Origin of the sequence: Natrinema gelatinilyticum, assembly GCF_024266705.1 — an archaeon.
GTDB lineage: Archaea > Halobacteriota > Halobacteria > Halobacteriales > Natrialbaceae > Natrinema > Natrinema gelatinilyticum.
The window spans coordinates 807,160-1,268,532 of the sequence record NZ_CP100757.1 but is presented as its reverse complement, the minus strand read 5'-3'; the positions used below and the strand labels follow the sequence as shown (position 1 = coordinate 1,268,532).

The following is a 461,373-nucleotide window of genomic DNA, read 5'->3' as shown; positions in this document are numbered from 1 at the left end:
TATCTTCGCCGGTGAAGACATCGATAACCCCATCTCGATTCTCCGCCTCACTTGTGTCGATCTCCTTGAGATCCGCGTGAGCGAACTGACTCCGCAGGATCGCTACGTGCGCGGCGTCGGGAAGCTTATCATCGGTGAACTCTGCTTCACCGGTGAGCAGTGCCGGGTCCTCTCGACGTTTGACGGACGATCCGAAGATGCGGCCGGACGCATCGGGCTGAGACGTCATTTCAATCACCAGCCTCCTGTTTGGCCATTTTCTCGGCAGCGGACTCGACGGCGTTGACGATATTCTGATAGCCGGTACACCGGCAGAGGTTCCCTTCTATGGACTCTCGGATCTCTTTCCGCGATGGGTTCGGTGTCTCCTCGAGGAGTGAGGCTGCAGTCATAAGCATCCCGGGGGTGCAGTAGCCACACTGTAACCCGTGCTCCTCCTGAAACGCCTCTTGGAGGGGATGGAGTCCGTCGCTATCGTCGTCGAGCCCTTCGACAGTCGTGATCTCTGTTCCGTCAGCACGGACCGCGAGCAGCGTACAGGACTTGACCGGCTTACCGTCGACGTGGACGGTACAGGCGCCGCAGAGACTGCTCTCACAGCCGACTTTCGGACCCGTATATCCGAGTTCCTCACGAAGCGCGTGAACCAGTAGCGTTTGCGGTTCTACGCTCAATTCCCGCTCTGTTCCGTTTACTGTGAGTGTGATGTCGTGTGTATTCGTGTTCATTAGTATCTGTCATTGTATCGGCCGAAGGCGGTCAGAAAAGTTCGCGAACTCGGTTGCGCAGATTTTCACCCGTCTGCTGCTCGTCGGCATCGCCGACCTCTTTCAGTCGATCGGCGACGCTGTCGAAAAACTGGTTGACTATCCGGTTGGCGACCGGATTAATCATCCGACTTCCGAGCTGTGCGATCCGGCCGAAAACGTCCGCCTCTGCCGCCCACTCGACGACGACGCCGTTTTCGGTTTCCTCGAGATCCATCCACGCTGACATCTCGAACGAGCTACTGGCAGCCGAGCCTTCACCCGATGCACTCATCCGGGGAAAATTCCGCTCCGTGATTGTCACTTCGGACTCGAAGCTTGGTTTGACGCTGCCTACGCTGAGTTCGATAAGCGTCGCATACGTCGCACCCTCTACGAAGGCGCGGTCAGCGACTTCCTTGGGCCTCGCCTCGGGGAGGATCGGCGGATCTTTGTCTCCGTTTTCCGCTCGGAGACGCTCGAAGTCGACGTCGTCTTCGTCGACTCTGACGAGAAATTCACAGCCCGGCAAGGCTGTTTTGATCATATACGGATCAGAGAGCGCTAGCCAGACCTCTTCTGCCGTCACATCGTCGATTTCGAAGGTACCATCGAAATTCATTGTTTGGTATATGGCACCACATGTACTTGGACAGAAGGCGACACTAAAAAACTATGCCGAATAAAACGTTAGAATCTCACGCGAGATTAAACTGAATTCGTGTCGGGGGGATGCGCGTTCGCTACTCCTAATTGCTGTTGAAGGCGTAGACGGATCGGGAGCGTTCCATCACTCCTTGCCGTCCGATGATACGACGAGCATGATCGGTAAAGTCGGTGACGTCGACGAGAACGGTATCGGACCGCAAACCTACTCAAGTTCGATGAGGGGCTGGTCCGCTTCGACTTCGGCCTCGTTCTCGACGAGGAACTCGCCGATAGTTCCCGAGTTATCGGCCTCGATATCGTGGAAGTTCTTCATTACTTCGACGAGACCGAGCGTGTCGCCCGCTTCGACCTCGTCTCCCGGTTCGACGAACGGCGGGTCGTCGGGATCCGGTCGTCGGTAGAAGATGCCTGGCATCGGTGACCTGATCGTGGTTTTCTCGGACATGGGATGTGTTTCGTATTGGATTCAATCCCGAATATAGTTGTTGTTCCAGTTCATGTTCTGTCTCGACCAGTGACGTCTGACGTTAGTCCTCACCTTCAATTTCGGAGCGGATCGTTTCGAGGCGCTCGTTGCTTTCCTTTCGAGCGGCGATCGCGTCCTCGACGTCGACGGCCTCGAAGTAGACCGACTTATGGGTCTGACGCTGTGCGAGCAGTCCGCGGTCCACACTAATGACGGTGCCGACGGTCGAGTACCCGCCACCTGTCACCGCATCTTGCATGAGGACGATCGGGCTTTGGGGCACCTGAATCGAGCCAATGGGATAGCCGAGGTCGACGACGTTCGATGGATCAGTGCCGGCTCCGAACGGCTGTTCTCGCTCTTTGAACTCGAGGTCTGGTCCCTCGAGTCGATAGCCGACGCGATCCGCCTCCGGCGAAACCGTCCACTCGGCGTCACAGAGCGTCTCTTTCGCCTCGTCGGTCAGCCGGTAGTCGGTCAGCCCGAGAACGACGCGGACGGTGTCCTCGTCCGCATAGTCGGGTACGTACTCGTCGTCGAGCCGCGTACCGACGAGATCGTTGCTCCCATCAGCCGCGTCGCCGATCGGCAGTTCGTCCCCCGCTTCGAGGCCGCGCCCCTCGTGGCCGCCGATCCCCACGAGCGTATACGTCGAGCGGCTGCCCATTACCTCCGGGACGTCGATACCACCGGCAACGGCGAGATACGCTCGCGACCCCCCCGTTGAGAACGCTAGCTCCAGTTCGTCGCCAGCCTCGACGGCGACGGTCGCCCACGTGTCGATCGGGTCACCATTGAGACTCGGTGACATGTCGGCACCGGTGATCGCGATCACAGCGTCCTCCCGGAACGTCGCAGTGATCCCCTGATAGGTCATCTCGATCGTCGCGTCGTCAGCGTCGTTCCCCACGAGGTAGTTCGCAATCTCGTGTGCGTACCCGTCCATCGCGCCCGACGGTGGCATGCCGATGTGGTAGTGGCCGAAACGCCCCTGGTCCTGTACAGTGCTCGCGATTCCGCCCTCCTCGATTTCGATCATTCTAATCCCTCCACGAGCTGCTCGTTGTACTCGAACGGCGATTCAAAGAAGTCTTCGGGCGAGAAGTTAACCTCCTCGTAGTCGTACTCATAAGTGCCGGCTTCGACCGTTTTGCGAATCTCGTCGTACTCCTCGCGGTCGATCCGCCTATAGTTCAGGATGTCCCCGGGATTCGGGAACACCATAGAATCGCGGAAGTCGGGCAGTATCTGTTCTGTGTCGAGTACCTCGATTGGTGTGCGACCGTACAACTGGTAGCCGCCGGCGCCCTGTACCGGGTAGATGACTGAGAACGCGCCGCCGAAGCCGACTGCGCGGCTCGGGGTATCGGTCCGCGGTTCTACGTACTTCGGCACCTCCAGTTGTTGGCTTCGCGGTACCATCTGGAAACACCAAGGCAGGCCCGGAACGAATCCGACCATCGTGACCATGTGTGGAGCGCCAACGAACGCCTCGAGGAACGCATCGACGCTGTCGTAGCCGTTGAGCTGCGCCGAGTACTCGAGGTCGGTGGAGTCGGGATCCTGATGTCGCTCACGGAACTCCATCAGCGTTTCATGGGTCCATGGATCCTCAAACAGAACGGGGATGTCGATGACTCGCGTCTCCCATTCGTAGTCTTCAAGATCGATCTCGGCTTCGATCTCCTTTAGTTCCGCGATCAAATCGTCCGGGTGAATAACCTCCGGATCAATTCGGAGCATATAGGAGGCGTTGGCCGGACAGTTCTCGACGATTCCGTCGATGTCTCGTTCAGCGACCTGCTGAGTGATCGCCATTGCCTTGAAGTTAGCTTTGAAACTCATTTCCTCGGCGAGTTCGACGAACACGTGATCATCCGCCCCGTATTCGTATCGTGGTTCGGGGAGATCCACGGGTGTAATGCGTTCGTTTCCCATGTTATGTGGGGACAATTCAGACTTCGACTATGAATAGGTATTGGTTGAAACACAATACTGTCACGTCATTTTGAATTGGATCCAGACTCTATGTGAGGGTGTCGTAGTACTCTGAGGACCTCGCCACGGACGGGAGCGGACTAGTGTGGGATGAGCTGGCCAACGTGATTGCGAGCCACTAACCGGACGACCTCTCGAACCGGTCTTTGTACAGAGACCACGGCAGATTCTGCGATTTTCGTGGTTCTGATTGCAGCGATCGAGGGAGTTGCGACCAGCATCGGCGACCAAAGATGAACTATCAAATTTCACATATGATTTCCTCCTTGTCAGTATTAAAATTACAAGGAGAACCACTCCGCCACACCCTAAACCTTTAAACTACCTTCTCTCTCACTACCGCTATGAAGGTTAACGAGGAAGTTATCGACTGCCTGACCGATAACGGAATCGATACGTTGTTCGGCATCCCTGGCAAGCAATCGCTACCGCTCAACGAATCGATCAGCGAACGCGATGACATCCGTTTCGTGATGGCTCGCCACGAGACCGCGGTGTCACATCAGGCCTGGGGATATGCCGAAACCAGTGGCGGTATAGCCGCCACAGTGGTTATTCCGGGACCAGGCGATATGAACGCGATGAACGGTCTGAAGAACGCGTTGAACGACTGTACGCCGCTCCTGCACATCGCGGTGGAAACCGAACCGGGGGTCCGCGGCGGCGACGGCATTCACGAGACGCCGCCCGACACGTACGACAACGTCGTCAAGGAGAACATCACCGTCGAAACGCCTGAGAGTACCGTCGCCGAACTGCAGCGAGCGATCGACACCGCACAGACGGCTCCGAAGGGTCCCGTTAGGGTCGGCATCCCGAAGAACTTCCTCAAGATGGACGTTGCGCTCGCCGAACGGGGCAAGATCGACCGACAGACGTTCAGTGGCGTTCCGGAGGCGAAAGTCACCGCGGCGGCGGACCTCCTCGCGAACGCGTCGAACCCGATCATCATCGCCGGCGGTGGCGTTCGCGCATCCGATGCGAGCGACGAACTGAAAACCGTCGCCGAACGTCTCGAGGCCCCGGTCGTCCTCACGTACAAGGGGAAGGCCGTCTTCCCGGACGATCACGAACTCATGGGCGGTGTCCTCTGTGGCGGCACCGGCACGGCTGTGAAAAACCTCATCGCCGACTCCGATGCCGCGCTCGGTGTCGGCACCGACTTCGACGCTGTCACGACACACAACTGGTCGTTCGACGTGCCCGACGACCTGGTTCACGTGACGCTCGGCGCCGACGACATCGGCACCGGGTACGAGCCGGAGATTGGGATCGTCGCCGACGCCGGCCGAACGCTCGAGGCGCTCGACGCCGAGCTTGCAGGACACTCGATCGCCAGCGAAATCGGACGCGAGCGAGCAGCCGAGACTCGAGAGGCGGTCGACGCGCGCCTCGAGGAACTGCGGACGGTCACGGACGCGCCGTTGACGTCGGTGAAGGCGCTCGACGCTATCAGAGCGGGAACGCCCCGCGATGCGGCGATCTCCGTCGATGCGGGCGGATTCCGTCTCTGGACGCTCCTCATGTTCCCAGCCTACGAGCCCCGAGACTACGTCAATCCGGGATCGTGGGCAACGATGGGCTCCGGAGTCCCCGCGGCTATCGGTGCGAAACTGGCCAACCCGGACCAGGACGTCGTAGCGCTCACCGGCGACGGCGGGCTGCTGATGTGCATCCATGAACTTCACACGATCGCCGACGAGGATATCGATGTGACAGTCGTCGTCCTCAACAACAGCGATTACGCTATCATCAGCGAAGAGGCCGGGCGGAGCTACCGGATGGACGAAGGCGAGTACGGTTGGAAAGAAACGCCAGTATCGTACACGACCGTCGCCGAGGGTCTCGGTCTGGACGTCGAATGGGCTGAAACGACCGACGAGGTCGAAGCCACGGTCGCCGACGCAATCGCGAGCGACGGTCCAACGCTCGTCGAAATTCCGACTGATCCCTATGAGCCGCAATCGAGCGTCTGGATGAACCAGTAGGGAACTTCCGGAACTCGCCCTCGAATCGGAGAAAAGCGCTATCGCTTCGGCTTCTCGCCGTCCGGAAACGAGAGTTGCTGCTGCCTCGAGACGGATTCAGGAAGACAGCTTTCACTCCTGACTCGAGACCGACTCTTCGTACGTCTCGCGGATCTGTTCACCGGTTTCGATGACCGTCGTCATGTCCTTGCCAGCGATCAAGTAGTCGAAGCCTCGTTCGACGCGATCCGGAACGTCCGATTCGCGAACCGTGAGCGTTCCGACGGGCGTTCCCGCGTTCCTTCCTGCATCGATGACGCTGGCCATCGCGTCCTCTAATTCGGGTGCATCCCATTCTGCGAAAACGCCGAGCGACGCCGAGAGGTCGGCAGGTCCAACGAACAGGGCGTCGATTCCTGCGACCGACGCGATATCCGTGGCGTTTTCGATACCGGTCGGCGTTTCGATCTGCGGAATCGTGAGCAGCGAGCGGTGGTCCTCCGCGACGTACTGGACAAAATTCTGGCCGTAGCCGGCCGCGCGTCCCGACGCCACTCCCCGAACGCCATCCGGCGGGTACCTGGTGGCCCGTACCAGTTCTTCCGCCGCCTTCGGTGTGTCGATCATCGGTACCATGATCCCGTCGACGCCGATGTCCAGGACCCGCTTGATCCGCACCGGATCGTTCCATGCGGGCCGAACGATCACGCCGAGTTCACCTGGCGCGGCGGCGGCCGCTCGAGCGAGGTCAGCCACGGTCTCGAGGCTCATTTCGGTGTGTTCGGTATCGACGAGAACGAAGTCGAATCCGGCTCTCGCCGCCGCTTCGACCATCGCTGGGTGACCGATCGAGATCCACGTCCCGAGAGCGTCGCCGCCGATAAACCGTGTCCTGAAATCGTCCTCCGTCGACTGTCCCGTCATCGGGACCTCTCCGTCTCGCTCACTTGGTGGGGCGATGACATCGCTTTCGTTCGGCGAGTCAGGAACTGTCGGCCGGCAATCGGACCGGTCTCGGTACGTCCGGTTTCCATCGAAGTGACGTTCCGATGGGAGTAGCAAAAAGGTGTGGGTCGGCCCGAATCACGCCGGAAAATGGGAGAGATCGTCGCCCATTGTCGGTAATTTGACTACTCATCTGACGACCTCGATACGTTCGTTTCGCCGAGGACAGGTCCGACGAAGTTGATCGCAGGAACCACGGTGAGAGTCTGTTTCGAGTACCCTTGCGAAACGGGGTGGATATCTCGAGTTCAGTGGTCTCGTCCAGGGTTTGTGTAGCACTCCCCTCCGCACGGTATTTCCGAACGCGACGGTTCATCATCGTTTGTTCGCGAAAATGCCACTTCGCAGTGGCCTCCGGACTGTTCGGTCGAACGGTCTCGAAATATAACGGATACCGTCTCTGCCTCAGGCGTCGATGCCGAAGACGTCACTGACGTTCCTGTCGAGAATCTGCTTGATTTCGTCGTCGGTCCAGTTGCTCTCGAAGATAGACAGACGGACAGACAGTAAGCAGTACTGGACGGTTCATGGGGAACACTCTTTACACGCGACTCCAATTAGCCGCCGATGACGGATGTAGATCCCGATCGAATTCGCGAGTGGATAGATGACGATCTAGTCGAAGCCGTCGAACCGATGACCGACGAGTCGGCAGAATTCAACTACACCATTCAGATGTCGAATATGATACTCCACGTCATTCGACGTCGGCCCGACGGTCCAGTCCACATCGGTCAGGAGATCGAGTACGACGAGGAGTTCCGTGACAGGATACGTGCGATGGACGAGGCTGATCGGAACGACCTCGTTGCCAGAGTCCGCGAGACGCTCTCGTCGCTTCCCGTTATCTATGGCTTTCGCGGTACGACCGGCGATAACGTCAGGTTCGTTGATATGAAACGGGTGTTCCTCGAGTATCGGATTTATCCCGACGGACTTTCCCAGCACGAACTAATGTCGGGTCTCGTCGGGGTGTGGAAAGCGATGAATTATCTCGATACCCTTCCACAACTTGCCGACAGCGTGGAGAAGTAATCGGCCGGACAGAGTTAGCGTGAACGCCACCCGTATTCGCCGACACAACCCGTGAAACGACACTACCAACCTCAAACGAAGACCGACCGCCTCTCAGGACCGGACGGTGACGAGTAAAATGTCCGCCGATAGAACACCGACGGAGGACGAGAACACGGAGGCTGCCGTACGCGAAGCCATCGCCGATGCACAAATCGGTCGAGACGTGGCGTTCGCTGGTCTCGATCGGTTGAACGGTCTCTCATCCATCGCGCTCGACGGAAGCACTCTCCGAGTCACTCTCTCACTCCCCGCGCCCTCGGCGACGTTCCGATCGCAAGTCGAACGCGAAATCCACACCGCAGTAAGACATATCGACGGCGTGACCGAGGTGACGTGTGAATGGGACGCCAGTGCGGCCGATGTAGGCGCGCGCGTGGACTCCATCCCCGACGTGAAGAACGTTATCGGCGTCGCGTCGGGCAAAGGCGGTGTCGGAAAGAGTACAGTGGCCGTGAATCTCGCCGCCGCTCTGGCGGATGCCGGGGCTAACGTAGGGTTACTCGATGCGGACGTCTACGGGCCGAACGCCCCACAGATGCTCGGACTCGCGGATACGAAACCTGCAACGACACCCGATGATACGATGGTTCCGCGGGAAGCCCACGGCGTACGAGTAATGAGTATGGGCTTCATCGTCGAAGAGGACGACCCGATCATCTGGCGCGGGCCGCTCGTAGACGAGTTCGTCAAACAATTATTCGACGACGTGAACTGGGGTGCCCTCGATTACCTCATCGTCGACTTGCCCCCCGGAACAGGTGACACACAGTTGAGTCTCGTCCAGCACTTCCCCGTGACGGGCATCGTCGTGGTCACGACGCCACAACCCGTCGCGGTGGACGATGCTCGTCGCGGTCTCGAAGGATTCAATCGGTACGATGTCCCTATCCTCGGTATCGCAGAGAACATGGCCGGTTTCACGTGCCCGGATTGCGGCTCGGACCACGACATCTTCGGTGACGGCGGGGCGCGGCAATTGGCGACGGAATACGACGTTCCCGTCCTCGGCCGACTCCCGCTTGACTCCGATGTCGGCACTCTCTTGACGGACGATGACGACGGGAGTCGATTTCCAGGGATATCGATCCCCGGCATCGGCCGATTGCAACTCCCACGAACTCGAGCGGAGCGCGAACGACCCGACAGCATCGCTCCGATCGCGATTCGGGAAAACGGTGGCGAGAGTTCCGCAGCCGTTCGTCTTCTCGCAACCCGGACGGCGGCTCGAGTCAACGCGCTTTCCAATCCGGATCTCGTCACACCGACTACTGACGGACCGTGAATCGACAGCGGGGCTGACTCAAGGGAAGACTCAATCGCCACCCCGTGTTCGTCGCGTCGCTAACCGGATTCTTTAGGTCACCCGCTGGACATGGGACTACGTAGCATGACGCAGTACTACGAGGATTTGGAGGTCGGCGATACCTACGAGACGGGCGGGTACACCATCACCAAAGAGGAGATAATCGACTTCGCCGAACAGTTCGATCCGCAACCGTTCCACATCGACGAGGATGCGGCCCACGATTCGATGTTCGATGGGTTAGTCGCCAGCGGCCTCCACACCCTCTGTCTCTCCGTCCGATTGTTCGTCACGGAGGTCGTCGACGGCGAAGTTAACATCGCGAACATGGGAGGTCTCGGGATGGACGACCTGCGCTGGCACGAACCAGTCCGTCCCGGTGAGACGCTCCGCGTTCGGGTCGAAGTCGTCGATAAAACGCCCTCGTCGAGTCGGTCTGATCGCGGCTACGTCGATTTCCGTCGGAGCGTCGTTAATGATGCAGACGAGGAAGTGCTGTCGATACTCTCGCACAACATCGTCCGTCGTGCGGACGATTCCGTCTAGCCGCATCTCTCTCAGTATCGGTACCCGTGTCGCGAACGGCCGCCCGCGATAGGGCGCGACTGATTCGACAATTTAAAGGTAGGGCTCTCAGACGGCGGTATCGATCCATCGGACGTGTCTCGCGGAGGACGTCTCTCGTCTCGACGTTGTCAGCGCGCGTTCGTCAGTCGCATCACCACAGGCCGGTGTTTGAACCGACGAGAATTGTCGTCAACAACAACATCGCGAGTACGACTAAGACGATCACCGATCCATCTACGTCGGGTTTGCTCGTGGATGGCACGTCCATAGATCTATCATATCAACTGACCGGGCGGCACCATATATATGTTTCTCGATGACAATCTGTGGAAAATTCGTTCCTGATCATCAGTTCGTGATCGAAATCCGGTGAATATCGGATGTATATCGGTTATCTGGCGCAATCAACAACGTACACGGTAACTTTTAGTGACTGTCACGGTTACAATCCAGTGCGAACACGTCCATGGTGAATTGCACTCAAAGCGGAGCAAACGCCCTTCCCGAGCGAGGGTCGCGTGACGCTATTCAGGGTCTCGGATGGGCTACGGGGACGTCTGGATGGAACGACAACTACTGCACACGCAGGGGACCAGAACGTGGCGGCTCGAATCGATTTGGTTCCCCCGCTCCGACGAGATTGCACAGTGTCATGACCGGATGCAACGGAGCGCAGAAACGATGAGTAGCGAATCCGAGCGAATCCGATGGTCTCACAAGTCCCTCGACGACCTTCGGTCGTTCTGGGCGGGCCACATCGAACCCGCACTTCGACACGCCGGCCACGAACTCGATGACCGGCCGACCTATCACGACTTGCTCGACGTCGGCTACGGTGGCCTGCAGGATGCGCTTCGCGAACAGCACGAGCTGACGCTCACTGAGTTCCTTCGAACGGTCGGTTTCGACGATGCCGATGAGTCGGACGGCTACCCGTGGGGGATCGACGACGAAACCACCGTTCACGAACTCGAGTCGTACATCCGGACACTCGATCGACGTCGAAACCTCGCAGAGTCCACGATACGGACGAAGCGGTCCCGACTCGCGACCTATGCGCGTCTCTACCGGGACGAGCACGGCCGAGCCAACCTGTTGGATCGCCTCACCACCCTCGACCAGCGAGCCGATGAAATCGAACGTGTACTTGCAGTGTTCGACGAACTCGATCGTGACCTCGACAGCGACGAATCTAAACTCCGGTATCTCGGCGACGTCTCGCAGTTCTACGAGCACCTGCAACGCCGCGGGAAAGCAGCCTACGATCCCGCGGAGACTATCGATATGGAATACGGATGGGACCGCCCGGACCCCGACAACGCCGCCCTCTCGAGCGATCAGGTCAGGCAACTCTACGGCGCGGTCGACGACCCCGACGAGGAACTGCTAGTCCTCGCACTCTGTGGGTGGGGTCTGCGTCGCAACGAGGTCGCGTCGTTGCACGTTTCGCAGCTCGTCCTCGAGGGCGACGACCCACACATCCATTTCGAGGAACGCAAGAACGGCCCCGGAACGGTGGCGTTGATATACGGCAGCGAGACGCTCTCTGACCGAATCGACGCACTCGGCGAGCGAGACCGGGAATGGAACGGCTATCTCTTCCCGTCTCGGCGAGCCGACAGCGGCCACGTCGTCGGTGAAACGATACAGGCGCGGTTCCAGCGAGTCGCCGACCGTGCAGGCGTGCGGGTGCGCAGCGAATCGCCGACCTCCAAGATGGGGCGGCGGTTCTGGTACACGACGTACCTCGACTCACAGAAACGGTTGCTCGAAAATTTGGACGCGATCGCTGCCGACCAGGGGAGTACCGATCCGAGCGTAGTTCTCAAAAACTATCTCTCCGAGACCGAACGGCGACGGTACCGGCGAAAATACATGCGCGAGCGGCTGGCGAAGGCGTTCAGAACTGCATGACATCCTCCACGGCGTGAACGCCGTGGTTTCCTCTCGCGTGATGTCGGCCGCTTCGACACCACCGGAGGCAAGATTCCCCTCGCGGGTACTCCGGGTTGCACGCACGCCGTCGGGCCTCGTGAGAGGCGTGGTGTGCGTGAATATCCGCTAGGCCCGTGCGGGCGATGCCATCCACCTGACTCGGACTCACGTCCGCGTCTGACTCGGGTAGGCTCGCGTTTTTGATGTCGGAGGAACGCCAAACCACCTCCAGTTTTCCCGAGTTGGTATCTTCCAGGACGAACTCGGACGACCTAAAACCGAGGGGTGCGAAGTGAACGCCGACGCGAGTCAAGCCCGTTGAGCACACCGACGGGTTGCGATGCCCAGCAGAACGCGACGCGTTCTGCGGACGCCGGAAACGGCGGGACTCTCTCGCTGAATTAGGTAGCCGAGTCCAGGTTCCGGGTCGGAGAAATGTCCGCGACGGCGCGCGAGGAGGACTGCACATCCGGAGATGACGGGCACATCCGGAGACGATGGGTACTGGTACCGCCACTTCCGCCACTGCTACAACTGTCCCCGCACAATCCCCGCTGAAGACGGATCCCGGATCGCCAGCGCGTTCACGGCGGGGCCGCCGGTGGACGTCAGTGTCGTCGGTGTGTGCCCGTCGACGTTTACTGGGGATACTCGTCGTGCCACGGCTGCTGACGTTCGAAGGCCGCGCTTGCGGCGATGACGTCGTCATCTGCGTGTCGCTTGCCCGCGATTTGCATCCCGACGGGAAGCCCATCGACGAATCCTGCCGGGATCGAAGCCGCCGGGTGTCCCGAGAGGTTATACGGCTGCGTGAGCACCCAGCCGCGAAACGGTTCGATCTCGACGCCGTCTATCATCGTCGGCTCCTCGCCGTGCGGGAACGCCGTCGTCCCGAGCGTCGCCGTCACGAGGAGGTCGTACCGCTCGAAGAGGTCCTGCAACCCGTCGAAGACGTCCGTCCGAACGATTTCTGCTCGGTGTCGATCGCGCATCGTCGGTTCGTCCGCGTCCATGATGAGGTCGACGAGATACGGCCGAAGGCGTTCACGGTCCTCCCCACGCGGATCGAAGCCCTGGTCTTCCAGATCGTCTATCAGCGACTGCCATCGGCCAGTCGCCATCGTGTAATAGGCGTTCAGGATTTCCTCGTCGGTGTGGCCCAGTTCAGGATCGACCGTATCGACGGTCGCACCGGCACGTTCGAACGCCGAAACGGCGTCATCGAGGACCTCACGCACATCGGGTTCGACGGGATACGTCCCCATATCTGGGCTATAGGCGATGGTTATCTCATCAATGGGCCTTTCCACGGCGGGACGATAGTCGTCCCGTTTCGGCACCGAGAATGGATCCTGCGGATGTGATCCCGCCATCACGTCCATCGCGAGGGCCGCGTCTTCGACCGTTCGGGCCATCGGCCCGTTGGTGGTGAACGGCGAGTCATTCGTGAACCCGTTCGGTCGACCGACCGTTGGGATCAGTCCGAAGGTGGGTTTCAACCCGTACACTCCGCAGAAACTCGCGGGAATGCGGATCGATCCCCCCGCGTCCGATCCCGGGGCGAGCGGGACTAACTTGTCGCCGAGTGCCGCGCCCGCTCCACCGGACGATCCGCCGGAGACGCAGCTGGGATCGAAGGGCGTCCCCGTCGGGCCGGCGACGCGGTTATCGGTCGTCGTGCCGAGGCCGAACTCGGGCGTGTTCGTCTTTCCCACGACGACGGCGCCCGCAGCCCTGAGCCGAGCGACGAACGGCGAATCCGAGTCGGCGACGCGGTCTTCGAAGAGCGCCGATCCCGACGTCGTTCGGACGTCCTCGACGTCGCTCAGGTCCTTGATCGCAACGGGGACGCCGTGAAGCGGTCCGAACGGATCGCCGTCCTCGATCGCTCGTTCGGCCGCGTCGGCCATCTCGCGGGCTAGTTCGTCAGTGACGGTGACGAACGCGTTCGTCCGGTCGTTTCGATTATGTATGCGGTCGAGGACGGACTCGACGACCTCCCGGGGCGAGTAGTCACCGTCTCGAATCGCTCTCGCGAGACCGGCAGCGGTCAGCTCCGTGGGTGTTGCGACCATGCCACATTATATTCACCAGAACGCAAAAATGTTCAGGAGAAACGATTGGAGCGAGTCTCCACACAGCAGTGGCCGTCAGCGTAACGGACGGTCGCACAAAACAATACTAACTGGTCGGCCCGACCCGTTTTATTTGATTCGGGCGTCACTGGCGCTTCAGATGGAGTATAGCACGTTCGATGACACGGCACTGGCGATGAGCCGAACGTACCTCGGTTGTAGGAGGTATGTAAGACTCGAGCACCTCGTACGACCGGTCGGTCGATGAAATAGGGTGCGATGAGATACTCGACCGAGCGATTGACCTTGACGATTGGTCCGCACCAAGTGCGAACAGCGGGCAGCTATCGCGTTCTACCGGAGTGCCCTCGAGGACGTGGTCGGTCGGTTCGACCCCGAGTTCTGCGGGAGCCCACTCCGCTATCTCGCGCTTATCGTTCCTCGTCATCAGCCGTCCGCCGAGTCGTCCGAGGAACCCGCGTGGCCGTCCGAACATCCAGTGCAGGAGCAAGTCCTTTGGATTCATTCTGACTTCCCGACCTCTGCGTCCGATGTTCCCCTCTTTGAGTAGGCAACATCGACTTGGATGTTCTCATGGCTAGAACGAGAGCAGCAGAAAATTCGTGACGAAGAGTCCGGCTATGAGGTAGATTGCTGGCGGGACTGATCTCCAGAGTGGGTCGTCAACCCGGAAGAGATGCGTCAGGATGGCCCCGAACATCGTGGCGATGATTAACATTCCGCCGAGAACAGCGAGAATTGGCGCGAACACGAGCCCGACGAGCAATCCGAGGCCGCCGCCGACCTCGATACCGCCAGTCACGACGAAAAACCACTGTGGATAGCCGTACCGCTCGAAGTCCTTTTTCGCGAGGTCGATGCCGAGTATCTTTGCGCTGCCCGCACCCACCATGACGAGTCCGAGTAGTCCTTGCACGACGGGGATGACCGTTTCAATTGTGCTCATAGATGTTCTCTCCTCGGACGGTAGCGCGAATCCGGGTGCTCCCCAGAATTGTCCTTCTCCTTCGCGATACCCGGCCAAGTGGCCACCCGTTCGATAGCCTGTGGGACGTGCGTATTTTCGAGCGAAGTTTCCATGGGTAGTATGGTTCTGCTACGCTGAACGAGACCACGGAGGTACGCGTGAATACGTTCACCCTTTTAAGAGATCCGCGAGTCTGTTAAGCCACTCGTCAGCCAACTCTAGCGTGTGATGCCTCGTGTACACCTGAAGGTCGAGATTGGGGCAGACGACGACAATTGGCTGGCTGGTGTCTCGACCGACTTCTCGGATACCGAGTTCAAGATCCTGGCGACCCATCCCGTAGACGATGGCGTGCTCGAATTGGTCGAAGTAACGACACCGGACGAGGACGCCATCGTTCGCCGGTTCGACGACGCATCGGAGGTGCGCTCGTACGAAGTGCTCCATTCCGACGAGGGGATGGTACTGATCCAGTTGGTGTTTCCGATGCCGTCAACGTATGAGGCGAGGCGTGCGACGGGGAACCTTCCACGACTTCCTCTCGTCATTCGAGACGGGTGGATATCAGGTGAACTAATTGGGTTACAGGAGCAGTTGTCGGAGTTCACCACTGCGTTAGCGGCGGCTGACATCCCCTATGAAATCGTGTCAGTCACTCAATCATACGATGCGGGTGGACTCCTGACCGAGCGTCAACAGGAGGTCATTACTGAAGCGGTTGAACACGGCTACTACGACAGTCCTCGCGGCTGCACGCTCATCGAGCTTGCAGAGAAGATGGGGGTCAATCAATCGGCGGCCAGTGGCGTTCTGCATCGGGCTGAAGGCCGGATAATCAAGGAGTTCATCGCATAGACGGCAGTAGCAACCGACGAATCGAGGGAGCCCGGAGTGAAGTCAATCGATATCGATACGAGTTCGACAATCCGGTCGGGATCCCCCTGTGTGAACGCGGAGGAGAGTGTCAATCTTTCACATCCAAGGGAGGCCTTCCAGCCGGTGTTCACCAAAATCAGCAGGTGGGCGGATCGCTGGCAGGAGACTGCATGTTCTGCGACGCCTGAGTCAACTACTCCGCCCTACTCGCTCGCGGCTGACGCCGTTCGCTCCTTGAGGACGGGGGCTTACGCCCCCTCTTTCAGCTAATATTCCACCACCATTTCGTGCCGCGCTTGATGCAGGAGTGCTTCCCAGGGAACCACTTATCGTCCGAAATGTCTGAGTCATCGCCGAAATCACGACCTCTCAGGAGCGGTTGTCGCGGTTCAAAGACGAACTCGAGGCCAACAGCCTCGAGTACGAAATCGATCGTGTCGTCCAGTCGCTGGATCCGACGGAGCTGTTGACCGATCATCAGCGGTGCGTTGTCACAGAGGCCATCGAACGAGGCTACTATGATAGCCCGCGAGGGTGCTCACTAACGGACCTCGCCTCGTCGATGAATATTAGCAAATCGTCGGTTAGCGGGGTGCTCCACCGGGCCGAAGGGCAGATCATCAAGGAGTTCTTTGGAAAGTCGATCGAGTAAGGGGAAGCCACCTTCGGAGTCTGGAACCGTCCGCAGAACACCGTTGGCGTTCTGCCGGACCGCACGAGACGCTCCGCGTGTTGTGGACGGTGTGGGACCTGTTCCTGCCTGTTCCCACGTGGAAACAGAAGCACCGTACGCAGCAAGCGAGGGATAGATAGGCCCGAATGCGGCCGTCCAAAGTAGTTGACAAGTTCATCGAACCACTCGTGAGAAGATCTTTCCCTCGATCTTCTGGAGATGTTCACCCACGGTCGCCCGACTGAGCTCCATTTGCGTCGCGATGTCTTCGAGTGTAGCCGCTCTCGGAACCTCGTAGTATCCTTCTTCGACGGCGACCGTCAGTATCTGGCGCTGGCGGTTCGTCAACGTGGCATCAAGGTCCCTCACTCCGGGGCGGTACTTACCCGTCTTCTCGAGGGTCATTTCGACGACGTCGGCGATGGCGTCGAGGGCCTCGTGGAGGGCCGGTGCCTCGCCGATCAGCGTCGCCCGAACGATCCCGTTATCCGTGAACTCCAGCGGCATGTCGAGGACGACCTCGAACTCGTGGAGTGTCTCGACGATGCCTTTGACGGGGTCTCCAAGTTCGCAGTGAACGTACGCGAACGCCTCACCGTCTCCCCGCCCGACGATGTCGTAGTTCAAGACCTCCGGGGAGGCGTCGAGTGACATTCGGGCTCGATCGAGTTCTCCGTGGATCTGATAGAGCAGGACGACCGTCTCGTTGTCGACCAGATTGAAATGACGGAGCTGCGTGCGGGTTACTGCCGGCTCCCCGGGAGAACCTGAGTTCGAGTTACCGCGGTCGTCGTTCAGATCGAGGAGGACGGTTGCGTACCTCGCTGTCGCCGCTCGCGACTGCCGAGGCTCGTCGGCGTCCTCTGTCTCCTGGTCCTCCGGTTCGCTATCGTTGCTCGTCATCGAATAATAGCCTCTCGTATCGGTTCTCGTGGGCTAAACGGACGCTCGATATTTGAATGAGCCGTTGACATCCTCCTCCGCGTTCACGCGGAGGAATCCCGGCCGCAGTTGGGATATTAGGGTTTGCAGTCTACCACTTGTTCCTGCGGTTGGAATCCGCTGGACAAGCCGTGAAGGTAGACTCCGGGCTGTGCCAACCAGCCGGTACTCCTATCCCCGGACACCTGCCCGGAAGACTCGGAGTTACTTTGATTCACGTCGAGACGGATGTTCTCCGCCCCATTCACGTCAGCGTTGAACGCCGCGTCACACGCCTCACACACGTACAGACCACGCTCAACACGTTGATTGTCGTCTCCTCTACCGCAGACGCAACACGTCTTGCTCGTGTCACGCTCAGATACGTCCACGACTTCGATTCCCTCGACCGTCGCCTTGTACGTGAGGATGGTGGTGAAGCGGTCGAACGCCCACCCGTGCAAGTCAAGATTCCCGTGCCGCCCCCAATTCTTTGACTCGCCATTCTCATCCTCACGGACACCAGCGAGGTTCCCGACGGTGATACGCCCGACTTCTTTCTCGACACACCGTTCTACGATGTGTTTCGCGAGACTGTGGAAGAAGTGGGTTCGGCGCTCCGCCCACTTGTGGTGCAACCGCGTAGCTCTTTCACCACCGCTGTCGTCGCATGTGGCGATTTCTTTCGGGAAGTAGTAGCCGTCCTGTTTCAGGCGATTACCGGGGTACAAGTCGGCTTCTTCGGTACTGTATGCGACCGCCGCGAAGTTACAGATGCCGAGGTCGATGCCAGCCGTCTCGGTACCGGGCGCGTCAGGTGTCTCGAGTTCGTCTTTGTAGACGAGGTGCAATTCCCACCGGCCCTTCGCTCTGTCGTAGACAGCACGAACCTGTTGTAGGTTTTCGACAGTGATGCCGGGGCGCGTCTCGTATTCGACGAGGATGTATTCCCACGCTTTGGGGTGTTCCTTGTGATTCGCGCCCTTCGAGAGGCGAACTCGGTTGTTCTTGGTGTCGTGTTTGATGCCGTTCTGTTTCCACGTTACGGTGGAACGAGGGTGTTCCTCGTGAACACGACGGCCTTCCGAGTCGTAGTAGTTTTTCTTGCGGTAGCCGGGCGGATTCGCTCGACTGTCAGCCTTCCTCTTGCCGGACCACGAGTTGAAGGCTTCAGCGAGTTCCTCCAGAACCCGCTGACTGGACTGCGAGTGCAGTCCCTTGTATTTGGTGTGACCTTTCAACTCGTCTTTGAGGTCGCCGTGGTCGGGAATCTTGCCCGTGTCCTCCCAGACTTGCCGGGAGTGGTAGTTGGCGACGTTCCAGAGTTTGCTGGCACTCCACCCGTGTCGGTCGAGCGAGTCCGCTACCTGTGAGTGGTTGCGGATTTTCGCTCGGTGAGTGGGGTGAATTTTCAGCATCGTGAAACGTCTGCATATTTACTTACACTTTCACCTATTGTAAATGTTTGGATTAAAAACGGTGGAATATACGGCGGTGCTATCGACGGTGGATTGTGGAGTGGGGTGTCAGATTCACCTGCGCCATTAGGCGCGGGTATTCTCCTTGCGTTTTATAAGCATCCATGGATCGCCGGCAGCATACTCATCGCCCCCGGGCGAGGAGAGGTAATCGATGTATTTCGAAAAGGCAATCGTAGAGTCATCGGTCTTCGATCCCAACGACGGGGCTGGACGAGCGATTCCTCTCGGCACTCCCCGGCGAACTTTCAATCGTGATCGTTTTCCTCGCGGCAGAATATGACTACGTCGAACGATGAGATGGTCGTCGTTCTCACTGGTGCGAACGAGGGAATCGGCTATCACATGCTCACAGCCCTGACGGAGGACAATCTCCGGATTGCTGCACTCGATATTTCTGGCGACAACATTCAATGCGTTCGAGACGACGGTCTTGGCCAGGTTCGATACTACGAGTGCGATGTCACTGACACCGAAGATGTGGACACGACGGTGAGCGAGATTGTCGACCAGTGGAATCGGATAGATATCCTCGTCAATAATGCAGGTGTCGCCCGCATCGCTCCGTTTCAGGAGCGCTCGATGGCTGACACGCGTCGTGAGTTCGAGGTCAACTTCTTCGGCTATCAGCGACTGATTCGGGCGGTTCTCCCGCACATGCTAGAGCAGGGGACCGGCATCATCCACAACATGGGTTCCGGAACAGCGGACACCGGGCACCCCGGCCTGTCCGGATATTCCGCAACCAAGGGCGCTATCAAGGCACTGGTTCGTTCACTCAACCTCGAACTCCAACACACTGATGTTTCCTGCACGTTGATGATTCCGCCATCCACGAACACACGGATGACGGCCGACCTCGAGTATCCGGAGTGGATGACGGTCGAACCTGAGGAGGTCGGCCGTAAGCTGGCCACCAAGATCCATTCGACCCAGCCAGTGATCACACCCGACTGGAGAACGACGGTCGGGCTCTCGTTTATCCGACAGTTCCCATCCCTCTGGCGAAGAATGACAGCGGGGGTCGTCTGGCACCCAAAATAGCGATACGGACGATCTAATCTCCTAAACAATGAGCGAAAAATCACGGCTGAAAGCTACCTCTACCAGACGGAACAGGCCGAGTGCCTCGGGGCTTGACCCCGAGGCGGTTCACCAGACGGAGGAATCGGCACGAAAAAATCACGCCGCAGACTGAATACAGAAATCGTATTTGCAACAACTGGTACCACACCGAGGTATTCCTCCATTTTCTCGTTCTAGACTCAAGGTACCGCCGAGGCGTCAGGATCGCTTAAATAACTCTTATTGTTTCCATGGGATATCTTCACGTGAGAATTCCCATGACTCGGGATTGGTAATTAACCACTCAACGTACGCTTCCACCATCTCCTGCAGTGAGTAGGTCGGCTTCCAGCCTAAATCGTCCTGTATGCGAGATGAATCGGTCGGTGGGTGATTGTTTCGATCTCCTTCCCAGGTCGCATCAGCGGGTTTCTCCTGCAGGTGTATCTCTGCCTCAGGGACGACTTCTGAAACGAATTCAACGATCTCAGCGAGCGTGGCGTGTTGGTCGGTTCCGACGAGATAACGGTCATGCGACAGCGTTTCTGTGATCGCAGCAGTTACGAAGGCGCGAGCGCTGTCTTCGACGTACAGAAACTCGTCCTGAATGCCAGTCTGTGGAACCTCCAGTGGGATACCGCTAACTGCAGCCTTCACCACCGCCGCATCGTAGGAGTTGCCACGCACGCGATCCGGGCCAAAGCCGTGTACCGGTTCTATGGCGGCGAACTCAACGTCGAAGGTACTTCCAAGCCACTCGAGGGCGTACTTCGTCATCGCGTAGGTGGTGTTCGGTTGGCGAACCGTCGCTTCTGAAATACGCTCGCCGTTCTCGGCGCCATTTCCATAAACATTGACCGACGACCCGGCAACGACTCGACTAACATCATTCGACCGTGCGGCTTCGAGAACGTTGACCGTCCCACCAACGTTCACGTCGAACGCTTTTCGAGGGTTCGCTCGGGAATCCGGAACGAGTAACGAGGCGAGGTGGACGACACACTCCGGGTTGACGGCAGTGATCGCGTTGTATACATCTACCGGGTCGGTAACGTCCCCGCGAATAAATTGGATTTCGTCATGGACGCTCGCTGCAACCGGCCCAGGGTCAGCGATATCGAATCCAACGACCTCATTCTCGGTTGACGTCAACAACCGAAGGACGTGTCCACCGATGAATCCACTGGCACCCGTGACGAGAACGCGCATAGGAACAGTACTGTGTCCTTGGTTATTAGTCCAACTAATAACGTAAAATTGAACGATGTTTTATCGTTTGGCTTTCCCAGCACGGCAAACGCTTCGTGGGCAAGCACGAGGACTGAATTCTGACATTAGGATGTCACGGCGTACCGTCTCGCCCGTGCTGTAGCCGTCTAGTGTAGTCCCAAGCCACCACGCTGAACAGCACTCCTCCGAGTACAAACCATGGATCCGCGAACAAGGCGAGAAACGGTTGGTGTCCAATGTCACCAAACGAAAGAATTCGTTGAACGAGGCCGATCGTGCCTCGCAAGGTTAACACTACTCCTACTCCCCAGATTGAGAGAAGCAGGAGCCAACGAGGCACGACCCGACCCCATGGGCGAACTGTTGCGAGGGCGACCACGACAGCGAGGAGTAACAGTGGGATAGCAACTACGTTTATGACCCATAATCGTCCCGTCATCGGATGGCCTGCAAGCCCGGCGGTCCCTCCGACGGCCCAGTATATATGTGGAACCGTGAACAGAAGAGCCCACGCACAGGCCGCATAGATCGCCCGGGTTGTCAACCATGGTCGCCTGTCGGTCTGGTCGGCCGTCCTCTCTCTCAGTGGCAAATCTGAGTCCTCCATTTCGGCTTTGTTGAGCCCCTCAACAGCTGACGTGGTTACTGTAGCCGACTGAGAGGGTATATCAATCATCTCGACAATGCTAGAAGAATGAATTATTATACTCACACGTGTATCGGTGAGCATGCTTGATGAACGTACCGTTCTCGCATTCATCCCGATCGCAATCGCCCTCATCGTCTCCCCCGGTCCGGACAGTATCTACACGTTGACCAGGAGTATCAGTGATGGGCGCACCTCGGGCATCACGGCTGCGCTTGGATCCTCCTCCGGAAGTCTCGTCCACACGACCGCAGCTATACTCGGCCTTTCCACCCTGTTACGAGCATCGGCGGTAGCATTCACGATCGTCAAACTCCTCGGGGCGGCATATCTCGTGTACCTCGGCATTCAGACGCTCAGAAACTCGGAAGAGTTTGAGGTGACGCCCGAGAGTACCACCTACACGCCACGTGAATCGTATCGAGATGCCCTGATGATCAACGTCCTGAATCCGAAGGTAGCGATTTTCTTCCTCGCGTTTCTCCCGCAGTTCGTTCAACCAGAAGGTGCGGTTTCCGTCCAGCTATTCATGCTTGGCGTTTTGTTTGCCAGTCTGGGCTTCGTCTATCAGGCGCTGCTGGCGGTGTTCGCGGCCAGAGCACGGAGGGTGGTCACGGAGCGAGAGCTCGTGAAAACAGTGCTGCGAATGGCGAGTGGAAGCGTTCTGGTCGGGTTTGGCATTAAACTCGCCTTCGAACGAAGGACCACCGCATGACATCCTCCCCGGCGTGAACGCCGTGGGTTCCTCTCGCGTGACGTCGGCCGCTCCGACACCACCGGAGGCACGATTCCCCTCCCCGTGCGGGTACACCGGATTGCACGCACGCCGTCGGGCCTCGTGAGAGGCGTGGTGTGCGTGAATATCCGCTAGACCCGTGCGGGCGGTGCCATCCACCTGACTCGGACTCACGTCCGCGTCTGACTCGGGCAGGCTCGCGTTTGTGATACCGGAGGAACGCCAACCCACCTCCAGTTTTCCCAGGTCAGTGTCTTCCAGGACGAACCCGGCCGACATACATTCGAGGAGTGCGAAGTGAACGTGAACACAGACGCGATTCACGCCCGTTGAGCAACCCGACGGGTTGCGATGCCCATCAGAACGCGTCGCGTTCTGCGGACGCCGTGAACGGCGGGACTCTCTCGCTATTCAAGGTAGTGCCAGTCATCTTAGTCCACCAGCGCCCCGCAGGAGATGTTCACCGGCGTGCCAGTGATGGTGCGAGCACGATCCGAGGCGACGAAGGCTGCGACCTCGCCCACGTCTGATAGCGTCGCGGTTCGGTCCAGCAACGCGTCCGCTTCGGTCTCGCGAATGATTTCGTCGCGCCCAGGGATGTCGTCCGGGATGGACTCGGGAACGCCCCCAGTCTTCAGAGTGACGACGCGGATGCCGTGGGGGCCGAGTTCGACCGCCCACTGCCGGCGAAGGCTCTCGAGGGCGTCGAGCGAGACTTTGAAGCCGCCGAGGTCAGGCGGCGTTTGGGGTCCACCGCCTCCGAACGTCAGGATTACCCCGGACTCCTGCTCGACCATGTGCCGTGCGGCCGCCCTCGTCGTCAGGAACTGCGTCCGGGTCGCCGTTGTGATTGGGTGGGTGAAGTCATCGGCCGAGATCTCCATCAACGGTTCCTGGACGTCCCCGTAGGTGACGAGGTTGAACGAGATGTCGAGCCGGCCGGTCTCCTCAACCACCGAGTCGACGAATTCGTCGACGGTCTGCTCGTCGAGGGCGTCAACAATGGCAGTGTCCGCCTCGCCGCCGTGCGAACGGATGTCGTCGGCGACCGCCTCAAGCGGAGCCGCAGTTCGCCCGGCGAGGAAGACTCGGGCGCCTTCACGAGCGAAGGTGCGAGCGACGGCGCCGCCGATCGACCCGCCAGCACCGTAGATCACGGCGATCTGCCCCTCTAATATCATCTCCATTTCCGCTGCCGGCCCTGACGGTGTGCCAGTGACGGGTCGAACGTTCGGCGAATCGTCGGACTCGTCTCGCTCGTCTCCATCTCGGTCATCATGCTGCGAGCATCTCCTCTAGATTTCCGAGGGAGTTCTCCCAGCCCATCCCGGCACCCCCGACAGCATCGCCGTCCGGGAGTTGCTCGTGGGTGAGGACGACCTCGGTGCCGTCCTCGGCGTCGGAGAACTCGACGATAACGCGGCTGTCGACCTCGGCTTCCGGGAAGTTGACCCACTGGTCCGTGTAGACTATCCGTTCGTTCTCGACGACTTCCTCGAACGCACCGTCACTTCCGAACCAGTCGTCGTCCATGTGAAAGCGGATCGAGCGCTCACCGTCGGGCTTGGGAGCGAAGGTCTGGATCTCAGTCATCACATCACCCGGTGCGGGAGCGAACCACTCCTCCAGTTCCACGGGCTCCGTGAACGCCCGGAAGACGCGCTCGAGCGGCGCATCGAACGTCCGGCGGATCGTCAGGCTCGTGTCGGTCGTTTCGATCATCGTTACGCCCCCTCGACCAGATCCGCGAGGTTCTCGAGTGAGTCGTTCCATCCCTCGTTGGCGTCGCTCGGGGGAATTGCCGGGGGGAATCCCTCGTGGCGGACGGTGACCTCGGTCCCCTCAGAAACCGCCTCGAAGGTGACCGTCACCGTCATTTCTCCGGCCATCGCCGGGTCGTCTGTCTCGAACGAGTCGGTATAGACGATCCGCTCGCCTGGAACCAGCTCCAGGTAGGTGCCGCCGAAGGTCGAGCCGTACTCGACCAGCTCCTCGGTCTCACCCGTGAACGTGGCACGGTACGTCCCACCCACCTCGGGCTCGAGGTGGTGGACCTCGGCGCTGAAACCGGTCGGTGGGAGCCACTGGGCGAGGTCGTCAGGATCAACGAAGGCCTCGTAGACCCGCTCTGGAGTCGCCTCGATGACGCGGCTCACGGTCATGCTTCGCTCGCCGGTCCTGGTGTCGGTCTGCTGTCCGTCGTCGCCGTTGCCATTGGTTGTCATTGATCTTCTTCCTCCAGATGGATGGCCAGCGCGTCGAACCGGTCCTCCCAGAAGACGCGGTACCGGGTGAGCCAGCCAAACGCGGCGGAAAGCGGCGCAGCGTTGAGGTGGCAGCGGCGAACGCGACCGTCCTTCTCGATGTCGATCAGGCCGGCGTCCTCCAGGACGTGGAGGTGCTTCGAGACGGCGGCGAGTGAGACGTCGTGCGGTTCGGCCAGGTCGCTGACGCTCTCCGGTCCGTCGGCTACCTGTTCGAGGATGTCCCGACGGATGGGGTGTGCCAGCGCCTGGAAGACCGCGTCGAGATCGAGATCGTCCGGTAGTCGTTCAACCATCCAGTTGAATAAATACCGGGCGAATACTTAACTCTTTGGTTAAACGTCGTTATTGGGTCATCTACCGGTTGCTCAGAGGACTGGAAACTTCTTCACGATGCTCCCTGCAGTACCCTCGACGGTAGCACACGTCGGTACCGGCGAGAGATAGAGGGACCACGACCTGCTCTAGAGAAGGTGTGGAACGGCAGGAACCCTGAAACGGCCGACAAGTTCGTCCACGAGGAGTACCGCATCCACGACGAGAGTTCGCAGAGCAGGTGCAGTGTTCGGCCCTCCACCGAGCGATCGCGAGCACGACGCACAAAAAGAGCTATAATACTCATGTTGCGAGTTCATCACTTCTTCAACGGTCAGATAGTGCCAAATATTGACAGAAACGGCGCGCAAGATGGAGAGGATGGACGCAGCTAGCCGTTAGCTATAGAGGCAGCAGTTGTCAGCACACTTTTAGGTGAGGTTCGCGGCTGCCCGACGGCTCTCACACCGGAGCGGGCTTCATCACCAGCCCATCCCCGGATTGTCGGCGGCCTGCCGGATCCAGGAAGCGATCTGTTCCTCGTCTACCGTGTCCGTCTCTTTCAAGTCCAAGGCCTGTCTCTCCGGAGCCGTCCCGCTGGGCGTCTCCGGCTCGAGGTGCGTTCCACACACGAATGTCAGTTTCACGTGTTTCGAGAACGCAGTGAACTACCCTGCCCTACCGCGCTCGGGCCTCCCCGGCCCTCGCTTGTTAAGGACGGAGCTTCCTGCTTCGGTGTCGGAACGTGCAGGGAACGTCCCCACAGCGTCCACAAGACGCTCCGCGTCTCGTGCGGCCCGGCAGAACGCTGTTGGCGTTCTGCGGACGGTTCCAGACTCCACAGGCGGCTTCCCTTGACAGGTGGTTCGGAGTGTCCCACTCCTACCGGTTCGACACTCGGCCACAACCGACGATGCACGCTTGTTGTCGCGTTTGAACACCGCCGGAAGCGTGGTGAGCATCTTACTACCCCGTTCGACCGCTGTGGTAGTAAGGGTGCCGATTCACACGAAAACAAGACGTGCGGGCGTTGTCTCCCCTCCTTGCTCGCTTCGCTCGCTGAGGATAGCGCGGGACCGTCGGTCCCGCTGACCATGCGAACGGCGTCGCCGTGAGCAGAAGGGGGGTTAGCGCCCTCAATTACAGCTAATGAAGCCGATTCAGGTGAGATTCAAAGTCCAGAAGATGGACTCTACCGATAGGCAGCTGAACTCCTCAGCACGTCGCCCGTTACTCGAATTCGAGTTGTTTCCATTCCATCCCGGTCGGGGCCTTGGGCGGCTCAAGAGGACTTGGGCGCAGGTCCGCTCTAATCGTCGGTTTGTTGTACGCTCGCGGCGCGACATCGTTTGGTCCCTCAGGGTAGAATAGTGACGCGAGCAGCTGGATATGCCCGCGTCCGACACAGAGTTCGCATTGCCCGCTGCCGTACATACTGATGTCCTGCTCCGCACAATACTCGATAGTCTCGAGAAGCGACCGGACGGTCCCGAATCGCGATGGGACAATGGAACACCAGTCCGGCTCGAATGGCGCATCACGGAGGTCGGCTGTGCTGCGGACCGACGCACCCAACGAGAGACGCTCCGAATTCGCCGCGAGCAGGTCGTGTACGTCGTCGGAGACGACAGGATCTGCCACAACGGCATCGGGGAACGTCTCGAAGACCCGGCGATAGAGCTCGGGATTCGGTGCTTGACTGTCGCCGTCTCCGTCGGACTGGCCGTCCAAATCGAGCACGCGGACCGCGTCGGTCTCCGCGAGTCTCGTGAAGGTGTCTGTGGTCCACGCATCGGTCGGCTTAAGCGCAAACTCGCAGGTGGGGTTGACCGTGAGTGTCTCTTCGACTCGAGTCGTGTCCCCATCCGGGACCGGTGTACTGGCGACGAATCGAACTGGTGAGTACTCCCGACCGAAGCGGGACGCCAGTGTCGTGTCGTTTTGCTTGAGGGCGAGGTCGAGTGCGGCACTCTCGACTGCCCACCGTCGATACGTCCGCGAGACTTCGCGTTCGGGTGGCTTCGTCGGAAAGAGGTCGATAGCTTCGAGGGACTGCGAGAACTCGTCGAACGTATATTCGCCCGCGAAATCGAACGGTAGTGTATCTGGCAAGGCTTCGTGATCGACGGCCTCGTAAGTGACGTCTTCGCCTGCTCCGAACTCATCTTCCGCCAGCAGGACGAACGTCGAGGTGACGCGAGTTGTCCCGCCCACCATCTCTCGGCGGCGGCTGGTCCGATCCGAAGCCGATATTGTCAACGGAAGGCCTGCGATGCGATCGTATAGCGTCATGTCGCGGCCCAATGGGCACACGCGAGGGTCGGACCGGCTCCCGTGTCAGTAGTACAGTCGAATACGCTCACGGACGAACGTGACGAGCGGCCGTGGTGGGCCTGCCGTTCCATATTAGAGTATAGTGCAGTAATCACAAATCAATGCATCTGTTCTAGTTTAGCGGCGGAGTGAAGCAGGATCATAGTGGATATTGTACCAACGCTCTTGCGTAGCACATTGTTGATTTCATAGAGTCGCTTGAATAGGGTGTTTGAGTGCGTCTCGCCCCGGTTTTCGATATAATTCTCGGCGGAGCTGGAACGCTCTGAGATATTATGTTAGCTTATCTTTCGAGATACCTCGATGTGGCGAGATGTAGGATTGACTCGAGCAGCTTGGTGCACCGATCTATCGGCATGTAAGGCAACTCTTTGAGGAGTCATTAGCGCTGTTCTTCTAGCGACGTTACTCGAAGTTCGTCCTCGACTTCGTAGAAGTAGCCTCGCTCGAGAAGCAGCGCGTGATGATCGAGATCCTTCTCAAGAACGATGGGGAGTGGTTGCTCAGAAAAGAGGTTCGGTAGGCGATGCGCGATGACTACGGAATGAACGTACCGAATAGCGGACGAGCCACAGCTGGGGTTATTGCTGGATTGACCCGGAAGTACGACGAAGACTTCCGCCGGGACGTCATTGAGGGACGCTGGGGAGACGATGCTCGGCAATATACGGAGCATCGAGTTGGCGACAAGTATAAAAAGAAACTCGAGATTTATTGAAATTTTGGGTGGACATAAATTCCGAAACCGTACCGCATATACTCTCTGGTCAGCAGGCTGCTTATGATAGATGTCTGATAGACGATCAGTGGTTGCTGAATACAAAGCGCGAGTGCAGCACGAACTACGGTCCGTGATCGCTTACTCTAGGTACAAATAGTATATTGAAAATCAGGGTTTGTCATCAAGCTAATACTACCACCATGTCATGAAATTATCCTTGAGTCTCGTCATTGTATTATATCGAACGGTGGTGTACGGTTGTCTGAGTCGGTCCCAACCGCTATAGTGGGACACTCAGAGAGGCATGAGTAACGAGCCACACCACACGACGCCAGAATCGGACTCCGAACCGCTGCGGGCAACGCGCCGAACCGCGCTTCGCGGGGCAGGTTTCGCCGGAATACTCGCACTGGGTGGTAGCAGCGCCACTGCCAGCCAAAATGCCTCGGAGACGAACGCCCAGCAGACGGACCAGCAGTCGTCAGCAGATGACGAGTCAGTCCCGGTGACATGGGAGAACTACCCACGCGCCAACTGTCATGCTTCTTTTCTTTCAACTAGCGACAGGGGCGGGTTCGGGCAACTCCTTAATATCAGAAATATTGCTCCCATTGAGGAACAATTGGACATCGAGACAAATCGTGACACGCTCTACTCATATGGAGTCTTTGATCTGACCGAGCCGGTCACCATCACACTCCCAGACAGCGGTGATCGATACATGTCAATGAACGTCCAGAATGAGAACCAATATGGGAAGCTGTGCGTTTACGATCCTGGCCAGTACACGATAACACAAGATCTCACAGAGACTCGGTATGCTGGCATCGCGATCCGCATATTTGTTGATCCTAACGACCCGGCCGATCTGAAACAAGTCCAAAACCTCCAGGACGAAATCGTCGTGGAACAATCATCGGCTGGGTCGTTCGAGATTCCCAACTGGGATCAACAATCATTCAAACAGATCGACGACGCGCTCACAACAGTCTTTACCACGCTAGAGAACTTTTCGGGCGCGTATGGTGACGTAGACCAAGTCGAGCCCGTGAAATTTTTCATTGCCAGTCCCTCGGGGTGGACCGGAGTTCCGCAGCCGTCAGAGGCGCTCTTCCTCCAACAGATTCCCACCCAGAATGACGGCACAACGCCACACGAACTCACGGTCAACGAAGACGTCCCCGTCGACGGATTCTGGTCGGTTAGCGTCTACAACCCCGACCTGTACTTTGAGGAAAACGAGTACGACGCGTACACGATTAACAATGTGACCGCAGAGCGAGCCGATGACGGCAGTATCACGATTAATTTCGGTGGCGACCCCAACCAGCCGAACTTTATCTACACGCCAGAGGGATGGCACTATTTAGTCCGCCTTTACAAACCACGCGAACCCATTATCAACGGGAGCTATCAGTTCCCCGAAGCCAAGCTGGTCGAGTGATCCGAGCGCACACATAGTCGTGGCGCTTCTGGCAACTGAATCGTCATAATATCAAACGTCGACTTGTCTGCCATCTTCTCCAGATGAACAAGGCGAGTGCCTCGGGGCTTGTCCCCGAGATCCTTCACTAACGGACGTGCTGAACTCATCCTCTGGATCTCTCACACCGATTCTAACAGCAACTCGAGAGTTTGCTGAGTCTTTGCAAAATAGATAGCGCGAGTGCAACACGAACTGACGGCTGAATAGCGGGGTCCGTGATCGCTTACCACTGATGCATATCGTCGATCGAGAATTCAGAGATAGTTATCACTCTACTACTGTCATCATGTCATGAATTGATTCACAAATGTCACTGTTGTATTATATTGGCCGATGGAGTGGGAACGTGTGAGTCGGTCCCCACTGCTGTGGGATACTCAGAGAGACATGAGCCATAACCATGAGCAAATATCCGCATCACACGACGCCAGAATCGGACTCCGAACCGCTGCGGGCAACGCGCCGGACCGCGCTTCGCGGGACGAATACTCACCAGGGAACCCAAGATTCAGACAAGATAGGTGATAGAGTGCACCAATTCCGCACCCGAACGCTGACGCGCCGCGAGGCGCTCCAGAGAGGGGGACTCGTCGCAGGGGGACTCACACTCGGAGGATCGACGGTGACGCGAACAGTCGCCGCCGATCAAGAATCCGAAGAGAGTCCGGACAGCGATACGGAGACCAGTGTGGCCTCGATCGCAGAAGAGGCGTACCTCTACGGACTTCAGCAGGTCATCTTCTACGTGACGCGCTTCAACTACACGCAGAAGGAAGACAGCGACGTCTTCGTGGGCGTCAATCGGTGGTACTATCCCAACGAGGGCCGACCGATAACGGCCGACTTCACAGCTGTCGTCAGTCCGAACGCCACCACCCTGTACGGGCAGGGCTTTCTCGACCTGCAGGACGAACCTGTCGTCATTGAGATGCCCGAGGTTACCGACCGCTACTTCTCGCTAGAGTTGATGGACCAGTACGGGATCTACCCTCTCTACGCCGGGAATCAGTTCAACGGCACCGACGCGCGGTCGTACCTGATCCTGCCGGACGAGTACGAGGGCGAAATCCCGGGCGACTTCCCCGCGACCGATGTCGTCCAGACAGGGACGAAAACCCTGTTAACCGAACTTCGGTACGCGCTGCGCGATCCCACAGACGAATCCGAGATCGCGTACGTTAACGACCTGCAGGAGCAGACGACCATCACCCAGCTCAGCGAGTGGCTCGCCAACGACCGCTCGGGCGTGCCACGGGCGGAACAGTCAGTCGTCCCCGGCGACTACGAGACAGTCCCGCGAATGGCGGATCTTACAGAGCAGCAGGTCGAAAACCAGACCGCAGCGGACTTCTTCACCCTCCTCAACCTCGTCCTGAACGACCCGAGCATGCCGCTCATCGACGACTCCCGAAAAGAGGCTGCGATGCTCGAGTGGTTGGAACGGGTCGGAATCGGCCCCGGAATGGAGTTCGAGTGGTCCGCGCTCGAGACCGACGTGCAGGAGGCGCTGACCAGCGGGTTCGAGAACGGATTCGAGCGCGTCAGAGCCGCCGGCACGGAGGGCAACAGCGACGTTATGGTAGACATGAATGGCTGGAACATCCTTCAGAACACGGCGGACTTCAGAACCGACTGGTTGACCCGGGCCGTCATGGCCGATATCGGCTTCGCGGGCCCCGACTCGCCAGCGTCTCACGTCGCTGGGTTCAAATTCACCGACGCGAACGGCGAGCAACTAAACGGGTCGACACAGTACACCATCACGTTCGACCTCAATAACCTGCCGCCAGTCACCGAGTTCTGGGAGATCCCGATCTACGACGCGCAGGGCTACTTCGTCGAGAACGAACTCGGCCGCTACAGCATCAACAGCTACATGCTCGAAGAAGGACTGTTGCACACTGACGCCAACGAACTCGTCATCTACGTCCAACACGAGAAGCCGGCCAATTCCGAGCAGGCGACGAACTGGTTGCCGGCCCCGGAAGGAGGTATGCGATTCGCAGCGCGGTTCTATGGTCCCCACTGGTCGCTGGTCGATGGGTCCTACGACATGCCCGAAGTCATCCCTGCGGAGGAGTGATACCTTCTACCTTCATCCCCAACCATACAGTTGGCTTGCAGTTTCTGTATCTAGTACACCGTTTTTGACAGCGGCCCGGGAGTTCGGTCAGAGTCGGCTGGACAGAAGGCGCGAGTGCAGCACGAACTGACGGATGAATAATGAATAGTGAGGTCCGTGATCGTTCACTCCAGGTACACATAGCCCATTGAGGATTCAGAGATGGTAATCAATCTAAGACTATCATCAAGTCATGAAATCATTCTCAAATATCGTCACTGAATTATATGGAACACTGGTGTGCAAGCGTGTGAGTCGGTCCCAACTGCTGCTGTGGGCCACTCAGAGCGACATGAGCTATGAGCAACGAGCCACACCACACGACGGCGGAGCCAGAATCCGAACCGCTGCGAGTAACACGCCGAACCGCGCTTCGTGGGGCAGGTCTCGCCAGTTTACTCGCGATGGGCACCGGCAGCGCCAGGGCCCAACGAACCGTTCTGAATGCGGACACTCACCAGAGTCAGAAAGAAACCACCGAGCCACTTCCATCTTGGAACGACGGCCAAGCCAAGCAGGCCATCCTCACGTTCGTAGAAGCGGTGACGACGCCAGACTCTCCCGACTTCGTGCCGCCCGCTGAGCGCATAGCCACGTTCGACAACGACGGTACGCTGTGGGTCGAACGGCCAGTGTACGCCCAGCTCGCCTTTGCAATCGACCGAATACGAGAGCTGGCCCCCCAGCACCCAGAGTGGGAGGACGAACAGCCCTTCAAGGCGGTGTTGGAGAACGACCTCGAGACGCTGGCGGCAGCGAGCCAGAGTGAGGTGGCTGAACTGCTCGCTGTCACGCACGCCGGAATAACCACGGACGAGTTCGAGGCAATCGTGACCGACTGGCTGAATACGGCGCGCCATCCGCGTTTCGACCGGCGCTATACTGAGCTCGCCTATCAGCCGATGCTGGAGTTGCTCTCGTTTCTGCGGGCGAACGAGTTCAAGACCTTCATCGTTTCCGGCGGTGGCGTCGAATTCATGCGACAGATGAGCGAAGCGACGTACGGGATCCCGCCAGAGCAGGTGGTCGGCTCGACTGGGAAGACCCGCTACGAGGTCCGGGACGGCGAGCCGGTGCTGGTAAAGCTGCCGGAGGTCGATTTCGTCGATGATGAGGCTGGCAAACCAATCGGTATCCACAAGTTCATCGGCAGGCAACCCATTGCGGCGTTCGGCAACTATGTCGGCGATCGCGAGATGCTCGAGTGGACCGACGCAGGGGACGGGCCGCGGCTGCTCCTGTTGGTTAACCACGACGACGCCGAGCGTGAGTATGCCTATAGTATGGACGAAGACCTAACAGGAGAGACGTCCGACGAGTCTTCCCAGCCATTTATCGACGTGGCAGAAGAGAAGGGCTGGGTCGTCGCCAGTATGAAAGACGATTGGGAGTACGTCTTTCCCTTCGAACAAGCAGAAAGCTGAGTCGAGCCTACTCAATGAATCTCAGTCGGGCACTGCATCCAAACGGCCAATACGATGACCTCAACAGTTCCATATTCGGCGACTCGTTTGACGTTCTGTCCCTAATAGCCGTGCTGAACAAATCCTCTAGATTTCGCAGACTACCCCTGACAGCAAAGTGCAGCACGAACTACGGTCCGTGATCGATCACTACAGGGACAGATAGTCGATCGAGAATTTAGCTGTAATTGAGGGCGCTCAGCCCCCTTCTGCTCACGGCGACGCCGTTCGCATGGTCAGCGGGACCGACGGTCCCGCGCTATCCTCAGCGAGCGAAGCGAGCAGGGAGGGGAGACAGCGCCCGCACGTCTTGTTTTCGTGTGAATCGGCACCCTTATTATCCCTTCGGTTGAAGGTGGTAATAAGATGCTCACCACGCTTCCGGCGGTGTTCACACGCGAAAACAAGCGTGCATCGTCGGTTGTGGCCGAGTGTCCAACCGGTAGGAGCGGGACACTCCGAACCACCTGTCAAGGGAAGCCGCCTGCGGAGTCTGGAACCGACCGCAGAACGCCGTTTGGCGTTCTGCCGGGCCGCACGAGACGCTCCGCGTCTTGTGGACGTGTGGGATCTGTTCCTGCACGTTCCGACACAGAAACCGGAAGCTCCGTCCTTAACAAGCGAGGGCCGGGGAGGCCCGAGCGCGGGAGGGCGGAGTAGTTCACTACTTCCAGGATTTACCCTCATTAAGTGGCCTATCAGCCGTGTAACGATCCATCCTTCCACTGTACTTATCGAATCAAGATTCTCACATAACAGGTATGAGAGCTGTTATATGACACCCTCTAGAGTAATGTGAAGTCGCGGATCCGTGCTTTGGACTAGAGACCGTGAACGGTTCTTCGAACTGTCGGTGGTTGTTCCGAATCGCCGTTAGATCCGTTTCTACACGACAGAATTATTGGGACGCCGTCAGTGGTATCCCCTATCGGCAGTATGGATTTTATTGTTATCGAAGGCGATATTGCGCGGCAACGCGCTGATGCACTTGTCGCGGCTTCAGATACGAGCCTTGCGATGACTGGCGGCACAGCACGAGTACTCCGTGACGGTGGGGGCGAAAATCTTCACGAAGCAGCGATCGACCGAGCACCAGTAGATCCTGGTGAGACGATCGTCACAGAAGGCTTTGATCTCCAAGCAGAGTACGTCATCCACGCTGCGGCGAAACCTGTCGCCGGTCATGCAACCAAAGGAACAGTTCGAACTGCAACCAGCAATACTCTTTCTGCTGCCGAAAAATATAGTTGCCGATCGATTGTCCTGCCACTCTTCGGCTCTGGGGTCGGTGGGCTTGATACTGAGACGGTTGCGGACGCAATGATTGATGAAATTGATCAGTTCGCGTCGACGACGCTGACAGACGTGCGAATCATTGTATACTCCGCTGACGATAGATTTCGGCTTCAAGAACGCGCAGATGCACGACTCAATCGCTGACGCAGAGTCTGATACACGTAACTACCGAATCACCGACCGTGTAAGAGTAAACACAAAAAGGGCCACGAAGAATGCGCCGGCGAATCCTTCGATGACAGTGAGGATGCGAAGACCGAGTGGAGACGATGTGGGCGTCGTTCCGAGAAGAAAGGTGATGAAGGTTTGGGCACTGAAGATCAGATAGTCGTGGATCGCTGTGCTGGCTCCAAACGCAGAGGTGTACGTCATTCGATAGATGACGGCAAACGCAACGATGATGATCACCGATGAATAGATGGCGCGTCGCGATAGTTCTCCGTGTCCGGTCAGCGCCCCAAGCAGCCAGTTGTAACTGCCCCGTCTGAGGCCCTGCAGGCGATGTTTCGTCGAGTGACTCGACAGCGTTCGTGACCAATGTCGCTGCCGTCGCCATCGCATCTCTTGGCGGAAGAACCGGGAGGCAGCCTCGTTGTCGCCTCGGTCGGCGGCTGCCATCCGCGCTTTCAGGTAAGTTATTTCCAGTACGTCTGGTTGCTCAGGCGATGGCTCCGGCACGTCATCGACCGAACGACGTACCTGTTCAGCGGTCGGATTGAGTTCGTGAAGTCGCCAGTTGGCTTTGTCGAGTTCGTGTCTGTAGTCACCGAAGTCAAACCCGTCAAATGTCGTCCGTCGAAAGTTGTACCATCCCAATAGGTGTTCACAGGACGGTGCTTCAAGCGACACGTCGTCGATTTGTGCGCCGGCGAGATCGTATACAACTGCCCCGGCTTCTGGCTGCATCAGTTTACCGGCAGGTAACTGCGACGCTCTGAGGTCGACCCATTTGACAGTAGTGTCGGACTTCGCTTCCGGTGCGAAGCGGAACTCATCGGCGATCGTTACGTTCTGGAAATTCATATAGCGAGGAGACTGGTTCGGTGAAAATACCAACGTCTCGAACGTTGTGGCTTCGAATTCTGAAGTTTCGCAGAACATGGTACTCCGGAACTCGGCACGGTCAAACGTAGTGCCGTCGAACTCGGCAGCTTGCTCGAACGTGGCCCCACTCACGAGTAGCGTCCCCACGGTTGCGTCGCGTAGGAACACTCGGTCCGAGAAGACTACTGTGTTTACCCTCGATTGACCCTCGAGCGTCGCATTGTCGAGGTGGACTGGTCCATCAATGTAGGTATCGCCGATCGAAATCCCCTCTGACGCAGTCAGGTTCACGGCCCACAGCCCGTTCGATAGGACCGCTCGGTTAGCGACGACCCGCTTCTCAATGTCCGCCCCGTCGAGTCGGAGCCGAGCTCTGGTTTCGAGTTCAGTGATGTTGATATCGCCACTCGTTTCGGCGCGTTCGAGATCGAGTCGATCGATGGTCGCCCCGCAACAGGTCAGCGTCTGGGTAATCGTGGCAGCTCGAAACCGAGCGCTACCTTTGACCGTTGCGTCGGACAGATCAAGTGCGTCTACCGCTGCTCCATCGAACTGGAGCGAAGTTGCAAAGCGGGTATCTGCCGCATCCACTACACCGTTAACTGTTGCTTCGGTGAAGGAGACGGTCGAACGGAACTCGCTACCGGATACCCATAAATCGTGATCGATCGTAGTGTGCGAAACATCGACTGGCCCTTCGAAGATACTTTCCCGAAGATCGATCGGTGCTCGGTGGCTGCCGTCGATGACAGCAAACGGTAGTAAGAGGGAGGGAAATCTTGCCCCGAGAATTCGGGCTCGTTCAGTTCTCTCGGCGTTCTCATCCGTACTCGCTGCGATGATGTCCGTCATAAATACAGTCTTGTAGTCAATCTCGGACCGAGCCTTGTGGTCCGCCGGAAGATGAAACGGGCAGCGATTCGTTCTTGGGTGTGCTTCGTGTGGACACCGCCACACATCGTTCGAGAGATCGCCAAAGCGATGTGAGGAGACCTCGTGTTTGTACGTACACTGCCGTATCTCCTCAGCCATATCTGAGTCATATAAGTCGATTGGGAAATGAATATCGGTATCAACGAACATCAAAGACGAAGATGCTTCAGTTACAGTATCCGCCAGACAGATTAACATACTAGTGATTAGCACACTAGAACAACTAGACGAGAACGACCGTACTCCATTGATCCTTATATATGCACGACTGTTTCCCCCTCGACCGGCTTATTGGCGCCGCAGAACAACCGGATAACGTTGACTTCGGCGGTCCAGACGTCGAAGAGGTAGCGTCGACGGTCTGATGTTAGATCACTCGCTGCCAATGCGGGTAGGAACGAACCGTGGGAGGGATGGCCGTCAGATGAACGGTCGAACTCGAAACCCGGTGCTATCTGATTAGAGCCTGGTCATGGGGTAAAGCCAGTCGATATCGCCGGCCTGAAGTGCTGGCAGAGGTACCGCTTCGGCGAATAGCCTTGCTGACGACACGTTAGGAAGGGCACTGTTAAATCGAGGCTCAAGGAGGTGGGGGTCCTTCTCCCAAGTGTCCATGTCGAAGAACTCCACTCAATCCGTCGGAGTCCGAAGATAGAGAATGGTTAGACAAGGCACTTCCAAAATCATCAAACACTTGTCAACGAGCCGTTAACTAAACACGCCGAGTTAGCAGATGCAATTTAATAGTGCCGGTTATAGCGACATGATTTATCACTCATCAAAAACGCCAACAGAGGGTCGGCGTTGGAACCGCGCATTCCCTGAGAGATATAGCAATGTTGGGGACTGGAATCGAGTGAGAGATGGGCTATCGGCTTCACGTTGGAACAATCACGGGAGGGCGAGGGGCAACGACCGAATCGTTTTGCTCGCCGTCTGAGGGTTGGGGATCCTTCCCTATCAACTTGTTGGCCACCCTATACTATCGCTCATGAACAATAGCCATCGCTGGAGACAATAGCACATGTAACTAACAGAAGCATCCGCACCACTTTAGGTAAACCGCCTCGGGGCTTGACCCCGAGGCAGCTTACCAGCTACGACGACCTCCTGGAGACGCTGACGCCGCGTGTCCTCAAACTCATCAAGGCCATTCGTCGGAACGACCATCCAGTATCAACGAGACCGCACGGGTTGTTGCCCGAGACGCAAAGAATGTCCACGAGGAACTCAGTCGGCTTGCCCAGCTGGGAATCATCTTCTTCGAAGAAGAAGATCAGAGCAAGCGTCCTGTCGTCTGATTCGACGAACTCGTGATCAGCCTCCCGTATGATCCCGAAGTTGGAGACACAGCGGCTGCAGCACCGTAGGGGCATCATGACACATGTGAGGAAACAGTTGAGGAAGCACTCGCTCTGTACGATCTGTCCCGAAGCGAGCAACCTAAAGACGCAGGCTGAATGGCTGCAATGCTGTGAAGCGCTCGGAGTCAAGCCTCGTGACATTCGCCTTGACCACCTGTAAAACGGAACGCCTAGTGTCTGAATCCTGCCCGACGACACATGCCGTGCGAATGGAGCGGTAATCAGCGATGCTCCTCAGCATTGACCTTTTGCTACTATTTATTTACGAAATTGAAATTTATTCAATATACAGACAGAATTTCATTAATAAATTTGAATATTTGTATAAAATATGCCACTGTGATCCGATAGTATGTGTTAGGTATTTAACGAGAGCGAATAGAGCAACCAATACCAATGGCCAACGACAACACAGATTCCAACAGATCTCAAGTGATGAATGATGGCAGTGGATCGACGTTCGATGAGTTGTTCTCAATCATGGCCAACCAGCGACGGCGATATGTGTTGTACTATCTCCACGACGCTGCCAGAGACACCGTCGAGTATAACGAGTTAACGGAGACGATTGCACGTTGGGAGACGCCTTCCGGTGAAGATCCGCCGAACGATCATCTGGAAGCACTCGAACTCGAACTCCAGCACCACCACCTTCCGAAACTGGGTGACCACGGGATCATCGACTATGACTCACGGAGTAAGATGATCCGCTATGGGAATGATTTCTCCAAGCAAGAGTGGCTTGAGAAGACAAGAAGAGAAGAATTCGAAGATGTATAGCTGGCTGAATTCAATAAATGATGGGAACATCATTGAAATACGAGCTCTGTCATTTGATCGAGTAATATAGGCGAATACCTCGGGGCGTGACCCCGAGATGGTTGACAACGTGTGCTATCCTCTCAGCTTTCAACTACGATATTCCATGTGTGCGCCGTACGCGCTACCAAATGCTGAAAAGAATGAGGCTAATCCGACAGCAATAAACAGTTCCCACGGTGTCGGCCAGATTAGTGATGCAACATAGGTTATAATCAATGTAACCCCAAGCGAAATAAGTCCTGCAATGGCTGATTTTTTGAGCAGCTGAGAATCCATACAGCAAACCACACAATGACGTTACAAAGAACTTATCCACAGTACCTCCACGCCCTCATGCAGCACCACCGGACGACACTTCCAACTCGATAGCACGAAGACGGCTTCAGGTGTCTTATCACAACCGACCTGCTACTGAATAGGCGGATCGACATCGGAGGGCACTAACTACCCGACACACCCACGAAGACGTCCTCACAGACGGGCAGTTTGAACTTCTACTGGGGGCGTGCTCGGCACTCCCGGAACCGCACGACTTCGAGGCCCGATTCATCTGCCTCACCGCAGGCCGACTCGGGTTGTGGACGGGCGAGATCGCACATTTCCAGACCGAGTGGGTGAACTGGAACCGCCGAACGATCCGAATCCCCCCAGCACGAACCTTACCAGTGTAGATACTCCCGACGACAGGCCAGACAGGAAGCCAAATACAACAAAGACCTGTCCGTAGCAAATGCCGTCGCGTCCCGGTAGCACCTGAAGACCGTGGCGTCGGCTCGAGTCATCCCGTTCGACCTCTCGCTAAGGCTGGAGCTGTGTTTCGAACGCTTCGCTGCCCGATCCAATGAGTTCCCCCGCTCACAGTCAACAATCAGTGAACAACCCCGACCCTCGTGGTTGGGGCTGTTCACGTTAACTGCGTCCGGCCCATAAATGGAGTATGGAACAGACTGCACATCGAACAATTGGCAATACGTCCGTCTCAATCGGGAACCCATGGCTGTTCTTTGCCGTCACTTTCGCCATAACGTGGGGATTCTGGCTGGCAGCAATCGCTCTCGAGGTAAGGTTTGACAGCGCCGTAGGACTCGTGTTGCTACTAATCGGGCTTGTTGGCCCTGGAGCTTCCGGTATTGGGTTTGTATACCTTGTGTACGATGGTCGAGGACGGGCGGATTTCTGGAATCGCCTCGAACAAGTCCGCCGAATCGGCGTTCGGTGGTTCCTCGTGATACTTCTGCTTCCGTTAGCAGTGACTATCACAGCGGCAGTAGTAAGTATGCTATCAGGTGGGTCAGGTGCGACATGGGGCGAAGGGGTGCAGGAATTCAGCGTGAATCCACTTGCGATCCTGCCTGCGCTATTTTTCGCCACACTCCCGCCTCTTCTCGAAGAATTAGGATGGCGGGGCTACGCATTAGACCGGCTTCGGATGAACTGGTCCGCACTGAGTGCCAGCGTGCTGCTAGGCGTGGTCTGGGCCGTCTGGCACCTCCCGTTATTCTTTATTGAAGGCTCATTTCAACGCGAGGAAGTCGGATTCGCCACACTCGGGTTCTGGCTGTTCATGATCGGCATTGTCGCACTATCAGTCGTATTCACGTGGGTCTATAATCACACCTCACGCAGCATCCTCGGGATTATTTTTCTTCACGGATGGATTAATTTCGTCTCCGAAACTATCGAAATCGTAGACGTATTCTATTACTCTCAATGGGTGCTGCTTGCAGTGATAATTACAGCAATCTGGGGAGCGGCGACACTCACGAATACCGAAGAGGTGCCTCAGCCGCCTCCTGGTAGCGATCACGGTGAGCTTCACCGTCAGTGAGACACTGACGTCGCTCCGCTCAACGTACTCGGTTCGTTTCGTACATCCTTCACTGGACAATGATTCCACTGTTCAACTTGCTTGTTACTTTGGATCAGACATCCGTTCTCCGCGAGAGCTTTCTGATTCCCCTCGCATCCTTTCGAAGGGGCAAAAACAAGCGGCTAGTCTGCGTCGACATTTTCGAGAAGGGGGTAGTCAATGTGCATCTCGATTTTGTCGAATGGAACAACTGGCTGGATCGCTCCACCAGGGCCTCCTTCCTCGAGTTCGAGGATACCCAGTACTTCCAGCTGTTTCAGATCTGCATGGACATCAGAAATGTTTTGATCGACGAGTCGTGCAGCCTCATGCATACTTGCGGGGTGCTCTTTGGCGATCGCTTGAATGAGATCAAGACGTAGTAGGGTGAGGCTGTCAACGAGATTATCGTACGCGTTATCGTAACGGATGAGCGTCAGATCTTGCAGCGGCCCCAATGCAGTGTGTACTTCCAGCCGGACGGGTAGGCATCTGTATCGGCCGTTCGTCGGATGACGACGTTCTCAACGAGGCCGGCTTCAACGTGTGAGTAGCGGTGCGTGAGTTCGTGGCCCATCCCTCACTCGTTGGGTTGACGCCCGACAGTACAAGTATGTTGGGCGAATTCCCAACAGCCGCTCAGATGATTGCGCGGTATCGCTATCCTTCTAAGGAGCGATGATTTCACTGGTTTTCGCTGCAACTACCGCTTCAACCTCACTGCTGGTGAGTCGCCAACGCTGCTCGTGACCAGTACACTCTAACTGGCTCACGACTTCGTTCTTGAACGCCATGTACTCCGCCAGTGCTACTTCTCGTCGTCGGTGTAATCGAGCAGGAGGGCGAGCGCGAGTTAGGCCGATCGCAGCCACTGGATTCCATTCGAGTCTGCTCAGACTGTGATTCGCCAGCTCGAGACTGCATTCGGGTGTGAGTCGTTCCTGGCCGGGTTGTTTCTCGACGATGGCGCGGCCTCGACGACGGTAGCCGACGTAGACGACGTCGGCGTCAGCCGAGGCTCGTGGCTATTCGTGCAAGTGTAGGTCGCTAATTTTTTCATAGGTCGGTTCGCGGGTTTGCTCGTTCAAGCACCCCCGAACCCCTCGGGGGTGATAAATGTTCTCGGATGCTGCGGAACTAAGCAGAGAATGAAAAGGCACAGCAAGCGCCGTATCCCACGATAGATCGTATGCCGAACCGGTGTGGACTCAGAGTCAATCGTCGGGGAGTTCGTCAGCGTGGTTCTGCATCAGCTCGAGCAGCGGGCGAATCTCGTCGAACCGAGGCCCCTTCCGCACCGTGTTATTCCCTTGATCCCACTCAATAACTCCGGCATCTTCGAGCTTCGGGAGATGCGCATTCGTCATACGAATCTGGAACGATTCTAGATCCTCATCCTCGAGTTCAACGTCAGTGGGAATCTGTGGGCCCTCGTCGTCCTGTGGGTTGTGTTCCAGCAGTGCGACGAGTAGTCTTCGACGGTACTTGTTCGCCAAAATATCGAAAACGCGGTCCAGCGAGGGCGGTGCTAATGAGTTGTTTACGGTCATGTTTTGGATTGTCCGTTCTCGCGCGTCTCAACTGCTCCAACATTCTCTGTGCGACGTGTCTCGACGTCTGTTGCGACAACGCGTGCCGTGAGTTCGTCACCCTCGATAGGTGTCTCCCATCCGAGAAGGGGGAGCAGAATGCGTCGGTTGTAGGGGTGGCTCAGGATGCTGCGCATCTCGGAGGTCAGTCCATCTTCGGTAGTAGAAGACTGGGTTGAACGCATGCGGTCGCCTGAATCAGTTCCCTGTCCGTCGAGAGTCATATCCCCCGTTTCTAGGTGCAGCGGGGAAAGGGATACTTCGGAGAAGTGCGAACGCTAGGGAGATTCGGTCGCAACATTGCGATACCATCCGCAGCGAACGATCACTGCTGACCACTCTATGCAATCGATGTATCGCCTGTGTCCTTACGAAGAGAGGGACGACATGAGATCACGAGTACGCGATACACATCCGGCTAATACGCAATAATCAAATGGGCATAACTTCAGGAAAAATAGATCCCTACACGGAATCGAATACCACTTCGAAAATGCTGCGCTCGGCGCCCCGAAGGTGGTAGTTGAACGTCGACTGTGAGAGGTCAAGCGCGTCGGAGAGTTCCTTGCCAGTCTGCACCCGAGGCGACTCGAAGAACCCACTTCGGTAGGCCAACTGGAGAATTTCCTGCTGGCGGGGCGTCAGTCGGTCCTCGAACACGCCCTGAAGCGTATGTTGCATCTCGAGTGAGTGGGTTCGCGTTCGACGGCCGAGGAGTTCGAGATCCGGAACCGTGTCCTGGATCCGTTCGACAAATCTGCGGACATCGGCTGACTCCGAGAGGTCGATGACGGTAGTCGCAGTGCCCGCATCGATGGAGAGCGAGCGAACTGTCGCGTTCCGATCGAGGACGTGTGTAGCGAGCATTGAATCAGCCAGCCGTGCTTTGAACATGGCACCCTCGTCATGGTCAGTGAGCTGGTGCAGTTCATCGATGGCGAGTGACTCCTCACCGGCAGCGACCAGTTCGCTGGATACGATATCCGTCGCGGTGAAGAACACGGTTATCTCGTCGTCTGATCCCGGCACGAGTCCCTCGAACTCGATCGCACAGCCTGTTTCTCGGGCGAGGCGACACAGTGGGGTTTCTGCGGTCTCCGAGCGGAGCGTGAGTTCGATTACACTGTCCGTCCAGTCAGTCCCTCTGGTCTCGACGGTGTGGATCGCGTGGGCGATCGTCTGCCCGAGTTCCGCCAGCACGTCGGTATCGCGGTCGTCGTACTGCGGCGTTCCGTCATAGACCTTCAGGACGCCGTAGACGAACTCATCGTACACGAGCGGAATACTGAGACACGAGCGTGCTCCCAGTTCAAGGGCAATCTCGCGCCACGGGGCAGCCCGCGCGTCAGTCGCGATATCATCGATAATCTGTGTCTCGCCGGTCTGAATCGCGGACATGAAGGGGTTTCCGTCGGGACCTGATTTGTCGTCCTCTACTATGAGATCGGCCAGCGAACTGCTGTCGACGCCCGCCCATGCCCGGGGTTCGATCGCGTCGGCGGCAGCGTCGAAGTCGCCGACCCAGGCGAACTCGAAGAGCGCGGACTCCGCAAGCCGGTCACAAACAGCTTCGTCGATTTCATCGACCGTCTCGGCCTGGACAAGCGCCTGGTCGATCTGCCGAATGAGCGTGTTGAGATTGTCGAGCCGCGTTAGTTCCGCGTTTTTCCGCTCCAGTTCCTGTTCGCCGTCGGCGCGGTCCCACGCAGTTTCGACGGTCGCCGCAACCGTCTCCATGAGATCGACTGTCAGTTCGTCGAATGCCTCAGAGTGCGTCGACCCAACGCAAATGACGCCATGTCTCCCGAGCGGGGCGAGTATGCGGCTCCGTAGCGACGACTTCGAAGACGCACACTCAATGCTGTCGAGATCGTTGACGACATTGATATCGTCGCTGATGAACGTCTGCCAGACTTGGTCGGAGAACTCGTCGGGGAGTTCCACTGCCTGCGGGTCTAGCTCAGGACTCGTGTGGCGACTAAACTCATAGACATCGCCGGTCCGGTCGTCGTAGCGCCATAGAGCGACGTAGTCGGCGTCAAGCACGTCCTGTGCGAGTGCCGGGGCGTGCTCGCTGATCTCCTCTGTATCGGCGTCGATTAGTTCGCGACTCGCGTCGTTGAGCCGTTCGAGGGATTCGTTAGTCTGCTGCAGTGCTTGCCGCGACTGGTGGCGCTCGACCGCGATGCCTGCGATGTAGGTGGCAAAGTCCGATAATTGGCGTTCCCACTCGTTCGGAGTGCGTGGCTCGTCGAAACAGAGCATGAACGAACCCACGGGCTCGCCGTCCCCATCCCGTATGGGTTCTGAATGTCCGGCGAGCACGTCGTTCGCGACGCAGAGTTCACGCCATTCCTCCGACCATCTGTCGTCGGTCGTAACGTCTTCGCAGGTGATGCCATCGCCGCGAAACACCGCCTCTCCGCACGTGCCGATCATGAGGTCGTTGATCGGTGCATCTTCGAGCCCCTCTCCCCACGATTGGTCCAGATCTGGGGCGATGGGGCGCTGGAACGAGTCGCGGTCGTCGTCTGCGAGCAGGATACTGGCTCGAACGCCCTGGCTGAGTTTCGGAACTGCAGCGCACAGTGCATAGAGACACTTATCGAGTGGTGTCCCGGCGGCGATCAGTTCCAGCAGCTCCTTTTGCGCCTCCAGCAGCTGTTCCCGTTGCTTGCGTTCGGTGATGTCCGACGCTGTCCCGAACCATTCGGTGATTTCGCCGTCGTCGTTCAGGATTGGCACCGCCCGAGAGTAGGTCCAGCCTCGAGTTCCATCGACCTGCAGGACCTGGTGTTCCAACTCGAAGGTGCTCTTGGTCTCGATGGCTTCCGCGATGGTGTCCTGAACGCGCCCCTGCTCGTCGGGCGGGATATAGTCATCGAGCCAGTTGCTCCGGACTTCATCGGTATCGGCGATGAACCCCTGGCCGTCGAGTTCGTGCATCTCGGTCCAGTCGGGACTCATGCGATAGACGACCTCCGAGGTCGCCGTCACGAACGCGTTCAGCCGCTCCTCGTTCGCCTGCAGTCGGTCGTAGGTAGTCTCCTTTGCTTCGTGTAACTCCTGGCCCCGTAGCATAATGTCCGTCGTGAGGTGAGAGTCGCGGGTGTCGAGGCGGTCGAGCACCGCTTCGCCGCCGTCGGCTTGGAGCTGGCGGACGACCGGCGTGACGTCCTCGACACGGTGGATGATGTAGTCGATATCGCCCGATTCGCCGACGACGGGTGCGTTCGTCGGGCTCCACCAGCGGTCCTCGAACTCCTCGTTCTCGGAGTCGGGGCGGGGGATTGGATAGAACGTCACCGGCATGACGTCGGTTTCTTGCTCCGCTTTCACTCGTTCGAGTGACCTCCGCAACCGGGGAGCTCCTTCGGGGTCTGGGTCGTCGGGATCGGCGGGGAATACATCGAATATATTCTCGCCCATGATCTCCGCCCGCTCGGTCATTGTCGCGTCCAGGTAGGCGTCGCTCACGGCGACGATCTCGTAGTCTTCGGGCTCGAGGATGAGATAGAGCCCCGAGACGTTCTCGAACAGTTGGCGGAACGTCGACTCGGTGACGGTCGCCTCCGAATCGTGCTCGACAGGGTCGTCGTCACTGACGGGCTGCCACCATACCCGCCCGCGAGCGCCGACCTTCTTCGTCTCGATAATGCCGTCCTCGACGAGCGACTCGAGTCTGTTGTAGATCGTCCGATTCGTACAGTCGAAGTTCTCGGCGACCTCCGGCGTGGTCACCGGAGTACCGGGCGGACCGAGGCCGTCGAGTTCTGCGCGAACAGCGTCGGGAGTGGGTGCGGACGAACTCATATGCGCAGTTTACGAGCAGCGTGCAAAAATATTCCGTCAATAGAATCGATTACAGGACTGCATTCAACGGATCGCTTTCGCTGACCGAGTCCCAATTTGAATCAGACCAAGAGATACGCACGGAGGCACGTGAACTACTCCGCCCTACTCGTCGCCTTCGGCGACTCCTTGAGGGCAGGGCTTCCTGCTTCGACGACGCGACGTGCAGATACGGGAACGGTATCCACAGCGGTCGCAGTCTCCACAGGCGTTGCTTCGGAGTGAACCACTCCTAGGTTCTCCAGACCACGCGACTGGATATTCAACGCCGCGTTCCAATCCCTGTCTAATTCGAACCCACACGACGGGCAGGAATGTTCCCGAACCCACACCGGTTTCGCCGTCTCCACGCCACACGATGCACACTCTTTCGTCGTGCCACTCGGTTCGACTTCGATAACGTGACACTCGTTCTTCCGACCGTGATGTTTCAGAATCGTACTGAAGTTTCGCCAGCCGACTTCGGCCTTGTTCCGAGCGTTGCCACTGGCTTCAAGCAGTGACGTCACGTTCAAATCCTCAACGAACACGGCGTCGTGCTCGGTGGCGTAATAGTGCGCGAGTTTGTGCTTATAGTCTCGCTTTTTGTTCGACATACGAGCATGGACCGTCGCGACTCGACGCCGTTGCGTCTCCCAGTTGTTCGACTCGTACTGTTTGCGAGAAAGCGAGCGTTGCTCGCGCTCGAGGCGTTTTCGCTCATCGGATAAGTCAAGACGGCCGATAGACCGTCCAGCCGAATCGTGGACGAAGGTGAGGACGCCAAGGTCGATTCCTACGGTATCCTCAGCGTCGATGTCCCCTGAGTCTGGTTTATCTGGTTCGTCGGTGCTGATGCAGAACGAAGCGTACCACACTCCTGTGGGTTCTTTCTTCACCGTGACTTCCTTGATAGCATCGTGGTCGGGAAGGTCGCGGTGAAGTCGGAGTGGGATTTCGATGGTTTCACCGCGTACTTTTTTGAGGCGGAGTATCGCTCGGTCTCACGGGCCACTCTTCGTGTCGAGTTCGAAGCCCGATTGCCGGTATGTGAAACTCCGATACTCATGCGGTGACTTCCAGTTCAACGAGCCAACATCGTAGCCCTTGGCTTTGAGTGTGCCGAGGTTGGTGATGTTGGTACGGATACGCTCGACAGCTTTCTGCAAGACGGTGGAGTAGACCTGTTTGAGGTCAGTCCACTGTTGCTTGAGTTGTGGGAGTTCGTCGCGGACGTGCCAGACGCGCTGTCGAAGCGTCCCCTCGTCTTCTGGTATCTTGTCGAATTCGTGGAGGGCGTGGTTGTACACTTGTCGCACGGTGTCACGAATCCAGTCGAGACTCTCCCGTTGGGTGGTGGTGGGAAAGAGTCGGTATCGTGGACTGTACTTCATGCGACTTGTTCTCTGCTAGTGGTTGTGTTTAGTTAACTGTTCTGGCTAGAGTAATTCGACACTCGTGCGGACGCTGTATCCCCGCCCTACTCGCTCGCGGCTAACGCCGTTCGCTCCTTGAGGACGGGGGCTTAGCACCCTCTCTTTCAGCTAAAAACCCGCCGCATCCTGAAAGTGTAGGGGCTGTCGGGTTCATTACACGACTGAAGTCGTGGGTGTTCTCCTCGATTATAGTGCTGAACAGGCGCAAAACCCACGACTGAACAGTAGTTGCTGAAGTGACCAAGTGACGATTGCCGTTGCGGTCGTTGTCTCGATATGGTCGAGACAACCGAGGCAACGCAGGTGACTCGCGCGGCTTCATCACTACTGTTTCCGGAGTTGGAGTTTGGGATCGCTGCGAACGGAACCTATCCGAGCGAGGACTTTTTGGAAGTCCTCGCTCGGATCGCCTTCCACAACGAGTTCGCCAACACTGGCGCAAGAGCCTATCAGCTTGCCCGTGGTGACGATATTTCCATTGATGCAACCGCACGAAATCCGCTCGCACGCGCGCTCCTCTACCATTTGCGTGGACTCGATGCGGACGCGGTCGACGACCAGTTCGACCGCGTCCGCGATGCAATCCTCAAGGAAGCAGCACGCAACCGCGTGTTCACTCGGCCAGTTGACATCGCAATCGACGTTCACGACTGGCTCTATTACGGGGCCGAAGAGACTCCTCGTGTCTGTACAACGAATCCTGCCCAGGGCACCGATCATGCGTACAAGTTCGCTACCGTCTGTATTGTCAATCCGAGAGTCCAATTCACGCTCGGATCAGTAGCCCTGGAGGGGAGCGATACCGACGAGTTGGCGGAGGCGATCCGCCAACTCGTCTCAGAAGCCCGCGAGTACGTCAATATCAACCGACTCTACCTCGATCGTGGCTTCTACCGCGTTCATCTCGCATTGACGCTCGAAGATCTCGACGTTGAGTTCCTAATGCGTGCGCCCCAAACACGGAAGGTACAGCAGTTCATTGACGATCATGACGGCGACACGTTCATCGCAGAGTACGAGATGGCGCGATCGAATCCACCGACGGGCCGGACGATAGTCCGGCTCGTCGTCGTTCCGCACCGAACACGAGACGACGATCACTTCTGTCTGGTCACCAACCGCGATCTCGACGTCGGCACTGACGTCGAGATCGCTCGGCCACTGGCTGAAGCATATCGCCGTCGTTGGGGGATCGAAACGTCCTATCGCAAGATCACGGAGTTTCTTCCGAGAACGTTCTCAGTACGGCTGTTCTACTTTCTGTTCGCCGTTGCACTGTACAATCTGTGGGTGTTGACGAATCTGCTCGTGACTCCACGTCGGGCGGTCGGGACTGACCCGGTCGTCCCGACCGCCCTGTTTCGCGCGTTTCTCGGTCAAATACCGTACGGATAGCGGTTGTCTCGATGACTGACTCGGGCTGCTCAGCCCGGGTCAGTACGCCCCTTAGTACTGGCAAGACTGGGAGAACAACGGCTGACGGAAAGCTTCGGCAGCTGTTACACTCTCTGAACAGCACTGAGCACGGTTTCACGAAGCCGGAGTTGAGAACGAGACTTCGATCCTTGCGGCTTTCCTGATGAATCAGCAACTACTGTTCAGTCGTGGGATACGCGCCGTACACATCCTGCGGGCAACGTTTTTGAGTGGTGCCCGCGTCTCTTGTCGTGTCGGCCCAAAGGGTACGACCCCTTCGGCACCCGATAGCCCGAAACTGGCGGTTCGAGTGTCCGCCCATCCCGGAAACGGGACGTGCCCCTCGTGGGAACAAAAACCAAGCGTCGGGCTTCAACACGCGACACAAGTAACTCCGAGTCCGCTAACGCCCCGTTTTAGGTCCGCCGGAACCAAAACGTCGGGTCCGAACGGGGCGAGGATAGGAGTACCGGCGGCGTGGCACCGCCAGCGGCCATCCCTCGCTACATGGGTCGCGGGCGGGGATTCCAACCCCGCCCGCGACGGTGGCCCGCAAACCTGCAAACACCCAACTCAGCCGTGCGGTGCGGTGGGAAGCCCATGACTGCAGTCATGGGAGGATGTCACCTATAACCAGGGTAGCGGTTCATGGGGTGCCTGTACATCCTATGTTAGTCTCAGGATGATGTCTCTTGGAGATACTCTTCGCCCCAGGCGTCCATTGCTTTGATTACGGGTTCGAGCGACGCACCCTGCTCAGTCAAGGAGTACTCGACCCGGAACGGTTTTTCGCTCACGATCGCTCGATTCACGAGCCCATTGTCTTCCAGATCCTCGAGGCTGTTCGAGAGGACGGTACTGGAGATCGAGTCAATCTCGTCTTTGAGCGCATTGAACCCGAGCGGGCCGTGTGCAAGCAGCCGGTGGACGATAACCGGATGCCATTTCTTCCCGATGAGATGGGCTGTACACGTCACCGTACACCAGTCGTCGTCGGCACACCACGACGCAACGCACTCCTTGTCCTCGACTGCTTTGCTCATTCGTCTCTAGAGGTACTGAAAGCAGACCCATTATTACTACGTTAGTAAGTCATCGTCCCGGATCCGATAAGAGAACCTACGTTGGTCAGGAAACAGTATCTCCTCAGTGCGAGCTTCGCTGACGCTTATTCGGGTTCTGGGACACTGCCCACTATGCAACGTACCTCTGTCGATCGTATTGAGTCGGTACGACAGTCTGTCCCGGAATGGATTCACATCGTGCTTCGGTTCGTCCTCGTCGTTCTCGTTGCCAAACCGGCCTCGAGTAAGGTCGTCACCTACGGGAGCTCAGTCTCGTTCTTCGACGCCATCGGAATACCCGCCCCTGCAGTGATGATCATTGTCGCCGGAGTCATCGAAGTGGGAGCGGTTGCACTCCTCCTCATCGGCGTTGAGGAACGACTCGCGGCCGTCTCGCTGATTCCGGTGATGCTCGTGGCGATACTCTACGTCGGGCCCGACTGGAAGAACCTCAGCGTCCTCCTCGGCGCGATGGGACTACTTGTCTTGGAGACTGATTTCGACGCCATCTGGTACTCCGTTGCTCGCCGACTCGGTTAGGTCAACCTCACCCGGTGTGGATCGTTGAGTCCCTCAGTCCGGCCTTGTCCTAGCCTTATTTCGAAGCTCAGAGTTCCTTCGAGTGTGACACAATACAGACTCCGAGTGGGGTTCGGCTACGGTGTCGTCGCGACGATTGCGATGTCCGTTCTCATGCTACTCGCACTGATTTCCGGGACCTCACCGATGCCCCAGCCCATTCCGAAGGCCATTGTCGCTCAGCTCCTCGGAAGTGGCCTCCCGACGCCGCTACTGATGGGACTCACCATAGCACTCCATCTTGGCTATGGAGGTCTCTTCGGCGCGCTCCTCGCTCGAGGTGTGCGCCCCGTGACGACCGGCACAGGGCTCACGCTCGGTGTCGGCCTCTGGGTCCTGATGCAGGTCGCGTTCCTGCCGTTCCTCGGCTGGGGACTGTTTGGGACGGCCATCACGCCAACGATCTCTGTTGCAACGCTCATCCTGCATCTCACCTACGGTGGCGTGCTCGGCTGGGCGCTCGACCGCGACACAGCGACGGCGAAGGACGCGTCGACGACAACTGCGGACTGAAGCGAATCCGGGTTAGGATGCGCTGACCCGGTCAGGATACCCTTGTGGTAACTTTACGGCGATATCTGTCCGAGGTGAGAGTAGGTATGACAACCGTCGAAATCGAATACTGTGTGCCGTGTGGATTGCTCGAGCCGGCGATCGAAACCCAGGCGCGGCTTCTGAACGAGTTCGGCCAGAATCTGGACGGGGTCACACTCACGCCGGGCCACGGTGGCGTCTTCGTCGTGACTGCCGATGGCGAGACGATATGGGACAAAGCGGTTCACGGCAGTGACCTCGATCTGGACCTGATCGTCGAGGCGATCGACGACCGAGTCCCTGCAGAAGTCTGATCACTCCCATACAAGATGCTCGAACTCTATCAGGGGTCATCCCGATGAGTATCGACATCGCGGCTTGGTATCGGTGGCCCGTCCGCATCTCCCAGTACCTCGAATACAAAGGCAAAGAACGTGGCGTTGCGGTACTGAAAGAGAACGAGTGGAACACCTCGAAGACGTGTTCGGCGTGGGGCGACGACACGAGTTGGTATCGTCGCGGCGACGAACACCTCGCTCGTTCGCGATGGCGGGAGTGTCCTCCTCCTCGTGGCAGCCGGCACCATCGTCCTCAACTGTAGTGGCTACGTCGCCGGATGGCTCGTCAGCTGGAACTTTACGCGGGGCAAGCGACTTGCTGCGACGCTGTCGATTGGAATGCGCGACTTCGCCGTCGCCACCGCGCTCGTCGGCGCAGGATTTCCGACGGCAGCCACCCTCCCTGCCGTCATCTTTGAGATCGTCGAGATGACGACGAGTGCCGGACTCGAGAAGTGGTTTCGCCGCCCTCGGTGAGCGTCAGTAGCAGTCGTCCTGTGCCTCTGCCCATTCGAGGAGCGGATCGAGTCGCTCACGGAGTTCCTCACCTTTCTCGGTGAGTTCGTATTCGACGCGAGGCGGGATTTCCGCGTATTGCTCTCGGGAGAGTAACCCCGCCTCGACGAGGTCGTCGAGACGGGTGGACAGCGTCGAACTGCTCACTTCGCCGAACGTCTCCTCGATCTCCCCGTATCTCGCAGGGCCAATTGCGCCAACCACACAGGTCACCTGCATTGCGTACTGTCGACTGAGGAGGTCCATTACACCTCCCAGTGGGCAGTAGCAGTCAATTTCGGCGTTCTGTACATCTGGAGTGTCAGGGGACGCGTCGGGTGTTTCTGCCATAGCTTTCACGGGCCGCAGCTAGTCTTTTACTTCGGACTTGACAGTATTAATACTTCGCCATTAAAGGTATCGGTGCATGCCGGATAAAGACTGCAATTGCGGCGATCTGACGGTCGACCAGGCACCCGAACAGACGACGAACGCAGACAGGTGGGTTGCGGAGCGGCCGGTGAACACTGCGCGACTCCCGGAAGCCACGGCAGACACCATGGGTCGGTTCTTCGGCGAATCGATCGGGACGTTCGACGATATGATCTCGTCGATCCGAACCGTGGTCGAAGGTGATGGGATCGCCGTCGACGAACTCTGCCACGTCGAGGAAGAAACGCCGTACTACGCGCAGACCGCTGACGAGACGTACTACTTCCGGTGCTTCTACGACGGGATCGCCCTGTCGTATCTTCTGGACGAACCGGTCGATATCCGGACGGAGACGCCTACGGACGACGCAATCGAGATTCGGGTGTCGCCCGACAGCGAGATCGACGTCACGCCATCGAACGCGGTCATGTCCTTCGGCGTAGCCACTGATTACGAGGTCCCTGCTGGCGATGAGCCAACTGCGCAGGACGTCTACAGGGCCGTCTGTCCGCACGTGAAGGCGTTCCACACTCGCACGGACTACGAGCAGTGGGCAGCTGACGTGGCTGCCACCACGGTCGGCATCCCGCTCGACGCCGGCGTCCCCATCGCTGCTGCCCTGACGGCGCCGTCCGTGCCAGCGGCCACAGAATGAGCCCTGCGAACATCGCAATCCTCGGCTTGTAAGCTCTCCTCGGCCTCGTGGGCTTGGGAGTAGGGGGTGCGAAGGTCACCCACCAGGAGGACCAGATCGAAGAGTTCCAGCGGTAATGGTATCCACACCACAGTGATTCCGCGTACTGACCGGCGTTCTCGAGCTCGGTGCCGGGATCGGACTGCTGTGGCGACCCGAATTATCGGTGGTGGGAGGGCTTCTTCTCAGCGGGTCATGGCAGGAGCAGTGACGACTCACCTTCGTATCGGTGACCCGCCGTCGAAAATTGCTGTTCCGGTTGTCGTCTTCACTCTCACAGTGGCCCTGCTCGTGCACTGGTATATCTCCTCCCATCTAGCTTCCGAACATCGGTATTGGCGTGTTCGCTGCTGTAACGGAAGCTTCTGCCATTGCTTCCGAACACAGCACCAGGTTCGATACTTCGGTCTTGGCAGTATAAATACTTCCATATACAAAGTAACGGTGTATAATGAGTCAGAACGGCCCGTCACCAGAGGTTGCATGTACGCTGACCGAAAAACAGGAACAAAAACGGAGTGAAAAAGTCCGATCGCGTCTCATCTCCCACTACGTTGGATATGAGGAAACGGAAGATGGCCTGGCCGTTCGGTTCGATGGAACCGACGAGTCGCTTCCCGCGGTTGCGCAGTTCACGGCCTCGGAATTGCAGTGTTGTGCGTTCGCTGAGTACGAGATCACTGTTACGCCGCCGTACGAGGAGACGGTGTTGACCATGACTGGTCCCGATGGAACGCGACAGATGTTCCGCGACGGATTGGTCGACCGACTCGAAGCCGAGACAGCGTAGTCGTCACCCCGGTACAGATACTTCACTACGCGAATCCACTTTGCTCACCGATCGGGGTCTTTCATTGTCGGAAATACACTCTAACCGCTGAGTGACATCCTCCCTCGACTGAAGTCGTTGGTTTTGCGCCTGTTCAGCACTATAACCGTGGCTCGACAGAGACAATCCGCTATACTGACGGACCGTCGTATGCGCCGACCTGGTGGAAGGCGTGCCGGGCGAGGTCCTCGTTGCACAGAGTCCGTATCTCGTTCGGTTGCCACGAGTGATCACACGAGGAAGTACACGGCAGCGCCGAGGGCTCCCCCGCCGATGATCAGGTAGGCTGCATCCGTGCCCCGCGTGAAGAGCCCGAACGTGACGGTAGCGAGACCGACTCGCACTGGGTCGAATGGAACGTCCACGACCATTCCCGGGGTTCCCGTGACGACGGCGAACGCGTCGAACGCAAGCGTGACAGTCGCCCCAACGATGGCTCCGACGACCGCTGCGTTAATCCCGAAGAGGGCCACGCGAACGATGTCGTTGTCTCGGACGCGCGCCACGTAGGGGAACGCGAGGGTGATAAACAGGAACGAAGGTGCGAACGCGCCGACCATCGCGACGAATGCGCCCACAACGGCCCAGCCGAGGCTGCCGTAGACGTCGAGCATGAGTTTGTAGCCGACGAATGCGGTCGTCATCACCACCGGTCCGGGCGTGAGTTGGCCAATGGCGATTCCGTCGACGAACTGCGTCGCAGTCAGCCAACCGAACTCACTGACGACGTACTTCTCGATGAACGGGATGAGCACGAGACCGCCACCGAAGATGAACGACCCCGTGTACAGCATGAATAGAAACAGCTTCACCCAGACGTTCCCCCACAGTGCCGCAACCAGCCCGCCGACGGCACCCGGTAGCGTGACCGAGTCACCGACCGCCGCCCTGATCCGGTCGCGGAACGCGTAGAGGGACGCCAGTATCACACTACCTGCAGCTGCGATGGACACGCGCCCTCGGTTCGCCCGCAGCCAGTCCGGGCGAAACAGAACGATGGCAACGAGTCCGGCGATAGCGAATTCGATGACGGGATTCGGATTGAGCAGGACCGTCGCGACGAACGCACCAACGAGCAGGGCGAGCAATCGCACGTCGATTACCCAGTCGTGGTCGCCGAGCGTGAACTCGAGGTCGGTTCGACCTTCTTTGAGCGAACTGCGGGCCATCGAGTAAGCTGCCCCAGCGATTAGTCCGATGACGACCGGGTTCACGCCGTAGAAGAACGCCTCGACGGACGGGAGCTGGCCGTACGCGAAGTAGATGTACGAGAGTGCGAGAACAATGAGGAACGTGGGGGCCATGAACGTCGCACCGGCGACGATCGCGCCGGGATTGCCCGCTCGAACCCAGCCCATGAAGATCCCCAGCTGTGTCGAGGCCGGGCCTGGGAGCATGTTGCAGATGGCCAGCCCCTCCATGAACGTGCCCTCGTCGCTCCATTCCTTGCTGTTCTCCCCGACAAGTTCGTCCTCCATCATCGCGATGTGGACGAGCGGTCCGCCAAAGCCCACTACCCCGAGTTTGAGAAAGAACCGAGCTACTTCGAGTAGTTTCGACGGGCTCGCCGTCCCCTGGTATCCGCGAGCGGTCTCCGCATCTTGTGTCGGTGCGTCACTCATCTTTGCCGGTCACCTCGGTAGTGTTCGAATCAGTGAGTGATGAGGGTCACGCGGCTGTCCTGCATCTACTCCCGCAACCGAGTGGTGAGCGTAAATATATTTCCTATACTGTACAGTATATCTGATTTACAAGCGGTGCGAGGCGAATGCCATGGGGCTTGACCCCGTGGATGAAGCCGCCACGCAGTGTACCAAACGATTAAGTCGAAACACCTCAAGCAAGAAGGTGTGACGGCATCCATCGCGTCTGGCTTCAAGTCCAAAAACACGGACGGTCGGACGCTCCGCTGTCGCCGCCCAGTAGGAGTGGGAGACTCCGAATCCACGCCTGCGGAGACTGCACTCCCTGTGGATTCCCTCGTGGAATCTGTAAAGTGCGTCGTGGAAGCAGGAAGCCTCGGGGCTTGACCCCGAGGCACTTCACGATCCTCTTCGAGCATCTCGACGACGATCAGTGCGAGGCGATTTTCGAACTGTTGTCCGACGAGGGGACGTCGAAGACTACCGAGCGCGAGTCCTTCACAAACGGGCTCCGAGACGCGCTCGCGTTTTTCCTGTACAACGTCGGTGTTACTGAACTCATGCATGATGCGACGTCACCAGCCACGGACGGGGCTGCTGCCGAGCAGTTCGTCACCGACGCGCTTACTCGAGCGGGACAGAAGGCCGACGTGCTCGTCGAACATGTCGGTCTCGAAATCGAAGCGACGCCCGCGTCACTGTCCGACATCCTCGCCGACCTCGAGGCCGGGGAGGAACTGTCGGCGGGCGAACTCCGATATCTCATCGAGAGCGGGGCTGTCGACGTTACCGAACTACAGGGCTGTATGCGAGACCAGCTATTCGCTGGGGACACCGATGGATAAGTACACGGTCACCGTCGAGTCTCTCGACCGAACAGCGCTCAAACGATATGTAATGACCACGAATTCGACGGTTGACCGGAGTGACCAGGAGAGATGACCATTAGAACGCAACGCGACATGTTCGAGCGGGAACTGCAGAAGCTGTATCATGCCGAGGTGGAAATCCTCGATCTGCACGGCGATCTCTCGGAGGCTGCGACCAGCGAGGAAGTCAGCAACCTCTTTCGCGGGCACAAAGAGGATACCGTCGCGCAGATCCATCGCATCGAATCGATCATTTAGCTGATTGACGAAGAGCCTACCGAACGTGGCAGTCCGATCATGGAGGGACTGCTCGCCGAGAAAGACGAGTTCGTCGCCGAGGTCGCGGACGACGACCTTCGAGATCTGGACGCGATCAGTATCGGCATGATCAACGAGCGACTCGAAATCACGCTCCTCGATCGGCTGATCCTCCTGGCTCGCGAACTCGACCTCCCTGACGAGGTGGTCCAGCAGTTCGCGGAGAATCGAGACGAGGCGCAGGCGGCACTCGACCACATGCAATCGTTCGTCGCCGAGACTCGTTCGGCCGACTAGCTATGACGGTTCGACCAAGTGATGCACTCGTCCCCCGCTGAGGGTACTCTCAACGGTACTCGTATCAGGACGGAATCAGCGTGTGCGCCCGCTCGGAGCCATCGCGCTTACCCGTGCTGTTCTTTCAATGTGAGTGGCACCCATCGTCAGCGCTCGATAAAATACGAATATGTAGCTCTGTTGAGAGCCTTAGCAGCGGATACATCTTGCCCCGATTGCGGTCAATACAGACGAACTACCGTTCGGCGTATGAATCGAGAGCGTCGCGGACGTGCATCCCCATCGTCTCACCACCAGTATGTCCTGAATTGTCGACGACAGTTAGTTCTGCATCGGGCCATGCACGATCGAGTTCCCACGCAGTTTCGAGTGGTCCAGCAAGATCGAGTCGACCATGGACCAGGACGCCTGGGATTCCTGATAAGCAATCGGTGTTGCGTAGCAGTTGCTCCTCCTCAAGCCACGCTGCATGTGAAAAATAGTGCGAGGCGATGCGGACGAAGGACAGTCTCCAATCCAATGATCCGCTACTATAGGTCCGTACATCTTCTCCCGATTCGTGGGAAATCACCACGTCTTCCCACGCACACCACCGATTCGCGGCTTGAATCCGCACCTGTGGGTCTGAATCCTCCATGAGATTTGCGTAGGCGGCGACGATATCCTCGTCGTTGTCGGCATCGGGGACGCCTGCTCGGAACTGTTCCCATGCTTCCGGTAGGAAGCGGTACAGTCCCTGATAGAGCCAGTCGATTTCGGACTGTCGGGTGGTAGTGACAGGTGAGATGACAATCTCTGAGACACGCTCAGGATATCGTTCAGCGTACGCTAAGAGCAACGTGGAACCCCAGGATCCACCGAAGAGTAACCAGCGATCAATATCCAGATGCTGACGAAGGTGTTCCATGTCGGCGAGCAAATGATCGGTTGTATTGTAGCTCATATCCGTAGCGGGGTCGCTCGCAGGCGGGGTACTTTTGCCACAGCCTCGCTGATCAAACAGAACGATCTTGTAACGGTCTGGGTCGAAGTACTGACAAGATCGAGGATTGCTTCCTGATCCCGGGCCTCCATGAACGACGAGGGCGGGCTTGCCATCTGGATTACCGTAGCTGTTCCAATGCACCTGGTTTTCGTTGCCTACCTCTAACATTCCTTGATTGTACGGTTCTTCCTGAGAATACAAATTGACCATTCGAGGAGTTAACTGAGTGGCCAAGATAAGTCTGTCGCGTTTCTGGACTATCAAGTTGAATACGCACGATCGATGTACCGGCTGTTTCACCTGAAACAGTGTCTGAGTAATAGGGTTTCAATAAAACCGAATATGAGACATACGGTTACGTTTCGAGATCCTTCGCCATACAGGTCGCTGATGCCGGACAGAGGTCGGTAAACTGCGTTGTGCCCCGGATTGGTTTCGGGACGTCTTCGCGTGTGACCGCACCGTATCCGCGTCGTCGAAAGAACGGCGCTGCGGTTGTCGTCAACAGGTACAGCGTCTCCACCCCATTCGTTCGTGCGTACTCCTCGAGACTGTCACAGAGCGCTGCTCCGTAGCCCTGCCCACGATTCGATTCCGTGATGACAACTGACCGGAGCAGACCATTCGACCCGTGTATTTCGACACCGCCAGTACCGACACACTCCGTGTTCGCGTAGGCGAGGAAGAAACACGGCTCCGTGTCTCGGACGTCTTGGGACGGCAGTTCGTTTGCGTCCAATACGGATTTGATACGCTCGATATCATCTCCGTCTGCCCGCTGGAGGGTAAGTGAAGTGGTGGTCATCCTGTCTCGGTATAATCGTGAGCCGGGGAGTGATTCTGGCAGCTCTGCCGACGCCAACGTATCCGTACCGGCCTGAAATCTCGGTTAGTTTGCGTCATCCGTGGGCAGTTGCGTGATCGTGATTTGGGCTATCTCGCCGAGCTGGAACGTGAGTTTCTGGCAGCGGTAGAAACAGCGACGTAGTTTGTACGCGTGTCGTCCACCGATGGCGAGGGCGGTGACGCCAACCAGTGTTACGGTGCCAGCGAGCAGGTTGCTGATAGCCCACAACAGCAGCGGGACTGCGGCGACGAGGGCATAGCTTACGAGGATGCTACGCCACGTGGGCTGCTCAATCAGAGGCCGATCTCGTGGATCGTGTTGTGGCTTAATCATGATACGGTATCAGGGCGTATCAGGGTGATTGGGGACTGGTGTCTCGCCTATCGAATCGGTCGGCAGCACCGTCTGGGTCGTAGTGGTGGTGACTATGGAGACTGGATCGCATACCTATGAGTGGGACTCCGGTGCTGGTTTCGTTGCTTCGATCGTCGCTGCGACGATGTAGTCGCTCAAATCGCGGTCGTCGTCCCAGTCGCGAATGAACTCGTCGCTGTCCCCCCTCGGCTCGATAGAAACGTCGGTAAATCCAGCGTCGGTCAGTATCGCCTCGAGTGTGGGGATCGACGCGGCGCCGCCGACACAGGCGGCGATCGAGGCTGGATCCATTTGGAGATCCTGTGGGAGGTCAGCGGTCAGAACGACGTCCGAGACAGCGAGGCGACCGCCCGGACGAAGGACGCGATATGCCTCGCGGAACACTTTCGACTTCTCCGGCGAGAGATTGATGACACAGTTCGAGAGGATTACGTCCACGGATGCGTCGGCGACCGGGAGGTGTTCGATTTCCCCGAGACGGAACTCGACGTTCGACGCGTCGTTGGCTTCGATATTTTCGCGGGCCGTCTCGATCATCTCGGGGGTCATGTCGACCCCGATTACGTGGCCAACGGGTCCGACTTCGCGGGCCGCAAGGAAGCAATCGAAGCCGCCACCAGAACCGAGGTCGAGGACAGTGTCGCCTTCTTCCAGACTGGCGATTGCGGTCGGATTGCCACAGCCGAGATTCAGATTCGCGTTGCCAGCAACGGCATCGATCTCAGCGTCCGAATAGCCGAGTTGCTTCGATTTGTCAGTTGACGATTCGCTACAGGAACTCGTGTCGCCACAACACGACGATGACTCCGTAGCGATGCGTGCGTACCGGTCGCGGACAGCAGTTCGCTGTTCTTCGCCAGTAGACCGTTCACGATCTGCGTCGGACGTGGGTGTAGTATCAGTCATGGTTGTCTTCCCTCGTGTCATCAAGTACACTGAGAAGTCGGGTCGCGCGAGGCGTGGCGGTGTAATACCGCCATCGCCCCTCTTTGCGTCGTTCGACCAGTCCGGCACTGAAGAGTCGGGAGAGCGCTTGGCTGACCGCTCCTTGACTCACACCGAGTGCGGGCTCGATCTCACAGACACAGAGATCATCGTCGGCCTCGGCGATGAGTCGAAGCGCTTCGTACCGAGTGTCGTTGCCGAGCGTTGCAAGGACCTCCACGTCAGCAGCGACCTCCGAGTCCATCAGGGAATGCGAATGACTGACTGAACAACAATCGGCGCTCTGGCGGCGTTCTATCTCAGGCGGCTGGTCGGCTGTCTGTTGCCCGTTCATTTTAGCACAACCTAATATTAGAATCTGCTAATATAAATGTTTGGGTCGGGATTCTCACATCGGGGAGTGGGCACTCGAGCGGGCATACACCCCTCAAGGAGTCAGTTCGGTTCAACAAATCCCCCCATCTATCTGAATGGCAGTTCAAACCGCGAGATCTATATGTACCATCATTCAATTAGATGGTATGGCTGAGATAGCGACACGACTGCGGCGACTCATTGCCGACGAGGTTGGGAGTTGCCGCGATGACGATATCGAGCAACGCCTCGATGAACTCGACGCCCTCGTCGACGAGGCGTTCGCAGATGACATTGCCTCGCCGGTTTTCACTGTCCTCGGTAACGAGACCAGATATCGCTTAGCGCGCCTCCTGTCTGTGGCGGATGACGACCTCTGTGTTTGCGAACTCGAACCACTCGTTGACGTGAGCGAAAGCGCAGTCAGCCACGCGCTCTCGGACCTCGCGGACGCGGGGCTCGTCGACAGACGAAAAGATGGAAACTGGCGGTACTATTCGAGTACGTCGCTGGCCGACGAGCTGTTCGCCACCGCGGATCGCGAGGGGCGCGAATGAGCGACGACCTGAACATCCACGACCGGTACCTCACTGCTCAAACTAACACCGATCGAACTCGTATCGCCTTCGTGTGCGTGCAGAACGCGGGTCGCTCGCAGATGGCCTACGCGTTCGCCGAACGCGAACTCGCCGACCGCCGTCTCGACGAGCGGTTCGAACTCATCACTGGCGGAACGCAGCCTGCCGACCATGTTCACCCAGAAGTTGTGAATACGATGGCAGAGATCGGCATCGATATCGATGATCGGACGCCCCGTGAAGTGACGTTCGAGGAAATTCAGGGGAGCGACTACGTGATCACGATGGGCTGTTCAGCAGACGACGTCTGCCCTGCCGGTTGGGCCGGTGAGAACCGCGACTGGAACTTGACCGATCCAGATGGGAAATCCCCGGCAGAGGTGGCGCGCATCCGTGACGACATCAAACAGCGTGTGACGAACTTGTTCGACGAACTGGAGCTAGACGACTGATTCACCTCCCACCTCGATTGAGGTTCAACATCGCTACTCGTCGATTGGAATGAGGCAGCTGAGATCGGTAGTCTGGATGGCACAATCGACATAGATCGGGTTGGTGACTTGGTTGTCCTGCCACCACGAATTCGTGTTACCGGCTCCGATGTCGCGCTTCGATCGCCCGGTGTCGTCGTTGACGACAGCACCGTTCGCTCAGGAGGAAATGTAGCTGATCGACTGTGTGGCCACGTCCTCGGTGCGTTCGTCGACAAGGGAGGTCATATGAAATTCCACCTCTGTCGCACTGTTGTGGGTCGCGAACGACCACGGAAGAACGTGACTTCGCTCCCCGAGTGGCTCGCCTTCGTAGTCGTCATCGTGGAGCGTGAGTGATTCTTCGTGATAAGCTTTCGTGGAAATCAGGACGGTAATAAGCTGTACGCCGTGGTTCGGGAACCGAGATGCTCCCAGAACAAGCATCGGACGACCTTTGTCCGAGAGTGGATCGGTCCCCCAAATAATGTCGCCACGTTCCAGTTCATTGAACGCGGTCACCGCACTTCCTCCATCTCGTTAGTTTTCAACTCGTCGAGATGCTCCTCGCCGTACTGCTCGTCTGCAGTCTGGTGGTGCTGGTGAAGCCGGTAGGCGGCTCGAAGCCGGTCCTCGTTGTCTGTGATTGCCCAGTACGGGCGCTTGTGCCGCACAAGACCTCGTTCCTTCAGTCGTGAGAGGATCGCACTGACGGCGTCCGTATCTAGTTCGAGTTGTTCAGCGATCATCGCTGCCTTCCACGCTCGGTCATCGTTCTCGTCGAGGAATAGCACGATCCGCTCTGTGTCGTTTCGTTCCTCGAATTCGTCGTCATCGGCATTCTCGAACTCGTCGATATCGATGGTGCCGCTCGACATAGATCAGTGTTGGTACCGTGGATCCATAGCTGTTTTGGGTGTTTGTTACAGGAGGAGCACACTCACGTCTCAAGGCGGGTCTGACTCTGTCATTCACTCTGTCGGCGTCGTAATGAGGTGCTCCTCGAAATTGCGCGTCCAGTACGTGGCTGGCCACACGGACTGCATCGCGCACGCGGTTGCAACGGACCTTCGAGACGGCCACGTTCGACACGAAATCGCGTGAGTGTGGCGAGCATGTTACCGATGAGTCCCCATCTATCGCAGGCGCGTGGTGATCGTACTGTGCTTGTCGGATCTGGCCGCGTCTGGATGGCACAGTCGACACAGATCGGACAGGTAACCAGTTCGTCCTGTCCCCAGGTATAAGCCCCACCAGCTTCGGTACCGGGGCAGGCGCCACAGACGGCCCAGCAAGCGACCGCCTCGGTCGCCGGAGTCAGCAAGCAGAGTTCGTCTGTCCACACGACGACTGCCACGTAACAGAGTTCCACGCAGATATCAACGCGGCGGCGAACATCGCCGGCCGCGTAGGTCCGTGGGGAGAGAGCGTTCCTTGGGAACCGGAACGCAATGACTCGCTTCGGAACAGGAGCGCCAGTGACAGCGCCACAGTCCACCGCGAGACGAGCGAGAAATCCTCGCAGATGACGCTCGCGGCCTACTCGGACTGAAACCTGCCAGATTGGATTCCCTATGCAGGGGGAACCCCGGCGCTCACGTCGGGGAGGATGTCACAGGTGAATTGTCAGAGTAAGGTAACCGAGAACGGATGGTCGCTCAGCTATCGGTGTCGTCCTTCCAAGTGACGGTCCGGCCCCAGGTGGTCGCTTTCCCCCACAGGCCCGAACGCATGCACTCTAGTTCGACAATCTGAGAGTTATCGACGAACAAATTGATCTCAGGACCGAAGTTCTTGATGTACCACTCAAACATCTCCGGCCCTGGTGCCTCGAACACAAGGTTCTCGATCCCGAGTTCGTTGGCGATCTGGTAGGCGACGTCAGTTCGCCACTCAGTGACCTCCTCAGTGATGCCTTCGGCCTCGACCATCAGTAACTCGGCGCCGGCATCTAAGTGACGACGGCCCTCCTCAATAGCCTGTTCGGGGTCCTGCTGGCCCTGTTCCTCGAGAATCTCGGGGTCGGTGGCACCACCTGCCCCGAACTGGACGTTTATTTCCGGTTTTGGTTGGATCTCATAGTCGTTCGCCACGACCTCTGTCATCCGTACCATATCGTCGGTCCCAATAGCGAGGAATCCACTCGATAGTTCGACGATGTCGAACCCCAGCCGTTCGGCCTCCTCGAAGTACTGTTCGACTTTGTCGTTGTCACGAATGAGGACATTCTCGACAAATCCCCCAGTGGAGACTTTGACGTCGTACTCGTGGCAGATTTCGATTAACTCCGTCACTGCCTCCTCAGGCATTAGCGCGAACGACCCGCCACTGAACTTGTAGATGTCCACGTACTGCCCCATCGTCTCCAAGATGTCCCGTAGCTCACGCGGCCCCATGGGGTCGTAGTACGGTCCTCGAATCTCTGTGATTCCTTTCTCTCTGGGCTTTTCCTCGCGCTCGTTGTGATGCAGGAAGTCGAACGTGCGGTCTACCATAATCTGGTAGTACGTTTGCTCTCTGCGGCCTTAGTCAGGGGGGCGACAGTCAGTTTGATTTGAACTTTAGGGGGAGTCATCTTCCAGATGCATAGGACAGAAACCGCCTGCTAAGTTCTGTTCAAGAAGCATTGCAACGCCCGACGTTAGCAGGGTAACGAAATCATCGGGGGTGTGACTCGAGAACCCGGACCGTCCTAACGACGTTATCCCGTGATCTTCGTCAAGCCTAGTGCTGGCCGTATTGTGGAATTTCGACTCAACTTGGTCACAGCTCATCGGATTCGTCAGATGGACTTGGAAGGCACCCTTCTTGACCATGTGAGTAATGCCAAAATCGGTACTTCCCGAACGTCGCTTCGTGAACTGTGCTGAGTCATGGACGAACGGAGTGAATGCCGTGTGGTAACTGAGTGAACAGGAAATAGAATCCACGGATGAGGAGAAGTAAAGTAAGAAGGCTGAGATACGCTGTTCTAGACGAATGCTGTTGCTCACCAGGAGCTTGCCCAAGGCCGCGGGCTGGCGTCAGCCCGCGGCCGGCGCGTATGCTTCTGGCACACCTGTTCCGTTCATCTCGATCTCCCAACTCCGCTCTAGCTCTTCCTCTAATGCATGTCTGATCCAGTCAGAGAAGGTCTTGAACGTGAATTCCTCGGGCAGGTCGCGCCCGCCCCGCTGGGGGCGGGCGACGACCGCCCATCGAAGCACAAGCCAGAGGTTCTCCAACAGGAATCCAACCAGGACGAACGCGAAGCGGATGATTGGGTCTTGTGTCGTCGTCACCACTCGTGCTTGGCGAAATACACGGTAGCTCGTTTCGATCGCTGACCGTTTCCGATAGAGTCGTTCGACTTGTTTCGGCGTACGATCGGCTAGATCGCACGCCACATAGCCTCGAACGACCTCGCCGCTTTTCCCGCGATCTCCGGCGTGATATGACACAGCGACCGCGAGCGGGAACTGGAATTCCCGCTCGCGGCCTTTGTACATCCGATAGGTCGTCATGTACGAGCAGTGCGTATCCAGCTTCTTCCTCATGCGCTTGCCCTTCTTTTGGACGGGAACGACAGTCGCAGCAATCTCCCGTGAGCGGCGCAGAATACGTTCGTTGTAGAAGCCACGATCAGCCAAGAGCAACTCTATCTCGAAGGGATAGACTTCGACGCGGTCGAGGACGCGCTCGACCGCGTCGGCCTCTTTCTCATCACTACGGACGTACGTCATCGCCAATGTCACTGGCTTTCCGTTCGAGACGAGATACGCCGTGCAGTACCGGTGGCACGTCGTTGTTCCGTCTTTTGCGTGCATGCGGCAGAGTTCACCTTCTTCATCGGCGTACGTTCCGTGGTAGGGGTTATCGACGAAGTCAATGGAGACGATCCTCGACCGATCAGGGTCGAGGATCGTCATCGCCAACTCCTTGAGAAGGCGGTTAGCAACCCGCTCAAGCCACTCTCGGTTGAGCGTATGTAGCCAGTCCATGACAGTATCGTCACAGGCAGCGTTGTCGTTGTCCTTGCACGTCTCCCAGATGGATGTCTGGTTCACTGCTGCAAGAACCACGACAGCCCAGATATCGCCGGGATCGAGGGGCGAGCCCACGATCCCTGGCAAAGGGAGCTGGCAGATGACGTCTTCCGCTAAATCTTTCACGTCCGAGTCCGAAAGAACACCGTCTGGCTGAGGGGTTTTGAACACATTCACTCAACCAGACATCTTCCTCATCAGACCCACGCTTTAGCTTCAGCTCTCACACCAGTCGGGAAGTACCGAAAATGGGAAATTGAGAGACATTCAACGTGCAAAGCTACGATGAGAACTCAATTACGAGTAACCTGGTTCTGGTGCTCGCCATGCGACCGCAATTCCACAGATAGCGAGGAGCCCAGCGAGCAGGAACGCCGTATCGAACCCAGATACGTCGACAACGATGCCGCCTGCAATCGGGGCAAGAAACGCACCTGTCAATCCAACACTCGTCTGGAATGCGACCGCTGTCGCAGCGACCCGCGAATCGACGACCTCGCGGACGTACGTGAAGGACAAGCCCAGGGTCAGCTGAACAGCGAATCCGATGAGGACCAGGAGTGCAACGAGCAGTGGAAGTGACTGAAATCGCGTAAAGACGAGCACGAGCGGAGCAGCAACTGCGAAGGATCCAAGGACGATAGGTTGGCGACGACCACCAAAAACACGGTCAGACAGGAGTCCACTACTGATTCTGGAGACGACCCCAATCGCGGGGAACACTGCCACTGAGAACCCACTCACTGCCAGTGACAGTTCAAGTTCAGTCGTGAGATACGATGCGCCCCAGCTATTCACGAACAGGTATAACGAGTAGGCGAGAAAGCCAAGCAGCCCGACTGACCAGATCCTCCGGTTCCGGAGGACTGCGCCGAGTTCCTGAACCGAGGGAGCGTCTCCCCGTCTGGCCCCAAGCCCTCGACTTGCCGGCCAGAATACGACGAGGCCGACTACTGCGACCCCCGTAAACGCGAGGAAGATAACGGGCCACCCGAATCGATGAGCAATCAGTGGACCAGTTCCTTGACCAAGCGCGAATCCAATCGGGCCACTCGCGGTAAAAATTCCGACCGCTGTTGCGCGATTCTCGCTGGTCGCTGCCCGACTCACGATATCGATGCCAGCGTTCCAGACGACGACGTAGGCGATCCCACCGAGTGCTCGTGATGCAATCACCGATTGGTAGTCACCACGCTGTCCAGCGATCCATCCCCACGTTCCTGCGACAATGAGTGTAAGAACCGAAATTGTCATCGCATTCCTGGAATCCGTCCGGTCAAGCACCGCTCCAACTGGGAGACTTGCAATTACTGCGGTGCCGAACATGATTCCGACGAGGAAGCCTGCACTTGTCGGGCCGATATGTAGCGAGTCACGAATAAGTGGGGTAACACTCGCCGGGACGATTTCATAGGCTGCTAAGCCTGTTGAGATGAGACTCGTACCGGCAACGAGTCCCCATGTGGAGTAGCTCGTTTGCGTAACCGATCCTGCCTCGGGATCAGATGATTTGGATTCGTTTGTCTTGGTGGTCATTTCGTGAACATAGGATGAGGTCCGTTGATTCTTCAATCGAAAGTAGAAGAGGTTGTAGATTTGTTAATGGAATGTGGGCTAGCTTACGTATTAGGATGGTTACCTCCAATGGTTGGATAGAAAACCTCTTTGGAGTCGTGGGGTTATATAATACACTATCGGTAGCTATGTCCTTGAACACAGACCGACGACATTGGCCACAATCTCGAGATGATGCTAAGCTTCGTGTGCTGAAGCACTTTGGATACAAATGACATCCGATCAGGCGATTCTTGATTCGGCGAGCCTTCTGATCGTCGGGAATACCGCATGGACTGGACAATTCGCACAGACACTCGAAACACGTACAGAGGCGACAGTGCAACGGGTCGTGACCAAAGAAGAGGCACATGATGTGGTCCGAACTGAAGCGATTGACTGTATCGTTAGCGAATATACGCTCGAAGATGCGACAGGGATCGAATTAGTTCGTGAGGTTCGTAGCACCACTATCAGTCTCCCTACTATACTGACCACTCGTTCCGGAAATGAGACAATCGCCAGTGAATCTATCCGCGCGGGCGTCACCGATTACGTCGCCCTCACAGATTCCATCAGGCAGGAAATGGAAGAACTTCTAGAGCGAACAGAACAGGCAATTCGGACTGCACAGCGTACAGCGACCCAACGGGAGCGTGCCAGACAATTTGACGCCATCTTCAACGACTCTCGCACGGCAACCTGGGTTCTTGATCCACAGGGTACACTTGTTCGCTTGAATCAGACGGCCCGTGACATGGTTGATGAGCCTGTTGATACACTCGTCGGTGACCCGTTCTGGGCACAGCCTTGGTGGACTCGCTCAGATGGTACGCAGACAGACGTTAAACAGATCGTAGAGAAGGCCCAGAATGGCAGGTTTGGGAACGCGGTAATTACACAATCCCCAGACATCGATGACCCGCGGGTCATCGATCTCTCAGTTCGCCCCGTTGAAAGCGAAAGAGGCGATCTCGTCTCGATCGTCGTCGAGGGTGTCGACATCACTGAACGAGTCGATCTGGAGCAAAATTTGCGTGCGTCCGAGAAACTCCATCGTGTCACCCTCAGTAACATGACCGACACGATCCTCATCACGAACGAAGATGGTGAATACACCTACGTTTGTCCGAACGTCCACTTCCTCTTCGGCTACACAGCTGAGGAGATTTACGAGATGAAGACGATCGACGAACTACTCGGTGAGGATCTCTTCAATCGCGCCAAACTGGCAGAGGAGGGCGTGTTAAAAAACATAGAATGCACGGCAACCGACAAGGCCGGCCGAGAACACACACTCTTAATCAACGTTCAGAAAGTCTCAATTCAAGACGGCACCTTCCTCTATAGCTGTCGAGACATCACGAAACGAAAACAGCGCGAAGAGGCGTTGACAACGCTTCAGGAGACGACACGCGACTTCTTGTACGCTGAAACACATCAAGAAATCGCACAACATATCGTCGATGATACCCCAGATGTCATCAATCTTGATGCGAGCGCTGTCTATCTTTTTGATGCTGACACCAACGATCTTCGACCAGCTGCTCATTCAGCACGGATGAAAGAACTGAACGGTCCACTACCGACCGTTCATGCAGATGGCGAATCGCTTGTGAGTTATAGCTTCGTCGAGAACAATCCACTGTTCTTTGACGATGTGCATGACGCTGACCGGCTCAGAAACCAGGCAACAGATTTCCGTAGTGCAACATACATTCCACTCGGGGAACATGGTGTATTCGTCGCCGGCTCAGACACCATCGGTGCATTTGATGAGATAACCCGTGAACTTGCAGACTTGCTGGCGGCAACGGCTGAAGCGGCTCTCGATCGAGTAACTCGTGAATCCAGACTTCGAGAACAGGACCGAAAGCTCCAGCAACAGAATGAGCAGCTCAGCCAACTGAATCGAATTAATGAAACGATTCGAGAAATCGACCAGGCTGTCGTCCAGGCTGAAACCCGGGAGGAAATTGATCACACCGTCTGCGAGTTGCTGACTGACGACGATCGTTTCCGGTTTGCATGGATTGGAGCAGTGGATTCACCGGCTGAGGCTATCGAACCGCGAGTGTGGGCAGGTGATGGGCAAGGATATCTAGATAGCCAGTCGTTCTCTGTGAACACGTCGAATGCCGAGCCAGCGGAGCAGACTGCAGCGACTGGAGAGGTGACGATGATACCAAATGTCGCTACTGGACTCCACGATGATCCATGGCGCAAGGAGGCCCTCGCTCGAGACTACCTCTCAGTATTAAGTATTCCACTAGTGTATAACGATCTCTCACACGGTATCCTAACGGTGTACGCTCGGAGCCGGAATGCATTCGATGAAACGACACAAGCAGTTATGGCAGAACTCGGTGAGACGGTCGCATCAGCTCTCAGCGCCATTGAGCGAAAGAATGCCTTACTTACGACATCGATGACCCGGGTTGAGTTTACTATCGACGATCCCTCGTTCGTGTTGACACGGCTGGCTCGAGACACGGATTGTAGACTGTCATACCACGGTGGCGTCCAACAAACTAGTGACGGGCGCTACGTGTTCGTAACCGTCGAAGAGGGTACTACCGACGAAGTCAAGAGCGCCGCCGCCAATCTCGTCGCAATTGATAAAGTACAGACGATTAGCCATGATGGGGAAGGTAGCGTCTTACGGTTACAGCTATCACAACCGTTTTTGGCCTTAGAATTAGCAGACCATGGAGCTGTTTTCCGGGAAGCCACAGCCGGTCCAACAGCGACAACCTTGGTTATCGATGTCCCAGGGAGTATTGTCGTGCGAAATATCCTGCAACTCGTCCGTGAGACGTTTTCAGGCGTTGAATTGCGTTCTAAACAAACTCTCGACCACGCGGCTGAATACGATTTGTATTCGAGATTCCTGGACGAATTGACTGAGCGACAGTTAGAAGTCATTCAGACGGCCCACTACAGTGGGTTCTTCGAATCACCGCGACGAAGTACTGGGGAAGAGGTCGCCGAGACGTTAGATATCTCTTCGACGGCCTTCTATCGACATACTCGGACAGTCCAGCGAAAACTGTTCAGTACATTGTTCGAAGAAAGCAATCATTCACTCGCTCAACTCAAGGGTTGACTATCACACCCTCGATTGACAGGCAACGTGTGATAACGAACTATCGAATATTCCCTTATACACCTATTATAATTAGTAGAGTGCCTGCTCCAATTCCCGGCACTCGTGAACCCACAATGAAAGATGTCGAAATTGACCTTGACGAAGAATCTCCGTACGAGTGCTTTGAGTGTGGCAAGATCGTTATCGTTGAAAACACCCCGAGTCAGTGCCCCGACTGTGGTGGGCCGATGCGTAATCGCCGAGTATCCCTCGAATAAGTATGGCATCACAATCCAGTCCCGTCATGGACGAAGAGACGGTAACAGGGTCTGAGCCAACCGAAGTTGAATCCGCTCTGGAAACTGCCCGTCGCCAGTTACAGCACGCTGCGGATCACCTCGACATCGATCCGAATATCGTCGAGCGTCTCAAGTATCCGAAGAAAGTTCACGAAGTTACGGTCCCGATCAAACGCGATGATGGGAACGTAGAGGTATTCACCGGCTATCGGGCTCGACACGATAGCGTTCGTGGGCCGTATAAGGGTGGCCTCCGCTACCATCCAGATGTCACGAGGGACGAATGTGTCGGCCTCGGAATGTGGATGACGTGGAAGTGTGCCGTGATGAATCTCCCCTTTGGCGGGGCGAAAGGCGGTGTTGCTGTCAATCCGAAGGAACTGAGCGACGACGAGAAGGAACGACTCACACGGCGGTTCGCCGAGGAAATTCGGGGAGTGATCGGCCCGACTGTGGATATTCCCGCACCAGACATGGGGACAGATCCCCAGACGATGGCATGGTTGATGGACGCCTATTCGATGCAGGAAGGCGAAACCGTTCCGGGGGTCGTAACCGGGAAGCCACCGGTTGTCGGCGGGAGTGAAGGGCGTGACGAAGCACCTGGTCGAAGTGTCGCCATTATCGCTCGAGAAGCAATCGAGTATTACGAGAAGGATGTGAAAGAGTCGACCGTCGCTATCCAAGGATATGGGAGCGTCGGATCGAATGCCGCACGGCTCCTCGATGATTGGGGTGCAAATGTCGTAGCGGTAAGCGACGTCAACGGAGGCATCTACGATGCGAACGGCCTCGACACACACACAATTCCATCACACTACGAGGAGCCGGAGGCTGTGATGGGGTACGACGCACCGGAAACCGTTACCAACACAGAGTTGCTCGAACTCGACGTAGACGTCCTCATTCCCGCTGCGATTGGAAACGTCCTCACAGCCGAGAACGCCAATGATGTGATGGCAGATATCATCGTTGAGGGCGCTAACGGTCCGATAACGAGCGCAGCCGACCAAATCTTCACGGAACGAGCAATCCCGGTCATCCCGGATATTCTGGCTAACGCCGGTGGTGTCACAGTAAGCTACTTCGAGTGGCTACAGGATATCAACCGTCGAGCCTGGTCGCTTGAACGCGTTCACAATGAACTCGAAGAAGAGATGCTGACGGCGTGGGAAGTCGTCAAAGACGAATATGACAGCCGTAAAGTAACGTGGCGAGATGCTGCCTACATCGTGGCACTCTCGCGGATCGCTGAAGCCCACGAAGCTCGAGGGCTCTGGCCCTAACGAGGAGTCTCCCCCCGATTAAGCGATCACAGACCCATCGACACTGCTCGAACAGGAATTTTCCGGGTATTTCGGGTGTCGTCTATCAGGTACGTAGAGGCGAGCGCATGCAAGCGAGTAGGCAGGGGCAGTTCACTGGCCATCAGAGACGAGGTGGAGGCCGACAATACCAAAGATAAATACGGACAGAAACGAGAGGCGAGTGGCGAACACTCGTCACTGGTTCGTCGAATAGCACGATGCCGAGCGAAGCAGTTTCCACGGCGCGGATCCCTGTCCAGACAACGTACGCGGTCCCGACCGGCAGATCCTGGACTACTATCGCGAGCACCACCAAAGGAGATGACGATGCGACGACACGACGACGGTAGGCGACGAGTGCCCGGTTACGGAAGTGTTTGGTCGTCGAAACCTTCACTTTCGTGCTCGGAGTACCTATGTGTGTAAATGTCACACGTCACCGACACGCCCCCACCGGAGATTCAAGAGGACCTCGACGGACTCGACGAAGCGCTCCACGGGTCGCTCCCCGAACGAACCCTCGACGACAACCTCCTGCTGGCGACGTGGAACCTCAAGGCCTTCGGCGGACTCACGGAGAAGTGGGTCGCTGACGAGGACGACAGTCCCAAGCGGGACCTCCACTCGATCCGGGTTATCGCCGAAATCCTCCGTCGCTTCGACGTCATCGCGATACAGGAGGTTTACGGTGACCTCAAGGCCCTCCGTCACACGCTGAAGGTTCTCGGATCGGACTGGGGGCTCGTCCTCACGGACACCACCCGGGGCCACCGCGGCCGGAACGAGCGGCTTGCCTTCCTCTTCGATCGGCGAAAAATCCAGATGAGTGGACTCGCCGGCGAACTCGTCATTCCGGATGAGTGGCTCGACCGCGAGGAACCGCTCGAACCCAGCGCGCTTCAGCGCCAGTTCGCCCGGACGCCATACGCAGTGAGCTTCCGGTGCGGTGGAGAGACGTTTATTCTCGTGACCTTGCACGTTCTCTACGGGGACTCGGTACACGAACGGACGCCGGAACTCCGGGCCATCGCACGCTGGCTGGACGAGTGGGCGCGGGACGTCAACTCGTGGGACCACAACCTGATCGCCCTCGGCGATTTCAACATCGACCGACACGGTGACGACCGCTACGAGGCGTTCACGTCCACGGGACTCCACGTGCCCGAAGACCTCCATCGGGTCCCCCGCACTATCTCCAGCGACTCCGCCCACCCGGATCGGGAGAAGTTCTACGATCAGATTGCGTGGTTTACGGAGGACAGAGACCGGCCGGCGCTGTCGCTCACGTACCGCCGAGGGGGCCACTTCGATTTCCGGGACGTCGCACTTCCCCGGCGGCGGCTGGAGCGGGATCAACTCGCCTGGCGGATCTCAGATCACTACCCGCTCTGGGCGGAGTTCGAATTGTGACTGTTCGCCCGACGGATGACGACAGCGTCGTCAACAACGCTCATCTATCACTGAGACGTACTACTTACCACGGTTACAGAGACCTCCCTACGGGTGCGACCGACACACGGTCCACTTCAAGAACTACGCGGACTTCTGGGGCAACTACGAGGGTCGCACGACGGGCGACGTGCACGCCGCCAGATCAGCGATACTGAAGCCGATTCGCCGTAGCCGACCTTTCTGATCACATTTCGTGATCTCGATCGAAATCAGACGTATCGGACTATCCATCAGCAACGACAGGAGTCGTCCGACGGACAGCACGTCCTCACTGACGTTCAGCTGAACGAAATGAACGGCAGGGGCAGGTGATTTTCGGGAGACTGCTCTTACACACCTGAAACACTGACTTCCTGACGGGTATCAGCGTGTGGAGTAGGCGCGAGTTCGGCGCGTCCTTTCGGCGGGTGCGGTGACCATCCCGTCGACGGCGTTCCCCGTAACGGCGGTCCTCGGAGAGTCCATGTAGCTCTTCTATGTACCTCTTCAAACCGTCCCATCAGCGAGCGCCAGCTAACCGATCTCGAGGTCCTCGTAGTCCAGCGATTGTTCAGAGCATTCCGGTCGTCCCTCGACACGCTATGACCCCACGAAACATCGTGAGTTGGGGTCGAGACGGTCCGCCGACAGGGTCGATCTTTTTTGCCCTCCAGCGACGTAGTCGAGACGATGAATGCGACGGACGAGTGGTACGAAGTCTCGAGGCTTACGGATCGGAGCTACCGCATCGTCGAGGGCGACGGATACGGACTCTTCCTGATCGAAGGCAGCGAACGGTCGGTCGTACTCGACGCAGGCATCGGAGTCGGCGAGTTGCGAACCTTGGCGGACGACCTGGTCGACACGCCGATCGAACTGGTGCTCACCCACACCCACTGGGATCACATCGGAGCGGCCGCCCAGTTCGACGACGTGTTCGTCGGGCCCGACGAACTCCCCGCGGACGGTCGCGTCGCTATCGACAGTCTGACCGACGAGTTCACCCAGCGGCCGGCGCGATTCAAGACCCGGTGGTTCGACGCTGGCAACGAGTTTCCCGACGACGTCGACCCCGACAAGTACACCGTCGAACCGTTCGACGCATCGCCGGCGCCAGTAGCCGAGGGGATCGATCTCGGCGACCGATCCCTCGAGATATACCACCTTCCTGGACACTCGCCCGGACACCTCGGCGTTCTAGACCCGGAAACGAACGTCCTCTACGGGGGTGACGTTGTTCACTTTGACCGGGGGCTATACGTCATGTTCGAAGACTGTAACCTCCAGGATTACCGCGAGTCGCTCGCCCGCCTCTGTGACTTGCGGGACGACGGCATCTTCGACGTTCTCACGACGAGTCACAACGAACCAATATCGGGCGAGGGGTTGTCCCTTCTCGACGACCTTCACCAGGGACTCGGGGAAATCCTCGAGGGGGAACGCGAGTACGAACTCGTCGAGACAGACTGGGGGGAGGCCCGCTCGTACCGGATCGGTCCCGCCGAAGTACTGACGAAAGACGACTAGTCGGCGGCGGTGTGATCTTCCACACGCCCAGTGAACCGCCTCGGAATCGGCCCACGAGAACTCGGCTCGTTCCGTCCGAAGAATCGGTCGAATGGGCCGTCACGTATCGAGTACATGCCGTTTCACACCGTCCGACTCGGCGATCACGTCGCGACCTTCGTCCTCCAGTAGACGGGACCCGCGACGGGGCACCGAAGATTGGACGAGATTCGGAATCGCACGCCAGAGAATTGAAAGCGGAGCGGTCACCGGTCCGTCTGACGGTATCGGTCTCTCGCTGCCCGACTTCGGGTCGCGTGATAGATCATTTCAGTGACTGTTTCGCGCGAACTCGATCCGAACGGCTCCCCAACCAGACGCGACAGATATTCGATGAATGGGTGACAATATATGCGACCGAAGACACGACCAACTATGGGACGAAATATCCTCGTTCCGATCGATCAGTCTGATCAGGCAACGAAGGCACTCGAGTACGCGCTCGAGGAGTACCCCGACGAACACATTACTGTGCTGCACGTTCTTCAACTCGATAGCACCGCCACGCACGGGGACGAAGGGTTCCTGTATAGAGATGAATTTCTCGAGCAATTACACGAGGCAAGTGAAGAACGGCTCGAGACGGCCCGAGAACATGCGGCCGAGCAGGGCATCGAAATCGACACCGAGCTCGTTCGCGGAGAACCAGCGCGGGCGATCACCGAGTACATCGAGAACAATGACATCGACCACGTCGTCATTGGGAGCCATGGGCGCTCTGGACCGACGCGGGTTCTCCTCGGGAGCGTCGCAGAAGCGGTAACGAGACGGGCGCCAGTTCCGGTGACGACAGTTCGGTAGATAGTTGGAGGTCCCTTCGACGACTCCGACTACCTGCACCGAAGAATATTGAAATCGGTTAAATCGTAATCATTACATGTAAAAATAGTGAATTTAAACCGTTCTTGCGACTCGAGCGTTTCCGTTAGCACGTGTACAGACCCTCTGGCTATCGTAGCCTCGATGTCGGATAGGCAGAAATCTCATTCATCTGATCTCGGAACGTCGTCGGTCGTCTCGAGTACGTACCGTTTCACACCGTCCGACTCCTCGATTGCGACGCGGTCTTCGTCCTCCAGGAGGTCGAGGTGACCGATGACCTCGGACATCCCGGGAAACATTTCGGTCGCCGGAAGGTCGGGGAACATGGTCTTCATGAGCTCGTACGCCGTCGCCGGTTCGTCGTCGGCGACGAGACCAGCGATTCGCTCCTTTCGGTCCTGATGGTGTGAGATCGTCTCTCGAATCGGGACCTGGAGATCTGGCATGGGATCACCGTGACCCCCGTAACCAACCGAGACGTCCATCGCGAGGACGGTTCGAAGCGACTCGAGATAAGTCGGCAGACTTCGGGTTCGCTCGTCGTCCGTGCCGGGGACGAGGGTGAGCAATGGGTTCGGGGTAATCTCGGGCAGGACGTGATCGCCGGTAAGCATCGCGTCTTCGGCAACCGCGTTGTAACAAATCGAACCTGGGGCGTGGCCCGGCGTGGATATGCACTCCAGATCGACGCCAATATCGACGACGTTCCCCTCGGCTAATTCGTCGGTAACGGTGACCGGGTCCTGATAATTCGTGTACGGCTCAGGAAGTTCGAGTACAGTGTCGACCGTATCCGCGGGCATCCCCATCGACAGGAGGAACGGTTCGAAAAACCGCTGTTCCGTCTCGAAGTACCCGATCGGGTCCGACAACTGTGCGGCGGCGTCCTCGTGGGCAAACACTCGTGCCCCCGATTCCTCGACGATCCGACCTGCAAGCCCGAAGTGATCCATATGGGGATGAGTAATAAGCACTCGGTCGACGTCGGCGATACGAGAGTCGATGCGAGCGAGCGCCGTTCGTAACTCTTCGTAAGACTCGTTAGTCGCTGGCCCGGGGTCGACGACGGTCAAACCCTCCTCAGTGAAGAGATAACAGTTCACTCGTCCGACGCTGAACGGCGTCGCGATCGGGACCCGCTCCAGTGTATCCATGTCCACACTATTCGCATTCAGTCACTTATACTGTTCACCGTGGGGTTGGGTTCCGCGGGCGTTCTACCGTGACACGGTGGAACGCCCAGTCCAACACGCTCTATCGCGTTACACTCCGACAACCTGACATATGGGTGATAATATGGATGTTGGGAGATAGTGTCAACTATGGTCCGAAACGTCCTCGTTCCAATCGATCAATCAGAGCAAGCGACGAAAGCCCTCGAGTACGCGCTTGCGGAGTACCCCAACGAACACATTACGGTACTGCACGTTATCCACCTCGCTCGAACCGAGATGGCCGGTAACGAGGGGTTCCTGTACCGGGACGAATTCCTCGAGCGACTGAACGCGGCGAGCGAAGAACGGCTCGAGACGGCCCGAGAACGTGCGGCCGAGCAGGGGGTCGAGATCGACACCGAACTCATCCGCGGGAGACCCGCCCGGGCCATTTCGGAATACGTCGAGGAAAACGACATCGACCACGTCGTCATCGGGAGCCACGGGCGCTCCGGGACGTCACGGGTTCTCCTCGGCAGCGTCGCGGAAGCGGTAACGAGACAGTCGCCGGTTCCGGTAACGATCGTTCGATAAGGACAGCTACGGCAAGACGCTCTCGAGTCGGAAACGCCAGCAGATGCAACGTCTTCGGACGTGGGACGAGCGATTCCGGACCGGAAATTCGAAAGAACGGAACCTCAAACAAGCCCTCGGTGAGATCGAACGAATGGGGAGTGCACTCAGCCTGAGCAAGTCTGTTAGCGAGACCGCTAGCGTGATCTATCGGCGCGCCCTCGAGGAGGACCTCCTTCCGGGCCGCTCGATCGAAGGCATCGCCTCTGCAGCGACGTACGCCGCTGCCCGGCAGGCCAGGATGTCTCGGACTATCGACGAGGTCACAGCCGTCAGCAGAGTCGACGAAATGGAATTCAAACGAGCGTACCGATACATCGTTCACGAACTCAACCTCAGTACTTCACAAAGCCGTTAGTTGAGAAGTCCGCTTGCTGAGTTGTGCCTAAACAAACAGAGCAAGCGGACAGTGACATCCACGAAGACCAGCTCCTTAACTTTCTCGTCAACGGTCTCACCGGTGCGTTTACGCTTGACCTCGGAGAGAACGCTGAAATCGACCCAGAGGACATTTTCGAGGTCCTCGTCGGCGCGACCGCCGACGGGACCTCGATCTCATCGCTTTGCGAGAAGAGTGAGGACGCGCCCTCTGGCAACGACGTTCTCTATCACTTGCGCACCAAGTTCGACCTTGAAACGGTCGAATCAACCGGAAACACGCTTCTCCAACAAGATGTCCTCGAAACGCTCCCTCAGCAGGTGGAGGTCGTCACAGACCTCCACCTGCGGCCCTACTACGGTGACGAAGACGAGACTAACGGCCTCTACTACAGCGAGGCCAAAGCAGGAACAACTGCGTTCCATGCTTATGCCACACTCTACGCACGTGTGAACAACAAGCGATACACCTTGGCGGTGCGCCGTCTCACCGACGGCGACACCGCCAGCGACGTCCTCGCTGAGTTCCTTGGACTGCTCAACAACTTCGATTTTGACGTCAAAGCGGTCTATCTCGACAGCGGCTTCTACGACGGCAAGTGTCTCACGTTACTCCAGGCACACAATTTCGCGTACATCGTTCCGGTGATCAAGTGGGGCAGCAAAATCAAGAACGAACTAAGCACGGGCTGGAGTCGTGAGATCACTCACGATCTCACGACGTCCTATGGCGAGAACGAGTGGACCGTCGAATTCCCGGTGATGATCGATTGTACCTGCAAGAACGGGCGGTACGGTGAGCATGGAGTGGCGCGTCACGGCTACGCCGTCGACGCGCCGTTTGTCAATGAACCTCGCCAGGCTCGATCCCACTACAGCAAACGCTTCGGGATCGAAGCGAGCTACCGCCTCACCGAATCAACGATCATCTCAACGACGACGCAAGATCCGGCGAGACGACTGCTGTTCGTTGTGTTGAGTCTCCTGCTCCAGAACGTCTGGCGGTACTTGCACTGGGAGTACGTGGCGACGCCCCGCCGTGGCGGGCGTCGCCTCTGGTGGTGGCCCTTCGAGGAGTTCGTCGACATGGTGACTCGGGCAGCGTGGACGGCCCTCGCAGCGCGTCGGGCCGTCCCCGCGAATCGGCCACCGGATGACCGCTTCCGCCGGTAACTGGTGACCGAGTACGCCCTCCCGATTAGTGGCAACACCGTCGCGTCGGCGGCTGATCGCCGCCGACTGCGACGGCTTCCCATCTCTTATCGTAGGAATAGATCTTCACAGCACAAATTCGGCCTCTGGTTCGTCGGTAACTCACGCTCCAACGTCAGTTAGCTGAGGATGCTTTGTGAGGTACTGAACCTCAAAGTCGAACCCGCCGATCCCGAGAGCTACGTCGGCAGATTCGTCTCGGGTCTCGGCCTCTCGGAAGAGGTCGAACGGCGTGCTCGCGAACTCCTTCGAGCCGGTAAAGAAAAGAATGCCGACGTTGGCAAGAGCCCGGTCGGACTCGCAGCCGCGGCCGTTTACGCCACAACGCTCGACATCAAGGAAAAAATCACCCAGGCGGACGTCAGTGAAGTGACCGACATGAGTGAGGTCACCATTCGAAACCGGTATCAGGAGCTTCTCGAGATCGACGAGCAGGCACGGACTGACTGATACGGTCTGCTGTAACGATTTGCCGGTGCAACCGCGACCGTCCTGCGGGTGTACCAGTAATAACTGACAGTAGTCCGTTTGAATCCCGGCAGCCGCGATCGAAAACCGCTTTCAGATCCGGTCTTGTTCCATCACAGGTGTGATGTTGTCCGTCTCGCACCTGCCGCTGGGCGACAGCCATTCTTTCTTTACAGCGTACGTAAGCTTGTACCTATATTCACACCTGAAACGTTCATGGGACAGAGCTCGGGTTACCCAGCCACGCAATCCATCATTTGTCGGTCGTTAGCTGAAAGAGAGGGTGCTAAGCCCCCGTCCTTGAGGAGCGACCGACGGGAGCGAGTAGGGCGGGGATACAGTACCCGCACGATCGTCACACACCCCTACTCACAAACACTTAATAAATTACACTCCATAGACGAAAACAAGTCGCATGGAGTACAGTCCACGATACCGTCTCTTTCCTACGACCACCCAACGGGAGAGTCTCGACTGGACTCGTGACACCGTGCGACAACTCTACAACCACGCCCTCCACGAATTCAACAAGATACCAGAAGACGGGGGGACGCTTCGACAGCGTGTCTGGCACGTCCGAGATGAACTGCCAGAACTCAAACAACAGTGGACTGACCTCAAACAGGTCTACTCCACCGTCTTGCAGAAAGCTGTCGAGCGTATCCGAACCAACATCACCAACCTCGGCACACTCAAAGCCAAGGGCTACGATGTTGGCTCGTTGAACTGGAAGTCACCGCGTGAGTATCGGAGTTTCACGTACCGGCAATCGGGCTTCGAACTCGACACGAAGAGTGGCCCGAGAGACCGAGCGATACTCCGACTCACAAAAGTTCGTGGTGAAACCATCGAAATCCCACTCCGACTTCACCGTGACCTTCCCGACCACGATACTATCAAAGAAGTCACGGTGAAGAAAGAACCCACAGGAGCGTGGTACGCCTCGTTCTGCATCAGCACCGACACGCCAGAGAAACCAGACCCAGCGGACATTGAGCCGGAAGACACGGTTGGGATCGACCTCGGCGTTCTCACCTTCGTCCACGATTCGGATGGACGGTCTATCGGACGTCTCGACCTGTCTGCGGAGCGTGAGCGCCTCGAGCGCGAGCAACGCGCTCTTTCTCGCAAGCAATACGAGTCGAACAACTGGGAGACGCAACGGCGTCGAGTCGCGACGGTCCATGCTCGTATGTCGAACAAAAAGCGAGACTATAAGCACAAACTCGCGCACTATTACGCCACCGAGCACGACGCCGTGTTCGTTGAGGACTTGAACGTGAAGTCGATGCTCGAAGCCAGTGGCAACGCTCGGAACAAGGCCGAGGTTGGCTGGCGAAACTTCAGTACGATTCTGAAACATCACGGTCGGAAGAACGAGTGTCACGTCATCGAAGTCGAACCGAGTGGCACGACAAAAGAGTGTGCATCGTGTGGCGTGGAGACTGAGAAGCCGTTGTGGGTCCGCGAACACTCGTGTCCGTCGTGTGGATTCGAATTGGACAGGGATTGGAACGCGGCGTTGAATATCCAGTCGCGTGGTCTGGAGAACCTAGGAGTGGTTCACTCCGAAGCAACGCCTGTGGAGACTGCGACCGCTGTGGATACTTCTGAAGTATCTGCAAGTCGCGTCGTCGAAGCAGGAAGCGCCGCCCTCAAGGAGTCGCCGAAGGCGACGAGTAGGGCGGGGTAGTTCACTTGTCGTGAATTCGAACAGTCAACACCGGAACGTCAGCCACTCGTATTACTTTCTCGGTCACGCTCCCAAGTAGGTATCTATGGAGGCCACGCCGTCCGTGGGTGCACATTACAATTAGATCGATGTTCGCTTCGTCGACGTACTCCACGATCGTCTCGTACGGTACTCCTATTCGAACGACCTTAATCACGTCCACTTCGTTTTGCCGTGCACACTCGCCAATGTCGCCGACGGCCCGTTTCGCTTCGCCTTCAAGCCGCTCCATCGTCGCTTCGAAATCGGACCTGTCCCCGATGTAACCGACTTCCAGCAGTTCGGCGGTGTCGATCACGTACAGGGCGTGTACGAACGCATCGTATTGCTGTGCAATATCGAGACCGTTGCTTATCGCTCGCTCGGTCCCCTCGCTGCCGTCAGTCGGAATGAGGATGTTTTTGTACATCGTCTCGCTTCTCGCACATCGGACTCAACAGGTTCGAAGGGTATAGCAGGTTGCGCTAGACTGAGTGGGGCATTTCGCAGCGACTCGGGTTTCGCAACGCCGACGTCGTGACGGTTGGCAGTTCGGGGATCGTTTTAATTGGCTCCGGGGAGAACTTGAAGCCATGAAGTTCCTCGTGGCCGTTGACGGCTCCGACGAAGCCGAAAACGCGCTCCAGTACGCCTCTGATATCGCGGCCGCGGTAGGAGGATCGATAACGGTGGTCCACGCCGTAAATCCCGCCGCCTACGACGAGGGAGGAAACGAACCCGTATCCACACTCTCAGAGGCAGAACAGCGACTGATCATCGAGAACATCGAGGACGCCGAACAACGGGGCTCTAACGTTCTCGATGACGCATTCGAGATCGTCGATGACGTCGAGGGAGAACTCCTGTACGGAGATCCAGTCACGGAAATCGCCGACTTCGCGGAGGCCGAGGGATTCGACGGAATCTACGTCGGCCACCGCGGGCGGACTGGACGTGCGGAACTACTGCTCGGCAGTGTCGCGAAATCAATCGTCGAGCGGGCTACCGTTCCGGTTACCGTCGTACGCTGACGCCAAAATCCCGTCGTGCCTCCGAAGAGTGAAAGCAGGAAATTTTCACCACTCAAATATCGAAATTTGCCAAATCACTACAGTCCTTCCATGGAATCCACCAACCGTCTCTTCAATGATTCTCATCACGTTCGGCGCGACGGTTCGACCGTGGGGCTGCTCGGGGCGAGGCGCTTGGACGCAACGACAATCCGCGATACGTTACCGGCGATCCGAGTATGTCCGTGGGATTACTGGACCACGATTTTGTTCCCGCCGGCTTTCGTCGGTTCCACTTTCGGCAGTGTGATCGTGAGTACGCCGTTATAGTACGCCGCCGAGACACCTTCTTCATCGACCGGGTCCGATAATCGAACGGATCGATTGATCGTCTTGTGCGCTCGTTCGCTCTTGAGATATAGTTCCTCCTGTTATTCAATCTCCTTCTCATTATTAAACGTTGCATCCGCGATCCGCACGTCGATTTCGTTGCGCTCAAAATTCCGGGATGTCCACAGTGAGGACGAACTCGTCGCCGTGATCGTGGAGAACGTATACGAGATTGAGCGACACGGCGAAATGCAGGTTCCAGTGTGTGTCTACGCGTCAGTACCGGTGCTCGAAGAACGAGATCTGACGCTCAAGTAAGCCAAAAACGTCGCCACGTTGCCCGGCACTCAGAAATTCTCGGTACTGCTTTCGGACGAGAACCGGGGACGGTCATACTACACTCTGTCGGTAGGAACAGAAATTCGACATGCGTGAACTTCACAGCCTGCTCCGCCGCAGCACAGAGCAGAAAACGACTGGTGAACTACTCCGCCCTCCCGCGCTCGGGCCTCCCCGGCCCTCGCTTGTTGAGGACGGAGCTTCCTGTTTCTGTGTCGGAACGTGCAGGAACAGATCCCACAGCGTCCACAAGACGCAGAGCGTCTCGTGCGGCCCGGCAGAACGCTGTTGGCGTTCTGGGGACGGTTCCAGACTCCGCAGGCGGCTTCCCGTTACGGGCGGTTCGGAGTGTCCCGCTCCTACCGGTTCGACACTCGGCCACAACCGACGATGCACGCTTGTTGTCGCGTTTGAACACCGCCGGAAGCGTGGTGAGCATCTTATTTTCATCTTCTACCGAAATGATAATAAGGGCGCCGATTCACACGAAACCAAGACGTGCGGGCGTTGTCTCCCCTCGCTGCTCGCGCCTTCGGCGCTCGCTGAGGAAGGGGGGTTAGCGCCCTCAATTACAGCTAAACCAGTGGTGCGGGAGACACTCATCACTCTGGGCGGGCCTTGATCGCGGTAACACTCCCGAGGAGTGCAGTGGACGACTCGACAATCGTGAGCGGGGACTGTGAGACCGTTTTGAGGGGGTTCTGATTCCAGCGGCAGCTGTGCTTTTCGAAGTGCGCATCGGCTCGCCAGTCCTGAAACCGGGCAATCGGGTCGACGCTGCTCCGGCCGTGTTCCAAGAGCAGGATCTGTCCATCTGGTGTACAGACCCTCCCCATTTCCGAGAGTGCCTCGGCAGGATCTGGGAACGTACACGTCGATAACGACGAGATGACCGTCTCGAAGCTATCGTTGGGGAACTTCATATCCTGGGCGTCCATCTCGTAGAACCTGGTCTCGCGCGGGTGGTCTTCGAGACGCTGCTCTGCCTTGGCCAACATTTCGGTACTGATGTCGATGCCGACGTACTCGCTGCCCGCCGGAAGGTACCGAGCGTTCGTGCCAACGCCACAGGCGACATCTAGGACACGACCACTGGCCGCGCCGAAGAGTCGCTGTCGATACCGGCCCGTAAGCAACCTGTTCAGCCAACTCATTCGATCGATCATCGCAGCTTGTTCCCGGTAGGTCTCCCGGACGTCAGCGATCGACTGTGGTGGGTGACCAGCGAACTCACGCGTATCTACGGTCGGCGAGCCGTCGTCTGTTGACGAATCCGATGTTGCGTCCTCGTCGGAGGTGATTTTGTCCATCGTATGTCTAGTTCCACACGGCGCACCGAGAAAGGGATACCGTCCATATTGTAACAAATTGTTACTCTGTAAAACCAGGGCTAGGACGACGTTTGACGTCTGAAATCGGACGAACACATCTCTCCACGGGGCGTCGTCTGGACCCAAGGCGTTGACGCTGGAGTGCGAATCGATGACGCGACGACGATCACCGTCCGTGGAACCGAAAAGGCCTACGACGTCGTGAATAAGATTGACACAGAGGATCCATTCAAACTATCTCTATTGACCTGAATCAATAGATTTTGCTAAGCCGAGCGTTAAGGGTCGTTGTGTGGCCACATCTGAATCTCGGCGTAGTCGCCTGGCTCGACAGGTCCGTCGAGCAGTGGGTCTTCTGTCCCTATCATCCACTCATATAACTGCTTCGAGAGGTCCATTCGCACGTCCTGATAGCGTGGTTCGTTCACTACGTTGTCGTCTTCTTGTGGTGCATCTCGAAGGTCGTACAGCTCTTCATATTTTCGTGTAGGAACACCATAGCTTTCACGGACCCCACGACCAGCCTCACTCGCGAATACATCTGTTGGAAGGTAGACCTTCGGGAGGCGCCAGAAGCTCCGAATGTATTTGTATCGATCCGTCCGGATTGCTCGAACTGGATTATACATGTCGTGCCAGGTCATTTCGGCGAAAATTCTGTCTCGTTCGTCGTAGTTGTCCCCGCTGTCGGTGATCATATCTGCAAAACTCCGCCCATCGAGATTTCCAGGAACGTCGACGGTCAAGAGATCAAGGATAGTTGGAAGAATGTCAACGTTGCTGAGGAGTTCGTCATATCGCTTACCGCCCTCGATGACGCCCGGATAATGCATTATGAGTGTCGCTTCGATTCCAGCATCGTAACAGGATCCTTTCGCACGGGGGAACGCGATGCCGTGTTCGCTCGTCACTATTACGAGCGTCTCGTCGATGATTGCAGCCTCCTCGAGTGCGTCGAGGATCGCTCCGACCGCTTCGTCGATGGCGTATACCATCCCGCGCATTTCCGCGAGATCTTGGCGAGTTCCCCGTCGGTCCGGAAGGTACGGGAGCGGTTGAATATCGTCTGGATCATCGGTATTATAATACTCGGCATCAAATCCGAACCGGCCATCTTCATCCTCAACTCGGTGGCACTCGAAGAATCCAATCGACGCGAAAAATGGAGTTTCGTATGCAGAGGTTTCGAGAACTGACGAAACAACCGACGCGACACTATGGGCTCGATTAGCTTGGTGGACTGCCGGCTTCACTCCCGGATAGAGGTTGCCTTCTGTGTGAACAAAATCATATTCGAGTCGATCCGTATCCTGAGTGATGTGCTGAAGACCGAACAGGTGTGTTTCATAGCCAATATCACTGAGGTACTGCGGTAATATACGTTCGTTATCGTGAAGTTCCCAACCGCCATGCGCCAGACCCATCAATCCATTCACATGGGGAAATCGTCCAGTCATAAGACTCCCACGACTGGGAGAACACTGAGGGGCACTCCCGAAATGTCGTTCGAATAGCGCACTATTATCCGCTAACTGATCGATTCGCGGTGTCTCGATGTCGATCCCGTAACAACCGAGGTACTGTCCGAAGTCATGTCCATGTATCAGCAGTATATTTGGCCATGAATCATCCATATAACCGGTGGATTACAACTCGCTAAATAACTATTGGCGTCAAACGACTACTTCGTGTATGCTCTGAGTACAGATCAGCAGTACACTTACTCCCGTAGTATGTGTCTACCTCGAGGGCACAGCAGCTATACAGCGTGAATCCGTGAGATGAACTGTTGGAGTACAACCACCATGGGGCGTGGCGAGCACAGCGGTCATCTCGACAACGACGGTGTGCTGGAGGGGAAGCCGGCTATCGTCCAACTCCTCGAGCAGAGCGTTTCCTCGAACTGTCAATATCCGCGATTGAAACTGTGAAAAGCCACTTCGATAGGGATTCGGTCCGTGACTCGAACCGTACTCCGGAGACCGACTACAGTTCCGTCACTCTCGATCCGAATCTTTCCATTTGCCTTCCTGTACCTCTTTTCGATCGAATTCCTCTTTCGAACGCCGAGGGTGTGGGCGAAACGCAATCCAAAGTATTCCGATGTAGAATGCTCCAACAGATGCGATCACGATGTATCCAGGGACTGATCCGATCGTGGCGTTGCTCACCCACGTTCCATCGCCCCCAAAGGTCGTAAGACGGAAGAGCCAAGCAGCGAGCAAGACGAATAATAACGCGAGGTATACTCGACGGAGTCGCCTCGACAGTGCCTCTAAATACGGTGTTTTCAAGGTCGGATTGCGGAAATCTTCGCTGAGTTCACGTCTCCAATTCCGGTGCTCGACACCCTGTGATGGATCGAGTGCGTTTGCGATCAAGTTCTCTTGGAGGAGCCGAACTCGTGCGCGATAGATGTCGTAGTCCTGGTATCGACGGGCCTCGATTACGAGAAAAATGGCGACAACGACAATACCGGCGAGCAACACGGCAGGCGTCCCGCTCGTCGAAAACCCGTAAGCGAGCAACCCAGCAAGAATCATCACCGCCCATTTGGTCGTCTCATCCAAGCGCTGGCGCCACGTCGTGACGCGACTCATCTCACCGCGATAGCAGTGAGCCATCACCGACCCGAGCCCCGTGCTCTGATCGACCATCTCACGGCCAATTTCCCGCTCTTCAGGCGCCTCTGGATCGAAATCTTGTGCCTCGTCAGTACTCATATCACCAACTTCGTTACCATCCCTCTTAAACAGGAATCGGCTTTCCTGTCGTGGAAGGAATTTTATAGGTAGTTGAGGCAACGGCTACAGGGCTTGGTTCCGAGACGGTTCACAGAAATTCGAGGCGGTTGACGGGCATGTTCAAATATCACACAGTGGATCACAGAGTTGTGCAATGTTCTGCCGTGTTGATTAGCTCCTTCTGACCGGAGATGAAGCAACGCCGGTTCTGAGGCCCCTCACGTCAGCAGTTCACAAGGCAACTCCAGCGGTGGCTCCTCACCAAACCACTGTTATTCAACAGAGAAGTATTTCGCGGTCACGACGAGGTGCTTCGACTTTCCTGTCGATAGCATCGAGGGACGGTTGAACGCATTCTCTTCGTGATGTGGGTGGTCAAAACCATTTAAATAGAGATTCACTTACTCGACCGGTGATTCGACATCGGTGATCGAAACGTCCTCTCCCTCAAGTGTCACGGCGTAGGCACTCCGGGAACCCGCATTGAGACAGGTCGTCCCGGCGACAGTCTCGACACCCTCACGCTCATGGATATGGCCGCATGCGACGAACGAGATATCGTGTCTGATGAGTACGTTTTTGAGCGCGATCGATCCCCAGTGGCGGCCGCCGATGCGTGGGACGGACTTCGTGATGCGATCGAGCGAGGTGTCGAACGGCGGGACGTGGGTAAGCACGATCCGTCTAGCACTCGCCTCGGCCTCGGTCACGAGCGACTGGAGCGTCTCGTACCGGTCGGTGTAGGTAGCGAACTGGCTCTCGAACTCGCCAATTCGGTCGCCCAATTCGGCGGGAATCGCGTCCGCCTCGCTGCAACCGGCACGGTCGAGCGTCCGCTCGAGCCAGGCGTCCGGATCGTCCGCTTCGGCCACTGCTTCGGGATCGTATCGGACCTCGGGGCCGTCGTCGAACCTCTCGCTTCCAAGACCGACCACGTGATACCCTTCGAGCGCACACGTCTCGCGATGAACGTTCCGTACCTGCGTCGTCCCACGGATTAGGTCTGTGTGCCGACGGTAGTCGTGGTTGCCGGGGACGGTCAAGACCGGAACGCCGAGATCGTCCAGTCGTCGAAAGAACACTCGCGCCTCCTCGACGCCGACCAGTTCCTCCTGTTGCGGTTTTCCGTCCGTCAGGGTCACACGGGAATGAGCTACGTCACCGACGGTGAGGACCGCGTCGAACCGGTCCCACGACGGGTGTGGGTCGACGACGAATCCGTCCTCACCGAGATGGAGGTCACCGAGTACGAGCAGCTGCATTCGAAATCACGTCGAACAAACGACACCCTGTGTCTTAATACCGCGTCTGGGTCGCCGAGTTTTTCCGAACTTGCGGCCGATATGCGATGGCAGTACCGTGGTCTCCGTCGACGGTCCGACCAGTCGATTCGCAGTACGGTCACGGACGGCCGTGATACATATTTTTACGCCAGTTCGTGAGAGTCACTGCTGCATCATGAGTACCGTCGATGTTGCGATCGGTGTTGATGCGGACTGCATCGCCGGCTGGCTGGGTTCCTACGGCGGTGCGGACTCACCTGCGGACCTCTCTAGAGGACTGGCCGCCGGAAACGAAGGAATTCCGCGCATGCTCGCACTCTTCGAGGATCAGGATATACGGACATCGTGGTACGTACCCGGTCACACGATCGAGACCTTCCGCGACGAGATCGAGGCCATTGCGGCCGCTGGCCATGAGCTCGGTGTTCACGGTTACTCCCACGAGAACCCGACCGACCTTTCGAGGGAGCAAGAAGACGAGATCATCGAGGTTTCGACCGATCTCATCGAGGACGTCACCGGTTCGGAGCCGGTCGGTCACCGCGCCAGCTGGTGGGAGTTCAGCGAGAACACGCCAGAGTTGGTCGAAAAACACGGCTTCCTGTACGACAGTAGCCTGATGGAACGGATGTTCGAACCTGGCTGGATGCGCAAGGGCGACAGCTGGAAGAAGATCCAGTACGACAACGAGCCCGAGACGTGGATGGAGCCATACCAGTACGGTGAAGAGACCGACGTCGTCGAGATCCCGATCAGCTGGTATCGCGACGACATCCCGCCGATGCTGTTCATCAAGCAGCCGATCTACCACGCCGGGTACAAGGATCCGGAGATGCTGTACGAGCAGTACTACAAGCGTCAGTTCGACTATCTCTACAATCGCCGTGGCGCGGGCGTCTACACGTTCACGATCCATCCCGATATCCACGGCCTGCCCCACATGATCCCCCTCCTCGAGGAGTTCATCCAGTACGTCAAGGGCCACGAGAACGCGCGGTTTGTCACCCTCGAGACGATCGCCGAGACGTTCAAAGACGATCCGTCGGTGTACGAGAGCGAGAGCGACTACGTCTGATCGGTCGCTGACTGTGATCGGTCGAAAGACGTGAACGCTGCCTGGATCGCCTCTGGGTCGTCGAACGCTTCGAGCGCCAGTGCCAGTCGAAGTCTGGCCTGCTGTGCGGAGAGATCGTCGGCAAAGATTGCGCCGTACTCGCGGAGGCGCTCACCGCCTCCATCGCCGCCGTAGACCGGCGCGACCCGTCCCTCGAGGCAGCGTGACGTGACCACGACGGGGACGCCAGCATCGATCGCGTCGTGGACAGCGTCGGCGATGCCCGCCGTCGTATTCCCGAGCCCCGTTCCTTCGATCACGATGCCGTCTGTATCGTTCTCAAGAGCGGCTTCCAGGAGGTCTCCGGTAACAGCGCTGCCGCTCTTGATCGTGACGACGGTCGCCATGAGCGATGTCGTCTCGATCGGCCGTGTCTCGCTTCGCGGTGGCCGGTGGATCACGACGTCGTTGCGGTCGACCGTCGCGACCGGTCCCGCGTTCCGCGAACGAAACGCTTCTAGGGCGGACGTATGTACTTTTGTCACTGTCCGCGCGCTGTAGAGTTCCTTGTCGAACGCGACGAATGTCCCGTCGGCGTCGCGGTCCGCAAACGCCTCACTGGCGCGAACTGCCGTCAGGAGGTTGCTCGGCCCGTCTGGACTCACCTCGTCCGGTCGACGCTGGGCACCCGTCAGAATCACTGGCGTCTCCGGCTGAACGGTGACGTCGAGGTAGTAGGCTGTCTCCTCCATCGTGTCCGTCCCATGGGTGATGACGACGGCGTCGACTGTGGGATCGGCATCGAGTTCGCCTACACGACCGGCGATATCCTCGAGCGTCGCAGCATCCATCTCGAAACTCGGTATCTGCGCGACCGATTCGACTGAAAACGTCGCATATGACTTGAGTTCGGGGACCGCCTCGAGGAGTTCTAGTCCCGACTGCGTTGGTTTTGCCCCGGCATTCGTCTCCGTGCTTGCGATAGTTCCGCCCGTACTGAGAAGAGTGACGTTCATAGTGTCCTCTTTCACGCGAGCGGCCGAAAAAGTGAGCGGGGATCCACGGCCGTTCCAGCAGGCTGGTCGATAACGACTCCGAAACAATGTTTATTATCCTAGGAGGGGTGCCATGAGCTACCACGCCGATCTATCCACCGACAGCGACTGGGAAGAGTCTCTGCTATCGACGACCGGATTTGTGATAACTATAGAAATAACCGATCTCGCTATCAACCCTTCTAGAGCAACATGTTCCTAACTTGCTCAACCGACTCTAGGTCGAATATCTCACGGAGATTGTACAGAACGGTGTTTCGGTGAGGTGAATCTTTCCTGTTCTCGCCGAGTGTGGGGACCGAGGTCCCGTCGGCGTACGCCCCGACGAGGACCTCATAGATCTCTTCAGAATCGATTTGAGCATTCTCACTGAGGCCAAGAGCAATCGTCAAAAAGGAATGCGAACAGAGAGTTAACGATACTCTGCCGTCCGCTCGACGGCCTCCTGTATCGTCACGATCTCCAGATCACGAACCAGCGCCTGCTCGATCACGAACCGCACACGTGAGGCAGGTAGCGTGTCGTACTGTGAGTGGGCGCCCACGATCGCGACACACTCTTCTTCGACGGCCGTATCCAGAAACTCCTCGACATCCGACTCCGAGAGGCGATTCGTCTCGATGTACTGTCGCCGCCACGTCGTCGGATCCGCGTCGAGATCGTTGTGGCCCTGACTCCAACGGTGGTTCGCCACCGCGTCGTAGTGGTCGCGTACGATCTCCTCGGCAGGCCCGTAGTACCGGTCGTACGGGTAGACAAAGCCGAAGACGTCGAGATCCCACATTCGGAGTTGCTCGTCCGTCTTCTCCAGTTTCTCCCGCAGGAACAGACGAGGGTAGTGGACGATGCCATCCGCGCTGATATCAACGCCCGCTGGCTCCTCCAGTACGATATACTCCCCATCAGCATCCGTGCCGCGCTCGACCACGCGTGTCTCGAAGCGTGACGTGTCGTCAGTGACAACGAGTGGATCGTTCGCGAAGCGCCCGTGCGTGTTGCGCTCGACGTAGACCTTCTCGTCACCTTTTGACATGGGTTTAGTTAGGGGGATCTGGCCATACGGGCGGTGCCGATAGCTGTGACTCATAATCCCCCAGCCCGCGTCCTGCATCTCATGGGCCTTCTCGGGCGTGAGCCAGAGATCGGATTCGCCCATGTTTGCCGGGTTCACCGCGATGCAGCCCGGCACGCCAAATTCCTCGTGAACCGGGAACGTCTCGCTGTAGTCCTCGATTGGACTGTCGTCGTACGTGAATACGAGCAGGCCATTCGACTTCGGTTCCGGCTCGGGCTCAGGCTCGGGTTCGGGTTCTGGTTCGGGTTCTGGTTCGGGTTCTGGTTCGGGTTCTGGTTCGGGTTCTGGTTCTGGCTCGGGCTCAGGTTCTGGCTCGGGCTCAGGTTCTGGCTCGGGCTCGGGTTCTGGTTCGGGCTCGGGTTCTGGCTCAGGTTCTGGCTCGGGTTCGGGCTCAGGCTCGGGTTCTGGCTCAGACTCGAGTTCGGGATCCGGTTCCTCCGACGTCTCGTCGGTCGAGTCGTCTGGCTCCGAGTGTTCTTCGCGCACCGGCTCCTCTTTGTCATGTGCATCCTCGTCCACGTCTGTATCCTCGTCGTCCGCGTCCACGGCATCGTCGTGGTCGATCGGTTCGTCTGGCTCTACGGATGTCGAGTCGGCAACCAGGTCGAGGCAGCCTGCGAGGCTGCCGACGCCAGTCACGGTCAGTCCGAGTGCTGTTCGCCTGCTGAAGCTCAGTCGAGAGTTGTCGTCGCTGTGTGTCATCGGTCGTCAATCGCGCCGCTGTCATCGCCAGCGCCGACATACCCACCAAGAATCGCCAGGCCACCAACTGTGGCGATTGCTTTGAGTCGTGTGATATCTACCATCGTTGTTCTTCCCACCCCCTTCGGGGAGGCGTCCCGCCCGCTGTGACACGGGATACACGCTCGACCACTGATCGCCGAGAGGAATCGAGCCGGGACGCGAGTGTGAGCACAACTGGTGGCGAATCACTAAATTCAACGATTTGATTAGTTGAGTAATTGTATAAATATTTTGTGGATTCCGTCCGGAGTGAGATAGTACAGGCCGAATGGGGCAAAGAAACGACACGCAAATCGTTCTATGACGGCCTCCATGCACTACAACTACCGGTACAGACTCAATCAGTCCAACGCTCTCCGTGAGGCATTAGACCGGCATCGAGATGTTATTTATACGACCGATGACAGCCGTCCTAAGTCCAGTTGTTCGAAAGCGACAAGATAGCGGCAGGACGGCCAAATTAGCTGTGGTTGAGGGTGGTAAGCCTCCTTTTTCAACGAGTGTCGAAGATGCGAGCAGGGTGGGGATACACCGCTCGCACGCGTTTCTTGCACTCAGATAGGTTTTTATTATCCTGTCGTTGAATGGATGTGGTACGATGCTCGCCACGCTTCCGGCGGTGTTCAAACGCGACAACAAGCGTGCACCGTCGGTTGCGGCCGAGTGTCGATTCGGGAGGAGTGGGACGCTCCGAACCGCCATAACGGGAAATCGCCTGCGGAGTCTGGAACCGTCCGCAGAACGCCGTAATGAGTGACGGAAGTTATGGGCATAGACTGAGACGGGCGAGTAATGGGAGGAGACCGGCGAGGCGATCTTGTTCGTCATCTAAGTGAGCAGGAGTTGGATCGTCTGCTGGACGAAGCAGACGATCCAAAGATCATCAAGCGACTCACCTTTGTCAAACGTCTCTACAAGGGAGCAACGTACGAGGAAGCAGCCGACGACGTTGGCAAATCTGCGTCGACTGGAAGTCGCTGGGCGCGTCGATGGAACGATGGCGGACTTGGTCAGTTGACACCGAACTTCGGGGGCGGAAGGCCCCCGAAGCTCGGTGACGAGGAACAAGAGCGTCTGTTAGAACTTCTCCGGGAGGGGCAACCCTGGAAAGCACAGGAAGTTCATCAGCTCTTGGACGAAGAGTTCGGTGTAGAGTACCATCCGGATTATCTCGGTCGATTCCTCCGGAATCTCGGTCTGTCCTACGCTAAACCACGTCCAAAGCGCCCCTCTCGGCCAGAAAACGCAGATGAAATCCTCGAAGAACGCGTCGCAGACGCGTTCGACGAGGAGACAGAGACGGCACATAACAAGCGTCCTGATGATGAGGACGAAGGATGGGTCCTCGACGACGATATTTGCACGGATGGGGGAACTGTCGTCGGTTTTTGTGATGCTTCGCATCCACAACCATACGACAATTCGCATCGACTGTGGTACGTTGATGATCCGACACTGGAACGACCGCTGGTGAAGCTTGACGAACCAGCGGTCGGATGCTATACGCTCAACGGCGAAAGTGTCCTGACGTTCCCTGAAGATCAATCGAAAGAGAACATCTGTGCGCTATTGGAGCAAGTCCGCGAGCAGAATCCGGGAACGCGGATTCTGCTCGTCTTGGATAACTTCTCGTCTCACATCTGTGAACACACGCGCAAGCGCGCACATCAACTCGGTATTGATCTCGTCTTTCTTCCGGTCGGCTCACCGCACCTCAACCCGATTGAACAGGTCTGGAAAGTCCTCAAACGCACTGCCTCGCCAATCGTGGTGGCGAGCGAGAGCGCGTTCCGAACTCTCGCTCGCCGTCTCTTCGACACCCTTACCGACCGACTCGGATTTGCCAAGTCCTGGATCGATCAATTCCTCAGTCCATATTTGCAAAAGTTATCTTGATCATTATGGCGTTCTGCCGGGCCGCACGAGACGCTCCGCGACTTGTAGACGCTGTTGACCTATTCCTGCACGTTCCAACAGAGAAACTGGAAGCCCCACCCACACCAGGCGAGAGCCAGGGAGGGCCGAGCGCGGTAGGGGGGAGGTCACACGGTATAAGTATCAGTGATATGTACGTTCGCCGGCCTCGATCGGAACCTCGAGCCAGTTTTCCGTCGGCGGGAGAGGACACTCATACCGATCCGAATACGCGCACGTCGGGTTGTATGCCTCGTTGAAGTCGAGGATCCAGTTTCCGTCGTCCGTCCGGTGGCCGTCTTCCTCGAGGTCGAGGTACCGGCCAGCGCCGTAGGTCTCGTCGCCGCTGGTCGCGTCCCGAAACGGAACCCAGAGCCGCTCGTCGGCCGGATCCGCCTTATAGGCCTGCAGCACTATTCCCTCGCCGTCGACGGTGAACCGGAACTCGCCCCAGCGCAGGTACTCCTGCTCGCCGTCGGTACTCGTTCCAACGGTGACTCGGTCGGGATCGTCGTATTCGTGCAGCGGTAGTTCGAACCGGTAGGCCTCGTCGATCGGGTAGTACTCGAGGCCGTCGAACGACTCGCGCTCGTCCGGTGGAATCGGCGAGTGTGGATCACCGCCAAAATACCGGTCTTTCTTTTCTCGTTGCGTTTTGATCGCGCGTTTCCAGTCAGTGGACATAATCGAATTGAAAGCGGTCGCTGTGTAGTCTCGGCGTGGTCGTGCCGCCGATCTTTCGCGGGGAGACCGGTCACGGCTGAGTACCGCCACCTAGCGTGACTGCGGAACTCGACGCATCAGGTGCGTCGCTCCCCTCGTCGGCGTCGGCCGCATCGAGATACACGCCGTTCTCAAGGCGTTTCTGCAGCTCTCGTTTCTTCTGCTCGCGGATCCGCTGCCGTTCGTCGTCCTCAGTGTCGCTCACCGTGTGAACATACGGACTCCACAGTTATAACGATTTTGTGTACTGTATACAATATTGGAACGGTAGCCCAGTCACAGCTCACCGTCGAGGCGACAGGGCCGAACGATCATTGCTCGCGTCGGCCGTGACAAGCAGCTTTGAACAGTGGTGGATATTGGATCCGTTATGAACGAAACCAGGCAGCCGTAGACGACCGGTTCGATCGGTCAGCGAAGCGGCGATGCGGATCCTTTAACAGACGGTGAAGTCGCTCGAGTTCGACCTTACACGTATATATCCGTCGCCCGTCCTCGACTACATATAGTTATAAAAGTGTGTTTAGAATACAATATTACTCTCCGAGTGGGATCGAACGATGATCGACTTACGTGACACGCTCCGACGAGTAACGATGCTCAGTTCTATCCTTCTCATCGCCGCGCCCGCGACGGCGCCCGCAAGACCCACCGCGATAGTGACGGACCGATAGGCGGCCAGGGAGGATTCGGTGGCTGAATGTTCCTCTGGCTTGTCCTGCTACTCGGTCTGCTCGCCCTACTGATCGTCTGGGCCGGCAGCCGACGCCGAGGTGACCACATTGACCGCACCGACCGCGTACTCGTGGAACTCCACAACTCCGCGAGAGATACGCATGATGACCCCGAAGCTGCTGAACTGCGTGACGAAATTGACGACCCCAAGGCTCAAATTGAGGACCGCACCGAGTTCAGCCCTGCTCAGAATTCCGGGCAAAGTGGGCCGAACGGTTGTATTACGCCGTCAGTACCAGCTATTGCCGACTTGCACTGTACCTTCTCCAGGTCCGTATTGATAACTGATACTCAGATGTAATTTATATGCTTAGCGGTCGTATCTCGAGATATGGGTTCAAGGGCACAACGACTCGCAATATGCCTCATCCTGATGGTCAGTATAACTGGAGTCGCCACAGTTGCGGCTGCAGACGGTGCTGAGACGAGTTCCGAGGAACTAGGTAGCGTCGATATTTCAGTTGAAGATAAGCACGTCTCTATTGATAATGTCGAAATCTCGAGTCAGGCCCTCCCGACAGTCGAGATTGACAAGCGTACATACACGATTCACTCGTTTTCACTGGAAGCTGATGGCGTGACTATCGAGTATAACGGCCACTCCTACGATATCGGCCGAGTCAATATCGATCTCGAGAATGTTGGCATTACAGTCTCTAACATTTCTATTAATGGCGGCGAGTGAACTACCTCATCCTACTGCTCGCCTGACGGCTCGCGCTTGAGGGAGGGGCTTCCTGGTTCGAGAACGTGCTTTGCGGGAGGTGAACTACCCCGCCCTACTCGCTCGCGGCTAACGCCGTTCGTTCCTTGAGGACGGGGGCTTAACGCCCTCTCTTTTAGCTAAATGGGTTCCCGTTGGGTCCGCAGTCTCCACGCGTTCGAAAATCACGCCGCGATTTTCGCAGCCCATCAGAGTCGCAGAGCGATTCTGAGAACGTTGATGCGGAGCGTTCCGCTCCTACGTGTTTGATGCTGCGAGAAAGAACGTTTCAGTCCCTGTCCGCCGTGAAGCCACGGGAGGGATAACGTGTTCGCGGACCCACAGCGGCCTGGCCATCGAAACGCTATCTTTGAGAGCGAGAGAGTCCCCGCCCTTCCCGTGAGGCGGGAGCGTTCCGACAATACGTGTCGGAACTGAGCGCCGAACAGGGCGGGCGTGAATCGCGTCTGCTCCGGCGAGAAACCGCCACGTTACTGCTGGTTTTGAGTCTCCACCGCATTGAGGCCGGTTTTCAGCACCTCGATATACACTTTATTGAGTGAGAGGCTATAGTAGGAGTTAGAAATAGTTACTCACTTTGGGAATAGAGAGTTGGTCAAGAGCGGTATCGATCGCTGTTGTTAGCTCAGAAAGTGAGTCGAAGAATCGGTTGCTAAGAGCTGATTGAAGCTGTCTCCAGCACTCTTCGACTGGATTGAGTTCCGGTGAATACGCTGGTAGCGTGACGAAGGCGAGGTCGTCACGGGCCGCCAGGTCCGTGACGGCCGATGCCTGGAAATACGGCGCTCCATCCAACACGACGACTAAGTTATCTTCGAACTCTTTGCATAACGCGAGAATGAAATGTTTCGCATGTTCAGCGGTCACGTACTCTTCGAATCGAGAGAAAAATCGATCACCGTCCTCGGTGATCGCGCCCAAGAGACACGTCCAGTCGCGTTGCCCGGACAATTCGACGGCCGGCCGCGTGCTGCGCGGAAACCACGCGGCACGCGGCTCAACTTGCACGGATTTCTTGGTTTGATCGATACAGACTATTGTGGCGTCCATCTCCCGCCGCTTTTTTTGAGTTCTTCGTGGAACGTTTCTTGTTCGTCAGCCTCAGCTTCAGCGGCTGTGCGGCGTGGTTTTTGATAGCACAATCCCGCCTCTTTGAGCAACCGCCGGCAACTCGGGATTGAGTACTCGACATCGTAGGTCTCGTCGAGATACTGCTGGACGAGCGCCGGCGTCCACGCCGGCGCGTCAACCCCAACTTCTTCGGGTGAGTCGTGGACAGCTTCTTCGAATTCTTGTCGCTGTTTTTCTGAGAGCTTTCGCTTTCTCCCAGATCGCTGAGCATCAGTTACAGCCTGCTCAAGCGACTCGTCGATGTCGAGTCGCTTGAGCCAGCTATAGATCGTGCGTCGCTGAACGTCGTACCACTCGGCTAGTTCAGTCTGTGTAACGCCGTTTTTGTACGATATTGCCGCTAAGAGCCGTTGTGTCGGCTTCTTTCCCTCCACGTTGTCAAGAGCATCTTGCAATTCCTTGACGGAGATTTCGTCGAGATGATCCACTACCCTCAGAAACCATCCCTGAGTAGAAAATTCTAACGGTTACTATAGTTGCTTCTGCGTAGTCGTTCACCCGTCCGTAGAGTGCATACAAAATATCTATCGCGGGTCTCATTGGTACACACCGTATTTCTCGCGGCTATTTTCGGCATGAGACGGGTTCTCGTCTTCACAGTCAGGGCACACGAATAGATAGCTTTCTGGTTGCTTGTCGTGCTTCTTCTCGAACCGTTCTCGTGCCGCTGCTTGGTCTCGGAACAGTCCAATCATATCCACAGTCATCCACTTGTCACTGGTGCGGCCACAGATGTAACAAGTCAGAGGCGTTTCAGTCGTCACGTATCACAAAACTTGTTTGACGTTTCGACGTGAAAACAATTGTGGCATGAAGCGTACCAACACGTTCGCCGTGCGACCGCTCTCCGACGGAATGTTGCCTCCGGGGACGCGTAGACCAGCTGAGAATCCCACGGAGGAAACCACGCCGTTTACGGCGCGGAGGATGTCATAGGCCCCACACTCTGTGGTCGTGCCTGCCAAATCGGCGGCGACGAAGTGCGCTCCTTTGCGTTCGCACTCGAACTTGAGCATCCGGAGGAACGTTCCCCAGCCGCCCCGGTACGGTTTCTCGAGTTGCCGTCGAACTCGACAAGGCCCTTCGTGTCAAGGTCTTCGATTGCCACGAGACCGTACTCTCGACTTGCTACGCTCGAGAGTTTGTGCAAGAAGTCTCGTCGGCTCGAGGGATGAACCAGGTTCGGACGGGATATTTGACGAGCTGGACGAACGGACGTTCTGCCGGTACGCTCGGAAACTCGCGAACCGAGACCTAGCGGCAAGGGACGATTCTGACATACTACGCCTACGTCAGCGCCTATGTCGGCTGAACAGATAGCGGATCGAGGGCAGAAGTCTCACCTTCACGGCGAGACAACTATCTCTCGAAGTATCAATTCCCTTCGTTGACTTCAAGGACCTTACCTGCCGCGATGGTCTGACCCATGTCACGGATGGCGAAGCTCCCGAGTTCGGGAATCTCGCTGGACGGCTCGATGCTGAGGGGCTTCTGCGGTCGGATAGTGACCACAGCAGCGTCACCCGACTGGATGAAGTCGGGGTTCTCCTCGGCGACCTCGCCGCTCGAGGGGTCCATTTTCTTGTCGATGGATTCGATCGTACAGGCGACCTGCGCCGTGTGGGCGTGGAAGACCGGCGTGTAGCCGGCGGTGATCACGGACGGGTGCTGCATGACGACGATCTGGGCCTGGAACGTCTCGGCGACGCTCGGCGGATCGTCGGCAGGACCACAGACGTCACCGCGGCGGATGTCGTCTTTGCCGATGCCGCGGACGTTGAATCCGACGTTGTCACCGGGCTCGGCTTTTGGCACCTCTTCGTGGTGCATCTCGATCGTCTTGACCTCGCCGCCCACGTCGCTGGGCTGGAAGGAGACGTTGTCGCCCGTGTTCATGACACCGGTCTCGATACGTCCGACGGGAACGGTACCGATACCCGAAATCGTGTATACGTCCTGGATCGGTAGTCGGAGTGGTGCATCTGTCGGTGGCTCCGGTACCGGGAGATCGTTCAGTGCCTCGAGTATGGTTCGACCATCGTACCAGGGAGTGTTGTCGGAAGATTCAGCGACATTGTCGCCCTCGAAGGCAGAAATCGGGATAAATGATGCGTCATCGGTCTGGAATTGGACCTGGTTCAGGAGTTGATTAACCTCTCCGACGACCTCATCATAGGTTGATTCCTCGTAGTCGACGATGTCCATCTTATTGATGGCAACGATGAGTTCGTCGATCCCGAGGGTCCGAGCGAGGAAAACGTGCTCCTGAGTCTGGGGCGCGACACCGTCGTCAGCGGCGACGACGAGAACAGCGTGGTCAGCCTGTGACGCACCAGTGATCATATTCTTCACGAAGTCGCGGTGCCCTGGTGTATCGACGATCGTAAAGTAGTACTCGTCAGTATCGAATTCCTGATGAGCGATGTCGATAGTGACACCGCGTTCGCGCTCTTCAGCGAGGTTGTCCATGACGTAGGCGAACTCGAAGCCGCCTTTGCCTTTCTCCTCGGCCTCTTCTCGGTGCTGTTCGATCACGTGCTCTGGGATACTCCCTGTCTCGTAAAGAAGTCGTCCCACGAGCGTACTCTTTCCGTGATCAACGTGGCCGATAATCGCTAGGTTCTGGTGCGGTTTATCTTCACTCATGGTCAGTTGAGTCGGGAGCCGTCATCAAAAGTACTTGCTAGACATTCGTAAATCCTTGTTCGGGTTAATCAGAATATCCGATACGGAAAAATAATAAGAAATCCATCTATGAATCTTCTCAGACTGATAACCCGACGCTGTGTTTTGTCGGCTTGCACGTAATTTACTGTATTTATATGATAATCATACGGATAGACATTTTTTTGACTCTACGGACGAAGATATGAGTGTGAGTAACGGTCTCCTCGTCACACTCGTGTATATTTCCAATGGCCCTTCGCCGTCCTCGTGGTCCGTCTGATCCGGTATTAGTTCGAGCAGCGGTGAGTAAGTGTATCAGTTGTTTGCTATTGGTGATGGTGGACTTTCGCTTGAACTGGATGGACTTTCGCTCGAGTTGTTGAGCACGGCGCGGGCATAGAGGTCTATGACACTGAGGATGAGGACAGCGAATGGCATGGCCATGTCGCCGAATGCGACCGTCTCGAGTTGGAGGGCAGTGATGAGGACCGGCTCGGTGAGTTGGCCGTTACTGAGGAGCGTTGCAGAGCTAAGAAACAGAAGTGCGGCCCCATACAGCGCCGCCCAACTGCAGCCACGCGTCCACTGGCGGCGGTAGAAGTGGCCAGCACCTGGCCAGCACACGGCCAAGGGATACGCGAGCCACGATTTCGTACGTACAACGAGACGAATTACGTTCGCCGCGGGCCATGTCGACAGGGGATCATCACCAGTGGATCGTCGACCCGTGTCCGTTTTGGTAGGTGTCGAATCGGGGGTGGCCATAGCAGTCATGACTACACTGGTCCCCAAAAACGTCAGTCAGACATCCGCACGACACGGTATCGATGTTCGGTATGAAGTACCTCGGGGACAAGCCCCGAGGCACTCGCCTTGTTCATCGATAGAGCGACTAATTATGGTTACCGCAGCTGTGCTATCGAACTATCAGAGTTGCACGATGGGCGTACCACAGCCCTCACAGACGACCGCCTGGCTACCCTTGTGCTTCTCTGATTCGAGCCGGCGATCGTCGCAGAAGGGACAGGTTTGGCCCATCAACCGATCGACTATCACACGTGGGTCATCCTGCTCTTCGATGTGTTGCATTCGCTCTCATACGTCTGGAACGGTGAAAAATACGGACATTTCGGACAAAGTAGTACAAGAGAGAGAGATGTCATCCTTGGCCGCAAACTGGCGAAGGAAATGCAGAGACCAGTGTTGTATGAGACGTTTGCCGAAGAAACCCGAGCAATCGTTTCAGATATGACCTTCGTCAACGAGGACCGTCCCTGGCACGTGGCCAACTAATCTGGAGACGTAGCCAGTGCACCGCTAATGGATGGCACTTCGTCGGCAAATGCGACTGAGCTGAGCGTCGGGGTGCGCCGCGGAGCCGGGTCGCGGTGACGACCGCCGATCGGCCGGCTCGATCCGGATTCGGATCGGCTAGGAGTAACGGTTATGCTTGTGGGCTGCTAACAATCGTCTAGCACGGGGACGAACAGCGCGAACCCGCGGGGAAAGTCGCGCGAGTCGTCCCAAGGACGGAAGAGCCACATAGACACATAGACGTAGAGGCGCTCGGCCGCCAGCGGGTGAGCGCGGGGACGACCATCGGGCGTCGTCAGTACTCAGCGTTTCTTGTGCGTCTACGGCCGTCGCACGGCACAGGTCGACAACGAACGCGGACGGACGCTCCGAATGGAAACTCGCAGACGCATGAACTCTCGGGACGGGCGCAAACGATCGGTGACTGCCGGCGAGAGGCGCCCTCAAGTGACATCGAGAGGGCAGTCAGCAGCAGTGTGGCGACCACGCTGGGAATCGATCACACGATCGGCGAGGTGGTAAGATGGGGGCCGAAGGCGGGTCGGCCGCCTCGCAGGCCGGCTGGGAGGACCCGTTCACGAGACGCGAGGGCGAATTCGGGGCACTCGAGGAGGCACGCTTCCAGCACAGCATGTACCTCACGGCGCTGGCCGACTGGGAGGAGTTCCAGCGGGACTATGGCGAGAAAATCCAACTGTGGACCACCATCCAACAACTCGTAACCAGGAGTCGTCACACGGATGACTCCAGTACGGAGGAGTTGTACGACGCCCTCGGGGTGAGTGAGTACTTCGAAGACGAACTCGAGACGAACTGGAGCGGTGACGCGAGCGTCGACACCGCACTCCACATCTCCAACGCGAAGGATTCCGCCCTTAAACAGGGGAAGCAAGTGACGTGGGAGGACGCGGAGAAGACCGGCAATGAGTTCATCGACTTCGGACGCGAAATCGTCTCCAGGCGCGTTCTCGTCGAAATTCGCGCACACAAGCTAATTCTCCGCATGAAGTACGGGCTGCCGAGTCTGGAGGACGACAAGCGGATCGCGTGGTGGAACGCAGGTATGGACCAGTTTCAACCGCCGGATCTCAGCGAGGCGAACGCCTTCTATGTCGAGTTTCTCAAGCGACCACTGGATCAGCAGATCGCCATCGTCGAGCGGCTCACGGCCAGGCTCGCCCACTGCCATAGGGGCCGAGTATTTCTCGCACATCTCTTCGAGTACAGAGAGATGGCCATCTTCAATCCGAACCGGCTCGCGCGACCCGGCCCGGCGTGGAAACGAGAAGACGAGTCAGACCCAAAGGAGTACGTCTGGGGCGACGAGGCGATCGAAATGGCCATGAAACGGAAGGTCAGTATCCTCCCAAAGCAGCCATCGGAACTGACCCGGTTTTACACTGCCGACGGGCGGGTGACCGTCGACGCTGACCCCGACATCCGGACCGATTCGATCGAGGAGCACCTGACGCAAGCACTCCTCCAGTTACTCCCCGGGCTGAATCACTTTTACGCACATAGATCCACGGACGAACAGTACCTGGCCGATCCCGAGATGCCGGACCCCGACCTAATCGTCTCGAATTTCGTCGGGATCGTCACCGCGACGTACTTCACCGACACCGAGATTCAGGCCGCAGTCGACGCGACGGACTGGTCCGAGACGCGATACGACGAACCGACGATCGTCTCGCCGACACTGCTCGAGGAGACCTGGACGCCCCAGGACACAGAAAATATGGCGAAAGTGCTGCTCGTCAGTACCGATTCGCTCGTCGAAGCGCGAAGCAGGCCTGCCGGGCGGTGGACGGCCCCGCTCGTCGTTCTGTCGAAGAGCCTCGGTGCGATCGGCGGCGTCTCCACCCTGTCCAACCCATCGAAGACCGATACTGTCGAGCAGATCAAAGCGATCAAAGACATCGCGGACGCGATCGCGAGCCTCGAGATCGTCGATAGATACCTCCCGGAGCGGCTGCCTGACACAATCCCCGATGAGCCGCTCCGGCGACGCCTCACGCGGAACGCCAAACTCATGAGCCGAGCGCTCTCCCATGTCGCGTCGCTCCTCGACGTGGTCGGCATGATCCTGAGTACGATCGATTTCGTCGAAGAGATACGGAGTGGGGACTTCGACTCCGCCGCCGGGTACGCGATAATGGGACTCGGCAGCGTGGCGACGATGGCTGCGCCTTTCGTCATCGGAATGCCGCTGCTCGTCGTCGGAATCGCACTCGGGCTCATCGGTGCACTCGTCGTAGGCATATTCGATGATTCGGCGGTCGCCGATTGGATAAAGACCACGAGGTTCGGCACCCTATGGCGCACTCTCGACACCGAGGACTTCCTGGATCCCAGGGAGTCGACCTACGGCTACCGGCGAATCGTCCCGGACCCCAACGACCCGGTGGGCGACGTGGACTGCGGCAGGCAGCTCTCAGCGCTCTACAGCCTCATTCGACCAATCGGCGTGGAAACGATCGAGTTGGACAGGGACGAGCGGCTGCCGGGGGACGAGGAGCGCTACGTCGGTAAGATCGAAATTTCGCCCTCGGACGCCTATCCAGACGAGGCGGACATCGGTATTCTGAAACGGGGCTATCTCTTCCTCAGACCCCTCCCGGTCTATCGGGATCTGGAAGTTCTCTACACGCCCCTCGGCTCCAATGTTCTGTCAGAAAAGCTTGGAGTGAGCGAGAACACGTCCGGCGAGTACCTGCATCGCTTCAGCCTCGCAGACGCCCAGAAAACCACCCCGATTCTCTCACGGACGAACGGTGGGACGGTCGACGACAGGTGGCGCTCGATGCTCGGGGCGTACGAGCCGAGCCCAGCTCTCAAACTCCTCGGTCGGTGGCTGGATGTGGACTTCAAGAGTAACGACCTCGCGCTGGACATCCACGAGGCTAGAACTGTTCGGCCCGACGAAGAGGACGTTGTGACGGAGTGGAGCGCCCGCGTCTGGGACATGTCCAGCGGCAGCAGCCACAACCGGATCTTCGGCTGGCCAGTCGGAGCGATGGGCTGGGGGCCCGAACCCATCCCAGACATTTGGATCGGAGGCGTGATCGACCTCCGATTCCGATACGTCGAGATGATCTACGTGCCGCCGCATGTGGCCCACTCGATCATGAGACAGGGGACGGTCTCGGTTCGACCGGAAGAACTCCCGATCGTGAGCCGCGAGCGCAGGCCCGTAATGCTTTCCTGGGAGGTCGTGCATGGGAACTAGCGAGCCAACGACGTCGCTGCTCGACCCCGAGACGCTGCTCGTCGAGTTTGCACGGGTGTTCGAACCACTGGACGAGGCCGTCCGAGAGGGGCCTGAGGGCGTCGCGAGACTGCTGGACCGAGCGGGCGCAGGGGAGGGGTTCCAGGAAGGTGAGCTCGAGGCCTTTCACGCGGCCGTCGTCGACGACCTTGGCGAGTCCCTGCCGACGCTGCGCAGGCTGGTCCTGGATCCACTGCGAGAGGGAGCGGCCGTGGACATCGACGCCACCGACGTCGACGACCTCGTAAACGCCGTTGCAGGAACGTACAGCGGTATCCGTCACCTTCGGAGCGTCGATGTCGAAGCCGTCGACTCGGGCGAAGTCGGCGACCGCGTGCTTGACTACCTACTGGTCACGTACCTCCATCGCGACCACCGGCCGATCCACGACGCCCTCTGTCTGATCGGCGTCATAGAGGAGGGCCGGCCCCCGACGCTCGACCTCTCGCAGTTCCCGGCGTTCCTGCGGGACCCGGTTGGCGTTCCCGCTGACGCCATGGGGTGGGGAACCGAACACTTCACGGGCTTTCTGGTACTCTTTTACCTGCGCGAGATCTGCTGGCGAGCCGGGATACCGGCGACGCTTACCGACCCGCCGAAACCGGTCGTCGAAGACCTCGTGGGTCGACCCATGCGGTCCAACGAACTCGAGCCGGAGCTGAAGATTCCGGTTGTGAGCTTCGTCGAGGAGCGCGCCTCGACGTCGGTCGGTGTTCGTATCGTCCCTATCCCGGGGAATCCCGATAACGACCTGCCCGGATTCGTGGTGGTCCCGTTCGGGGTTGGCGCGGCGAGCGAGACGGTCGACCTCGGCGATGGGTGGACGTTCAACGTCGAGAGCACCGCAGAACAGACCGACTGGGGGATTGCTGCGTGGCCGGATTCCGACACGGCCGACACGGTCAACACGCGCGCCAATGTCATCGGCGAGGGCGAGCAGCTGCCGGAAATCGACCTCGAGGTCGCACTCGCGTACGACGGGCGGGCTTCGAGCGATGGGGTTTCGCTCCTCGGCGATCCGGACGGGAGCCGAATCGCAGTCCAGTACACCGAACTGAGCACCTCAATCGAGTTCGACGATGGAGAGGCGATCTTCCAGGTAACACTCCCCGCGCGGGGGACGCTCGCGGTCGATCCCAGCGAGCTCGACGACTTCCTCGCATCGATGCTCCCGTCTGACGGCCTGGTCTACGACTTCGACGTGACCGTCGGGTGGTCGTCGAACCGGGGGCTGTTCTTCGAGCGCGGCAGCGGCCACGAGGTGTCGCTCCCCCAGCAGGGGCGCCTCGGGCCGGTCCGCCTGACGGAGCTCTACCTCGGCGTCGTTCCCAGTGCAGACACCGACGAGGTGACCCTCGAAGGAGCGGCGTCAGCCGACGTCGAGTTCGGTCCGGTAACCGGGACAATCACGCGGATGGGCGTCGTCGCCGAGGTGCAGTTCCCCGAGAACCTGGACGGGAACCTCGGTCCGATCGACCTCGATGTCGGCGTCAAGCCGCCGGACGGGATCGGGCTCTCGATCGACTCCGGAGTCGTCACCGGCGGCGGCTTCCTCCGGTTCGACCCCGAGCACGAGCGCTACGCAGGCGTCGTCCAGCTCCAGGTCGGGGACCTCGCGCTCAATGCCGTTGGACTGCTCACCAATCGCCTCCCCGACGAGAGCCAGGGCTTTTCGCTACTCGTCCTCGTTGCTGGCGAGTTCACGCCCATTCGGCTCGGGCTCGGGTTCACGCTGAACGGCGTAGGTGGGCTCCTCGGCGTCAACCGAACGGTCCGCTCGGCGGCGCTCGGCGAGGCCGTGAGACAGGGCTCGCTCGAGTCCATCCTGTTTCCGGAGGACCCCGTCGAGAACGCAACGCGGATCGTAAGCGACCTCGGGGCGGTGTTCCCGCCGAAGCGCGACCACCACGTCTTCGGCCCGATGGCAAAGATTGCCTGGGGAACCCCGCCCCTCGTCACGGCCGACCTCGGCATCGTCGTCCAGTTCCCATCGTCCGACGTCACCCTCCTCGGCCGCGTCAACGCCGTGCTTCCGGAAGCGGGCGTCGATCCGCTCGTCGACCTGAACGTGGGCATCGCGGGCCAGGTCGTCCCGGCCGAGCAGCGCGCCGCGTTCGATGCGTCGCTATACGACTCCCACATCGGGACGTGGACGGCGACCGGCGATGCGGCGCTGCGCTCGCGTTGGGGTGCGAAGCCCTGGTTTCTGCTGTCCGTCGGCGGTGTCAATCCCCGGTACGACTCCCCGACCGACCTCCCGGACCTCGACCGGATCGCCATTTCGGGGACGCCATCGACTGGCTTTCCCCGGTTCGAGATTGAGGGGTACGTCGCCCTCACGTCGAACACCGCACAGACGGGCGCAGACGTCTGGATAGGGGCGGAGGCGGGTCCAGCGACAGTGGAGGGCGAGATTGGATTCGACGCCCTCTTCCGGTTCGACCCGTTCGAGTTCGTCGTCGATTTCAGTGCCACGGTCGCTGTCAAGGTGTACGGGAAGGGCCTGACGCTCGGGCTCGACGGCACAGTCTCCGGACCGGCTCCGTGGCGGGTCACTGGCACGATCCACGTCGACTTGTTCTTCTTCGACGTGACAGAGACGATGACCGTCACGGTCGGCCCGGAGCGAGCGAGTCCCCCGCTACCGTCAACGCGAGTCATGCCGAAACTCGTCGCGGCATTGGAGAACCCGGACAACTGGACGGCCCAGCGGCCCACGGACGGTCAGTCCGTTGTGAATCTTCGGGACATCGGCGCCGACGGACGTGTACTCGCCCATCCTCTCGGCCGGCTCGGCGTCCGGCAAACAGTCGTGCCGCTCGACTTCGAGCTCGATAAAGTTGGCAACACCCGACCGGCCGAGTTCACGCAGTTTACCATCGACGGCGTCGCGATTGAAGGCACCGACGGAGACGACAGCTCGATCGCATTCGACCGAACGGTCAGAGAGCACTTCGCGCCGGCACAGTACGAAGACCTCACTGAGACTCAGAAGCTCTCTCGACCCGCGTTCGAGCGACTCCCGGCCGGGCGCGAGGTGACGGCAGAACGCGTGGTCTACGGCGGAGAAACGGCCGACGAAGTCACGGCGAACACGCGGACGACGACGCTGACCTACGAGACGAGCGTCATCGATAAACGGCGGGACGTGCATGCGATGGAGCTTGCGGAACTTGGAAGCTTCGCGTCCAAGGCGGAGGCGACCGTCTCCATCCCGCAGGCGACGGCCGACGCCCTCTCTGCGGTGAGCGCGGTCGCGCGCGCCGACACCAGAACGACCGGGTCCGCACGGTTCCGCCTCCCGGAGCAGCCACCCGGTCGCACCGATCCGGGGGACTCAGGGCTTCTCGACGCCGACCGACCGGCGACACGGGGCGGGACGTACCTGGCGGGCCCCGTCTCGATGGACGAGGCGAACTACGTCGTCGTCCGGGCCGACGACCTCGCACCGACGTCCATCGGATCTGCCGAAGAGCGGCCGACGGTGATGCGTCGCTCGGAGGCCGAGCAGGCTCTCGACCGCCACCTTACGAGACACCCGGAGGACGAGGGTGACCTGCGTGTCGTCGAGGCAAGTGCAGTCCGGGGAATGAGTCAGGCCAGATCGGACGACGAACCGGATCACTCACTGACCGTAGGCGACCTACTGCAATGACTACTCACGACCGGACAGCGGCGGAGCGGATGGCACGACAGACGGAGTACACGTTCTATCCGACGGTCCGACGTGGGTATCGACCGACGAGCACGTTCGATGGCTCGACGGACGTCGCGGACCCCGGCTCGCTCGGCGTCGAGTTGACCGTGCGAGGAAGCGGCGAGGATGGAGACCGGACTGAAACGGCGAACGTGTCGCTTCGAATGTACGGCCCAGGCGACGTCGTCGGACTCGACCGCCGGCACGTCGTCCGTGTCGAGCCGAGCGAGGACTCGGATGGATTCCCCCCGAACCAGTTTCCGCACATCGAGTTCGGCCGACCGGATCTCCCCTGGCTGTTCAGCCCGCAACGGGCTGACGACTCTGGTCGCAACAGGCCGTGGCTCACCCTGGTGTGCGTCGAGCGCGACCGCGACGCTGTCAGACTCGATCCGCCGGGGACCGGCCCGCTACCGGTGCTCGAAACGCCGGTCGTCGAGTTACCTAATCCGGCGGAGTCCTGGGCGTGGGCACACGCGCAGGTGACGGGCACTCACGACCCTGACGACGAACTCGCGAAGACGTCCGATAGGACCGTTTCCAGACTGGTATGTCCGCGAAACCTCGACGCGGCGACGGCATACGTTGCCTGCGTCGTGCCGACATTCGAGACGGGGCGACGGGCCGGACTCGGCACGTCTGTTGGCGCGGACGAGACGGATCCTGACCGAGACCGAGACCAACTCACGCTAGCGTGGGAGGCTGACGACGACGGAATCGTGCGCCTTCCGGTCTACTACAGCTGGGAGTTTCGCACGGGCCTGGAAGGGGACTTCGAGTCCCTCGTCCGGGAGCTTGAGCCGGTCGAGCTTGGCCCGGATATCGGTTACCGCACTATCGACGTGGGCGATCCCGGTCCCGAGAGTCTCGTAATCCCGGCAGACGACGATGATGCGACAGTCTCGCTGGGTGGCGCGCTGAAATCGGCCGACGCCGTTGGCGATGCGTACGGCCACGACCACCAGGAGGCGTTTCGAACGCTGCTCAACGTACCGGAGGGGATCGACGAAGCTGCGGGATCACCCGTCGTCGGGCCACCGAAGTACGGCCAGTGGCACGCCGGCGCCCCGACGATCGAGCCGCCGCCGGCAGCGCCCGAGGGTGACGACGCCGAGGCACATCCGACGTGGTTCCACACGCTAAACACCGATCCACAGTACCGCGTTGCGGCGGCACTGGGTGCCGAGACGGTCCGGCGCCGACAGGAAGCGTTGATTGCGTCGGCGTGGGCGCAGGCCGGCGATCTCCGGGAGCTAAACGACCGGCTCCGGGGGATGCAACTCGGTCGAACCGGCATCGCGCGCAACCACGCCCACCTCGCCGACGCCCGGCCCGAAGCGCTGCTGCAGTTCACCGCACCTGCACAGAACCGGATGCCCGTCTCGACGGCTGAACACCCCGTAAATCACGCCCTTGACGGTTCGACCACTGGATCCGCGACGCTCCGGACGGTCTTATCACGAACGCCCCTGCCGGACGAGGCGACCTCTCCCGCATTCCGCCGGCTCACCCGCTCGAACGGGCCACTTGCCCGCCGAGCCGCCGCGTCGTTCGACGCCGACGACGTGGTCGAAGCGCTGGCGACGAAGAGGGGGCTGAGCGTAACTCTCGACGGCCTCAACCGGCGCGTCCGACTCGAAGAGACGATGAGCGACGAGCGACAACGCGCAGCCGAGGAAGCCGTCGACGCAGATGGAGCGGCGGAAGAATCAGTTGTCGAAGCGTTGTCCGACGCTGCGGCAGCCGACGCGGAGGTCGCGAGCGACGTCCGATTTCTCCCGGATCGCAGCTTGGTGTCCGCGAGCGAGCCGTCACCAGCGTGGCTGACCGACGACCGAGGCGAGGTGATGACGGTCGAGGAGGCCGAGGCGTTCCACGCCGCGCGGGGTGACGCCGAGGGCGACCACCTGCTGGTCGCTCGGACGATCAGCCGCGTACGGAGCGCGTCGAGGCACACTCTCCTCGCCCGTGCTCGAGTGCTCACCCTCCGGCTGGCACTCCGAAGCGAGGAGTCGGACGGGCAGTCGGCAGCCCCGCCCGAGCGGGTGGTGCAGGACAGCCGGACCCTGGTGAAGGAGGCCGAGCGCGTCCGATCGGATTCGCTCGCCGACCTCGAACAGCTCCTGCCGGACCTCGCCGCCGGTCCCCACCCCGAGGGGGTTGCTGCAGAGCTAACCCCTGATCGCACGGCAGAGCTGGTCGAGCGGCTCCGTACGACGCACGACGAGCTACTGACCGCTGCGGAGGCGATACGATCCGCCCTCCGGTCCGATGACCTCGACCGTGAGAGCGTGCTTGCCTCGCTCGACGCCGCCGACGAGCACCTCGAGAGCATACTCGAAGCACTCACGACGATCGAAGACTACGTCGACACCGGTCCCATCGAACCGAGACCGAGCGCGGCCGCCGAGGCGGTAGACACAGACGCAACCCCCACGACGGAAACCTCAGCGGCGGCCGAGAGCCAGGAAATGGCCCGTGAGGGGGTCCTGGACGATAGGGACCACACGCTCAATTTAACCACTGCCGGGGCCGGGCTCTCATCACAACTCGCCCCGACGGCCGAGCTTGCCCAGCTGGCCGCCGACCTCTCTGGCATCCCCGAACTTCGCGAGCGCGAGGATCCGACGGCGGAGGTGCTCGCCAGCCCGACGTTCCCGGAGCCGATGTTCCGGTCACTTGCGGATCTCGACTCCGAGTACCTGCTACCTGGCGTGGGATCCATCCCGAAGAACGCGATGGGTGCGCTGGTGACCAACTCACGGTTCGTTGAGGCCTACATGGCGGGGTTGAACCACGAGATGGCCCGGGAACTGACGTGGCGGCGATTCCCGACCGACCGCCGCGGGACGTACTTTAACCAATTCTGGGACCACGGTGGGAATCCGGCCGCCGGGTCCTCCGACACGGCCGACGTCGATCCGCTCGACGAGTGGGACGGGAACGACCTCGGCGAGAATGGCCCCGGTCGGCGGCCGGACAACGATTCTGATACGGCGGACGACGCCGACGAGGGGATGGTCGTGCTGTTGATCCGGGGCGAAGTGCTCCGGCGTTACCCGAACACGACGGTATACGCGGTGAAAGCCGTCGAGAACGACGGTGACCGCGTCCCCGCCTTTCCCAACACGCACGTCTCGCGGAGCAGTGGACCGAACGACAACGATCGCCTTGCCGCCGCGCGACCGATGGACCACGACCACCCGCGAGGGCCGAAGACCCCACCCGACCGGCCGATCGAACCGCAACCGGAGCCGCCGGATCAGGTGGATCCGCGGCCGCCGTTCGATCCCACGCCGCCGAATGATGGGGAGCCGCAGCCACCGGACGACGCAGAGCCGATCGAACCACCGGAGACGCCCACACCTGAAACGGACGTCAGGTTCCCGGTGTTCCGGGGATCGATCGAGCCTGACATCACGTTCCTGGGGTTCGACCTCTCCGTGGCGGAGGCCGTGGCCGGGCCGTACCACGATGGTGGCCCGGCGGAGGACATCCCACATGAAGTGGAGGACGAGGGGTGGTTTTTCGTCCTGGAGGAAGCGCCCGGCGAGGTCCGGTTCGGACTCGACGAAGACCAGGGCGACGTCGGCCAGCGGCCATACGGGATCACCTACACCAGCAGCGGAACGCGGAAGATCGAGCGGCTCACGGACGTAGCAGCGCAACAGGGCGCCGAAGTGGGGTGGAGCGCGCTCTCGTGGGGACACCTTCCTGCCGATGGCGATGGCACCGACACGGTGGCTTCCATCTCCCACGTATCCGTGGCCGACAGCCGCCCGGGCAGCGAACAATGGGCAGTCGAGGCCGGCGTTCGCTATCACGAGAACGAAGACGAGTGGACGCCGGCGGACGCGGCCGAGTGGGGCGCGAACGCCGCACACATGGCGCGGATCACCTGGCAGCAGCCCGTCCGCGTCGCCATCCACGCCGACGACGTCCTCCCCGACACCGATGTGCAGCCGTCCGGTGGCGAGGGCGGTGCTACCGACACGGATCCCGGAGGTGACGGCCAGTGAGCGACGACACTCCGCGCCAGCGGCTCGCGCGACTACGGGCCGAACTTCGGAGCGCAGAGCGTGAGCGCAACCGCGTGGGGATGGTCCTGGCGGCAGTGACCGAGGTCCGCGAGGCCGTCAGTCGCGGCGATTCGACCGGGATACCGCCGTCGCTGTCGACTGCATTCGATCGGTTCAGTCCCGCTGACGAGGAAACCGAAAGAGGGGAGACACTCTCTTACCTGACTGTCCCACTCCCGCGTCCAGATGACGGGGCGACGCGGACTGCCGTCGATCGAATCCGATCCACCGCACTGACAGTCGCCGTCTCGTCATTCGTCGACGCCCTAGAGGCGTACGTCGAACACACGGACGACTGGACAGACGTCGCGGCCGCGTTCGAGGCCATCCTCGGGGCGATCCAGGGCGGGTCGCGAACGGACGCACTGGCGCTCCTCGACGATCTCGTAACCGTGTTCGAGATTGCGACCGAAGCTGCACTGGCCTACCGCGACGATCGGATCGAACGGATCGGCGACACCAAATCCGAGTACCTCGCAGAACGCGATGATCCGGCGGCCAACCTCGACGGCCAGCCGGTAGCGCTCCTACCAGTGCGCCTGGAGACCCGGTTCGTCGGCCCCGAAGACGACAGCGACGCGGAGACCGAGGAGCTTCGAATCAGGGTGTACCCAGACCAGGTCCACGTCGACTCTCACGAACCCGAGTTGACCGACGACGAGGTCCGCTGGGGGCGGTCGTTCTGGACGCGCATCTGGCTGTCCTGTCACAAGCAGGTCGACCGGTGGGACGCAGGTGATGGCGTCGGTGACGCCGACTGGATCCGACCGGACCCAAGTGCAGTTCCCGCCGAGTTTCGCCCACTTGTCAACGACCTCGACCCGGCCGACTTCCAGGCAGGCGAGGACGGCTACCGGGAGATCAAGACGGCGGCCTGGCGACAGCTCACGGAGCGGTTCGGAACCGAACGGGCGAGCTGGCTAATACGCGCGACGGCGCCCGAGACGTTCGCGGACGAGCTACTCGGCGCGCCGGTGCCTGACTCCCAACCCGCCGAGTTGCCCCCCCTCTCGTTCGAATCGGTCGATCGCCGTCCGTCCACGTGGACGTCACAACCGCGTGCATGCCTGCTTCCGGATCGCTGGCTCGCGCGGCTCGCCTGGGAGGACACGGACGGGAAGGCACACACCACGACCGTCTCTGGGCCGCCGATCCGCGAGCCGTTGTCGATCGGCCCGAGCCCCGAAGCGGTATCGGCCTGGCGACGCGAAGGGGAGACGGCCGACGCCGTCGAGCCCGACGACGTTCCGCCGGGCATGGAGTGGTTGGTCGACTACAGTGAGGCCGTGGCGGCGGGCATGGCACTGACAGTCGACCTCAAGACGCTATCTGGATTCGATGCCGACAACGGGTTCACGCGTGTCGTCGTGCTCGGCGTTCGGGGGTCGATGGACGCCGACACCAGTGCCGACCAGCTCGCCGAACTGCTCGACGCACACCACTACACCGATGGCCTGGAGGTCCTCCCGCAGGGGACACCCACGAACGTCTTCGACGAGGAGTCGGGATACTCCTCGAAGGACGACCCCGAGGACAGCGTCGAGAGGGCGGCAGGACCGCCGTCGATCACCTCGATGGATGGAACCGACGGGGATCGGCTGGCCCGTGCCCTCGGGTTCACCGTCGACGAGGGCGACGATCACGTGTTTGACCGTGTGCCAAACGCGGACGGGACTGAGCAGCTCAAGGCGCGACACGCGAACTCCGCCCTGTGGCCGGCGACGCTCGGGTACTTCTTCCAGCACCTGCTCGTCTCGAACGAGTGGGCGGGCACCGAGAGTCTCTGGGAAGACGATGGGGTGGAGGCTGGGACGCTGTCGGCCGACGAGCGGTTGGCGAAGCTCGAGACACTCTTACCGTGGGTAGACGCCTACCGAGAGCACTTCGTCGAGTACGTACGCGCTCGCGGTCCCCTTCCGGCGATCCGCGTTGGCAGGCAACCCTACGGGATCCTGCCGACTGGCGCGCTGTCACCCACCGACGCACACCTGAGACCGGAGAGGGATCGGCAGCCGACCGGCAGTTCGGAGGACGCGGACTCGGACGACGCGACCGGGGACGCTACGGCCGCCGTGGACGAGCGGGTGCCGTCTGATCTGGCCAGGTGGCTCCGACGGTTCGAGTCCTCGTGGGCCGATGCCGCCGCCGACCTCCCGTGGGCGACGGGCGACCTCGACGACGAGACGCTCGTCCGGACCCTCCAGCGAGAGGGCCTTTCGCACGACGTCGTGACGCGCCAGTACCTGACGGGGGCGGCCAGCTCCGATCTGGAGACGCGACGATCTCGACTCCGGGAGACGCTCAGCTCGCACGGCATGAGCGAACTCGACCCCCGGATCGCGAATCTGGACTTTTCCGGACTGTCGCCGGCGTTCGGGGGTCAAGCTCGGACCGCCAAGGAACCGAGAGACGGCGACGACGACGGGCCGCCCGCAGTGTCGGCCGAGCCGATCGAGCCCGAGGATTTCGTGGGAGACGACGTGTCCACGACGATCGAGGCCCTCATCTCGCAACCCCCGGAGGAGGTCCGGAAGCTTGGACTCGTCCTCAAGCCCGAGATCCGCCAGGCCGTGCTCGAGGCCGTCGTGGCTCCCCGATCGGACAGTGAGGACTCCCACGTAGACGTGGCGGATGTGGTCGCGGGCCTGCTCGCGGAATCCGAGGTGGATCCGCAGACGACGACGCAGGTCGAGGCCCTCATCGAAGCCGTTAACCGAATGACAGAGACAGGAGACGACACCCCAATCGTGCCGAATTCCCTTCTCGAAGTGCTGTTGTATTCCGCGACACTGCACGCCTACCTCAACGCCCGCGTCCGGCTCGGTGTACGCCTTGACGACCCCGGCATCCTCGCGCCGGACCCACAGATCTACCTGCCCAGCCCGATCTCAGAGATCTCCGGCGATCCACCCTATCACGCAGCACTGGACGACGCCGTCCCCGACGCGCTGACGGCCCACCCCGGAGTCGAAGCGGGCGACAGCTACGGCGACGCGCTCTTCGCAGTTGCCGTTGGCGCCACACCGCCAACCTCGCTCGAGCCGCGTCTGAGCGAGTTCACAGACAGCCTGTCGTATCTGAGCGAGTGCTCCCCGTCGGTGCTCGCGACGGCGATGATCGAATCGCTGGACCTGGCGAGTCACCGCCTGGACGCCTGGTGGACGTCCCTGTCGACGCGGCGGCTGGCCGAGGTGCGCGAACACCAGGGCCTCTGGGGACCGGCCGTGGAGTCCTACGAGGCGTGGGAGATTGGTGAGAATGGATCAAACGACGATGGCGGCGAGCAGCCTGATCGTCGGCTCGACGAGTCGGTGCCGCAGTCCCCGGGGATCAACGTGGGCGCGTACGGGTTCGTCGAGCGCCTCGCCCCCGACCCACCCGGCGAAGAAGGCGAGTTCGTTCACGCACCGTCGCTCCAACATGCGACGACCGCCGCACTGCTACGCAGCGGTTACCTCGCCCACGAGGGCGAGTCGATGGGGCAGGCCCTTTCGGTCGACCTCTCGGCCGACCGTGTTCGGGAGGCGCTGTCGCTCATCTACGGCGTTCGGGACGGGCAGCCGCTCGGGGAGCAACTGGGCTACCGGTTCGAGCGCCGTCTCGTGGATCACACGGTCGACGTCGAGGGGAGCGAGGTGAACGTCCAGCGGTACCGGACTGCGTTCCGCGAGGCGTTCCCACTCGACCAGAGCGTCGCCGCGAGGTCATCGGACCGGTCTGACGCGGCCCTCGCGGCGACGGACGTCGTCGACGGATACGCACTCGTTCGCGACTGGGACGACTATCCCTTCGACCGGCGCGACCTGCCCGCTCGGGACAGCCCCGAGTTCGCGAGCCTTCAGGCCATCGTCGCCGAGCTCACTGACGCGCTCGACGCGGTCGGAGACCTGTTGACTGCAGAAAGCGTCCATCAGCTCGGGAAGGGGAACTTCGAGCGCACCGCCGCGTCCCTCGACGCACTCGCGGCCGGGACCACCCCACCCGATCCAGCAGTCGTCCGGACGCCGCACGACGCGGTCGGCGTGACCCACCGCACCGCCGTCCTCTTCGGCGACCCCGCGACTGTGAGTCAGCCGTCCGGATGGCCGACTGCGACGCCCGTGCCAATCACTGACTACCCCGCCGTGCCCGCAGGGGCCGATCCAGCGAGCAATGACGGTGCCGACTCCGCAGAACCTGTCGCGGGCGTCGATGGGGACGCTGCCGTCTTCCAGGTTCGCAGCGACGCAGAACCGGCTCTGGACGCCTGGCTCGGCGAGATACTCCCGGCGCCGGCCAACGTCGAATTCTCAGTCACCTACCGCTGGTCGAGCGCCGAGAACGGGACGGCGGCCGGCGCTGACGGCCCATCGGATCGCGAGCACGCCGTAGAGCGGACGGTCACCCTGGACGAGCTCGCGCTCTCGCCGCTCGACCTCCTCGCCCTGGGCGGGGCGGACGCAGACCTGGCTACCACCGAGTTCGAAGCCCGTGCGGCCTACGAGCTCTGCCGCGACCGCCCCGCACACGACCCCCCGATTCCGGCGGACGCGACGCTCGAGGTCGTCACGACGGAGACAGCGCGCGACGACGCCGTCCCGGTCGCCGACCTCCTCGCGGTCGTCCGCAGCCTCCGGGCGCTCGTCCTCGACGGGCGGGCGATCGATGGCACGGACCTCGCCCACCCGGAGGATGCACCAGATCACGGGTACACCTCCGCGAGCGCAGACGTGCTCCGCGAGCGGGCGGACGCCGCCGAGGCGACGCTCGCGGCCGTTCGAGCCACACTGGAGAACCGCCTCGCCGTCCTGGATCCGTCGGGCGGCGACGAATCGGTTCTCGCACAGCTCGACGGCGTCCAGGCGGCCTCCGAGTCGTTCGTCGAGCGCGTTCCAGTTGAGCCCCTCATGGAGACGCCTACGGACCTGAGCGGCGACCTCGATGCCGAACTCGGGTTACTGGTCGATCGACTCGCAAAGCGGGAACGCACTCGGCCCGCTGCTGACGAGACGGTGGTCGTCCAGGATGCGCCGTCGCAGTCAGTGTCCGGCCAGCTTCGCATCCCCGAGACGCCCAGCATCGCTCCGACGGATCCACCACTATCCGTCTTCGGCGGCGTCGGTTCGGGTTCGCAACTCGGAGGCGGCACCGAGCGTCACCGGCGCGTCGAGGCGGTTGCGGAGATCGAGGGGTTCGCCTCCCTCCTCGCTGACCCGTCCGCCACGCGTGGGGAGGAGCGGCCGTCTAGTGTGGACGATCAGTCGGAGACTCCCCACGGACCCACCGCGACCGTCCCGGATCGCGTTCGGAACGCCGAGGTTGCTGTCCATGTCTGGTCACGAACGAGGACGGAATGGTTCGAGCGCGCCGCGTCGACGACGAGCGACGAGCAGGGTATGTTCACGGTCGAGATGGACTTCTCGGGCGTCCCGTCCGGTACGTCGTTCGTGGTGGTTGCGACCGTCGACGACGAGGTGGCCGCTGCCGAACACGGCTGCGTCGTCGCCGAGGTCGACCGCGAGGATACGCCCAGCGATGGCCGAGAGTTGACGACGCTCGACGACCTCGCCGCTTCTGTGCCGCGCCTCTCACGGCTCCTGTGGCTAGACGGGGAGCGGCCACACCTCGCAGTCGGGGAGGGGACAGACTCACCCGCCCAGGAGGTCAATGCCGCTATCGCGGACACCCGATGGCAGGCGGCCTCCAGGGAGCGCGAGCTATTCGACCCATCGTGGTCGACGCTTTCGGAGTCCGAGGTCGCGGCGACGGACGCACTCCTCGAACTGGCGACCGTCGACCAGTCGGTCGTCGATTCGGCGGTCACGGCGGTGCTCGACCCGCTGGAACGGATTGGCGTCTCGAAGGCGCTTACCGTTGCCGGCGACGCCGCCGCGCCGGATTCCCTCCAGATCCATGCGCGTTGGCGCGGGATCGACGCCAGCCTCCGCAACCGTATCCAGCGCTACCGGGCCAATCCCGCTCCGTTCAACTGTGACGTCGCAGATGCCCTCCTCGGATTCTCGCCCGCCGCCGCGCTGGCGATCGACGAGACGGACGATCCGACGCGCCTGGTCGGATACCTGCACACGCTGCTGGCTCAGCCCGCCGCAGTCGTTTTCGCCCTCGACGAATACGGCGATGAGCCCCATCGCCTACTCGCGACCCTCGGAAAGTGGCTCTACAGGACCGACACGGCTACCGCCCAGACGGACGACGTCGCGCTCGAAGACGCGCTCGCTCGACTCGAAGACGCTGTCGAAGCGATAGAGGGCTTCGAGACGTTGTTCGCACACTTCGAACGCGAGCAGGGCGACGACTCGGACGAGGCGGTCCCCCACCGCTCGTCGTTCGCCCGGCTACTCGCCCAGCTCCAGGACGTCATCGCCGAGTCACCACCGGCGGTCCCGAACGCGGACACGCAGCGTGCGGAAGCCGCGAGTGCCTTCGCCGACGCGATAGACGACTTCCAGCTCGCGCTCGCCGATCACGTCGTCCCACTACAGACCGTCACTGCCGAGGCGGGCGTCGACGCTGCCACGGCCTTCCGCCACGGGGTCTTGGAGACGGTTCGGGTTCCGCTCGTCCGCGCGTCGTACTTCGGTATCTACGGGAGTACGCCACAGTCCTCGACCGGGGGATCCGCCGACGACGAGAAGACCCTCCACACCCAGGCAGGGGTCGTTCTAGAGCGCGTCGACGCGCGACTGGACGTGGCCGCCGACGCGACGTCGGACGAGCAGGTGCCGATTGAGCAGGCGATCGACGCTCAGGACGCGCGACTCCGCGCGCTCTTCGGAGACGAGTTCGTCGTGCTGCCTCCGTTTGTCCCGGCTAACGGTACGGAGCTGGCACGCACCTTCGGGAACGACGGACTCCTCACGGCGGGATCGCCGCTGGCAGCAGAGACCTGGTTCCAGCGTACGGCCCAGGTTTCCGACCGCCTGGCCACCTTCAGAGAGGCGCTCTCGTACGCAGAGGCTCTTTCCGGCCGACTCGTCAGGGACCTCACGGTCGGCCAGCTACCACACCGGCCGGAGGACGACTGGGTCGGCGTCGACGGTGTCATGCCCGAACCCGGACAGCTGTCGCTCGTCGCACAGTTCGGCCTTGGGCTCAGCCCACCCAACGTCACCGGACCGATCTGTGGGCTCTTCGTCGACGACCACGTCGAGCACGTTCCGACAGACGCGGAGACGACGGGCCTCGCCATCAACTACGACGAGCCGGACAACCGGGCGCCACAGTCGATTCTGCTCGCCGTGCCACCGCCCGACGGTGAATGGACGTTTGATACTTTGGCGTCGGCCGTTCGGGAGACGATGCGCCTCTACAAGTACCGCGCTGTCGACCTGGAGGACCTCCCGGACTTCGGACACCTCCTCCCGATGCTGGCGGTCGCGTACAACACCGGATCCCCGCCGGACACACCGTCGGTAGACTTCGAATTACTCGGGACCGACCTGACCCACTCAAAGGGTGACGCCCCATCGTACCGCGTGTTTGCGGACTACGACCTCCCGAGCCGGGACGCAGGTGATCAGTGATGACCGTTCCTCGCTCGTTCACCCACTGGACGCGCCTCGAGCCACGCCCCCGCAACGACGAACTGACCGACGCGCTGCGCGCGCAGATTCGCGATCCGCTGTGGCTGCTCTCCCGGCAGTGGCAGTTCGAGGAGTTCCACGGTGACGACGCCGGGTCTCCCGTACGCGCCGACGGTCGCGTCGAACACGATCCGATACAGCGCTACGGCCTCGGGCCCCGGGACCGGGCTAACGACGGCGGGCCCTGGAAGTACGCGGGTGGACCCCTGGAGGCGCTCGTCGAACGCGAGCCCGTGCTGACGGCCGAGGACGACCCGCCGGCGCGCCTCGCGGCCGAGGCTGGCCAGTACTTCCTGCGGCTCCTGTCCGCTCACGGCTACGAGACGGGCGAGGGGCCCTACACGGCCGAGGACTTCCCGGCGGCGCTGCGCCTCTCTGACGTCGAGGGTGACCTCGACGCCGAGGGGCGGGCGTTCGACCGCGTGATGACCGGCCGTGTGCTCGACGGGCAGGCGGTGTTCGACGCCATCGCAGCCGCCGTGTCGAACCTCGCCGCCGTCGCTGACGGTGCCACGCCGGACGTCTCGGACGTGAATGCCCTCCCGTTGCCGACTGACGGTCGCCGGACCGAGGCGTTCGACGGCGCAGTCGAGGAGTTCGTCGGCTACTACCGATCCCTGTTCGACGAACCGGACGTGGAGGCAACGTCGGCGTGGCAACCGGAACGGATGGAGTACGAGTTCACCGTCGCGACGGGCGAGGGCGACGACGAAACCATGTTCACGGCTCCGTCGTACGGCGGCGGGCACCTCGATTGGTACGCGTTCGCGATAGACGAAGACCGGATGCTCGACGGCGATTCTGCCCACGGACGGGTCGGTGATCGTGGAGACGACGGAAACGGCGAGCGTGGTGACGACCGGAACGGTGATCGCGACGAGGACGACCCGGCATCCGCGACCACGGTCCGGACGACTCCGACGCGCGCCACGTTCCCCGGGATGCCCGCAACGCGGTGGTGGGAGTTCGAAGACGCTGCTGTCACGCTCGACGATGTCGCCGGGGCTGGTGCGAACCTGCCACGGTTGCTCCTGCTCGAGTTCGCCGTTCAGTACGGCAACGATTGGTTCCTCGTCCCGGTCGAGACGCCGGTCGGATCGTTCTCGCGCGTCACGTCGTTGTCGATCACCGACTCGTTCGGCTGCAGCCAGTCCATCGAACCGACGGTCGACCAGACCGACGAGTGGTCGGCGTTCGCGTTCGAGGACGTTCCGAGTGCCGACGAGCCGGGGCTCTTCGTCCCCCCGACGCTCCCTTCGTCGGTCGAGTCCGATCCAGTCGAGCGCGTCGTCCTCGCCCGGGACGAGCTGGCGAACCTCGGGTGGGGGATCGAGCGCCTCGTCGAGGGGCCGGTCGGCGATCCGCTCGACCGGGACGAGTTCGAGTCCCCCTCGCTCCGGGTCGCCGCCGTCTCGCCCGCGCATGACGATGACGTGGCGACCGAGTTCGTCGACCTCGAGAATCCCGGCGACGACGACCTGGACCTCGCCGGCCTCTCTGTCCGCCGGGATACTGCCGGCGAGGAGACGACCGTTTTCGTCTTCGACGACGCGGTGCTTCCCCCCGCGAGCACCCTCCGGCTCCACACCGGCGGTCCCGCAGGCACCTCCGCGTCCGATGATCGCCTCGACCGCTACTGCGAGCGCGATTCGCCGATCTGGGCCGACGCGGACGCGCTGGCAGTCGACGACGAGTCCGTGGACGGCCCCCGGCGCGTCGTGTTCCACCGGCTGCGGCGGCCGGCCGACGCGGAAGCTGCGTATCGCCTCTCGTCGACCGTGCCCAACCACTGGTTCCCGCTCGTCGTCGATCCGACCTCGCCCACGGACTACCGATTGGCGCGTGCACGGTTGCTCGACGCCGAGGAGCTGAGCGTAGATCCGGCACTGCTTCCAGCGCCCCGTGGCGAAATTCTGGCGCCAGACCCGGCACTCCTCGAGGCAGGCGCGGACACCCTCCAGCTCCCCGAGGAGGAGGTAACCCGAAGCGGGACGACGGTGACTCGCGGGTACCGGCTGTCGTCCTGGAACACCGGTCGGGCGCACCTCTGGGCCGGCCGTCGCGCCCGGACGGGCCACGGCGAGGCCTCCAGCGACCTCCGGTTCGACGTGCTCGAGGACCCCACGGATCTCGAGATCTTCGATCCCGACGGGTCGGGCGACCAGGACGAAGGTGCCGACCGGGACGACGACGATCCAGGCGATGGTGACGACTCGGACGGCCGAGACGATTCGGACCACGGAGACGACTCCGACTCGGATGGTGGCGGCGACGAACACGAACAGCCGCGGCAGGTGGCGGTCGGCCTGGGTGAGGACGCCCTCGCCGCCCTCGCGTACCTGCTCGGCTGGCTCTCCGGGATCGTCGTGCTATTCGTTGGGCGAGAGAACGAGTACGTCCGGTATCACGCGGCACAGAGCGTCGTCGCCTTTGGTACCCTCTTCGCAGCGTGGCTCCTTCTGGAGATCGCGCAGGTCCTCGTCTTCGTCCTCTATTACCCCGCCTACCCGGCCGGCGTCTACTATCCGGGCGGGCCCTCGGATCCGACGACGTACCTCGTGCTCTCGTGGATTCTCGACCAGTTCACGCTCGTGCTCTGGCTGCTCGTGGCGGTACTGTGGCTCTATCTCGTCATCTGGAGCGCTCTGGGCAGGGATCCACTCGTTCCGGGTGCCGCACGCCCCGCACGTGCCCTCGCCCGTCGAGTCTCATCTAACCGATAGACTACGGCGTGCCCTGGTCGCTCCCGCCGGTCCGACACACGATACTCGCGGGGCGGATTGACCGAGTCCTCACGTCGATGCACGTGGACAGGGCCGCTTCGCACGATCCGCTTCTTTATACTGAATGATGCTGTGTTCGGCCACCACACCGAGATCACGGCTCACCTGTGCTTTGTCTAACAGTTCGCCGCTGCTTCTCTGTGTAGAGAGTATTTAAATGACTAGACGGACGTAGTCAGTTTCGGAGCTGAAATATAGTAAGAGAGTAGTTATTGCACATCGCAATAGTATTTTACATAGTCTTCTACGACCGTATCCAAAGTCTCGAGCGAAATTTTCACCGCCAGTCGCCGCTCTGTGGAGGTTCCACCACCGTGTGTGGTTATACATTAGACGGGGGTGCTCTCGGTGACGAAATCAGTAAATAACTGAAGTCGAGATTACATACCATATGGTCGCCGCGAAAGCTGAGTTATGGGATACGTGGATCGAAGAGACTCTCCTCGAGGATATTCACACTCCTGATCAACCTGATCCAGTGCCGTTTCTGACGACAGTGGATGGGGAACTTACCACCACCGACGCGCTCGATACGTATCGCTACGGGAAGAACGACGGCGAATACCTGTATCTCATTTACCTCACAGACGAGCCGATCAATGATGCAGCTGACATCCTTCCTGTGTACGTTGGAGAATCGCGAAACATCGGCTCGCGGATCTACCAGCACTATAAGAAAATCGATGATGCGCTCCCTATCGACGACTGGGAGGATGACGGCTCGTGGGGGAGCTTCTCGAAGTACGACCATATCGCGGCTGTTCGTGAGGCTGCCGACTCGAGATTGTACGTCTGGATCCTCGACGTCGAAACGCTCGACACCGGCCCATACGGTGTCGAAACCTATCGACAGGAGCTCGAGGCGAAATTGATCGGGCTCATCTATGCGAACTCCGAGTATCGGCCCTTCATGACGAATCGGGAGTTCGTTCCTAATCAGATCCTCCACGAGATCGGGAAAGTTGGACAAGGCTGGTTCACCACCGATTCTCCATTGGCGTCTACAGCAGACAGTACCCCTCAAGACGAGCCCCGTCCGACGCAGTCTTCGAAAGGCGACCTGTGGACACAGTGGCTCGAGGCACACGTCTATCCGGATTTTGTGGACGAGTCGACAGCGGACCCAATCCCACTCTTTGAAACGGACGACCAGCTGCAGGTCGAACTCACTGACTTGGGCCGACTCAAGCGTTCAGCGACTATCGACGAGCGGATTCGCGCCGAAGGCCGAAAGTGCGTTCACTCTGACGGGGTGAAGGACAACGGGTACGAGGGATTGCTCTACCTGATGTACCAGCTCGCCGAATCCGATGAACACGATCGGCCGATGGTCGTACCTCGATACGTCGGGAAGGCAGAAGCGTATGGGAAGAAACGAGAGCTAAGTTCGAACTTCACGGAGATCGCATCTGAGCGAGACGTAACGAGGAGCTTTGCTCGCTGGGGAAATGGAGACTACTGGCATGTTGGCGAGCTTTCGATGGCGCTCTTCGAAGACGATACACGAAAACTACCGTGGGCGAGCGAACTGTTCGAGCAAGGAACTCACCGACTCAAAGAACAGACGTATCTCTGGACGCGGGCATGGAATCAGGAGCAACACACTGGGCTATATGGCTACGATGCGTATCTTGCAGAGGTCGAACCACAGCTTATTGGCGTTGCACAGGCTGCGTACCCCGATCACTTACTGAACAAGAGTGACGTCCCGGATGATGCGCCGATTAAGACGGCTGAATACCGTTTTGAGTCTGTTCGGTGATTACGTCTGTCTACTCTCTTTGAGAAACCATTGATCCGTTTTCGACGATAACATAGTTGCTTAAAATCCCGGCCTAGGCTTTCTGCTGTATGGTCAAATCTCGTTGTCATAAAACCTGATAGCCGTGGTGCTGCTAAACACCTATGAGAATCCTGTGATTGACCAAACCACGGATCGTCTCATAGCTGTTTCGTCGTCGATGGTGTCCGGCGCGTGTTGGTGACGTAGAACCGCACGACGTCGCTACAATTGAGTGGAAACAGCCCTCAGGCAGAGGCTATCTTGAAAGCGAGAGCAGTTGCTAACAGTGGGCGAATGCCCTGCTGAGTGGCACCATCGCGGTGCCACTCAGCGACTATGCTGTTGGCGGATCGTAGACTTCCTCACGGCTGAGCATGTGAAACATTGCGACAAGCAGTTTCTGAGCTGTTGCAACGATTGCGATATTGTGATTCTTCCGCTGTTTCAGGCGGTTGTAGAACTCTCCAAGATACTCGTCAAACCGTACTGCCACGTTGGCACACTGAACGAGGGCCCAGCGCAACGGCGCTGAGCCCTCTTTCGAGATTCCACCACGCACCTCTTTGTCGCCAGATTGCCGAATAGATGGATCAAGCCCGGCGTAGCTGATCACTTTCTTTGCACTGCTAAACCGGTCGATCTCGCCAAGTTCGGACGTGATCAACAGCGACGTGAAATAACTCACGCCAGGGATAGTCATGAGCAGCTGCGCGTCGACGCGCAGCGGCGGTGTCTTCGATACGCTTGTCGAGTTTCGTGATCTGTTCGTTTAGCGTATCAATCACCGCGAGATGTGCCTCAAGAACCGCTCGATCGACCTCAGAGAGCGTGAGTTCCGCGAGGAACTCACGCCCGGTCGGGCCGAACAGTTCGCGGCTATTGGTTACCAGTTCGCTTGAGAACCGCTCGAACACGGTTTTTCTCCCGTGTTCGGCCTTCGACGAGTGCCTTGCGTGCGCGAACGAGATCACGTCGTTCGCGCACGTCCTTCGGCGGAACGTAGCTTTCAGCGACGAGATTCGCCGAAGGAGATGTGCGAGCATCTTGGCGTCAACACGGTCAGTTTTGACCTTTGCATCGGCGATGACACGTGTTTTGCTTGGATTGACGAGGGTAACATCCATGTGCTCGTCAAGCGTTTCGTAGATTGGGCGGTAGTGCCCGGTCGCTTCGATGGCAACCGCCGACCCGGCATACTCGCGCGCGAACTCTTCGAGTTCGGCGCGCTCGGAGCCATGGGAGAGGCGGAATTCATCGACGAGACTGCCGTCCTGTCGCATGACCGCTACCTGCGAGTAGCGGTCATGCGTATCCATTCCGATGTACATGATATGATGTCTCTGGGGTTGGGTGAACGAACCGAATAGACACCTATGCGGGCTTTTCGCCCAATCCTTCGGATTCTTGCAAGGGGCCAGTCAGAGCAGCGTGTTCTCGGACACATGTTGAAAGACGGCCTCCTTCAACCCCAACGCGTTTCGTTCACCGACTTGGGGCTTAAACAGGATTCTCATAAAGTCAGAGCACTATTTCCCTGCACTCAATCATCGCACCAGCGTTCGCTCCGATCGGACCCACTGGCCGGGTAGCGTCGGACCCGGAACAGGAGACATTCCCAGTATAGACGCTGAAGCCACAGCGGTCGACGGGAACCGCTGCTACGCGCCGGTTTCGGCCAGAACGTGCAGTTCATTCATCCCCCAGTGTAGCTCGTCAAGGACGAAGCAGCGGACTCGAAGCAGCTGCGGGCACGGGATTGCCGGTTAGGATTGTCGCCCGGTTCCGTTCTATAGGCTAAGCAGGCCGAGTGTCTCGGAGCGTGACCCCGAGGGGATTCACCATCGCTGGCTCACCGTGGTGGCCATCCTCGCAGTCGTCCAAAAACGAGTCTCGTACCGTCAGTGTCAGAGGCGATACCGGAGGTGTGTCACGACCGGTGACTCGACCACTCGCGTTCGTTCGAGTTCGATCCCATCTACGTCCGACCGCTCGAACAGACGGATTCCGTTCCCGAGCAAGATGGGGACGAGGTGGATCTCGAGTACGTCGAGCATGCCGGCCTCGAGGGTCTGCCGGATCGTGCTCGCGCCGCCGGCGATTGAGATGTCTCCGCCACCTGCGGCGTCCATCGCGAGTTCGATGGCACGCTCGATCCCGTCGGTGACGAAGGTGAACGTCGTCCCACCCGCCATTTCGAGGGGCTCCCTGGCGTGATGGGTGAGGACGAACACCGGGACGCCAAACGGTGGTTCGTCGCCCCAGTGGCCCTCGTACGGGTCGTCTCCCCACGGCCCTTCGCCGTTGTCGAACATCCGCCGGCCCATCACGACCGCGCCGACGTTTTCGATCGATTCGGCGAAGATCTCGTCGTCGCGGTTCGTCTCGCCGCCCTCGATCCCGTGGATCTCCCGCCAGCTTGCCAGATCGTAGACCCACTCGTGGAGGCGCTCCCCACCGTCGCCGAGCGGGTTCTCGCGGCTGTCGTTCGGGCCGCAGACGAATCCGTCGAGCGATGTTGAAATGTTCGCTGTAACGAGCGACATGTCAGTGCTCACCTCCGCCCGTTGTGTCGAGACGCCGCAGGTGCTCGTCGAGTCGTCCGAGTGTCTGCGCCGCACCCTCGTCCGCACCGAACTCCAGTGCGTCGTCGAGGTCCTCTGCCGATGGATATCTCGACTCCATCGTGAGTTCCGTCGTATTACCGGCTCGCTCGTCGAAGGTCACGGTCACCCGAAACATCTCGGGATCGTCGGGCGATCCGTGGGTGTAGGCCAGGCGTTCGGGCCGTTCGACTTCGTCGTAGACGATCCGGTTCGGGTACTCTTCGCCATCCGGACCGATCATCTCGAACTCCCAGACGCCGCCCGGTGTGGCGTCCATCTCGTCGGTCGTGGTCGTGAAGCCGTCCGGACCCCACCACTGATCGATCTGGTCGGAGTCAGTCCACGCATCCCAGACGCGTTCGCGCGAAGCGTCGAAGGTTCGCCGGACAGTCATATGCCGTTCGCCAGTTTCGATCGCGGTTTCGTCCGTCATGTCGTTCATTTTTCTTCAATCTCCATGTTCGTGAATTGTTCTCGGATGTGACCTCGTCCGTTCATAGGTGTCGCGTTTCCGTGGGTTCGGACTCCCAGTCGTCGTTCCGGCCATCCAGATAGTCGACCGGCGCTTCCGCCAGCTCCTCGTCGGTAGCGTTGTCGAGGCAGGCGACGTTAACAGCGTAGAAGTCGCCAGCGACGTCTGCGTCGAGTTCGTCGACGATCCCCCGTCCGAAGGGCTTGACCCCGCAGCGGCTACAGAAGCGGTGGTAGATGGATCCAGGTTTGATCTGGTAATCGGTTAGTGCGTTGGCTCCTTGGAGCAGGTGAAACTCCTCATCGGGGACGAACGCGAACCAGTACCGCAGCTTGGCGCAGATCGAACAGTTGCACCGGCTGCTCCCCTGGCTCAGGTCGAGATCCGCCTCGAAGCGAACTGCCCCGCAGTGACAGCTCCCGGTGTAGGTCCGCTTCATCTCTCCCTCCGATGAGTGGCCGTTCGGCGCACGTCCTGGGCCCGTCCTGGCAACGAGAGAAGCAGATTTGGCTGCAAGTACATGTTCGTTCAGAGCACCCCCGCAAGGTTCTCGAGCGCGTTCGCCCATCCGTCGGCGTGGTCGTCGACTGATTCGCCATCTGGGAGACCTTCGTGCGTGAGGACGACCTCGCATCCCTCGTCAACGTCCCGGAATTCGATGGTGACTCGACCCGGTTCCCACGTGTGCACGAGCCGTTCGTTCTCGACGACTTCGAGGAACTCGCCCTCGACGTCGTAGCGGTTCTCCTCGTCCAGCATGCTCACTGAATACGCGCCACCGGGCTCCGGTTCGAGGGCGTGAACCTCGCCAGTCATCGATCTCGGGCCGAACCACCGCTCCACCTCCTCGGGCTCGGTGAAGGCGCGATAGACGCGCTCTCGTGGGGCGTCGAACGTCCGCCGGATCGTTAGCCGGTCGTCGGCAGCTTCGGTGTCGGTGTTGTGATCTGTCATTGGTCTGCTTCCTCCAGATGGTCTGCCAGGGCGTCGAATCGATCCTCCCAGAACACGCGATATCGGGTCAGCCAGCCGAACGCCGCGGAGAGTGGCGCGGCATCGAGGTGGGCCCGTCGAATCCGCCCGTCCTTCTCCATCTCGATCAAGCCGGCATCTTCTAGCACGTGCAGGTGCTTTGACACGGCTGCTAGTGAGACATCGTGTGGTTCTGCGAGGTCTCCGACACTTTTGGGGCCATCGGCTACCTGCTCGAGGATGTCTCGGCGGATCGGGTGGGCCAGCGCCTGAAATACCGCATCCAGGTCGAGATCGTCCGGCACTTGTTCAACCATCCAGTTGAATATATGCCAACCCAATATTTAACCTTTTAGTTAAATATGTAGGGAATTCCCAAACTAATATTGCTACAAATTTCCTTTTTAAATGATTCTTATATTGACGTCAAAGAAGGTCGAACAATACTCTGAGAATCGTTAGCTGAATTGAGGTGCTACTCCCCCTTCTGTTCACGGCGACGCCGTTCGCATGGTCAGCGGGACCGACGGTCCCGCGCTATCCTCAGCGAGCGTCATCAGAACGCGACGCGTTCTGTGGCAGTCAGAAAACGGAGTTTTCTGACGACGCCCGAAGGCACGAGCCGAACGGCGAGCGGTAGGGTGGGGTAGTTCACGTACGTGAATTCTACCGGACAGCGAAGGCTTGGAGCCATGCTTCGGCGGTTGTTGGATCAACGTGGTTCGACAGCGTCAGGCTCGCCACCCGTCTCCGGTTTGATGCGGGAGAGCCGCATCGCGTTGCCGGTCACGCCGACCGTCATGCCAGCGTCCCCAGCAAGGACAGCCAGCCAGATGGGAACGTACCCGAACGGGACGGCAAGGGCGAGGCCGGCTTTGACACCGAGACTCGTCCAGATGTTCTGGCGGATGACGCCGTTCGCGTCGTCTGCGAGTTCGTACAGGTACGGGAGTTTCGCGAGATCGTCACCCATCAGGGCAATGTCGGCCGTCTCGAGGGCCGTATCTGTCCCGGCTGCGCCCATCGCGACCCCGACCGTAGCTGTGGCGAGTGCCGGTGCGTCGTTGATGCCGTCGCCAACCATCGCTACGCCATCGTACTCGTCGACGAGTTCGTCGATGGCGTCGACCTTCTCGTCGGGGAGTAGTTCAGCGCGATAGTCGTCGACACCGACCTGCTCTGCGATCGCTCGTGCAGTCCGCTCGTTGTCACCTGTGAGCATGACGGTCCGCTCCACGCCGAGTTCCTTCAGGCGACGCACCGCGTGCTTCGCCTCGGGCCGGACTTCGTCGGCGACCCCGATGACCCCCTCGAGTTCGTCCTCGGTTCCGACGAGGACGACGGTCTTGCCGTCCGCCTGGAGGTCCGGCACCGTATCTTCGAGGAGATCGAGACAGTTGTTCCGTTCACAGAGTTGCTGCGCGGTGCGGGTGACAACCCCGCCGTCGGTCGTTGCGTGGACGTGTGAGAGATCGAAGCCGAGGTCCTCAAAGAGACCGGGCTTGCCGGCGAAGTGGGGCGTCCCGTCGAGGTCCGCCTGGACACCCTTACCGGTGATACTCTCGAATTCCTCGATGTCGCGTTCGGCGACACCAGCGTTGCCTGCCTCCGCGACAATCGCCTCCCCGATGGGGTGCTCACTGCGCTGTTCGAGCCCTCGGGCACAGCGGAGAACGTCGTCTTGGGTGTTATCGTTCAGCGGCACGACATCCGTCACGGTGAGTTCCCCCTTCGTAAGCGTCCCTGTCTTGTCGAAGGCGATGACGTCAACCGCACCCATCGCCTCCAGATAGTTGCCGCCCTTGATGAGAACGCCGTTTTTCGCGGCGCTAGTGATGCCCGACACGACCGAGACGGGCGTCGAGATGACGAACGCACACGGGCAGGCGAGCACGAGCAACGTCAGCCCGTAGACGATGGCCGTCGACCACGTCGTTCCGAGGACGTATGGACTCCCCAGCGTGACGAGGACGGCGAACGTGACGACGACCGGCGTGTAATATCCAGAGAATCGCTCGACGAACTGCTCTCGTTCGGTCTTGTTAGCCTGGGCGTCCTCAACCATCTCGACGATGCGGGAGAGCGTGTTGTCGCCCGCCTCTGAGGAGACTTCCACTTCGAGATAGCCCTCCTCATTAATCGTGCCAGCGTACACCTCGTCACCCCCTGTCTTATCTACAGGAACGCTCTCGCCCGTGATGGGCGCCTGGTTTACCGCGCTCTCACCCTCGATGACCGACCCGTCCATGGGGATTTTCTCACCGGGTCTGACGATCACCACATCGCCGACTGTGACCTCGTCGACTGGGATGGTCGCCTCTATCCCGTCCCTCTTGACAGTTGCCTCGTCCGGGGAGAGATCCATCAGCTCTTGCAATGAGTTGCGTGCACGGTCCATTGAGTAGCGCTCGAGGAGTTCGGCGATACTAAAGAGGAACGCGAGGGTGGCGGCTTCGAAGTAAAGGCCTTCACCGAACGCGAGGCTGGCGATAAGTGCGCCGATGATCGCAATCGACATCAGGAAATCGATGTCGAGATTGAGATTCCGGGCGGAGTAGTAGCCGTTACGGAGGATTTCGTGGCCGCCCACGGCAACGGCGACTAAAAACAGGACATCCGCGACGAGAAGTTCGCTTCCGACGATGCTCGCTATCTGAACTTTCTGTCCGGTTAACAGGAACTCGAAGAGGAGACCAACTGCGACGAAACCGCCGCTGATCCACGTTTTGACCGCTCGCGGACTCGTCCAGATGCTTTCCGGTGTGCCGACGCTGTCACTGTCTTCGGCGCTTTCGGTAATGGTGTCTGTGACCTCGTAACCAGCACGTTCGATAGCGCCGACGATATCCGACTCAGTGACAGTTGTCGAGTCGTATGTGACTGCTATCTTCCCAGTCGTGGGCTGTGGGTCCGACATCGAAACGCCAGCGAGTCCGTCGAGTGCGTTCTCGACTTTGCCCGCACATGAGGGACAGTCCATCTGAGGGACCGTGAACTTCGACGTGGTCTCGCTGCGATCTTCGACGTCGTATCCCGCTTTCTCGACGCGTTCAGCGATGGCGTCTGCCGTAGTCCGGTCGCTCTCGTAGGAAACGGTGAGTGTCCCCGTTGTCACCTGCGGGTCGACATCGTCGATACCGTCGAGTTTCCGGACGCTATTCTCGACTTTTCCAGCACATGACGGGCAGTCCATCTCGGGGACCGAGAATTGTGCGACGTCACCCTCGGTTGGTGACATGCTCAAGTTCGCCTCTCCGTGTCCGTATTTTTGGCCACAACTGTGTGGATGAGAATCATCACCCACGTCACGTGAACTCCGATCGGACGAGGTCATTATCGAGGGCTAGGCCATCCTCACTTATTAAAACAGCTGCTATAAATCGGCGTTTATTAGCTACTATTTAACAAAATATTCGAACTGAATTATTAATTCGGTGCCGGCAGTCGACTGACTATAACTTCGGGAGAACTCGAATAGTGGCGTGCTGTCAGAACAGCCTGCGAGGGCCGCCATCGTTACTCCACCAATTCCTGCAATTGTCTAGCATCGCGTAGTGTCCTTCATTGGTTGCAACCCCACCGTATGGTGGTAAGCGACTCCTCACTGTGACACGTGATACACGTCGTATTAAGGTCGAGTCGTGAAGGGGGAGGGTCAGATAGTAATCAGCAGACATTAATAAAATTACCTATATAATTTCTATCTGTCGGTATTATAGAGATGCGAGGAGAATACCCGCGCCTTAAGTGATCGGGGTTTGGTTTGGATACTCGTTTCGGAAGTGTTCGCTCGAGTTGCCGGATTCGAATAGCGTACCGACGCAGCCACGATTCAGAAGTGGTGCAGACCACTCCACGCGGAGGAGGATGTCAATGTACCGTGTCTATGTGCGAACTAAGGAAAGTGGTAATTATCCAGACACGTCAAACAGCAACCTCGAACATCATAGAGCAAAACGAACCCCCCTCGCGTTAACCAACAATCGATCGTCGATACCACATCTGTTGGTTAATACAAATCGCTCTTCTGGAAATCTCGGGTCAACGACGTGATTCGAGATCAACGTACTGCTTGGTCTGGAACTCGTGGTCGGTCGGTTTCCCAGGAAACGGCATCGACGAGTTCCACGAGGTCGGTGATTCGCTGGTCAAACACGTTCATAGGATGCATGTCGAGGAATGTCGCTGACGCCCGCTGTACCGTCTCTCCGTCGCAATCGAGTTGGAAGTGGCACTCGCCGAGATCCATGTGCGTTTCGTCTTGGTGCCATCCGAGCATGAACTCGCGCTCCGCCTCAACCCACTGGATCTTGTAAAAATCATATTCACGGTTCGCCGGGAAATCAAACGAGACGTGGAGTTCCGCTTCATCGACCGAGTAAGTGGTCCCGAGGAACACTGGGGCGTTGATTCTGGCTCGGACGCCGACCTTGTTCCCTGTGGTGGTGTGATACCAGACCTGCTCGATTGGAGCGGATTCCGTGGTGGCCTGTGTTTGGAGCCAGTTGTGGAGCCGGGTGAGGAGTTGCCGTTTATCCAGGTTCGTCCGATTTGCGAGGAAAATCATCGAACAACCTACTGCGAGAGTGGGAGCGAGGAATTCGATGAATCGTTTTGTCCAGGGTACAGTGACCGGGCGTCGTCGTACAGTTCGAGTGCGTGCTTGAGGAGGCGTTTGTTGTCCTCGTGGCGCTCCCATTCCCGGAGGACCGTGTTGCGCTCACGAACGTCCTCACTGGATAGGTTGTCATCGGTAAGCGATGATTCGAGAGCGTCTCGTGATTCGACGTCGAATTCGGCCTTCCACTCGTCGATTGTCTCCTGGATGGCGACAATCTCCTCGCGGAGCTCATCACGCGTATGATTGTTGATTAGTTCAGTGACCTCGTTGAAGTAGCGGAGTTGGTAGTTCGGCGCGTACTTCGTATTCCCGTCGTCTCCGTCGATGGCGTGGATTTGCCCGAACTCGGCCAGCATCTCCAGTTCGTCTTTCGCGGTTTTCCACGAGGAGATTTGTGCTTCCTCTCGCACCGATTCGACGGAGCGGGGCTGGGTGAGCGTCGTAGCGATTTCTCGGACACGCTCACGGGCAGATAAGCCGTCAGTCCACGAGTCGAGGCCACGGTTGGTCATACCTGGTCGTACCTGCTCGGCTCTATTATATCTTCGGACGCATCACACATATACGAGACTATTTGGGGAGTGGTGCCAGGCCGCACGAGACGCTCCGCGTCTTGTGGACGCTGTGGAATCTGTTCCTGCACGGTTCCGACACAGAAACAGGACGCTCCATCCGCACCAAGCGAGGGCCGGGGAGGCCCGAGCGCGGTAGGGCGGTGTAGTTCACAGATCCTTGTCACCGTTTTTCGATGGCGCTCTTCAGAAGCAGATTGTTGGTCGGTAACGCTGTCGCTGAGAAATCGTAGCGGGCAAGGGTGACGCGTTCACGTCACCCGATATGTTCCCATTTGAAGTGCTGAACTCGGAGGCGAACGCCGCGAACCTGCTCCAGCAGGTTCGCTGGCGCGAGGGCCTCTACTGCCCGCGCTGCCGGTCTGAATCAGTGATCAAACACGGCAGCTACAGAGAGTATCAGCGGTATCTCTGTAAGGATTGCGACCGCACGTTCAACGACAAGACTGGCACGATCTTCGCGCACGCGAAGATCGGCCTCGACAACCTCTTGTTCGCGTTCTACTCGTTCCTTCGGTTCAACACGAGTATCCGCCAGTTAGAGGCTGAACTCGACGTTTCCTACCGAACGCTTCACCGGCGCGTCGAGCAGTTCGCCAGAACGCTCGACGCGCCATCTCTCACTCTCACTGGCCCAGTTGAGATTGACGAGTTCTACGTCTCTGCTGGGCTGAAAGGCCGCGAGCGCGACCAACCGTCGCGCTCGCGTGGTCTCTCGAAGCGTGGACGAGGAACGTACACCGAGGACAAATCGCCAGTATTCACGCTCGTTGATCGTGGGAGCGATCAGCGATATGTTGTCCCGGCGAAATCCGCTGATGAATCGACTGTGCGACTCCTCCTCGCTGACCACGAGGAGGAGTCGCTCACCGTCTATACGGATGGATTTCGTGCCTATGAGCCACTAGAAACTGATGAGAACTTCCAGCGAGAAGCAGTGATTCACGGAGATGGCGAGTACGTTGATGGTGACGCACACGTGAACACCTGCGAGAGCCACTCGTCGCTGGCGCGACGGTGGCTCTCGCCACATCGAGGCGTCTCAAAGGACAAACTGACCACGTATCTCAGATCGTTCCAGCTCCGACGACAAATCCTCCGCAAACCAGGTCGAGAAGCTCTCAACCACATCGTTCGAGCAGTTCTTTGAGTCACCAACAATGTGCTTCACAAGAGCGTTCGATGGATTTTACTACCAGTCTTGGCCTCCGAAAGTTGCTTATACCGCACTGTCTGCACCCTTTCGCGAGATGAGAATTCTTTATACAGCACTGGCTAATGATAAACCATGGGTATCGAAACGCTGCTTGTCTCTTTGGTGATCGGTGGTCTGCTTGGATATCACTCACCGTTTAATCGCACCCAGGAGACAGGTGACGGCATCATCTTTACTGGTCTCGGAATCCTCCTCATTTCGATTGGTGCACAACTCGGAGGTGATGACCAAATCCTGCAGGATTTTAACACGATTGGTGGATCCGCACTTGTGCTGTGTCTAGGAAGTATCATAGGGAGTGTCATGTGTGTTTACCTGATCAACACGATCACGTCAATTGTTGATCCGCTATCCGCCTTGTCCGATGAGAACACAATCACTCGTCAAGACTCACCATCGGAACTAGGAACTGATGGCTTTGATTGGAAGATCACGATTCTCATTTTTATCTCGCTTGTGGTTGGTCTCGGACTCTCAACCATCGGGCTTCCAGAGCACCTCGTCAGAAGTGTTGTATCTCTTTCTGATTATGCTCTCTTGGCGCTGCTATTCGGCGTTGGCGTTACCGTTGGAAGCGATACTAAAGCCGTGAGCCATATCGTACACATCGGATGGGGCGTGCTCCTGATTCCATTGGCTGTGGCTGTCGGAAGCATTCTTGGTGGCGTGCTGCTTGGAATGGTTATCAACATGCCAGTCACTCACGCCGCAGCAGTCGCAGCAGGGTTTGGCTGGTACAGTTACGCGGGGGTTGTCGTGTTTGACCTCGGCGGGATGGAACTGGGCGCGATTGCATTTCTTGCGAACCTCTTTCGGGAAATTGTCACATTCTTGGTGCTGCCAGTCATCTCCAAGTACTTCGGTGGGGCAACAAGTATCGCGCCGGGTGGCGCAACGACAATGGATGTAACACTCCCTCTGATTCAGCGTGTTTCTGGTGAGAAATTTGTTATTCCAGCACTGATTAACGGTCTCGTGCTGACGGTAGCCGCGACTGTTCTCATCCCGACCATTTTGAAAATCTAGTCACTATCAAATCGATATCAATTGAAAGAGGAATATAATAGGGGATACCAGAAAATACTATGATTCGGGCACAGTGAATCGCCTCGGGGTCAAGTGGTTCGAAAGGCTTTCCGCCTTTCGTCATCACGAGAGAGCGAAGTTCTCTCGAACGACCCCGGGGCTTCCTATTTCTACCGTCGGGTAAATCGCTCTGAGAGTCATGGTGTTTACGAGGGGCGATGAGCAACTTCGACTGCCCCACACCCCACTTGTGGGGTACAGAAACCTATCTCGAAGTAGACGACAGCATGATTCCGTTATTCAGGACACTCTGTAACACTCGCAGTAAGTACTGGTAAAGGAGTGATCACGAAAGACACTGACTCAGCCGTACGAGTCGAAAAATGAAATCGTCGTTCACGGTCGCCAAGGCGACAATGAAGTCGGAATTAGTTGCGGACGACGTTCGTCGCGCGGGGACCCTTGGGGGCCTGTTCGATATCGAATTCGATGTCTGCGCCTTCTTCGAGGTCCGGACCGCCAACGTCTTCCATGTGGAAGAACACGTCGTCGTCCGCATCGTCCGTCGAAATGAAACCGTAGCCGCCTGTGTCGTTGAAGAAATCAACCGTACCGTTTGCCATTACACTAACTCAAAGTATGACTATACGGTTAAGTATTCCGCATTTGTTTTCGAAATCTGCTGACAACGATTACAAAATCTCGAAATATAGTGAAAATGTGAATATTTAATCACTATCCAGCAAGAGTAGGACCAATAGTGTCTGGTACGACATAAGAGAGGGAGACTTTCGATGTATCCACAGTTCTATAATTTTGATATAGTCCATGTCTCCACAGAGCGGTTTCGTGCAAAGCCTGCCGTTCAGCACGCAGTAGGGTGGAGCATCCTTCCTCACCGATCGAAGCGGATAGGAAGGAGAGGAAACCCGTTCGAGAAGGTTTAACACGCCCGAAACCGTCTCATTTCGGTTTAAGTGTCGCATTCAATCACCATCCGCTCCTATATCAAAATGTGGTTAAAAGGAGTATGAGCGCTATCCTGAGACTCTGTCGAAGCGATTTCGCAGTTCAAGGCTCTAGATTGTTATCTGCCTCTCCAACTCCAGAGGGCTAGAGCGACGAGTGCGATCGCTAAAATAGCGAGTAAGAACCATTCACCGATCTCACCGATCGTAAATTCTCGAGCGGTAACCAACTCTGTTTGTTCAAATAAGAATAGGACAAGCAGAAGGAGACCGAACAATGATGCGATTGCAACACCGATTCCTTCTCGAATGGCCCATCTGAAATCCTCAATGTCAGCCTGAGTCGCTTTTGATGGAGGTTCAGACGGAGTGGGTGATACTTCAGTGGTAGCAACGCCTTTTCGAGGAGTCCCAAGAAGACCGACTACGTACGATAGCGAGACTGTAGCCAGCACTATGAAGCCAAATGTGACCGCCCATGAGATCAGAGTTGGTGGTGCGAGCAGAACTGTAACGACAGCGGCAGCGACAATCGCTCCACCAAGCATTACCAGATACCGTCTGAGTGCTGTATTCATACGATTCCGCTATCATTCCCACCACTATATTTCTAACATCAGGGCTCCGTATACTCAATGAAATTTGACATACTGTTTTGGCGTCCTTCGCTGCTTTCCGATTTTCTTCCCTTCCGGACTGTGCTCACTACTTCACCTTCCCGTCCTATTAGAAAGAAGATCAGAAGCGACGATGTCGGCGGAGGTTGTGGTCTTCCTCATCCTATATGTGAGCTGAATGTGAACAATCAAATATAATTCAGAGAGATTAGCGGAGCGATCCATAGTTTTGGTCCGTTCCTTTACAGAGTCTGATAGTATGGGCGTGCGAGATACAAGGCGCGTATTGGTCATCTCGACATGACTGTGGCATTTTCGAATGAGTCAGCTGTTGACCGTATAACATTATTACGATCCTGCGATGTCCGTGGAGACGGGAGGATAGAGGTATGACAGAACATAATACGGAATCGACGGATGGCCACGACTTTCGGAGACGAACAGTGCTCGAAATTGCCGGAGGTGCCGGTGCGACAATCGGTCTGCTTGGTGCATCGACCGGGTCAGGAGCGGCACAGCCAGATGATGAGCATGGCCAGAACCGGAACCGGAGATGCTACTCGCTGTCCAGTGACAATCCCTATTTTCCACTCCAGGTAGGCCAGCAGTCGGTCTTGCAAGGGACCGACGACGAAGGAGTGACCGTCAGAGTGCAGGTCACCGTCTTCGACGAGACGGAGGACGTCGCCGGAATTACAACTCGTGTGTTCGAAGAGCGTGAATGGGAGTCTGAGGCGGAAGACCCGACCTTCCCCGATGACTTCGACCTCATCGAAGTTTCGGAGAACTACGCTGCCCAGACGTGTGACGGGACGGTATGGTATTTCGGCGAGGAACTTCTCGTCTTCGACGGCGAACCGGTAGAGAACGGTGGGGCAGACGTCGGAGCGTGGCGCGCAGACGACCCTGCCAGTGCGCCGGGCATTCTGATGACCACGTGGCCGGTCGTGGGTTCGCGTTGGCAACAGGAGGTTGCCCCTGAGGCAGCCCTGGACGAGGCCACCATCGTCGAGGCTGGATTGGCTGTAGATCTCGAGAACGACGACTCCGACACGTTTGAAGACTGTATCAGAGTCTTCGAGTGGAATCCGATCGAGGGACAAACAGGACCTCCCTCACCCTTGCCTGATCCCCTGCCGGAGGACGTCCCGAATTCGTGGGGAGACGAGAAAATTTTCGCACCCGGTGTTGGCATCATCGTCGACGAAGACGTCGAACTCGTCCAGTTCTCCGAGGGCTGACTGGCACTCTGAGAGAGTCAAGCATCAGAGGTGGTTTGTCGGCCCCGTGATTCCACTACGCCTATCAGTGGGTGGTGAATCCATCTTCTATATCGGTCACTGTGATCTCATTATGTCTGACATCTTCCATGTTGGGAAGTGTGAAAATTCACGCTAATTACTATCAGTCAGTTCGGCTTGGTGCCAAAGCGTTCGCGAAAGCATGGGCTGTGGTCTGGTCGTTTTCGTCGGCAGTACCTCCCGGTTCGGCTGGGAGTCACGCTGGGAAGCGTTTTTTGAAGATGTCTACCCAGCTACAATCAGAGCGATTCAGGCCACATCATTGGCGGCGCCTTTGCCTTTCTCGACGGGATTGTCGATGTGTACATCGTAGCGCGGTTGTACAACCGATTCGCCGCAGAGTCCGAATCCTGAACCGGTCGAGAATCCGCCTACACTTCGGTGAGCAGGCTGCGCAGCACGTAGTGCAAGATTCCTCCGTTCTCGACGTACCGGACCGTCGCGGGGATCCCGACCTGCGCGGTCACCGGGAACTCGACCGTCGACCCGTCGTCGCGCTCTGCGACGACAGTCAGTTCGTCCATCACGTCAAGGCCGTTGGCGAGGCCGGGAGTGTAGTAGTGCTCCGAACCGTCGAGTCGACGTTCGTCTCGTCGATGGCGTCACCGTCGGCGTTCCAAAGTACCGACTCGAGAAGTATCCTGATGCTCACCGGGAGGCGTGAGTGTTTACAGAACACCTCCTCCTCAAGGGCTGTGAGGTCTGCCATCTCGTACGTCTCCCCGTCGTGCTCGAACTCGCGGATCGCCCCGAACGGGTTTGAGGGGCCATACGTTAATCTACAGAAATACAGCGAGAGTGCCTCGGGGCGTGACCCCGAGGGTGAATCGCGTAAAGCTACATAACGTATGGCAACGTATTGGAACGTACAGTTGCGACGTGGGTTAAAGACCTTAATCCGAAGCAACTGTCGGCAGTTGCGGTGGAATGCGACACCTCTCAACACCCTTCCACGGCAGGTGAGACGGGTGTTGTCGGGCGGGGTGGAGCCGCCGACCCTCACGGACGCACCGGGCGTTCGGGTGTTAATTCCAGCCGATCCATCACGGGAAGGCCGAGGGGAATAAAATTCGCCTGCGACAGCACGGCCCGTTTTGGGACGTGCCGTCAACACGGTGAAGCCGCGGGGCTTGTCCCCGCGGTACTTCACAATATTGACGGGTATGAGTGATCCCTCCCCGTACAAAAATCGATGTCAACCGACCAGCGTGACGCCGATTAGACTCCCAACGCCGTAGGTGAGGACCGCAGCAGCGAGTCCAATCCCGACCTGTCGCAGTCCAGAATAGAGCACGGACCGTCCCGTGAGAAGTGTGATGCCAGCACCGATGACGAACAAGGCAATCGCACTCAACACGAGACTCACTCCGACGGCGACCGGTCCACTCAACGCGAAGTACGGGAGTACCGGGACGATGGCTCCAAGCGCAAAGAGCACGAACGACATGGCAGCCGCTTCCCACGCTGAGCCACCGAGTTCTTCGGGGTTGATGCCCAGTTCCTCGCGAGCGAGCGTGTCCAGTGCCATCTCCTCGTCGGCGATTAACTGGTTGGCGACTTCTCTGGCGCGTTCTTTCGAGAGTCCTTTCGCCTCGTAGATGAGTGCCAGTTCGTCCGCCTCCTCTTCGGGCACCTCGGCGAGTTCTTCGGCTTCGATACCAATCTGCCGCTGGTAGAGTTCCCGGGAGCTCTGGACGGAGAGCCACTCACCCATCGCCATTGACCCCGATCCAGCGAGGAGCCCGGCGAGACCCGTAATCAGAATCGCCGTCGAATCCAGTGCCGCGCCGGCGACGCCCATCACGAGACTCAAGTTGGAGACCAGACCGTCGTTCGCGCCGAGAACTGCGGCGCGGAGTGCGTTGCCGCTGGTCGCCCGGTGGCGGCCTTCGAGCTGGGCGAGGACCTCTCCCCGTGCTCCCTGCCCAGGCGTTTCCGCGATAACCGTCAGGAGACGATCGTGTGAGCGTTCGTCGGCGGCCATCCCAATCTCCGTGACTTCCGGTTGGGTCGAGTAGTCACTCCCGCCGATGGTTTCACCAGCTTGCATCGAGGACAGCACAAGGCCCGGCCCGAATCGACGGGCCAGCCATGCCAGTACTCTGGCTCTCCTTGACGGGATGGCTTCTCCGGGATCGGAGCCGGCTTCACGGATCTTTTCGGCCCAGAAGTCTGCGTGGATTCGCTCCGTGTCGGCCAGCCGCCGGTACACTTCTGCGACCTGTGGTTGTGATTCAGCGTCTGCCATCGCCGTGTAAACCGTCGCACTGTCAATTTCGTCTTGGCGATTGCGCTGGTATCGTTTGATATCTTCCGGGGTCATCATATCTAGTGTACATGGCGAGCTGAGAACTTAGTGGTGTATTCAGCGCGTCATATGGTTGGCTTGACCGCTACCTAGCCTCAGTACTTCACAAAGCCGTTGATTGAGAAGTCCGCTTGCTGAGTTGTGTCCAAGCAAGCAAAGCAAGCGGACGGTACAATCCACGAGGACCAGCTCCTTAACTTCCTCGTCAACACGATTGACGAGGAAGTTACCCTTGATCTCGGCGAGAATGCTGAAATCGACGCTGAAGACATCTATGAGGTCCTCGTCGGCGCGTGCGCCGACGGGACCTCGGTCTCCAAACTCTGTGAGAACAGCGCAGACTCGCCCCACGAAAACACGGTTCTGTACCACCTCCGCGAGAAATTCGAGCTTGAATCGGTTGAACGAGCCGGGAACGCGCTCCTTCAGAAGAACGTGCTTGAGGTCCTTCCTGAGCAGGTGGAGGTCGTCGCCGACCTCCACCTGCGGCCCTACTTCGGTGACGAAGACGACACAGACGGCCTGTATCATTCGGAAGCGAAGCGTGGAACGACCGCGTTCCACGCCTATGCCACGCTCTACGCGCGTGTACAGAACAAGCGCTACACGCTGGCGGTACGCCGTCTTACCGACGGCGACACCGCCAGCAGCGTCCTCGCTGAGTTTCTCGGACTCCTTGACGGCCTTGACCTCAGCGTCAAGGCCGTCTATCTTGACCGCGAATTCTACGATAGCAAGTGTCTCACGCTGCTTCAGGCGCACAACCATGCCTACGTGATGCCGATCGTCCGCTGGGGACAGACGATCAAGCAAGAACTCTCGGAAGGCTGGAGCCGCATCATTCAGCACGATCTGACGGCGAAACTCGACGGTCACAGTTGGACCATCGAGTTTCCCGTCTACATCGACTGTACCTACCAAAATGGGCGATACGACGAACATAGGGTGGCGCGTCACGGCTACGCCGCTGACGCGCCGTTCATCGATTCACCACGAGATGCTCGATACCACTACGCGAAACGCTTCGGTATCGAGGCGAGCTATCGACTCTCCGAGCAAAGTATTGCGACGACATCAACACAGAATCCGGTCGTACGGCTGTTGTACGTGGTGGTGAGCTTGCTGTTGCAGAACGTCTGGCGGTATCTGCACTGGGAATATGTGGCGACGCCCCGCCGTGGCGGGCGTCGCCTCTGGTCCTGGTCGTTCAAGGAGTTCATCAAGATGATGTGCCGGGCAGCATGGACGGCCCTCGCGGTGCGTCGGGCCGTCCCTGCAAATCGGCCACCGGACGATCGATTCCACCGCTAAGGCCCGACCGAGTCAGCCTCCCTGTGAGTGGCAACGCCGTTGCGTCGGCGGCTGACCGCCGCCGACAGCGACGACTCTGCTCGATCTTCGGTCAGATCTATCGTCAATCACTACCGATCAGGATGAAACTGCGGCTTCAGCCCAGGTGAGCAGGGACGCTTTGTGAGGTACTGAGCCTTCGTCGAATAATCCCGACGGAACCGCTGGCACCAATTGTCGACTAGAGGCGGGAGTTCGCCCAAGACGAATTCCCGTCGCCGAGGACCTGTAGGATTCGGCTCTGGGACGACAACCATGTTCGACGGCGTCATCTACAGTCTTACAGCGAGAGTGCCTCGGGGCGTGACCCCGAGGGTGAATCGCGTACGCTTTATTAGCTTCTCTAGCGTGTTTAAGGCTACAGTTGTGCGAATTACAGACCGTACTTCGTCGCACCTGTGCACAGTTGCGGAGGAATGTGGCTCTCTCACCAGCCACGTCTTCGGCGTGGTGCGACGGACGCCATCGGGCCGTGGTGGAGCGGCCGACCCTCACGGACACACCGCGTGTTCGGGTGTGAATTCCAGCTGACCCATCTCGGGAAGTCCGAGGGGAAGTACATTTGCCTGCGGCCATCTGGCCCGTTTCTGGGCCTGCCGCCAACACGGTGAAGCCACGGGGCGTGCCCCCGTGGTACTTCACTATACGTTCCTGTCGTCTGACGAGGATCGCATAGTTAGTACTGATCTAACGACACGATTCGATGATTGGACGACAATTCTTTTTCTCGACCGGTCCTTCAATCGATTCATACCAAATGGTAGCACTGACTCCAGGATACATTACGACGTCCGTTGCGCTGACGCTCGCCCAGCAACTCGAGCAGACAATCAGCCTCGGCATTTTCTTTGTTGGGGCGACGCTGGCGGCGCTTAGCCTTCTAGCGTGGCGACGAGAACGTGATCGGCGCATGGTCGTCGTCGCCATCGGCTATCTCATGTTCGCAATCTACGGCTTCGTCGTCTTCCTCGAGTACTACCTCCTGCCGTATCTCTCCGTTCGGACCGTCGAGTTGTTAGAACACGGCGTTGCGGCACTCATTCTGGTTGGGTTGCTCGCGTTCTTCGTCGCGTTGAGCCGGGACTGACCATGACGGACTCCGACCCTGACGCGGACCCAGCGCTGGAACTGCAATCGCGGCGGACAATCTATCAGTACGTCCGTGATAATCCTGGGATCCACTTTCGAGCTCTCCTCAAAAATCTCGAGTATGCGCAGGGAACGCTGCAGTATCACCTCCGCTGGCTCGAAGATCAGGGGCTACTCGAGGAGTCTGACGACGGCAAGTACACGCGGTACTATCCGGCCGAAGAGTTCGACAAGGTCGACCAGGCCGTGATGAACGCGTTGCGACGCGAGTACGCCCGCCGGATCATCGCCCATCTTGCCGTTGAGGGAGCGCTCTCGACCGCTGATCTGAGCGACCGCCTCGAGCGGTCACCGTCGACGGTGTCATGGCACCTCTCGAAACTCGAGGACGCAGACCTCGTGACGAAGGAACGACAGGGTCGCAGCGTCGAATACGAGTTGCGTGATCCGGAACGCGTACAGTATCTCTATACCATCCACCGGCGGACGTTCACCGACCGGGTCGTCGATCGGCTGTTCGAATTGTGGGATAGCTACTGAGAGGATCGTGAAGTACCTCGGGGACACGCCCCGAGGCTTCACCGTTTTGGGTCTGCACCGCACCCGCAGGTGAATTTCATTCCCCTCGGCCTTCCCGAGATGGGGCAGCTGGAATTCACACCCGAACACGCGGTGTGTCCGTGAGGGTCGGCGGCTCCACCCCGCCCGACAACACCCGTCGCACCACGCCGAAGGCGCGGGTTTTGAGAGGTGTCGCATTTCCTCGCAACTGCGCGCAGTTGCTTCGGATTAAGGTCTTTAACCCACGTCGCAACTGTGTTCCTCAATACGGTGGAATGGGCCATATAGCTTACGCGATTCACCCTCGGGGTCACGCCCCGAGGCACTCTCGCTGTATTACTGTAGACGTGCAGACTGTTCCATGAGTCGGATCGATATATATCAAAGGTGATCAACAACCGAAACAACAGGTTGGCTACTACTCTGTCTGAGTTACTGCTTCGTCGTCCCCGGCATCGGCAGCCGTCCGCTGGCCGCTAGCAGGCGCAACAGCAGGACGTAGCCAAGGAACGCAATCGCTGGACCGAAGACGGGGCGAATCAACCCTGCGACGTCGGTCCCGATGGCGACAGCGTGGATCGTCGCGAAGGCGAAGCCGCCGTAGGCGAACGCGTGGACGACGTGCGGCCCCCAGGGTCTGTCGAACCGCTGTGCGTCGAGAAAGCCCAAAACTGCCACGATGAGCACCTGAAGCGCTCCAACCCCAACCACAACGCCGGCGAGCAGGTAGGTCATCGAGTAGGTGGGCTGGGGTGCCGACCCGGTGACGATGAACCAGGTGTCGAGGATGCCGAGGACGCCGTGGAGGAGCGTCACGAGCATCGCGAACACCGACACCTCGATATGGGTCCGGCGGGCGAGCCGGTAGAGCGGGCCGAACGACCGCGCGGTGTAGAGAATCCCCGTCAGGACCGACAGATACAGCGCGGGATAGGCGACGAGTGCCGCGCCACGGTCGAGATACCAGATCAGCTCCATCACGAGGCCCCCGTCGTCTCGACGACGTCTGGACAGCCGTCGCCATCTTGGAAGCCGTTTGTCGTCTCCGGTCGCGTCGGACACTGATCTGTACTGTCGCGAATCCCATCGCCGTCGTAATCGTTCGGTGCCTGTCTCGTCGGCACCGTCGAGTCGACGAGGTCCGCCTGTTTGCGGTCGATCGCCTGCGCCTCGCGAACGTCTGCGATCCCCCACAGCACCGGCACCGTGGCGACAAGTAACACAACAGCGACGACCGTGATCGTTCCGCTATGCGACGTGCCCATCGAATCCCTCCGTTGTCCGAAAGACGCCGTCGTGAACCACAAGTGCCTCGAGGTCCAGCCACGCCTCCGCACGCTCGAGTGCGTCCGAGAGCGGCAGTGCGGCCAGTGTCGTCGCGAGTGCATCAGCCTCCATACAGTCGCGGTTCGCGACTACGGTGACCGACTCGTGGCGCGCGCCGAGTCGCTCGCTCGTCGGATCATAGACGTGGTCGACGCCGTCGCGGGCCCGGCGATAGTTCCCAGAGGTGGCGACGTTCCAGTCGGTCTCGAGGACTTTGAGCGGACGCGAATCCCCGTAGGGACTTTCGACGGCGATCGGCCCAGTCGGCGGCGACATGTCGCCACCACCGCTGACGAAGCCATGTCGGCCGGGCCCCGCCGCCGCGGCGGTCGCACGGTCGACGATGTAGCCCTTCGCGAGGCCGTTTAAGTCGAGTTCCGTCTCGGTGACGACGCGGTCACCGTCGACACGCACCGATCCGGTCTCGAACGTCGCCGACACCGTCTCTCGATCGCCACGAAGGTACGCCTTCAGGTCGTGTTCGACTGCCCCCTGCCGGATGTCAAAGACGCCGTCAGTGCGCTCGCCGTACTCGAGGCCACGCCGAACCAGTCGGGCGACGTGTTCGTTCTCGATGCGTCCCGTTCGGTTGAGACACGCGACCGCGCTCTCAGAATCGAACGCGTTGAGTTCGGCCTCGAGTGATAGCGCAGTTTCTCGAGCGCGATCGGCTGCAATCTCGGCGTGGTAGCCAGTCATCCGAACGGTGAAGTCAGTATCACAGCACTGAAACTCCAGACGAGCATCACCGAGTCGCGTGCGGGCGGAAGTGAGTGTATCCGCCAGGCTCATTGCTAGTCCTCCTCCCCTTCGTATTCTTCGTACTCCTCTTCCTCGTATTCGTCATGTTCTTCGTACTCATCGTCCTCGTGTTCACCGCCGCCTTGCGTCCCGACCGCTGGCGTGAAGTCTCCGTTCGGTGTCGGCGCGTCGCTTGCGACCGTCGGATTTTCGTCGTTGGTCAACGGATCGACGCCGAGTCCGAGCCCGGGGGCCGCCAGCGAGAGCGCGACGAAGCTTGTCAGCACCGCGCCGGCGAGCGTGAGCGAAACGAGTCTGTTCGTCGGAACTGGGATTCTCATAGACAGGTGAAAATAGCTCACTGCCTTATGTATCGTTTCGCGTCCATTGATCGAATGTTCGTCCAACCATCGAATCGTCTTTCGTCAGCGAGGGGAGCGAACAGGAGGTGGAGCGTAATCACGACCGTGACCAGTGAGACTATGTGTGGTTCGGCGCGGTGGCTCGTCATAGAGGTAGTGGACGTAGCGGCCGGTTGATCTGCTAGCCGATTCGTACGGTCGGGACAATCGCTCCGCATGGAGCCGCTGTGTCCACTACGTTCGTGAGTTCGCTTCGTTCGACAGGAAGGACCTTCCCGGAACGCCGAAGTTACAGCTCAGCTCTCACGCTCATCGCCGGCATACTCCGGCCGGTAGTAATGCAAGACGTTTCCGTTCTCGAACGTCCTCGTGTCGAGCAGCCGCAACTCAATATCGTCGGCCAGTCCTTCGAACAGGGGGTGCCCATAGCTCAAAAAGATCGGGTTCACCATGATCCGGAGCTCGTCGACCAGTCCGGCCTCAAGCATCGAAACCGTAAGCTTCGAGCTGCCGAAGATTGCGAGATCGTCGCCGGGCTGGCGTTTGAGTTCCGAAATCTTGTCGACGACGTTCGCCGACACGATGCTCGTGTTGTTCCAATCCACATCATCCAGCGTCGTCAAGACGGCGATTTTGGGGAGGCTATTCAGTCGCTCAGTGACGGCGGGCTCGTCATCGGTCTCTGGCCAGTAGTTAACCATCAGCTCGTAGGTGACCCGACCGAACAGGATCATCCCGATCTCGTCCAACTGCTCGACGGCAAACGTGTGGAACTCGTCGTCGACGTGGTGCCAGTCGATCGCACGATCTGGCCGCTCGAAGAGCCCGTTGAGCGACACCATTTCGAAGGCGAACAACGCGCGCTCGGCGGCCTCCTCGGACGGCGATCGGGGAGTCTGGGTTTCGTTTCTATTGGAAGTCGGCATGGGATTGGTCTATTGTACGATGGGGGTATCCGTCTCCTAGTTACCCAGCTGGTAGTAGAGCATCACGACGCCAGTCGTGGTCGTTTTCGTGTCGACGAGTTCCAGATCGGTTCGTTTGCTGCTCTCCCTGAACAGCTGCTTGCCACTCCCGAGGACGAGCGGGTGAATCATGAGCTGATACTCGTCGACGAGGTCGTGGGCCATCAACGTCTGGACGAGCTCGCCGCTGCCGATGACCCGTATGTCCCCGCCAGGCTGTCGTTTCAGCTCGGCGACCGCCTCCGCGACGTCGCCTTCGAGCAACGTCGAGTTCTGCCACTCCACGGCGTCCAAGGTCCGCGAGGCGACGTACTTGTCGATGCTATTCATCATGTCTGCGAACTCTCCCTCGTCCGTCGCTGTCGGCCAGTACCCGGCAAAGATCTCGTAGGTCTTCCGGCCGAGTAACAGCGCATCCGACGTAGCGATCCCCTCGGAGATAGCCTCGGCGAAGATCTCGTCGACGTAGGGCTGCTGCCAGCCGCCGTGCTCGAACCCGCCTTCGCGGTCCTCGTCGGGACCGCCCGGGGCCTGCATCACTCCGTCCACAGTCAGGAACTCGCTTACGATTAGGTCTCTCATGTCAATTTTTCTCTGTTGCTTTGTTTCGACTCGACGACGGCGTTTCACTGCTCAGCAGTGCGGTTACTGCCACCGTGGCGCGAACCCCTTCCGACACTGTACTCGCTTCCATCACCTGTCCGACCTCCGTTCTCCCATCCGGTAATCGAGCAACACGACCCCGTTCGAAAAGGTCCTCGAATCGACCAGTTCGAGGTCGGCCTCCTCATCAACGTTATCGAACATCCGATTCCCATCCCCGAGGACGAGCGGGTTGACGAATAGCCGGTACTCGTCGACGAGGCCGAGGTTCATCAACTGCTGGACGAGCTGACCGCTCCCGAAGACCGCGATCTCCCGGCCGTCCTCGGCTTTGAGCTGTGCTACCTCGTCCTTTATGTCTCCATCGGCTAGGCGCGCGTTCGCCCAGTCCACCTCCTCGAGCGTCGTCGAGAACACGACCTTCGGCAGGGTGTTCATCGCCTCGGTGATGACCGGATCCTCCTCGGCCGACGCTTCAGTCGGCCAGTAGTCCGCCATCAGTTCGTAGGTCACTCGTCCGAACAGAATAGTGTCGATCGTCTCAATCTGCTCCCTGGAGTACTGTTCGGTCTCGTCGTTCCACACGAACCAGTCGATTTCGCCGTCCGGATCAGTGTAGCAGCCATCGAGGGTCACCCAGTTCGAGACGACGACGTCCCTCATTGTCATCGGTCTGTCTCGGCAGGACGGCTAGTCCTCCGCCAGGGCGTCTCCGGAGCGAAGAGGTCCTCCAGAATCACTCCGAGTTGCGTGAGTATTGGATACATGGCAACCATCTATCACATCTCGACGAGTTTGCCGTCCTCGAAGCGGTCGATTACGTTGCCCGTGATACTCACTTCCTCATTCGTCGGCTCGATGTTCCCCATCTTTCCAACGTGGGTGCCGGTCTGCTTCCAGCGACCCACAACGTAGTCTCTCGTGGAGATGACCTGCTCGAATTCGAGCGTGCCGTCGATGATGCCGGCGCACATCTCGGCCATCATTCGATAGCCCTCGCGACCACTGGCCCATTCCGTATCCTCTGGCATCGACGGGTCGTGAAAGACGTAGTCCTCGGAGACGAGATCGTCGTTGACGTCGTAGTTGTGGTTCTGCCAGACCTCCTCGAAAATCCGCCGGGCGATTGCCTCGTTGTCGGTGGCTGTGGTCATGATATACCTTCGCGTACTGCAACTACTAGAGAACGTGCGCCAATCGCTTAATCATGAGCATTGCACGCACCGAAACCCCATATTATCCCTGACAGAGCTCCTCTACAACCAAAATATGGGTTGTTTGTCTATGCTTATGTGAACTACTCCGCCCTACCGCGCTCGGGCTTACCCAGCCCTCGCTTGGTGCGGACGGAGCGTCCTGTTTCTGTGTCGGAACGTGCAGGAACAGATCCCACAGCGTCCACAAGACGCGGAGCGTCTCGTGCGGCCCGGCAGAACGCTGTTGGCGTTCTGCGGACGGTTCCAGACTCCGCAGGCGACTTCCCTTGACAGGTGGTTCGGAGTGTCCCGCTCCTACCGGTTGGACACTCGACCACAACCGACGATGCACGCTTATTGTCACGTTTGAACACCGCCGGAAACGTGGTGAGCATCTTATTCTCACCTTCGACCAAAGGGATAATAAGGGTGCCGATTCACACGAAACCAAGACGTGCGGGCGCTGTCTCCCCTCGCTGCTCGCGCCTTCGGCGCTCGCTGAGGATAGCGCGGGACCGTCGGTCCCGCTGACCATGCGAACGGCGTCGCCGTGAGCAGAAGGGAGCTGAGCGCCCTCAATTACAGCTAAATGACGTGACTCTCGCGATCGAAACCGCCAGCCTGCAGAAATCGTTCGGAGAGACGCGGGCCGTGGACGGCGTCGACTTACAGATCGACCGGGACCCGTGTACGAGCTCCTGGGCCCTGACGGTGCCGGCAAGATGACGATCATCCGCGTCCTCGCAACGCTGCTCCGCCCGGACGCCGGTACCGCGACCGTCCTCGGACACGTCGTGGTGAAAGAGCCGGCAGCAGTTCGAGAGAAAGTTAGCGTCACGGGGCAGTACGCCTCAATCGACGAGGGCCTCACGGGCCGCGAGAACCTCGTCCTCGGGGGCCACCTCCTCGAATTTGGGTGGCGCGACGCCAGAGAGCGCGACGACGACCTGCTCGCGGCCTTCGGCCTCGCCGTAATCAACCACGGACGCGTCATCGCCGAGGGGACGAGCCGCGTCCGAAGGCCCAGGTCGGCGCGAGCACGCTCCACGTCCGCCTGCAAGACCCTTCACGGCGCGCAGAGGCCAAGGCCATTCTAGGGGACATCTTCGGCGTTCACGTTCGTGAGCAACGTCTTCGTCGACCCGGCGACCATGCCGGCGTGCCTCCAGACTATCGTTCGCCTGAATCCCGTCACGCACCTTCTTGACGCCGCCCGAGGTCTCATGCACGGCGGCGTCGCGATCGGTGATGCAGCTTGGGTGCTCCTGGCTGCTGCCGTGATCGTCGCGGTGTTCGCGCCGCTATCGCTCCGCATGTACCACAAGGAGCGGTGACCGATTGGACGAGAGAACGGAGATGTCAACCACCCCACCCTACTTCGCTCACCCCGAGGGGTTCGCTCGTGGAGGGTGGGGCTTGTCCATGAACTCAGCCTCGAACCCGTCCGGGTGGGCGGTGAATCCGCCACTTGGCGTCACCGTTCCAGACTTCAGGGCAAGCTGACTGTTGCCCGTCCGCCGAGACGACTGTTGGCCCCGACGGACATACCGCAACCCAATATTCTTTGCCGCGTTGTAGTCCGCGTTCGCTTCCGACTCGCATTTCACGCATCGGAAGTCGTTTCGAGTCGGGCGATTCTCGTCCGCCGTGAATCCACACTCGGTGCACCGCTTGGACGTGTACGCTGAACCCACCTGTTTCACCGAGACTCCGACCGTTTCGGCTTTGTACTCGACTTGCTCGTATAGCGTTCGGAACGCCCATTTGTGCCCCCACGACGCGCCAGTTCGGTCGCGGATATGGGTCAAATCCTCGAACGCGATAATGTCGCACTCATACCGGAGTGCTTCGTCTACGATGGCGTTCGACGCCCGATGGAGTACGTCGCGGATATATCGAAGCTCGCGACCGCTCGACTGTTTAAGGGTCCGGTGTGCGCTTCGGGTTCCGGTCTGTTGGAGTCCGGCACGTACTTTCTCGAACTCGCGGAGGCTGTGAGTTAACTCTCGCCCGCTGAAGAAGTAGGCGGTACTGGTGACGACGAGGTTTTCGACACCGAGGTCAACCCCGAGGACCGTTCCGTCCTCGGCGGTGTTCCGTTCGGTATCGTTCTTGGGCCGGCGGAAGCCGATGTGAAGGAAGTAGTCGCCGTCGCGGGCGGTGAGTGTACTTTCCGTGACGCTCCATGTGTCCGAGCCAAGGTACTGCCGTTGGTAGCCATCGTCGGCGTCGGGGAGGGCAAGCGGACACCGGACACGACTCTGGGTCGTGGAAAGCGACACCGTATCGTCATCGAACAGTGTCATGGTTCGAGTGTCGTACTTCACCGTAGGTGCGGTGAACGTCGGCTTGCTCACCTGCTTACCCTTGGACCGGCGTTCAATACAGCCGGTGATAGCTTGGGCAGTTTGGTGGGTGGCGAGAATCGCGTGCTGACTCCCGAGGTCAGTGTGTTCACGCACATCGTCGTATGCGAGGGGTTGGACGTCGCTTTTGGCGTTGCACTTGCCCCACGCCATGTCGGTGGTGAGTTGGCACCCTCGCTTCCACTCGGAGATGGTATCTTCGAGAAGGTCGCGTTGCTCGTCCGTAACCACAAGACGAGTGATTGCCGTCCGACGCACGTAGTCGTCTGCCACATCTTCAATGTAATTCTATGGCTACTTATATATCGGTGTTTGTAGCCTGCATGGACGCGCTCCTCCCCTCCCTACTCACTCGCTTCGCTCGTTCCTTGAGAAAGGGGACTCCGCGCGACCGCTTCAGTTGAATTTCCCACGGCGGGCCAGTGCTCCGACTGACTCCGAGTGATCGCCCTGGTACGACGGAGCTACGCCGCGATGGCAGCCTCGAAGGCGGTACGAATGCCATCACTCGGCGCGAGTTCGTCGAGTTCCTGTTGGATGTTCAGGTCCGCGTCCAGCTCCTCACGCCGTTGCAGAACGGCTAGTCGAGCGAGATACGAGAGTCGGAACAGCCAGACGACGTGGTCGGCGTCGTCAGCTGACTCGATGTGGAACGTCGTTGCGTTCGAGTTTGGCACGACATGGTGTTCTTTCGTCTGGCCTTCCTTGATCAGCTGGTCCCGAAGGGGTTTCGGATAGCCAATATCCGCCAGTCTCGGGTGGAGATGTCCGAACTCACGGCCGACCACCTGGAAACTCGTTGAATTGAACCGGCCTTTGGCCAGTTCGACGTGCGGCCACGAGGCAATTCTCTCGATGATCTGATCGCTCGGGTTCCGTGGCGAAGCGGACTCGTCATCTTGCATGTCGATCACTACCACGTATTCTTGGTCGGGCAGTGAGATAGCTATTGTTCGTAATTACGCCTCATGTGAGTTGTCGGTCATATCCCGGGTATCCTCAGATTGGTTCGCAAAAATAAAACTCCGTGAGGACCAACGCCTCCGTCTCTGGTGCGGCCCTGAGGAACTCACTCTCGAGGGTCCGTCGGCCGAGCATACGTTCTAGTTTAAGAAGCCGGATCAGCGCGGGAGACACCCAGAGCGTCCGAATCTGAGTTCGGCTGGCTACTGCGACAAGTCAGATATGGCTCGCTCGGCAGCATATGCCGTCTTCCAGAACGGTCCTTCCGCGAACTCTTCTACTGTCCCCTCAGCGAACGATCTTCACCCCAGCTGTCGCTCGCTGCTGTGGACAAACATCGTCGTCGATGAGTCAAGCGAGCTCGTGCACGAACACACAGTTCTGGACGTCCTCGATCAGCGACGCTCGGTGCGGGTTCGGGTCAATCGCCCCCGCGAGCAGGAACTCCAGCAGGGTCTCCTCCGGCGGGTCGTAGCCGAGCAATGCGGCGATGCGCCGCAGAGTGACCTCCTCCACGCCCTACAGGGCGTAGCATCCCACCATGGGATATCAGCCGAGCGTGACTTTCGAGGTGTCAACCCGCACTTCCAGGGGAACCAGCAGCATACTGGGGGACCCTCTCGGTTTACCTCCCTCGGGAGGGCTGTGGCCCGGTCACTCAGGCCCCGTCTCCGGCCGAGTCATCGGCATACGTGTGTTCTCTGGTATGACTCTCTCCACCGGAGTAGCACATTGAAACAGGACAGACAGGCGCTTACACGTACCGACGTAGGATATCCGGCCCGGTATTGACAGCGGTCGTCGCCCCGGGCCTTCCACTCGACCCGCGCCTACAGACGCGGGGATGCGTTAGACATTCCTATCAGTCTCTGCTACGCACGAGTGACTCACTCACTGCGAGGGACGAACCCGGTGATTAGCACGACAGCGGACCCCAGAAGGATTATTGCGCCGAAATATCGCGCGGCACCCGGCACCATGTTCGGGTAAATGATCCCAAAGTCCACCAGTGCAACTACAGTAACCACTATTTGAGGGAGCAAGTACAGCACCGACGCAACTTGCCGTTCAGCCCCAGTAACGCCACGCCACCTGTAGACGGGGTACGTCAGCAGTGCCATCGCCGGAATCGTGGCGATGAACAATCCAGCAAGAACGATCCCGTTCGCCGGATTCAACAGAATCTGTCCAGTAAGGCGGAACGCGACCGTCTCCACCACTGCGACAGTGATTCCCCAGAGAACGAAGAACCGGATCGTACTCCGCTCGACACCGAGTTCGGACATTGCATCTTTCGTGACTGGCTCAGTTGCCATGCTCATAGAGAGAGTGACGCGGAGCATCAACACTCCGAGCGGGAAATTCCGGAGTCTCCGGAATCTTCGGATAGAGTAAAGCTCCCATACAACAATCGCCACAATAGAGGAACCACTGATGTCTGATGTCGCGTCGGAAAGCCCACAGATCACCGATGCGGATGAACTAATCGAGATACTATCACGGAGACACGATATCCTCCGGTCCCTCCTCGACGCTCCGAAGGAGCGGCACGTACTCGTTGACCACCTCGACGCGTCCAAATCGACGGTCTACAAAGGCATCTCACAGCTACGAGATTTGGAACTCATCGAATCAACGCAGGTGGGCCTCCAGCCAACGTTGTTCGGAATCGTCGCCCTCCGGCAATACGACGAGATGGCGCGGACGGCCGGTCTTGGGGACTTGCTTGCGCTTCTCCCTCCCGATGCAATCGATCCATCGGCACTTGTCGGCGCTGAAGTTGTCACACCGGACAATCACTCAGTCGATCGGCACCTCACTCGCATCGAAACGATGCTCCGGAATGCGGATATGATCCGTGGGTTCTCGCCAGCAGTCTCACCGAAGTATCTCTCGATACTTCACCAGCGGATCATCGATGGCGAGCTCAGCGCGAAGATCATCTTCACCGAGGAGATCATGACCAATCTTCAACAGGAGTATCCGAGTGAAACCGATGATATCCTTTCCGCGAGTGACGTCACGCTCTGGCGGACGGATATGGAGCTGCCGTTTACTCTCCTCCTCGTTTCCTCTTCGGACAGCACAGAGGTCTGTCTCGAACTCGGAGAGGAAGGCCATGCGACTGGACTCGTGATCAATGATACCGCCAAGAGCCTCCGCTGGGCTGAAGCGGAGTACGAGCACTACAAACAAATGGCCGTACAGGTCCCCGGTTGAAATACTCCGCTGAAGTGAGGTTCTTTCGGGCGGTATCGAGAAGCTGTGACATGAAGTGTATTCGTGAGTATGATCGATTCCATCGTCCGCGGAATTTCCCGGCGGATACACTGACAACACCACACAGCCCATGATCAACGGATACAGAATGTCGTCGGAAGAACCCCCGAACCTACGACACTTCGAAGACCTGGAAATCGGCCAGACGTTCGAATCTGGCAGTCACACGGTAACAAAAGAGGAAATAATCGAGTTCGCCGAACAGTACGACCCGCAGCCATTCCACGTCGATGAAAACGCAGCTCAGAAATCCGCGTTCGAAGGACTCATCGCAAGCGGCTGGCACACGGCAGCAATCTGTATGCGAATGTTCGTTGATGGCTTTCTCGACAATGTGGCGAGCGCCGGTGGGCGCGGCGTCGATGAACTCCGGTGGCATACCCCGGTTCGACCCGGTGATGTACTGTCCCTCCACGTGGAAATAATCGAGAAACGCTCTTCAGAAGGTGTTCCTGGATTGGGACATGTGCATGCTCAGCTCAGTGGTTTCAATCAGGACGACGAACAAGTCATCTCATGGGTACTTTTAGGTATGATCGAACAGCAGAAATCAGCGTGAATCACTAAGCCAGCATCGGTTTTACTCGTCTCGAAAGACGTTGCGTCCTGCTGAGCGGGTTGTATTCGAGAATTCGGAGGCGTTCGCAATCGCTCGCTCGATCGTTTTCTCACTGGAGGTCGATCCATCGGCATAGTGGACTATTTGACCTGACCAATTCTGTTATCGATTTCAAGGTACGGAGATCGGAAAATGAGTTCCACTACGGGCCTAAGTGCCATCCTCTATTGTTTTCGGGCACCGACAGAGATGCTCTTTACGCCGTACTTCTGACACGCTCCAAGCGCTTGCTCTGAAATGAACTCGTACTGAGGGTTTTCCCTGACCTCGATCACCTCGAACCCCGCCTCTTCGACGAGGTTAGTGTAGTCATTGATTTGCATTGCCCCGCCGATACACGCCGCCCAAAGGTCGGCGTTGGTCGTGATGCTGTCGGGCATATGGGTCTCACTGAGGATGTCGGAAATCGCCAGTTGCCCTCCAGTCTTGAGGACGCGATTTGCCTCCTCGAAGACGCTGTCCTTCTTCGCCGAGAGATTGATGACACCGTTAGATGTCACGATGTCGAACGTCTCATCATCGAACGGGAGCTCTTCGATGTAGCCCTTCTCGAAGGAGACATTTTCCGCCCCTGCTTCATCACGCAAACTTCTTGACTTCTCAAGCTGTTCATCGGTCATGTCAAGACCTGTCACGCTCCCAGAATCTCCGGTGTGAAGCGCGGCGAAGAACGCGTCCATCCCCGACCCACTACCCAGGTCGAGTACGTCATCGCCGTGGTGCAGGTCAGCGAGGTCGAAGTGGTAACCTACGCCGGCGAAGGACTCCACTGCTCGTGCCGGTACCTGATCAAGCTCCGTGGGTGGGTAGCCGAGCTTCTCTGCCAACGGTCGGCCCATCTGGAAGTGGAACTCGCCATCGGGCGTTTCGGCGACGGCCCGATAGACACCTTTGACTTCGCGCTCAAGTTTCTCGACATTGAGTGTGTTAGCCATTCTCGATCACCTACTTAGTTGACTACCAAGTCCGTCTCAAGGGTGACTTGGTTAGCGATGTTGTCCATCAGCGGAGAGGTGCTCTCGACGCGTTCACGGAGTTCGGCGAGCTCCTCTTCGGAGGCGTCCGCATCGATGTGAACCGTACAGGTCACAGAGTCGTATCCCGCGCGGACGTCCTCAGAGATCCCGAGGAATCCCCGGAGATCCACGTCTCCTGTGAGGTCAAATCGGAGTTCGTTGAGTTCGATGCCCATCGCGGCGGCGTTTGCCGCGTACCCTACACTCAGACACGATCCGAGGGCGGCAAGCAGAAGTTCGACGGCGTTAGGCGCGGTTCGCTCACCGAGAATTTGCTCTGGTTCGTCACCTTCGACAGTAAACTCCTGTGTCGTGATTGTCTGGCCAGCTTGATCGAAATCGTCGATCTTCGTCACGCACTGGAGGGAATCAGTCCACTTTGTACGGGCGCGGAACTGGAACTGACCGACGTCCGAATCTTCGGTAATCGCTTCGACTGCTTCGCCAAGTTGCTCAACGTTGACTCCGTTACTGATAGACATTCTGTATCACTCCTCTCCGATCGTGATGCCGGTTCGTCGTTCGCTGTTGGTGCTGTGCTTCCCCGCCAACGTGTGTGGATACATCGTCATTTTCTCTCATACCTTCCGGCAAACTCGAATAAGCCGTCGGAGAATAGATAGGCATCTACTGGTGCCCTGGCGAAAGTTGCGGCCATTGCAGCCGTTGGCATGTGGTCATTTGCTGCAAGTGATCGATCGTTCTCACTTCTGTTGTAATCGCCGCTGCGGTAGTCGTCACTAGAATTATCTGTTGGCGTATATTGAAACAGGGTGACTACTTGGCATTCGACTCAATGGCAATAGTCGGTACCTCTCGCCGATAGGAACGGTAGACAGACTCCGCCCACTCACATGCTTCTGTCGAATCAGTATCGAGAAGGGCTTCGACCGTCCCTCTGTTAGGGTTGTAGCCGCTGATTGCAATTCGACCATCGAATATCCCTATGCCGTAGTGCGGCAAGCTGTCGTGAACACGAACAGTAAGATTACCACTCGCCAGAGTTTCCTCGAATTCCTTGGGATACGATGAGCGGATATGATTGACGACGCTCGGTGGGCCGATAATCTCCGTGCACATCCCATCAATAATTCGCTGACAGAGCTCACTCTTACACGGGGCAATGAGGGCAATGTCGAAGCCCGCAAATCTCAACTCGGTGGTCTCGCCGAGAAGGTCGAGGAATCGGTCGATGGGCCGATAGGGATCAGCGACATCGCCGATGGTGATTGTCGCCTCAGCGCACATATCGACTGTAAATCCGCTTTCGGCATCCGGGAGTAAGTGCCAGATGTCACGCAGCAGTTGTTCGACTTCGACCCGATCGACAAATTCCCGCATTCCTGTGGCAAGGTATGACCCCAACGGTGTGGCCTCGTAGTGTGCCCCTTCCCGGATGATCCATCGTCGCTCTTCGAATTCACGGAGTGTGCGGCCGATTGTGGACTGTGACACCCCCGTCATGACACGGAGATCCGTCCTGCTCTGTGGCCGCCGAGCAAGCGCAGCGAGTGCCGTGACACGGTGCTCCGATCGCGCCAAGAATTCGATATCGTTAAGTGGCGATATCGGTGAGACCGATCCCATGGTATGAGTTCGCGTACCATTGATATAGGCATTCTGGCGACGGAGACTGATAAGAAACTTCCAAATGGACGGTGCATCCGAGAGTCAAAGCCGTTCCATACGTAGATACAGGACAACGATGGCACACAGAGACAGTGCCATCCTTCCGACGATACCTCACGTCAACACGTTCGACGGGTCGAAGTTATGCCAGACTTGAGCAACACCCACCAGCATGAGTGAGAAACCGAGCATCTGGCTCTGGATCAATATTCGCGCAGCACTCCAGCGCGGGTCGAACATGACGACCCCGTTGATGACGCCGAAGAGCGCAAACCACCCCGCCAGAACTCGTGCCGTTAATCGGGAGACTGTCCACGGTCACGCACCGATCATTCGTGTACTGTTTACACCGGGGAGGATGTCACTGGACATGCAGCGAGCGATCGGTAACGAAACCCGCTTTCGGATTCTCCATTTCCTCACCGAAACGGGAGCTCACAGTGCGAAAGAACTCGAACAGGGACTTGACCTCCCGTCGAACGCGCTTCACTACCATCTCGATGCACTCATCGATGTTGGGCTCGTCGAGAATCGAAAACGGAAGACGCCCGACACCGAAGGCCTCTACTCGTACTATCAGGTCACCTCACTCGGTGAAGGAATACTCGAACACGGCGTCCGAGAGCTGATGGGCGAGGAGTGGAACCTCCTCGACGCGTATAACGACTAGCAGGAACGTCTCCGTCGTGGGTCGATGATACCGACGATCGCGTTGAGGTGGACGCCAAGTCGGTCCCAGTCAGCGACCGGCGGCCGAATTGATCAACCACGCCCTCTCACGACTATCGGTATCCTCGGGAGCAGCAACGAACCTCGAGTGCGGCGAACCTCAAGGTTTATTGTCTCTCTGTGTGACTGTTCAACTGCCTGGGGACATGCCTTTGCGGGGACAGTCTCGAGGCAAGCGGTGGGTCTCTCCCCCCGCGGTTTGTGATATCTCTGTTGGAGCTAGCAGTGGCGACTGCGAAAAAGAGAGAGTTTCTACAGCAAGTCACCCTTCAGAAGGTGCATAGCAGCATAATACCGATAGATTATCTCCTTGTTGGTGTTTTCTTCCGGTAGCACTCGGTCGCAGACAGTGTCGCCACACCGTCCACACGAGAGTGCGACCGGGACACCTCGAGTCCAGCACTCAGTGAGTTTGTTGGTGATTTACTGTTCGGTTGGTCCTTCGGTTTCGAGAAGTGCGTTCATGGCTCTCAGTAGTATATTGATTCCGCTCGACTGCTTCCCAGCGTATGGCCGTCGCTTGAACGTAATCTCCACGGTCACGTCGATGAACTCTCGTATAAGATCACCCAGAACGTCCTGGAGGCGACGTCCTGGTACGGAAATGGCGCGGGCGCGCCATTTCCATCGCTTCCCGACAATCAACGGGTTCACGTTCGCCTTCAGCCGTGTCACGAAGAAGCCGTTGTTCTCTTCGACCAACGCGAAGCGGTGAATGTGCTAGACGGCATCTGGTCGGTCCAGTCACCATACTTCGGACCGATCGAGACGAGTTCGTTGTACATCTGCTCGTTCACCGCGGCGAACTCCTCATCTATTACAGTGAGAAATCGCTCGATCGGTGGATTGTGCTCTGCTGCCCACCAGACTGGGTGCGTCAGAACCTGAAGGACGTCTGCCATCCCGAACCTTGTTATTCTCTCAATCGGTGCTCCCTCACGCCACCGGCCGGCGGAGTCGGAGATGTACGCCGACATCAGGTCCCAACTGTACGCGTTGACCATTCCAACTATCGTTGATGGCCCCTCGAGTACTCGGTCCACTGGTTGATGGAAAGAGAGTGATGCAACAGGCCCGATGCCGATCGATTCCAGCTGCCGTCGTGCGTCTTCGATCTGCTTCGTTTCTGCAAGAGAAAGACCGCTATCGATGTTCGCTTCCCCTTCCCAGTCATCGGTTGTTTCCCAGTCCAAATCACAATGCAGGCCGATTTCGTGTCCTAAATCTGTGATCTCGAACAGTTGGTCTCTCGCGTCATCAATGTCGTACAACGGCGTATCAGGTATGACCATGTACGTCGACTGAATGCCGAACTCATGTTCGAATTTCGCCATTTCGACCGCCCGTTCGACGCATACGTCGATGTCGTGTCGCATAATCGCCACACGCTTCCCGTTCGAACGGCAGTCGGGGTACTCCGAGAGCGTACAAACCTCGTAGTTCGTCCAGAGCGTCCGGAGCAGTTTCCGGTAATAGTCATAGCTGAAGTTTTCAGCCCACCCATCTGGCGTCGCCGTCTTGACACTACTCATGGTTGGTTACCGAGTGGAGGAGGTCGGACGTGCCGTCTACTCCGACGTTCATGAGTACGTCAACGATCGATAGCTTCGAGACGAAGTCGCCGAACCGCTGTTCGTACTGCGGGTGCTCGATGGACTGATACTCGAGGGTGATGTCCGCTGTCTCGAACTGTGTGTGATCATTGTACGAGCGGGCGCCCGTACCGGAGAAGTACCGGTCAGCACCGAGTTCAGTACAGAGCCTGACAATTCGCTCGCTGCTTGAGGCATCGACGTCGAGTTCTGACGAGCGGACGAACCTGCACTCGAGTCCGAGCCGATCCGCGAGTTTTCGAACGAGATTGATGTTCAATTCGCACAGCGATTCCCACGACTTTGCGTATGCCTGTGCGAATAGATCGTTGATTTCGTCAAAATTCTCGGCTTTCCCGTAATTTTGTTGCAGGCTCTTTTCGTGGCTATTGCGCCAGCTATCGTTGGCGATCACCATGTCTGCGATCGATCCATTAGATCCGTGAACAGGAACTGTGAGCCATGTCCATCCGTCGGGGGTCTTGATCTTGTTGCGATTGATCCAGGAGTTTGACGTGTACTCGACCGTGTCGAGAAAGACAAAGACATCACAGCGGTAGATCTTTTGAAAGTAGCCGATCCAGGGTAGGTAATTCGGCTGGTGGATAGCGACGGTTAAATCATCCGACTGATCACTTCGTTCATCGAAAATCACTCGGTCGAGCGCGCTCATCGGGAACCACTCCGTTGTACATGATTGGAACGATCAGCAGGGATGTTGCAAGTCGCGAGGCGGCTACTCGGGTGACGAGCGTCAGGGAACGCTGAGATACCACTCGTCGTCCCCCCTCGACGTTCAGTAGCTATGTCCAGGTGAATGGAACGAGTCGCGATTAGTCTTTTCCGATTATAGTCTCGGTCTTTTTTCAGTTCCATTGGTGATACAATCGAAATTGATAGTCACGCTAATATTGTTAATAACCCAAGAATACTCTATAAGCGAAACATATACGCAGGTATCATTGAATTACTAGCAAAGGGCACGCCTGCCGCTATGAACGAGGCGAGAGGTAGTGTCATCAACTGTTGGTTTGAAGTCTGATCTCTATATTAGAGGGTCCATCTATCTGCCGTGTTGAATAGCTACTGAATCATAGTTAAAGTGGCTCACAGAGCGGTTCTATATTGGCGATGGCGAACATGAGGACGATCTCACGAAACTGTCGATACCAGCCCAGCGCTCGCACGGCGTCGCCGAGCGAGCGCTTCGTCGTTGAGTAGGAAGTTTCGGCCATCCAGCGCTGTGAGTAGCCTTTTGCCCGGATGAGCGCGTTACGTCCTACCGTGAGTGGTCTCGATCCACGTTGTAAGATGAGCGGTTCGACACCGAGCGCATAGAATTCGTACTTGGTGTGCCAGTTGTGGAAGGCTTTGTCAGCCGAGACGGACAGCAGGTCGTCCGCGTTCCGGCGGACGACCTGCGGCCCAGTCTTCGTATCGTGTTTCCACCGTGCTGAGATATGCACGTCGAGAACAGCGAGTGAGTCTACATCGGTTAATGTCGTCACTTTCAGCGTCTGCACGTCACTTCCAGACCGCTGGCGGTAGTACGAGGAGGCTGAGCGGCAATCGAAGAACGTACTGTCGAGAGCTGCGTGACCAGACTGCGGGTGTTGCTGCGCTGAAACGCGCAGCAACGCCCGCCACACCCACATTTTGAGACGGTCGAACGATTTGTAGATCGTGGTGAACTCAGGAAGATCGTCTCGGTCTAAGCCGAGCACATCACGAATCTCGGTCATGTACTTCAGCCGATTCGGCGTTTCACGGTAGCTGTGGCCGTCTTCGAGCCGGAAACAGTGCAGAACGACGTGCACCTAGCGGGCGAACCCGCCGCTGGCGGGCTCGCCCGCGTGCTTCCCCAACGCTTGTTTGGCTAGGTGGCGACACTGCTCAACGAAGTCGAGGAGATCGACTTCCATAGGTCAGAATCGATTTCCTCGGCTTCGCCCTTCTAACCCGTGATATCAGCCGATTGGATCGCTATTCAACACGGCACTAAAAGATGGATTTGGCGATTACTCGAAAGACATTGCAGCGAGCTTCTCTAGTAGACTTTGTAGACGAGTTTCGACAACTGATAGCGGATGCGCATCCAGAAACGCAGCCTCTTCTCGCTCCACTGAACCATCCGGATAATCGATCTGAAAGTGGCAGTGGCCTAAGTCCGTGTGAGTATTATCCTGATGCCATCCGCAGGAAAAGCCACGTTCTGGTTCGACCCACTGAATCCAATAGTGGTTCCAGTCCTGACGGAATATGAATTCAATTTCGACTCGAGCAGTTGTCGACCGATACGAGTAATCAAGAAACCGTTCAACGTCAACAACGGCATGAATCTCGCGAGGGCGGTTTCGAGAGGGAAGATACTGGACGTCGGAAAACTCCGACTGCGTACTCAGCCGCTGGTGAATCCGCTGATAGACACGTCGCTTGTCGTATGGATTTTCACCGCTAGTGAACCGTCCCATCTCAATCGGCGTGCTGAGGATAACTTGAATTTGAACCGTAATCCTGTGCTGAAAGATCGTCGTATAGCCCAAGTGCGTTGGTGAGTAGCTGACGATGGTGCTGATTTTCCTCCCAATAGGTGATCACCTTTCGTCGATCGCGGACCTCTTTTGGAGGGAGCTCTTCTCCAAGTGATTCCTCGAGCTCATGGAGAGAATTGATGTCGTATTCGCGCTTCCACTTTGCAATCTCCGATGCGATTGCCTCAAGTTCGTCTCGAAGCTCGTCTTTCGTATTCTCGACGACAAGCTCTTGGATATGGTCGAGGTACGCTCGCATTGGATCGATCCTGTAGCGCGTATCGCCGTCTATCTCCACGGTCGTAAGCTGGCCTGCATCAGTGAGATACTCGAGTTGGGATTTCGTCGTTTCCCAGGATCCAACCTCTGCTTGCTCTTTGATCCAGTTGACCGACCTCGGCTCACGAAGTGTGAGGGCAACGGCTTCGATCCGGTCTCGAGCAGTCATCGCTTCAGTCCAGTCATCCATGGTCTTGGGAGTAGATAGGGGATTTATGCACTTATAGCTTGAGAATGGTTCGTGATATCCGAGAGGCAGAGGTTAGCGAATGAACGTCCCATCTGGGGCTGGGACCAGTCCAGTCCGAGTTTCGAGATCGACACGGCGAAGATGCTTACAGCCATCGTCGGGTTGGCGCTGTCCGAAATCAGGGCAGGTGCACGTTCCTTTTCGACGTCGACTACTACGTGCTCCCACTTTCACTGAAGACGTCGTAGACGGGTCCTTGTTGGACAAATTGATCCTCCATGTCTTCGGAAAGCGCACGGCGTGTTCGTAGGTCGTCGGTCGAGTAGCCGCCTGCCTCGAGTGCGGCCGGTGGCTGAATTACCTCCACAGAGACCCTCTTCAACCCTCTGAAACACCCGAAATTGAAGGATGAAATCGCATTTATAAGCAGAGGTCACTGAACGGCAAATAGATAAATCACCAGACTGCGTCGGTGTCGGTGCTACTAGGCTGCTAAGCGGTGAATTTGGTCGTTCTCGGAAGGATTTGCCGTACTGCGATTTCTGGGGATACGACACATACCCGGTAACTTTATTTTGACCGAACGTTTGGTCAATGGCGCTGGGATTCCCAGTTGGCCCCAGTCCGCCGTCACTCCCCCCACCGCGATACTCTGAATCCCGGCCCAACGTCGGAGTGGAGCCATGGAACCGAACGCTTCCCGGAGGTTTGGAGGGCCCCTCCAGAGCGTTTGGCTCCTTTTCAAGAGAACAGCCAAACACGATACGCGATCATAGAACTCATGCTCCCAGTATATCGACGCAGAACGATGAGTGGATCAGAACCTGTACCATGATTATGGACATTCATGAAGCCAATACACGCGCGATCACCGCACGGACGACCCGCTGTCCGGTGGTGACATGACGATGGATATCGAGGAAGCAACTGCCCACTGTGATTCAGTTCTCACAGAGGTCGAACAAGCGGTTATCGCTGACCGGTCGTTTCTCGAAACGGTTCTCCTCGGCGTACTCGCGCGGGGGCACGTCCTCCTAGAGGACGTTCCGGGAACAGGCAAGACACTGACCGCCCGAAGCATCGCCACGGCGCTGGGGTTGTCCTTCTCGCGCATCCAATTTACGCCCGATCTCCTTCCATCGGACGTTACTGGCACGCACATTTTCAACGAGCGTGATCGGAGCTTCGAGTTCAACGAAGGACCGATCTTCGCTAACGTCGTTCTCGCCGACGAAATCAATAGAGCCCCGCCGAAAACCCAGAGCGCACTCTTGGAAGCGATGGAAGAACGGCAGGTAACTGCCGACGGCGAGACGCGAGAACTGCCGGACCCCTTCTTCGTCATCGCGACCCAGAACCCAGTCGAACAGGAGGGGACCTTCGCCCTCCCCGAAGCACAAATCGATCGGTTCGCCGTGAAAGCTAGTATGGGCTATCCCAGTTACGATGGCGAGGCTGAACTCCTGTATCGGCGTGCGAGCCGCGAGGAACGCAGTCCATCCGTCGAGTCAGTGCTTTCGCCCGACCACGTCCGGACTGTCCAACGAGTCCCCGAAACGGTGCGCGTGGATGACGATCTCATCACGTATATCCTCGACATTAGTCGAGCAACGCGCGATGATCCACGGGTCGCGGTCGGCGTTTCGCCACGTGGCACACAGCGATTGTTCGAGACGGCACGAGCGCGGGCGGTCATCGCCGGACGTGAATACGTGACGCCGGATAACGTGAAAACGATCGCTCACCCGGTGCTTGCCCATCGGCTCGTCTTAACTGCTGACGCCAGGGTCAACGACGTCCAGAAGACCACGGTAATCGACAGCGTGCTCGACGAGATACAGGTCCCGACGGTCGAGTGAACTACCCTGCCCTACCGCGCTCGGGCTTACCCAGCCCTCGCTTGTTAAGGACAGGGCTTCCTGCTTCGGTGTTGGAACGTGCAGGGAACGTCCCCACAGCGTCCACAAGACGCGGAGCGTCTCGTGCGGCCCGGCAGAACGCTGTTGGCGTTCTGCGGACGGTTCCAGACTCCACAGGCGGCTTCCCTTGACAGGTGGTTCGAAGTGTCCCACTCCTACCGGTTCGACACTCGGCCACAACCGACGATGCACGCTTGTTGTCGCGTGTGAACACCGCCGAAGGCGTGGTGAGTATCTTATTACCACCTTCAACCGAAGAATAATAAAGGTGCCGATTCACACGAAAACAAGACGTGCGGGCGTTGTCTCCCCTCCCTGCTCGCTTCGCTCGCTGCGGATAGCGCGGGACCGTCGGTCCCGCTGACCATGCGAACGGCATCGCCGTGAGCAGAAGGGGGCTTAGCGCCCTCAATTACAGCTAACCGAGCGCCTCGACTAACAGGACGGCGGCGATCAGCAAGAAGACGAGAGCTGCGACTGGCTGCTCACCAGTTCCGGTCCGATAGAGCCCGTAGCCCATGCTCGCCGTGACCACGCCGACAACGCCGCTTGAAGTCATGTGGACTGCCTCGATGCGTCTCGTGTCGGCGTCTCGACCGAGATGTTTACCGATGCTGATAGCGCTCCCCCCAACGTCCCACGCCAGCACGCTGAACGTGACACTGACGAGAACCGGCACGACCGGGGCACTCTGGATGCCGGCGATGATTCCTCCCATGAACAAGCCGAACGTTCCAATTGTCACTGCGGAGTTCGCCCCACGGACGAGCCCGACGGCGAGCAGTAGCACCCCTCCCGTTCCGACAGCCAGAGCAGGCCACGAATAGAATCCGCTCGCCCCTAAGGCGACGAACGCGGCGATTACCGAACCCCAGCTGCTAAGACGCGCTGGGGCCCGAGGAATCGTCTTCATTGTGACCACCGTTCGTTGTAGCGGGCGAGCGCAACGTCTACCGTTTCGTCCCCTGGCCAGTCGATAACCGGAAGATCACGGCTCCGAAGCGCCGAAATCTGGAGGGTTCGTGCGACTCGTGAGAGTCGGTGACTGGTCGTCCGGTCGGCGGTCGGATCGGGACTGATGATCGTGACGGGATAGCCGTATTCGTCGAGTCTTCGAGCGAATCGACCGCTATATTCATCACAGAGCGGAGTGAGGAAAATGACCTGCGTTCCGGGGGAGAGCCGCTTGCGGAGCTGTTTCCGCCAACGAACCATCGCCGAGCGACTCTCCGTGGGGACCGAGGTCAACGCAGGGTGGGTTGCGAGGAGTTCTCGTGCCTCGAGTCTGTGGTCGACACCGGAATCCGGAGCGAGCCAACATGGCTCAGAACTCAATGCAGTGATCCCGACTTGATCCCCCGAATCGGATAAGGTTGTGAAGAGCTGTCTCGCAGCATCGACGGAACGATCGACCGCGTGCGGTATATGTGGCTCCGGCGAGACGTATGCCGTCTCTCGAGCATCGATCACGATGACCACTGTCGCGGCGCGTTCTTCGCGAAATTCGACTGTGGTGAGTTCACCCGTCCGCGCCCGGCGGTTCCAATCGATACGACTCATAGTATCTCCAGGTCGATACTCCCTGGTGGCATAGAATTCGATTCCGTCACCGCCGATAGGGGTTTCCACACGACCCACGTACTGGGTGGCTTGTTCTCGAAGCGGAACAGGTTCTGCCAACGTCCGGAGCGGGGGGATACATATTAGTGTAGTCTCTGCAGGGAGGAACCGTTCCTGTTCGATCGCGGTGGTCAGGTCGCGTGCCACGAGGGCGGTTGGCCCAAAGGTGTGAGCGCCTCGACGAGCCGTGATCGTATACGTGAACGTTGCACTCTCCCCCGACCGAAGGGCCGTCCCAAACCGCGGTGAGCCGTTCGTGACCGCAAGGGCTTCGGGGACGCCATCGATGAGTCGGAGATCGGGGAGAAATCGGTCGCTCTCGTTCGTGACAGTGACCGTTACCTCGACATCGTCGCCTGGCTCCGGCTGATCGGCACTGAGCGTCCGTTCGATAGACACACTGCCGGGTGGAAGTGCCGACGAGCGGGCGTAGGCAGCGAACCCGATGCCGACGACACCGGCAAGCAGTACCGCGGGCTGTTCGACGAGAATACCGACGCCGATCCCGACGAGTGCAACCACGCTCACACCTCGCCAGTGCCCCGTGGAATGAGACTCACGGGCGACGATATCCTCTGTCTTGTCGTCGAACTCGTTGCTTTCGTCTATCGCTGTGGAGAACTGGGTCGGAGAGTCGTCGGTACTGGAGTTTGCCTGACGTGTATTGCGACGTCGAGGGCTACGGACCGTCCGTTCGGCCGTCCGTGACGTCACTCCAGCCATCGAAGCAATCTCGTCTATCGTGTGTCGAACACCTCGTTGTACGGAGGACTCCCGACGAACTACATCTCGAAGCCGAGCACGAAGGGTTGGTGTCGGTGTATTCTTGTCACCGAGAAATGCGGCGGCGTAGACATCATCAGTCCACGTTCCAGCCGCTACCGCCACCTCCGCTTCCGCTTCAGAATACGCTCCATACTGCGTGAGTACAGCCACCGCAGCCGACTGGAGGCCTTCCCGAATACGGATCCGGTGATAAGAGATACGTCGCGTACCGAGGAACTGCTTCAGCACGGACTCGAGTTCTTCACCGGGCGAAGGGGTTGCGATTGGAAGTTCCGGGTCGGGCGTCTCAGCTTCGTCAAGTTCTCCATGCCGACGGGTCTGAATAACCCGCAGCGCTTGTATGAGGGCCAAGGCACCGATAACCGACACGAGGATTCGATCGAGACTGAACGCCACAAGCCCGGGATAGACAATCGCAATCAGGCTGAAACCCAGAGCAATAATGCCGACACCCAACGCGAGACGGCGGTAGTTCACGAGTCGTCCTCCGCGTACCGATCCTCGATCCGGCGGAAAACGGTGATCGCTCGCCGTTCGTGCTCGTCGGATGGTTGCTGATTACCGTATCGGACGTCCTCGAAGAGTCGCGTGAGCTCGCCAACATCATCACTGCCGAGGCCCGCCTCGACAGCGGCGGCGGCGAATTCTCTTGGCGTGCTCGTTCCAGGATCGTCGACATCAAGCAACTCGGTCATCTCTTGCCACGTGCGATACACCTCGTTGTCGACATCCGCTTCCTCTTCGAGCCGAGCTGCCGCGCGTCCCGCAGCTCGGCCGACGGCTGCGGCATTCGTGCCCCCGTCATCGGTTTCCCCGGGGGAATCGTCGCTATCGTCGGTCGTGGTTCTGAAAAGGGCACCGACAGCACCAACGAACGCGAGGCCGAGAACGAGCAATAAAATCAGTGATGGAGGAGAGGGCTGGGTGGTATCCGACCCCCCACCACCGCCGCCACCACCGAGTATACTGCCGTTCCCGGGTTCCATCATCGGCGGACTTGGGGGTTGGGCTGGCGAAGAAAACAACTGGAACAGGATAAATAGCAGCCCCAACAGAGCGACACCAGCGAGAATGATTCCAAGAGCTTCTCGCCAGTAGATGATCACGTACGCAATGAACGCCAGCGCAGCAATAACCACCAGAAGCGTGAGTATCTCTGTGAGGAATGGAATCTGCAATGTCTCCCCAGGTGTCGGGCTGGACTGCGGAGGCGGTAATAACCCACCATCCCCATCTCCACCAAGACCATCAGGACCGCTCGGACCACTACTCTCGGGGACAACCGTCGAATTGAGCGTCGCTGCGGCAAACGCGACTGCTAAAATGGCGAGCCCAGCGATTATCGCGGATCGAGTCGTGTCCTTCATCGGGTTAGTGACGACCGAATCCTGATAGGGAATATTGATTCAGTGTTCGAGACGGCTGTCTGTATGTCCCCTCGAAAATCAACGGTTGCGTATCGATATGCTGATCTTGTGACTATACGACGGTCCCGTATATTGAATGTCCAGTCAGAAACAAGAACATTCCTACATTTGTCGTTCTTGTCGCGGTGGCCGGCTTTCATAGGTGTTGGACCCTGTTTGGTAATTCGCTGACTGATCCAACTCGTTGCTGGCTATCGATTATTCTGTCGGTGTAAGTGTGAAAGTGGCCGGTGATGGCGGATTAAGTGTGCAATCCATTGGTGTTCGGTTAAGCACTGGATCGCCTCGGGGTCCAACTCGCAGTCGTGAAACGGATCGTAAGTAGGTTCTTCGGGCATCCGATCACGAGCCTGCTGTGGGGCTCAGTCCCTACTGCCCCAGAAAAAACTCCAATTTGTCTCGACGCAACGGAATCCTCGGGCCGCGCTTCCTGCGCGCAGAGTCAGGCGTCGACGAATCGGTCGGGCTCGATTCGCGACAACCGCATCGCGTTGCCGGTGACGCCGAGGCTCATCCCCATATCACCGACAACGACCGCCAGCGCGACGCTCACCAGCCCCAGCGGCACGCCAAGTGCGAGGAGGAACTTCACGCCAAGACTCGCCCAGATGTTCTGCCGGATCACGCCGTTGGCCGTATGAGACAGGTCATACAGGTAGGGGAGCTTCCCGACGTCGTCCCCCATCAACGCGACGTCCGCCGTCTCGAGGGCGGTGTCGGTGCCGGCCGCGCCCATCGCGATGCCGACCTCAGCAGTGGCGAGCGCGGGTGCGTCGTTGATGCCGTCACCGACCATCGCGACCTCACCGTACTCCGCCTGTAACTCCTCGACTACGTCGACCTTCTCGTCGGGTAGGAGTTCGGCGCGGTACTCGTCGACGCCGACCTGCTCGGCGATGGCACGGGCGGTGCCCTCGTTGTCGCCGGTCAGCATCACCACCCGCTTTACACCAAGCTCTTGGAGCCGCTTGACGGCCCATTTCGAGGCCGGGCGTACCTCATCGGCGATGGCGATCGCACCCAGCAGTTCCGACTCCGTACCGACGATGACGACCGTCTTACCCTCGCGCTCCAGTTCGGCGATCGTGTCCGCGGCGAACGTCCCATCCTCGGACGCGCCCACATCTTCCGTCACGACGCCACCGTCTGTCTCGCGGCGAGCCCGTGAGAGGTCGAAGCCTAGATGCTCGAAGAGCGCAGGCTTGCCCGCATAATACGTCTCGCCGCCGATCTCTCCGCGGATCCCCTTGCCGGTCAGGCTCTCGAAGCCATCCGGCTCAGGCAGGTTACCTACGCCAGCCCCCTCGGCGCGGACGAGAATCGCCGCGGCGATGGGATGTTCGCTCCGCCGTTCCAGCCCGGCCGCGTACCGGAGGAGTGTTGCGTCGTCGGTGTTGCCGACCGGCACGACGTCGGTGACGGCGAGTTCGCCCTTCGTGAGCGTTCCCGTCTTGTCGAGGGCGACGGCGTCGACCTCGCCCATCGCCTCGAGATAGTTGCCGCCTTTGATCAGGACACCGTTCTTCGCGGCGCTGGTGATACCTGACACCACCGAGACGGGCGTCGAGATGACGAACGCACACGGGCACGCGATGACCAGCAGCGTGAGTCCGCGGATGAACCACGTCTGCCAGTCGCTCGCGAAGGTGACGCCGTACCCGGCTAGTTCGACCGACACTGGATCGGCGATAATGAGCGGTGGAATCGCGGCAGTCAGAATCGCCAGCACGACCACCAGTGGTGTGTAGTAGCCGGAGAACCGATCGACGAACTGCTCGGTCTCGGTCTTCTCCGCTTGTGCGCCCTGTACCATCTCGATGATGCGCGAGAGCGTCGAGTCGCCAGCGGTCGAGGTGACTTCCACCTTGAGGTACCCCTCCTCGTTGATCGCACCGGCGTAGACCTCGTCGCCGGTGGTCTTGTCGACGGGGACGCTCTCGCCCGTGATCGGTGACTGGTCGACTGCGCTCTCGCCCTCGACGACCGTCCCGTCGAGCGGGATCTTGTCACCGGGGCGGACAACCACGACCTCGCCCACCTCCACCTCCTCGGCGGGGACGGTCACTTCCTCCCCCTCGCGCACGACAGTCGCCTGGTCGGGCGACAATCCCATCAGTTCGCGCAGGGAGTCTCGCGCCCGGTCCATCGCGTACTCCTCGAGGAGCTCGGCAATACTGAACAGGACCGCCAGCGTGGCAGCCTCGACGAAGTAGCCGATGCCTGTGGCGGCGATGATCGCCGTCCCCATCAGCAGGTCGATGTCGAGACTTCGATTCTTCGCGGAGTAGTAGCCGCTGCGGACGACGGGCACACCGCTGGACACGACGGCCCCGAGGAACAGGACGTCCGCGACGTGGAGGGGGTAGCTGAGTAGGCTCGCGACCGCGACGTTCTGGCCGGCGAGGAGGAACTCGAACAGCAGGCCGAGGGTGACCAGTGCGGCCCCGAACCACGTTTTCTTCGCGCGGGGACTCGACCAGACCTCTGCTGGCGGCGCGACGTCGACCCCGTCGACCGACGTCCCTTGCTGATCCTCATCGTCGTCGGCCGTTCCCCCGACGACCTCGTAGCCCGCGGCCTCGATCGCCGCGACCACGTCGGCCTCGCTGGTGCGGTTAGGGTCGTAGGTGACGGTGGCCATGCCGGTGGTCGGCTGGAGCGTGGCGTCGACGACGCCGTCGACGCGTCCGAGGCTCTTGTCCACCTTTTGAGCGCAAGACGGACAGTCCATCTCGGGGACAGTGAGTCGGGCGGTCAATTCCTGCTTCTGACCGCCGCTCGTCTTCTCCGCCGCATCCGAGTCAGTAGTCATCACTTCGATGGAGGAGCGTCAGTTCGATAAGCTTTTGTTGGAATATTCCAACCTAAGCCGGTTCAGAGCCGAGCCGGTGGCTCCTGCGGCAGCTGCTCGCTATTGACGTGGCGCTTCGCAAGCTGTTCTTCTGCTCGCCGCAGTCGGTAGGTGAGCGTCGACCGGGGGACATCCAGATGCTCAGCCAGGTCGCCGACGTCGACGTCGCGTGGCGACTCGTAGTAGCCGTGTTCGACGGCGGCCCGTAGGGCGGCTTCCTGCTCTGGGGAGAGGCCGTCCCCCTCGGAGCTTGCGTTACCCGAGCCAGCAGTCTCCGTCGTTCTGAGCATCTCCATTTGGGCGCACTCGCCAACTGCGTCCCTGAGTGACTCGAAGAACGCCGCTACGTCACCCTCTCCGGAGTGAATTATCCGCCAGGTATAATGGCGACTTTCGTGGCGTGTCTCGAAGATGACGCCGTTACCGAGGTGGTCCCGGGCGATGTGAGGGACGGATGCACAGGTCGGTGTGCGCTCCCAGTCGGAGTAGAGGACGATCGTGTCATCGGTGTGGTCGAGGACCTGCATTGTCTGAGTCGCGCCACAGTCCTCGGTGACGAGGCAGTCCGCGTAGTAGTCGGCGGTGAGGAAGGCATCCTCAATGTCCTCGAGCGCATCCGGTGGCCCCGTGGCGTGATCGACGCGCCAGAGCCGGTCGGCGGTGGCGTGCAGCGAGAGCGAGCGGATCCGGGCATCGGGGTGGGCGGCGAGAGTGTCCGCCACCCTGTTGCAGCCGGGCTCGTATTCGAGAGCGAAGACCAATTCACGCATAGTCCGGTGTAGGTGCCCCCGAGACATAACACATCGGCCAGAAGACTCTCTCGTCCAAGAAAGTCAAATCACGTCATCAGGATCGTGTCCCTCCTTCATTCGACGTGCTTCGGCCGCGTATTGCTCCTGAAGGTCGGGATCGTCGACCGTGCCGAGGTTGTCGAGTTCCGCTTCGACTGCTGCTGTCGTATCTTGCACACCAGTGATGACGTGAGTGCCCGTTCCTTGCGATAATACTGTTTGCCGTCTGGAGTCGCGTAGGTGAGGATGAGTGAAGTACCACGGGCGCGGTGGCCCGTGGCTTCGCCGAACCTCAGTATCTGTGTCGACCGCGGCTTCGTCGGTTGCGAAGCGGTGCAAGAGGGCCCGGATTTCATCGCCGTAGTCGAACGTGTACCCGTTCAGCATATAGAAGACGACCACCGTTCGGAGCGCTGTTCGCGTGTTCTCGTCGACGAACGGATGCTCTGCCACGAGTAACGGTTTCGGGTTGCACAGGGCTTGCCCATCAACATTCTGGCGACAGGAATCGGTTTCGCTGGACTCAGCCGTCGGATTCCCCGTTCGTTCACGAACGTCGTAGAGGGCGTCGGTATCGGTCATGGGATTTCACGTGGGGCACAGTCGTAAGTGCGCCTCGCGCCTTTCGGCGCCGACAAACTCTCCTGTCGCTGAATTTTAAAAATACTGTCACACCCCAATCGTCAAATCGGGAGACATCAATATTCTACGTAATGGGGAATTCGCGGACGCCGATCACCTCCAGCGAGGAAGCTGCACTCAATCACCTCGAGCAGTACTTCAACGCAGCAGATGATGACGAAACCCTCACTCAAGAGGACGCCGTCGATTATCTCATGGAGCAGGGCATCGAACGTGCCGACGCTCGAGCGCACATCGAGCAGTTGTTGCTGAAGGGGTACCTCTACGAAGTCGAAGACGAACTGCGGCTGCCATCACGACCCTGACGAAGCTGGACGTCTGCTGTTCCTCGCTGCCAGCCGTTACAGCCAGATCGTCGCGGCTGTGACCGTGAGGAACACAAGCGCAATCTACGACTTCGTGGTCTAGATCTGTCGCCCGACGCGTCGATACAACTGATGGAGCTGATCTCGGAGGGCAGCATGGCGTTCCGCGTCCAGAACGTGGACCTCGTCGTAGTCGTGCCGATCCGCAGGCAGCGTCCACAGTGTCGTCTGGCACTCGCTACATGTGAATTCGGACTCTACACAGACGTGTTGGCGCCGGAACTTCCGATCGCCGCCTTCGTCGAAGCCCATCACCTCGTACACCAGTGGTTTCGAGACGAAGCGGCGTACTCCGCACTCCGGACACCGATCTATCTCGAGTGATGGTGTCCCATCGTCGCTGCTCTCGTCGTTAAGCCCTCAGACTGTGACCGAGATTGCTCGCCGGTAGCTCGTGGATTTGTGTAGTTCTCTGAAGACGATGTTACCGTGGACTCGGAGTTACTGAACGTCGACATGGAGTCACTCACTGACCGCACTCAGCTAGTCAGGTCCCCTTCATACGTCCCAACGTAAAAGATCGCAGACATGATTAAAACACGATAACCGATACAGAGGGTGAATTCAGCACAACAGTTTCTGTTTGCTTCATGTCGAAAGATCTGAATCAACAATTTGAACGATCAATTTACAGGCCTTGGCCGTACCATTCCAATAGATGAGCGAAGTAGATGCTGGAGATGGCGATGAGAACCGCTCCGGGGCAGTCGAGACCGAACTCTCCCGGGACATGAGTCTCCTCGATATCACGTTCATCGGGGTGGGAGCGATGATTGGCGCTGGTGTGTTCGCCCTCACCGGTTTCGCTGCCGGTATCGCCGGTCCGGCACTCGTTCTCGCCTTCGTCCTTAACGGGTTCGTTGCACTATTCACTGCCGTTTCGTACGCCGAACTCGGGGCTGCATTCCCCGAGGCCGGAGGCGGGTACCTCTGGGTGAAAGAGGCCCTCGTCGACCCCAACGGATTTTACGCCGGCTGGATGAGCTGGTTCGCCCACGCAGTTGCCTGTTCGCTCTATGCCGTGACATTCGGCGCGTTCCTCCTCGAGTTCATCGTCTATGGGACCGGCCTCACGCACGAGTTTCAGCTCTTCGGGGTCATTTCCCCAGTGATGATCGAGAAGGGCCTCGCCATCTTGATGATCGGGTCGTTCGCGTACATCAACTATCGCGGGGCCGAAGAGACGGGCAAGGCAGGCGTCATCGTAACCGCAATCAAGGTCCTGATTCTCGGGGTGTTCGTTGTCTTCGGAATCCTCGCCACGCTGTCGACGCCGACCTGGCCGCAAAAATTCGTCTCGAATCCGAGTTTCGTGCCCAACGGTGCCGTCGGGATCATCGGCGCGATGGGTTTTACCTACATTGCCTTTGAGGGCTACGAGATCATCGTCCAGTCCGGAGAGGAGGTCGTCGATCCGGGGACGAACGTTCCGAAAGCGGTCTTTTACTCCCTCGCTATCGTCGTGCCGATCTACGTTCTCGTCGCCTTCGCGGCGATCGGCGGAATCGACGTCACGGACCGTGCGATCGAACTCGCAGAGCCAATCTCCGGTCCCACGCCGGAGTACACCTGGCAGTTACTGGGGGAGATGGGCGAACTTGGCATCATCAGAGCCGCCGGCCAGTTCGTCCCCTACGGCGTTCCGCTGTTACTGGTCGCTGGGTTGACGGCAACCATGAGCGCCCTCAACGCGACGGTATACTCTTCCTCTCGGGTATCCTTCGCGATGGGGCGAGATCTATCCTTGCCCGGGTTTTTCGATCAGGTCCATCCGGAGAAGCGTACACCCCACGTGGCGATTCTGGTGTCAGCGGTCCTCATCGCCGTGATGGCCGTCATCCTGCCGATTGAGGCGGTTGCGGCCTCGGCTGACATCATGTTCATCCTCCTGTTCGTCCAGGTGAACTGGACGCTAATTCGTATGCGCCAGACCCATCCCGATTTGCCGCGCACGTACGAGGTTCCGTATATGCCGTGGCCGCCGCTGATCGGAATTGGTCTCCAACTACTTCTGACACCGTTCCTGATTCGTGCGCTCGGCCTCGAGGCGATCGGTATCGGATCCGGCAACCACGGACTGGTCGCACTCGTTACCACTGCAATCTGGATGGGGATCGGGTTGGCCGTCTACTACGGCTACTCCAAGCAGAAGGAAGCGGAGAAACTCGAACGAGAGGCGCCCACCATCGTGACCGAGCAGGCACCGAGCGAACGCGAGTACAAGATCCTCGTCCCGGTCGCAAATCCTGAGACCGTCGAGCAGTTGATGCAGACGGCGATCGACCTCGCACGCGAGCACGACGGTGAAATCGTCGTTATGAACGTCGTGACGGTCCCCCAGCAGACTCCGCTCTCGGAAGGTCGTCAATTCGTCAAGGACGAACGCGAGGTCATCGACCGAGCGATCGAGATTGGGGAGCAAGCGGACGTACCGATCAGCGGAACGATTCGAATCGGTCACGACATCGCCCAGGCGATTCTCAACACGATCGAGCACGAAGCCGTCGACGCCGTCCTCCTCGGATGGCGAAGCCGCCCGCGCCGGCAGGACTTCGTCTTTGGGAGCAACGTCGACAAAGTGATTACCCAGGCCCGGTGCGACGTATTAGTCGAGCGGGTCGGGCCACGCCCGGATAGCGTGGACGATATTCTTCTTCCCACGGCGGGCGGTCCACACGCCGAGTTTGCTGGAGAAATCGCCCGGGCCATCGCGAAAGCGAATCGTGCGACCGTCCACGTGACAACCGTACTCTCTCCGGACGCGACCGATGCTGCGCGCAAGGAAGCGACCGAAACGGTGGATCGAGTGGTGGACGTACTGGCAGACGACGTCGAGGTTGAACGATCGATCGTCGAAGACGACAGCGTAGTCGACGCGATCGTCCGGCGGACGGACGACGTCGACCTCACGCTTATCGGTGCCACGCGGGAGGGCCTCTTTCAACAGCTCCTCTTCGGTGCAATCCCTGAACGAGTAGGGCAGCGATCTCACAGCGGCGTGATCATGACGAAGCGACACATCGGTATCAGGTCGCGTTTGAAGCGGTGGTTCGGATGGCAAAATCAGTGAATCGCCTCGAAGTCACGCCCCAGGGCACTCTCGCTGTAATACTGTAGATAGCCGCGGTGAATTACCAGACGGCGGCTGATTTCTCTGTCTGAGGCTCGGTCAAGTCGAAGACACCAACCGAATAGAACGAGTCGCGATTGGGCAAGGCTGCGGGCTGCTCACCGGGGGTGGAGGAAGGTTTGGTAAGGACAAAACTCGCCGAATCCGCCATTTTCGACGATGTTCTCCATCATTAAATGTATCTGTGCCCGTGGGAAGTTCTCCCACGTGACTGGGACTGACTCGCCATCTGCTGACGTCTCGTTTTCAGCCTCCTGGGTGTCCGATTGAGGGGGTTTGGCTGGCAGTGGCGCTGCCACCACCTAGCGCGAGCATTCCGGCAAGGCCCGCCCCGCGAAGTGCGGTGCGGCGAGTTGCCCGCAGCGGTTCGGAACTCGATTCTGGCGTCGTGCGGTTTGTCTCGTTGCTCATGGCTCATGCCTCTCTGAGTGGCTCACAGCAGCAGTTGGGACCCACTCACACGTTCGCACTCTAACATTCCATATAATACAGCGACAATACTCCCGAATAATATCATGGCGTGATGATGGTGTTAGTTTGATGACTATCTCTGAATTATCAATATTCCATTTGTATCTGTAGTGAGCGATCACGGACCTTAGTTCGTGCTGCATTCGCGCCTTCTATTCACCTATGGAAATTCTGCTGGTTAAACAAACCACGTTTGCTAAGATAATTCTTCGGGCGACGAGGACTTGCTGTAATTTTCGAGCGTAGAATCGACAACCTGCGAACCGATTGCTACTGTAACAGCCACCAGGCGGGAGACTTCTTGGTAGTGAGAGCAGTCGCTAACGTTACCCACCAGCCGGCCAATGAGCGCCGCCCCGGCGGCGCTCAGGCACTCACCCCTGGTGGATCGTACACCTCCTCACGGTCCAGCATATGATACATTGAAACCAGCAGCTTCCGAGCGGTTGCTACAATCGCTGTTTTCGAGTTCTTCTTTCGGGCTAATCGGTTGTAAAACCGGCTAAGGTACTCGTCTTCGCACGTATGAACCGCTGTGTACGACGCTTGAACAAGCAGCCACCGGACTCGTCCTGATCCTCGCTTCGAGATGCTTCCCTCAAACCGCGAGTCGCCAGACTCGCGGATTATCGGGTTCAACCCAACGTAACTTACGACCTCCTTGGCCCGGTCGAACCGTGCGATCTCTCCCAACTCCGCGTAAATCGTCAACGCCGTAAAGTAACTCACACCAGGAATCGTCATCAGGAGCTGGGTCTCCTTCAGAGACCCAGCCCGCACCTCGATCTCCGCTTCCAACGACTCTATCTGCTCGGTGAGCGCCTGAATGAGTTCCAGATACGACTCCAACAACGTATCCCACGGCGCCGGGAGCGAGAGTTCCGCCAGGAACTCTCGTCCCTCCACACTCAGCGGTTTCACCTCCTGAGTGATCCCGTGATCACTCAACAAACCGTGGATCTTGTTCGCATACTCAGTCCGGTTCTCAACGAGCTTCTGGCGCCCGCGCACAAGTGCGCGGGCTTGCCGAACCTCATCGGTTGGGACGTAGCTTTCAGGGATTGAGCCCAACCGAACCATCCGAGCGAGTTGTTTCGCGTCGACGCGGTCAGTTTTCTTATCTGAGTCGGAGATCAGTTTTAATTCGCCGGGGTTAGCGACGGTCACATCCAGATACTCTGAAAGCGTATCGTGGATGTGGTAATAGTTGCTGGTCGCTTCAAGCGCGGCTTTTGACCCAACGTACTGCTGGGCAAAGTCGTCGAGGTTCGCGTTTTCGACGCGAACCTCTTCGACGATCTCACCGCTTTCGTCCAATACTGCGATTTGTGAGTACCGCTTGTGTACGTCGATTCCAATGAACATTGGATTCACCTCGGAACGCTGGTGCGTGAAACAGAGATTCACCTATGCGGGCTTTCCCGACTGCCGCTCCTGGCGGCAGTCGGGCTGTACTGCCCAGGACTCGGCTTCCTACGCACTCGGACCAGTCAGCAGCACGTGCTCTCGGGCACGGAATAGATCTCGGTCTCTTGCGTCCCATACTTGTTTCACGCTCTTATGGGATAGCAGAATTTCCATCGAGTCAGCAGACTCTGACCGAACTCCCGAGCCGCTGTCAAAAACGGCGCACTGGGTGCAGAAACTGCAAGCCAACTGTATGGTTGGGGATGAAGGTAGAAGCTATCACTCCTCCGTAGGGACGACTTCGGGCATGTCGTAGGACCCGTCGACCAGCGACCAGTGGGGTCCATAGAACCGCGCTGCGAAGCGCATACCTCCTTCGGGGGCAGGCAGCCAGTTCGTCGCCTGCTCGGAATCGTCCGGTTTCTCGTGTTGCACGTAGATGACGATTTCGTTGGCTTCGGTGTGCAACAGCCCTTCTTCGAGCATGTAGCTGTTGATGCCGTAGCGGCCGAGTTCGTTCTCGACGAAGTAGCCCTGCGCATCGTAGATCGGGATCTCCCAGAACTCAGTGACTGGCGGCAGGTTATTGAGGTCAAACGTGATGGTGTACGGCTTCGACCCGTCTAGTGGCTCGCCGTTCGCGTCGGTGAATTTGAACCCAGCGACGTGAGACGCTGGCGAGTCGGGGCCCGCGAAGCCGAAGTCGGCCATGACGGCCCGGGTCAACCAGTCGGTTCTGAAGTCCGCCGTGGTCTGAAGGACGTTCCAGCCATTCATGTCTACCACGACGTCGCTGTTTCCCTCCACGAAGGTGGCTCTGACGCGCTCGAATCCGTTCTCGAATCCGGTGGTCAGCGCCTCCTGCACGTCGGTCTCGAGCGCGGACCACTCGAACTCCATTCCGGGGCCGATTCCGACCCGTTCCAACCACTCGAGCATCGCAGCCTCTTTTCGGGAGTCGTCGATGAGCGACATGCTCGGGTCGTTCAGGACGAGGTTGAGGAGGGTGAAGAAGTCTGATGGGGTCTGGTTTTCGACCTGCTGCTCTGTGAGTTCTGCCATTCGCGGGATCGTCTCGTAGTCGCCGGGGATGACTGACTGCTCCGCCCGTGGCACGCCCGAGTGGTCGTTGGCGAGCCACTCGCTGAGTTGGGTGATGGTCGTCTGCTCCTGCAGGTCGTTAACGTACGCGATCTCGGATTCATCCGTGGGGTTGCGCAACGCGTATCGGACGAGGGTGAATAGGGTCTTCGTCCCTGCTTGGACGACGTCGGTCGCGGCGAAGTCGCCCGGGATCTCGCCCTCGTAGTCGTCCGGCAGAATCAGGTACGACCGCACGTCGGTGCCGTTGAACTGATTCCCGGCGTAGAGAGGGAATATTCCGTACTGGTTCATCAACTGCAGCGAGAAGTAACGGTCGGTAACCTCGGGCATCTCGATGACGATGGGGTCGTCCTGCAGGTCGAGGAAGCCCATTCCGTACAGGGTGGTGTTGTTCGGAGTGACGATAGCCGTGAAGTCGGCCGTTATCGGTTGGCCATCGTTGGGATAGTACAACCGATTGATACCTACGAAGACGTCGCTGTCTTCCTTCTGCGTGTAGTTGAAGCGCGTCACGTAGAAGATGACCTGCTGGAGTCCGTAGCGGTACGCCTCTTCTGCAATCGAGGCCACACTGGTCTCCGTGCCGTTGTCCTGGGCCGCTACGGACTCTTGATCGGCGGCGGCTGTCTGCGTCACCGTCGATCCACCAAGTGTGAGTCCGCCTGCGACGAGTCCCCCTCTCTGGAGCGCCTCACGGCGCGTCAGCGTTCGGGTGTGGAACAGGCCCACTCCGCCAGTTGTTCTGTCTGAATCCTGGGTTCCTTGGTGTGTACTTGTCCCACGAAGCGCGGTTCGGCGGGTTGCTCGCAGCGGTTCGAAGTTCGCGTTCGCCGTCTTGTGGTGTGGTTCTTTCATAGCTCATGTCACTCTGAGCGGCCCACAGCAGCAGTTGTGACCGACACACACGCTCCCACTCCAGCATTCCATATAATACAGTGGTGATACTTGTGAATGAATTCAGAGCATGATGACAGTAATAGAGAGATAATGATCTCTGAATTTTCGAGTGACGATGTGCACCAGTGGTGTGTGATCACGGACCGCGCTATTCACCCATCAGTTTCGTGTCGCTCTTGCGCTGTGAGTTCCGCAGAGAGTCCGAACCACAAACCATCTCCACCGTGTCCTTGTGCTCCTGACGGCGCCGCTTCTCGCGTGCCTCGTCAGCCGTCGCCGCGCGCGGCCTCGAACGCCACGATTGCGCGCTCGCGGTGCTCGCCGAGGTCAACGATTGGAGCGGGGTAGTCGGGCGCAATGGCGGCGCGTTTCTCGTCATCCAGCGTGGGCCACTCGTGGATGGCGTCGGTCGGCGCGTCCCGGAGTTCGGGGACGTGTTCCCTGACGTACTCGCCGTCCGGGTCGTACTTCTCAGACTGGGTCACGGGGTCGAAGAAGCGGAAGTACGGCTGGGCGTGTGTTCCCGTCGAGGCAGCCCATTGCCAGCCGCCGGCGGCGTGGGCGGTGTCGTGGTCCACGAGCTTTCGACGGTACCAGTCGTACCCCTCGCGCCAGTCTATCAGCAGGTCCTTCGTGAGGAACGAGGCGGCCACCATCCGGACGCGATTGTGAACCCACGCCTCAGCGCGCAACTGCCGCATCCCGGCGTCGACGAGCGGATATCCCGTCTCGCCGTCTTTCCACGCCCGGAGACCCTCAGGATCGTCGCGCCACTGGATTTCGTTCGGGTACTCGCGGTAGTTGTCGGTAACTACGTCTGGACGCGCGTCGAGGACGTGCGCGTAGAACTCCCGCCAGGCAAGCCGTCGCTGGAACGCCTCGACCGACTCTCGGGCGTCCTCGTCGCTAGCGGCGGCTGCCGCGTCCTCAGTGGTGTTCCAGACCGTCCGGACGCCGACTGTCCCGAACTTCAGGTGCGGCGAGAGGCGTGAGGTCGACTCCCGGGCAGGGTACTCGCGGTCGTCCTCGTAGCGGTAGATAGTGTCCTCGCGAAAGTCGGCGAGTAGGTCGTGGGCAGCGTCGGTTCCCGCTGGCTGCACGTCAGCTTCGGGCTCGTCGAAGCCCAGCTCGGCGAGTGACGGGAGCGCGCCGGCGGCACCGGAGGCTTCGTCGAGGCTGTCGCGGGGGTCGACAACGTCACCGTGAACCGGCGCGGCAACGGGGGTGGCCTTCTCCCGGTTGCGCCACTCTCGCCAGAAGTCCGAGAAGACGGAGTAGTGGTTCCCATCATTCGTCGTGATGTTCTCTGGTTCGTGGAGGAGAGTGCCGCCGAACCGCTCGACGTCGACGCTGACGCCGGCGTCGGCGAGCGCCGCCGCGACCGCACGGTCGCGTTCGCTCGCCAATCCGGAGTAGTCGCGGTTCCAGGTTACCGCATCGGCGTCGCAGGCCGCGGCGAGATCGGGAAGCACCGCGCTTGGGTCGCCGCGGGCGAGGAGCAGCTCGCCGCCGCGCTCGCGATACTCCTCGCGCAATGAGTCGAGCGCATCGAGCAGGAACGACACCACGGGCGGCGCGCCGTAGGCGAGTATCGTTGGATCGTGGACGAACACCGGGAGCAGGCGGTCGTCGCCCGCTAGCGGCGGGTTGTCGGTCACACGAAGGTCGCGGCGGTGCCAGTGGAGTCGTATACCGGAGTCTTGGCTAGCGCTGGCGCCGCCCATTGCGAGCATTCCGGCGAGGCCCGCCCCGCGAAGTGCGGTTCGACGTGTTGCTCGCATCGGTTTAGATTCTGGTTCCGCTGTCGTGTGGTGTGGTTCGTTGCTCATAGCTCATGCTTCTCTGAGTAGCCCACAGCAGTTGGGTTGGGACCGACTCACATGTTCCCACTCCAGCGTTCCATATAATTCAGTGACGAGACTCGAGAATACTTTCATGATCTGATGGTAGTAGTAGATTGATGACAAACTCTGAATTCTCAATATACTGTCTTCGCCTGTAGTGAGCGCTCACGGACCCCGCTATTCAGCCGTCAGTTCGTGCTGCTCACGCTGTGTAATCTTCCCGCTTGCGAAGACCAGCAAGGTGACCTCAAAAGAGGGATGATCATAAATCTCCGGCTCAACAAACTGGGTTAATAAGCATTGACAAGTAGTACTACGTACGCAGATGGGCCACGTCTACTACCACCATCCCGGCGACAAGCAGTTCTCTCTTGACTTCGTGCATCCGGATCCTGCCGAAATCGTCTCACAGATCGTCGGTTACGACGATGATGTCGCCGTGAAGGTCCAAACGTACGATATCGACGAAGAATTCTACGTCGGCTACACGTCCCGCGTCGGCGGTGAACCCGTCCGTGAGATCGACTTCAATCTGAAAGCGTCACTTGCGGAGATGAGCGACGACAACAGTACCATCGTCGTCCGACTGCTCGAAATCTACCGCGCCCTCATCGCTCAGAACGAAGAGGAGGAGGGAGTTCCCGTCGAGGCGTACAAGAAGATCGACGTCGACGCGCTGCCGGACGTTCTCAATCGGACGTCGTGGGAGGGGTCAGCAGCAGAGGTTGCAGGTCGACTCGCCTCGAACATGATTTTGAAACACGCACTTCCGAACGCCAACCACCGGACTGCTGTCGCACTGGTCCAGTTCTATCTCCGGCGTCTGAATCCGGACTTCTCCATGCCAGAAACGTCCATAGAAGTCGACCCAGAATCGTACGACTGGCGGGAGTGGGTGAACGAGTACATCAACGAGTCGAAGCGGCTGCTGACTGTACGACGGAAGAACGTCCTCTTCAAGCACCTGTACCGCTTCGGCGCGAGAACGCTTGAGCGGAAGCACGCGGTCGAAATCAACTTGACCGCATATGAGCTGGATATGTACCCGAGTGAGGCGAAAGTCGTCTACGCGGAGCAGCACGAAGACCTCTGGATCGAGTTCGTCGAGGAGGCCGTCGAACGAGCAGGGTATCCAGAGCTGAAAGAAGCACCGGGACTCTCGAAAGCAGAATTCGCCGAAAAGGTTCGGAACCTCGACTAAGAGGCTCTGTTAGTCTTGGAGCGTGGCGACTGTTCGGCCCGTTTCCTCGGCCTCTTCGCTGCGCGACATATTGTACGTCGCGAGCGCTTCGTCAACCGCCTGGCCAAGACTCATTGGTCAATCTAATCTTGACTCTTCTATCGTATAAACGCTTGCATGGCTCCAGAAGAGTATCATACACCCTCAATTCACCGCTATGGGCTTGAGCACACGGATGTTCCCCTACACCAGTGCAGAGATACGCTATACGAGACTCGAGACCGATAGAACTATTCTGCTTCGTAGGATCGCTAGACGAAGCTTGATTTCGGCGTTTTCACTAATGCCACCGCCGGTCGAAAACCGATACACTGCGGTTGATTCTACGGATATCTAACTGTTCGACGAAGATTGTAGACGGCACATTTGAGCACCATCTCGCGGAATTCGAGGTGCCAGCTTCGCGCACGCACGGCGGAGCCGAGCGTGCGCTTGATCGACGAAAAGACAGTCTCAACCATCCAGCGGCGATTGTACCAGCAGCTGCTCATCCGGGCGTTGTGTGCCCGGTCGAGCGAGGAGTAGATCCGGTGTTTGATCAACGGTCGGATGCGATCAAGATGAAGATCGTCTCGGAATGGCTTTCCATCGTAAGCACGGTCAGCGGCCAATGACCGCAGGTCCTCGGCGTTTCGCCGAGCGACCTGCGGACCAATCTTCGCATCATGTTTTTTCGTGGTCGTACAGTGAACATCGTAGACGTACAGCGTTTTCACGTCCACGAGGGCAGTGACTTTGAGCGAGCGAACGCGGTAGTGTTTTCGCGTCGCGTAGTACCGCGAGGGCTGGTCGCGGTCGAAACCAGTCGAGTCGATCGCGGCATGGCCAGTGCGTTTCTCGGCTGATTCGCCGAGAAACGCACGATAGGTCTCCATCGAGATAGTCTCAAACCAGTCACGCAGGACGGTAAAATGCGGAAGCCGCGTGAGGCCGATTTCGTCGAGAATGCCGGGCATTTCGCTCAACAGATCGATTGTCTGGCGGTAGGATTTCCCGAGTTCGATCCGCAGTGCTTGCAACGTGAGCATCGCCCATTCGGCGAACCCGCCACCCCCTACGGGGTCGGCGGGTTCGTCCGGATTCTCGACAACGTTTTTAGCTTTCGCAACGATTTCTCGGGTGAGGAGACGGAATTCGGATACCAAAGTAATCCGTCTCTTCGCTTTCTACGAAGATAACGAGATTGAGGCGACGCCGTCTAGCGATCCTACAGAGCAAACTATTCCTAACCATAGAAGGACAGACGCACGCCTCGATGGGATCCGAGGAACCCATATATTGAATCCAATCGAAGACCTCTGTTTCGGCACCATCCGTGTTCGGTTAAGACAAGAAACCGAGAGACTGCGCTCGATTGACGAAGCTATCGTTGTAGACCGCGTGGGGAGAGAATGTGTTCAATACGCTCTCCCCGGACCTCATACGACGGCGGCTGACTTCCCTGTTTCCAGCCGAACGTATCGAAGACATCGCGCGAGAGCGCGATGTCGTCCAACGCCACCGGACAATCGACATCACGATGCTCGTCTGGACGCTCATCATGGGCTTCGCCGTCGACGGCGAAGCCCGCACGATCGCCGGATTTCAGCGGGCCTACTCCGCAGCGACTAACCAGACTGTTGCTCGCTCCAGTTTCTATGACCGGTTCACACCAGCACTTGGTGCCCTGTTGAGCGACCTCCTCGAGCACGCTCTCGAGGAGGTCGCGGTTCCCCACACGATCGCACCACAGTTCGAGTTATTTCGTGATGTGCTGATCGCCGATGCAACCGTTTTCCGGTTGCATCGGCTCCTTAGCGAGTTTCCAGCGACTCACTCGGATCAGTCCGGCGCGAAGCTTCACCTCGTCCATAACGCTACTACTCAGAGCCTCGAACAGTTCCAGCTCACCGACGAACGCACCCAAGAGAGCAGCCAGCTCCGCACAGGGAGCTGGCTGCGAGACCGGTTGTTACTGTTCGATCTCGGGTTCTACAGTTTCCGCCGGTTCGCGTTGATCGAGGAAAATGGCGGGTTCTTTTTGACGCGGCTGAAGTCAAACGCGAACCCGTTGATCGTCGGGGAGCGGCGGAAATGGCGCGGGCGCGCCATTTCCTTGCCAGGCCGTCGCCTCCAGGACGTTCTGGGCGACCTCACACGCGAGATCGTAGACGTGACTGTGGAGATCACATTCAAGCGACGGCCGTACGCAGGGAAACAGTCAACCGACACGATGGAGTTTCGCGTCGTCGGTGTCCGCAACGAGGACACCGACGACTACCATCTGTACGTTACGAACCTGCCCGATGAGTTCACTCCGAGGCAAGTTGCGGCGCTGTATGGGTTGCGGTGGGAAGTGGAATTGCTATTCCGGGAGTTAAAATCGCTGTATGGGCTGGAGAAGTTCCAGACAAGCGATCCAGCAATCGTGGAACTGCTGGTTGTGGCGGCTCTGCTGACGCTCGTGGTCAGCAGAGCCTTGCTCGGTATATTTCAGGAGCTGTTTCCTGAGACGGTGTTCCCTCGGGAACGCTGGGCGAGGACCTTCAGGTCTCTCGCCCAGCTCATCCTCGAAGAGTTGGCCCAGTCGTTCGGGCATCCACCGCCGAACCTGCCGGAGTTGCTGTTTCGTGACGCTCGTCAACCAGAGAAATCACGCCTCTTACTTAGTGAACGAGTGGCTGAAGCCTACACGAGGTGATCCAGTGTTTAACCGAACACCAATGGTTTCGGCACTGAATGCGAGTCGAATTCGACGACGGGACGCTCCTGCTCCGTGATGCCCCCGACGATATCCCCTATGCGGAGTGGGACGACCGCGTTGACGAGTACCGAATGCAAGCGTACCGATATCGCCCCCTCCTCGAATGGGCGGGCGCTTGGGCCGACGGAAACAAGCAGGCAACGCTTCAGGACGGCTTCGCTCACGCTCTTGAAGACGTCGCACGAGCCTATCCTGCTCTCGAGCTCACACCGGCGCTTCACATCGAACCACGCGAGTATCAACAGGCCGCGCTCGACGCCTGGATCGATCACACTAATTCTGGCAGAGAGCAGTAGATCGGCAGCGCTACTGCCAGATATAGGGGGCGTATTTAGCATTAGCTCCGAAATCTCGCCGTCGGAGCTGGCGTTACAGTCATTGACCGATACCCAGTTCGAGACAACATTTCGCTGTGCGTGATCCGCGAGCGCTTGACTGCCACCGTCGTTTAGCATTGTCTTCACGGAGGATCAGCCTAATTCAAGGTGGAGCCTCCGACCTCAAGGAGCGACCGAAGGGAGCGAGTAGGTTGGAGAGGAAACCGACGAAGGACGACGCAATCGCACGACGGTAGTTACTCGACTCCCGAGCATATAAGTACCGTCGGCCAGTAATCTGAAACATGGAGGTGCGTCGAACCGCGCCGGTCAAACTCATCGTTCCCGATGAGCGCGGCGACGACCTCCACGAATCCGCCCGGCAGTTCCTTCACTGTGCGAACCGTGCTGCCGAGTTCTGTTGGGACAACAACTCCTACACGAACTGCATCACCGCGAATACGACGGCACGAGATGCGCTCTACGAAGAACTACGAGGGGAAACCGACCTCACCGCAAACCTCGTTCAAGAAGCGATTCGACGCGCTGTGCAAGCGACGAAAGGGTGCGTCGAACGGTGGAAACAGGGCAAACGGGTGAGCCAGCCGGAGTTCACGTCGTGGAGCATGGTCTACGATAAGCGAAGTGCGACGTTCCACCGCGACCATGTGTCACTTTCAACCGTCAACGGGCGGGTCGAGTGCGACTTTGAACTTCCTGCGGATAGCCCGACACCCTACGAGCAATACGTTCTCTCGGAGGACTACGAGTTTCGGGCGAGCACGCTGCAATACGACAAGGCGACCGACGAGTTCTACTTCCACATCACGACTCGGAAGTACGATTCGGACGATGAGGAGTCCGAGGTTTCGGAAGATACCGAGCACCAAACAGTCCTCGGTATTGACCTCGGCGTCAACAGCCTTGCGGTCGCTTCAACCGGCACGTTCTGGCAGGGCGGCGAGTACGACCACTGGTGCCGCGAGTTCGAGAAGCGACGTGGTGAGATGCAACAGCACGGGGCACAAGCCGCGCACAACGCACTCCTTCGCCTCGGTAAGCGCGAAGAAGCGTGGCGGAAGCAGTACATCCATACCGTCGCCAACGAAATCATCTCGGAGGCCGTCGAACACGACTCCGACGTAATCGTGTTCGAGGACTTGACCAACATCCGCGAGCGACTTCCGCACGCGAAGTGGCACCATATTTGGGCGTTCCGACGCCTGTTCGAGTACGTCGAGTACAAGGCCCCGGAACGCGGCGTTACGGCGGAGCAGGTTGCGCCGAACCACACATCTCAACGTTGTTCTCGGACGGACTGTGGGTTCACGCACGAAGCGAACCGCGACGGTGAACACTTCCACTGCCAGAAGTGCGGCTACGAGGTCAACGCGGACTACAACGCCGCGAAGAACATCGGGCTCCGCTACGCCCGGAAACGACGCCACAGACTCCGTTCCTCGCCCAAGTCGGGGGGCGGAGACGCACCAGTAGACGTGCGTATAAATGGTGGGATGTTGAACGGCAAGAGTCACCGGCTTATTGCCGGAGACTGATTGCCGGGAGTCCACATCAAAGCCCTCCCCTCAACGAGCGAACCCCGTATGGGGTGAGCGAAGTAGGGTAGGGTAGTTTACAGATCTTGTTGTCATCCACAGTCAGTAAGTCGTCAATGAGCGTAGCCATGGCAGACAGGTCATCCGCGAGAGTCCACTGACAAGCCTTGGGGCGTGACCCCGAGGCGGTTGACAAGCGCGTCGTGCATGCTGAGGAACTGTACAGAACACGGCCTTCGAATCGGTTCACGGAGAAATGGTTCCCTAGCGGATCGCGTCACTTACTCCGATTGACGACTGGAACGCTCGTCCACGTCGTCGTCAATGCCCCAGGATACGACTCGTTCGGGCGTGATCTGTATCCACGCCTCTCCAAAGCCGGGGCCGAAGCGTTCGCCACCGTCGTGATGTGTCTCGGCGCGACCCCGTATTTCGACGCCGTGAACCACCCACGGATCAACACTGGCCAGGTCGTCGACGACGAAGGCCACTCGTGGATTGCGTTCCGCGTCGCGGAATTTCTTCGTCTCGGTGAGGTTGCGCCCACCGACCTGAATGGTGTTAGTCTCGGTGTCGTAGCGAAATCCAACTGGGACGGCGTGCGGTTGGTTTTCGGGACCGACGGTCGCTAGTCGTCCCAGGCGTTGTTCGTTCAAGTAGTCAATCTCCCGCTTGGTGAACTCATCCATGTTTCACGGTAGTTGGGACGAGAGGCGCATTAACACCGTATTCGGTCCGCTTGATGGCACGATTCGTCTCTTTCATCAATCCTCGTAGCTAACGATTGAACGGAAGCCACCGTACGCCATGCGCTCCGGGTCGAAGGGCATCTCCTCTTCGTAGCTGTCGGGGTCCATCGTGGGATCGTCCATCACCTTCGCGTTCACTTCGTCGCGGTGATCCCGCGACTCGAAGACGATAAATGAAAACACGACCGTCTCATCGTCCGCTGTGTCTGCGAGCTGTGGGAAGGTCACCATCGGCATGCCGTCCATGTCGGGCTCCATGTCGTCTCCGACCCCTTCGAAATACTCGAGAGCGCCGTGTTCGATCCAGAGCTGTCCGGCCTCGCTGGCCATGTCACGGTATGCATCGAGCTGTTCGTTCGGGATTGGGATGACGAATCCATCGACGTATCGTTCCATAGCTTACGTAAGGAGGACGTGGAAGGAATTGAATTTTTTTGCACCAATCGAGAGTTATCTCAGCAATGGATTTTACCCCGCTTCGTACATACCCAGTATCTCGCACGCACCTACCGACTGAAAATCGATAACTTGCTACACCTCTGCAAGGATACACAGCGCGTATCTTGCACGGTCAGTCGCGGTGGATCGGGTCGCAGCTATATATGGTCTACGCTCATACAATCCAATCAGAGAGGAAACAGACACAATGACACTCAGAGTAGTTAATGAAGATGACGCAGAATCGGTCGAACGATCACATGGCAAGAGGTTTGCTAGTCGAGATATAGAACTCGGTCTTACAACAGGAAGCGAAAAACTCGGATGCACCCTCTACGAAGTACCGCCAGAACATAGTGCGGCCCCCTATCACTACCACACTGCTAACGAGGAAGCCCTCTACGTCCTCACAGGTGCCGGAACGCTCAGAACGAAGTCTGGAGAAGAGGAGATTTCAACACGCTGACCGGTCAAGCGGAGTCCCTTTCCTCAAGGAACGAGCGAAGCGAGTGAGTAGGGAAGGGAGGAGCGCACGCAAATTGTTAAGACTGGCTGCATCGTTGGAGTAACTGTCCATGACGGGCCACAGACAGTCCGCGAGGGTTGGCGTGCCAACGGAGCCACGGTGCGTTTCTCGACATGGACGGGTCGCAGTCAACCGACCCCGAAAGACGGACCGACGAAACGAACGTGACGCCCTGTGCCTCTCCGTCGCTCGTGACCGAACGGGCGTAGAGTGGAGGTCACGTCTAATTAAATTGCCTCTGGCGTCTGGCTGTGCGCTACAAGCGTCTTTCGTCGGCATGAGTCCCATGCCGAGAAGACACACGCAAGCCCCGTCCTTGACGAGCGCATCAGCGCGAGTAGGGCGGGGTAGTTGACAAGGGGATTATGCAACATTCCTCGTCGGAAAGGAGGGAGCACATCAGATAACCAATACCTCAGACGAAACACTACGATACCTCTGTTTTTCCACGATGCGGGATCTCGAGGTTCTCGTGTACCCAGACTCAGACAAGATTGGAGTCAGAGGAGAAGTACCTGGCGCACCAAACAAGAACCTCCGAGGCGACGCTGAACTTGATTACTGGGAAGGAGAAACGTAACAATGGAGAATTTTTCGGCTGATACATAGTGCGAGCGCATACCCGCGTCTTCAGGCGCGGGTCGAGCGGTAGACATAGCGTGTCCGAACCACGTTGCTACGAACCGCTGGATTTCCTACACTCTTCAGCAGCTTTAAGATAGTTTCTGACCATAGTGTGTGGTACGGATGAAAACCACACGGCATGCGACCTACAACCTTAACTACCACATAGTGTGGTTGCCCAAGTTCCGAAATTCGGTACTGGTTAATGAGGTCGCCGACCGTGTGCGTCGAATCCTCCACGAGATCGCCAACGAGAAAGGGTTGGAGATAATCGATCTCACGGTCCAATCCGACCACGTTCACCTTTTCGTGAGTAGCCCACCGAAGCACGCGCCTTCACTCCTTGCCAACTGGTTCAAAGGAATCAGTTCGCGGAAATACAACCACCGCTACGCCGACCACGACGGCGAGAAAATTAAGTGGGCACGTGGCTACTACGCGGGAACAGCAGGACGCGTTTCAAGCGAGACGGTTCAAGACTATATCCAGCGACACAGGGAGGGTGACATGTGACTGAACTTACCGAAACGCTTGAACTCAAGCTTGTGGAACCGACCGCCCACAAGCACCACAAACTCTACGAAACAAAACGGGCGTACCAAGACGCTCTCGAAGCCGCGTTCAACGCCAATTGCACCACACAGACCGAAGCGAACGATGTGGTGGTCAACTACGATCTTTCGGGGTACGCGAAGAACGCGCTCAAGAAGTACGTCCCACAACTCTGTGGCGGAAGTTACGACGCGAAAGAGCTTCACGGCGACCATCCCGTTCGGTTCACGAACGAGGGGCCGAAGCTCAACCACAAGCCACAGAACGCAATCGAGTGGTATGTCAAAATCCCGCACCACGACGACTATAACCTGTGGCTCCCCGCACAACCGAATCCCGAACAGCGGGAGTGGCTGGAAGCGTTGCACGCGGGAGACGCGAAGATGGGCGAGTGTCGGCTGTTCGACCGGGGTGGTGAGTGGTACTTGCATGTTGTCGCAACGCGAGACGTGGAGGAACGAACCAGTTCGGCGGACGAGACGCCGATTGGGGTAGACATCGGGGAAGCTTCTTTGTTAACGGTGTGTCACCGTGACGAACGCGGCTCCCCGGCTACACCCAACCTCTGGAACGACGAAGGAAAGCGAGTCCGACAACTCCGTGAGACGTACTTCACGGCGACTCGACGCCTTCAGAAACGCGGAAGCGAACGTATCGCAGAGTCCTATGGCGATTCGCTTTGGCGACAGATTGACGACATTCTCCACACAGTCACGTCGGAAGTCGTTGCCTACGCCGACCAATTCGAGAATCCTGTGTTGGTCCTCGAAGATCTGACGCACATCCGGGAGAATCTGGACTACGGCGCGTTCATGAACCGGCGGCTCCACGGATGGGGCTTCGCAAAGATGCACGCTCAGATCCAGTACAAGGCCGCCGAGAAGGGGATTCGTGTGGAGACGGTGAATCCCGCATACACCTCGAAGTCGTGTCACTGTTGCGGGGAACAGGGCTACCGGCCCGATCAAGCGACGTTCAAGTGTTCCAACTCGAAGTGTTGGGTTTCGGAGTCCCACGCGGACATCAACGCCGCGCTCAATATTGCAGACCGCTACCTCAGCGGAGAGAGCCATTCAAGAAAACACACGGATAGCGATGACTCGGCTGAGGAAGGGGGCCGTTTGACCGGCCCGCAAGACAGCCAAGCCGATGCTGACACCCAGCAGGCGACGCTTGGAACGTATGCGTCTTGAAACCTTAGTGTCGAATCGTCCGGCCTGAAATCCCATGGTGGGATTCCCGCGACTTTAGGCGCGGGAGGAGGTCAATTCTCGGTCAATCGGAACTGTTCAGTGGACTCGTCTATTTCACCTATCTCATAGGTTCTGGTACGATAAATTTCCATCTCTGAATACTGGACATATTCTACCGGCTCGGAGTCGCCGATATAACTGTGTGAGATACGCGCTACGTCTCTTGCAGGGTATCAGAAAAATGAGTTGGAACTGGCAGTTTGATCGTCGGTTGATGTACTCACACGTTCACGGTTGAAGCTACACCCAGCACGGCCGATTTCCCCAGTTATTTATGATATTTATTTGATAGGTAAATCGTCATCCGGTAGGACGTATTGAGATAAATTTGCAGACAATGGAAACAAGCGCATAGTCAGCGAATCCGCTGCCTCCTTCCGGGGCGGCGGATTCGTCTCCATCATCAGTAACGCTTTGAGCAACCCGAACAACTTCCCGAATGAAGCGGGAGATTTGCGTCATAGACACTCGCAGCCTCCCGCTTCAACACCTTTGATTCACCGACCTATCCCGCCGCCACCTAGTGATTCAACACAGCCCTTTGTGCAAAAGACTCTCTTCCGCTGCAATTCAATCATTCTACGACTTACCCCGACGCCGTCGGTGGATTCAATAGAACCGCGTCCTTGTGTTCGACTGTCATCTCAGTGTCGAAATGCTCGTTAGTTTCGATTGTTGATTTGCTCATCGCGATAGAACAAACACGGCCGACAGTCCACACAGTTTTGGTGTGACGAGACCGGCGAGATCGCCGAACGTTCCAAACGCTCCGAACATGACGTACAGTCACAACCGCCCAAACCCGTACAGAACGACGAGAATTCTGGGAAGAGGTGAACAGAGGATGGTCCTGAAGCGTGCTGTACTCTGCTTGCTCTAGTTCCGGTCTGGATCACTACGTCGAAGCCGAACACGAACGCCCAGATAAATATGAGAATCTGAAACTTGTGGTCGTGTTTGACCACACGAGCTCCTTGGCGTGCCACTACAGTGAACAGAGAACTGTGTGAAACAGCTGTTGTCTGCTATGCTTATCCTGTTGACAGGCTTTGTTTAAACTCTCAAGCGGTGAGAGGTTTCCAACGTGAACACGAGAACGTCGCCTCTGCCCATACGGTTCTCTCACTCATTCTCGGTCATCTTGCAATCGGATTCATTTCCTTCATCACGTACCCCTCACTTGGGAGTTCCCAGTTGAAGTCCAGCTTCCCCGCTGTCGCATTCTTTGTGACCCACTCAGGCCCCTTACGTCGCCACGCAAAGTCATAGGCAACTGTCCCGGATATTTCGTCCATTCCCTCCGGCGTTCGGAGAACCACCCCGCAGATTCGGTCTCCCGGCGTAATACCGACGGAAACCTCCGTTCCCGACTGAATCACGGTCGGATGATACCACCAGCCGAACCGCCGACCCCAGCGTCCGAAAGGGGAGATGACTGGGGTGACGACTGGCACCTCAATAGACCACGATGCAGAGATATCCGCGGTCAGCGGTGTGAACTTCAGCCCTGCCGAGACCGTATACTCCGTTGCCATTGTACTCCCAACTTCGTGGGGACGCGGGAGTAAATCAAACGCCTGACAGTCAGTCGGCGCAAGCGACAGGCGGACGAACATCTGCTTGTACCGCGTGAAAAACGGATTCTTCTTGGTATACCAGAATGGGAACGCGATGGCGTGGAAATCATAGCCGTTCTCCGTCTCTAGGAACTGGCTTCGGTACTGAGTGAACTCTAAGCCTGAGCCCGTATGTTGTCTCTCTGACTGGTCGCCAACCCAAACCCAGTCACCATGACTTACAGGGACGGAAGGAACGCTTGAAGGACTACTCATCAGATAACGAGTTGAGTCGCCTTCGATCGCGGGCCTCCCGATATCTTCCGGATGGAAAAGTACGTCCTCGTCGCTCTCTCCGAGATGGTCGACGATGGTACCCTTCCACTCCTCTACGTCTTCATCCAGTTCAGTCTCAACGGCCTCAATAGCGTCCCATCTCCTGACTACCGTCTCGACCGTCTCCTCTATCTCGTCATCTGAAATGTTCGCCAAACCGCCCTGCTCGTCTAACCCGACGAATATCTCAACCAGCAACTCTTCTGAAGGGGTGAGCAGCCCCGTTTCGAATTTTGTCGTCCAGAGTGACTCTGGAAGTGCTTCACCAGTTTCCCAAATATCGACCTCCGTCACAGGTACATCGTCCCGATTAAAGAGATCCCAAGTCTCAATCATCTCATAGCCCTCCAGTACGGATAATCTCTGACTATTCTCTTAAATATTGTGTAATTTTTTACCTATTTTTTGAATAATATAAGAGAATGTCTTCACTTCCCGATCATAATCGGTGCTAAAGAAATGCATCGCCGTAGTGAACTACCCTGCCCTACCGCGCTCGGGCTTACCCAGCCCTCGCTTGTTACGGACAGGGCATCCTGCTTCGGTGTCGGAACGTGCAGGGAACGTCCTCACAGCGGTTCCAGACTCCACAGGCGGCTTCCCTTGACAGGTGGTTCGGAGTGTCCCACTCCTACCGGTTCGACACTCGGCCACAACCGACGATGCACGCTTGTTGTCGCGTTTGAACACCGCCGAAGGCGTGGTGAGTGTCTTATTACCACCTTCAACCGAAGTATAATAAAGGTGCCGATTCACACGAAACCAAGACGCGCGGGCGTTGTCTCCCCTCCCTGCTCGGGCCTTCGGCGCTCGCTGAGGATAGCGCGGGACCGTCGGTCCCGCTGACCATGCGAACGGCGTCGCCGTGAGCAGAAGGGGGCTTAGCGCCCTCAATTACAGCTAAACCGCAGGACTGCAAAAGGGTTTCAACAGAACTCATGCTGGAGTACGTAGACTGGAGAGGTTACAACGTTGTCCGAGAGACACCTGATGTCCTCGGGGAACCCTCCAAACCTCGTCTCGAGCATGGACCGACGTCGACCGATCGAACGAGAGACCAGCTAGTAACGAAACCACACGTACAATCGCGATCGCAGTAGATTAGTCGTGTTGTGGACCTGAATGAGCCCGGTTGGGCGATGTTCTATCCCTATGGCCAGACCTATCCGTGGACACCAGCCGTCCCTGTTGAGTCCATCGTTTCAGTGGTCTCCCCAGGTATCGAAGCATCCGTCTTCAACAGCACCCGTCGCTCGGTGTATGGCAGTCCGTTCTTCCGTTCGGTTTGCCTTCGAATGGCCAGCCGGTTCTTCGATAATTCGAGCAGCGCATCGATCGTCCTCGAGACGAGTTTCTTCGCGTAGGCGTCGCTGACACCGCTCTCTTGCCGTCGGATCCAGTGTTTCATCTCGCCCGCTTTCACGTACTCACGGACACTCTTGCACCCCTTCTGCCAGGGATTATCGCCGACACTGGGATCAGTCCGTGCCCGCCAGAGTTTCGCAGCTAATCGAGCTGGGAGTGAGTTCGTCGACGAGCGAAGCATATCGTCGTCCATCTGTGCCAGTTGCTGGATCGGCAGGAGGTCGCCGTGGGCGAGCGCGACCGATCCACCCCGGTCGAGTGGATCGTCCGAGTTGGGGATCCGCATGTAGGTATCGTCCTCCTTGGTGAAGCGCTCGAGGCGCTCGACACGGTCCATGAGCGAGTCGGGGTCGACGTGACCAGCGAGGAAATGGGCACCTTTCTCGAGTTCCCGTGTCTGGAGTTCTGCAATTCGATCTTTGTTCGCACCCGCTTTCTTCAGGGCTGCCTGGGCGACTGCCTCCAGGCGATTGTTCTCTTCCTCGAGGGCGTCGATCTGTTCGTTCTGTGCGTCGATCTGCTTGTTCTGTGCTTCGATCTGGTCAGTCTGCTCGGTGACGGTTTCTCGAAGGGCATCGTTCTCGTCCTCGAGATCGTCGATACGAGCCTCGAGCTGTGCGAGTCGGTCGTGAATCGATGCGTCGCTGTTGGGATTGGGTGGTGTCATCGGGAATCGGGAAGTGGGAAGTGGAAGACGTGAGGATCGGTCGCCAGAACGGAGCTCGAGTTCGGCGGCCAACCAGAAGCCACAGCGCTACCGCTATCGTGACGGATGGAGTATCCGTCTCGACAAGCTGCCGCCGGCGTGGCCACCGGTGGCTGGCCGTTCGTGAAGGGAGCACCATTCCGGGAGGCGATGCAAGGGGAGGGAGCGGTGCTCAGGCAGTGGCCACGACTGTCGGCTCGACGAGGATCGTCCAGTGTGTCTGCCTGGCCATCGCGAGCCCGAGGTCGGCCTCGAGAAGGACGTCGTCTCGACCTGGTGCCGTCTCCGTTAGATCAGTGGGAGCGCAGCCGGCACAGTAGACGGCCGCGATCGTGTAGGTGGGCTCGTCGGAGTGCCGGCAGGCTCGAGCGCTGGCCGGACGACCTTCGTGGAGGCAGTCATCGCAGTCGTCGCAGGTGACGGTCTCGCCTGCAGCGATGCGGGCGCCCTCGAACTGTTGCTCTATGAGATACTGATGGTGGGTCTCGGTCGACGTCTGCTGTGGATGATCGGTCAGTGACTCGAACTCGAGGTCGTCACAGACTGACGCCAGCCAGCCGGAGGAGTCCGTCATTGGTCGTCCTCCGTAGAATAGGAGTCGTCAGCTTCGAGGCGCTTGTACACCTCGATCGTCTCCTCGAGATTCTGCATCGCCGGCTCGAGCGACAGCGGCTCGATTATCTCCCCGTCGAGCATCCACACGTCCGCGAGGACTTCCTCGAGACGGACGCGAATCGGATGTTCTGGGCCGGACGTCATGCTTCGACCTCCGGGTTCGCTTCAGCGGTGCTGTTCTCGTACACCGAGGGCGTCGATTCGTTGGTCTCTGGATCGGCGACTGTTTCCGCTTCTGCCAAGAGACGGGTTTGGCGTGCAGCTTCGTGCTCGAGTTGTTCGTTGCGGCGGCTCTGGTGTCGGTCTCTGGCGGCCGACATGCTCAGCGCACCTCCTCGAGGATGTTCTGTGCGTGGTCAGTTGCGGAGACGGGTCGGTCGGCCCAGCCGCCACACTCCTGGTCGATGAACTGGATCCATCGTCGGAGGTCCTCGCCACCTTCACCCAGTGGGCCGAGTTCGATGGCCTCGGTGTGCAGGATTGGGCCGTGGAGTGAGAACACTGGGACGGCATCGGAATCGTCACGGTCGGCTCGGGAGTTCGTGACGACGATGCGTTCGTGTTTTCGGTCGACGTGGTGGTGTCGGCCTTCGGTGTCTTCGCCGATGTAGCCGTAGTTCCACGAGCGGCGCTCGAGGGCAGGGTTGTTGGGCTGTGCTGCTCTATCCGAAACTACTTCTGTTGATGAGGTCGTAGTCGACATTGCTTCTGTCTCCAGAAGCGCGGTCCGGTGCTCCAACACCGGGCCGGGGAGTTTCTCCCGGCTGTGCCACGCTTCCTACTTTATAGTCTACCAGCCAACCACTTAATTATTATGATTCGTTTATTCGTATCGTTGGTACGTATCGTAATAGAAATATTACGGACCGCCATATTTACAGTCGTGATGAGTTCAGTAATCGATATCATGCCGCTCGACGGAGAGGATCTCAACCCAACCGACGGAGCAATCCTCGACGAACTTCATAATGGCCGTTGTACACCGACATTCATCGCCGATAAACACGGTTACTCGAGTGGTAACGTGCGGAATCGAATGACATATCTCGCCAGCCACGGCCATATCGAAGGAATTGGCGGTGGGCTCTACAAACTCGTAAACGATCCTCGAGAAAACGTCGAACCTGAGCCAGACATCAACGCATTACAAGAACGCATCAACGAAACCCAATCCGAACTTGAGAATATCGAAGCTGCGTTCGAACACGGTGACCAGGAGACGGCACAAAAGGCGCTCAAAAGGGCTCGAGAAGTACTTTCAGGCAGTAGTCTCGAGGAATAGGTGACAACCACCACTGGCAGCCGTATGCTCCAATACGTATTCTCAAAGTGATGAAATCACACCCAACTCTCATTCATCAGATGAAACTTCATCAAGATATACTGCCGCTCGTCGGATTTCATTGCGTGCTTCTCCGAGATCTTCTATTCTTGATGTTCCTCCACCGCCCGGATAAGGTTCTCTGCCATAGTTTTGAATAACTTTTTGGATTTGATCGGCTGCCCTTCGTAAATCGTCGGCTCCTTCTTCAGGTTCAAATTCTCTTGCCGAGAATGAGAATTGACTGTCTCTATTATTCCTATCCGGATCAAGATGCTCAGCGGCAGTTCGAAGATGCGATGCTGCACGCTCAGCTTCTTCACTTTCAGTATTTATTTCTAGGCTTAAAGCTACCTTCTCGAATTCCTGTGCATAGTACTGCTGTTCAAAGGTACCACCATTCCCGTTGTAATCATCAAGATTGTCTTCGTGATCCATATGGTTATTACCATACCTCTTGTTATATTTGTTTGCCACGGTTTGCCATAATCTCTTTTCTGCTGATTTCCTCTCTTGGCTTCGTAACTGAATTTTTTTCAGTAAGAAAATAAATAAAATTATTGATATCACTATACCAAAATCATATATGATAGGATGATTAGGTGATACAAGACGAATAAGTGATCCAGTGAGTATTATAAGGCTAGCAAATACAGACCACATTCCATTTTTGAGTGCTTTTGCCTTTTTATCTTCCAGCTTTTTATTCTCTCTAAAATATGTGCCGTACCCGTCCATTAGTTCCCAATAATGGTATCTGATATTATTCACCTTTTCAATATAGGGAATAGCAGCATCAGCGGTACCAATCAAATAGGTTGATGGACTGTATCCTTTAATACAATAATAAATAGAAATAATTAAAAATGATAGGCCACCGATAATATAGGCTAAATAGTTGAAAATATTCTCTACGCCAACAAATAGATTGACTGCAGATATAATGGCAGCAATTAGCGCAAGATCAACTTTTATTATCTCTATTATTTTATTATCAATGGTTTTCTTGATATCGAGTTGCTTATCTACTGTATCCTTTATCTCTTTGTAGGAGGACTGATACACTTCCAGTTTGTCGTTTTTCGATGAGTCATTTGTCATACGAATAATAGCATCGCAGATGCCAAAAATTTCACAATATATAGACGGCTTGAATATAATATCTAAATGTATATAATTGACATCTGATAGGTCAAATCATACGTTAGCAGTATCTAGAGTATGAGCACACGCAAACAGTCGTATCGGTAACTCCTCTGACCTCGCTGAGCACGAGACGTTTTCCGTGGTCTGTGATACATCTGCGTTAGATTCGCACTCTCTACGTAACAGTTAGTTCATCAAAGTAGGGGAGAAAACAACCTATGAGAAGAGTTCTATGACACTCTTTCCAATGACTAGTGGACTCCGAACGCGCACCAGCATTTGAGTCGAAAGGGGAAGTAGAGAAATCGTCACATGGTGTCGTTTATGCCATTTGTACGGTGGACATTGGTCTTTAGCTGAGCCTCAGCGGTCGGTTGGATGGTGGTAGCGAGCGGCTCTTGAAGGATCGGTCGTTGCTTGTGAATCTTCTGAGCGGGCACTGTTAAATCGAGAGAAACCGGGAAAAGGCAGCAGAGTATCTCTCTGACCAATTCTTATTGAGAATCCTGAATAAACGCACACGGAGCTGAAAATAGGCACGTGAGCGAAAACACAAGTACAGCGATACCGATCTGATCGCTACCATTCACCGTTGATTGCTCGCCGATAACACTGCTCCGCTTGGTCGGCGACAGTATCCCAGTCGAACTGCTGGGCTCGTGTCGTGGGGGCCGTATTGGATTGTTTATTACCCTCAAGTGCTTGCTCGAGAGCAGTAGCAACACTGTCGACAGTCGGGGATACAAGAAGGCCCGCATCACCGATCACCTCGGAAGCGGCGGACTCCGGATGTTGCGCTGCGATAACAGTACAATCTGCAGCCATCGCCTCTGCGAATGTGATTCCGAATCCTTCACGGGTAGACGGCGAAGCGAAAATATCCGCCGCGCGCATATGGGCGAGGACATCGTCGTATTCCTTGAGGAATCCAAGCATCGTCACGCGATCGGCGTGCTCGAGAGTTTTGGCTTGCCGTTCGAGTCGGTCGTGTTCTGGTCCATCACCAATGATCCCGAGGGTGGCATTGGGGGCCGTGTGCGCGAACTGGTCAAAAGCCTCTAACAGTAGGTCGACGTTCTTGTGCTCGGCGAGTCGACCTACATAGAGGATGGTGAAGCCGTCGTCGACTGGACGAGTTGATTCGATCTGGGTAACATCGATTCCGTTCGGAACGACCTCGATTTGGTCTCGAGAGGGACCGATTTCAGTCAGGCGATCGGCAGTGACGCTCGAGACGGCGATCGGATAGTGTGGAGTTTTGGCGGTGAGCCGTTCGATGACACCAGCGAGATCAGGGTCTGAACTGTGGGCCGTTTGCCAGACTCGGTTATACGACGACGACAGTCTTCTACTCCACGGAGTGTAATGCGAATATCTGAGAGTATCGGCGGTCCTTTCTTATGCCCGCGATTATCGAGGACTATCCAGAGCCATTATGTCGATGTTCGCAGGTATACATACACACTCGTAGTTCCGCTGGAATCATATGGAATCAATGACTACATACGACGACCTATCCCGAGAGCGTGTTCTCCGATAAACGTGCGTTGGATCCACTCGCCGAATCCAAGGAAATCGTCGCTCGCGATGTACAAGAGCGCGAGTTGGCGTCGATTCTGACCGGCATTCATGAGGGGTATCTCCCGACGACGGTGTCGATCTACGGACCGCCGGAAACTGGGAAGACAGTGACGACGCGCCGAATCTGCCGCGAGTTCGCTACTCGGCACGACGTGGTCGCCGTCAAGTACGGCACCCTGACGGAGTGGCACTGCGTTGGAGCGTGGCCACCCCGATTCTCCGCAGCCACTACCTGTCTAGTCGTCCGCCGGTCGGCTGTGCGGGGTCCCGATACCGTCCTCAAAATATCGACCAATCGACAACAGCCCCGATGACCATTCGTTCGAAGTGAGCGACGTTCGTAGTGAGCACCGGCAGCTGTTCGGTCAGTGCGGTCGCGCCGACGTACACGTCGTGGAGATCGTGGAACGGTTCGCCACGTCGTTGCAGGGTACTGATGAGATCGGCTGCGGCAGTCGAAACAGCCCGGTCGACGTCGATGATCGTGAACCGAGCGAGCAGCCGTTCGAGATCCTCGAGTGCGTTCTGTCGCGCGTCGCCCGCCTCGTATCGCTTGGTCACCCCTAGCCGGAGTTCGGTGACCGTCACTGTACTGATCGCATGCCGGTCGTCGTCGTCGAGTCTGGCCACCCGGTCATCGACGCCGCGGTCAATATCGACGAGGACGGACGTATCACAGAGTTTCATCGTCGAGTCGTGACAGCGTGCCCTGGCTCAGCTGTTCGACATCTGCTTTCACGGCCGCCTGGGTCTCGGGATCGAGGACGCCGACCCCGTGACGTCGGCGAGCTGACGGCGCTCCTCGAGATGGGCCTGGATGACCTCGCTGAAACTGCGCTCGCCTTTCTCCCGTTTGAGTTCGCGGTAGACATCATCCGAGATGGCGATGTTCTTGCTCATAGTAGATGTATGGGTACCCATACGCAAAAGCGTTCCATGGATCGACGGCCTCGCTTCCGCCGAGCACCAGGCCGACGGTCTCCGGTGTCCCAGCCAGGGTGAGCGAGGACGGCCTGAGACAGGTGAACTGCCTCGGGGGCAAGTGGTTCGGGACACCATCGGGGTCAGTATCCGGTGGCGTCTATTCGCCAGTGGTGTGCTGGCCGATACGTTCATTGCTGGCACCCGACTACCGCTGGCAATCACGATCGTATGAGCAAGTACGACGACCTCTTCGCTGCGACCGCTCCGGACGACAACGTCTTCGCGGACAAGGGCGTGCTCGATCCGCTCGCCGACCCGGCCGACATTCACGCGCGTGAGACGCAGGAGCGCGACCTCGCGACGATTTTAAATGGTGCCAATGACGGCTACCTCCCGCCGACGGTTTCGATCTATGGCCCGCCGGGGACGGGCAAGACGCTGACGACGCGGCGGGTCTGCCGGGAGTTCGCCGCCCGCCACGACGACGTCGCGGTGGAGTACGTCAATCTGAAGGAGTGTCGCACGCTGTTCAGCGCCGCCAACGAGATCCTGGTCGCGCTGTCGGGTGTCAAAAAAGGGGCGTACGAAGGCCTCGACGGCGTCTTCGACGGGATTTGGGCGGCCCTCGCCGACTACCCCGCCTGGACGGTCCTCCTCCTCGACGAGATCGACCACGTCCAGCACGACACGAACTACGACCCCAGCGAGTTCTTCTATCGGCTGCTGCGCGGGGAGGAGAAGCTGGCCCGGGGGATTTCGCTCTCGGTCTGGCTCATCAGTAACGAGCTGTTGGAGGTCGACCTCCGGCTCGACAGCCGCGTCGCAAGCGCCATGAGCGACGAAGCCGTCTGCTTCCCGCCGTACGACGCCGATGAGTTAGCGGCACTCCTCGCCCCCCGGCTCGAGCGCGCGTTTCGTGACGGCGCAGTGCCGGCGGAGGTCCGCGACGAAGGCGCCCAGGAGGCGGCCCGACGGTGGGGCGATGCCCGGAAGGCGCTCACCCTCTTTCGCCAGGCCGGCGAGACCGCAAACGACCGCGGGCTCGCGACGGTGACCGACGAGTGCATCGCGGCGAACCTCGAGCGAACCGAGCGCGAGGCGACCATCGAGAAACTGCTCGCCCTGCCAGCAAACCACTTCCTCGTTCTAATCGGGGTCACGGGCTGGGATCAGGGGACGACGATCAAACAACCCGTGACGACGGCGGAGATTCACGAAATCGTGCGGAGCGACCAGGTCCCGGCCGAACTCCACTTCGGCGAGCGCACGATCCGCGAGGCCGTCACCGATCTCGAGACGATGGGCCTCCTCGAGACCTGGATCGACTCGCGTGGCCGCGACGGCCGCGTCAAGCAAATCGAGACGACGTTCGACCCCGGCTGGGTTCGGGAGGCGATCGAACCCTACGCCGCTACGTTGCCGGCGTTCGCCACTGCCGACACTTAAATCGGGTCAACATCCTATGAAACTGGAATAGCGCGCCCCAGACGCCCATCTTACCCATTTATAGGCATTAAACACCGCTATCTATATCACTTCCACTTTGGTTTACGGCAATTTATACCGGACGGTCACGAACACGACCCTAGGAGCTGCCCACCTATACCACGCGGTCGCGCCCAGCCGCGGCGCGCGGCCGGTGCTGGCTGGATGGTAGCTCCCCGCTGTCTATGACGCCAACCGATCGCCCCTCCGAACGAACCGACCGCGAGGCAGTCCTCGACCGCCTCGCCGATACCATCGAACTCACCCACGACCGGATCGCGGCCAGCGACCCCGACACGGCCGCCGAGCAGAAGCTTCAGATCAAGTGGATCCGCACGCTCGGCTATCTCTCGGGGCAGTACCGCAAACTGTTGAACGACGAGGACCTCGACGAGATGGCCGCCGAAATCGACTTGCTGCAAGCCGACGACGGAGGGCCGCAATGAGCGAGCCGACCAAACGTGAGCTGCAGCGAGAGCTCGCAGCCCTCAAATACGAACGGGGCCACGAGCAGGCAGCCGACGCTGGCCCACAGGACGTGACGGTCCAGTGGCGCGACGCCGCCCCCGAGGCCCGGCCGACGGGGATCGCCTACGACCCCGAGACGGCGACGCTCACCTACGATCTCTGGGCGGCCCAACAGGAGTGTCTCGCGGCGCTCACCGGCGGCGAGGCCGATCTCGTCGCCTGCCTCGCGGGGTATGGCAGCGGGAAGTCCATCCTGGGCGCGCGCTGGCTGCTCGCCCAGGCGCTGGCCCACCCCGACAGTCGGTTTCTGGCGATGGGCGTCGACTTCACCAAGGCCCGCGACAGCACGTTTCGCATCCTGTTCGACCAACTGCCCGGCACACGGACGGCGATGGTGACGCGGGCCCACAACGGCCCCGAAACCTCGCCGGTGGTCGCCGACTACACCCGCAGCGCCAACCGGCTGACGCTGACCAACGGCGCGGTGATCGTCCTCGGGGCGGCCGACAGCTGGAACCGGTACGCCGGCGATGAGTTCGGCGCCATCTGGCTCGACGAGCCCAGCCACTACGAGCCCGATCTCCACGACCTCTTGGAGATGCTCGGCAGCCGACTGCGCGGTGTTGCCGGGCCGAAAGTGCAGTGTTGGACGCTCACCGGCAACGGCTACAACGACGCCTGGGAGATCCTCGGCCAGCGCCAGGATTCGACCGGCGACCCGATCGGGCTCGCCATCGAGGTGGTGCGGGCCTCGACGCTCGACAACCCATATCTCGATCCGGGCACCCGCGAGCGCTTCGAACGCCAGTACGCCGACACCGACCGCGAGGCCCAGGCGCTGCGCGGGGGGTTCGCGGCCGCCCAGGGATTGGTCTACAGCGGCTTCAGCCGCGATCGACATGTGATCCCCCACGCCACCGCTTGCGAGCGTGCCGGCGATAGCTGGCGGGTCTACGGCTACGACGCCGGCTGGAGCAATCCCCGTGTCGTCCTCGAACTGGGAAAGACGGGGTACGACCAGCTGGTGGCCCTCGATGCGTTCTACGAGTCCGACTCCCACGTCGACGACGCCATCGCCTGGCTCGAGGACGGCGCGAAGCCGGCGGGCCAGATCTACTGCGAGCACGAACCCGCCCACGTCGACAGGTTCCGTCGGGCGGGGTACACCGCCGAGACGGCGACGAAAGACCTCGATGCCGGCATCGCGGAGGTGCGCAAGCGCCTCCAGGCCGACGGCAACCGGACGATCGACGACCGCCCCGACCGACTTCCGTTGGCCTTTGACGGCGGCGCCCCCGTCGAGCGGGTCGGCCTCCTGGTGTCCGATCGCTGCGAGCACCTGATCCGGGAGTTCCTCGGGTATAAGGAGGACCAGGTCGGGACGGCGGTCGCGCAGGACCACTGCCTCGATGCGTTGCGCTACGCCTGTATGGGCGTTGCTGGGCGCTAACGCAACCATTCCATCAGTTATAACATTTTAGACGCTGGTGGTTAATCACGCCCGTCTTTCTTACAAACAATATCCCGAAGTTCCTCAGCGAGTCCCCCGTGTTTTTCTAGTACTTTGAGATCGTCCTCTAGACGCCCGAATCTCTTTCGTACACGGCTTATTGTCTGATATCGGTAATCATCAGAAACATTAGCTTCACCAGCAATAATTTCTCGTTCACGGTCGGTCAACAATGCTCGACGGTCTGCCATGGTAGTTTCTTATCTATTGGTCATACAATATCTTGTGCACTGAAATGGACTCTGGTTGATTCTATAATGTGTATGTTCGCACTATACTGGCAACCTTTATTGGGATAGCAGTATATTGTATACCTGAAGCGCGGATGGCTACAGAAACTCTGTGGCCTGGTGCTAGCACACCAGACCGCGCTTCTCGGAGACTCGAGAAGCGATGTTAGCTACGAATTCCATCACTGAAAGCGGTCCGGTTAACGAACTGTGTGATCACAACTGGTGTGACGATCTGACAGAGAACAATCTCCCCTGTTTCACGTGCTTCAACGCGACGCGTCGCCCGGAGGCGAGGTCCGATGCCCGATAACGACGCTTGTCGGCACCGGGCGCCGAGAGACGGCGCTCCCGACGACGAAACGACGGTCATCGCAACCCCAGAAGCGGTGTTAGCCGGTCACCCCGTTGGTCCTCGCTCGGACGGTGCCGTCTGCATCGGCTGTGGCGAGGCGCTCCACGAGACCGATATCGTGTTCGCGTACGCGTATCGCCCTGCCGATACGGTAGACTGGATCGTCTCCCGCCTGTACTGCCTCGACTGTGCGCCCAGTCGGGTTCGGTCGCCGACACTCGGGGTGACGGAGGTCCTCGTGGGTGGCCGGCTTGGGACGATTGCGCTGCCCACGGCGCGAAGTCATCGGCTCTGTCTCACCGAACTGGCGCTCCGGGCGCTCAGTCCGCCAACGGAGGGCTGTGCACCATGAGTGACGAACCAGCAGTACCCCACATCACGGACGTGTACGTCCGCCTCGAGTGTGACCTGCTGGTCATCGGAGACTCGATCCTCACTGATCGTCACCACGCCTCGAACGGCAACTATGACGCCGATGATCCGCAAAACCAGATTGGCGGCATCATCCCGGCGTTCCCGCTCTCGGGGTGGCTGCGCCATGGGATGGAGCGCGTCGTCCAGCAGCACGATGGCACTGCCTGTCATCCTGGCGAGGCCAGCGCGAACTTCAAGAAGGCCGCGGTGTATGAGCGCGACCTCGACGATGGGTACCACGAGAAGGGCGCGTGCGTCGACGACGCGAACGCGGACGATGGCTGCGTGATCTTTGATCTCTTCGGCGGATTCGAGGGTATTCCCGGCAAACTGATGCGCCGGCCGATCAAGTTCTCGCCCGTTCGCTCGAGCGTCGACTACACGCGCGGGCAGGCCGAGGGCCACTTCCGCCGGCTCAACCAGAATATCGTCTCCCGGAACGACGAGGACAACCGTGAGCCGCTACGGAACGCTGAACTCGACGCGGTCGCAAACCTCGACGGCTGCTGGCATCTCTCCTTCAGAGAGACGAAATCCGAATTCACCGGCCTCCTCTGTGAGGGCCTCGACTATCTCGACGCGCACAACACCAACTTCATGCACCAACTGGGTGGTGCGCGAAACTTCGGCGCAGGAATCGTCGATACTCACCTCGTCAACCCCCTCTACGACGATCATGAGCTAAAGCGTGTCTTCGACCGCGGGAAAGCCACCACGAACGCGATGGATGAGAAGGATGACCAATGGAAAGTGGAGTACCGACCGGCATTCGAGGAAGCACTTGCAGCCCGGCTCGAAAACCAATGACCGATTCACGCAATCACCCACACATCAAGTGTTACCGCCACGACGCACACAAACTGAATGGACGGTCCCATGCCGACGCCGCCGACACGTTCGCAGGCGTCCGCGTGAACCAGCCCGTCCCCCACGGTGCAGACGGCGACGCCGCGGCACTAAGCCGTCCTAGTGGTAAGCCGACACAGACCATGGCCAACCACACGTCACCGTATCGCCTCTCACTCGTCGATGGCGAAAGCCAGTTCCACCACCAACGCAGACAGAACGGCGTCAAGAGTGCTGTGCGTGAGCTCCTCGGTGAGACTGATTCCGAAGCCATGCACCAAATGTGGCTGGCAAGTGATGTTGCCGCGCTGTTCAACGAAGCCGTCCCCTACCCATACACAAGCCTAAAGTACCACACACTGCTTGTGGCGGCACTCCTCGACAACTACCGCGACGGCCACGCCTTTGCCGACCTCTCATTGGTCGTCGACGATGCCGAGACAATCGTCCCACACCGGACAGTCTATGCGGGCGTAGAGTTCGCGCTCCGGATCGACGCCGCTGTTGCAGACCGCCCAGCCGCACACCTCGGGAGTCGGCCACGACGATCATGGGCATCGACGTGGAGCCAACTCCCCACACACCCCCTCGACACCAATCACAGCAAATCAGACATGGTCCTTGATGCCAACCTTCGCCGCATCCGCGCTTGGTCGACAGCGCTCCAGTACCTCGAGGACTTCGCGAACTGGGACAACAGACCAACCGAGCCTACTGAAGAAATAGTCTGATAATATAGTTATGACGCGGATTCAGCAGGTTCACTGGGAATTCATCATGGACTACCTCGGCCACCCATACTACGTAAGTGGGAACGCCATCCTGCACGCGCTTGGCCAGCACCTCCCCTACGACAGCCACCAGCACCTCTACGCGAGTCACGGCGTCTTCGTCCCCGGCCAGTTCGGGACGTTCCCCGAGGAGCACTCCCAGACCGGCTTCCAGCCATACCTTGGCACTGGCCTCCCCGAAGTCGACGCCTACGCCGATCTCTTCCTCCACCGACGGGCAGCCCACGCGTGGCTCTTGGACTCCCGTCCACGGGATGCACTCAATACCCACGATATCCGCGTCCAAAGCGGGCATCCAGCGCTCGCCCACGAAACGATCATGGGCAAGCCCGATGGCGCACGGAAACAACAGCAGACGACCAAATGGTACCTCAACGCCTACCTACACGCCGACCGCGACGATATTCTCCCACTAAGCGAGAGCACTTTAGATGGCCTCCAATTCGGCGGGAAGCGCAACTACGGCTACGGCACTACCCGGCTGAAAGACACGCAGGTCGTCGACCTCGACGCACTCGACTATTCACGTCTCCGGGCCAGCAAGGCGTTCCACCTCGAACTCGTGACACCGTTTGTCCTAGAGTCGGAATACCCGAACGCTCACGACCAGGCTGTCCCATGGTGGTGGCAGGCGGACCGCACCGAACTCCGAGAACGCCAAGAGCAAGTACTAGAACAACGCGAGGTGTACACACTCCAAACGATAGACCATGGACAGGTTGTGACATACGAGGGTGATCGGCCAGTCGAGACCGCAAAGAGCGGAGTTCTTCGTGTTGGAAGCCACTCGAAATACGGATTCGGCGAACTCCGAATGAAGCCAACCACTCCCCAGTCTGACTAGACTCCAAAGAGATGCTAGAACGAGATAGACCCTGAACTAGAAGAACTACCACGAAACTCCCAGTAATATATTAAATAAAGAGATCGAATTTGTAATAAAAGCTAATCCAGCCAGACCTCATGCCACGTCGTCATGGCGCATGAAAGATTCCTCTGTCCTCTGGCTAGAACGAGAAATTCTCATCTATCTATGCTTTCAACTGCGTCACTAACTGTTCTGCAGAGGATGGTCTGCTCAGCACGGAGCTCTAGTGTTGAGTCACCACTCCTCAGTGATTGCGGCCGTGTACGCTTCAAGCGCCTCCTCAGCCACATGGTCCCAATCAAACGCTTTCGCACGCCTCTGCGGATTTATCGGTGATCGATCGTCACCCAACGTCCGCTCTAGCACAGCGGCAACATCTGCAACTGTCGGCTCTGCGAGGAATCCTCCATCACCGATCACTTCGTCCGCGGCAGAGTCCGGATGATCGGCGCCGATAACGGTACAGTCTGCTGCCATCGCCTCAGCATACGTGAGACCAAACCCCTCCCTCGTACTCGGGGACGCAAAGACGTCGGCTGCGCGCATGTGTGCGAGAACGTCTTCATACTCTTCAAGGAACCCCATGAACGTAATCCGATCAGCGTTCTCTAAGCCTCTTGCTTGCACTTCGAGTTCACCGCGCTTCGGCCCGTCACCAATAATTCCCAGTGAGACATCAGCCGACGCAACGCGGTCAAACGCTTCCAACAAGATATCCACTCGCTTATCCTCGATCAACCGCCCTGCAAAGAGTACATCGAAGCCTTGGTCTGCTGGAGCCGTGTTCCGGATCTGCTCGTAGTCGATTCCGTTCGGAACTGTTCGAATACGGTCACGATCCGGCCCGATACGAGCGAGTCGTCCCGCCGTTACCTCTGATACCGCGATCGGATACTGGGGGACATGTGCTGTGAGATATTCAGTAAGCTTCCCGAACGGGGCAAGATATCCCAGGTAGTCCTCCCAGTACGATGTCCAGACTTCATGCCACGTTACAATAATCGGTGTGTCTGAACCGAGTGTCGAGAGCTCTGTTGCGAGTACGGGGAAGTACGGGAAGACGCTCGCGATGACGACATCATGCTCATCCAGATGGCGTCGCAACGGGACAATGACATCCTTCGCGAATTCTAAGGCCTCTGTGATTGAACGCTGTCCATTCTCACCGGTGTAAAGTTCGCGCTCTGGACTGACCGCCCGGAGCGTCATGCCCTTGAACGGCATCTCCTTTGGTCCATCCCAGAAGTGCCGGCCGTAGATAGTGATATCGTGGCCGTCGTCGGCGAGGCGGGTGCCGATCTCGTGGATGCGCTTTTCGGCACCGCCCGTGACGAAGGGGTAGACGACGTTGGAGACGAACGCGATATCCATCGACTACACGTTGCCGAACGGCTACTAATGTCCTTACGGTACGGCGCCGAGCTTTTGTCTCCAAGTCTAAAATTATAACTCCCCCTAACCAGTTTTCACGAGCAATGAGTGTTGAGCCGGATAACGTGATCTTGCTTTCGGCGGATGCCCTCCGAGCGGATCACCTCTCTTGTTATGGCTATCACCGGGAAACCTCGCCTGTATTGGACGACCTCACCGACGAGTCGATTCGATTTACGAACGCGTACAGTGCGAGTTCGCATACGCGCGAGGCGGTCCCGGCGCTCCTGACGGGCGAGTATCCCGACGTCGCTATCGATGCCAACTATCGACTTGCGACGGAGACAATCGCTTCCCGACTCTCGGAAGCCGGGTTCGAGACGGCTGGCTTTCACTCGAATCCGTTCGTCTCGAGGGCCTACGGCTTCGACCAGGGGTTCGACGAGTTCGACGACGATCTCCACTTCGGCCAGCACAAGCTCATCGCGCTGGCCCAGCGAGCACTAGATAAGTTGCGGAATCGCCACTACGCGCGTGCCGAAGAGATCAACGACCGGGCGCTCTCCTGGCTGGACTCGTTGGATCCCGATGACTCGTTCTTCCTCTGGAACCACTACATGGACACGCACGGTCCGTACGAACCGCCCGGCGAGTACCAACAGCTGTATCACGACGAGACGGTTTCGGACAGCACGGCCCAATCGCTCTACCAGCGCGCGATAAAGGATCCTGAGTCGATCACTGATGAGGAGCAACAACTACTGATCGATCTCTACGACGCCGAGATCAGGTACAACGACGAGCGGATCGGAGAGTTCCTCAAGGCATTGCGAGAGCGAGGCTTGCTCGAGACCTCGTTGCTAATCGTCACGGCCGACCACGGCGATGCGTTCGGCGAGCATGGCCACTACGAGCATCCGCGGTACCTACACGACGAGATTACCCGCGTGCCACTATTGGTTCGGCCACCCGGCGGTGCAAATGGCCAAGAGGTGTCGACACCCACGAGTACGCTGGATGTTTCTGCGACGTTCGAGGACGTAGTCGGTATTAGTGGTGAGAGTGAAGGCCAATCGCTACTTGAGTTATCTGCGGCGAACGATGCGGATGATCGAATAGTGTTCCTTCAGGCTCGCGGTGAAGACGAACATAGTCACCTCCGGCGGTACGCACTCCGGACTTCGAGTGGAGCATGTTTCTGCGAACGCGATCGGGAAACTGGAGCTCTTGAGTTTACATCATGTGCGAGTCAATCGCTTCGGGAGGATCTCGAGGCACACATCGATGTGAGGGTTCGGCGGGAGAACGGTGAAGCAGACACCGATGACGGAGAGGTTGACGAGGAAATCGAACGACGACTGACTGCGCTGGGGTATAAAGGATAATGAAGATAGGTATTAATGCACGCACCTTCGCTGTAGATGAGCCAGGTGGCGCAGTACAGTCCGCTATGCAGTTAACTTCAGAACTTGTAGAAAATACAGACCATGAAGTGGTTCTCTTTGGATCTCCGTCACTTTCTAATAAATTTGATGCTGAAATTTCATCATCAAAGTATAGTGATAACCAAATATGGGGGATAATATGGGAGCGTACAATCCTTCCAAAGCTTGCAGTCAAGGAAGATGTAGACATATTATACTGTCCAAACGGGAATGCGCCTCTCCATAAATTTTCAATACCGGTTATAATGTGTATCCATGATGTGAATGCACAGAAGGGAATGTCAAGCGGTATCCACCAACTCTATCGGAAGACTGCTGTTCCTTTAGGTGTTCGGAACTCTAATACTATCGTTACTGTTTCTGAATTTTCAAAAAGAGAGATAGTGAATCACTTTTCCATCTCTTCTGAGAAGGTTGATGTAGTATATAATGGCATTGATAATTTTTACCTGAAGACAAGTGGTAGTGAATCAATGGGGCTTCCTGACAAGTATATCCTCTATGTCGGCGCAATGAATCCAAGAAAAAACGTCAACCAACTCGTTAAAGCGTACGACGAAATTCGAGATACAATCTCACACAAACTTGTTCTAATCGGTCCAGAAAACAAATCTATTCATAAGAAGGTCGATACTGATTCATTCTCTGAGGATATTGTCACACCTGGCTTTATTCCACAACCCCAGCTGAAATACGCATACGAGAACGCAGATGCGTTTGTTTATCCATCTTTATACGAAGGGTTTGGCCTTCCTCCGTTAGAGGCAATGGCCTGTGGAACCCCAGTAGTTGTTTCTAATAAAACATCTCTTCCCGAGGTAATAGGTGATTCAGCAATGCTGGTTGATCCTAATGATACTAATGATATCGCTGAAAGTATCTATCGGGTACTAAATAGTGAAGATGTTAGAAATGTTCTATCAAAAAAGGGAGTGGAGCATGCTCAAAAATTCACGTGGGAACGATCACGTAATCAACTTCTCAAAATCATCAAAAAGGCTACTGATTGAACCATAGATAGTGGTATCTCCCGTTGGAATAGACCAAATTAGAGGTTTCTAGACGTGTTTGATATTGCTGCTTTGGCATAGGTTTATGAGGTAGTTGATTTGCAAATAGTCCATCTCTATACATACTCTGACTCAAAAGAACACCAGTTGCATTTTTGGATTGTACATGGCCTTGAAAGTCGGATTCTGGCGCATAGAAAAGATTCCGAGTACCACTATACTGATCTGGGTGGTCCACCATCAAATAGCCTTTTCCCGCGACTGGAGCACCCGTCTTGACATCTGAAAGGATCGTTCCCTGAAAATGGGTTCCCCCCCACTGACCAATTTCTTCTGATCCTGCTCCATACGTCTGAATCTTAGCACGCTGATCAATCGACTGTAGATAGAAACTTCCTCCAACTGTTGAAAAAAGTAGGACTACAGCGACAATTACGGCAATATTTGACTGTTCTATCTTGGAGAGTGTAAACATCACTCCAATTATTATGACCGGAATAGAGAGCTGGAAGGGTCTCCCGACGAGAAATGATTCACCACTTGCCATATAGAGAAGCGCTACACCAAGAATCGAAATACCCCAAATGATAGCAATTCTTTCAGATGGTGTCGGATAATCTCGATCTGAAAGTATGCGTTTGAACGCTATTAGGCCCCCAACTGCACCCATTGGTAGTAATGCTATTAAAGAAATTAAGCTATAGTAGCTCGGCTGAAATACAGTCGGATATGTACCCGTTTGGCCACTTGTTGGTGAAGATAGACTTAGCGTGAGTAATCTGCTAATGCCAACACTGATATAATGTAGATATGATGAGAGCGGTATTTCAAATATCAAAAGGAAAAAGCTACCAGATATAATACTTGGAATTAATATACCTGGCGAAGGTTTTTTCCCCGATAGATAGAGAATGAAGGGAAGAAGCAACGTTAAAACTCCTACTAGAGCAAAGTTAGGAGGATACCAGTAAAAGAGAACGGCCAAAAATATAGATATACTAATATATCCACCAAATTTCGCTTTTCTACCCTTGTCTAAGATATATATTAGAGTTATTACCGACATTAGGATGATTACATTACTAAATATAGTTACATTTTGAGTGTAAATCACAGGGACGTATGGAGAAAGAGACCCAATTCCTCCAATTAGGAGCGAGAGCCGCTGGTCAGATATTATCCGTCTGGCAATAATAAAGAACCCAAACCATACTCCAAGAAAAGCTGGGAATGTAATATAGAATATATTTGGCGAAATGCCAGTAATTAATGAATATTCGGCAATTAGAATTGAGAGAATGGGAAGGTTCTTCCTTGAAATAATCTTTCCCCAATTTTCCTGCTTTAGATCTGAACCAGCCAGTTGTGAGACATGCTCAGGAGTTATGTGCCCATTCTGTAAAATTTCAGCCACTACATATTCATCAGCGTAGAAGAACACATCTCGATAAAATCCTGTCTCAAGACCGATTGTAATAGACACAAACGGAAGCACAAAAGTGAATAATATGGAAATAGATATGACCCATTTTCTGATTTCCTTTATTGCTGACTGCTTCGAGATAGTAAATCACCCATCTTCATACCTTATTTTATTAATTCTATTTATAACCCCATACTTTTGCAATTTTCGATAACTAATGCTGAGTAGAGAATTGTTAATAATTTCATTATATCGGATAGGATATTCTTCTTTTAATCGTTTCTCGTTGCTCTCAATCAGCGTTGCTCGTGGTCGGGTTGGATGGACAATATGTGCGTCAGTAGAGAATACACACTTTCCTTTAGAATCCCTTTCCATTCTCCAGCCAAATTCAGTATCATCTCTCCAACCATCAAATTCACTTCTAAAACCACCAATATCTATAGCTTCGCTTGTTCTAACTGCTAGATTACATCCAACATATTTTCTCCTACCCTGATAATTAATTCCACCCTCGACTGAACCTTCTACACATACCACCTGCTCATCAAATTGAGACTGTATTGATTTTAACCAGTTATCAGTTGGGATACAATCGTCATCAGTATAGGCTACAATATCTGCTGAGGCATGATGGAGTCCAGCATTTCTCGCTTCACATAGATCCACCTTTGCATCATTAACCGCAAATGCCTCAAATTCACCATCGAAATCCTGGTTTACAATATGCTTACAAACTTGTTCATGACTACTACTTGGGATAGTGGGGACAACAACAGTAATATCTGGATTAGAACTACTTCGGAAATAATCAACATTTACGGTTTCAAACATATCTTCGCCATTCATAACCTATCCTAATTGTCATCAACACTATCATTATAAAGCTTCCGGTGTTCTATCAAAACCGCCATATATATGAAACAGATATAGAATACTATATAATATGACTAACATCGCGACCGTGGTTCTTGATACATTAAGATACGATAATTATAATACTCATTTTGATTGGATTAGTGGGAAAAAATTCACAGAAGCCTATTCAACATCTCACTGGACAATACCAGCACATGTGTCTCTCTATACGGGATATTATCCTAGCGAAATAGGCATCCACGGTAAAAGTATGACACTAGATTTTGATGATGAGGTATTACCCGAATTATTCGAGTCAGAAGGCTACACCACGCGACTTCTAACAGCTAATCCACAAATTCATATGTGGGACGGGTGGAAACGCGGTTATGAAATATCAGTCGGTCCAACTAATCTCGATCCCTCCGATGACAAATTAGTAGATTGGAACGAATTTTATTCGAAGCAGTATGATTCCACTATAAAAAAATATATCCAAGCAGTCCTTTATTGTATTGAGTCAGATAGCCCTACAATAAAATCAATGATTAAAGGGGTAAAAAATAACAACCAGCCTGCAAATAATGGAATTGAATCAATCATCGATCGAGTGAGAAATATTGAGTTCGGACATAAAGAGTTCCTCTTTCTCAATATCATGGATACACATACTCCCTATAACCCTCCAAAGGAATATACAGATGTCCAAACGCCGGTAGATATCGTCGCTGGGGATGCATTTGCAGGGAGCGTTGAAAATCCGGAAGAGATCCGTCAAGTATACGATGACTCGGTTCGTTATCTCTCCGATCGGTACAGAGAACTATATAATGAACTTCGATCCGATTTCGACTATATTATTACCCTCTCTGACCACGGGGAGATGCTCGGTGAACATGGAATGTGGAATCACAGTTATGGCCTTTATCCAGAACTCGTCCATATCCCGCTGGTGATCAGCGGAGATGATATCAAAGATGGCACTGACGACACCGTTGTAAGTATCCTTGACGTTCACAAGACGATCTGCGAACTCGCTGGAATTGATGCCGAATCACGCGGCCAAAACCTGCTTGGAGAATTTGAACCCGAGAGTCGACTCTTTGAGTATCATGGATTTCTTCACTGGCACCAAGATCAGTTTGAGCGAAAGGGTGTTGATGAGGAGGTCTATGAAAAACGTGATAGAGCGTTGGATGGGTTTGTCTCCCCATCGTCAGACTATGTGTATCAAACACATGATGATGGTTTGAGAATTTCTGGATCGGTCACGCCTATGGAAGCGAACGACCAACTAGCAAAGTTGATTGGGAGTATAGATCGAAAGAATATCGAATCCAAACAGGAACCAAGTGGAGTTTCAGATGAGGTCCGTGAACAGTTAGAGGATCTCGGCTACGCGTAATCATGCCTGATGCCGACGATATAGAAACTCTCCTCTCGAGTGCGACACTCATACTCATCGGCACCGTCCTGAGCTCTGTCTCTGGTCTAATAGAAAGAGTCATCATTGGACGTGTTCTCGGCCCCTCGAAGTACGGTGTAGTAAGTATCAGTCTTGCTATCGTTACGCTCGCAGCGACTGCTTCGATGTTCGGGCTAACCCAAGGCGTCCCTCGGTATATGTCCCGCTTTGATGCAACAGCAAAACGACGAGGAGTCTGGACTAGTGGAATGGTGATTGCGGGTGTGCTCTCGATTACGGTTACCACTGGTCTGTTCTTCTTTGCAGAAGAGTTGTCTATTCGTCTTCTTGGGAGTAGAGAATACACGACGGTACTCCAGATCTTTTTATTTACTATCCCCCTTTTGACAGCTTTGAAGATGACTGTTGGTGGAATTCGAGGTGAGGAGAACACCATCTATCGTACGTATTCCCATGATCTGTTCTATCCACTCTCGCGTATCGGCCTACTAGGTGTTCTTCTCCTGAGTGGCGTAGGACTGGTTGCACCTTCAATCGCTTATTTTGGTGGCGCACTGATTGCTACTGTAGCTGCTCTTTATCTCTTGAACCGACTTTTCTCAATCAGAGGTGCTCTCGATTGGCAATTTCGAGAACTTGTCTTCTTCTCTGCCCCTCTTATTGTCTCTATGGTTATGTCTATTCTACTTACTCGGACAGATACGATCATGATTGGATACTTTCGCACTTCTACGGAAGCAGGACTCTACAGTGCAGCATATCCGATCGCGGCAGGACTCCAATTAGTATTGACTTCTTTTGGGTTTCTCTACTTACCTCTCGCATCACGCCTGGATGCAGAAGATAGCCGAGATGAGACTGAAGCAGTATACGAACTAACGACGAAGTGGATATACATAATGACGTTTCCTGCATTTGCAATATTTCTACTATTCCCAGGCCAAATTCTTGCCTTCTTTTGGGGATCTGATTACACACAAGCTGGTTTATCGTTATCAATTCTCTCGTTAGGCTTCTTCAGCAGTGCTGCTGCTGGGAGAAACCGAGAAACAATCTCGGCGTTCGGTTATACGAGATATGTTATGTATTCAAATATACTCGCGTTCGTTGTCAATTTATGTCTAAACATTTACTTGATTCCTGCATACGGATACACTGGCGCTGCTATATCGTCAGCACTTTCATTCCTCATGTTAAACCTATTCGTATATTTTGTTCTTGATAGAAAATTTGAAATCACACCCTTCTCGAAATATTCTGCAAGAATTTTCTTAGGACTTCCAATGATGATTTTGCCTCCAGTCGCATTTGTAAGCCAGACGATCCAATTATCCGGACTACTTGTCATACTGCTACTTCCTTTTTTAGGGATTATTTCACTTGTTACTGTTATGGCTATAGGTGGTCTTCAACCAGAAGACGAGATAGCCCTTTCACTTATTGAAGAAAGACTTCCTGTTAAGATCCCATATATAAGAAATTGGATCTCATAAGGGAATTCAGCGTGTCATAGAATACGTCTCATCCCCTTTACCTCGCGATTATACAGCTTCCAATTCGCGTGCAACCCTCTGTGATTCGGCAGTCATGGGTGTTGCTCGACATCGAGACCGTGAATACTGCTTCTCGGGAACCATTGTATGACACGCTCGAATTTCTAAAAACGCCTTCCAAACGATATGACAATAGAGGCGATCGGCCTCGACGACCGCATTGCCGAGCAGTTCCTTCGCAGCGGCGTCGGTTGGGGCGGCTCGTGTTTCCCGAAGGACGTCGCCGCCATCCGGGCCGCCGCCCGCGAAGAGGGCTACGAGCCAGCCGTCCTCGAGGCCGCCGTCGCGGTGAACGAACGCCAGCCCGAGCGACTGGTCGACCTCCTCGCGACGCACGTCGACCTCGAGGGTGCGCGGATCGCGGTACTCGGCCTCGCGTTCAAACCACAGACGGACGATATCCGGAACTCCCGAGCGATTCCCGTGATCGAACGCCTCCAGGACCGCGGTGCCGAGATCGTCGCGTACGATCCGGTTGCAGTCGAGCCGATGCAGGAGCGGTTCCCCGAACTCGAATACACTGCGAGTGCCGCGGATGCACTGGACGGCAGCGATGGGGCGGTCGTCGTCACCGATTGGGACGAGTTTGCGGCCCTCGACGAGGCGTTCGAAACGATGTCAAACCTGGTGGTCGTCGACGGTCGGCGCATCGTCGAACGACGTGAGGGGATCACCTATGAAGGCTTGACCTGGTGAGTCTAGATCCTGAGGCCAACTAGGCCCCATTGTCTGCCAGGCTAGGAGAGTAGAAAACCGCAAAAAAAGTCCGTGAAGTTATCACGATTGGATCACAAAGCCGACCTCATGAACGACACACGCGTGCTCGTGACCGGCGGTGCCGGCTTCATCGGCTCGAATCTCGCAAACCACCTCGCCGAAGATAACGACGTGATCGTGATCGACGATGAGTATCTCGGCACACCAGCGAACCTCGAGGACGACGTTGAGTTCCACTCGCGCAGCGTGCTCGAGGACGACCTCCCAACGGACGTCGATGTCGTCTTCCACCTGGCAGCCCTCTCCTCCTATGCGATGCACGAGGACGACCCTACACGTGGTGCTCGAGTCAACGTCGAGGGATTCGTCAACGTCGTCGAACAAGCCCGAAAAGACGGCTGCGACACGGTCGTCTATGCGTCGACGTCCTCGATCTATGGCAGTCGAACGGAACCCTCGCCGGTCGAGATGGACGTCAGCGTCAACACGGGGTACGAAGCCTCGAAACTGGCTCGCGAACGCTATGGTGAGTACTTCGCGAACCACTACGACATGAATGTGGCCGGCATGCGGTTTTTCTCGGTCTACCAGGGCTACGGCGGCGCCGAAGAACACAAAGGCGAGTACGCCAACGTGATCGCGCAGTTCGCCGACGACATCGCCAACGGCGACGCACCGGTACTCTACGGCGATGGCACGCAGACGCGGGACTTCACCCACGTTGACGATATCGTCCGCGGACTCGAGCGTGCCGCCGACAACGAGCTCACCGGCATCTATAATTTGGGCACCGGTGATGCCTACAGCTTCAATACAGTCGTGGACATGCTCAACGAGGAACTGGGGGCCGACATCGAACCCGAGTATGTCGAGAATCCGATTCCCGACTCGGTATACGTACACGACACCTGCGCCGATTCGTCGGCGATGCGTGAGGCGACTGGGTGGGAACCCGAGATCGACTTCGAAGAGGGAATCCAGCGGGTCTGTGCACAGTACACCGACGCCGACGCAGCGGCCTCGAGCCACCAGTAGGCTGGGCAGTTCTTCGTCGTTCTCTTCTCCTTCGAGGCATAATTGGTTGAGCCATTGCACAGTTTCTCATCAACCAAGGGTCAAAGATCCCGATTGCAGCAGAGTTCATACAGGCCAAACAAGCATCCTATCCCAAGAGACGGCGATGCGCGTCACGCATGACGCGCTCGCCGTCGAAACACCGATCTGGATGCTCGGAGACAGTGTCTACGATATCCTCAACTGGCACGATCACCTGCTGGCTGTAGGGGTTGTGCCGATCGCTCTGTACAACCCGCGAAACACTGACGAACCGCTCGATATCGAGTACAGGGTCGAAGCCAGTATCAAGGAACACAGCAAGAACGTTCAGCTCAGGCAATCCATCTTGAACGAGACATACAACCGCCAGACAGAAATCGAACGAACTAACGACGCGGTCAAGGATTGCGGCCTCGGACAAGTCCGCGCTCGAGGCCGCGTACACGCACAACTAGAAGCATTCCTTGCGCTGTGTCTCCGAATTATCGTTGCAATCATCAATTTCGAGCGGGGAGATGTTCCGGGCCATGAGAATCTCAAGTATGAGATGAATTCTATGGCACACTCTACCTACTGGGTATTCACTTGTGTATCAACATCATCTATGTTCTCAACTCGCTGTGTTCTTTTCAAATCGGGAGACCACCACAAGTATGCTTTTAGTTGTCGCCAGACAGTCGGATATGCTCTGGTGGCAGCGAGTTCACCGTCTTCCATCTCGATCGTGATTTGCCCCTGTCGAAGGCCATGTGTTCGGCACGCTATCGTGTATTTAATTTCGTGGGTCTGCTCTGAACTGAAGATAGCTTTTCCATAGTACAATTTGTGGATATCTCGCTCATATACTACGTTCTCGAAGAATATATCATGGCGTCTACCGCCCCCCATGAATCCGATTCTTCTCCCGCTTCGGGAATCCATCGTAGTAGTGTTGATTTCATAACTTTCGGATGGATGTTCAGTTGTATCTAAATCTGTCTCAAATTTGAATGCATCAAGGGCAAAAGTCAATTGTACGTCTTCGGCGTAGCGGTTGCCGGCATTAACTAAATATATAGATATATTGGCGGTGTATCCATCACCCTCTTGCCGTTTTAAGTATGTTCCGTTATTTAGGTCAACATCCAGAAACAGCTCTGGTCGTAGATAGACAAATCGGTAGAGTGAGAGTAAGAGAGCACCAATAGCGGCAAGAACACCCACTTCCCTACTAAATAGTTTACTCCCGGCCGGCTGAAGAATTCCTGTGATCGAGAAGTAGGTTGTGACGTGAGAGAGTAGTCCGATACCAATAGCAAATCCAATCAACCCGGACCATCTGTTGATGAGAAGACTTTTGAGGAACTTGGTTGGGGAGTGCATGGTTGCACGTCAAATCCGAATCTAATCAAATCTTCGTAATATAGGGCGAATACACCGCCTCAATTTATCAGAGGTTCGTTCGGCGAGTGAGGTGTATTCAAAATCTATTAGAAGGGAAAATAATATGATTCATTGATCAGAAAGGGTTGATATGGCTGACAAAGAAAATGGCGCTGACTCCGATAACACTGATAGCTCATTAGTAACAAACGAGAAAGCTCGTGTTGCAGAGACTTCGGATGAAGACCCTCGCGACGCCCAAGGTGAAGAAGATGAGTGAAGAAGAGAAGACCGAGAGACAAGATGGAGAAGCAGAAGCCCTTGAAAAAGCTCTTGTTTCTGAAACATCGGAGCAAGACCCTCGTGAGGACACCTCCGAAAGCTCTGAAAGTACCGACGAAAATTAGGCAAGGCAGTCATGCCTATATCTCTTCCGTCATTTAGTCTGATATACTCACTTTTAATCCTCCTTCCAGGATTTTTGACTTATAAGATTGCACGGAGAATTGGCAAAGTTACTGTACAAATAGATAGATTTGATAAGATAATTTATACTGTGATTGGAAGTGGGACTTCATTTTCAATCATACTCATAGTTTATTCGCACTTCACCTCTTTCAATCCAACCCATATTCAAAACATGGAATTTTCCATTGAGGAGATGGGACTTGGCTATCTTCTTATGCTTCTTGTGTCACTTTTGATTGGTGTCTTTATAGGACTATTGATTGACAAGTGGCTTAATTCGGGGGTTGATATTCGAAATGAATCCACTTGGCAAATTATCTCCGATGGTCGCCAAGAGCCTGCCAAAGTTCGAGCTATAATGAATAATGGAAACGAAGTTTGGGGGGAAATTCAGGTTAGCGATTCTGAGCCACATGGTCAGGACTTATTCTTAAAATATCCCGAAAAGGTTGTACGAGCCAATGATGGTACAATTAAGAATACGGTCCCAATTGGCGAATACGCTTTTCTCTCACAGGGTGACATATCACACATCTATTTTGAATCTGAAGTTTCTGTGCGTCCTGTATAAACTCACAGGTCATTCGGTCTCGGTAGGTCTTGTGACAGTCCGATGACTATCATACTCTGCTACAAGAAGATACTTGAATCGGTACTGTCTCGGTAGCCACCGTATTCAAAAACTCGTCTACCGAAGCTACGTCTTGCAGGACTATGGTTGTGCTGGACACACTTTCCCGATTCCCGACTCGGTATACGTACACGACACCTGCGCCGATTCGTCGGCGACGCGTGAGGCGACCGGGTGGGAACCCGAGATTGACTTCGAAGAGGGGATCCGGCGGGTCTGTGCGCAGTACACCGACGCAGCAGCCTCGACCCCCCAGTAGGCTAAGTAGTTCGTCAACCGTGGACTTGCAGATTCGCACTCCACTACCTCACCTGTATCACAGTGGATAGTTCACTTGGCACGTACAAGATGGAGAGCGCGTATCTTGCACGATTAATCGATGCTGCGTCTGTCTTACTTCCCGTCAGCTGCTGAGTTCGCGGAGCGACTGGAGACTGTCACCCAACCGTCCGCCTCAACGCTTATTTTGTACCCGTTATACCGGAACTCGACTGTCGAATCCGTGCCGTTCCGGTTGGCCTTGGGGCGCCCGAACAAGGCATCTTCGATGCCTGCAATGTCCACCACTTCGTAGAGGGGCGGATTCTTAATCTCGGTGATGGGGATGTCATCGGCTTCCGCGATGGCACCAATGATCACTGTGGTCAAATCAAGGGGTTCGTCGGGGTCATAGTGGGCCTGCGCCATGAATGTCCAGCCTCCATGTGTTCTCTCCCGCCTTGGTGTGTCGAGCGTGTCGTCGTCGGGGGGGGGAGTCTCAGTGCGTTTCTCGGCGGTTTTGGTTGAGGGATTTGAATCCGATCGCTTCTTATCCATCAGTGGTCACTCCTGTTCGTAGTTACTCTTATTCGTAATCGCTCCGTGCGTGTGTTTCCTGTAACGCGTCGATACTCGCCCCGGCACCCTCAAGGGCCGCGAGCACTTGCGGGGCGTTTGTGTCCGCGACGACGATCTCCTCGCCGCCAGTCTCGTACTGGACGATGTCTAACTCGACCAACTTCGGGATATGGGCGTGGTAGAGCGAGACGTACATTTCGTCGCGAGTGAACCCGGCGACGTCTTCTTCGGGGATGTCCTGCTCCCAGGCGGCGAGTTTCGTCGCCAACTCCGTGAGCGACCAGCGAGTACTGGAGAGCAGCGAGTAGCAGACGTAGCGTCGTCTCGGATGGGCCAGTGCTTCGTAGACGAACTCTAGCTCCAAGACCTCTGCAGGCGGGGGATGGACATCCCGGATGTAGTCGTCGACGTTTCGTTGTAGGCCACGGTCACTGTCTGACTGCTCCGATTCGTCCACCATGCCGCCGTGTTAGTTACACACATGCTTAAATTCTACCACCACTTCCAAACGGGCTGATGGGTCTGGCTTTGATGATGGCTGTTCTCAGAAATGATCTGCATTGAACTGCTGCTTCGGAGAACCCGCGACCAGGAGCAGATAGGGTTGGTCGACCGGGAGCGCACTGCTGTAGACATCCTCTGTCTCTTGCACGCCGTCTCTGTCAGGAGTTAGTGATATCTATTTGTTGAGATAGTGATGAAATCGCAACCAGAGGTTTGAAGCTCCACTAAGCAGCCTGCTCCAGTAACCGTCTTTTCTGCAGCAACGGTCACACCTCGAGGACCTAGTTTGTCTCTCTGAGACACAACTTCTCTGGTCGAACGACGATTGAAAAACGGGATCCTGCTCGTCACTATGGTCGATCACACCACCCAGCTAGTGTCGGGATTTAGGGTTCTCTTGTGGACACATCCTCTCCGAATTCCGACCGGCGCGCCACATCGAGGAGGAATTGTAGTGCGTCTGTATCGTCGACTAATTCGATCTCCCCGGGATTGGCCTTGTAGGTGACGACACCATGCTCCGAGAGCATCGGAAGGTGGACGTGGTGCAGTTCCACGCCGACCGCATCGAGGGTGGCGTCATCGACCGCGTCCGGCGCAGTGTCGGTCTCCCAGCCCGCCACATGGGAGACGAGCGACTCGAACGAAACGGGTGGCTCCTGGCGAGTAAGGTAGTAGAGGGCGTACCGGCGACGGGTGTCAGCCAGTACGGTGAAGGCGTCGGTTATCTCGTTGGATGGTTCGACCATACAGGGCGAGAGATGGTACAATCGAATAAGTGTATCCTTACAAAAATCCTATATATTTGAATAATAAAACTCTATAGCCTATTCTAGTTCGATTTCAGAAGCTAAGAACGTCTTTTCCCGATTCTCGGCGCTGTTAATATTGAGTTTTTCAACCGGTATCGTACTAGCCTTGATTTGTTGAAGTCTCGTCGCTGGCCTGATCGTCGGGCGCGGAATCGACATCTTGGCGCGGATAGAAGTGGTTCCATGGCTGAACTTGCGTCTCGGAGATGATTTCGGAGGTGTTGATCTTCAGGCCGAGATCCGCTAGATCATTTCGTATCTCTTCGATTTCACCGACCGTACCGGCGACAATCTCGATGTGGAGATTTCGCTCCCCGCCGAGGAGCTCCCGAGCGGTCACGACCCCCCGCACTTCGAGCGATTCAGTGGCAATCGCGCTCAGGTCTTGCGGAGGGACCGTGCAAACGAACAGCACGTGGAGCGGGTACCCCGCTTTTTCGTAGTCAAGTTCGGGCTGGAAGCCCCGAATCACACCCCCCTGTTTGAGCTTGTCGAGTCGGTTCCGGACAGTCGTGGAGGTGACGCCCACCGACTCCCCGATCTCCGTGTCCGTCTGTCGGGCGTCCAACTGCAATTCGTGCAGAATATTGCGGTCGACTTCGTCGATCGGATTGTTGTCCATACGTATCATTCACCATGACAAGGGAAAAATGGGGTGTGTAGCGAGGGTATCAGCAGTCGCGGCTCCGGGCGTCAGGGCTATCCCACGTCTGACCCGTCACTCGTTCGGGGTCGCAACGTAATCCCTGTGGGGTCGTGTTGAGTACATCCTCTGATTGATTTGCCGTGTTGGACGTAACTGCTTGCGGGTGAGCTATGTCGTTGCGGCAAAGCCCCGTCCTCAAGGAGTGACCGACCGCCGCAAGGCGGGAGGGAGCGAGTAGGGCAGGGTAGTTTACTTGAGTGCATTCACGTCTCGTCACCGCTTGCTGCAGGAAGCGTAAACGAGAAGGTCGTACCCTCGCCTGGTTCGGACTCGACCCAGATCTCGCCACCGTGGCGCTCGACAATGCGCCTACAAAGCGCGAGGCCGATCCCCGTTCCCGAGTGCTCGTCCTGCGCGTGCAGGCTCTGGAACACCTCGAAGACGCGCTCTCTGTCGTCCGGGTCGATGCCGATCCCCTCGTCGGCGACTGAGATAATCACATCCGAACCGACCCGTACAGCCGAAATATCCACCTGTGGCGGATCGTCGCCACTGTACTCGAGTGCGTTAGAAAGCAGGTTCTGGAATACCTGGCGTAACTGCCCTGGGTCACCCTCGACGTGAGGCAGCGACTCGGCCGTGATCTCGGCATCGCTCTCCTCGATCACCATCTGGAGATCCGTGCGGACGTCCGTGAGAACGGCGTCCAGGGCAACCGGCTCGAAGGGATCGCCGCGTCTTTCGACCCGCGAATACTCGAGCAGCCCCTCGATCATGTCGCGCATCCGGTCGGCGCCGTCGACTGCGAACTCGATGAACTCCTCACCGTCCTCGTCGAGTTCATCCGCGTAGCGGCGCTCGATCAACTGAAGATAGCTCGTGACCATCCGCAGAGGTTCTTGCAGGTCGTGTGAGGCGGCGTAGGCGAACTGTTCGAGACGCTCGTTGGATTTCTCGAGTTTCCGCTCGAACTGTTTGCGCTCGGTGATATCGGCCAGCGCCCCGGGGAACGTTGCTGGATTCCCGTCGTCATCGAACTCGACGTGACCGCGCGCAACGACCCACCGGAGTTCGTTGTCGGCATCCCAGACCCGGAACTCTTGTTCGTACGCTTCCCCCGATTCGATGACGTCCTCGATCTTTTGTTTGACCCGTTCGCGATCGGCGTCGTGGATGGCCGAGACGAACTGGTCGAGTGATACACCCTCGGCGGCCGCGTCGGGATCGATCCCGAACGTCTTCGCGAACGACGCACCCGTGACCATCTGGTCATCGGGAATATGCCACTCCCATGTCCCGACCGCGCCGGCTTCGGCCGCCGCCTCCAGTCGCTCTTTTGCATCCTCGAAATAGCGCTCGCGTTCGACACGCTCGGTTACGTCGTTCGCCGCACCCAACCATCGAGTGATTTCGCCGTTCTCATCCAGGAGCGGTGTAGCACGCGAGAAGAACCAGACTACTGTGCCGTCTTCACGAACGACTCGGTGTTCCAACTCGAAGCTGCGTTTCGTTCGAACAGCTTCGTCAATAGTTTTCCGAACGCGGGGCTGGTCTTCGGGCGGAACGTATTTTTCAACCCACGATGGCCCTTGCTCGTCGGTGTCAGCGAGGAAACCCGATCCCTCTAAACTGTGCATTTCGCTCCAGTCCACGTTCGTACTGAACACTGCATCCGACGTGGTGGTGACCAACGCGCGAAAGCGTTCTTCGCTCTTGCGCAGTTGTTCGTACGCTTCTCGCTTTGCTTGTCGTAATAGCTCCTGTCCGCGCAGCATGATGTCCGATGCGAGCTGTGAATCAGCCCTGTCTGGATCTTGTAGCAGTTCCTGCTCGCCGTCTGCTTCGAGTTCCTTGACGACCGGTGTGATGTCCTCGACGCTGTGGATGATATAGTCGATTTCGCCAGTCGTGTCAAACACCGGTGAATTGATCGGATTCCACCAGCGCTCCTCGAATTCGTCGCCACCGGACTCGCGGTCGGGGATCGGATAGTGCGTTACCGGCATGGTGTCCGCTTTCCCGTCCTCCACTACTCTCTTGAGCGACTCGTGCAGATTCTCGACGCCATCGGCCGGATCGTCGGGGTTGTTCGGAAAGATCTCGAACAACGTCTTCCCAACGATTTCCGCCCGCTCGGTCATCGTCGCGTCCAGATATGAATCGTTCACGGCCACGATTTCGTAGTCCTCGGGCTGTACGATGAGATAGTTGCCGGGCACGTTCTCGAACAGTCGACGAAAGGTCGCTTCGGTGGCTTCCGTTTCCGCCTGTTTGCGTTCGCCAACTTTGCGAACGATTCCGACCGTTCCTTGCGCGTTATCACCCACGTCGAGCACGTTCATCCGCACTTCACAGCGAATCTGTTCCCCTTCGGCGGTCTCCATGGTGAGATCGAGTAACTCGCTGTGATCGGAGGCGTTCGCTCGAAGACGGTCGATCTCACGTTCGATCGTCGCACTGTCGCCACCGAAGAGCACGGACACGTGCTCGCCGAGCAGGTCCTCACGCGTGTACCCGGTGATCTCGACGATGACGTCGTTGATAGAGACGAGGCAGCCTTCAGCGTCGAGTCGATAGATCCCATCGTCGATCGTATTGACGAGTGTACGATAGTGCTGGAGGGCCTGTGTGTCGTCCGTATTCCCCCAGAACGCCATTTCAGAAGCCTCGGCTCGTTCACACATACACGTGTTGAGACCCTCAACTCGGAAAAGTTCCTTGCTTAGACCGCTCCCAGTGTTATTTGGCAATCTGACATCGAATAGGACCACATTGATCGTCTTTTCGTCACGGTACCAAAATCCGTCAGTCAATCGGTTTGCATACCGAAAGCTCCCGTTTCAGTGATAAACGATTTCCTGTTTTGACCACTCACTACTCTTCACAAATCGAGCCCAGCCTCGTGCAACATTCAGCCTCTCTATTTGGCAGGCAGTTTATAGTATATTCTAGATGAACAGGTCGTTGCTCCGTCAAGACGCCCATATGTATACGTCTCTGAATATCCCCTTCGACACAGTATCTTTTTATAAAATGTGAATAAGGCTAGTGCGTGAAAACTGACCCAATTACGTTCGGGACGGATGGCTGGCGCACAATACTCGAGGAATTCACGGTACCGCGCGTGCGTGCAGTTGGCCAGGCTGTTTCAACATATCTCACAGATAATGGAGATGATCGTCCAGTTGCAATTGGCTACGATGCCCGGGAGCGATCGGCAGAGTTTGCCGAGGAACTCGCGGACGTCCTGTGTGCGAACGGGTTCGACGTCGTCCTCCCAGAACGGGATCGACCAACACCGGTATTCGCCTTCGGCATCGTTGACCGTAACCTCGCGGGCGCGCTCGTCATTACTGCGTCCCACAATCCGCCGGAATACAACGGCGTGAAGTTCATTCCGAGTGATGGAGCACCCGCCCTCCCCTCAGTAACTGATGCCATCGCAGATCGACTCGCCGAGCCACAGTCCGTCCCGAGTGACGAGCACGGAACGGTTCACACGGATGATTTCGTTTCACCCCACGCTGAACACGTTCTCGAGCTGGTCGATAGTAACCTTACGGAGGCCAATCTGACCGTGGCCTACGATGCCATGCACGGCAGTGGGCGGGGTACGACAGACGCCCTGCTCAAAAGGGCAGGAGTGTCGGTCGATCGGCTGCGGTGTGAGTCTGATCCGACTTTTGGTGGGTCCGCGCCAGAACCCGCGCCCGAAAACCTCGAAACCCTGATCGAACACGTCCAGTCACACGAGGCAGATCTAGGAATCGCGAACGATGGGGACGCGGATCGGATTGCAATTGTCACACCGAAACGGGGCTATCTCGATGAGAACCTCTTTTTCGCTGCGCTCTACGACTACCTCCTCGAGCAAGAGTCGGGATCAGTAATCCGGACCGTCTCAACGACACATCTACTCGATCGGATTGCGGACGCCCATGACGAGACAGCATACGAAGTCCCGGTCGGCTTCAAGTGGGTGGCCCAGGGGATAGCTGACCACGAAGCACTGGTTGGCGGTGAAGAATCGGGCGGCTTTACGATCGACGGGCACGTGCGCGAGAAAGACGGTGTATTGATGGCACTGGTCGCAGCAGCGATGCATGCCGAGGAACCACTCGACGACCGTGTCGATCGCCTGCTCGAGACGCATGGAACGATTGTGCAAGACAAGCGCAGCGTTGCGTGCCCCGACGAGCAGAAAGCGGCCGTCCTCTCTGCACTCGAGGACGAGATTCCCAACTCGATCGCCGGCGTCGCTATCGAGGACGTGAACACTGCGGATGGATTCAAACTCACGCGTGAAGACGGCTCGTGGCTGTTGATCCGGCCCAGTGGGACCGAACCAGTCCTGCGGGTGTACGCTGAAGCGGGGGAGACAACGCTGGTACAGACTCTACTCGATGCCGGTGAAGAATTAGTTCGAGACATCCAAAACTAGTGGTGTTTCACCCGTCGACTGGTGAGTATCAGCATCCGTGCCGTGGCAGATTGGAACTGTGAACTGACAGTAACGGCGTGCAAGACTTAGAGGATGAGTTCAGCATATGACCGTCGGTAGAAGAGGGTAGAAGAGGGTAGATGAGTCGATATTCGATATCGCGGTGATTCAATCTCCTGAAGCGGCAACGACCGATATCCGCGCGTTTGCCTCATTCCACCGGCTGGGTTTCGGGGAACTGATAGCTCCCGTCGAGGATCTCCTCGTGCGGTTGGTAGAGTCGGACCATGTAGTTCCAATCCGCTGGTGTGTAGAGGAAGTTGAGCTGGTCGGGATCCCCCCCGAAGTGCACTGTGACACTCCCGTCATCGTTCCGCTCTGCGGTCACGTTATTAACCGAGTACGCGTCGTACTCGTTTTCCTCGAGATACCAGTCGCTGTTGTAGACGGTAATCGACCAGAACCCGTCGACGGGGACGTCCTTGACGGTGAGTGTATGTGGCGTCACGCCGTCGTTCTGGTCGGGGATCCTCGAAAGGTAGAACGTTTCAGACGCCGGAAATCCGAATGGTCCCACGCTACCGAGCAAAAACTTCACGGGGTCTACTTCGTCGATGTCGCCATAGACGCCCCGCAAGTCGTCCATCGTTTTTCCGACTGTTGCGAGCGCTTCGAAGAGTTCTTCACGTGTTTGGTGGTCCCAGTTAGGAATCTCGAACGTGCCGACCGAGTCCTGACTCACCGCGATCTCGTCCTGTAATCTCCGGGCGGTCTCTACGTCATCCGGATCGTTCGGGTCGACGAACGTGCGGATCAGGACACAGGCGTACCGCGTCCCGATCTCATTCTGTGTCAATGTGTACTCGCCCGGATCGTAGTTGAACTTCTTGACGTACTGATCCTCGTTGAGGACAACCACCGACTGGTAGCGGTCACCGGTGTCCGGTTTGGTGATGGTGGCTGGTTCGGTCAGGTCGAAGACAGCAATCGAGTAGAGCGTGTCTCGATTGCTCGCGGTTTCGACCTGTTTGTCGAGGGGGAGGAGCGTTCGGTAGTGATAGAACTCGCCGAACCCACCCCATTCAACGAAGCGCTCCATCTGTCCGTGTAACTGTGACCGCGGGAAATTCTCCCAGGTGACCGGCACTGTCTCACTACTCTCTGTCGTGTGGTGTATCTCTTCACCCATAGCGGAGGCCTCTCACGAGTGGTGCATCGATGAATTGCTGCACTCGACTCAGAGTATCGTACGACGGACTTCCTGATAAACTAATGTTAAATATCTGACGAATTTCACGACGGATAGATAGTACGGACAGAGGAGAAATTCGATCCGGTACACTGTGGTGTGTTTCTACCGAGCAACTACTGTCTCTCGGTGCCAACCATCGCCTCGTGCACCATTCGCGCTCCTATGAAAATCCCGCACCGATCCATCCCACACCATTGACAATAATTGTTTGGGTGAACTGCTAGCTCACCCAAACACAGCTGCGAAATCACCTGACGGCGGCCACTTCAGAGAAAGAACCTCCCGGCAGGCGGGGGAATTCTTGTTGCGGTAGCGGTAGCTGTGCGGACGAAAGCAAGCCGTGCCTGAGCGACGTGAACCGTCGCTCAGGCACTCACCTCCGGTGGATCGTACGATTCCTGTCGCTTCAGCATGTGGAAGATGGAGACCAGCATCTTCCGAGCTGTTGCAACAATCGCTATCTGGTGGTTTTTCCGCCGTTTCAACCGTGTGTAAAAGTTGCCGAGGTAATCGTCGTACCGGACGGATACATGAGCACACTGGACGAGGGCCCAGCGCAGTGGCGCTGAGCCCTCTTTGCTGATGCTTCCATGGACTTCCATATCGCTGGACTGGTGAACCATTGGATCGAGTCCAGCGTAACTCACCAGTTCTTCCTGCCGGTCAAACCGATCAATCTCACCGATTTCTGCAACGATTAACGCAGCCGTGGACTGTCCAACACCCGGAATCGACAGCAGCCGCTGGGCTGCTGGCGATTCCAGTGTCTTCTGCTCGATTTTTTCTTCGAGCTTCTCAATCTGCGCGTCGTACTCATTGATCACGGAGAGGTGTGCCTCAACGATCGTTCGATCAGCCTCACTGAGCGAGAGTTCCGCGAGGAACTCTCGCCCAGTTGGGCCGAACAACTCGCTGTCGTAGGCGTTGTCGGTGCGCTTGAGGACGGCTCTAACGCGGTTTTTCTCTGCTGTCCGTTCTTCGACCAGCGCCTTCCTCGTTCGGACGAGATCCCGCAACGTGCGGATCTCGTCCGACGGGATGTAGCTCTCAGCGAGCATATCCGCCCGAAGCATGTGCGCGAGTCGTTTAGCGTCGATGCGATCGGTCTTGACCGTCGCATCGGCGATGACCCTGTTTTTTGATGGGTTAACGAGTGTAACGTCGAGATGCTCGTCGAGCATCTCGTACACCGGGCGGTAGTGACCAGATGCTTCGATCGCAGCTTCGCCACCGGCGTACTGTTCGGCGAGTTCGTCAAGACGATCGTTTGGCAAGCGAATCTCGTCTTGCAAGTTGCCGTCGTCGTCCACGACGGCAACTTGCGAGTATCGTGTGTGCGTGTCTATTCCGAGGTACATAGGACGCCTCCGTTGGGACTGATGCGTGAACAAGAGATCCTCCTATACGTGCTTGATGGCACAAGATTCCGCGTCTTATCACGGGCTCGGACCATTCTGTGTGACGTGCTTGATGCACCGCGCGAATTACGGTCTCAGCCAGTCCCTGTAACTTGTTCACGCTTCAGGGACTTAGATGCGGGATTTTCATGGATTCTGTGTATCTTGCAGCGTCTCGACGAACTACCGAGGAACTGTCAGGAGACCCGTGCGAGATACAGAGTGTATATGCAGCACTCAACTCAATAGAATTCGGGCTTGATCGTCCCAGACCACCCTAGACCGTACTCGGCGTCTTGAACGGTCAGTGCGCCCGGGACGGAGACCGAAGATTGTTGTATCGCCTGAACGACTCAAGTGGTATGAGCGTCAGCAAGGGCCGTCTCGATGGCCGGCTCTCAGACATCGATCCGGTCGTTGCAATGTCTATTCCGATCGTGGTTGCACCCTTTGGCTTTCTTATCGGCTCGCTGTTCTTCACGCATTTGGTTAGATCGGAGATCGAGGCAGTATGGCTGACGACGGTCGCCCTCACCGTCCTCTCTTTCTTCATACTTTCGTGGCGTTACTGACTTGCGACAGGGACATCGCCACCGTACCGTTGTTCGGAACTTCTGCCCCGCTTCCGATGGAGCCGAGTGGTAAGCGAACGTACTGTACTTCCTCCGGCTGTACTGAAGCGAGGCACCCGATGTGCGAGTGTTTCCCGTGCTGCATTCGCGCCCTGTATCTTGCACGCCTCGCTCAACCTATCCAGTAGCTGGCAGAAAGCGCGTGCAAGATACAGAGGATGTAGTCAGCAAGCGGCTATTGTTCCTTCCACGTCTTGAGCTTTGGAACAGGCGATAAGCAGGTGTGCTTTCGTATGGCTCTCCTGGTCAGCTGAACGTATATCTGAACAAGCGTATAAGCAGAATCAATGGCCACCGAAAGCCCCGAATCTGATAGTTTCTCCCTGATTCAACCCCGACTACTCGTAGCATTAGTCGTGATTGCCACGCTTGCAATCTCGGTAGACCTTGTGGGTCTACTGAATCTGTTCGGGGTTGAGACAATCACCGATGCAATTACCCCGTTTCTGGTGATGGTTATCGGGGGGTATCTTGGCATCGTGATTTCAGACCGTCTTTTGTAGCGAGTTCCCACCGGGAATTAGTCGGTAAGTGAATCCTCTGTACTTACTGATTCAGAACTCCGTTATCAGCAGACCATCTCTGACCGATACGCGCTGTGTATCTTGCAGGGCTTCAGAAAAATGAGGTGGAACTGGCAGTTTGCTCGTCGGATGATGTACTCACCCGTTCATGGTTGAAGCTACACTAGACTCGGAGTGGGTTCACTCCTCGGCTTCTCGATCGCGCAGCTTTCGGCGCTGAATCTTGCCGGTGGTGGTCGTCGGGAGTTCGTCAATGAACTCGATTTCGCGAGGGTACTCGTATTTGGCTAGCTGGTCACTGACGAGATTCTGAATCTCCGCACGAAGTGTCTCGTCGTCGGTGGTGCCATCAATGGGTTTGACAAATGCTTTGATGATTTCCCCGCGTGTCTCGTCTGGGACCCCGATGACAGCAACCTGTTCGACGGTCGGGTGTTCAAGAATGGCGCTCTCGACTTCGCCCGGACCGACGCGATACCCAGCTGTGATGATGACGTCGTCGTCGCGTGATTTGAACCAGAAGTAGCCCTCTGCATCCCGATACCCCAGATCGTCGGTAAGGTGCCAGACGGTCCCCTCGGGGCCTTCGACGCTCGCAGTTTCGGTCTTCTCGGGCTCGTTCCAATACTCCTGGAAGAGAACCGGGTCATCGCCACGTGCGACAGCGATCATCCCACCTCGCCGTCATCGAGTCGCTCGCCGGTCTCTTGGTCCACGATGGCCACCTCGTGACCGGGCACCGGCTTACCCATGCTACTGGCTTGTGCTGGGAACCACTCACGGCAGTTGGTCACGAGGAGGTTGGCTTCCGTCTGGCCGTAGAGTTCGTTGACGACGACGCCTTCCAGTTGTTCGTCGGCCCAGTCAAGAATCTCGGGCGTCAACGGCTCGCCGCCCGAACAAATAGTGTTGAGTGCGAGGTCGTACTGCTCAGTAGGGTCGTCAACAGTCATTAGCATCCGAATTGCGGTCGGTGGGAGAAATGCATCAGTTACGTCGAACTCCTCGCACAACTCGTAAGCCGTTTCGACGTCGAACCCGCCCATTGAATAGCTTACAACCGGTTGCCCGTAGTGCCACGCGGGGAAGAGAACATCCCCAAGCGCGCCGATCCACGCCCAGTCGGCCGGTGTCCAGTACACCGATTCGAAGACATCGCGCTCGAAGTACATATAAAAGGCTGGACAGTGGCCAGCCCAGAGGCCGTGCCCGTGCAGGACGCCCTTCGGCGGGCCGGTTGATCCGCTCGTGTAGATGATGATTGCCGGCGTCTCCTCGTCGGTGTCGACGATATCGAAGTCGGTAGCATGACCGGCGTACATCTCGTCGAACCTTTCGACGTCGTCGCTGGGGTCGTCGGCGTCAACGGCGACGACGTGTTCTAATTCCGGGCAGTCCTCGCGTACGTCGCGAACGGTATCGAGCATCGATCCGTCCGCGACAACGACGTTTGCCCCACTATCCCGGAGGCGATATCGGAGTGCATCGGGTCCAAAGAGCACCGAAAGCGGCAGCGAAATCGCTCCCAGTTTCCAACACGCAAGATGGGTCAGCGGGTTCGCGGGCTTTTGTGGGACGACAATCGCAACGCGATCACCACGCTCTATGCCGCGCTCTTCGAGCGCATTGGCGACTTGGTTCGACAAGTTGTCCAGGTCGCGGAAGCTGTAACTCTCACGTCGTCCGTCGGGGTACGCTTGGTGCAACGCAGTACTCTCTGGGTCATCGTGTTTTTGGAGCAAATCCCAAGCGAGATTGTACCCGTCTGGGAACCGCCACTCGAAGTTCTCGTGGGCTTGTTCGTAGGTCTCGTCGTTGAGTCTGATATGCCAAGTCACACCACGTACTCTAGCTTCATCGAACATAGAACCTCAGTACCTCACAAATTATCCCCAGTTAATTAGCGATGTAGCGTGAGTTACCAACAAACCAGAGCCAGATTTGTGCCCCAAGATCCATCCCGCCGCCAAGAGACGGGAAGCCGTCGACGCGAGCGAAAAAGAGAAAGAGCATATCCAGCAGACTCCGACGAAGTTGTGTCGAGCAACCTAAACCGAGGATGTCATAGTAGGTGTTCCGAAGATCGAGTGCGAACCTGGACTGCTGAAGGCAGGGATATTCCTCCATACCTGTTGATATCTCCGATCAGGGATATTATTCAAGCAAAATGCTGCATACAGCGCGGCATTCACCTCCTCAAGAAGCGTCCGGCGTGATGGAGACGGCTGTCTGGCCTCCTGATACCACGTGTCGGGAAGATTCGGTTCGTAGCTGCTCCTTGAGACTGGGGTCATCGAGGAGGTGCTGAACACGAGCCTGCAGCGGTTACCGGTTTGCAACCAATGACGTCGTTCGGGAACTCTTCGAACCGAACAGCGTCTTCAACTCGGTGGCTGAAAACCCCTGAGAGACTTCTCATCTCTGTCCTCGGTGACTCTTCGTCTCGGCGAACTGGATGTCTCCCCGAGGTGAACTCCCACTGCGAACTTCTCTTCCCCTCGACGGGGTACAAGCGAGCTGGCGGTCGTCTCGATCTGTTCCGGTGGAGTCCTCGATGTCTCCTACGCTGCGTTCGGTGGTCTCGACTCATCTGAGGTTTGGCCAGTCAATCGATCGTAACCACGGCAGTCCCGCGCTTGTGCCCGGTGTCGACGTAGCGGTACGCCTCGACGATCTCCGCTACCGGGTACCGCCGCCCGATCACCGAGCGGATCATCCCGGAGTCGAGGAGCTCTCTTAGCTCTCCGAGGTATTTTTTCCGCACGCCCGCCGGCTTCATCCCCGTGGCCGCGAAGACGGCCCGCCTGTCGCCGACCAGCCTCGTCCAGGCCATGTAGAGAAGGATCCCTACCGAAGGGACGGTCGTCATATACAGCCCATCTGGGTTCAGCGCGTTTTCGAACTGCGCGAACGACCCCTTGCCCACGGCGTCGAAGATCACGTCGTACGTCTCGCCCGTCCCGGCGACGTCGGTGGTCGTGTAGTCGACGACCGCGTCGGCGCCGAGCGACCGCACGAGGTCGACGTTCCTGGTGCTGCAGACGCCGGTGACCTCGGCGCCGGCGTGGGTGGCGAGTTGGACGGCGAACGTCCCGATGCCGCCCGAGGCGCCGTTGACGAGGATGGACTGGCCAGGCTGGAGGTCGGCCACGTCCCGGAGGAACAGCACCGCCGTGAGGCCGTTGTCGGCGACGGCGGCAGCCTCGGCGTTGCTCACGCCCGCGGGTGTCAGTTCGAGCGTGCCGTCCTCAGGGACGCAGACGTACTCGGCGTGTGCGCCCGACTCGGGGGCGGTCGTCCCGAACACCCGGTCGCCGACGGCGAAACGCGTGACGTCCCTGCCGACGGCCGCGATCTCCCCGGCGAACGCATCGCCCGGGATGGACGTAGGTCGTCGGAGGCCGCTGAAGAAGCGGACGGGGAACGGTCGTCCCTCGCGCATGGCCGAGTTGGCCGGGCCGACGGTGGACGTGCGGACGCGAATCAGGACCTCGTCGTGCTCCGGGGTGGGTTTCGGCGCTGAGCAGAGTTGGAGGACCTCCGGGCCACCGTACTCTCTGGCCGCTACGGCTTTCATTCTCGTGTCGGTCCTAGTCGTTCGTTCGGTGGTAGTCGTCGACATTTCGAAGGAGAAGTAGGGCGGCGAGTGTCGTAAGCTGAGTGCTCGGGGTCGGGAAAATTTGGTGAGCTGGAGGGTCGCTTCCCGACGCGACGTATTCGTCGTCACAGCACGTGCCGGATGTTTCCAGTGCAGGCATAGAGTTCGATCAGCGTGCCCTCATACTGCGCGAACGAACGCTTACTCGCGGCCTCTAAGAGGACGATGAAGCCTCTTCGTTCGATGGGAGGAAGCGAACTAGCCCGAGACAGAAAGATGGACTGTCAGCATTACTGTACCAGAATCTTCCCAGCGGAGAAACCCGGTAATGAGTGTTTGAACGAAATGTTCAAATATTCAGATAGCACATATCTAGTAGTCACGAAGCAGATCGCACTATCAAAACTCACCACAAACTATGCCTTCATTTTCAGAGGAGAAACGAGACCAAGTCCGAGAATCGCTCCGTGATACCGGTCGAGAACTGTTTACTCGACAGGGTATCCGCAAGACAACGATATCAGAACTCACCGGACCAGCGGGCATCGGCACTGGCACCTTCTACCAGTACTTTGACTCAAAAGAAGCGCTCTACATCGATATCCTAGAACAAGAGAGCAGAGAAGTCATCCCCCGATTGTTGCGGGAATCGTTTGAGGCACATGATGATCCAGAGACCGCAATCGCAGCACTACTCGAACAGTCTCTCAACGAAATAGAGTCCAATGCGATATTCCGCCAAGTCATCATCGACGAACAGGAACTTCCCCGTATACGCGAACAGATTCCGGACGAGGAAGCGTCTGAGAAACGAACGAGTGCGATTGACCACTTCCTTCCGTACATCGAAAGCTGGTACGATGACGGCAAAGTCAATGGCTCGGACCCAGAAGCGATTGCCCACACGATCAGGGCTGTCGTTCGGCTAGCCCAACAAAAAGACCACATTGGAGAAGAACGATATCCTCGGGTTCGAGAGACACTCATTGAGGCCGTCGCAGCCGGGTTGACGCGAGACCCGGACTCCGAGGAGTTCTCCAATGAGTGAAATCGGAGGAGCGCGATATGACAATCCGGCCGTCATTTCATTGAGCGATCCTGCAGCGACTGACAGCGAGCTTGTCGGCGGTAAAGGAGCAAACCTCGCACGACTTGCGACGTCGGGGTTTCCGATTCCGGACGGATTCTGTGTGACAACCGTCGCATACCAACAGCTTATCGATACACCGACGAGAGAGGTGATCGCTTCGCTATCCGAACTCGAACCGACGGATTCAGAAGCGATTGCAGACGTTGGCGCGACCGTGCGGAAGCAGATCCAGGAACTAGTGTTTCCAGACGGCGTTCGGGATTCCATTAGGGGAATACTCAAAAAGAAAGGAACCTCCTCAACGGAGACGTACGCAGTGCGGTCGAGTGCGACGGCCGAGGACCTCCCTGATGCCTCGTTCGCTGGGCAACAGGAGACATTCCTGAACGTACAGGGAGTGGATGCGGTCATCGACCGTGTCCGTGACTGTATGGCGAGTCTGTTCACTGATCGGGCTATCGCGTATCGAGCGAAGAATGGGATCTCACAGGAGGATATCTCAATTGCAGTCGTCGTTCAGCAGATGGTTTCTCCAGACGTCTCGGGGGTGCTCTTCACTGCCGACCCACGGACGGGGAACCGCCACACCACCACCATCGAGGCGTGTCTCGGTCTCGGCGAGGCGCTTGTCTCCGGAGAAGTGAATGCGGACAGCATCACAGTCGATGCTCGGACGGGCGATATTCGCACGTACGAGGTCGGTGACCAGCAGATTGCAGTTCGCCGCCGCCCCACCGGGGGTACGGAGACGGTCGAACTTCCGAGCTCCGAACGATCGAGACCAGTACTCACCGACGACCAGGTGCATGCACTGGTCAAGATCGGACGAGAGATCGAATTACTCTTCGATCGACCGCAGGACATCGAGTGGTCAGTAACAGACGGCGAGGTCATCATCCTGCAGGCCAGACCGATTACGTCGTTGTTCCCGCTGCCCTCACCCGCTCCAGATGACGATCGTCTCCATGTCTACATCAGCATGGGACATGGACAGTCGTTCGCCGAAGCGATGCCACCACTCGTGGTAGACGTCTGGAAGTCGTACGTTCAAACGCTGTTCACCGAATACGGATTTGACCCCGATACACAGTGGGTGGTCGAGGCAGGCGGGCGCATCTACCTCAACGTATCGCCTCCACTCCGCTCCAGTCTATTGCGAAAGCGGTTTCCTGAGAGAATGGGTGAGGCAAACGAGCAGATGGGGACCGCTATTGGCGACCTCCTCGACCGACGGGGTGAGGAGTTTTACCAAGACCGGACGCTCTTGGAACGAGTTGCTTCAATACCCACTGTTGCGAGTTCGGCATGGACGCTGCTGCGGGACTCCATCCCTCAACTAATCACGGTATTTGGGGGATTCGTTGGCGCGTTCATTGGTAGCCCTGTGTCTCCAGAGCGAGAACAGGCAAAGTGGGAAACGTGGGGGCAGAACATCGCCTCCCAGGTGCGGTCTCCTGAAGACACAGCTGGGCAAGTTCGTGCTGTCTTCGATATCCCCAGAGAGGCCACGCAGTTTCCAGCAATGGGTTCACTCATCGCCGGAAATGCCGCAGAGGGCAAACTCGAACGACAATTCCCCAATGCACCCAATGACGTCAACGCTGTCGGGAAGGGCTTGCCCCAGGAAATGCTGACGAAGGTCAATCTCGGAATCGGTGACCTTGCGGATGTAGCGCGAGAGTATCCTGCCGTCGTTGAAGCCCTCAATCGTGATGCACCGCTCGAAGCACTCGAATCTGTGGAAGGCGGAGACGCGTTCCGTTCTGAACTTGCAGAATTCCTCGATTCCTTCGGTCACCGAGCGACTGGAGAGATGGACATCAGCCGTCCTCGATGGCGGGATGATCCTTCGGTATTGCTGTCCATTGTTCAATCAACAGTCAAGACGAGTGACGTTGGAGAACACCGCGACCGCGTCCAAGAATTGGAACAGGAGGCTGCGGCGGCAGGAAAACGGCTTGAGCAACGAGCAGGCAACAGGGTCTTTGGTTCACTCCGTCGACGCCTCGTCACTCGACTGATCCGGACGTATCGCGATGGTATTCAAACTCGCGAGTATCCAAAACACGGTGTTGCATACTTCTACGCGGCATGGCACGAGGTACTTCGTGACGCTGGCAAACGGCTGGCCTCGCAAGGGAAACTCGTCGATCCTGATGATGTATGGTTCCTTCGTAAAGCGGAACTTTTCGACGTACTCGATGGCGAATCGATCGACGTCGATGTCACTGCTCGTCGCACCAAATTTCAACGTCACGCCTCGATGGATGCACCGCCGGTCCTGACGAGTGATGGTGAAGCTCTGAGCGGTGAGAGTGAACGCGAAGACATTCCAGCGGGGGCACTGGTGGGAACTGGTGTTTCAGATGGGACTTTTGAAGGCGTCGCTCGGGTTGTCCGGGATCCGAGTGAAGAGCGGATCGAAAAGGGTGAGATTCTCGTTGCCCCATCTTCCGATCCGGGTTGGACGCCGCTGTTTTTGAATGCAGCCGGAATCGTCGTGGAAGTGGGTGGGCAGATGAGTCACGGTTCCCTTGTCGCACGCGAATACGGGATTCCGGCGGTCGTCTCTGTCCGCAATGCAACCCGGAAAATACAGTCAGGTCAGCAGATTCGTGTCGATGGCACGAACGGGATTGTTGAACTACTAGACCGGGAATCATGAGTAATAGTACTACAGGACTGCCGTTCGCCCTTCCATTGGCCGATCCGAGAGCTACCGAGATTTCCCTCGTTGGGAGCGTGTCATAGAATCCATCTCATAGCTTCTCATAGCCAGGTTCGTTTCCTCGCTCGTAGTTGGTGATTGCAACGACGAGCCGGAGGCACAGCGCAAGGAACACTTCTGTTCGTGCGTGGACGCGGCCTCGGGCGCGGACGTGCCCGAGGCCGCAGTCCTTGACTGCGTCGTTGGTTCGCTCGACTCCTGTCCGATTGTTGTACGTCTCGTCCAAGATGGATTGTTTCAGCTGAACGTCCTCGCTGCGTTCCTCGATCCGGTCTTCGACCCTATACTCGATATCTTTCGGGTCGTCAGTGTTTCGCGGGTTGTACGGAGCAATTGGTACGACCCCTGCGGCCAGCAGGTGGTCGTGCCAATTGAGGATATCGTAGGCGCTGTCTCCAAGCATCCAGATCGGTGTATCGACGGCGAGCGCGTCACGCGTGACGCGCATCGCCGTCTCCTGATCCGCTTGCTTGGCCTGTGTGAACTCCGCTGCTATCGGGATCTTTGCGCCAGTAGAGACGATCGTACAGCCGAAGCCGTAGTAGTACTCTTGGGCTGTTGGATCGTAGTTCCACGACGCAGCGTCGTTGTATTGGATCGCCTCGACGTGAGTCGAATCGATAGAGTACGTGGAGTCGAGCAGGCCGCGGGCGGCGGCCTGCTCGACGAGTCTCTCGAAGACATCGTCAATCACGTGTTCGAGGTCGGTGAGAAATCGATCAACCGTGTCTCTGGATGGCGGTTTATCGAGTCCGCAGTAGTACCAGACGAGGCCGTGCTTGAGTTCTCGTGTAACCGGACGTGTGCCGTAAACATCTTTGTAGTAGCAGTGTAGAAAACCGCGGAAGAGATCGGGTGGCTGATGAACTCGTGCTCGCCCCCGCTTCGAGGGGGCGAACACGTCGTACTCCAGCAGAAACTCGAACTCAAGATGCTCGAATAGCGGTACTGTTTCGGTAGCCGCCGCATTCAAGAAGTCGTCTACCGAAGCTACGTCTTGCAGGGCTGCGATTGTGTTGGACACACTTTCCGCACCCTGCTGCTTCGTACGTGACGCTTTCTATGACACGCTCTCGTTGGTGGAAAAGGGGCGAACCTCGCCCGACTCATTCAAGCAGAGTTCCTGGTCCCAAAGGGCTTCGTCGTCACAACGGAGGCATACAATGCCCTCCTCGCTGAATCAGACATTCCTGATCGAACCCGAGCGCTCGAATCTCTCGACCCACAGGACACGGAGGCGATTGCAGAGGCTGGAGGGGCGCTCAGAGACACCATCCAGTCGTTGTCGTTTCCATCCGAAGTACGAACAGCAATCAAGGACGCAGTCGCTGACAGCGGAGTAGATAAGGCCTACGCCGCTCGATCTAGTGCGACCGCCGAAGATCTCCCGAGTGCTTCGTTCGCAGGCCAGCACGAAACCCTCCTCAATATTCAGGGCGAAGAGGAAGTCGCTGAGGCAGTCCGCACGTGCATGGCGAGCCTCTTCACTGACCGAGCCATCGCCTATCGGGCTCGAAACGACATCCCACACGACCAGGTTGCACTTGCCATCGTCGTTCAAGAGATGACCAATCCTGACGCGTCGGGGGTCTTGTTCACCGCCGATCCTACCACCGGTGAACGGAATGTCGCAGTCATCGATGCGGGATTCGGTCTCGGCGAGGCGCAGGTCGGCGGTGCCGTAACGGGCGACCATGCTCGAATCGACAAGGCCACAGGAGATATTCTATCGTACGACATCGGAGACAAACGCGTCGCCGTTCAGTCGACTCCGGGTGGGGGAACTGAAACCATCGAACTCTCGGCGGAACAGCGCTCGGACCGCGTCCTTACAGACGACCAGATACGGGCGCTCGCCTCGATAGCCAAGGACGTCGAGGAACTCTTCGGGACTCCACAGGACATCGAGTGGGCACTCGTCGATGGCGAAAGTATTCTGCTTCAGTCGCGCCCCATTACAACTCTCCCTGAGCAGCCAGTGGCATCCTCCGGTGACTGGACAGTCCCAGATCCGAATCTGGCATACGCTCGTGTAGGTCCCGCCGAGTTGCTCCCGGACCCCCTTTCGCCACTCTTCGAGAGTCTCGGTGGACCAATCATGACGGAATCATCAGTCGAGATGGCACGTGAGTTCCTTGGAACGGACGCGTTTTCCAGGGAAACCTACGCACTCACGACCGTCAACGGCTACGCCTACTACTCCGTCTCGCTCGCACCAAAATTCCTGTTGCGTATCTCGGGCCGGGGGGCCTTGGCGATACCAAAAGTCTTCGGTAATGTCGAGTCACACTGGCGAGAAACAGTCCGACCCCAGTACGTTCAGACCGTAGAAACTTGGGAGAAGAAGGATATAAGAGAGCTCCAAGCTGCTGAGTTGCTTTCAGGCGTCAAGACCATCCTCCAAGCGGCGATCAATTACTACAATTCATCTCGGTTCGTTCTTTTACGGGTCCGACAAAACGAGGCGCTGTCCACCACATTCTACGAACGACTCGTCAGACAACCCGAAGATCCGCCATCGCAAACGTTCCTCCGGGGGTTCGACAGCGAGCCAATTCGAGCCGAGAAGGCACTCTCTGACGTGGCAACGTGGTGTCGAGAGAATCCTGCACTGGTCGACGTTCTCCGTGAAACCCCTAGAACGGATGCGGCGATAATACTCACAGAAGAGACACCACCTGACAGCGTATCAGCCGAAGTATGGACGGAGTGGCAAGACCGGTTCCAAGCATATCTCGACGAACACGGGCACGCAATCTATGATTTAGCTGAAAGAGAGGGTGCTAAGCCCCCGCCCTCAAGGAGTCGCCGAAGGCGACGAGTAGGGCGGGGTAGTTCACTGGGCCACCAATGTCAGTCACGACTGCCGATGCCTTGGCGAACAGCGGTGTCCAGGCTGGAGCAGTCATTCGGGCCACGAGTACGTCATCAGCCCGGAACTTCGCAAAGTCCTCAGGGCCGTGAATTACGCAGGCTCTGCCAGTCACTTGTCCGGGGCTAGTCCCACCACCTCTGATGACGTTTTCAGATGTTTCTTCTCTCCCCTGTTCAAAGCGCTGGGTGTCGAAGCTGAATCCGAGGAACTGAATCTGGTCGGGGAGGATGACCGGTGGGTTCAGGCGTTTCCGCGACTCCCACCTCGCCCTACGCTCTTTCACAGTCTCTGTCACGTCGTTGAGGGGAGTCCCCCCGGCGTCGAGGACGCTTGCCATCTCATTGAGTTCCTCCCATTCTAGCCAGTAGACATCGTCAGCCCGGTCAGTTACTCCCGTCTCAGCGAGGCGAAGACCGACTTCCTTTGCCATCTGTTGTAACACTGGCCACCCTCGCCCGACCTCAGCGAGAATGTCTTCTCGCAGCGACGTGACGTTCTGGGCCTGCCTGAGTAGCAGACGAAATATCGGACGGCGAATCGGTCCGAGGCGGCGCAGTACTCTCTCGGTCGCCTGTTGTCGTCGTTCTGAAAGCTGGCGCTGACGCTCGTAGGGATTCGGTCCCTCGCTTTCAAGCAACCATATGAGCGTATCGAACAGGAGAGATGGGTCCGTGGCGGGAACCGGTTTGAGAATGTGTGAACTACCCTGCCCTACCGCGCTCGGGCTTACCCAGCCCTCGCTTGTTACGGACAGGGCTTCCTGCTTCGGTGTCGGAACGTGCAGGGAACGTCCCCACAGCGGTTCCAGACTCCACAGGCGGCCTCCCTTGACAGGTGGTTCGGAGTGTCCCACTCCTACCGAATCGACACCCGGCCACAACCGACGATGCACGCTTGTTGTCGCGTTTGAACACCGCCGGAAGCGTGGTGAGCATTTTAATACCACCTTCGATCGAAGAGATAATAAGGGTGCCGATTCACACGAAACCAAGACGTGCGGGCGCTGTCTCCCCTCCCTGCTCGGGCCTTCGGCGCTCGCTGCGGATAGCGCGGGACCGTCGGTCCCGATGACCATGCGAACGGCGTCGCCGTGAGCAGAAGGGGGCTTAGCACCCTCTCTTTCAGCTAAACTACGACTACGCAAACTTTCCCCATTGTAGTTGTGCATAGTGATAGTGAAGACAATTTGTTCATTTTGTTTTATCGATGAAAGAAAATATTCCAAACCGCCTCGATAACTTCATAACCAGAACTGTTTTAGAGTCATGAACCCAAGCTATCTTAGTAATCATGAACCAGGAAACGGATGGGAATAGCCGGGAACTTTCGGCTGACCTCGTAATCGTCGGTGCTGGGCCTGCAGGATGTGTCCTCGGATATTTACTCGCTAGAAGCGGTGTCGAGACGGTATTGCTTGAGCGCGAGGCGGACCTAGAACGGGAGTTTCGAGGTTACTTCTTCCAACCACTCGTCCCGAAACTATTCGACGAGATGGGCATTCTTCACGACCTCTTGGCCTCGGTAGATCACGAAACGGCCCGCGAAATTTACGTCTCGGCATTCGGTCGGCGATACCGAGGGTTCAATTTCACCGTACTGAACCAATCGTATGACTACGCTCTCTTCATCGAGCAACCGCCACTGCTTCGGTTTTTAATCGATCGGGCTGAGGAGTATGATAACTTCCAGTACTACGATAGCACGAGTGTGACCGACATCATCACCACAGATGACCCGAGGGTAGACGATGAGATCTCTGGCGATGTAGCCACAGGGGCTATGGTCGGTGTAGAAGCGCGACATCGACCGACGAGTGAGGAGTGGATCATCCACTCCCGGTTGGTCGTTGGTGCCGATGGTCGATACTCGACAGTTCGAGAGGCAGCGGGGATTGACCCTGGCCTTGACGATGTTGACGTAGACATTCTCTGGTTCAAACTTCCAGCCGATGCCGTCGAAGCAGAAACGCTCGCTCGGTTCGAACGCGACGGGTTCCTCGGCTTCATACCGCTCGGAGATCAAGTCCAAGTTGCCTGGTTTATCGAGGCAGGAGGCTATCCAGAGCTACGTGAACGTGGCATCGGAGCATTCCGAGAACAGGTTCGAGCTGTTGATCCAACGCTTGAAGGGGTATTGGAGAACCACCTCACGGACTGGAACGACTGCACACTGCTGCATCCAGCTCCTGGGGAAAGCGAAGAGTGGGTTCGTGACGGACTCATGTTGATAGGGGACGCCGCTCACGTCGCCAATCCGTTCGGTGGTCAGGGTAACAGCCTCGCCATTCAAGATGCCGTCGTTGCTCACCCGGTCATCGTGCAGGCGCTGATGGATCAGGATAAAACAAGACGCGAATCCACTACAAATCGTCCGCTTTCGAGGGGACAGTTGGAATCATACGAGAATGTTCGTAGGCCAGCCGTTCGAACCGTAATGGATGCACAGGCCGCTCAGACTCGTGGTGTGGAGTTTATGGTTGGCTCGCAGAAGTGGCTTCCAGGACCGGTCTACGAATACCTTCTGCGAGGTGCACTCGGACTTGCCGACAAGTTCCCGATGCTTGGACGACGGCGGACTCGTTTATACGCATACGGACCAGAGCCGATCTCTGTCGAGACGTCACTCTTCGTCGAAAATACGTAGAATTCCACTGCCCTACTTCCCAATCTTTCGCTTACTCGTCTTCGATTCCATTTGTACACCAATATGCGAGAGCCTCAATCATCAAACCCCGTACCGTGTCGTACATGCCCTCTCGATAGTCCTCGAACTCCTCGTGATGAAGCGTCATCAATCCGACAGCGCCCATGAGCCCAAAGAAAACCTCCTGATCAATATCTCGCATCTCTCCGTTGGCTTTCCATTCTTCGATGAACGGAATGAGTTCGGCTATAGCCTCCTGTTGGTGACGGTATAGCGTTTCATCCGACACGCTTCCAAACGCTGGCTCGTGCTCCCACTGGTCGATCATTTGCTGGAGAAGAGGACTTCCCTCGATCCATGATAGATATGCATCCAACAGCCGAACGATCCCTGTTTCGGCGTCATCGACTTCAGCCAGGTCCGTTCGTACTTGATCAAGGAATTCGTCCCGTTCGCGGAGAAATACTGCAAGATAGAGCTCTGATTTTGTATCGAAAAATCGGTAAAAGGTACTCTTTGCGATTCCGACCGGCTCAGTTATCTCCGCCACATTCGTCTTCTCTGGGCCGTACTGTAGAAACATCTCCCGGCCAGTCTGGATCAGTTCTTCCCTAATCCTGTCCCTCTCCTCGTCGCTGAATCCTCGCATACGTGATTTGTGACTCTATGACTCGTTAAGTTTTGTTTCATCTACCTCCCCTGCTTTGACACCGCTGCGCAAGTCCATCTCCGGTGAGAATCGCCACTGGGCACGGACTTACTATAGTAATTAGCGTACGTTTTCATACGTTCCAACGTGGCAGATCACACATATAATGAAATCGTAGTGACCGATATAGAGGATGAGTTCAGTACGACCGTTTTGAGTATTATCCTGATTTCTGAGTAGTCCGGTATCCCTCAATAGTCAGTCAATTCAGTCTTCATGGAGATCAGTAGTGGTCGTCTCTTCGACGATCTGAAATTCTGTTGAGCCACATTGGCATCCGTTTCTTGTTCCGATTGGTTGAATCGTCCCGTCTGGCCATTCCTTAGCCGCATATGCGTTTCCGCAGTTGAGACATTCAGCGATTGCCCGTTCGCCGTCTCCTTCTGGCATTTTTCTATACTATTGACTGAGTAGCAGTTTGTCGTTTACCTACAATTATGGAGGGTTTTTAAATAGGGAGAATCACTCATCACTGTCATCAGCCGTGGAGCCACGATGTGCGATAGTACTTTTGAGAAGGTTATGGTTTCCTCGACGGAGGCGATCGGCGAACGAGGGGCGTGAAATACCGAGTTGATTGGCAAGCGTTTCAAGATCGGTCTCACGGGGTTGGTCGTAATAGCCTTCATTGAAAGCGAGAAGCAACGCCTCATGCTGGTTAGCAGTGAGGCCGTACTCATCACCTGCCTGTAACTCTGCTAGCGATTGCAACCGTGTAAGTTGGGTATTGATATCGTGGGCGGCACAGTATTGCTGAAACCCCGAGAGTTGGTCTGAATCTTCAGCGCGAAACTCGAACGTCCATTGTTCGTGCGTGCCGATCGCTGATAACAGCGTGAGATCGTTGTCAAGAATAGCTGTGAGGACGCCTTTCACCTCAGGGTTCCACATGGCCCGATACAATCCCTGATTCTCGTGGTAGTCGATACGCGTTACCGACTTAAATGCTGCTTCGGCTGTCAGAAGGTCTTGGATACCGTCGTCAGGAGCGTCGGTTACCCAGAAGTACGGGAGATGACTTTGGCCGGTGGGAACGACGCGCTCTATCTCGACTGTTGCGTTCGGCAGATCATCGAAAACCCGACCTAATGGGAAGTTCTCTGCTGGGATCGTGAACTCTGCGATGATCGCCATATCAATAGCCACAACTACGAAACAGAAAATAGCCTATTCACGCTAGACTGACCAAACAAGTAAGGCAACGGTTGCTGTTCCGCAGGGAAAGGCATGCCGAGGTGACTTCGACGCTTGAAGAACGACCTCGAATGTAGTTGCTATACTGTCTCTAGATCTTGACCGAATACATGACGCCGAGAAATCGGGGAGTTGGCCCATCTGAAGGGATCGAACTCACGTATATCGGAAGCTCCTCCGAAAACACCTCGAACACACTCATAGTAATTAGCGTACGATTTCATACGTTCCAACGTGGCAGATCACACACACATAATGAAATCACCATGACCGATACAGCAGACGAGTTCAGCAGAATGGCATCATTTCATCCGCGCCAATTCCCATGAACCAACCGGTCAGTAGATCTGGGTATCGAACACTATCTCGAGAATAGGAATTCACTAGTGCTACGAATCAGATGGTTGACGGAGAACTGTTAGCCAAAAGAACTCGAAGGAGCGAATAAGTGAGATGAATTCATCAGGAGCAATCGGCTTAGTGAGATAGGCGTCGGCCTGGATCTCGGACAAATCAAGGATATCTTCTCCCATATCGGAGCCTGTTAACACTATCACGGGAACCTCCTCTAACTCGTGATCATTCCTCATAGCATGAAGGATATCGTCACCGGTCGCTTGCGGTAGATACCAATCGAGCAAAACGAGATCTGGTTGCGGAGCGTTCGTGAACTCGCCGCGCTGATTGAGGAAATCAAGCGCCTCTTGTTCATCAGTGGCAACGTGCAGTGTATTTGTGATAGCCGCGTCTGTAAATAATTCTCGGACAAGTCGAACATCGCCAGGATTGTCTTCCACTAACAGAATCTCTGCCTCCCGACCAGGGACAAAGGATTTCCGAGTCATTGACCCTACTACGATGGTAGCGATTGTAAGCACCGCGGTCATTTTCTCCTGCAGTGAGCGATCATCGCCTTCGCAAATCGAGCCAAATCCTGTGTGACACTCGCGCTCTGTATCTCACAGGCACCACTTGACAGCATTTCGGTAGTCCACAAAGCTTCTGCTGACTCGATGAAAATTCTGCTATCCCATAAGAGCGTGAAACAAGTATGGGACGCAAGAGACCGAGAAGACAGTGGGCTCCTGAGTGTTTATGTGTCATGAGACCGTATTTTTGCTTAATGAGATCCAATGAGAACGCTGCTATCGATGAATCCCTCCCTCTCGAGACTCTTCGAGAGGTATTGCAGGAGCATCCGGTACAGCTGGCAATTCTCTTCGGTTCTCACGCAACTGGGGAATCTCACTCTCGAAGCGACATCGATATCGCAGTTGAATTCGACACTGTCCGCCCGAGTCATCCGGCCTACAACGAGGTCTTTCTTGGATTGAGTGCCGACCTCAGCGAAGCGCTCGAGACTGACGATGTTGATCTCGTCGATCTCCAGACAACGTCACCGGAACTGGCGGAGACGATCTTCGATCACGGCGTCCTTCTCATCGGTGACCCAGAGCATGTGGCTGATGTCCGACGCCAACTCACCGCAACTGAGAAGCAGACTCAGTCACCGCGCGAACGGTTTGATGCGGCAGTAGCCAGAATCGATAGACATCTTGGTGGGTCTGCTGTGACAGCGACTGATGGCGAAACTCGTGATCGATGACAGACGAGACCTTTCCTGCTGATCGTCTCAATAGAATACTCAACGCTGTCGAAACGATTGAAATCAGTTTAGGTGTTCTTGCTCGGAAACAGACGCTGAGTCGCGAAGCATATCACGCGGATTCAGATACACAGGATATCGTTGAACGCCGATTCGTGAAGATGACCGAGGCAGCGATCGATATTGGAGAGGAACTTGTCAAACACGAACGTGGAACACCTCCAGCGAGTAATCCACAATCAATGCGGGCTCTCGAAGAGCTTGGTATACTCTCTGCTTCGACAGCTGAGGAAATGGCACAAGGTGCCCGGTTCCGGAATGTCCTTGCACATACTTACGGGAACATTATCGAACACGACGTGGTCTACAACGCTTTGCAGGACCTCGAGCGCTACCGCCAGTTCGTCATCGAAGTCCGCGACTACCTCGAGTCGATCGGAGCACTCAATGAGGACGTCTCTTAGCGTTCGAAACACGGTTTACCACGGAGTACCTCAATGAGTACGTCAAAGAACTCGGTGTTGAGGACTACTATGCTGGACTCAAAGGAATTTGACGACGACCAACGCCGAAACACGGAGAAACGGCGTGCAATGATCAAGCGATGGGCTGTGTACGTTCGTACGCACGACGATAGTGACTGGTCACGCCAACAAAATCGGCTCATCAACTCCCAGCTCCAGTCGGCAAACGACATGGCTGCCGTTGGCGACACGGATCCTGTTCGGTTTGCAGCCACTCGAGATCGTCTGCGAGACCAGTGACCGCATACAGGTTCCCGCTTAAACTGGGGACGCTACTACAGCAATGACATCCGATTCTTCTTCCGAATAAGTGGACGACGAGGTCCGCGTCGGCGGCGTGCTCGTCGAGGTTCGCCGACCACGAGGTGTCGTGCGTGCGGTCCGTGACCGGTTGGGCCTCGCCGTTATCCCGGTCGTCGTGACAGATATCGAGGACTACACTAGCCTCACGGGCGAGCCTATCACGCTGAAGCCGAACAACACCGCCCCGAAGGATACAGTCCTGGTCAACCCCTAGGAGGTCGTCCGCATCCAACCCGAGTTCACCGGATACACTGGACTCTACCCCTGGCACTGCCACATCCTCGAACACGAAGATCAGGAGATGATGCTCCCTTACGAGGTGGTGGAGGGGGAAGAATAGGGGTCCACTCACCGTCAGCTAATCTGGTACGAGGAGAGGAGTTACGAGGGTCAGCTCCCGTCGGTTATACATTTCACTGTCAACAGTGATATTCGCTCTCAAAGAAGCTTTGTTGGATGCAACCTCTAAGTCTTGCACGCCGTTACTGTCAGTTCACAGTTCAAATCTGCTACTGCACAGATGCTGATACTCACCAGTCGAAGGGTGAAACGTCAGTGAACTACCCTGCCCTACCGCGCTCGGGCTTACCCAGCCCTCGCTTGTTACGGACAGGGCTTCCTGCTTCGGTGTCGGAACGTGCAGGGAACGTCCCCACAGCGTCCACAAGACGCTCCGCGTCTCGTGCGGCCCGGCAGAACGTCGTTGACGTTCTGCGGACGGTTCCAGACTCCACAGGCGGCTTCCCTTGACAGGTGGTTCGGAGTGTCCCACTCCTACCGGTTCGACACTCGGCCACAACCGACGATGCACGCTTGTTGTCGCGTTTGAACACCGCCGGAAGCGTGGTGAGCATCTTATTACCGCCTTCAACCGAAGAGATAATAAGGGTGCCGATTCACACGAAACCAAGACGTGCGGGCGTTGTCTCCCCTCCCTACTCGCTTCGCTCGCTGAGGATAGCGCGGGACCGTCGGTCCCGCTGACCATGCGAACGGCGTCGCCGTGAGCAGAAGGGGGCTGAGCGCCCTCAATTACAGCTAAGAAAACGCCAAGAAAAGTATCAGACTATCCGTACGTTAGTCCGATGACAACGCAGAACTGGTCGTGACCTCGAGTTCTGGCCCGAGTAGTACTCCGTCGAGCGAGTAGTCGTCGAGTTGCGTGTCCTCGCCGACGATCGTCCGCTCTAGGTCCACGCCTTCGAGTGTCACACCAGGAAAGACAACCGTATCCGCAACTGACGCATCAACAAGCGTCGCGCCGTTCATCACGTGAACGTTCTCACCAACCGAGGTGTTCTCGAGCGTTACACCATCCGCAATGTGTGACTCACCGTCTAGATGCCAGGCGACGGCATCGAGGTAACTTGCCGGCGTTCCGATGTCGAACCACGCACCTTCGAACGTATAGGCGTAGGTCGGTTCGCGGTCCTGCAGCCACTGGACGAACCAGCCCGGCTCGTCAGGGTTGTTGTCTCCTGCAAGATAGGTCGATAGCAACGATATCGAATCCTGCGGGAAGGCATAGCAGGCGATCGAGACGAGCGTGCTCTTGGGGTCGTCGGGTTTCTCCTGGAAGTCGACGACGCGGTCACCCTCGAGTTCGACGAGGCCGTAGGATTTCGCCTTTTCGCGTGAGCCGACGTCGTAGGCGGCGAGCGTCGGTGCGTCGCGCTCCTCGAAGGTATCGATGAACTCCGAGACGTCGAAGCTGATCAAGTTATCTCCGGCGACGACGAGCAGATCGTCGTCGATTCCCTCTCGGTCGACGAGCTGTGCGAGCGCACCGACGACGCCGAATTTTTCGTCTTCGTCGACCGTCTCCTCGATCGAGAGGCGCGGCTTGTCGAACTCGCTGTCGGCGAGGTGCGCCTCGAAGTCGGGGGCGAACCGCTCGTTTGTACTGACGTAGACGTCGTCGATCCGATCGTCTGCCTCGAGTTCCGTGAAGATACGATCGATGACGGTCGACTCGCCAATTGGAAGGAACATCTTCGGCAACTCCTTCGTCAGCGGCCACATTCGCGTAGCAAACCCACCCGCGAGGACGACAGCTTTCATGCTGTGACCTCCTGATCGTCGTGTTTGAGGTACATTGGCCCACAGGTGAACGCAGTTGTTGTGTTCTCCACCGCGTTCGATATGTTGCTGTGTCGATGCTGGTTATCTCTAATCGAATGAATCCTGCCCATTTCAGCTACTATCTAGAAACTAACTGATGGAGATGGTTTAAAAGCAACGGCCGTGTTCTGCTACATGGCGCGGGAATCGACTGGAAGCCGTAATTTAGGCATTGTAGATCGTGTAGTTGCTGGTGGCTTCGATTGCTGCTTTCAATCCGGCGTACCGTTCGGTAATGTCGTTGAGGTTCGCGTCACAAATGCGAACCTCTTCAACGATCCTCCCATCCTCATCCGAGACAGCGACTGCGATTCGCTCTTGTGAACGTCGATTCCAAGGGGGATTCATGGACATCTCTGGAATGAACGCGCGTGGAAGGGAGCGACACCTATTCGAGCTCAGACCCACGAAGCTGCTTCCTTGGCACTTAGGCTAGTCAGAGGGCCGCACTGGAATGTGCACATTCGGCATCGGCCTTTGCCCCCCGATTCCGTGACCACGCATTGAGGTTTAGCAGGCACCCATAGCTTCAGCACGATCGTCGGTATAAAATGGAAGATGAGCCAACGTTTGATATTGCGGCGATTCAATCGCCAGAAGCGCCAAGACCAATATCTGTGCATTCGCCTCGCTTGACCGACTGGGCGGTGTGGAACTAATACTTCACGTCGAGAATCGCAGCGCGCGGTTGGTAGAGCCGAACCGTGTAGTTCTTACCTTCTGGAGTGTAGGGGAAGGTCGACTGGCCAGGGTCACCGCCAAAGGGAATCGTGACACTACCGTCAGCGTCCTGCTCTGCATGCGACAAGTGACGTTCACACCGTCCTGAAGGAGGGGGTATTCCATCGGCGGGATATGCTGATGGGAGGCCCGGATCTGGCCATAGGACATTGTATCCCCGGAGACTCGGAACTTTAGTAACATTGTTTTGCATCCAGACAAATATCAAATAAGTTATTTTTATTGTCTGTCTTTTCTTCGGCGCACACCTCCGGCCTGCCCCCCTGATTTTACAACGGTGCATGTTGTTTGTTACCCATGGTCCTCCTGTCTCGGCAAACGGAAAGGACGAAACTCCTTGCGATGGCGTCGTTGCGCATCCACATACAGGATATTCCGAATAGCTACAAATGCTCCAGTCCGACGCTTGCGGGATCGAGGTTTGGCCGGGTGGAAAAACATCAGGTTAAAAAGATCAATAGCTAAATAATGGCGAATTTTTTAGATATATCAGAAATCAAATGCAATAAGAAACTCAATTCAGGTTCAAAAAAGGACGACGTCACTCTTGTCGTGAATGTAGATGGCCGTAGAGAACCATATGACATCCATCACTATTTCAACAAAGGGGAAAAATGGAAACTTGCTAAAAGGTTTCCGTTCACGAACGATATCAAATTACGACTAATAGAAGATGCGCCAGATGAGAATTTATCTTCAGGAACTACAGTAGGGAAACAAGTGTCACTCCAAAAAGCTACCACAAAGGGAGATATTTCATTTGCTGATAAAAATGCAAATTATACCATTCGCTATTCTCTGGATTCCAGTCCTAAATCACCCCTTTCGATTGCGATTGATGAGCTATCCCAACGTATATCTGATCCAATAAATACACAATATTATAAGAAAAAGAAAACATTCCGGAAAAAGCATATAACAATAATTTACAGTCACAAATGGGAGGAATTAGATGCTAAAAAGATATTTAATAAATTGTCCGATGTTGCGATGATAGCCAAGTCGTCATCCCATACCGACTTCAATTATGACTCTCCTGTGGCCAAATTAAGTCAGGAATTTGACCAAACCCCAACGCAATTTTGTGTAGCCGCGGCGTGCGCATTTTCGTTTGCTTGGCGGCAACCCAGGCGGTATATTGAGTGTTGTAAATCTCTCCTCGAAAATGGAACATATTTGACAAGTTCGAAACGGAAAACTACGAAAAAGGAAATTCGGAAACAAAAGGCACCCAAAAAGGCGGACGGAAGTCGTATGGACCATGCAGACTGGCTTTTAATGTCCTCACTTAATATGTTAGTATCAAAAGGAGGGAAAACGAAGAAAAGTTGGGAAATCCAGAACGAATTAATCAAAGAGTTCTTGGAAGATTGTCTTGGATATTCCCAGGTGAAATATATTTCTCTGTATGATGAGCACTCAATACCGGAACTATTTGGACATTTATACACAGCATATGCAAAGGGTGGGGTAGGATATTTAGATGTTTTTGAAAAAACGGTAGATCCTGAACTTCCAATAGAAAAAATTATGGAAATTCGTCCTACCCATACAGTCACATATATCGGTCCTAGAAGTTTATCCGATGAAAATTTATTTTTTATTCAACACTATGGCGCTGTGTATGGGTGGGGGATCCCATCTAAATTACATCCTAGAACTATTTTATTTAACCATTATCTATATTCAGGTGAAATAAATCAGACGGAATTTCGAGTATTCGGTGGAATGGTAGGGTGGCCCGAATCATGATAACACGCTCTGAATACCTGAATTTTGGAATAGGGCGCACATGCATGTCACCACCCATTCAAAATTGAATTAGAAAACCAGTCATGACGAAAACGACACACCAAATAATATTAGAAGAAGCCATCAAATTTTTCGAACCACTCGCTGTTGCGGCAGAGGATTCATCGATAGGTCGCGAACGACTGGAAGATCTATTCGATGCTTTAGGAACTGAATTGAGCGAAGCACAGATTGAGAGTTTGAAGACTGCATTATCAGAATTTCAGCAAGGCTATTCCACACTCATAACCCTTGTTGAAAGCCGTTCGTATGAGGAGCCTGAATCACTCAAAGACCTCTTGGAATTGCTGAAACAAATAAATGGGGTTATTGAAGCGATAGAAGGAATACAGTCAGTCCTTACTGAACAAGAGTTCCAGCAAGTTGTTGAGGACCTCCTTGAATACCTTTCTATAACCTATCTCCAATCCGAACATCCGACAGTATACTATACGAGTGTATTGCTTACAATTATTGACGTAGATGTACCGGCAACTGCAGAAACTCAACAAGACGATTGGGGTGGCCTTTTTCCTTATGTCTCGTCTGAATACTCCACACTACACTTAGAGCGTCTCACCACTCTACTTCAAGCCCCGCTTCTGAGCCTTCGAGAAGAGTATCTGCCGGCTGATTCTAGCTCAGATGAAGATTTGACCGAGATCGAAGACAGTATCATTCCTTGGTTGATAGTTCTAGCCGGTGAACTCGGATTTCGGGTTCAAGTTAGCTATGGTCCTCAAGCATTACCAGACTATCCAACTATTCCGTCAGGGACGATCGGTTCGAGAACATTGCTGATGTGGCAGGATCTAGAAAATATTGGTGTTTTCGGTTTAAGAATTCAAATAGTTAGTATTTCGGACCAACTATATCTCTTGGTCGAACCACATGGAGCCACTCAAATCTCGAACGAAATCGGTAATTGGGCTTTCGCCGCGTCCCTTTCGAGCGAGAACGCATTCCTCCTTCGACCGAACGGTGTCGAACAGCTTGACCCGTCCACTCCGGCAGAACTTTCAATGTCTGGGAATATACGGAAACGGTTAGATCCTGAGACGAATGCTTCGTATATTTTCGGGGCAAACAACGGCACTCATCTGAAACTTGGGGAATTAGGTGCTAAGGGCAACCTGACTGGAACGGATACGGATGTTGACGTCGATGTCCTTGGCAATGCGGACGACTCCGAATTCGTTCTCTCCACGGGCGAAGCCGACAGTTTTCTCCAAAACGTCATCCCGGGCGACGAGTTCCGGGCGCCGTTCGACCTGGGTCTCGGTTGGTCGTCGCGACGCGGGGTCTACCTGAAAGGAGGCGGTGGACTCGAAGGAGAGTTCCCCGTCCACGTGAACGTCGGAAACGCGTTCTCTGTCGACACTGTCAACCTCTCGCTCCGGCCGAAAGACGCCTCCATTCCGGTTTATGTCACCTCGACGGCCAGCGTCAGCCTCGGCCCCGTCGACGCCACCGTCGGCGGCGTCGGATTACGGGCGACGCTCTCCTTCCCGGACGACAATCGTGGGAACCTCGGACCGCTCGACGTCGACCTCGGCTTCGAACCGCCGAGTCGCATCGGTATCTCGATCGACTCCGGTGCCGTGACCGGTGGCGGCTACCTCGGATTCGACGCTAAGAACAAGCAATACGAGGGCGTCCTCAAACTTGCCTTCGGGAACATCACAGTCAACGCGATCGGCCTGCTCACGACTCAACTCCCCAGTGGTAGAGACGACTTCTCGCTACTGGTCATCATCTCCGGGGAGTTCCCACCGATCCAGCTCGGCATGGGCGTCACCCTCAACGGACTCGGCGGCCTCGTTGGCGTCAACCGTATCACCAATACGGACGTTGTCCGGGCCGGGCTGAAGAAGGGCACGATGAAGTCGGTCCTCTTCCCAAAGGACCCGCTCCGTAACGCGCCCCAGCTCATTAGCGACCTCCGGAACGTTTTCCCACCGGAGAGCGACAGGTACGTCGTCGGTCCGATGGCACGGTTCGCCTGGGGAACGCCGCCAATTGTCACGGCGGACATCGGTGTCATCCTCGAACTGCCGTCACCCATCCGGTTGGTCATCCTCGGGCGCATCAGCGCGGTCCTCCCGACCGAGAAGGGGGCGCTCATCGAACTGAACATGGACGCCTACGGCGAGATCGACTTCGGCGAAGGGACCGCGTTCGTGATGGCCAGCCTCTACGACTCCCGGGTCGTCGCGTTCGCACTCACCGGAGACATGGCACTGCGGGCGAGCTGGGGTGACGACCCAAGCTTCGGACTATCAGTCGGTGGCTTCAACCCCCGGTTCACGCCTCCACCGAAGTTCCCCAACCTCCGGCGTGTCGCCATCAACCTCTGTTCGGGGAACAATCCACGACTCCGACTCGAGGGCTACTTCGCGGTCACCTCGAACACCGTCCAGGTCGGGGCGAACGTCGACCTCTACGCGGGGGCTGGGAAGTTCAGCATCTCCGGCTACCTCGGGTTCGACGCGCTCTTCCAGTTCGACCCGTTCCGCTTCGTCGTTGACGTCGCGGCCGGCGTCGCCCTGAAGGCCGGGAGCACGACTCTAATGTCCATCTCCCTTTCGGGGATGCTCTCCGGGCCGGCGCCGTGGCACGTCAAGGGGCGTGCGAAGTTCAAGATCCTGTTCTTTTCGTTCTCGGTTGGCTTCGAGAAGAAGTTCGGCGCCAGCGCCACGCCGTCAACGTTGCCGCCACCAGACGTCCTCGGCGAGTTGAAAGCCGCCGTCGAGGAAGACGGGAACTGGGCGGCCCAACTTCCAGACGACCACCGCTCGGTCGTCTCACTGCGCGATATAGATGCGACGGACGGCGAGGTACTCGCGCATCCGCTTGGAACCCTCAGCGTCCGCCAGCGCGTCGTCCCCATCACCGTCGCCATCGACAAGTACGGTAACGCGGGGCCCGTCAAGCACGACACGTTCAACATCTCAGCCGTGAGCGTCGACGGGAACTCACAGACCGACAGTGAGACGGCCGTTCGAGAGCAGTTCGCGCCAGCGCAGTACTTCGACCTGACCGACGACGAGAAACTCTCCCGCCCGGGCTTCGAACGCCTCCCGGCCGGCCGGCGAGTCGGAAACGACCTGCTGACCTACGGCGGTGAATCCAACCCGTCGCTCGCGACGACGACGACGCTCGAATACGAGTCCACGTTCGTCGACCGGTCACTGGACGTCTTCGCCAAGCCCATCGGGTTGCTGGGGCTCCCGGTCGACGTCGCCGACGCGCTGGCGAATACGAGCGCAGTCGCGACGGCGGAGACTCGAACCACCGGTCAGGCAACGTTCACCGGACCGGACAAGGGTATCGATATTTCGGACACCAAGTACGTCGTCGCGAGCACCGCTGACTTGACGCGAGAGGGACTCGTCTCCGGAGCAGGTGCGACCCGCACCGAGGCGGACCAAGCGCTGCGAGCGCACCTGAACGCACATCCGGAGGCAGAAGGCGACCTCCAGGTAGTCGCCGCACACGAGGCCGCAGGAGGCGAGTCGTAAATGAGCGACGCACCACAGCAGACGCGCTATCACTTCTTTCCCTTCGTCCGCGAGGGGTACGTCCCGACGGCCGTGGACACGGAATCAGGGAAACTCAAGCAAGGGACGACCGGATTCACCACGACCGTCGAGGGACGCAAAACGGACGAGGATGGCGCGAAGTCGACGACGGAATCGCTCACAGTCGGGAAAGACCTCACTGTCTACGGCCCAGGCGAGATTACCGGCATCAACCAGCGCCAGGTCGTCCGCACGGAACCGGAACCGGGAACGACGGACTTCCCGCCGAACTACTTCCCGGCGGTCGAATTCGACCGGCCAGACCTGCCGTGGCTGTTCACCCCGGCGAAGGCGACCAAAGCGAAGGGAAAACTTCGGCCGTGGCTGTGTCTCGTCACCGTCCGCAAGCAAGACGGCGTCAAGCTACGGCGGGGCGGCCTGAGCGGCCAGGGCTCGAGTTCCCTCCCAGTGCTAGAGATTGGAGGGCCGGCCGACCCTGCGACCGAACTGCCGGACCTCACGGAGGCCTGGATGTGGGCACACACCCAACTCGTCGGCAATGTCGACCTGACGAACAAAGAGGCAATTCGCTCGGAGTTCCGTTCTCAGTCGAACGTCACGCTCTCGCGACTCCTCTCGCCCAGACGACTGCGGGAGAACGAAGCCTATCGCGCCTGTGTCGTCCCAACGTACGGCCCGGGCGTCAGGGCTGGACTCGGCGAAAAGCCCTATCCGGACGGGACGAAGGACGTCGAGTTGGCCTGGGACATCGACGACCCGGACGCACAGGTTCGACTCCCGGTGTACTACCACTGGGAGTTCTCTACCGGGCCAGCAGGAGACTTCGAGGCGCTGGTTCGACGACTCTCTCCGGAGCAACTCGAGGGCCTCGGCATCCGTTCGGTCGACGTCGGCGACCCCGGTCCCGCATCGCTTCAGTCAACAGAAAAAGAGACCGTCGACCTGGAAGGCGCCCTTCACTCTGTGGACCTGTCGCCGCAGTCGTATGCGAGTGAGAAACAGACGGTCCTGCAGGGAATCCTGGACGAGGCGAGTGCCCTCGCGGACCCAGCGAAGGCAAGCGAGGGCAAGACGCCGACGCTCGGCCCACCGCTGTACGGCCAGTGGCACGTCGCAGCACCGACGATTCCAGACGAAGGCGACCAGCCTGCCTGGTTCCGCGATCTGAACGTCGACCCCCGAAACCGACTCCCTGCGGGCTTCGGGACGCGCGTCGTCCAGGACAAACAGGAGCAACTGATGGCCCAGGCATGGGATCAGGTCGGGTCACTCCGGCAGGCGAATCAACTCCTCCGATTCGCACAGTTCGGACGAGTCGCCGTCCAGAGCCTCCACGTAGATGTCGTTAACGTCCCCGCACCGTCGCTCCTCCAGTTCACCGCGAATCTGCACTCGCGGGTCAACTGGAGCGATGCCGACGGAACCACGGCCACGCTTAGCCATCGAATCGAGGGGAGCCGACTCCCGGAAGCGGCACTCTCGCCATCGTTCCGTCGACTCGCCCGCCCGGGCGGTCCGTTCGCCCGCCGTCTCGCGACGGATGGAAGTCAACTCGACGTCGGCGAGTTGATCCGCGGTCTCAACGACGGCCGCCTGACCGTCGGAACTGACGATTCCCCCGGAGGCATGACCTCGCTCGACGTCACCGTCGATGGACAGTCCCTCGTCAACGCACTCTGTACGCGTGCCCGCGAGAGAGCGACGGCCGTGGAAGCCGAACGCAGCGACTGGGACCTCATCGAACGCGGGAAGTGGGACGACGGCGCGTTATCCTCTCTGGTCAGAACCGATTGCCAGGAGGCCTGTGCCGGAATCCAGAGCGCACTCACGAACATATACCCCAAAGACGTCGAACCGCTTCCCCCGAGTCTCGACGCCGAACCGCCGCTCGAACGCCTTCTAAATGTCTGTCAGGGCATCTGTGGCGAATCTGTCAACGTGTGGGGAGGATCACTCCTTTACGACCTCCGTATCGCCCTCGGCAGCGGGTCCCTTCGCGAGATCGCATCCGCGTTGATTGCACTGCATGCTGAGGTCACGAAGGCGTTCGACGAGGTCACGACACTCCGGGAGATCGCCGAGCAGTACCGGACCCTGGTACGACTGCTGACGGAGATTCTGGACGTACACGGCGACGTCGACAAACAACTGCTGACGGAGATTCTTGACGAGTACAACGGTGACGAGCGACAATTGCTAACCGAGATCCTCGACTGGTACGAGGAGATTGACGGAGAACTGCTGAGGGAAATCGTCGACATATGCGAGCGAATCGAGACACGACTGCTGCCCCCGATCTTCGAGGAGTGCGACGAGTTCGAAGACCGCTACAGAATCTTCGTCGTTCGGTTCGTTGCGGCCGTACTCGGTGCGTTCTGCATCGACGCCCGAACGACGCTCGCGTCCGTGGAACGCGAAGTCGAGGAAACGGCCGACGGGGAGGCCGAAGCCCGGGCTCGGGACCGAATCGAGTGGCTCGAACGGACGTGCGTCGCCGTCTGCGGTGACGACGCGAATATCGAAGAGGCGCTCGAGGGTGAGGCGCTACTCGCCGCGCTCTCCGAGCGAATCGACGAGGGTGACGTCGACGGGACTCGCCGACTCCTCCGGGTGCTAAAGCAGGTGCTGGCGATGGCGCGTCACTGGATTCGCACGCTTCGGGAGACGTTCTCCGAACAGGGATGGGACGAGACGTCCCTCTCGGAGCTTACGGAGCAGTGTGACGGCTTCGGAACCTTCCTTGACCTGCTCGCCGCACGACTCGACGACTACCCGTCGGACGCGATAGCCGAACAGCTCGGCCCAGCCGTCTGTGGCCCCGCCGCGGAGGAACCGAAGCCACCGCTCGACCTCGAAGCCGTGAGTCAGCGACTCGGCGAGGCTATCGACCCCGAGACGACGATTCGAAACCGGGTCGAACACCGACTCGGTGGCGTCGACCTCGATACCCGGGACGATCCACTGGACCAGATTCTCGAGGCCCCGTCGTTTTCAGAGCCGATGTACGAGCCGTTGAAAAACCTCTCCGAGGAGTACTTCCTGCCTGGCGTCGAGGACGTGCCGCTCGACAGCGTCGGCCTGCTCGTGACGAATCCTGCCTTTGTGGAGGCGTACATGGTAGGTCTCAGCCACGAGATGGGGCGCGAACTCCGCTGGCGCGAGTACCCGACCGACCTCCGTGGAACGTATTTCCGCCGGTTCTGGGACCGCCGCAGCGTCGTCCCTCAGCCAACCGAAGCGGAACAGAACGACATTGCCGAAATCCACGCGTGGGACGGCAGCAAGAACCTCGGCAAACAGTCCCCGAGCAGCGGTGCGGGCGACGGCGAAACGCTCGTGTTACTGGTTCGGGGGGAGCTCCTCCAGCGCTATCCGAACACCACGATATACGCCGCGAAGGCGAAACAGAAGCCCGGTAGCAACCCGGGGCCCAACGAACCGATTCCGCGGGTTCCCGACCTCCCCGACCCCACACCGGGAAGTAAGGCGACGGGCAACACGAAACACCCCATCTTCCGCGGGACGCTCGACCCAGACATCACGTTCCTCGGGTTCGACCTCACCCCGGAGGACGCGTTCGGGACGACCACCCAGAAGGACGACCTGGGCTGGTTCTTCGTCCTCGAGGAACCACCAGGTGAGCCTCGCTTCGGCCTCGACGAACCCGCCGACGGCGATGACGGGACAGAGCTCACGGACTGGAACGACCTGACGTGGGGCCATCTCAGCCCGAACGGGGAGTACCACTACGTGGACGTCGGGCCGTCGAAACCGGGGTCCGGCCCTCCGGGACTCGCGGGAAAGCAGATCGACGGCGTCACCTGGGGGGAGAACTCGGCGCACATGGCGTCCATCACCTGGCAACGCCCGTATCGCATGGCTGTCCACGCAGACGACATGCTCCCGCCGAACCCGAACGGAGGGCCGTGACGATGGCGGGCATCACGAGGACGTCAGGTCCGACGATAGACCACCCTGCGACTACCCACACGACCGAGGAGCGAGATACCCCATGAACGGACGCGAATCACTACGAAACGCCATCGACAGTGCACGAGAGAGCGCCGAAGCAGCCCAGACGGACGCACAGCAGGGGACGGCGCTCCGCTCCGACATCGAAGCGGAACTCGACCGCCTCCGCCGCGGCGTAGGCGACCCAGACGACCTCCAGGCCCGACTCGACCAGTTCCGCACGCTCGTCGACTCGTGGGACTACGCACGCGACGCAGACGTCCCCGAACCGTTCGCCGCCCTCGATGTGGACACCGTCGATGGACTCCTCGATACCCTCGCCGAGGCCTACGAAGCGTGGGTCGAAGCCGATCGCGACGAGAACGAGGCGGCCCGGACGACGTTCATCCGAACCGTCCGGGCACTCCGTGAAACGTTCTGCGAACTCGACGCCGACCAGTCGCTCGAGACGGTCGACGAACTCACCACGGCGTTCTACGACCGCGACACGACAGCGTTCGAAGCAAGGGTGACAGACCTCAGGACTGGCTTCGAAGAACTCGACATCGAGGACCTCGACCAGGTCCAGTGGCGAATCTCGGTTCGCTACCAGGACGTCCGTGCGGCACTCGACCGGGAGCGACTCACCACCGCACTCGACAGCCTCGAACCAGCCGCCGAGCCCGCCGACCGAACGACGACAGACCAGCACCTGAAGCAACTCGGCAACGCCGCCCGCGCGCTCGAATCGTTCGCGGACCTCCAGCGGTGTCGACTCGACGTCCTCAACGCAACGCTCGCGGAGCGCTACTCCAGCGACCCGGCCGACCCGCTTCCGGTGACGACGGACACACAGCCAGCCCTTCTGCTCCCCGTCAGGCTGGAGACGCGGTTCGAATCGGTCGACGGGGAGGGCGAGACGAACTGGAAACTCCTCGTCCGGACGTATCCCGACGACGTCCACGTTGACACCCACGAGTCTGGGCTGACCGACGACGAACTCCAGTGGGGCATCCACTTCTGGAAGCAGGTGTGGTGGTGGGCGACGACGACCGACCCGACGAACGTTCCCGAAGCGGTCAGGCAGTACGTCGACGTCGACTCGCTCCCGAAGGACGCAAAGACGCGATTCGAGGCCATCAAGGAACGCGTCTGGGCTCAACTCGTCGAGCGATACGGAGCGGAGCGAGCGGCATGGGTCAAGCGAGCACTCGCACCCGACCATGCAGACGAACTGCTCGGCGAAGCACCCGTACAGGGCGTCCCCAAACCCGACTTCGAGGCCCTGGCCAGCGCTGCCGAGCGTCGGCCGGACTCCTGGACTCGGCCGCCTCGTGCCCGGCTCCTCCCGGACCGATGGGTGGCGTTCGCCCACTGCGGCGACGATGTCGTCACGTCGTTCAGCGAGCCGATTCGCGAACCACTGGCCGTCGGTCCCGACCCGGACGTACTCGGCAGCCATTCAGGAAGCGCCCATCCCGATGACTCAAAGGACGCCGTAGACACGCTCGCCGAGGACGGAATGAAGTGGATGTTCGACTTCGACGCCGCGAAGACCGTCGGGATGGGTCTGGAGGTGCCACTGACCGAGGAACACGTCGACGCGGGAATCGACCGGCTCGTCGTCGTCGGTGTCAAGACCGGGATGGACGACCGGACCGCCGCAGCGCACCTCCGAGAGTTGCTAGACGCCCATCACTACACCGAGGGGCTCGAGTTCCTCGCGCAGGGGACGCCATCGAACAACACGCTCGACGAACCGTCGGGCTACTCGTCCACTGAGAACGCATCCACTACCCTCCCAGTGGAGTGTGATGGTCCGCTCGTCGAGGCTGGCGACGAGAGCGACGGGGCTATCGCCGCGCGACTGCTCGGCGTCGACCCCGATCAACTCGGCACCAGCGGGAGCACACAACACCCCGTCGGAGAACATGTCTTCGCCCACGTCCGTGGCGCGGACGGGAGCGAACAGTTGGACGCCCGGCACATGAACGCCGCGCTGTGGTCGGCGACCTGGGGCTACTACGTCCCGCACATGCTGTTGCCCACCGACTTCGACGAGAAAGTCGACGATGCTGGTCAGGCCGACCTGGACTACCAGTTCGTGCGGCACCTCGAAGCCCACCGCCAGCACTTCGTGAACCACGTCCGGGCACGCGGTCCCGTACCTGCACTCAGGGTGGGCGAACAGCCCTACGGCGTCCTCCCGGTCACGGACCTCGATGAGATGGCGGCTGCCGACGGACCGACAGCGGACGCCGATGTCTACGGAAGTGACGACGTCTGTGGCACTATTCACCTGCCCGCCGTCGAGGGTTCACTGGCGGCGCAGGTACAACGCCTTCGCGCCGCACTGGAGGGCGGCGTCGACGCAGTCCCGACGGTGATGGACGAGGAGGACCCGGTCGAGGCGTTCACGCAACTGACCAGCATGGAAGCGACCGCCAACGACTATCGCCTTCGCGATCTCCTCGGCAAGAGTGCCGTCGAATCACTCCTGACGGGCGCCGGAATCGCCGACGTTGGGTCCGTGGACCCGAACACCCTCGACGAGTCCACGAGAAGATTCCTGCAGGAACTGCGCGCTGCCTCGGAGCCATCACAGGTCGCAGCGACGATGTCCAACGTGACGTCGGGCGTCCCCTCCGCGCTGCTCACGCCCCGTATCGCCCACCTCCTGTTCAGGGACCAGGCGACCGGCCCCGTCGACCCACTCGTCGACGAGCAATCACCGGCGTTCATGCAGTCGCTCCAGGAGACACCCGCCAGTTCCCTGCGGTACGGTCCACCAGCACCCGCAGGTGCTGACCTCCCGACGAATCCACTTCCATCGAGTGTCCAGGTCCTGGCCGTCATCATGCATCTGAGCTCCGATGAGCGCACCGAACCCCTACTCGACCGCTTGCTGTACTACGCACTCCTGCAGGAGTACCTGATGGCTCGTGCTCGTCTTGGCTACTTCTGCTACACGGGCGACGATACCCATATGGAGGAACACGGACGTGACGTCTGGGACGTCATCCCCGAGTCTGAGCACTACGACGACGAGTTCCCCACTACCGTCTGGAGCAAGGTCGACCAGCGAGCCCCCCACGAACTGCTCGACGCACTGGCCGAGCTGTCACACGTCGACGAATCGACGATCGACGAGTCGACGTCGTATGCCGAGGCGCTGTTCTCGCACCCAGAGATCGACGACGCGTTCGCCGACGTGCAGCAGGCGTTAGGGTACCTCCAGGACGTCGATGGAGACGACCTCGAGACGCTCCTCACCGAGACGCTCGACCTGGCCAGCCACCGACTCGACGCGTGGGCGACGTCGCTGGCGACGCGACGACTCACTACCATTAGGGAGCACCAGACCGCAGCGGAGTCCGGAATCCGCATCGGCGCGTATGGCGTCGTCGAGAACCTGGAGCCGTCCAGCGCTCCGAAATCCGCCGGACACGTCCATGCACCGTCGCTCCCGCAGGCCACTACCGCCGCTGTCCTCCGGAGTGGATACCAGTCCCACAGGGGAACCGAGCGTGGCGACCTCCTCGAGGTGGATCTCTCGGCAGAACGCGTGCGGGAGGCAGAGGAACTTATCGAGGGCGTCCGCCAGGGACAACCACTCGGCGCGTTACTCGGCTATCGCTTCGAGCGAGAACTCCACGAACACACACAAGACCTCGATATGTACATCGCCGCCTTCCGCGTCCTCGCTCCGTTCGTCGCAGGGAAACTCCCCCGCGACGACGACGGAACCGCTGCGGAACCAGTTGCGACGCGCGAGGTCGTCGACGGGGTGGCACTGAACCAGCTGTGGAACGACGACGCGATTCCCTGGGGGACGAAACCCGGGGCAGACACAGCCAAACTGCCACAAGAACCAGACCCAAACCACACCGCTATCACGGACGTACTGGACCTCCTTGACGACCAGGTCGACGCCGTTCGAGACGTACTGACCGCCGAAGGACTCCACCAACTCCTCAACGGGAACCCGACCCGTGCAGGCGGCTCGGTGGACGCTCTCTCGCGGGGTGAGGCACCACAGGACCTCGACATGACTAGGACGCCGCGGACGGGGATCGGGGTCACACACCGGGTGCTGGTCCTCTTCGACGGCGACGGCGACTCGACCCCCGCGTGGACACCGTCCCCGGACGCGGCAGTCAGGGCGGCCGTAGAGCCAAACTTGAACGCGTTCGTCGGCGACCTCTTCGGGGCCCCAGAGCGAGTCCGCTGTCTGGTCGAATACGACGTTGAGGCCCCCGCTCCCGATAACGACAGCACTGAGGACGAGAGCGAAAGACCCCGGGAGACGACTGTGGTTCGCCTCTCGGACCTCGCCCTGTCACCCCTGGACGTCCTGTATCTCGAAGAGGGCGAGGCAGAGACACAGCGCTCCGAAATCGAGCAACGCATCGTCTATCACCTCTACCGCGACGGTCCGGCCACCATCGCACCGGACGGTGACGTGACCATCACCTTCGGTCCATTCGACGAGTGGGACGGAGACCTGGACGAACTTGGCGTCGACCCGAGCATCCACGTCAGCTTCGGTGAACTACTGGAGGTCGCGAGAACCGCACGAGAACTGGTGACCGGTGGCCGAGCAGCAGACGCGAGCGACCTCGCACTTCCAGACGAAGCGGCCGACGCCACGTACGGCTCCGAACTGGGGTCGCGCGCCACGGACGCCCACAAGCGACTCCAGGATATCCAACAGCAACTCGAAGCTATCGTACCGCTCTTCAAGGAGACGGGCGGCCACGCCCGTCCGATTGACACACTTGACGACCTCGTCGATGCCGTCGTGACCGCCAGCACCGCCATCGCCCAGAGCGACCTCGATAGCGTCGAAGGCGACCTCGCGTCGCTCTCTGCGACGGGCCTCGTCGCCGATCTGACCCGCCTGCACGAGGTTCGAACTGCCGGTATCACCCTCTCGGCCATCGAGGGTGAGGTCCTCGTTCGCCCGGAGTCGGGGCAGCGAATCCTGGGGTGGACCACCGCTCGCCCCGGTCAACGGGTGCGGATCGAGATCGAGGCGAGCACTGGACGCGTCGATGCCCAGGCAGAGGCCAGGGTTCGAGAGGACGGCCACTTCGAGGCCGACGTCGACTGCAGCGGTATCGGGGACGGAACGACGTTCACGGTGCGGGCCCGAGTGACGAGAACGACACAAGGACGACCATCCGAGATCAGCGTCCCGGGCCGGGCCGTCCAGTGGTATCAACCGGAGTGGCGCCTGGACGAATGGCTCCCACATCTGCGTCGGCTGTCCACCGTCTCGGACCAGCTCGAGTCCTTCTCGAACGCGAGTTCCGAACTCCGGACGGTCTGGGAGTCACTCTCGACACCGTCGGCCACCACGGATGGGGCCCCCTTCGAGAACGCGGTCGAATTGGCACTGCAGTCCCTCTACGAGGAGGGCGACGAGATGCGGGTGGCCGTAGAGACGTTGCTCACGACTTCGATCACGCTGCCCGGATTCGATTCCGGCGCAGACGAACTCGCAATCTGGCGGATCCTGGAACCGATACTTGAAGCGGTTGCCGGGAAAACGCCCCCCAGCGAAGAACAGGCGGGCGAGTACGACATCCTGAACGGATTTCATGACCCGGCGGTGCGAGCGGAGGTGCAACAGGCCCTCGATTCGTTACTCGGCCACCTCACGGCTGAGGTATCCGAGTTCGACACACTGCTCGACGTGCCGGCCGACCTCACGGCGCCACGAACCGACGGATTGGACGCCCTCCGCGACGACGGCGTCGAAGAACTCCGTGACGGTCTGTTTCGCGCCTCCTACTTCGGCATCCACGGGGCGATTCCGCTGTCGGCCACTGGGTCGAGCGCCGACGACGTATCGACGCTCGCGACGCAGGCGTCCTCGGCCGGAGACGAGATCGCAGACCGAGTGAGCCGGGCAAGTGCTGCCCTCCCCATCGGAGGGACCGACCCGACTCTGGATCAGCAACTGGACCGGCTCGAAGCGCTTCTCGGAGAGTCGTTCGTGGTGTTGCCACCGTTCCAGCCGGCGAACGGACCCGAACTGCAAGATACGTTCGCACCGAGCCACAATGAGACCCTCCAGAACGGAGACGTGATGAACGTCGAGACGTGGTTCCAGCGCGCCGCACGCGTTCGCGAACAGCCACGAACCCTCCAGCGAGCCTTCACGTACGGCGAAACGTTTGGGGACTTCAACCAGACGCGGGCACCCAGAATGCAAGCTGGGCAGCTACCGTACCGTGACCCGGACACGTGGATCGGCCTGTCCGACGAGTGGGCGGACCGTGACGACGACGCTCGAATCGGGGGCCGGCTCTCGCTCGTCGCCCACCTCTACGACAACGTCGATGCAAGCGGAACGATGGCCGGATTCTTCGTCGACGAGTGGGTCGAAACTGTCCCGAGGACGACGGAAACGACGGGACTCTCGTTCCACTTCGATCGCCCGAACAGCCGCGCCCCGCAATCGATGTTGCTCGCCGTCCCGCCGACGGACGATGGCTGGAACCTGCAAGCACTGGCCGACATCGTCGAAGAGAGTCTCGAGTTGGCCAAGCTTCGAACGGCCGACCCCGAAGCACTCTCGGAGACTGGACTTGGCCACCTCCTCCCGGCGTTGTGCTTTGCGGAAAACTCACGCGACGACTCGGCTAGTCCAGACTCCATTTCCATCAACCTCGACGAGTTACGCTCGTTCATCCAACAGGCATTCATCGCCAACTGGGAGGTGCCCGACTGATGTCACTCACGACCTGGAAACGACTCGAACCACGGACGCGAAGCGAGACGCTGAACGCTCGCCGGGCAGCGGTCCACGACCCGCTCTGGTTGCTCGGCCGACAGTGGCAATTCGGTGAACTCGAAGGCGAAGACGCAGGCTCGCCGGTCACGGTTTCGTACTCCATGGCGTCCGATCCGGTGACGTGGTATCAGCCCGGTGAAGCGACGCCGAAACCGTACACCGCGTCTGAGGGGCCACCGCTTGAAGCGCTCGTCGAACAGGAAGCCGTTCGTCCGAGGCCAGATGCGGACAGAATCGATGTCCGGCAAGCGGCCGAAGCGGGCGAACACTTCCTCCGATTGCTCGGTACGCACGACGTGATCAAACAGGATTCCACCCCGGTGCAACCATCCGACCTCGAAGGGTTCGTGCTGGACGCCGACGAGTGGAGCGCGAACGAACTCAAGGACGACGGCCAGCGATATTCGATGGTCGTCAGCGGCCGAGTGCTGGACGGCACGGCGTTGTTCCACGCTTTCGAAGACGAGACAACGTCCGACCCCGTGCCCGAGGGAGTCTCCCCTACTGATACGGGATATCTGGACGCCGTCAAGGCGTACCGTGAGTGGTATCGCGACCTGTATGATGAACCTGAAGTGTCGACGGAGTCGGCGTGGGACCCATCTCGGATGGAGTATCGATTCGCCGTTTCGACAGGTACGGGCGAGAACGAGACCGTTTTCGAAGCCAAGGAGTACACCACGGGTCGAATCGACTGGCATTCGTTCTCCGTTGCGGAGAATCGATCGCTGGCAAATGAGGCCAAACAACAATCCGGTGAAACCGAGTTACCGTCTACCGAGACTCCTGCGGAGAAACCGGAGGAAGAGAAACCGGAGGAAGAGAAACCGGAGGAAGAGAAACCGGAGGAAGAGAAACCGGAGGAACGACGAATGGTTCCGACGGCCGCGACCTATCCGGGGATGCCGAAGCCTCGATACTGGGAGTTTGAGGAGGGAACAGTCAATCTGCCTGCCATCGAGATGGCCGCCGAAGACCTGCCCAAACTCGTCGTCCAGGAATTCGGCCTCGTCGCGGGCGACGACTGGTTCGTCGTTCCCGTAGAACTGGACGTTGGATCGCTCGCTCGCATTAAGGATCTCATCGTCACTACTACATTCGGGAAGACCTATCCTGTCGAGTCAATCGTCGAAGAGGACGCCGCGGAAGGCGACAGCGGGTGGAACATGTACGCGTTCACCAACACTGGAAAGGAGGGTGAACCCGGGCTGTTCTTGCCCCCGATGCTCGCGGACTCGCTCGAAACCGACCCTGTCGAGGAAGTCGAGTTCGCCCGCGATGAGATGGCGAACGTCGGGTGGGCTATCGAGCACCGAATCGAGGGATCGATCGGACAGCCCTACGATCGAGACGAAGCCCGCGCCAGCGGAGACGAGTCGGAGCCGACAGTCCAGGGGTCACTCGGTGACGGTGACGTCGAGGACGTCTATCGACTGATGACACACGTCCCTGAGAATTGGTACCCACTCGTGCCCCAGCAAGAGTCGTCCGAGGCGATTCGATTGCTGCTCGGTCGACTGCTCACCACAGACCCGGGAGAGATGTCCGAACCCAAAGGACGAGTCCTCGGTACATCTGATCTCACGATTCCCGAAGCGGAAGTACCACGGGCGGGCACGACTGTGACGCGAACCTACCAACTCGCCCGGTGGATGGACGGGACGACCCATCTTTGGAGCGGTCGAACCGCTACACCAGGACGGGGAGAAACGTCGAGTGGATTGCAATTCGACGTGCTTGAGACGCACGAATCGGAGTAGAAATCAGTCCCTGTTCCTGATACGCGATTCGATTACACATTCGAGCGCCTCGTCGATGGTCACGTCCTCGAATAATTAGATTGCCACCGTGTCATTTTCGTAGGCTCACTCGAGCAGTCCCACGACATCCTCGGCTCCTTCGCGGAGGCTGAGAACTTTCCTCTGCATCGAGGTTGTACAAGATGTTCGTGTGAACCTATTACCGAGACCGGCAGGCTCCATCCGTATAGGCCGCCAGGTAGGTTTTGGCAGCCGTCAGCGCGCGCCTAAAGACGAGCTACTAACTGCTCGGCAGCTCTCCGGACTGCGGCGTCGCTACTCAGCGTCGGTTCCCAGCCAAGCGCCGATAGCTTTTCAATCGAGAGACGCATCTTCGGAACGTCCCCCGTCCAACCGCGGTCTCCCCCAGTATACTCGTGGGACGGATCGACTCCCATCTCATCGGCGACGATGGCAGCAATCCGATCGACCGAGGTCGTTGTCCGAGTACCGAGATTGTAGGTATGCATCGTCCCCGTCTCCGACGCGTGCTCGATGACGTGGCGCATGGCAGCGGCACAGTCCTCGACATGCATATAGGATTTTTCCTGGCGGCCGTTTCCGAGGATCGTCAGGACCTCGGAATTCTCATCCAGTTTCTCGACGAAATCGGGAACAACCCCAGCGCCGAACCGTGGTCCGACGACGTTCGCAAACCGGAAGTTCCAGACGGTGAAGTCGTGAGCGTGAGCATAGACCGAGAGCAACGATTCCTCGGCGAGTTTCGCTGCGCCGTAGACACTGATCGGCTCGAGCGGCGCGTAATCCTCGGGCGTCGGTCGAGGTGCCTCGCCGTACACCGTTGACGAGGAGGTAAAGGCGATGTTGTCGACGCCGACCTCGTCCATCCGCTCGAGCAGCGAATGCGTCATGCCGGCGTTCGTCTCGAACTGCTGTCGGGGGTCGTCACTGTTGACGTACTTGTCTGCAGCTGCACAGTGGATAACGGCATCAAGATCAGGGGTGACGACCTCTTGAAGCGTCGTTGGCTCCGTGAGATCCGCCTCGATGAACGATGCGTCACCGGGAACCTCCTCTCGAATCCCGTTCGAGAGATTATCGACGACGATGAGGTCGTTTGTGCTGCTAAGCTGTGTAGCGAGTTCGGCACCGACAAGCCCGGCACCGCCCGTGAGTAAAAGCTGTTGATCAGATAATTTCATCAACTAATGATTATCTGATCGTCCAAAGAGCGTTATGCTTCGTGGATCGCCTGACAAGTGACAGTCTCCTCGCTGCAAACGGCGACAGAATCTCGCTGTTTAAAGATAGAGAGCGGATGTCCGCGTCTGAAAGCGGTGGAAGATACCAATACCACTTACTGGTTCACAGCGCTCAGGAAGAACGACGAGAACACCGTCTGAAGTCCAACGACGATTGCCGTGAACGCGACGAGTGAGCTCATCGTGAACGAGAGCGACGAAAATCCGCTCGAGATCCATTGGTAGACCAACGTGCCCGCGTACACACTGCCAACGCCGAACACCGCCAGCCCGGCCGTCGCGCCGTGTTCGAGCGACAGCGAATTCGTCACCCAGTCCGTGATTGGATCTTCGGGCTGCCGAATCGGATCGCTCGCCACAGCTGCGAACACCCCGAGACTAGCGATCTGATAGCCGACGATTGTCAACAGACTCCCCGCAATCATCGAGCGGATACCAAGATTTACACCGCCGATTGATACCCCACTGCCAGCGATTCCCATCACAGCCATTCCGACGAGGCCCAGCAGGAGACCCGGCACCGAGAACAGATAGCTGGGCGCATTCACCAGCATGAAGCGGACGTGTCGCCACCCATCTTTGAAACTCTCGAGGGTCTCTTCACCCTCGCGTTCGTGATAGATGATCGGCGTCTCCGCGATCTTCAGATCCTGGGCGCCGGCTTCCATGATCATCTCACTGGCAAACTCCATCCCCGTCGTCTCCAGATCCATCGTTTCGTAGGCCTCCCGCGTGAAGATCCGGAAACCGCTGTGTGAGTCACTCACTCCTGCACCGTAGAATAGGTTCAGGAACCTCGTCAGCATCGGATTCCCGATGTACTGATGAAGCGTCGGCATCGCGCCGGGTTTGATCTCGCCATCGAGACGGCTTCCCATCACCATATCCGCGCCGGTATCCTCGAGTTCGGCGAGCAGCCGAGGAATCTCCCGGAAGTCGTACGTCGTGTCAGCGTCACCCATCGCGATATAGTCCCCACGAGCACGCTCGAAGGCATATCGATAGGCGTACCCGTACCCACCCTGGTCGGGTTCGACGACGATCGCCCCGTGTTCACGGGCGATTTCCGGCGTGCGATCAGTCGAACTATCGCTGATGATGATCTCCGTTGGCACTTCAAGCTCTTCGATTGCTTCTTTGATCCAATCGAGACACTGTCCAATACCATCTTCCTCGTTCAGCGTCGGCATAACGACGGTCAACTCGGGCTCGAGTTCGGACTCCCGATCAAGGAGGAAGTTATCGGCAGATCGATGTCGGAGTACGGTTCCGTTTTCCCCATCTTCAGCACCCTCCAAAACTTGTGATTTCTGCTTGGTGGACATTTGTATGTTATGTAAATTGATGCGTACTGATCCTGATTGTAGAACCACATAAGTATTCTCACTTGAGATTAGCATATCCATACTCCTCAATTAGAGTATGTCACGCAATTTTATGATTAGGAGGATGAAGAAGCTTCAATCACAAAGAAATACCAAAGTATTCATTACAAAGCAATTCCAAAGTAGATGGAATCACTACATACATCATAGGTGACTGGTAAGCATCGTGAACTAAATTCTTGACAGGAGTTTACCAATGGTCGTAAACGTCGGTGTTCATCTCCTTGTAGTGCCATCGCATATATTATCTGTGAAGGCGGCCAAATTCATGGGCGTACCCACTGAAGTTGCTAGTGCCCTCCTTCCTAGCGTAGCGCCTGTCTCTTACCCACCAATCGAACTGCCAACGTGACAGATATGGATAGGTACGTGCGACAGAAATCAGTTGAATTCAGTTTTCTAGTCCATTAGATGGGGCAATTTGGCACCTCTGTTTCACCCGAATTCAGTAAGCCACTATCGGTATCATCGCTCGGATCACGACTGAACTAGATAGTTCAATCTCAAAACAGGAGCAAGAGGGTCTGTAACGCTCGTCTGAGACGACATAGACGTCTGGGTAAGAGACAGCCGTTCATGGCGGAATTCTATCCTCGCAGAAAGATAGCTTTGAATTGGCTTTCGGCCAATAAATATATAAATCTGATATAGAATGTCTCAACTGAGAATGCAAGGGGTCGAGAAGGTGGACGACGGTGACAAGTTAGTTGAGAAATTGGTGGGCCAAACATGTGCTTTCTGCGGTGACGGTAGCCTCACATCGGATAGATATAAAGAGAATATGGCAGTCATCTGCGAATGCTGTGGAACACCCGCTGCGCAACTCTGGGAACAGTAGCCAGCGGCGGCAGTTGCTTTAGCGGTTTGAGGTGGGAAGCCCCCACTTTCAAGGAGTGAGCCACGGCAGTGGCGACCAAACAGGGTGGGGACGAATCGCACGAAGTCCTGTCAGCGACTCGAGTCTGCGCGGCGCTGGATCGGCTCGGGCTGCGTTTCGGATTCGCGTCGTGGAGACGGTTGTGAGCGGAAAACTCGAGCAGTGGGCCAAAACTCACCTTTCATAGGGATTGGTGGAATTATGTGCCAGTAGAACGATAGATGACTAACCCGGATAGTCGAAATAACTAACTCATCAACGCTCACGTATACCGACTAATGAGTTCCCGTCGTGTGTGGAAAGCCACGGTGACGGTGCTCGCGGTGGCGGTGACGGCCCGGCTGCTCCCCCTCTTCTGGACGCCGTATCCATTTAATCCGGATGGCTTCATGTTCGCCGCCCAGGCCCGTGATACGATCGCGACCGGGACGCTCACCGGCGCGGGGATTGGTCCCCATGGTTACGTGTTTCCGACGCTCCTTGCGATAGCGGCCAGCGTCACCGGCGTGGCACCGCTCTGGCTCGCCCAGCCGAGCATCGCCGTGGTCGGCGCGCTCCCGCCGGTACTTGCGGTCCTGCTGGTCTGGCGTTGCACGCCGTTGTCCACCCAGCAAGAGCGCGTCGCAATCGCGGCGACGGCCGCCGGGCTAACGTTGGCGCTCGAGGGCATCTACCTACGCCGCACTGTCACGGTCAGCTACGAGGTGCTGGGCCTGCTGTTCGTCGTGCTCCTCGCGATCGGCAGCCAGCGCGTGCTTCGAACCCGCCGCCTAGCATGGGTACTTGTGACTGCGACGTTCCTGCTCGTCCTTCCGATCACCCACCACCTCAGCACGTTTATGGCCGCTCTAACGCTGGTGGGGCTCGTCGGACTCGCGGTCGCCCGCGACGGGCGGGCCGCGTTCGGGCCGGGTCTCGCTCTCCTGGCCCCGTTTTGGCTCTACATCGGGGGCTACTACGCGCTGACGCAACCACCGTATGCCGCCGAACTGGCCACAAAGCCGGGCCTGTTCGTTGCCTGGGTCATCGTGTTGGGTGCAGGCGCGCAGTGGCTGACTCGAGCCTCCGCTCGCAACGCCCGGCTAACCGTCGGCACCGTCGCTGTCGGAGGATTCTCGATACTCGGTGCCAACGCGGTCTGGGGTCTCTTCCCCGGCACCGCGACGACGCCGCCGCAACTACTCGTGTACGTCGCCCCGCTGACGGTGCTCGCCGCGCTGGCGTGTTGGGGGCTACCGCTGGGGATCGGCCGTGTTGGCACGCGGGCGGTCGTAGCCGCGCTCCTTGTCGCGCCCATCGCCTGGGTCGGCTTTGCGGTCACCGCCGGCGTCGATCCAGTGTACGCTGACTTTGCTCGCCGAGGGCAGACGTTCGTCCACCTCGCGAGCGTCGTCTGTGCCGGGGTGGCAATCCCTGCACTCGTCCGGCGCTGGTCACCACCGGTCACGCCCGTCGTGGCCGTCGGGCTCCCACTCCTGCTCTGCTTCTGTGCACTCGCATCACTCCCGCTGGCCTTCGCTGGCCTCGAGGCGCTCGCCTATCAAGGGACCACGACGCCTGCCGAGTTCGAGACGGCCACCTTCGCGGCGACGACGCTGGGCGACGACTGGACCAGCGACGATCACGTCACCCGGGTTGCCCGCAACTACTATGAAACTGGGGCCTCGCCCCAACCGGCGTACAGTTGGCTCCAGGGCAACGCCCTCCGGTGTTCTACCGTCATGCAACGGTCGTGGCAGACCGTTGGCGCCCAGCGGTATCCGTCGTCGCCGCTGGCGCTCGAGTCGAGCATCTACACCGAAACCAGCGCGACGAATCACGTCGTGTATACGACGACGAGCCCCGATCCGCTGACGCTCGTCGTGCCCAGAGCTGGCAGCACCTGTTGAGGGTGCTGATCACCGGGCGGACCCAATGGGGGATACAACGTGTCCGGCAGAGCCCTGTTCGTGGATTGGGACCCCGATACGGGTGGTCCGCTTGTTGGTGGGGTCATGGGTTGTGGTGGCGACGTGGCCGTGCCATCGATACCTGCACTGCTGCCTCCGCTGTAACCAGGCTAGCCAGATACCGGTTCTCCCAAAGCTAGTAGGAATCAAACTGTCTACCCACCCAGGAGTGAGACCAATCATACGCGTAACTGCGTGTCTGAACCTAACCACCGATCCCATCTATGTCACACAATAACAAGAACCACTTCAGATGTAGGAGCGTGGGCCTCCTATGACTGACGCCAGTCTGGACGAGGTCGATCGGGCCATCCTCCGGGCGCTACAAGAGGATGCACGCCACCACACGAATGCCGAGATCAGCGAGCGGGTGGACGTCTCCGCCAGCACCGTCGGCAAGCGCATCGCCGCGCTTGAAGAACAGGGGGTTATCAAGGGCTATCGCACGGAAATCGACTACGATAAGGCTGGCTACCCACTGCTTGTCCTGTTCATCTGTACGGCGCCGATTACCGACCGTGAACGCCTAGTCCGGGAGACACTCGGCCTTGATGGGGTCGTGAACGTCCGCGAGTTAATGACCGGAGTGAATAACGCCCACATCCTCGTCACTGGCACAGCCAACGACGATATCACGCGGATCGCCCACCAAATCGATGAACTGGGATTCAACGTGAGCGACGAAATCCTGCTGCGCAACGAGTACAATGAGCCGTCGGTCCACTTCGAGCCCGACGTCGCCAACGAGTGACCGGTCACGCGAGCCACCGGCTTCAGAATCGGTCATCGAGGGTATTTATTGCGCGCGTTTCCAGCGGTACGCCAGGATCGTTCGCGTTCGGGGTTTGTTACGACAGAATTGAAACGATAAATTCCAACATTCTTATAGTAAAACAAAACGTGGAGATAGCCGTCAATCATATGCCCGTTGTGTCACCCGTGCAAACGAAGTCGCCGAGCATCGCCATCATCGAATCCGTGGCTGCCCACGAAGGCGTCGATCCCGTGGACCTTGAGGTGCCACTGTACGACGTAATCGACCCTGACGTACTGGACACCCTCCTCCAGGGGGCGAGCAAGGATGAAACCACCAAGCCGCTCGAGATCGAATTCACCTACGTCGGCTACGACGTGACCGTGACCCGTGACGGCGCCGTCCACGTCACCGAAGCTGGATAAAAAGGATGCGTTCAGTTGATCGATTTCGCATGTTCTGGCCAATCTACGCCGGATCATCCGATCAGTAGATCTGTGAACTGAACGCTGAATAGACCATCAACCGCCTCGGGGTCAAGCCCCGTGGCATCCGCTTTGATTCTTTTGTGAACGATCGCCCCTGCTACTGCTTGGCACATCCTCTTGCCTTCACCTACGTTGGGTTTATTTATGACTGAATTTGATCGCTATCTCTGGGCGATTGGTCATATCCAGCGCCGCCGCCTACTACTTACCTTGCTACGTGAACCACTGATACATATTGGTGAGCTGAACATAGGTGAGAAGCAGAAGGAAATGCTCCTTGTCGAAGTGAAGCACGCCCATCTCCCGAAGTTAGCTGACCATGGGTTCGTCGATTGGTATCCTGAGGAAAATAGAGTGGAAAGAGGCTCTGAATTTGAGGAGGTTGAGCCGCTGCTCAGACTGCTGCATAACAATCAAGAAGAACTCCCTGAGGGCTGGTTATGAGGGCCTTCGGCAGTGTGAGCGACTGCTTTCGTGGACAAGAAATCTCCCACCTGGTGGCTGTTTCAGTCGCTATCGGTTTGCCGATTGTTGATTCTCCGCTCGAAGACTGCAGCGAGTCCTCGTCGCCCGAATAATTATCTTAGCAAACGTGGTTTATTCAGTCAGCAGAATTTCCATAGGTGAATACAGAGGGTGGGGTGTATCCCATTACGACCAGCCGTGGAAAACCCCCAAGATCACCATGGCTGCCCCGATGACGAAGTAAATCCCTTCGGTCGTGGTCCATGATGGCTGGTTAAGGAGCAGAACCTCAATGACAATCCAGGCCATCAAGAGGCCGCCAGCGACCACTGAGAGGAGTGCTCCAGCCTGCGGACTCGTTGCCATCGCGTAGGTGGCAATGGCTGTACTGCCACCGACCAGTACTGCCAGCAGCAGACCCGGGAGGAGGAAGGTGTCGAACGGGGTTCCCACGAGCCATTCCTGTGGAAGCGGATCGAGGCCAGTTGCCATCGCAATCCCGCCTCCGATTGCTGTCAACGCAACGAATCCACCAAGTAGGAGGAGCAACCATTGCACGAGTGTCGGCACGTGGTGCCACCACCAGAGAGTTCGTTGGAAGCGAACTTAATTACAACCGTGGTTCTCTCCCGACTATGATCAGTGCTACTGCCCTCCCTGGAACCAGCACACCTCTGTGACCACCGACATCGGGCCGGAGGAGACATGGTCGTCCAGTCCTGTCACACACGTTGTTCGGCGCTGCTGAGTGCCAATACAAAACGGGAATTCTCAGGCCTGAATGTCTTTGATTACCTGTAATTGAGGGTGCTAACCCCCCTTCTGCTCACGGCGACGCCGTTCGCATGGTCAGCGGGACCGACGGTCCCGCGCTATCCGCAGCGAGCGAAGCGAGCAGGGAGGGGAGACAGCACCCGCACGTCTTGGTTTCGTGTGAATCGGCACCTTTATTATTCCTTCGTTCGAAGGTGAAAGTAAGATGCTCACCACGTTTCCGGCGGTGTTCACACGTGACAATAAGCGTGCATTGTCGGTTGTGGCCGAGTGTTGATTCGGTAGGAGTGGGACACTCCGAACCACCTGTAACGGGAAGTCGCCTGCGGAGTCTGGAACCGTCCGCAGAACGCCGTACGGCGTTCTGCCGGGCCGCACGAGACGCTCCGCGTCTTGTGGACGCTGTGGGATCTGTTCCTGCACGTTCCGACACAGAAACAGGACGCTCCGTCCGCACCAAGCGAGGGCCGGGGAGGCCCGAGCGCGGGAGGGCGGAGTAGTTCACATTCGAGTCGCTTCCTTCGCTTCTTCGGCGTGTTCGAGTGCATACTCCAACTGTCGGCGGTGAACCGCTTCCAGTTCGTCCACATCCGCGTCGGTGAGTTTCGTCGTTACGACCACGCCAGGGAGGTTCGTTTTCAGTTGTGAACCACGCGTCTCAAGCATCTCCTCTAAGTTGAAGTCATCCATCGACATCGGTCCAGATAGGGCCGCTTGAGACATCTAGGTTTGCCCTTCCTCGAGACGAAAGGAGTGCAGGGAGATGATCGCATGATCGAAATGCATGCTCCGGGAATTCCTCACGCAACTTCATCTCAATGGGGTTGTTCTGGTCGGTTGGTCGTTGGGCGCGATCGTATCGTGGGAATACGTGGATCAATTCGGCACCGACCGGATCCGAGCACTCGTCGACATCGACATGGAACCTTCTCCCTTGAAACGGGAAGACTACGATTGCGGGACCTACACTGTGGAGGGGCTCGCGGACGCTCTCGGTCGTCTCCAGACAGATCCAACGGATCTCATTGAACAGAACATAGAGGCGCTGCTGAAAGATCCCCCGTCAAGGGAGCTCCAAACCATGATGTTCGACGAGGACTCCCGGACGTCACCGCTCATTCAGGCGGCGATGCTGCTCGGATTGCTCCGGGATTATCGGGATATGCTCCCCAATATCGACATCCCGACGCTGGTGTGCGCTGGGGCGGACGAAAAATGGCGAACCGTCGCAGCCGTCGAATACGCGACGGAACTCATTCCCGATTCGAGATTCGAACGCTTCGAAGACAGCGGTCATTGTATCACCGTGGAGGAGCCCGATCGGTTCAATCAAGTCCTGAGCGACTTTGTCGACTCGCTCTGACGTATTCGCGCCTTGTTTCTTACAGAGACTCGACTAACCACCGAACTGTTGTCAGAAGCGTCGTGCAAGGTACAGAGCATGGATTCAGCACGACAGGAGTGATCGAACTATATCCGTTTGATCATGCTGTGTCCATGTCCAGCGTCTCTTGGAGAGGCTCGACACGAAACACGTAATCCGCGTAACTGCGATCAAGATTCGTGGGACTCTCTTCGTCGGCATGCTCCTGACAGAGAACGGCCTCTGCCTCAACGGCACCGTGCCCGGTTTCTTCCTGATATCGTTCGAGGACGACAAACGTCGCCCTCTCAGTGCAGCCTCGACGGTGGCACTCAGGAAGCGAGTCCGGAACTCCGTCCTCGCGTCGGTTCTCGTCGTCTGCTTGCTTCTCTCGTCCGTTTTCCGTGTTTGCCATCCTTGTTCCCTAGGGAAGCAAGCGGGATAATGCTGTGGTCGTTCGTAATCTCGTGTCGCATTCGCGCGCTGTATCTTGCAGAGGCACAGCAAACTGCCGAATCACTGTCAGAAGCGGTGTGCGAGATACAGAGGGGCAATTCGTTATTCTCTACACGGATACAGCGAGAGTGCCGCGGGGCTTGACCCCGAGGCGGTTGACGATGTCCAACTGTAGATTGCACCGTGTGCCTCAAACGCGGCATACTTCTTGCAGATATCTTTATCATGTAGAGTGGTGCCAATGGGCATGATAGTACATCGATGACTCAGAAATGGACCATCAGCGGCGATTACGTCGAAGCGTGCAACTGTGACGTCATGTGTCAGTGCATCGCAATGGAACCACCCGACGACGGCGTGTGCACTGCGTCACTCCTCTTCCACGTTCAGGACGGTTACTACGGCGATATCGATCTGGGCGGTCTCAACGCAGCGATGCTCGTCCGTACCGAGGAGGACGTCATGTTCGCTCCAGACACGGGGTGGGACGTGGTGCTCCTCGTTGACGAAGCGGCCGACGACGACCAGCGGGCCGCCCTCGAGGACATCTACCTCGGCCGGGCTGGGGGCATCTTTGGAGCCGCTGCCGATGCACATGTCGAAAGCGCCGAGGTCGCGACCGCTCCGTTCACCTTCTCCCGGGACGAGACGGATTTCTCGGTCGAGATCGGCGACATCGTCTCCGTAGAAGCGGTCGGGAAACACGGCTTCAACGGCGAACTCGGTACGGTCTCGCCTCATCCGCTGACGGCGAGCCACGAGATGAACACTGGCCAATCGACTACCGCGACCGTCTCTTACGACGAGGCGTTCACGTGGGATGTCTCGGGGAACAACTCGTTCCTCGGTGACTTCGAGCTCGCCAACGCCTGATCAAGGTCAGAAGATTGGCCAATCGCTCGATCATGCCTATTACAGACTCGTTCCGAGAACGGTTCCATTATGACAACATTCCAGCCATTGCGCTCGTCACCTACGTCATTGCCGTTTTCGCTTGGCTGGTACTCATCAAACGCTGGCTCCCGATGCCAGGCGGAGCGATGGACATGCAGATGTCCGATCCAGGTGCGCCAGAGGCGATGGCGCTCGAGAATGGCTTTACCGGCGTTGGTCTCTACCTTGTCATGTGGGCCGTGATGATGATCGCCATGATGTACCCGTCGTCGGTGCCTCTCTTCCGACTGTACTACAAGACGATCGAGGGGACGACGAAAGGAAGGAAGGCTGCCCGGGTCGCTGCGTTCATGGGGACGTACGTACTCGTCTGGACGCTGACCGGGGTCGTGCCACTCGTCGTCAATGCGGTGGTGCCGCTCGCGACCGTCGCCGACCAGTACACCGGGTTCTTGATGGGTGGGACACTCCTTCTCTTGGCGGGCTATCAGATGTCTCCATACAAATACCGGTGTCTCCGGTACTGCCGGTCGCCGCTCGGGTTCCTGATGAGTAACCATCGGCCGGGAGTTCGCGGAGCCGCCCGGATGAGCTGGGAGTTCAGCGTTTTTTGCGTCGGGTGCTGTTGGGCGCTGTTCGCGTTCATGGTGGTCGTGGGCTCGATGAACATCGTCTGGATGGCGCTCATCACGGTGGTGCTCTCGCTCGAACGGGCAGTATCATGGGGTGAGCGGTTGGCTCGCCGAACTGGCATCGTCGCCGGGATCGCCGGAGTTGCTGTCCTTGCGATTTCCGTGGTGTGAACTACCCTGCCCTACTCGCCGCCTTCGGCGGCTCCTTGAGGGCGGGGGCTTGGCACCCTCACCGCCACCGCTAAATCCCACTCTTCCCGATTGGTGAATTCGCGCTATCTATTCACCTATGGAAATTCTGCTGGTTAAACAAACCACGTTTGCTAAGATAATTCTTCGGGCGACGAGGACTTGCTGTAATTTTCGAGCGTAGAATCGACAACCTGCGAACCGATTGCTACTGTAACAGCCACCAGGCGGGAGACTTCTTGGTAGTGAGAGCAGTCGCTAACGTTACCCACCAGCCGGCCAATGAGCGCCGCCCCGGCGGCGCTCAGGCACTCACCCCTGGTGGATCGTACACCTCCTCACGGTCCAGCATATGATACATTGAAACCAGCAGCTTCCGAGCGGTTGCTACAATCGCTGTTTTCGAGTTCTTCTTTCGGGCTAATCGGTTGTAAAACCGGCTAAGGTACTCGTCTTCGCACGTATGAACCGCTGTGTACGACGCTTGAACAAGCAGCCACCGGACTCGTCCTGATCCTCGCTTCGAGATGCTTCCCTCAAACCGCGAGTCGCCAGACTCGCGGATTATCGGGTTCAACCCAACGTAACTTACGACCTCCTTGGCCCGGTCGAACCGTGCGATCTCTCCCAACTCCGCGTAAATCGTCAACGCCGTAAAGTAACTCACACCAGGAATCGTCATCAGGAGCTGGGTCTCCTTCAGAGACCCAGCCCGCACCTCGATCTCCGCTTCCAACGACTCTATCTGCTCGGTGAGCGCCTGAATGAGTTCCAGATACGACTCCAACAACGTATCCCACGGCGCCGGGAGCGAGAGTTCCGCCAGGAACTCTCGTCCCTCCACACTCAGCGGTTTCACCTCCTGAGTGATCCCGTGATCACTCAACAAACCGTGGATCTTGTTCGCATACTCAGTCCGGTTCTCAACGAGCTTCTGGCGCCCGCGCACAAGTGCGCGGGCTTGCCGAACCTCATCGGTTGGGACGTAGCTTTCAGGGATTGAGCCCAACCGAACCATCCGAGCGAGTTGTTTCGCGTCGACGCGGTCAGTTTTCTTATCTGAGTCGGAGATCAGTTTTAATTCGCCGGGGTTAGCGACGGTCACATCCAGATACTCTGAAAGCGTATCGTGGATGTGGTAATAGTTGCTGGTCGCTTCAAGCGCGGCTTTTGACCCAACGTACTGCTGGGCAAAGTCGTCGAGGTTCGCGTTTTCGACGCGAACCTCTTCGACGATCTCACCGTTTCGTCCAATACTGCGATTTGTGAGTACCGCTTGTGTACGTCGATTCCAATGAACATTGGATTCACCTCGGAACGCTGGTGCGTGAAACAGAGATTCACCTATGCGGGCTTTCCCGACTGCCGCTCCTGGCGGCAGTCGGGCTGTACTGCCCAGGACTCGGCTTCCTACGCACTCGGACCAGTCAGCAGCACGTGCTCTCGGGCACGGAATAGATCTCGGTCTCTTGCGTCCCATACTTGTTTCACGCTCTTATGGGATAGCAGAATTTCCATCGAGTCAGCAGACGAGATTAGAACTGGCGAGTCGTTGGTAAGAGTGGAGTGCTGACTGGCTGCTTTCGTGAACAAAAAGTCTCTCACCTGGTGGCTGTTTCAGTCGCTATCGGTTTGCCGTTTGTTGATTCTCCGCTCGAAGGCTGCAGCGAGTCCTCGTCGCCCGAATGATTGTTTTGACAAACGTAGTTTGATCAGTCAACAGAATTTCGATAGGTGAATGCAGAGAATGAGTTCCGCACGGAAATCTCGTTTGAGCTGCCTGAACCTAATGCATAACAATTCAGTATATGAACTGGATGCCTCTTTCACAGACCAAGTCACGTGGGGATATTTTTTACGTCTATTCCCGTAGAAATCGTACTGGCAATGAGTATTCTCACGGAATTCACCGTCCCCGCAGATGAATTCGTCTTAGCAGACACATTAACGGTGGCACCAGAGATACGAATCGAAATCAAACGTGTCGTCGGGGGCGAATCGCACGTCACTCCGTACTTTTGGGCTTTCGGAGAGGATCTCACCAACTTCGAGCAAGCCTTACGTGACGACGATATGGTTCGAGAAGTACTCACTTTGGAAGAGCAAGAAGAGCAAGCAGGTCGCGATGAAGAGGAAGAAGAGCGGTTCTATCGAGTAACGTGGGAAATGAGCGTGCCAAATCTAATTACTGCAGTCTCCGACGCGAAGGCAACTGTCTTAGAAGCCGCGAGTGTTGACGGTGATGATTGGGAAGTGAAGATTCTGTTTCCGAATGAGGAATCGCTCTCTGGATTCTGGGATTACTGTCTCGAAAACGAGTTTTCTTTTCAACCACAGCGTGTATATCGACCGGAAAACCCTGAAGAGCGGGCCGAGTATGGCGTGACCCCAGATCAGCAAGAGGCACTGGAAGCCGCATACCACGCTGGATACTTTGACGTTCCGCGAGATCGGACACTCACCGAACTCGCTGACAATCTCGATATTTCTCGGAACGCGTTGTCAGCACGTCTTCGTCGAGGGCATCGGAATCTTCTTTCCAATACGCTTATCCACGATGATTGACATCCTCCTCCGCGTTCACGCGGAGGAATCCTGAGCGGTGGAGATTTCAGGTGAGCAGTTCCACCGACCCTCGACACGGTGCGAATCCGTGCGGGGGTCACGGACTGTGGCGGGTGGGACTGCTGGGAGTGCCAAGCCCCCGGTACTGAACTCCTATCCTCGACCGTGGTCGACCCTCGTGGTTGGTTGTGCCCGGCGAGGCTCGAGTGGGCTTCGACAGACTCGGAGTTACGTTCCGTGGTGCTTCCAACAGTCGACTCCGCGTCACCCCTGTGAGGGGTGGGCGGTCATCGACTGGTTCCGATTAGTGTCTGATTGCTTGGGGCGGCCAGGCCGCCATCGTCGGACTGGCGGGAATCACTCTATTCCCTGCCTGATTCCTCCGCTCTCAGAGGGTTGCTTCCCACTTCAATGTATGGAAAAGAAATCTCGGACTGGTCATCGAAGCGTGAATTCCGTCCGAGTTGTCGAATTCATCCCGCGCCTAAACGCGCGGGTATTCTCCTCGCATCTCTATAACCGCTTCTGTAGGTTACTCTCCTACATATAAAGAGTGGGAGCACGACCACATTGAACCTATAGAAAACAGGCTCATACCAAAATGTAGCAGCAAAAGTGGTATCATGACATCCGAAGAAATCCCCGCATTTGGTCAGACCGAGAGTGAGAGTCGAAGAAACACCAAAATCAACTCTGTCAGTTATCGCGTGATCAAAAGGGTTGCTGAGGAAAGCAACAAATCCATATCTGAATTAGAATCGCTGTACTACTCTATCGATCCGGACGCTCTTGAATCGCTTTTTTCAAATCCACCCAATCGAACGGCAGATCAACTCACGTTCATGTTTTCCGGTTATCGGATAACTGTCAATGGTGAGGGTTCTACTAGTACGCCTTCAATCGTGATTTGCTGGATATAGCTGATGGAGTTTGATGCGAGCGTCATCGGTCGTGAACTGCCAGTTGATCACGGATTCGTCCTCGTTTCGGGTACGTTCCCACGCAGCGACCTCCGCACGGAGTGTCGCTGCGTCAGGAATGCGCCGATCAAGACACTCCGTCCACAAGGCGCTGAACTCGATCTCTGCCATGTTCAGCCAACTCCCGTGTTCCGGCGTGAAGTGAAATTCGAGCTTGCTGAGCAACCGACGAGCCTCCTCTGGTGGAAGATGTTCGTAGAAGGCGTACCGCTGGTGCGTGTTCAGATTGTCCATTACTACCCGGATGCTGACTGCATCCGGGTAGTGATCATCCACGAGCGCTTGCATCTGCTGGACGAATTCCTGCTTGCGCCGCCGCTTCGTTACCTCGACGTGCCGCCAGCCGCTCAGCGGTTCGCTCATCACGAAGAGGTTGCGTGTTCCATTCCGTTCGTACGTGTAGTCGTACCGAGCGACCGCTCCCGGCACGTCCGGGAGCGGGTCGCGGACCTCTTTGTGCAGTTCCTTGCTGGACTCGTCAAAACAGACGATCGGGCGGCGTGGATCGTAGGGTTCGTGATAGAGATCGAGGACTTCCTCCATCTGGCAGACAAAGGCGGCGCTGTTTTCAGGCGTAATCACCCACGATTTTGATCGGTGAGGGTGCAGTCGTGTTTTTTCAGGACCTGTCGAACGGTCTCGTGAGAGATCGACTCAACGTCGATCTCGGTGAGGGCGACGAAGTGCTCGGCTAAGAGATGCAGCGACCAGCGAGACCGTCCTTCCGGTGGATCGCTGCAGGCCAATGCAATGAGATGTGCTTCTTCACGTCCGTCGAGTTTACGCTCGTAGACGCGGTCGGCCTTGCGGCGAGTGATCGCCGCGAGGCCGTCCTCGGTGTAGCGTTTCCGGACGCGTCCAACTGTGCCGGGATGACAACCGACGGCTTCACTGACCTGCTGGTCAGTCAAGCCGTCATCCGAGTGCAAGAGACACCGTGCGCGTGTGAGTTCCCGCGTTTTGTACGTGCCCGCTGAAAGCATCGCATTCAGCTCCGCTCGTTCATCGGCAGACAGATCGACAGAGTACTGTTGTGTTCGTGGCATGATTTACTCCAGAGAATTTCTGAACACACCCTAGAGGCGCTCTACGCAGATAAAGCTAGCAGTTCAGGGCTGAAGCCGCACTAGTGTAATAGATGATTAGAAATCAAAATACTGATAGTCGAAGAGAATCCCAGCGACATGCACCGTATCAAAAAAGTACCCGACAGACTGCGAATTACAGCGGCTGCACACGGACGAGTAGTGGGAGAAAAGCACACGTAGAGCATGAATCCAAATGGATGACTCAGAAGATTTGCCCAGCTCCGGATCTGACAGGGTAATTGAACGAGAGGAAACGTACGAGCACGAGACGTATGGTTTAGTCGAGATTACAGGGATTTGGAAAGGCGTCCACGGAGTCGATACGACTCATGAAGCAAACGAAAAAGACGTCTTCATCGTCCGCTACTCAGCCAACGAGGATGGCAAGGAAGTCGATGAACTCACAGACACGTTAGACGAGTTTCTCGAATCCATCGAGTGGAATTAGAACCAAATCGACCCACTATCATGGGACATTCACACCTTCTCTTCGGAAAGAACGTAGCCTTCTACCTGAATACTGTCAAGAGTGGCTTTCTGGATACAGAGTGTGTATGCAACAGATTGGTACATATGAGAAACCGCCAGGTCCTCTCGAGTTACCCGGCCTTGGGTTTATCCAGCTCCACATCGGACGTCCCACATGAGCCTCTTTGCCGAATTTGACCTCCCGACGAGTGCGTTCGCCCTGGAGGAAACCCTCGCTACGGTTCCCAATGCCGTTATCGAAATTGAACGTGTCGTCGCCTCTGAGGAGATGTTGACGCCCCACTTTTGGGTGTCGAAGGTCCCCGATAAGGATTTCGAGGAAGCGACCGAATCAGACCCATCAGTTCGTGACCTCCGACGGTTGGATTCCTTCGACAACGCCACGCTCTATCGGGCCGAGTGGACGGAAAATATCGAATCGGTCGTCTATGCCTACAGGGAGATCGGGGCAGTGATTCTCGAAGCAGTCGGCACAGAGGACACCTGGAACGTGCACATGCGATTCGATGACCATTCGCAGCTCACCATGTTCCGAACACATTGCGAAGACAGTGGTATTCCATTCCAGGTGAAACGCCTTCATGAGGTCACCCAACCCAGTCCGGCCCATCAATTTGGTATCACCGAAAAACAACACGATGCGCTCGTGAAGGCATGGGAAGCCGGCTACTACGAATCGCCAGCCGAATCGTCCTTGGACGAAGTCGCCTCCACACTCGGTATCTCACAGCAGGCGCTATCCCAACGGATGCGGAAGGGCTATGACAGGCTTATCGCCAACACCCTCGTCGCCGAACATCCAGATTCCGAGTGACCATCCAGACCGGGATATAAAACCTTGTACAGACAAGGCAACGGGCTATCCTCCAGTTCCGTGTACTCAGATGTGAGTGATATTTCGATGTCAGCTGAGAAGATGAGTGACGGTGTCCCTGATTATGACACCATTCTTGACGTTTGTTCAGATAGACAGCGTCGTGTCATTCTTGCAAAACTTTTAGAACAAGATCGTTCGCTCACCATGCGTGACCTCATGCACGCCATTGCCAAACACAATCATCATGCACCTCTCGAAGAGCTCGCTAGCGAGGTCATGGAACGGATTCAGATATCGCTGCATCATATTCACCTCCAGAAGTTACAGGCAGCGGAGCTCATCGAGTATGATACCGACCGTCAACTGGTCGAACCTGCGGAGATGATCGACGAGATACATCCCACTCTCGCGGCTATCCTTGATGCCGACCCCGCTCTCGACTCATTACGTAGACAGTGAGAGTGGGCTGACTAGTCCCAGTAGAAAGCAGCGGGTTCCCCCACCCAACCGGCTCTGAGAGATACGCACGTTGTATTTCGCACGCCCGTGCTATAGTGATTAGTGTACCATTTCATACGTTCCTATGTAGTGAAGTACCACGGGGGCACGCCCTGTGGCTTCACCGTGTTGGCGGCAAGCCCAGAAACGGGCCATATGGCCGCAGGCGAATGTAATTCCCCTCGGACTTCCCGAGATGGGTCAGCTGGAATTCACACCCGAACACGCGGTGTGTCCGTGAGGGTCGGCCGCTCCACCACGGCCCGATGGCGTCCGTCGCACCACGCCGAAGACGTGGGTTTTGAGAGAGCCACATTCCTCCGCAACTGCGCACAGTTGCGACGAATTACGGTCTTTAATTCGTGCAACTGTAGCTTTAAACACGTTAGGAAAGATAATAAAGCTTACGCGATTCACCCTCGGGGTCAAGCCCCGAGGCACCCTCGCTGTAATACTGTAGATTACACATATAATAAAATCACAGTGACCGAGATAGAGCGTGTATTCAGCAACCGTCTCCCGTTTGTCCGCCTTCGACTAACTGACTAAGCTGCCAGACCTGAAGTGGGGGGTACAAGAGTTTGATTTGTCGGTGAATCTCGCGTCCTCAATTCTCCGAAAATTATATTGTATTCCTCAATCAATTCTTTGACACGAATGTCCCCGTCGTCCCTCCGTGTCCGCACTCTCCCTGCGGCATGGCGATTCGCGATAATCGGCGCACTCGCCTCGCTACCCGCCACTGTCGTTGTGAACTGGCTGCCGGATTCGGAGGCGACCATTGGTGGAAGTATCATGATAATCGGCGCGTTCATCGCGGGAGTCATCGCTGCAATCCGTTCGATGGACCCGGGTGCTGCCGGACTCCGTACTGGTGTTCTTGCTGGTGTTGTCGCAGTACTCACGCTGCTCGTGGCAGTATTCAGCACCGTTCTCAGTGATGCTACGGTGACATGGCCATCGCTGTCGAGAGTCGTATTCGTCGTTTTAGCCAGTGGACTGGCACTGTGCGTCGCCCCCATCTTTGGTCTGGTATGCGGTCGAGTTGGTGGGTGGATGGCGAACACCGTTACCTCGCGATTGACGACCGGCGCAGACGCGTCGTAGCAGCGATACAACAGACAGGTAGACGTTTGGAGTCGATCGAACAGACTTCTTCCAAAATGGCCGGTGGTCGGTACCCGATTCGCGCTTTGTATCTCGCGACAACTCAACGAACAAACAGAATATTGACGGAATAGATGTGCGAGATACAGAGGATAAGTTTAGCTGTAATTGAGGGCGCTAAGCCCCCTTCCTCAGCGAGCGAAGCGAGCAGGGAGGGGAGACAACGCCCGCACGTCTTGGTTTCGTGAGAATCGGCACCCTTATTATCTCTTCGTTCGAAGGTGAGAATAAGATACTCACCACGCCTCCGGCGGTGTTCAAACGCGACAACAAGCGTGCATCGTCGGTTGTGGCCGAGTGTCGAACCGGTAGGAGTGGGACACTCCGAACCACCTGTCAAGGGAAGCCGCCTGTGGAGTCTGGAACCGTCCGCAGAACGCCAACAGCGTTCTGCCGGGCCGCACGAGACGCTCCGCGTCTTGTGGACGCTGTGGGGACGTTCCCTGCACGTTCCGACACCGAAGCAGGAAGCCCTGTCCTTAACAAGCGAGGGCTGGGTAAGCCCGAGCGCGGTAGGGCAGGGTAGTTCACCACGACGCCATCGTTTATTTCATGCCAAAACAGGTGAACCAACTGTTCAGTAGATCTGCTCATTTAGCGATCCGGGCACTGTCTAGATGAGAGTTTGAGGAACGAGCAGGTGGTGGCGAGAAGTGTCCATGCAACTCGCCGACCTGCTCAGAGAGACCTTAGACGTGGACTGTGATGAGGTTTGGGAGAACGAGCGCACCCCGACACCCGTCAGGGTGTTCGGGGTGCGACTGCATTCGATGAGATTGTCAGTTCGGGAGGTCGTCGCAGTGCTCGAATTACTCGGTATTGACCGTTCTCACGGCGCAATTTGGAATTGGACGCATACACTCTCGGAGGCCCAGAGCGACCCGCCGACGGCGCAGCCGTCGCGGGTCGCGGTTGACGAGAAACAGATTGAGGTAGACGGCGAAAAGAAGTGGTTGTACGCCGCGATCGACACAGAATCAAAGCTACTTCTCGAAATCGACGTGTTCAGCCGCCGCGGGACTGACCCGCGCGCGCGCGCGTTCCTGCATCGATCTCCAGAGAAACACGATATCGCCGAGACAGAGTTTCTCGTCGATGCTGGCGGTTACCTGACTGCCCTCGCTCGTCATGAATTGAGCGGTCAGCTCGACTACAGCGAGCGAAACCACATCGAAAAGTGGTTTCAGACCGTGTCGATGCGGATCGACCGCTTTCACTCGTTCTGGCGGGGCAGTCCAGCCAGCGCACGCCGCTGGCTGAGACGCTTCAGACACCACTATAACCACGATCGACCGAATCAAGCGCTCAATGGCCGAACGCCGGCTGAGGAGGTGCTGAACTAGACAGTGCCGCGATCCGCGTTCTATCAGAGAAAGATAATGTTCGGAACATCCCGCTGAAGAAAGACGCTTGGCGGCTTTCTGTAGGCCATTAAGACTTTTCACCGCGCAGGCGCCGGTCTGGTTTTTAAATGATTGCGGCGTGTATTCTTCACGCTCATCGCGTTGCAAGCAGCCACCCCTAAACCGAGAATGGAGTCACCATGAACGGATACACTACTAACATCGAACAGGATACATTGGAAAACGAGGATTATCGCCGGGTACTTTACACCGGTGAGAACACCCAGCTCGTTCTCATGACCCTTCAGCCGGGCGAAGAGATCGGGTTAGAAACCCACTCAGATATCGACCAGTTCATCCGGGTCGAAGCAGGGACCGCGCAAGTAGTTCTCGACGACGAAGAGATTTCCCTTGAAGACGATGATATCGTAGTGATTCCTGCTGGAGTCGAACACAACGTCACAAATACTTCAGAGGAGGAAGCACTTCGGTTGTACACGCTCTATAGTCCACCAGAGCATCCAGACGGCACTGTACACGCGACAAAGCAGGATGAGCCGGACGACCATTGAGAAGAACACGCAGACACCACAGATACTTTTTGTAGTCGAAAGTAGGTCGGATGCCTGGCAATCAAACAAAATAAGATGACGCCGATTTGTTGTACCTATCCTCTGAGTCGGTCACGTCGTTTCTGGCAAGAATCAGGTAGTTCATGTAACGTGTACTGAACCCGGGGCGCGTATGTATCAGGATCAACGCTCCTCAGGACATTGCTGAACTGCGAAGTCTTCGGACGTGCTAGGATCAATATGGATGAGTCCCAATAATCTCGACTGTGTCCCCCACCTGAATTGTCTTCCCCCATTCTCGCTGTGGGACATTTGTTACTGTCATTAAGCGGAAATCGGTTTTGAAGCGGTCGCTGTCGAGCCACTCGGGACGGGTTTCTCTGCGCTTACGGATGAACCTCTGGCGAAAGGCATCGTACTCCTCTCCAGTGTCGGGATCACGCGAGATAACGACACACCGCTCACACGGTTCAATGCCTTCGAACTGGACGTCACCGATACGGAAAGCAACCGCTTCGCCGTGATTGGCGACGAGACGGTCTTCCCAGAACGGGGGCACACCACCAATTTCGAGATTTGCGCGAAACCGTCGGCGGACACTTTCCAGATCGATTTCCGGAAACCACGACGCAACTTCGCGGAGCGTCGCGGTGCTGATGATCGAGGGACCGGAGATATCGTGTTTGTGGAGATCGTGATGGCCACTTGCGGTATATCGACGGACGCTTGCTGGCTGGTCGAAATAGTCTGTCAACCACCGATTCAATTCGGTTCGATCTTCGAGATCGAAGGTTTGAGGGGTTGTCTCGCCCTGGACGTGGAGTGTGAGGGTGCGGGCATCTGGATCGAAGGTTGAGCGCAATCGGTGAACAGCATCGGTTCGTTTTCCATTGATATAGTCGCCACTCGAAGCAGATTCCGTCTCTGGTTCATAGGGTCTATCAGCGGGTTTCGCAAGGACCGCATATTCGCGGTCATGTTCGATTGTTCCTCCCTCAGTGATTTGTCCCGTCGTCATTTCGAATGAATCGAGGGCTTTGATCGGGTAGGTCATAATTCGACGGAGTTCGGGCATGACTGAGATGAAATTCAGTTATCCTATATTTATTTATTTTGTTTTACTGATATATCCCAAAAATTTGTATAATGACTACAAATTTGATATTAACATACTCCCAACCTGAAGACGTGGGTATGCACTCGTGGTCTCTATCAGATCACCGAAGAAACTGATAAACTCACGCTCTAAGCCTTGCAGGCCGTTACTGTCAGTTCACAGTCCAAATCTGCTACTACGCGAATGCTGATACTCACAAGTCGAAGGCTGAAACACCACCTAAGTAGCTTCAACCATGAACGTGTGAGTACATCATCCGACGATCAAACTGCCAGTTCCAGCTCATTTTTCTGAAGCCTTGCAAGATACACAGCGCGTATTCAGCAGGAGTTCACAGCTCAGCCCGGAGGAACTCAACCGTTCGGGACCAAGCTAACTCAGCGGCGTCTTCGTCGTATTCCGGTCGGTCCGATTCGAAGAACCAGTGTTCGGTATCGGGATACGTGTGGAAGGTGACCGGGCCGTCCCCGGCCTGCACTCGCTCTCGAAACGCTTCGACATTGGGCTCGGGTTCGAATGGGTCGTTCTCGCCGAAATGGCCCAGAACCGCCGTGGAGGTCTCCACGTAATCCCCGTCGCTCGTTCCGTAGAAGACGACGGTCGCGTCGATGTCATCCGGTCGATCTTGGACCATCCTGAGCGCGTAGTATACCCCCATGGAAGCCGCTATCACGCCGAGTCCGTTGGCGAGCCGCTGATGAGTACGGAGGAAGTCGAACGCTGCGGAGACGTCTTCAACGGCCCGTGTTGCATCGAGTGCTGACGACACAGCGTCCGCCTCATCGGTGGTCGAGGCGACGTCCCCGTGGTAGAGATCGGGGGCCACGACGAGGAAGCCCTCACTTGCCAACCGGTCGCAGATGTCTCTGAAGCACTCGTTGAACCCCCACCATGCGTGGACGAGGAGTATCCCCGGATAGGAGTTCGACCCCGGTGCGGTGACGTAGAGCGGTAGCTCTCGGTCATCGATCGATATTGATTCCATCGAATGCATGCGCACCCATAGTGTTGGAAGAAGTATATTTGTATCTGAATTACTATTCTGCTGACTCGATGGAAATTCTGCTATCCCATAAGAGCGTGACACAAGTATGGGACGCAAGAGACCGAGCTGTATTCCGTGCCCGAGAGCACGTGCTGCTGACTGGTCCGAGTGCGTAGGAAGCCGAGTCATGGGCGTCACAGCCCGACTGCCGCTCCTGGCGGCAGTCGGGAAAGCCCGTATAGGTGAATCTCTGTTTCACGCACCGCCGTCCCGAGGTGAACCCAATGTTCATCGGAATCGACGTACACAAACGGTACTCACAAATCGCAGTATTGGACGAAAACGGTGAGATTGTCGAAGAGGTTCGCGTCGAAAACGCGAACCTCGACGACTTTGCCCAGCAGTACGCTGGGTCAAAAGCCGCGCTTGAAGCGACTAGCAATTACTACCACATCCATGATACTCTTTCAGAGTATCTGGATGTGATCGTTGCTAATCCAGGCGAACTAAAGTTAATCTCCGACTCGGACAAGAAAACTGATCGCGTCGACGCGAAACAACTCGCTCGGATGGTTAGGTTAGGCTCGATTCCTGAAAGCTATGTTCCTACCGACGAGGTTCGGCAAGCCCGCGCACTTGTGCGCGGGCGCCAGAAGCTTGTCGAGAACCGGACCGAGTACGCGAACAAGATCCATGGCTTGTTGAGTGACCACGGGATCGCTCAGGAGGTAAAACCGCTGAGTGTGGAGGGACGAGAGTTCCTCGCGGAACTCTCGCTCCCGGCACCATGGGATGCGTTGCTGGAATCGCATCTAGAGCTTATTCAGACACTCACTGAGCAGATTGAGTCGTTGGAAGCAGAGATCGAGGAGCGGGCTGGGTCTCTGAAGGAGACCCAGCTCCTGAGGGTCTCTGAAGGAGACCCAGCTCCTGATGACGATTCCTGGTGTGAGTTACTTTACAGCGTTGACGATTTACGCGGAGTTGGGAGAGGTCGCCCGGTTTGACCGGGCCAAGGAGGTCGTAAGTTACGTCGGGTTGAACCCGATAATCCGCGAGTCTGGCGACTCGCGGTTTGAGGGAAGCATCTCGAAGCGAGGATCAGGACGAGTCCGGTGGCTGCTCGTCCAAGCGTCGTACACGGCAGTTCATACATGCGAAGACGAGTACCTCGGCCGGTTTTTCAACCGGTTAGCTCGAAAGAAGAACTCGAAAACAGCGATTGTAGCAACCGCCCGGAAACTGCTGGTTTCAATGTATCATATGCTGGACCGTGAGGAGGTGTACGATCCACCAGGGGTGAGTGCCTGAGCGCCGCCGGGGCGGCGCTCATTGGCCGGTCGGTGGCAGCGTGAGTGATAACTCTCGCAACCAAGAAGTCTCCCGCCTGATGGCTGTTACAGTAGCCATCGGTTCGCCGGTTGTCGATTCTATGCTCGAAGACTGCAGCAAGTCCTGATCGCCCGAAGAATTATCTTAGCAAACGTGGCTTGTTTAATCAGCAGAATTTCCATAGGTGAATACATTCTCTGTATTCAGCAAGCCGTTTTTGACAGCTATCGATGAGATCGATTATCACCTCGTTACCTGCTTGACGTGTATGTAGCGATCACCGCCTTCGCAAATCGAGCCAGATCTCGTGCAACATTCGCGCTCTGTATCTCGCACGCCCATGCGATCAGATGCTGTCTGGGAGCGGACCAGAACTATGGATTGCTCCGCTAATCACGATAGCCCAGTCAGCGGCGCACTGGCACGACCAGTATCGAGGGCCAACCGAGAGTAGGGGAGCAAAAACAAGGGGCCGAAACGCTGTGTGATGTGGCAGGCTCCGTGAAATGGCCGCGGTCGGTGAGCACGCTTAGGGCTGCTCCTGCGCACAGCCACTGGCGGGTTGGCAACTGCTTCGACGTCGAGTGTCCTGCGCCGAACATCAAGCTCCCTGTTGCGTGCAACGCGCGCTCCCACGGAACACTGCCTCGAGCCGATCATGACTGAGTGCGATCCCACACGCTGGTACCACCGCTGGCGTGGCCTCGTCGGCCTCGCGGTCGCCCGCGTCCGCCGACAGATGACGACAGTAGCGCAGGGACAGACCGTCGCGACCGTCCTCATCGTCGCGGTAACGGTCGCTAACCTCGTGCTCGTCACAGGGGTCGCGCTCGCGCTCGCCAACGATCAAGGCCTCGCCCACGACGCCGACGTCCGGGCTGTGCCCGGCGACAGCGACGTTCAGTCGTCGGTGGCCGGCGTCGAGGCCCCCCGGCTGGGGGCGAGCCACGAGCGAGCCAGGGAGATCCGCGAGCAAGCAGGTGTTACCCATGCGACGCCGGTGCTCGTCGAACCGGTCCGCGTGCGAGCGCCCGACAGCGCTCAGTCCCACTACATCCTCGTCGTCGGCATCATCCCAGGGCCAGCGTCGGCGACAGTAGCTGGCCTCCCAACCGACACGCTCGCGCCGGGTGATCCCCACTACGCGGGGGGAACCTATGACGGGCCGCCAGCCGACGAGATTGTCCTTTCGACGGCCGCCGCCGAGACGCTCGACGTGTCGCCCGGCGAGTCGCTTGCCCTCACGAGCGACCGCGCCGAACGCACAGCCACTGTGATGGCCGTCGAACAGCGCGCAGACGATGGCACGGAAATGCCCGTCGCGCTGGTCCATCTGAGCGATCTGCAGTCACTCACCGCTGCCGATAACGCTGATCTCGCTGACCAGGTGCTCGTGTGGGGAGAACAGGAAGCCGCACAGGCGGGCGTCGACGCAGCGTATCCGACGGCTACGGTTGAGACGACGTCGGCTGCGGCCATCGTTCCCAGTGCCCTGTTTGATGACACGCTCGCGCTCGTGACGAGCGTACTCGCCCTGGTAATCGCAGTCAGCATCTGTACGCTGTTCGTCGCGACGACCTCCGGCCTGACAGTCGAAGCGAACCGTCAGACGCTGGCGACCCTCAGTACGATTGGCTTTCCGCTCCGGAGTCGGCTCGCGATTGTAGCGGTGACAATGGTGGCGATGACGGGGTGTGGGGCAGTGCTCGGACTCGTCCTCGGCGCTGGCGCGATCACGGCCGTAAACGCCCTCGCGACGGCGACAATCGCCCCTAGTGCCGTCGCAGCTTTCCATCCACTTGTTGTTCCGTACGCGCTCGCGGTGGCCCTGCTGGCGGCACTGCTCGCGCTGCCGTATCCACTCGCGCTCGCTGCTCGGACAGAGGTACTCGCGGAGGTCAACCGGTGACGTGGCGTACCACGATAGCCCGCATCCGGGCGATCAGTGGCCTCGGCGTTGCCCAGCTCCGGTACTCGGCTGGCCGCACGATACTCGCAGTCGGGGGTGTGATGCTGGCCGTGCTCGCGGTCACCCTCCTCGCCGGACTCGGCGTCGGTGTGATGGAGACGGGCCAGGAAAAGTTCGACGCCGCTGGCCGTGATATCTGGATTACGGGGGGCCCTGTCGCGGACGCCCCGGGCACTGAGAACGACGTCGTCGGCGCCCGACGGATCGCCGCCAACATCCGGGAGCGGGAAGACGTCCCCGGCGGGGACGTCTCGACGATCGCGATGCACGAGGTCTACATTGGGACCTCGGCCGCCGAGGTCGAGCGCGTCACCGCCGTCGGTATCCAGGGCACCCATAGACACTTCGACTTCGAGGCTGGCCAGGGTTTTACGGACGCGGCCTATAATAATACCCAGTCAGCAGGCAACCGCGTAGAACCCCCGTCGGATGTGGTCGTCATCCATCCAACGCTCGCCAACCGGTTTGACCTCACCGTTGGTGACACCGTCTACCTCGGGGCGAGCAGCCAGCGCACGCAGCCCTACACCGTCATCGGCATCGGCTCCTACTACGGGCAGTATCTGGGGACGCCGACGGTGACGATGCCACTCACCGAACTCCAGGCCGTGACCGGCACCGCTGGCACGGATCGGGCCGCCTTCGTTACCGTCAACGTCACCGACGACGCCGACCGCGATGCCGTCCGCGATGAGTTGCAGGCGACGTATCCGGCGTACGAGGTCCGGACCAGCGATGATCAGTTCGCGGCCATGGTGTCCGATCGCATACTCGTGGTCGCCAGCGGCGTGACGCTGATCGGCCTCGCAATCGTCGGCGGTGTCTCGTTCACGGCGAACCTCCTTGCGCTCGTCACCTACCAACAGCGGAAGCCGCTCGCGGCGCTCCGTGCCATCGGGCTTTCTCGCTGGCTGCTCGCTGGACTCATCGGCGTAGAAGGAGCGTTGATCGGCCTCCTCGGCGGGGTGCTCGGACTTGCAGCGACCCCCGTGCTCGCGCGCGGTTTGAACCATGTCGCGATAACTATGCTTGGCTTCGAGCGCATCGTTCGGCCGACGGCCGCCGTCTACGCACTCGGCTTCGGGACGGCACTCGTCGTCGGCACGGTCGTCGCGGTTGGCACCGGCTGGCAGGCGAGTCGTCTCGCCAGTCCCGCCGCACTCGAGTCGTAGCCAGGGAGGCAAAGCGTGCAGAAGATGAGACTGCTGCTCTCAATGCACGAGTGCTGGTCGCGGCACATCCACCGCTCGGAGACCTCGTCGGTCGCGGTAACGAATTCCCCGACACGTTCGACCAGTATATTGCGCTGACGTTGACATCGAACACCAGTCCAAGCCCGAAATCGCCCTGAAAATCGTCGAACGGGCAGTCTCAAGCGAAATCGAGCACGGCTGTGTCGTTGCCGATAGGTTCTTCGGTGAAGCCCGGAATTTCAGATGGAAACTCCAGGCGATTTCTGAGCCTTATGTCATGGAAGTGTTACCGGCAGAGTTCCGGGTCGTTCATGAGGACACCGACCTGATCCATCCAGACGCTCATCCCAGTCGGAAGCACGCTGCTCATCCGGAAGACGTGACGTCGGAGACACCAGCGGAAGTCGCCGAGTGCCTCGGCGACGACGCTTGAACTAAGATTACGTGGAATGAAAGGACCAAAGAAACCTTCTCCAGTGAATTCTATCGAACACGAGTTCGAGAGGTGAAACGCCGGGATACAGGGTTGGTGAGCGATGAAACAGGCTGGTTGCTCCTGAAGAACGAGCACACCGATGACGAAACGGAGAAACCAGGAATTTCAGGGCATGGATCTGCTGGGGCGTTGATGAGGCGTCTCTTGAAGAATTAGTGTCCTGGGCACAACTTCGATGGTGCGTAGAGCAGTTTCACGGGGATATTCAGCAGAACCTCGGCGCTGACGAGTACCTGGGACGAACCTGGAATGGCATTCATCATCACCTCTCAGTGGTGATGTTAGCCCATGCGTTCGTGGTATGGCAACGGCTTGAGACCGGTGCGAACCACTCGAATTTCTCATCATTCGACCGCTTCGCTCACTTGTTGGTCGTTCGACTGCGAAGCTGGGACCGTATAGCCTCAGTCTCACTCGCTGGCAGGATGTCGGTGAGGATCAGAACGGCGCTGGCCAGCGTGAATAGACCTGTAATAATTGTCGCGAGGAGCAACTCCGAAATCGCCAAGAGGCCGCCCCCAGTAGCTCCCAGCAGGCCCAGACTGATGCCAGTGGCCGTGAGGTAGTACACGGGGTGGGCATCGCCACTGGAAGCGGACACGTGCGCTGGCTGCTCGCTCTCCCGACTCGAGTGCCGTGCCTCGAGATAGGGGCGGACCTCCTCGAGGCGGTCTCCCGGGCGCACAATGCCGCGTGACTGGTTGTATTCAATGATCCCATTCTTGTCAAGTTTCGGAAGATGTGACTGATAGAGTGGGATGTAGACCCGTTGGCGCTGGGAGGATGTCAATTGCCTGACCGTGGTATCGTGCTCTTTCGCTGCAACGTGCTCAGCGATATCGCGCATTCGGACAATCCCCTCATCCTCGTGATCCAGCAGATAGCGAATACTCTCTCGGCGGCGGTTCGTCTGGAGGAGGTGAAAGATATCACCTTGGCTAAGTTTCCGCGACTCGTTAGGGTGGGACTCGCTGGAGGGCGCGTCCGACGAACGGGTTGGGCGGTCTACTTCTGGCATAATTCCGAACGTGCGGTTAGATTATTCCAATATAAATTTTATTGTTTGTCCAAATTCTATATAGCGTTATGATATCACAACATACTTGAACATACATACGTGTCAGTATATAGTCTGAGAGGCATTACGCGAGCAGAGATTTGCCCTCAGAGAGCGCCTGTATCCAGTGTTCTGTCTAGATGTGGGAACCATGTATCAGAGAATGTGAGTAACAGGTAATAAATGGCTCACCACGGAAATTTGGTTTGTGAGACAATCAGTGTCGTGAAGTGTAACTGAAGAGTCGGAACTAGTGGGGAATCCTAAGGGTGACCAGGACACAAGAACCTCTCCGACGCGCTCGAAGACCCCATGAGCATGATTCAGCTCACGTCTCGGTACGGCTAAAATTAGTACTGCCACAGTCAGGGCAAGAATCCCAATTTCTCGGTGTAGGGTCAGTCTCGCTCAGCGCGTGGAGAACAAAGCCACAGGATTGACACTCACTGTACCACAAAGATGATGTAGATTTCCGTTCCCCTGACTTTAGTGTAACTTCAACCCTTGACCTGCTAGGTTAACCTCTCTGAGAGCCTATCTCCAAGAATGGGTGCGAAGAAGCACGTCGTTGATCTCTCTGATGAAGACCGCAAGACACTCGAGTGGTTCATCTCGACCGGTGAACGGAAGGCCGAGGACAATATGCGAGCACGGATTCTCCTGAAAGCAGATGACGGGCTCACTGATTCAAAAATCAGTGAGCACGTCGGTTGTCATTGGAAAACAGCGTATAATACGCGCAAAGCCTACTGTGAGCGAGGGCTCGCGGCGATTCATCGCCGCAAGCCCGACCGTGAGTACGAACGCAAACTCGACGGGAAAGCCGAAGCTCATCTTATCCGCCTGGCCTGTAGCGAACCACCGGAAGGACACTCCCGTTGGACACTGCATCTTCTAGCGGACGAACTCGTGACTCTCGACGAGATCGACTTCGAGTCGATCTCTCACGAAACCGTTCGACAGCGTCTAAAAAAACACCCTGAAACCGCATCTCTCGGACTACTGGGCGATTCCGCCTGAACAAGACGCTGACTTCGTCTACTACATGGAGGACGTTCTCGACCTCTACCACGAACCGTACGATGAGAACCGTCCAGTCATTTGTTTCGACGAGTCCAGCAAAGCACTCCGTGGCCACAAGCGCGACCCGCTCCCGGCGAAACCGGGAGCGGTCGCTCGCGTCGATCATCGGTATGAACGCAATGGGAAACAGCGGATTCATCTCGCAACGGAACCGTTGACTGGGTGGGTCAACGTCGAGATTACCGAGCGGAGACGTACTACCGAATGGATTGATCGGATGGTTGAACTCGCGGATGACCACTACCCGGATGCGGAGTGCATCCGGGTGGTGGTCGATCAACTCAATACGCACAATCCCGCTGGCTTCTACCAGTTTTTCCCGCCAGACCAAGCCCAAGCGTACCTCGCTCGGTTCAAGTTCCACTACGTCCCCAAAAAAGGAAGTTGGTTGAACATGGCCGAGATAGAGCTGGGCGTCCTCAAACGGCAGTGTCTCGATCGCCGGATCTACCACGCAGCGACCCTCCGCTCGGAGGTCGCTGCGTGGCAGGCTCATCGAAACGCGGTTGACCGACTGATCGACTGGCAGTTCACGACCGACGACGCACGAATCAAGCTACGCCAACTCTACCCGGTTGAAATCGAGGAGAACTAGCAAGAATACGGTTGAAGATACATTTAGTTTTCCTCCACGGTGATTTGGTAGTAGTACAGCCCTTTATTATGGTCAACGACGAGCCGGAGATCCCGATTGATGGCAGCGAGGACGTGACCGACTACGTCATCGATGAAACGATCGCGACCACGATGACGCGCTGATTGACGAGGTGCTCTCGAGTCAGCACAAAGGCGGTCAGCATCTGCGCGTTCGCCAGATCACCGACGACTCGCCTCCGATGTCGAACGTCTGTTCATCTCACGTGAATGCGATCCACAATCGCGATCGCGTCGTTGACGACACCCGCACCCTGCTAACGACGACGCTCAGAGAATTAGTCGTCGTCCGCCGAACTGGACTCAATCTCGGCTACGTCGAGTTCGTGGACCGATACCTCTTCCCCCAGTTTGAACTCCTCTACGGTACTACAGTCGTAACACTCGAGCACAATCGCAATCTGATATGCGAGCATTCCCGTGTCGTCACCTCCGCACTCCGGACACCGCAGCCACCTGCGAAAGGGCATGCTGTGAAGAAGCGAATTACAGAGGTTTGAGGAGAAAGCCCACGACTGCAGTCGTGAGAGGATGTCAGCACCGCTACCACCCCGCACTGCCGGCGTACTGGCGAGATTGATCAGAATAGTACGTCCCAGATATACCCACAGCTATCGCATTCAAATGTCGTTTGTGATCCATCTTCAGTGATTTCCCGAGCGATCACTATACAGGAAACAGACAGACACTCAGGACAGGGAACATCCATAATCGCCATAGGAAGGAACTCCACGGAAATAAAGTACACTCGACAGCATATTGTCAGATCCCGATCACCACCATTCCGGCAGGTGCTTCTTCGCCAACCGACGAGCGATCCGTTGTTGTTTGGACTCACCCCTCGGGAACTCGCCCGAGTAGAGTTCCGGGAACCGAATTGTCTCGGCCTCGTCCTCGAGCCCCTCCGCGACGAGCATCTCGTACGTATCACGGATCTCCTTGCACGTGGCGGACTGTGCCTCGTCGTATTTCGGATCGAACGCGGCCAGCTGCGGGTCCGTTACCATATCGAGCGACTCCGGTTCCCGGTCTGGGTGCGGATCGCCATTTGGCCACTCCGCGCTGTAATCACGGATGAGCGCCGATGCCACATCGTAGTCATCGACGGGGATCTCGCCGCTGATACCCTCGAAATCGCCGAACGGCGTACAGATCCGCCCCGTCAGGATTGGATGTGTGAGGACGTATTCCGCGGCATCGTTCTGAGCTGTCATCACGATCACCACTAACACCGATTCGCGTCGTCCGACTCGGTCGCCTCGCGGAGGGTCTTGAGGCGGGCCGCGAGTAGTTCGTGTTGATCCTGCGCTGGCGTCCTCTCCCACGTATCAACAGACATTGCTGGCTCACCCTCGGCAGTAAGTCGGCACTCGAGAGCTTCGAGACCTTCACCCAGATCATCCAGGGCGAACTCGTCGGAGAGATATTCCTCGACTCGTTCGTCGAGAAGCTTGGATGTAGCCTCTTCGAGGGTTGTCTTTCCATAGGCGACGACCGCCTGACTGAACCCAGGCACCTCATGGAGCGCGGGAGCGTCGGCGAAACAGGTCAGAGGAAGTTGCCTCCTTCCTCGCAGCAGATGAGGCATCGTACGTCACCGGAGCGGACATTCCCATAGACGGGAAATGGACCGCCCACTGAACCAGTATAGGAATAAATTCCAAAATTAGTGAATGCATGGTATGGGGTGTGAAAGAACTAAAACCTAGATCGCGGTACGAATACTGCTATGTCCGCTGTAAAAGTCATCAAAGTACTCGGTACCTCAGAGGAATCCTGGGAGGAAGCGGCCCGTGAGGCTGTTCGAGAAGCGAACGAGACCGTTCATGAAATCCATGGTGTCGATGTCGAAAAATGGACTGCGAAGGTCGAGGACGGTGAAATCGTCGAATACCGAGCAACTACAGAGATCGCATTTCCCGTCGAGCAGTGAATACATAGAGACGTGTCGGTGAATTATTTTGCAAGCGGGTTCCGATACTCTCTGCATTCGTACTATACGCCGAATACGAACAGGAGGTACAAGAATTACGCCAGAATATGCAACGACTACGCAACGAGAAGAAGACACCCATCGCCGATCGCGAAGAAAAGCGGGAGCTCGTACGCTACGTCGAACAGGAGAAGTCTCTTACCAAACGGAGGGCGCAAGCGGACATTCTGACCAGAGCGAGGTGCCTTCTGACCGGAATGCCGAGCGACGATGAGGTCGAGCCATGACTGGCAATCGCGACGACGTCCAGGACCAGGTCGACGTCGACGAGTACGAGGCTCTCGAACAGATCGCTCGCGAACGCTGGGGCGATCAGTGGACGATCCGAGTGAATCACTATGCCGATGGGACGACCCGACGCTACGCCATGCATTCCGACGGTCGACTCAGACCGGACGAACACAATTTCGACGACGACGCTCGGGTTCTCGAGCAGGAACGTATCTGGGTCAACGTCGACGAGCAGCAGATATACCGCGACCGCGTTCACATCCGAAAGGAGTTCGAGATCATCAGTAGTGGCTGTGCAGACGCCCATCCTGAAGTGTGACCGTCCGGTCAAAGACTGACTCGAGCGCCGGATCGTGACTGATCGTCACAAGAGCGGTCTCGGCGGACTCGTGCAGGCCGATTAACAGCTCGATGACGTTGGCGGTCGTGTCGGGATCGAGTTGCCCGGTTGGCTCGTCGGCCAGGATGACGGCCGGGCGGTTCGCCAGCGCACGTGCAATCGCCACCCGTTGCTTTTCACCTCCGCTGAGGGTCGCCGGATATTGGTCCGCCTGATGTGCAATCCCGAGCCGTGTGAGCAGTTCATCGATCCACGCCTCGTCGCGCGGGCCGCTATGCGTCTGGGGCACTAGCGCATTTTCGCGGGCCGTCAGGTCCGGAATCAGCTGGAAATCCTGAAACACGAAGCCGATTGTGTCCCGCCGGAGTCGAGCCCGACGGCGCTCCGAGAGCGTAGTGGCGTCGGTCCCATCGACAACCACTCGGCCGGAATCGGGCAGATCGAGTAGCCCCAGGATCGAAAAGAGGGTCGTTTTGCCGGCCCCGCTTGGACCGCGCACGAGCGCCCTTGAGCCGGTCGGAACCGAGAGCGTGACCTCCTCGAGGATGCGTTGTCCGTCACGGTGCACCGAGACCCCCTCTGCGGCTAGCACTGGATCGGTTCCGTCCACAGCGGTATGTTCGAACGGCATGACTTAACAGTTGTTTGTAATGCGAGCTACCCCCACCCTACCGCGCTCGGGCCACCCCGGTCCTCGCTTGGTGAGGGGGCTTGGCGTCGCCCGTAGACAACGAACAAGTCCGAACCGGGCGACGCAAACGCAGACGCCAGTACCTCAAGCTCCTTCCCCGGTCGCAGAAGGTCATACTGTGAACTACCCCACCCTACGGCTCGCCTGACGGCTCGCGCTTGAGGGTGGGGCTTCCTGCTTCCATGACGCGCTTTGCAGGAACCGACGTGGTTCCCGGAGGGAGCGCAGTCTCCACAGGCGGTGATTCGGAGCGTCCCGCTCCTAACTGCGTGATACCGCGAGAAAGAATGTTCCACGCTGCGTTCCAGTCCCTGTCGGCGGTGAAGCCACAGGAGGGACAGGAGTGTTCGCGGACCCACAACGGTTTGTCGGTCGAAACGCCACAGGCCGCACACGCTTTGGTCGTCCCGGCCGGATCAACAGCCACGAAGTGCGCCCCTTCGCGTTCGCACTTGTACTCGAGCATCCGGAGGAACGTCCCCCACGCCGCTCCAGCACGGTTCCGAGAGTTGCCGTCGAGTTCGACAAGACCTTTCGCGTCAAGGTCTTCGACCGCCACGAGGTCGTACTCTCGGGCGTAGTACGCCGAGAGTTTGTGCAAGAAATCTCGGCGCTTGTTCTTCAGGTCGGCGTGGCATTCGGCCACGCGACGGCGTTGTTTCTCGTAGTTGTTCGACCCGTGCTCTTTCCGCGAGAGCGTTCGTTGCTCTCGCTCGAGTCGGTCGCGTTCGTCCGAGAGATCGAGTGATTCGACGGCGTGGCCGTCGGTGTCGTGGGCGTATTTGAGGATGCCCACGTCGATGCCGACGGCGTTCTTCGGCGGGTCGGGCTTTTGCGGTGGCTCTCGATCGACTTCAATACCGAAGGTGGCGAACCACTCGCCGGTCGGCTCCTTCTTGAGCGTGACCTGCTTGAGTGCGACGCTGTCGGGAATCTCTCGGTGGAGGCGGATCGGTATGTCCGCGAGTTTCGAGAGTGACAGCACAGTCTGGCCGCCCTTCTTGTCGAGCTTGAAGCCAGACTCAGTACTTCACAAAGCCGTTAGTTGAGAAGTCCGCTTGCTGAGTTGTGCCTAAACAAACAGAGCAAGCGGACAGTGACATCCACGAAGACCAGCTCCTTAACTTTCTCGTCAACGGTCTCACCGGTGCGTTTACGCTTGACCTCGGAGAGAACGCTGAAATCGACCCAGAGGACATTTTCGAGGTCCTCGTCGGCGCGACCGCCGACGGGACCTCGATCTCATCGCTTTGCGAGAAGAGTGAGGACGCGCCCTCTGGCAACGACGTTCTCTATCACTTGCGCACCAAGTTCGACCTTGAAACGGTCGAATCAACCGGAAACACGCTTCTCCAACAAGATGTCCTCGAAACGCTCCCTCAGCAGGTGGAGGTCGTCACAGACCTCCACCTGCGGCCCTACTACGGTGACGAAGACGAGACTAACGGCCTCTACTACAGCGAGGCCAAAGCAGGAACAACTGCGTTCCATGCTTATGCCACACTCTACGCACGTGTGAACAACAAGCGATACACCTTGGCGGTGCGCCGTCTCACCGACGGCGACACCGCCAGCGACGTCCTCGCTGAGTTCCTTGGACTGCTCAACAACTTCGATTTTGACGTCAAAGCGGTCTATCTCGACAGCGGCTTCTACGACAGCAAGTGTCTCACGTTACTCCAGGCACACAATTTCGCGTACATCGTTCCGGTGATCAAGTGGGGCAGCAAAATCAAGAACGAACTAAGCACGGGCTGGAGTCGTGAGATCACTCACGATCTCACGACGTCCTATGGCGAGAACGAGTGGACCGTCGAATTCCCGGTGATGATCGATTGTACCTGCAAGAACGGGCGGTACGGTGAGCATGGAGTGGCGCGTCACGGCTACGCCGTCGACGCGCCGTTTGTCAATGAACCTCGCCAGGCTCGATCCCACTACAGCAAACGCTTCGGGATCGAAGCGAGCTACCGCCTCACCGAATCAACGATCATCTCAACGACGACGCAAGATCCGGCGAGACGACTGCTGTTCGTTGTGTTGAGTCTCCTGCTCCAGAACGTCTGGCGGTACTTGCACTGGGAGTACGTGGCGACGCCCCGCCGTGGCGGGCGTCGCCTCTGGTGGTGGCCCTTCGAGGAGTTCGTCGACATGGTGACTCGGGCAGCGTGGACGGCCCTCGCAGCGCGTCGGGCCGTCCCCGCGAATCGGCCACCGGATGACCGCTTCCGCCGGTAACTGGTGACCGAGTACGCCCTCCCGATTAGTGGCAACACCGTCGCGTCGGCGGCTGATCGCCGCCGACTGCGACGGCTTCCCATCTCTTATCGTAGGAATAGATCTTCACAGCACAAATTCGGCCTCTGGTTCGTCGGTAACTCACGCTCCAACGTCAGTTAGCTGAGGATGCTTTGTGAGGTACTGAGACTGGTTGTACGTGAAACTGCGGAACTCGCGCGGTGGCTTCCACGTGAGTTGGCCGACGCCGTAGCCGTTCTGCTTGAGTCCCCCGAGCGACTTGACGTTCTGCTCGATTCGCATGACCGCTGTTTGCAGAACTGTTGAGTACACGTCCGTGAGGCCATCCCACCAGTCTTTCAGAGACGGAATTTCGTCACGGATGGACCGGACACGCTGATTGAGCGTGCCTGCGCTCTCGGGGATTTGGTCGAAGCGGTAGAGTGCATGATTGTACAGTTGCCTACAAACGTCGCGGTGGCGGTCCAACTCCTCGCGTTGGGCGTCGGACGGCTCGAGACAATACTTGTAGGCGTAGTACATCAGCTCTCGCGCTCCTCAATAAGTTCGTCAAGTTGACCACGGACGAACGACGAGAGGTTCAGGTGGTTCTCCTCTACCCACTTGGCTTGGTCCTCTCGAATGGTGATATTCTTCCGTCTCACGACATGCGTATTATGCGCATAAATGCGCATAAGTCTTGCGGAACGTGGGCCTGTGGGCCTGCCGTAGTAGAGTATATGAAAAACGAGCGGCGCTGTATCCCCTCTCTGATCGCTTCGCTCGCTGAGGAAGGGGGCTTAGCGCCCTCAATTACAGCTAATCATTAGCACAATAATGACCTATGTGTTCCAGAAGCGGCTCTTTGATCAGTATGCCATCAACAGGCGATAATCGGTGCCGATCTCGCAGTGTCCGTGCCGGTCGACCTGAATAACGTAGATCACGTTGCCAACAACTGCTAAGTCTCCTCCTCTGAGAGCGGAGCAGTGTCCGACTCCTGAGCCGTATCGCCGCCAGAGCCAGACCGCCCGTGGTCAGCAGGTGACGATGACCGGATCGGATCAGCCGTGTCAGGTGATGGTGGTCGTGACGCTGTCAGGAGGGCTGCGGGTGGGGTCCGGACGAGCGGCACAGTCGCAATCACCGCTGCGAGGAGCGTTAAGAGGAGTCCCCCACCGAGAACGGCGCCGGCAAGCTGTAGTGTCGGACGGGGATCGAGGGTGATCCCAAATCCGGTCAACTGGCCGGCGGCGGCGAGGACCTCGAGAAAGCCGAGTGCAAGCAGGAACGCTCCTATCGCGGCCACCGCGCCAATGCGAAGCGCGTCGTTGAGGATCAGCGCGAGGATGCGCCGTGGAGACGCACCCGTCGCCCGATAGATGGCGAGAGTATGGCGCTGTGCACGAACGGCGCGGGCAAGAACGAGACTCGTCGCGCCGACCACCGTCACAGCAGCGAGGGCCACCAGCACGCCGAGCACCACCTGAAGGTTGCCAATCGCATAGGTGATCGCGGAGCCAAGTCCCCCGCCGCCGGTGTACCCACTCGTCGCAAGGGCACTGACAACTTGCTCGTCGCCGGAGACCTGATAGGTAGTGGTCGTGAGCTGCCGCCCCCCTGCCGTGACGCGGACCACGTACTCCCCGGGTGGCCGATGGGGGAGCTGTGTTGTGAGCGTCGTCGTTTCGCCCGGCTCGAGTCGGCTCTCCGATCGCTGCGTCGTCGCAGGCCCATCGATCGTGATCGGCACCTCGAGGGGTCGGTTCCAGGGATTGGTGAGTGTGACCTCAACAGTGGGTTGGGTATGGATGGTTGGCGATTGCGGTGAGACAATCCCGCGAGCAACCGGCAGAGGCTGGTGAGTCTCGCTGATCTGGATCGACTGAGTACGTTCGCGGCCGTCTGCACGCACCGTTACGCGGTACGTCCCTGCCTGGTGTGGTGTCTGGAGCCATGTGCTTCCGTTCGCGTCCGTTTCCGTCACAGATTCGCCGATTTTGACTGTCGCATTGTCGACGGGGGCCCCAGTCGCCTCGCGAACACGGAGGCGGAGCGACGCATCTGGCGGTGCCGTCGCCGGAAGTGGTGTAAGCTCAAGCGGGGGTGTCTCGACGACAGTCACTGGATAGACCGTACCATCGACGACGAGCGTGTATTTGCCCGCTACGGGGGCGGGGAGGGATAGCGTGACCGTCCGCTGTTGGCGCGCGGCGAGCGACACGGTCTGGGTCACCTGCGAGTCACCTAGCGTCGCGGTAAGTGCTCGCTCGACGCGGTCGTCTGTTGGATTCCAGACGGTTACATTGACCGAGACTGGTTCGCCGGCTTGGAGATGTGATGGGATGTCGGTGGCGATGACGGTTAGTGTGTCTGTGGCAGAGCCACCTGGTCCTGGCTGGAGTGGTGCAGTCGTCCGGACCAGGTGGACATACCCCTCGTCAACCCTCGAGAGATGGCGTGCTGTCGGCAGCGGGACCAGTAGCTGGTGATCAGCGAGCCCATTCGTCGTATACATGCCGACGACGGTCACCTGTGTCACTGCCGCGTCGGTGCTTCCGCCGAGGGCCAGTTCATCCCCGGGAGCGATATCGAGCGTTTCCGCGAGAGCGGCGCCGATGACGGCCTCGTCGGGTGCAGTCGACGGCTCACCTTCGACGATCTGTGCGCCGGTAACTGCGGCAAACGCCTCGTATTCAACGCCGCGAGCGAGATACGGCTGGCCGTCATAGCTCCCGAACAGCAAGATTTCGGGGCTGGCTGCGCCCGCCTGTGCTGCAATCGCGTCGCTATAGCTCGCCGGCACCCGGCTACTTATGGGATGCGCTACACCGGGTTCAGTGATCGTCGTCGCATCGGTCGAGAAGGAGGCGCCGATGGTCCCGAGTGAAGCTACAAGCAAGACGATCACGGCGAACGTCGAGAGCGTCGCCGTCGTCGGTCCAATCGTTCGGGCGGAGAGCACTATTGGCCGGAGGTGTTGGCATATCACGGGGCCGACGCACCACCACGCGGCAGTCGAGCTGGCAGTGTCATGCCCGGTTCCATTCTGCAACGGCGGTTGGCGGGTCGCGACCCATGCAGTAGCGTAGCCAGCGCTTGTCCCAACCAGTGTTAGAAAGCCAAGGAGCGCACCAATACCGACGACAGCATCAGCAGTCAGCTGTACCGAGAGTGTCGTGGGCAGGCCGGCAGCCACTGCCACATTTACCGCCGCATTCGGAACGATCACACCGATCGCATAGCCGAGCGTAGCGCCAGTCGCCACAAGTAGCCCAGCCCGGAGAGCCAGGGCAGTGCGGACCCGGCGCGGCGGTGCCCCTGTCGCCCTGAGCACACGAATCGTCTGTGCGCGCTCGCGGATCGTCAGCCGCACAACGCTCGAGAGCGTAACTGCAACGAGCACGCCAGCGACGACAATACCACTCCAAATGATGCCCAGGACGTCAGCCGTCCCATTGACGAAGAACGCGAGGGCGGAGACGACCGGCGTGCCGCCTGACTCGGCCGGTTCCTCGGCGGGTATGAGAACAAGCGCCCCTGTTGGGCCGAGCTGTTCGAGCGTGGCAGGCGTCGTTCGCACCCACGATGACGGCAAAATATCCGATGACGTCGCTGCTGGAGCCGGCGTGACGGCGCGATCGAACGAGTCGTTTGTCCCCTCGAGTCGCCAGGTGGCTGTCGTCGTACTTGGTCCGACGGGATTTGTTCGTTGAGTAGGGAGGTCAACACCGGCCGATGATGTAGCTGGAATTCCCACGACACGATGGTGCTCACCCTCGGGACTGATCGCAGTCGCGAGCGGCAGAACGACCGCGTCGGCCCCCGCTGCGTCGTGGGCTGCATCTATGGAGTCGTACGACGTGACGGTGGCATTCGAATCAAAATCGGCAGCCAACGTCGTCGCTTGCTCGCCTGCAGCAACAACCAAGAGCGTCGCCCCAACGAGGAGGGCAACGGTGAATGCAATGACGAGGACGGCGAACCAGTCACGGCGTGACCACCGCCCGACAAGGACTCGAAGAGAGTGCATGGAATCGAGGCTTTATTCTTCGAGAAAGAAATCTCTAGGATGATAAATGTTTGAGTCTTCGGGCCACGAACTGGAACGCACGGCGAGAGGTACTGACTGGACAAGGCGGGTCGATGTCGCCCTGGACGTCGTCACAATCGCTGCTGGTTATGATTCACCCGTCTTTGGAGGGAGTCGCCCCGCTCAGTCCAGCAGTCGATGCGATCGTCCCACCGATACTCAACACACAAACCTATGGCATGCGCTGGTATTTCGACCGACGTCGCTTCGCTTCTTGGCCCGTCGTCCTGACCTCCGGCGGAATTTCATAGACGATTCCGACCACATGAGGCGCAACATGTATCACGCGAAAGCCTGTACTGCTGCGTATGGCTGCCGAAGACGCTCCGGAGGAAACGAAGGTCAGCGACCGGGGGATGGTTACGATTCCGGCATCGCTGCGCCGACGTCTCGACATTGAGCCGGGTGACAAACTTCGCTGGGATACTGACGACGAGGGGAACCTCACTGTAGAAGTCATCAAGCAGCGCTACGGGGCTTTCGACGACTTTGAGCCAGTATCGATGGGAGGTGGCGGGTCCGAAACGCACGATCTCGGCGGCTATGAAGATGATCCTGCTTTCTCGGAGAACAACTGATGGCAGTTGCAGTCGTCGATACAGGCATTCTCATCGGGATGGCAGATATTGATGACCAGCACCATGACGTCGCTATGGAGATCGTCTACGGAATGGACCGCGGCGACCTTCCGACGGGGCGGGTGACGAACTACATCGCCCTCGAAACCCTCAACTGGATACACAGTCGAAAGCGACACGGGAAGGCCGTAGAGACATATGAACGGTTGAATCAGTCTGCTGGATTTGAGGTACTCCATGCAGCACAAAAAGACTTCACTAGTGCCGTCAATCTCTTCCAGACCTACGAAGGACTGTCCCTTGGCGACGCGACCATCGTCGCGTACATGGAGCGGGAGGGCATCGAATACCTGTATTCCTTTGACGACAATTTCGATGTGGTTGAGGGCATCACTCGACTGGAGACGCCCGACAATCCGTTCAATTGACCACCGGTATCGTGGTGGAGTAACGGCTGTGTGGTTAAGGAGAGTTCTGCTCTCTCGACACCGAGCCAAGCGAAGCTCGGCGAGGTCCAAAAGAGCGCTAGCGCTCTTTCGAAGATCACGAAAGGCGCATAGCTCCTCTCGAACGACATAGTCTTCGACATACTTGTTCGACCGCGAGAGCGGAACGTTCAACACGAGAAAACAAATCGTATTGTGAAGTACCTCGGGGACAAGCCCCGAGGCTTCACCGTTTTGTCCATACCGTCCAAAAACGGACGGATGGACGCAGGCGAATTTAATTCCCCTCGACCTTCCCGGACTGGGTCGGCTGGAATTCACACCCGAACGCCCGATGCGTCCGTGAGGGTCGGCGACTCCACCCCGCCCGACAACACCCGTCGCACCACGCCGAAGGCGCGGGTGTTGAGAGGTGTCGCATTTCCTCGCAACTGCGCGCAGTTGCTTCGGATTACGGTCTTTAACCCACGTCGCAACTGTGTTCCGCAATACGGTGGAATGGGTCATATCGCTTACGCGATTCACCCTCGGGGTCACGCGCCGAGGCACTCTCGCTGTATTACTGTAGACCGGCAAGGATCCAACCTGCAGGACAGGAAGCCTCGCTGCATACGGCGAGGAGGATATCACTAAGTGGCCACAGCATCAAGCACCGGCCTCGCAGCAGACGATGACGGACGAACTGGGACTACTCGCCCAGTTTGAGCATATCCACGCTATCGAAAACCGACAACGGTGTCACGCAGTATGCACCGAACTATCGGCGCTGCTACTCCAATGATTCTTCCGAGTGGTGTTCCTGAAGGGCCTGTGGATGCTGATCTTCTCATTGGGAATGATGCGCCGACAGAGCGTACACGTTGTCGGCCTTATCGAAATTATGGACAACACGAGCAAAAAACTCGGTCTCATCGAGTCAGGCTGCTGAATCCTCGTGTCGGATCCTGAGAGGTTATCGCCGTGACTGCGGATCGTACGACTGGTCGATAAATGGAGCACTGCCATCGTGGCCAGCAACATGTGCATTCAGTTTTGCCGCCGCCGGCGACTCTCTGACTGCCTTATCGTCATAGCCCGCCTCAGTAAATACGTCGGTGATCCACCGCTTTCCGCGGAGGTTGAACTTCTGGTGATAGGCCTCCGCCAGATAGAACCGATCAAGTGATTCGAAACGCGTTTCGATCCGATCGCGGTTGAAATCACTCTCGTTCAGAACCATCAGCAGCTGATCGTGTTGGACGGCTGTCTCGGTGAAAACAATGTTCTGATACTGGCGTTTCTGGGGCTGTTGATACGGGTTGTGTTCCGAAAACGCTCGCTCAAGGAGGTCGCTGAACGAGAGCTGTTCGGGATCGTACTCAATCTGGACGACTTCCGTGTGGTCGCCAAGGACATCGTAGGATGGGTCGGATTTCGTCCCACCAGCATAGCCGACTCGCGTCCGCACGACACCATCAACCGCGCCGAACGCCGCGTCGGGACCCCAGAAACAACCGAGGCCGAACGTCGCCGTCTTCGTGTCTTCCGGTGCCTGGCTGTCGAACTCCGTGACGACTGTCGGTGTGAGCATGATTGAGATAGGGTGAGGATTCGGCAGTGTACATCGACTCTCGTGTCGCGGCCAATTAACCCTGTCTTCGCTACAAACCTGCGTCAGCAGGGCAGGATAGCTATGTCTCTGTTCCGTACGCGAGGACGGTACGCTGATCTGTGCTGTCCCCAGTTTCGACGCGTACCGGGAACAAATCGTCCTGAGCCACAGGATACGTCTTAAACACGAGCTCGAATCGTTTCGTTCGACCGGCAGGAACCGTCACAGTGCGGCTGTCCACGAGTTCCGGATCGTCGCCGACTACCAGATCGACATCCTGTGTCACTTCTGCAGTCCCTGTGTTCTCGATCGCAGCAGTCACTTCCAAGACCTCGCCACCAGTCACCGGACTGTTCGTGTCCAGAATCGTCACGGTGACCTCTCCCTCGCCCCCACCATTATCATTCCCTGCTTCGTCGAAGCCTTCGAACACCCATGGATTGACCGCCGTATACGCGTTCTTCTCGTCGATTACCCATGCCTCAATCTGACACGTATGGCAGCCGCCATCGATCTGGATCGAAGCCGTGTCACTGGTCCCACTGATATCGGACACGTCAAGGATCACGTCAGATTGCGTCATCCACCAGACGACACGTTCTAGTTCGGTGGCGGTACTCGAAACATCGAGTTCGAGCGTGGTCGTTTCGTCGGTGGCAAGTTCACTGGTAGCTGGCCGTGCAGCATCGACGGTTGGCGGTGCAGCACCGTCATCAGCCACCGTCACCTCCCAGCGCGAGGCAGTGTTCCCGTCGTCAGCGATCACAGCCGCATCCACAAGATACGTCCCGGCAGTGTCGAACGTGTGGGCAAAGAACTCGCGGCCAACATCAGTGAAATACGTTGCAGGCCATGGTCCGGCCGGCGTCATGACGTACTCGCCGTCAACATACCAGTGTGTGGTGCCCTGCTGATCCAGCATCTCGGCATCGATTTCGAAGAGAACCATCGTCCCCGGTTGAACCGAGAGATCCTGCTTGCGGTTAGGATACGCGTACTGGGCGTCGAACGGGCCGATCCCCGTGACAGTAACCATCATCTCAGCGACATCCGTCTCCGTTTCGATCCGGACCGGAACCGTATCATCGTTACGTACTGGGTACGTCCGGAATTGCAGATACTCGACGGTCCGTGTCTCGCCTGCGTTGACCGGGACCGTTTGCTGGCCAACCACTTCCGGGTCTTCGCCCACAACCAGGCGCAGTTCGACCTGCTCATCAGTCGAGGCACTGTTCTTAAGTTCGGCTGTCATATCAAGGAGGTCGCCGCCCTCAAGTGGGGTATTTGTCTCAGTAATGTCGACTGTGATATGACCGGTTGCCCCGCTACTGGACGACAAGAGCGGAACTGTGCCGACCCCGGCTCCAACCCTTGTCAGATACTGCCGCCGGTTCATATCACATCCTAGCACACCCAATCGCAAGAAGATTACATACGTATCAGACCATGTAATTCTTCACATCCAACGAGCAGTACAGCGAACCGCAATGATACTCAGTTTCTCACAAAGTCAGTTAGTTAGAACGTCTGCTTGCTGCGAATGTGCCTAGCAAACAGCAGCAAGCAAACCGTGAAATCCACGAAGATCAGCTCCTTAACTTTCTCGTCAATACCCTCGACGAAGAACTTACTCTCGATCTCGGCGCTAATGCCGAAATCGATGCTGTGGACATCGGTCTCTACTCTGCGGTGATCCGAAAATCAGTCATCCCAGTGTAAATATCAACCGTTATTGATCGCCTATCTGTCAAAATATGTCACTGCGATTGTCCTGTCTGGGACACCTTCGGATGCTCTTCACGAGCGGATCGACTCTGCAAGTAAAGTTAGATTCCCAGTCACCGTAGACAATTTCATCTTTCTCGATACCCGAGGAACTCGCCACGGCGTATCTCGGCTTCGATTTCCCGCTTCGTACTCCGATCGGTACGGACGAGGTGACAGACTGGATGTCCCGGAACAGCGACGGGGTTTTCGAGGATTCCGACGAGAAGACCGGTAAACGGGGCACGCACCTCGTTCTTCTCTTGATCGAAGTGCCCCGAAATCTTGCAGATCACGTCATCCTCGTACACGAAAGGATATGGGCCCCACGTCATGTCAACCAGCCCGCCGTTATCAGCTCGAATCCACTTTTTCTCGGTTGTGGCCTCGATGACACGAAACCAGCCAGGCCAACGAACCTCGCGATCTGGGAGGAGACCGTATTCGTTCATCACACTCTCGATCCCGGAGAGAGCCTCTTCAATGAGCCATGATTGGAATCTATGGGCTTTCCCCATCTCGACAACGATCGTCGGGACGCCGTCGTCCGTCGCCTCCTTTCGGAGCATTCCTCGGCTTCCTGCCCCCGAAATGATGATGTTTGCCCCAAACGATAACGCGAGGCGTTCAACCCGTTTGTCGTCGGTGTTAGCTCGGACGTGAAAGAGCGTCGTTCGGTTTCGCGTTGAGGTGTGAAAATCGATACCAATATCGCAGTGAGTGATGAATCGCTGATAGATCTCATGCGCAATCCGAGCGGCGGTAGTGCCATCAGCATTTCCCGGAAACGCCCGATTGAGGTCTTGGTCGTAAATCGGGATAGTGCGCTGGTGGGCGATGAAACCGGGTACGTTCAACACGTGGAGACAAATTAAGCCGCCGTGAAGTTCGTCAGGCTGGTACCGAGTGGCCGCTTTCTGGAGCACTTTCACACCGTTGAGTTCGTCGCCGTGAATCGCGGCACTCAGAAACAGCCACGGACCATCGTACTCTCCGTTGATAATAGTTACTGGGAGTTCGAGATTATTGCCTTGATAGGTTTCGCTGATTGGGTATTGGATGTGGCGCTTTTCCCCTGGCGGGACGACGTCACGAATCCAGTGTTGTGGGTCCTCGGTGGTCACGATCATCACCTGTCGATACACATTCACACCGACGTATCAAGGCGGTCGATGTTCCGATACTGTACCTACGGGGTCGAAACTCTTGTACAGACAGCATCCGCAACCGTGATTGTTGGTTTGTATGGACTGTAGTAGTGACTGAATAGTGGAATTGGTGTACCGAATTGAGCGGAAGGTAGTAGCCGGTCATTGGTAGCACTGGCTCTCTAGAGCGCATAGGAGAGGCGGCGTGGCAGTATTTTGTCGATCGCTCCCGTATACATCGATATGACTGTCGCAATCGTTGGTGGAGGTCCTGCAGGGCTCAGCGCCGCGCTGTTTACGGCGAAAAACGGTCTCGATACACTTGTCTTCGACACCGATACCACGTGGCTGCATAGCGCCTATCTGTTAAACTATCTCGGGATCGAGGGCATCGATGGTGATGAGTTTCTCGAAGTGGCTCGCCGTCAAGCCAATACGTACGGGGCCGATCGACACCAAAGAGAGGAAGTCACCGACATAGAACCGGCCGACGAAGGGTTCATCGTCAAGACCGACCGCGATGAGTACGATGTGAAGTACGTCGTTCTCGCCACGGGACAGTCACGCGACCTCGCTGGCTCGCTGGGCTGTGAGTTCAACGAAAACGGAACGGTTCGGGTTGACGAGAATAACGAGACCACGATTGAAAACGTCTACGCAGCCGGGTGGATTGCACGAAAGGATAAAATACAAGTCGCCATCTCCGTCGGCATGGGATCCTCCGCTGGACTCGACATCCTCAGTAAAGAACGAGGACGATCGTTCCGCGATTTCGACACAGCGGAAAACGCGGAATGAGTCCTCGAGAGTTGACCATCGAAGACGGACGTCAAGGTCCTCTCCCCAACTCGACACGATGAGGATATCGCTGGAGACGGGGTTCCCCTACTGGATCAAGTGAACTACTCCGCCCTCCCGCGCTCGGGCCTCCCCGGCCCTCGCTTGGTGAGGACGGAGCGTCCTGTTTCTGTGTCGGAACGTGCAGGAACAGATCCCACAGCGTCCACGAGACGCGGCGTCTTGTGCGGCCCGGCAGAACACCGTTGACGTTCGGCGGACGGTTCCAGACTCCGCAGGCGACTTCCCTTTACAGGTGGTTCGGAGTGTCCCACTCCTACCGGTTGGACACTCGGCCACAACCGACGATGCACGCTTGTTGTCGCGTGTGAACACCGCCGGAAGCGTGGTGAGCATCTTACTCTCACCCTCGATCGAAGGGATAATAAGGGTGCCGATTCACACGAAAACAAGACGTGCGGGCGCTGTCTCCCCTCCCTGCTCGCTTCGCTCGCTGCGGATAGCGCGGGACCGTCGGTCCCGCTGACCATGCGAACGGCGTCGCCGTGAGCAGAAGGGGGGTGAGCGCCCTCAATTACAGCTAATATGTAGCGCGAAGATTTATTTCGCTTTGTATCAAGACAAACAAACTTGGATGAACCGCGGGATGAACACAAGGCAGCTACCGACGAAACTCGAGAGCCGCCGGATTTCGACGCGTTAGCGTCTCCTAAAGCGGTCGTTCGCGGACGGAAACGGGACGACTATTTCGACGCCGTTATCGTCACTACTGGTCGCCGACTACCCTGATAGTGACGCACGCGGACGCCTCGTTTTTGAGGCTCGCGTCCGTATCGAGGGTGATCCGGTGCGTGCCGACGGAAAGCGCGTGCTCCACGAGGACGCCGCCAGAGCCGAGGTGCCCGTCGATGCTCGAGGACCACTAAAGGGTCCCTCCTAGCTCGCGGCCGTCGGTGAGCGCGACAGTCCGAGAAGCTGCACCAATTCCCCGTCCGCGAACCGATAACCCTCCCCAGGGGAGACGATGAACGGCTCACGGGGCTTCTACGAGACCTCCCACTGCGCGACAACAATCGGCCGCTACGGCGTCCGACCAGCGGCTTCGAGCGAACGTTCGCGGCTCGTGGACGTCCGCTACTCGTTGATGTATACGCTCCCCCGCACAGGCGGGGTACCGCGATACGCTCTCGCTACTGAGAGGTTTACGAGACCAACCGGACCGCTCCAAGGCCAACGTCCTGCTGGGGGATGTAGCGGTGGTCGGTGGACCTCGGGATAGCGCTGGTCCGTGCGGTCCCTATGAGCGTCCCGCAATTCCCCCGATGGCGGCGCCAGGACGACGGAAGACGGTGCTCGTGACGTGGACGCTCTACTCGAGGACGTCGCGGGGGATTCTGGCGTCGATCCGCGGGACGAGGAGCCGGTTCGTCCGATCGTCGATGGACTCGCGCTTTCGCTATCGACTCCGGTTCCGTAGCGCTACTGACCGATACTGAACAATAGAATTCACCTGCTATCTAACCCGCATACTCCCGGTTGATGACGATACTTCCGCTGTCGTTTGTGACGATAATTGTATCACCACTGTTATTCCATACAGCCGTGCCCGAGCCCCAGTAGAGTGCTGAATTCGAGTTAGATCCACTTCCAGTGTATATCCTCACTGAGTCTCCTGCTCCAAGCGTGAATCCGGATGGGAAGTAGTACGTATGGTCAGCCGCATCTGCAACTGACCATCCTCCTAAATTGACGGAATTACTTCCCTCGTTTGTCAACCCAATATACTCTCCATTGAGATTCTCGTGATCGTTCCCCGGAGCATCAGCATGGATAGTCGAAACTGCCAAGCTAGAGCCCCCGGAAGGCGAGGGAGACGGTGAAGAGTCTGTATAATCCCAGACCCCGACGTCATTGATCTGCGCTATTGATTCTGCCGACCGGTACTCTGACCGTTTCGTGAATTGACTGTCGTACATCCGCGCATAACCGTTCTCGAGGAGGCGCAAGTTGAACGACTTCTGTGCAGACTTTGATTGGTACGCGTAGGCCAAAAGGCGACCATACGACCCACGTCGGTCTGATTCTGGATCGACTTCGATGTAGATCTCTTTCCCGGCGAGACGTTGTTCCGCATACGAACTGGCCTTGCCACCCCAGTTTTCCAACCACTCCCTGCCATCTGTATTATCAGAGATACCTTCCCATTCTGGTGGATCTGTACTCCCAGCACTCGTTTCAGGTGTATCGACGCCTAGTAGACGGATCGTTTCTGTGCTGCCATCAGGCATTCGTACATCCAGTGTATCTCCATCAGTCACGGAGACGACGGTGACCGTCCAGGAGGACTGTGGACCGTTATCTGAAGGATCTGAAGAATCGGATGAGTCGTCCCCTGAGGAATCAGATGTATCGTCCGTGGGTGAGTCGGAGGTTGAATCAGATGTGTCATCCGTAGTACTATCAGATGGGGAGTCCGAATTAGAATCGGACGATGAGCCGGAAGTACCATCGTCTGTGGGCTCCGAGGATGAATCGGATGTATCGCTCTGAGACGTATCTGATTGAGAATCTGAAATGTCTTCTGAGGATTGATCGTCGGTCTGAGTTTCTTCAGGTGAAGCGGGAGAGTTCGTTGAATTAGATGCAGATGGTGTCTGTGCTGTAGGCTCAGCAGGAGGAAGAAGAACCCCTCCGACAACAATTCCAACGAGAATTACGATAATAAACACTCCACGCCCAAGTGTACTGAGATCAGGACCGCCCGCTAAAGTCAAAGGTAGGACGATTAATCCTCTCGTTTTGGGCATTATGAGGAGTGCTGTTGCTATGAGAATCGGGCCGCCGAGAAGCCCGAGTCCACCATCGATCGTCCCACCAAGTCCGACGAGAAGGATCGAGAAACCAACACCGTACAGGAAAACTTGTTTTAATTTTGTGACAGTGACATCCACCATACTCCCCCAACCTCTGCCACTCCTGTATCAACACTGTTGTTAGGATGCCCAGTCTTAAAATCAAATTGTTATCGGAAGGGAGGCGATGTACGATCAAGATGTTAAGATTGATATCGCTCCTGTTGGTGTCCGCTAGTAACTCGTCTTGCCTCGCGAAGACGAACCTCAGTATCTATTCAGTTCATCGTCATGGTCAATGTGGATCCACTTCCTGAATTCATCATATCACTGAGCGACCAGCCGTGGGTGCTTGTTGGTGGGATCCTTCTCGGGTCAGTTCTCCTCTCTCGGGTGCTCGAATGGGGTGGAACGCAGCTTCTAAACCGATCCGCACGATGGTCAGAGACATCGATTAGTCACGTCTTTATTGACGGAATACGGATTCCACTGCATGTTTCGATCATCGTCGGTGGAATTCTTCTCAGTTTGAACGTCCTTGAGGATGTTTCGTCAACTCCCTACGTCCTCGAGAATGTTTCGTCAATTCCCTATTTCATTAATTTCCTAACATCACTGGTTGTTATCTTATGGATGCGAGCATTTGTTCGACTCGGTGCTGAGTGGATCGAAGTCGTGAACGCGGCCGACAGCGAGTACGAGTTCTCGCCGATTTTCAAGAATTCCTGGACAATTCTTCTTATACTTGTCACTGGAAGTTTCCTTCTCGTTATATGGGAGATCGATATTACACCGATTCTGGCTTCTGCCGGCGTGCTTAGTATAATACTTGGACTGGCCGCACAGGACGCCATCGGGAACTTGATTGGCGGCGTCTCCCTATATTTTGATGATACCTACAATACGGGAGACGTCATTGTTCTCGAAGATGGACAACGTGGAACGGTCACTGACATTGGAATCAGAAGTACGACAATTCTCACACGGGATAACATCGTCATTACAGTCCCGAATTCAGTCCTCAACTCGTCATCTGTAATCAATGAATCCGCACCACAGCGTCGGAAACGAATCCGAGTGCCAATTACTGTTGCCTATGGAACCGATCACAAAGAGGTTGAAGAGATTCTGCTTGAACTCTGTGACGAAACGGCACTTATCCTGGATAAACCGACACCCCAAGTGATGTTCCAAGAATTCGGTGATTCTGCTCTCGTCTTTGAACTCTGGGCGTATGTTGATCACCCGTTTAGCGAACCACGTGCGACTGATCAGATAAATCGGCGTGTCTACGAACGATTCGACAATGCCGATATCACCATTCCGTTCCCACAGCGTGAAATTAGTTACCTCACTCGGAAAGATAAACGGATGAGCGAGACTCCACTATCACAGGAGGAGAACAAACGAGTTACCGAGTATGTTGAAGAGGAGGATCACGGGTGAATAGTCTCATCCCTGAGAGTCGGTGATCCTCGTTTAGAGACGCAAGTCGCTCCACCAGAAAGACGAGAGTTCGACTTGCGAACCAGTGTCAATCCTCTCTGAGAGCGGAACAGATCGGTCGCTACTACAGCGAGGCGAAAGCCGGAATCATCGCGTGAGCGCCGATTCAACGTCCGCGAACGTTGCGTGCATCCGGTCGACGACCTCGTCGGCGAGGGTCTCGTCGATCGTCAGCGGTGGCGTGATCAGCGTGTAGTCACCGTTCTCCCCACCGACGTGGCCCCCGCCGGGGTAGGTAACGATCCCGTTGTCCAGCCCCGCCTCAAACAGGAGCGACTGGAACTCCACACCGGTCTCCGGGAGCGGTTCTTTCGTCTCACGATCGCCGACGAACTCCACGCCGATCATCAGTCCCTTCCCGCGGACGTCGCCGACGAAGTCGTACTCGTAGAACTCCTCGCACCGATCACGGAGATGCGCGCCGACCTCGCGGGCGTTCACTACGAGGTCGTGTTCGTCCATGTACTCGAGGACGGCCGTACCGATCGCGGCCGAGGCCGGGTTAAAGCAGAATGTGTGGCCGTGCTGGAACCCATCTTCGAGGCCCTCGAAGACCTCTGCGACGCGGCGATGGGGCATCGTGCCGCCGATTGGGGAGTAGCCGCCGCTCATCCCCTTCGCGCCGGTGATGATGTCGGGGGTGACGTCCCAGTGTTCAATCGCGAAGTTCTCGCCGGTCCGTCCGAATCCGGCCATAACTTCGTCGACAATGAACAGCACGTCGTACTCGTCGCAGATCTCACGGATCCGTTCGAAGTAGCCGTCGTGGGGATAGGCACCGGCGTTGGCCGCACCGGTGACCGGCTCCGTGATGAACGCCGAGACCGTCTCCGGTCCCTCGTCCTGGATGAGCCGCTCGACGTCGTTTGCGCACTTGACGCCGCAGGCGTGTCCGCCGTCTCCGTCACAGCGCTCGCAGCGGTATGGCGTCGCGCTTGGCGCTTTCGGGAAGTTCGCGAACAGCGGCTCCATCTTCGTCTTTCGGGCCGGGAATCCGGAGACCGCCATCGCGCCTGCAGTGTTGCCATGGTAGCTACGGCGGCGCGAGATAACCTTGTACTTGCCCTCGTTCCCCCGCTCGTAGTGGTACTGGCGAGCCATCTTGATCGCGCTCTCGTTCGCCTCGGAGCCGCTCGAGACGAGCCACGTCTTCTCGAACCCGTCGGGCGTGAACTCCGCGATCTTCTCGGTATACTCCATCGCGGGTTCGTTCGTAAACAGCATGCTCGAGACGTACTCGAGGCGCTTGAGCTGTTCGCGCGCGGCCTCAGCGATCTCCTCGCGGCCATGGCCGATGTTGACGTTCTGGTTGCCGGAGATAGCGTCGAGATAGCGGTTGTCGTCCAAGTCCCAGACCCACGGCCCGTCGCCGCGGACGATGGTGACGTACTCGTCGGCGAACGCGCGGGGGAACATCCCCCCGAGGTCGGTGCCGGCTCTCGTCTGTCGGTGGGGTTTCTCGTGTGTCGTCATTATCTGTGTCTCAGTCGTCGGTATCGTTCTGAACCGTTCGCAGTTGTTCCCAGTGATCCAAGACGGTGTCGCTCCACTCCTCGAAACCGACCTCGTAGACGTAGTCAGTGCCTCGAAGAACGACGTCCGCAGGGTCGATGGCGCGCAACATCGAGACCTCCCCCCGCGTCGGCTCCGGTGTCGTCCGGACGTCGTCGGCGACGCGGAGGTCCCACTGGACTTCGTTGCGGACATCGTCGACGCTAACGCCGGGATGGGTCATCTCGAGGATCATCTCGCCGTCGTCGTCGAATCCAAAGACGGCCATGTCCGTGACGACGGCGGCTGGACCGCTGCCGACGAAGCCGAGCTCCTCGCGCTGATCCGGCCGTTCGAGGTGGCCCGGCGCGGTCACGTAGTCGACTTCGGTCGCGAACGCGCGGCGCTGTTGGCGCATCATGACGACGGTCCGGCCACAGGAGGTCATGATGTCGTTGCTCCCGCCGGAGCCGGGCAGGCGGACGGTCGGTCGGTCGTACGTCGCGTCGCCGAGGACCGCCGTCGAGTTCGTGTTGCCGCGGCTGTCGATCTGACCCGCGCCGATGATGCCGACGTCGAAGGCCCCGCGCTGGTTGTCGACGAATATCTCGAATTGATCGGTGGCGACAAGCGCGTCGACCCCGAGGATGGTGTCGGAAATCGACTGGACTACGCCCGGCGGAAACGAGCCGATGTAGCCCGATTCGGTCACGAGCTGACAGTCCGGCGCGTGGGTGTGTTTCGCGAGAATGCCCGACATCAGTGACATGCCGACGCCGATGAACGCGGTCTCGCCGTCGTCGATCTCGCGCGCGGCGGCAACGGCGAGGAGCTCTGTCGTCGTGTAGTCGTCGGCCGTCTCATCCGGCCGATCGACCCGAATCGGGTTCGCCGACGCCTCGGACGACTCGGCGGACGAGGCTACCGTCGATCGATCACTCATCAGCACCCTCCGCGGAGTCGGCACCGTTGATCGTTCGTTCCATGTGCTCGAGCGTCGCCAGTCGGTCGGCACCTATCTTCTCGAGGTACTCCTCATGCGGGCAGATCCACTCGTCGAGCCACTCGAGGAACTCCTCCCTGTCCTGCGATCGGAGCCCGTACTCTCGATAGAAGGGCAGATCGGCGTAGTACTGCCCGTAGCAGTGCCACGGGTGAGAGCCGAACGGCACCTCGACAACTGCGTCGACCGTGTAGAACGGGATGCGAGTGAGTTCGGGCCGTCGTCGAATCTCGTCGGTCGAGACGAGCTCTTCACAGGTGACGATCGTGTGTTCGGCGGCCCGCGCTTTGAGATGATCGTTGACGACGTTGCCCAGTATCTGTGCGTTCCCCATCGGATCGCACCGCTGGACGTGGATGATCGCCACGTCGGGCCGCACTGCGGGGACGAGCACAAGCGAATCGCCCGACCCGAGCGGATCCTTGATCACCTCGAGGTCGTCGTTGTACGTCGGGATGTCCGTCTCGAGCATCGATCGCGTCGGCACGAACGGGAGGTCCATCGCCCCCGCGAGAAACATCAGCGAGGAGCCGAAGTTCGAGACGTCGCGCATCTCGAGGTGATGGGGGACGGCATTCTCGACGGCGTTTCGGATGTTGTGACCCTGGGAGATGAGGCTCGTCCCGACCCAGGAGCCGACGTACTCGTCGACGCAGCCGGCACCGACCATGATATCGAGCAGGGTCGTCCGCGCGTCGTCGAGGACGGTCAGTCCCGTCGTCCCCTGGCGGACAATTTCGCGAGCGGCAGCCTCCGGATCGCGGCCGCCCATCCCGCCGAAGGCGATGCTCGAGCCGTCCGTAACGTACTCCTCGATCGCGGAGACGAGGTCCGTGACCTTCTCGTGCCCGATCGTTTCGTCGCCGATTCTTTCCCCTTTACTGGGGGTCTGGATAGCATCTATGGCGTGTGTCATCGTGGTCTGAAGGGATCGTATTCGCGGTCGGTTACGGTCCGCGCATGGCGGTCGTCGATCGACCGGATCGGGTACTCGGCAAACTCCTTGAGGACGGAGCCGAGCCCCTCGATCGCGGCTTCGAGCAGTAACTCGCCGGTCTCGGTGCTGGCGACCGTCGCGTCACCGAGGATGCCCGTCTCCGAAATCGTCGACCACCATCCCAGCATCGTCACGGGCGTCGAGTCCTCTGGACGGGTCTGACCCGCGAGATCGAGGTTGTTGAAGTGCCGGCTTTCGGGGTAGTCGACGTCGCGTGCGGCGGCGTCCATGTCGACGCGCTCGGGATAGAGGTGCATGTAGATCGATGTCTCCATCTCGCCCGCGTGGGCCGACCCCTGCGGACCGGCCTCGCGAACCGCGCTGGCGGTCTCGCGGACCTCGTCGATCTCCCACCACGAGAGCATCGCGCAGCGGACACTGGGATACTGGAGCATCACCTGCCGGCTGGCCAGCTCGAGAAGGTGGTGATTCGACCCGTGGCCGTTCACGAGCAGAACCCGCTCGAACCCGTGATGGGCGAGCGAGACGCAGACGTCGACGACGTAGTCGACGAACGTCCGCCACCTGATCGTGATCCCGCCCGGAAAGTCCATGTGGTGAGGGAGATAGCCGTGATTGACCGTCGGGAACAAGAGCGCGTCGTCCCTTGCGGCGACGGCCGGTTCGCAGACCGCCTCGACGATCCGACGGTCGACGTCCAGCGGGAGGTGTGGACCGTGGTCTTCGGTCGCGCCGACGGGCACGACGGCCATCGCGCCGTCCTCGGCGGCCTCGTCGACTTCGGGCCACGTGAGTTCGTCGTAGCGACGGGGTACCGACCCGCCGTCACAACTCATCCGACGTCACCCTGTAGCCACACCACGACATGGCGGTCAGCGCGAGCGCGAGCGTGAGTTCCTCAAGTTCCGCCACGGGGAGGTACTCGTCGGTGCCATGGATGTTGTACGCGCCCGGCCCGAAGCAGACGGCCGGCGTCCCGGTCTCGTTGACGAAGAATCGAGAGTCGATCCCGCCGGGGAACCCTTTGGCGTGGCTCTCCCGGCCCAACACGTCTTCGGCGACGGTTTCGACGGTTCGAACGATCGGCTCGTCGGGGTCGATCTTCGCGGACCGGCCGCGCCAGCCGAACCACTCGATTTCGGGCGGGTGCTCCTCGAGCCACGGATCTCCCTCGGCGGCCCGCTCGACCGTTCGCTCGACCGTCTTGCGGAGGCCTTCGCGCGTCTCTTCAGGCGCGTGCGAGATTCGCGCCTCGAGGTGCGCCTCGTCAGGGACGCTCGAGACCCACTTGCCGCCCTGGAGCGTCCCGAGGTTCAGCGAGACCGTGTGTTCGTGCCACTCCTCGAACAGTTCGTCGTGGACCGTCGTCTTGCGCTCGTCGTGGAGGTCCTCGAGCGCGTGATAGATCGGCAGCAGCTTCGAGATCGCATTCACGCCGGCGTCGGTCTCCGCCGCATGGGCGCCCTTCCCCTCGACGGACACCCGGAAGTAGGAGACGCCGTCGTTCGCGATCCACGTGTCGAAACCCGTCGGCTCCGGGATCACGACTGCGTCAGCGTCGACGCCCGCGAGGACGCTCGCAAGCGTCCCGCCCGAGCCGCCGTACTCCTCCTCAATCACGGTGTTGAAAGAGAGGTCGCCGAGGAGTTCGATTCCCGCGCGATCGAGGGCCTCGAGCGCAAAGATCATCGCGGCGATGCCTCCTTTCATATCCGACGCCCCTCGGCCAAGGAGCCGGCCGTCCTCGACCGTCCCCGCGAAGGGGTCGAACGACCACGCCTCGCGGTCGCCTTCGGGGACAACGTCGACGTGCCCGTTGAAGAGCAGCGCCGGCCCGTTGCCCACTCCCTCGCGGGTCGCGAGGAGGTTCGGCCGGTCCTCGTACGACAGATCGCGTTCCACGTACTCGTCGTGGTCTTCGATTCCGGGGACGTCGTCGACGCGAATCTCCTCGACCTCGAGGTCGAGCGCTTCGAGCCGATCCCGGACGCGTTCTTGGGCAGGTCGTTCCTCGTCTAGAACGCTTCGAACGCGGACAAGATCGGCCGCAAAGTCGACGACGTCGTCGCGTATCTCGTCGACGGCTGCTTCGACGCGCTCGCTCGCGGCCACTTCTACGTCATACGGTTTCATTTTCACCCTCCGTCACTCGTCGGTGCGATGAATAGCGATGTGCCATCGGTCACCAATTGTCTCAAATGGTGTTAAGCCTTGTGCCCGACTTTCTTTATCTTGATTCCTTAATTCTGCAAATTGCCCATCAGAATTTCTGTATATTTGGTATCGGCATAGCAAGTTTTATTACCTGCTTATTCTATGCTACTCGTGTACAATGAGAGATTCTCTCAATGAGACGGTCGCTGGCGTCGACAACACTTCGGGGGGAAGCCGGAGCCGCCGTCGCGTACTACGATCGATAGGCGGTGTGAGCGCTGCAGGTCTCGCCGGTCTCGCAGGATGTATCGGCGGTGGCTCGAGCAACTCGTTCGTCGTCCAGGTCACCGGCGGGAACTATATCGACTCGTACGAGAGCGAGGTGTTCTCGGCGTTCGAAGAGGAGCAGGATGTAAACGTCGATGTCAACCAGATAAGCGACCAGTTCGACGGGTACAACCAGATTCAGTCTGGCCAGTCTGACGCGCACGTAACGATCACTTCCGCGAACACGCTGTACATGGGCGCGAGCGAGGGAGTCTGGGAGCCGATCGATATCGACAAACTCGACAACTACGACAGTCTCGCGGACACGTTCAAGAACCCGGTTTACGACGCCGGAGACGACGTCCACGGTATTCCAACAGTGTACGGTACCGTCGGGATGGCGTACAATCGCGACGAACTCGGCGAACTCGACTCGTGGGAAGCGTGCTGGGACGAGGCGAACGCCGGCAACATCACCATGCAGGGGACTGACTTCGTTCGCGTCTTCACGACCGCCCTCCACCTCGGAATGGATCCCAATGAAATCGGCGCCGACAGCTCCTACGAGGAGGGTATCGATCAGATCTGGGAGTCGGTCCGCGAGCAAAAAGACCTGATCTCCAGCTACTGGTCCACCGGCGACGAGCACGTCCGAATGTACGCGCAAAACGAGGCATACGTCGGCGAGGCGTGGGGCGGCCGAATCAAGGCCGCCGTCGACGACGGGCACGACCACCTTGACTACGTCATTCCGAAGGAGGGCGCATACGGCTGGTCCGACAACTGGGCGATGGTGTCCGGAATCGACGACGACATGCGAAGCACTGCGATGGCGTTCTTCGACTATCTGCTCAACGAGGACGTGCTGGTCCCGCTCGCGGAGGCGCTCGGCTACCCGCCGGCGACCGGCGCGACGTCCGACGTGATCGAAAACCTCGGCGACTACGATTCGACGGGCGGTGAACGGCTCACCTTCCTCAACCCGGGGTACCAGGAGGAGCACTCCGACGAGTGGTCTCAAGAGTGGGAGAGCATTCAATCGTCGTAGTTATTCCGCTGACTAACGACACACATACAACCACACATGGCATTTCTCGATATCGATGACTTACGAAAGGAGTTCGGCAAGACCGTCGCCGTCGACGGGATCTCCTTTTCCGTCGAGGAGGGGGAGTTCGTCACGGTCGTCGGCCCGAGCGGCTGTGGGAAGACGACGACGCTCCTCAACATTGCCGGCCTCCAGACACCGACGTCGGGGTCGATCCGTCTCCAGGGAACCGACCTCACGAACCTTCCGCCGTATGAACGCGACATCGGTGTCGTCTTCCAGGACTACGCGCTCTTTCCGCACAAGACCGTCGCGGAGAACATCGCCTTCGGACTGAAGATGCGCGGTGCCGACAAACGCGAACGCGAGACGAGAGTCTCCGAGATGCTCTCGATGATCGATCTCGAGGGCTACGAGGACGAGTATCCCCACGAGTGCAGCGGCGGGCAGCAACAGCGGGTCGCCGTCGCTCGAGCGCTCGCGTTCGATCCCGACCTTGTGTTGATGGACGAACCGCTGTCCAACCTCGACAAGAAGCTCCGAGGAACGATGCGAACCGAACTTAAACGCATTCAGCGCGAAACCGGCATCACGACGATCTACGTCACCCACAACCAGACGGAGGCGCTCTCGATGGGCGACCGGATCGCGGTGCTGAACGACGGCACCCTGGAGCAGTACGACGATCCGAAGACGGCGTACGAGCGTCCGGCGTCGCCGTTCGTCGCGGACTTCCTCGGCACCTCGAGCAGGATCGACGGGACCCTCCGGCTTGGGTCGACGCCCGACGTTCGGTTCGGCGACTCGAGTATGACCGTCGAGCCCCGCGATGGGTTCGAAGACGGCGACGGCGTCGCCGTCTTCATCCGGACCGAGCTCGCGTCCCTCAGTACGGAGCGCCCCGCAGTCGAGAATGCTTTCCGGGGAACCATCGAGAGCGTGGATTATCAGGGACAGGGTGCCGTCTACTTCGTGTCCGTCCCCGCGTTCGGGACGACAGTGCAGGTGAACCACCACGCGAACGCGAGTATGCTCGAGCCCGGCAACGAGGTCTGGGTGAGCATTGATCCCTCGGACGTCATCTACACGGCGTCGAGGACATCGACCGACGGATCGGATCGGCCCGAGATTCCCGCGGAGGGCCGATGACGGGCGTACGGATCCAGCACGGTGAACCAGGCCACCGGGACTACGAGCGCCAGGAACTGTTCCGAGTCCTCGAGCCCGTCGCACGAGAGAATCTCGAGCTGGTACAGGAGCGGATGGCCGACGCGAGCGTCGACGCCCTGATCGTCAATCGGTCCGACAACCTTCGATATCTCGTCGGTTACGGCCCCTACGACAGTTTCTCGCTCTCGGCCGAACACGGCGCAGTCGTGACCCGGACGGGAGAGCCAACGATCGTCGCCGCCCCGCGGCTGGCGGCGGACCTCGACGAGCGCCACTGGTTCCCGGACGTCGTCCCGTTTTCGGCGACGAACGGCGAGGCCGCGGCGACGTTCGCGACAGTACTCGAAGAGCGCGGTGTCGCGGACGGCGTTGTCGCCCTCGATCCGCACATGGAGTACCGGTTCGCCCGGAAACTCGAGGCGTCGCTGCCGGGTTGTGAGTTCCATGACGCGGGCGAGTTGCTCTTCGAGGCGCGGGCCGTCAAGACGGACGCGGAGATTGCGCTCATCGACGAGGGGCTCTCGATCGCCGAACTCGCGATCGAGGCCGGCATCGAGGCGGTCGAGGTCGGCGTCCGCGAGTGCGAAGTCTCCGGCGCAATCATGGACGCCATGATTTCGGCCGGTGCGGCCGGTGCCTACGCCCTTCCGGCGATCGTCAGCTCCGGCGTCCGCTGGTCGCGCTGCCAGGAGTATCCGTCAAGAAAGCGCATCCGTCGAGGAGAGTTCGTCCAGCTCGACGAAGGTCCGATGTGGAAGGGGTACTACAGCGAACTGGCCAGAATGGCGTTCCCCGGCACGCCGTCCGACGAACAGCGATCGATGTACCAGGCGACCTTCGCGGCCCACGAGGCGGCGATCGACGCCATCGAACCCGGCGCGACCGGTCGCGAGGTGTACGACGCCGCTCGCGACGTCTTCGTCGAGTTCGGCTACGAGGAGTGGCTGACCGACGGCGACATCGGTCACGGGACCGGCGTCGTCGCCCACGAACCGCCATACGTGGGACCAACCGCGGACGTCACGCTCGAGGAGAACATGATCGTCATGATCGAGCCGGGCCTGTTCCGCCGCGGTGTCGCCGGTGTCCGCTTCGAAGACATGGTACTCGTAACCGACCGCGGCAGCGAGGTCCTCTCGCGAACCCCCCATCCAGCTCATGAAAAGTTCCTTTGAGGTGAATCCATGAACAGCGAGACCGCATCGACGACGGCAGAGACACCCGACCGAGTCGAATCGATCCGACAGCGACTGATGGAGAGTGAGTCGATCGGTTACGTGCTCTCCCCAGGATCGGGACTGCTGTGGGTGCTGCTGTTCCTGTTCCTGCCGTTGACGGTTATCGTCGCCTTCAGCTTCTTCCGATCCGGCGAGTTCGGAACCATCATCTACGAACCGACGCTCGAGAACTACCGGCGGTTCGTCAACGGGTCCGTTTATCACCGCGTGATCGTTCGGTCCCTACTGATCGGCGTCGTAACGACGCTGATCGTGTTACCGTTCGGCTACACGCTCGGGTACTTCCTCGGACGGTCCAAGAGCCGCTGGACTCCGATTCTGCTGGGACTCGTCGTCGTCCAGTTCTGGGTCCCGCTCGTGATCCGCACGTACGCGTGGATCCCGATCCTGGGTCGACAGGGAATCGTCAACGACTTCCTGCTGTGGCTCGGCGTCGTCGGTCAACCGGTCGAGATCCTCTATACGACCCGCGGGATGATTCTCGGACTATCGGTAAGCATCATGCCGTTCATGGTGCTGCCGGTGTACTCGATCGTCAGTACGATCGACGAGGAGATCATCCAGGCGGCGAAGACCCTGGGTGCGAGCGACGCTCGGGCGTTCCGGGAGGTGACGTTTCCCCTCTCCTGGCCCGGCGTCGTCTCCGGGATCCTGTTCACGTTCATCCTCTCCGCGGGAGCGTATCTGGCACCACAGCTCCTCGGCGGACCCAGCGATCGACTGATCGCACCCGTCATCGAGACCGTGTTCAGCCAAGACTTCAACTGGCCGTTCGCGGCGACGCTGTCGCTCGTCTACGTGGCGCTGATCGTAAGCATACTCTATCTGTTCAGTCGAAAGGCGGACATCGAGGAAGCGCTCGAGGGGACCCAGCTATGAGCGTTCGTGAGTACGCATCCGACGTCAAAGCAAACTGGAACTGGCACGGGATCAGACTCGTCTCCGCGTTGGTCTACCTGAGCATGATCCTTCCGCTCATCGTCGTCGTCGTCAATTCCTTCAGCGCACAACGGATCGCGACCTTCCCGCCGAGCGGACTGACGCTCGACTGGTACGTCGAGTTCTTCAGAGACGAGATGTTCCTCAGCGCCGTCTGGGTGAGCACGCAGGTAGGTATCGCCGCCGCGGTACTGGCGGGCGCAATCGGTACGCTCACCGCCATGGGATTCGTACGGAAGCCGTTTCCCATAAAGAAGGCGCTCTCGATTGCGCTCTTGACTCCGATGATCGTCCCCCCCGTGATCGTCGGCGTCGCGGCGACGAGTTTCTTCACCGAGATCGGCCTGAACCGGAACATCTGGTGGCTGATCGTCATGCACACGTTGCTCGCACTTCCCTACGCGTTCCTGATCGTCCGCAGCCGCCTCTACCTCTTCGACGAGACGCTTGAGGACGCGGCGATGACCCTCGGTGCCGATCGATTAGTGACGTTCCGGGAGATCACGCTTCCGCAGATTGCGCCGTCGATCATCACGGCGATGGTCCTCTCATTCGTCATCTCGTTCGGCGAGTTTACCGCCTCCCAGTTCTGGGTACAGCGGGAGACGACCACGGTTCCAGTCGTCATCTACTCGATGGTGCGAACGACGATCACGCCGAAGGTGAACGTGCTCGCGACGCTCGTGCTCGTGATCACGATGGTCGTCCCGCTCGTCGGACTTGCGATCCAGCGTTGGCTGACCAGCAACGCCAACTGACCCCGCTTACGATTCGTCGAGCAATTCGAAGATCTTCGGGTCGGTTCTGAATTTCAGCATGTTATGAGCTACGGAGTTGCGAACGTTCAGGACGACGTCGCCGTATTCCCGATAAAAGTTGTGAATCCACTTCGATTCCGCCTCGCGTGTTCTGAACATCATGATCGTCTTCCACTGATACTCTCCATTCGAGATGAAGTACATCATGGTGTGTTCATCCTCGATGATGTACTCCATCGCCTCTTTCCAGTTGTCGCTGAATCCCCACGGGAAGAATTTGAACTCGAACAGCGCAAAGTTATAAAACTCTTCGTTCGGGAGGACGGCCTCGTGAAAGATCCGCGACTCCCGCATCTTTCGGATTGTTTCGCTCACCGTGACGTTCGAGATATCGATATCGTATTTCTCCTCGAGGAGATCCGCGAGCTCCCGGCTCGAAATTTGCGGGTTGGCTGCGAGTTCGCGCAGGATCTTGATATCCCGCTCCTTGAAATCCCAGTCGATACCGTCTGGTTTCGGCTCCTTGGCCATAGATAGCAGTTGTCGAAGAGATCATATTTACGTTCCGTGTTCGACCGGTCGCTGCGAAGCAGCAATCGAACGCCTCCGTTACGCCAATCAACGTGGCGGTTGCCGTACTCTCGTTCAGTGCCGGTAAATTCTCCGCAATCTCGCTTCATATCCATATCTTCGATGATTCAGTGGCGATTTGGATCGGTGAGGAAATCACCGACAATGCCAGTTCGCTGCGGATGATTTGTGAGGTACTGCCGTTGTCAATTCTTCGAGCGTAGTTTCTCGTACCCTGGTTTGGCTACCAACGCGAAAGCGATCACAGCACCAATTGCAAATACTCGCCAATCTAACTGGATTTTCCCCATTGTGAGATTCCGCATAGAAGCGCCAGTGATTACATACGCCGTCGCCCAGGGGAGTTCGCCGATTGCAGTCCCCGCAATGAACGCAGACATCGATACGCCAGAAAGCCCGGCACTATACGAGATGGCATCAGCTGGCGCTGGTGACAGGCGGGCAGCGATAACACCCCGAACTCCGCCCGTCGTTCGAAACGTGTCTTCGCCCTTCTTGGAGAGCCATCCTACGAAACCACTGTCACCACGGAGATACTGGGCGATAACAAACGGTGGAAGACAGGTCAAGATAGTCCCCAGCAGTGCAATTGGAATACCCAGAGAAATATCAAACCGGTACCCGACGAAGATAGAGAACAGACTCAATGGAGCAGCTATGAAGGGTCTCGCGACGTATAGGGCAAACAATACGAGCAGAAAAAGCGCGCCACGGGTATCCGAAAGTAGAGGCAGTATTTTTCGAGGGGGGATCGCCCACCACGCAACGCAAAACACGGCAAAGAGGCAACCCGCAATTAGAAGTCGGTGATCGTATGGTCGATCGCGGAACATCAATCTACTTCCAGAATGGGGATTTCGCCTTATAGTTCTACAGAGATACATCGAGAGTGCCTCGGGGCGTGCCATCGAGGTGCTTCACGACATCCAGCTGGACGGAGCCGTCGATGCACTCGAGATTGAATAGCTGCCACTCAACGTTCGTGATCGGACCTCAAAAGCCGCCCGGATGGGCGGGGGGTAGCCGCCGGGCGGACTGAGACAAAGTGGGGTCGTAAATGATTGGACTGGCCTGTCGCGCGGGGTAACGCGACAGGATAGATGTCCAGGTGGATGATTATCAATCTCGTCCTGATTCTCAGTTGGTCAGAATCGTCTCTGTTGACTCTGTGATCACTTACTGTCCCGTCGAATCGCCTGCAGCCGTGCTGTCTGGCTTCGCAATCGACCACCTTTGTGCGTGATGTCACGCCGAATGAAGCTGTCGACGAGTTTGATATCAGCCTGCAGTGACGCTTCGCTGTGTTCGGGCTACTGTGGACGACTGCAGCCTAGCCAGATCGATAATAGGGTACGGGTGGTCGCTTCGATTTGGCAGGGGGATTACGCTGTCCGTGCGAGAGCAACGGGATTCGACGGATACTGTTAAACGGACAACTGTCGAAACGACCAGACAGAACTGCAATGGCTGGCAGTACAGATCCACGGTCACCACTTCCGGAGTGGATTCTCGAGTGCTACGATCGGCTGTGTACGGAGGCCCGTCGGCCAGACCATGGAGAAGACAGTGTCCCGCTGATCGAGTACGACGATGCCGTCGACGTACTGAGCTCCGATGCAGAGCTAGCACTCGAGCAACAGGACGTCGAGTACGCACTCACTCGGCTCCTCGAACGAGGCTACTTCTACGAAGTCGGAGACGAACTTCGGGTCACATCGCCAGAAGAACGGCGATGACTACTCATCAAGGAGTTCACATTCCTAGTGTCCATCCGGGCAGAGCGGTTGACTATCGACTCTTTCAAACATCCAGAAGACTGGATGTATGGCGATCCTATCTGAGCGACGGCCGCAGGGCAGGACAACGCTGAAAACGTTCCTTCACGTCTGTCTGCGTGACGATGGCGCTCACCTATCCGCACTTTCTGATCAATTACAAACTCTACGAGGGAACTGCGGGAGCTGACGGCCTCGAACTGGCGAAGACGATCGAAGCCGTACAACGGCGGACCAGTGCAACGTTCGCCGTGGCTCCACAAATCCCCGACATCTACCGAATAGCCGAGGAAACGGACCTTTCGGTCGTCGCCCAATCGATCGACACACTGGAGACCGGACGCGGAAACGGGCAGATATCGCTCGCGGCAGTCGCTGAAGCAGGTACAGCGGGTGTGCTCGTCAACCATCCCGAAAGCCCAGCAGAGTTCAGTGCCGTCGGAGACGTCGTCGCCGGCTGTGCGGAGTACGGTCTCGAGTCGATCGTCTGCGTCGACAGTGTCGACCTGGGACGATCTGCGCTCACATTCGATCCCGACTGTCTGCTGCTCGAAAATCCGGCAGACATCGCAAGCGACCGTGCACTGGCACGAATGCATCCCGAGCGCGTCGAAACGTTCGTCTCGATGGTCGAATCAGAAAATCCGGGGACTCAAATCCTTCTCGGTGGCGGGATCAACACTGCAGCGGATGTGGCGGCGAGTTTCGAACGCGGCGCTAATGCTGCTGGCGCGGCGTCAGCGTTCGTCGACGCGAACGATCGAGAGGCGTGGCTGTCGGAGATCGCCGAGTCGCTCGCCGCAGCGGCGAACTCGTTCGACGATGGCGAATGAAACCGGCCGACGGGGTCGCTCCGGAGTGAGTGGAGATACCGACGTAGTATATCGTGCTCTATTGAATAGCGGTGGCTTGGTGAGGGGCCACCGCTGGAGTTGCCCTGTGAACTGCTGACGTGAGGGCCCTCAGAACTGGCGTTGCTTCATCTCTACTCAGAAGGCGCTGTTCAACAGTCAGGACACCGAAGCATTTGTATACGTTGCATACGATGTAAACAGTATGGGAACGATCTCGGCACGCGTGCCCGACGAGTTGGAGACTGAGCTTGACGCATATCTCGAGGACGAGAATCTCGATCGGAGTACGGCCGTTCGAAAGCTTCTCTCCGAGGGCCTCGAAGAGTGGCGACGCGAACAGGCACTCGACCAACTTGCAGCTGGAACCATCACATTCAGTAGCGCGGCTGAGCTGGCAGGGATGTCCGTCTGGGATTTTGCTCAGCTCGCCAAGGAGCATGATATCACCTGGGTGGCGGACGATCATCTTGACGCAGATCTCGAGGCGCTGTGAATGTGGATCTTCGACGCAACGCCGCTCATCTATCTCGCGAAGGTTGATCAACTCACGCTCGCCCAACACCTCGAAGCGTCGTGTGTAATCCCCGAGCGTGTCTACGAAGAGGTCATCACAATCGGCATTGAAGAAGGATATCCGGACGCCCGTCGTATCGAGCGGAGCGTCGACGCTGATCGATTCGATATCGTGTCGGTTGAGACCACCCCATTGCTGTCGCGGCTCCAGACGAACAATAGCCTCAGTGATGCCGATGTCGCTGTCCTCGCCTGTGCCGACGCACACGATGGTGTAGCCGTGATAGATGAGACGTACGGTCGTGACGTCGCCGCGGCCGAGGGAGTCACAACTCGAGGAACGGCGTACCTCGTCCTGAAACTCGCCAAGCAGGGCGCGATGAGTGTCGACGACGCACGAACCGTGATCGATGCGATGATCGATGAGGGGTGGTATTGTGCCCCTGATGTCTACACGAAAATCGTCCAGAAACTCGATACATTTTCGTAATGAACCGTCTCAAGAGCAACCTGTGAGGCGGTGTGTGGACTAGCTGTCCTGAATCGGCGTTGGGATTCCAGTCGTAGTGAATCGAGCGACCGTTCCACAGGTCGCACAGGCGTCGACGAACGCCCGAAGCGAGGTATGAGTTCTCATTCAGGAACTCCCCCTACACACAGAGCTCTCGTATGCGGTGCGATGCTGAACTGATGGTCGGTTCGTTTGTCGCCGTATGTGTGGTTCTTATCGCATTCTCGATCGAGATAAGGTCTAAGTACACATCGCGCATGCTCCCGTCTAACACCCGAGCGGCAGCGCGATATCCGCCCTTTCTGCGACGTTCAAGTATCGTCTCGCCGCGATGAACCTTGATCGTCTCCCGACGGCCATCGCGCCACTCCAGCGTTACCTTCACTGCCAGACGTCGCTGGTACAGTCGCCGTCGGGCCACCTGATTTCGTGCGCCCGTGCTGGGCCCGCAGGCAGGTCGCCGAAATCAACGAGGAACTCCTCGTCAAGGTCAAGCGTACCACGTCGTGGGTCAACATCTGCTTTTAGCATGACTGACCCTCGTTCGCCCTCCTCGGGGAAGAACTGATTGTCCCACGAGGAGAACAGTGATGTCGTCCAGTAGAGCCGTTCGCCATCGAGGCTGAGCTGGAGCATCTGTGGCCCCGCGACGAGGTCACGACCCTGCACCGTTTGCTTGTCACCGAAATATCCGCCAATCGAGATCGAATCCGCTCGCCGTGGATTTGCCGGATCAGAGATGTCATACATCCAGACCTCGCCGTGGAGCCAGTTCGATCCGAAGAGATAGCGGTCATCCATCGAAATGAGGATGTCGGTCACCAGTGCGGGAACCGGCATGTCCCAGTCCTCGTGCTCGCGGCCATCGAAGTCGATGACCTTCTCTGCACGCCACTTGCCGTCGTCCTCGTAGAAGTGGAAGATGTTCGAGGAGAGCGCAGCGCCGACGTATCCATGAGTGGCTTCGGGGCTGTGGGGGAATCGGACTTCGAGAGGAATCAGTCCCTCCTCACCGAGATCCACGGTCTGTTCAACGACGCCCTCGTTCCAGTCCCAGAAGTGGAGTCTTCGGCCATACTTGCCCTCCTCGACGTCCTCGAGGTCGAATCCGGGATAGTACGTCTTCGGAGCGGCCCACTCCGACGAAACCATGACGTTGTGGCGGGGTTGATACCAGAAGTCGTAGTTGAAGTCGATTTCTCCAGGCGGATCCCACCGTCCTTCGATCTCGAAGTCCTCGTTGAGTTCGAGGAATCCTCCCGGCGTCTCGCCATCGGCATCACCGAGCATACTGATGAGGATTTCACCGTCCGGAATACAGTGAACCGTGTGAGGGGCCGAGAGATCGTACTCGAATATGTCATCGGGTTCTATCACCGTCTCGATCTTGGGATCACGGCGCTCCGCTGTGTCGATGACGTGGATCCGGGAGGAGCGCTGCCCGGGCACGAGCAGGTGTCGGCGTTCCAAGCCACCGATATGACACGACGATGAGCAGGCGTTCCAGCCGAAGTGGTGGAGTTCATCGCCGCGATTGGGCATTTCGACGCGGTCCACAATCTCGGCATACGAGTCCGAGTCTGGATCAACATCGACGACGGCTATGAAATCCGGAGCGTCGATATCGGTTCCGACGTACAGTCCCATTACATACGCGAGTTCTTCCGGTTCGGATTCCTCAATTGCGGCTTGAGGTGTCGCGTAACCGGGTCCCTCAACCTCGTGCGTATGATCGTGGTCATGATGGGGCTCGCTTGGTGGTTCGGCGTCGCTCATACGTAACCCCACACTCTAGGCGTCAGTCAGTACTACTGTTCCAGCAACAGACACCGTGTTCCGTGACACCACATATCTCTCGAACTGGTTCGTTCACCGACTCCTAAGCAGCGATAAGAAATAATACCCACGGGATTGGGCCTGAGAGATATCGGCAAAAACAGCCTCTTTTTCACTAATTCGAGGATATCTGTAATAGACGATACGTCAGTTTACACGGATACAGCGAGAGTGCCTCGGGGTCAAGCCCCGAGGCGGTTCACAGTTAGTTCAAGCAACTTGATACTGGCGAGGCATTCGAGCAGGCAGTCACTAATAGTCATCGATCTGGTAGAAAGAGAAAGCTCTCTGAGAAACAACAAAAATTCGCGCGAACCGTCTACGAACTACTGCGCGACGTGGGGGTCGACGCGCCGGCGTGGACGCCAGCGCTCGTCCAGCAGTATCTCGAAGATTCATACGACGTCCACTATTCGATCACGAGCTGTCGGCGGTCACTCAACGAAGCAGGATTGCGCTATCAAAACCGCCGCTACACACCCGACAAAGCAGCTGTTGACGAGCATGCTGAATCCCGCGACGACCGCGACAAAAGCGGCGAGAGATGGATGCCACAGTAACGCGTCTTGAACAGCCGACGAAATCCGTGCAGGGAGAGTCGCGTTCCAAACACATCATAAATATACTATAACATGAATTCAAGTATGATTCGTATCTTGTGTTCGATGGTGGACTGTACTTCCAGGCATCGGGCATCACGGATCTGGCGTCCCGTGACGGTCTCGAGCTCGTCGCGCTTCCGTCGTCCGCTCCAGAACTGAACCTGGTCGAAACGTCCTGGAAACAGCGTCACGCACCGCTGAGCAATCGATTCGTTGCTTCTCTCGAGGAACTCACACCACCGATCGACGACGAGATTAACTGCCCACGCCAGACGTGGGAGATTACTTATGGTTGTTTTCCGACATCGGGATTCAGAAAACGCCACACCTCACTTCCAATCCTTGGAACTCGCCGTCGTCGTTCTATAGAAAGGGCAGGCCGAGTGCCTCGGGGCTTGACCCCGAGGCGGTTCACAGTTGGAGCGATGGGGCGACTTCGCCTTCCGTGACGTACTCTCCCTGCCGCGGTTCCTGTGTGCGTCGCGAACACCTGCAGCGTGACGCGACCGGGAATAGAGTCGGACTCGTCTCGATCCAGAACAGTTTGCAGCACTCAAGACGGTCTCGGTGAGACGGGAAGTAACTTAGGTAGTCGGTACCTCGAGCGACGGTCGAACAGCGACTGCGGCCGTCGATCGCGTGATTAGCGAACGACCGGCGCGTCGACAGCGCCGATCGTCTCGACGGTCGCACGAACGCGATCACCGGGTTCGATCGGTTCCGCACCGGGCGTCCCCGTACTGAAGAGGTCGCCGGGCTGTAACGTCATTACGCGGGAGTGGAACGAGACGATCTCTCGAGGGGGAAACAGCATGTTGCGGACCTCGTTCTCGGCCGTGACCGTCCCGTTGACGACCGTCCGGACCGTAACGTCCTCGAGGGCGGGTGGTTCGTCGGGGACGGCGATCGTCGGTCCGACAACGAGGAACGAGTCGAAGCTCTTGGCCCGCGTCAGGAACCGCGGATTGCGCTGGAGGATGTCCTCCGCGGTCATGTCGATGACGGGGAGATAGCCTGCGATCACGTCGTCGACTGCATCCTCGTCGACATCACGACATTCCCGTCCGATCAGCACGGCGAGTTCGGCCTCGGCCGTGACGCCGTCGGTCTGATCGGTCGGTGGGAGCGTGATTGGGCCGCCTGGACCAGCGAGGGCGCTTGACGGTTTCAGAAAGCTTGCTGGCTCGTCCGGGCGCTGCTCGTCCAGATCGCCGGCGTGCTCGGCGTAGTTCAGCCCGATCCCCCACAGCTTGCCGAAGCGCTCGAGTGGCGGTCCGAACCGAACGTGCTGGCGATCGATCCGGTCGGCTGGAACGTCGTCGACGTCGGGGAGCGTCCCACGTGCAGCGTGTGGGAGCGCATCCCGAACGCTCGCGGCCGCCGGAATAGCTGACGAGAGTGGGACGAACCCGTCGTCGTCGCCGAGCAGCGGCCGGCCGTCGGTCGTTCGTGCGAGGTACTTCATTCGTCTCGCTCGGTCCAGAAGTCGAACGATCGACCGGGTGCGAAGACGTCCAGACCGACTGCCAGTTCGTCGCCCGTGTTCTCGACGCGGTGGGGCTCTGCAGACTCGAGCAAGACGGAGTCGTACTGGCTCAGCACCACTTCGTCGTCCTCAGTCGCGACTGTGAGTTCGCCCCTGAGGCAGAGACAGACCTGCTCGTTCTCGTGATCGTGCATCGGGGAACTGTGACCCGGTGGTTTCTCGAACCACTCGAAGGAGAACTGGTCGCTGCCAGCAAGCGAGACGCGCCGCCAGCCCTCGTCCGGTTCGTACGTCTCCGCGCCGTCGAAGTCGACTGGCTTCATAGGTTCGCCCCTGTGGAGCCGCCGTCGATCAGGATACTCTCGCCGTTGATGTATCCCGAGACTGGCGACGAGAGGAAGGCAACGGTGTTCCCGAGCTCCATCGGGTCGCCGATCCGATCGAGGGGGTTGTTCGCCCAGTCGTCGAGACCCTCTTCGTACGAGTCGTAGTCGCCGCGGTCGATAGCTTGCTCGACGAGGTTTTTGATACGTTCTGTCTCGTGGGGGCCAGGGAGGACGGCGTTCGCCCGTACCTCGGGGGCAAACTCCTTCGAGAGCGTCTTCTCGAGTCCGATGACGCTCATGCGAACCGAGTTCGACAACACGAGGCTGTCGATGGCTTCCTTGACGCTTCGCGACGTGATGTTCACGATCGTCCCCTCGTCCTCGCGAAGGTATGGCTCGGCTTCGCGTGCGAGTCGCACGACGCTCATCACGAGCAGGTCGTACGCCTGGTACCAGTCCTCGTCGTCCGTCTCGAGGAACGGCCCCGATGGCGGTCCGCCCGCACTCATCACCAGATGGTCGATCCCGCCAAACTCGTCGACGGTCGTCTCGACCAGGCTCTCGATGTCGTCCTCGTCGGTGAGATCGCCTGACTGAGCGACGACGGTGCCTTCGGCGACATCTTCGATATCCGCTTTCGCCGCCTCGAGTCGGTCCTCGTTGCGGCCGTTGATGACGACGTTCGCACCTTCGCGGGCGAGCGCCTTCGCCGATGCTTTCCCGAGACCGCTGGAGGATGCCGTAACCAGCGCTGCGTTACCGGTAAGCTGTAAGTCCATTTCGTCCGTAATCCTCGACGAGAAGGGAAAAAAACTTCGCGTTGCGGTAAGGCAAGCCTCTCCTCCCTTTCCACGCCATTACGTCCACAGCTGCCGATCCTGGTTCCGTATCGCGGAAACAGCAGGGACTGGGTCGGGAGAAACGGGATTTGGACTGTCTGAGAGTTACAAACGCCCGATTTGGACGGTATCTCACCAGAGATATGATTATAGTACACACATCCCAATATGTGTTATTACAATCATAGATTCGTAATCCACTCACTCTCTAGATCAGTATTTCCCTCCATTCCTTTCGAGGCGCGGAATCGAACTCGTTCGTCGAGCGCTGGTATAGCAGACATTTCTAACTGTTTTAGTCTATTCAACAAGAGATAGATGCTCCGAGAAGTCAAATTCCATATGGCGTAATTTTTAACCTATGGGTGATTTTGTCTCTCTATGACAGCACGCGATATTGGGGGCGGAAATCGGATCGGGAGCACGAAGACGACCTTCGAAATCGTCCACAAACTCCAGGAGAATGGTCCTGCTCGGCTCTCCGAGATCGCCGACGAACTCGATCTCGCCGAGAGCACCGCACACCGCCACCTCAACACGCTCTGTGATCTCCGATACGTATCGCGGGTGGGAGCACAGTACCAGCTCGGGCTCCGATTCGTACGATTGGGTCGAGAGGCGCGAACGAGGGAACCGGCATACCAAATGGCGAAGCAGTACGTCCAGACCCTCTCTGAGGAGACCCAGGAGCGGTGCCAGTTCGTCGTCGAAGATCACGGACTCGGCATCTATCTCCACATGGCGACTGGCAGCAAGGCGGTGCGCGCCGGATTCGGCGTCGGTCGGCAGATCCGCCTCCACTCGTCGTCGGCGGGCAAGTCGATCCTCGCGCACTATCCGCGAGAGCGCGTCGACGAGATCTTCGACCGGTGGGAGCTGCCGTCGCTCACCGAGAACACGATCACCGACCGTGAGAAACTGTACGAGGATCTCGAGCGAGTCCGCGAGCGCGGCGTCGCCTTCAACCGAGAGGAACACGTCGACGGCATCAACGGAGTCGCCGTCCCCGTCAAACGCGACGATTCGGTCCTTGGAGCTCTCGCCGTCGCGGGGCCGTCCAACCGACTGACCGGCGAACGGCTCGAAGACGAACTTCCGGCTCGCCTGCTCGCGGCCGTGAACGAACTCGAACTGAACATCACCTACTCGTCACCGGATAGTTCGAACGACCACGTCGTCGAATAAGCTACACTCGCTCGAACTCAGCTGTGCCGTCGTCGAACGTAAGTTGCGCCCGGCTCCGAACGGTGACGCCGTCCTCGATCTCCTCGAGTAGTGCTTCCGAGACGTAGAACTCGGCGAGATCGGTTGTGTTCTCGATCCAGGCGACTCTGGCCGTCTCCGGATCGTAACCACCGAGGGCGTTCAGGGCGGTCCGAAGCGCCAGTTCGTCGTTCGGCACCACGGGCGGAAGCTTCGCTTTAGCGAGCGAGCCGCTCGTCAGGGCGTTCGCGTAGGTCTTCTGCAGGTCGAGTTGCTCGACGGCAGCCCGACGAGTGATATCGGCCAGGCCGATCCCGTTCCCGTTGCCGCTGGTCTCTGCCGTGAGTCCACGAGCGTAAATGAGCTTGATCGAGGGATTCTCCGGATCGGGCGCGTTGAGAACGCGGTACCTGCCGATCACGTTGGTATCCATCCCAGCACCGGAAATCTCCTTTCCGAGTTCGTCGACGACGAGCAGATCGATGTCGTCAGCCGGAAGCATCGCCATTTCGTCCCGTGCTCGTTCCAACAGGTCGGGCTCGCGCTCCTCGAGCGACGAGGCCGGGATCGCCTCGAGGTAACCGGTCTCTTCGTGGAAGTTTTCCACGAGCGCCAGTCCGCCAATCACTGGGGCGGCGTCTCTGAGGGCCGCGACGAGCGATTCGATCGTCGGGACGTACCCCTGCTCGATCGCCGTCGAGTGGAACGCCTGGGCACCGCGTTGCTTACCGAGGCCCACGGTGAGCATCTTGCAGAGCCCACTCTCGATTCGGCCGGTGAAGTTCGTGTGCGGCTTGACGCGATTAATCACCATGACTGCGTCGGCCTCGAGCGCGGCGGCAGAGAAGTAGACCGGGGTCGTCGTCCCGTCGACGTCGACTTCGTCGAGCTTTTTGACGTCCATGCGAGCGTCGATCGGCGCGTCGATGCGGTCCTCGGTTATCTCCAAGGCGGCGAGAATCTCGCGTTGACCTTCAGGGGTTGCACCGCCGTGGCTTCCCATGGCCGGAACGACGACGGGGTCGAACCCGCGTTCCTCGAGGGACGTGATCGTTTCGGCTACGACGTCGTCGATACGGTGAATTCCCCTGCTGCCGACGCCGACCGCGACCGTGGCGTCGGGCTCGAGGTCGTCGAGCGGAAGCCGATCGAGCTCCGATCGGACTGTCGCCAGCAGATCAGAGAGCGTCTCGGTGGGCGGGTCGTAGCTGACGCGTGCGAACGAGGGATACGGTTGCGGATCGATGAGATGCGCTATCTCGTCCGGGTCGGGAAACTCCATACTTCGTATTCAGACGCCCAGCTTATATTTCTCCCTGGTGAAAATTGCCGGTACATGAGTGGCTTTTTCCCTCCCTTGTCGTTCTCTGGGTAATGGAGATCGACCACGTCGAGTCATTCCCAGTGGCAATACCGCTGGAGGAACCGGTATCCTTCTCGAATCGGACGCTTACGTATCGAGATCACGCGATCACGTACGTCCGGACCGAGAGCGGACACGAGGGCGTCGGGTACTCGCTCGGGTACGAGGGGGCAGGCCTCATCGCCGATGCGGTAGAGTCGCTGCTCGAACCGATCGTCGTCGGCGAAGACCCGCGAGACACGGAACGACTGTGGCGCGAGATGTTCGATAGGACGGTTCAGATCGGCCGGGCTGGCGTGGTACTCCGTGCGATTTCGACGATTGATATCGCCCTCTGGGACATCAAGGCGAAAGCTGCCGACCAGCCGCTGTACAAACTTCTCGGTGGGTACGCCGACGCGGTCCCCACGTACGCGAGTGGGGGCTACTACCGGGACGAGAAGGGCCACGAGGGACTCCGTGACGAAATGCGTCGGTACCTCGACGAGGGCCACGACGTCCTCAAGATGAAGGTCGGTCGACGGTCGATCTCCGAGGAAGCCGACCGCGTCGCCGCCGTCCGCGACGAGATCGGCTCCGATCGGACGTTGCTGCTCGACGCGAACGGGGCCTGGTCGAGCGGGACGGAAGCGATCCGTGCCTGTCGCGCGTTCGAACCGTACGACCCGTACTTCATCGAAGAGCCCGTGATGATCGACAGCGTCGGCGCGATGACGGCTGTCAACGACGCCATCCCGTATCCCGTCGCGACCGGCGAGCTCGAGGGGCCACGCTACGCCTTCGAACGGTTATACGACGACGGCGCGGCAGACGTTTTACAACCCGACGCGACCGTCTGCGGTGGAATCACCGAGTGGCTCAAGATCGCCCACTACGCGGCAGCAAACGACGTACAGATCGCGCCACACTACAACTGGAACCTTCACGCGTCGCTTCTCGGCGGGATCGAGAACGGGCTCTGGGTGGAATACTTCTACCGCGACATGGACGTGAAGGTGTTCGACGACATCGTCGAAACGCCACTCCGGCCCGACGATACCGGGTCGATTCCGCTCCCGGACGAACCGGGTCACGGCGTCCGGCTGGACGCCGACGCACTCGAGCGCTTCAAACAGACGTACCAATCGTACTAGTCGAGCTAAAAACTAGATTTATCATGAAAGACTTCTCTAACCAGATATCGAACCGGAACGCGGATCGCGACGTCGAGATAACCGACATCCAGACGTGCGTCGTCGAGGGGAACTTCGAATGGAACGTGATCAAGATCAAAACCGACGCCGGCGTCACGGGGATCGGCGAATCCTACCGCGGCGGCGGCGTTCCCGAACTCGTCGAGTACACGAAGCGATTCCTGATCGGCGAGAACCCGCTCGACGTCCAGCGACTCTACAGGCGGATCATCCAGGAGATGTCCGGCCATGGCGGAACTACCGGGAAGGTCATCACCGCCGCCTCGGGCCTCGAGATCGCGCTGTGGGACGTCGCCGGAAAGATTCTCGACGTCCCAGTCTACCAGCTCCTCGGTGGGAAGTTCCGCGACGAGGTCCGCATCTACTGTGACTGTCACGCGGGCGAAGCCTACGCCGTCGAGGACGGCTACACCGAGTACGCCGACGCCGACGCGTACTCTCCGGACGCCTACGCGAACGAAGCGCAGCGTGTCGTCGACATGGGGTTTACCGCGCTCAAGTTCGATCTCGACCTCGAGATGGACAACGATCCAGACCCGTTCAACGGCCGACTGAGCAACGGGGCTGTCGAGTACAAACGCGAGATCGTCGAGGCGGTCCGCGAGGAGATTGGCTACGACGTCGACCTCGCATTCGACTGTCACTGGGACTACTCGGTCGAGAGCGCCAAACGCCTTGCCTACAAACTCGAGGAGTACGACCTCATGTGGCTCGAGGATCTTGTTCCGCCGGAGAACATGGACGCACAAATCGAAGTCACGAAGGCGACAAAGACCCCGATCGCGACCGGCGAAAACCGCTTCCGGGTCCACGAACTGTCCGACCTGATCTACGAGCACGGTGTCGACATCGTGACGCCGGATCCGACCACCGTCGGCGGCCTCGGTGAGACGATGCGGATCGCAGATCGTGCCGAAGAGAACTACATGCCGATCTCGCCCCACAACGTCTGCAGTCCGATCGGGACGATGGCTTGCGTACATCTCGGTGCCGCCATTCCGAACTTCGACGTCCTCGAGTACCATGCTCTCGAGGTCGACTGGTGGGACGAACTGCTCACCCGCGACGAACCACTCATCGAAGACGGCTACATCGAGGTGCCGGAAGCACCCGGTCTCGGGGTCGAACTGGACGAGACGGTCGCCGAGAAGCACCGACTCGAGGGAACGAGCGGCTTCGAGTAGCCGTCGGACGACCGAGCCCCAGCGCTGATCGCTCGAGGCGGTGGTCGAGCCGCTGGGCTGTATCGATAGTTGGCCGGGCGCTACTGAACGGACAACTGCTACTCGACGGCTGATGCAGTCGTACGAGACGGGCTTCACCGATAAAACTTCTTTTTTCGGAATTTATCACTACTCTCGATCAGCGAAACTTGACATCGTATCCGGGAAGGGGCCCCAAATTCAGTATGTACAAATATCTGACGAGAATGTTTCGCAAATTTATGTTTTGAAACAAATAAAAACATTATTAAACACGACATGAGATTCCACGAGTGGACATGGCAGATGACACTGTGAATCGACGACAGTTTCTTCAGGGGGGGATAGCAGCAAGCGCAATTGGTCTGGCCGGTTGCATGGGCGGTGGTAACGGCGGTGATGGCGGTGGCATGCAACTTCGTGTCGGCACGTCCGCAGGTGGCACGCAAGACGTCGGCCTCGCCGTCGAACGGGCAGTGAGTCAGAACAGCGATGAACTCGACTACGCGACGGTCGAGAGTCCGGGATACATCGGAACGGTCTACCGACTCAATCAGGATCAATTCAACGCGGGAATCGTCGACAACAACTCGATGACGAAGGCGGCTGATGACCGGGGAAGTTTCGCTGATCGGGGAGTCGATATGATCCCCTACCAGGGATTCTACGCGTTCCCGTACAGTATTTACATCGTCGCCCGCGACGGAACGGGTATCGAAACGTTCGACGACCTTGCGGGTGCAAACGTTTACCCGGCCGAACCGGGATACTCGACGCGGGCGACGACGCTCGACGTCTGGAGTCAGGATCCGACGGCGGACGTATACGAGGAGATGAACATCATGGACATGGGCGTCGCTGACGCCCCAGGCGCCATGGAAGAGGGACGTATCGATGCCGCGATCGCATACGGTACCCCGGGCGTCAGTTACACTGGCTTCGTGACCGAGTACGACGCCCGCACCAACGTTCACTACGTCGAGGAAACCGACGCGCTGGTGGAATCTGCCGAGTCATACGGCGGTGCTGGCACCTCGCGAACGGCCTACGATGAGTGGAGTCTCGAACAGGACATCGGAACTGACGAAGTATTTACCTGGGATTTACAGGTCAACTATGTCTTCCACCCGGACGCCAGCAACGAGGCAGTCTACGAACTGTGTCGCGTCGTCGACGAACACAACGACGCCGTCAACGAGGCTGAAGACCAGTTCAATGACTTCGAGTCGACGGAAGACATGCTCGGAGCGGCCCTCGAAGGTGACGAGTTCCCCTTCCATCCCGGCGCGGTCGAGTACTACAAGGAGAAAGATGTCTGGGACGGCAGTCTACCCTCTCCCGAATAATTCACCTGCTCAAGTCAAATAGTGGGTGAGAATTCCGAATATTACACATTACAGCATACAATGGATTCAGAAACACGGTCCAAGGATAAGTTGGTCCCCCGCGTACTCGACATCAGTGTCGTACTCAGTTCGCTCGTGTTCTGGGCGATCGTCCTCTACTGGGCGCATACCCAGGGGATGTCTCGAGTCAAGTACGGCGTGATCTTCATCGGTGCGATTCTCACCGTGTACGCTCTCGATCAGTCACGACAGGCGCTCGAGGAAGGCGACCGACTCGACGCCGCCGTCCTGTTACCGGCCTCGATCGTGCTGATAACGGCGTCGGTATATTTCGTCTTGAACTTCGAACGCGTCTACGTCTTCCAGCAGGGATACGCGCTCGAGCACGAGTACATGCTGGCGCGGCTCATCATCCTCTCGATACTGTATCTCACGTGGCGTGAGTTCGGGAATCTGTTTCTCGGTCTCGTCGGCGGTGTCATCCTCTATGGGATGTACGGCAACATGGCCCCAGGAATCCTGAACCACGGCGGGATGACGGAGTTAACGCTCCTGCAGACGCTGGTCACCGACCTGTACGGCTTCTACGGGAGCCTCACGCAGCTGACTGCCGCGTGGATCGCACCGTTCCTCCTGTACGCCGGTCTGCTGTTCGCCTACGGCGCGTTCGATCTGATCCTCCGCGTCGCGATCGAATCGGCGAACTACATCAGGTCCGGTGTGGCCCAGACGGCGGTACTCTCGTCGACCGTCATCGGGTCGATCAATGGCTCCTACACCGCGAACGCCGCCATGACGGGCTCGTTTACGATCCCGACGATGAAAGACAGCGGAATGGCGCCCCATCGAGCGGCCGCCATCGAAGCAGTCGCGTCGACGTCCGGACAGGTGTTGCCGCCTGTTATGGGCGCGTCGGCGTTCGTCATGGCGTCGTACCTGGGCGTCTCCTATCTCAACATCGTCATTGCGGGCATCGTTCCGGCGGCGATTCTCGTCGCTTCGATCGGCATCGCCGTCCATTACGTCGCGATCAGCGACGCGAGCAGCCAGGAGATGGAGTTCGACGAATTCTTCGACGACGAACTGACGAGCAAACAGAAGATCGTCGAAGGGATCCGTTTCGGCGTACCGTTTCTCGTCCTGGTCTATCTGCTGGGCGTCGCCCAGTATACGGTGATGACGTCCGCGCTGTGGACGATCATATCGATGATACTCACCGGCGTCTTATTGCCTACGATCCAGGCTCTGAACGACTCAGAGACTACTCCCAGTTCGGAATTTATCACGCAGGTTTGGAACACGATCCACGGGTTCCGCCGCGGTGCGATAATCCTCGCACCGATCGCGATCATCCTGGCGGCGGTCAACGGTGTCGTCGACATCTTCAGCGTGACCGGCGTACCGAACAAGATCGCCCTGCTGCTGATGGACCTTTCGGGTGGCGTCCTGCTAACAGCCGTGCTCCTCGCAATGCTCGTAAGCATCCTCATGGGCGTCGGCATGCCGACCGTCGCAGCGTACGTCATCGTCGCGATCCTCATCGCGCCGACACTCATCTCGGACTTCGCCATTCCCGAGATAACGGCCCACTACACCGTATTCTACGCCGCTATTCTGGCCGGTATCACGCCGCCGGTTGCAACGGCTGCGGTCGTGACAGCCGGAATCGCCAAGGCGAACTTCTGGCGGGTCTGTGGCGCTGCAATCAAGATCGCTGCACCGCTTTTCATCCTGCCAGTCGCGTTCGTCTACAATCCGGGGCTCGTATCCATGTCGCTCGGCCTACCGACCGTAATCGCCGGCACGCTGGTACTCCTGGGTGCGATTGCGATGATTTACGGGCTGAACTACCCGTTCAATATGCGGCTAGGTCGTCGTATCGTGCTTCGAATCGTTCTCTCTGCGATCGGGATGGTCGTGATGATCTATCCGGGCCGATTCGTCAAACTCGCCGGTGTCATCGTGTTCGCAGCCGTCTTCATCATGGAGAAAGTGATGGCGCGTGACAGAAGCTTGCCATCCAGGGGTGTGGGCCAATGAGTACGAGATCAGACGACGAAGATCCAGAAGAACAGGTCGACACTGAGAACGTCGGCGGACTCGAAGAGATCCTTCCGCCACAGCTCATGCCGATCTGGAGCCGAATCCAGCTGATACAGGACTTCCGGAGCACCCACGGAAGGACGTACGTCAAGTTCATGGAAGCGATCGTCGCTCTCGTGCTCACTGGCGGCTACCTCTACTGGTTCTCCCTCTTCCTCGGAGGATAAGCGCCAGCGTCGGCTCCGATTCGAAGACTCTCTTTGTCGGCACTCAGGCTACGTACGGAGAAGAGGAATCGCGTTCCGGTTGCTTCTCCGCCGGGACTATCCCGGCCATTCCATGGCTCGGTCGACGTCGTGAGGGATGTGGTTGTCCTGACCACGAGCGTCGTCGAGGTACTCGCGGAGGCGCGGTTTGAACGAGGGGTGTGCACACTCTTCGATTATCAGTACGGCACGTTCGACCGGCGAACAGCCGAGGACATCTGCGACTTCCTGTTCGGTGACGAAGATGCCGACGTCGTGTTCAGTGTGGTCGACGTGGAACGTCATCGGGACGACGTGCGATATTTCGTCACTGTCGTGCGTCGAGGGGGGTGCACAGACTGTAATCAAGGCGTTGTGAGTCAACTACCCCGCCCTACTCGCGCTGATGCGATCGGTGAGGACGGGGCTTGCGTGTGTCTTCTCGGCATGGGACTCATGCCGACGAAAGACGCTTGTAGCGAACAGCCAGACGCCAGAGGCAATTTAATTAGACGTGACCTCCACTCTACGCCCGTTTGGTCACGAGCGACGGAGAGGCACAGGGCGTCACGTTCGTTTCGTCGGTCCGTCTTTCGGGGTCGGTTGACTGCGACCCGTCCATGTCGAGAAACGCACCGTGGCTCCGTTGGCACGCCAATCCTCGCGGACTGTCTGTGGCCCGTCATGGACAGTTACTCCAACGATGCGGCCAGTCTTAACAATTTGCGTGCGCTCCTCCCTTTCCTTAAGGAACGAGCGAAGCGAGTGAGTAGGGAAGGGACTCCGCTTGACCGGTCGGCATGAGTTGAAGTCAGCGGAACCGCCGACGTGCGTCGAGTTGACGTTTCCGTAGATGTCGAACTCAATCGCATTGTTGACCCCAATCACGTCGAACTGATCGATCAATCCAGGATGGTTCGAGACGTCTGCCGGACGAAGAACGACGTCCTGTGCGTAGCGTTCGACGTCCGCGAAGAGTCGCTCCTGTCCTTCGTCGGTGAGTGCCAGCGACGTCGCACTCGCGGACTCGAGTCGGCCGGCATCGTGCACGGCTCCCACCGTCGTGGTCTTCGACATAGCGGAATGAGAAATCCCCAGTCGTGAACCACCGAATGTCGACCCGAGCTGTTGGTACTGACTCTGGATATCGCTTCATATCGAGAAACGCATTGAGGAGCTACTGCTGGAGTTGCCTTATGAACTGCTGACGTGAGGGACCTCAGAACTGGCGTTGCTTCATCTCTGCTCAGAAGGTGCTATTCAACACGGCGGAGTTTTATAGAGCTATAGTATCCGTTAGAACTTTTTACTCAATATATATTGCTGAGTGCAGTGGATCATCTCGACGAGGTCTCTGTCGCGGACTTGCAAAATGCGCTCGACAACGTAGAAGGAAAGAAGATGAAACAACGGCTACTAGCGGCAATAGCGGACAAAAACGGCGTCACGCAGGCTGGACTCTCCACGTGGTACGATATCCAGCGACGAACGATCGATAGCTGGCTCAAACGACTCGTCAATGTCGAGTCGCTTGGGCAGGCTGTTACTGATGCTCATCGATCTGGGAAAAACGAAAACTCTCAGGAAAAGAGCAACAAAAGTGTTGCCAGAGTACATCACTGTCGCCCACGCAAAATATTTCACATTAGTATTTTGTGAAATTTCGAAAGCGATTTGATTGTTGTGCTAGATGAAGTGTCGTATTTTCAGGCGGCGGCCGTCACGAATCTCGCGGCCCGTGACGACCTTGCCTTGGTCACACTACCAGCATATTCGCTGGAACTCGATCCGGTTGAAGAGTGCTGGAGATAGATACAAGCAGCGCTCAACAACTGATTCTTCAACTATTACCTGAATTCACAACAGCAATCGCTACCGCGCGTGAGCAACTCTCGATTCCAGATATGAGCAATTACTTCTAATGACTGTTATGGAGACAATAGAGGACAACCAATAGGTCGAAGACGGAGTCATGACAATCGATACTGCACGTTGGACAAACCGGGTTCTTTCTCAAGGCGTTCTTTGAGCCGACAAAGTCCTTCGCACCGATTGAATCATCGGTCACCAGCAAGAAATAGTACTATCTCTGTTTGTTAGCCTTCCTGAGCATGTCGTAGAATTCCTCACGAGGTGTTGTTCTCACCGACGGTGTCAGGAATTAGTCGCTCAGTAGGTGTGCAAACAGAGCAGAGAGCTGATGCTATCCGTCGCGTAATTCCGAAGCGTGACTGAGGAGGTGAGTCTATCCCTTGATTTCGAATTCCGGATTCCAAACAACTTCCCAGAGGTGGGCGTCCGGGTCTTTAAAGTGTCCTGAATACCCGCCCCAGACGCGGTCGCGGGGCGAGTCGGTAATCTCCGCTCCTGCTTGTTCTGCTGTCATTATCACCGCATCGACGTCCTCTTTCGACGCAACGTTGTGGCCGAGGGTGAACTCCGCAGAACTCGTTACCGTTCCAGCAACGTTCGCGTCTTCCGCGATCTGATCTTTTGGATAGAGTGCGAGCTGTAAGCCATTGTTCAATGGAAGGAAAGCAACGTCGCCACCTTCGAATTCAGCCCCGACGATACCCTCCGTCGGCCAGCCCAACCCATCACGATAAAAGGCGAGTGATTCTTCCAGGTTGCCGACCCCCAATGTAATAACGGTGATCCGTGGGTCCATGACCGGACTAGTACGGCGATATCCAAGAGTCGGTATTTCCCGACTGGTGTGAGAGCTGAAGCTAAAGCGTGGGTCTGATGAGGAAGATGTCTGGTTGAGTGAATGTGTTCAAAACCCCTCAGCCAGACGGTGTTCTTTCGGACTCGGACGTGAAAGATTTAGCGGAAGACGTCATCTGCCAGCTCCCTTTGCCAGGGATCGAGGGCTCGCCCCTCGATCCCGGCGATATCTGGGCTGTCGTGGTTCTTGCAGCAGTGAACCAGACCTCCATCTGGGAGACGTGCAAGGACAACGACAACGCTGCCTGTGACGATACTGTCATGGACTGGCTACATACGCTCAACCGAGAGTGGCTTGAGCGGGTTGCTAACCGCCTTCTCAAGGAGTTGGCGATGACGATCCTCGACCCTGATCGGTCGAGGATCGTCTCCATTGACTTCGTCGATAACCCCTACCACGGAACGTACGCCGATGAAGAAGGTGAACTCTGCCGCATGCACGCAAAAGACGGAACAACGACGTGCCACCGGTACTGCACGGCGTATCTCGTCTCGAACGGAAAGCCAGTGACATTGGCGATGACGTACGTCCGTAGTGATGAGAAAGAGGCCGACGCGGTCGAGCGCGTCCTCGACCGCGTCGAAGCCTATCCCTTCGAGATAGAGTTGCTCTTGGCTGATCGTGGCTTCTACAACGAACGTATTCTGCGCCGCTCACGGGAGATTGCTGCGACTGTCGTTCCCGTCCAAAAGAAGGGCAAGCGCATGAGGAAGAAGCTGAATACGCACTGCTCGTACATGACGACCTATCGGATGTACAAAGGCCGCGAGCGGGAACTGGAATTCCCGCTCGCGGTCGCTGTGTCCTATCACGCTGGAAATCGAGGGAAAAGCGGAGAGGTTGTGCGAGGGTATGTGGCGTGCGATCTGGCCGATCGCACGCCCAAGCAGGTCGAACGACTCTATCGGAAACGATCGGCGATCGAGACGAGCTACCGTGTATTCCGCCAAGCGCGGGTAATAACAACGACACAGGATCCAGTCATCCGCTTTGCGTTCGTCTTGATTGGATTCTTGTTGGAGAACCTCTGGCTTGTGCTTCGATGGGCGGTCGTCGCCCGCCCACGATGGGGCGGGCGCGACCTGCCCGAGGAATTCACGTTCAAGACCTTCTCTGACTGGATCAGACACGCATTAGAGGAAGAGTTAGAGCGGAGGTGGGAGATTAAGATGAACGGCGTCGGTGTGCCAGAAACATACGCATCGGCCGCGGGCTGACGCCAGCCCGCGGCCTTGGGCGGGACCTGACGAGCAGCAGCATTCGCTTAGAACAGCGTATCCCAGCTTTCTCGGTTCGGTTCTCTCCATCTGTGGACTCTATTTCTCCTTCACTCAGCTATCACACTAGCGTTCACTCCGGTCATCGTGACTCAGCACAGCTCACGAAGCGACGCTCGGGAAGTACCGAGAGTATATCTGCGACGGCGCTAGTCGATTCCGGCAGTGAACAGTTCGTCTCCTGTACGTAGCGTTCCTCGGGCGGAGTTTGCCAACTGTTCTATCTGTACTTCCGAGGTTTAACGCCAGCAGGTGACTTTTGATTAGAGAGCGTCTCAGAAGTATGACGAACAACGTGACACGCAGTCAGGCCAAAGGACTACAGTTTCTCAATGCAGCATGTCATAGCATACGTCTCATCCCCTTTACCTCGCGATTATACAGCTTCCAATTCCCGTGCAACCCTCTGTGATTCGGCAGTCATGGGTGTTGCTCGACATCGAGCCCGTGAATACTGCTTCTTGGGAACCATTGTATGACACGCTCTTCCTGGGAAGTACCACGGGGGCACGCCCTGTGGCTTCACCGTTTTGGCGTCAAGTAGCCAACAGAGAAGCAACTGATCTCTTCGGTAGATGCCAAGAATAGATAGCACATAGTCAGCAAAGTGGTTGTTCTCCTATCAGATGTGTGGCCGATCGATACGTGCAGGTGAAAAACTTACTCAACAGTACCGATCGAAAAGCTACAATTTTGAAAATAGAGATAAAGCTAGAAGATAATTATACAATTCACTATAGATATATTAACTAACAATTAGAAAATAGCCGATACTAATCTATAATAGTACTCACTTCCTCGAATCGGTGTGGTTGCCATTAACTGGCAAGCAGGGAGCGATATGAGTGAGTCATCACAGCCATCACAAACAGGGGGTAAAAAGGGATCATCAACTTTCCCACGGGCAATCGTCCACAAGAAAATTCTCGATGTCGCAGAAGATGAGCCTGACGCGTCTATCGAAGAGCTGGCAGAGTTAGTAAATGGCGTATCGGCAGACCTAGTAGAACAAGTCCTTGAGGAATATGGTGATCCAGTAGCAGATTCACCAACTGAGGTGGAAGAGGAGTCTCCTTCCCAAACAACTGACGTAGTGACGGAAGGTAATCCATCAATCCAAGAAGGAGAATCGGACCAGGAAAATGAAATTGATTATGAGAAGATAACTGATAAACAGCAAGAAACTCTTCGCGCTATTCACAAAAATCCGGAAGCCACGCAAAAGGAACTTGCTGAGGATTTCGATATCAGTAGTTCGACAATTTGTCATCGGGTAAATAGTATCGATGGATTCGAGTGGAACGATCGTCATGAGTTTGTCAAGCAAATATTTGAAAACAAAAAATCACCAAAAGAAACAAAAATGTCAGCAAATCAGTCAAGTCCGGATCTCGCTCACGAAATTGATGAACTCCATCAGCGTATCCAGGGCATAGAGCAAAATCTAGAAAAGGAATCTCGATCACAAACCGCCTTTGATGATCCAGATCTCGTTCATAAGGTCGTCCATGCTTGCATGCACTCGGACCAGATATCCGAAGAAGAAGAATTGCGGATCCTGAAAGGGTTGGTTGGAAGTGAAAGGAATACTGAATAAACATGCACTTTGACAGATATCGGGTAGTTTAGGAAGTGTCTGCAAAATACAACGCGCGAATGCGACACAGTCCCTACAGCGGTTCAGCTGCCAAGTACCTAGATTCCTTCACTGAACGAACGCGATGCAACTGGCGTTGTGTCCGAGTGGCCGACGTTACATCTCTGTTCTGAGGGCGTCCGAAACTAGTCGAAACTCTGCTCGTCGAAGTAGATCGGATGCCGACGAGACGGCACATTCTAGCTCGTCAGCCACAGCCTCGATTCCTCCCGTTTGTGGCACCTCGTAGTATCCAGCCTTCCATGCGACCTCGATGGCTTCCCGCTGGCGATCAGTCAGTAGTCCGCCAATAGCTTTCGTGTACATCCCGACCTTTCGAACGTCAACAGTCACCGCCTCCAGGAGGGTGTCGAGTACTGCCTGGACGATCAAAGAGCGCGCGGGGTCCCTGAAGGAGACCCAGTTGTACCTATGGGGCGGTGAGTTCTGGGAGGAATCATACTATGTGGGGACGGCTGGCGACGTTTCGAGTAACACGATTGAGCAGTATCTTAATCGAACGGAACACGTTTAGCGGGGCTTACGACCTTCACCCTCGGGGTCAAGCCCCGAGGCACTCGGCCTGCTCCGCCTGTAGACACGTATCCTAATTCGATGTGATCGATGAATTCGTATACGTATTATTCAAGTAGATTGAACAAAAATCTTGTACACTTGAGCCTATTCTAAGATATGATACTTTAGAGTATCGTACTTCAGAGTATGATAACCAGAAATATTATTATCCGCCCAGCGGTATGGGACATATGGCCGATTTCGTGAATCGGACGGAGGAACTCGCCCGCCTCCAGGACCTCTACGATTCAGACGACGCTGAACTCGCGGTGATATTCGGACGTCGCCGCCTCGGGAAAACCGCGCTCGTCCGAGAATCGCTTCAGGAGTACGATGATGCCGTCGTATATCAGGCAAAGCAGAAAACGAGTGAGCTTCAACTCCGGCAGTTTATCGAGATGGCTGCAAAATCCTATCCCGGGGCGGGTCGGATTCGGGAAAACTGGGATGAGATTCTTGGGTATCTCGCTGAACAGGATGCGATCATTGTCCTTGACGAGTTCCCGTATCTCGTTGAGCAAGATGAGAGCCTTCCATCCGTGTTACAGGCGATGTTCGATCACGAACTTGATGATTCAGCTGTAACGTTTGTGCTTGTCGGGTCGTCAATCAGTGTGATGGAAGACGCGGCAATGCTCGGGAATAGTCCGCTCTACGGTCGCTCGTCATTGAAACTCGATATTAGACAACTTCCGTTCAACGCCGCGATGGAGTTCTTCGACGACTCATATACTGCGGATGAGCAGGTGCTCACGTGGGGGGTTTTCGGTGGGGTTCCGTACTATCTGGAAGAGGTTTCACCGGCCGCGACGCTCGCAGAGAATATTCTGCGGACGATCCTCTCCCGACATGGCACCCTCCACGATGAGCCCGACTACGTCCTCCGAATGGAACTCACCGAGCCGACTCGGTACTTTTCGATTCTAGAAGCCATCGCTGGTGGGAATACTAGCCGGAATGAGATCGCAGGAACAACCGGTATCGACTACAATCAATTATCGAAGTACCTCAACCGACTGTCTCGGTTGCGGCTCGTGGACCAGCACGTCCCAATCACGGAACAGAAAGAGCGGAGCAAGCGCAGTCGGTACCGCATTCGTGACCCGTTCTTCCGGTTCTGGTTTCACTTCGTGTATGGGACGGGTGAACAGTACGACGAATTGGGAGACGATGCCTACGAAGCGCTGATCGAACCGGAACTGGCTGACTTCGTAAGTCGGTCGTTTGAAGATCTCTGCTGTTCTGCACTTCGGGTGCTGTACCCGGACTACACGATTACAAACACTGGACAATGGTGGTACGGTGAGCACGAGATCGACGTTGTCGGTCTCACATCCGGAGAGACGCTGATTGTTGGCGAGTGCAAATTCCAGCAATCACCACTCGGATACGACGCGCTTTCGAACCTTCATACCCACGCTGACGAACTTCGATGGTCGCCACAAGATGGGAGCGACCGTGTTGTGGAGTATGCGCTCTTCTCACGAAGTGGCTTCAAGACGTCAGTTGAAGAGGCAGCTGCCCAACGAGATGATCTCCGTCTGTTCACCGTCACTGACGTTGTAAATGCGTTCTCAGCATCAGATCGGCCTAAACACACATGATGATCATGTCGTCTAGTAGTAGCCGACGATTTCCCACGAAATGACGATTTCTGTTGGCGAATTAGATATGAATACTATCATACGGCGACTCTCGACTCGCGGTGCGTCCGTGAGGCGTTCCCATAGCAAAGCAGACCTGCTTTCGAGGACAGAGCACACTCGGGAAAATTCGAACGTGGCAGTGCCCTGTAGGCCGTAGGCATATGTGACGGGTCGGTGTAGTCCGACGAGCATCATGGCAAATACATCTGACGCGCTGTTTCACCGGTCGACCGAGCTTGATGCGGAGTCACCGACGCTGGTCGAAGGGTTGCCAGGTCATGGGCTAGTTGCGTCGATCGCCGTCGATCAAATCACAGATCAGCTTGGACTCGAGGAGTACGGGTCGATTCGGTCCGATGCCTTTCCGCCTGTGGCGTCGTTCACAGACGGAATGATTCAAGATACAATACGTGTCTATGGTGGAACGGATCCGGACATTATGACGCTGCAGAGTGATGTCCCAATCCCGGAAGACGCGTTCACCGATTTGAGTCAGTGCGTTCTGAACGAACTCGTGGACGACTTCAGCCGGGCGATCTTCCTTGCTGGTGCGCCGGCCCAGTCCGAGGAACAGCAAGGCGATGTCGTCGGCGTTGCGACGACCGAGGCAGTGAAGACGGACCTCGAGGACGCCGGGGTTGAGTTAGCAGAGGACTCCGGTGCCGTGGGTGGTGTGACCGGTGCACTCATCGATGCCTGTTATCAGGCAGATATTCCAGCAGCATTGCTACTTGTCCGCGCAGACCCGCGTCTCCCGGATCCGGCTGCAGCTCAGTCCGTGATCGAGACGGCGCTTGAACCGCTCGTCGAGTTTGATATTGATACGACCGAGCTTCGCGAGCAGGCAGAGGAAATTCAGCGCCAGAAACAGCAGGTCGCACAACAGATACAACAGACACAGGGGCAACAGGAAGAACCCGTCCGAGGGATGTTCCGGTAGTGGGACAAATCACGCGATCTAGATTCAGATCGACGCGCACGAAGGATTGATTGCTGTTTCACCCGAATACGTGGCCGTGACAGTATCCGACGCTGGCTTTCACTCGCTCACCTCCGAAGTCCACGACCACTACCCGACGGTCGAGGGCTCCATCCCCAACTGGCTCTCTGGGACGCTGATTCGCAACGGCCCCGCTCGCTTCGAGGTCGGTGATCGCCGCGTCAACCACTGGTTCGACGGTCTAGCGATGCTCCGCCGCTACGCCTTCAACGACGGTTTGCTCCGCTACTCGAACCGGTTCCTCCGCACCGATGCCTACGCGGAGGCAATGGACGGTCGGCTGACCGGCCAGTTTGGCACCGACACACGTGGCTGGCGTCGTATCCTCGAGACCGTGACCTCTCTAGGAGTCCCCGATCCGACCGACAATGCGAACGTTCACGTCGCCCGCATCGACGGCGAATACGTCGCACTCACCGAGACCCCGCGCCGGGTCACCTTCGATCCCGAGACGCTCGAGACACGCGGGCGCTTTCGATTCCACGACGACCTGCCCGAACACATTACGACCGCGCATTTCGTCGACGACCCTCACCGGGACGAGTTGGTCGGCTTCGCCACGCAGTTCGGTCGGACACCACAGTATCACCTCTACCGTCTCCCGGCTGGGAGTCGCACGCGAGAGGGTATCGCCTCCATCGACGCGAATGGGCCGGCGTATATCCACGATTGCAGCGTCACCGCCAACCACGTTATCGTCGTGGAGTCGCCGCTCGTCCTGTCGGTGTTTCGGGCACTGAATCCGTTTACCGAGGGTGCAATCGACATGCTTGACTGGCAGCCAGAGCGCGACACACGCGTGCTCGTGGTCGATCGGAATACCGGCGACATTGTGGCCGATCCAACGTCCGAGCCGGCCTTCACCTTCCACCATGTCAACGCCTACGTCGACAATGAGACGATTGTCCTCGACCTCGTGGAGTTCCCGAACGGCGACATCGTCGACACCATGTCACTGTCTGAACTCGACGGCGGCAACTTCCCAGACGTGCCCGATGCCCACTTGATGCGGTACCGCATCAACCCCGACTCGAACACGGTCAGCCGGACGCGACTCTACGATGGCGCGATGGAGATGCCACGCATTGCCCGCTCAGTCGTCGGCCGACACCACCGCTATGCATACGGACAGGCGACCGACCGCACAGGGGCAAACGGACTTGTCAAAGTGGATTGTGAGACAGGCACCGCCAGGGAGTGGTGGAAGCAGTCGGTCTATATTGAGGAACCAATTCCCATCCAGCATCCTGATGCTGACAACGAAGACGAGGGGGTCGTGCTCGCGACGGCGCTGAACACCCAACGTGAGCGGACGGAACTCATGATCTTTGACGCAACGACGCTGGAGGTCCAGGCGCGGGCCGTTCTCCCACATGCGGAACCATTTGGTTTCCACGGCCGTTTCTTCCAGAACGTATGACATCCTCTACGGCCTGAAGGGCGCGATGTCCTCCGTGGAAGTCTCAGTGTAGTTTCAACCACGAACGTGTGAGTACATACCCAAGCATCCCACGCCTCAGACGAGGCCCGACGGCGTGCGTGCAACCCGGAGTACCCGCGAGGGGAATCGTGCCTCCGGTGGTGTCGGAGCGACCGACGTCACGCGAGAGGAGCCCCCGGCGTTCACGCCGGAGAGGATGTCATCGCTCCACCGAGAGATTCATTGGCGAGGTCAAGGACCGCGACGACACCGAGATATTCGAAGTCGCCGAAGACACCCGAGAGGATCGCCCCACAACGATCACAGAGCGACTCCTTGAAGAATTGTAGGTCGGCAGTCAAAGTTGCATATCGGCGGTCGTCACGTACTGTTGGGGAACAGGCTCCGATTCGACCAGCACCCTTTGGACAACCACGTCCCTTTATGGGGGTGACGCGTAACGATGATTCAGTGGTGCATGAGGGTATGAGACACGGGACACGTGATCAGCAAGAGGGTGCTTCGTCGGACCACTACATTACGTCGGAGGAGCATCTGCCCGACGAGGAGTGTACAGAGACGACGCTGCAGATCACCGACGCCAAGACCAAGCGAATCTTCGAGGCACACGTCCGAATCGCTCACGAACCCGACGCGCTGACGAACCCACAGCGACTGACGGTCGTAACCGGACCACACGAGACCGTCAGCAAGGAGTGGTACGTCGAACTTCTAGACGAGATCGACGCAGCGGGGATCAACGAGGACCTCCTGCGGCGACTCGCACGCGAGCAGGAAACGACCTCGAACATCGTTAACACCCGATCCGACGACCTCAAGGTGGTGCTCACCTACCTCGTCGAAGTGGGACAGTACGAGTCGACCGCCGAGGCGCTCCGCGAACTCGCCTTCGAGCGACTCGCGGAGGAGCACCCCGGGCTACTGGAGACATACGACGCTGTTCGCACCGATTTCAAGGTAGATCCGCTCCGGCGTGCGCTGATGGACCAGCAGTGAATCATGGTAGCCGATTCGTTTCGCGACTATCTCCAACTGTTAGCCGATGTCGACGCACTCGTCACGTTCGAGGAGCCGGTGTCGTGGGACCTCGAGGCGAGCGCGATCACGATGCTCGCCAACTGGACCGACGGCGAGGTTCCCCAGTTCGAGTCGGTCGGGGCAACCGACGTCGACGCAGCGCTCGTCGGTGATCCGTACCGCGGCCCACGGCGGCGGCCGTGGGATCACCTCGCGCAGTCGTTCGGGTTATCGGCGGGCCTGTCCGGGGCCGCCTACTACGACGCGATTGTCGACCGCCTTCGCTCGCCCTGCGAGCCACGGCACCTCGAGTCCGAGCGCGCACCCTGCAAGGACGTCGTTCATACCGGCGCCGATGTCGACCTCCTGTCGTTCCCTTGGCCCTACGTACATCGAAGCGACGGCGGGCGGTATTCGAACCTGCACACCATCATCGCGCCGGACCCAGAGACGGAGTGGGGCCAGTGGTCGAGCCACCGGATGATGTTCCACGATGATGCGCTCGCCAGCCTGTTGTTTCTAGCAGGTGAACAGGTCCCGAATCGGTATTATTACGAGTACGAACCCCGCGGCGAGCCGATGCCGGTGGCCGCTGTCGTCGGGGCGGAACCGGCCGTCCAATGCAGCACCGAGATGTGGATTCCGACGGGGCGGAGCGAAGCGACCTTCGCTGGCGGCCTGAAAGCCGACGCCGTCGACCTCGTCCCCTGCGAGACGAACGACCTGTACGTTCCGGCGACGGCAGAACTGGTCATCGAGGGCCACGTCCTCCCGAACGAACGCCTCGACGAGGGTCCGTTCGGCGATTATTTCGGCTACATGAACGGCCCGCGGCGGTCGATGCCCGTGTTCGCGGTCGACGCGATCACCCACCGAACTGAGCCACGGGTGCCGTTTTGCGTCGAGGGAACTGGTGTCGGTTACGGCCAGAACTCGAGCAGCACGCTCCAGACCGCCGCTGCCGGCCCCGACGCGACGCTGGGGCTGCAGGCAGCCGGCTTCGACGTCGACGCCGCCGCCCCGTGGCGGTTTACCTCCCGGACCGTCTGGGTAATCGCGACGGAACGGTCGTATCCCGGCTATCTCCACGAACTGGCGAACTTCGTCTTTACCACCTGGGGCATGCTCCACATCGATTTCTTCGTGTTCGTAGATACGACGGTCGACACACACGATCCGCGGGCCATCCTGACGGCGATCGCGTTGAACGCCGACCCAGACACGGACTTTCACCAGTTCGGCGTAGAGCGAATGCCGAAGGTTCCGCTCAACATCTACCAGACACCCGACGAGAAGGGCAGCGCCGACGTCGGCACCTCGAAAGCCAAGACCGCGAAGGTCTACATCGATGCGACCAGCGATCGACCAGCGGAAGACGATACCGATACCAACGCCGAGGCGCTGCGCGCACGTGCACAGCGAATTCTCGTCGACGCGGGCGTCTCGCCGGAACCGTTCGATCTCCTCGAACAGCGCGAGCAACAGGGTGGTGAGCTACCATGATACCCATCGCACAGTATCTCCGTGGCCTGGATGGCGACGGCGACCTGCTGACCCTCACGGACGACGAATTCGACGACGTTCCACCCGATGTCGTCGCGGCCGAAGCACTCCGCGCGAGTGGGCCGGCGATCCGATACAATCGGGCCGACGGCGTCGACCTCGCGAGCGGTGCGTTCAGCGGCCCCGACAGGATGCAGCGGCGGGATGCACAGCCGTGGTCGCGGCTGGCGCTCGGGCTCGGTCTGGATCCCGACGAGCCGTTCGTCTCCATGCTCGAGACGATCACGGGCCTCGGGCCGGCCGGCGCGACCGACGGCCCGACGTACGACCGGCAGGCCGCGTCGCAGACCCTCGACAGTGTGCAGTCGCTGGCGTTGCCACAGGGTGCTGACGACGTCTGGCCCGCGCTGACGCTGGGTGTCGCATCGATAGCGACCGCCGATGGGACACATTGGGCGCCGATCCAGGGCTCGGTCGTCGGCGAGGAGACGCTCAGAGTCCGGACGCCCGAAGCCCTGGCCAGGCTCGGAGACGGCGACGAGCCGATTTCGATCGCTCTCGGCGTGCCGCCCGCCGCCATTACGGCCGCCTACTTGCTCGCCGTGACCGACGGTCTCGCGGTACCGGTTCAGGCCTGTGGCGTCGCCGACAACGTCCCGCTCGTCCCCACGAACGGTGGCCTCGTGCCGAGCGCAACGGAGGTGGTCATCGAGACGACTGTCGCCGATCGCCATCCCGACTTCCAGTCGGACCGGCGCGAGGCGTGGGAATACTGCCTCGAGAGCACGCCACTGGCGCTGTCCGTCGAGCGGGTGCTCGCGACCGACGAGCCGGTGGTTCCGTTCTCGCCCGTCGGTCGACCGCTGTCGGACGATCTCCAGCTGACGGCCGTGACGGCGGCGGCGACGCTATCCCACCGCGTCAACAACTACTGGGGGATCTCGCCCGTCGAGTGGGTCCTCCTGCCGGCTGAAGCCGAACTCGGCATCTGTGTCGTCGCCACCGACGTGCTCTATGCCGGCTTCGAGTGGCAGCTCGCGAACATTCTCTTTACGTTCTCGTCGCTGTTCGATACCGTCATCATCGTCGACGAAGACGTCGCACCGACGGATTTCGGCCGTGTACTCGGGGACATCTGGGTGAAAGCACACCCCTCGCGAGACTGGATCTTCAGCGACGCGTCCGCGCCGGCAGCCCGACGGCCCCGGTACCGACGGGACGGGCAGACCGGTTCCCGGTTGTACGTCAATGCGGCTTGGGATCCTCGCTGGGAGGACTCCTATATAGCGCCGCGGGTCACGTTCGAAACGTCGTTTCCGCCAGCCGTTCGTGAGACCGCACGAACGGCGTGGCGGACACGCAGCGATGACAACCCAAATCGAGACGATCACGGCGGACAGTGAATGACAGCACCCATAACACTATCTAAATTAAACATGTATTTTATATTGAATTCCGTAAACAGTCTGTTTACGCAGCACTGCAACGGGTAGAACGAAATTATTCCGAGAACACATACAATATTCATCTGTTTATCCTGCAGAATTTACCAGTGGCATTATATAGGGGAACGATATCCGAGTGGATGTATGGTGTCAAGCCACAATCTCTCGGACTACGAGACTGAGCGGGAGCAGTTCTCGTGGGACGACATCTACGCGGAAGCGGATTGGGACGCACCGGCGGAACTGAACATCGCACACGAAACCGTCGACAGACACGCGACCGATCGGGAAACGGTCGCACTCTACCAGGTCGATACCGACGGCGAGCTCACGAAAACGACCTTCTGGGAGCTGGCAGACCGCTCGAGTCAGTTCGCGGACGTCCTAGAGCGGCTGGGCGTCAAGCAGGGTGACCGCGTGTTCTCGTATATGCCACGGATTCCGGAACACTACGTGGCTATGATCGGGACGCTCAAGCGGGGTGCCGTCTGGGGGAGCGTCAACGAACGCTTCGGGCCGGACGGCATCTCCTATCGGCTCGACGACTGCGACGCGAAGGTCCTCGTGACAACGACCGACAACCGCGAGACCGTCGCAGACGCGCTTGAGGATGCGCCGACGGTCGAACACGTCATTACCGTCGACCGTGGCGACGGCGCACCCGCCGACGACGTCGTGTTCAATACGGCACTCGACGGCGCGAGCACCGAGTACGAGGCCGCCGACACTGACGGCGAAGACAACGCGTTGCTCTACTACACTTCGGGGACGACCGGGCTGGCGAAAGGCGTCCTCCATAAACAGCGCTGGGTAGCCGGTGTCGCGGCGACCCAGAAGTACGCCGTCGACCTACAGCCCGGTGACCTCTACTGGAGTACGGGCGATTTAGGCTGGCTGACAGGCGCGATCAACACTCTCGGAGCCTGGTTCTGGGGCACCTCGCTGTTCACCTACGAAGGCGAGTTCGACCCGGAGACGTGGGCTGAACTGCTCGACGAGTATCCTATCAACGTGCTATTCTCGGTGCCGACGGCCTACCGGATGCTCCGCGAGAATGAAGCGGTCCTCGAGGACGTCGACCTCGATCTGCGTCACGCGCTCTCGATCGGCGAGCCGCTGTCGGCGGGCGTCGTCGAGTGGGGCGAAGACGAACTCGGCGTCACCATCCTCGACACCTACGGCCAGACGGAGACGGGCAACATGATCATCAACAACTACCCGACAATGGAGCTCCGGCCAGGTTCGATGGGCAAGCCGCTGCCGGGCATCGAGGCCGACATCGTCGACCCCGAGACGGGCGAAGTACTCGAGCCCGGTGAGACCGGCGAGATTGCTGAGCGCGGGGACTACCCCTGTTTCTTCGCCGAATACTGGAACAAACCGGAAAAGACCGCCTCGTGTTTCGTCGACGGCCCCGACGGCGAGTGGTACCTCTCGGGTGACCTTGCGCACAAAGACGAGGACGACTACTTCTGGTTCGAGGGCCGGGCTGACGATGTCATCCTCTCGTCGGGCTACCGGATCGGCCCGTTCGAGGTCGAGAGTTCGCTGGGCGAACACGAGGCCGTCGCCGAGGCCGCCGTCGTGCCCAAACCACACCCAGAACGGGGCAACATCGTGAAAGCCTACATCGTGGCCAGCGAGGGCGTGACACCCTCTGAGGACCTCAAAGAGGACATCAAGACCCACGTCAAAGAGGAGCTGTCGGCCCACGAGTACCCGCGCGAACTCGAGTTCTGCGACGAACTACCCAAGACGGTCACCGGGAAGATCCGTCGAACAGAACTGCAGGATGAGGCGGAAGACGAGGTCGAACCGGCGACGTGAATATCCCTTACCTGGGAAGTAGTAGCGCAGACGATCACCTTTCGACACACTACACGATGAATTTCGAGTCTACCGAGGAACGGACGATGATCCGCTCGACCGCGGAAGCAGTCGCGGCCGACTACGGACCGGAGTATTGGCGCGAGAAAGAAGAAAATGGAGAGTTCGCCCAGGGGTTCTGGGACGAACTCGGGGAAGCCGGCTTCCACGGCCTGCTGGTCCCCGAAGAGTACGGCGGTGCCGGCATGGGGATGCAGGAAATGGGACTGGCAATGGAGACGCTCTGTGCCGAAGGCTGTGGGATGGCCGGCACCTGGTATCTGGTGCTCACCGCGGGCATGGCCGCTGTCGGCATCCGCGAGAACGGCACGGAAGCCCAGAAAGAGCGGTACCTCACCGACATCGCTACGGGTGAGCGAAACTTCTCCATCGGCATCACCGAACCCGAAGCGGGAACGAACACGCTAAACGTCGCCACTCGCGCCGAGAAAGACGGTGACGAGTACGTCCTCAACGGGCAGAAGGCGTGGATCACCTTCTCCGACCGGGCGGACAACATGGTCGTGGTCACCAGGACGACGCCGCTCGAGGAGGTCGAGCGGGGCACCGATGGCATCAGCCTGTTCATCGTCGATATGGACGCCGCCGGAATCGACGTCTCGCCGATCTCCAAACACGGCATCAACTACTCGAAGTCCTGTGAAGTGTTCCTCGAGGACGTTCGCGTTCCCGAAGAGGACCTACTCGGCGAGGAAGACGGGGGGTGGTGGTCGCTCGTCGACATGCTCAATCCAGAGCGCATCGGCTTCGCCGCGGCCGGGACGGGGATTGGGAAACTGGCAGCAGACACTGCCATCGCGTACGCCAACGACCGTGAAGTGTTCGACGCCCCGATCGGGAGCCATCAGGCAGTCTCGTTCCCGATCACCAAAGCCTACGCGCGGATGGAAACGGCCGCACTCATGCGCGAGAAGGCCGCCTGGCTCTACGACCAGGGTGAGGAGTGTGGCTACGAGACCAACGTCGCGAAGGCGACGGCAGTCGAGGCCGGCATCGAAGCGGTCAAGCAGTCGATGCAGGCCTTCGGCGGCTGGGGCTACGCCACGGAGTACGACATCGAGCGCTGGTGGCGTGAGATCAACCTCACACGGCTGGCTCCGGTCTCTCAGCAGATGGCGTACAACCACATCGGCCAGCAGCTCGGCTTCCCAAGGTCCTACTGACAATGTTCGAGAAAGTTCTCGTAGCGAACCGCGGCGAAATCGCGGTCCGTGTGATGGCAGCGTGTGAGGAACTGGGCTGTGAGACGGTCGCCGTCTACAGCGACGCCGACCGCAACGGCGGCCACGTCGACTACGCCGACGAGGCGTACAACGTCGGCCCGGCACCGGCCAGCGAGTCGTACCTCGATCAGGAGGAGATCATCGACGTCGTACAGCGAGCAGGCGCGGACGCGATCCACCCCGGCTACGGCTTCCTGGCTGAAAACGCCGAGTTCGCCCGTCGCGTCGAGGCGACGGACGACATCACGTGGGTCGGCCCATCGAGCGACGCCATGGAGACCCTCGGGGAGAAGACGAAGGCACGCTCCGTCATGCAGGAGGCCGGTGTCCCGGTCGTCCCCGGGACGACTGAGCCGGTCGGCGACGCCGACGAGGTGCGAGCGCTGGGCGAGGAGTACGGCTACCCGGTCGCGATCAAGGCCGAAGGCGGCGGTGGCGGCCGTGGCATGAAGATCGTCCGCAGCGAGGCCGAAGTCGACGACGCCCTCGAGAGCGCCAAACGTGAGGGCAAGGCCTACTTCGGCAACGATTCGGTCTACGTCGAGAAGTACCTCGATGCACCGAAACACATCGAGGTACAGGTACTCGCCGACCAGCACGGCAACGTCCGCCACCTCGGCGAACGCGACTGCTCGTTGCAGCGTCGCCACCAGAAGGTCATCGAGGAGGCTCCCAGTCCGGCGCTCGACGACGAGCTGCGCGCCGAGATTGGTGAAGCTGCCCGGCAGGGCGTCCGTGAGGCTGGCTATACGAACGCCGGTACGGTGGAGTTCCTCGTCGAGGACGGCGAATTCTACTTCATGGAGGTGAACACTCGCATTCAGGTCGAACACACTGTCAGCGAAGAAGTAACAGACATCGACATCGTCCGATGGCAGCTGCGGGTCGCCGCAGGCGAGGAACTCGCCTTCGACCAGGACGACGTCGAAATCGACGGCCACGCGGTTGAGTACCGCATCAACGCCGAGAACCCGGCTGCCGACTTCGCGCCTACCCCTGGGCAACTGACGACCTACCGGCCGCCGACGAGCATCGGCGTCCGCCTCGACCACGCGGTCGCACAGGGCGACGAGATTGGCGGCGACTACGACTCGATGATCGGCAAACTGATCGTCAGCGGCGAGGACCGCGAACACTGTCTCGAACGCTCGAAGCGCGCACTCGAGCACTTCGATGTCGAGGGCGTCCACACGACGATCCCGTTCCACCGGCTGCTGCTCGACGACGACGCCTTCGTCGCCGGCGATCATACTACAAAGTACCTCGATCGGGAACTCGACGACGACGCGCTCGAGGCGGCTGTCGACCGCTGGGGGCCCGCAGAGGCGGCTGGCGGCGACGTTACGGAGTCGACGACAGTAGAAGTCGCCGTCGAGGTCGACGGCAAACGATTCGACGTCGTCATCGAAGACGCAAGCACACGGACGACGGCCAAGTCCGCCGACACCGGCAGCGGTTCCGACGGCGGGTTCGCGGCCGAGGGTGCAGCCGAGGTCGCCACCGCCGACGCCATCACGGCCGAAATGCAGGGGACCATTCTTTCGGTCGCGGTCGATGAAGGCGACGAGGTCGCCGCCGGCGACGTCGTCTGCGTGCTTGAGGCAATGAAGATGGAAAACGACGTGGTCGCCGAACACGGCGGGACCGTCGAATCGGTCCCGATCGCAGAGGGCGACTCCGTTGATATGGGCGATACCCTCGTCCGAATAGAGTGATTTCCGATGCGAATCAGGATTGTAGACGATACGACCGAAACGGAAGCACGAGCGATCGCTGAAGCCGTGGCGTCGCAGTACCGGGAGGACGTGACCGTTGTCACCGACAGCGGCGACGAGATGAGTAGTGTGTCCTACGACGGAGACACCGATGCGACGGCCGAAGCCGAAACTGAGGACCAGCCGGAGGCGGACCGTGGGCCGACTGAGCGCGAGGAACGGCTGCTCGAGGAGATCGATGAAATCTTCGAGGGCGGCCCGGAGAAGTACAAGGAGCAGTTGCCCGAGGAGGGCAAACTGTTCGTCCGAGATCGGGTTGATCTCTGGTTCGGTGACGACTTCCTCTTCGAGGACGGCCGGTTCGCGGAGTTCGATGCAGACGACCAGCTGCCGGCCGACGGCCTCATCACGGGCGCTGCCGAGTTCGAGGGCCGGGACGTCCACTTCATGGCCAACGACTACACGGTCAAACGCGGCAGTATGGCCGAGAAAGGCGTCGAGAAGTTCCTGCGGATGCAACAACGCGCGCTGAAGACGGGCAAGCCGGTGTTGTACCTAATGGATTCGTCGGGGGGGCGGATCGACCAGCAGACCGGCTTCTTCGCGAACCGCGAGGGCATCGGGAAGTACTACTACAATCACTCGATGCTCTCGGGTCGCGTGCCGCAGATCTGCGTCCTCTATGGCCCCTGTATCGCCGGCGCGGCCTACACGCCCGTGTTCGCCGACTTCACGGTCATGGTTCGAGACATGTCGGCGATGGCCATCGCTAGCCCGCGTATGGTCGAGATGGTCACCGGCGAACAGATCGACCTGCAGGAACTCGGTGGGCCGGACATCCACGCCGGCTACTCCGGCAGTGCGGACCTCATCGCCGACGACGAGGAACACGCTCGAGAACTGGTCGCCCAACTGATGGGGTACCTGCCGAACAACAGCGACGAGAAACCGCCCCAAACGGACGGGCAGGCACCTGCACAGTCACCCGAGGGTATCGACGCCATCGTGCCACGGGAACCCAACAAGGGCTACGACATGTTCGACGTCATCGACCGGGTCGTCGACGCCGGCTCGACGCTCGAACTCCGTCCGGAGTTCGGCAAAGAGATCATCACCGCCTTCGCGAGGATCGATGGCCGGCCGATCGGCATCGTCGCCAACCAGCCTGCCCAACGAGCTGGTGCGATCTTCCCGGATGCCGCCGAGAAGGCGGCCCAGTTCATCTGGACCTGTGATGCCTACGACATTCCCCTGCTGTATCTCTGTGACACGCCAGGCTTTATGGCCGGCTCGCAGGTCGAGAAAGACGGGATCTTAGAGCAGGGTAAGAAGATGATCTACGCCACCTCCTCGGCGACAGTGCCCAAACAGTCGGTCGTCGTCCGGAAGGCCTACGGCGCGGGCATCTACGCGATGTCCGGCCCCGCCTACGATCCCGAGAGTGTCATCGGCCTGCCCTCGGGCGAAATCGCTATCATGGGGCCCGAAGCGGCGATCAACGCCGTTTACGCGCGCAAGCTCGCTGAGATCGACGACCCAGACGAGCGCGAGCGCAAAGAACAGGAACTCCGCGAGGAGTACCGCGAGGACATCGACGTTCACCGGATGGCGAGCGAAGTCGTCATCGACGAAATCGTCCCGCCGAGCAGTCTGCGGGACGAACTCACCAATCGCTTCGCGTTCTACGAGACAGTCGAGAAGGACCTGCCAGACAAGAAACACGGGACGATCCTCTGATCGCCCGCTACCCAGTTATTAGCCTCTCCAGCCACGACAGGATGCTACTACGAGGACTTTGAGGTCGGCGAGACCATTGAACACGAGAAGCGACGGACGATCAGCGAACGTGACAACCAGCAGTTCTATGACATGGAAATGAACTAGCAACCCCTGCATCTCGACGCTGCGTTCGCCTCGGAGACGCAGTTTGACGGGCGGGTGGTCAATGGGCTCTACGCGATGGGTCTGGCCGTTGGGCTCGCGATTCCCGACACCACCGACGGGACGACGTCTCGAGAACCTCCTGATCGCTATTTCGCTAACCGAGTTCTCGGTTCACTACGAAGCTGTTGCCCCCGAACTTGCCGAACACACATGGCAACTAGCTGCCGAACGCCTCCTCGAGCGGGGCTACTTCTACAGATAAGCAATGGGAGTGCCTCGGGGTTTGACCCCGAGGCGGTTCACGGAGTCGATACCGAACTTCGAGTAATATTATCAAAGGAATAGTATTAGATAATATTCGTCATTATCTTAGTTATAAAGATGATATACTCTATCTGGTAACTGTGCGCCAAGGAGAGGGAATGGCCGTTTCGTGTGGTGCTGGTAGCGAAATATCCCGGTCCCGCCGGGACCGACACCACGGGAACCGCCCTCCCCCATCAGCTATCGTTTCAGACCAACTATAAAGTTATCAGTCTTGTACTTTCTCTCATGCTTAGTATAATTTAAACGCACATGAAACAGACAACTCGAAGTGATGCCCGTGTGAGGACTTGCCTCGACCAAAGGTTCCGTAATCACCGCGCCCGCCAACGAGACTACGAACTCGAAACACTTGCACAGTTTGACAAACTGGCTCGTTATCTCGAGAAGGAGGCCAGCATTGAGGCACCAAATCCGCCTAAGCCTGGAGCGCTCGAGCAAGAGGTGAAAGCATGACGGGGTCCAAAAGCGGAAGCGCCGGTGATCCGTTCAGTAGCGACGACGCAGGCGATGAGTCCGGAGACGTCGATGTCCAGAATAACGAATCGGACACGCTCGAGACATCGGCGTCGGCATCAATGACTGAACCCGACCGTGAATCTGGATCCAGCAGTGAACTACTCCGCCCTACCGCGCTCGGGCCTCCCCGGCCCTCGCTTGGTGCGGACGGAGCTTCCTGTTTCTGTGTCGAAACGTGTAGGAACAGATCCCACAGCGTCCATAAGACGCGGAGCGTCTCGTGCGGCCCGGCAGAACGCCAACGGCGTTCTGCGGACGGTTCCAGACTCCGCAGGCGGCTTCCCGTTACGGGCGGTTCGGAGTGTCCCACTCCTACCGGTTCGACACTCGGCCACAACCGACGATGCACGCTTGTTGTCGCGTGTGAACACCGCCGGAAGCGTGGTGAGCATCTTATTACCACCTTCAACCGAAGGATAATAAAGGTGCCGATTCACACGAAACCAAGACGTGCGGGCGCTGTATCCCCTCCCTGCTCGCTTCGTTCGATGAGGATAGCGCGGGACCGTCGGTCCCGCTGACCATGCGAACGGCGTCGCCGTGAGCAGAAGGGGGCTTAGCGCCCTCAATTACAGCTAATCGCGACGACTGTGACGAGACCACCTCGACTTATAGAATCCGTTAGAATTATTTGCTCGTAGAGTGTTGCAACAGACAGTGGATCACCTCGACAGGATCTCAGTCGAAGAGCTGCAAGATGCTCTCGACAACGTGGGCGGAAAGAAGCCGACACAACGGCTCTTAGCCGCAATAGTGTACAAAAATGGCATCACGCAGACTGAACTATCCGAATGGTACGGCGTACAGTGACGGACGATCTATCGCTGGCTCAAGCGACTCGATACTGATGAGTCGCTCGAGCAGGCCGTTACTGATGTTCATCGATCTGGGAGAAAGCGAAAGCTCTCAGACAAAGAGCAAGAAGAATTCGAAGAAACTGCCCACGCATCTCCTGAGGAAGTTGCCCCTGACGCGCCAGCGCTCGTCCAGCAGTATCTTGTCGAGACCAACGATGTCGAGTACTCACTCCCGAGTTGCCGGCGATTGCTCAACGAAGCGGGATTGAACTATCAAAAACCACGCCGTACAGCCGCCGAATCCGATGCTGACGAGCAGGAAACGTTCCGCGAGGAGTTCAAAAAAGCGGCGGGAGATGGACGCCACAGGAGTCTGTATCGATCAAACCAAGAAATCTGTCAAGTCGAGTCGCGTGCCGCGTGGTTTCCGCGCGGTACGTGGCGGTCTGTCAAATTATCCGGCCAACACGACTGGACGTCTCTCTTAGGTGCGATCACCATCTTCGGTGATCGCTTTTTCGCCCGGTTCGAAGAGTACGTAACCCCCGAACACGCCAAACATTTCATTCCTTCGTCATGCAAAGAGTTCAAAGATGACTTGGTGGTCGTGCTAGATGGATCGCCGTCTTTCCAGGTGTCGGCCGTCACGGACCTGGTGGCCAGTGACGACCTCGCCTTCGTCACGTTACCGGCGTACTCGCCAGGGCGAAATCCTGTTGAAGAGTGCTGGAGACGACTCCAAGCCGCTCTCAGCAACCGCTTCTTCGAGACACTTGATGATCTTACAACGGCGATTGATACAGCTCTCGATCAGGTCTCTATACCAAATATGAGTGGTTATTTCTAACTTTTACTATAGCGAGCACAAACTCGAAGCTACAGGTAGATTGACCTCCACGAAGAACTTTGGGAGGCCGACGTTCGGTCAGTGATCATACATCCGGAGTTCTACCTACTGGACGCGGTGCACAACGGATGCCATGAGGCAGATACCCTTCATCGGCGGTCAATTGTCGAGGCCGTATTATTCGCTCTCAAGCAAGGGTACGGTGAAACGCTCTGGGCACGAACGTGGTTTGGTCAGTTCCGGGAACTCGTTCTGAAAGCGAGAAATATTGAACCCAATCTCTGACTTCGGTCAGTAGTTGTCGTAGACCGTCTTGCTGATGCTGTAGAAGTTAAGCCCAGCGTCGCCTTGCTCGCGGTAGGTTTCGCTTGAGGAGTCTTTCACACCACCGAAGGGAACGTGAAGTTCGAGACCAGTGGTCTTCTCGTTGATCTTGACGACGCCGGCTTCAACCTCCTCGGCGAAATGGTTCGCTTCGGTATGGTCGTCTGTAACGACGCTCGCCGAGAGCCCGTAGTCGACGTCGTTGGCGACGCGGAGCGCCTCGTCGAAGTCAATCACGGAGATAATCGCAAGTACCGGCCCGAAGACTTCCTCCTGGGCGATGCGCATCGTAGAGTCGACGTCCGCGAAAACCGTCGGCTCGACGAAATAGCCCTCGCGATCGAGGGTCGACCCACCGTACTCAAGGGATGCACCCTCTGTCTGAGCAATGTCGATGTATTCGAGTGTCCCCTCGAGTTCGGACTTGCTGACGTGGGGTCCCATATCAGGATCGTCGAGACCGTGACCGTGATCGATCGCCGCGGCACGGTCGACGACAGCGTCGACGAAGTCGTCGTAGACGTCCTCGTGAACAATCGCGCGGGAGGCGGCCGTACACGCCTGCCCGGTTACGCCGAACGCACCGGAAGCTACGATCTCAGCAGCCTCTTCAACGTCTGCCGTGTCACTGACAACCGTAGGGTTCTTCCCGCCCATTTCGAGCTGGACGCGCTTACCGTCCTCAGTCGCGGTGTCGTAAACGGTGTTTCCGACCGCCGTGCTCCCGGTAAAGGAGACGGCATCGACAGCTTCATGGCTGGCGATCGTCCCACCAACTTCGCTACCAGGGCCGGTGACAACGTTGAGCACGCCGTCAGGGAGGCCAGCCTCCTCGAGTGCCTTTGCAATCTCATGAACGACACCGGGCGCGAGTGAGGCGGGCTTGATGACGACCGCGTTACCCGCGGCCAGCGCCGGCGCGATCTTCCAGGCTGGGATCGCGATGGGATAGTTCCACGGCGTGATTAGTCCCGCAACGCCCAGAGGCTCGGTTTTCGTGTAGAGGTTCGTGTCGCGTGCGCTCGAACTCTTGACCGTACCACCGATGTCACTAGCCTTGGAGCCGTAGTAGCGGAAGATGTCGATCGCGCGTTGTACCTCGCCGCCGGCTTCACTCCAAGTCTTCCCCTCCTCACAGAGGAGCAGTTCGGTCAAGTCGTCTTTGCGCTGGTCCAGCAGGGACCCCGTCTTCGCGAGGATTCGGCCACGTTCCGGACCCGGCGTCGTTCCCCACTCATCGCTCGCGTCGCGCGCCGCTTCGATCGCCCGTTCAGCGTCTGCGGCGTCCGACTGGGGATAGGTCGCGATGACCGAAGACGGATCGGCGGGATCGGTCGTTTCGAACGTCTTACCGGTGTGCGATTCGAGCCACTCGCCGCTAATGTAGTTCAACCGTTGGTCAGGCATACGAGTAGAGTATGTCAGGTTCGCCTATAATTCTTGTCGTTCGGAAAGTTGCGCTCGATTGCCGCTGAAATAGGGGTAACAGAGCGTCGTCCGGCCGTGGACTCTTATCTCGACTGACGTTCCGTACGTTCGGTTACTCGTAGACGTGAACGGTTCCGGACGTGTTTTCCTCAATATAGTCCCAATCGTACTCGACGCCGAGACCGGGTCCGTCAGGAACTGCGACGGTCCCGTCGTCGTCGACGGCACTCATCAGATCGGAGTAGCTGCCTCGATAAATCGGTGGCTGGGTATTCTGGCAATCGGGATGTACCAGAGCCATCTCGTAGTAGTTAGAGTTTCGACACGCCGCGATGCAGTGGCGTTGGGCGGGGCCCGGCGCGTGGAATTCTACGTCGAGGCCGAATGCTTCGGCCATCCGGGCCACTTTGATTGCACCGGTGATACCCGCGTCGTACTCAGGATCGGCCCGCAGGAAATCCGTGGCGTCGTTGGCAGCGAAGTCTGATTTGATCTCCAATCCGCGAATGTGTTCGGTCTGAAGAATCGGCGTGTCGAGTTTTCGGGCAAGTTTCCGGTGGGCATGCTGGGAGATGCCGCCGTCGCGGAACGGATCCTCGTACCAGAAGAAACCTTGTTCGTCAAGGACACGTCCAAGTTCGAGCGCATCGGCGAAGGTTTCCAGTTCGCAAGCTGGATCATGCATCAGATCCATCTCGTCGCCGACTCGCTCGCCGACGGCGCGGACGGCCTCAATTTCGCGGGAGAGGTCACGTGATTCGTCCCCACCGCCCCAGCCATGAATCTTGAACCCGCCGAATCCCTGGTCGCGACACTCTTCGGCGAAGTCAGCGAACGCTTCGGGCGAATCGAGACCGCCGGCATCGTCACCGTGGTAGGTAGAGGCGTAGGCCGGGATTCGTTCGCGGTAAGTTCCCAGCAACTCGTGGATCGGTGCGTCGTAGTACTTGCCCGCGAAGTCCCACAGAGCGATGTCGATCGGGCCGATCCCCATCCGATCGTACTTCCGAAGAGCCCGCTTGATTTCCGACCAGTGTTTCTCGCGTTTTAGCGGGTTCTTTCCGATCAGATATTTCGCGATGATGTTGTACTGGGCCGCTGCCGGAGAGTTGCCACCAACGTACTCGCCGGTGATCCCTTCGTCCGTGTAAACCTTCACGCCGAACAACTTTCGATACGTCGTTTCACCGGGTTCGTACACGAGGTTGAATCCATGCTCGTCAGTCCCGATGTTTTCCAGTGGGTATTCGAACTCGCGGCTCTCGATCCGCGTGATCGTCGGTGCCATGCCAACGGCTTTCTCTGAATGGATAATAAAGCTGTCTACCGCGACTGCGTCGAGTTACTCGGTCCCAAGCGCGTCGATCCGTCGGAGCCCAGGGTCTCTAAATCCGAACGAACAGCCGATATGAGGCGGTTCGATGACCCTCGGATAGAGGTTCGATGCGGCGTGTTCGTGCAGCGCCTTAGGATCGGCACCAACTCCCTGCCACATATCGTGGTGGGATGGAATCAGCCTGGCGAGCCGCAACTGGTTCGCGGCCTCGATGATCTGATTTTCGTCCATATACCACCTGGTGCGCTCGCCGCGATCGAGTTCGGGTTCGTAGATCATACCGACCGATCCGAACGCGAGTGCACCGATGTCGAGGTCGAACTCCTCACCAACTGTTTCAAACGCCGTTGCCGGACGGCTGTCGCCGCCGTGGAAGAACGTTCCGGCATCGTGTTCGACGACATAGCTTACCGGCTCGATCGCATCAGGATCGTTCGCACCACGAACGTGGACAGTGAAGTCGCCGACCGCAAAACTATCGCCCGCTTCGACCTCGTGTCGCTGATCTGGGGGTGCCTCGAGGTCGCCATCATAATCCGGCGATTCGTACGAGGGGGCTGGAGCGTACAGATCCGCACCGAGATCGGTCACCAGCGGTCCGTACGACGGTGGATGCATGTGATCGATGTGTTCGTGCGTGACGAGGACACCGTCACAGTTGGTTGCGTCCGCAGGATCCATCGGTACCGGAATCATGCGAATGAGGTTCGGCGGGTCGCCGCTCCCAAAGTACGGATCGACGTAAAGCGTCGTCGTCCGAGACCGGAGAACAAATCCGTTACAGCCGAGATACCAGACCGTTACCCCAACTCCGGGATCGGTTGCTTCGATTTCCTCGCGGACGAACCAGTCGTTCCAGGTCGAATGTACCATATTGTGAACGTCCGCTTGAATTAGCTGAAAGAGAGGGCGCTAAGCCCCCGTCCTCAAGGAGCGAACGGCGTTAGCCGCGAGCGAGTAGGGCGGGGATACAGCGTCCGCACGAGTGTCGAATTACTCTAGCCAGAACAATTAACTAAACACAACCACTAGTAGAGAATAAGTCGCATGAAGTACAGTCCACGATACCGACTCTTTCCCACCACCACCCAACGGGAGAGTCTCGACTGGACTCGTGACACCGTGCGACAACTCTACAACCACGCCCTCCACGAATTCACCAAGATACCAGAAGACGAGGGGACGCTTCGACAGCGTGTCTGGCACGTCCGAGATGAACTCCCACAACTCAAACAACAGTGGACTGACCTCAAACAGGTCTACTCAACCGTCTTGCAGAAAGCTGTCGAGCGTATCCGCACCAACATCACCAACCTCGGCACACTCAAAGCCAAGGGCTACGATGTTGGCTCGTTGAACTGGAAGTCACCGCGTGAGTACCGGAGTTTTACGTACCGGCAATCGGGCTTCGAACTCGACACGAAGAGTGGCCCGAGAGACCGAGCGATACTCCGACTCACAAAAGTACGCGGCGAAACCCTTGAAATCCCACTTCGACTTCACCGCGACCTTCCTGACCACGATGCTATCAAAGAAGTCACGGTGAAGAAAGAACCCACAGGAGCGTGGTACGCCTCGTTCTGTATCGCCACTGAGGAACCAGAGCAACCAGACCCAGCGGACATCGACGCGGAGGATACCGTAGGAATCGACCTTGGCGTCCTTAACTTTGTCCACGATTCGGACGGACGCTCCGTCGGACGTCTTGACTTATCCGACGAGCGAAAACACCTCGAGCGCGAGCAACGCTCGCTTTCTCGCAAGCAATACGAGTCGAACAACTGGGAGACGCAACGGCGGCGAGTCGCGACGGTCCATGCTCGCATGTCGAACAAGAAGCGAGATTATAAACACAAACTCGCACACTATTACACGACCGAGCACGATGCCGTGTTCGTCGAAGACCTGAACGTGACGTCACTGCTCGAAGCCAGTGGCAACGCTCGGAACAAGGCCGAAGTCGGCTGGCGTGACTTCATTTCGATTCTGAAACATCACGGTCGGAAGAACGAGTGTCACGTTATCGAAGTCGAACCGAGTGGCACGACGAAAGAGTGTGCATCGTGTGGCGTGGAGACGGCGAAACCGGTGTGGGTTCGGGAACATTCCTGCCCGTCGTGTGGGTTCGAATTAGACAGGGATTGGAACGCGGCGTTGAATATCCAGTCGCGTGGTCTGGAGAACCTAGGAGTGGTTCACTCCGAAGCAACGCCTGTGGAGACTGCGACCGCTGTGGATACTTCTGAAGTATCTGCAAGTCGCGTCGTCGAAGCAGGAAGCCCCGCCCTCAAGGAGTCGCCGAAGGCGACGAGTAGGGCGGGGTAGTTCACTATAAACGTTAGTGCCTGAACTGTGCCGATCAAGCTCCTGGTAGATTAGTGCAGAGTCACGGTTGATTCAGTTTCCGAGGCCTCGTATATCGCCTTGATCGCTTTAATATCGACCAGTCCGTGTTCGCCATCGGCATACGGCTTTGTATCTGTTAGTAGACAGTGTGAAAAGTACTCGAACTCTTCTTCCATCTGATCGATTTGTTCGAAGTCTACGTCGATAGTCGTCCCGCCCCGTGAAACCGTAAGCGCCCGGTCGTCCCACGGGTAGAAGGCCGGTTCGACGCGGAGACGGCCCGCCGAACCGATGACGGAGATGTGACTCGCCATGTACGCGTTCTGGCTGGCAGTACATACCGCGTACACGTGGTCCGGGAAATCGAGCTGAAACGCACCGTGTTCGTCCGGGACGTCGTCGAATTCCTCGTGAACTGATGCGACCGTTCCGCGGACCTGGAGTGGATTCTCGTCAAGGAGAAACCGACTCGTGTTTAGGGGATACAGACCGATGTCCATGACGGCACAGCCACCCGACAACTCGCCATCGAGTCGCCACTGATCGGGATCGGGAACGAGGTCGAGAATCGGTTCGGTCATATTGCCATTTATGAAGATTGGATTACCGATTACACCATCGTCGATAAGGTCCTTTGCTCGCCGGATCGCCGGCTCGGTGTGCATCCGGTAGGCGATCATCAGCGTCGCATCGTGATCGTCACACACCTCGATCATTCGCTTGGCGCGGTCGGTCGTCGCCTCCATCGGCTTCTCGCAGAGGATCGCTTTGTCCAGTTCTGCCGCCGTTTCAACGAACGGGAGGTGAACTGCATTCGGTGTGACGACGTAGACTGCATCGTACGCATCGCTGGCGACTCCCTCGTGGAAGTCCTCGTACGTGATCGCGTGTTCGACAGTATGGGAATTCGATGCAACTTCTGCGGCCTTCTCACGATCGCTGCTGACGAGGACCGTTGTCTCGCAGAGGTTCGCATTCGCAACGGCGGGCATCGCCTGCTCGCGGGTCCACCAGCCGACGCCGATCATAGCGAATCGGATCGGATCGGCGGTTTCGGTCCGTTCCTGCCAGTCCCGACGGTCGAAATCGTCGGCCAATACTTCGAGATCCATGCGAAAAACCTCTCACCGGATCACAATATGTGTTTCCCCAATAGGGAAGCCGATAGGACGCGGTCACGCTGACTGTGGCTCGCTTTCCTGACTTCCGGACCGGCCGCTCACCATCCGCGAAACGACTTCATCGCGCGTGACCGTGTTCGCATCAAGCACACCGGCGTCATGACCTTGATGGAGGACTTCATCACGAGGCACGGAGACGACATCAACGGCGTGTACGCGAACAATGACATGATGGCTCTCGGTACCATGCAAGCGATCGATAGCAGCGATCTCGAAGACATCGCGATTACGGGTATCGACGGTTCGGAGGTGTGGGTCGAAAAATTCAAGACGTCGATCACTACGGACCATCGCACAACTACCCGAAGAGATGGTGCAACGGGGAATCGAATACGGTCTCAATGCTATCGATGGGGAGGATCTCGATGACTACTACCAGATCGAGGGCCTCGAAGTAACATCCGAGGATTCCAGCGACTACCTCGACGACTACTTCTGAAGACCGATTAGAATTACAAGTCCACCATTAGTTTGTCCCTTTCGGCGACTACCTCTCGATCAGTCTTCTGCAAAGCGATTCCAGTCACATGTAGATGCCTCTCGACGATAGTTGTCCCCCGTCCTGACTGTCCTCAACAGGGAACTTTATCACACTCAACGCATTCAGTCAACCCATGCGCTACTATCGCCTCCACAGTGGAGGGTCGTACAAGCTACTCGCTGCCGACGACGAAATTGCGTACGACCTTACGGCCGTCAAACCACGACTCGATAGGTTCAGTGATCTTGCAGCGGCCGCATACGCCGCTGATACGAGTGTTGATCGGCTTGCAGCCGAACTCACATCTGGCGCACCTGTCGTCGACGTTGATGCCGCTAACGTCGAACTGCCCGTATTACCCGAGGAAGTGTGGGCCGCCGGCGTAACGTACGAAATCAGCGAGGCAGCCCGCGAAGCTGAAAGTAGCATGCCGGAGATGTATCTTAACGTGTACGATGCGGATCGTCCGGAAATTTTCTTCAAATCGACACCAAGTCGAACCGTCGGCCCAGGAGAACCGATTGGGATTCGCGGCGATTCCTCGTGGAACGTTCCCGAACCGGAGCTCGGTATCGTTCTCTACGACGGCAAGATCGTCGGTTTTACCGTCGGCAACGACGTCAGTAGTCGTTCGATCGAGGGAGACAACCCGTTGTATCTCCCCCAGGCGAAAGTCTACGATCGCTGTTGCTCACTCGGGCCGTGCGTCACCGGTGCCGAAGAGATCAGTGATCCGCACGATCTGACGATGTCGATGACGATCAGGCGTGACGGAACATCCATATATGCTGATGAAACGTCGACTGCTGAGATGGTTCGATCCTGTGAGGAATTGGTTGAATATTGGACCGATCACAACACGGTACCGGAGCTAGGTGTTCTGCTGACGGGAACCTCACTCGTCCCTGGCGAAGAGTTCACACTCGAACCGGGTGACGAGGTCCGAATTGCGATCGAAGGAATCGGGGACCTAACGAATCCGGTCGTAGAGGTTTGAGATATCACGTGCCGGAGTGTCGAATACGGTGAGTCACTCGTCAAGTCGACACGAAACCGAGAAACGCGGGTAAGAGGGTCACCGAACGACGTCATCCAAAAAGGTCCTATAAAACGCGCGTTCGTCTTCGGTGAACGCCTGGCTTGGGATAACTCGCTATCCGTTCTGAACTCGTTCAGGAGTAGGTAAGGTTTAGTTCAATAACATTCGCGGCACTTTGCAAGAGTTCCGGGAGTTCCGATTCGAATCGTTCTCCCTTCATACGACTCTTCGGACCCGCGACACTGAGCGCACCGATTGGACGATCGTCTAGGTCGAGGACTGGAACAGCAACACAGCAAAGGCCGTCGATTCGCTCCTCCCGATCGAACGCGATACCGCGGTCTCGCACCGACCCAAGTTCAGTTTTGAGTTCGTTCCGATCGGTGATCGAGTGTTCGGTGTTAGCAGTCAGTCCGTGGTTGTCGAGAATCTCGTCGACCCGCTCTTCGGGGAGATACGCAAGAATCGCCTTGCCAAGCCCTGTATTGTGTAAAGGGACCCGGTGACCGGTACTCGCCGCGACGTTGACGGCTTGGTTGCCTCGTACCCGGCAAACGTAGACACCCTGTCCGTGCTCCTCGACGAGCAAATTGACGAGTTCGTCGGTCTTGTCGGCGATTGCCTCCATTTCTGGACGGGCCGTCTCGTAGAGGTCGTCACGCTGGCGTACGTACCGGCCGAGGTCAAGAAAACGGAGTCCGAGGTAGTACGTTTCGTCCTCCTTGACGACGTACTCCTCTTGTTCGAGTGTGCTGAGATAGTTGTAGACGCTACTTTTCGGGAGGTTAAGCTCATTCGATAGTTTGGTTATGCCGGCACTGTCTAGATGAGAGTTTGAGGAACGAGCAGGTGGTGGCGAGAAGTGTCCATGCAACTCGCCGACCTGCTCAGAGAGACCTTAGACGTGGACTGTGATGAGGTTTGGGAGAACGAGCGCACCCCGACACCCGTCAGGGTGTTCGGGGTGCGACTGCATTCGATGGGATTGTCAGTTCGGGAGGTCGTCGCAGTGCTCGAATTACTCGGTATTGACCGTTCTCACGGCGCAATTTGGAATTGGACGCACACACTCTCGGAGGCCCAGAGCGACCCGCCGACGGCGCAGCCGTCGCGGGTCGCGGTTGACGAGAAACAGATTGAGGTAGACGGCGAAAAGAAGTGGTTGTACGCCGCGATCGACACAGAATCAAAGCTACTTCTCGAAATCGACGTGTTCAGCCGCCGCGGGACTGACCCCGCGGCGGCGTTCCTGCATCGACTCACCGAGAAACACGATATCGCCGAGACAGAGTTTCTCGTCGATGCTGGCGGTTACCTGACTGCCCTCGCTCGTCATGAATTGAGCGGTCAGCTCGACTACAGCGAGCGAAACCACATCGAAAAGTGGTTTCAGACCGTGTCGATGCGGATCGACCGCTTTCACTCGTTCTGGCGGGGCAGTCCAGCCAGCGCACGCCGCTGGCTGAGACGCTTCAGACACCACTATAACCACGATCGACCGAATCAAGCGCTCAATGGCCGAACGCCGGCTGAGGAGGTGCTGAACTAGACAGTGCCGTTATGCCGGCTCCATCGAGACGACGTAACGTTTGGAGGATATCAAATGCCGTGACAACGGATTTGACGGGATTGTTCGCTTGTTTGCCCATATACCGTCTATACTGTATTTGGGATAAATATCTATGTGTTCATCATTACCGAACAGTCGATTCAGTATGACGATTATTCTTTTGAATCACTACTGCCAAAGAGAAAGGGTAAACCTGGCAAGTACGGATAATAAGTATTCTTATTCGACATTTGTGATACTGGGCCTGGTTTACCCAAGACGAACAATCACTCTAAAATGATTTTATACTGGTTGAACGAATTGATTCTGCGATTTGAACATGTGGCACGGATAGCGAAGGATATTGAGTTAGTCTGTTGAATCCGTTATAGAACCATGTGAAAAAGTATTTTCCGAGCATTTCTGGCGGAACCGACATAGTGAGACACAGGGTCACATATTCACCATTAAATAATACATGACTAATGATGAGAGAGCATCATTCAGATCAACTCCGTGTAGAGGCAACTCAGATAGTTCATTACTTACTTGACTTCGCACCTTATGCTGGTAGAGCGCGTTGAGATAGCGGTAAACGCTGATGGTTCTAGTTACGTCGTTCCTATCAGGTACAGAGCTAATTGACCTGCCGTGTTGAATAGCTACTGAATCATAGTTAGAGTGGCTCACAGAGCGGTTCTATATTGGCGATGGCGAACATGAGGACGATCTCACGAAACTGTCGATACCAGCCCAGCGCTCGCACGGCGTCGCCGAGCGAGCGCTTCGTCGTTGAGTAGGAAGTTTCGGCCATCCAGCGCTGTGAGTAGCCTTTTGCTCGGATGAGCGCGTTATGTCCTACCGTGAGTGGTCTCGATCCACGTTGTAAGATGAGCGGTTCGACACCGAGCGCATAGAATTCGTACTTGGTGTGCCAGTTGTGGAAGGCTTTGTCAGCCGAGACGGACAGCAGGTCGTCCGCGTTCCGGCGGACGACCTGCGGCCCAGTCTTCGTATCGTGTTTCCACCGTGCTGAGATATGCACGTCGAGAACAGCGAGTGAGTCTACATCGGTTAATGTCGTCACTTTCAGCGTCTGCACGTCACTTCCAGACCGCTGGCGGTAGTACGAGGAGGCTGAGCGGCGATCGAAGAACGTACTGTCGAGAGCTGCGTGACCAGACTGCGGGTGTTGCTGCGCTGAAACGCGCAGCAACGCCCGCCACACCCACATTTTGAGACGGTCGAACGATTTGTAGATCGTGGTGAACTCAGGAAGATCGTCTCGGTCTAAGCCGAGCACATCACGAATCTCGGTCATGTACTTCAGCCGATTCGGCGTTTCACGGTAGCTGTGGCCGTCTTCGAGCCGGAAACAGTGCAGAACGACGTGCACCCAGCGGGCGAACCCGCCGCTGGCGGGCTCGCCCGCGTGCTTCCCCAACGCTTGTTTGGCTAGGTGCCGACACTGCTCAACGAAGTCGAGGAGATCGACTTCCATAGGTCAGAATCGATTTCCTCGGCTTCGCCCTTCTAACCCGTGATATCAGCCGATCGGATCGCTATTCAACACGGCAAATTGACCAGTTAACGTGTTTCTCAACGAGGCTGAAACATCACGCCAAGACCTATGTGACAGGTCTTGTTGCGGCCAGCAACAAGACCGTTCAGGGAATCTCGAATCACGTTCTTCCAGCCAAAAGCGAGCGTGCTCTAAACAAGTTCCTCACTGAATATGATTGGAGCGAAGATCAGTTCAACAGGGAACGCTTGTAGCTTCTTCAACAGACCAAATCCTAGACCTCATGTACGAGATATCCGGCGAGGAAGAACGCTAATTCGGTCGCTTCCCACTCGCTCTTACCCAGGTGAGTGACAGTATCCTCGTGAACGACTTCTGAGTCGGTACGATGAACGATATGATGCTTGAGGCGGTCTTTCGTCACTTTGAGACGGTCGTTACGAACTTCGTCTTTCGTCCGTTCTATCCAGATCCGCTCGAGATTATCCTTATCGATTCGTCAAACGGTAAGTGATGTGAGACAGGAAAGATGGATTTCATAGGTGGATCAAGCGCTACTGTTTACAGTAGTACTTCTGTAAAATTATTAAAAGACGGAACGCTTTTCGCGCTACAGATTCAATGGAGGCTATGACCACTCCGAATGGCACATCATCAGCAACTTCGTCATGTGACTGTAAACTCGGGCGAATCGCGGAACGGTACGAGCTTGCGCGTCTTTACGAGGATCTCGTTGCCTATTGGACCGGAGATGCAGACGAACAATACAGCATACGCACTCTCGCAACCCTCGTCAACCAGCATATACTCGAGGTAGCACTCGAGACGGCAGGCGTTTCATTCAAAGAAGGCGAAGTTGAGAACACGTACCGGCTTCTCACAGACGACGATGTCAGTAGCGGAACCCGAGTACAGACGCGAAACGAACTCCAACGCGATGGCGTCCCGGTCGAGCAGGTCGAGTCGGACTTCGTCTCCCACCAGACGGTATACAATCATCTGACGGGCTGTCTCGAGACGTCCATCGAGACGCCGAGCGACGAGGAACGACTCGAACGAAGCGAGGAGAAGCTCGGTGCACTCCAGAGTCGAACCGTAGCGGTCACGTCGGACACCATCGATCGGCTTAAGCGGAACGAGATCCTCGAGATTGGGGAGTTCAACGTGAACGTCTCTGTCACGGTGACGTGTGAGGATTGTTTCCAGGAGTATACCGTCAGGGATCTCCTCGAGAACCGGTCTTGTGATTGTCAGACGGAGAGTGTTGGTGACGACTCATGATCGGTTCCGGGTGAACGATCGACTTCAGAAACACATAGGTTTGTTTAAGATAGATGGGAATGCCTATATGAACGGACCAACTACGAGTAGCCATGGAAAGCAAATTAGGATCGAGCACCCAGGAAATCCCACGGAAAGCAACACTTTCTGCGACCAACATTGGCGGTATCGATGACGCCGAGGTCACTTTCCACGAGGGAGTAACGGTGCTTTCCGGGCGAAACGCAACCAACCGCACGTCATTGCTGCAGGCGATCATGGCCGCGCTCGGGAGTGATCAGGTCAGCCTCAAGGCCGACGCGAATGAGGGACGTGCAACGCTCGAGTTCGGCGATGAGACCTATCGACGAACGCTCGAACGGCGAAACGGAACGATCGCCACCGACGGCGAGCCCTATCTCGAGGATCCGGAACTTGCGGATCTGTTCGCCTTCTTGCTCGAGTCCAACGAGGCGCGCCAGGCCGTCGCTCGCGGCGACGACCTCCGCGAATTGATCATGCAACCGGTCGACACCGGCGCGATCAAGGCCGAGATCGAACAGTACGAACAACAGAAGCGACAGATCGACGAGCAGTTCGACGAACTAGAGAACCTCGAACAGCGGCTCCCCGATCTCGAAGCGAAACGGACACGGGTCACCGACGAGATTGAGACACTCCGAAACGAGTTACAGACGGCCCAAACGGACCTCGAGGAAACGAACGTCGATGTCGAAGAGCGCCGAGAGGAACAGTCCGAACTTGAAACGAAACTCGAGGAGCTCCGAGAGACGCGCTCAGAACTCGAGCGTGTACGCGATCGCATCGAGACCGAGCGCGAGAGTGTCGAGGCATTGAAAGACGAGCGAAGCGAGATCCGAGAGCGCCTCGAATCGCTCTCGACGGGCGACGAAACTGACATCACTCGACTCGAAGCCGAGATCGAGACACTTCAGGACGAGAAAACAGAGCTCTCTGAAGAGATTTCACAACTCCAGAGCACAATTCAATTCAACCAGCAGCTCTTTGACGAACAGGAGTCAATGCTTTCGGACGCGGACCAGAACGAGGACGAGGGCCCGATAACGGACCAGCTCGTCGAAGACTCCGAGACAGTCACCTGCTGGACGTGTGGCTCGTCGGTTGCACGCGAACAGATCGAAACAACCATCGAGCAACTCCGGAGCGTCCGTCAGGAGAAACTCGAAGAGCGTTCCGAGATCAGCACCGAACTGAACGACCGGCGAGAGACGCTCTCAACGATTAACGAGAACCGCACCGAGTATCGCCAGACCCAGCAACGCCTCGCGTCGACCGAAGACGAGATCGAGCGCCGGAGCGATCATATCGAGGAGCTAACCGACGAGCGTGAGACGCTCACTGACGAAATCGACGACCTCGAGACCGAGGTTGAGAGTCTCGAGACTGAAGATTACAGCGACATCCTCGAGCAGCACAAAGAGGTCAACCAACTCGAATTCAAACTTGAGCGTAAAGAGGAAACGCGCGAGGAGATCGACGACGAAATCGACGTGATCGAGAACCGGCTCACCGAGCGCGAAGAACTCACCGCCCGTCGTGAAGACGTCACTGATCGGCTCACGGACCTGCGCACACGTATCGATCAGATCGAAGCAGACGCGGTCGAGGCGTTCAACGAACATATGGAAAACCTCCGCGAGACGCTCGGCTACGATAACCTCGATCGAATTTGGATCGACCGGACGAAACGCGAGGTCCGTGACGGACGCCGAACCGTGTCGAAGTCATCATTCGACCTCAAGATCGTACGCAGTACCGACGATGGCGCGGCCTACGAGGACACGGTCGACCACCTGAGCGAAAGCGAACGGGAAGTGACCGGCCTCGTGTTCGCGCTCGCAGGCTACTTGGTCCACGACGTCTACGAGACGGTCCCGTTCATGTTGCTCGACTCCCTCGAGGCGATTGACGCCGACCGGATCGCGGCACTCGTTGACTACTTCGAATCCCACGTTCCGTATCTTGTCGTAGCGTTGTTAGAAGAGGACGCGCAGGCCATCGACGAGGACCACGCCGTCGTCACGGAGATCTGATCGGTAGTGTCTAGACCAATGTGTCTAGGCCAATCAACGATCTACACTTCGGCGTTCAGATACTCCGAAAAAAGCGCCTCGAGTACCGCTTTTTCGCCCTCTATATACGAAGACTGGAACCAAACACGGAGCGTGTCTAATTTCGAGATATCGATCGGAACTCCTCCCGATAATTCGAACAAATCACTTCGGATGATTTCCTATAACCCTGTCCGCGTCTTTTAGTGATGAACTTTTACACCGCAATAGGATGTGAGTTCACCGTTTCGGAACCAGGTTTTATCACTCATCGATGAAAATCACCGGTACAATAGTGGTAGTACAATGATGAATGTGACTTTTCATACATTCCCGGCTGAAAACGGTCCTATTGGAGCGGTTAACGAATACACTTTAATATTCTTGGCCGAATAGGGGCTTGACAATGGCAGACTCCTCAGATTCGGACGGAACGTCCAGATATAAAATTGGAAAGGGTATCGATCGATATTCGCTCAATGGGATGGGTCGTGAACTAGAGGAGTATTGGGTCGATGATGGGAGAGATTCGTATAGCCTCCGTGAACTCGCAGAGTACTTCAACAAAGAAATGCTCCGTAGTGCGTTAGCTGGGACTGCACAGCACCGCCTTAGCGGCGATATCGAGACAATCTATCTCGCTCTCACAGACGAAGACGTGAGTCGTGATGAGCAAACTCACGTGCAGAAAACGCTGGAACGTGATGGTGTCGACGTTGAGCAGTTACAGCGTGACTTCGTCACGCATCAGGCGGTTTATACGTACCTGACAAAAGGACGGGGTGTCGAGAAACGAACCGAGACCGGTGATCGAATTGAGTCCGCTCGACAGACGATAAACGGGCTTCGTGGTCGGCTCATCGCCGTCGTAGAGACGACGCTCTCGAATCTCACGGAAACTGGCACACTCACACTTGGCTCGTTCGATATCTTCGTCAATAACCACGTCCACTGCACTGATTGCGGGGTCCACAAGAACCTCTCCAATCTACTTGACGACGGAGGCTGTGAGTGTACCTCCGACCATCGAGTTCTGACCCGGCAATCCTGGTCGGTTCGAAGTTGTATGTTCGATCACCGATGACATCGTTTGGCTCGTCGGGATTACAAAACCACAACTGTAATCCACCGCTCGATCCCCATCTGTCGATGCGTTTCGACCGTTCAGCCATGATGAATGAAACATAGCCACATACTAACAGAATCCGCATCAGAAATTGGTAGTCAACTTCTGTTCTTGCTGGAGACGTACTGTCGCGGCCATATAGGGAATACAGTGGCCGCATGTGCCAGAAGCGGTTTCCGAACTCGTTCGAATAGCTCGAATCGCAGTGTTCGTAGTCACCAAATCGTGGTGCTGACACGTGATTTTGGTCCACGACCGTTTTGTGTGAGTGCCAAGAAAAGATGATAGTGATCGCGTGGTATTGAGATCCTGTCTGATCTGAATGCCTCGAGAAGAGAGGTATCGAGGCGTCTCGCAGCATATTCATCGACAATGAATAGAATTATTGGTGTTGAATATCACTCCTTCCCTATGGGAACAAACAACACGGTCCGTTCGGACGAACGGATGCTCGATATCATGGAAGCACTCAAAGAGCACACTTCCGCTGGTGTGACGAAGATTGCTGACGCAGTAGATATGCCCAAGAGTACGGTGCATGTTCACCTCTCGACGCTCAAGGATCGAGGATACGTCGTCCAGAACAGTTCACAGGAGTATCGACTCAGTCTCCGTCTGCTCGATATGGGAATGATGGTTCGAGAGACTCAGGAGATGTATGACGAAGTGTTACCGAAACTCGACGAACTCGCCGAAGAGACGGACGAGAAGGCCTGGTGGACCGTCGAACAGAACGGGAAGGCCGTGTTCATCGCCAAATCCGTAGGGAAGCACGGCATTCAAACCAACACCCGGATCGGACTCCACCTCGAACTCTACCAGTTAGCGGCAGGAAAGGCGATTCTTGCTAACTTGCCGAGAAAACGACGAGAGGATATCCTGGATAGCTACGACTACCCGCTCACCGGCGTGAAAACTCGTGCAGACCTCGAGGCAGACCTCGAGGAGATTCAGGATCGGGGCGTCGCGTACGGGTCCGAACAGTTCCTTCAGGGCGTCTCCGGTGTCGGCGCTGCGCTTACTGACAACGCCGGGAACTCCTACGGGGCCATCAGCGTCTCAGGTCCGTCTAACCGCCTCGACAGTAACCGCGTCGAAAACGAACTTGCGAATCTAGTTCGGGGAATCTCGGGCGAGTTGCGCGTCAATCTCTCCTATCGCTAGTTCTACTCTTTCGAACGAACATTCGAGGCGGATTTACTCCGTTTACCTTGTCTTTCCGTCGATAGTGGAGACTATTCACCTACCATATCGTTCTGCTCTTTCGAACAAAAGGTGGTGTATGTTATCAAAGTAGTCACTGACGATCGCCGCAGATAAGCACTGGTCGGTCGGTGTTCAATACGACCGATTGAGTCACGCTTCCGAACAGCACCTTACCTGCTGGCGATCGATTGCGTCCGGCGACACAGATCGCATCGGCATCGAGTTTGTTGGCGGTTTCGATGATCGACCTTGCTGGGTCGCCACTTCCTTCTCGCAACTCGACCGCCACGCCTGCATCCTCGAGCAGTTCCTGTGCTCGTTTGACGGCGTCGACCTGTATGACGGACGCGCCTTCCGGGTTATCGGCGAAGTCATGGAGCAGGTACGCGCAGATGTTGTCGATGTCGAACAAGTCGATAACAGTCTCAGCTTGGGACGCTGCGCGGTCGGCGTTCTGATCAATACCGAGTACAATCGCTTTCATGCACATGTCTTCTCAAACTGCTGTGAAATAAGTAACGCCCATCTCGCAAAACGAGAGCGGTGACCGATACCAAAACGACGTGGCTGATCCGGTCCCATCGACGGACTGTTCGAGCAGTATCGCCAGAGCGAGCCGCTAGTCGGCCAGTCCGACGCCGAGGTGCTCGTTGAGGACCTCATCGTTCTCACTGACGTCATCAGCAGGGCCTTCGTGGACGATGTGGCCCTTCTCGAGGATGTACGTGTAGTCGGACACGCCCAGTGCGACTGGGATGTTCTGTTCGACGACCAGAACAGTAATGCCCTGCTCGTTGAGGTCGGCGATGATGTCCTCGATTTGTCTGACGATGTAGGGTGCGAGCCCTTCAGTCGGCTCGTCGAGCAAGAGCAGATCGGGGTTGGCGATCAGCGCGCGGCCAATCGCGACCATCTGCTGTTCACCGCCGGAAAGCACCGAGCCAGAACTGTCCTCACGCTCCTGGAGGTTCTCGAACATGTTTATCACTTCGTCGACCGACGGGCCGTCGCTCGCGTCGACGCCCATATGACCCATCTCGATGTTCTCACGGACTGTCAGGCCGGGGAACACTCTACGTCCCTCCGGGACGAACGCAATCCCGCTTCTGATGGTCGACTCTGTGTCGAGGGTCGTGATGTTGTTCCCGTCAAACTGGATCGAGCCGCTGGTGGGCGTGAGATTGCCGACGATCGATCGGAGCGTCGTTGTCTTGCCAACACCGTTGCGGCCGACGAGTGAGACGACCGAGCCACGCTCAACGTCGAGCGAGAGTCCTTGCAGTACCTCGGTCATATCGTATCCGGCGCGCAAGTCCCGGATTGAGAGGAGTGGGTCACTCATGGCGAGCACCTCCGAGATACGCGTCACGGACGTCCTCGTTGGTAGCGATTTCCTCTGGCGTCCCGGTTGCGAGTTCCTGCCCGCGGGTTAGGACAGTGATCCGGTCGGAGACACGCATGACGAGGTCGATGTCGTGTTCGATGAGCATCAGCGACTGGTCTGAAAGAACGTCACTGATGAGCGCCATCGTTTCCTGCGTTTCCTCGTTGCTCATTCCTGCGGTTGGTTCGTCGAGCATAACTAGTTCTGGGTCAGTCGCGAGCACGATGCCGATCTCTAGTCGACGCTGGTCGCCGTATGCAAGCGTGTCCGCGTGCTCGTTTTCGCGGTTACGCAGGCCGATCTCGTCGAGGATTTCAGTGGTTCGATCGGTCAATTCGTCGAACGAGTCTTTGTCCCGAAACATCGCCTCCCGTCGGCTGATGTCGTCGCCGGACATCGCTTGCGCAGCGAGACGGACGTTCTCACGGACGGTGAGACCGCCGAATACGTTGGTAATTTGGAACGAGCGGCCGACGCCGTGGTGAACACGTTCGTGTGGTGGCATGTTCGTGATGTCCATCCCGTCGAAGCGTACGGTCCCTTTAGAGGGGATGAGGGCGCCAGTGATCAGGTTGAACGTGGTCGTCTTCCCGGCACCGTTCGGGCCGATAACGCTCCTGAACTCGCCTTGTTCGATCTTGAAGTCGACGTGGTCGACAGCGGTGAGTTCACCGAAGCGTTTCGTCAGGCCATCCGTCTCGAGTACTGTCTCAGTCATTCGTGCTCACCTCCGAGTCCTCGAGCCCGACCGGTGTGTTGTCGGACTCCATGTTCCGGCGACGCTGAACGAGCAGCGACGGGACCGAGACGAGCCCGCGCGGAACGAACAACACGAACAATACGAAGATGGTCCCGATCACAAGTCGCCATTGCTCGGTGTACGACGAGAGGATGTCCTCGGCACCGATGAAGACGCCAGCACCGATCATCGGCCCGAAGAGCGTTCCCATACCGCCAAGCAGCGTCATCACGATGACCTCGCCGGAGTGGACCCACGCGAGGGTCTGGTCCGGTGAGATGATGAACGTACTCGGCTTGACAGCCAGGAGGCCGCCGGCCATTCCGGCCATCCCACCGCTGATGACGAACGCGCGGCGTTTGTACTTCGTCACGTTGTAGCCGATGAACTCGGCGCGTTCCTCGGCCTCATTGATAGACTGGAGGACGCTTCCGAACGGCGCATTCATGAACCGACGGGCAAACAGCAGCGACGCGACCGCCAGGAACAGCGTGGTGTAGTAGAATATTACGTTCGGTGTGATCTCGAAGCTGGCGACCAGCAGTTCGATCTCACCGAGTTCGGCACCGACGCCGGCAATTCCGAAGAACGTGTCCCAGCCGAGCAACCCGTCGCTGCCCCCAGTGAACGTGAACTTGAACACCGCGTTGTAGAACAACTCGGCGAACGCCAGCGTGATCATCGCAAAGTAGACGCCGGAGACCCGAATCGAGAGGCTCCCAACAACCCACGCGATGAGCGCACAGATGACGATCGCGCCAACGAGCGCGATGATAAACGATGATGTATAGTGGATCATCACCAGCGCGGCCACGTACGCGCCGACGCCGTAGAACATCGTGTGGCCAAGTGGGACGAGCCCGGTGTAGCCCATGACGATGTCCAGACTCAGCGCGAAGATGGCCATGATGAGCACGCGGTTAAGGAGGATGACGTAGTAGTCGTTGCCGGTCAGGAGGATCGCAAAGGGAGCGATCGTCAGCAGGCCGACTGCTGCCGCCCCGAGTTTGAGTCGGACGCTGTCAGAGAACACGCCACCGCCAGCACCGGTCAAGAGGTCACCCTCTTCGCCGGCTTCATTCTGGAACTCCGGATCTCCGAACAGACCCTGTGGCTTGATCAGCAACACGGCGATCATCAACAGGAAGATGGTAAGCCCTTCTAAGTCCGGCAGCGTCAGCGTGATGCCGGCAAGCTCGCCGAATTCCGTGCCCCCGTACGTTCGCGTCATCGTGCGGATGATTCCGACGAGGAGACCGCCAAAGACGGCACCGCGGAAGCTCCCGAGCCCGCCGAGTACGACGATAATAAACGCAGGGATGATAACACTGCTACCCATCCCGGTGCTAACACTCTGGTAGCCGCCGAGCACGATTCCGCCGACGGCCGCGAGCGCGGCACCGATACCGAACACGAGTGTATAGTACTTGTCAATGTCAATACCGACGTTGCGGACCATCTGCCTATCCTGTGAACCGGCCCGGACGATCATCCCGTATTTGGTCCGGTTCAGGAACAGGTAGATCCCGAGTGCAAGCACGCCCGCAAAGACGATCATGAAGTAGTTGTACACGGACGCCTGGATACCAGCGAAGCCAATTGGCTGGCTGAGGTATCCCGGTACTCCGAGATTCCGTTGCTGGGTCCCCCAGATCAGCTTGATCAGGTCGTTGATGATGAGGACGAGCCCGAAGGTAAGGAGGATGTGGTATAGGGGATTACGGCCGTACAGCGGCCGAATGGTGAAGCGTTCGATGGCAATACCGACGAAACCAACCAGAAGCGGCGCGACGACCAGTGCTGTCCAGAACCCGAGTCCGACCCCGAGTGCGCCAGAGATGCTGATTGCGAAATATGCTCCGAGAGCGAATAGTTCCCCGTGTGAGAAGTTAATGACGTCCATAACCCCGAAGATGATGGACAGCCCTGCGGCTAACAGGACGTAGACCATCCCAAGGGTGACGCCGTTGATCAGTTGTTCGGCGAGGTCTGCTACGAATGTCATTATCACACGTTAGTTCAGTTCACAGCCCAGCTCGGAGCCCGGTGGTAGTGTGTTCTCACCGTCGACCTTGTGGAGGAGATTCACGTCTGCCATGTCGCCGTCGCCCTCAACCATCTCTGCCATCCAAGTCGGGGTGGTGGCCTGATGATCGGACTCTCGGAGGGTGATGTCACCGAGGACTGTGGTAAATGTCCCACCCTCGAGGGCGTCTCTGACGTCTGCGGGGTCGGTACTTCCGGCTTTCTGCATCCCCCGAACCATCAGGCGAATAGAATCGTAGCCAACCCGCTCGAAGTTTCCGGGGACACCGTCATGCTTCTCCTGGTACGCTTCGACGAACTGCTGGTTGTCGCCAAGTTCGACCGAGGGATCATAGCGGATGCCGCCGTAGGTTCCGACCGCACCGGCACCGGTCCCTGCACGCGCACTCTTGAATCCCATCGTCGGGCCGACAATCGCCTTCTCCTCGGTGAGCCCCCGATCTGCGGCTTGATTGACGAAGTTGACAAGGTCACCGCCGGTCATACCGACGATGATTGCGTCGGCGTCGGACCCGCTGATCTGGCTGATATACGAGCCGAAGTTCGAGGAACCGAGGCTGGATTCCGTCTTCCCGACCTCGGTGAAGTTGCTGTTTGCGCCCTGCATCCGCTGGCTGGTCCGCTTGTATACTGAATCCCCGTAGGCGTAGTCGGCGATGTGAAACCAGACGTTTGAGCCGACCTCGTTGACGGTGTACGCCGAGATCGCTTCGGCGATCTGAGCCGTATTCGTCTCGAAGCGAAAGACCCACTCGTTACACGAACTGCCCGTGATTGGAACGGCTGCTCCACCCGGGAAGTAGACGAACTCTGCTTTGTTGGCAAACTCGTTGATTCCGAGCGCGACGGAACTGGAGATCGCACCGAACACGAAGTCCGCCTGTTCCTGCTGAACGACCTGTTGTGCTGCTTGGGACGCAGCTCCGCCCTCTGTCTCAGTATCTTCGTATACTACCTCGATATCGTAGTCGAACTCGTCGCTGTTGTTGATCTGCTCAACGGCCAGTTTGACACCATCTCGCTGCGACGGACCGAGTGAGCTGTAGGCCCCGCTCATCGGGTTAAGGCTTGCGATAGTCACGGTTTCACTTCCACTACTACCTGCACAGCCGGCGAGGGCTACGGCGCCCGCTGCACCGGCGGCCGACAGGAACGTTCGGCGTGAGGAATTGGATACAGCACTGTCACTGTCATCATTGATTAACCTTCGCATGGGTATGGTATCCACTGCACACCAATCCATAATAAATCATTATGTTATCTTCATGTGGGGGGAAGAGTTGGTGAATGGGATTTATATTGTGATTATGTATTAAATAGTGAATTTAGCTGAATTGAGGCGCTGATCCCCCTTCTGCTCACGGCGACGCCGTGCGCATGGTCAGCTGGACCGACGGTCCCGCGCTATCCGCAGCGAGCGTCATTAGAACGCGACGCGTTCTGATTGGCAGTCAGAAAACGGAGTTTTCTGACGACGCCCGAAGGCGCGAGCAGGGAGGGGATACAGCGCCGCTCGTGTTTCTTGGACTGGTCTCCAGCAGGCCCACAGGCCCACGGTATCGGTAGTGTTTTGCGTATAGTGTGCATTGTGCGCATTACGGTGAAACGGAAGACAATCACCATTCGGGAGGACCAAGACGGGTGGATCGAGGAGCAACACCTCAACCTCTCGTCGTTCGTTCAGGAAAAGCTCGACGAACTCATCGAGGAGCGCGAGAACTGATGTACTACGCCTACAAGTATCGTCTCCAGTGGCTGGATTGACTGCGTCCATGACTATGATCGTCTCTATCATTACTTTCAGGCATTGTCCTTCCAGTAGCCGACATGATCATCGGCAACCTGTGGATTTATTTTGAGGGGGTGTGATAGTGATCAGTGATGTACAAGCACATAGCACTGCTCGTTCGACAGGAGGGTCTGTCCCATGCGGAGTTCTTTGACTACTGGCAGAACAACCACACGCCAATCGCGAAGGATATCGAAGGCGTCACGCGGTATCAGCAGGTACTGCCGACCGAACCCGAACACGCCGAGTTCGACGGGCTGGCAGAACTGTATTTTGAGACGCTTGACGATCTTCACGAGGCACTGGGCAGTCCTGGTTCCCGTGACTACGATCCCACCAAAGAGATTGCAGCGAAAGCGCGCGACGATGTCGACAACTTCCTCGCTGTCGAAGAGCGACCACGGTTTATCGGTGAGGAAATCGTCCAGAAAGATGAGATCGACAGTAACACCGACCGCCTCTACAAACACTCGGCGTTTCTAGTCCGCCAGGAGGGCATGACTCACGAGGAGTTCGTCGACTACTGGCAGAACAACCACACGCCAATCGCTCGCGAGATCGAGGGCGTCGTCAAGTACAACACCATCCTGCCGACCGACCCCGAGAACGCAGAGTTCGACGGCGTCGCCGAACTGTACTTCGAAGACCTCTCGAAGCTGTATGCCGCACTAGGCAGCGAGGGGTCGCGAGACTACGACCCCAACAAAGGGAAAGCCAAGGAAGCTCGCGACGACGTCGACAACTTCCTGGCCCTCGAGGAGCGCCCGCGGTTTATCGGCCAAGAACGACTCGTCAAAGACGAGCGCTGAGCCATGCCCGACTACGAGAGCCAAGTGCGCGAGGTGTTTCCCGAACTCGACGCGATCGATAATCCCGCCCTCAGCGAGAAAGTCGTCGAAGCGTGGACGCTCGGCCTCGAGCGAGGTGGCTGGCAACACATCGAGGACATCCCTTACGCCTGGAATATCCACGAAGTGACCAACGTCGAGCACGTGCGCGGTGTCACGCGCATCGCTCGCCAGTCGGCTACAGAACAGCGTGACTTCCATGGCGCAGATCCCGACATGGACGTCGTCGTAGCGGCGTGTCTTCTCCACGACGTCGGTAAGTGCTACGAGTACGTCGATTTCGTCGACGACGAGCAGTTGCTCGAACCGGATCGAACGTACGCGACTGAGGAGATTCCGCATTCGCTGTCGGGCTACGCGCTCGCCCACGAGGTCGGTTGCCCGCTGGCGGTCCAGCGGGCGATCCCCCACTTCATCGGCGAGATTCCCACCCGAACGATGGAAGCGGAGCTCGTCAAAAGCGCGAACGCCGCGTCCTCGAACGCGATCACCCAGTCGGCGATGGGCATCACGCTTCAGGAGTGGGTCGACGAATACTCACAGACACAGAACTGATACGAACTATCACTACCGGTTCTACACTGATCGCGTTTCACGGCATGTCGACAGCGGTGACGGCCGTTCAGGTTCGATCGAATATTCATCGGCGGTACTGATACGATCTGCTGCACCGATGTGCCGACGCACCCGCGGCCGCCCTGCGGATGCACCGGCACTGACTGACAGTAGTCCGTATAAATCGAACCTATCCAGTCTTGTAGACGCCGCGAGCGTCCGCGATCTGCGTGTCGTCGGCAGCGTAGACCGCGACGTCGACGACGCCGACGTCACCCCCGAGCCGGACGACATCGGCTTCCGCGCGCAGATCGCCGGTTCCAGCTTCCAGATAGTCGATTCGCATATCGATGGTCGGCACTGGCTGGTCGACCAGCGAGACGAGCGCGGCACCGCCGACGGTGTCAGCCAAAGTGAACGTCACGCCGCCGTGCGCCATTATCCGGTCTTCGTTCCAGGACAGTTCTTCTCGCATCTCGACGGTTCCCTCGGCGTGCCCGTCCGAAGCGACGGTGACATCAACGCCGAGCAAGTCGGCAAACGGCATGTTCTCGAAGAACGTTTTTACATCCATGACAAGTGCCATTTTTTCTGCTGTTTAATTAAACGTTCTGGTTTTTGTCATGGTAACATGGGGCACTACCCGATTCAGGCCGAATCGTGTCTCGAGAGGAGCAACACAAGCGATCGTTATCGATCTCGTCGATAGCGTCGGAGTTCTCGATGCTCGAGCGGTCGCCCAACTCTTCGCCCGTGTAGACGGACTGGATGATGCGGCGGACGATGTTACCGCTCTGGGTCTTGGGAACTCGTCGACGAACAACACTTCACGCGGACGGAACGGCTTGCCCAGTTCCGTGCCGGCCCGTGTGCGCAGCTCCTCGCGTAGCTCGTCGATTCCCTCGTTGTCGGTGACGACGGCGTACGTGACGACGGCGGTCCCTTTAATGTCGTCGGGTGCGCCGATCGCGGTCACTTGCGGTGGTCGTAGACGCGCTGGACCTTGCCGACCTCGGTACGGGCGATGCTGCCTTGGTCGACGAGCTCGAGATCGTCTGGCGTAAACGAGAGGACGTTCTGCAACCGGGTCAGGATCACGTTTCTCAGTTCGTCCTCGTTGCGGTTGCTCTCTTCGGTTGTTTCGATAGTAAGTTCCATGACGTCGAGTGATCCTTCCTTAGCAAGGTCGATGCGGTAGTATGGGGCAACGCCGTCGATCTCGAGGACGACGTGTTCGATTTCGCTGGGATAGAGGTTGACACCGCGGACGATCAACAGATCGTCTGCACGACCAGTGATGTTTTTCATGCGGACCATGGTGCGGCCACACTCACACTCGTCGTAGGTGAGCGTCGTGAGATCGCCCGTCCGGTAGCGCAGCACCGGCATGGCCTCTTTGGTGAGTGTGGTGAGGATGAGTTCGCCTTCTTCCCCTTCTTCGACGGGGTCACCCGTGCGTGGGTCGACGACTTCCGGGTAGAAGTGGTCCTCCCAGATGTGCAGGCCGTCCTGGGCCTCATGACATTCCGCGGCGACGCCCGGACCGATGATCTCCGAGAGGCCGTAGTTGTTGATCCCGGTCGCATTAAGTTGCTCCTCGATCTCCTCGCGCATCGGCTCAGTGCAGGTCTCCGCACCGTAGGCAATTACAGAAATCGGGAGGTCTCGTGGGTTCAGTCCCATCTCTTCGGCCGTCTCGGCGAAGTATAGTGCGTAGGAGGGCGTACACGCGAGGACGTCGCTCTCTAAGTCCTGTGCGAGTTCGATCTGTCGCTGTGTGCCGCCGCTGCTCGTCGGCACGACCGTCGTGCCGAGTTCCTCGGCTCCCTGATGGAAGCCAAGGCCGCCGGTGAACAGGCCGTAGCCGTAGGCGTTCTGGACGGTGTCGCCCGGTTCGACACCGGCCGCGGCCAGCGACCGTGCCATCGTTCGGCTCCAGATATCGAGGTCATCGTCGGTGTAGGAGACGATTTTGGGCTTGCCGGTCGTCCCGGAAGACGCGTGGATTCGCGTGAGTTCCTCGTCGTCGACGGCGAATAAGCCATCGGGGTACTGATCACGAAAATCCTCCTTGGTCGTCATCGGGAGCGTCGTGATATCCTCGAGGCTCTCGATGTCGTCCGGTTCGACGCCGGCGTCCTCGAGTTGCTCGCGGTAGAACGGAACGGTTTCGTATGCCCGTTTGACTGTCTCTGCAAGCCGATCTGTCTGTAGTTGATGGAGTGCTGCTCGGTCAAGTGACTCGTTACTACCTCGCATACCTACACGATGAACAGACCCCCTCAAAAAGATTCGTTATCTCGTGTCGGTTAGATCAGTTCTGGGCGGATCTCGTCGCCGAGGCGGCGAATACACTCGGCCATCTCGTCTGTCCCGGTACCCGGGTGATAGGTGCGGAAGATGAAGTGGATGTCGTCGCCGAGCGCATCGCGGTACGTCTCGAGTTCCTCGACGATCTGTTCGGGCGTGCCGAAGATGGCCTGCTCTTTCAGTTCCTGTTTTCGCTCGTTGGACAGTTCGTCGACAGATTCGCCGGAGAAGAGTTCCTCGTATCGACGCTGGATGTAGAAGTAGCCGTCACGCATCGCTTCCCAGGCTTCCTCGCGGGAGTCGCCGACGAACCCGTGTTGGAGGACGTAGACCTGAAAGTCACCGTCGACCTCCTCGTGTTCGCGGACGTTCTCGATGTCGTCCGTGCGCTTGCGGACGCCCTCGAGCGAGATGGCCGAAGGGGCACACCAGGCGTCCCCGATGCGGGCAGCACGTTGAACGGCAGGCTTGGCAGCGCCGCCGAGCATGATCGGGACGTCGTGAGCAGGTCTGGGCGTCACGTCGACGTCGGCCGAAACCTCGTGGAACTCGGGGTCGTAGTCGAGTGGGCCCGCAGACCACGCGCCACGGAGTACGTTGACGGTGTCGGTCAGTCGGTCGACTCGCTCGTCCGTGGAAATGCCGAACGCGTCGAACTCGTCGACGTTCGAACCGATCGACAGACCGAGCGTCGTCCGTCCGTCCGCGATCTGGTCGATCGTCGCGACGTCTTCGGCGAAGCGGACCGAATCGTACAGCGGGGCCAGCGCGATACACGGCCCGAGTTCGATGTCGTCCGTGACCGCCGCCAACGCACCCAGCGCAGGCGTGATCCCCGACATGTACCCGTCGTCGAGGAAGTGGTGTTCCGATACCCACGCGCTGTCGAGGCCGGCGTCGTCGACGACGCGGCCGAGTTCGAGCATCTCGTCGTAGATCTCGCTCATCGAACGGTCGTCGTCCGGTCGCTGTTGACAGGTAAACAGGCCAGTGCCGAGTTGCATACACCACTCAATTCAGGTGAATCGCCTTAACCCTTGGCGAAGGGGCGAGGTTCCGCCCGGAGACGACGGCCCGACCGTCACACCAAAGCTCGTCGAGTCGAACAGTCATCCCATGACAACGTTCACGTACGAGACGCAGGTAACAGTTCGATTTCGCGACCTCGATCCGATATGACGGGTCCACGACGCCGTCGTCCTGATCAACTACTCTCGGGGCGCTCAAGCGGCGATGACGAACCGTCGCCTACGACCGTGGTGAACCGCCTCGGGGTCACGCCCCGAGGCACTCGGCCTGCCCCGCCTGTAGAAACAGCTTTATCGTATACTATATCTACACGAAATACATGTCCGACCGGTATAACGTACTCTTCGAGTCGATCGACCTCGGACCCGTAACGGTTCCGAACAGAGTTTTTCAGCCGCCACACGGGAACGCGTACGGGCTCGGGGACCAGCAGACGAACTTCCGTGCTGAGAAAGCAAAGGGTGGGTTCGGCCTGATCGTCCAAGAGTACAGTCAGGTCCACGAGTCAACTGACGTCACGCCCGTCGACTCGGGATTCATCCATGACGACGAGACGATCCCACCACAGCGAGAGATGGTCGACACGGTTCACGACCACAGCGGAAAACTGTTCGTCGAGCTGTGGCACGGCGGTGCGACGGCCGGGAACTATGGGAGTCGCCGCCCGCCGCTTTCGGCGTCACAACTTCCAACCGGCAACTACTACACGCCCAAGGAGATGGAGTACGACGATATTCAGGAGATCGTCCAAGCGTTTGGCGATGGAGCAGACCGGGCGCGTCGCGCGGGCTACGATGGCGTCGAACTCCACGCCGCACACGGATACCTCATCTCGCAGTTCCTCTCGCCGTTCTACAACGATCGCGACGACGAGTACGGTGGTTCGCTCGAGAACCGGCTGCGATTCTTCCGGGAAGTCATCGACAGCGTTCGCGAGAACGTGAGCGACGACATGGCCGTCGGTGCCCGGTACACGATCGACGAACGCGTCGAGGGTGGACTGACTGCGGATGGCGAGGGACTCGAGATCGTCCGGCGAGTCGGCGACGACCTCGACTTCTGGGACATCGACATCGGCGTCAAACAGTCGATCGACGACATGATCGCACCGAGCCGCCGCCACTCGAAGAACTACCAGATGGACTTCGTGAAAGCTGCCACCGACGAACTCGACGTTCCCGTCGGTGGCACCGGGCGAATCACCGATCCGGACGACGCGGTCACGCTCCTCGAGGAGGGATACGTGGACATGGTCGGCATGGCGCGCCAGTCAATCTCGGACCCCTACTGGCCACGAAAGGTGAAGGAAGGTCGCGTCGACGAGATCCGGGAATGTATCGGCTGCAACGTCTGCGTCTCGCAGTCGAGACAGGGAATCCCGCTCACCTGCACGCAGAATCCCACGGTCGGGAGGGAAGCGATCTGGCCGCCCGAGGAGTACGACGAGGCAGCCGAACCGAAAGCCATCCTCGTGGTCGGCGGCGGACCGGCCGGCATGGAGTTCGCGAGGGTCGCTGGCGAACGTGGTCACCTCGTCCACCTCAATGAAACGGAGGACGTCCTCGGCGGTCGAGTCAACTTCGAAGGGTCTCTGCCGGACCTCGGCGAATGGAACCGAGTTCGTGACTGGCGGGCGACGGAACTCGAGCGACTCGACGACGTCGCCGTCCACACGGGAAGCAGAGCCGAGATGAGCTACGACGACGTCGAAAGCTACGGTGCGGAGGTCGTCGTCGTCGCGACTGGCGCGAGGTGGTCCGAGAAAGGCGAGACCTCGGGAACGCACCGCCCCGTCCCGGGCTGGAATCGCGACCACGTGCTGACTCCCGAAGACGCACTCGAGATCGATCCCTCGGGACGTCGCATCGTGATCTTCGACGAGGAGGGGTACAACGTGAGCGCCGGCGTCACCCAGTCGCTCGCCGCCAACAACGACGTGACGTTCGTAACGCCGGGGGCGAGCGCGTTCGATCAGGCGTTACACACGTTCGAACGGGGGACGATATTCACGACCCTCTTCGAGTCGGGCGTCGAGTTCGTAACTCACCACGCACTCGAGGAAGTCTGCGACGACGACGTCGTCGCCGTCAACGTTCACTCGGGGGAGCAGACCACGCTCGAGGCAGACTACGTCGTCTTCACGACGATGCGAAAGTCTATCGACGACCTTTACCGCGACCTCACGGCGAACCTCGACTCGCTCCGGCAGTCGACCGAGATCGAGGAAGTCCATGCTGTCGGCGACTGCGTCTCACCTCGGCGGATCGCCGACGCCGTTTATTCCGGTCACGAACTCGGTCGGCAGGTGTAGTCAGCAGACGGTTCACGTCAGGGCGGTGTTCGCGAGTCGCTGCCGTTCAGTAGTCGATGACCGTAATCTCCTCGACGGGCCATTGACTCAAGATTTCGACGCCGTTCTCCCGGACGACGACCATCTCCTCGACACGGACGCCCTGGCGGTCTGCCGGCTGCATCGTCTCGACGGCCATTGTCATGCCTTCCTCGATCTCGATGGGGTGGTCCGGCGAGAGGCCACGCCAGATCAGTGGCACCTCGTATAGCTGGAGCCCGAGGCCGTGGGCCCAGTGGTTGGTCGTCATCTGCCAGAAGTCGTCGGCGTCGTACCAGTTCATGTGCTCGCCGTCCTCGTCCGGGAAACCCTTGCAGATCTCGTCAGTTGTCGCGCCGGGCTCGATGCGCTCTAACACGTCGTAGAGATCGTCGCGAGCTTTCTCGTAGGCGTTTTGCTGGGCCTGCGTGGGCTCTCCCATGCTGAACGTACGGTAGTAACAGGAGCGATAGCCCAAGTAGCCAATGTTGTAGAAGTCAGCGTAGACCAGATCGCTGGGGCGGATCATACGGTCGGTCGTGTTGGCCTGATGCTTCGGCCACGTGTTCGGGCCGGAGGTGACGTAGCCGCCCTGGGCCATTGCGCCGTGACGCCAGAGTTCGCCCACCGCGTCGCCCCAGACCTCGGACTCGCGCTTGCCGGGCGTTGCGCTCTCGGTGATGGCCTGAAAGCCCGCCTCACAGATGGCTGCGACCTGCCGGAGACACTCGACCTCGTCGCGGGTCTTCACCTTGCGCGCGTCGAGCATGATGTCTGTGGCCGCGTTCGTGTCGACGTCGACGCCGCGGTCCTCGAACTTCTCGACGAGTGCGCCGTTGGCCACGTCGATGCCCAGCGGCTCTTTGGCGACGCCGTACTCTTCCATGGCCTCGTAGACCGTCTCGGCCATTTTGTCCTTGAGCCAGCGCCGCGCGGAGGGGCTCCCCGAGGCCCGGGGAACGTTCCCGAGGCCAGGACAGGCATACCGGATATCGTCGAGCCAGGGGCAGTTGAACCGCTGGTTCGAGGCGTGATCGGCCGTGTCCCAATGGACGATGTCTCCCTCCTCCGTGAGCAGTGTGTAGTGGTCCGCACCGCTGCCGCCGGTCATCGCGAGCCCGGTCACATACCGGACGTTCGGGTCGTTGATGAGCAACATCGACCCCAACTCCGAATCCTGGAGTCGCTCGAGCGCCCGGTCCTTGCGCTCGCGGCGCATGCGCTGAACGTTGATGCGCTCTTCCCAGTCGACAGCCATGGTTCCACGCGTTCCTTCCATGAAGTCGCGCTCGTACATCACACCCACGTACACAGAGGGAGCTAATGAAACTCCGGATTTGGTGGTGACATCTGACACACTACGTCGGGTCGCCGTGCTGTCAGCCTGCAACCCGCCCAAGCGTATAACTGGTTGCCACGTTCACTGACGGCTATGGCTCACGAGACGCTGATTCGTGTCGACCATACCGGCATCGCCGTCGAATCGATCGCCGACGCCGAATCTATCCTGTTCGCACTCGGCTGTCGGAAGCTCATCGAGGAGTCAGTCGCGGGCCGCTTCCGCTGGGCTCAGTACGACTTCGGGATGGACGCGTCGCGACTGGAACTCATCGAGCCCGAGAGTGACGACACCTTCCTGACCAAGTATCTCGACGACCATGGCCCTGGACTCCATCACATCACCTTCGAGGTCGCGGACATCGGGGTCGTCGTCGCGGCGCTCGAGGACGCCGGCTATCAGATCGTCGAGTACACGGAGTACGACGACTGGACGGAGGCGTTCGTTCCCCCGTCGAATCCAACCGGGGCGCTGTTCCAGTTGTTCGAGTACCACGAGGGGTACGACGAGGGCCGCCCGCCGGCAGCTGCGCTCTACGTCGACGGCCAGCGGTTAGAAGAAGCCTGATACGGGCTCCTGTCAATTAGTTCTAGTGTGACCGCAGGTCGGTTCGCGGTTGCATCGGTACATCGGTACAGCAGATCGAACGAAGAACTGATCAGAGCGGCTCGAGTCCGTTCTCCTCGCGGAGCGTGTCGATGTACTCTCGGAACCCGGTCTCGAGGTCGTATTCGACCTCGTAGCCGAGGTCGTCCTGTGCGGCGGTCATGTCGAGGTTCTGGGTCCACGGCAGTTCGCCGTCGTCGGAGACGTCGAGGTCGGCATTCGGGAGGATCTCGCGAACGGTGTCTGCGGCCTCGCGAATGGTGGCGAGTTCCCCGCGAACGTTGTAGATCCGCTGACTGAGGTCTTCGTCAGGAGTAAATGCCGCTTTCCGGAACGCCTGGGCGATGTCGCGGGCATGCTGCCAGTCGATGACCTGATCGCCGTAGTCGACGCTGAACGATTCCTCGAGGGCCGGCTTCTCGATGATGTTCGCGAGGAACGCCGAGCCGCCGGTCTCCCGGTAGGGGCCGTACGCGACGGTCGGGCGCAGGCCGACGTGGGAGATGTCGTAGTCCTCGTAGTAGACCCGAGCCTGGTGTTCGTTGTACTCTTTGGTCGCCCCATAGAGCGTGTCGGGGTAGACGAGTTCGTCTTCGTCGATGTACTCGCCGTCGTAGTTGTGCGGCGGCGCGTACACGGCAGCACTGGATGCCCAGGCGATCCGTTCGACCTGATCATCGAGCGTGCGTGCGGCTTCTAGGATGTTGTTCGTTCCCGCGACGTTGACGTCGAGGGCCGCACGCGGGTTGTCGCGTGCGGTGTTGGTCAGCAGCGCTGCCAAGTGAATGATGTGTGTCGTGCCGGTCTCTTTGACCGCGCGGATGACGTCGATTGCCTCGGAGACGTCGCCCCGCCGGATGGTGACGTCATCGGCGACGCCCAGTTTGTCCAGAATTCGATCGTCTGTCGATAGGTCGTAGGCGACGACGTCGTGTCCCGTATCGACCAGATCCTCGACGACGTACGAGCCGAGGAAGCCGGTGCCACCAGTGACGAGTACAGTTGACTCTGTCATCGTATACCAACGATGTGACGTACCAATATAAAAAAGGTTGTTATTACCGACGTTTCAGCAACACGTCTTCCGTCATCTATTTCGAATCACACAGGAACTGTCATGGTCTGGCACGACAACGCCTCGAGCCGGATGGACTCATCGACGCCTCGAGTATCGACTCCAATCACGGTATCGTCGCTGACGGTACCCGCTACACGTCCGGGCAGGTCGGCTGGGACGAGTCGTTCGAACTCGCGGGTGAAGACGTTGCTGCACAGACACACAAAGCGTTCGAAAACGTCGAGATGCTTCTCGAGGACGTCGATCGATCGCTGGCCGACGTGACGAAAGTAACCGCACACGTCGTCGATTTTCTCGCCAGTCGAGAGGCGTTCTTTACGCTGTGGAACGACGTGTTCTCGGAACCGCCGTATCCGTATCACACACTGCTCGGTCCACAGCAACTCGCACAGGAAAGATTGCTCGTCGAATTCGAGGTCGAAGTCCCAATCGACAAGGAGCCCCCGACTATTCGTGGAGACCGCCGACCTGTTCGTAGAACGATGACTGGAGCGACTCACCCATCTCCTCCTCACGATCGATACGCGCGTCGATGACGAACGGCACGTCGGCGTTCGTTCCCGCCTCGAGCGCGTCGGCAAGTTCGTCGGGCGTCACTGCACGCGTTGCCTCGGCACCGAACGCTTCGGCAGCCTTGACGAAGTCGGTGTCGTGGAACTCGACGCCGGCGATGTCGCCCTCCTCATCTTGCATCTGTCGGACCATACCCAGACTCGTATCGTTCAAGACGACGAACGTCGGCGCGACGCCGTGTTCGACGGCAGTCTCGACGCTGGTCATCGTCATGGCGAAGCCACCGTCTCCGGCGACACCGACGACGTCCTTGTTCGTCGTGATTGCGGCCGAGACGGCTGCCGGCGTGGCCCAGCCCATGCTTCCGACGCCACCGCTGCCGTAGTAGGTCCCCGTATCAGGGGCCTGCAGGTAGTTTAGAAGCCAGAAGCGGTTGTTGCCGGAGTCGGCCGTGACGATGGTGTCCTCGTCGACGACGGCTTCGATTTCTTTGACCGCGCGCTGGGGCTTGATGGGGGAGGCGTCCGACTCACATTTTGGATCGTCGAATGACTCCCGTGCCTCAGCGGCCCGATCGTATGCCCAGTCGTTGCTCACGTCAGCGGGGAGCGCGTCCGCGAGGTCAGAGAGGCTCTGCGTTGCATCGCCGATGAGTGCGACGTCAGCAGGGTAGACCCACCCGGCGTTGCGCGTGTCGATATCAGCGTGGATAATCGTCTGCTCGTCCGGCCGGATGAAACCGGGGGCCTGCCAGTTCGTGTCCATCGGGTTGAGCCGGGACCCGACGACCAGCAACACGTCGGCCTCGCTGACGACCTGATTGGCTCCTTCGTGGCCGAACGAGCCGATGACGCCTGCAGCCTGCTCGTGTGTCTCGGGGAACGTCGACTTGCCGAGATAGGAGGTTGTGACGACAGCGTCGGTTGCTTTGGCAACCGCCATCAGTTCGTCGTACGCGCCCGCGGAGTGGACGCCGTTGCCGGCGATGATGACCGGGCGCTCGGCGGCTGCCAGTTCGTCGACGGCCATCTCGAGGTCGTCGGCATCGGGGCGTGCCTCCCAGTTTTGTACCTGATCGTGGCCATCCCAGACCGGTGGCACTGGGTCCTCGGGCATCTCGTCCGAAACGGCATCACCGTCGAGGATGACGGCAGTCGGTCCGGAGCGGCCGGCCGTCGCGTGTTTAAACGCCAACTGCAGACTGCGGATAGTTTCCGTCGGCGAGCGGGGGAACCAGTGTTCTTTGGTGTACGCCTCGAGCGCCGAGGGGAGGTCCAGTCCGCCGTAATCGCCCCGTGCCTGCTGGTAGGGTGCAAGCGTGGAGTAGTCACCGCGCTCGCTGGCCTCCGTAATGACGACCATCGGTGAGGACGCGAGTTTGCCCTCCATCTGGCCGATAGCACCGAGACTGCCGATCCACGGTCCCTGCCCTGTAAGGACGCCAGGTTTGCCCGTCATCCGTCCGTACATCTCAGCCATGATACTCGCCTCACGCTCGTCGCGCGGGCGAACCATGGTCACGTCGGACTCAGGAACGAAATCGAGAATCTCGATGACCCGACCGCCCGGATATCCGAACAGATACTCGACATCCTGTGCGTCCAGTTCCTCGACGATGCGCTCGCCAGTCTTAGTCATGGATCTCGTCAAGTTGCACTGTCTCGTCGACGACGAGTGTCGGCCCTGCCTCGAGGTCGATGAATTCGGCGGCATCGGCCTGGACCTCCTGTCCAACTTCGGACTCGAAGGCTTCGTTGAGTGCTGCCATGTCGTCGAAGTAGAGTTCAAGGACGCCGTCGTACTCCACAGCATCTGGATTCGTCGGGACGGACGTAGTGTACTTTCGGAGACCTGGCAAGTCTTTTGCAATTGCTGCGTGCTCGCTTTGCCATCGCTCGGCGAACTCCTCGTGGTTGAACTCGTCCGTGCGGACGAGGAAGTCTACCATCTTGATCATGGTACTAACTCTCTCACAGTCCTCGTTCTTTGGTTTAATAACTATCGGTTCTAGTACTGTTTTGCTGATATCAGTGCCAAGATGTCCAATTCGATCTGGCAGCCTATTCGAATAGCTTGAACAAGCTTTAGTGAAGGCGGTCCCTCGAATACTGTATGTCACTCCCACCCGAGGTTGACCGGCCCGTCGAAACCGTCGAGCGAGCGATCGACATCGTCGACTACCTCAAGGAGAACGGACCTGCGACGATCGCCGAAGTAACGGACCATCTCGGCTGTGCCAAGAGCACTACCCATCGCTATCTAAAGACGCTCGAGGCGAATAGCTTCCTCATCGAGGAAGACAACAAGTATCGCCTCGGGAGCCGGTTTCTGGACTACGGCATCGTCGCTCGAGACAGGTATCCACTCTATCAGGAAGTGAAACCGAAAGTCGACGCACTCGCCGACGAGACCGACGAAAAGATCTGGTGTGTCGTCGAGGAACACGGACGGAGCGTCCACATCTATGGCGCGCAGGGAAAACGCTCTGTACGTACATATGCCCACTTGGGACACCGGAACTACCTCCATCAGCACGCCGCGGGAAAAGCGATACTGGCATATCTCCCGGACGAGCGGGTCAACAAGATCGTTGAGATGTACGGGTTGCCAGCGCACACACAGTACACGATAACGACCGAGGACGAGCTCTGGGAAGAGATCAGGACCATTCGCGAGCGCGGGTACGCGCTAAACATTGAGGAATCTGTCGAAGGACTCCACGCAATCGGGGCGCCGATCAAAGACGAGAATGGGTTCGCACTCGGCGCGATTAGCATCTCTGGACCCGCGAATCGCCTCGAGGGAACGTTCCTCCGGGACGAACTCCCAACACTGCTTCTCGGGACGGTAAACGAGATCACGATCAATCTCACATACGCCTGACGGACCCCTAAAGCGCATTCTCGAGAGTAACGCCGCTTCGAGTTCCTCCCCACTCACTTGACTGCCTCTCCGGCCAGTGACTACTACGATGCGTCGGTTCGTCCTCGCTTGGCCCTCACGATGCTGTCGAACGGATACTCGCCTCGTCCGCTAGTAGCCGTCAGAACGAGGTGTCTCCTCCGCTGACGCCGTTCACTCACAGTAAACGTATTGTTTGACGTTCGGGACCGCTCTGGCGATTGTTGCGACCGATACTAGCGTCGCTACGAATATAGGCCTTCGACGGCCAGATACTATGGTGGTAGTTAACATTGTATCTCCCTCAGCGATTCGAGTTATTCGAATATACATCGATGACAACTTGTCACAAGGAGCTAATCCGCTTGCCATTACAGTTTTAGTCTTGTAATTGGGAGCGGCATGTGAGACGACACCCCGCGTCATACTACTTGTTTCTGCTGTTTCAACTGGAGGTCACGGTGAGACAGAACCGGGTACTGGTCTTCTTTCTCGAAGGCGGAGAAGAGTTCACACGATAATTGATCAGTACCGGCACTGAGAGCCGCTGAAGCCCTGTATTCAATGAGGATGAACACCGTCTTCGAATACACTGATTTGTAATACTCCCCAGGAAATGATTTGATGCCAAATCAGCCCGCAGTTGCGCGATTACTCTGACTATTCCTCGACTGTAGCCTGTGGACGGTAGACGACATGCGTTCATTGTCACTGAACAGTTAGTGGTATGATGAAAAGCGCTTCTCAGCTAGTAGTATCTAAATCGAGAAATCCCTACCCGAATGATTTTTCATGGTAGTATTCCAATCGACGCACGACATATGGTGTATGCACCCATAGAGACTGAAGACCGTGCAGAAATCCGTGAGATCCAGGAGGAACGCCTCCGCGAAACGGTCGAGCATGCGTACGAAACCGTTCCGTTCTACCGCGAGCAACTCGAGGACGCCGGCGTCGAACCGGACGACATCGAGAGCCTCGAGGATATCACGAAGCTTCCGATGACGACCAAGGAGGATTTTCGTGATGAGTACCCCGACGGCTTATTCGCCGTCGGCGACGAGGAACTCACGCGGATCCACGCGTCCTCCGGGACGACCGGCAAGCCCAAAATCGTCTCCTACACCGACGACGACATCGGCGTCTGGAGCGAAGTCGTCGCCCGCTCGCTGAAAGCTAGCGGTGTAAATCCGGGCGACACCGTCCAGAACGCCTACGGCTACGGTCTGTTCACCGGCGGCCTCGGACTTCACTACGGCGTCGAAGAACTCGGCGCGACTGTTATTCCCATCGGGAGTGGCGGCACACAGCGCCAGATCGAAATGATGACCGACCTCGAGAGTGACGCGCTCGCGTGTACGCCCTCCTACGCGCTGTACCTCGCCGAGACGGCCGAAGAGATGGGCCACGATCCAAAAGAGCTCCCCATTTCGACGATCATCTTCGGCGCTGAACCGTGTACCGAGCCGATGCGCGAGGAGATCGAAGAGCGACTCGATGTGAACGGCATCGATATTTATGGGCTGTCAGAGATAATCGGACCGGGTGTTTCCAACGAGTGCCACGAGGCCCAGGATGGCCTGCACATCTGGGAGGACCACTTCTACCCGGAAGTCGTCGACCCACGCACGGGTGACCCCGTCGAAGAAGGGGAAGAAGGCGAACTCATCCTCACCACACTCACCAAAGAGGCCATGCCGGTGCTGCGCTACCGGACGGGCGATCTCACGACGCTCACCTACGACGAGTGTGAGTGTGGCCGCACCATGGTCCGCATGGATAACGTCACTGGTCGTACAGACGATCTGTTGATCGTCCGCGGTGTCAACCTCTATCCCAGCGAAATCGAACACGTCGTCCTCGAGATCGACGGCGTTGCCCCATACTACCGCATCGACCTTGCTAAGGAAGGATCACTCGACGTCATGGAACTTACTATCGAAACAACCGAAGAGAGCGACCGCAACGAGGACGAACTGAGAAACGTGATCCTGACCCGGTTGCAGAACGTCCTCTCGTTTACGCCGGACGATCTCGAACTCGTCGACCATGGCGGCATCGCCCGTACCGAGGTCGGCAAGGTCAAGCGCGTTTACGACCACCGCGATTGACATCCTCCTCCGGCTTAAGCCAGAGGAATCCCGAGCGGTGGGATATTAGGGTTTGCAGTCCACCACTTGTTTCCTCGGTGAGAATCCGTGGGACAAGTCATGAAGGTAGACTCCGGGCTGTGCCAACCAGCCGGTACTCCTATCCTCGTCCAAATTGGCCGACGACTCGGAGTTACTTTGATTCACGTCGAGACGGATGTTCTCCGCCCCGTTTACGTCAGCGTTGAACGCCGCCTCACACGCCTCACACACGTACAATCCGCGTTCAACACGCTGACTATCATCTTCCGTACCACACACAGAACACGTCTTGCTCGTGTCGCGCTCAGACACTTCTCCGACTTCGATCCCCTCTATTTTCGCCTTGTACGTGAGGATGGTGGTGAAGCGGTCGAACGCCCACCCGTGCAAGTCAAGATTGCCGTGCCGACCCCAATTCTTTGACTCGCCGGTCTCATCCTCTCGGACACCATCGAGGTTCCCGACGGTGATACGCCCGACTTCTTTCTCGACACACCGTTCGACGATGTGTTTCGCGAGACTGTGGAAGAAGTGGGTTCGGCGCTCCGCCCACGTGTGGTGTAATCGTGTGGCCTCAGTACCTCCCGAGTCGTCGCATGTGGCGATTTCTTTCGGGAAGTAGTAGCCGTCCTGTTTGAGGCGATTACCAGGGTACAAGTCGGCATCCTCGGTGCTGTATGCGACGGCGGCAAAGTTGCAGATGCCGAGATCGATGCCCGCTGTCTCGGTACCGGGAGCGTCGGGTGTTTCGACTTCGAGCTTGCAGACGAGGTGAAGTTCCCATCGCTCCTCCGCCTTGCTGTAGACGGCCCTGACTTGTTGCAGGTTTTCAACCGTGACTTCGGGACGAGTCTCGTATTCAACGAGGATATAGTCCCAGTCTCTCGGGTGGTCTTTGTGATTCGCACCTTTCGAGAGTCGAACTCGGTTGTGCTTTGTGTCGTGACGGATGCCCTTCTGCTTCCACGTTACCGTGCTACGTGGGTGTTCTTCGTGGACACGGTTGCCATCGTTGTCGTAGTAGTTTTTCTTGCGGTAGCTGGGCGGATTTGCCCGAGAGTCGTTCTTGCGTTTGCCGTACCACGAGTTGAAGGCTTCAGCGAGTTCCTCCAGAACGCGCTGACTGGACTGAGAATGGTGTCCTTTGTAAGTTGTGTGACCTTTCAACTCGCTTTTCAAGTCCGAATCGTCGGGAATCTCGCCCGTATCGTCCCACACTTGGCGGGAGTGATGGTTTGCAACGTTCCACAGCTTCGATGCACTCCATCCGTGCAGGTCGAACATCCGTTCCACTTGTGAGTGGTTGCGGATTTTCGCTCGGTAAGTGCGGTGGATGTGCATTCGTGAAACGCCTTCATAACTGGTTATGGAGTGTCGTATTATGAATGTTTAGATTAGGGCGTGGAGAGGGGTGTCAGCGATGGCAGTATGGAAATGGTCGAGCTAGTGGGAGTTGGTGAACTCAATGCTCGACCAACTAGTGAAACGAGCACGCGAGCAAAGAGTGTTTTCACGCGAGGACACACCGACCGACCAACGGATTGAGGCGGCATTTCTGTACCATCTTGGCCTGTCTTACCGCCAGGTGGGCGAGTGGCTCGGCCACTTGCACCAGACGGTCCACGAGTGGTATACCGCGTTGGCTGACCTGTTCGAGCCGGAACCTGACGAGCACGGAACAGTGGTCGTCGACGACCGCGAGGTGTACGTCTGGGCGGCGATCAATCGCCAGACGTACGAAGTGATCCACGTCGAGGCCTCGCCCGGTCGCTCTGAACTCGACGCGTTGCTGTTCCTGCGGGCCGTCCTCGACACCGTTCGAGGACGGCCCGTGATTGTCGTTGATCGCGGACCCTGGTACAACTGGAGCCTCGACGAGCTCGATCTGCCGTGTGAATCGCGCCGAGAAACGTGGGGTGATCGCTCGATCGTCGAATCGTGGTTTAGCCCGTTCAAACTCCGCATCAGGCGGTTCTTCGATCGGTTTCCGTATCGGAGTTCGTGGCAATCAGTTGATCGTTGGACGAAAGCCTTCGCGTGCATTCACAATGCGAGGTGCTAACGCTGACACCCTTAGGGCGTGGAATATCCGGCCATGCCATCGAACGGTGGTTAGTATAGGATAGTGTCGGATTCATCTTGCGCCTAAAGGCGCAGGTATTCTCCTTGATTTCGTATAACGACATGTTTCAGGGACGATAGACACGTCCGCGGAATGTCGCAACTCTGTTCCCATTTTCGCCCGTTACTACAATCTCGTATTCTGCAGTTCGACCGGAGATGTGCGTCTCCTCAGCCGTGGCCGTGAGCGTCTCGTCAGTGTCGGCGGCTTCCAGATATGAGATGTTTGCCTCTAGTCCGACGGCGGCATCGCCGTGGGAATTCGACGCCGCAGCGAACGCGGCGTCCGCAAGCGAGTAGATTGCAGCTCCGTGGGGAGTTCCATGAAAATTCAGCAGTTCCTCGGTGATCGTCAGCTCCATACGAGCGAATCCTGTATCTAGCGCAACGATCTCGATACCGAGCGTCTCGCAGTATGGATCGGAGTCAATACGTGACCGTGTTTCGCCAGATACGTCCGACATACAGAAGACTCATACAGAAAGCTGACGTAAATACGTATTGGTGATTGGTAACACAGATAACAGTTATTGGGATGAAGAATCAGAATGTAAAGTTATTTAATGACTGTTTGCGAAATCGGAGCATGGCCTACAGTTACGAGCCACATCACTTCGAGGACTTCGAAGAAGGGCAGGAATTCATCAGCGTTGGCCGGACCGTCACGGAGTCGGACTTCATGATGCACTCGGCACTTAGCGGAGACTGGACGGAACTGCACACCAACAAAGAGTACGCAGCCGAACAGGACGATTTCGGCGAACGCATCGCCCACGGCCCCATGACGTTCGTGCAGGCGACCGGGTTCGTCTATCGCACCGGCATTGTTGAGCGGACCGCGCTCGCGTTCCTGGGCATGAACTACATGGATCTTCCCAACCCGGTCTTCATCGGCGATACGCTTCAGCTCGAAATGGTGGTCACGAAGACGAAAGAAGTCGGTCGTGACGACGCCGGACTCGTCGTCCTTGACACGGAGATGGAAAATCAGGACGGCACCACCGTCCTCGAGGGCGACATGAAGTTCCTTATCAAGAAAAAGGACTGAGGCACCGTCTTCGTTTGGACGGTAACGCTCAAGAGGAGCCCGTCCCCCTCACCAAGTCGTCTGACATCCTGTTTCTCGAATGGCGTGACGGCGAGGCGTGACGGCGAGATCAGAGCTGAGAACGCATGTTCGGACGGTCGGTAATCCATACAGTGAGGTGTTGCGTATGGTCTCTCCGCAGTTCGATTGGAGACACAGTCGAACGAAGAGCCGTAGTATCGATCTATTTCCACGGTCCGTGAACTCCGTCGATGACATCGACATAAACCAGAATGGAAATGGAAGCCCAGTTGGTGGGCCGACCGCGTCGATAATACGGTCGCGATGCGGTCGGCGGTGGTGAGTCGGTACTGACGATCCAGGAACGGCCGCGCATCACACGCGGCACAGAGCGGCTACGCGAACTTCTCGAAGGGCTGCTCGCAGTCGTTGCAGTAGTGCATCGACCGGCAGAGCGATGGCCCTTTTGGATGGTCGCGCTCGGTGTTCTCCGAGCCACAGTAGGGACACTCGGCCTGCTCGAACTTCCCGGACGTATCGACGCTGGGATCTAGGTTGCGCATGGTTAGACACTCAGTCCGAATTCGCGGAGCGATTCTTTGCCCTGTTCGGTGACCATGTCGACGGTCCAGCCGGGCGACCAGACCACGGAGATCTCCGCCTTGTCGATGCCATCAACGGCGGCCACGGACTGTTTGACCTCGTTGATCAGCATGTCACGGGCGGGACACCCGGTGTATGTCAGCGTCATGTCGACTGCGGCGACACCGTCCTCAACGGAGACGCCGTAGATGAGCCCAAGGTCGACGATGGAGATTGGCATCTCCGGGTCCTCGACTTCGTAAAGGGCCTGCCAGACGCAGCGCTCGACGCCTTCGGCTCCCGTCCCGGTGGCTGGCACCTCGCCCTCGACGGACTCTTTCTCGTCGTATTCGACATCCTCGTCGCTGTCGTAGCTCGTATAGGCGCAAGCCGTCGCGTCATCGTCACGCTCCGGGCGCTCGTACTCGCTACTCATCGTCGTCCATGATGTGGGTGGCGTAGTCGCGACCGAGTTCGTCGTAGGCCTCCGTCATCTCGTCTAGGAGCGATGCCCAGTCGTCGGTGTGGTTCCCGTCACGGCCAATCTGCGCTGGCAGATCGTCCGGCGAGACGTGGATGTCGTACTGCTCGGGGAGGTCGATCCCCGGCACGTCGATCCCGATCGACTCGAGGAAGGTGCTGACACGGTCGTGCCACTCGTCTCGGAGTTCGACGAGTGCCTCGCTCCGCAGGCCACGTTCGACAATCGTGGCTTCGACGTCCTCATCGGTCGGCTCGAAGAGCGTCAGCGCGTAGGGGTACAGCCGGTCGACAGCGTCCTGCACGTTCTTGCGGCCCTCGTCGTCGGCTGCGAGGCGCTCGAGCCAGTTCGTTGCGTACTCGAGGTGGTAGTCCTCTTCGCCGAGGACCTTGCCGACGCGGTCGCGGATGGGCGCAAACGTCGAGTTCTCGAGTGCGTGCAATCTGATATCCTCGGCCACGTCGTAGAGATAGGCACGGACAATGGCGTCGGCCCAGTCACCCTCTGCGAAGGGTTGTTCGACGAGCGTGCTATGAGTGAAGTCCGCGGCGTCGCGCTCCCAGATCAGGTCCGTCTCGTCGTAACCGAAGTCCTTGAGCACCTCATACCAGAGGCGGGCGTGGCCCAGTTCGTCCTGTGCGATGTTTGCCATGGAGATGTCCGACTCGAGCGTCGGGGCGCGGACCTGCCACTCGGTGTAGCGCTCGGCTAAGACGAGTTCATCGTCGGCGAGACGGAAGAGCAGGGCCTGCACCGCTTCCTGCTCGGCCTCGTCGAGGTCATCGGTGTCGGCGAACGTGACCTCGTCAGCGGCCGCCATTATGCCTCACCTTGCTTGCGCTCTGCTTCGGTGAGTTCTTTTTCGGAGGCCTCGACTTCTTCGGCCGCCGGCTCGACGTTGTACGTTCGGGCGAACCGGTAGGACTTGTTCGTCGTCCCGCCGAACTTCGCGTCCTCGGTGTCGACCTCGCCAATCTCGTCCTGAGGAACAACCCACAGACTGTTGGTCGGCTTGCGTCGGCCGTGCTGGACCTCCGCGAACAGCAGCGCCATCTCACGGTCAGGTGCATGAACGTTGCCACAGTGGGTGTGATAGTCACCCGCCTGGTTCTGTCGGAAAACTTCCCAAATCATTGTTAGTCAGCCGCCTGTGGTGATTGTCCGTCCGCTGCGAGCGCTTCCTGTTCGTCGAGGGCGTTGCGGACCCATTCGACTGCGTCCTGTGCGCGCTTACGACTGTTGATCTGACCGACGCCGGGCTCGTAGTCGTTTTTCGCGATGGTGAAGAACTCGTCCCAGTCGAGGTCGTCCTCGACGACATCGTACGTGCCGTCGCCGTTCTCACGGATCTGCGGCTTGTCCGGGATCTCAAGGCCGTACTTCTTGGCCTTGGGGAGGTACATGTTGAGGAACGCATTCCGGAGTTCATCGTTAGTCATGACCTTCAGGCCAACGTCCGCAGAGAAGTCGTGGTGAGACGACTGGTCGTCAGTTGGGCCGAAGAACTGCAGGATGCGCGGCCACCATTTGTTGAAGGCTTCCTGCGTCATCTCCTGTTCTTTCTTCGAGCCGTTCATCAGCTCACTGAGGATGCTCTCGCCGTGTTTGACGTGGAAGCCTTCCTCGAAACAGACCTTGTCCATTGCGTGGGCGTAGGGTTCCCAGCTGGACTTCTTGAGTGTCGCCTGTCGGCGCATCGCCGCCCCGTCGACGAAGAACGCGATCATCGGCGTCTCGACCCACGAGTCCATGGGGTAGTGAAAGCAGTTGAGGAATTTTCCGTTGCCCTCGGCCAGATCGTCGAGCATCTCTTCGCGGGTCTTGATGCCCAGCGATTCAGCGGCCCGGTAGAGTAACTGCCCATGACCGATCTCGTCTTGGACCTTGGCGCTGAAAGCCATTTTCCGCTCCAAGCTCGGTGCCTTGCGGATGAACGGCCGCTCTAAATACGCGCCCATGATTTCGCTGTTGGCGTGGAATTCGAGCATTCGGGTCGCTGCCTTCCGATACTCCTCCGGGAGGTCGTCCTTCGGGCTGAATTCCCGTGGACCCGCACGTTCCTTGACTTCCTCGACGTTCATTGTTCATCATGTACTATGGGCGGTCGGTGCTTACTAATTGTGCAGTCTATAGACTGGATTTATATACTCTTATCCCGAAACGACAGGTGATGATAGACGAGTGCCTGATGACGGAGTTCCGTATTGAGGGCGACGACTGCCCGCTCGCGGACGCGACACGCAACCTTGAGGGAACCGTCGATTCTGCCCCGCCACTGTTGCGTGACGATGGAAACGTCTTGCTCCGGTTCAGTTCCTCGTGTGGGGATGAACTGACGGCGGAACTCGATAGCGACGACCGCATTCGTTACCTCTATCAGGCAAAGACAGATGGTCGATACAACTACCGGTGTCTGTCGCTGTATCGCTGTGTCGTCCACGAACTCATCAGTACCGGCTTCATAGCCGAATCACTAACGTACCAAAACGGGAACGCAATTTTGATGGGGGCAGTCGTCGGGAATGATATCCTCAAAAATGTATTGGAGACTGCAGGTCAGACTGTCGGGATTCAACTCAAACGGGTGTATTCGATGCGACCCGAGAACGACGAGGCGGTCGACAAGCAGTGGGATATTACCCCAGCACAGGAAGAGAGCCTCCGTTATGCACTGCAGCTTGGCTACTTTCAGGTTCCCCGGCAGACGACTGCAGAGGAGGTCGCAGACGCACTCGACATTAGCAAGACGGCCTTCCTCGAACGGCTTCGTCGAGCACAGGAGGCGCTGTTTTCGGAACTGTTCTCCGATGTCGACCAGCAGGCTAGCAACGACAATTAATTATGGACCGGTTCAGGATACTGCTATATACGAATCAACGATGGATCTACCCGACGGATCACCTTCGACCGGCCAGAAATCCATAAGGTTTTGATTGTCGAGCGAAACACCTCAACTATGGAGATCGACCTGCCTGGCATCGACAGCCAGCGGCTCATCGACACGCACGCCCACCAGCCCACGAGCGAGTTCCTGCACGACGCAGGCGGCGAGATGATGGAAGACGCCGCAAACAAGTTTGGAACCGAGTTGGAGACGTGGGATTACGAGGCGATGCTCGAGGAGTACGAAGAAGTGGGGATCGGGCGCTCCATCCTGCTGGGGTGGGACGCCGAAACCAACACCGGCAGCCCACCGGTTCCAAACGACTACGTGGCCGAGATCCGAGATGAACACCCCGAGTTCTTCATTGGATTCGGGAGTGTCGATCCGTTAAAAGACGACTGCGTCGAGGAAGCAATTCGGTGTGTCGAAGACCTGGACCTCGACGGGTTCAAATTCCAGCAGATTGCCCAGGGCTTCGACCCATCTGCAGACCGTCACACGCACCTCTGGAACACCATCGAGGATCTAGGCGTGCCAGTCATCTTCCACGGCGGCAACTCGACGCTCGGAGCTGGCAGTCCCGGCGGTCGCGGCTTGCGGATCGAGTACGGTGATCCGATACTCGTCGACCGGGTGGCTGCCAACCATCCTGACCTCCAGATCCTACTTGCCCATCCCGCGTTCCCCTGGGAGAAAGAGCAACTCGCCGTCTGCCAGCAGAAGGGCAACGTCTACATGGATCTCTCCGGGTGGATCCCGAAGTACATCGACGATCAGGTCCTCCACTACGCCGGGTCCGTCCTCCAGGACAAGGTGATGTTCGGGACCGACTACCCGATGATCCATCCCGAAGACTGGCTTGCATCGTTCGCAAAACATACCGACTTTGATGAGTCGGTCCAGCGAAAGATTCTCTACGAGAACGCTGAAGGGTTCCTCGGACTCTCATAGTCTGTCTTGAGTATATTTCGATTTTGGTAAGAGTCGTATCTGTTTTGGAGCAGTGTTCCAGACGGCTATGGCCGAAAGCCACTCCTCCTCGGTCGATGGGTTGGTTGGTATGGCCAGGAGGGAGTCATAGGACTCTTCTCACAGTGTGTGATCAGGAAAAGTGTGAGTACCCTACGATCTCTAACAATATTCCGTCGTCGTTCGAGACAATGTATCTCCTCGAACGGGGTACGAGGGTTCGAACGAAGCCCACCGGAGACAACCCTGAAAATACTGGAAATCGAAACGACGCTGTCAGACGCTGAGACAAGGTATTTCTCGCATCGAGGTGTTAACAAATGAGCAATTGCGACGAATGTCGACTGCCGAACTACATGAGACTACGCCACGATCAAACTCTAGCAACCGTTAGAAGTTTTTACTCAAAAATGTTGCTAAAACAGTGGAACATCTCGCCAAGATCCCTGTCAAGAAATTACAAGATATCCTCGACAACCTGGGGAAAAGAAGCCGATACAACGGCTCTTAGCGGCGATAGCGTCCAAAAACGGCGTTACGCAGACTGAACTCACCGTGTTCTGATCATCGTGCTGGATGGAGCGCCGTCTTTCCAGGCGACAGCCGTTACGGACTTGGCGGCCCGCGACAACCTCGCCTTCGTAACGTTGCCAGCGTACTCACTAGAGCGAAATTCGGTTGAAGAGTGGTGAAGACAACTCCAAGCGGCACTCAGCATTCGCTTCTTTGAATTACTATACGACGTTACAACAGCGATTAATCAGCCCTCCGCGCCAACAGTGAGTATTTATTTCTGACTTCTACCATAGGGCCGCAATAGGGAAGCAACCTGAGCAGCACTTCGCACGAGACGAAGTGCACGGGTCAGTTTGAGGCAACGAGAAAACGTCGCCACCGTCGTTCAAGTGAGTATCTCATTACGTTATGCTATCCGCGTTTGACTTCCTCCACTTCATCCAGAAGGCGGAGTCGGTGTCGGACGAAGAGATGCACTGGACGTTCGACGTGGCAACGGGGTTCGTCATCTCGGTGTCGGAGACGGACGCCGACGCGCTGGCGGCGGCCGTCGAGGGACGGGTGATCGGTCGGGTCGAAGACGGTGCCGCCGTCGAGATCCGAGGCCTGTCGGTGTAAGAACCACTCCCTCGTCGATCCCGTCGGGAGATCACCTCCCAGTCACCGGACGGATCGATGGCTGCGATCGTCGCCGAGCCAGTCGCCGATGACGGCGATCGAGACGATCGTCGCCGCGAGAAACGCGACTGGGATCGTCGTGAGCCACCACGCATCGCTAAACTTGTATTGACTCCCGAACCCGACCAGTATCGCCTCACCCCAGGAGGGCGTAGCGCCGTCGTTCAACCGCAAAAACGCGACGGCGGCCTCCGCGAGCAGTACCGCGGGAATCTGCTGGGTCGTCGCGACAGCGACGGACTCCCGTATGTTGGGCAGAACGTGTCGACGGAGGACGTACAGTGGCCCGCCTCCCAGGCACCTCGCCGCTCGCACGAACTGCTCCTGTTTGCACTGGAGCACCTCGCTCCGGACGATCTGGGCGACCCCGCCCCACCCGAGCAGCCCGAACACGAGTACGAAGAGGTGCAGGCTCGGGCCGAAGAGGTAGACGAGCACGACGTAGGCGACGAGTGGGGGTATCGATCGCTGGATCTCGATGTAACTCACGAGCGCGTCGTCGACGATGCCGCCGACGAACCCTGCCGTCGCGCCGACCGCGACGGCGAGAGGCGCCACGATCGCGGCGACGATCACCGCGACCTGCAGGCTCACGCGCGCCCCGACGGCGACGACGGCGACCATGTCTTTGCCGTGGGCGCTCGTTCCCAGGGGGTGCCGAAGCGTCCCGTGGCAGGTACCGTCCTCGACCGGTCCGACGCACTGTCCCGGCACGAACTCGGGAACGCCCAAAAACGCAGGGGGTTGCATCGATTGGGTGAGATCCGAGTGGGGCGTACCGACGAGCCACGCGCCGATCGTTCCCACCAGAACGAAGATGCAGAGGTAGACGACGCTCGCGAGGACCGTCGGATTCGCCCGCAACTCCCACAGGCGGCGGAGGGTCCGTCTCGGCGTCGCCACCAGCGGTACCGCGACGTACCAGCCAAGCACCTGGAACGACAGGAGAAACAGCCAGTCGATCGGGTCCGGGTACCACCCGAACGCGAGCGGGCCACCGCTGGCGCGAACGAACAGATCGTACCCTGCGACGACCGCGACCACGCCGGCGGAGACCAGAAAACCCGCGGTCCGTATCGATGGCGCTGGCAACGGTGAGCGGTTCGACGACAATCCGGTCCGGTCGAGTTCGCGCTCGCCGATCGTATCGACGGCGGTCGAATCGGTGGCATCCTCGTCTGCTCCCATTGCTCTATCAGTCCGCGACTCGTGGCGGTTGGTCGAACCACTAAACCGACGGCCAAGAGGGTTTCGGTACGATTCTTTGATAACGTTTAAGCGACGCGCCGTCACAGTCGTCAACGGTAGTGACCCGCGATTCGACCTCGACGACGCCTTGCTCCAGTCCGCCGGGGGGGCGGCACGGACACCTTTTGCCGCAGTCGTTCGTCCCGGCCACACCGGATCGATCGTCTCGGCACTGTCGGCCCGAGGGCGGTCGACCGAACAGCTGTGATAGATCTCGGCGGCACTGTCCGGTGGTTCGATGACCCGATGGCGCTATCTCCTCCGACGAATCGCCTTCGCGATCGTCTCCGTCTGGATCGTGGCGACGATTGCGTTCGGACTCGTCGCGCTGACGCCGGATCCCGGCGACGATGCCGCCTACGGTTCGGCGGCGATCGAAGCGGCGGGACAGGGCGCCGACGCGGAGGACGTCATCGAAGAGGCCGAAGAGGCGCGGCGATCCTACAGGGAGGCTCGGAACCTCGACGAACCCGTCTGGGAACGGTACCTCAGCTGGATGCGCGGCCTGGCGACGTTCGAATGGGGAGTTTCTCACACACACGATGTTCCAGTGTCATCGCTTCTCGTCGATCGTCTCGCCGTTACGCTTGGGTACGTGCTACCCGGTACGGCTATCGCGCTGGTCGGCGGCGTGGTCCTCGGTACTTACTCTGGATTCCGACCGGACTCGATACCCGCTCGCATCACGATCGGCACGTCGTACGCCGCGTTCGGCATTCCAAGCTTCTGGATCGCGAACGTCGCCATACTTCTCGGTACCTACGAATACGGCGTGCCACTCACCAATTACGAACCGAGTCTAGGGGTCGTGGACCCGCACAACCTGGGGCAACTCGTCCTTCCTGCGCTGTTGCTCGGAACCGGTCTGCTGGCTGGGCAGGCCAGGTTCGTCCGTGCAGAAGTGATCGATCACGAACGCGCCGATTTCGTCCGGATGGTTCGGGCGAAAGGAGTTGGAGAGTTCGGCGTCGCGTGGCACGTCCTTCGCGTGGCTATGCTCCCCCTCGTGACGCTTTTTCTCTCGAATCTACTCGGCGCACTCGTTCTCAACGTGTTCGTCCTCGAGTACGTATTTGGACTTCCCGGATTCGGAGATTTAAGCTACCAGGCGATCGTCCATCGGGATCTGCCGCTAGTCGTTGGAACGACGATGCTCATCGCCTACGTCGGAGTGTTCGGCACCCTGGTGAAGAATCTCGCGCACACCGCGATGGACCCCCGAGTCGAACTCGAACGGTGACGGTCCGTCGCCCTATTCGGGTGCGTGCCGTCACCCGACTTTCGTAGCGACCTCCCGGATCGTCTCGTACTCCTCGTCGCTGTACGCGATACCCCGCACGTCTTCGAGCGCGTCGGTTCGTACTCACGGATCGTCTCGCAGATAATGCGCGCACCTACCTCGAGGTCGAATCCCGCGACACCACAGCCCAGTGCCGGGATCACGAGCGGCTCGCAGCGCGGTCGTCGGCCGCCTCTCGTTTCAGCGCGGAGATTTCATCCGAGACGTTTCCTTCGATCAGCGTCGAGTTGTTCCACTCCACATCCTTGAGGCTCCGAGAGGCGACGTACTTGAGCATACTGTTCAGTTTCGCCGCCATAGGGTGGTCATCGCTGTCGACGTTAGGCCAGTATGCTGCGAGTATCTCGTACGTCTTTCGGCCGAACAAGAGCGCGTCACTCTTCAACACCTCATTAAGCTTGAACTCATCGTCTTCGACGTCTTCGTCGTCTTCGGGCCCATGCTCGAATTGGAAAATCCAGCCGCCATGTTCGAACCCGCCACTTCGATCCTCGTCGGGACTTCCTGGGGCTTGTGCGACGCCGTCTATCGACGTGAACTCAGATACGATTATGTTTCTCGTGCGACGCCCACCGCAAGCCAGGAGATATTAACCTTATCGACGAGCGTGTCATACAACGGTTCCTAACAAGCAGTATTCACTGTCTCGATGTCGAGCTCCACCCATGACTGCCAAATCTCGCAGGGTTACACGCGAATTGGAAGCTATATAATCGCGAGGGAGAGGGTATGAGACGTATTCTATGACATGCTGTTGTGGAGCATGACACCAGTGTCTGCCGATTAGACTCCTTAGGCTCGACAAGAAAGCGGCCAGACTGTACTGTCGCTCTCGAAACCCGTGGATATTCCGATCCGGTTCCACTAGAAGATTCCCGACGACACCACGCGGCTATTACGTGAAGCAAGCGAGCAAGCGAGGTTTTCGATGATCGTGCATTTCTCTGAACGATGGACGAACCAGTAGTGTGCCTCATTCGGGAAAGGTAACTACCGATGACTAGCACTCTTGGAAGTTGATGTACAACGCATACAAATATGATAGATGAATTATCTCGTAGGTTTATTTATCGTGAACTTGTCCTCATCGTATGACTCTCATATCATATTGGAATAGATTATTTGAGAGTAACAACACAGGGAACAATACTCGGTCAGATTTTGAGGGCGAAATCGGAGAGGAACGAGTACTCGCTCCTCTTCTCTCAGCAGAGGAGAGCGCCACGACTGATCAACTTCGGGTAGCTGTTTCACTTGCGAAAGCGAAGGACGCCACGTTGATCGTGATAGACGTGATCGTGGTTCCGTGGCAAATGCCGTTCGTGTTTCGAAACGCGGGCGGAGAGCATGATCGTAAGGACCGTTTAGACACTGTGCTTGATCAGTTCCAGCTTTCCGAAGAACGAATAATAGGATCCATCCAACGTGCTCAAAGTGAGGCTCGAGGGGTTTTACAGTTGATCGACGAGTTTGCACCCGATACACTGGTTTTACCGAAGACGCCGCCAAGTAGCCCGTTCTATCGAAGACCGACCGAAGCGATTGTTTCTAACGCACCAACTGACGTTGTCGTTGTGACTGGGAAGCCTGACTATAACGGGATTTCTTCGATTTTGCTTCCAGTTTCGGGGGGGCCTCATACAGAGTTGGCAATTGAAGTCTCTCGAAGTATCGCTACCAGTCACGATGCCTGGATTGACGTGTTTCACGTTATCGAGGAAAAACCGGATTCGTCCGAACGGGATACGGCGGACAGTATTATTACCGAAGTGAAAAATCACTTCGACGAATTGGATAGGGTCTCAGGGTGGATTTTTGAAGCAGACGATGCTTCGAACGCGATCATCGAACAATCGCGTTACTACGACTTGACGGTGATTGGTGCACCGACGCAAGAAAAATTCTACCGAGTCATATACCGTTCGACGGCTAAAGCGGTCCGAAAGACCGCTCAGACCAGGGTAATCTTGGTCCAATGTTCTCATTGATATACTCCTGCGCCTGAAGACACAGGAAGCCTAAGCGTCGGAGATTTCGGGTTTCCAATCCTACCGAGCATCCGACCGGTGAGAATTCGTGGGGATATTCGCGGTGTAAGCGGGCAGGACTGCCGGGAGTGCCAAGCCCCTGGTACTCCTATCTGCTGTCGTATTCGGTCTCCCGATGTTGTTTTTGCCACGGGGGGTCCGGCAGACTTCGACGGGCTCGAAGTTACTTTGAGTCGTGCTTACAACATCAACTCCACTCGTATCCTGTGAGGATACGGCGGGCATCAACTGGTTCCGATTGTTGTGTGGTTGCTTGGGGTGGGCAAGCTGCCATCGTCGGACTGGTGGAACCGCCCTCTTTCACATCAATTCCTACTTATAGTAGTATCGATTTACACTTCAATCTACGAATTAGAAATTTCGAACTATCCATCGAACGTGGATTGATTCCGTGTTGTCGGATTCATCCTGCGCCTAAAGGCGCAGGTATTCTCCTTGATTTCGTATAACTCTACACTCGAGACGGCTTAGCGACGCGATCGATTATCTCGGCCCGTGAGTAGAGAGGACTCGGTCTCCGGAGTGGTCGTTCGAATCGAGTCACTCTATCGGCGGAGCAGGCCGAGTGCACCAGGGGTGAAGGCCGTACGCTACGCTTATCATCCAACCCTTCGTCACTACGGGCACAGTTGCGACGTGGAGGTACAGACGCCTCAAGGGCTATCATCGGTCTGGACGCTCGCCCGTATAGATCGGATTGTGCATGTCAACCGCCTCGGGGTCACGCCCCGTGGCATCCGCCTCGTACCGCCTGTGAAGTTATGGTTTAGCGCCCGGTAGTTCGTACGTGAATCGATGACATTCGTTTGTGGAGGCGTGAAATTCACGTACGTGGACAGTACACTCACGCACGTGGATATGACACCGGGTCAAATAGACGCGCCGAACCGACGGCGGACGACGGACGGCTCTTCCCTCGAATTGTAATATGAGCGGTTTTTATCACCGGTATCTACTGGTTCTGGTCCGCTTTCTTCCGTTCGCAGTCGCGTTTCTTCGCGACAGGCGTCGGTTCCTGCTGTTCGGGTCGCGAAGACGGGTCGAGAGTGCGGCCCACCGACTGAGAGCCGAGCGGATACGGGACACGATGTTGGAACTCGGACCCGCGTTCATCAAAGTCGGGCAGGTGCTTTCGACGCGTCCGGATATCGTGCCACCGCCGTACGCCGAGGTGTTCGGGACGCTCCAAGACGAGGTTCCTGAGCAGGCGGGTGGGGACCCAAAGACCGTCCTCACCGCGGAACTCGAGGACGACCTCGATCTATCGACGCTCGAGCCGATCGCCGGCGGGTCGCTCGCCTTCGTGTACGTGGTGACCCGCGGGGACGAACGGATCGCACTGAAGGTCCGTCGTCCCGACGTGAAACCCCAGGTCGAGCGCGACCTTCGAGTGATCCGCAGTTTACTCCCATTCGTCGTCCGCTTTATCGAGGAACGCCAACGGTACTCGGTTCGGAACGCGGCCGACGATTTCGAGGAGATAATTACGGACGAACTGGATTTCGCCCGGGAGCGGGCCATTATGACCGAAATCGGGGAAAACTTCGCCGACGACGACCGCGTCGTCGTTCCCGATGTCTACGAAGACCTCTCGTCCGAACGCGTACTCGCGATGGAGTACGTGACCGGCCGAAAGATAACCGCAGCCGACGCGTTCGACGGCCTTGACGTGACGCCGCACGAAATGGCGACGCGAATCACGGAGATATACCTGAAGATGGGACTCATCGACGGGGTGTTCCACGCGGATCCCCACCCGGGAAATCTCGCCGTCACGGACGCAGGACGGTTGCTGATCTTCGACTTCGGAATGAGCGACCGTCTCTCCGAGACCGTTAGGGAGGACATCGCTGGACTCTATCGCGCGCTCGTCCGACGTGACGTCGACTCGCTCGTCGACGCCCTGATCGCGGTCGACGTCCTCGAACCGTCGGTCGACCGTGTCGAGGTGAGACGTGTCCTCGAACTCGTCATCAAGGACCTCGAGGGGCGGTCGGAGATCACCTGGCGGATGATATTCACGGAACTGACGACGATGCTCAGGGATTTTCCGTTTCGTCTCCCACCGGACGTGATGTTGCTCATCAGGACCGGAACCGTCGGTGAAGGCGTCTGTCGGCAACTCGACCCAGAGTTCGACTTTCTCGTCGCGGTTCGATCGTTCCTCATAGAGCAGGGGCTCATCGAAAGCGAATTCGAGGCTTTCGTCGAGAAGACGCGGACGGACCTTCTGCAGTCGATACCCACGCTGGCGGGGCTACCCGCTCGATTCGATCGAACGATGCGGCAACTCGAGCGCGGTGAACTCGTCGTCCGAACCGAACCGGTCGACGGGACCAATCACGGGTATCGGGACGTCGGGTTCGCCGTGCTCGCCGGTGCGTTGATCGTGGCGGCCGCGATTCTCACGCTCCACGAACGACCGTACGAGGTTCCGGCCAGTTTCCTCGCAGGCGTCTTTCTCGTGACCTATCTCCTCCGCCGTCGGCGGTAGGAGCCGTTGTATCTGCCGTATATTCCATTCAAACGCGTTTCCTGGGCGTTTCCTTTCAGACGCGTTTCCGAATCACGTTAACTGCGTTTGGTCCTGCCGGGAGATCAAATTAAATACCCAATTAGATAGGCCAATCGGATAGGCTATTCGAATAGGCTTATCAAATACACCGGTAAAGAAAGCCAGGTAGGCGGTCCAGTCGGATACGCCCGCAAAGTAGACCGATCGAGCGCGTCGGATGGAGAGATCAATCGAGTACACCGGATAGAGAGGCCAGTATAGTGAACTGGATAACGAAATCAGTTCAGTGGGTCGATTGGAGAGACCGGTAGAGGTGAGCAGTTCAGTGAACAGGTCCGGGAGGCCAACCGGGGAGGTCTCTCGCGATCACCACAGCGGCACAACAGTTCGGTGCGGTTCCCGCAGTTGCGGCACCGTCGAGATTCGCCACACCTGATCGGTGGATTTATAGAATCTTCATCGGACTTCTTCACCGAAGCGGATGGTGGAGAGAGCCGACGTGACGAAATTCAGTTAACGATACGCGGTGTAAAATCATGGTTTCAGTAGTCGAGTTATTCGTTCGAGTCGTCGGAAACGACCCGGTGATCCAGGGTTTCGTTGGCGGAATCGTCATCGCGATGTTGAACTTGATCGGCGCGTCGCTCGTCCTCATCTGGCGGAATCCATCGGAGCGGGCGCTCGATGGCGCCCTCGGATTTGCAGCCGGTGTGATGCTCGCAGCGGCGTTCACGAGCCTCATCCTTCCCGGTATCGAGCAGTACTCGGGGGGAAATCCCGTTCCGACGCTGGTGGGTCTCGTACTCGGCGTCGTGTTTCTCGACCGTGCCGATATGCTCGTTCCCCACGCCCACTACCTATTAACCGGACGCAGACGCCCGGACGAGGCCGATCCGTCCACGTCCCTGCCTCTCGACAACGAGCGACTGACGCCCGTCATCCTGTTCATCCTGGCGATCACGCTCCACAATATGCCCGAGGGTTTGGCCGTGGGCGTCGGCTTCGGCTCCGGCGACGTCGAAAACGCGATTCCGCTCATGTTCGCTATCGGTATCCAGAATATTCCGGAAGGGCTCGCCGTGTCGGTCGCAGCGATCAACGCAGGGCTGGATCGGCGCTTCTATGCAGTGTTCGCCGGCGTACGGTCCGGAATCGTCGAAATTCCGCTCGCGGTAGTGGGTGCAATCGCGGTGACCGTCGTCGAGCCGTTGCTTCCGTACGCGATGGGCTTCGCCGCTGGGGCGATGCTCTTCGTCATCTCCGATGAGATCATCCCCGAAACCCACACGCGCGGATACGAACGGATCGCGACACTCGGAGTGATGGCCGGCGTGGTCGTGATGCTGTATCTCGACGTCAGTTTGGGCTAGGTACCGACTGGTTCGGTCGAGAAATCACCCGAATGCCATGCGAGCAACCGGTACAGAACGGTCATTGCAATTGTAAGGACGCCATTTTTCTAACCGGTCGGAGCAGGCTCCGATAGAGATGTTCGACCGAAGAACGATACTGAAGCTGATCGGTGCGAGTACCGCACTCAGTGGCATTAGCACATCCGCGAGCGCACAAGACGGCGACGACGAACCGGACTACGGCGATTGGTTCGACGACGTCGAGAACTACGAGGAGACCGAGGACATGACGGGCGAAGAGGAGGTGACGGTCGACGTCGGAGCGGGTGATAATGGGTTACAGTTCGATCCGCCCGCGATCCGCATCGATCAGGATACGACGGTCGTCTGGGAATGGACCGGAGAAGGCGGTAGCCACAACGTCGTCCACGTTCCTGAAGAGGAAGAAGAATTACAGATCGAAAACGCAACCGGTGCGGACGAGCCCGTCTTCGAGACGGAAGTCACTAGCGAAGAGGGATATACGTTCGAACACCAGTTCGAAGACACCGGAACGTACCTCTACGTATGTGAGCCCCATCGCCAGCAGGGGATGAAAGGCGCGGTGGTCGTCGAATAGGAGCGAACGCTCCTTCGAATCTCATCGCCGTCGACGAGCGTCAGGTACTTTTGATCCCTTCGATGACTTCTTCGAAGCGTTCGATCGGCTGAGCCCCGACGAGCGACTCTTGCGATCCCGACTCTCGGTCGATAGCGACGAACGTTGGCGTGCCCGAAATTCCGAACGAGCGCGCTTGCTCGGAGTCGGCATCGACCTGGGCTTCGAACTCCGACCGGCGTTCGTCCAGACACGTCTCGAGGGCATCGGCGTCGACGCCGGAAACCGAACGCGTGTATTCGACGAGATTTTCCGACGACGCCCAGCCGGAGTTCTTCTCGCCCTGCTTGTCGAAGATCGCCGTCCGCCAGTCCCAATACGCCGACGGATCAGACTGACTGACCCGATCCCAGACGCACTTACTTGCGACCGCGGCGGTCATCGAGTCCGCGCCGAAATACGGCAGCGAAATGAACACGATCCGAAGCTCTCCGGGTCGAACGTAGTCCTGGACGAGGTCGGGAAGGGTCTCCCGTTCGAAGCGTTCGCAAAACGGACACTGGAAGTCCGTCCAGTAGTACAGTTCGAGCGGTGCGTCCGCCGCGCCCATGATCGGCTTCTCCTGCAACTCGACGCCGAGAGCGGAGGTTTCATCGCTCGAGTGAAACGACGGGGAGAGGTCGTTATCGTCGCTGTCGTCGGAGCGTGTGAGAAAGTAGACGCTACCACTGCCGAGCAGTACGACGGAGCCGGTGAGAACAGCGCGACGGGACGGCTGATCGAGGGACATCGCTTGTACTCGTAACCGTTCGTACCACTGGACTGTAAGCAGGCCCCCGATTTGCTGGCCCAGCAAATCGGGTCCGATCCAGGTCTGACTCTATCGGATCGACCTGCTCGACAACTCCACCGATCTCACGCCGATCGCTGTTCGATCGAATCGACCATCTCGGGAGAAGAACGAATACCGCGAGCGAACGACGCCGAATCGTCCAGTCGCTACGAGTCCATGACCTCGAGCGTCCAGTCACCGTCGGCTTCGACGTTGAGCCAGGCGGTTCCGCCTGCCTTGTACGACCGTGAGTTGTCGAACTCGCCGGTCCGATAGACGAGTATCTCTCGACTGCCGTCCGCACCGTAGCCGTCGACGATGAACGCGCCGTCCCCCTCGTGTGTCGCGACGACTCTGGTGCGGCCATCCGTCCATAGCGGCCCAACGACGCCCGAGCCCGTTCCGGACGCCTGCACGGGGAGGTCCTCGAGTTCGTCGCTCTCGACTGCGGGCTGGGTGAGTTCGATCGACCACGCGCCATCCGCGTCGACTTCGAGCCTATATGTGCCACTCTCGACGGCCATGATCGACTTACCAGCTGTACTCCCCGCCGTCGTCACTAGGTTCTCGTCGGTACCGTCCCCGTTGGCTTCCGTCACGTCGACCGTGATCTCAGAATCGCCCTCGTGGGTGGTGTTCGCGACGAGGACGCCGTCGTCGAGGTCGAACGTCGGTGTATTGACCGATCCCGATCCCTCGAACTCGTGGGACTGGCCCGCCTCGAGGATGGTCCCGTCGGGCCGCTCTCTGTTGGCGGGTTCGTCGTCGCCACCGTCGCGTTTCCACGACCCGTCGACGAGATCTGATGGGGTGATGACGTCCAGGTCTCGCTGTTCGATGTGGTCGAGAAGCAATCCGAAGTCGTCGAGCGACATTCTGTTCTCGTTTATTCCGACGTCTTCCTCGTCGACGATACGCGGGATCCGTAATACGGTGAGGAGGCCGTACTGATCGGAGAGATTGGTGTGGCGTCGAACGCCAGTGTGAAGCGCAGGCCCCCAGATGAACGGAATCATGTGCATCTCGGTCGGCGGCACGCCCGTCGTTCCGGAACTGTACAGGAACGCCGACTCGTAAACGTCTCTGGCGATATTGTAGGTCGTCGGATCCAGCCCCTCATCGGGAACGAACAGGTGACGCGATCCGTTCTCGAAGCCGCTCTTCGCGAGTGCGTCTCGAGCAGATTCGAGGACCTCACGCTGTTGTTCCTTGGGATGTTCGGGCAGCGGCGTCGAAACGTCCGGGAGCGAGCAGATGTCCCAACCGCGGTCGCTGAGGTCGCGGAGTTCGGAACGCCCCATCCGTCCGCGGTCGCCGATGCGTGCTGGACTGATCGGAACCGCACCGGCCCAGTCGCGTTCTGCAAGCATCTCGGCCGCGATATCGTAGTGCGAATCGTGACCGCCGTAGAACGTGAGAATCGCTTTCCCGTTTTTGGCCGATTTCGTTCGGCGGAGGTCGTCTACCACCAGCCTCGTCGGCCCGTCGTCGGGGCCGTCCGCGGAAATGGTGATACCCGTGACGTTCGAGAGGTCCGGATCGTCGCCGGGCTTTTGCTGGTAGCCACAGTCCATCCGGAACCAACCGTCGTACCCGTCCGGGAGTGTTCGCGTGCTAGCCAGACGCGCGCTTCGCGTCGGTGCGAAGAATTCGACGGTGATCTGAGTGGCGGACTCCGGTTTAACCGCCACCGACGTGACCCAGTCCACGAGATCAATTCCATCGGAGAACTGCATCTGTATACTGACGCTTCCCCCGTTGCTTTCGATGACCGCGGCTTGCGACCCGGTTCGCGCCTTATCCGGGGCGGCCGATATTTCACCGGTCCGAGGCGACCACTCGTCGAGAGTTTCGAAATCCGAGAGGACCTCACCGGCGTCGATGGCAGGCCAGCGGACGGGTCCAGTGTTCGGTTCGTTATCGCCGGATCCATTTCCACCGCCTCCGTCGTCCGATAATGCGTCCATACAGCCAGCGAGAGTCGTCGAGCCGGCTCCGAGTACGGCCAACATGCGCCGTCGGGAGGACGTGAGCCGTCGGGAAGAGTCGCCATCCGCGTCGGGTTCGTGAGCCATAGTTGATAGGATACTCGTCGTTACATTCACTGCATTCATCATAGATAGAACTGACGATTTGCTGACTCAGCGAATCGGAGTCGGAGATTTCAGTGTGCCCTACCTCTCGTTCGAACGAGATGCCTACGCACTATTCGATCGAGGGGTACCTGCAGAACCTCTCTGCTGCAGTCTCGTATCCGTTCGAGACGTGGCGGGACGCGATCGGACTGATACTCGTGACCCTCGGCACCTACGTCCTGTTGATACTGAGCGCGATGCCGACGTATGCGCTGCAGATGCTCGGCGACGGACTCCACTGGTTCACGTACGTTCTCGTCGCACTCACGGAGACGGTGTATCGATCCGACGGGTGGACGGGCCTCGCGATTATCGTTCTCTATGCCTCGCTTTCCGGCGTCGCGGTCGTAAACGCCGTCGGGCAACTCCGGGTCGGCGGCCTCTCGAGTCTGACGGATCTCTCCGGTATTTTCCCCGGCCTCGTCGCGTCAGGCTGTGCGAGCTGTGGCGCCGGGCTACTCGGCTTCCTCGGGTTCGCCGGCGGGGTGGCCGTGCTCCCGTACGACGGTTCGCTGCTCCGCGTCGGCGGTCTCGTCTTATTGCTGTTCTTTCTCGGACGGACGGGCCATCCCGAGCGGTGTGCGTTCCCGACGGAGGCCCCGGAATGACCGCCCACGACTTCCTCGAATCGATCCGGTCGGATCGCCGAGCAATCGCACAGGGAGCGGTCGCCGGAATCGGCGTCTTTCTGCTGTTCGGGGTCGTCACCGGACTCGTCCCGAATCCGCTCTACGTCCGCATGGTTCCCCGGGAGCCGGTCGATTACCTGCTTCTCGCACTGACCGCACTGCTGGCGGGAACGTATATCACACAGCGGATCGCGACCGAATCGCGACTCGATGGCGAGAGCGATGACTCGAGCGACGAGGATCGGTGGGTGATCGGCGGGTTGATCGGTGGGTTCCTCGCGGTCGGCTGTCCGATCTGTAACATCTTCTTGCTCGCCCTGTTCAGTTCGTCCACGCTCATGACGTACTTCGACCCGCTCCGACCGGCCCTCGGCGCGCTCTCTGTCGCGCTCCTCGCAGGGTTGATCTGGGTCCGCCACAGGCGGACGTGTCCGACCTGTCAGGTGTGACGTATCCGCGGTCGTCCGATTCCGCACCCTCATCACCTCTATCGCACGGACGTCGAGATTCTGCTCTGGATCGTCGGCATCTTCGTCTCGGTCTTCCTACTCGAGGTCCTCTATCTGACGCGAAGCCCCTTCGATCCCGCGGACGAAAGCGACGTGTGACGGCCCTCGGTGCGCCCTGTCGATCGACGCGACGTCTCGGCACCGTGCTACCGCTCAAGCTCGTCGACGGAGACCCGTCCATTGTCGATCTCCGCCGTACTGTGAACGTCTCATACGGTCTGCTGTACCGATGTACCGGTGCAACCGCGACCGTCCTGCGGTTGCACCGGCAATGACGTACAGTAGTCCGTATCACGTGGTCTTCTTTTCGACGACGAGATCCTCGATCGCGAGCAGATCGAGCCCCATCCCGTAGAAGTCTTTGAGCGCCTGCGTCGGCGTCCTGACGATCGGTTCGGCGTGATCGTTGAATGACGTGTTCAGGACGACCGGAACACCGGTGATGTCCTCGAACTCCGCGATGAGCCGGTGATAGCGCGGGTGTTGATCCTCGCGGACGGTCTGCGGGCGCGTCGAGTCGTCGGCCGGGTGCAGGACGGCTTCGAGTTCCGCGGCCGCCTCCGGATGAACGTCATACGCGTCGATCATGAACGGAGCCGGTTGACCGTCGTCGAGGTACCTGTCAGCTGCTGACTCGAGCATCGACGGTGCGAAGGGCCGCCACGTTTCGCGATGTTTGACGAACCGATTGACGCGGTCTCGGGAATCTGCGCTGCGGGGATCGGCGAGGATGCTCCGGGCCCCAAGCGCTCGCGGCCCCAGCTCCATTCGTCCCTGAAACCAGCCGACGAGGTCGCCCGCTGCGAGCCGCTCGGCGACGTATCGCTCGAGGTCGTCCGGTTCCGCGTACTCGAGTTTGTTCGTCTCGAGGAGCGATCGGATCTCGTCCGTCTCATACTCGGGACCGAGATAGACGTCGGTCTGACGGTCGACGGCCGCCGGACGCTGCCTCGACCATCCAGCTCCGAGAGCGAGACCCGCGTCGTGGGCGACCGGCTGGACGAAGACGTCGTCCACGGCCGGCGACTCGCGGACGCGCTTATTTAGTTTGCAGTTCAGCGCGACGCCGCCTGCGATCGAAACGTTTGCCGTACCAAATTGATCGACGGCGGTCTCCGCGATGTCGACGACCGTCTCCTCGAGCAGTTTCTGGGCAGTGTAAGCGAGGTCTTTCTCCCACTGGCCGTACTCGCCGGGTGTCTCGTGTCGAGGACGGTCGAATACACCCTCGAGGGTTTCGACACCGTGGCCGGTTCCCCAGCGTTTCGTCAGTTTGGTGACGTCGTAGTCGACGCCCGTGTCGATCAGCTCCCGAAGGGCAGACTCGATTTCGGGGTTATCGTCGCCGTAGGGGGCGAGCCCCATCACCTTTCCTTCGCCGTTGAACATCCGATACCCGAGGTACTCCGTCACTGTGGCGAAGAAGAGCCCGAGACTGTTCGGGTGTTCGTACGTCCGGACGCGTTTCAGTCGCCGTCCCGTCGCGTGCCAGACGACCGTCGAATCGTACTCGCCTTTCGCGTCCACGGTGAGGACGACGGCCTCGTCGAACGCCGACGGGTGGAACGCGCTCGCGGCGTGACAACGGTGGTGCGGAACCGTTTCGATCGGTGGGAGCGGCGTCCCGAACGACTCGAGGCGGTTCTCGATCTGTCGCGTCGGAAGGAACCGGCTCCTGATCTGGGTCACGATCGTTCGTTCTAGCGCGGTGAGTTTTCTGAAAAGCCTAGGCGCTGTGAACTACTCCGCCCTACCGCGCTCGGGCCTCCCCGGCCCTCGCTGGGTGCGGACGGAGCGTCCTGTTTCTGTGTCGGAACGTGCAGGAACAGATCCCACAGCGTCCACAAGACGCGGAGCGTCTCGTGCGGCCCGGCAGAACGCCGTTGACGTTCTGCGGACGGTTCCAGACTCCGCAGGCGACTTCCCGTTACAGGTGGTTCGGAGTGTCCCGCTCCTACCGGTTGGACACTCGACCACAACCGACGATGCACGCTTGTTGTCGCGTTTGAACACCGCCGAAAGCGTGGTGAGCATCTTACTTTCACCTTCGACCGAAGGGATAATAAGAGTGCCGATTCACGCGAAAACAAGCGTGCGGGCGCTGTCTCCCCTCCCTGCTCGCTTCGCTCGCTGCGGATAGCGCGGGACCGTCGGTCCCGCTGACCATGCGAACGGCGTCGCCGTGAACAAGAAGGTGGGGTTAGCGCCCTCAATTACAGCTAATCGCGTCTGTGAGGTAGTGGGTGGCAATTTCGTTGCGAAGGCTCGGATCGTACGGAAGGAGGATGCGATCGAGGTCCGTAATCTCGAGGTCCCGATGCTCGAGACAGGCCCGAATCGCGTGTTCGGGGAACGTTTCAGTAGCGTGTTTGTCCCGCGTGTACCGTTCCTCTTCGACACCGAAAACGGGGGTCCCGTCTGCGAAAAGGACGGCACTCGGATCGTGTTGGCCGTACAGCCCGACCGCGGGTTTACATGCGAGTAGATAATCCGTCATGATTCCGTGACAGTGACGCTATTATAAACCAAGCGGGGCGGACTTCAACACGCTGACCGGTCAAGCGGAGTCCCTTTCCTCAAGGAACGAGCGAAGCGAGTGAGTAGGGAAGGGAGGAGCGCACGCAAATTGTTAAGACTGGCCGCATCGTTGGAGTAACTGTCCATGACGGGCCACAGACAGTCCGCGAGGGTTGGCGTGCCAACGGAGCCACGGTGCGTTTCTCGACATGGACGGGTCGCAGTCAACCGACCCCGAAAGACGGACCGACGAAACGAACGTGACGCCCTGTGCCTCTCCGTCGCTCGTGACCGAACGGGCGTAGAGTGGAGGTCACGTCTAATTAAATTGCCTCTGGCGTCTGGCTGTGCGCTACAAGCGTCTTTCGTCGGCATGAGTCCCATGCCGAGAAGACACACGCAAGCCCCGTCCTTGACGAGCGCATCAGCGCGAGTAGGGCGGGGTAGTTGACTACAGATGTGACGATTTGCTGGATCTGCAAATCGTGGCCTATTTGATGGTGACCATCGGGACATATCGTGTGCAACACGGAGGTTCCCCGAAATCATCGGACGTATTTCAGATCCTCGCAGACGACTACGCACGAGAGATACTCGTCGCGGCCGATCAGGGTCCGATGACCGCGAAAGCGCTGAGCGAGGAGTGCGACGCCTCCCTCACGACGATCTATCGCCGCGTATCGACCCTCAAGGACCTCGAACTCATCGAGGAGCGCCACACTGTCGACTCGGACGGATCCCATCGAAGCGAGTTCGAGACGGCGCTCGAGGGGCTCCACGTCGATCTCACCGACGGCAAACTATCGCTGACAATGGAGACGCGCGACGAGCTCGCCGACAACTTCACGGCCCTCTGGGGCGATTTGCGAGGTGAAAACTGATGAAGGCGTCGTTCGTACTCCCCAAGCTAATTACGCTCATCTTGAGTCTCACGGTCGCGTATCTGGCGTATCACGGCTATCGACGGAACGATCAACGGCCGCTGCTCTACGTCGCCGGCGGGTTCGTGTTCATCGGTGCGGGGGCGATCTGTGAAGGGCTTATCTACCAGACGTTCGGGGCGACGACTTTATCCGCTGCACTCATCCAAGCAGTTATCGTCTCGAGCGGGATGCTCCTGGTTCTCGTGTCGCTGACGAAGTGAGCGTCCCGCAGGGCGTTCCGGTTGACGACCGCAGTACGATTTTCCTCGTCGAATCGGCGTCGTGTGGACCTTCGTGACCCTCACCGGGAGTGAAAGGCAGATCGGTAGGTTCGGGTGCGTTTGTAATGGATCGATAGCAGTTGTTGCAAATACGATTTCTTTATTCAGTCTGCGGCGCGATTTTTTCGTGCCGATTCCTCCGTCTCGCATGAGCTATCTCACCCGGTGACCTTCGTCTTTTCCTCTGAGTTCTGATGCTGGTCCGACCGGGGTTCGACGGGCTCGACGGGCTTCACTCGCAGCTCACCGAAGCCGTACTTCGAGTGACTGCCGACCCGGAGGATGCTGCTCTTCGCAGTCTCCACCGGACGGTCGCCCTCGTAAGCGACCACCTGCCCGTGGTCCACCGTCTGGAGCCTGTACACCTCCTGCTGTTCCAGCACCTTCTCCTCGCGTTCACGGAGATCGCGGCGGTCCTCCTTCCACCACCACGGGACGTCCAGATCGTGGGCGTTCGGGTACTCCGACTCCAGCACGAATGGCGTCACGAGTTCGAGGATGAACGCCTCGCCGTCTTCGAGGCGCGAGTAGTCCAACGCCTCCAGGTCTACGACCTGCGTGTCTTTCAGCCGCGTGATGCCGTAGCCGTAGTTGCGCTTCCCGCCGAACTGGAGGCCGTCCAGGGCGCTCTCGTCAAGTGGGATGACGTCGCCCCGGTCGGCGTGGAGGTACGCGTTGATGTACCACTTCGTCGTCTGCTGTTGCTTCCGCGCGTCGTCGGGCTTCCCCATGATCGTCTCGTGGGAGAGCGCCGGGTGGCCGCTCTGGACGCGGATGTCGTGCGTGTTCAGCGCGTCTCGCGGCCGGGAGTCGAGAAGCCACGAGTGCGACGCCTGCCGCATCAGGAACAGGTCGTTGTAGCTCTTGACGTCTGGGAGGCCGCTCCCGAGGTACGGCCGGGTGCCCGACTGACTGTGTTCCTCGGGGAACGTCCCGAACTGACTGGGCACGAAGACGCCGTGACTCGCGTTTAGGTGCCGGTGGAGGTCGTGCGGGAGCTGCTGACCGAGCGCGTGCATGATGGCGTTCCCCGAGACGTAGTACGGGTGGCCGATGTAGTCCATCTCCAGTTCCCACTGAACTTGCTGGATGCGCGTCATCGGTCGAACGCCCCCCGGAAGTCCTCGATGTACTGGAGCGCGGTAGACCACGCGCCGATCCGGCGGAGGTTCGCGTCGAGCACCATGTCGTACTTGTCGTGAGCGGCTACTCGCCCGTCGCGCGAGACGCGATCGTCATAGATCGTGGAAAAATTCACCGGTACGTGCCGGAGAAAAGACGGGGCCGAGAACGGAGACGGCGAACAAGAAGAACGGGACGTCTCGCGGCCGGCGGTGTCCGGTACTATCCTTCCGCTTCGGCTGTTACGGCCGCGTCTGTCTGCTCGTATTTGTCCTCGAACTCCTGGATGAGTTGACCCATCTTCGCGTACCAGTCGTTCAACATCCGCTGCATGTCGTCGGCGATTTTCGACGGGTCGGTCGGCGAGTACACGTGGTAGTAACCGCCCTGATCATAGTTAACCTGCTCTTTCTTGATGAACCCCGTCTGGAGCAACCGCTGTACTGCCCGGTAGGCGGTCGAGCGCTCGCGGTCGACGGCGTCGGCTATTTCGTCGACGGTCATCGGCTCTTCGGCACTGACGAGCGCCTGGAAACACTCTTTGTCGAGCTGCTTGAGGCCGTGGAAGCACTCGAGGAGTCCCTCGCACTGTATATCCTGCTGTAGTTGTTCGGACAGCGAATCCGGCATTGGTTATCGATGTACGATAGACACTGCGTCGTTAAAAGATTTGTGTATAGATTGTACAATCCTGTGCCAACCTAGTCGGCGGGCGAGGGCGACGTCTGGTCCTCTTCGCGAAGGATGGTGACACCGTTGTAGACGACAGCGCCACTGACGAGCAGTGCCGCCCCGAGGATGATAGCCAGGCTGACGGTGTCGAAGATCGGCATCTCCAGGAGGCCACCGACTTCCCGCACGGCGACCGCGATGGAACCGAGCAACAGCATGATGCCGAAGTACACCTTGATATCATCTTCCTCGACGAGGTTCGTCGCTGCCGCACCGACTCGAGCGCCGAGTGCGCTCCCGGCCAGCAGCGGCGCGACGATGCTCAGGTCCACTGCGCCGGATTGCGCGTAGAGGAAGCTCCCGATCCCGCCCGAGAAGACGATCTCGAACAGGTCGGTCCCGACCGCAACCGGGACCGGGACACCGATCAGGTAGAACAGCGCGGGCATGCGGATGAATCCGCCGCCGACGCCGAGGAATCCTGACAGTAGCCCCGTCGCGAACGCAACCAGCAGTACCATCCACAGCGAGACCGTGAATCCGCCGCGGATCGAGATCATCGGCGGGACGCGGTAGGACTGGATCTTCTGTGCGATCTCGGGAATCTCCTCGTCCTCGAGGTTAGCGTCCCCGTCGACGTCGTGGTCGATGCCGCCGCCGGCGCCCTTCAGGGCTTCGTACGTCACGAAGACGCCGATGCCGCCCAGCAGGACGACATACGCGACGCTGACCACGGAGCCAGCGAGGCCGATGTGTTGGAGGTACTCGAGGCCGATCTTACCGACCTCGATGCCGGCAGTCGTGCCGGCGATCATCAGCACGCCGAGTTTGTAGTCCACCTGGCCGAGGTCACGGTGCTTGAGCGTCGCGATAACGGACGTCCCGAAGACGAACGCCAGCCCGGACCCGACTGCGACGTTGGCGTCGTAGCCCATCACTAACAGCGCAGGCGTTACGAGGAACGACCCTCCCATCCCGAAGAATCCGAACAGGATTCCGATGAGGAGGCCGAATCCAACGAACATCACCAGCAGCGCCAGACTTATGCCTAGTATCTCCATGTTAGTTGTTCTTGATTCGTTCGACCATCGGTTCTGCGAGCGCTTCTTCTGCCGCACCGTAGCCAACGTACAGGACGATGGCCTCAACGAGGACCACACCGATGAGCATACCGGCGTCCGCCATCGCGGCGATGCTTCCGGTACCTAGCATCGATTATCACCGCCCTTCGTGTGTAGTTGTGGGTGTATCATGGCTTTCTCTTCAACTGTCCCTAATCGGATGAGGGTATTAACAGTTTTGGATGCCCCACACAATATTACTGCAACGGATCACACGGCTATCCCACTGAAATATATCCATACGTTATACGGATACGGCGGGCATCCGCGGGGGTGCCAGATCGGTCCAATTCGCACCCCGAAACCGGTCGCGCGCGAAACATTTTCGAGTCCGAAAACGGACGCGACTCGCTGACGGTTCGCGGCACGCATCCGCCGACGAACGCCACCGGATAGTCATCGATTGTGAACAATACAAACAATATTGTGCGATGAACGCTACCATTCGACTATGCGAGCGCTCTACGCAACCGACCTCTCGGCGGCGAGTGAAGCGGCGATCCAGAACCAAACCTGTCTCGAGTGTCTCGCACGGATTGGCGTCGAGACGGTCCACCTCGTCACCGTCGTCCCCTCCAACGTTCACGCAGGGATGCCCGGAATGGATCTCGAGGGGCGACGTCAACGCGCGCTCGATCAGTATCAGTCGGTGATGGAAGACACCGGCTTCGAGGTCGAAACGCACGTCGTCCGCGGGACGCCACACCGACGTATCAACGGGATCGCCGAAACCGTCGGCGCTGACCTGACGATCGTCGGTTCGCGTGGGAAGAGCCCACTCGAGAACCGCGTCATTGGATCGACTGCGCGCAATCTCGCGCGAACGACGGTGGTCCCGCTGTTGGTTACCCGCATCGAGCGTGGGGCCGACGAGCCCGAGGTTCGCCGCGAGCACCTCTTCCGGCGGATCCTCTATGCGACCGATTTCTCGGAAAACGCGGAGCGAGCGTTCGACGCGTTCTCGACCCTCCGCCACGGCGCCGACGCGGCGACGCTGGTCCACGTCGAATCGCCGACGGACACCGACGCAACCGGGGGCGAGGATCCGACTGCGCAACTTTCGGACCTCGAAGAACGACTCGAAGGATGGGACATCGAGACGCGCATCGACGTTCGGCGCGGCGACCCGGCGGACGAGATACTCGCGGCCGCGGACGAAGCCGACGCGACGACGATCCTACTCGGATCGCGCGGTCAGAGTCGACTCCGCCGGTTGCTGCTGGGGAGCGTCTCGGAGTCGATCATCGCGAACGCCGAGAGAAACGTGTATCTCGTCCCACCGCCGCGGACGACGTAACAGCGGAATCGCAAAACCGCGTGACTGTGTTATCGCTCGACGCGTGGCCGCGAGACCGCGGATCGTTCCGTCGAATCGCGGATCGCTCTGGGGGTCACATCGCCGGGACCACGATGACAGATCCGTAGCCGATAGCGAATGCGAGTCCGAACGACGCGACCCACGCGCCGATCGTCAGCAGTATTTTCCGCGGGCTGATCGCATCGCTCCCACCGACTGCAGCACCGCTTCCGATGATCGCGCTGACGACGATCTCGTTGAATGACACGGGTACGCCGAGCAGGATCGCGAGCTGGGAGATGAGAAACGACGGGACGAGCGCCGCGATCGACCGTCGGGGGCCCAGCGACGAGTAATCCTGGGCGAGTGACTTGATCATCCGCGGCGCTCCAGTCCACGATCCGACGAGAATACCGACACCGCCGCCGACGAGGACGGCGGTCGTCGAGACCGCCACAACCTCGTCGAGGAGTGGCAACAACGGCCCGACGGCGAGTCCGACCTGGCTACCGCCGGCCGAGAACGCGACGAGCGAACCGAGCGCCAGCAACACCCGCCTGAGTCCGCCGGTCAGGTCACGCCGGACGTCCCAGTATACGATCCCTGCAACGGCGACCGCCATCGCCACCGAGAGGCCGACCGTAGCGGCCCCGCCCTCGAGACCGGCCACGCGCTGGACGAGCCCTGCCGCGGATCCCGCCGAGCCGTCGGGTCCCAGAAACGCGAACTCCACGTTCGCGAGGACAGCACCGACGAGGCCCGCGAGCAGCGGGATGCTGAATCGTTCCGGGACGTCGGTCCTGGGAAGCGCACTCGCGATGCCGTAAGCGATCCCGCCACCGACGAACGGTGTCAGGACCCAGACGGCTCCGATCTGCTGGTATTTCGCCCAGACCGGGGTCCCGCCGAGCGAGAGGCCGACGCCGATCACTGCGCCGGTCACGGTAAAGGCTGTCGCGATCGGATAGCCGGTTCGAATACCGACGGCCATGAGGCCGGCTCCGATCAGCAGAATGATGATGACGCCCATCACCGGCAGACTCACGCCGCCGACGAGTCCACGACCGATGGCTTCCGAGACGTTCGCTCCCTGCGTGACGGCTCCCGCGAGTCCGAAAATGCCCACCACGAACGCGGCGCGCATCGTCGAAATAGCGTTCGCACCAACCGCCGGAGCAAAGGGCGTCGCACCGCTCGAGCCCGCTCCGATGACCCACGCCATGAACAAGCTCGCGAGTCCGGCGGTCACGAACAGCGCGATAATTGTCAATTCCATTGCAGGGGGCGCCTCGAAAAGAGCGTGTTAGTCGGCACCCGTCGCCACCGAGTCGGCGCTGACGGCCCGACTGCGCCACCGCCCCTGCAGGTACGCGCCGATGAACATCCCGGCGAGCGCCCAGAGGATGGTGACGTTCCCGATACCGAGACTGGCGTACGCGGCCCCGGGGCAGATCCCCGACAGGCCCCAGCCGACGCCGAAGATAGCGCCGCCGACCAGGACGTTCCGGTCGAAGGACTTCAACCGGCGTTCGAACGGCTTGTCAGTTAGTGGCGCACTGTCGCTGATCCGGGGCATCACCGCGAAGGCGATCCCGGAGACGATCGCCGCGCCGAACATGACAAACAGCAGTCCGAAGTCCTCGAACTGCAGGAAGTTCAATACGACTTCCGGGCGCGCCATATGGCTAAACCCGAGCCCGAAGCCGAAGATCAGGCCGCCGACGAGAACCAGCGGCATGAACAGGGGATGGCGGTCCGCCATTACGGACTCACCCCCAGTGCTGCGACGATTTGGCCGGTCACGATGGCGACCGTCAGGAACGTCGCCACGCCGACGAGTGACGTCTTCGAGGCCGAGCCGACCCCGCAGACCCCGTGGCCAGACGTACAGCCCTTCCCGATGCGCGTGCCGATCCCGACGAACACGCCGCCGACCAGCAGCCGCCAAGCCTGCACGTCGGTCGACCAGAGCGTCACGCCGCCGACTTCGTACAGTTCACCGGTCGTTCCGGGCTGATAGAGCGAGGTCGTGATCACCCCGGATTGGACTGTCGCCGCGAACGCCAGTCCGCCGAGGATGATGCCGAGCGTGAACACAAGTCGCCAGTCCCGAGACGACACGTACTGCATGAACCGCGACTGGCCGGACACGTACGACAGCGTCGACTCGAGGAACGTACTCGCGCCGGCCGGGATCCCCGTCCCGAGATAGATTACGACGGTTCCGAGACCGACCAGCAACCCGCCGATCGCGTAGCGACTGATCCCGTTCGGGAACAATTCGGCGGTCAACTGTAGTGGGACTGGATCAGGTACCATTGTCGGGGGAAGCGTTAGTCACCGGCGAGCGATTCCTGGCTCGCAGCGCAGTTGTTCGGGCCGAGCTCGAGTTCGAACGCCTCGTCGTCGTCGGCCTCTTGCTGACCGAGGTTCGTCGCGATGATGTCCTCGTAGTTGGCCGGCCGCGGCGGCATATCCGAGAGGATCAGTTCCACGAACTCGTCTTCGTCCATCGTGAGCGCGTCCATGTCCTCGACGAGATCGCCGACGGGGGCAGTGTACGTGCCGTCGTCGGCCGGTTCGGCGGCGTCACTGAAGTGTGCGCCGCCGACGAGGGTATCGTCGGGGAGCGACAAGACGCGCTCCTGAAGTGATTCGTAGAGCATCCGCGCTGCGTCGGGTGCGCCGTCGTCACCCTCCTCCAGGTCGGGACGCGCGACGCTCTCGACGAACAGTCCGTCGCCGGTGGCGAGCAGGCTGTCGTCCACGAGGTAGGAGGTCATACCCGTCGTGTGACCGGGCGTGTAGACGGTTTCGATCGTGGCGTCACCGACGTCGAACGTATCGCCGTCAGCGGCCGTCGTCACCTCGTCCGCGTAGGTGACACCGCGGTCGACTGCGGCCTCGGGAATGACGCCCTCTACGCCGAGGGCATCGAGCGTCCGAGCGCCCGAGATGTGATCGGCGTGAATGTGCGTGTCGATCGCGTATTTCAGATCGACGCCGAGGTCGTCGGCGTCCGTGAGGTAGCGGTCAGTGAACGCTCGGAGGGGGTCGATGACCGCTGCTTCCCCGTCATCGTAGACGAAGTAGCCGAGGCAGCCCGAGGACGGTCGCTGGTACTGTAACAGCGTTCCCGCGCCGTCGTAGTCGGTGACCTCGACGGTTTCGTAGATGCGTGCCCAGCCGTTCATCCCGTCCTCGAGGTGGTTGGCGTCGTACCCTCGTTCCGCGAGCGTACCCGCGACGAATTCGCTCGAACCGCCCTTGGCACAGAGAACCGTTACTTCGCGATCGTCGGGAATCTGCGCGAGGACCTCGTCGTCGATCTCGTCCTCGAGGAACTCGAAGTACGGGACGTTGATCGACTCGACGGTCTCGCCTTCGATTCGCCACTCGTCGTAGTCCGATTCCATTCGCACGTCGAGGAGCGTGACGTCCTCGCCCGCGTCGATGCGGCTCTTCAACGTCTCCGGGGTGACCGTGTCGATGTCGGCGTCCGGAGTCGGGAAGTCTTCTGCGTTCATATCGTACACTGCCATCTACCGGACGCCGGCATATAAGAGTTTGCATAGTAGTTCCCTATTCATACAATACCGACCCATTCAACACACGCGCTTCGCGCACAATATTGCACATCATCCCCGTCCTGAGTTTTTTTCGACGGTTTATCGCTGCGCAGTTGTTTGCGCTCGCCACAATAATCGACACTTTTATAACGGCAGGCCCAATATTGTGCATTGACTCCAATACAGAACACGGAGTGATACATTATGAGTGTAGAATTCGATATCGCGGAGACGCTCGACGTGAAAGGTGCATCGTGTCCCATGCCGGTAGTCAAGACCAAGTCTGCTGTCGACGACCTCGCTGAAGGCGAGGTCCTCGAGGTAGTCGCGACTGACTCCGGCAGCATGAGCGACATCGACGGCTGGGCGGCGGGCACAAACGGCGTCGACCTTCTCGAGCAGGTCGAAGACGGCAACGTGTACAGACACTACGTGCAGAAGACCGCGTGAAAATGAGTACAGACACACCTTCACACGCGACTGACGGAGAGCCGATGACCGAGGAGGTGCTGCAGGCTCGTCTCGAAGAGCTGGAGGACAAAGTCGCTGCGCTCGAAACCGAGACAGGCGACGATCAGCAGAAGATGACGATCATCGCTACCCAGGGCAGTTTCGACATGGCGTACCCGCCGCTGATCCTGGCGAGCACGGCGGCCGCCTTCGGCTGGGACGTCGTCGTCTTCCACACCTTCTGGGGACTCGACATTCTCCACGAGGAGAAGTCGTCGAACCTGCAACTATCGGCGGTGGGTAACCCGAACATGCCGATGCCGAACGCTCTCGCCGCGCTTCCCGGAATGGACCGGATGGCGACGTGGATGATGGAGAAGAAAATCGACGAAAACGGCACGGCTACCATCGAGGAGCTTATCGATCTGTCCATCGATCAGGGCGTCGAACTCCAGGCCTGTCAGATGACCATCGAACTGATGGGTTACGACGAGGACGACTTCTACGACGGTGTCACCACCGGCGTCGGCGCGGCGACCGCCCTCCAGCACATGGCCGAATCGGACGTTCAGTTACTGGTCTGAGCGATCGACCACCCGTCCCGTCTTCCGATCAGCTAATGACTCCCTACTCACCCCGAAATGATCGAACGGCAGTAGAACAGGTCATCAGAACGATCGCCGCAGCTGACGACGTCGACCCCGTATCGATATCTCCGCCAATAGCCGACGTGATCGACCCCGACGCGTTGAACAAACTCGTCAAACACGGGTCGTATAATTCAGACGTCACTCTCGAAGTGGAGTTCACCTATCAGGGTCACGACATCGTCGTCACGAGCGACGGCGAAGTCGAACTCGATCGAACGTGATTCCATCGGTTCTCGCTTCGAGCGACACGGTCGGTCGCTCGGTATTCGACCGGTCCTCACGGGGACAGGATTTCGTTAGGTCTCAAACGGAAGGTTTCCGAGAAAATCGTCGCTCTGATAGTCGAGATGATCCAGCCGCGACCCTAACAGTTCCCGAACGAGTACCACCAGCGGATTGGTTTTCCCCTCCCCGACCATCGCAACCTCCGATTTGGACCCGTCCGGTCCGTCCCTCCAGAGGCCAACGACGACGGACTCGCGGTCGGCAACGATGAGTCGGCTTACCTTCGGAAAGTTCGACTGCTCGTACATCCAATCCATCTGTGGATCCCATATCGTCGCTTCCGGAAGACTCTCGCGGAAAAACTCTCGAGCGTCCGTACTCTTCGTCCCCGCGTATAACGAGACTCCCCGCTCTATGGCGTCCGTTGCGTACGGAAGACACGCTTCGTCGAGCAATTCACCGGAGGCGTGACATCCTCCCCGGCGTGAACGCCGGGGCTTCCCGTCCCGCAGGTTGGGTTATTTGCCGGTCTACGACACGACCTGTTCTCTCGTGTGAAACGTCCCGCTCTCGCGGTCGAACAGGTGTGTCGAGGGCTGTGCCACACAGCCGTTACTCCTATCCTCACCATGAGGACTCGGAGTTATCTTCTGGCGCATATTCTCCGCCCCGTTACAATCCGCGTTCCCAACCAACTCACAGGACGAGCAGACGTACAAGCCACGTTCGACACGGTTCGACTTCGTGTCATCGCCACATTGTGAACACGTCTTCGAGGTGTTCCACTCGTTCTCCTTCAGCACCTCAACGCCACGTTCTTCGCCTTTGTACTCGAGATACTGGTAGATGCGGTCGAACGCCCACGTATGTAACTTCTTGTTTCCGGTCTTCCCCCAATCCGATTCTCGAACTTTCTCAGGCCAACTCACCGCGACCGTGCCAACATCTCGTTCGACGCATTCGGTGATGATGGTGCCCGTAAGGGCGTGGTAGAAGTGTGTTTCCCGTTCTGCGAGTTTCCGAAGTGCCCACATCGACGTCTCTGACGGCCCGTTCTCACCCTCGGTGTCGTACTCTGCTTGGGTGAAGTAGTGCCTGTCCTGTTTGAGCGAGTTGCCGGGGTAGAGGACGTACTCGTCTGGAAACGCGACCGTGGCAATGTTCGTGACTCCGAGGTCGATGCCTGCCACTCCGTCGCATGCCGAATCGGTGGTTTCGAGTTCGACTTTGCAGACGAAGTGCAGTTCCCACTCGTTGCCGTTCCAGACTGCTCGGACATTCTGTACCTGGTTGACTTCTGAGAGGTCAACGTCCGGGCGTGTCTGGTATTCACAGAGGATGAAGTCCGACCAGTAGTCTTTGAGGTTCGAGCCTTTTGAGAGGCGAACGCGGTTGTTCTCGGGATCGTGTTTGAATCCGTCTGTTTTGAAGGTAACCGTGGGGCGAGGACGGGTATCGCCGTGTTTGCGGTAGCCGGGCGGATTCGCCGTATCGTCTGTCTGTCGGCGGTCGAACCACGACTGGAAAGCGTCAGAAAGTTCTTCAATGACTTTCTGACTGGATTGTGCGTTCAAGTCTTTCCAGCACGACTGGGTCTTCATGTACGCTTTCAGCGTTCCTTCATCGGGAATTTCGCCAGTTTCTTCCCAGATGCGGTCGGCTGTCCAGCGTGCGACGTTCCAGATTTTCGAGGCAGAATCGCCGAGCGAATCAAGGCTCTCGCAGACCTGTCGCTGGTTCTGGATGGAACCACTGTAGGTACGAGTGACCTGAATCGCCATATATAGCCTATGTAGACAATCCAACTTAATGGTATGGTATGGATTAGTGTTGAATATCCAGTCTGCTATCGACGGTGGAGTGGTAGTCGAGTGACGCGATTCACGCCCGGCGTAAACGCCGGGATTCTCTCGCTGATTAAAGATAGACGAAGTATTGTCTGTCGAGTCGACATCCTGTAATGGAACTGGCGTTGACACGTCTCCACGTGCCAGTGTGACGATGGACATGTCGACTCGGATCGTCCTCGAAACCGGGACGGTCAGGCCGATTCGGTGCGATCCTGTTCGCGCCCGATGGCACGCGCTACTGCGAGCAGGTATCCGAGTCCATACTGGACATCCGGATCGCGGAGGCCACGTACCATCCCGACTGGACCGATCGGGTCGATGTCGCCCCGTTCGGCGGTTCCGATCCCGTCGAGAAGCATTTCCAGACCGGCGCTGGTATCCGTATCGGCAGCCGTTTCCGCCACTTCCCCGAGCGATTCGCCCGTTCCAACGAGCGTCGTAACCATCTCGTCGTCCAGCGCAGCCGTCAGGAGTGAGCCGACTTCGGCGAGTTCGGCGAGTTCGTCCAGCGTTCCACTTCGCTGGAGGCGTAGCAACGTCTCGATCGCGTCCTGCAATTCGCTGCCGTTCGCTCCGATCTGCTCGGCCAACACGACGGTCTCGTCGGTCGCGAGCCCGTCCGCTGACTCGAGGATCGTCGACCCGGTGTCGGCGAGTTCGACGACCATCTCGTCGGTGAGCGCGCTCTCGCCGAGCGCGAGGACGTCCAGCAGTTCGTTTACCGAGTCGAGTCGGCGGACGAAATTCGCGACTCCTTCGGGGTTCGCCGCGATGACGGCCTCGAGGTCGTCCGGCTCCCGGACGGTATCGTCGGACATGTTCAGAGTAGCCCCCGTGCGGTTAGCCAGTAGGCTTCGTTGTACGCCAGTTTCGCCCAGTGGATCTTCTCGGACGGGGCGACCGGGGACGGTGGGTTCTCGTAATCGAATTCGACGAACGATGCCGCGTTCATTCCCGTCTCGATGAAACAGAGCGTTTTGCCGTCGTAGGTCGCCGTCGGCGGCCGGCCGCGAACCTCACTCGTGATCCGCTGTCCGACGACGCTGGCCTGATAGTGGCCGACGCTCCCCGCGTTCGGAGCGCCGGTCGCCGCCGTATCGCCCATCGCGTATACGTTCTCGGCGGCCTCGGCCTCGAGCGTCCGTTTGTCGACGTCGACCCAGCCCCGGTCACCGAGTCCGACGTCCTCGATGAGATCGATGCCGCGGTGTGGCGGAATCGAGACGAGGAGATCGTAGTCGATCGTCGTTCCCTCGGCCGACCGGACGGTTTCGTCGTCTGGATCGACCGCCGCCGCGTCGAAGCCCGTCTCGACGGTGATATCGCGGTCGTCCATCCGTGGACGCGCCCACTCCGCGACCTGTGGGTTCCCGTGAACGCGCTCGATGGGGGAGGTGAACGTCATCTCGACGTCCTTACGAAGTCCTCGTTCCCGGAACCAGTCGTCGGCCATGAAAACGAATTCGAGTGGGGCGGCAGGGCACATGTGCGGAGTTCCAATGACGCTGAGCACTACCCGTCCCTCGGTGAACGAGAGGAGTTCGTCCCTGAGTGCGGTCGCACCAGACTCGCTGTAGTAATTGTGTCCGCCATCGACCAGTCCGGGAATCTCGTCCGGCGCGAGCGTCGAACCGGTCGCGAGAACGAGATAGTCGTACTCGACCGGCCGAGACCGATTCCGGAACTGCACCTGTTGTGTCTCGGTATCGATCCCGGTCACCCGATCGATATGAAGATCGATCCGATCGTCGATCAGTTCAGATAACGGTCGTCGTCCGTCGTCGGGTTCGCGCTTCCCGAACGGGACGTACAGCCACACCGGTTTGTACACGTGATCGGTGTCGTCGTTGACCAGGGTGAGGTGAACGTCGCCGGCGTCGAGTTCCGCCTCGAGTCTGTCGGCGAGGTCGTTTGCGAGGACCGTCCCGCCGGTCCCCCCGCCGACGATGAGGACGTGTTCAGTCACGCGCTCTCACCGTCGATTTCGTGGCGACCGTTCGTCACTCCGATGGGATTTGTCGACGGTCCGAGACGTGCGGTCCCTCGAGCACCGACAATCACAGCGGATTTGATGTCTGAATTTGTCATCGGTACGGTCGAATCTTGAACAGCCCACGCATTAGTATTGTACATAAACCCCAAGATAACCAAAATATCTTTCAGTGGTGACGGTTCTGTTCACTTACGAGAGTGGGCCGGTCACACAGCCCACGTGACTCGTGGCGGATCACTATCACCAGGAATCAGTTCAGCACTGACGGGTCGCTCGGACCGGCGCTCCAATCCGTTGAGAAATGGGCGTCCACCGACCCACGTCCGAGTGACGACGAGGATCGGGATGAACAGCGAACCGTTCGCTGTGTTGGCGAGGGTGCCAGTGGTGTCGACGCACCGACCCTACGAGGAGTCGGACGTTTCGATGCCCAGAAGTCGGTACACGAGACAGACCCGGGTAAGCGCAGTCCCGAGGAAGATGGCGCCGATCAAAACTGCACCCACACCTGCGACGGTCCCGAACTCGAGGAGTCCCGCGAGCGATGCGACGCCGATCACGACCAGTAACGCGCCACCGATCAGCCGCACGACCCGATCAGCTGAACCGATATTGTGCTTCATAGTTACAAATCCGGACGATAAAGTGTTAAACGTTTCTCGAGTTCCGAGTTCGATGGAAATGGAGCGTAAAGTGGAGCCCGATTCGTGTCGCAACGGACCGATGAAACGAACGCTCGAATCGTCCGGCCTCGGCCGGATAGCATCGGACTCCCGCCGGTTCGAACGGTTTCCCGTCACCGAAACCGGTCGCCCTCAGGCGACCGTCCTCGACCTCGATTGCGACACGAATCTCGATGCCCATCGCGGCGGGAGGGGACGTCACAAAGCGACCGATCGAGGCCCTCCGGGCCGATCGGCCGTCGCTATTCTAGTTTTCCGCTGAGGACTTTCGCCGCCGTGAGGACCGGGCCCCATACGGGGCTGAACGGCGGTGCGTACGCCAGGTCCGCGTTCTGCAGTTCGGTCACGGTCATGCCGGCGTGCAGCGCCATCGCGATCGAATCGACGCGCTTTGCGCCCTCCCGACCGACGACGCTTCCCCCAAGCACCGCACTGGTTTCGCGATCGGCGAGTAGCGTGACTGTGAGTTCCGCACCGCCGGGATAGTAGTGCGCGCGCGTCGGCGCCGAGATCGTGACAGAGACGGGATCGAAGCCCGCCTCGCGAGCCCGTTCTTCGTCGACGATACCTGTTCGAGCGGCCCCTAACTCGAACGCTTTTACGATGGCCGTTCCTGCGATATCTCCGATCGGTGTCGGAGATCCGGTCACCGTCTGCCCGATCGCTCGTCCCGCACGATTAGCGGTCAAGGCCAGCGGGACGTGGTCCGGATCGCCGGTCACGACGTTGCGCGCTTCAGCACAGTCGCCTGCCGCATAGACGTTTTCGTAGTTCGTGCGTCCGTACTCGTCCGTCGCGATCGCCCCGGTCGGTCCGAGTTCGATGTCCGCCGCTTCTGCGAGGTCAACGTTCGGTACCACGCCGACGCCGACGATCGCGATGTCGGCGGGAACCGACTCGTTCTCGAGTCGAACGGTGTCGACCCGTTCGTCGCCGCCGAATCCCGAAACTGCCGTCCCGAGGTGTAGTTCGATCCCCTGCTCGCGCAGGTGCTCTTCGACGACCTCGGCAACGGTATCGCCGAACGGCTGGAGGACGTGGGGCAGCATCTCGTAGAGGTGAACGGTGACGCCGCGGGCGGACAACGCTTCGGCCATCTCGATACCGACGTATCCACCGCCAACGATCGCCGCGGTCTCGAGGCCCCGCTCGGTAACGTACTCCTCGATCGCGTCAGCCTCGTCCATGTTGTGGATGGTGAACACCCCTTCGAGATCCAATCCGTCGAACGGTGGTTCGATCGCGCTCGCCCCGGTCGCGACCAGAAGGTCGTCGTACGGCTGCTCGTAGGTCTCGTCGCCGGCATCGACAGTCACCGTCTTGGCTTCCGGATCGACATCGACGACCTCGTGGCCCGTCCGCAGGTCGACGTCTCGTTCGTCCCGGAACTCCGCTGCAGTCACTGAAACGAGGCCGTTCAGCGACTCGACGGCTCCTTTAACGTAGTACGGCATCCCGCAGGCAGCGTAGGAGACCCACTCCCCTCTCTCGAAGACGATCACCTCTAGATCTGGCTGTTCCCGTTTTGCCTTGCTCGCTGCGCTCATTCCCGCCGCGTCACCGCCGATGACGACGAAAGTGTCGGCCATATCCGTACCTAGGTGCAGCAGTGTCTAAAGTATTTCTCGCAATTCCCAATACTGTGGATTCAGGTCCTGGTTTGTTGAGCCGTTTGAAGCGGCCGACAACGATTCGAGTCCGTCTGTCGACGGAGCTTACTCCGACAGGATCTCCTCGAGTCGCTGCACGGTCGCGCTCCGTCCGACGAGAGACATCCAGAGATCGACTGTTGACGAATCGACAACAGGACGTGCTGGCGACTGCGCTCGAGGCCGGCTACTACGCGACCCCGCGCGAGAAGCGACACCAACAGATGTCGTCGACCGACTCGACATCTCGAAGGTAACCTGCAGCGAAATACTCAACAGGGCCGAGGGAAGCATCATCCAGTGGTTCCTCGCGGAATGATTCGAAACGAAATCCAAGCAGGAGTCAGTTCACAGCGCCTGATCCGAGGGGTGACGAGCGCCTCGAGATATGTCGAGGAGGTTTGGGGGTTCCACGAGACCGCACCCGTCGGTCCGATGGTGCTCGCGATACCCGAATAAACCGGCGCCCATGACTGTCGGGTATCATTGGATACCATGGTCGTCGACCACGACTCGCAAGAACGGTCGCTCCACTACTAGAGGGATTCGGGTGCCAGTTGAACGCTTCTCTCTTCGCAGGAGTCACATAGTTCGATACGGGACGGGTCACGGCAGAAGTGATCCGCTTATAGTATTGAACAGGCGCAAAACCCACGACTTCAGTCGTGGGATACGCGCCGTACACATCCTGCGGGCAACGCTTTTGAGTGTTGCCCGCGTCTCTTATCGCGTCGGTCCGAAGGCTACGACCCCTTCGGCAACCGATGGCCCGAAACTGGCGGTTCGAGTGTCCGCCCATCCTGGAAACGGGACGTGCCCTTCGTGGGAACAAAAACCAAGCGTCGGGCTTCAACACGCGAGACACGTAACTCCGAGTCCGCTGACGCCCCATTTTGGTTCCGGCGGAACCAAAACGTCGGATCCGAACGGGGCGAGGATGGGAGTACCGGCGGCGTGGCACCGCCAGCGGCCCATCCCTCGCTACATGGGTCGCGGGCGGGGATTCCAACCCCGCCCGCGACGGTGGCCCGCAAACCTGCAAACACCCAATCCAGCGCGGTGCGGTACGGCGTGGGAAGCCCATGACTGCAGTCATGGGAGGATGTCACCTTAGAGGTGGCTCTCTACGACGTTCCGGAGTTGCGACTCGTTTTGCATTCCGACGAGTCGCTCTACTGGTTGTCCGTCCACGAAGAGAATGAGCGTGGGGACCCCGCGGACACCGTACTCGGCAGCGAGCGGTTGGTTGTCGTCGATGTCGACCTTCGCGACGGCTGCATCGGTGTCGTCCGCGATCGACTTGACGACCGGTTCGAGCATCTGACACGGGCCACACCACTCAGCGTGAAAGTCGACCAGGACGACATCGTGGTCAGCGACGGCTTCGTTCAGACCCGCCGATCCCTGAACTGGGAACGGCTCCGTCGGACTCTCTCGAGTCGTTTCGTTTTCGTCACTGTCTTCTTCCGCAGCACGGTCGCGAAGCTGCTCGAGTTTCTGCTCACGAATCTCCTCGAGTGTCTCGTCGTCGGTCATAGCTGGCAGTTCGAGGTGCAGCGCCTTAGGTGTTTTGTGTGATGGGCACAATACAGTGCACTATGTGAGTCGGTTGGCAGACGATGGACATCGTCGTGGTCGAGTGATTCGGCGACTGGCCTCGAGATGATCGGCCTGTCCCACCCGATGAGTTCGAAGCGGCGAAACTGGCAGAGTCGGGAAAACGGGGGTGACGAGGGGGATAGGCGAAACTGGGGTAGTTTGGAAAACTGGATGAAAGTGGGGGAAGGATGGTGCCTCTGGGTGTCGGCAGAAGGTATCTGGTTATCATCGGCCATTAGTAATAGTTCTTCTAGCCCTCATGGTTGGATATGACGGGCTTTCGATAACCCGGTCGGCGTTCGGATACCGAGTACCCATCCGGCAACCGATACGGTTCCACTACCGAACAGAGTACGGATGAGACATCCCGTCGACAGCCGAACGTACGCAAGCGACGGAGATACTGTACGAAGGACTGTGCGAGTCCCTGCGGCCGAGCCTCCAGCCGGCCACGATGTCGTTTTGCAACCAGTGACATACCGTTTCGAGCTGATCGCACGCCGTTCGAAACCATCGGTTCGATCAGATTTCGACCTCCGACCGACACGAGATGTTCGTCCGCACCGAGTACCGTGCTCGTCGGAAACAGCGGTGATTCGAACGCGACCTACGGAGTCACCCCTCGAAGTTGCCATCGACAGAACGGGACCTGAGAACCCGGGTAGAACTGTTCGATCACCGCCTTCTGCCGCTCGAAAACGCCACCGGATACCGCTGGAAATCCCGTGTCGAAAGGATTTTGCTTGGACACCCCACTATTATACACGAATGACGCTTCCTATCGATCCGACCCGGATAGATCCGGACGACATCGGTGCAATGCAGACGACGCTCGAGATGGACCACGAACCGGCCATCGAACACGTCCGAGAGGTGTTCACCGAGGCTGGCTTCGGGGTTCCCGTCGAGTTCTCCCCGTCGGAGTTGCTCAACGAAAAGGTCGACGCCGGCCGGGATCCCTACTACGTCCTCGGCGCTTGCAATCCGGCGGTAGCCGACCGCGCCCTCGACGCCAGCGACGGAGCGCTAGGCGCGCTGTTCCCCTGTAACGTCGTCATCTGGGAGGAAGAACCTGGGAAGCAGCGAGTCTATCACGTCTCGATCATGCGAATCGCCCGTCTCGTCGGCATGGCACCGGACGACGACGAGATGACCGATATCATCGCAACGACCGGCGAACTCGTCGACGACGCCTTCGAGAAACTCCACTAATGGGACATCACACGTTCGACGCGTCACGGGCCGACAAGCTCGAGCAAGCGGGCGAACGCTACCGCTATCTATCGGCCGAAGAACTGCTATGGGCGCTCGAGCCCACATCGACCGACACCATCGCGGACCTCGGCAGCGGGACCGGGTTCTACACCGATGACATCGCATCGCATGCGGGCGACGTGTACGCAGTCGACATGCAGGAGGAGATGCACGAGTATTATCGCGAGAAAGGCGTTCCCGAAAACGTCGACCTCGTCACGACCGGCGTGAGCGACCTCCCCTTCGACACCGACTCCGTCGACGCGGCGTTTTCGACGATGACGTATCACGAGTTCGCTGAAGACGACGCACTCGCCGAAATCAACCGAGTCCTCAAGCCGGGGGGGCGACTCGTCATCCTCGACTGGGCGGCGACTGGATCGGGGGACCACGGTCCGCCGCTTGACGAGCGATACACCGCCGACGAAGCAGCAACCGGACTCCGTGAACACGGGTTCCATATCGCGTTCGAAGCGGTCAGGCCAGAGACGTTCATGCTAATCGCCACGCTCGAGTGAGCTCCCCCTCGTTAGGTTCAGAGCGGTAAACTTCTTTGGACAGTACTATGAGGGTGTTCTGGCGCCGCTGGCAGCCGCTTCGGGACTCTCGGGACAACCATCCGGGACGGAGTGCTCGGGACCGCTGTGTGTCCCGGTGCCGTCATCGGGGTACACGTGGTCCATCTCGATGGACGGTGAGTTGTGCGTGACGATGCCGCCACCAGCGCCGTTGGTAATGACGTGTGTGTTTTCGATCGTGGCATCACCACCGTAATTATCCGACCAGACCCAGATTCCGCGGTTCGCGGCTCGCATTCCACTCTTGTAGACGACCGAGTCAGTGATCTTGCAGCCGTTGTCACCGATGCGGAACGCCGTGTGGTGGTTGTCGGAGGGATAACAGCCGTCGATGTGGATTGTGCCACGGTCGCCGTTGTACGCGGGCGCGGACCCGTAGATCCCATTACAACCGGTATGTCCGAAATGCACGTTCCTGACGTCGAGATGGCCACTGTGGTCGGGACCGACCCACATCAGCAGCGGACGCTCGTTCGACGGCCGATCGGGGTTGCCGCGTCTCCAGAAGATGTTCTCGAGCGTCGAGGTGCCGTCGCCGGTGTCGGCGGTCCCGAAGACGGACCCGCTGTTCGGTGCCGTTCCCGTCGCACCGAGCGTTCCGCGGAACTCGATGTTCCGAACGGTCCAGTTCGTTCCCTTGGCGATAATCGTGATCGTATTCCCATTTCCGAGGTCGATGAGCTTGTTCTCCCAGGTTTCGCCGGCGTCGATGGTGATCGTCTGGCCACGCGCCTCGATGACCTCGTAGTCACCCTCGGCCGCGCTCACCGCACTCGTACCAACGCTCGCCGCGACTGCCGTCGCGTTGCTCCCTACAGGTACGACCGCCGGTCAATCAGGCTGGCGTTGTTCCGTTCGTCGGTACTATAGTAGTCGTTGAAACGATTTACTCACCACTCGCAGTGAAGCGGCCAGCGAAGCCTCACTGGCCGCGAATTCGCGAGTGGGGTGTGCACTGACTTTCAACGACTACTATAGCTGTCAGTTCGGCGGAACTCGCAGTGTCCCGTACCGGTTCGTCGCGTGCCATGCAATCTGGGAGGGGCACTATCGAACCATAAACTTTCTTTCTCCAGCATCAATAGAATTTCGTGATTTTAATTGAATCAGTACTACTTTTTACTGTAATTTCCCTATTCTCTATTGGATTCTTATACGATGAATCGAGAGGCGGCGGCGAGAGACAGAATATGCTCTGCTCCGGTCAACAAAATAAAAAGAGCATACCGCTATCGCCACTGTCAGCACTCGAGGAACGACCGCAAACGCCAGGATCGTGACCTGACGATTCGGCTGGCAAACAGGGCCGTCGATACTGTCGGACGAAACGGTTCATACGGTCTGCTGTACCGATGTACTACTGCACCCCCAGGACGGTTCGCGGTTTCACCGGACATGACTTCCAGGAGGAGGGCGTCATTGAACTCTTACCAAGAGTTTGTTCCAACCGTTGAGTCGGCGTACAGCCGCTAAGTATCTCTGCGTATTTCCCCTCCCGCGACAATGCGAGACTCCCGAAGTGAAGCCATAGCAATATAGTATCTACCTTTATGTGAAGTTGCTTTGTTTACAGATAGTATGTACCTGCATCCCCTCCTCGTTTCACCCCTCGTCACGTTCCTCGTCATGGGAATCGTCTATACCGACACCAAACGCCGCGCTCTAGAACTACGAACGCGATTGTTATGGACTATTGGCGTTGGGCTTGTCAGTCTTGGCGGGTTCCTTGGAGCGTTCGTATTTGATAGCGTATTATCCCGTGCGTACTTCCGTGCGTACGTTCTCATACTCGGGAGGCCAGTAGTCGTTCAGTCGCCCCGCGAATTTCTGCTGATCCCCTTCATGGTCGGGACGACTGTAAGCGCGATAGCTGTCCTCGTTTACGGAATAAGAAGCCGTTTTGCCCCTCTCAAAACCCGGTCGCTGGCCTGACATAGCCGCTCTGAATCTAACGCGCTACGAATCTAGCACTGATGGTGTGAACAGTTCTATGACATCCTGTTACAGGAGTCCATATCACACGCCGATCACGATCGGGCGGCTGTTTACAGGCGATCGAGGCGAATGCCGCGGGGCGTGACCCCGAAGCGATTCACTACTGACGGATCGGTCGAGGACGGGGCGCAGGCGGAGACGATGGAGAGCTAGTCGTTATTTAATACTCACATTCAGAATGATTTTCTCGGTCGGATTGCGACAAAATTTTGGAAGGACCTTCAAAAGCTCGTCTCGAGAGACGCTGTGCTAGACGCGATTGTGTGGAACACACTCGTATTTTAGATGGATCTAAACTCCAAGTTTGATAGAAACTACTATATGTTTTGCGGCCACATTGGCACCTATTCACACGGATGAGTAGTAATCGACAAGAATCCGATTCGGCGATACACGAAGACGACGCAGGAACAGTCACCCGGAGTCTCGAGGAGCGGTTGGTCGACTCGGTGAAAAATCACGACGGCGTCTCTCGGCGGGCAGTCCTCGGCGGACTCGCTATCGCAGGTGGCTCCGCGATCGTGGGAACGGGCGCGACTCGATCGGACGACGACACCAACGATTCGAACGACGAAACGATGGGGTTCGGCGCACCCGGAACCTACACCGAGGAGCAATTCGATCCCCACGGCTTCCTACGGGAATTCAACACGGGAGATTCGACGAACGAGCGTCCTTCACGATTCGGTGAAAACGACTTCGGTCTAAACGCCGGCATCTACGAAGAGAACGGCCAAACCGTTCGGGAGTTTAATTTCGTCGCGATTCCGATCGAACAGGAAATCCTTCCGGGGATCTCGTTTCCGATGTGGACGTTCAACGGGCAAGTGCCCGGGCCAACCATCCGCGTTGAGGAGGGCGATCTAGTACGGGTCAATTTCACGAACGCGTTTCCGGACATGGGCCACACGATCCATCCTCATCTCCGCAATCTCAACCCACGGATGGA

The 461,373-nt window shown here is 58.1% G+C and carries 389 protein-coding genes and 58 pseudogenes (2 of these 447 cut by a window edge); 216 read left to right on the top strand and 231 right to left on the bottom strand.

Going from position 1 to position 461,373, the window contains the following annotated elements; translation table 11 throughout:
* The 6 genes from NJU76_RS24015 to NJU76_RS23990 all read right to left on the bottom strand — a co-directional run.
* Positions 1-229, bottom strand: the beginning of a protein-coding gene (locus NJU76_RS24015) for a xanthine dehydrogenase family protein molybdopterin-binding subunit (RefSeq protein ID WP_254532948.1). The gene continues 2,141 nt to the left of window position 1, outside the view; the window shows 229 of its 2,370 coding nt (coding positions 1-229); it begins with the start codon at positions 227-229; the stop codon falls past the left edge of the window.
* Position 230: 1 nt separating this feature from the next.
* Positions 231-728: a (2Fe-2S)-binding protein gene (locus NJU76_RS24010; RefSeq protein WP_254532947.1), complete on the bottom strand. Its 498-nt coding sequence runs from the start codon at positions 726-728 to the stop codon at positions 231-233.
* A gap of 31 nt (positions 729-759) precedes the next feature.
* Complete coding sequence (locus NJU76_RS24005) at positions 760-1,368, bottom strand: SRPBCC family protein (protein WP_254532946.1); 609 nt, start codon at positions 1,366-1,368, stop codon at positions 760-762.
* Positions 1,369-1,617: 249 nt separating this feature from the next.
* Positions 1,618-1,860 (bottom strand): acetyl-CoA carboxylase, encoded by a 243-nt coding sequence (locus tag NJU76_RS24000; protein ID WP_254532945.1) that lies wholly within the window; start codon positions 1,858-1,860, stop codon positions 1,618-1,620.
* A gap of 82 nt (positions 1,861-1,942) precedes the next feature.
* A complete protein-coding gene (locus tag NJU76_RS23995) occupies positions 1,943-2,920 on the bottom strand; it encodes a 5-oxoprolinase subunit C family protein (RefSeq protein ID WP_254532944.1) in 978 nt (325 codons plus the stop codon).
* Positions 2,917-3,819, bottom strand: coding sequence for a 5-oxoprolinase subunit B family protein (locus tag NJU76_RS23990; RefSeq protein WP_254532943.1), 903 nt, complete (start codon positions 3,817-3,819; stop codon positions 2,917-2,919). The genes NJU76_RS23995 and NJU76_RS23990 overlap by 4 nt, the downstream gene beginning before the upstream one ends.
* A 404-nt stretch (positions 3,820-4,223) precedes the next feature.
* On the opposite strand from NJU76_RS23990, the gene NJU76_RS23985 reads away from it, so the two are divergent.
* Positions 4,224-5,867: a thiamine pyrophosphate-binding protein gene (locus NJU76_RS23985; protein WP_254532942.1), complete on the top strand. Its 1,644-nt coding sequence runs from the start codon at positions 4,224-4,226 to the stop codon at positions 5,865-5,867.
* 111 nt (positions 5,868-5,978) lie between these two features.
* Here the strand turns inward: NJU76_RS23985 and NJU76_RS23980 are convergent, their stop codons facing one another.
* Positions 5,979-6,770 (bottom strand): HpcH/HpaI aldolase family protein, encoded by a 792-nt coding sequence (locus NJU76_RS23980; RefSeq protein WP_254532941.1) that lies wholly within the window; start codon positions 6,768-6,770, stop codon positions 5,979-5,981.
* A 648-nt stretch (positions 6,771-7,418) separates the two neighbouring features.
* On the opposite strand from NJU76_RS23980, the gene NJU76_RS23975 reads away from it, so the two are divergent.
* From NJU76_RS23975 to NJU76_RS23960, 4 genes are all read left to right on the top strand, one after another.
* Positions 7,419-7,886 (top strand): DUF2299 family protein, encoded by a 468-nt coding sequence (locus NJU76_RS23975; RefSeq protein ID WP_254532940.1) that lies wholly within the window; start codon positions 7,419-7,421, stop codon positions 7,884-7,886.
* A gap of 118 nt (positions 7,887-8,004) precedes the next feature.
* On the top strand, positions 8,005-9,210 hold the full coding sequence (locus tag NJU76_RS23970) for an Mrp/NBP35 family ATP-binding protein (protein ID WP_254532939.1): 1,206 nt from the start codon (positions 8,005-8,007) through the stop codon (positions 9,208-9,210).
* A 105-nt stretch (positions 9,211-9,315) separates the two neighbouring features.
* Positions 9,316-9,777, top strand: a complete 462-nt coding sequence (locus tag NJU76_RS23965; protein ID WP_425604344.1) for a MaoC family dehydratase — start codon at positions 9,316-9,318, stop codon at positions 9,775-9,777.
* Positions 9,778-10,479: 702 nt separating this feature from the next.
* On the top strand, positions 10,480-11,712 hold the full coding sequence (locus tag NJU76_RS23960) for a tyrosine-type recombinase/integrase (protein WP_254532937.1): 1,233 nt from the start codon (positions 10,480-10,482) through the stop codon (positions 11,710-11,712).
* A gap of 659 nt (positions 11,713-12,371) precedes the next feature.
* Here the strand turns inward: NJU76_RS23960 and NJU76_RS23955 are convergent.
* Both NJU76_RS23955 and NJU76_RS23950 read right to left on the bottom strand, forming a co-directional pair.
* A complete protein-coding gene (locus tag NJU76_RS23955; RefSeq protein WP_254532936.1) occupies positions 12,372-13,808 on the bottom strand; it encodes an amidase in 1,437 nt (478 codons plus the stop codon).
* A 598-nt stretch (positions 13,809-14,406) separates the two neighbouring features.
* Complete coding sequence (locus tag NJU76_RS23950) at positions 14,407-14,775, bottom strand: DoxX family protein (RefSeq protein ID WP_254532935.1); 369 nt, start codon at positions 14,773-14,775, stop codon at positions 14,407-14,409.
* A 249-nt stretch (positions 14,776-15,024) separates the two neighbouring features.
* Between NJU76_RS23950 and NJU76_RS23945 the strand changes: the two genes are divergently transcribed.
* The gene (locus NJU76_RS23945; protein WP_254532934.1) at positions 15,025-15,651 is read left to right on the top strand and encodes a helix-turn-helix domain-containing protein; all 627 of its coding nucleotides are present in this window, start codon (positions 15,025-15,027) and stop codon (positions 15,649-15,651) included.
* 400 nt (positions 15,652-16,051) lie between these two features.
* Positions 16,052-16,324 carry a helix-turn-helix domain-containing protein gene (locus NJU76_RS23940; RefSeq protein WP_254532933.1) on the top strand — a complete coding sequence of 91 codons (273 nt, stop codon included), beginning with the start codon at positions 16,052-16,054 and terminating at the stop codon, positions 16,322-16,324.
* Between the two features lie 195 nt (positions 16,325-16,519).
* Here NJU76_RS23940 and NJU76_RS23935 read toward each other — a convergent pair whose 3' ends face one another.
* Together NJU76_RS23935 and NJU76_RS23930 are read right to left on the bottom strand one after the other, a co-directional pair.
* Positions 16,520-17,248 (bottom strand): helix-turn-helix domain-containing protein, encoded by a 729-nt coding sequence (locus NJU76_RS23935; RefSeq protein WP_254532932.1) that lies wholly within the window; start codon positions 17,246-17,248, stop codon positions 16,520-16,522.
* Between the two features lie 116 nt (positions 17,249-17,364).
* Positions 17,365-18,684 carry an RNA-guided endonuclease InsQ/TnpB family protein gene (locus NJU76_RS23930; protein WP_254532931.1) on the bottom strand — a complete coding sequence of 440 codons (1,320 nt, stop codon included), beginning with the start codon at positions 18,682-18,684 and terminating at the stop codon, positions 17,365-17,367.
* Positions 18,685-19,023: 339 nt separating this feature from the next.
* Between NJU76_RS23930 and NJU76_RS23925 the strand changes: the two genes are divergently transcribed.
* Positions 19,024-19,788: an SDR family NAD(P)-dependent oxidoreductase gene (locus NJU76_RS23925; protein ID WP_254532930.1), complete on the top strand. Its 765-nt coding sequence runs from the start codon at positions 19,024-19,026 to the stop codon at positions 19,786-19,788.
* A 261-nt stretch (positions 19,789-20,049) separates the two neighbouring features.
* Here the strand turns inward: NJU76_RS23925 and NJU76_RS23920 are convergent, their stop codons facing one another.
* Both NJU76_RS23920 and NJU76_RS27255 read right to left on the bottom strand, forming a co-directional pair.
* On the bottom strand, positions 20,050-21,018 hold the full coding sequence (locus NJU76_RS23920) for an NAD-dependent epimerase/dehydratase family protein (RefSeq protein ID WP_254532929.1): 969 nt from the start codon (positions 21,016-21,018) through the stop codon (positions 20,050-20,052).
* A 133-nt stretch (positions 21,019-21,151) separates the two neighbouring features.
* Positions 21,152-21,646, bottom strand: coding sequence for a DUF3995 domain-containing protein (locus NJU76_RS27255; protein ID WP_425604343.1), 495 nt, complete (start codon positions 21,644-21,646; stop codon positions 21,152-21,154).
* A 121-nt stretch (positions 21,647-21,767) separates the two neighbouring features.
* Here NJU76_RS27255 and NJU76_RS23915 point away from each other — a divergent pair, with 121 nt between their 5' ends.
* The gene (locus NJU76_RS23915; protein WP_254532928.1) at positions 21,768-22,400 is read left to right on the top strand and encodes a LysE family translocator; all 633 of its coding nucleotides are present in this window, start codon (positions 21,768-21,770) and stop codon (positions 22,398-22,400) included.
* Between the two features lie 452 nt (positions 22,401-22,852).
* Here the strand turns inward: NJU76_RS23915 and NJU76_RS23910 are convergent, their stop codons facing one another.
* The 7 genes and pseudogenes from NJU76_RS23910 to NJU76_RS23880 form a co-directional block, all read right to left on the bottom strand.
* Entirely contained in the window at positions 22,853-23,602 is a 750-nt protein-coding gene (locus NJU76_RS23910) for an SDR family NAD(P)-dependent oxidoreductase (protein ID WP_254532927.1), read from the bottom strand.
* Positions 23,603-23,696: 94 nt separating this feature from the next.
* Complete coding sequence (locus NJU76_RS23905) at positions 23,697-24,143, bottom strand: SRPBCC family protein (RefSeq protein WP_254532926.1); 447 nt, start codon at positions 24,141-24,143, stop codon at positions 23,697-23,699.
* A gap of 2 nt (positions 24,144-24,145) precedes the next feature.
* Positions 24,146-24,646, bottom strand: a complete 501-nt coding sequence (locus NJU76_RS23900) for an SRPBCC domain-containing protein (RefSeq protein WP_254532925.1) — start codon at positions 24,644-24,646, stop codon at positions 24,146-24,148.
* Positions 24,643-24,981 (bottom strand): ArsR/SmtB family transcription factor, encoded by a 339-nt coding sequence (locus tag NJU76_RS23895; RefSeq protein ID WP_254532924.1) that lies wholly within the window; start codon positions 24,979-24,981, stop codon positions 24,643-24,645. Before NJU76_RS23895 ends, NJU76_RS23900 begins: the two co-directional genes overlap by 4 nt.
* A gap of 501 nt (positions 24,982-25,482) precedes the next feature.
* Positions 25,483-25,647 (bottom strand): hypothetical protein, encoded by a 165-nt coding sequence (locus NJU76_RS23890; RefSeq protein ID WP_254532923.1) that lies wholly within the window; start codon positions 25,645-25,647, stop codon positions 25,483-25,485.
* Positions 25,648-26,230: 583 nt separating this feature from the next.
* On the bottom strand, positions 26,231-27,292 hold the full coding sequence (locus NJU76_RS23885) for an enolase-like domain-containing protein (protein WP_254532922.1): 1,062 nt from the start codon (positions 27,290-27,292) through the stop codon (positions 26,231-26,233).
* 228 nt (positions 27,293-27,520) lie between these two features.
* Positions 27,521-27,652 (bottom strand): annotated as a pseudogene (locus NJU76_RS23880) (IS1595 family transposase); the annotation flags it as partial.
* 707 nt (positions 27,653-28,359) lie between these two features.
* On the opposite strand from NJU76_RS23880, the gene NJU76_RS23875 reads away from it, so the two are divergent.
* The 4 genes from NJU76_RS23875 to NJU76_RS23860 all read left to right on the top strand — a co-directional run bounded on the left by NJU76_RS23875 (position 28,360) and on the right by NJU76_RS23860 (position 34,566).
* Entirely contained in the window at positions 28,360-29,499 is a 1,140-nt protein-coding gene (locus tag NJU76_RS23875; protein WP_254532921.1) for a DUF1214 domain-containing protein, read from the top strand.
* Between the two features lie 664 nt (positions 29,500-30,163).
* Positions 30,164-31,624 carry a DUF1254 domain-containing protein gene (locus tag NJU76_RS23870; protein ID WP_254532920.1) on the top strand — a complete coding sequence of 487 codons (1,461 nt, stop codon included), beginning with the start codon at positions 30,164-30,166 and terminating at the stop codon, positions 31,622-31,624.
* Positions 31,625-31,962: 338 nt separating this feature from the next.
* A complete protein-coding gene (locus NJU76_RS23865) occupies positions 31,963-33,087 on the top strand; it encodes an HAD family hydrolase (RefSeq protein ID WP_254532919.1) in 1,125 nt (374 codons plus the stop codon).
* A gap of 954 nt (positions 33,088-34,041) precedes the next feature.
* Positions 34,042-34,566 carry a macro domain-containing protein gene (locus tag NJU76_RS23860; protein WP_254532918.1) on the top strand — a complete coding sequence of 175 codons (525 nt, stop codon included), beginning with the start codon at positions 34,042-34,044 and terminating at the stop codon, positions 34,564-34,566.
* 21 nt (positions 34,567-34,587) lie between these two features.
* Here the strand turns inward: NJU76_RS23860 and NJU76_RS23855 are convergent, their stop codons facing one another.
* Positions 34,588-36,057, bottom strand: a complete 1,470-nt coding sequence (locus tag NJU76_RS23855; protein WP_254532917.1) for a hypothetical protein — start codon at positions 36,055-36,057, stop codon at positions 34,588-34,590.
* 1,434 nt (positions 36,058-37,491) lie between these two features.
* Here NJU76_RS23855 and NJU76_RS23850 point away from each other — a divergent pair.
* From NJU76_RS23850 to NJU76_RS23840, 3 genes and pseudogenes are all read left to right on the top strand, one after another.
* Positions 37,492-37,769 (top strand): annotated as a pseudogene (locus NJU76_RS23850) (HVO_A0114 family putative DNA-binding protein); the annotation flags it as partial.
* Between the two features lie 390 nt (positions 37,770-38,159).
* Positions 38,160-38,543 carry a DUF7344 domain-containing protein gene (locus tag NJU76_RS23845; protein WP_254532916.1) on the top strand — a complete coding sequence of 128 codons (384 nt, stop codon included), beginning with the start codon at positions 38,160-38,162 and terminating at the stop codon, positions 38,541-38,543.
* Positions 38,544-39,522: 979 nt separating this feature from the next.
* Complete coding sequence (locus tag NJU76_RS23840) at positions 39,523-40,413, top strand: CPBP family intramembrane glutamic endopeptidase (RefSeq protein WP_254532915.1); 891 nt, start codon at positions 39,523-39,525, stop codon at positions 40,411-40,413.
* Positions 40,414-40,577: 164 nt separating this feature from the next.
* On the opposite strand, the pseudogene NJU76_RS23835 reads toward NJU76_RS23840, so the two are convergent.
* The 7 genes and pseudogenes from NJU76_RS23835 to NJU76_RS23810 form a co-directional block, all read right to left on the bottom strand.
* Positions 40,578-40,847 (bottom strand): annotated as a pseudogene (locus tag NJU76_RS23835) (HVO_A0114 family putative DNA-binding protein); the annotation flags it as partial.
* Positions 40,839-41,011 (bottom strand): annotated as a pseudogene (locus tag NJU76_RS27250) (toxin-antitoxin system TumE family protein); the annotation flags it as partial. The pseudogenes NJU76_RS23835 and NJU76_RS27250, both read right to left, overlap by 9 nt.
* A 91-nt stretch (positions 41,012-41,102) precedes the next feature.
* Positions 41,103-41,417, bottom strand: a pseudogene (locus NJU76_RS23830) (DUF6166 domain-containing protein); the annotation flags it as partial.
* 231 nt (positions 41,418-41,648) lie between these two features.
* Positions 41,649-41,984, bottom strand: coding sequence for a helix-turn-helix domain-containing protein (locus NJU76_RS23825; RefSeq protein ID WP_254532914.1), 336 nt, complete (start codon positions 41,982-41,984; stop codon positions 41,649-41,651).
* A complete protein-coding gene (locus NJU76_RS23820) occupies positions 41,981-42,247 on the bottom strand; it encodes a hypothetical protein (protein ID WP_254532913.1) in 267 nt (88 codons plus the stop codon). Before NJU76_RS23820 ends, NJU76_RS23825 begins: the two co-directional genes overlap by 4 nt.
* Before the next feature lie 241 nt (positions 42,248-42,488).
* On the bottom strand, positions 42,489-45,836 hold the full coding sequence (locus tag NJU76_RS23815) for a bacterio-opsin activator domain-containing protein (protein ID WP_254532912.1): 3,348 nt from the start codon (positions 45,834-45,836) through the stop codon (positions 42,489-42,491).
* Positions 45,837-45,970: 134 nt separating this feature from the next.
* A pseudogene (locus NJU76_RS23810) lies at positions 45,971-47,248 on the bottom strand (RNA-guided endonuclease InsQ/TnpB family protein).
* A 318-nt stretch (positions 47,249-47,566) separates the two neighbouring features.
* Between NJU76_RS23810 and NJU76_RS23805 the strand changes: the two are divergent.
* Positions 47,567-48,685, top strand: a complete 1,119-nt coding sequence (locus NJU76_RS23805) for a transposase (protein WP_254532911.1) — start codon at positions 47,567-47,569, stop codon at positions 48,683-48,685.
* Between the two features lie 698 nt (positions 48,686-49,383).
* Here the strand turns inward: NJU76_RS23805 and NJU76_RS23800 are convergent.
* Positions 49,384-49,749 (bottom strand): winged helix-turn-helix transcriptional regulator, encoded by a 366-nt coding sequence (locus tag NJU76_RS23800; protein ID WP_254532910.1) that lies wholly within the window; start codon positions 49,747-49,749, stop codon positions 49,384-49,386.
* A 153-nt stretch (positions 49,750-49,902) separates the two neighbouring features.
* Between NJU76_RS23800 and NJU76_RS23795 the strand changes: the two genes are divergently transcribed.
* From NJU76_RS23795 to NJU76_RS23775, 5 genes and pseudogenes are all read left to right on the top strand, one after another.
* Positions 49,903-50,310 carry a DoxX family protein gene (locus NJU76_RS23795; protein WP_254532909.1) on the top strand — a complete coding sequence of 136 codons (408 nt, stop codon included), beginning with the start codon at positions 49,903-49,905 and terminating at the stop codon, positions 50,308-50,310.
* Positions 50,311-50,394: 84 nt separating this feature from the next.
* A complete protein-coding gene (locus NJU76_RS23790) occupies positions 50,395-50,862 on the top strand; it encodes a DUF6789 family protein (protein ID WP_254532908.1) in 468 nt (155 codons plus the stop codon).
* An 86-nt stretch (positions 50,863-50,948) separates the two neighbouring features.
* On the top strand, positions 50,949-51,197 hold the full coding sequence (locus NJU76_RS23785; RefSeq protein ID WP_254532907.1) for an Rdx family protein: 249 nt from the start codon (positions 50,949-50,951) through the stop codon (positions 51,195-51,197).
* An 83-nt stretch (positions 51,198-51,280) separates the two neighbouring features.
* A pseudogene (locus NJU76_RS27245) lies at positions 51,281-51,484 on the top strand (zinc ribbon domain-containing protein); the annotation flags it as partial.
* The gene (locus NJU76_RS23775) at positions 51,453-51,698 is read left to right on the top strand and encodes a hypothetical protein (protein ID WP_254533952.1); all 246 of its coding nucleotides are present in this window, start codon (positions 51,453-51,455) and stop codon (positions 51,696-51,698) included. The pseudogene NJU76_RS27245 and the gene NJU76_RS23775, both read left to right, overlap by 32 nt.
* Positions 51,699-51,701: 3 nt before the next feature.
* Here NJU76_RS23775 and NJU76_RS23770 read toward each other — a convergent pair whose 3' ends face one another.
* Positions 51,702-51,983, bottom strand: a complete 282-nt coding sequence (locus NJU76_RS23770; protein WP_340681245.1) for a winged helix-turn-helix transcriptional regulator — start codon at positions 51,981-51,983, stop codon at positions 51,702-51,704.
* A 160-nt stretch (positions 51,984-52,143) separates the two neighbouring features.
* On the opposite strand from NJU76_RS23770, the gene merB reads away from it, so the two are divergent.
* Both merB and NJU76_RS23760 read left to right on the top strand, forming a co-directional pair.
* Positions 52,144-52,803, top strand: coding sequence for an organomercurial lyase (gene merB / locus NJU76_RS23765; RefSeq protein ID WP_254532905.1), 660 nt, complete (start codon positions 52,144-52,146; stop codon positions 52,801-52,803).
* 490 nt (positions 52,804-53,293) lie between these two features.
* Positions 53,294-53,632, top strand: coding sequence for a hypothetical protein (locus tag NJU76_RS23760; protein ID WP_254532904.1), 339 nt, complete (start codon positions 53,294-53,296; stop codon positions 53,630-53,632).
* Between the two features lie 269 nt (positions 53,633-53,901).
* Here NJU76_RS23760 and chrA read toward each other — a convergent pair whose 3' ends face one another.
* The gene (chrA, locus tag NJU76_RS23755) at positions 53,902-55,293 is read right to left on the bottom strand and encodes a chromate efflux transporter (RefSeq protein ID WP_254532903.1); all 1,392 of its coding nucleotides are present in this window, start codon (positions 55,291-55,293) and stop codon (positions 53,902-53,904) included.
* Positions 55,294-55,697: 404 nt separating this feature from the next.
* Here chrA and NJU76_RS23750 point away from each other — a divergent pair, with 404 nt between their 5' ends.
* Together NJU76_RS23750 and NJU76_RS23745 are read left to right on the top strand one after the other, a co-directional pair.
* Positions 55,698-56,159, top strand: coding sequence for a DUF8102 family protein (locus NJU76_RS23750; protein WP_254532902.1), 462 nt, complete (start codon positions 55,698-55,700; stop codon positions 56,157-56,159).
* 93 nt (positions 56,160-56,252) lie between these two features.
* Positions 56,253-56,738 (top strand): annotated as a pseudogene (locus NJU76_RS23745) (DUF892 family protein).
* Positions 56,739-56,973: 235 nt separating this feature from the next.
* Here NJU76_RS23745 and pip read toward each other — a convergent pair.
* From pip to NJU76_RS23720, 5 genes are all read right to left on the bottom strand, one after another.
* Positions 56,974-57,933 (bottom strand): prolyl aminopeptidase, encoded by a 960-nt coding sequence (gene pip / locus NJU76_RS23740; RefSeq protein WP_254532901.1) that lies wholly within the window; start codon positions 57,931-57,933, stop codon positions 56,974-56,976.
* A 145-nt stretch (positions 57,934-58,078) separates the two neighbouring features.
* Entirely contained in the window at positions 58,079-58,528 is a 450-nt protein-coding gene (arsN2, locus tag NJU76_RS23735) for an arsenic resistance N-acetyltransferase ArsN2 (RefSeq protein WP_254532900.1), read from the bottom strand.
* A gap of 84 nt (positions 58,529-58,612) precedes the next feature.
* Positions 58,613-58,903 carry a hypothetical protein gene (locus NJU76_RS23730; RefSeq protein ID WP_254532899.1) on the bottom strand — a complete coding sequence of 97 codons (291 nt, stop codon included), beginning with the start codon at positions 58,901-58,903 and terminating at the stop codon, positions 58,613-58,615.
* Positions 58,904-59,017: 114 nt separating this feature from the next.
* Positions 59,018-59,851, bottom strand: a complete 834-nt coding sequence (locus NJU76_RS23725) for an arsenite methyltransferase (protein ID WP_254532898.1) — start codon at positions 59,849-59,851, stop codon at positions 59,018-59,020.
* On the bottom strand, positions 59,844-60,134 hold the full coding sequence (locus tag NJU76_RS23720) for an ArsR/SmtB family transcription factor (RefSeq protein ID WP_425604318.1): 291 nt from the start codon (positions 60,132-60,134) through the stop codon (positions 59,844-59,846). Before NJU76_RS23720 ends, NJU76_RS23725 begins: the two co-directional genes overlap by 8 nt.
* A gap of 277 nt (positions 60,135-60,411) precedes the next feature.
* Here NJU76_RS23720 and NJU76_RS23715 point away from each other — a divergent pair, with 277 nt between their 5' ends.
* A complete protein-coding gene (locus NJU76_RS23715; protein WP_254532896.1) occupies positions 60,412-60,801 on the top strand; it encodes an ArsR/SmtB family transcription factor in 390 nt (129 codons plus the stop codon).
* Positions 60,798-61,274 carry an arsenate reductase/protein-tyrosine-phosphatase family protein gene (locus NJU76_RS23710; protein WP_254532895.1) on the top strand — a complete coding sequence of 159 codons (477 nt, stop codon included), beginning with the start codon at positions 60,798-60,800 and terminating at the stop codon, positions 61,272-61,274. The genes NJU76_RS23715 and NJU76_RS23710 overlap by 4 nt, the downstream gene beginning before the upstream one ends.
* Positions 61,275-61,472: 198 nt before the next feature.
* Here NJU76_RS23710 and NJU76_RS23705 read toward each other — a convergent pair whose 3' ends face one another.
* The 3 genes and pseudogenes from NJU76_RS23705 to NJU76_RS23695 form a co-directional block, all read right to left on the bottom strand.
* A complete protein-coding gene (locus NJU76_RS23705; protein ID WP_254532894.1) occupies positions 61,473-61,814 on the bottom strand; it encodes a type II toxin-antitoxin system PemK/MazF family toxin in 342 nt (113 codons plus the stop codon).
* The gene (locus tag NJU76_RS23700) at positions 61,811-62,170 is read right to left on the bottom strand and encodes a MarR family transcriptional regulator (RefSeq protein ID WP_254532893.1); all 360 of its coding nucleotides are present in this window, start codon (positions 62,168-62,170) and stop codon (positions 61,811-61,813) included. The genes NJU76_RS23705 and NJU76_RS23700 overlap by 4 nt, the downstream gene beginning before the upstream one ends.
* 93 nt (positions 62,171-62,263) lie before the next feature.
* Positions 62,264-62,613 (bottom strand): annotated as a pseudogene (locus NJU76_RS23695) (DUF7558 family protein).
* Between NJU76_RS23695 and NJU76_RS23690 the strand changes: the two are divergent.
* A pseudogene (locus NJU76_RS23690) lies at positions 62,584-62,844 on the top strand (RNA-guided endonuclease TnpB family protein); the annotation flags it as partial. The pseudogenes NJU76_RS23695 and NJU76_RS23690 overlap by 30 nt on opposite strands.
* Positions 62,845-62,950: 106 nt before the next feature.
* Here the strand turns inward: NJU76_RS23690 and NJU76_RS23685 are convergent.
* The 3 genes from NJU76_RS23685 to NJU76_RS23675 all read right to left on the bottom strand — a co-directional run bounded on the left by NJU76_RS23685 (position 62,951) and on the right by NJU76_RS23675 (position 66,853).
* Positions 62,951-63,787 carry a phosphosulfolactate synthase gene (locus tag NJU76_RS23685; protein WP_254532892.1) on the bottom strand — a complete coding sequence of 279 codons (837 nt, stop codon included), beginning with the start codon at positions 63,785-63,787 and terminating at the stop codon, positions 62,951-62,953.
* A gap of 528 nt (positions 63,788-64,315) precedes the next feature.
* Positions 64,316-65,488 (bottom strand): ISH3 family transposase, encoded by a 1,173-nt coding sequence (locus tag NJU76_RS23680; protein WP_254532891.1) that lies wholly within the window; start codon positions 65,486-65,488, stop codon positions 64,316-64,318.
* Positions 65,489-65,614: 126 nt separating this feature from the next.
* Positions 65,615-66,853: an MFS transporter gene (locus NJU76_RS23675; RefSeq protein WP_254532890.1), complete on the bottom strand. Its 1,239-nt coding sequence runs from the start codon at positions 66,851-66,853 to the stop codon at positions 65,615-65,617.
* Between the two features lie 250 nt (positions 66,854-67,103).
* Here NJU76_RS23675 and NJU76_RS23670 point away from each other — a divergent pair, with 250 nt between their 5' ends.
* From NJU76_RS23670 to gdhB, 3 genes are all read left to right on the top strand, one after another.
* Positions 67,104-69,977: a bacterio-opsin activator domain-containing protein gene (locus tag NJU76_RS23670; RefSeq protein WP_254532889.1), complete on the top strand. Its 2,874-nt coding sequence runs from the start codon at positions 67,104-67,106 to the stop codon at positions 69,975-69,977.
* Between the two features lie 116 nt (positions 69,978-70,093).
* The gene (locus NJU76_RS23665; protein ID WP_254532888.1) at positions 70,094-70,237 is read left to right on the top strand and encodes a rubrerythrin-like domain-containing protein; all 144 of its coding nucleotides are present in this window, start codon (positions 70,094-70,096) and stop codon (positions 70,235-70,237) included.
* Between the two features lie 2 nt (positions 70,238-70,239).
* Positions 70,240-71,544 carry a glutamate dehydrogenase GdhB gene (gdhB, locus tag NJU76_RS23660; RefSeq protein ID WP_425604317.1) on the top strand — a complete coding sequence of 435 codons (1,305 nt, stop codon included), beginning with the start codon at positions 70,240-70,242 and terminating at the stop codon, positions 71,542-71,544.
* Between the two features lie 132 nt (positions 71,545-71,676).
* On the opposite strand, the pseudogene NJU76_RS23655 reads toward gdhB, so the two are convergent.
* Positions 71,677-71,899 (bottom strand): annotated as a pseudogene (locus NJU76_RS23655) (DMT family transporter); the annotation flags it as partial.
* A gap of 92 nt (positions 71,900-71,991) precedes the next feature.
* Here NJU76_RS23655 and NJU76_RS23650 point away from each other — a divergent pair.
* The 3 genes from NJU76_RS23650 (at position 71,992) to NJU76_RS23640 (ending at position 75,363) form a co-directional block, all read left to right on the top strand.
* Positions 71,992-72,975 (top strand): endonuclease/exonuclease/phosphatase family protein, encoded by a 984-nt coding sequence (locus NJU76_RS23650; protein WP_254532887.1) that lies wholly within the window; start codon positions 71,992-71,994, stop codon positions 72,973-72,975.
* 711 nt (positions 72,976-73,686) lie between these two features.
* The gene (locus NJU76_RS23645) at positions 73,687-74,523 is read left to right on the top strand and encodes an MBL fold metallo-hydrolase (RefSeq protein ID WP_254532886.1); all 837 of its coding nucleotides are present in this window, start codon (positions 73,687-73,689) and stop codon (positions 74,521-74,523) included.
* Between the two features lie 414 nt (positions 74,524-74,937).
* Positions 74,938-75,363 (top strand): universal stress protein, encoded by a 426-nt coding sequence (locus NJU76_RS23640; protein WP_254532885.1) that lies wholly within the window; start codon positions 74,938-74,940, stop codon positions 75,361-75,363.
* Positions 75,364-75,545: 182 nt separating this feature from the next.
* On the opposite strand, the gene NJU76_RS23635 is transcribed toward NJU76_RS23640, so the two are convergent.
* The gene (locus NJU76_RS23635) at positions 75,546-76,538 is read right to left on the bottom strand and encodes an MBL fold metallo-hydrolase (RefSeq protein WP_254532884.1); all 993 of its coding nucleotides are present in this window, start codon (positions 76,536-76,538) and stop codon (positions 75,546-75,548) included.
* 168 nt (positions 76,539-76,706) lie between these two features.
* On the opposite strand from NJU76_RS23635, the gene NJU76_RS23630 reads away from it, so the two are divergent.
* The 5 genes and pseudogenes from NJU76_RS23630 (at position 76,707) to NJU76_RS23610 (ending at position 80,922) form a co-directional block, all read left to right on the top strand.
* Positions 76,707-77,132, top strand: coding sequence for a universal stress protein (locus tag NJU76_RS23630; protein WP_254532883.1), 426 nt, complete (start codon positions 76,707-76,709; stop codon positions 77,130-77,132).
* Positions 77,128-77,517, top strand: a pseudogene (locus tag NJU76_RS23625) (transcription initiation factor IIB); the annotation flags it as partial. The gene NJU76_RS23630 and the pseudogene NJU76_RS23625, both read left to right, overlap by 5 nt.
* 35 nt (positions 77,518-77,552) lie before the next feature.
* Complete coding sequence (locus NJU76_RS23620) at positions 77,553-78,722, top strand: ISH3 family transposase (RefSeq protein WP_254532882.1); 1,170 nt, start codon at positions 77,553-77,555, stop codon at positions 78,720-78,722.
* 183 nt (positions 78,723-78,905) lie between these two features.
* Positions 78,906-79,211, top strand: a pseudogene (locus NJU76_RS23615) (transcription initiation factor IIB 2); the annotation flags it as partial.
* Positions 79,212-79,644: 433 nt separating this feature from the next.
* Complete coding sequence (locus NJU76_RS23610; protein WP_254532881.1) at positions 79,645-80,922, top strand: RNA-guided endonuclease InsQ/TnpB family protein; 1,278 nt, start codon at positions 79,645-79,647, stop codon at positions 80,920-80,922.
* Position 80,923: 1 nt separating this feature from the next.
* Here the strand turns inward: NJU76_RS23610 and NJU76_RS23605 are convergent, their stop codons facing one another.
* Entirely contained in the window at positions 80,924-81,370 is a 447-nt protein-coding gene (locus NJU76_RS23605; protein ID WP_254532880.1) for a universal stress protein, read from the bottom strand.
* Between the two features lie 163 nt (positions 81,371-81,533).
* On the opposite strand from NJU76_RS23605, the gene NJU76_RS23600 reads away from it, so the two are divergent.
* Entirely contained in the window at positions 81,534-81,971 is a 438-nt protein-coding gene (locus NJU76_RS23600) for a universal stress protein (RefSeq protein WP_254532879.1), read from the top strand.
* Between the two features lie 230 nt (positions 81,972-82,201).
* Here NJU76_RS23600 and NJU76_RS27240 read toward each other — a convergent pair.
* Positions 82,202-82,366, bottom strand: a pseudogene (locus NJU76_RS27240) (Hsp20/alpha crystallin family protein); the annotation flags it as partial.
* Between the two features lie 73 nt (positions 82,367-82,439).
* On the opposite strand from NJU76_RS27240, the gene NJU76_RS23595 reads away from it, so the two are divergent.
* On the top strand, positions 82,440-82,598 hold the full coding sequence (locus tag NJU76_RS23595) for a hypothetical protein (protein ID WP_254532878.1): 159 nt from the start codon (positions 82,440-82,442) through the stop codon (positions 82,596-82,598).
* 623 nt (positions 82,599-83,221) lie between these two features.
* Here NJU76_RS23595 and NJU76_RS23590 read toward each other — a convergent pair.
* The 4 genes from NJU76_RS23590 to NJU76_RS23575 form a co-directional block, all read right to left on the bottom strand.
* Positions 83,222-83,929: a class I SAM-dependent methyltransferase gene (locus NJU76_RS23590; protein ID WP_254532877.1), complete on the bottom strand. Its 708-nt coding sequence runs from the start codon at positions 83,927-83,929 to the stop codon at positions 83,222-83,224.
* A 299-nt stretch (positions 83,930-84,228) separates the two neighbouring features.
* A complete protein-coding gene (locus tag NJU76_RS23585; RefSeq protein ID WP_254532876.1) occupies positions 84,229-85,584 on the bottom strand; it encodes a sulfatase family protein in 1,356 nt (451 codons plus the stop codon).
* A 363-nt stretch (positions 85,585-85,947) separates the two neighbouring features.
* Positions 85,948-86,673 carry a DUF2270 domain-containing protein gene (locus NJU76_RS23580; RefSeq protein ID WP_254532875.1) on the bottom strand — a complete coding sequence of 242 codons (726 nt, stop codon included), beginning with the start codon at positions 86,671-86,673 and terminating at the stop codon, positions 85,948-85,950.
* A gap of 422 nt (positions 86,674-87,095) precedes the next feature.
* Positions 87,096-87,956, bottom strand: coding sequence for a metallophosphoesterase family protein (locus NJU76_RS23575; protein WP_254532874.1), 861 nt, complete (start codon positions 87,954-87,956; stop codon positions 87,096-87,098).
* 196 nt (positions 87,957-88,152) lie between these two features.
* Between NJU76_RS23575 and NJU76_RS23570 the strand changes: the two genes are divergently transcribed.
* On the top strand, positions 88,153-89,052 hold the full coding sequence (locus NJU76_RS23570) for a polysaccharide deacetylase family protein (RefSeq protein WP_254532873.1): 900 nt from the start codon (positions 88,153-88,155) through the stop codon (positions 89,050-89,052).
* On the opposite strand, the gene NJU76_RS23565 is transcribed toward NJU76_RS23570, so the two are convergent.
* The 3 genes and pseudogenes from NJU76_RS23565 to NJU76_RS23555 form a co-directional block, all read right to left on the bottom strand.
* Complete coding sequence (locus tag NJU76_RS23565; protein WP_254532872.1) at positions 89,043-90,047, bottom strand: asparaginase; 1,005 nt, start codon at positions 90,045-90,047, stop codon at positions 89,043-89,045. The two genes, NJU76_RS23570 and NJU76_RS23565, sit on opposite strands and share 10 nt — an antisense overlap.
* A gap of 224 nt (positions 90,048-90,271) precedes the next feature.
* Positions 90,272-90,472, bottom strand: a pseudogene (locus tag NJU76_RS23560) (ISH3 family transposase); the annotation flags it as partial.
* Between the two features lie 26 nt (positions 90,473-90,498).
* A complete protein-coding gene (locus NJU76_RS23555; protein ID WP_254532871.1) occupies positions 90,499-91,863 on the bottom strand; it encodes a polysaccharide deacetylase family protein in 1,365 nt (454 codons plus the stop codon).
* Positions 91,864-92,697: 834 nt separating this feature from the next.
* On the opposite strand from NJU76_RS23555, the gene NJU76_RS23550 reads away from it, so the two are divergent.
* Positions 92,698-93,801 carry an IS630 family transposase gene (locus tag NJU76_RS23550; protein ID WP_254532870.1) on the top strand — a complete coding sequence of 368 codons (1,104 nt, stop codon included), beginning with the start codon at positions 92,698-92,700 and terminating at the stop codon, positions 93,799-93,801.
* Between the two features lie 162 nt (positions 93,802-93,963).
* Here NJU76_RS23550 and NJU76_RS23545 read toward each other — a convergent pair whose 3' ends face one another.
* Positions 93,964-94,503: a DUF1684 domain-containing protein gene (locus tag NJU76_RS23545; RefSeq protein WP_254532869.1), complete on the bottom strand. Its 540-nt coding sequence runs from the start codon at positions 94,501-94,503 to the stop codon at positions 93,964-93,966.
* Between the two features lie 133 nt (positions 94,504-94,636).
* Positions 94,637-94,747, bottom strand: a pseudogene (locus tag NJU76_RS23540) (thiol reductase thioredoxin); the annotation flags it as partial.
* Positions 94,748-95,608: 861 nt separating this feature from the next.
* Here NJU76_RS23540 and NJU76_RS23535 point away from each other — a divergent pair.
* On the top strand, positions 95,609-95,962 hold the full coding sequence (locus NJU76_RS23535) for a hypothetical protein (RefSeq protein WP_254532868.1): 354 nt from the start codon (positions 95,609-95,611) through the stop codon (positions 95,960-95,962).
* Between the two features lie 94 nt (positions 95,963-96,056).
* Here NJU76_RS23535 and NJU76_RS27235 read toward each other — a convergent pair.
* The 3 genes and pseudogenes from NJU76_RS27235 to NJU76_RS23525 all read right to left on the bottom strand — a co-directional run.
* Positions 96,057-96,343: pseudogene (locus NJU76_RS27235) on the bottom strand (RNA-guided endonuclease TnpB family protein); the annotation flags it as partial.
* Positions 96,344-96,559: 216 nt separating this feature from the next.
* Positions 96,560-97,560 (bottom strand): IS630 family transposase gene (locus NJU76_RS23530; RefSeq protein ID WP_254532867.1). Its coding sequence is split into 2 segments (ribosomal slippage): positions 96,560-97,068 and positions 97,068-97,560, totalling 1,002 coding nucleotides; the frame shifts between segments, so codons are not numbered across the junction.
* Positions 97,561-98,067: 507 nt separating this feature from the next.
* Positions 98,068-98,294: pseudogene (locus tag NJU76_RS23525) on the bottom strand (RNA-guided endonuclease TnpB family protein); the annotation flags it as partial.
* 32 nt (positions 98,295-98,326) lie between these two features.
* On the opposite strand from NJU76_RS23525, the pseudogene NJU76_RS27230 reads away from it, so the two are divergent.
* Positions 98,327-98,441, top strand: a pseudogene (locus NJU76_RS27230) (tyrosine-type recombinase/integrase); the annotation flags it as partial.
* Between the two features lie 65 nt (positions 98,442-98,506).
* Here the strand turns inward: NJU76_RS27230 and tuf are convergent.
* From tuf to NJU76_RS23510, 3 genes are all read right to left on the bottom strand, one after another.
* Positions 98,507-99,778 carry a translation elongation factor EF-1 subunit alpha gene (gene tuf / locus NJU76_RS23520; RefSeq protein ID WP_254532866.1) on the bottom strand — a complete coding sequence of 424 codons (1,272 nt, stop codon included), beginning with the start codon at positions 99,776-99,778 and terminating at the stop codon, positions 98,507-98,509.
* A gap of 336 nt (positions 99,779-100,114) precedes the next feature.
* On the bottom strand, positions 100,115-100,423 hold the full coding sequence (locus tag NJU76_RS23515; protein WP_254532865.1) for a hypothetical protein: 309 nt from the start codon (positions 100,421-100,423) through the stop codon (positions 100,115-100,117).
* A gap of 303 nt (positions 100,424-100,726) precedes the next feature.
* Positions 100,727-100,888 carry a hypothetical protein gene (locus NJU76_RS23510; RefSeq protein WP_254532864.1) on the bottom strand — a complete coding sequence of 54 codons (162 nt, stop codon included), beginning with the start codon at positions 100,886-100,888 and terminating at the stop codon, positions 100,727-100,729.
* Between the two features lie 748 nt (positions 100,889-101,636).
* Between NJU76_RS23510 and NJU76_RS23505 the strand changes: the two genes are divergently transcribed.
* The 6 genes from NJU76_RS23505 to NJU76_RS23480 all read left to right on the top strand — a co-directional run bounded on the left by NJU76_RS23505 (position 101,637) and on the right by NJU76_RS23480 (position 124,285).
* Positions 101,637-104,342, top strand: a complete 2,706-nt coding sequence (locus NJU76_RS23505; RefSeq protein WP_254532863.1) for a hypothetical protein — start codon at positions 101,637-101,639, stop codon at positions 104,340-104,342.
* The gene (locus NJU76_RS23500) at positions 104,332-108,036 is read left to right on the top strand and encodes a DUF6603 domain-containing protein (RefSeq protein ID WP_254532862.1); all 3,705 of its coding nucleotides are present in this window, start codon (positions 104,332-104,334) and stop codon (positions 108,034-108,036) included. Before NJU76_RS23505 ends, NJU76_RS23500 begins: the two co-directional genes overlap by 11 nt.
* Positions 108,037-108,065: 29 nt before the next feature.
* Entirely contained in the window at positions 108,066-112,097 is a 4,032-nt protein-coding gene (locus NJU76_RS23495) for an FUSC family protein (RefSeq protein WP_254532861.1), read from the top strand.
* Positions 112,094-119,680, top strand: coding sequence for a hypothetical protein (locus tag NJU76_RS23490; RefSeq protein WP_254532860.1), 7,587 nt, complete (start codon positions 112,094-112,096; stop codon positions 119,678-119,680). Before NJU76_RS23495 ends, NJU76_RS23490 begins: the two co-directional genes overlap by 4 nt.
* Positions 119,680-122,463 carry a hypothetical protein gene (locus tag NJU76_RS23485; protein WP_254532859.1) on the top strand — a complete coding sequence of 928 codons (2,784 nt, stop codon included), beginning with the start codon at positions 119,680-119,682 and terminating at the stop codon, positions 122,461-122,463. The genes NJU76_RS23490 and NJU76_RS23485 overlap by 1 nt, the downstream gene beginning before the upstream one ends.
* A 451-nt stretch (positions 122,464-122,914) precedes the next feature.
* On the top strand, positions 122,915-124,285 hold the full coding sequence (locus tag NJU76_RS23480) for a GIY-YIG nuclease family protein (protein ID WP_254532858.1): 1,371 nt from the start codon (positions 122,915-122,917) through the stop codon (positions 124,283-124,285).
* 355 nt (positions 124,286-124,640) lie between these two features.
* Here the strand turns inward: NJU76_RS23480 and NJU76_RS23465 are convergent.
* The 9 genes and pseudogenes from NJU76_RS23465 to NJU76_RS23425 all read right to left on the bottom strand — a co-directional run bounded on the left by NJU76_RS23465 (position 124,641) and on the right by NJU76_RS23425 (position 133,486).
* A pseudogene (locus NJU76_RS23465) lies at positions 124,641-125,634 on the bottom strand (IS110 family RNA-guided transposase).
* Positions 125,635-126,210: 576 nt separating this feature from the next.
* A complete protein-coding gene (locus NJU76_RS23460) occupies positions 126,211-126,849 on the bottom strand; it encodes a dihydrofolate reductase family protein (RefSeq protein ID WP_254532856.1) in 639 nt (212 codons plus the stop codon).
* Between the two features lies 1 nt (position 126,850).
* Entirely contained in the window at positions 126,851-127,351 is a 501-nt protein-coding gene (locus NJU76_RS23455; RefSeq protein ID WP_254532855.1) for an SRPBCC domain-containing protein, read from the bottom strand.
* 52 nt (positions 127,352-127,403) lie between these two features.
* Positions 127,404-127,820 (bottom strand): GFA family protein, encoded by a 417-nt coding sequence (locus tag NJU76_RS23450; RefSeq protein WP_254532854.1) that lies wholly within the window; start codon positions 127,818-127,820, stop codon positions 127,404-127,406.
* 89 nt (positions 127,821-127,909) lie between these two features.
* Positions 127,910-128,335: an SRPBCC family protein gene (locus tag NJU76_RS23445; protein ID WP_254532853.1), complete on the bottom strand. Its 426-nt coding sequence runs from the start codon at positions 128,333-128,335 to the stop codon at positions 127,910-127,912.
* Entirely contained in the window at positions 128,332-128,670 is a 339-nt protein-coding gene (locus NJU76_RS23440; RefSeq protein ID WP_254532852.1) for an ArsR/SmtB family transcription factor, read from the bottom strand. Before NJU76_RS23440 ends, NJU76_RS23445 begins: the two co-directional genes overlap by 4 nt.
* A gap of 395 nt (positions 128,671-129,065) precedes the next feature.
* A complete protein-coding gene (locus NJU76_RS23435; protein WP_254532851.1) occupies positions 129,066-131,591 on the bottom strand; it encodes a heavy metal translocating P-type ATPase in 2,526 nt (841 codons plus the stop codon).
* Positions 131,592-132,413: 822 nt separating this feature from the next.
* Entirely contained in the window at positions 132,414-132,920 is a 507-nt protein-coding gene (locus NJU76_RS23430; RefSeq protein ID WP_254532850.1) for a hypothetical protein, read from the bottom strand.
* An 8-nt stretch (positions 132,921-132,928) separates the two neighbouring features.
* Positions 132,929-133,486 carry a DUF7342 family protein gene (locus tag NJU76_RS23425; protein ID WP_254532849.1) on the bottom strand — a complete coding sequence of 186 codons (558 nt, stop codon included), beginning with the start codon at positions 133,484-133,486 and terminating at the stop codon, positions 132,929-132,931.
* Between the two features lie 325 nt (positions 133,487-133,811).
* On the opposite strand from NJU76_RS23425, the gene NJU76_RS23420 reads away from it, so the two are divergent.
* Positions 133,812-134,696, top strand: a complete 885-nt coding sequence (locus tag NJU76_RS23420; protein WP_254532848.1) for an IS1595 family transposase — start codon at positions 133,812-133,814, stop codon at positions 134,694-134,696.
* 138 nt (positions 134,697-134,834) lie between these two features.
* Entirely contained in the window at positions 134,835-135,788 is a 954-nt protein-coding gene (locus NJU76_RS23415; RefSeq protein WP_254532847.1) for a LysO family transporter, read from the top strand.
* Positions 135,789-136,216: 428 nt separating this feature from the next.
* Here NJU76_RS23415 and NJU76_RS23410 read toward each other — a convergent pair whose 3' ends face one another.
* Positions 136,217-136,411 carry a cold-shock protein gene (locus tag NJU76_RS23410; protein ID WP_254532846.1) on the bottom strand — a complete coding sequence of 65 codons (195 nt, stop codon included), beginning with the start codon at positions 136,409-136,411 and terminating at the stop codon, positions 136,217-136,219.
* Between the two features lie 464 nt (positions 136,412-136,875).
* Complete coding sequence (locus NJU76_RS23405) at positions 136,876-137,334, bottom strand: hypothetical protein (RefSeq protein ID WP_254532845.1); 459 nt, start codon at positions 137,332-137,334, stop codon at positions 136,876-136,878.
* A gap of 428 nt (positions 137,335-137,762) precedes the next feature.
* Between NJU76_RS23405 and NJU76_RS23400 the strand changes: the two genes are divergently transcribed.
* Positions 137,763-138,614 carry a hypothetical protein gene (locus NJU76_RS23400; RefSeq protein WP_254532844.1) on the top strand — a complete coding sequence of 284 codons (852 nt, stop codon included), beginning with the start codon at positions 137,763-137,765 and terminating at the stop codon, positions 138,612-138,614.
* A 431-nt stretch (positions 138,615-139,045) separates the two neighbouring features.
* Here NJU76_RS23400 and NJU76_RS27225 read toward each other — a convergent pair.
* From NJU76_RS27225 to NJU76_RS23385, 3 genes and pseudogenes are all read right to left on the bottom strand, one after another.
* Positions 139,046-139,252, bottom strand: a pseudogene (locus NJU76_RS27225) (hypothetical protein); the annotation flags it as partial.
* Complete coding sequence (locus NJU76_RS27220; protein WP_254532843.1) at positions 139,198-139,383, bottom strand: hypothetical protein; 186 nt, start codon at positions 139,381-139,383, stop codon at positions 139,198-139,200. The gene NJU76_RS27220 and the pseudogene NJU76_RS27225, both read right to left, overlap by 55 nt.
* A 486-nt stretch (positions 139,384-139,869) precedes the next feature.
* A complete protein-coding gene (locus NJU76_RS23385; protein WP_254533936.1) occupies positions 139,870-140,997 on the bottom strand; it encodes a VIT1/CCC1 transporter family protein in 1,128 nt (375 codons plus the stop codon).
* A gap of 126 nt (positions 140,998-141,123) precedes the next feature.
* Between NJU76_RS23385 and NJU76_RS23380 the strand changes: the two genes are divergently transcribed.
* The 3 genes from NJU76_RS23380 (at position 141,124) to NJU76_RS23370 (ending at position 143,961) form a co-directional block, all read left to right on the top strand.
* Complete coding sequence (locus NJU76_RS23380) at positions 141,124-142,293, top strand: ISH3 family transposase (RefSeq protein WP_254532842.1); 1,170 nt, start codon at positions 141,124-141,126, stop codon at positions 142,291-142,293.
* Between the two features lie 796 nt (positions 142,294-143,089).
* Positions 143,090-143,419, top strand: a complete 330-nt coding sequence (locus tag NJU76_RS23375) for a hypothetical protein (RefSeq protein ID WP_254532841.1) — start codon at positions 143,090-143,092, stop codon at positions 143,417-143,419.
* Positions 143,420-143,421: 2 nt separating this feature from the next.
* A complete protein-coding gene (locus tag NJU76_RS23370; RefSeq protein WP_254532840.1) occupies positions 143,422-143,961 on the top strand; it encodes a winged helix-turn-helix transcriptional regulator in 540 nt (179 codons plus the stop codon).
* 453 nt (positions 143,962-144,414) lie between these two features.
* Here NJU76_RS23370 and NJU76_RS23365 read toward each other — a convergent pair whose 3' ends face one another.
* From NJU76_RS23365 to NJU76_RS23330, 8 genes are all read right to left on the bottom strand, one after another.
* Entirely contained in the window at positions 144,415-144,960 is a 546-nt protein-coding gene (locus NJU76_RS23365; protein ID WP_254532839.1) for a hypothetical protein, read from the bottom strand.
* A complete protein-coding gene (locus tag NJU76_RS23360; RefSeq protein ID WP_254532838.1) occupies positions 144,960-145,247 on the bottom strand; it encodes a thrombospondin type 3 repeat-containing protein in 288 nt (95 codons plus the stop codon). The genes NJU76_RS23365 and NJU76_RS23360 overlap by 1 nt, the downstream gene beginning before the upstream one ends.
* The gene (locus NJU76_RS23355; RefSeq protein ID WP_254532837.1) at positions 145,231-146,100 is read right to left on the bottom strand and encodes an FAD:protein FMN transferase; all 870 of its coding nucleotides are present in this window, start codon (positions 146,098-146,100) and stop codon (positions 145,231-145,233) included. Before NJU76_RS23355 ends, NJU76_RS23360 begins: the two co-directional genes overlap by 17 nt.
* Positions 146,101-146,102: 2 nt before the next feature.
* Complete coding sequence (locus NJU76_RS23350; RefSeq protein WP_254532836.1) at positions 146,103-146,390, bottom strand: hypothetical protein; 288 nt, start codon at positions 146,388-146,390, stop codon at positions 146,103-146,105.
* 317 nt (positions 146,391-146,707) lie between these two features.
* Complete coding sequence (locus NJU76_RS23345; RefSeq protein ID WP_254532835.1) at positions 146,708-147,337, bottom strand: dihydrofolate reductase family protein; 630 nt, start codon at positions 147,335-147,337, stop codon at positions 146,708-146,710.
* 36 nt (positions 147,338-147,373) lie between these two features.
* Positions 147,374-147,958 (bottom strand): dihydrofolate reductase family protein, encoded by a 585-nt coding sequence (locus NJU76_RS23340; RefSeq protein ID WP_254532834.1) that lies wholly within the window; start codon positions 147,956-147,958, stop codon positions 147,374-147,376.
* Positions 147,959-148,069: 111 nt separating this feature from the next.
* Positions 148,070-148,648, bottom strand: coding sequence for a dihydrofolate reductase family protein (locus NJU76_RS23335; protein ID WP_254532833.1), 579 nt, complete (start codon positions 148,646-148,648; stop codon positions 148,070-148,072).
* 110 nt (positions 148,649-148,758) lie between these two features.
* Positions 148,759-149,133: an ester cyclase gene (locus tag NJU76_RS23330; protein WP_254532832.1), complete on the bottom strand. Its 375-nt coding sequence runs from the start codon at positions 149,131-149,133 to the stop codon at positions 148,759-148,761.
* A 636-nt stretch (positions 149,134-149,769) separates the two neighbouring features.
* Between NJU76_RS23330 and NJU76_RS23325 the strand changes: the two are divergent.
* Both NJU76_RS23325 and NJU76_RS23320 read left to right on the top strand, forming a co-directional pair.
* Positions 149,770-150,286 (top strand): annotated as a pseudogene (locus tag NJU76_RS23325) (ATP-binding cassette domain-containing protein); the annotation flags it as partial.
* A 10-nt stretch (positions 150,287-150,296) separates the two neighbouring features.
* Complete coding sequence (locus tag NJU76_RS23320; RefSeq protein ID WP_254533950.1) at positions 150,297-150,509, top strand: ABC transporter permease; 213 nt, start codon at positions 150,297-150,299, stop codon at positions 150,507-150,509.
* Positions 150,510-150,557: 48 nt separating this feature from the next.
* On the opposite strand, the gene NJU76_RS23315 is transcribed toward NJU76_RS23320, so the two are convergent.
* From NJU76_RS23315 to NJU76_RS23300, 4 genes are all read right to left on the bottom strand, one after another.
* Entirely contained in the window at positions 150,558-151,814 is a 1,257-nt protein-coding gene (locus NJU76_RS23315; RefSeq protein WP_254532831.1) for an RNA-guided endonuclease InsQ/TnpB family protein, read from the bottom strand.
* Between the two features lie 191 nt (positions 151,815-152,005).
* Positions 152,006-152,446 (bottom strand): luciferase domain-containing protein, encoded by a 441-nt coding sequence (locus NJU76_RS23310; RefSeq protein ID WP_254532830.1) that lies wholly within the window; start codon positions 152,444-152,446, stop codon positions 152,006-152,008.
* A gap of 409 nt (positions 152,447-152,855) precedes the next feature.
* Positions 152,856-153,020: a hypothetical protein gene (locus NJU76_RS23305; protein WP_254532829.1), complete on the bottom strand. Its 165-nt coding sequence runs from the start codon at positions 153,018-153,020 to the stop codon at positions 152,856-152,858.
* Between the two features lie 371 nt (positions 153,021-153,391).
* Positions 153,392-153,820, bottom strand: coding sequence for a DUF5367 family protein (locus NJU76_RS23300; RefSeq protein ID WP_254532828.1), 429 nt, complete (start codon positions 153,818-153,820; stop codon positions 153,392-153,394).
* Between the two features lie 118 nt (positions 153,821-153,938).
* On the opposite strand from NJU76_RS23300, the gene NJU76_RS23295 reads away from it, so the two are divergent.
* Positions 153,939-154,724: a helix-turn-helix transcriptional regulator gene (locus NJU76_RS23295; protein WP_254532827.1), complete on the top strand. Its 786-nt coding sequence runs from the start codon at positions 153,939-153,941 to the stop codon at positions 154,722-154,724.
* 148 nt (positions 154,725-154,872) lie between these two features.
* A complete protein-coding gene (locus NJU76_RS23290; RefSeq protein ID WP_254532826.1) occupies positions 154,873-155,343 on the top strand; it encodes a MaoC family dehydratase in 471 nt (156 codons plus the stop codon).
* 224 nt (positions 155,344-155,567) lie between these two features.
* On the opposite strand, the gene NJU76_RS23285 is transcribed toward NJU76_RS23290, so the two are convergent.
* The 3 genes from NJU76_RS23285 to NJU76_RS23275 form a co-directional block, all read right to left on the bottom strand.
* On the bottom strand, positions 155,568-156,338 hold the full coding sequence (locus NJU76_RS23285; RefSeq protein WP_254532825.1) for a methyltransferase domain-containing protein: 771 nt from the start codon (positions 156,336-156,338) through the stop codon (positions 155,568-155,570).
* Between the two features lie 14 nt (positions 156,339-156,352).
* The gene (locus tag NJU76_RS23280; protein ID WP_254532824.1) at positions 156,353-156,901 is read right to left on the bottom strand and encodes an OsmC family protein; all 549 of its coding nucleotides are present in this window, start codon (positions 156,899-156,901) and stop codon (positions 156,353-156,355) included.
* 295 nt (positions 156,902-157,196) lie between these two features.
* Positions 157,197-158,006 (bottom strand): helix-turn-helix transcriptional regulator, encoded by an 810-nt coding sequence (locus tag NJU76_RS23275; RefSeq protein ID WP_254532823.1) that lies wholly within the window; start codon positions 158,004-158,006, stop codon positions 157,197-157,199.
* Between the two features lie 214 nt (positions 158,007-158,220).
* Here NJU76_RS23275 and NJU76_RS23270 point away from each other — a divergent pair, with 214 nt between their 5' ends.
* Positions 158,221-158,718 carry a winged helix-turn-helix domain-containing protein gene (locus NJU76_RS23270; RefSeq protein ID WP_254532822.1) on the top strand — a complete coding sequence of 166 codons (498 nt, stop codon included), beginning with the start codon at positions 158,221-158,223 and terminating at the stop codon, positions 158,716-158,718.
* A 548-nt stretch (positions 158,719-159,266) separates the two neighbouring features.
* Here NJU76_RS23270 and NJU76_RS23265 read toward each other — a convergent pair.
* The 6 genes and pseudogenes from NJU76_RS23265 to NJU76_RS23240 all read right to left on the bottom strand — a co-directional run.
* Positions 159,267-159,488: pseudogene (locus NJU76_RS23265) on the bottom strand (IS4 family transposase); the annotation flags it as partial.
* Positions 159,449-160,153, bottom strand: a complete 705-nt coding sequence (locus NJU76_RS23260) for a polysaccharide deacetylase family protein (protein ID WP_254532821.1) — start codon at positions 160,151-160,153, stop codon at positions 159,449-159,451. The pseudogene NJU76_RS23265 and the gene NJU76_RS23260, both read right to left, overlap by 40 nt.
* A 148-nt stretch (positions 160,154-160,301) precedes the next feature.
* A complete protein-coding gene (locus NJU76_RS23255) occupies positions 160,302-161,042 on the bottom strand; it encodes a WbqC family protein (protein ID WP_254532820.1) in 741 nt (246 codons plus the stop codon).
* Positions 161,043-161,466: 424 nt separating this feature from the next.
* Positions 161,467-162,291 (bottom strand): annotated as a pseudogene (locus NJU76_RS23250) (IS5 family transposase).
* 550 nt (positions 162,292-162,841) lie between these two features.
* Entirely contained in the window at positions 162,842-163,369 is a 528-nt protein-coding gene (locus NJU76_RS23245; protein WP_254532819.1) for a DUF7342 family protein, read from the bottom strand.
* Positions 163,370-163,441: 72 nt separating this feature from the next.
* Positions 163,442-163,724 (bottom strand): annotated as a pseudogene (locus NJU76_RS23240) (hypothetical protein); the annotation flags it as partial.
* Positions 163,725-164,277: 553 nt separating this feature from the next.
* Here NJU76_RS23240 and NJU76_RS23235 point away from each other — a divergent pair.
* Positions 164,278-165,228, top strand: coding sequence for an AAA family ATPase (locus NJU76_RS23235; RefSeq protein ID WP_254533935.1), 951 nt, complete (start codon positions 164,278-164,280; stop codon positions 165,226-165,228).
* A 478-nt stretch (positions 165,229-165,706) separates the two neighbouring features.
* On the opposite strand, the gene NJU76_RS23230 is transcribed toward NJU76_RS23235, so the two are convergent.
* The 8 genes and pseudogenes from NJU76_RS23230 to NJU76_RS23200 form a co-directional block, all read right to left on the bottom strand.
* Positions 165,707-166,201 carry a DUF7519 family protein gene (locus NJU76_RS23230; RefSeq protein WP_254532818.1) on the bottom strand — a complete coding sequence of 165 codons (495 nt, stop codon included), beginning with the start codon at positions 166,199-166,201 and terminating at the stop codon, positions 165,707-165,709.
* On the bottom strand, positions 166,198-167,430 hold the full coding sequence (locus tag NJU76_RS23225) for a DUF58 domain-containing protein (RefSeq protein ID WP_254532817.1): 1,233 nt from the start codon (positions 167,428-167,430) through the stop codon (positions 166,198-166,200). Before NJU76_RS23225 ends, NJU76_RS23230 begins: the two co-directional genes overlap by 4 nt.
* 231 nt (positions 167,431-167,661) lie before the next feature.
* A pseudogene (locus tag NJU76_RS27215) lies at positions 167,662-168,171 on the bottom strand (DUF7269 family protein); the annotation flags it as partial.
* Positions 168,168-168,872 carry a DUF4129 domain-containing protein gene (locus NJU76_RS23220; protein ID WP_254532816.1) on the bottom strand — a complete coding sequence of 235 codons (705 nt, stop codon included), beginning with the start codon at positions 168,870-168,872 and terminating at the stop codon, positions 168,168-168,170. The gene NJU76_RS23220 and the pseudogene NJU76_RS27215, both read right to left, overlap by 4 nt.
* Before the next feature lie 691 nt (positions 168,873-169,563).
* Positions 169,564-171,933, bottom strand: a complete 2,370-nt coding sequence (locus NJU76_RS23215; RefSeq protein ID WP_254532815.1) for a heavy metal translocating P-type ATPase — start codon at positions 171,931-171,933, stop codon at positions 169,564-169,566.
* 62 nt (positions 171,934-171,995) lie between these two features.
* A complete protein-coding gene (locus NJU76_RS23210) occupies positions 171,996-172,742 on the bottom strand; it encodes a helix-turn-helix domain-containing protein (RefSeq protein ID WP_254532814.1) in 747 nt (248 codons plus the stop codon).
* Between the two features lie 63 nt (positions 172,743-172,805).
* Positions 172,806-173,014, bottom strand: a pseudogene (locus tag NJU76_RS23205) (DUF7967 family protein); the annotation flags it as partial.
* A 37-nt stretch (positions 173,015-173,051) separates the two neighbouring features.
* Positions 173,052-173,222, bottom strand: a pseudogene (locus tag NJU76_RS23200) (type II toxin-antitoxin system death-on-curing family toxin); the annotation flags it as partial.
* Between the two features lie 254 nt (positions 173,223-173,476).
* Here NJU76_RS23200 and NJU76_RS23195 point away from each other — a divergent pair.
* The 3 genes from NJU76_RS23195 to NJU76_RS23185 all read left to right on the top strand — a co-directional run bounded on the left by NJU76_RS23195 (position 173,477) and on the right by NJU76_RS23185 (position 176,840).
* A complete protein-coding gene (locus NJU76_RS23195) occupies positions 173,477-173,710 on the top strand; it encodes a hypothetical protein (protein WP_254532813.1) in 234 nt (77 codons plus the stop codon).
* Positions 173,711-173,842: 132 nt separating this feature from the next.
* On the top strand, positions 173,843-174,094 hold the full coding sequence (locus NJU76_RS23190) for a hypothetical protein (protein ID WP_254532812.1): 252 nt from the start codon (positions 173,843-173,845) through the stop codon (positions 174,092-174,094).
* 334 nt (positions 174,095-174,428) lie between these two features.
* A complete protein-coding gene (locus NJU76_RS23185) occupies positions 174,429-176,840 on the top strand; it encodes an amino acid permease (protein ID WP_254532811.1) in 2,412 nt (803 codons plus the stop codon).
* An 897-nt stretch (positions 176,841-177,737) separates the two neighbouring features.
* On the opposite strand, the gene NJU76_RS23180 is transcribed toward NJU76_RS23185, so the two are convergent.
* The 3 genes from NJU76_RS23180 to NJU76_RS23170 form a co-directional block, all read right to left on the bottom strand.
* Positions 177,738-178,736, bottom strand: a complete 999-nt coding sequence (locus NJU76_RS23180) for an IS110 family RNA-guided transposase (RefSeq protein WP_254532810.1) — start codon at positions 178,734-178,736, stop codon at positions 177,738-177,740.
* Between the two features lie 321 nt (positions 178,737-179,057).
* Positions 179,058-180,737, bottom strand: coding sequence for a DUF1254 domain-containing protein (locus tag NJU76_RS23175; protein ID WP_254532809.1), 1,680 nt, complete (start codon positions 180,735-180,737; stop codon positions 179,058-179,060).
* A 308-nt stretch (positions 180,738-181,045) separates the two neighbouring features.
* The gene (locus tag NJU76_RS23170; RefSeq protein ID WP_254533934.1) at positions 181,046-182,470 is read right to left on the bottom strand and encodes a cryptochrome/photolyase family protein; all 1,425 of its coding nucleotides are present in this window, start codon (positions 182,468-182,470) and stop codon (positions 181,046-181,048) included.
* Positions 182,471-182,948: 478 nt separating this feature from the next.
* Here NJU76_RS23170 and NJU76_RS23165 point away from each other — a divergent pair, with 478 nt between their 5' ends.
* Positions 182,949-183,824, top strand: a complete 876-nt coding sequence (locus NJU76_RS23165) for a DUF8172 family protein (protein WP_254532808.1) — start codon at positions 182,949-182,951, stop codon at positions 183,822-183,824.
* Positions 183,825-184,186: 362 nt separating this feature from the next.
* Here NJU76_RS23165 and NJU76_RS23160 read toward each other — a convergent pair whose 3' ends face one another.
* On the bottom strand, positions 184,187-185,008 hold the full coding sequence (locus tag NJU76_RS23160) for an IS5 family transposase (protein WP_254528552.1): 822 nt from the start codon (positions 185,006-185,008) through the stop codon (positions 184,187-184,189).
* A 248-nt stretch (positions 185,009-185,256) separates the two neighbouring features.
* Between NJU76_RS23160 and NJU76_RS23155 the strand changes: the two genes are divergently transcribed.
* From NJU76_RS23155 to NJU76_RS23145, 3 genes and pseudogenes are all read left to right on the top strand, one after another.
* The gene (locus tag NJU76_RS23155; RefSeq protein ID WP_254529671.1) at positions 185,257-186,543 is read left to right on the top strand and encodes an IS4 family transposase; all 1,287 of its coding nucleotides are present in this window, start codon (positions 185,257-185,259) and stop codon (positions 186,541-186,543) included.
* 38 nt (positions 186,544-186,581) lie between these two features.
* Positions 186,582-186,890: pseudogene (locus tag NJU76_RS23150) on the top strand (ATP-dependent helicase); the annotation flags it as partial.
* 338 nt (positions 186,891-187,228) lie between these two features.
* A complete protein-coding gene (locus tag NJU76_RS23145; RefSeq protein ID WP_254532807.1) occupies positions 187,229-188,479 on the top strand; it encodes an RNA-guided endonuclease InsQ/TnpB family protein in 1,251 nt (416 codons plus the stop codon).
* 281 nt (positions 188,480-188,760) lie between these two features.
* On the opposite strand, the gene NJU76_RS23140 is transcribed toward NJU76_RS23145, so the two are convergent.
* Together NJU76_RS23140 and NJU76_RS23135 are read right to left on the bottom strand one after the other, a co-directional pair.
* On the bottom strand, positions 188,761-189,168 hold the full coding sequence (locus NJU76_RS23140; RefSeq protein WP_254532806.1) for a PPOX class F420-dependent oxidoreductase: 408 nt from the start codon (positions 189,166-189,168) through the stop codon (positions 188,761-188,763).
* Positions 189,169-189,243: 75 nt separating this feature from the next.
* Positions 189,244-189,624: a DUF1428 domain-containing protein gene (locus NJU76_RS23135; RefSeq protein ID WP_254532805.1), complete on the bottom strand. Its 381-nt coding sequence runs from the start codon at positions 189,622-189,624 to the stop codon at positions 189,244-189,246.
* 250 nt (positions 189,625-189,874) lie between these two features.
* On the opposite strand from NJU76_RS23135, the gene NJU76_RS26795 reads away from it, so the two are divergent.
* The 3 genes from NJU76_RS26795 to NJU76_RS23120 all read left to right on the top strand — a co-directional run bounded on the left by NJU76_RS26795 (position 189,875) and on the right by NJU76_RS23120 (position 192,561).
* On the top strand, positions 189,875-190,132 hold the full coding sequence (locus NJU76_RS26795; protein WP_340681244.1) for a cupin domain-containing protein: 258 nt from the start codon (positions 189,875-189,877) through the stop codon (positions 190,130-190,132).
* A gap of 807 nt (positions 190,133-190,939) precedes the next feature.
* Positions 190,940-191,329 carry an IS200/IS605 family transposase gene (tnpA, locus tag NJU76_RS23125; RefSeq protein ID WP_254532804.1) on the top strand — a complete coding sequence of 130 codons (390 nt, stop codon included), beginning with the start codon at positions 190,940-190,942 and terminating at the stop codon, positions 191,327-191,329.
* Positions 191,326-192,561, top strand: coding sequence for an RNA-guided endonuclease InsQ/TnpB family protein (locus NJU76_RS23120; protein ID WP_254532803.1), 1,236 nt, complete (start codon positions 191,326-191,328; stop codon positions 192,559-192,561). Before tnpA ends, NJU76_RS23120 begins: the two co-directional genes overlap by 4 nt.
* Positions 192,562-192,875: 314 nt before the next feature.
* Here the strand turns inward: NJU76_RS23120 and NJU76_RS23115 are convergent.
* The 7 genes and pseudogenes from NJU76_RS23115 to NJU76_RS23085 all read right to left on the bottom strand — a co-directional run.
* Positions 192,876-193,083: pseudogene (locus NJU76_RS23115) on the bottom strand (IS5/IS1182 family transposase); the annotation flags it as partial.
* Positions 193,084-193,757: 674 nt separating this feature from the next.
* Positions 193,758-194,849 (bottom strand): hypothetical protein, encoded by a 1,092-nt coding sequence (locus tag NJU76_RS23110; RefSeq protein WP_254532802.1) that lies wholly within the window; start codon positions 194,847-194,849, stop codon positions 193,758-193,760.
* Between the two features lie 826 nt (positions 194,850-195,675).
* Positions 195,676-196,545 carry a DUF8008 family protein gene (locus NJU76_RS23105; RefSeq protein ID WP_254532801.1) on the bottom strand — a complete coding sequence of 290 codons (870 nt, stop codon included), beginning with the start codon at positions 196,543-196,545 and terminating at the stop codon, positions 195,676-195,678.
* Positions 196,546-196,756: 211 nt separating this feature from the next.
* Complete coding sequence (locus NJU76_RS23100) at positions 196,757-197,158, bottom strand: DUF8112 family protein (RefSeq protein ID WP_254532800.1); 402 nt, start codon at positions 197,156-197,158, stop codon at positions 196,757-196,759.
* A complete protein-coding gene (locus NJU76_RS23095) occupies positions 197,155-197,343 on the bottom strand; it encodes a hypothetical protein (RefSeq protein WP_254532799.1) in 189 nt (62 codons plus the stop codon). The genes NJU76_RS23100 and NJU76_RS23095 overlap by 4 nt, the downstream gene beginning before the upstream one ends.
* A complete protein-coding gene (locus NJU76_RS23090; protein ID WP_254532798.1) occupies positions 197,340-197,519 on the bottom strand; it encodes a hypothetical protein in 180 nt (59 codons plus the stop codon). The genes NJU76_RS23095 and NJU76_RS23090 overlap by 4 nt, the downstream gene beginning before the upstream one ends.
* Positions 197,520-197,521: 2 nt before the next feature.
* A complete protein-coding gene (locus tag NJU76_RS23085) occupies positions 197,522-197,902 on the bottom strand; it encodes a hypothetical protein (protein ID WP_254532797.1) in 381 nt (126 codons plus the stop codon).
* 183 nt (positions 197,903-198,085) lie between these two features.
* Between NJU76_RS23085 and NJU76_RS23080 the strand changes: the two genes are divergently transcribed.
* Positions 198,086-198,481 carry a hypothetical protein gene (locus NJU76_RS23080; RefSeq protein WP_254532796.1) on the top strand — a complete coding sequence of 132 codons (396 nt, stop codon included), beginning with the start codon at positions 198,086-198,088 and terminating at the stop codon, positions 198,479-198,481.
* Between the two features lie 69 nt (positions 198,482-198,550).
* Here the strand turns inward: NJU76_RS23080 and NJU76_RS23075 are convergent, their stop codons facing one another.
* The 4 genes and pseudogenes from NJU76_RS23075 to NJU76_RS23055 all read right to left on the bottom strand — a co-directional run bounded on the left by NJU76_RS23075 (position 198,551) and on the right by NJU76_RS23055 (position 202,147).
* Entirely contained in the window at positions 198,551-199,621 is a 1,071-nt protein-coding gene (locus NJU76_RS23075) for a hypothetical protein (RefSeq protein WP_254532795.1), read from the bottom strand.
* A gap of 624 nt (positions 199,622-200,245) precedes the next feature.
* A pseudogene (locus NJU76_RS23070) lies at positions 200,246-200,944 on the bottom strand (glycosyltransferase); the annotation flags it as partial.
* A gap of 582 nt (positions 200,945-201,526) precedes the next feature.
* Positions 201,527-201,934, bottom strand: a complete 408-nt coding sequence (locus tag NJU76_RS23060) for a type II toxin-antitoxin system VapC family toxin (protein ID WP_254532794.1) — start codon at positions 201,932-201,934, stop codon at positions 201,527-201,529.
* Positions 201,921-202,147: pseudogene (locus NJU76_RS23055) on the bottom strand (antitoxin VapB family protein). The gene NJU76_RS23060 and the pseudogene NJU76_RS23055 overlap by 14 nt, the downstream one beginning before the upstream one ends.
* A 252-nt stretch (positions 202,148-202,399) precedes the next feature.
* On the opposite strand from NJU76_RS23055, the gene NJU76_RS23050 reads away from it, so the two are divergent.
* The 7 genes from NJU76_RS23050 to NJU76_RS23015 all read left to right on the top strand — a co-directional run bounded on the left by NJU76_RS23050 (position 202,400) and on the right by NJU76_RS23015 (position 209,114).
* On the top strand, positions 202,400-203,617 hold the full coding sequence (locus tag NJU76_RS23050; RefSeq protein ID WP_254532793.1) for a Cdc6/Cdc18 family protein: 1,218 nt from the start codon (positions 202,400-202,402) through the stop codon (positions 203,615-203,617).
* Between the two features lie 224 nt (positions 203,618-203,841).
* A complete protein-coding gene (locus NJU76_RS23045) occupies positions 203,842-204,102 on the top strand; it encodes a DUF8136 domain-containing protein (protein ID WP_254532792.1) in 261 nt (86 codons plus the stop codon).
* Positions 204,099-205,574 carry a terminase large subunit domain-containing protein gene (locus tag NJU76_RS23040; protein WP_254532791.1) on the top strand — a complete coding sequence of 492 codons (1,476 nt, stop codon included), beginning with the start codon at positions 204,099-204,101 and terminating at the stop codon, positions 205,572-205,574. Before NJU76_RS23045 ends, NJU76_RS23040 begins: the two co-directional genes overlap by 4 nt.
* A gap of 592 nt (positions 205,575-206,166) precedes the next feature.
* Positions 206,167-206,571 (top strand): DUF8112 family protein, encoded by a 405-nt coding sequence (locus NJU76_RS23030; protein WP_254532789.1) that lies wholly within the window; start codon positions 206,167-206,169, stop codon positions 206,569-206,571.
* Entirely contained in the window at positions 206,568-207,440 is an 873-nt protein-coding gene (locus tag NJU76_RS23025) for a hypothetical protein (RefSeq protein WP_254532788.1), read from the top strand. The genes NJU76_RS23030 and NJU76_RS23025 overlap by 4 nt, the downstream gene beginning before the upstream one ends.
* Positions 207,437-208,210 carry a DUF8168 family protein gene (locus tag NJU76_RS23020; protein WP_254532787.1) on the top strand — a complete coding sequence of 258 codons (774 nt, stop codon included), beginning with the start codon at positions 207,437-207,439 and terminating at the stop codon, positions 208,208-208,210. Before NJU76_RS23025 ends, NJU76_RS23020 begins: the two co-directional genes overlap by 4 nt.
* A 10-nt stretch (positions 208,211-208,220) precedes the next feature.
* Positions 208,221-209,114 (top strand): hypothetical protein, encoded by an 894-nt coding sequence (locus NJU76_RS23015; protein WP_254532786.1) that lies wholly within the window; start codon positions 208,221-208,223, stop codon positions 209,112-209,114.
* A 258-nt stretch (positions 209,115-209,372) separates the two neighbouring features.
* On the opposite strand, the gene NJU76_RS23010 is transcribed toward NJU76_RS23015, so the two are convergent.
* Positions 209,373-210,509 carry a glycosyltransferase family 4 protein gene (locus NJU76_RS23010; RefSeq protein WP_254532785.1) on the bottom strand — a complete coding sequence of 379 codons (1,137 nt, stop codon included), beginning with the start codon at positions 210,507-210,509 and terminating at the stop codon, positions 209,373-209,375.
* 104 nt (positions 210,510-210,613) lie between these two features.
* On the opposite strand from NJU76_RS23010, the gene NJU76_RS23005 reads away from it, so the two are divergent.
* Together NJU76_RS23005 and NJU76_RS23000 are read left to right on the top strand one after the other, a co-directional pair.
* A complete protein-coding gene (locus tag NJU76_RS23005) occupies positions 210,614-211,894 on the top strand; it encodes a sulfatase (RefSeq protein ID WP_254532784.1) in 1,281 nt (426 codons plus the stop codon).
* Positions 211,894-212,964, top strand: coding sequence for a glycosyltransferase family 4 protein (locus NJU76_RS23000; RefSeq protein ID WP_254532783.1), 1,071 nt, complete (start codon positions 211,894-211,896; stop codon positions 212,962-212,964). The genes NJU76_RS23005 and NJU76_RS23000 overlap by 1 nt, the downstream gene beginning before the upstream one ends.
* On the opposite strand, the gene NJU76_RS22995 is transcribed toward NJU76_RS23000, so the two are convergent.
* Both NJU76_RS22995 and NJU76_RS22990 read right to left on the bottom strand, forming a co-directional pair.
* Complete coding sequence (locus tag NJU76_RS22995) at positions 212,954-214,447, bottom strand: hypothetical protein (RefSeq protein ID WP_254532782.1); 1,494 nt, start codon at positions 214,445-214,447, stop codon at positions 212,954-212,956. The genes NJU76_RS23000 and NJU76_RS22995 overlap by 11 nt on opposite strands.
* Positions 214,448-214,534: 87 nt before the next feature.
* Positions 214,535-215,236 (bottom strand): glycosyltransferase family 2 protein, encoded by a 702-nt coding sequence (locus NJU76_RS22990; RefSeq protein WP_254532781.1) that lies wholly within the window; start codon positions 215,234-215,236, stop codon positions 214,535-214,537.
* 97 nt (positions 215,237-215,333) lie between these two features.
* On the opposite strand from NJU76_RS22990, the gene NJU76_RS22985 reads away from it, so the two are divergent.
* The 5 genes and pseudogenes from NJU76_RS22985 to NJU76_RS22965 all read left to right on the top strand — a co-directional run.
* The gene (locus NJU76_RS22985) at positions 215,334-216,650 is read left to right on the top strand and encodes a sulfatase-like hydrolase/transferase (protein ID WP_254532780.1); all 1,317 of its coding nucleotides are present in this window, start codon (positions 215,334-215,336) and stop codon (positions 216,648-216,650) included.
* Positions 216,651-216,652: 2 nt separating this feature from the next.
* The gene (locus NJU76_RS22980) at positions 216,653-218,164 is read left to right on the top strand and encodes a flippase (protein ID WP_254532779.1); all 1,512 of its coding nucleotides are present in this window, start codon (positions 216,653-216,655) and stop codon (positions 218,162-218,164) included.
* Between the two features lie 195 nt (positions 218,165-218,359).
* Positions 218,360-218,920: pseudogene (locus NJU76_RS22975) on the top strand (UDP binding domain-containing protein); the annotation flags it as partial.
* A gap of 108 nt (positions 218,921-219,028) precedes the next feature.
* The gene (locus NJU76_RS22970; protein WP_254532778.1) at positions 219,029-219,976 is read left to right on the top strand and encodes an NAD-dependent epimerase/dehydratase family protein; all 948 of its coding nucleotides are present in this window, start codon (positions 219,029-219,031) and stop codon (positions 219,974-219,976) included.
* 77 nt (positions 219,977-220,053) lie between these two features.
* A pseudogene (locus tag NJU76_RS22965) lies at positions 220,054-220,535 on the top strand (transposase); the annotation flags it as partial.
* 32 nt (positions 220,536-220,567) lie between these two features.
* Here NJU76_RS22965 and NJU76_RS22960 read toward each other — a convergent pair.
* Positions 220,568-221,359: a hypothetical protein gene (locus tag NJU76_RS22960; protein ID WP_254532777.1), complete on the bottom strand. Its 792-nt coding sequence runs from the start codon at positions 221,357-221,359 to the stop codon at positions 220,568-220,570.
* Between the two features lie 151 nt (positions 221,360-221,510).
* Here NJU76_RS22960 and NJU76_RS26660 point away from each other — a divergent pair, with 151 nt between their 5' ends.
* The 4 genes and pseudogenes from NJU76_RS26660 to NJU76_RS22950 form a co-directional block, all read left to right on the top strand.
* Positions 221,511-221,639 carry a hypothetical protein gene (locus NJU76_RS26660; RefSeq protein ID WP_256566895.1) on the top strand — a complete coding sequence of 43 codons (129 nt, stop codon included), beginning with the start codon at positions 221,511-221,513 and terminating at the stop codon, positions 221,637-221,639.
* Positions 221,632-221,766: a hypothetical protein gene (locus NJU76_RS26655; RefSeq protein WP_256566892.1), complete on the top strand. Its 135-nt coding sequence runs from the start codon at positions 221,632-221,634 to the stop codon at positions 221,764-221,766. Before NJU76_RS26660 ends, NJU76_RS26655 begins: the two co-directional genes overlap by 8 nt.
* A gap of 11 nt (positions 221,767-221,777) precedes the next feature.
* On the top strand, positions 221,778-222,398 hold the full coding sequence (locus tag NJU76_RS22955) for a DUF6338 family protein (protein ID WP_256566890.1): 621 nt from the start codon (positions 221,778-221,780) through the stop codon (positions 222,396-222,398).
* A gap of 166 nt (positions 222,399-222,564) precedes the next feature.
* A pseudogene (locus tag NJU76_RS22950) lies at positions 222,565-222,717 on the top strand (NAD-dependent epimerase/dehydratase family protein); the annotation flags it as partial.
* 134 nt (positions 222,718-222,851) lie between these two features.
* Here NJU76_RS22950 and NJU76_RS22945 read toward each other — a convergent pair.
* The 5 genes from NJU76_RS22945 to NJU76_RS22925 all read right to left on the bottom strand — a co-directional run bounded on the left by NJU76_RS22945 (position 222,852) and on the right by NJU76_RS22925 (position 227,941).
* On the bottom strand, positions 222,852-223,274 hold the full coding sequence (locus NJU76_RS22945) for a HalOD1 output domain-containing protein (protein WP_254532775.1): 423 nt from the start codon (positions 223,272-223,274) through the stop codon (positions 222,852-222,854).
* A gap of 28 nt (positions 223,275-223,302) precedes the next feature.
* A complete protein-coding gene (locus tag NJU76_RS22940) occupies positions 223,303-223,755 on the bottom strand; it encodes a DUF7344 domain-containing protein (protein ID WP_254532774.1) in 453 nt (150 codons plus the stop codon).
* A 430-nt stretch (positions 223,756-224,185) separates the two neighbouring features.
* On the bottom strand, positions 224,186-224,548 hold the full coding sequence (locus NJU76_RS22935) for a DUF7344 domain-containing protein (RefSeq protein WP_254532773.1): 363 nt from the start codon (positions 224,546-224,548) through the stop codon (positions 224,186-224,188).
* A gap of 163 nt (positions 224,549-224,711) precedes the next feature.
* The gene (locus NJU76_RS22930; protein WP_254532772.1) at positions 224,712-225,233 is read right to left on the bottom strand and encodes an Lrp/AsnC family transcriptional regulator; all 522 of its coding nucleotides are present in this window, start codon (positions 225,231-225,233) and stop codon (positions 224,712-224,714) included.
* A gap of 287 nt (positions 225,234-225,520) precedes the next feature.
* Positions 225,521-227,941, bottom strand: a complete 2,421-nt coding sequence (locus NJU76_RS22925) for a PAS domain-containing sensor histidine kinase (RefSeq protein ID WP_254532771.1) — start codon at positions 227,939-227,941, stop codon at positions 225,521-225,523.
* Positions 227,942-228,309: 368 nt separating this feature from the next.
* On the opposite strand from NJU76_RS22925, the gene NJU76_RS22920 reads away from it, so the two are divergent.
* Positions 228,310-229,698, top strand: coding sequence for a phosphoglucomutase/phosphomannomutase family protein (locus tag NJU76_RS22920; protein WP_254532770.1), 1,389 nt, complete (start codon positions 228,310-228,312; stop codon positions 229,696-229,698).
* A 211-nt stretch (positions 229,699-229,909) separates the two neighbouring features.
* On the opposite strand, the gene NJU76_RS22915 is transcribed toward NJU76_RS22920, so the two are convergent.
* Together NJU76_RS22915 and NJU76_RS22910 are read right to left on the bottom strand one after the other, a co-directional pair.
* A complete protein-coding gene (locus tag NJU76_RS22915; protein WP_254532769.1) occupies positions 229,910-230,887 on the bottom strand; it encodes a DUF1214 domain-containing protein in 978 nt (325 codons plus the stop codon).
* A gap of 428 nt (positions 230,888-231,315) precedes the next feature.
* On the bottom strand, positions 231,316-232,308 hold the full coding sequence (locus NJU76_RS22910; RefSeq protein WP_254531133.1) for an IS110 family RNA-guided transposase: 993 nt from the start codon (positions 232,306-232,308) through the stop codon (positions 231,316-231,318).
* Between the two features lie 401 nt (positions 232,309-232,709).
* On the opposite strand from NJU76_RS22910, the gene NJU76_RS22905 reads away from it, so the two are divergent.
* Complete coding sequence (locus tag NJU76_RS22905; protein WP_254532768.1) at positions 232,710-232,919, top strand: hypothetical protein; 210 nt, start codon at positions 232,710-232,712, stop codon at positions 232,917-232,919.
* Between the two features lie 347 nt (positions 232,920-233,266).
* Positions 233,267-233,482, top strand: coding sequence for a hypothetical protein (locus tag NJU76_RS22900; protein WP_254532767.1), 216 nt, complete (start codon positions 233,267-233,269; stop codon positions 233,480-233,482).
* 201 nt (positions 233,483-233,683) lie between these two features.
* Here the strand turns inward: NJU76_RS22900 and NJU76_RS22895 are convergent.
* From NJU76_RS22895 to NJU76_RS22885, 3 genes and pseudogenes are all read right to left on the bottom strand, one after another.
* Positions 233,684-235,341, bottom strand: a pseudogene (locus NJU76_RS22895) (AMP-binding protein).
* 58 nt (positions 235,342-235,399) lie between these two features.
* Entirely contained in the window at positions 235,400-235,630 is a 231-nt protein-coding gene (locus tag NJU76_RS22890; RefSeq protein ID WP_254532766.1) for a hypothetical protein, read from the bottom strand.
* A 478-nt stretch (positions 235,631-236,108) separates the two neighbouring features.
* The gene (locus NJU76_RS22885) at positions 236,109-237,125 is read right to left on the bottom strand and encodes an NAD(P)-dependent alcohol dehydrogenase (protein WP_254532765.1); all 1,017 of its coding nucleotides are present in this window, start codon (positions 237,123-237,125) and stop codon (positions 236,109-236,111) included.
* Between the two features lie 394 nt (positions 237,126-237,519).
* On the opposite strand from NJU76_RS22885, the gene NJU76_RS22880 reads away from it, so the two are divergent.
* Positions 237,520-238,149, top strand: a complete 630-nt coding sequence (locus tag NJU76_RS22880; protein WP_254532764.1) for a TetR/AcrR family transcriptional regulator — start codon at positions 237,520-237,522, stop codon at positions 238,147-238,149.
* Positions 238,142-240,856: a phosphoenolpyruvate synthase gene (locus tag NJU76_RS22875; protein WP_254532763.1), complete on the top strand. Its 2,715-nt coding sequence runs from the start codon at positions 238,142-238,144 to the stop codon at positions 240,854-240,856. Before NJU76_RS22880 ends, NJU76_RS22875 begins: the two co-directional genes overlap by 8 nt.
* Before the next feature lie 94 nt (positions 240,857-240,950).
* On the opposite strand, the gene NJU76_RS22870 is transcribed toward NJU76_RS22875, so the two are convergent.
* The gene (locus NJU76_RS22870) at positions 240,951-241,943 is read right to left on the bottom strand and encodes a transposase (RefSeq protein ID WP_254530048.1); all 993 of its coding nucleotides are present in this window, start codon (positions 241,941-241,943) and stop codon (positions 240,951-240,953) included.
* Between the two features lie 84 nt (positions 241,944-242,027).
* On the opposite strand from NJU76_RS22870, the pseudogene NJU76_RS27210 reads away from it, so the two are divergent.
* Positions 242,028-242,840: pseudogene (locus NJU76_RS27210) on the top strand (PEP/pyruvate-binding domain-containing protein); the annotation flags it as partial.
* Between the two features lie 862 nt (positions 242,841-243,702).
* Here the strand turns inward: NJU76_RS27210 and NJU76_RS22860 are convergent.
* The gene (locus NJU76_RS22860; protein ID WP_254532761.1) at positions 243,703-244,224 is read right to left on the bottom strand and encodes a PEP-utilizing enzyme; all 522 of its coding nucleotides are present in this window, start codon (positions 244,222-244,224) and stop codon (positions 243,703-243,705) included.
* 860 nt (positions 244,225-245,084) lie between these two features.
* Here NJU76_RS22860 and NJU76_RS22855 point away from each other — a divergent pair.
* Positions 245,085-246,437, top strand: coding sequence for an FAD-dependent monooxygenase (locus NJU76_RS22855; RefSeq protein WP_254532760.1), 1,353 nt, complete (start codon positions 245,085-245,087; stop codon positions 246,435-246,437).
* A gap of 31 nt (positions 246,438-246,468) precedes the next feature.
* Here NJU76_RS22855 and NJU76_RS22850 read toward each other — a convergent pair whose 3' ends face one another.
* From NJU76_RS22850 to NJU76_RS22835, 3 genes are all read right to left on the bottom strand, one after another.
* Entirely contained in the window at positions 246,469-247,086 is a 618-nt protein-coding gene (locus NJU76_RS22850; RefSeq protein WP_254532759.1) for a TetR/AcrR family transcriptional regulator, read from the bottom strand.
* 522 nt (positions 247,087-247,608) lie between these two features.
* The gene (locus tag NJU76_RS22840; RefSeq protein ID WP_254532757.1) at positions 247,609-248,280 is read right to left on the bottom strand and encodes a helix-turn-helix domain-containing protein; all 672 of its coding nucleotides are present in this window, start codon (positions 248,278-248,280) and stop codon (positions 247,609-247,611) included.
* A gap of 449 nt (positions 248,281-248,729) precedes the next feature.
* Complete coding sequence (locus NJU76_RS22835; protein WP_254532756.1) at positions 248,730-249,185, bottom strand: response regulator; 456 nt, start codon at positions 249,183-249,185, stop codon at positions 248,730-248,732.
* A gap of 278 nt (positions 249,186-249,463) precedes the next feature.
* Between NJU76_RS22835 and mntA the strand changes: the two genes are divergently transcribed.
* The 3 genes from mntA to NJU76_RS27370 are packed head-to-tail and all read left to right on the top strand — an operon-like array spanning position 249,464 to position 250,710.
* Positions 249,464-249,946 carry a type VII toxin-antitoxin system MntA family adenylyltransferase antitoxin gene (mntA, locus tag NJU76_RS22830; RefSeq protein WP_254532755.1) on the top strand — a complete coding sequence of 161 codons (483 nt, stop codon included), beginning with the start codon at positions 249,464-249,466 and terminating at the stop codon, positions 249,944-249,946.
* A complete protein-coding gene (hepT, locus tag NJU76_RS22825; RefSeq protein ID WP_254532754.1) occupies positions 249,943-250,410 on the top strand; it encodes a type VII toxin-antitoxin system HepT family RNase toxin in 468 nt (155 codons plus the stop codon). Before mntA ends, hepT begins: the two co-directional genes overlap by 4 nt.
* Before the next feature lie 33 nt (positions 250,411-250,443).
* Entirely contained in the window at positions 250,444-250,710 is a 267-nt protein-coding gene (locus NJU76_RS27370) for a DUF8150 family protein (protein WP_486642020.1), read from the top strand.
* On the opposite strand, the gene NJU76_RS27365 is transcribed toward NJU76_RS27370, so the two are convergent.
* Complete coding sequence (locus NJU76_RS27365; protein WP_486642028.1) at positions 250,613-251,044, bottom strand: hypothetical protein; 432 nt, start codon at positions 251,042-251,044, stop codon at positions 250,613-250,615. The two genes, NJU76_RS27370 and NJU76_RS27365, sit on opposite strands and share 98 nt — an antisense overlap.
* Between NJU76_RS27365 and NJU76_RS22815 the strand changes: the two genes are divergently transcribed.
* Entirely contained in the window at positions 251,000-251,113 is a 114-nt protein-coding gene (locus NJU76_RS22815) for a multicopper oxidase domain-containing protein (protein ID WP_425604342.1), read from the top strand. The genes NJU76_RS27365 and NJU76_RS22815 overlap by 45 nt on opposite strands.
* Positions 251,114-251,850: 737 nt before the next feature.
* Here NJU76_RS22815 and NJU76_RS22810 read toward each other — a convergent pair.
* Positions 251,851-252,834, bottom strand: a complete 984-nt coding sequence (locus NJU76_RS22810) for a nucleotidyltransferase family protein (RefSeq protein ID WP_254532753.1) — start codon at positions 252,832-252,834, stop codon at positions 251,851-251,853.
* Between the two features lie 243 nt (positions 252,835-253,077).
* A pseudogene (locus tag NJU76_RS22805) lies at positions 253,078-253,238 on the bottom strand (IS110 family transposase); the annotation flags it as partial.
* Positions 253,239-254,103: 865 nt separating this feature from the next.
* On the opposite strand from NJU76_RS22805, the gene NJU76_RS22800 reads away from it, so the two are divergent.
* The 5 genes from NJU76_RS22800 (at position 254,104) to NJU76_RS22780 (ending at position 271,481) form a co-directional block, all read left to right on the top strand.
* Positions 254,104-255,387: a hypothetical protein gene (locus NJU76_RS22800; RefSeq protein WP_254532752.1), complete on the top strand. Its 1,284-nt coding sequence runs from the start codon at positions 254,104-254,106 to the stop codon at positions 255,385-255,387.
* A gap of 1,061 nt (positions 255,388-256,448) precedes the next feature.
* Positions 256,449-258,947, top strand: coding sequence for a DUF6603 domain-containing protein (locus NJU76_RS22795; protein WP_254532751.1), 2,499 nt, complete (start codon positions 256,449-256,451; stop codon positions 258,945-258,947).
* Positions 258,948-262,898, top strand: a complete 3,951-nt coding sequence (locus tag NJU76_RS22790) for a hypothetical protein (protein ID WP_254532750.1) — start codon at positions 258,948-258,950, stop codon at positions 262,896-262,898.
* An 82-nt stretch (positions 262,899-262,980) separates the two neighbouring features.
* The gene (locus NJU76_RS22785) at positions 262,981-269,658 is read left to right on the top strand and encodes a BGTF surface domain-containing protein (protein ID WP_254532749.1); all 6,678 of its coding nucleotides are present in this window, start codon (positions 262,981-262,983) and stop codon (positions 269,656-269,658) included.
* Positions 269,658-271,481: a hypothetical protein gene (locus NJU76_RS22780; RefSeq protein ID WP_254532748.1), complete on the top strand. Its 1,824-nt coding sequence runs from the start codon at positions 269,658-269,660 to the stop codon at positions 271,479-271,481. The genes NJU76_RS22785 and NJU76_RS22780 overlap by 1 nt, the downstream gene beginning before the upstream one ends.
* 266 nt (positions 271,482-271,747) lie before the next feature.
* Here NJU76_RS22780 and NJU76_RS22775 read toward each other — a convergent pair whose 3' ends face one another.
* The gene (locus NJU76_RS22775; RefSeq protein WP_254532747.1) at positions 271,748-272,683 is read right to left on the bottom strand and encodes an NAD-dependent epimerase/dehydratase family protein; all 936 of its coding nucleotides are present in this window, start codon (positions 272,681-272,683) and stop codon (positions 271,748-271,750) included.
* Between the two features lie 155 nt (positions 272,684-272,838).
* Positions 272,839-274,068, bottom strand: a complete 1,230-nt coding sequence (locus NJU76_RS22770) for a glycosyltransferase family 2 protein (protein WP_254532746.1) — start codon at positions 274,066-274,068, stop codon at positions 272,839-272,841.
* A 712-nt stretch (positions 274,069-274,780) separates the two neighbouring features.
* Here NJU76_RS22770 and NJU76_RS26790 point away from each other — a divergent pair.
* From NJU76_RS26790 to NJU76_RS22750, 5 genes are all read left to right on the top strand, one after another.
* The gene (locus NJU76_RS26790; RefSeq protein WP_340681243.1) at positions 274,781-274,966 is read left to right on the top strand and encodes an HVO_A0556 family zinc finger protein; all 186 of its coding nucleotides are present in this window, start codon (positions 274,781-274,783) and stop codon (positions 274,964-274,966) included.
* A gap of 317 nt (positions 274,967-275,283) precedes the next feature.
* Positions 275,284-276,894: a sodium/phosphate symporter gene (locus NJU76_RS22765; protein WP_254532745.1), complete on the top strand. Its 1,611-nt coding sequence runs from the start codon at positions 275,284-275,286 to the stop codon at positions 276,892-276,894.
* Positions 276,895-277,228: 334 nt separating this feature from the next.
* Positions 277,229-277,705 (top strand): Lrp/AsnC family transcriptional regulator, encoded by a 477-nt coding sequence (locus tag NJU76_RS22760; RefSeq protein ID WP_254532744.1) that lies wholly within the window; start codon positions 277,229-277,231, stop codon positions 277,703-277,705.
* Positions 277,706-277,875: 170 nt separating this feature from the next.
* Positions 277,876-278,133, top strand: a complete 258-nt coding sequence (locus tag NJU76_RS22755) for a HalOD1 output domain-containing protein (protein WP_254532743.1) — start codon at positions 277,876-277,878, stop codon at positions 278,131-278,133.
* Between the two features lie 207 nt (positions 278,134-278,340).
* A complete protein-coding gene (locus NJU76_RS22750) occupies positions 278,341-278,640 on the top strand; it encodes a hypothetical protein (protein ID WP_254532742.1) in 300 nt (99 codons plus the stop codon).
* A 207-nt stretch (positions 278,641-278,847) separates the two neighbouring features.
* On the opposite strand, the gene NJU76_RS22745 is transcribed toward NJU76_RS22750, so the two are convergent.
* Together NJU76_RS22745 and NJU76_RS22740 are read right to left on the bottom strand one after the other, a co-directional pair.
* Entirely contained in the window at positions 278,848-279,153 is a 306-nt protein-coding gene (locus tag NJU76_RS22745; protein ID WP_254532741.1) for a hypothetical protein, read from the bottom strand.
* Between the two features lie 783 nt (positions 279,154-279,936).
* On the bottom strand, positions 279,937-280,131 hold the full coding sequence (locus NJU76_RS22740) for a hypothetical protein (protein ID WP_254532740.1): 195 nt from the start codon (positions 280,129-280,131) through the stop codon (positions 279,937-279,939).
* Positions 280,132-280,219: 88 nt separating this feature from the next.
* Between NJU76_RS22740 and NJU76_RS22735 the strand changes: the two genes are divergently transcribed.
* Positions 280,220-280,798, top strand: a complete 579-nt coding sequence (locus NJU76_RS22735) for an alpha/beta fold hydrolase (RefSeq protein ID WP_254532739.1) — start codon at positions 280,220-280,222, stop codon at positions 280,796-280,798.
* Between the two features lie 121 nt (positions 280,799-280,919).
* Here NJU76_RS22735 and NJU76_RS22730 read toward each other — a convergent pair whose 3' ends face one another.
* Entirely contained in the window at positions 280,920-281,213 is a 294-nt protein-coding gene (locus NJU76_RS22730) for a hypothetical protein (protein ID WP_254532738.1), read from the bottom strand.
* 302 nt (positions 281,214-281,515) lie between these two features.
* Between NJU76_RS22730 and NJU76_RS22725 the strand changes: the two genes are divergently transcribed.
* Together NJU76_RS22725 and NJU76_RS22720 are read left to right on the top strand one after the other, a co-directional pair.
* On the top strand, positions 281,516-282,127 hold the full coding sequence (locus tag NJU76_RS22725) for a DUF1326 domain-containing protein (RefSeq protein WP_254532737.1): 612 nt from the start codon (positions 281,516-281,518) through the stop codon (positions 282,125-282,127).
* A 32-nt stretch (positions 282,128-282,159) separates the two neighbouring features.
* Complete coding sequence (locus NJU76_RS22720; protein ID WP_254532736.1) at positions 282,160-282,951, top strand: DUF2182 domain-containing protein; 792 nt, start codon at positions 282,160-282,162, stop codon at positions 282,949-282,951.
* Between the two features lie 322 nt (positions 282,952-283,273).
* Here NJU76_RS22720 and NJU76_RS22715 read toward each other — a convergent pair.
* Positions 283,274-284,271 (bottom strand): annotated as a pseudogene (locus tag NJU76_RS22715) (IS110 family RNA-guided transposase).
* Between the two features lie 585 nt (positions 284,272-284,856).
* Here NJU76_RS22715 and NJU76_RS22710 point away from each other — a divergent pair.
* Entirely contained in the window at positions 284,857-285,534 is a 678-nt protein-coding gene (locus tag NJU76_RS22710) for a helix-turn-helix domain-containing protein (RefSeq protein WP_254532735.1), read from the top strand.
* Between the two features lie 623 nt (positions 285,535-286,157).
* Complete coding sequence (locus NJU76_RS27205; RefSeq protein ID WP_425604316.1) at positions 286,158-286,454, top strand: HalOD1 output domain-containing protein; 297 nt, start codon at positions 286,158-286,160, stop codon at positions 286,452-286,454.
* Here the strand turns inward: NJU76_RS27205 and NJU76_RS22705 are convergent.
* Positions 286,431-287,560 (bottom strand): IS630 family transposase gene (locus tag NJU76_RS22705; protein ID WP_254532734.1). Its coding sequence is split into 2 segments (ribosomal slippage): positions 286,431-287,125 and positions 287,125-287,560, totalling 1,131 coding nucleotides; the frame shifts between segments, so codons are not numbered across the junction. The two genes, NJU76_RS27205 and NJU76_RS22705, sit on opposite strands and share 24 nt — an antisense overlap.
* 235 nt (positions 287,561-287,795) lie before the next feature.
* On the opposite strand from NJU76_RS22705, the gene NJU76_RS22700 reads away from it, so the two are divergent.
* The 6 genes from NJU76_RS22700 to NJU76_RS22675 all read left to right on the top strand — a co-directional run bounded on the left by NJU76_RS22700 (position 287,796) and on the right by NJU76_RS22675 (position 292,488).
* Positions 287,796-288,050 carry a hypothetical protein gene (locus NJU76_RS22700; protein ID WP_254532733.1) on the top strand — a complete coding sequence of 85 codons (255 nt, stop codon included), beginning with the start codon at positions 287,796-287,798 and terminating at the stop codon, positions 288,048-288,050.
* A gap of 195 nt (positions 288,051-288,245) precedes the next feature.
* Positions 288,246-288,905, top strand: a complete 660-nt coding sequence (locus NJU76_RS22695; protein ID WP_254532732.1) for a helix-turn-helix domain-containing protein — start codon at positions 288,246-288,248, stop codon at positions 288,903-288,905.
* 72 nt (positions 288,906-288,977) lie between these two features.
* Positions 288,978-289,367 carry a DUF7344 domain-containing protein gene (locus NJU76_RS22690; RefSeq protein WP_254532731.1) on the top strand — a complete coding sequence of 130 codons (390 nt, stop codon included), beginning with the start codon at positions 288,978-288,980 and terminating at the stop codon, positions 289,365-289,367.
* A gap of 696 nt (positions 289,368-290,063) precedes the next feature.
* Positions 290,064-290,513 carry a DUF5518 domain-containing protein gene (locus NJU76_RS22685; protein WP_254532730.1) on the top strand — a complete coding sequence of 150 codons (450 nt, stop codon included), beginning with the start codon at positions 290,064-290,066 and terminating at the stop codon, positions 290,511-290,513.
* Positions 290,514-291,232: 719 nt separating this feature from the next.
* Positions 291,233-291,916, top strand: a complete 684-nt coding sequence (locus NJU76_RS22680) for an IS6 family transposase (protein ID WP_254532729.1) — start codon at positions 291,233-291,235, stop codon at positions 291,914-291,916.
* Positions 291,917-292,116: 200 nt separating this feature from the next.
* Positions 292,117-292,488: a cupin domain-containing protein gene (locus NJU76_RS22675; protein ID WP_254532728.1), complete on the top strand. Its 372-nt coding sequence runs from the start codon at positions 292,117-292,119 to the stop codon at positions 292,486-292,488.
* A gap of 235 nt (positions 292,489-292,723) precedes the next feature.
* Here NJU76_RS22675 and NJU76_RS22670 read toward each other — a convergent pair whose 3' ends face one another.
* Together NJU76_RS22670 and NJU76_RS22665 are read right to left on the bottom strand one after the other, a co-directional pair.
* Entirely contained in the window at positions 292,724-293,563 is an 840-nt protein-coding gene (locus tag NJU76_RS22670; RefSeq protein WP_254532727.1) for an MOSC domain-containing protein, read from the bottom strand.
* Between the two features lie 373 nt (positions 293,564-293,936).
* Positions 293,937-294,590 carry a dienelactone hydrolase family protein gene (locus NJU76_RS22665; protein WP_254532726.1) on the bottom strand — a complete coding sequence of 218 codons (654 nt, stop codon included), beginning with the start codon at positions 294,588-294,590 and terminating at the stop codon, positions 293,937-293,939.
* Positions 294,591-294,874: 284 nt separating this feature from the next.
* Between NJU76_RS22665 and NJU76_RS22660 the strand changes: the two are divergent.
* From NJU76_RS22660 to NJU76_RS22645, 4 genes and pseudogenes are all read left to right on the top strand, one after another.
* A pseudogene (locus NJU76_RS22660) lies at positions 294,875-295,901 on the top strand (IS110 family RNA-guided transposase).
* A gap of 679 nt (positions 295,902-296,580) precedes the next feature.
* Positions 296,581-297,831, top strand: a complete 1,251-nt coding sequence (locus NJU76_RS22655; RefSeq protein ID WP_254532725.1) for an ABC transporter permease — start codon at positions 296,581-296,583, stop codon at positions 297,829-297,831.
* The gene (locus tag NJU76_RS22650) at positions 297,828-299,063 is read left to right on the top strand and encodes an ABC transporter permease (protein ID WP_254532724.1); all 1,236 of its coding nucleotides are present in this window, start codon (positions 297,828-297,830) and stop codon (positions 299,061-299,063) included. Before NJU76_RS22655 ends, NJU76_RS22650 begins: the two co-directional genes overlap by 4 nt.
* Positions 299,064-299,166: 103 nt before the next feature.
* Positions 299,167-299,517 (top strand): transposase, encoded by a 351-nt coding sequence (locus NJU76_RS22645; RefSeq protein ID WP_340681270.1) that lies wholly within the window; start codon positions 299,167-299,169, stop codon positions 299,515-299,517.
* Positions 299,518-299,941: 424 nt separating this feature from the next.
* On the opposite strand, the gene NJU76_RS22640 is transcribed toward NJU76_RS22645, so the two are convergent.
* Entirely contained in the window at positions 299,942-300,598 is a 657-nt protein-coding gene (locus tag NJU76_RS22640) for a DUF7344 domain-containing protein (RefSeq protein ID WP_254532723.1), read from the bottom strand.
* A 585-nt stretch (positions 300,599-301,183) separates the two neighbouring features.
* On the opposite strand from NJU76_RS22640, the gene NJU76_RS22635 reads away from it, so the two are divergent.
* Both NJU76_RS22635 and NJU76_RS22630 read left to right on the top strand, forming a co-directional pair.
* On the top strand, positions 301,184-301,657 hold the full coding sequence (locus tag NJU76_RS22635; protein ID WP_254532722.1) for a helix-turn-helix domain-containing protein: 474 nt from the start codon (positions 301,184-301,186) through the stop codon (positions 301,655-301,657).
* Positions 301,617-302,315 (top strand): IS630 family transposase, encoded by a 699-nt coding sequence (locus NJU76_RS22630; protein ID WP_340681269.1) that lies wholly within the window; start codon positions 301,617-301,619, stop codon positions 302,313-302,315. Before NJU76_RS22635 ends, NJU76_RS22630 begins: the two co-directional genes overlap by 41 nt.
* Positions 302,316-302,652: 337 nt before the next feature.
* On the opposite strand, the gene NJU76_RS22625 is transcribed toward NJU76_RS22630, so the two are convergent.
* The 3 genes from NJU76_RS22625 to NJU76_RS22615 all read right to left on the bottom strand — a co-directional run bounded on the left by NJU76_RS22625 (position 302,653) and on the right by NJU76_RS22615 (position 303,890).
* Entirely contained in the window at positions 302,653-302,790 is a 138-nt protein-coding gene (locus NJU76_RS22625; RefSeq protein WP_254532721.1) for a hypothetical protein, read from the bottom strand.
* Positions 302,791-303,147: 357 nt separating this feature from the next.
* Positions 303,148-303,588 carry a hypothetical protein gene (locus NJU76_RS22620; protein WP_254532720.1) on the bottom strand — a complete coding sequence of 147 codons (441 nt, stop codon included), beginning with the start codon at positions 303,586-303,588 and terminating at the stop codon, positions 303,148-303,150.
* An 11-nt stretch (positions 303,589-303,599) separates the two neighbouring features.
* Entirely contained in the window at positions 303,600-303,890 is a 291-nt protein-coding gene (locus NJU76_RS22615) for a hypothetical protein (RefSeq protein ID WP_254532719.1), read from the bottom strand.
* A gap of 213 nt (positions 303,891-304,103) precedes the next feature.
* Between NJU76_RS22615 and NJU76_RS22610 the strand changes: the two genes are divergently transcribed.
* Entirely contained in the window at positions 304,104-304,307 is a 204-nt protein-coding gene (locus NJU76_RS22610; RefSeq protein ID WP_254532718.1) for a dodecin family protein, read from the top strand.
* A 283-nt stretch (positions 304,308-304,590) separates the two neighbouring features.
* Positions 304,591-304,917 carry a hypothetical protein gene (locus NJU76_RS22605; protein ID WP_254532717.1) on the top strand — a complete coding sequence of 109 codons (327 nt, stop codon included), beginning with the start codon at positions 304,591-304,593 and terminating at the stop codon, positions 304,915-304,917.
* Here NJU76_RS22605 and NJU76_RS22600 read toward each other — a convergent pair.
* Both NJU76_RS22600 and NJU76_RS22595 read right to left on the bottom strand, forming a co-directional pair.
* On the bottom strand, positions 304,880-305,548 hold the full coding sequence (locus NJU76_RS22600) for an ABC transporter ATP-binding protein (RefSeq protein WP_254532716.1): 669 nt from the start codon (positions 305,546-305,548) through the stop codon (positions 304,880-304,882). The two genes, NJU76_RS22605 and NJU76_RS22600, sit on opposite strands and share 38 nt — an antisense overlap.
* A gap of 214 nt (positions 305,549-305,762) precedes the next feature.
* Positions 305,763-306,656 (bottom strand): annotated as a pseudogene (locus NJU76_RS22595) (RNA-guided endonuclease InsQ/TnpB family protein); the annotation flags it as partial.
* Positions 306,657-306,697: 41 nt separating this feature from the next.
* Here NJU76_RS22595 and NJU76_RS22590 point away from each other — a divergent pair.
* Positions 306,698-307,867, top strand: a complete 1,170-nt coding sequence (locus NJU76_RS22590) for an ISH3 family transposase (RefSeq protein ID WP_254532715.1) — start codon at positions 306,698-306,700, stop codon at positions 307,865-307,867.
* A gap of 180 nt (positions 307,868-308,047) precedes the next feature.
* Here NJU76_RS22590 and NJU76_RS22585 read toward each other — a convergent pair.
* From NJU76_RS22585 to NJU76_RS22580, 3 genes and pseudogenes are all read right to left on the bottom strand, one after another.
* A pseudogene (locus tag NJU76_RS22585) lies at positions 308,048-308,410 on the bottom strand (helix-turn-helix domain-containing protein); the annotation flags it as partial.
* Positions 308,410-308,532, bottom strand: coding sequence for a hypothetical protein (locus NJU76_RS26650; RefSeq protein ID WP_256566861.1), 123 nt, complete (start codon positions 308,530-308,532; stop codon positions 308,410-308,412). The pseudogene NJU76_RS22585 and the gene NJU76_RS26650, both read right to left, overlap by 1 nt.
* A gap of 296 nt (positions 308,533-308,828) precedes the next feature.
* The gene (locus NJU76_RS22580; RefSeq protein ID WP_254532714.1) at positions 308,829-311,900 is read right to left on the bottom strand and encodes an FtsX-like permease family protein; all 3,072 of its coding nucleotides are present in this window, start codon (positions 311,898-311,900) and stop codon (positions 308,829-308,831) included.
* A 368-nt stretch (positions 311,901-312,268) separates the two neighbouring features.
* On the opposite strand from NJU76_RS22580, the gene NJU76_RS22575 reads away from it, so the two are divergent.
* Both NJU76_RS22575 and NJU76_RS22570 read left to right on the top strand, forming a co-directional pair.
* Positions 312,269-312,538 carry an AbrB/MazE/SpoVT family DNA-binding domain-containing protein gene (locus NJU76_RS22575; RefSeq protein WP_254532713.1) on the top strand — a complete coding sequence of 90 codons (270 nt, stop codon included), beginning with the start codon at positions 312,269-312,271 and terminating at the stop codon, positions 312,536-312,538.
* On the top strand, positions 312,538-312,966 hold the full coding sequence (locus NJU76_RS22570; RefSeq protein ID WP_254532712.1) for a type II toxin-antitoxin system VapC family toxin: 429 nt from the start codon (positions 312,538-312,540) through the stop codon (positions 312,964-312,966). Before NJU76_RS22575 ends, NJU76_RS22570 begins: the two co-directional genes overlap by 1 nt.
* 970 nt (positions 312,967-313,936) lie before the next feature.
* Here the strand turns inward: NJU76_RS22570 and NJU76_RS22565 are convergent.
* Both NJU76_RS22565 and NJU76_RS22560 read right to left on the bottom strand, forming a co-directional pair.
* Positions 313,937-314,557 carry a peptide-methionine (S)-S-oxide reductase MsrA gene (locus tag NJU76_RS22565; RefSeq protein ID WP_254533931.1) on the bottom strand — a complete coding sequence of 207 codons (621 nt, stop codon included), beginning with the start codon at positions 314,555-314,557 and terminating at the stop codon, positions 313,937-313,939.
* Positions 314,558-314,654: 97 nt separating this feature from the next.
* Complete coding sequence (locus NJU76_RS22560; RefSeq protein WP_254532711.1) at positions 314,655-315,827, bottom strand: hypothetical protein; 1,173 nt, start codon at positions 315,825-315,827, stop codon at positions 314,655-314,657.
* 290 nt (positions 315,828-316,117) lie between these two features.
* Between NJU76_RS22560 and NJU76_RS22555 the strand changes: the two are divergent.
* A pseudogene (locus NJU76_RS22555) lies at positions 316,118-316,249 on the top strand (ISH3 family transposase); the annotation flags it as partial.
* A gap of 179 nt (positions 316,250-316,428) precedes the next feature.
* Here the strand turns inward: NJU76_RS22555 and NJU76_RS22550 are convergent.
* Positions 316,429-317,469 carry a succinylglutamate desuccinylase/aspartoacylase family protein gene (locus tag NJU76_RS22550; RefSeq protein WP_425604315.1) on the bottom strand — a complete coding sequence of 347 codons (1,041 nt, stop codon included), beginning with the start codon at positions 317,467-317,469 and terminating at the stop codon, positions 316,429-316,431.
* 261 nt (positions 317,470-317,730) lie between these two features.
* On the opposite strand from NJU76_RS22550, the gene NJU76_RS22545 reads away from it, so the two are divergent.
* Positions 317,731-318,285: an NAD(P)/FAD-dependent oxidoreductase gene (locus NJU76_RS22545; protein WP_254532709.1), complete on the top strand. Its 555-nt coding sequence runs from the start codon at positions 317,731-317,733 to the stop codon at positions 318,283-318,285.
* A 1,517-nt stretch (positions 318,286-319,802) separates the two neighbouring features.
* Here NJU76_RS22545 and NJU76_RS22540 read toward each other — a convergent pair.
* Entirely contained in the window at positions 319,803-321,239 is a 1,437-nt protein-coding gene (locus NJU76_RS22540; RefSeq protein ID WP_254532708.1) for a lamin tail domain-containing protein, read from the bottom strand.
* 189 nt (positions 321,240-321,428) lie between these two features.
* Between NJU76_RS22540 and NJU76_RS22535 the strand changes: the two genes are divergently transcribed.
* On the top strand, positions 321,429-322,583 hold the full coding sequence (locus tag NJU76_RS22535) for a mechanosensitive ion channel family protein (protein WP_254532707.1): 1,155 nt from the start codon (positions 321,429-321,431) through the stop codon (positions 322,581-322,583).
* 147 nt (positions 322,584-322,730) lie between these two features.
* Here NJU76_RS22535 and NJU76_RS22530 read toward each other — a convergent pair whose 3' ends face one another.
* The 5 genes from NJU76_RS22530 to NJU76_RS22510 are packed head-to-tail and all read right to left on the bottom strand — an operon-like array spanning position 322,731 to position 328,228.
* Positions 322,731-324,116 carry an aminotransferase family protein gene (locus NJU76_RS22530; protein ID WP_254532706.1) on the bottom strand — a complete coding sequence of 462 codons (1,386 nt, stop codon included), beginning with the start codon at positions 324,114-324,116 and terminating at the stop codon, positions 322,731-322,733.
* A 10-nt stretch (positions 324,117-324,126) separates the two neighbouring features.
* Positions 324,127-325,077 carry a CoA-transferase subunit beta gene (locus NJU76_RS22525; protein WP_254532705.1) on the bottom strand — a complete coding sequence of 317 codons (951 nt, stop codon included), beginning with the start codon at positions 325,075-325,077 and terminating at the stop codon, positions 324,127-324,129.
* Entirely contained in the window at positions 325,070-326,053 is a 984-nt protein-coding gene (locus NJU76_RS22520; RefSeq protein WP_254532704.1) for a CoA transferase subunit A, read from the bottom strand. Before NJU76_RS22520 ends, NJU76_RS22525 begins: the two co-directional genes overlap by 8 nt.
* A complete protein-coding gene (locus tag NJU76_RS22515; protein ID WP_254532703.1) occupies positions 326,050-326,931 on the bottom strand; it encodes a creatininase family protein in 882 nt (293 codons plus the stop codon). The genes NJU76_RS22520 and NJU76_RS22515 overlap by 4 nt, the downstream gene beginning before the upstream one ends.
* Entirely contained in the window at positions 326,921-328,228 is a 1,308-nt protein-coding gene (locus NJU76_RS22510; RefSeq protein ID WP_254532702.1) for an ArgE/DapE family deacylase, read from the bottom strand. Before NJU76_RS22510 ends, NJU76_RS22515 begins: the two co-directional genes overlap by 11 nt.
* Before the next feature lie 292 nt (positions 328,229-328,520).
* Here NJU76_RS22510 and NJU76_RS22505 point away from each other — a divergent pair, with 292 nt between their 5' ends.
* From NJU76_RS22505 to NJU76_RS22485, 5 genes are read left to right on the top strand one after another with little or no spacing between them, the layout of a single operon-like run.
* A complete protein-coding gene (locus tag NJU76_RS22505) occupies positions 328,521-329,564 on the top strand; it encodes an ABC transporter substrate-binding protein (protein WP_254532701.1) in 1,044 nt (347 codons plus the stop codon).
* A 36-nt stretch (positions 329,565-329,600) separates the two neighbouring features.
* A complete protein-coding gene (locus tag NJU76_RS22500) occupies positions 329,601-330,713 on the top strand; it encodes an ABC transporter ATP-binding protein (RefSeq protein ID WP_254532700.1) in 1,113 nt (370 codons plus the stop codon).
* A complete protein-coding gene (locus tag NJU76_RS22495; RefSeq protein WP_254532699.1) occupies positions 330,710-331,909 on the top strand; it encodes a M24 family metallopeptidase in 1,200 nt (399 codons plus the stop codon). Before NJU76_RS22500 ends, NJU76_RS22495 begins: the two co-directional genes overlap by 4 nt.
* A 9-nt stretch (positions 331,910-331,918) precedes the next feature.
* Positions 331,919-332,851: an ABC transporter permease gene (locus NJU76_RS22490; RefSeq protein WP_254532698.1), complete on the top strand. Its 933-nt coding sequence runs from the start codon at positions 331,919-331,921 to the stop codon at positions 332,849-332,851.
* Positions 332,848-333,669 carry an ABC transporter permease gene (locus NJU76_RS22485; RefSeq protein ID WP_254532697.1) on the top strand — a complete coding sequence of 274 codons (822 nt, stop codon included), beginning with the start codon at positions 332,848-332,850 and terminating at the stop codon, positions 333,667-333,669. Before NJU76_RS22490 ends, NJU76_RS22485 begins: the two co-directional genes overlap by 4 nt.
* 6 nt (positions 333,670-333,675) lie before the next feature.
* On the opposite strand, the gene NJU76_RS22480 is transcribed toward NJU76_RS22485, so the two are convergent.
* Positions 333,676-334,200, bottom strand: coding sequence for a winged helix-turn-helix domain-containing protein (locus NJU76_RS22480; RefSeq protein ID WP_254532696.1), 525 nt, complete (start codon positions 334,198-334,200; stop codon positions 333,676-333,678).
* A gap of 245 nt (positions 334,201-334,445) precedes the next feature.
* On the bottom strand, positions 334,446-335,093 hold the full coding sequence (locus tag NJU76_RS27200; RefSeq protein WP_425604314.1) for a TVP38/TMEM64 family protein: 648 nt from the start codon (positions 335,091-335,093) through the stop codon (positions 334,446-334,448).
* A gap of 630 nt (positions 335,094-335,723) precedes the next feature.
* Here NJU76_RS27200 and NJU76_RS22475 point away from each other — a divergent pair.
* The 4 genes from NJU76_RS22475 to NJU76_RS22460 all read left to right on the top strand — a co-directional run bounded on the left by NJU76_RS22475 (position 335,724) and on the right by NJU76_RS22460 (position 337,892).
* The gene (locus tag NJU76_RS22475; protein WP_254532695.1) at positions 335,724-335,996 is read left to right on the top strand and encodes a hypothetical protein; all 273 of its coding nucleotides are present in this window, start codon (positions 335,724-335,726) and stop codon (positions 335,994-335,996) included.
* 164 nt (positions 335,997-336,160) lie between these two features.
* Positions 336,161-336,868 carry a triose-phosphate isomerase gene (locus tag NJU76_RS22470; protein ID WP_254533930.1) on the top strand — a complete coding sequence of 236 codons (708 nt, stop codon included), beginning with the start codon at positions 336,161-336,163 and terminating at the stop codon, positions 336,866-336,868.
* A gap of 223 nt (positions 336,869-337,091) precedes the next feature.
* Positions 337,092-337,382 (top strand): UPF0175 family protein, encoded by a 291-nt coding sequence (locus NJU76_RS22465; protein WP_254532694.1) that lies wholly within the window; start codon positions 337,092-337,094, stop codon positions 337,380-337,382.
* On the top strand, positions 337,383-337,892 hold the full coding sequence (locus NJU76_RS22460; protein WP_254532693.1) for a PIN domain-containing protein: 510 nt from the start codon (positions 337,383-337,385) through the stop codon (positions 337,890-337,892).
* Positions 337,893-338,294: 402 nt separating this feature from the next.
* Here NJU76_RS22460 and NJU76_RS22455 read toward each other — a convergent pair whose 3' ends face one another.
* Positions 338,295-339,689 (bottom strand): selenium-binding family protein, encoded by a 1,395-nt coding sequence (locus tag NJU76_RS22455; RefSeq protein WP_254532692.1) that lies wholly within the window; start codon positions 339,687-339,689, stop codon positions 338,295-338,297.
* 398 nt (positions 339,690-340,087) lie between these two features.
* Between NJU76_RS22455 and NJU76_RS27195 the strand changes: the two genes are divergently transcribed.
* Together NJU76_RS27195 and NJU76_RS27190 are read left to right on the top strand one after the other, a co-directional pair.
* Complete coding sequence (locus tag NJU76_RS27195) at positions 340,088-340,309, top strand: helix-turn-helix domain-containing protein (protein WP_425604313.1); 222 nt, start codon at positions 340,088-340,090, stop codon at positions 340,307-340,309.
* Between the two features lie 98 nt (positions 340,310-340,407).
* Complete coding sequence (locus tag NJU76_RS27190) at positions 340,408-340,800, top strand: transposase (protein ID WP_425604312.1); 393 nt, start codon at positions 340,408-340,410, stop codon at positions 340,798-340,800.
* Positions 340,801-340,994: 194 nt separating this feature from the next.
* Here NJU76_RS27190 and NJU76_RS22450 read toward each other — a convergent pair whose 3' ends face one another.
* The 3 genes from NJU76_RS22450 to NJU76_RS22440 are packed head-to-tail and all read right to left on the bottom strand — an operon-like array spanning position 340,995 to position 342,942.
* Entirely contained in the window at positions 340,995-341,816 is an 822-nt protein-coding gene (locus tag NJU76_RS22450; RefSeq protein WP_254532691.1) for a fumarylacetoacetate hydrolase family protein, read from the bottom strand.
* Positions 341,813-342,160, bottom strand: coding sequence for a cupin domain-containing protein (locus tag NJU76_RS22445; RefSeq protein ID WP_254532690.1), 348 nt, complete (start codon positions 342,158-342,160; stop codon positions 341,813-341,815). The genes NJU76_RS22450 and NJU76_RS22445 overlap by 4 nt, the downstream gene beginning before the upstream one ends.
* Positions 342,157-342,942, bottom strand: a complete 786-nt coding sequence (locus NJU76_RS22440) for an SDR family oxidoreductase (RefSeq protein WP_254532689.1) — start codon at positions 342,940-342,942, stop codon at positions 342,157-342,159. The genes NJU76_RS22445 and NJU76_RS22440 overlap by 4 nt, the downstream gene beginning before the upstream one ends.
* Before the next feature lie 441 nt (positions 342,943-343,383).
* On the opposite strand from NJU76_RS22440, the gene NJU76_RS22435 reads away from it, so the two are divergent.
* Entirely contained in the window at positions 343,384-344,187 is an 804-nt protein-coding gene (locus NJU76_RS22435; protein ID WP_254532688.1) for an IclR family transcriptional regulator, read from the top strand.
* 1 nt (position 344,188) lies between these two features.
* Here NJU76_RS22435 and NJU76_RS22430 read toward each other — a convergent pair whose 3' ends face one another.
* Positions 344,189-345,487 carry a nickel pincer cofactor-dependent isomerase, group 22 gene (locus NJU76_RS22430; protein WP_254532687.1) on the bottom strand — a complete coding sequence of 433 codons (1,299 nt, stop codon included), beginning with the start codon at positions 345,485-345,487 and terminating at the stop codon, positions 344,189-344,191.
* A gap of 92 nt (positions 345,488-345,579) precedes the next feature.
* Between NJU76_RS22430 and NJU76_RS22425 the strand changes: the two genes are divergently transcribed.
* The 5 genes from NJU76_RS22425 to NJU76_RS22405 all read left to right on the top strand — a co-directional run bounded on the left by NJU76_RS22425 (position 345,580) and on the right by NJU76_RS22405 (position 351,579).
* Positions 345,580-346,701 carry a mandelate racemase/muconate lactonizing enzyme family protein gene (locus NJU76_RS22425; RefSeq protein WP_254532686.1) on the top strand — a complete coding sequence of 374 codons (1,122 nt, stop codon included), beginning with the start codon at positions 345,580-345,582 and terminating at the stop codon, positions 346,699-346,701.
* 23 nt (positions 346,702-346,724) lie between these two features.
* Positions 346,725-347,945, top strand: coding sequence for a mandelate racemase/muconate lactonizing enzyme family protein (locus tag NJU76_RS22420; protein WP_254532685.1), 1,221 nt, complete (start codon positions 346,725-346,727; stop codon positions 347,943-347,945).
* A gap of 317 nt (positions 347,946-348,262) precedes the next feature.
* Complete coding sequence (locus tag NJU76_RS22415; protein WP_254532684.1) at positions 348,263-349,309, top strand: TAXI family TRAP transporter solute-binding subunit; 1,047 nt, start codon at positions 348,263-348,265, stop codon at positions 349,307-349,309.
* 60 nt (positions 349,310-349,369) lie between these two features.
* Positions 349,370-351,349 (top strand): TRAP transporter permease, encoded by a 1,980-nt coding sequence (locus tag NJU76_RS22410; protein WP_254532683.1) that lies wholly within the window; start codon positions 349,370-349,372, stop codon positions 351,347-351,349.
* The gene (locus tag NJU76_RS22405) at positions 351,346-351,579 is read left to right on the top strand and encodes a hypothetical protein (RefSeq protein ID WP_254532682.1); all 234 of its coding nucleotides are present in this window, start codon (positions 351,346-351,348) and stop codon (positions 351,577-351,579) included. The genes NJU76_RS22410 and NJU76_RS22405 overlap by 4 nt, the downstream gene beginning before the upstream one ends.
* Positions 351,580-351,675: 96 nt before the next feature.
* Here NJU76_RS22405 and NJU76_RS22400 read toward each other — a convergent pair whose 3' ends face one another.
* Positions 351,676-351,966 carry an acetyl-CoA hydrolase/transferase C-terminal domain-containing protein gene (locus tag NJU76_RS22400; protein ID WP_256567120.1) on the bottom strand — a complete coding sequence of 97 codons (291 nt, stop codon included), beginning with the start codon at positions 351,964-351,966 and terminating at the stop codon, positions 351,676-351,678.
* A gap of 435 nt (positions 351,967-352,401) precedes the next feature.
* A pseudogene (locus tag NJU76_RS22395) lies at positions 352,402-352,641 on the bottom strand (acetyl-CoA hydrolase/transferase C-terminal domain-containing protein); the annotation flags it as partial.
* Between the two features lie 288 nt (positions 352,642-352,929).
* On the opposite strand from NJU76_RS22395, the pseudogene NJU76_RS22390 reads away from it, so the two are divergent.
* A pseudogene (locus tag NJU76_RS22390) lies at positions 352,930-353,406 on the top strand (transposase); the annotation flags it as partial.
* A 436-nt stretch (positions 353,407-353,842) separates the two neighbouring features.
* Here NJU76_RS22390 and NJU76_RS22385 read toward each other — a convergent pair.
* Positions 353,843-354,265 (bottom strand): VOC family protein, encoded by a 423-nt coding sequence (locus NJU76_RS22385; protein WP_254532680.1) that lies wholly within the window; start codon positions 354,263-354,265, stop codon positions 353,843-353,845.
* A gap of 104 nt (positions 354,266-354,369) precedes the next feature.
* Between NJU76_RS22385 and NJU76_RS22380 the strand changes: the two genes are divergently transcribed.
* Together NJU76_RS22380 and NJU76_RS22375 are read left to right on the top strand one after the other, a co-directional pair.
* Complete coding sequence (locus tag NJU76_RS22380; RefSeq protein WP_254532181.1) at positions 354,370-355,542, top strand: ISH3 family transposase; 1,173 nt, start codon at positions 354,370-354,372, stop codon at positions 355,540-355,542.
* 868 nt (positions 355,543-356,410) lie between these two features.
* Complete coding sequence (locus NJU76_RS22375) at positions 356,411-357,199, top strand: winged helix-turn-helix transcriptional regulator (RefSeq protein WP_254532679.1); 789 nt, start codon at positions 356,411-356,413, stop codon at positions 357,197-357,199.
* Positions 357,200-357,355: 156 nt separating this feature from the next.
* Here NJU76_RS22375 and NJU76_RS22370 read toward each other — a convergent pair whose 3' ends face one another.
* Positions 357,356-357,631: a helix-turn-helix domain-containing protein gene (locus NJU76_RS22370; protein WP_254532678.1), complete on the bottom strand. Its 276-nt coding sequence runs from the start codon at positions 357,629-357,631 to the stop codon at positions 357,356-357,358.
* A 34-nt stretch (positions 357,632-357,665) separates the two neighbouring features.
* On the opposite strand from NJU76_RS22370, the pseudogene NJU76_RS22365 reads away from it, so the two are divergent.
* The 16 genes and pseudogenes from NJU76_RS22365 to NJU76_RS27185 form a co-directional block, all read left to right on the top strand.
* Positions 357,666-357,773 (top strand): annotated as a pseudogene (locus NJU76_RS22365) (transposase); the annotation flags it as partial.
* A gap of 232 nt (positions 357,774-358,005) precedes the next feature.
* Positions 358,006-359,418: an ATP-binding protein gene (locus tag NJU76_RS22360; protein ID WP_254532677.1), complete on the top strand. Its 1,413-nt coding sequence runs from the start codon at positions 358,006-358,008 to the stop codon at positions 359,416-359,418.
* 235 nt (positions 359,419-359,653) lie between these two features.
* Positions 359,654-360,400, top strand: a complete 747-nt coding sequence (locus tag NJU76_RS22355; protein ID WP_254532676.1) for a proteasome assembly chaperone family protein — start codon at positions 359,654-359,656, stop codon at positions 360,398-360,400.
* Between the two features lie 76 nt (positions 360,401-360,476).
* A complete protein-coding gene (locus NJU76_RS22350; protein ID WP_254532675.1) occupies positions 360,477-361,880 on the top strand; it encodes a carotenoid oxygenase family protein in 1,404 nt (467 codons plus the stop codon).
* 486 nt (positions 361,881-362,366) lie between these two features.
* Complete coding sequence (locus tag NJU76_RS22345; RefSeq protein WP_254532674.1) at positions 362,367-362,897, top strand: ubiD operon protein; 531 nt, start codon at positions 362,367-362,369, stop codon at positions 362,895-362,897.
* A 3-nt stretch (positions 362,898-362,900) separates the two neighbouring features.
* Positions 362,901-364,421 (top strand): UbiD family decarboxylase, encoded by a 1,521-nt coding sequence (locus NJU76_RS22340; RefSeq protein WP_254532673.1) that lies wholly within the window; start codon positions 362,901-362,903, stop codon positions 364,419-364,421.
* The gene (locus NJU76_RS22335) at positions 364,418-365,824 is read left to right on the top strand and encodes a UbiD family decarboxylase (protein ID WP_254532672.1); all 1,407 of its coding nucleotides are present in this window, start codon (positions 364,418-364,420) and stop codon (positions 365,822-365,824) included. The genes NJU76_RS22340 and NJU76_RS22335 overlap by 4 nt, the downstream gene beginning before the upstream one ends.
* Positions 365,825-366,010: 186 nt before the next feature.
* Positions 366,011-367,693, top strand: coding sequence for an acetate--CoA ligase (locus tag NJU76_RS22330; protein ID WP_254532671.1), 1,683 nt, complete (start codon positions 366,011-366,013; stop codon positions 367,691-367,693).
* Positions 367,694-367,749: 56 nt separating this feature from the next.
* The gene (locus NJU76_RS22325) at positions 367,750-368,916 is read left to right on the top strand and encodes an acyl-CoA dehydrogenase family protein (protein WP_254532670.1); all 1,167 of its coding nucleotides are present in this window, start codon (positions 367,750-367,752) and stop codon (positions 368,914-368,916) included.
* A gap of 2 nt (positions 368,917-368,918) precedes the next feature.
* Positions 368,919-370,691: an acetyl-CoA carboxylase biotin carboxylase subunit gene (locus tag NJU76_RS22320; RefSeq protein ID WP_254532669.1), complete on the top strand. Its 1,773-nt coding sequence runs from the start codon at positions 368,919-368,921 to the stop codon at positions 370,689-370,691.
* 6 nt (positions 370,692-370,697) lie between these two features.
* Positions 370,698-372,428 carry an acyl-CoA carboxylase subunit beta gene (locus NJU76_RS22315; protein ID WP_254532668.1) on the top strand — a complete coding sequence of 577 codons (1,731 nt, stop codon included), beginning with the start codon at positions 370,698-370,700 and terminating at the stop codon, positions 372,426-372,428.
* A gap of 75 nt (positions 372,429-372,503) precedes the next feature.
* Positions 372,504-372,698, top strand: a pseudogene (locus tag NJU76_RS22310) (MaoC/PaaZ C-terminal domain-containing protein); the annotation flags it as partial.
* Positions 372,637-372,837 (top strand): hypothetical protein, encoded by a 201-nt coding sequence (locus NJU76_RS22305; RefSeq protein ID WP_254533948.1) that lies wholly within the window; start codon positions 372,637-372,639, stop codon positions 372,835-372,837. The pseudogene NJU76_RS22310 and the gene NJU76_RS22305, both read left to right, overlap by 62 nt.
* Before the next feature lie 371 nt (positions 372,838-373,208).
* A pseudogene (locus NJU76_RS22300) lies at positions 373,209-373,355 on the top strand (ParA family protein); the annotation flags it as partial.
* A 720-nt stretch (positions 373,356-374,075) separates the two neighbouring features.
* Positions 374,076-375,062, top strand: a pseudogene (locus NJU76_RS22295) (IS630 family transposase).
* A 45-nt stretch (positions 375,063-375,107) separates the two neighbouring features.
* Positions 375,108-375,347, top strand: a pseudogene (locus tag NJU76_RS27185) (IS5/IS1182 family transposase); the annotation flags it as partial.
* 6 nt (positions 375,348-375,353) lie between these two features.
* On the opposite strand, the gene xacF reads toward NJU76_RS27185, so the two are convergent.
* The 3 genes from xacF to NJU76_RS22275 form a co-directional block, all read right to left on the bottom strand.
* Entirely contained in the window at positions 375,354-376,793 is a 1,440-nt protein-coding gene (gene xacF, locus NJU76_RS22285; protein WP_254532667.1) for a 2,5-dioxovalerate dehydrogenase, read from the bottom strand.
* A gap of 133 nt (positions 376,794-376,926) precedes the next feature.
* A complete protein-coding gene (locus tag NJU76_RS22280; protein ID WP_254532666.1) occupies positions 376,927-378,102 on the bottom strand; it encodes a mandelate racemase family protein in 1,176 nt (391 codons plus the stop codon).
* A 54-nt stretch (positions 378,103-378,156) separates the two neighbouring features.
* Positions 378,157-379,023, bottom strand: a complete 867-nt coding sequence (locus NJU76_RS22275; RefSeq protein ID WP_254532665.1) for an MBL fold metallo-hydrolase — start codon at positions 379,021-379,023, stop codon at positions 378,157-378,159.
* A gap of 174 nt (positions 379,024-379,197) precedes the next feature.
* Between NJU76_RS22275 and NJU76_RS22270 the strand changes: the two genes are divergently transcribed.
* The gene (locus tag NJU76_RS22270) at positions 379,198-380,475 is read left to right on the top strand and encodes an RNA-guided endonuclease InsQ/TnpB family protein (RefSeq protein ID WP_254532664.1); all 1,278 of its coding nucleotides are present in this window, start codon (positions 379,198-379,200) and stop codon (positions 380,473-380,475) included.
* 50 nt (positions 380,476-380,525) lie between these two features.
* On the opposite strand, the gene gfo6 is transcribed toward NJU76_RS22270, so the two are convergent.
* Entirely contained in the window at positions 380,526-381,608 is a 1,083-nt protein-coding gene (gene gfo6, locus NJU76_RS22265) for a D-xylose 1-dehydrogenase Gfo6 (RefSeq protein WP_254532663.1), read from the bottom strand.
* A 379-nt stretch (positions 381,609-381,987) separates the two neighbouring features.
* Between gfo6 and NJU76_RS26645 the strand changes: the two genes are divergently transcribed.
* The gene (locus NJU76_RS26645) at positions 381,988-382,116 is read left to right on the top strand and encodes a hypothetical protein (protein WP_256566835.1); all 129 of its coding nucleotides are present in this window, start codon (positions 381,988-381,990) and stop codon (positions 382,114-382,116) included.
* 175 nt (positions 382,117-382,291) lie between these two features.
* Positions 382,292-383,155: a fumarylacetoacetate hydrolase family protein gene (locus NJU76_RS22260; RefSeq protein ID WP_254532662.1), complete on the top strand. Its 864-nt coding sequence runs from the start codon at positions 382,292-382,294 to the stop codon at positions 383,153-383,155.
* A gap of 175 nt (positions 383,156-383,330) precedes the next feature.
* On the opposite strand, the gene NJU76_RS22255 is transcribed toward NJU76_RS22260, so the two are convergent.
* Complete coding sequence (locus NJU76_RS22255) at positions 383,331-384,071, bottom strand: IclR family transcriptional regulator (RefSeq protein ID WP_254532661.1); 741 nt, start codon at positions 384,069-384,071, stop codon at positions 383,331-383,333.
* Between NJU76_RS22255 and NJU76_RS22250 the strand changes: the two genes are divergently transcribed.
* Positions 384,066-384,746, top strand: a complete 681-nt coding sequence (locus tag NJU76_RS22250; RefSeq protein ID WP_254532660.1) for an IS6 family transposase — start codon at positions 384,066-384,068, stop codon at positions 384,744-384,746. The two genes, NJU76_RS22255 and NJU76_RS22250, sit on opposite strands and share 6 nt — an antisense overlap.
* A gap of 676 nt (positions 384,747-385,422) precedes the next feature.
* On the opposite strand, the gene NJU76_RS22245 is transcribed toward NJU76_RS22250, so the two are convergent.
* Positions 385,423-386,247, bottom strand: coding sequence for an IS5 family transposase (locus NJU76_RS22245; RefSeq protein ID WP_254527944.1), 825 nt, complete (start codon positions 386,245-386,247; stop codon positions 385,423-385,425).
* 77 nt (positions 386,248-386,324) lie between these two features.
* On the opposite strand from NJU76_RS22245, the pseudogene NJU76_RS22240 reads away from it, so the two are divergent.
* The 5 genes and pseudogenes from NJU76_RS22240 to NJU76_RS22220 all read left to right on the top strand — a co-directional run.
* A pseudogene (locus tag NJU76_RS22240) lies at positions 386,325-386,519 on the top strand (IS701 family transposase); the annotation flags it as partial.
* A gap of 379 nt (positions 386,520-386,898) precedes the next feature.
* Positions 386,899-387,549: a rod-determining factor RdfA gene (gene rdfA, locus NJU76_RS22235; protein WP_254532659.1), complete on the top strand. Its 651-nt coding sequence runs from the start codon at positions 386,899-386,901 to the stop codon at positions 387,547-387,549.
* Between the two features lie 92 nt (positions 387,550-387,641).
* Positions 387,642-389,603: an archaea-specific SMC-related protein gene (locus NJU76_RS22230; RefSeq protein WP_254532658.1), complete on the top strand. Its 1,962-nt coding sequence runs from the start codon at positions 387,642-387,644 to the stop codon at positions 389,601-389,603.
* A gap of 424 nt (positions 389,604-390,027) precedes the next feature.
* Positions 390,028-390,705: a rod-determining factor RdfA gene (gene rdfA / locus NJU76_RS22225; RefSeq protein ID WP_254532657.1), complete on the top strand. Its 678-nt coding sequence runs from the start codon at positions 390,028-390,030 to the stop codon at positions 390,703-390,705.
* Positions 390,706-391,158: 453 nt separating this feature from the next.
* Positions 391,159-391,911, top strand: a complete 753-nt coding sequence (locus NJU76_RS22220; protein ID WP_254532656.1) for an IclR family transcriptional regulator — start codon at positions 391,159-391,161, stop codon at positions 391,909-391,911.
* A 133-nt stretch (positions 391,912-392,044) separates the two neighbouring features.
* Here the strand turns inward: NJU76_RS22220 and NJU76_RS22215 are convergent, their stop codons facing one another.
* The 5 genes from NJU76_RS22215 to NJU76_RS22195 form a co-directional block, all read right to left on the bottom strand.
* On the bottom strand, positions 392,045-392,437 hold the full coding sequence (locus tag NJU76_RS22215; protein WP_254532655.1) for a universal stress protein: 393 nt from the start codon (positions 392,435-392,437) through the stop codon (positions 392,045-392,047).
* Between the two features lie 135 nt (positions 392,438-392,572).
* Positions 392,573-393,295: an ABC transporter ATP-binding protein gene (locus NJU76_RS22210; protein WP_254532654.1), complete on the bottom strand. Its 723-nt coding sequence runs from the start codon at positions 393,293-393,295 to the stop codon at positions 392,573-392,575.
* Entirely contained in the window at positions 393,288-394,055 is a 768-nt protein-coding gene (locus tag NJU76_RS22205) for an ABC transporter ATP-binding protein (protein WP_254532653.1), read from the bottom strand. The genes NJU76_RS22210 and NJU76_RS22205 overlap by 8 nt, the downstream gene beginning before the upstream one ends.
* Entirely contained in the window at positions 394,048-396,081 is a 2,034-nt protein-coding gene (locus NJU76_RS22200; RefSeq protein WP_254532652.1) for an ABC transporter permease, read from the bottom strand. The genes NJU76_RS22205 and NJU76_RS22200 overlap by 8 nt, the downstream gene beginning before the upstream one ends.
* 9 nt (positions 396,082-396,090) lie before the next feature.
* Complete coding sequence (locus NJU76_RS22195; RefSeq protein WP_254532651.1) at positions 396,091-397,335, bottom strand: ABC transporter substrate-binding protein; 1,245 nt, start codon at positions 397,333-397,335, stop codon at positions 396,091-396,093.
* 387 nt (positions 397,336-397,722) lie between these two features.
* On the opposite strand from NJU76_RS22195, the gene NJU76_RS26640 reads away from it, so the two are divergent.
* The 3 genes from NJU76_RS26640 to NJU76_RS22185 all read left to right on the top strand — a co-directional run bounded on the left by NJU76_RS26640 (position 397,723) and on the right by NJU76_RS22185 (position 399,314).
* Entirely contained in the window at positions 397,723-397,845 is a 123-nt protein-coding gene (locus NJU76_RS26640) for a hypothetical protein (protein ID WP_256566823.1), read from the top strand.
* Positions 397,846-398,003: 158 nt separating this feature from the next.
* On the top strand, positions 398,004-398,720 hold the full coding sequence (locus NJU76_RS22190; protein WP_254532650.1) for an EthD domain-containing protein: 717 nt from the start codon (positions 398,004-398,006) through the stop codon (positions 398,718-398,720).
* A gap of 3 nt (positions 398,721-398,723) precedes the next feature.
* The gene (locus tag NJU76_RS22185) at positions 398,724-399,314 is read left to right on the top strand and encodes an HD domain-containing protein (protein ID WP_254532649.1); all 591 of its coding nucleotides are present in this window, start codon (positions 398,724-398,726) and stop codon (positions 399,312-399,314) included.
* 190 nt (positions 399,315-399,504) lie between these two features.
* Here NJU76_RS22185 and NJU76_RS22180 read toward each other — a convergent pair whose 3' ends face one another.
* The 4 genes and pseudogenes from NJU76_RS22180 to NJU76_RS22165 all read right to left on the bottom strand — a co-directional run bounded on the left by NJU76_RS22180 (position 399,505) and on the right by NJU76_RS22165 (position 402,628).
* Complete coding sequence (locus tag NJU76_RS22180; RefSeq protein ID WP_254532648.1) at positions 399,505-399,888, bottom strand: PaaI family thioesterase; 384 nt, start codon at positions 399,886-399,888, stop codon at positions 399,505-399,507.
* A gap of 109 nt (positions 399,889-399,997) precedes the next feature.
* A pseudogene (locus tag NJU76_RS22175) lies at positions 399,998-400,293 on the bottom strand (AMP-binding enzyme); the annotation flags it as partial.
* Entirely contained in the window at positions 400,287-401,573 is a 1,287-nt protein-coding gene (gene paaK, locus NJU76_RS22170; protein ID WP_254532647.1) for a phenylacetate--CoA ligase PaaK, read from the bottom strand. The gene paaK (NJU76_RS22170) and the pseudogene NJU76_RS22175, both read right to left, overlap by 7 nt.
* Before the next feature lie 50 nt (positions 401,574-401,623).
* Positions 401,624-402,628 carry an LLM class flavin-dependent oxidoreductase gene (locus tag NJU76_RS22165; protein ID WP_254532646.1) on the bottom strand — a complete coding sequence of 335 codons (1,005 nt, stop codon included), beginning with the start codon at positions 402,626-402,628 and terminating at the stop codon, positions 401,624-401,626.
* 344 nt (positions 402,629-402,972) lie between these two features.
* Here NJU76_RS22165 and NJU76_RS22160 point away from each other — a divergent pair, with 344 nt between their 5' ends.
* Positions 402,973-404,964, top strand: coding sequence for an oxidoreductase (locus NJU76_RS22160; protein ID WP_254532645.1), 1,992 nt, complete (start codon positions 402,973-402,975; stop codon positions 404,962-404,964).
* Positions 404,965-405,010: 46 nt separating this feature from the next.
* Here the strand turns inward: NJU76_RS22160 and NJU76_RS22155 are convergent, their stop codons facing one another.
* Positions 405,011-406,279, bottom strand: coding sequence for a M24 family metallopeptidase (locus NJU76_RS22155; RefSeq protein WP_254532644.1), 1,269 nt, complete (start codon positions 406,277-406,279; stop codon positions 405,011-405,013).
* 135 nt (positions 406,280-406,414) lie between these two features.
* Here NJU76_RS22155 and NJU76_RS22150 point away from each other — a divergent pair, with 135 nt between their 5' ends.
* Positions 406,415-406,888 carry a VOC family protein gene (locus NJU76_RS22150; RefSeq protein WP_254532643.1) on the top strand — a complete coding sequence of 158 codons (474 nt, stop codon included), beginning with the start codon at positions 406,415-406,417 and terminating at the stop codon, positions 406,886-406,888.
* Between the two features lie 91 nt (positions 406,889-406,979).
* On the opposite strand, the gene NJU76_RS22145 is transcribed toward NJU76_RS22150, so the two are convergent.
* Positions 406,980-407,942 (bottom strand): NAD-dependent epimerase/dehydratase family protein, encoded by a 963-nt coding sequence (locus NJU76_RS22145; protein WP_254532642.1) that lies wholly within the window; start codon positions 407,940-407,942, stop codon positions 406,980-406,982.
* A gap of 14 nt (positions 407,943-407,956) precedes the next feature.
* On the opposite strand from NJU76_RS22145, the gene NJU76_RS22140 reads away from it, so the two are divergent.
* Positions 407,957-408,541: a RidA family protein gene (locus tag NJU76_RS22140; protein ID WP_254532641.1), complete on the top strand. Its 585-nt coding sequence runs from the start codon at positions 407,957-407,959 to the stop codon at positions 408,539-408,541.
* Here the strand turns inward: NJU76_RS22140 and NJU76_RS22135 are convergent.
* Together NJU76_RS22135 and NJU76_RS22130 are read right to left on the bottom strand one after the other, a co-directional pair.
* Positions 408,453-410,156: a thiamine pyrophosphate-binding protein gene (locus tag NJU76_RS22135; protein WP_254532640.1), complete on the bottom strand. Its 1,704-nt coding sequence runs from the start codon at positions 410,154-410,156 to the stop codon at positions 408,453-408,455. The genes NJU76_RS22140 and NJU76_RS22135 overlap by 89 nt on opposite strands.
* Entirely contained in the window at positions 410,149-410,475 is a 327-nt protein-coding gene (locus tag NJU76_RS22130; protein ID WP_254532639.1) for an EthD family reductase, read from the bottom strand. The genes NJU76_RS22135 and NJU76_RS22130 overlap by 8 nt, the downstream gene beginning before the upstream one ends.
* A 155-nt stretch (positions 410,476-410,630) precedes the next feature.
* Between NJU76_RS22130 and NJU76_RS22125 the strand changes: the two genes are divergently transcribed.
* Both NJU76_RS22125 and paaK (NJU76_RS22120) read left to right on the top strand, forming a co-directional pair.
* On the top strand, positions 410,631-411,401 hold the full coding sequence (locus tag NJU76_RS22125) for an IclR family transcriptional regulator (RefSeq protein WP_254532638.1): 771 nt from the start codon (positions 410,631-410,633) through the stop codon (positions 411,399-411,401).
* An 839-nt stretch (positions 411,402-412,240) separates the two neighbouring features.
* Complete coding sequence (gene paaK, locus NJU76_RS22120; RefSeq protein WP_254532637.1) at positions 412,241-413,530, top strand: phenylacetate--CoA ligase PaaK; 1,290 nt, start codon at positions 412,241-412,243, stop codon at positions 413,528-413,530.
* A 45-nt stretch (positions 413,531-413,575) separates the two neighbouring features.
* Here the strand turns inward: paaK (NJU76_RS22120) and NJU76_RS22115 are convergent, their stop codons facing one another.
* The gene (locus NJU76_RS22115) at positions 413,576-414,892 is read right to left on the bottom strand and encodes an RNA-guided endonuclease InsQ/TnpB family protein (RefSeq protein WP_254532636.1); all 1,317 of its coding nucleotides are present in this window, start codon (positions 414,890-414,892) and stop codon (positions 413,576-413,578) included.
* A 124-nt stretch (positions 414,893-415,016) separates the two neighbouring features.
* Here NJU76_RS22115 and NJU76_RS22110 point away from each other — a divergent pair, with 124 nt between their 5' ends.
* Positions 415,017-415,613 carry a DDE-type integrase/transposase/recombinase gene (locus NJU76_RS22110; RefSeq protein WP_254532635.1) on the top strand — a complete coding sequence of 199 codons (597 nt, stop codon included), beginning with the start codon at positions 415,017-415,019 and terminating at the stop codon, positions 415,611-415,613.
* A gap of 127 nt (positions 415,614-415,740) precedes the next feature.
* Here NJU76_RS22110 and paaI read toward each other — a convergent pair whose 3' ends face one another.
* Positions 415,741-416,136 carry a hydroxyphenylacetyl-CoA thioesterase PaaI gene (paaI, locus tag NJU76_RS22105; protein WP_254532634.1) on the bottom strand — a complete coding sequence of 132 codons (396 nt, stop codon included), beginning with the start codon at positions 416,134-416,136 and terminating at the stop codon, positions 415,741-415,743.
* Between the two features lie 122 nt (positions 416,137-416,258).
* On the opposite strand from paaI, the gene NJU76_RS22100 reads away from it, so the two are divergent.
* Complete coding sequence (locus NJU76_RS22100; RefSeq protein WP_254532633.1) at positions 416,259-416,720, top strand: MaoC family dehydratase; 462 nt, start codon at positions 416,259-416,261, stop codon at positions 416,718-416,720.
* 395 nt (positions 416,721-417,115) lie between these two features.
* Here NJU76_RS22100 and paaE read toward each other — a convergent pair whose 3' ends face one another.
* The 5 genes from paaE to paaA are packed head-to-tail and all read right to left on the bottom strand — an operon-like array spanning position 417,116 to position 419,864.
* Positions 417,116-417,283, bottom strand: coding sequence for a 1,2-phenylacetyl-CoA epoxidase subunit PaaE (gene paaE, locus NJU76_RS22095; protein ID WP_254532632.1), 168 nt, complete (start codon positions 417,281-417,283; stop codon positions 417,116-417,118).
* 2 nt (positions 417,284-417,285) lie between these two features.
* Entirely contained in the window at positions 417,286-417,738 is a 453-nt protein-coding gene (gene paaD / locus NJU76_RS22090) for a 1,2-phenylacetyl-CoA epoxidase subunit PaaD (protein ID WP_254532631.1), read from the bottom strand.
* Positions 417,731-418,603, bottom strand: a complete 873-nt coding sequence (paaC, locus tag NJU76_RS22085; RefSeq protein ID WP_254532630.1) for a 1,2-phenylacetyl-CoA epoxidase subunit PaaC — start codon at positions 418,601-418,603, stop codon at positions 417,731-417,733. Before paaC ends, paaD begins: the two co-directional genes overlap by 8 nt.
* On the bottom strand, positions 418,603-418,917 hold the full coding sequence (paaB, locus tag NJU76_RS22080) for a 1,2-phenylacetyl-CoA epoxidase subunit PaaB (RefSeq protein ID WP_254532629.1): 315 nt from the start codon (positions 418,915-418,917) through the stop codon (positions 418,603-418,605). Before paaB ends, paaC begins: the two co-directional genes overlap by 1 nt.
* Before the next feature lie 2 nt (positions 418,918-418,919).
* Positions 418,920-419,864 carry a 1,2-phenylacetyl-CoA epoxidase subunit PaaA gene (gene paaA / locus NJU76_RS22075; protein WP_254532628.1) on the bottom strand — a complete coding sequence of 315 codons (945 nt, stop codon included), beginning with the start codon at positions 419,862-419,864 and terminating at the stop codon, positions 418,920-418,922.
* Between the two features lie 89 nt (positions 419,865-419,953).
* Here paaA and NJU76_RS22070 point away from each other — a divergent pair, with 89 nt between their 5' ends.
* The 4 genes and pseudogenes from NJU76_RS22070 to NJU76_RS22050 all read left to right on the top strand — a co-directional run bounded on the left by NJU76_RS22070 (position 419,954) and on the right by NJU76_RS22050 (position 422,770).
* Positions 419,954-420,622 (top strand): helix-turn-helix domain-containing protein, encoded by a 669-nt coding sequence (locus tag NJU76_RS22070; RefSeq protein ID WP_254532627.1) that lies wholly within the window; start codon positions 419,954-419,956, stop codon positions 420,620-420,622.
* 117 nt (positions 420,623-420,739) lie between these two features.
* Positions 420,740-421,618, top strand: a complete 879-nt coding sequence (locus NJU76_RS22065) for an amidohydrolase family protein (protein ID WP_254532626.1) — start codon at positions 420,740-420,742, stop codon at positions 421,616-421,618.
* Positions 421,619-422,196: 578 nt separating this feature from the next.
* Positions 422,197-422,433: pseudogene (locus NJU76_RS22055) on the top strand (transposase); the annotation flags it as partial.
* Between the two features lie 127 nt (positions 422,434-422,560).
* Positions 422,561-422,770 (top strand): hypothetical protein, encoded by a 210-nt coding sequence (locus tag NJU76_RS22050; RefSeq protein ID WP_340681242.1) that lies wholly within the window; start codon positions 422,561-422,563, stop codon positions 422,768-422,770.
* A 42-nt stretch (positions 422,771-422,812) separates the two neighbouring features.
* On the opposite strand, the gene NJU76_RS22045 is transcribed toward NJU76_RS22050, so the two are convergent.
* Positions 422,813-424,018: an ABC transporter permease gene (locus NJU76_RS22045; protein WP_254532625.1), complete on the bottom strand. Its 1,206-nt coding sequence runs from the start codon at positions 424,016-424,018 to the stop codon at positions 422,813-422,815.
* 298 nt (positions 424,019-424,316) lie between these two features.
* Here NJU76_RS22045 and NJU76_RS22040 point away from each other — a divergent pair, with 298 nt between their 5' ends.
* A complete protein-coding gene (locus NJU76_RS22040; RefSeq protein ID WP_254532624.1) occupies positions 424,317-425,318 on the top strand; it encodes an ABC transporter permease in 1,002 nt (333 codons plus the stop codon).
* A gap of 30 nt (positions 425,319-425,348) precedes the next feature.
* On the opposite strand, the pseudogene NJU76_RS22035 reads toward NJU76_RS22040, so the two are convergent.
* Both NJU76_RS22035 and NJU76_RS22030 read right to left on the bottom strand, forming a co-directional pair.
* A pseudogene (locus NJU76_RS22035) lies at positions 425,349-425,533 on the bottom strand (macro domain-containing protein); the annotation flags it as partial.
* Complete coding sequence (locus NJU76_RS22030; RefSeq protein ID WP_256567118.1) at positions 425,518-425,928, bottom strand: dihydrofolate reductase family protein; 411 nt, start codon at positions 425,926-425,928, stop codon at positions 425,518-425,520. The gene NJU76_RS22030 and the pseudogene NJU76_RS22035, both read right to left, overlap by 16 nt.
* A gap of 541 nt (positions 425,929-426,469) precedes the next feature.
* Here NJU76_RS22030 and NJU76_RS22025 point away from each other — a divergent pair.
* From NJU76_RS22025 to NJU76_RS22010, 4 genes are all read left to right on the top strand, one after another.
* Complete coding sequence (locus tag NJU76_RS22025) at positions 426,470-427,366, top strand: universal stress protein (RefSeq protein WP_254532623.1); 897 nt, start codon at positions 426,470-426,472, stop codon at positions 427,364-427,366.
* A 988-nt stretch (positions 427,367-428,354) separates the two neighbouring features.
* On the top strand, positions 428,355-429,920 hold the full coding sequence (locus NJU76_RS22020) for an ABC1 kinase family protein (protein ID WP_254532622.1): 1,566 nt from the start codon (positions 428,355-428,357) through the stop codon (positions 429,918-429,920).
* Positions 429,921-430,477: 557 nt separating this feature from the next.
* Complete coding sequence (locus NJU76_RS22015) at positions 430,478-431,311, top strand: ZIP family metal transporter (RefSeq protein WP_254532621.1); 834 nt, start codon at positions 430,478-430,480, stop codon at positions 431,309-431,311.
* Between the two features lie 118 nt (positions 431,312-431,429).
* The gene (locus NJU76_RS22010) at positions 431,430-431,912 is read left to right on the top strand and encodes a halocyanin domain-containing protein (protein ID WP_254532620.1); all 483 of its coding nucleotides are present in this window, start codon (positions 431,430-431,432) and stop codon (positions 431,910-431,912) included.
* A gap of 40 nt (positions 431,913-431,952) precedes the next feature.
* Here NJU76_RS22010 and NJU76_RS22005 read toward each other — a convergent pair whose 3' ends face one another.
* Both NJU76_RS22005 and NJU76_RS22000 read right to left on the bottom strand, forming a co-directional pair.
* Entirely contained in the window at positions 431,953-432,681 is a 729-nt protein-coding gene (locus NJU76_RS22005; RefSeq protein ID WP_254532619.1) for a DsbA family protein, read from the bottom strand.
* Between the two features lie 209 nt (positions 432,682-432,890).
* A complete protein-coding gene (locus NJU76_RS22000; protein ID WP_254532618.1) occupies positions 432,891-434,690 on the bottom strand; it encodes a polysaccharide deacetylase family protein in 1,800 nt (599 codons plus the stop codon).
* Between the two features lie 227 nt (positions 434,691-434,917).
* Between NJU76_RS22000 and NJU76_RS21995 the strand changes: the two genes are divergently transcribed.
* Together NJU76_RS21995 and NJU76_RS21990 are read left to right on the top strand one after the other, a co-directional pair.
* Entirely contained in the window at positions 434,918-435,466 is a 549-nt protein-coding gene (locus NJU76_RS21995; protein ID WP_254532617.1) for a hypothetical protein, read from the top strand.
* The gene (locus tag NJU76_RS21990; protein ID WP_254532616.1) at positions 435,463-435,936 is read left to right on the top strand and encodes a hypothetical protein; all 474 of its coding nucleotides are present in this window, start codon (positions 435,463-435,465) and stop codon (positions 435,934-435,936) included. The genes NJU76_RS21995 and NJU76_RS21990 overlap by 4 nt, the downstream gene beginning before the upstream one ends.
* 269 nt (positions 435,937-436,205) lie before the next feature.
* On the opposite strand, the pseudogene NJU76_RS21985 reads toward NJU76_RS21990, so the two are convergent.
* Both NJU76_RS21985 and NJU76_RS21980 read right to left on the bottom strand, forming a co-directional pair.
* Positions 436,206-437,730 (bottom strand): annotated as a pseudogene (locus NJU76_RS21985) (carbamoyltransferase family protein); the annotation flags it as partial.
* Between the two features lie 487 nt (positions 437,731-438,217).
* Positions 438,218-438,493, bottom strand: a pseudogene (locus NJU76_RS21980) (carbamoyltransferase N-terminal domain-containing protein); the annotation flags it as partial.
* Between the two features lie 541 nt (positions 438,494-439,034).
* On the opposite strand from NJU76_RS21980, the gene NJU76_RS21975 reads away from it, so the two are divergent.
* Positions 439,035-439,394 (top strand): ArsR/SmtB family transcription factor, encoded by a 360-nt coding sequence (locus NJU76_RS21975; RefSeq protein WP_254532615.1) that lies wholly within the window; start codon positions 439,035-439,037, stop codon positions 439,392-439,394.
* On the top strand, positions 439,394-439,657 hold the full coding sequence (locus tag NJU76_RS21970; protein ID WP_254532614.1) for a DUF7521 family protein: 264 nt from the start codon (positions 439,394-439,396) through the stop codon (positions 439,655-439,657). The genes NJU76_RS21975 and NJU76_RS21970 overlap by 1 nt, the downstream gene beginning before the upstream one ends.
* Positions 439,658-439,875: 218 nt before the next feature.
* On the opposite strand, the gene NJU76_RS21965 is transcribed toward NJU76_RS21970, so the two are convergent.
* The 5 genes and pseudogenes from NJU76_RS21965 to NJU76_RS21945 form a co-directional block, all read right to left on the bottom strand.
* Positions 439,876-440,817, bottom strand: a complete 942-nt coding sequence (locus NJU76_RS21965; protein ID WP_254532613.1) for a hypothetical protein — start codon at positions 440,815-440,817, stop codon at positions 439,876-439,878.
* Positions 440,814-440,918 (bottom strand): annotated as a pseudogene (locus NJU76_RS27360) (DUF8168 family protein); the annotation flags it as partial. The pseudogene NJU76_RS27360 and the gene NJU76_RS21965, both read right to left, overlap by 4 nt.
* A gap of 143 nt (positions 440,919-441,061) precedes the next feature.
* On the bottom strand, positions 441,062-441,469 hold the full coding sequence (locus NJU76_RS21955) for a helix-turn-helix domain-containing protein (protein WP_254532612.1): 408 nt from the start codon (positions 441,467-441,469) through the stop codon (positions 441,062-441,064).
* Positions 441,470-441,540: 71 nt separating this feature from the next.
* On the bottom strand, positions 441,541-442,572 hold the full coding sequence (locus tag NJU76_RS21950) for a sulfite exporter TauE/SafE family protein (RefSeq protein ID WP_254532611.1): 1,032 nt from the start codon (positions 442,570-442,572) through the stop codon (positions 441,541-441,543).
* Between the two features lies 1 nt (position 442,573).
* On the bottom strand, positions 442,574-442,723 hold the full coding sequence (locus tag NJU76_RS21945; protein ID WP_254532610.1) for a DUF7512 family protein: 150 nt from the start codon (positions 442,721-442,723) through the stop codon (positions 442,574-442,576).
* A 360-nt stretch (positions 442,724-443,083) separates the two neighbouring features.
* On the opposite strand from NJU76_RS21945, the gene NJU76_RS21940 reads away from it, so the two are divergent.
* Entirely contained in the window at positions 443,084-443,929 is an 846-nt protein-coding gene (locus NJU76_RS21940) for a universal stress protein (RefSeq protein WP_254532609.1), read from the top strand.
* A gap of 94 nt (positions 443,930-444,023) precedes the next feature.
* Here the strand turns inward: NJU76_RS21940 and NJU76_RS21935 are convergent, their stop codons facing one another.
* From NJU76_RS21935 to NJU76_RS21920, 4 genes are read right to left on the bottom strand one after another with little or no spacing between them, the layout of a single operon-like run.
* A complete protein-coding gene (locus NJU76_RS21935; RefSeq protein WP_254532608.1) occupies positions 444,024-445,205 on the bottom strand; it encodes an inorganic phosphate transporter in 1,182 nt (393 codons plus the stop codon).
* A gap of 27 nt (positions 445,206-445,232) precedes the next feature.
* A complete protein-coding gene (locus tag NJU76_RS21930; RefSeq protein WP_254532607.1) occupies positions 445,233-445,691 on the bottom strand; it encodes a YeeE/YedE family protein in 459 nt (152 codons plus the stop codon).
* The gene (locus NJU76_RS21925; protein ID WP_254532606.1) at positions 445,691-446,248 is read right to left on the bottom strand and encodes a YeeE/YedE family protein; all 558 of its coding nucleotides are present in this window, start codon (positions 446,246-446,248) and stop codon (positions 445,691-445,693) included. The genes NJU76_RS21930 and NJU76_RS21925 overlap by 1 nt, the downstream gene beginning before the upstream one ends.
* Before the next feature lie 14 nt (positions 446,249-446,262).
* Positions 446,263-447,456 (bottom strand): MBL fold metallo-hydrolase, encoded by a 1,194-nt coding sequence (locus tag NJU76_RS21920; RefSeq protein WP_254533928.1) that lies wholly within the window; start codon positions 447,454-447,456, stop codon positions 446,263-446,265.
* A gap of 246 nt (positions 447,457-447,702) precedes the next feature.
* Between NJU76_RS21920 and NJU76_RS21915 the strand changes: the two genes are divergently transcribed.
* Genes NJU76_RS21915 through NJU76_RS21905 form a run of 3 tightly spaced genes read left to right on the top strand, consistent with a single transcriptional unit; the run spans position 447,703 to position 448,819 of the window.
* Entirely contained in the window at positions 447,703-447,948 is a 246-nt protein-coding gene (locus NJU76_RS21915; RefSeq protein WP_254532605.1) for a sulfurtransferase TusA family protein, read from the top strand.
* Positions 447,949-447,950: 2 nt separating this feature from the next.
* Positions 447,951-448,532, top strand: coding sequence for a DsrE/DsrF/DrsH-like family protein (locus NJU76_RS21910; RefSeq protein ID WP_254532604.1), 582 nt, complete (start codon positions 447,951-447,953; stop codon positions 448,530-448,532).
* A gap of 35 nt (positions 448,533-448,567) precedes the next feature.
* Complete coding sequence (locus NJU76_RS21905) at positions 448,568-448,819, top strand: HalOD1 output domain-containing protein (protein WP_254532603.1); 252 nt, start codon at positions 448,568-448,570, stop codon at positions 448,817-448,819.
* Positions 448,820-448,894: 75 nt separating this feature from the next.
* Here NJU76_RS21905 and NJU76_RS21900 read toward each other — a convergent pair.
* The 6 genes and pseudogenes from NJU76_RS21900 to NJU76_RS21875 all read right to left on the bottom strand — a co-directional run.
* Positions 448,895-449,293: pseudogene (locus NJU76_RS21900) on the bottom strand (DUF7344 domain-containing protein); the annotation flags it as partial.
* A gap of 60 nt (positions 449,294-449,353) precedes the next feature.
* Positions 449,354-450,604 carry an RNA-guided endonuclease InsQ/TnpB family protein gene (locus NJU76_RS21895; RefSeq protein ID WP_254532602.1) on the bottom strand — a complete coding sequence of 417 codons (1,251 nt, stop codon included), beginning with the start codon at positions 450,602-450,604 and terminating at the stop codon, positions 449,354-449,356.
* A 260-nt stretch (positions 450,605-450,864) separates the two neighbouring features.
* Positions 450,865-451,491 (bottom strand): helical membrane plugin domain-containing protein, encoded by a 627-nt coding sequence (locus NJU76_RS21890; RefSeq protein ID WP_254532601.1) that lies wholly within the window; start codon positions 451,489-451,491, stop codon positions 450,865-450,867.
* Between the two features lie 2 nt (positions 451,492-451,493).
* A complete protein-coding gene (locus NJU76_RS21885; protein ID WP_254532600.1) occupies positions 451,494-452,639 on the bottom strand; it encodes an NAD(P)/FAD-dependent oxidoreductase in 1,146 nt (381 codons plus the stop codon).
* Between the two features lie 431 nt (positions 452,640-453,070).
* Complete coding sequence (locus tag NJU76_RS21880) at positions 453,071-453,289, bottom strand: YgaP family membrane protein (RefSeq protein WP_254532599.1); 219 nt, start codon at positions 453,287-453,289, stop codon at positions 453,071-453,073.
* A 302-nt stretch (positions 453,290-453,591) separates the two neighbouring features.
* A complete protein-coding gene (locus NJU76_RS21875) occupies positions 453,592-454,938 on the bottom strand; it encodes an FAD-dependent oxidoreductase (RefSeq protein ID WP_254532598.1) in 1,347 nt (448 codons plus the stop codon).
* 20 nt (positions 454,939-454,958) lie between these two features.
* On the opposite strand from NJU76_RS21875, the gene NJU76_RS26785 reads away from it, so the two are divergent.
* On the top strand, positions 454,959-455,255 hold the full coding sequence (locus tag NJU76_RS26785) for a helix-turn-helix domain-containing protein (RefSeq protein ID WP_340681241.1): 297 nt from the start codon (positions 454,959-454,961) through the stop codon (positions 455,253-455,255).
* An 853-nt stretch (positions 455,256-456,108) separates the two neighbouring features.
* Here the strand turns inward: NJU76_RS26785 and trxA are convergent.
* Entirely contained in the window at positions 456,109-456,534 is a 426-nt protein-coding gene (trxA, locus tag NJU76_RS21865; RefSeq protein ID WP_254532597.1) for a thioredoxin, read from the bottom strand.
* An 831-nt stretch (positions 456,535-457,365) separates the two neighbouring features.
* On the opposite strand from trxA, the gene NJU76_RS21860 reads away from it, so the two are divergent.
* Both NJU76_RS21860 and NJU76_RS21855 read left to right on the top strand, forming a co-directional pair.
* Positions 457,366-457,809, top strand: coding sequence for a DUF302 domain-containing protein (locus NJU76_RS21860; protein WP_254532596.1), 444 nt, complete (start codon positions 457,366-457,368; stop codon positions 457,807-457,809).
* On the top strand, positions 457,809-458,369 hold the full coding sequence (locus NJU76_RS21855) for a class I SAM-dependent methyltransferase (RefSeq protein ID WP_254532595.1): 561 nt from the start codon (positions 457,809-457,811) through the stop codon (positions 458,367-458,369). Before NJU76_RS21860 ends, NJU76_RS21855 begins: the two co-directional genes overlap by 1 nt.
* Before the next feature lie 45 nt (positions 458,370-458,414).
* Here the strand turns inward: NJU76_RS21855 and NJU76_RS21850 are convergent, their stop codons facing one another.
* Positions 458,415-459,197, bottom strand: a complete 783-nt coding sequence (locus tag NJU76_RS21850; protein ID WP_254532594.1) for a hypothetical protein — start codon at positions 459,195-459,197, stop codon at positions 458,415-458,417.
* A gap of 810 nt (positions 459,198-460,007) precedes the next feature.
* On the opposite strand from NJU76_RS21850, the gene NJU76_RS21845 reads away from it, so the two are divergent.
* Entirely contained in the window at positions 460,008-460,361 is a 354-nt protein-coding gene (locus NJU76_RS21845; protein ID WP_254533897.1) for a hypothetical protein, read from the top strand.
* Positions 460,362-460,780: 419 nt separating this feature from the next.
* Positions 460,781-461,373, top strand: partial view of a multicopper oxidase domain-containing protein gene (locus tag NJU76_RS21840; protein WP_254533896.1) — the beginning only. It continues 745 nt past the right edge of the window; only the first 593 of its 1,338 coding nucleotides appear in the window; it begins with the start codon at positions 460,781-460,783; the stop codon falls past the right edge of the window.

Bases quoted from the DNA above. Each gene is read 5' to 3' on its own strand.
- NJU76_RS23945 (WP_254532934.1), top strand. From the start codon at position 15,025: ATGCCTCGTGTACACCTGAAGGTCGAGATTGGGGCAGACGACGACAAT.
- NJU76_RS22110 (WP_254532635.1), top strand. From the start codon at position 415,017: ATGCTCGACCAACTAGTGAAACGAGCACGCGAGCAAAGAGTGTTTTCA.
- NJU76_RS23400 (WP_254532844.1), top strand. From the start codon at position 137,763: ATGACAGAACATAATACGGAATCGACGGATGGCCACGACTTTCGGAGA.
- NJU76_RS22230 (WP_254532658.1), top strand. From the start codon at position 387,642: ATGGAAAGCAAATTAGGATCGAGCACCCAGGAAATCCCACGGAAAGCA.
- NJU76_RS23980 (WP_254532941.1), bottom strand. From the start codon at position 6,770: ATGACGGGACAGTCGACGGAGGACGATTTCAGGACACGGTTTATCGGC.
- NJU76_RS23955 (WP_254532936.1), bottom strand. From the start codon at position 13,808: ATGGTCGCAACACCCACGGAGCTGACCGCTGCCGGTCTCGCGAGAGCG.
- NJU76_RS22450 (WP_254532691.1), bottom strand. From the start codon at position 341,816: ATGAAGTACCTCGCACGAACGACCGACGGCCGGCCGCTGCTCGGCGAC.
- NJU76_RS22325 (WP_254532670.1), top strand. From the start codon at position 367,750: ATGAATTTCGAGTCTACCGAGGAACGGACGATGATCCGCTCGACCGCG.
- NJU76_RS23975 (WP_254532940.1), top strand. From the start codon at position 7,419: ATGACGGATGTAGATCCCGATCGAATTCGCGAGTGGATAGATGACGAT.
- NJU76_RS23795 (WP_254532909.1), top strand. From the start codon at position 49,903: ATGCAACGTACCTCTGTCGATCGTATTGAGTCGGTACGACAGTCTGTC.
- paaD (WP_254532631.1), bottom strand. From the start codon at position 417,738: ATGAGTAGCGAGTACGAGCGCCCGGAGCGTGACGATGACGCGACGGCT.
- NJU76_RS22345 (WP_254532674.1), top strand. From the start codon at position 362,367: ATGAGACACGGGACACGTGATCAGCAAGAGGGTGCTTCGTCGGACCAC.
- NJU76_RS23110 (WP_254532802.1), bottom strand. From the start codon at position 194,849: ATGATTGAGACTTGGGATCTCTTTAATCGGGACGATGTACCTGTGACG.
- NJU76_RS23920 (WP_254532929.1), bottom strand. From the start codon at position 21,018: ATGCGCGTTCTCGTCACGGGTGCCAGTGGATTCATCGGTGGACACGTC.
- NJU76_RS23410 (WP_254532846.1), bottom strand. From the start codon at position 136,411: ATGGCAAACGGTACGGTTGATTTCTTCAACGACACAGGCGGCTACGGT.
- NJU76_RS22800 (WP_254532752.1), top strand. From the start codon at position 254,104: ATGGCGAATTTTTTAGATATATCAGAAATCAAATGCAATAAGAAACTC.
- NJU76_RS22260 (WP_254532662.1), top strand. From the start codon at position 382,292: ATGCGCTACTATCGCCTCCACAGTGGAGGGTCGTACAAGCTACTCGCT.
- NJU76_RS22200 (WP_254532652.1), bottom strand. From the start codon at position 396,081: ATGACATTCGTAGCAGACCTCGCCGAACAACTGATCAACGGCGTCACC.
- NJU76_RS22445 (WP_254532690.1), bottom strand. From the start codon at position 342,160: ATGAAGCCAGTCGACTTCGACGGCGCGGAGACGTACGAACCGGACGAG.
- NJU76_RS23635 (WP_254532884.1), bottom strand. From the start codon at position 76,538: ATGGATACACTGGAGCGGGTCCCGATCGCGACGCCGTTCAGCGTCGGA.
- NJU76_RS23875 (WP_254532921.1), top strand. From the start codon at position 28,360: ATGAGTAACGAGCCACACCACACGACGCCAGAATCGGACTCCGAACCG.
- NJU76_RS23915 (WP_254532928.1), top strand. From the start codon at position 21,768: ATGCTTGATGAACGTACCGTTCTCGCATTCATCCCGATCGCAATCGCC.
- NJU76_RS23280 (WP_254532824.1), bottom strand. From the start codon at position 156,901: ATGTCTATCAGTAACGGAGTCAACGTTGAGCAACTTGGCGAAGCAGTC.
- NJU76_RS23435 (WP_254532851.1), bottom strand. From the start codon at position 131,591: ATGTCACCAACCGAGGGTGACGTCGCACAATTCTCGGTCCCCGAGATG.
- NJU76_RS22020 (WP_254532622.1), top strand. From the start codon at position 428,355: ATGAGCGGTTTTTATCACCGGTATCTACTGGTTCTGGTCCGCTTTCTT.
- NJU76_RS23375 (WP_254532841.1), top strand. From the start codon at position 143,090: ATGGTAGCACTGACTCCAGGATACATTACGACGTCCGTTGCGCTGACG.
- tuf (WP_254532866.1), bottom strand. From the start codon at position 99,778: ATGAGTGAAGATAAACCGCACCAGAACCTAGCGATTATCGGCCACGTT.
- NJU76_RS22145 (WP_254532642.1), bottom strand. From the start codon at position 407,942: ATGACAGAGTCAACTGTACTCGTCACTGGTGGCACCGGCTTCCTCGGC.
- NJU76_RS23020 (WP_254532787.1), top strand. From the start codon at position 207,437: ATGACCGATTCACGCAATCACCCACACATCAAGTGTTACCGCCACGAC.
- NJU76_RS22360 (WP_254532677.1), top strand. From the start codon at position 358,006: ATGGCCGATTTCGTGAATCGGACGGAGGAACTCGCCCGCCTCCAGGAC.
- NJU76_RS23820 (WP_254532913.1), bottom strand. From the start codon at position 42,247: ATGACTCTCGACGGACAGGGAACTGATTCAGGCGACCGCATGCGTTCA.
- NJU76_RS23005 (WP_254532784.1), top strand. From the start codon at position 210,614: ATGAGTGTTGAGCCGGATAACGTGATCTTGCTTTCGGCGGATGCCCTC.
- NJU76_RS21990 (WP_254532616.1), top strand. From the start codon at position 435,463: ATGACCGCCCACGACTTCCTCGAATCGATCCGGTCGGATCGCCGAGCA.
- NJU76_RS22250 (WP_254532660.1), top strand. From the start codon at position 384,066: ATGCAACTCGCCGACCTGCTCAGAGAGACCTTAGACGTGGACTGTGAT.
- NJU76_RS22810 (WP_254532753.1), bottom strand. From the start codon at position 252,834: ATGAAAGCTGTCGTCCTCGCGGGTGGGTTTGCTACGCGAATGTGGCCG.
- NJU76_RS23430 (WP_254532850.1), bottom strand. From the start codon at position 132,920: ATGATTTTCCTCGCAAATCGGACGAACCTGGATAAACGGCAACTCCTC.
- NJU76_RS23105 (WP_254532801.1), bottom strand. From the start codon at position 196,545: ATGACACCACCCAATCCCAACAGCGACGCATCGATTCACGACCGACTC.
- NJU76_RS23815 (WP_254532912.1), bottom strand. From the start codon at position 45,836: ATGAGTTCGTCCGCACCCACTCCCGACGCTGTTCGCGCAGAACTCGAC.
- NJU76_RS22435 (WP_254532688.1), top strand. From the start codon at position 343,384: ATGACAGCACGCGATATTGGGGGCGGAAATCGGATCGGGAGCACGAAG.
- NJU76_RS22700 (WP_254532733.1), top strand. From the start codon at position 287,796: ATGGATGACTCAGAAGATTTGCCCAGCTCCGGATCTGACAGGGTAATT.
- NJU76_RS22875 (WP_254532763.1), top strand. From the start codon at position 238,142: ATGAGTGAAATCGGAGGAGCGCGATATGACAATCCGGCCGTCATTTCA.
- NJU76_RS23535 (WP_254532868.1), top strand. From the start codon at position 95,609: ATGGGTTCAAGGGCACAACGACTCGCAATATGCCTCATCCTGATGGTC.
- NJU76_RS22880 (WP_254532764.1), top strand. From the start codon at position 237,520: ATGCCTTCATTTTCAGAGGAGAAACGAGACCAAGTCCGAGAATCGCTC.
- NJU76_RS22320 (WP_254532669.1), top strand. From the start codon at position 368,919: ATGTTCGAGAAAGTTCTCGTAGCGAACCGCGGCGAAATCGCGGTCCGT.
- NJU76_RS23095 (WP_254532799.1), bottom strand. From the start codon at position 197,343: ATGACGTCCGGCCCAGAACATCCGATTCGCGTCCGTCTCGAGGAAGTC.
- NJU76_RS23550 (WP_254532870.1), top strand. From the start codon at position 92,698: ATGGGAGGAGACCGGCGAGGCGATCTTGTTCGTCATCTAAGTGAGCAG.
- chrA (WP_254532903.1), bottom strand. From the start codon at position 55,293: ATGAGTGACGCACCGACACAAGATGCGGAGACCGCTCGCGGATACCAG.
- NJU76_RS21915 (WP_254532605.1), top strand. From the start codon at position 447,703: ATGAGTGTAGAATTCGATATCGCGGAGACGCTCGACGTGAAAGGTGCA.
- NJU76_RS22405 (WP_254532682.1), top strand. From the start codon at position 351,346: ATGAGTACGAGATCAGACGACGAAGATCCAGAAGAACAGGTCGACACT.
- NJU76_RS22455 (WP_254532692.1), bottom strand. From the start codon at position 339,689: ATGAGCGACGCCGAACCACCAAGCGAGCCCCATCATGACCACGATCAT.
- NJU76_RS22610 (WP_254532718.1), top strand. From the start codon at position 304,104: ATGTCCGCTGTAAAAGTCATCAAAGTACTCGGTACCTCAGAGGAATCC.
- NJU76_RS22280 (WP_254532666.1), bottom strand. From the start codon at position 378,102: ATGGCACCGACGATCACGCGGATCGAGAGCCGCGAGTTCGAATACCCA.
- NJU76_RS22135 (WP_254532640.1), bottom strand. From the start codon at position 410,156: ATGACTAAGACTGGCGAGCGCATCGTCGAGGAACTGGACGCACAGGAT.
- NJU76_RS22750 (WP_254532742.1), top strand. From the start codon at position 278,341: ATGACTGAATTTGATCGCTATCTCTGGGCGATTGGTCATATCCAGCGC.
- NJU76_RS22930 (WP_254532772.1), bottom strand. From the start codon at position 225,233: ATGGACAACAATCCGATCGACGAAGTCGACCGCAATATTCTGCACGAA.
- paaE (WP_254532632.1), bottom strand. From the start codon at position 417,283: ATGCGCAACCTAGATCCCAGCGTCGATACGTCCGGGAAGTTCGAGCAG.
- NJU76_RS23175 (WP_254532809.1), bottom strand. From the start codon at position 180,737: ATGAAAGAACCACACCACAAGACGGCGAACGCGAACTTCGAACCGCTG.
- NJU76_RS23460 (WP_254532856.1), bottom strand. From the start codon at position 126,849: ATGTCGCTCGTTACAGCGAACATTTCAACATCGCTCGACGGATTCGTC.
- NJU76_RS21880 (WP_254532599.1), bottom strand. From the start codon at position 453,289: ATGAAGCACAATATCGGTTCAGCTGATCGGGTCGTGCGGCTGATCGGT.
- NJU76_RS23210 (WP_254532814.1), bottom strand. From the start codon at position 172,742: ATGCGTGAATTGGTCTTCGCTCTCGAATACGAGCCCGGCTGCAACAGG.
- NJU76_RS23360 (WP_254532838.1), bottom strand. From the start codon at position 145,247: ATGGGCACGTCGCATAGCGGAACGATCACGGTCGTCGCTGTTGTGTTA.
- NJU76_RS23600 (WP_254532879.1), top strand. From the start codon at position 81,534: ATGAAGTTCCTCGTGGCCGTTGACGGCTCCGACGAAGCCGAAAACGCG.
- NJU76_RS23145 (WP_254532807.1), top strand. From the start codon at position 187,229: ATGGAGGTGCGTCGAACCGCGCCGGTCAAACTCATCGTTCCCGATGAG.
- NJU76_RS22220 (WP_254532656.1), top strand. From the start codon at position 391,159: ATGGGAACAAACAACACGGTCCGTTCGGACGAACGGATGCTCGATATC.
- NJU76_RS23445 (WP_254532853.1), bottom strand. From the start codon at position 128,335: ATGACAGATCACAACACCGACACCGAAGCTGCCGACGACCGGCTAACG.
- NJU76_RS23140 (WP_254532806.1), bottom strand. From the start codon at position 189,168: ATGGATGAGTTCACCAAGCGGGAGATTGACTACTTGAACGAACAACGC.
- rdfA (WP_254532657.1), top strand. From the start codon at position 390,028: ATGGCAGACTCCTCAGATTCGGACGGAACGTCCAGATATAAAATTGGA.
- NJU76_RS23630 (WP_254532883.1), top strand. From the start codon at position 76,707: ATGGTCCGAAACGTCCTCGTTCCAATCGATCAATCAGAGCAAGCGACG.
- arsN2 (WP_254532900.1), bottom strand. From the start codon at position 58,528: ATGACCACCACTTCACTTACCCTCCAGCGGGCAGACGGAGATGATATC.
- NJU76_RS23580 (WP_254532875.1), bottom strand. From the start codon at position 86,673: ATGAGTACTGACGAGGCACAAGATTTCGATCCAGAGGCGCCTGAAGAG.
- NJU76_RS22210 (WP_254532654.1), bottom strand. From the start codon at position 393,295: ATGAGTGACCCACTCCTCTCAATCCGGGACTTGCGCGCCGGATACGAT.
- NJU76_RS22070 (WP_254532627.1), top strand. From the start codon at position 419,954: ATGATAGACGAGTGCCTGATGACGGAGTTCCGTATTGAGGGCGACGAC.
- NJU76_RS23050 (WP_254532793.1), top strand. From the start codon at position 202,400: ATGAGCAAGTACGACGACCTCTTCGCTGCGACCGCTCCGGACGACAAC.
- NJU76_RS23640 (WP_254532885.1), top strand. From the start codon at position 74,938: ATGGGACGAAATATCCTCGTTCCGATCGATCAGTCTGATCAGGCAACG.
- NJU76_RS22670 (WP_254532727.1), bottom strand. From the start codon at position 293,563: ATGCCCGAACTCCGTCGAATTATGACCTACCCGATCAAAGCCCTCGAT.
- NJU76_RS22315 (WP_254532668.1), top strand. From the start codon at position 370,698: ATGCGAATCAGGATTGTAGACGATACGACCGAAACGGAAGCACGAGCG.
- NJU76_RS22545 (WP_254532709.1), top strand. From the start codon at position 317,731: ATGACTGTCGCAATCGTTGGTGGAGGTCCTGCAGGGCTCAGCGCCGCG.
- NJU76_RS22215 (WP_254532655.1), bottom strand. From the start codon at position 392,437: ATGAAAGCGATTGTACTCGGTATTGATCAGAACGCCGACCGCGCAGCG.
- NJU76_RS22010 (WP_254532620.1), top strand. From the start codon at position 431,430: ATGTTCGACCGAAGAACGATACTGAAGCTGATCGGTGCGAGTACCGCA.
- NJU76_RS22635 (WP_254532722.1), top strand. From the start codon at position 301,184: ATGGGTGCGAAGAAGCACGTCGTTGATCTCTCTGATGAAGACCGCAAG.
- NJU76_RS21890 (WP_254532601.1), bottom strand. From the start codon at position 451,491: ATGTCCGACGATACCGTCCGGGAGCCGGACGACCTCGAGGCCGTCATC.
- merB (WP_254532905.1), top strand. From the start codon at position 52,144: ATGCCGGATAAAGACTGCAATTGCGGCGATCTGACGGTCGACCAGGCA.
- NJU76_RS22485 (WP_254532697.1), top strand. From the start codon at position 332,848: ATGAGCGTTCGTGAGTACGCATCCGACGTCAAAGCAAACTGGAACTGG.
- NJU76_RS22745 (WP_254532741.1), bottom strand. From the start codon at position 279,153: ATGGCAACTGGCCTCGATCCGCTTCCACAGGAATGGCTCGTGGGAACC.
- NJU76_RS22740 (WP_254532740.1), bottom strand. From the start codon at position 280,131: ATGTCGATGGATGACTTCAACTTAGAGGAGATGCTTGAGACGCGTGGT.
- gfo6 (WP_254532663.1), bottom strand. From the start codon at position 381,608: ATGGATCTCGAAGTATTGGCCGACGATTTCGACCGTCGGGACTGGCAG.
- NJU76_RS23450 (WP_254532854.1), bottom strand. From the start codon at position 127,820: ATGAAGCGGACCTACACCGGGAGCTGTCACTGCGGGGCAGTTCGCTTC.
- NJU76_RS23845 (WP_254532916.1), top strand. From the start codon at position 38,160: ATGGCCAACGACAACACAGATTCCAACAGATCTCAAGTGATGAATGAT.
- NJU76_RS22425 (WP_254532686.1), top strand. From the start codon at position 345,580: ATGGAGATCGACCACGTCGAGTCATTCCCAGTGGCAATACCGCTGGAG.
- NJU76_RS23365 (WP_254532839.1), bottom strand. From the start codon at position 144,960: ATGGAGCTGATCTGGTATCTCGACCGTGGCGCGGCACTCGTCGCCTAT.
- NJU76_RS22720 (WP_254532736.1), top strand. From the start codon at position 282,160: ATGCCTATTACAGACTCGTTCCGAGAACGGTTCCATTATGACAACATT.
- NJU76_RS22115 (WP_254532636.1), bottom strand. From the start codon at position 414,892: ATGCACATCCACCGCACTTACCGAGCGAAAATCCGCAACCACTCACAA.
- NJU76_RS27205 (WP_425604316.1), top strand. From the start codon at position 286,158: ATGACATCCGAAGAAATCCCCGCATTTGGTCAGACCGAGAGTGAGAGT.
- NJU76_RS22015 (WP_254532621.1), top strand. From the start codon at position 430,478: ATGGTTTCAGTAGTCGAGTTATTCGTTCGAGTCGTCGGAAACGACCCG.
- NJU76_RS23785 (WP_254532907.1), top strand. From the start codon at position 50,949: ATGACAACCGTCGAAATCGAATACTGTGTGCCGTGTGGATTGCTCGAG.
- hepT (WP_254532754.1), top strand. From the start codon at position 249,943: ATGACAGACGAGACCTTTCCTGCTGATCGTCTCAATAGAATACTCAAC.
- NJU76_RS23960 (WP_254532937.1), top strand. From the start codon at position 10,480: ATGAGTAGCGAATCCGAGCGAATCCGATGGTCTCACAAGTCCCTCGAC.
- mntA (WP_254532755.1), top strand. From the start codon at position 249,464: ATGAGATCCAATGAGAACGCTGCTATCGATGAATCCCTCCCTCTCGAG.
- NJU76_RS22560 (WP_254532711.1), bottom strand. From the start codon at position 315,827: ATGACAGCCGAACTTAAGAACAGTGCCTCGACTGATGAGCAGGTCGAA.
- NJU76_RS23605 (WP_254532880.1), bottom strand. From the start codon at position 81,370: ATGTACAAAAACATCCTCATTCCGACTGACGGCAGCGAGGGGACCGAG.
- NJU76_RS22990 (WP_254532781.1), bottom strand. From the start codon at position 215,236: ATGAATGGCGAAGATATGTTTGAAACCGTAAATGTTGATTATTTCCGA.
- NJU76_RS23100 (WP_254532800.1), bottom strand. From the start codon at position 197,158: ATGACGGACTCCTCCGGCTGGCTGGCGTCAGTCTGTGACGACCTCGAG.
- NJU76_RS22205 (WP_254532653.1), bottom strand. From the start codon at position 394,055: ATGACTGAGACAGTACTCGAGACGGATGGCCTGACGAAACGCTTCGGT.
- NJU76_RS23405 (WP_254532845.1), bottom strand. From the start codon at position 137,334: ATGAATACAGCACTCAGACGGTATCTGGTAATGCTTGGTGGAGCGATT.
- NJU76_RS26790 (WP_340681243.1), top strand. From the start codon at position 274,781: ATGTCTCAACTGAGAATGCAAGGGGTCGAGAAGGTGGACGACGGTGAC.
- NJU76_RS21910 (WP_254532604.1), top strand. From the start codon at position 447,951: ATGAGTACAGACACACCTTCACACGCGACTGACGGAGAGCCGATGACC.
- NJU76_RS23985 (WP_254532942.1), top strand. From the start codon at position 4,224: ATGAAGGTTAACGAGGAAGTTATCGACTGCCTGACCGATAACGGAATC.
- NJU76_RS23500 (WP_254532862.1), top strand. From the start codon at position 104,332: ATGGGAACTAGCGAGCCAACGACGTCGCTGCTCGACCCCGAGACGCTG.
- NJU76_RS21995 (WP_254532617.1), top strand. From the start codon at position 434,918: ATGCCTACGCACTATTCGATCGAGGGGTACCTGCAGAACCTCTCTGCT.
- NJU76_RS23710 (WP_254532895.1), top strand. From the start codon at position 60,798: ATGAGCGACGACCTGAACATCCACGACCGGTACCTCACTGCTCAAACT.
- NJU76_RS22040 (WP_254532624.1), top strand. From the start codon at position 424,317: ATGACCCGATGGCGCTATCTCCTCCGACGAATCGCCTTCGCGATCGTC.
- NJU76_RS22065 (WP_254532626.1), top strand. From the start codon at position 420,740: ATGGAGATCGACCTGCCTGGCATCGACAGCCAGCGGCTCATCGACACG.
- NJU76_RS27220 (WP_254532843.1), bottom strand. From the start codon at position 139,383: ATGGCAGACCTCACAGCCCTTGAGGAGGAGGTGTTCTGTAAACACTCA.
- NJU76_RS23195 (WP_254532813.1), top strand. From the start codon at position 173,477: ATGGGGAATTCGCGGACGCCGATCACCTCCAGCGAGGAAGCTGCACTC.
- NJU76_RS27200 (WP_425604314.1), bottom strand. From the start codon at position 335,093: ATGTTCCGCGATCGACCATACGATCACCGACTTCTAATTGCGGGTTGC.
- NJU76_RS23910 (WP_254532927.1), bottom strand. From the start codon at position 23,602: ATGATATTAGAGGGGCAGATCGCCGTGATCTACGGTGCTGGCGGGTCG.
- NJU76_RS21965 (WP_254532613.1), bottom strand. From the start codon at position 440,817: ATGACGCGCATCCAGCAAGTTCAGTGGGAACTGGAGATGGACTACATC.
- NJU76_RS23080 (WP_254532796.1), top strand. From the start codon at position 198,086: ATGAGTTCAGTAATCGATATCATGCCGCTCGACGGAGAGGATCTCAAC.
- NJU76_RS22655 (WP_254532725.1), top strand. From the start codon at position 296,581: ATGACTGAGTGCGATCCCACACGCTGGTACCACCGCTGGCGTGGCCTC.
- NJU76_RS23565 (WP_254532872.1), bottom strand. From the start codon at position 90,047: ATGAACGTCACTCTTCTCAGTACGGGCGGAACTATCGCAAGCACGGAG.
- NJU76_RS23245 (WP_254532819.1), bottom strand. From the start codon at position 163,369: ATGGATGACTGGACTGAAGCGATGACTGCTCGAGACCGGATCGAAGCC.
- NJU76_RS22900 (WP_254532767.1), top strand. From the start codon at position 233,267: ATGGCCACCGAAAGCCCCGAATCTGATAGTTTCTCCCTGATTCAACCC.
- NJU76_RS22860 (WP_254532761.1), bottom strand. From the start codon at position 244,224: ATGGCAAAGGAAGTCGGTCTTCGCCTCGCTGAGACGGGAGTAACTGAC.
- pip (WP_254532901.1), bottom strand. From the start codon at position 57,933: ATGGTCAATTTGTATTCTCAGGAAGAACCGTACAATCAAGGAATGTTA.
- NJU76_RS23040 (WP_254532791.1), top strand. From the start codon at position 204,099: ATGAGCGAGCCGACCAAACGTGAGCTGCAGCGAGAGCTCGCAGCCCTC.
- NJU76_RS22710 (WP_254532735.1), top strand. From the start codon at position 284,857: ATGAGTATTCTCACGGAATTCACCGTCCCCGCAGATGAATTCGTCTTA.
- NJU76_RS22605 (WP_254532717.1), top strand. From the start codon at position 304,591: ATGACTGGCAATCGCGACGACGTCCAGGACCAGGTCGACGTCGACGAG.
- NJU76_RS26655 (WP_256566892.1), top strand. From the start codon at position 221,632: ATGAGTGAAGAAGAGAAGACCGAGAGACAAGATGGAGAAGCAGAAGCC.
- NJU76_RS23260 (WP_254532821.1), bottom strand. From the start codon at position 160,153: ATGCGACACGACATCGACGTATGCGTCGAACGGGCGGTCGAAATGGCG.
- NJU76_RS22305 (WP_254533948.1), top strand. From the start codon at position 372,637: ATGGGCTCTACGCGATGGGTCTGGCCGTTGGGCTCGCGATTCCCGACA.
- NJU76_RS22270 (WP_254532664.1), top strand. From the start codon at position 379,198: ATGAAGTACAGTCCACGATACCGACTCTTTCCCACCACCACCCAACGG.
- NJU76_RS23545 (WP_254532869.1), bottom strand. From the start codon at position 94,503: ATGTCCACTGACTGGAAACGCGCGATCAAAACGCAACGAGAAAAGAAA.
- NJU76_RS21895 (WP_254532602.1), bottom strand. From the start codon at position 450,604: ATGGCGATTCAGGTCACTCGTACCTACAGTGGTTCCATCCAGAACCAG.
- NJU76_RS21955 (WP_254532612.1), bottom strand. From the start codon at position 441,469: ATGCCGGATTCGCTGTCCGAACAACTACAGCAGGATATACAGTGCGAG.
- NJU76_RS27255 (WP_425604343.1), bottom strand. From the start codon at position 21,646: ATGGAGGACTCAGATTTGCCACTGAGAGAGAGGACGGCCGACCAGACC.
- NJU76_RS23510 (WP_254532864.1), bottom strand. From the start codon at position 100,888: ATGCAACACATCGAAGAGCAGGATGACCCACGTGTGATAGTCGATCGG.
- NJU76_RS22515 (WP_254532703.1), bottom strand. From the start codon at position 326,931: ATGAGTTGTGACGGCGGGTCGGTACCCCGTCGCTACGACGAACTCACG.
- NJU76_RS23930 (WP_254532931.1), bottom strand. From the start codon at position 18,684: ATGCTGAAAATTCACCCCACTCACCGAGCGAAAATCCGCAACCACTCA.
- NJU76_RS22980 (WP_254532779.1), top strand. From the start codon at position 216,653: ATGCCTGATGCCGACGATATAGAAACTCTCCTCTCGAGTGCGACACTC.
- NJU76_RS21855 (WP_254532595.1), top strand. From the start codon at position 457,809: ATGGGACATCACACGTTCGACGCGTCACGGGCCGACAAGCTCGAGCAA.
- NJU76_RS23255 (WP_254532820.1), bottom strand. From the start codon at position 161,042: ATGAGCGCGCTCGACCGAGTGATTTTCGATGAACGAAGTGATCAGTCG.
- NJU76_RS26645 (WP_256566835.1), top strand. From the start codon at position 381,988: ATGGTGCAACGGGGAATCGAATACGGTCTCAATGCTATCGATGGGGAG.
- NJU76_RS23420 (WP_254532848.1), top strand. From the start codon at position 133,812: ATGTTCCCATTTGAAGTGCTGAACTCGGAGGCGAACGCCGCGAACCTG.
- NJU76_RS22045 (WP_254532625.1), bottom strand. From the start codon at position 424,018: ATGGGAGCAGACGAGGATGCCACCGATTCGACCGCCGTCGATACGATC.
- NJU76_RS22475 (WP_254532695.1), top strand. From the start codon at position 335,724: ATGGCTGGCAGTACAGATCCACGGTCACCACTTCCGGAGTGGATTCTC.
- NJU76_RS23330 (WP_254532832.1), bottom strand. From the start codon at position 149,133: ATGACCACAGCCACCGACAACGAGGCAATCGCCCGGCGGATTTTCGAG.
- NJU76_RS23730 (WP_254532899.1), bottom strand. From the start codon at position 58,903: ATGATTAAGCCACAACACGATCCACGAGATCGGCCTCTGATTGAGCAG.
- NJU76_RS23295 (WP_254532827.1), top strand. From the start codon at position 153,939: ATGTCTGATGTCGCGTCGGAAAGCCCACAGATCACCGATGCGGATGAA.
- NJU76_RS21845 (WP_254533897.1), top strand. From the start codon at position 460,008: ATGTACCTGCATCCCCTCCTCGTTTCACCCCTCGTCACGTTCCTCGTC.
- NJU76_RS23965 (WP_425604344.1), top strand. From the start codon at position 9,316: ATGACGCAGTACTACGAGGATTTGGAGGTCGGCGATACCTACGAGACG.
- NJU76_RS22925 (WP_254532771.1), bottom strand. From the start codon at position 227,941: ATGTGTGAACGAGCCGAGGCTTCTGAAATGGCGTTCTGGGGGAATACG.
- NJU76_RS23585 (WP_254532876.1), bottom strand. From the start codon at position 85,584: ATGGATGATTCATGGCCAAATATACTGCTGATACATGGACATGACTTC.
- paaK (WP_254532647.1), bottom strand. From the start codon at position 401,573: ATGCGAGGTAGTAACGAGTCACTTGACCGAGCAGCACTCCATCAACTA.
- NJU76_RS24000 (WP_254532945.1), bottom strand. From the start codon at position 1,860: ATGTCCGAGAAAACCACGATCAGGTCACCGATGCCAGGCATCTTCTAC.
- NJU76_RS21935 (WP_254532608.1), bottom strand. From the start codon at position 445,205: ATGGAATTGACAATTATCGCGCTGTTCGTGACCGCCGGACTCGCGAGC.
- NJU76_RS22100 (WP_254532633.1), top strand. From the start codon at position 416,259: ATGGCCTACAGTTACGAGCCACATCACTTCGAGGACTTCGAAGAAGGG.
- NJU76_RS23590 (WP_254532877.1), bottom strand. From the start codon at position 83,929: ATGGACAAAATCACCTCCGACGAGGACGCAACATCGGATTCGTCAACA.
- NJU76_RS22730 (WP_254532738.1), bottom strand. From the start codon at position 281,213: ATGGCAAACACGGAAAACGGACGAGAGAAGCAAGCAGACGACGAGAAC.
- NJU76_RS22945 (WP_254532775.1), bottom strand. From the start codon at position 223,274: ATGGATAAGAAGCGATCGGATTCAAATCCCTCAACCAAAACCGCCGAG.
- NJU76_RS23165 (WP_254532808.1), top strand. From the start codon at position 182,949: ATGGGCCACGTCTACTACCACCATCCCGGCGACAAGCAGTTCTCTCTT.
- NJU76_RS22530 (WP_254532706.1), bottom strand. From the start codon at position 324,116: ATGACGACACACGAGAAACCCCACCGACAGACGAGAGCCGGCACCGAC.
- paaA (WP_254532628.1), bottom strand. From the start codon at position 419,864: ATGAACGTCGAGGAAGTCAAGGAACGTGCGGGTCCACGGGAATTCAGC.
- NJU76_RS22155 (WP_254532644.1), bottom strand. From the start codon at position 406,279: ATGTACGAGCGCGACTTCATGGAAGGAACGCGTGGAACCATGGCTGTC.
- NJU76_RS26795 (WP_340681244.1), top strand. From the start codon at position 189,875: ATGACACTCAGAGTAGTTAATGAAGATGACGCAGAATCGGTCGAACGA.
- NJU76_RS23300 (WP_254532828.1), bottom strand. From the start codon at position 153,820: ATGGCAACTGAGCCAGTCACGAAAGATGCAATGTCCGAACTCGGTGTC.
- NJU76_RS24005 (WP_254532946.1), bottom strand. From the start codon at position 1,368: ATGAATTTCGATGGTACCTTCGAAATCGACGATGTGACGGCAGAAGAG.
- NJU76_RS23480 (WP_254532858.1), top strand. From the start codon at position 122,915: ATGGTCGCCGCGAAAGCTGAGTTATGGGATACGTGGATCGAAGAGACT.
- NJU76_RS23495 (WP_254532861.1), top strand. From the start codon at position 108,066: ATGGCACGACAGACGGAGTACACGTTCTATCCGACGGTCCGACGTGGG.
- NJU76_RS22620 (WP_254532720.1), bottom strand. From the start codon at position 303,588: ATGACAGCTCAGAACGATGCCGCGGAATACGTCCTCACACATCCAATC.
- NJU76_RS23570 (WP_254532873.1), top strand. From the start codon at position 88,153: ATGAGTACCGTCGATGTTGCGATCGGTGTTGATGCGGACTGCATCGCC.
- NJU76_RS22695 (WP_254532732.1), top strand. From the start codon at position 288,246: ATGAGCCTCTTTGCCGAATTTGACCTCCCGACGAGTGCGTTCGCCCTG.
- NJU76_RS22190 (WP_254532650.1), top strand. From the start codon at position 398,004: ATGTACAAGCACATAGCACTGCTCGTTCGACAGGAGGGTCTGTCCCAT.
- NJU76_RS22275 (WP_254532665.1), bottom strand. From the start codon at position 379,023: ATGGTACATTCGACCTGGAACGACTGGTTCGTCCGCGAGGAAATCGAA.
- NJU76_RS22245 (WP_254527944.1), bottom strand. From the start codon at position 386,247: ATGGAAGTCGATCTCCTCGACTTCGTTGAGCAGTGTCGGCACCTAGCC.
- NJU76_RS22480 (WP_254532696.1), bottom strand. From the start codon at position 334,200: ATGGCCAAGGAGCCGAAACCAGACGGTATCGACTGGGATTTCAAGGAG.
- NJU76_RS23215 (WP_254532815.1), bottom strand. From the start codon at position 171,933: ATGACTACTGACTCGGATGCGGCGGAGAAGACGAGCGGCGGTCAGAAG.
- NJU76_RS27370 (WP_486642020.1), top strand. From the start codon at position 250,444: ATGAGTACGTCAAAGAACTCGGTGTTGAGGACTACTATGCTGGACTCA.
- NJU76_RS22940 (WP_254532774.1), bottom strand. From the start codon at position 223,755: ATGGTGGACGAATCGGAGCAGTCAGACAGTGACCGTGGCCTACAACGA.
- NJU76_RS22680 (WP_254532729.1), top strand. From the start codon at position 291,233: ATGCAACTCGCCGACCTGCTCAGAGAGACCTTAGACGTGGACTGTGAT.
- NJU76_RS22850 (WP_254532759.1), bottom strand. From the start codon at position 247,086: ATGCGAGGATTCAGCGACGAGGAGAGGGACAGGATTAGGGAAGAACTG.
- NJU76_RS22785 (WP_254532749.1), top strand. From the start codon at position 262,981: ATGAACGGACGCGAATCACTACGAAACGCCATCGACAGTGCACGAGAG.
- NJU76_RS22960 (WP_254532777.1), bottom strand. From the start codon at position 221,359: ATGCACTCCCCAACCAAGTTCCTCAAAAGTCTTCTCATCAACAGATGG.
- NJU76_RS22415 (WP_254532684.1), top strand. From the start codon at position 348,263: ATGGCAGATGACACTGTGAATCGACGACAGTTTCTTCAGGGGGGGATA.
- NJU76_RS23760 (WP_254532904.1), top strand. From the start codon at position 53,294: ATGAGTCAGAACGGCCCGTCACCAGAGGTTGCATGTACGCTGACCGAA.
- NJU76_RS23060 (WP_254532794.1), bottom strand. From the start codon at position 201,934: ATGAAACTCTGTGATACGTCCGTCCTCGTCGATATTGACCGCGGCGTC.
- NJU76_RS22665 (WP_254532726.1), bottom strand. From the start codon at position 294,590: ATGGAATCAATATCGATCGATGACCGAGAGCTACCGCTCTACGTCACC.
- NJU76_RS22460 (WP_254532693.1), top strand. From the start codon at position 337,383: ATGTGGATCTTCGACGCAACGCCGCTCATCTATCTCGCGAAGGTTGAT.
- NJU76_RS22570 (WP_254532712.1), top strand. From the start codon at position 312,538: ATGGCAGTTGCAGTCGTCGATACAGGCATTCTCATCGGGATGGCAGAT.
- NJU76_RS23770 (WP_340681245.1), bottom strand. From the start codon at position 51,983: ATGGACCTCCTCAGTCGACAGTACGCAATGCAGGTGACCTGTGTGGTT.
- NJU76_RS23440 (WP_254532852.1), bottom strand. From the start codon at position 128,670: ATGGTTGAACAAGTGCCGGACGATCTCGACCTGGATGCGGTATTTCAG.
- NJU76_RS23885 (WP_254532922.1), bottom strand. From the start codon at position 27,292: ATGACGCTATACGATCGCATCGCAGGCCTTCCGTTGACAATATCGGCT.
- NJU76_RS22420 (WP_254532685.1), top strand. From the start codon at position 346,725: ATGAAAGACTTCTCTAACCAGATATCGAACCGGAACGCGGATCGCGAC.
- NJU76_RS23555 (WP_254532871.1), bottom strand. From the start codon at position 91,863: ATGACACACAGCGACGACAACTCTCGACTGAGCTTCAGCAGGCGAACA.
- NJU76_RS22755 (WP_254532743.1), top strand. From the start codon at position 277,876: ATGCCCGTTGTGTCACCCGTGCAAACGAAGTCGCCGAGCATCGCCATC.
- NJU76_RS22410 (WP_254532683.1), top strand. From the start codon at position 349,370: ATGGATTCAGAAACACGGTCCAAGGATAAGTTGGTCCCCCGCGTACTC.
- NJU76_RS23425 (WP_254532849.1), bottom strand. From the start codon at position 133,486: ATGACCAACCGTGGCCTCGACTCGTGGACTGACGGCTTATCTGCCCGT.
- NJU76_RS22910 (WP_254531133.1), bottom strand. From the start codon at position 232,308: ATGTACCTCGGAATAGACACGCACACACGATACTCGCAAGTTGCCGTC.
- NJU76_RS22130 (WP_254532639.1), bottom strand. From the start codon at position 410,475: ATGATCAAGATGGTAGACTTCCTCGTCCGCACGGACGAGTTCAACCAC.
- NJU76_RS23285 (WP_254532825.1), bottom strand. From the start codon at position 156,338: ATGGCTAACACACTCAATGTCGAGAAACTTGAGCGCGAAGTCAAAGGT.
- NJU76_RS22770 (WP_254532746.1), bottom strand. From the start codon at position 274,068: ATGTCCACCAAGCAGAAATCACAAGTTTTGGAGGGTGCTGAAGATGGG.
- NJU76_RS23350 (WP_254532836.1), bottom strand. From the start codon at position 146,390: ATGAGAATCCCAGTTCCGACGAACAGACTCGTTTCGCTCACGCTCGCC.
- NJU76_RS23645 (WP_254532886.1), top strand. From the start codon at position 73,687: ATGAATGCGACGGACGAGTGGTACGAAGTCTCGAGGCTTACGGATCGG.
- NJU76_RS22580 (WP_254532714.1), bottom strand. From the start codon at position 311,900: ATGCACTCTCTTCGAGTCCTTGTCGGGCGGTGGTCACGCCGTGACTGG.
- paaI (WP_254532634.1), bottom strand. From the start codon at position 416,136: ATGTCGGACGTATCTGGCGAAACACGGTCACGTATTGACTCCGATCCA.
- trxA (WP_254532597.1), bottom strand. From the start codon at position 456,534: ATGACCGACGACGAGACACTCGAGGAGATTCGTGAGCAGAAACTCGAG.
- NJU76_RS24010 (WP_254532947.1), bottom strand. From the start codon at position 728: ATGAACACGAATACACACGACATCACACTCACAGTAAACGGAACAGAG.
- NJU76_RS22470 (WP_254533930.1), top strand. From the start codon at position 336,161: ATGGCGCTCACCTATCCGCACTTTCTGATCAATTACAAACTCTACGAG.
- NJU76_RS22685 (WP_254532730.1), top strand. From the start codon at position 290,064: ATGTCCCCGTCGTCCCTCCGTGTCCGCACTCTCCCTGCGGCATGGCGA.
- NJU76_RS22775 (WP_254532747.1), bottom strand. From the start codon at position 272,683: ATGAAATTATCTGATCAACAGCTTTTACTCACGGGCGGTGCCGGGCTT.
- NJU76_RS22905 (WP_254532768.1), top strand. From the start codon at position 232,710: ATGAGCGTCAGCAAGGGCCGTCTCGATGGCCGGCTCTCAGACATCGAT.
- NJU76_RS23370 (WP_254532840.1), top strand. From the start codon at position 143,422: ATGACGGACTCCGACCCTGACGCGGACCCAGCGCTGGAACTGCAATCG.
- NJU76_RS22520 (WP_254532704.1), bottom strand. From the start codon at position 326,053: ATGACACACGCCATAGATGCTATCCAGACCCCCAGTAAAGGGGAAAGA.
- NJU76_RS22510 (WP_254532702.1), bottom strand. From the start codon at position 328,228: ATGAAACCGTATGACGTAGAAGTGGCCGCGAGCGAGCGCGTCGAAGCA.
- NJU76_RS21940 (WP_254532609.1), top strand. From the start codon at position 443,084: ATGCGAGCGCTCTACGCAACCGACCTCTCGGCGGCGAGTGAAGCGGCG.
- NJU76_RS23335 (WP_254532833.1), bottom strand. From the start codon at position 148,648: ATGACAATGAGGGACGTCGTCGTCTCGAACTGGGTGACCCTCGATGGC.
- NJU76_RS22575 (WP_254532713.1), top strand. From the start codon at position 312,269: ATGGCTGCCGAAGACGCTCCGGAGGAAACGAAGGTCAGCGACCGGGGG.
- NJU76_RS23950 (WP_254532935.1), bottom strand. From the start codon at position 14,775: ATGAGCACAATTGAAACGGTCATCCCCGTCGTGCAAGGACTACTCGGA.
- NJU76_RS22025 (WP_254532623.1), top strand. From the start codon at position 426,470: ATGACTCTCATATCATATTGGAATAGATTATTTGAGAGTAACAACACA.
- NJU76_RS23840 (WP_254532915.1), top strand. From the start codon at position 39,523: ATGGAACAGACTGCACATCGAACAATTGGCAATACGTCCGTCTCAATC.
- NJU76_RS22985 (WP_254532780.1), top strand. From the start codon at position 215,334: ATGACTAACATCGCGACCGTGGTTCTTGATACATTAAGATACGATAAT.
- NJU76_RS23610 (WP_254532881.1), top strand. From the start codon at position 79,645: ATGGAGTACAGTCCACGATACCGTCTCTTTCCTACGACCACCCAACGG.
- NJU76_RS26660 (WP_256566895.1), top strand. From the start codon at position 221,511: ATGGCTGACAAAGAAAATGGCGCTGACTCCGATAACACTGATAGCTCA.
- NJU76_RS23720 (WP_425604318.1), bottom strand. From the start codon at position 60,134: ATGGACTCGGAGGTCGCTGCTGACGTGGAGGTCCTTGCAACGCTCGGC.
- NJU76_RS23990 (WP_254532943.1), bottom strand. From the start codon at position 3,819: ATGGGAAACGAACGCATTACACCCGTGGATCTCCCCGAACCACGATAC.
- paaC (WP_254532630.1), bottom strand. From the start codon at position 418,603: ATGGCGGCCGCTGACGAGGTCACGTTCGCCGACACCGATGACCTCGAC.
- NJU76_RS22885 (WP_254532765.1), bottom strand. From the start codon at position 237,125: ATGTCGACGACTACCACCGAACGAACGACTAGGACCGACACGAGAATG.
- NJU76_RS23715 (WP_254532896.1), top strand. From the start codon at position 60,412: ATGGCTGAGATAGCGACACGACTGCGGCGACTCATTGCCGACGAGGTT.
- NJU76_RS22790 (WP_254532750.1), top strand. From the start codon at position 258,948: ATGAGCGACGCACCACAGCAGACGCGCTATCACTTCTTTCCCTTCGTC.
- NJU76_RS22735 (WP_254532739.1), top strand. From the start codon at position 280,220: ATGCTCCGGGAATTCCTCACGCAACTTCATCTCAATGGGGTTGTTCTG.
- gdhB (WP_425604317.1), top strand. From the start codon at position 70,240: ATGGCATCACAATCCAGTCCCGTCATGGACGAAGAGACGGTAACAGGG.
- NJU76_RS23800 (WP_254532910.1), bottom strand. From the start codon at position 49,749: ATGAGCAAAGCAGTCGAGGACAAGGAGTGCGTTGCGTCGTGGTGTGCC.
- xacF (WP_254532667.1), bottom strand. From the start codon at position 376,793: ATGCCTGACCAACGGTTGAACTACATTAGCGGCGAGTGGCTCGAATCG.
- NJU76_RS22355 (WP_254532676.1), top strand. From the start codon at position 359,654: ATGGCAAATACATCTGACGCGCTGTTTCACCGGTCGACCGAGCTTGAT.
- NJU76_RS22125 (WP_254532638.1), top strand. From the start codon at position 410,631: ATGTCACTCCCACCCGAGGTTGACCGGCCCGTCGAAACCGTCGAGCGA.
- NJU76_RS23905 (WP_254532926.1), bottom strand. From the start codon at position 24,143: ATGATCGAAACGACCGACACGAGCCTGACGATCCGCCGGACGTTCGAT.
- NJU76_RS22150 (WP_254532643.1), top strand. From the start codon at position 406,415: ATGGCTCACGAGACGCTGATTCGTGTCGACCATACCGGCATCGCCGTC.
- NJU76_RS22550 (WP_425604315.1), bottom strand. From the start codon at position 317,469: ATGATCGTGACCACCGAGGACCCACAACACTGGATTCGTGACGTCGTC.
- NJU76_RS23725 (WP_254532898.1), bottom strand. From the start codon at position 59,851: ATGACTGATACTACACCCACGTCCGACGCAGATCGTGAACGGTCTACT.
- NJU76_RS23190 (WP_254532812.1), top strand. From the start codon at position 173,843: ATGGAGCTGATCTCGGAGGGCAGCATGGCGTTCCGCGTCCAGAACGTG.
- NJU76_RS22840 (WP_254532757.1), bottom strand. From the start codon at position 248,280: ATGGCGATCATCGCAGAGTTCACGATCCCAGCAGAGAACTTCCCATTA.
- NJU76_RS23805 (WP_254532911.1), top strand. From the start codon at position 47,567: ATGGTCGAGACAACCGAGGCAACGCAGGTGACTCGCGCGGCTTCATCA.
- NJU76_RS23230 (WP_254532818.1), bottom strand. From the start codon at position 166,201: ATGAAGACGATTCCTCGGGCCCCAGCGCGTCTTAGCAGCTGGGGTTCG.
- NJU76_RS21905 (WP_254532603.1), top strand. From the start codon at position 448,568: ATGACTCCCTACTCACCCCGAAATGATCGAACGGCAGTAGAACAGGTC.
- NJU76_RS23385 (WP_254533936.1), bottom strand. From the start codon at position 140,997: ATGACCCCGGAAGATATCAAACGATACCAGCGCAATCGCCAAGACGAA.
- NJU76_RS23355 (WP_254532837.1), bottom strand. From the start codon at position 146,100: ATGAGCCTGGCGGATACACTCACTTCCGCCCGCACGCGACTCGGTGAT.
- NJU76_RS22050 (WP_340681242.1), top strand. From the start codon at position 422,561: ATGCTATCCGCGTTTGACTTCCTCCACTTCATCCAGAAGGCGGAGTCG.
- NJU76_RS23090 (WP_254532798.1), bottom strand. From the start codon at position 197,519: ATGTCGGCCGCCAGAGACCGACACCAGAGCCGCCGCAACGAACAACTC.
- NJU76_RS22970 (WP_254532778.1), top strand. From the start codon at position 219,029: ATGAACGACACACGCGTGCTCGTGACCGGCGGTGCCGGCTTCATCGGC.
- NJU76_RS23010 (WP_254532785.1), bottom strand. From the start codon at position 210,509: ATGGATATCGCGTTCGTCTCCAACGTCGTCTACCCCTTCGTCACGGGC.
- NJU76_RS23025 (WP_254532788.1), top strand. From the start codon at position 206,568: ATGAGTGACGAACCAGCAGTACCCCACATCACGGACGTGTACGTCCGC.
- NJU76_RS22490 (WP_254532698.1), top strand. From the start codon at position 331,919: ATGAACAGCGAGACCGCATCGACGACGGCAGAGACACCCGACCGAGTC.
- NJU76_RS22465 (WP_254532694.1), top strand. From the start codon at position 337,092: ATGGGAACGATCTCGGCACGCGTGCCCGACGAGTTGGAGACTGAGCTT.
- NJU76_RS22625 (WP_254532721.1), bottom strand. From the start codon at position 302,790: ATGCTCGCATATCAGATTGCGATTGTGCTCGAGTGTTACGACTGTAGT.
- NJU76_RS23455 (WP_254532855.1), bottom strand. From the start codon at position 127,351: ATGAACGACATGACGGACGAAACCGCGATCGAAACTGGCGAACGGCAT.
- NJU76_RS23015 (WP_254532786.1), top strand. From the start codon at position 208,221: ATGACGCGGATTCAGCAGGTTCACTGGGAATTCATCATGGACTACCTC.
- NJU76_RS21860 (WP_254532596.1), top strand. From the start codon at position 457,366: ATGACGCTTCCTATCGATCCGACCCGGATAGATCCGGACGACATCGGT.
- NJU76_RS23345 (WP_254532835.1), bottom strand. From the start codon at position 147,337: ATGCCGACTTCCAATAGAAACGAAACCCAGACTCCCCGATCGCCGTCC.
- NJU76_RS22795 (WP_254532751.1), top strand. From the start codon at position 256,449: ATGTCTGGGAATATACGGAAACGGTTAGATCCTGAGACGAATGCTTCG.
- NJU76_RS22165 (WP_254532646.1), bottom strand. From the start codon at position 402,628: ATGCAACTCGGCACTGGCCTGTTTACCTGTCAACAGCGACCGGACGAC.
- NJU76_RS23270 (WP_254532822.1), top strand. From the start codon at position 158,221: ATGAGTGAGAAACCGAGCATCTGGCTCTGGATCAATATTCGCGCAGCA.
- NJU76_RS22760 (WP_254532744.1), top strand. From the start codon at position 277,229: ATGACTGACGCCAGTCTGGACGAGGTCGATCGGGCCATCCTCCGGGCG.
- NJU76_RS22535 (WP_254532707.1), top strand. From the start codon at position 321,429: ATGGTCAATGTGGATCCACTTCCTGAATTCATCATATCACTGAGCGAC.
- NJU76_RS23135 (WP_254532805.1), bottom strand. From the start codon at position 189,624: ATGGAACGATACGTCGATGGATTCGTCATCCCAATCCCGAACGAACAG.
- NJU76_RS21970 (WP_254532614.1), top strand. From the start codon at position 439,394: ATGAAGGCGTCGTTCGTACTCCCCAAGCTAATTACGCTCATCTTGAGT.
- NJU76_RS22385 (WP_254532680.1), bottom strand. From the start codon at position 354,265: ATGGACCCACGGATCACCGTTATTACATTGGGGGTCGGCAACCTGGAA.
- NJU76_RS23340 (WP_254532834.1), bottom strand. From the start codon at position 147,958: ATGAGAGACCTAATCGTAAGCGAGTTCCTGACTGTGGACGGAGTGATG.
- NJU76_RS22675 (WP_254532728.1), top strand. From the start codon at position 292,117: ATGAACGGATACACTACTAACATCGAACAGGATACATTGGAAAACGAG.
- tnpA (WP_254532804.1), top strand. From the start codon at position 190,940: ATGAAAACCACACGGCATGCGACCTACAACCTTAACTACCACATAGTG.
- NJU76_RS22540 (WP_254532708.1), bottom strand. From the start codon at position 321,239: ATGGTGGATGTCACTGTCACAAAATTAAAACAAGTTTTCCTGTACGGT.
- NJU76_RS22955 (WP_256566890.1), top strand. From the start codon at position 221,778: ATGCCTATATCTCTTCCGTCATTTAGTCTGATATACTCACTTTTAATC.
- NJU76_RS21920 (WP_254533928.1), bottom strand. From the start codon at position 447,456: ATGAACGCAGAAGACTTCCCGACTCCGGACGCCGACATCGACACGGTC.
- NJU76_RS23925 (WP_254532930.1), top strand. From the start codon at position 19,024: ATGACTACGTCGAACGATGAGATGGTCGTCGTTCTCACTGGTGCGAAC.
- NJU76_RS21875 (WP_254532598.1), bottom strand. From the start codon at position 454,938: ATGGCCGACACTTTCGTCGTCATCGGCGGTGACGCGGCGGGAATGAGC.
- NJU76_RS22005 (WP_254532619.1), bottom strand. From the start codon at position 432,681: ATGTCCCTCGATCAGCCGTCCCGTCGCGCTGTTCTCACCGGCTCCGTC.
- NJU76_RS22185 (WP_254532649.1), top strand. From the start codon at position 398,724: ATGCCCGACTACGAGAGCCAAGTGCGCGAGGTGTTTCCCGAACTCGAC.
- NJU76_RS23665 (WP_254532888.1), top strand. From the start codon at position 70,094: ATGAAAGATGTCGAAATTGACCTTGACGAAGAATCTCCGTACGAGTGC.
- NJU76_RS21945 (WP_254532610.1), bottom strand. From the start codon at position 442,723: ATGCTAGGTACCGGAAGCATCGCCGCGATGGCGGACGCCGGTATGCTC.
- NJU76_RS23650 (WP_254532887.1), top strand. From the start codon at position 71,992: ATGTCACACGTCACCGACACGCCCCCACCGGAGATTCAAGAGGACCTC.
- NJU76_RS23675 (WP_254532890.1), bottom strand. From the start codon at position 66,853: ATGACCACCAAGACAAACGAATCCAAATCATCTGATCCCGAGGCAGGA.
- NJU76_RS23895 (WP_254532924.1), bottom strand. From the start codon at position 24,981: ATGGTTGAACGACTACCGGACGATCTCGATCTCGACGCGGTCTTCCAG.
- NJU76_RS22525 (WP_254532705.1), bottom strand. From the start codon at position 325,077: ATGAGTGATCGATCGACGGTAGCCTCGTCCGCCGAGTCGTCCGAGGCG.
- NJU76_RS23825 (WP_254532914.1), bottom strand. From the start codon at position 41,984: ATGACCGTAAACAACTCATTAGCACCGCCCTCGCTGGACCGCGTTTTC.
- NJU76_RS23000 (WP_254532783.1), top strand. From the start codon at position 211,894: ATGAAGATAGGTATTAATGCACGCACCTTCGCTGTAGATGAGCCAGGT.
- NJU76_RS23865 (WP_254532919.1), top strand. From the start codon at position 31,963: ATGAGCAACGAGCCACACCACACGACGGCGGAGCCAGAATCCGAACCG.
- NJU76_RS23485 (WP_254532859.1), top strand. From the start codon at position 119,680: ATGACCGTTCCTCGCTCGTTCACCCACTGGACGCGCCTCGAGCCACGC.
- NJU76_RS23505 (WP_254532863.1), top strand. From the start codon at position 101,637: ATGGGGGCCGAAGGCGGGTCGGCCGCCTCGCAGGCCGGCTGGGAGGAC.
- NJU76_RS22180 (WP_254532648.1), bottom strand. From the start codon at position 399,888: ATGGATGTAAAAACGTTCTTCGAGAACATGCCGTTTGCCGACTTGCTC.
- NJU76_RS22440 (WP_254532689.1), bottom strand. From the start codon at position 342,942: ATGGACTTACAGCTTACCGGTAACGCAGCGCTGGTTACGGCATCCTCC.
- NJU76_RS23415 (WP_254532847.1), top strand. From the start codon at position 134,835: ATGGGTATCGAAACGCTGCTTGTCTCTTTGGTGATCGGTGGTCTGCTT.
- NJU76_RS22765 (WP_254532745.1), top strand. From the start codon at position 275,284: ATGAGTTCCCGTCGTGTGTGGAAAGCCACGGTGACGGTGCTCGCGGTG.
- NJU76_RS22855 (WP_254532760.1), top strand. From the start codon at position 245,085: ATGAACCAGGAAACGGATGGGAATAGCCGGGAACTTTCGGCTGACCTC.
- NJU76_RS22640 (WP_254532723.1), bottom strand. From the start codon at position 300,598: ATGCCAGAAGTAGACCGCCCAACCCGTTCGTCGGACGCGCCCTCCAGC.
- NJU76_RS23900 (WP_254532925.1), bottom strand. From the start codon at position 24,646: ATGACAACCAATGGCAACGGCGACGACGGACAGCAGACCGACACCAGG.
- NJU76_RS21930 (WP_254532607.1), bottom strand. From the start codon at position 445,691: ATGGCGGACCGCCATCCCCTGTTCATGCCGCTGGTTCTCGTCGGCGGC.
- NJU76_RS23575 (WP_254532874.1), bottom strand. From the start codon at position 87,956: ATGCAGCTGCTCGTACTCGGTGACCTCCATCTCGGTGAGGACGGATTC.
- NJU76_RS22780 (WP_254532748.1), top strand. From the start codon at position 269,658: ATGTCACTCACGACCTGGAAACGACTCGAACCACGGACGCGAAGCGAG.
- NJU76_RS23235 (WP_254533935.1), top strand. From the start codon at position 164,278: ATGGATATCGAGGAAGCAACTGCCCACTGTGATTCAGTTCTCACAGAG.
- NJU76_RS22915 (WP_254532769.1), bottom strand. From the start codon at position 230,887: ATGGGTGAAGAGATACACCACACGACAGAGAGTAGTGAGACAGTGCCG.
- NJU76_RS23075 (WP_254532795.1), bottom strand. From the start codon at position 199,621: ATGACAAATGACTCATCGAAAAACGACAAACTGGAAGTGTATCAGTCC.
- NJU76_RS23995 (WP_254532944.1), bottom strand. From the start codon at position 2,920: ATGATCGAAATCGAGGAGGGCGGAATCGCGAGCACTGTACAGGACCAG.
- NJU76_RS23670 (WP_254532889.1), top strand. From the start codon at position 67,104: ATGACATCCGATCAGGCGATTCTTGATTCGGCGAGCCTTCTGATCGTC.
- rdfA (WP_254532659.1), top strand. From the start codon at position 386,899: ATGACCACTCCGAATGGCACATCATCAGCAACTTCGTCATGTGACTGT.
- NJU76_RS23685 (WP_254532892.1), bottom strand. From the start codon at position 63,787: ATGGTAGACCGCACGTTCGACTTCCTGCATCACAACGAGCGCGAGGAA.
- NJU76_RS22195 (WP_254532651.1), bottom strand. From the start codon at position 397,335: ATGCGAAGGTTAATCAATGATGACAGTGACAGTGCTGTATCCAATTCC.
- NJU76_RS22935 (WP_254532773.1), bottom strand. From the start codon at position 224,548: ATGGTCGAACCATCCAACGAGATAACCGACGCCTTCACCGTACTGGCT.
- NJU76_RS23180 (WP_254532810.1), bottom strand. From the start codon at position 178,736: ATGTTCATTGGAATCGACGTACACAAGCGGTACTCACAAATCGCAGTA.
- NJU76_RS22890 (WP_254532766.1), bottom strand. From the start codon at position 235,630: ATGGAGGAATATCCCTGCCTTCAGCAGTCCAGGTTCGCACTCGATCTT.
- NJU76_RS22335 (WP_254532672.1), top strand. From the start codon at position 364,418: ATGATACCCATCGCACAGTATCTCCGTGGCCTGGATGGCGACGGCGAC.
- NJU76_RS22330 (WP_254532671.1), top strand. From the start codon at position 366,011: ATGGTGTCAAGCCACAATCTCTCGGACTACGAGACTGAGCGGGAGCAG.
- NJU76_RS23310 (WP_254532830.1), bottom strand. From the start codon at position 152,446: ATGCAAGATGACGAGTCCGCTTCGCCACGGAACCCGAGCGATCAGATC.
- NJU76_RS23085 (WP_254532797.1), bottom strand. From the start codon at position 197,902: ATGTCGACTACGACCTCATCAACAGAAGTAGTTTCGGATAGAGCAGCA.
- NJU76_RS23045 (WP_254532792.1), top strand. From the start codon at position 203,842: ATGACGCCAACCGATCGCCCCTCCGAACGAACCGACCGCGAGGCAGTC.
- paaB (WP_254532629.1), bottom strand. From the start codon at position 418,917: ATGATTTGGGAAGTTTTCCGACAGAACCAGGCGGGTGACTATCACACC.
- NJU76_RS22500 (WP_254532700.1), top strand. From the start codon at position 329,601: ATGGCATTTCTCGATATCGATGACTTACGAAAGGAGTTCGGCAAGACC.
- NJU76_RS22835 (WP_254532756.1), bottom strand. From the start codon at position 249,185: ATGACTCGGAAATCCTTTGTCCCTGGTCGGGAGGCAGAGATTCTGTTA.
- NJU76_RS22725 (WP_254532737.1), top strand. From the start codon at position 281,516: ATGACTCAGAAATGGACCATCAGCGGCGATTACGTCGAAGCGTGCAAC.
- NJU76_RS22000 (WP_254532618.1), bottom strand. From the start codon at position 434,690: ATGGACGCATTATCGGACGACGGAGGCGGTGGAAATGGATCCGGCGAT.
- NJU76_RS21925 (WP_254532606.1), bottom strand. From the start codon at position 446,248: ATGGTACCTGATCCAGTCCCACTACAGTTGACCGCCGAATTGTTCCCG.
- paaK (WP_254532637.1), top strand. From the start codon at position 412,241: ATGGTGTATGCACCCATAGAGACTGAAGACCGTGCAGAAATCCGTGAG.
- NJU76_RS22495 (WP_254532699.1), top strand. From the start codon at position 330,710: ATGACGGGCGTACGGATCCAGCACGGTGAACCAGGCCACCGGGACTAC.
- NJU76_RS22160 (WP_254532645.1), top strand. From the start codon at position 402,973: ATGTCCGACCGGTATAACGTACTCTTCGAGTCGATCGACCTCGGACCC.
- NJU76_RS21950 (WP_254532611.1), bottom strand. From the start codon at position 442,572: ATGGAGATACTAGGCATAAGTCTGGCGCTGCTGGTGATGTTCGTTGGA.
- NJU76_RS23275 (WP_254532823.1), bottom strand. From the start codon at position 158,006: ATGGGATCGGTCTCACCGATATCGCCACTTAACGATATCGAATTCTTG.
- NJU76_RS23935 (WP_254532932.1), bottom strand. From the start codon at position 17,248: ATGACGAGCAACGATAGCGAACCGGAGGACCAGGAGACAGAGGACGCC.
- NJU76_RS23185 (WP_254532811.1), top strand. From the start codon at position 174,429: ATGAGCGAAGTAGATGCTGGAGATGGCGATGAGAACCGCTCCGGGGCA.
- NJU76_RS23700 (WP_254532893.1), bottom strand. From the start codon at position 62,170: ATGTCGAGCGGCACCATCGATATCGACGAGTTCGAGAATGCCGATGAC.
- NJU76_RS23970 (WP_254532939.1), top strand. From the start codon at position 8,005: ATGTCCGCCGATAGAACACCGACGGAGGACGAGAACACGGAGGCTGCC.
- NJU76_RS23030 (WP_254532789.1), top strand. From the start codon at position 206,167: ATGCCCGATAACGACGCTTGTCGGCACCGGGCGCCGAGAGACGGCGCT.
- NJU76_RS23290 (WP_254532826.1), top strand. From the start codon at position 154,873: ATGTCGTCGGAAGAACCCCCGAACCTACGACACTTCGAAGACCTGGAA.
- NJU76_RS22430 (WP_254532687.1), bottom strand. From the start codon at position 345,487: ATGGAGTTTCCCGACCCGGACGAGATAGCGCATCTCATCGATCCGCAA.
- NJU76_RS22340 (WP_254532673.1), top strand. From the start codon at position 362,901: ATGGTAGCCGATTCGTTTCGCGACTATCTCCAACTGTTAGCCGATGTC.